Source organism: Roseibium litorale (assembly GCF_014842915.1).
In the GTDB taxonomy this organism is placed as follows: Bacteria; Pseudomonadota; Alphaproteobacteria; order Rhizobiales; family Stappiaceae; genus Roseibium; species Roseibium litorale.
In genome coordinates this window covers 1-448,747 of the sequence record NZ_JACYXI010000001.1, presented here as the reverse complement: position 1 = coordinate 448,747, position 448,747 = coordinate 1, and the positions used below count along the sequence as shown (strand labels likewise).

At 59.3% G+C, this 448,747-nt stretch carries 466 protein-coding genes, 10 tRNA genes, 3 pseudogenes and 1 riboswitch (1 of these 480 cut by a window edge); of the genes and pseudogenes, 298 read left to right on the top strand and 181 right to left on the bottom strand.

All coding sequences use genetic code 11. The features are described 5' to 3' along the window. The 4 genes from IG616_RS02380 to IG616_RS02365 all read right to left on the bottom strand — a co-directional run. Positions 1–373, bottom strand: the beginning of a protein-coding gene (locus tag IG616_RS02380; RefSeq protein WP_192146009.1) for a sulfotransferase domain-containing protein. Its footprint begins 413 nt before the window's first position; only the first 373 of its 786 coding nucleotides appear in the window; its start codon is at positions 371–373; its stop codon lies off the left edge, out of view. A 271-nt stretch (positions 374–644) separates the two neighbouring features. Continuing rightward, positions 645–1,859, bottom strand: coding sequence for an NADP-dependent isocitrate dehydrogenase (locus IG616_RS02375; protein WP_192146007.1), 1,215 nt, complete (start codon positions 1,857–1,859; stop codon positions 645–647). Positions 1,860–2,030: 171 nt separating this feature from the next. Then, entirely contained in the window at positions 2,031–4,388 is a 2,358-nt protein-coding gene (locus tag IG616_RS02370) for a glucose/quinate/shikimate family membrane-bound PQQ-dependent dehydrogenase (protein WP_192146005.1), read from the bottom strand. A gap of 292 nt (positions 4,389–4,680) precedes the next feature. Further along, positions 4,681–4,929, bottom strand: coding sequence for a DUF2798 domain-containing protein (locus tag IG616_RS02365; RefSeq protein WP_192146003.1), 249 nt, complete (start codon positions 4,927–4,929; stop codon positions 4,681–4,683). 276 nt (positions 4,930–5,205) lie between these two features. Between IG616_RS02365 and IG616_RS02360 the strand changes: the two genes are divergently transcribed. After that, positions 5,206–6,078 (top strand): bifunctional helix-turn-helix transcriptional regulator/GNAT family N-acetyltransferase, encoded by an 873-nt coding sequence (locus IG616_RS02360; RefSeq protein ID WP_192146001.1) that lies wholly within the window; start codon positions 5,206–5,208, stop codon positions 6,076–6,078. A gap of 19 nt (positions 6,079–6,097) precedes the next feature. On the opposite strand, the gene IG616_RS02355 is transcribed toward IG616_RS02360, so the two are convergent. Continuing rightward, on the bottom strand, positions 6,098–6,712 hold the full coding sequence (locus tag IG616_RS02355) for a LysE family transporter (protein ID WP_192145999.1): 615 nt from the start codon (positions 6,710–6,712) through the stop codon (positions 6,098–6,100). 78 nt (positions 6,713–6,790) lie between these two features. Here IG616_RS02355 and IG616_RS02350 point away from each other — a divergent pair, with 78 nt between their 5' ends. Together IG616_RS02350 and IG616_RS02345 are read left to right on the top strand one after the other, a co-directional pair. Further along, complete coding sequence (locus IG616_RS02350) at positions 6,791–7,153, top strand: winged helix-turn-helix transcriptional regulator (protein WP_192145997.1); 363 nt, start codon at positions 6,791–6,793, stop codon at positions 7,151–7,153. A 258-nt stretch (positions 7,154–7,411) separates the two neighbouring features. Then, a complete protein-coding gene (locus IG616_RS02345) occupies positions 7,412–8,314 on the top strand; it encodes an aldo/keto reductase (protein ID WP_246476070.1) in 903 nt (300 codons plus the stop codon). Here the strand turns inward: IG616_RS02345 and IG616_RS02340 are convergent. Further along, on the bottom strand, positions 8,298–8,999 hold the full coding sequence (locus tag IG616_RS02340; protein WP_192145995.1) for an HAD family hydrolase: 702 nt from the start codon (positions 8,997–8,999) through the stop codon (positions 8,298–8,300). The two genes, IG616_RS02345 and IG616_RS02340, sit on opposite strands and share 17 nt — an antisense overlap. Positions 9,000–9,291: 292 nt before the next feature. Beyond that, positions 9,292–11,508, bottom strand: a complete 2,217-nt coding sequence (locus IG616_RS02335) for an NADP-dependent isocitrate dehydrogenase (protein ID WP_192145993.1) — start codon at positions 11,506–11,508, stop codon at positions 9,292–9,294. A gap of 333 nt (positions 11,509–11,841) precedes the next feature. Between IG616_RS02335 and IG616_RS02330 the strand changes: the two genes are divergently transcribed. Further along, the gene (locus tag IG616_RS02330) at positions 11,842–13,590 is read left to right on the top strand and encodes a hypothetical protein (protein WP_192145991.1); all 1,749 of its coding nucleotides are present in this window, start codon (positions 11,842–11,844) and stop codon (positions 13,588–13,590) included. A gap of 502 nt (positions 13,591–14,092) precedes the next feature. Here IG616_RS02330 and IG616_RS02325 read toward each other — a convergent pair. Both IG616_RS02325 and IG616_RS02320 read right to left on the bottom strand, forming a co-directional pair. After that, positions 14,093–14,656 (bottom strand): HdeD family acid-resistance protein, encoded by a 564-nt coding sequence (locus tag IG616_RS02325; RefSeq protein WP_192145989.1) that lies wholly within the window; start codon positions 14,654–14,656, stop codon positions 14,093–14,095. A 106-nt stretch (positions 14,657–14,762) separates the two neighbouring features. Beyond that, positions 14,763–15,731, bottom strand: coding sequence for a DUF8189 domain-containing protein (locus IG616_RS02320; RefSeq protein WP_192145987.1), 969 nt, complete (start codon positions 15,729–15,731; stop codon positions 14,763–14,765). A 187-nt stretch (positions 15,732–15,918) separates the two neighbouring features. Here IG616_RS02320 and IG616_RS02315 point away from each other — a divergent pair, with 187 nt between their 5' ends. Together IG616_RS02315 and IG616_RS02310 are read left to right on the top strand one after the other, a co-directional pair. Then, complete coding sequence (locus tag IG616_RS02315; protein WP_246476069.1) at positions 15,919–16,458, top strand: helix-turn-helix domain-containing protein; 540 nt, start codon at positions 15,919–15,921, stop codon at positions 16,456–16,458. Further along, a complete protein-coding gene (locus tag IG616_RS02310) occupies positions 16,455–17,006 on the top strand; it encodes a GNAT family N-acetyltransferase (protein WP_246476068.1) in 552 nt (183 codons plus the stop codon). The genes IG616_RS02315 and IG616_RS02310 overlap by 4 nt, the downstream gene beginning before the upstream one ends. On the opposite strand, the gene IG616_RS02305 is transcribed toward IG616_RS02310, so the two are convergent. After that, positions 17,007–17,558, bottom strand: a complete 552-nt coding sequence (locus IG616_RS02305) for an STM3941 family protein (RefSeq protein ID WP_192145985.1) — start codon at positions 17,556–17,558, stop codon at positions 17,007–17,009. Positions 17,559–17,719: 161 nt separating this feature from the next. Here IG616_RS02305 and IG616_RS02300 point away from each other — a divergent pair, with 161 nt between their 5' ends. Further along, the gene (locus IG616_RS02300; protein ID WP_192145984.1) at positions 17,720–18,526 is read left to right on the top strand and encodes an RNA methyltransferase; all 807 of its coding nucleotides are present in this window, start codon (positions 17,720–17,722) and stop codon (positions 18,524–18,526) included. Next, the gene (gene murI / locus IG616_RS02295) at positions 18,527–19,324 is read left to right on the top strand and encodes a glutamate racemase (protein WP_192145983.1); all 798 of its coding nucleotides are present in this window, start codon (positions 18,527–18,529) and stop codon (positions 19,322–19,324) included. It begins immediately after the preceding gene. A gap of 49 nt (positions 19,325–19,373) precedes the next feature. Here murI and IG616_RS02290 read toward each other — a convergent pair whose 3' ends face one another. Further along, positions 19,374–21,194 carry a GGDEF domain-containing protein gene (locus IG616_RS02290; protein WP_192145981.1) on the bottom strand — a complete coding sequence of 607 codons (1,821 nt, stop codon included), beginning with the start codon at positions 21,192–21,194 and terminating at the stop codon, positions 19,374–19,376. Positions 21,195–21,758: 564 nt separating this feature from the next. On the opposite strand from IG616_RS02290, the gene rpsD reads away from it, so the two are divergent. Both rpsD and ttcA read left to right on the top strand, forming a co-directional pair. Beyond that, positions 21,759–22,376, top strand: a complete 618-nt coding sequence (gene rpsD, locus IG616_RS02285; protein WP_192145979.1) for a 30S ribosomal protein S4 — start codon at positions 21,759–21,761, stop codon at positions 22,374–22,376. A 153-nt stretch (positions 22,377–22,529) separates the two neighbouring features. Next, positions 22,530–23,507 (top strand): tRNA 2-thiocytidine(32) synthetase TtcA, encoded by a 978-nt coding sequence (gene ttcA, locus IG616_RS02280; RefSeq protein ID WP_192145976.1) that lies wholly within the window; start codon positions 22,530–22,532, stop codon positions 23,505–23,507. 3 nt (positions 23,508–23,510) lie between these two features. Here the strand turns inward: ttcA and IG616_RS02275 are convergent, their stop codons facing one another. After that, positions 23,511–23,807, bottom strand: coding sequence for an antitermination protein (locus tag IG616_RS02275; protein WP_192145974.1), 297 nt, complete (start codon positions 23,805–23,807; stop codon positions 23,511–23,513). A 213-nt stretch (positions 23,808–24,020) separates the two neighbouring features. On the opposite strand from IG616_RS02275, the gene IG616_RS02270 reads away from it, so the two are divergent. After that, positions 24,021–24,536 carry a DUF3280 domain-containing protein gene (locus IG616_RS02270; RefSeq protein WP_192145972.1) on the top strand — a complete coding sequence of 172 codons (516 nt, stop codon included), beginning with the start codon at positions 24,021–24,023 and terminating at the stop codon, positions 24,534–24,536. Between the two features lie 87 nt (positions 24,537–24,623). Here the strand turns inward: IG616_RS02270 and grxD are convergent, their stop codons facing one another. The 3 genes from grxD to purL form a co-directional block, all read right to left on the bottom strand. Continuing rightward, positions 24,624–24,956, bottom strand: coding sequence for a Grx4 family monothiol glutaredoxin (gene grxD, locus IG616_RS02265; protein ID WP_192145970.1), 333 nt, complete (start codon positions 24,954–24,956; stop codon positions 24,624–24,626). 126 nt (positions 24,957–25,082) lie between these two features. Then, positions 25,083–25,316: a BolA family protein gene (locus tag IG616_RS02260; protein WP_192145968.1), complete on the bottom strand. Its 234-nt coding sequence runs from the start codon at positions 25,314–25,316 to the stop codon at positions 25,083–25,085. 61 nt (positions 25,317–25,377) lie between these two features. Beyond that, positions 25,378–27,576, bottom strand: coding sequence for a phosphoribosylformylglycinamidine synthase subunit PurL (purL, locus tag IG616_RS02255; protein ID WP_192146671.1), 2,199 nt, complete (start codon positions 27,574–27,576; stop codon positions 25,378–25,380). A gap of 538 nt (positions 27,577–28,114) precedes the next feature. On the opposite strand from purL, the gene IG616_RS02250 reads away from it, so the two are divergent. After that, on the top strand, positions 28,115–29,290 hold the full coding sequence (locus IG616_RS02250) for a hypothetical protein (protein WP_192145966.1): 1,176 nt from the start codon (positions 28,115–28,117) through the stop codon (positions 29,288–29,290). Positions 29,291–29,345: 55 nt separating this feature from the next. Here IG616_RS02250 and IG616_RS02245 read toward each other — a convergent pair whose 3' ends face one another. Next, complete coding sequence (locus IG616_RS02245) at positions 29,346–30,851, bottom strand: aminotransferase-like domain-containing protein (protein ID WP_192145964.1); 1,506 nt, start codon at positions 30,849–30,851, stop codon at positions 29,346–29,348. Between the two features lie 101 nt (positions 30,852–30,952). On the opposite strand from IG616_RS02245, the gene IG616_RS02240 reads away from it, so the two are divergent. After that, positions 30,953–31,186 carry a DUF1127 domain-containing protein gene (locus IG616_RS02240; protein WP_246476067.1) on the top strand — a complete coding sequence of 78 codons (234 nt, stop codon included), beginning with the start codon at positions 30,953–30,955 and terminating at the stop codon, positions 31,184–31,186. 159 nt (positions 31,187–31,345) lie between these two features. Here the strand turns inward: IG616_RS02240 and IG616_RS02235 are convergent, their stop codons facing one another. The 5 genes from IG616_RS02235 to purC all read right to left on the bottom strand — a co-directional run bounded on the left by IG616_RS02235 (position 31,346) and on the right by purC (position 33,720). Beyond that, positions 31,346–31,600, bottom strand: coding sequence for a DUF2164 domain-containing protein (locus IG616_RS02235; protein WP_192145962.1), 255 nt, complete (start codon positions 31,598–31,600; stop codon positions 31,346–31,348). A 25-nt stretch (positions 31,601–31,625) separates the two neighbouring features. Next, positions 31,626–32,294, bottom strand: coding sequence for a phosphoribosylformylglycinamidine synthase subunit PurQ (gene purQ / locus IG616_RS02230; protein ID WP_192145960.1), 669 nt, complete (start codon positions 32,292–32,294; stop codon positions 31,626–31,628). 81 nt (positions 32,295–32,375) lie between these two features. Beyond that, a complete protein-coding gene (locus IG616_RS22905) occupies positions 32,376–32,489 on the bottom strand; it encodes a phosphoribosylformylglycinamidine synthase-associated small membrane protein (protein WP_192145958.1) in 114 nt (37 codons plus the stop codon). A gap of 15 nt (positions 32,490–32,504) precedes the next feature. Beyond that, positions 32,505–32,744, bottom strand: coding sequence for a phosphoribosylformylglycinamidine synthase subunit PurS (purS, locus tag IG616_RS02220; RefSeq protein ID WP_192145956.1), 240 nt, complete (start codon positions 32,742–32,744; stop codon positions 32,505–32,507). Positions 32,745–32,922: 178 nt separating this feature from the next. Then, a complete protein-coding gene (gene purC / locus IG616_RS02215) occupies positions 32,923–33,720 on the bottom strand; it encodes a phosphoribosylaminoimidazolesuccinocarboxamide synthase (RefSeq protein ID WP_073012155.1) in 798 nt (265 codons plus the stop codon). 313 nt (positions 33,721–34,033) lie between these two features. Here purC and IG616_RS02210 point away from each other — a divergent pair, with 313 nt between their 5' ends. The 3 genes from IG616_RS02210 (at position 34,034) to IG616_RS02200 (ending at position 35,653) form a co-directional block, all read left to right on the top strand. Further along, positions 34,034–34,357 (top strand): DUF1476 domain-containing protein, encoded by a 324-nt coding sequence (locus tag IG616_RS02210; RefSeq protein WP_192145954.1) that lies wholly within the window; start codon positions 34,034–34,036, stop codon positions 34,355–34,357. Positions 34,358–34,547: 190 nt separating this feature from the next. Further along, entirely contained in the window at positions 34,548–35,309 is a 762-nt protein-coding gene (locus IG616_RS02205; RefSeq protein WP_192145952.1) for an HpcH/HpaI aldolase family protein, read from the top strand. A 134-nt stretch (positions 35,310–35,443) separates the two neighbouring features. Beyond that, positions 35,444–35,653: a hypothetical protein gene (locus IG616_RS02200; protein WP_192145950.1), complete on the top strand. Its 210-nt coding sequence runs from the start codon at positions 35,444–35,446 to the stop codon at positions 35,651–35,653. Positions 35,654–35,734: 81 nt separating this feature from the next. Here the strand turns inward: IG616_RS02200 and IG616_RS02195 are convergent, their stop codons facing one another. Together IG616_RS02195 and IG616_RS02190 are read right to left on the bottom strand one after the other, a co-directional pair. Continuing rightward, the gene (locus IG616_RS02195) at positions 35,735–36,292 is read right to left on the bottom strand and encodes an alpha/beta fold hydrolase (RefSeq protein WP_192145948.1); all 558 of its coding nucleotides are present in this window, start codon (positions 36,290–36,292) and stop codon (positions 35,735–35,737) included. A 178-nt stretch (positions 36,293–36,470) separates the two neighbouring features. Then, a complete protein-coding gene (locus IG616_RS02190) occupies positions 36,471–36,992 on the bottom strand; it encodes a BA14K family protein (protein ID WP_246476066.1) in 522 nt (173 codons plus the stop codon). A 184-nt stretch (positions 36,993–37,176) separates the two neighbouring features. Between IG616_RS02190 and IG616_RS02185 the strand changes: the two genes are divergently transcribed. Further along, entirely contained in the window at positions 37,177–38,829 is a 1,653-nt protein-coding gene (locus IG616_RS02185; protein WP_192145946.1) for a tannase/feruloyl esterase family alpha/beta hydrolase, read from the top strand. Positions 38,830–39,077: 248 nt separating this feature from the next. On the opposite strand, the gene IG616_RS02180 is transcribed toward IG616_RS02185, so the two are convergent. From IG616_RS02180 to IG616_RS02155, 6 genes are all read right to left on the bottom strand, one after another. Then, a complete protein-coding gene (locus IG616_RS02180) occupies positions 39,078–39,818 on the bottom strand; it encodes a metallophosphoesterase family protein (protein ID WP_192145944.1) in 741 nt (246 codons plus the stop codon). A gap of 5 nt (positions 39,819–39,823) precedes the next feature. Beyond that, positions 39,824–41,131 (bottom strand): adenylosuccinate lyase, encoded by a 1,308-nt coding sequence (gene purB / locus IG616_RS02175; RefSeq protein ID WP_192145942.1) that lies wholly within the window; start codon positions 41,129–41,131, stop codon positions 39,824–39,826. A gap of 138 nt (positions 41,132–41,269) precedes the next feature. Beyond that, positions 41,270–41,788 carry a hypothetical protein gene (locus IG616_RS02170; RefSeq protein ID WP_192145940.1) on the bottom strand — a complete coding sequence of 173 codons (519 nt, stop codon included), beginning with the start codon at positions 41,786–41,788 and terminating at the stop codon, positions 41,270–41,272. A 462-nt stretch (positions 41,789–42,250) separates the two neighbouring features. Beyond that, positions 42,251–42,922, bottom strand: coding sequence for a ribulose-phosphate 3-epimerase (gene rpe, locus IG616_RS02165; RefSeq protein ID WP_192145938.1), 672 nt, complete (start codon positions 42,920–42,922; stop codon positions 42,251–42,253). A gap of 117 nt (positions 42,923–43,039) precedes the next feature. After that, the gene (locus tag IG616_RS02160) at positions 43,040–43,783 is read right to left on the bottom strand and encodes a DUF2259 domain-containing protein (protein ID WP_192145936.1); all 744 of its coding nucleotides are present in this window, start codon (positions 43,781–43,783) and stop codon (positions 43,040–43,042) included. Between the two features lie 52 nt (positions 43,784–43,835). After that, the gene (locus IG616_RS02155; protein WP_209007229.1) at positions 43,836–44,768 is read right to left on the bottom strand and encodes a Na+-dependent transporter; all 933 of its coding nucleotides are present in this window, start codon (positions 44,766–44,768) and stop codon (positions 43,836–43,838) included. A gap of 170 nt (positions 44,769–44,938) precedes the next feature. Here IG616_RS02155 and IG616_RS02150 point away from each other — a divergent pair, with 170 nt between their 5' ends. Then, positions 44,939–46,192, top strand: coding sequence for an NAD(P)/FAD-dependent oxidoreductase (locus tag IG616_RS02150; protein WP_192145932.1), 1,254 nt, complete (start codon positions 44,939–44,941; stop codon positions 46,190–46,192). Between the two features lie 16 nt (positions 46,193–46,208). On the opposite strand, the gene IG616_RS02145 is transcribed toward IG616_RS02150, so the two are convergent. Next, positions 46,209–46,688: an Lrp/AsnC family transcriptional regulator gene (locus tag IG616_RS02145; RefSeq protein ID WP_192146666.1), complete on the bottom strand. Its 480-nt coding sequence runs from the start codon at positions 46,686–46,688 to the stop codon at positions 46,209–46,211. 140 nt (positions 46,689–46,828) lie between these two features. Between IG616_RS02145 and IG616_RS02140 the strand changes: the two genes are divergently transcribed. After that, positions 46,829–50,329, top strand: a complete 3,501-nt coding sequence (locus tag IG616_RS02140) for an indolepyruvate ferredoxin oxidoreductase family protein (protein ID WP_192145930.1) — start codon at positions 46,829–46,831, stop codon at positions 50,327–50,329. 6 nt (positions 50,330–50,335) lie between these two features. Here the strand turns inward: IG616_RS02140 and IG616_RS02135 are convergent, their stop codons facing one another. Next, entirely contained in the window at positions 50,336–51,340 is a 1,005-nt protein-coding gene (locus tag IG616_RS02135) for a P1 family peptidase (RefSeq protein ID WP_192145928.1), read from the bottom strand. Between the two features lie 101 nt (positions 51,341–51,441). Then, on the bottom strand, positions 51,442–51,993 hold the full coding sequence (locus tag IG616_RS02130; RefSeq protein ID WP_246476065.1) for a flavin reductase: 552 nt from the start codon (positions 51,991–51,993) through the stop codon (positions 51,442–51,444). A 342-nt stretch (positions 51,994–52,335) separates the two neighbouring features. On the opposite strand from IG616_RS02130, the gene IG616_RS02125 reads away from it, so the two are divergent. From IG616_RS02125 to IG616_RS02090, 8 genes and pseudogenes are all read left to right on the top strand, one after another. Then, a complete protein-coding gene (locus IG616_RS02125) occupies positions 52,336–53,268 on the top strand; it encodes an ABC transporter permease subunit (RefSeq protein WP_192145926.1) in 933 nt (310 codons plus the stop codon). Position 53,269: 1 nt separating this feature from the next. Continuing rightward, positions 53,270–54,601, top strand: a complete 1,332-nt coding sequence (gene livM, locus IG616_RS02120; protein WP_192145924.1) for a high-affinity branched-chain amino acid ABC transporter permease LivM — start codon at positions 53,270–53,272, stop codon at positions 54,599–54,601. Further along, a pseudogene (locus IG616_RS02115) lies at positions 54,598–55,425 on the top strand (ABC transporter ATP-binding protein); the annotation flags it as partial. The gene livM and the pseudogene IG616_RS02115, both read left to right, overlap by 4 nt. A 14-nt stretch (positions 55,426–55,439) precedes the next feature. Beyond that, entirely contained in the window at positions 55,440–56,171 is a 732-nt protein-coding gene (locus IG616_RS02110; RefSeq protein WP_192145920.1) for an ABC transporter ATP-binding protein, read from the top strand. 108 nt (positions 56,172–56,279) lie between these two features. Further along, positions 56,280–56,648: a DUF6867 family protein gene (locus IG616_RS02105; protein ID WP_192145918.1), complete on the top strand. Its 369-nt coding sequence runs from the start codon at positions 56,280–56,282 to the stop codon at positions 56,646–56,648. 172 nt (positions 56,649–56,820) lie between these two features. After that, on the top strand, positions 56,821–57,921 hold the full coding sequence (locus tag IG616_RS02100; protein WP_192146662.1) for a branched-chain amino acid ABC transporter substrate-binding protein: 1,101 nt from the start codon (positions 56,821–56,823) through the stop codon (positions 57,919–57,921). 228 nt (positions 57,922–58,149) lie between these two features. Further along, complete coding sequence (locus IG616_RS02095; RefSeq protein WP_192146660.1) at positions 58,150–58,623, top strand: VOC family protein; 474 nt, start codon at positions 58,150–58,152, stop codon at positions 58,621–58,623. Positions 58,624–58,835: 212 nt separating this feature from the next. Next, positions 58,836–59,348, top strand: coding sequence for a L,D-transpeptidase (locus IG616_RS02090; protein ID WP_192145916.1), 513 nt, complete (start codon positions 58,836–58,838; stop codon positions 59,346–59,348). Between the two features lie 204 nt (positions 59,349–59,552). On the opposite strand, the gene IG616_RS02085 is transcribed toward IG616_RS02090, so the two are convergent. The 4 genes from IG616_RS02085 to ftrA all read right to left on the bottom strand — a co-directional run bounded on the left by IG616_RS02085 (position 59,553) and on the right by ftrA (position 63,522). Beyond that, positions 59,553–59,921, bottom strand: coding sequence for a nucleoside triphosphate pyrophosphohydrolase family protein (locus IG616_RS02085; RefSeq protein WP_192145914.1), 369 nt, complete (start codon positions 59,919–59,921; stop codon positions 59,553–59,555). 34 nt (positions 59,922–59,955) lie between these two features. Beyond that, entirely contained in the window at positions 59,956–61,179 is a 1,224-nt protein-coding gene (locus IG616_RS02080) for a vWA domain-containing protein (RefSeq protein WP_192145911.1), read from the bottom strand. A gap of 266 nt (positions 61,180–61,445) precedes the next feature. Further along, positions 61,446–62,387 carry an AAA family ATPase gene (locus tag IG616_RS02075; protein WP_192145909.1) on the bottom strand — a complete coding sequence of 314 codons (942 nt, stop codon included), beginning with the start codon at positions 62,385–62,387 and terminating at the stop codon, positions 61,446–61,448. A 118-nt stretch (positions 62,388–62,505) separates the two neighbouring features. After that, positions 62,506–63,522 carry a transcriptional regulator FtrA gene (ftrA, locus tag IG616_RS02070; protein ID WP_192145907.1) on the bottom strand — a complete coding sequence of 339 codons (1,017 nt, stop codon included), beginning with the start codon at positions 63,520–63,522 and terminating at the stop codon, positions 62,506–62,508. 198 nt (positions 63,523–63,720) lie between these two features. Here ftrA and IG616_RS02065 point away from each other — a divergent pair, with 198 nt between their 5' ends. Together IG616_RS02065 and IG616_RS02060 are read left to right on the top strand one after the other, a co-directional pair. Continuing rightward, positions 63,721–64,092 carry a c-type cytochrome gene (locus IG616_RS02065; protein ID WP_192145905.1) on the top strand — a complete coding sequence of 124 codons (372 nt, stop codon included), beginning with the start codon at positions 63,721–63,723 and terminating at the stop codon, positions 64,090–64,092. Positions 64,093–64,230: 138 nt separating this feature from the next. Further along, on the top strand, positions 64,231–64,503 hold the full coding sequence (locus tag IG616_RS02060) for an usg protein (RefSeq protein WP_192145903.1): 273 nt from the start codon (positions 64,231–64,233) through the stop codon (positions 64,501–64,503). A gap of 227 nt (positions 64,504–64,730) precedes the next feature. Here the strand turns inward: IG616_RS02060 and IG616_RS02055 are convergent, their stop codons facing one another. Beyond that, entirely contained in the window at positions 64,731–65,540 is an 810-nt protein-coding gene (locus tag IG616_RS02055) for a tRNA1(Val) (adenine(37)-N6)-methyltransferase (protein WP_192145901.1), read from the bottom strand. A 10-nt stretch (positions 65,541–65,550) separates the two neighbouring features. Continuing rightward, positions 65,551–65,667 (bottom strand): putative signal transducing protein, encoded by a 117-nt coding sequence (locus IG616_RS23410; RefSeq protein WP_425504135.1) that lies wholly within the window; start codon positions 65,665–65,667, stop codon positions 65,551–65,553. 166 nt (positions 65,668–65,833) lie between these two features. Here IG616_RS23410 and IG616_RS02050 point away from each other — a divergent pair, with 166 nt between their 5' ends. Continuing rightward, the gene (locus IG616_RS02050; protein ID WP_343072329.1) at positions 65,834–66,850 is read left to right on the top strand and encodes a polyprenyl synthetase family protein; all 1,017 of its coding nucleotides are present in this window, start codon (positions 65,834–65,836) and stop codon (positions 66,848–66,850) included. 20 nt (positions 66,851–66,870) lie between these two features. Here IG616_RS02050 and IG616_RS02045 read toward each other — a convergent pair whose 3' ends face one another. Together IG616_RS02045 and IG616_RS02040 are read right to left on the bottom strand one after the other, a co-directional pair. Then, complete coding sequence (locus IG616_RS02045; RefSeq protein WP_192145899.1) at positions 66,871–67,755, bottom strand: 4-(cytidine 5'-diphospho)-2-C-methyl-D-erythritol kinase; 885 nt, start codon at positions 67,753–67,755, stop codon at positions 66,871–66,873. 18 nt (positions 67,756–67,773) lie between these two features. After that, positions 67,774–69,576, bottom strand: coding sequence for a tetratricopeptide repeat protein (locus tag IG616_RS02040; protein WP_192145897.1), 1,803 nt, complete (start codon positions 69,574–69,576; stop codon positions 67,774–67,776). A gap of 451 nt (positions 69,577–70,027) precedes the next feature. Between IG616_RS02040 and ppdK the strand changes: the two genes are divergently transcribed. Continuing rightward, positions 70,028–72,694, top strand: a complete 2,667-nt coding sequence (gene ppdK / locus IG616_RS02035) for a pyruvate, phosphate dikinase (RefSeq protein ID WP_192145895.1) — start codon at positions 70,028–70,030, stop codon at positions 72,692–72,694. Positions 72,695–72,747: 53 nt separating this feature from the next. Continuing rightward, positions 72,748–73,698: an ArgK/MeaB family GTPase gene (locus IG616_RS02030; protein ID WP_192145893.1), complete on the top strand. Its 951-nt coding sequence runs from the start codon at positions 72,748–72,750 to the stop codon at positions 73,696–73,698. Positions 73,699–73,708: 10 nt separating this feature from the next. Here IG616_RS02030 and IG616_RS02025 read toward each other — a convergent pair whose 3' ends face one another. From IG616_RS02025 to IG616_RS02005, 5 genes are all read right to left on the bottom strand, one after another. Further along, a complete protein-coding gene (locus IG616_RS02025; RefSeq protein WP_192145890.1) occupies positions 73,709–76,006 on the bottom strand; it encodes a bifunctional diguanylate cyclase/phosphodiesterase in 2,298 nt (765 codons plus the stop codon). A gap of 134 nt (positions 76,007–76,140) precedes the next feature. After that, on the bottom strand, positions 76,141–76,851 hold the full coding sequence (gene radC, locus IG616_RS02020; protein ID WP_192145887.1) for a RadC family protein: 711 nt from the start codon (positions 76,849–76,851) through the stop codon (positions 76,141–76,143). Between the two features lie 100 nt (positions 76,852–76,951). Continuing rightward, complete coding sequence (gene map / locus IG616_RS02015) at positions 76,952–77,782, bottom strand: type I methionyl aminopeptidase (protein ID WP_192145885.1); 831 nt, start codon at positions 77,780–77,782, stop codon at positions 76,952–76,954. A gap of 450 nt (positions 77,783–78,232) precedes the next feature. After that, positions 78,233–79,234, bottom strand: coding sequence for an HNH endonuclease (locus tag IG616_RS02010; RefSeq protein WP_192145883.1), 1,002 nt, complete (start codon positions 79,232–79,234; stop codon positions 78,233–78,235). A 35-nt stretch (positions 79,235–79,269) separates the two neighbouring features. Beyond that, positions 79,270–79,355 (bottom strand) — tRNA-Leu (locus IG616_RS02005). 377 nt (positions 79,356–79,732) lie between these two features. Between IG616_RS02005 and IG616_RS02000 the strand changes: the two genes are divergently transcribed. Both IG616_RS02000 and sfsA read left to right on the top strand, forming a co-directional pair. After that, positions 79,733–81,199 carry a TrkH family potassium uptake protein gene (locus tag IG616_RS02000; protein WP_192145880.1) on the top strand — a complete coding sequence of 489 codons (1,467 nt, stop codon included), beginning with the start codon at positions 79,733–79,735 and terminating at the stop codon, positions 81,197–81,199. 65 nt (positions 81,200–81,264) lie between these two features. Then, positions 81,265–81,969 (top strand): DNA/RNA nuclease SfsA, encoded by a 705-nt coding sequence (gene sfsA, locus IG616_RS01995; protein WP_192145878.1) that lies wholly within the window; start codon positions 81,265–81,267, stop codon positions 81,967–81,969. Positions 81,970–82,059: 90 nt separating this feature from the next. Here the strand turns inward: sfsA and IG616_RS01990 are convergent, their stop codons facing one another. From IG616_RS01990 to IG616_RS01970, 5 genes are all read right to left on the bottom strand, one after another. Continuing rightward, a complete protein-coding gene (locus tag IG616_RS01990; protein ID WP_192145876.1) occupies positions 82,060–82,743 on the bottom strand; it encodes a L,D-transpeptidase in 684 nt (227 codons plus the stop codon). A 251-nt stretch (positions 82,744–82,994) separates the two neighbouring features. Continuing rightward, on the bottom strand, positions 82,995–83,504 hold the full coding sequence (gene gpt / locus IG616_RS01985) for a xanthine phosphoribosyltransferase (RefSeq protein WP_192145874.1): 510 nt from the start codon (positions 83,502–83,504) through the stop codon (positions 82,995–82,997). Positions 83,505–83,550: 46 nt separating this feature from the next. Next, complete coding sequence (locus IG616_RS01980) at positions 83,551–84,294, bottom strand: competence/damage-inducible protein A (RefSeq protein WP_192145872.1); 744 nt, start codon at positions 84,292–84,294, stop codon at positions 83,551–83,553. 93 nt (positions 84,295–84,387) lie between these two features. Further along, positions 84,388–85,608 (bottom strand): FAD-dependent monooxygenase, encoded by a 1,221-nt coding sequence (locus IG616_RS01975; RefSeq protein ID WP_209007226.1) that lies wholly within the window; start codon positions 85,606–85,608, stop codon positions 84,388–84,390. 37 nt (positions 85,609–85,645) lie between these two features. After that, positions 85,646–85,891 (bottom strand): zinc-finger domain-containing protein, encoded by a 246-nt coding sequence (locus IG616_RS01970; protein ID WP_192145870.1) that lies wholly within the window; start codon positions 85,889–85,891, stop codon positions 85,646–85,648. A gap of 202 nt (positions 85,892–86,093) precedes the next feature. Here IG616_RS01970 and IG616_RS01965 point away from each other — a divergent pair, with 202 nt between their 5' ends. After that, complete coding sequence (locus tag IG616_RS01965) at positions 86,094–86,849, top strand: alpha/beta fold hydrolase (RefSeq protein WP_192145868.1); 756 nt, start codon at positions 86,094–86,096, stop codon at positions 86,847–86,849. Then, positions 86,849–87,727: an alpha/beta fold hydrolase gene (locus IG616_RS01960; protein ID WP_192145866.1), complete on the top strand. Its 879-nt coding sequence runs from the start codon at positions 86,849–86,851 to the stop codon at positions 87,725–87,727. The genes IG616_RS01965 and IG616_RS01960 overlap by 1 nt, the downstream gene beginning before the upstream one ends. Before the next feature lie 254 nt (positions 87,728–87,981). Here the strand turns inward: IG616_RS01960 and IG616_RS01955 are convergent, their stop codons facing one another. Beyond that, a complete protein-coding gene (locus IG616_RS01955; RefSeq protein WP_343072328.1) occupies positions 87,982–88,785 on the bottom strand; it encodes an enoyl-CoA hydratase in 804 nt (267 codons plus the stop codon). A gap of 162 nt (positions 88,786–88,947) precedes the next feature. Between IG616_RS01955 and cysE the strand changes: the two genes are divergently transcribed. Together cysE and IG616_RS22960 are read left to right on the top strand one after the other, a co-directional pair. Continuing rightward, positions 88,948–89,799, top strand: a complete 852-nt coding sequence (gene cysE, locus IG616_RS01950) for a serine O-acetyltransferase (protein WP_192145864.1) — start codon at positions 88,948–88,950, stop codon at positions 89,797–89,799. A gap of 75 nt (positions 89,800–89,874) precedes the next feature. Beyond that, positions 89,875–90,090 (top strand): DUF3126 family protein, encoded by a 216-nt coding sequence (locus IG616_RS22960; protein WP_192145862.1) that lies wholly within the window; start codon positions 89,875–89,877, stop codon positions 90,088–90,090. 162 nt (positions 90,091–90,252) lie between these two features. Here IG616_RS22960 and IG616_RS01940 read toward each other — a convergent pair whose 3' ends face one another. Next, positions 90,253–90,975: a hypothetical protein gene (locus IG616_RS01940; RefSeq protein WP_192145860.1), complete on the bottom strand. Its 723-nt coding sequence runs from the start codon at positions 90,973–90,975 to the stop codon at positions 90,253–90,255. Positions 90,976–91,197: 222 nt separating this feature from the next. Between IG616_RS01940 and IG616_RS01935 the strand changes: the two genes are divergently transcribed. Beyond that, entirely contained in the window at positions 91,198–91,521 is a 324-nt protein-coding gene (locus IG616_RS01935) for a DUF6949 family protein (protein WP_192145858.1), read from the top strand. Positions 91,522–91,547: 26 nt separating this feature from the next. Then, complete coding sequence (locus tag IG616_RS01930) at positions 91,548–92,075, top strand: gamma carbonic anhydrase family protein (protein WP_192145856.1); 528 nt, start codon at positions 91,548–91,550, stop codon at positions 92,073–92,075. Positions 92,076–92,262: 187 nt separating this feature from the next. On the opposite strand, the gene IG616_RS01925 is transcribed toward IG616_RS01930, so the two are convergent. The 3 genes from IG616_RS01925 to IG616_RS01915 all read right to left on the bottom strand — a co-directional run bounded on the left by IG616_RS01925 (position 92,263) and on the right by IG616_RS01915 (position 94,715). Then, positions 92,263–92,880, bottom strand: coding sequence for a transglutaminase-like cysteine peptidase (locus tag IG616_RS01925; RefSeq protein WP_209007225.1), 618 nt, complete (start codon positions 92,878–92,880; stop codon positions 92,263–92,265). Between the two features lie 459 nt (positions 92,881–93,339). Then, positions 93,340–93,966: a PilZ domain-containing protein gene (locus tag IG616_RS01920; protein WP_192145854.1), complete on the bottom strand. Its 627-nt coding sequence runs from the start codon at positions 93,964–93,966 to the stop codon at positions 93,340–93,342. Between the two features lie 101 nt (positions 93,967–94,067). Next, on the bottom strand, positions 94,068–94,715 hold the full coding sequence (locus IG616_RS01915) for a PAS domain-containing protein (RefSeq protein WP_192145852.1): 648 nt from the start codon (positions 94,713–94,715) through the stop codon (positions 94,068–94,070). Between the two features lie 488 nt (positions 94,716–95,203). On the opposite strand from IG616_RS01915, the gene IG616_RS01910 reads away from it, so the two are divergent. Together IG616_RS01910 and IG616_RS01905 are read left to right on the top strand one after the other, a co-directional pair. Continuing rightward, positions 95,204–95,968, top strand: coding sequence for a rhomboid family intramembrane serine protease (locus tag IG616_RS01910; protein ID WP_192145850.1), 765 nt, complete (start codon positions 95,204–95,206; stop codon positions 95,966–95,968). A 101-nt stretch (positions 95,969–96,069) separates the two neighbouring features. Next, the gene (locus tag IG616_RS01905; RefSeq protein WP_192145848.1) at positions 96,070–96,501 is read left to right on the top strand and encodes a CBS domain-containing protein; all 432 of its coding nucleotides are present in this window, start codon (positions 96,070–96,072) and stop codon (positions 96,499–96,501) included. A gap of 148 nt (positions 96,502–96,649) precedes the next feature. Here the strand turns inward: IG616_RS01905 and hisI are convergent, their stop codons facing one another. Both hisI and folE read right to left on the bottom strand, forming a co-directional pair. Next, entirely contained in the window at positions 96,650–97,102 is a 453-nt protein-coding gene (gene hisI / locus IG616_RS01900; RefSeq protein ID WP_192145846.1) for a phosphoribosyl-AMP cyclohydrolase, read from the bottom strand. A 31-nt stretch (positions 97,103–97,133) separates the two neighbouring features. Further along, positions 97,134–97,769 (bottom strand): GTP cyclohydrolase I FolE, encoded by a 636-nt coding sequence (gene folE / locus IG616_RS01895; protein ID WP_192146650.1) that lies wholly within the window; start codon positions 97,767–97,769, stop codon positions 97,134–97,136. A gap of 455 nt (positions 97,770–98,224) precedes the next feature. Here folE and IG616_RS01890 point away from each other — a divergent pair, with 455 nt between their 5' ends. From IG616_RS01890 to thrS, 4 genes are all read left to right on the top strand, one after another. Further along, positions 98,225–98,671, top strand: coding sequence for an iron-sulfur cluster assembly scaffold protein (locus tag IG616_RS01890; protein ID WP_192145844.1), 447 nt, complete (start codon positions 98,225–98,227; stop codon positions 98,669–98,671). Between the two features lie 17 nt (positions 98,672–98,688). Then, positions 98,689–99,054: a membrane protein insertion efficiency factor YidD gene (gene yidD, locus IG616_RS01885; RefSeq protein ID WP_192145841.1), complete on the top strand. Its 366-nt coding sequence runs from the start codon at positions 98,689–98,691 to the stop codon at positions 99,052–99,054. Positions 99,055–99,145: 91 nt separating this feature from the next. After that, a complete protein-coding gene (locus tag IG616_RS01880; protein WP_192145839.1) occupies positions 99,146–100,930 on the top strand; it encodes a B12-binding domain-containing radical SAM protein in 1,785 nt (594 codons plus the stop codon). 119 nt (positions 100,931–101,049) lie between these two features. Continuing rightward, positions 101,050–103,026, top strand: a complete 1,977-nt coding sequence (gene thrS / locus IG616_RS01875; protein ID WP_192145837.1) for a threonine--tRNA ligase — start codon at positions 101,050–101,052, stop codon at positions 103,024–103,026. 301 nt (positions 103,027–103,327) lie between these two features. Here the strand turns inward: thrS and IG616_RS01870 are convergent, their stop codons facing one another. Then, positions 103,328–104,422: a hypothetical protein gene (locus IG616_RS01870; protein ID WP_192145835.1), complete on the bottom strand. Its 1,095-nt coding sequence runs from the start codon at positions 104,420–104,422 to the stop codon at positions 103,328–103,330. Between the two features lie 300 nt (positions 104,423–104,722). Between IG616_RS01870 and IG616_RS01865 the strand changes: the two genes are divergently transcribed. The 4 genes from IG616_RS01865 (at position 104,723) to IG616_RS01850 (ending at position 108,427) form a co-directional block, all read left to right on the top strand. After that, the gene (locus IG616_RS01865; RefSeq protein WP_192145833.1) at positions 104,723–105,316 is read left to right on the top strand and encodes a nitroreductase family protein; all 594 of its coding nucleotides are present in this window, start codon (positions 104,723–104,725) and stop codon (positions 105,314–105,316) included. A gap of 3 nt (positions 105,317–105,319) precedes the next feature. After that, complete coding sequence (locus tag IG616_RS01860; RefSeq protein ID WP_192145830.1) at positions 105,320–105,922, top strand: flavin reductase family protein; 603 nt, start codon at positions 105,320–105,322, stop codon at positions 105,920–105,922. A gap of 192 nt (positions 105,923–106,114) precedes the next feature. Next, positions 106,115–107,176, top strand: a complete 1,062-nt coding sequence (locus IG616_RS01855) for a lytic transglycosylase domain-containing protein (protein WP_192145828.1) — start codon at positions 106,115–106,117, stop codon at positions 107,174–107,176. A gap of 147 nt (positions 107,177–107,323) precedes the next feature. Continuing rightward, positions 107,324–108,427, top strand: a complete 1,104-nt coding sequence (locus IG616_RS01850) for a DUF2336 domain-containing protein (protein WP_192145826.1) — start codon at positions 107,324–107,326, stop codon at positions 108,425–108,427. Between the two features lie 57 nt (positions 108,428–108,484). On the opposite strand, the gene IG616_RS01845 is transcribed toward IG616_RS01850, so the two are convergent. From IG616_RS01845 to IG616_RS01835, 3 genes are all read right to left on the bottom strand, one after another. Continuing rightward, a complete protein-coding gene (locus IG616_RS01845; RefSeq protein ID WP_209007224.1) occupies positions 108,485–108,991 on the bottom strand; it encodes an Hpt domain-containing protein in 507 nt (168 codons plus the stop codon). Positions 108,992–109,109: 118 nt separating this feature from the next. Next, positions 109,110–109,910 carry an NAD kinase gene (locus IG616_RS01840; protein ID WP_192145822.1) on the bottom strand — a complete coding sequence of 267 codons (801 nt, stop codon included), beginning with the start codon at positions 109,908–109,910 and terminating at the stop codon, positions 109,110–109,112. A gap of 144 nt (positions 109,911–110,054) precedes the next feature. Then, positions 110,055–110,130, bottom strand: a tRNA-Thr gene (locus IG616_RS01835). A 228-nt stretch (positions 110,131–110,358) separates the two neighbouring features. On the opposite strand from IG616_RS01835, the gene hmuQ reads away from it, so the two are divergent. The 3 genes from hmuQ to IG616_RS01820 all read left to right on the top strand — a co-directional run bounded on the left by hmuQ (position 110,359) and on the right by IG616_RS01820 (position 112,353). After that, positions 110,359–110,667 carry a heme-degrading protein HmuQ gene (gene hmuQ / locus IG616_RS01830; RefSeq protein WP_192145820.1) on the top strand — a complete coding sequence of 103 codons (309 nt, stop codon included), beginning with the start codon at positions 110,359–110,361 and terminating at the stop codon, positions 110,665–110,667. 151 nt (positions 110,668–110,818) lie between these two features. After that, positions 110,819–111,994: an ABC transporter substrate-binding protein gene (locus IG616_RS01825; protein WP_192145818.1), complete on the top strand. Its 1,176-nt coding sequence runs from the start codon at positions 110,819–110,821 to the stop codon at positions 111,992–111,994. Continuing rightward, positions 111,991–112,353 carry a bleomycin resistance protein gene (locus IG616_RS01820; RefSeq protein ID WP_192145816.1) on the top strand — a complete coding sequence of 121 codons (363 nt, stop codon included), beginning with the start codon at positions 111,991–111,993 and terminating at the stop codon, positions 112,351–112,353. Before IG616_RS01825 ends, IG616_RS01820 begins: the two co-directional genes overlap by 4 nt. Before the next feature lie 102 nt (positions 112,354–112,455). Here IG616_RS01820 and IG616_RS01815 read toward each other — a convergent pair whose 3' ends face one another. Further along, positions 112,456–113,247 carry a TrmH family RNA methyltransferase gene (locus IG616_RS01815; protein WP_192145814.1) on the bottom strand — a complete coding sequence of 264 codons (792 nt, stop codon included), beginning with the start codon at positions 113,245–113,247 and terminating at the stop codon, positions 112,456–112,458. A gap of 405 nt (positions 113,248–113,652) precedes the next feature. Between IG616_RS01815 and IG616_RS01810 the strand changes: the two genes are divergently transcribed. The 60 genes from IG616_RS01810 (at position 113,653) to IG616_RS01515 (ending at position 166,004) form a co-directional block, all read left to right on the top strand. Beyond that, a tRNA-Tyr gene (locus IG616_RS01810) sits at positions 113,653–113,737 on the top strand. A 22-nt stretch (positions 113,738–113,759) separates the two neighbouring features. Continuing rightward, positions 113,760–113,833: transfer RNA gene (locus IG616_RS01805), tRNA-Gly, on the top strand. Between the two features lie 170 nt (positions 113,834–114,003). Next, the gene (tuf, locus tag IG616_RS01800; RefSeq protein WP_073011916.1) at positions 114,004–115,194 is read left to right on the top strand and encodes an elongation factor Tu; all 1,191 of its coding nucleotides are present in this window, start codon (positions 114,004–114,006) and stop codon (positions 115,192–115,194) included. Between the two features lie 113 nt (positions 115,195–115,307). Next, positions 115,308–115,383 (top strand) — tRNA-Trp (locus tag IG616_RS01795). A gap of 104 nt (positions 115,384–115,487) precedes the next feature. Continuing rightward, complete coding sequence (gene secE / locus IG616_RS01790; RefSeq protein ID WP_192145812.1) at positions 115,488–115,685, top strand: preprotein translocase subunit SecE; 198 nt, start codon at positions 115,488–115,490, stop codon at positions 115,683–115,685. A gap of 54 nt (positions 115,686–115,739) precedes the next feature. Beyond that, positions 115,740–116,270 (top strand): transcription termination/antitermination protein NusG, encoded by a 531-nt coding sequence (gene nusG / locus IG616_RS01785; RefSeq protein ID WP_192145810.1) that lies wholly within the window; start codon positions 115,740–115,742, stop codon positions 116,268–116,270. Positions 116,271–116,442: 172 nt separating this feature from the next. Next, positions 116,443–116,871 carry a 50S ribosomal protein L11 gene (gene rplK / locus IG616_RS01780; RefSeq protein ID WP_073011943.1) on the top strand — a complete coding sequence of 143 codons (429 nt, stop codon included), beginning with the start codon at positions 116,443–116,445 and terminating at the stop codon, positions 116,869–116,871. A 5-nt stretch (positions 116,872–116,876) separates the two neighbouring features. Then, on the top strand, positions 116,877–117,572 hold the full coding sequence (gene rplA / locus IG616_RS01775) for a 50S ribosomal protein L1 (RefSeq protein WP_192145808.1): 696 nt from the start codon (positions 116,877–116,879) through the stop codon (positions 117,570–117,572). Positions 117,573–117,882: 310 nt separating this feature from the next. After that, positions 117,883–118,401 (top strand): 50S ribosomal protein L10, encoded by a 519-nt coding sequence (rplJ, locus tag IG616_RS01770; RefSeq protein WP_073011937.1) that lies wholly within the window; start codon positions 117,883–117,885, stop codon positions 118,399–118,401. 59 nt (positions 118,402–118,460) lie between these two features. Continuing rightward, on the top strand, positions 118,461–118,832 hold the full coding sequence (gene rplL, locus IG616_RS01765; RefSeq protein ID WP_192145806.1) for a 50S ribosomal protein L7/L12: 372 nt from the start codon (positions 118,461–118,463) through the stop codon (positions 118,830–118,832). A 184-nt stretch (positions 118,833–119,016) separates the two neighbouring features. Beyond that, on the top strand, positions 119,017–123,156 hold the full coding sequence (rpoB, locus tag IG616_RS01760) for a DNA-directed RNA polymerase subunit beta (protein WP_192145804.1): 4,140 nt from the start codon (positions 119,017–119,019) through the stop codon (positions 123,154–123,156). Between the two features lie 102 nt (positions 123,157–123,258). Continuing rightward, positions 123,259–127,458 carry a DNA-directed RNA polymerase subunit beta' gene (rpoC, locus tag IG616_RS01755; RefSeq protein ID WP_192145802.1) on the top strand — a complete coding sequence of 1,400 codons (4,200 nt, stop codon included), beginning with the start codon at positions 123,259–123,261 and terminating at the stop codon, positions 127,456–127,458. A gap of 102 nt (positions 127,459–127,560) precedes the next feature. After that, on the top strand, positions 127,561–127,860 hold the full coding sequence (locus IG616_RS01750; protein ID WP_192145800.1) for a regulator: 300 nt from the start codon (positions 127,561–127,563) through the stop codon (positions 127,858–127,860). 593 nt (positions 127,861–128,453) lie between these two features. After that, positions 128,454–128,825, top strand: a complete 372-nt coding sequence (gene rpsL, locus IG616_RS01745; protein WP_068314108.1) for a 30S ribosomal protein S12 — start codon at positions 128,454–128,456, stop codon at positions 128,823–128,825. Between the two features lie 12 nt (positions 128,826–128,837). After that, entirely contained in the window at positions 128,838–129,308 is a 471-nt protein-coding gene (rpsG, locus tag IG616_RS01740) for a 30S ribosomal protein S7 (protein ID WP_073011923.1), read from the top strand. 24 nt (positions 129,309–129,332) lie between these two features. Further along, complete coding sequence (gene fusA / locus IG616_RS01735; RefSeq protein ID WP_192145798.1) at positions 129,333–131,408, top strand: elongation factor G; 2,076 nt, start codon at positions 129,333–129,335, stop codon at positions 131,406–131,408. 44 nt (positions 131,409–131,452) lie between these two features. Further along, positions 131,453–132,643, top strand: a complete 1,191-nt coding sequence (tuf, locus tag IG616_RS01730; protein ID WP_073011916.1) for an elongation factor Tu — start codon at positions 131,453–131,455, stop codon at positions 132,641–132,643. A gap of 69 nt (positions 132,644–132,712) precedes the next feature. Then, on the top strand, positions 132,713–133,021 hold the full coding sequence (rpsJ, locus tag IG616_RS01725; RefSeq protein ID WP_006936455.1) for a 30S ribosomal protein S10: 309 nt from the start codon (positions 132,713–132,715) through the stop codon (positions 133,019–133,021). Between the two features lie 23 nt (positions 133,022–133,044). After that, entirely contained in the window at positions 133,045–133,755 is a 711-nt protein-coding gene (gene rplC, locus IG616_RS01720; protein WP_192145796.1) for a 50S ribosomal protein L3, read from the top strand. Continuing rightward, a complete protein-coding gene (rplD, locus tag IG616_RS01715) occupies positions 133,755–134,375 on the top strand; it encodes a 50S ribosomal protein L4 (RefSeq protein ID WP_192145794.1) in 621 nt (206 codons plus the stop codon). Before rplC ends, rplD begins: the two co-directional genes overlap by 1 nt. Next, positions 134,372–134,665, top strand: coding sequence for a 50S ribosomal protein L23 (locus tag IG616_RS01710; protein WP_192145792.1), 294 nt, complete (start codon positions 134,372–134,374; stop codon positions 134,663–134,665). The genes rplD and IG616_RS01710 overlap by 4 nt, the downstream gene beginning before the upstream one ends. Positions 134,666–134,680: 15 nt before the next feature. Further along, a complete protein-coding gene (gene rplB, locus IG616_RS01705; RefSeq protein WP_073011904.1) occupies positions 134,681–135,514 on the top strand; it encodes a 50S ribosomal protein L2 in 834 nt (277 codons plus the stop codon). Positions 135,515–135,526: 12 nt separating this feature from the next. Continuing rightward, complete coding sequence (gene rpsS, locus IG616_RS01700; RefSeq protein WP_192145790.1) at positions 135,527–135,805, top strand: 30S ribosomal protein S19; 279 nt, start codon at positions 135,527–135,529, stop codon at positions 135,803–135,805. Positions 135,806–135,807: 2 nt separating this feature from the next. Continuing rightward, complete coding sequence (gene rplV / locus IG616_RS01695) at positions 135,808–136,188, top strand: 50S ribosomal protein L22 (RefSeq protein WP_073011898.1); 381 nt, start codon at positions 135,808–135,810, stop codon at positions 136,186–136,188. Beyond that, a complete protein-coding gene (gene rpsC / locus IG616_RS01690) occupies positions 136,188–136,916 on the top strand; it encodes a 30S ribosomal protein S3 (RefSeq protein ID WP_192145788.1) in 729 nt (242 codons plus the stop codon). Before rplV ends, rpsC begins: the two co-directional genes overlap by 1 nt. 45 nt (positions 136,917–136,961) lie before the next feature. Continuing rightward, complete coding sequence (rplP, locus tag IG616_RS01685; RefSeq protein ID WP_073011892.1) at positions 136,962–137,375, top strand: 50S ribosomal protein L16; 414 nt, start codon at positions 136,962–136,964, stop codon at positions 137,373–137,375. Positions 137,376–137,397: 22 nt separating this feature from the next. Then, a complete protein-coding gene (rpmC, locus tag IG616_RS01680; protein WP_073011889.1) occupies positions 137,398–137,598 on the top strand; it encodes a 50S ribosomal protein L29 in 201 nt (66 codons plus the stop codon). Positions 137,599–137,608: 10 nt separating this feature from the next. Further along, positions 137,609–137,836 (top strand): 30S ribosomal protein S17, encoded by a 228-nt coding sequence (rpsQ, locus tag IG616_RS01675; protein ID WP_073011886.1) that lies wholly within the window; start codon positions 137,609–137,611, stop codon positions 137,834–137,836. 67 nt (positions 137,837–137,903) lie between these two features. Then, complete coding sequence (gene rplN / locus IG616_RS01670; RefSeq protein ID WP_073011883.1) at positions 137,904–138,272, top strand: 50S ribosomal protein L14; 369 nt, start codon at positions 137,904–137,906, stop codon at positions 138,270–138,272. Next, the gene (gene rplX, locus IG616_RS01665) at positions 138,272–138,589 is read left to right on the top strand and encodes a 50S ribosomal protein L24 (protein WP_192145786.1); all 318 of its coding nucleotides are present in this window, start codon (positions 138,272–138,274) and stop codon (positions 138,587–138,589) included. Before rplN ends, rplX begins: the two co-directional genes overlap by 1 nt. Further along, the gene (rplE, locus tag IG616_RS01660; RefSeq protein ID WP_192145784.1) at positions 138,582–139,139 is read left to right on the top strand and encodes a 50S ribosomal protein L5; all 558 of its coding nucleotides are present in this window, start codon (positions 138,582–138,584) and stop codon (positions 139,137–139,139) included. Before rplX ends, rplE begins: the two co-directional genes overlap by 8 nt. Before the next feature lie 30 nt (positions 139,140–139,169). Next, the gene (gene rpsN / locus IG616_RS01655; RefSeq protein ID WP_073011875.1) at positions 139,170–139,475 is read left to right on the top strand and encodes a 30S ribosomal protein S14; all 306 of its coding nucleotides are present in this window, start codon (positions 139,170–139,172) and stop codon (positions 139,473–139,475) included. Between the two features lie 12 nt (positions 139,476–139,487). Further along, positions 139,488–139,886, top strand: coding sequence for a 30S ribosomal protein S8 (rpsH, locus tag IG616_RS01650; RefSeq protein ID WP_192145782.1), 399 nt, complete (start codon positions 139,488–139,490; stop codon positions 139,884–139,886). A gap of 47 nt (positions 139,887–139,933) precedes the next feature. Further along, positions 139,934–140,467 (top strand): 50S ribosomal protein L6, encoded by a 534-nt coding sequence (gene rplF, locus IG616_RS01645; protein ID WP_192145780.1) that lies wholly within the window; start codon positions 139,934–139,936, stop codon positions 140,465–140,467. 12 nt (positions 140,468–140,479) lie between these two features. Beyond that, positions 140,480–140,842 carry a 50S ribosomal protein L18 gene (gene rplR / locus IG616_RS01640; RefSeq protein ID WP_192145778.1) on the top strand — a complete coding sequence of 121 codons (363 nt, stop codon included), beginning with the start codon at positions 140,480–140,482 and terminating at the stop codon, positions 140,840–140,842. Between the two features lie 41 nt (positions 140,843–140,883). Continuing rightward, entirely contained in the window at positions 140,884–141,447 is a 564-nt protein-coding gene (gene rpsE, locus IG616_RS01635) for a 30S ribosomal protein S5 (RefSeq protein WP_073011863.1), read from the top strand. A gap of 41 nt (positions 141,448–141,488) precedes the next feature. Further along, entirely contained in the window at positions 141,489–141,683 is a 195-nt protein-coding gene (rpmD, locus tag IG616_RS01630) for a 50S ribosomal protein L30 (RefSeq protein ID WP_073011860.1), read from the top strand. Between the two features lie 20 nt (positions 141,684–141,703). Further along, positions 141,704–142,174 (top strand): 50S ribosomal protein L15, encoded by a 471-nt coding sequence (rplO, locus tag IG616_RS01625; RefSeq protein ID WP_192145776.1) that lies wholly within the window; start codon positions 141,704–141,706, stop codon positions 142,172–142,174. Positions 142,175–142,221: 47 nt separating this feature from the next. Then, positions 142,222–143,553, top strand: coding sequence for a preprotein translocase subunit SecY (gene secY / locus IG616_RS01620; protein WP_192145774.1), 1,332 nt, complete (start codon positions 142,222–142,224; stop codon positions 143,551–143,553). After that, entirely contained in the window at positions 143,550–144,146 is a 597-nt protein-coding gene (locus IG616_RS01615) for an adenylate kinase (RefSeq protein WP_192145772.1), read from the top strand. Before secY ends, IG616_RS01615 begins: the two co-directional genes overlap by 4 nt. 176 nt (positions 144,147–144,322) lie before the next feature. Continuing rightward, the gene (gene rpsM / locus IG616_RS01610) at positions 144,323–144,691 is read left to right on the top strand and encodes a 30S ribosomal protein S13 (RefSeq protein WP_073013752.1); all 369 of its coding nucleotides are present in this window, start codon (positions 144,323–144,325) and stop codon (positions 144,689–144,691) included. A 67-nt stretch (positions 144,692–144,758) separates the two neighbouring features. Then, the gene (rpsK, locus tag IG616_RS01605; protein WP_073011849.1) at positions 144,759–145,148 is read left to right on the top strand and encodes a 30S ribosomal protein S11; all 390 of its coding nucleotides are present in this window, start codon (positions 144,759–144,761) and stop codon (positions 145,146–145,148) included. A gap of 87 nt (positions 145,149–145,235) precedes the next feature. Beyond that, entirely contained in the window at positions 145,236–146,258 is a 1,023-nt protein-coding gene (locus tag IG616_RS01600; protein WP_192145770.1) for a DNA-directed RNA polymerase subunit alpha, read from the top strand. 76 nt (positions 146,259–146,334) lie between these two features. Next, complete coding sequence (rplQ, locus tag IG616_RS01595) at positions 146,335–146,760, top strand: 50S ribosomal protein L17 (protein ID WP_073011845.1); 426 nt, start codon at positions 146,335–146,337, stop codon at positions 146,758–146,760. Between the two features lie 198 nt (positions 146,761–146,958). Continuing rightward, complete coding sequence (locus tag IG616_RS01590; protein WP_209007222.1) at positions 146,959–149,142, top strand: methyl-accepting chemotaxis protein; 2,184 nt, start codon at positions 146,959–146,961, stop codon at positions 149,140–149,142. Positions 149,143–149,300: 158 nt separating this feature from the next. Continuing rightward, positions 149,301–150,749, top strand: coding sequence for a DegQ family serine endoprotease (locus IG616_RS01585; RefSeq protein WP_192146646.1), 1,449 nt, complete (start codon positions 149,301–149,303; stop codon positions 150,747–150,749). A 112-nt stretch (positions 150,750–150,861) separates the two neighbouring features. Then, complete coding sequence (locus IG616_RS01580) at positions 150,862–152,169, top strand: replication-associated recombination protein A (protein ID WP_192145768.1); 1,308 nt, start codon at positions 150,862–150,864, stop codon at positions 152,167–152,169. Beyond that, positions 152,166–152,465, top strand: coding sequence for a hypothetical protein (locus IG616_RS01575; RefSeq protein WP_209007221.1), 300 nt, complete (start codon positions 152,166–152,168; stop codon positions 152,463–152,465). The genes IG616_RS01580 and IG616_RS01575 overlap by 4 nt, the downstream gene beginning before the upstream one ends. Before the next feature lie 209 nt (positions 152,466–152,674). Beyond that, the gene (locus tag IG616_RS01570; RefSeq protein WP_192145766.1) at positions 152,675–155,053 is read left to right on the top strand and encodes a patatin-like protein; all 2,379 of its coding nucleotides are present in this window, start codon (positions 152,675–152,677) and stop codon (positions 155,051–155,053) included. 102 nt (positions 155,054–155,155) lie between these two features. After that, positions 155,156–155,962 (top strand): sterol desaturase family protein, encoded by an 807-nt coding sequence (locus IG616_RS01565; protein ID WP_192145764.1) that lies wholly within the window; start codon positions 155,156–155,158, stop codon positions 155,960–155,962. 3 nt (positions 155,963–155,965) lie between these two features. Then, the gene (locus tag IG616_RS01560) at positions 155,966–156,754 is read left to right on the top strand and encodes a sterol desaturase family protein (RefSeq protein ID WP_192145762.1); all 789 of its coding nucleotides are present in this window, start codon (positions 155,966–155,968) and stop codon (positions 156,752–156,754) included. Positions 156,755–156,932: 178 nt separating this feature from the next. Then, entirely contained in the window at positions 156,933–157,745 is an 813-nt protein-coding gene (locus IG616_RS01555; protein ID WP_192145760.1) for a sterol desaturase family protein, read from the top strand. A 64-nt stretch (positions 157,746–157,809) separates the two neighbouring features. Further along, positions 157,810–158,193 (top strand): fluoride efflux transporter CrcB, encoded by a 384-nt coding sequence (gene crcB, locus IG616_RS01550; RefSeq protein WP_192145758.1) that lies wholly within the window; start codon positions 157,810–157,812, stop codon positions 158,191–158,193. A gap of 138 nt (positions 158,194–158,331) precedes the next feature. Beyond that, positions 158,332–159,351 (top strand): RluA family pseudouridine synthase, encoded by a 1,020-nt coding sequence (locus IG616_RS01545; RefSeq protein WP_192145756.1) that lies wholly within the window; start codon positions 158,332–158,334, stop codon positions 159,349–159,351. A 458-nt stretch (positions 159,352–159,809) separates the two neighbouring features. Next, positions 159,810–160,808, top strand: a complete 999-nt coding sequence (locus IG616_RS01540) for a helix-turn-helix domain-containing protein (protein ID WP_192145754.1) — start codon at positions 159,810–159,812, stop codon at positions 160,806–160,808. Between the two features lie 217 nt (positions 160,809–161,025). Continuing rightward, complete coding sequence (locus IG616_RS01535; protein ID WP_192145752.1) at positions 161,026–161,373, top strand: DMT family protein; 348 nt, start codon at positions 161,026–161,028, stop codon at positions 161,371–161,373. A gap of 159 nt (positions 161,374–161,532) precedes the next feature. After that, positions 161,533–162,318, top strand: coding sequence for a class I SAM-dependent methyltransferase (locus tag IG616_RS01530; RefSeq protein ID WP_192145750.1), 786 nt, complete (start codon positions 161,533–161,535; stop codon positions 162,316–162,318). Positions 162,319–162,431: 113 nt separating this feature from the next. Next, positions 162,432–163,136, top strand: a complete 705-nt coding sequence (locus IG616_RS01525; RefSeq protein ID WP_192145748.1) for an HAD-IA family hydrolase — start codon at positions 162,432–162,434, stop codon at positions 163,134–163,136. Further along, entirely contained in the window at positions 163,136–163,906 is a 771-nt protein-coding gene (locus IG616_RS01520; RefSeq protein ID WP_192145746.1) for an ATP12 family chaperone protein, read from the top strand. The genes IG616_RS01525 and IG616_RS01520 overlap by 1 nt, the downstream gene beginning before the upstream one ends. Before the next feature lie 163 nt (positions 163,907–164,069). Beyond that, on the top strand, positions 164,070–166,004 hold the full coding sequence (locus IG616_RS01515) for a beta-galactosidase (RefSeq protein WP_192145744.1): 1,935 nt from the start codon (positions 164,070–164,072) through the stop codon (positions 166,002–166,004). Positions 166,005–166,223: 219 nt separating this feature from the next. Here IG616_RS01515 and mgtE (IG616_RS01510) read toward each other — a convergent pair whose 3' ends face one another. The 5 genes from mgtE (IG616_RS01510) to IG616_RS01490 form a co-directional block, all read right to left on the bottom strand. Then, on the bottom strand, positions 166,224–167,666 hold the full coding sequence (gene mgtE, locus IG616_RS01510; protein ID WP_192145742.1) for a magnesium transporter: 1,443 nt from the start codon (positions 167,664–167,666) through the stop codon (positions 166,224–166,226). Positions 167,667–168,516: 850 nt separating this feature from the next. Then, entirely contained in the window at positions 168,517–169,248 is a 732-nt protein-coding gene (locus IG616_RS01505; RefSeq protein WP_192145740.1) for a proteasome-type protease, read from the bottom strand. A 74-nt stretch (positions 169,249–169,322) separates the two neighbouring features. Further along, complete coding sequence (locus IG616_RS01500; protein ID WP_192145738.1) at positions 169,323–170,138, bottom strand: transglutaminase family protein; 816 nt, start codon at positions 170,136–170,138, stop codon at positions 169,323–169,325. 51 nt (positions 170,139–170,189) lie between these two features. Beyond that, positions 170,190–171,137 (bottom strand): alpha-E domain-containing protein, encoded by a 948-nt coding sequence (locus tag IG616_RS01495; RefSeq protein ID WP_192145736.1) that lies wholly within the window; start codon positions 171,135–171,137, stop codon positions 170,190–170,192. A gap of 4 nt (positions 171,138–171,141) precedes the next feature. After that, positions 171,142–172,566, bottom strand: a complete 1,425-nt coding sequence (locus IG616_RS01490; RefSeq protein WP_192146644.1) for a circularly permuted type 2 ATP-grasp protein — start codon at positions 172,564–172,566, stop codon at positions 171,142–171,144. 246 nt (positions 172,567–172,812) lie between these two features. On the opposite strand from IG616_RS01490, the gene IG616_RS01485 reads away from it, so the two are divergent. After that, on the top strand, positions 172,813–174,345 hold the full coding sequence (locus IG616_RS01485; RefSeq protein WP_192145734.1) for an acyl-CoA carboxylase subunit beta: 1,533 nt from the start codon (positions 172,813–172,815) through the stop codon (positions 174,343–174,345). A 54-nt stretch (positions 174,346–174,399) separates the two neighbouring features. Further along, positions 174,400–174,588, top strand: a pseudogene (locus IG616_RS23325) (hypothetical protein). On the opposite strand, the gene IG616_RS01480 reads toward IG616_RS23325, so the two are convergent. The 3 genes from IG616_RS01480 to IG616_RS01470 all read right to left on the bottom strand — a co-directional run bounded on the left by IG616_RS01480 (position 174,574) and on the right by IG616_RS01470 (position 175,980). Beyond that, positions 174,574–174,909 (bottom strand): hypothetical protein, encoded by a 336-nt coding sequence (locus tag IG616_RS01480; RefSeq protein ID WP_192145732.1) that lies wholly within the window; start codon positions 174,907–174,909, stop codon positions 174,574–174,576. The pseudogene IG616_RS23325 and the gene IG616_RS01480 overlap by 15 nt on opposite strands. 112 nt (positions 174,910–175,021) lie before the next feature. Next, entirely contained in the window at positions 175,022–175,393 is a 372-nt protein-coding gene (gene folB, locus IG616_RS01475) for a dihydroneopterin aldolase (protein WP_192145731.1), read from the bottom strand. A 122-nt stretch (positions 175,394–175,515) separates the two neighbouring features. Continuing rightward, positions 175,516–175,980: a hypothetical protein gene (locus IG616_RS01470; RefSeq protein WP_192145730.1), complete on the bottom strand. Its 465-nt coding sequence runs from the start codon at positions 175,978–175,980 to the stop codon at positions 175,516–175,518. Positions 175,981–176,232: 252 nt separating this feature from the next. On the opposite strand from IG616_RS01470, the gene IG616_RS01465 reads away from it, so the two are divergent. From IG616_RS01465 to IG616_RS01445, 5 genes are all read left to right on the top strand, one after another. Then, positions 176,233–178,245 (top strand): acetyl-CoA carboxylase biotin carboxylase subunit, encoded by a 2,013-nt coding sequence (locus IG616_RS01465; RefSeq protein WP_192145729.1) that lies wholly within the window; start codon positions 176,233–176,235, stop codon positions 178,243–178,245. Between the two features lie 18 nt (positions 178,246–178,263). Beyond that, entirely contained in the window at positions 178,264–178,920 is a 657-nt protein-coding gene (locus tag IG616_RS01460; RefSeq protein WP_192145728.1) for an HAD family hydrolase, read from the top strand. Positions 178,921–179,091: 171 nt separating this feature from the next. After that, positions 179,092–180,387, top strand: a complete 1,296-nt coding sequence (locus IG616_RS01455; RefSeq protein ID WP_209007219.1) for a sensor domain-containing diguanylate cyclase — start codon at positions 179,092–179,094, stop codon at positions 180,385–180,387. Positions 180,388–180,448: 61 nt separating this feature from the next. Continuing rightward, a riboswitch (FMN riboswitch) is annotated at positions 180,449–180,596 on the top strand. A 73-nt stretch (positions 180,597–180,669) separates the two neighbouring features. Then, positions 180,670–181,605, top strand: a complete 936-nt coding sequence (locus tag IG616_RS01450) for a DMT family transporter (RefSeq protein WP_192145727.1) — start codon at positions 180,670–180,672, stop codon at positions 181,603–181,605. Between the two features lie 260 nt (positions 181,606–181,865). Continuing rightward, positions 181,866–183,356: a methyl-accepting chemotaxis protein gene (locus IG616_RS01445; RefSeq protein WP_192145726.1), complete on the top strand. Its 1,491-nt coding sequence runs from the start codon at positions 181,866–181,868 to the stop codon at positions 183,354–183,356. 57 nt (positions 183,357–183,413) lie between these two features. Here IG616_RS01445 and lipB read toward each other — a convergent pair whose 3' ends face one another. Continuing rightward, positions 183,414–184,139: a lipoyl(octanoyl) transferase LipB gene (gene lipB / locus IG616_RS01440; protein ID WP_192145724.1), complete on the bottom strand. Its 726-nt coding sequence runs from the start codon at positions 184,137–184,139 to the stop codon at positions 183,414–183,416. Between the two features lie 199 nt (positions 184,140–184,338). On the opposite strand from lipB, the gene IG616_RS01435 reads away from it, so the two are divergent. The 5 genes from IG616_RS01435 to mgtE (IG616_RS01415) all read left to right on the top strand — a co-directional run bounded on the left by IG616_RS01435 (position 184,339) and on the right by mgtE (IG616_RS01415) (position 188,578). Continuing rightward, on the top strand, positions 184,339–184,605 hold the full coding sequence (locus IG616_RS01435) for a FliM/FliN family flagellar motor switch protein (protein ID WP_192145722.1): 267 nt from the start codon (positions 184,339–184,341) through the stop codon (positions 184,603–184,605). Positions 184,606–184,866: 261 nt separating this feature from the next. After that, positions 184,867–184,953: transfer RNA gene (locus IG616_RS01430), tRNA-Leu, on the top strand. A 249-nt stretch (positions 184,954–185,202) separates the two neighbouring features. Beyond that, the gene (locus tag IG616_RS01425) at positions 185,203–186,606 is read left to right on the top strand and encodes a pectinesterase family protein (RefSeq protein ID WP_192145720.1); all 1,404 of its coding nucleotides are present in this window, start codon (positions 185,203–185,205) and stop codon (positions 186,604–186,606) included. Further along, complete coding sequence (locus tag IG616_RS01420; RefSeq protein ID WP_192145718.1) at positions 186,603–186,968, top strand: hypothetical protein; 366 nt, start codon at positions 186,603–186,605, stop codon at positions 186,966–186,968. The genes IG616_RS01425 and IG616_RS01420 overlap by 4 nt, the downstream gene beginning before the upstream one ends. Positions 186,969–187,162: 194 nt before the next feature. Then, the gene (gene mgtE / locus IG616_RS01415) at positions 187,163–188,578 is read left to right on the top strand and encodes a magnesium transporter (protein ID WP_192145716.1); all 1,416 of its coding nucleotides are present in this window, start codon (positions 187,163–187,165) and stop codon (positions 188,576–188,578) included. Between the two features lie 29 nt (positions 188,579–188,607). Here mgtE (IG616_RS01415) and IG616_RS01410 read toward each other — a convergent pair whose 3' ends face one another. Next, positions 188,608–189,156: a MarR family winged helix-turn-helix transcriptional regulator gene (locus IG616_RS01410; protein ID WP_192145714.1), complete on the bottom strand. Its 549-nt coding sequence runs from the start codon at positions 189,154–189,156 to the stop codon at positions 188,608–188,610. A gap of 206 nt (positions 189,157–189,362) precedes the next feature. On the opposite strand from IG616_RS01410, the gene IG616_RS01405 reads away from it, so the two are divergent. The 5 genes from IG616_RS01405 to IG616_RS01385 all read left to right on the top strand — a co-directional run bounded on the left by IG616_RS01405 (position 189,363) and on the right by IG616_RS01385 (position 195,418). Further along, the gene (locus IG616_RS01405; protein ID WP_192145712.1) at positions 189,363–189,788 is read left to right on the top strand and encodes an organic hydroperoxide resistance protein; all 426 of its coding nucleotides are present in this window, start codon (positions 189,363–189,365) and stop codon (positions 189,786–189,788) included. 830 nt (positions 189,789–190,618) lie between these two features. Beyond that, complete coding sequence (locus IG616_RS01400) at positions 190,619–192,082, top strand: hypothetical protein (protein ID WP_192145710.1); 1,464 nt, start codon at positions 190,619–190,621, stop codon at positions 192,080–192,082. Positions 192,083–192,667: 585 nt separating this feature from the next. Then, on the top strand, positions 192,668–193,471 hold the full coding sequence (locus IG616_RS01395; RefSeq protein WP_192145708.1) for an RES family NAD+ phosphorylase: 804 nt from the start codon (positions 192,668–192,670) through the stop codon (positions 193,469–193,471). Positions 193,472–193,857: 386 nt separating this feature from the next. Then, positions 193,858–194,469 carry a PDC sensor domain-containing protein gene (locus IG616_RS01390; RefSeq protein WP_192145706.1) on the top strand — a complete coding sequence of 204 codons (612 nt, stop codon included), beginning with the start codon at positions 193,858–193,860 and terminating at the stop codon, positions 194,467–194,469. A gap of 325 nt (positions 194,470–194,794) precedes the next feature. Then, positions 194,795–195,418, top strand: a complete 624-nt coding sequence (locus tag IG616_RS01385) for a GNAT family N-acetyltransferase (RefSeq protein ID WP_192145704.1) — start codon at positions 194,795–194,797, stop codon at positions 195,416–195,418. Here the strand turns inward: IG616_RS01385 and IG616_RS01380 are convergent. After that, on the bottom strand, positions 195,371–195,853 hold the full coding sequence (locus IG616_RS01380) for a hypothetical protein (RefSeq protein ID WP_192145702.1): 483 nt from the start codon (positions 195,851–195,853) through the stop codon (positions 195,371–195,373). The genes IG616_RS01385 and IG616_RS01380 overlap by 48 nt on opposite strands. Positions 195,854–195,892: 39 nt before the next feature. Next, entirely contained in the window at positions 195,893–196,348 is a 456-nt protein-coding gene (locus tag IG616_RS01375; protein ID WP_246476064.1) for a helix-turn-helix domain-containing protein, read from the bottom strand. A gap of 158 nt (positions 196,349–196,506) precedes the next feature. Here IG616_RS01375 and IG616_RS01370 point away from each other — a divergent pair, with 158 nt between their 5' ends. The 49 genes and pseudogenes from IG616_RS01370 (at position 196,507) to IG616_RS01135 (ending at position 233,375) form a co-directional block, all read left to right on the top strand. Beyond that, entirely contained in the window at positions 196,507–196,821 is a 315-nt protein-coding gene (locus IG616_RS01370; protein ID WP_192145698.1) for a helix-turn-helix domain-containing protein, read from the top strand. Continuing rightward, complete coding sequence (locus IG616_RS01365; RefSeq protein WP_192145696.1) at positions 196,821–197,138, top strand: hypothetical protein; 318 nt, start codon at positions 196,821–196,823, stop codon at positions 197,136–197,138. The genes IG616_RS01370 and IG616_RS01365 overlap by 1 nt, the downstream gene beginning before the upstream one ends. Then, on the top strand, positions 197,135–197,335 hold the full coding sequence (locus tag IG616_RS01360; protein WP_192145694.1) for a hypothetical protein: 201 nt from the start codon (positions 197,135–197,137) through the stop codon (positions 197,333–197,335). The genes IG616_RS01365 and IG616_RS01360 overlap by 4 nt, the downstream gene beginning before the upstream one ends. Continuing rightward, positions 197,335–197,514 carry a hypothetical protein gene (locus IG616_RS01355; protein ID WP_192145692.1) on the top strand — a complete coding sequence of 60 codons (180 nt, stop codon included), beginning with the start codon at positions 197,335–197,337 and terminating at the stop codon, positions 197,512–197,514. The genes IG616_RS01360 and IG616_RS01355 overlap by 1 nt, the downstream gene beginning before the upstream one ends. A gap of 158 nt (positions 197,515–197,672) precedes the next feature. Beyond that, positions 197,673–197,852, top strand: a pseudogene (locus IG616_RS22955) (ParB N-terminal domain-containing protein); the annotation flags it as partial. Positions 197,853–198,284: 432 nt separating this feature from the next. Then, positions 198,285–198,551, top strand: coding sequence for a hypothetical protein (locus IG616_RS22950; protein WP_246476110.1), 267 nt, complete (start codon positions 198,285–198,287; stop codon positions 198,549–198,551). Next, a complete protein-coding gene (locus IG616_RS01345) occupies positions 198,544–198,999 on the top strand; it encodes a hypothetical protein (RefSeq protein ID WP_192145688.1) in 456 nt (151 codons plus the stop codon). The genes IG616_RS22950 and IG616_RS01345 overlap by 8 nt, the downstream gene beginning before the upstream one ends. Beyond that, positions 198,996–199,223 (top strand): hypothetical protein, encoded by a 228-nt coding sequence (locus IG616_RS01340; protein WP_192145686.1) that lies wholly within the window; start codon positions 198,996–198,998, stop codon positions 199,221–199,223. The genes IG616_RS01345 and IG616_RS01340 overlap by 4 nt, the downstream gene beginning before the upstream one ends. A gap of 3 nt (positions 199,224–199,226) precedes the next feature. After that, a complete protein-coding gene (locus IG616_RS01335; protein ID WP_192145685.1) occupies positions 199,227–201,401 on the top strand; it encodes a DDE-type integrase/transposase/recombinase in 2,175 nt (724 codons plus the stop codon). Positions 201,402–201,487: 86 nt separating this feature from the next. Then, positions 201,488–202,249: an AAA family ATPase gene (locus IG616_RS01330; protein ID WP_209007218.1), complete on the top strand. Its 762-nt coding sequence runs from the start codon at positions 201,488–201,490 to the stop codon at positions 202,247–202,249. After that, positions 202,249–202,863: a hypothetical protein gene (locus IG616_RS01325; RefSeq protein ID WP_192145683.1), complete on the top strand. Its 615-nt coding sequence runs from the start codon at positions 202,249–202,251 to the stop codon at positions 202,861–202,863. Before IG616_RS01330 ends, IG616_RS01325 begins: the two co-directional genes overlap by 1 nt. A gap of 41 nt (positions 202,864–202,904) precedes the next feature. Continuing rightward, a complete protein-coding gene (locus IG616_RS01320) occupies positions 202,905–203,261 on the top strand; it encodes a transcriptional regulator (protein WP_192145682.1) in 357 nt (118 codons plus the stop codon). 1 nt (position 203,262) lies between these two features. After that, the gene (locus IG616_RS01315; protein WP_192145680.1) at positions 203,263–203,595 is read left to right on the top strand and encodes a hypothetical protein; all 333 of its coding nucleotides are present in this window, start codon (positions 203,263–203,265) and stop codon (positions 203,593–203,595) included. Then, positions 203,592–203,954, top strand: coding sequence for a hypothetical protein (locus tag IG616_RS01310; protein ID WP_192145678.1), 363 nt, complete (start codon positions 203,592–203,594; stop codon positions 203,952–203,954). Before IG616_RS01315 ends, IG616_RS01310 begins: the two co-directional genes overlap by 4 nt. Next, on the top strand, positions 203,951–204,565 hold the full coding sequence (locus tag IG616_RS01305) for a DUF3164 family protein (protein ID WP_192145676.1): 615 nt from the start codon (positions 203,951–203,953) through the stop codon (positions 204,563–204,565). The genes IG616_RS01310 and IG616_RS01305 overlap by 4 nt, the downstream gene beginning before the upstream one ends. Positions 204,566–204,575: 10 nt before the next feature. Continuing rightward, a complete protein-coding gene (locus IG616_RS01300; RefSeq protein ID WP_192145674.1) occupies positions 204,576–204,812 on the top strand; it encodes a hypothetical protein in 237 nt (78 codons plus the stop codon). 3 nt (positions 204,813–204,815) lie between these two features. Then, positions 204,816–205,445: a regulatory protein GemA gene (locus tag IG616_RS01295; protein ID WP_192145672.1), complete on the top strand. Its 630-nt coding sequence runs from the start codon at positions 204,816–204,818 to the stop codon at positions 205,443–205,445. Beyond that, on the top strand, positions 205,442–205,735 hold the full coding sequence (locus IG616_RS01290) for a hypothetical protein (RefSeq protein WP_192145670.1): 294 nt from the start codon (positions 205,442–205,444) through the stop codon (positions 205,733–205,735). The genes IG616_RS01295 and IG616_RS01290 overlap by 4 nt, the downstream gene beginning before the upstream one ends. Beyond that, the gene (locus tag IG616_RS01285; protein WP_192145668.1) at positions 205,710–206,087 is read left to right on the top strand and encodes a helix-turn-helix domain-containing protein; all 378 of its coding nucleotides are present in this window, start codon (positions 205,710–205,712) and stop codon (positions 206,085–206,087) included. Before IG616_RS01290 ends, IG616_RS01285 begins: the two co-directional genes overlap by 26 nt. A 99-nt stretch (positions 206,088–206,186) precedes the next feature. Then, positions 206,187–207,413: an N-acetylmuramidase domain-containing protein gene (locus IG616_RS01280; protein ID WP_192145666.1), complete on the top strand. Its 1,227-nt coding sequence runs from the start codon at positions 206,187–206,189 to the stop codon at positions 207,411–207,413. Continuing rightward, positions 207,410–207,805 carry a hypothetical protein gene (locus tag IG616_RS01275; protein WP_192145664.1) on the top strand — a complete coding sequence of 132 codons (396 nt, stop codon included), beginning with the start codon at positions 207,410–207,412 and terminating at the stop codon, positions 207,803–207,805. Before IG616_RS01280 ends, IG616_RS01275 begins: the two co-directional genes overlap by 4 nt. Next, on the top strand, positions 207,802–208,131 hold the full coding sequence (locus IG616_RS01270; protein WP_192145662.1) for a DUF2730 family protein: 330 nt from the start codon (positions 207,802–207,804) through the stop codon (positions 208,129–208,131). The genes IG616_RS01275 and IG616_RS01270 overlap by 4 nt, the downstream gene beginning before the upstream one ends. Next, the gene (locus tag IG616_RS01265) at positions 208,131–208,427 is read left to right on the top strand and encodes a VpaChn25_0724 family phage protein (protein WP_192145660.1); all 297 of its coding nucleotides are present in this window, start codon (positions 208,131–208,133) and stop codon (positions 208,425–208,427) included. Before IG616_RS01270 ends, IG616_RS01265 begins: the two co-directional genes overlap by 1 nt. Position 208,428: 1 nt before the next feature. Then, positions 208,429–209,034 carry a DUF3486 family protein gene (locus tag IG616_RS01260; protein WP_192145658.1) on the top strand — a complete coding sequence of 202 codons (606 nt, stop codon included), beginning with the start codon at positions 208,429–208,431 and terminating at the stop codon, positions 209,032–209,034. Beyond that, on the top strand, positions 209,031–210,677 hold the full coding sequence (locus tag IG616_RS01255; RefSeq protein WP_192145657.1) for a terminase large subunit domain-containing protein: 1,647 nt from the start codon (positions 209,031–209,033) through the stop codon (positions 210,675–210,677). The genes IG616_RS01260 and IG616_RS01255 overlap by 4 nt, the downstream gene beginning before the upstream one ends. Continuing rightward, complete coding sequence (locus IG616_RS01250; RefSeq protein ID WP_246476063.1) at positions 210,677–212,263, top strand: DUF935 domain-containing protein; 1,587 nt, start codon at positions 210,677–210,679, stop codon at positions 212,261–212,263. The genes IG616_RS01255 and IG616_RS01250 overlap by 1 nt, the downstream gene beginning before the upstream one ends. Then, positions 212,263–213,057, top strand: coding sequence for a phage head morphogenesis protein (locus IG616_RS01245; RefSeq protein ID WP_192145656.1), 795 nt, complete (start codon positions 212,263–212,265; stop codon positions 213,055–213,057). The genes IG616_RS01250 and IG616_RS01245 overlap by 1 nt, the downstream gene beginning before the upstream one ends. A 119-nt stretch (positions 213,058–213,176) precedes the next feature. Further along, positions 213,177–213,470, top strand: coding sequence for a hypothetical protein (locus tag IG616_RS01240; RefSeq protein WP_192145655.1), 294 nt, complete (start codon positions 213,177–213,179; stop codon positions 213,468–213,470). 207 nt (positions 213,471–213,677) lie between these two features. Further along, a complete protein-coding gene (locus IG616_RS01235; protein WP_192145654.1) occupies positions 213,678–214,823 on the top strand; it encodes a phage protease in 1,146 nt (381 codons plus the stop codon). After that, positions 214,820–215,230, top strand: coding sequence for a hypothetical protein (locus IG616_RS01230; RefSeq protein WP_192145652.1), 411 nt, complete (start codon positions 214,820–214,822; stop codon positions 215,228–215,230). Before IG616_RS01235 ends, IG616_RS01230 begins: the two co-directional genes overlap by 4 nt. Before the next feature lie 14 nt (positions 215,231–215,244). Further along, positions 215,245–216,141, top strand: a complete 897-nt coding sequence (locus IG616_RS01225; protein ID WP_192145650.1) for a Mu-like prophage major head subunit gpT family protein — start codon at positions 215,245–215,247, stop codon at positions 216,139–216,141. A 119-nt stretch (positions 216,142–216,260) separates the two neighbouring features. Then, on the top strand, positions 216,261–216,503 hold the full coding sequence (locus tag IG616_RS01220; protein ID WP_192145648.1) for an HI1506-related protein: 243 nt from the start codon (positions 216,261–216,263) through the stop codon (positions 216,501–216,503). 33 nt (positions 216,504–216,536) lie between these two features. Beyond that, the gene (locus tag IG616_RS01215; RefSeq protein WP_192145646.1) at positions 216,537–216,968 is read left to right on the top strand and encodes a gp436 family protein; all 432 of its coding nucleotides are present in this window, start codon (positions 216,537–216,539) and stop codon (positions 216,966–216,968) included. A gap of 1 nt (position 216,969) precedes the next feature. Beyond that, complete coding sequence (locus tag IG616_RS01210; protein ID WP_192145644.1) at positions 216,970–217,557, top strand: phage virion morphogenesis protein; 588 nt, start codon at positions 216,970–216,972, stop codon at positions 217,555–217,557. Next, positions 217,554–217,976, top strand: a complete 423-nt coding sequence (locus tag IG616_RS01205) for a phage tail terminator protein (protein WP_192145642.1) — start codon at positions 217,554–217,556, stop codon at positions 217,974–217,976. Before IG616_RS01210 ends, IG616_RS01205 begins: the two co-directional genes overlap by 4 nt. Then, positions 217,976–218,182, top strand: coding sequence for a hypothetical protein (locus IG616_RS01200; RefSeq protein WP_192145640.1), 207 nt, complete (start codon positions 217,976–217,978; stop codon positions 218,180–218,182). Before IG616_RS01205 ends, IG616_RS01200 begins: the two co-directional genes overlap by 1 nt. 2 nt (positions 218,183–218,184) lie before the next feature. Further along, positions 218,185–219,105 (top strand): phage tail tube protein, encoded by a 921-nt coding sequence (locus IG616_RS01195; protein ID WP_209007217.1) that lies wholly within the window; start codon positions 218,185–218,187, stop codon positions 219,103–219,105. 26 nt (positions 219,106–219,131) lie between these two features. Further along, the gene (locus IG616_RS01190; RefSeq protein ID WP_192145638.1) at positions 219,132–219,476 is read left to right on the top strand and encodes a hypothetical protein; all 345 of its coding nucleotides are present in this window, start codon (positions 219,132–219,134) and stop codon (positions 219,474–219,476) included. Next, entirely contained in the window at positions 219,476–219,847 is a 372-nt protein-coding gene (locus IG616_RS01185; protein ID WP_192145636.1) for a DUF1799 domain-containing protein, read from the top strand. Before IG616_RS01190 ends, IG616_RS01185 begins: the two co-directional genes overlap by 1 nt. After that, complete coding sequence (locus tag IG616_RS01180; RefSeq protein WP_192145634.1) at positions 219,844–222,096, top strand: phage tail length tape measure family protein; 2,253 nt, start codon at positions 219,844–219,846, stop codon at positions 222,094–222,096. Before IG616_RS01185 ends, IG616_RS01180 begins: the two co-directional genes overlap by 4 nt. 4 nt (positions 222,097–222,100) lie before the next feature. Then, positions 222,101–222,727 carry a DUF2460 domain-containing protein gene (locus tag IG616_RS01175; protein WP_192145632.1) on the top strand — a complete coding sequence of 209 codons (627 nt, stop codon included), beginning with the start codon at positions 222,101–222,103 and terminating at the stop codon, positions 222,725–222,727. After that, a complete protein-coding gene (locus IG616_RS01170) occupies positions 222,724–223,608 on the top strand; it encodes a DUF2163 domain-containing protein (protein WP_192145630.1) in 885 nt (294 codons plus the stop codon). Before IG616_RS01175 ends, IG616_RS01170 begins: the two co-directional genes overlap by 4 nt. Further along, positions 223,605–224,057 carry a C40 family peptidase gene (locus IG616_RS01165; RefSeq protein ID WP_192145629.1) on the top strand — a complete coding sequence of 151 codons (453 nt, stop codon included), beginning with the start codon at positions 223,605–223,607 and terminating at the stop codon, positions 224,055–224,057. The genes IG616_RS01170 and IG616_RS01165 overlap by 4 nt, the downstream gene beginning before the upstream one ends. After that, positions 224,057–228,004, top strand: a complete 3,948-nt coding sequence (locus IG616_RS01160; RefSeq protein ID WP_192145626.1) for a baseplate multidomain protein megatron — start codon at positions 224,057–224,059, stop codon at positions 228,002–228,004. The genes IG616_RS01165 and IG616_RS01160 overlap by 1 nt, the downstream gene beginning before the upstream one ends. Further along, complete coding sequence (locus IG616_RS01155) at positions 228,001–228,732, top strand: DUF2793 domain-containing protein (RefSeq protein WP_192145624.1); 732 nt, start codon at positions 228,001–228,003, stop codon at positions 228,730–228,732. Before IG616_RS01160 ends, IG616_RS01155 begins: the two co-directional genes overlap by 4 nt. A gap of 147 nt (positions 228,733–228,879) precedes the next feature. Next, entirely contained in the window at positions 228,880–229,056 is a 177-nt protein-coding gene (locus tag IG616_RS23405) for a Com family DNA-binding transcriptional regulator (RefSeq protein WP_192146633.1), read from the top strand. A 23-nt stretch (positions 229,057–229,079) separates the two neighbouring features. Then, positions 229,080–229,793: a DNA-methyltransferase gene (locus IG616_RS01145; protein ID WP_192145622.1), complete on the top strand. Its 714-nt coding sequence runs from the start codon at positions 229,080–229,082 to the stop codon at positions 229,791–229,793. A gap of 316 nt (positions 229,794–230,109) precedes the next feature. Then, a complete protein-coding gene (locus IG616_RS01140) occupies positions 230,110–232,434 on the top strand; it encodes a sensor histidine kinase (protein ID WP_192145620.1) in 2,325 nt (774 codons plus the stop codon). Continuing rightward, the gene (locus IG616_RS01135) at positions 232,431–233,375 is read left to right on the top strand and encodes a DNA-binding transcriptional response regulator (RefSeq protein ID WP_192145618.1); all 945 of its coding nucleotides are present in this window, start codon (positions 232,431–232,433) and stop codon (positions 233,373–233,375) included. The genes IG616_RS01140 and IG616_RS01135 overlap by 4 nt, the downstream gene beginning before the upstream one ends. Here the strand turns inward: IG616_RS01135 and IG616_RS01130 are convergent. Further along, a complete protein-coding gene (locus IG616_RS01130) occupies positions 233,256–234,560 on the bottom strand; it encodes a DNA cytosine methyltransferase (protein ID WP_192145616.1) in 1,305 nt (434 codons plus the stop codon). The two genes, IG616_RS01135 and IG616_RS01130, sit on opposite strands and share 120 nt — an antisense overlap. A 545-nt stretch (positions 234,561–235,105) precedes the next feature. On the opposite strand from IG616_RS01130, the gene IG616_RS01125 reads away from it, so the two are divergent. The 11 genes from IG616_RS01125 (at position 235,106) to IG616_RS01075 (ending at position 244,012) form a co-directional block, all read left to right on the top strand. Beyond that, positions 235,106–235,534, top strand: a complete 429-nt coding sequence (locus IG616_RS01125) for a MerR family transcriptional regulator (protein ID WP_192145614.1) — start codon at positions 235,106–235,108, stop codon at positions 235,532–235,534. After that, positions 235,531–235,974: a PaaI family thioesterase gene (locus tag IG616_RS01120; RefSeq protein ID WP_192145612.1), complete on the top strand. Its 444-nt coding sequence runs from the start codon at positions 235,531–235,533 to the stop codon at positions 235,972–235,974. The genes IG616_RS01125 and IG616_RS01120 overlap by 4 nt, the downstream gene beginning before the upstream one ends. A 2-nt stretch (positions 235,975–235,976) precedes the next feature. Further along, a complete protein-coding gene (locus tag IG616_RS01115) occupies positions 235,977–236,435 on the top strand; it encodes a GNAT family N-acetyltransferase (protein WP_192145610.1) in 459 nt (152 codons plus the stop codon). Beyond that, the gene (locus tag IG616_RS01110; protein WP_192145608.1) at positions 236,432–237,604 is read left to right on the top strand and encodes an isovaleryl-CoA dehydrogenase; all 1,173 of its coding nucleotides are present in this window, start codon (positions 236,432–236,434) and stop codon (positions 237,602–237,604) included. The genes IG616_RS01115 and IG616_RS01110 overlap by 4 nt, the downstream gene beginning before the upstream one ends. Positions 237,605–237,660: 56 nt before the next feature. Further along, positions 237,661–238,263, top strand: a complete 603-nt coding sequence (locus IG616_RS01105; RefSeq protein ID WP_209007215.1) for an Lcl C-terminal domain-containing protein — start codon at positions 237,661–237,663, stop codon at positions 238,261–238,263. Positions 238,264–238,628: 365 nt separating this feature from the next. Then, positions 238,629–239,906, top strand: coding sequence for a GGDEF domain-containing protein (locus IG616_RS01100; RefSeq protein ID WP_192145605.1), 1,278 nt, complete (start codon positions 238,629–238,631; stop codon positions 239,904–239,906). A 127-nt stretch (positions 239,907–240,033) separates the two neighbouring features. Beyond that, entirely contained in the window at positions 240,034–240,870 is an 837-nt protein-coding gene (locus IG616_RS01095) for an adenylate/guanylate cyclase domain-containing protein (RefSeq protein ID WP_192145603.1), read from the top strand. 247 nt (positions 240,871–241,117) lie between these two features. After that, entirely contained in the window at positions 241,118–241,510 is a 393-nt protein-coding gene (locus IG616_RS01090; RefSeq protein WP_192145601.1) for an MAPEG family protein, read from the top strand. A gap of 44 nt (positions 241,511–241,554) precedes the next feature. Further along, complete coding sequence (locus IG616_RS01085) at positions 241,555–241,905, top strand: YciI family protein (protein WP_246476062.1); 351 nt, start codon at positions 241,555–241,557, stop codon at positions 241,903–241,905. Positions 241,906–241,927: 22 nt separating this feature from the next. Further along, positions 241,928–243,163: an RNA polymerase sigma factor gene (locus tag IG616_RS01080; RefSeq protein ID WP_192145596.1), complete on the top strand. Its 1,236-nt coding sequence runs from the start codon at positions 241,928–241,930 to the stop codon at positions 243,161–243,163. Positions 243,164–243,397: 234 nt separating this feature from the next. After that, positions 243,398–244,012, top strand: a complete 615-nt coding sequence (locus IG616_RS01075; RefSeq protein ID WP_192145594.1) for an ATP-dependent Clp protease proteolytic subunit — start codon at positions 243,398–243,400, stop codon at positions 244,010–244,012. Positions 244,013–244,105: 93 nt separating this feature from the next. Here the strand turns inward: IG616_RS01075 and IG616_RS01070 are convergent, their stop codons facing one another. Together IG616_RS01070 and IG616_RS01065 are read right to left on the bottom strand one after the other, a co-directional pair. Further along, positions 244,106–244,513, bottom strand: coding sequence for a globin family protein (locus IG616_RS01070; protein WP_192145592.1), 408 nt, complete (start codon positions 244,511–244,513; stop codon positions 244,106–244,108). Between the two features lie 103 nt (positions 244,514–244,616). Beyond that, positions 244,617–245,204, bottom strand: a complete 588-nt coding sequence (locus IG616_RS01065) for a thiamine phosphate synthase (protein WP_192145590.1) — start codon at positions 245,202–245,204, stop codon at positions 244,617–244,619. Between the two features lie 57 nt (positions 245,205–245,261). Between IG616_RS01065 and IG616_RS01060 the strand changes: the two genes are divergently transcribed. Continuing rightward, positions 245,262–246,068 (top strand): YdcF family protein, encoded by an 807-nt coding sequence (locus IG616_RS01060; protein WP_192145588.1) that lies wholly within the window; start codon positions 245,262–245,264, stop codon positions 246,066–246,068. A gap of 115 nt (positions 246,069–246,183) precedes the next feature. After that, positions 246,184–247,428 (top strand): adenylate/guanylate cyclase domain-containing protein, encoded by a 1,245-nt coding sequence (locus tag IG616_RS01055; RefSeq protein WP_192145586.1) that lies wholly within the window; start codon positions 246,184–246,186, stop codon positions 247,426–247,428. Here the strand turns inward: IG616_RS01055 and IG616_RS01050 are convergent. Then, positions 247,314–248,069 carry a DUF599 domain-containing protein gene (locus IG616_RS01050; RefSeq protein WP_192145584.1) on the bottom strand — a complete coding sequence of 252 codons (756 nt, stop codon included), beginning with the start codon at positions 248,067–248,069 and terminating at the stop codon, positions 247,314–247,316. The genes IG616_RS01055 and IG616_RS01050 overlap by 115 nt on opposite strands. 235 nt (positions 248,070–248,304) lie before the next feature. On the opposite strand from IG616_RS01050, the gene IG616_RS01045 reads away from it, so the two are divergent. After that, positions 248,305–248,460, top strand: coding sequence for a hypothetical protein (locus tag IG616_RS01045; protein WP_192146735.1), 156 nt, complete (start codon positions 248,305–248,307; stop codon positions 248,458–248,460). A 125-nt stretch (positions 248,461–248,585) separates the two neighbouring features. Here IG616_RS01045 and IG616_RS01040 read toward each other — a convergent pair whose 3' ends face one another. Together IG616_RS01040 and IG616_RS01035 are read right to left on the bottom strand one after the other, a co-directional pair. Beyond that, a complete protein-coding gene (locus IG616_RS01040; RefSeq protein WP_192145582.1) occupies positions 248,586–249,014 on the bottom strand; it encodes a hypothetical protein in 429 nt (142 codons plus the stop codon). 231 nt (positions 249,015–249,245) lie between these two features. Continuing rightward, positions 249,246–250,178 (bottom strand): SDR family NAD(P)-dependent oxidoreductase, encoded by a 933-nt coding sequence (locus tag IG616_RS01035; protein WP_192145580.1) that lies wholly within the window; start codon positions 250,176–250,178, stop codon positions 249,246–249,248. Between the two features lie 120 nt (positions 250,179–250,298). Between IG616_RS01035 and IG616_RS01030 the strand changes: the two genes are divergently transcribed. After that, the gene (locus IG616_RS01030; protein WP_192145578.1) at positions 250,299–250,733 is read left to right on the top strand and encodes a DUF1489 family protein; all 435 of its coding nucleotides are present in this window, start codon (positions 250,299–250,301) and stop codon (positions 250,731–250,733) included. A gap of 12 nt (positions 250,734–250,745) precedes the next feature. On the opposite strand, the gene IG616_RS01025 is transcribed toward IG616_RS01030, so the two are convergent. After that, positions 250,746–251,345, bottom strand: coding sequence for a TetR/AcrR family transcriptional regulator (locus tag IG616_RS01025; protein ID WP_192145576.1), 600 nt, complete (start codon positions 251,343–251,345; stop codon positions 250,746–250,748). 222 nt (positions 251,346–251,567) lie between these two features. On the opposite strand from IG616_RS01025, the gene IG616_RS01020 reads away from it, so the two are divergent. From IG616_RS01020 to IG616_RS01010, 3 genes are all read left to right on the top strand, one after another. Further along, on the top strand, positions 251,568–252,203 hold the full coding sequence (locus IG616_RS01020; protein WP_209007213.1) for a DUF2306 domain-containing protein: 636 nt from the start codon (positions 251,568–251,570) through the stop codon (positions 252,201–252,203). Between the two features lie 99 nt (positions 252,204–252,302). Beyond that, positions 252,303–253,028 (top strand): vWA domain-containing protein, encoded by a 726-nt coding sequence (locus IG616_RS01015; protein WP_192145574.1) that lies wholly within the window; start codon positions 252,303–252,305, stop codon positions 253,026–253,028. Positions 253,029–253,032: 4 nt separating this feature from the next. Beyond that, on the top strand, positions 253,033–253,746 hold the full coding sequence (locus tag IG616_RS01010; RefSeq protein ID WP_192145572.1) for a DnaJ domain-containing protein: 714 nt from the start codon (positions 253,033–253,035) through the stop codon (positions 253,744–253,746). Between the two features lie 16 nt (positions 253,747–253,762). Here the strand turns inward: IG616_RS01010 and IG616_RS01005 are convergent, their stop codons facing one another. Beyond that, entirely contained in the window at positions 253,763–255,331 is a 1,569-nt protein-coding gene (locus tag IG616_RS01005) for a D-alanyl-D-alanine carboxypeptidase (protein ID WP_192146627.1), read from the bottom strand. A gap of 566 nt (positions 255,332–255,897) precedes the next feature. On the opposite strand from IG616_RS01005, the gene IG616_RS01000 reads away from it, so the two are divergent. The 6 genes from IG616_RS01000 (at position 255,898) to IG616_RS00975 (ending at position 261,714) form a co-directional block, all read left to right on the top strand. Next, entirely contained in the window at positions 255,898–256,230 is a 333-nt protein-coding gene (locus tag IG616_RS01000) for a phasin family protein (protein ID WP_192145570.1), read from the top strand. A gap of 576 nt (positions 256,231–256,806) precedes the next feature. Then, positions 256,807–257,151 carry an ATP-dependent Clp protease adapter ClpS gene (clpS, locus tag IG616_RS00995; protein WP_425504131.1) on the top strand — a complete coding sequence of 115 codons (345 nt, stop codon included), beginning with the start codon at positions 256,807–256,809 and terminating at the stop codon, positions 257,149–257,151. A gap of 12 nt (positions 257,152–257,163) precedes the next feature. Beyond that, positions 257,164–259,611, top strand: a complete 2,448-nt coding sequence (gene clpA / locus IG616_RS00990; RefSeq protein WP_192145568.1) for an ATP-dependent Clp protease ATP-binding subunit ClpA — start codon at positions 257,164–257,166, stop codon at positions 259,609–259,611. 164 nt (positions 259,612–259,775) lie between these two features. After that, the gene (locus IG616_RS00985; protein WP_192145566.1) at positions 259,776–260,480 is read left to right on the top strand and encodes an SDR family oxidoreductase; all 705 of its coding nucleotides are present in this window, start codon (positions 259,776–259,778) and stop codon (positions 260,478–260,480) included. 134 nt (positions 260,481–260,614) lie between these two features. Then, entirely contained in the window at positions 260,615–261,373 is a 759-nt protein-coding gene (locus IG616_RS00980; protein WP_192145564.1) for an AzlC family ABC transporter permease, read from the top strand. Then, the gene (locus IG616_RS00975; protein ID WP_192145562.1) at positions 261,370–261,714 is read left to right on the top strand and encodes an AzlD domain-containing protein; all 345 of its coding nucleotides are present in this window, start codon (positions 261,370–261,372) and stop codon (positions 261,712–261,714) included. Before IG616_RS00980 ends, IG616_RS00975 begins: the two co-directional genes overlap by 4 nt. On the opposite strand, the gene IG616_RS00970 is transcribed toward IG616_RS00975, so the two are convergent. Further along, on the bottom strand, positions 261,619–262,698 hold the full coding sequence (locus IG616_RS00970; protein WP_192145560.1) for a helix-turn-helix transcriptional regulator: 1,080 nt from the start codon (positions 262,696–262,698) through the stop codon (positions 261,619–261,621). The two genes, IG616_RS00975 and IG616_RS00970, sit on opposite strands and share 96 nt — an antisense overlap. A gap of 100 nt (positions 262,699–262,798) precedes the next feature. On the opposite strand from IG616_RS00970, the gene IG616_RS00965 reads away from it, so the two are divergent. Continuing rightward, entirely contained in the window at positions 262,799–263,449 is a 651-nt protein-coding gene (locus tag IG616_RS00965) for a glutathione S-transferase family protein (protein WP_192145558.1), read from the top strand. A 79-nt stretch (positions 263,450–263,528) separates the two neighbouring features. Here IG616_RS00965 and IG616_RS00960 read toward each other — a convergent pair whose 3' ends face one another. The 4 genes from IG616_RS00960 to IG616_RS00945 all read right to left on the bottom strand — a co-directional run bounded on the left by IG616_RS00960 (position 263,529) and on the right by IG616_RS00945 (position 266,912). Next, positions 263,529–263,957: an HIT family protein gene (locus IG616_RS00960; RefSeq protein WP_192145556.1), complete on the bottom strand. Its 429-nt coding sequence runs from the start codon at positions 263,955–263,957 to the stop codon at positions 263,529–263,531. Between the two features lie 284 nt (positions 263,958–264,241). Beyond that, positions 264,242–265,522 (bottom strand): GNAT family N-acetyltransferase, encoded by a 1,281-nt coding sequence (locus IG616_RS00955; protein WP_192145553.1) that lies wholly within the window; start codon positions 265,520–265,522, stop codon positions 264,242–264,244. 111 nt (positions 265,523–265,633) lie between these two features. Continuing rightward, entirely contained in the window at positions 265,634–266,392 is a 759-nt protein-coding gene (locus tag IG616_RS00950; RefSeq protein WP_192145551.1) for a glycerophosphodiester phosphodiesterase family protein, read from the bottom strand. A 55-nt stretch (positions 266,393–266,447) separates the two neighbouring features. Beyond that, the gene (locus IG616_RS00945) at positions 266,448–266,912 is read right to left on the bottom strand and encodes a RidA family protein (RefSeq protein WP_192145549.1); all 465 of its coding nucleotides are present in this window, start codon (positions 266,910–266,912) and stop codon (positions 266,448–266,450) included. A 228-nt stretch (positions 266,913–267,140) separates the two neighbouring features. Between IG616_RS00945 and IG616_RS00940 the strand changes: the two genes are divergently transcribed. Further along, on the top strand, positions 267,141–268,010 hold the full coding sequence (locus IG616_RS00940; RefSeq protein ID WP_192145547.1) for a cell envelope integrity EipB family protein: 870 nt from the start codon (positions 267,141–267,143) through the stop codon (positions 268,008–268,010). Positions 268,011–268,024: 14 nt separating this feature from the next. Further along, positions 268,025–268,546, top strand: coding sequence for a hypothetical protein (locus tag IG616_RS00935; protein WP_192145545.1), 522 nt, complete (start codon positions 268,025–268,027; stop codon positions 268,544–268,546). A 33-nt stretch (positions 268,547–268,579) separates the two neighbouring features. Here IG616_RS00935 and IG616_RS00930 read toward each other — a convergent pair whose 3' ends face one another. The 3 genes from IG616_RS00930 to IG616_RS00920 are packed head-to-tail and all read right to left on the bottom strand — an operon-like array spanning position 268,580 to position 270,944. Continuing rightward, the gene (locus tag IG616_RS00930) at positions 268,580–269,938 is read right to left on the bottom strand and encodes a DNA polymerase IV (RefSeq protein WP_192145543.1); all 1,359 of its coding nucleotides are present in this window, start codon (positions 269,936–269,938) and stop codon (positions 268,580–268,582) included. Positions 269,939–269,974: 36 nt separating this feature from the next. Further along, complete coding sequence (locus IG616_RS00925) at positions 269,975–270,652, bottom strand: hypothetical protein (protein ID WP_192145541.1); 678 nt, start codon at positions 270,650–270,652, stop codon at positions 269,975–269,977. Beyond that, positions 270,645–270,944: a DUF3572 domain-containing protein gene (locus tag IG616_RS00920; protein WP_192145539.1), complete on the bottom strand. Its 300-nt coding sequence runs from the start codon at positions 270,942–270,944 to the stop codon at positions 270,645–270,647. Before IG616_RS00920 ends, IG616_RS00925 begins: the two co-directional genes overlap by 8 nt. Before the next feature lie 138 nt (positions 270,945–271,082). Between IG616_RS00920 and IG616_RS00915 the strand changes: the two genes are divergently transcribed. Then, positions 271,083–271,454, top strand: coding sequence for a response regulator (locus tag IG616_RS00915; protein WP_073011666.1), 372 nt, complete (start codon positions 271,083–271,085; stop codon positions 271,452–271,454). A 650-nt stretch (positions 271,455–272,104) separates the two neighbouring features. Next, the gene (locus IG616_RS00910) at positions 272,105–273,799 is read left to right on the top strand and encodes a methyl-accepting chemotaxis protein (protein WP_209007211.1); all 1,695 of its coding nucleotides are present in this window, start codon (positions 272,105–272,107) and stop codon (positions 273,797–273,799) included. A gap of 252 nt (positions 273,800–274,051) precedes the next feature. Here the strand turns inward: IG616_RS00910 and rpmG are convergent, their stop codons facing one another. The 5 genes from rpmG to topA form a co-directional block, all read right to left on the bottom strand. Beyond that, positions 274,052–274,219, bottom strand: coding sequence for a 50S ribosomal protein L33 (gene rpmG, locus IG616_RS00905; protein ID WP_008192710.1), 168 nt, complete (start codon positions 274,217–274,219; stop codon positions 274,052–274,054). A 197-nt stretch (positions 274,220–274,416) separates the two neighbouring features. Next, positions 274,417–275,166, bottom strand: a complete 750-nt coding sequence (locus IG616_RS00900) for an NUDIX hydrolase (protein ID WP_192145535.1) — start codon at positions 275,164–275,166, stop codon at positions 274,417–274,419. Further along, positions 275,163–275,633: a DUF983 domain-containing protein gene (locus IG616_RS00895; RefSeq protein ID WP_192145533.1), complete on the bottom strand. Its 471-nt coding sequence runs from the start codon at positions 275,631–275,633 to the stop codon at positions 275,163–275,165. Before IG616_RS00895 ends, IG616_RS00900 begins: the two co-directional genes overlap by 4 nt. 16 nt (positions 275,634–275,649) lie before the next feature. Beyond that, complete coding sequence (gene rnr / locus IG616_RS00890) at positions 275,650–277,995, bottom strand: ribonuclease R (RefSeq protein WP_192145531.1); 2,346 nt, start codon at positions 277,993–277,995, stop codon at positions 275,650–275,652. Continuing rightward, positions 277,992–280,694, bottom strand: coding sequence for a type I DNA topoisomerase (gene topA, locus IG616_RS00885; protein WP_192145529.1), 2,703 nt, complete (start codon positions 280,692–280,694; stop codon positions 277,992–277,994). The genes rnr and topA overlap by 4 nt, the downstream gene beginning before the upstream one ends. Before the next feature lie 224 nt (positions 280,695–280,918). Here topA and IG616_RS00880 point away from each other — a divergent pair, with 224 nt between their 5' ends. Continuing rightward, positions 280,919–281,392 (top strand): DUF2267 domain-containing protein, encoded by a 474-nt coding sequence (locus IG616_RS00880; RefSeq protein ID WP_343072327.1) that lies wholly within the window; start codon positions 280,919–280,921, stop codon positions 281,390–281,392. A gap of 17 nt (positions 281,393–281,409) precedes the next feature. Here IG616_RS00880 and dprA read toward each other — a convergent pair whose 3' ends face one another. The 8 genes from dprA to IG616_RS00840 all read right to left on the bottom strand — a co-directional run bounded on the left by dprA (position 281,410) and on the right by IG616_RS00840 (position 289,182). Next, on the bottom strand, positions 281,410–282,549 hold the full coding sequence (gene dprA / locus IG616_RS00875) for a DNA-processing protein DprA (RefSeq protein WP_192145526.1): 1,140 nt from the start codon (positions 282,547–282,549) through the stop codon (positions 281,410–281,412). Next, positions 282,549–283,184, bottom strand: a complete 636-nt coding sequence (plsY, locus tag IG616_RS00870) for a glycerol-3-phosphate 1-O-acyltransferase PlsY (RefSeq protein ID WP_192146623.1) — start codon at positions 283,182–283,184, stop codon at positions 282,549–282,551. Before plsY ends, dprA begins: the two co-directional genes overlap by 1 nt. Positions 283,185–283,324: 140 nt before the next feature. Next, a complete protein-coding gene (locus IG616_RS00865; protein ID WP_192145517.1) occupies positions 283,325–284,116 on the bottom strand; it encodes a hypothetical protein in 792 nt (263 codons plus the stop codon). 39 nt (positions 284,117–284,155) lie between these two features. Beyond that, a complete protein-coding gene (locus tag IG616_RS00860) occupies positions 284,156–285,457 on the bottom strand; it encodes a dihydroorotase (protein WP_192145515.1) in 1,302 nt (433 codons plus the stop codon). A gap of 10 nt (positions 285,458–285,467) precedes the next feature. Continuing rightward, positions 285,468–286,424, bottom strand: a complete 957-nt coding sequence (locus IG616_RS00855; RefSeq protein WP_192145513.1) for an aspartate carbamoyltransferase catalytic subunit — start codon at positions 286,422–286,424, stop codon at positions 285,468–285,470. Positions 286,425–286,529: 105 nt separating this feature from the next. Then, positions 286,530–287,456 (bottom strand): AEC family transporter, encoded by a 927-nt coding sequence (locus IG616_RS00850; protein WP_192145511.1) that lies wholly within the window; start codon positions 287,454–287,456, stop codon positions 286,530–286,532. Positions 287,457–287,465: 9 nt separating this feature from the next. Next, a complete protein-coding gene (gene ruvX, locus IG616_RS00845; RefSeq protein ID WP_192145509.1) occupies positions 287,466–287,987 on the bottom strand; it encodes a Holliday junction resolvase RuvX in 522 nt (173 codons plus the stop codon). A gap of 469 nt (positions 287,988–288,456) precedes the next feature. Next, entirely contained in the window at positions 288,457–289,182 is a 726-nt protein-coding gene (locus IG616_RS00840) for a GntR family transcriptional regulator (RefSeq protein WP_192145507.1), read from the bottom strand. A gap of 178 nt (positions 289,183–289,360) precedes the next feature. Here IG616_RS00840 and IG616_RS00835 point away from each other — a divergent pair, with 178 nt between their 5' ends. Further along, positions 289,361–290,065: a metal-dependent hydrolase gene (locus IG616_RS00835; RefSeq protein ID WP_192145505.1), complete on the top strand. Its 705-nt coding sequence runs from the start codon at positions 289,361–289,363 to the stop codon at positions 290,063–290,065. Between the two features lie 87 nt (positions 290,066–290,152). Here the strand turns inward: IG616_RS00835 and IG616_RS00830 are convergent, their stop codons facing one another. Beyond that, entirely contained in the window at positions 290,153–290,794 is a 642-nt protein-coding gene (locus tag IG616_RS00830; protein WP_192145503.1) for an NAD(P)H-dependent oxidoreductase, read from the bottom strand. Positions 290,795–290,884: 90 nt separating this feature from the next. Here IG616_RS00830 and IG616_RS00825 point away from each other — a divergent pair, with 90 nt between their 5' ends. Both IG616_RS00825 and IG616_RS00820 read left to right on the top strand, forming a co-directional pair. After that, positions 290,885–291,295 (top strand): winged helix-turn-helix transcriptional regulator, encoded by a 411-nt coding sequence (locus IG616_RS00825; protein WP_246476061.1) that lies wholly within the window; start codon positions 290,885–290,887, stop codon positions 291,293–291,295. A 231-nt stretch (positions 291,296–291,526) separates the two neighbouring features. Further along, entirely contained in the window at positions 291,527–293,419 is a 1,893-nt protein-coding gene (locus IG616_RS00820) for a PhoX family protein (RefSeq protein ID WP_192145499.1), read from the top strand. An 84-nt stretch (positions 293,420–293,503) separates the two neighbouring features. Here IG616_RS00820 and IG616_RS00815 read toward each other — a convergent pair whose 3' ends face one another. The 3 genes from IG616_RS00815 to IG616_RS00805 all read right to left on the bottom strand — a co-directional run bounded on the left by IG616_RS00815 (position 293,504) and on the right by IG616_RS00805 (position 295,054). Beyond that, on the bottom strand, positions 293,504–294,013 hold the full coding sequence (locus IG616_RS00815; protein WP_192145497.1) for a YHS domain-containing (seleno)protein: 510 nt from the start codon (positions 294,011–294,013) through the stop codon (positions 293,504–293,506). 98 nt (positions 294,014–294,111) lie between these two features. Beyond that, positions 294,112–294,714, bottom strand: coding sequence for a TetR/AcrR family transcriptional regulator (locus IG616_RS00810; protein WP_192145495.1), 603 nt, complete (start codon positions 294,712–294,714; stop codon positions 294,112–294,114). Then, positions 294,707–295,054, bottom strand: coding sequence for a darcynin family protein (locus tag IG616_RS00805; protein ID WP_192145493.1), 348 nt, complete (start codon positions 295,052–295,054; stop codon positions 294,707–294,709). The genes IG616_RS00810 and IG616_RS00805 overlap by 8 nt, the downstream gene beginning before the upstream one ends. A 159-nt stretch (positions 295,055–295,213) precedes the next feature. On the opposite strand from IG616_RS00805, the gene gatC reads away from it, so the two are divergent. The 7 genes from gatC to mdoH all read left to right on the top strand — a co-directional run bounded on the left by gatC (position 295,214) and on the right by mdoH (position 302,832). Continuing rightward, positions 295,214–295,501, top strand: coding sequence for an Asp-tRNA(Asn)/Glu-tRNA(Gln) amidotransferase subunit GatC (gene gatC / locus IG616_RS00800; RefSeq protein ID WP_192145491.1), 288 nt, complete (start codon positions 295,214–295,216; stop codon positions 295,499–295,501). A gap of 12 nt (positions 295,502–295,513) precedes the next feature. Further along, entirely contained in the window at positions 295,514–295,978 is a 465-nt protein-coding gene (locus tag IG616_RS00795) for a GNAT family N-acetyltransferase (protein WP_192145489.1), read from the top strand. Between the two features lie 13 nt (positions 295,979–295,991). After that, entirely contained in the window at positions 295,992–297,476 is a 1,485-nt protein-coding gene (gene gatA / locus IG616_RS00790; RefSeq protein ID WP_192145487.1) for an Asp-tRNA(Asn)/Glu-tRNA(Gln) amidotransferase subunit GatA, read from the top strand. 22 nt (positions 297,477–297,498) lie between these two features. After that, positions 297,499–298,611 (top strand): FAD-dependent oxidoreductase, encoded by a 1,113-nt coding sequence (locus IG616_RS00785; protein WP_192145485.1) that lies wholly within the window; start codon positions 297,499–297,501, stop codon positions 298,609–298,611. A 487-nt stretch (positions 298,612–299,098) separates the two neighbouring features. Next, positions 299,099–300,658, top strand: coding sequence for an OpgD/OpgG family glucan biosynthesis protein (locus IG616_RS00780; protein WP_192146621.1), 1,560 nt, complete (start codon positions 299,099–299,101; stop codon positions 300,656–300,658). Then, positions 300,640–301,023 (top strand): hypothetical protein, encoded by a 384-nt coding sequence (locus IG616_RS00775; protein ID WP_192145483.1) that lies wholly within the window; start codon positions 300,640–300,642, stop codon positions 301,021–301,023. The genes IG616_RS00780 and IG616_RS00775 overlap by 19 nt, the downstream gene beginning before the upstream one ends. Positions 301,024–301,029: 6 nt before the next feature. Further along, positions 301,030–302,832, top strand: coding sequence for a glucans biosynthesis glucosyltransferase MdoH (mdoH, locus tag IG616_RS00770; protein WP_192145481.1), 1,803 nt, complete (start codon positions 301,030–301,032; stop codon positions 302,830–302,832). Positions 302,833–302,855: 23 nt separating this feature from the next. On the opposite strand, the gene IG616_RS00765 is transcribed toward mdoH, so the two are convergent. Continuing rightward, on the bottom strand, positions 302,856–303,110 hold the full coding sequence (locus IG616_RS00765) for a hypothetical protein (protein ID WP_192145479.1): 255 nt from the start codon (positions 303,108–303,110) through the stop codon (positions 302,856–302,858). A gap of 191 nt (positions 303,111–303,301) precedes the next feature. Here IG616_RS00765 and IG616_RS00760 point away from each other — a divergent pair, with 191 nt between their 5' ends. Then, positions 303,302–303,604: a phosphatidylglycerophosphatase gene (locus IG616_RS00760; protein WP_192145477.1), complete on the top strand. Its 303-nt coding sequence runs from the start codon at positions 303,302–303,304 to the stop codon at positions 303,602–303,604. A gap of 43 nt (positions 303,605–303,647) precedes the next feature. Here the strand turns inward: IG616_RS00760 and IG616_RS00755 are convergent, their stop codons facing one another. Continuing rightward, positions 303,648–303,908 (bottom strand): DUF6455 family protein, encoded by a 261-nt coding sequence (locus tag IG616_RS00755; protein ID WP_209007209.1) that lies wholly within the window; start codon positions 303,906–303,908, stop codon positions 303,648–303,650. Positions 303,909–305,817: 1,909 nt separating this feature from the next. Between IG616_RS00755 and fliK the strand changes: the two genes are divergently transcribed. The 3 genes from fliK to gatB all read left to right on the top strand — a co-directional run bounded on the left by fliK (position 305,818) and on the right by gatB (position 309,054). Further along, a complete protein-coding gene (fliK, locus tag IG616_RS00750; protein ID WP_192145475.1) occupies positions 305,818–306,990 on the top strand; it encodes a flagellar hook-length control protein FliK in 1,173 nt (390 codons plus the stop codon). Continuing rightward, the gene (locus IG616_RS00745; RefSeq protein WP_192145473.1) at positions 306,987–307,274 is read left to right on the top strand and encodes an EscU/YscU/HrcU family type III secretion system export apparatus switch protein; all 288 of its coding nucleotides are present in this window, start codon (positions 306,987–306,989) and stop codon (positions 307,272–307,274) included. The genes fliK and IG616_RS00745 overlap by 4 nt, the downstream gene beginning before the upstream one ends. 298 nt (positions 307,275–307,572) lie before the next feature. Then, positions 307,573–309,054 (top strand): Asp-tRNA(Asn)/Glu-tRNA(Gln) amidotransferase subunit GatB, encoded by a 1,482-nt coding sequence (gene gatB / locus IG616_RS00740; protein ID WP_192145471.1) that lies wholly within the window; start codon positions 307,573–307,575, stop codon positions 309,052–309,054. Between the two features lie 102 nt (positions 309,055–309,156). On the opposite strand, the gene IG616_RS00735 is transcribed toward gatB, so the two are convergent. Both IG616_RS00735 and IG616_RS23400 read right to left on the bottom strand, forming a co-directional pair. Beyond that, complete coding sequence (locus IG616_RS00735; protein ID WP_192145469.1) at positions 309,157–309,819, bottom strand: LysR family transcriptional regulator substrate-binding protein; 663 nt, start codon at positions 309,817–309,819, stop codon at positions 309,157–309,159. Further along, positions 309,798–310,073 (bottom strand): LysR family transcriptional regulator, encoded by a 276-nt coding sequence (locus IG616_RS23400; protein WP_192145467.1) that lies wholly within the window; start codon positions 310,071–310,073, stop codon positions 309,798–309,800. Before IG616_RS23400 ends, IG616_RS00735 begins: the two co-directional genes overlap by 22 nt. 196 nt (positions 310,074–310,269) lie before the next feature. Between IG616_RS23400 and IG616_RS00725 the strand changes: the two genes are divergently transcribed. The 6 genes from IG616_RS00725 to IG616_RS00700 all read left to right on the top strand — a co-directional run bounded on the left by IG616_RS00725 (position 310,270) and on the right by IG616_RS00700 (position 315,545). After that, the gene (locus IG616_RS00725) at positions 310,270–311,127 is read left to right on the top strand and encodes a hypothetical protein (protein ID WP_192145465.1); all 858 of its coding nucleotides are present in this window, start codon (positions 310,270–310,272) and stop codon (positions 311,125–311,127) included. A gap of 786 nt (positions 311,128–311,913) precedes the next feature. After that, positions 311,914–312,591 carry an amino acid ABC transporter permease gene (locus IG616_RS00720; RefSeq protein WP_192145463.1) on the top strand — a complete coding sequence of 226 codons (678 nt, stop codon included), beginning with the start codon at positions 311,914–311,916 and terminating at the stop codon, positions 312,589–312,591. Further along, positions 312,588–313,298 (top strand): amino acid ABC transporter permease, encoded by a 711-nt coding sequence (locus IG616_RS00715; RefSeq protein WP_425504130.1) that lies wholly within the window; start codon positions 312,588–312,590, stop codon positions 313,296–313,298. Before IG616_RS00720 ends, IG616_RS00715 begins: the two co-directional genes overlap by 4 nt. Positions 313,299–313,333: 35 nt before the next feature. Beyond that, on the top strand, positions 313,334–314,125 hold the full coding sequence (locus tag IG616_RS00710) for a transporter substrate-binding domain-containing protein (RefSeq protein ID WP_192145459.1): 792 nt from the start codon (positions 313,334–313,336) through the stop codon (positions 314,123–314,125). A 140-nt stretch (positions 314,126–314,265) separates the two neighbouring features. Further along, positions 314,266–314,715, top strand: coding sequence for a GNAT family N-acetyltransferase (locus IG616_RS00705; protein WP_209007208.1), 450 nt, complete (start codon positions 314,266–314,268; stop codon positions 314,713–314,715). Between the two features lie 116 nt (positions 314,716–314,831). After that, a complete protein-coding gene (locus IG616_RS00700; RefSeq protein WP_192145455.1) occupies positions 314,832–315,545 on the top strand; it encodes a glutathione S-transferase family protein in 714 nt (237 codons plus the stop codon). A 168-nt stretch (positions 315,546–315,713) separates the two neighbouring features. On the opposite strand, the gene IG616_RS00695 is transcribed toward IG616_RS00700, so the two are convergent. Both IG616_RS00695 and IG616_RS00690 read right to left on the bottom strand, forming a co-directional pair. Further along, entirely contained in the window at positions 315,714–316,175 is a 462-nt protein-coding gene (locus IG616_RS00695; RefSeq protein ID WP_192145453.1) for a DUF2147 domain-containing protein, read from the bottom strand. Positions 316,176–316,297: 122 nt separating this feature from the next. Continuing rightward, positions 316,298–316,720, bottom strand: a complete 423-nt coding sequence (locus IG616_RS00690; RefSeq protein ID WP_192145451.1) for a DUF2147 domain-containing protein — start codon at positions 316,718–316,720, stop codon at positions 316,298–316,300. 421 nt (positions 316,721–317,141) lie between these two features. Between IG616_RS00690 and IG616_RS00685 the strand changes: the two genes are divergently transcribed. Further along, positions 317,142–317,411 (top strand): sel1 repeat family protein, encoded by a 270-nt coding sequence (locus IG616_RS00685; RefSeq protein ID WP_209007207.1) that lies wholly within the window; start codon positions 317,142–317,144, stop codon positions 317,409–317,411. Between the two features lie 166 nt (positions 317,412–317,577). Here IG616_RS00685 and IG616_RS00680 read toward each other — a convergent pair whose 3' ends face one another. Then, positions 317,578–318,261 carry a DUF930 domain-containing protein gene (locus IG616_RS00680; protein ID WP_192145449.1) on the bottom strand — a complete coding sequence of 228 codons (684 nt, stop codon included), beginning with the start codon at positions 318,259–318,261 and terminating at the stop codon, positions 317,578–317,580. Positions 318,262–318,765: 504 nt separating this feature from the next. On the opposite strand from IG616_RS00680, the gene IG616_RS00675 reads away from it, so the two are divergent. Further along, positions 318,766–319,389 carry a hypothetical protein gene (locus IG616_RS00675; RefSeq protein WP_192145447.1) on the top strand — a complete coding sequence of 208 codons (624 nt, stop codon included), beginning with the start codon at positions 318,766–318,768 and terminating at the stop codon, positions 319,387–319,389. Here the strand turns inward: IG616_RS00675 and IG616_RS00670 are convergent. Genes IG616_RS00670 through IG616_RS00660 form a run of 3 tightly spaced genes read right to left on the bottom strand, consistent with a single transcriptional unit; the run spans position 319,310 to position 320,276 of the window. Beyond that, complete coding sequence (locus IG616_RS00670) at positions 319,310–319,819, bottom strand: hypothetical protein (protein ID WP_192145445.1); 510 nt, start codon at positions 319,817–319,819, stop codon at positions 319,310–319,312. The two genes, IG616_RS00675 and IG616_RS00670, sit on opposite strands and share 80 nt — an antisense overlap. Continuing rightward, positions 319,819–320,031 carry a hypothetical protein gene (locus IG616_RS00665; protein ID WP_192145443.1) on the bottom strand — a complete coding sequence of 71 codons (213 nt, stop codon included), beginning with the start codon at positions 320,029–320,031 and terminating at the stop codon, positions 319,819–319,821. Before IG616_RS00665 ends, IG616_RS00670 begins: the two co-directional genes overlap by 1 nt. Then, positions 320,028–320,276, bottom strand: a complete 249-nt coding sequence (locus IG616_RS00660; protein ID WP_192145441.1) for a hypothetical protein — start codon at positions 320,274–320,276, stop codon at positions 320,028–320,030. Before IG616_RS00660 ends, IG616_RS00665 begins: the two co-directional genes overlap by 4 nt. Positions 320,277–320,692: 416 nt before the next feature. On the opposite strand from IG616_RS00660, the gene IG616_RS00655 reads away from it, so the two are divergent. The 3 genes from IG616_RS00655 to IG616_RS00645 all read left to right on the top strand — a co-directional run bounded on the left by IG616_RS00655 (position 320,693) and on the right by IG616_RS00645 (position 322,483). Further along, a tRNA-Ser gene (locus IG616_RS00655) sits at positions 320,693–320,782 on the top strand. Between the two features lie 295 nt (positions 320,783–321,077). Continuing rightward, complete coding sequence (catB, locus tag IG616_RS00650; RefSeq protein WP_192145439.1) at positions 321,078–321,716, top strand: type B chloramphenicol O-acetyltransferase; 639 nt, start codon at positions 321,078–321,080, stop codon at positions 321,714–321,716. 272 nt (positions 321,717–321,988) lie between these two features. After that, positions 321,989–322,483, top strand: a complete 495-nt coding sequence (locus IG616_RS00645) for a DUF8051 family protein (protein ID WP_192145437.1) — start codon at positions 321,989–321,991, stop codon at positions 322,481–322,483. A gap of 36 nt (positions 322,484–322,519) precedes the next feature. Here the strand turns inward: IG616_RS00645 and IG616_RS00640 are convergent, their stop codons facing one another. The 5 genes from IG616_RS00640 to IG616_RS00620 form a co-directional block, all read right to left on the bottom strand. Beyond that, positions 322,520–323,782 (bottom strand): glycerate kinase type-2 family protein, encoded by a 1,263-nt coding sequence (locus tag IG616_RS00640; protein ID WP_192145435.1) that lies wholly within the window; start codon positions 323,780–323,782, stop codon positions 322,520–322,522. Positions 323,783–323,912: 130 nt separating this feature from the next. Next, the gene (locus tag IG616_RS00635) at positions 323,913–324,677 is read right to left on the bottom strand and encodes an alpha/beta hydrolase family protein (protein ID WP_192145433.1); all 765 of its coding nucleotides are present in this window, start codon (positions 324,675–324,677) and stop codon (positions 323,913–323,915) included. Between the two features lie 9 nt (positions 324,678–324,686). After that, positions 324,687–325,697, bottom strand: coding sequence for a cytochrome d ubiquinol oxidase subunit II (locus IG616_RS00630; protein WP_192145431.1), 1,011 nt, complete (start codon positions 325,695–325,697; stop codon positions 324,687–324,689). 6 nt (positions 325,698–325,703) lie between these two features. Then, the gene (locus IG616_RS00625; RefSeq protein ID WP_192146615.1) at positions 325,704–327,077 is read right to left on the bottom strand and encodes a cytochrome ubiquinol oxidase subunit I; all 1,374 of its coding nucleotides are present in this window, start codon (positions 327,075–327,077) and stop codon (positions 325,704–325,706) included. Between the two features lie 191 nt (positions 327,078–327,268). Beyond that, on the bottom strand, positions 327,269–328,066 hold the full coding sequence (locus IG616_RS00620) for an IclR family transcriptional regulator (protein ID WP_192145429.1): 798 nt from the start codon (positions 328,064–328,066) through the stop codon (positions 327,269–327,271). 241 nt (positions 328,067–328,307) lie between these two features. Between IG616_RS00620 and IG616_RS00615 the strand changes: the two genes are divergently transcribed. From IG616_RS00615 to IG616_RS00600, 4 genes are read left to right on the top strand one after another with little or no spacing between them, the layout of a single operon-like run. Beyond that, complete coding sequence (locus IG616_RS00615; protein ID WP_192145427.1) at positions 328,308–329,078, top strand: SDR family NAD(P)-dependent oxidoreductase; 771 nt, start codon at positions 328,308–328,310, stop codon at positions 329,076–329,078. After that, positions 329,075–330,007 (top strand): 2-dehydro-3-deoxygalactonokinase, encoded by a 933-nt coding sequence (locus IG616_RS00610; RefSeq protein WP_192145425.1) that lies wholly within the window; start codon positions 329,075–329,077, stop codon positions 330,005–330,007. The genes IG616_RS00615 and IG616_RS00610 overlap by 4 nt, the downstream gene beginning before the upstream one ends. Further along, on the top strand, positions 330,004–330,612 hold the full coding sequence (locus IG616_RS00605) for a 2-dehydro-3-deoxy-6-phosphogalactonate aldolase (RefSeq protein WP_192145423.1): 609 nt from the start codon (positions 330,004–330,006) through the stop codon (positions 330,610–330,612). The genes IG616_RS00610 and IG616_RS00605 overlap by 4 nt, the downstream gene beginning before the upstream one ends. Next, positions 330,609–331,472 (top strand): SMP-30/gluconolactonase/LRE family protein, encoded by an 864-nt coding sequence (locus IG616_RS00600; protein ID WP_192145421.1) that lies wholly within the window; start codon positions 330,609–330,611, stop codon positions 331,470–331,472. The genes IG616_RS00605 and IG616_RS00600 overlap by 4 nt, the downstream gene beginning before the upstream one ends. 265 nt (positions 331,473–331,737) lie before the next feature. Here IG616_RS00600 and IG616_RS00595 read toward each other — a convergent pair whose 3' ends face one another. The 9 genes from IG616_RS00595 to IG616_RS00555 all read right to left on the bottom strand — a co-directional run bounded on the left by IG616_RS00595 (position 331,738) and on the right by IG616_RS00555 (position 339,423). Next, the gene (locus tag IG616_RS00595) at positions 331,738–332,088 is read right to left on the bottom strand and encodes a cupin domain-containing protein (protein WP_192145419.1); all 351 of its coding nucleotides are present in this window, start codon (positions 332,086–332,088) and stop codon (positions 331,738–331,740) included. A gap of 403 nt (positions 332,089–332,491) precedes the next feature. Next, on the bottom strand, positions 332,492–333,181 hold the full coding sequence (locus IG616_RS00590) for a c-type cytochrome (RefSeq protein WP_209007205.1): 690 nt from the start codon (positions 333,179–333,181) through the stop codon (positions 332,492–332,494). Beyond that, positions 333,165–334,466 carry a sulfite dehydrogenase gene (gene soxC / locus IG616_RS00585; protein ID WP_192145415.1) on the bottom strand — a complete coding sequence of 434 codons (1,302 nt, stop codon included), beginning with the start codon at positions 334,464–334,466 and terminating at the stop codon, positions 333,165–333,167. The genes IG616_RS00590 and soxC overlap by 17 nt, the downstream gene beginning before the upstream one ends. A 68-nt stretch (positions 334,467–334,534) precedes the next feature. Next, a complete protein-coding gene (gene soxB / locus IG616_RS00580; protein ID WP_192145412.1) occupies positions 334,535–336,229 on the bottom strand; it encodes a thiosulfohydrolase SoxB in 1,695 nt (564 codons plus the stop codon). Positions 336,230–336,462: 233 nt separating this feature from the next. Further along, the gene (gene soxA / locus IG616_RS00575; protein ID WP_192145410.1) at positions 336,463–337,320 is read right to left on the bottom strand and encodes a sulfur oxidation c-type cytochrome SoxA; all 858 of its coding nucleotides are present in this window, start codon (positions 337,318–337,320) and stop codon (positions 336,463–336,465) included. Between the two features lie 62 nt (positions 337,321–337,382). Further along, the gene (gene soxZ / locus IG616_RS00570; RefSeq protein ID WP_192145408.1) at positions 337,383–337,709 is read right to left on the bottom strand and encodes a thiosulfate oxidation carrier complex protein SoxZ; all 327 of its coding nucleotides are present in this window, start codon (positions 337,707–337,709) and stop codon (positions 337,383–337,385) included. Positions 337,710–337,735: 26 nt separating this feature from the next. Then, positions 337,736–338,185, bottom strand: coding sequence for a thiosulfate oxidation carrier protein SoxY (gene soxY, locus IG616_RS00565; protein WP_192145407.1), 450 nt, complete (start codon positions 338,183–338,185; stop codon positions 337,736–337,738). A 28-nt stretch (positions 338,186–338,213) separates the two neighbouring features. After that, complete coding sequence (gene soxX / locus IG616_RS00560) at positions 338,214–338,675, bottom strand: sulfur oxidation c-type cytochrome SoxX (RefSeq protein ID WP_192145405.1); 462 nt, start codon at positions 338,673–338,675, stop codon at positions 338,214–338,216. Between the two features lie 160 nt (positions 338,676–338,835). Then, positions 338,836–339,423: a thioredoxin family protein gene (locus IG616_RS00555; protein ID WP_192145403.1), complete on the bottom strand. Its 588-nt coding sequence runs from the start codon at positions 339,421–339,423 to the stop codon at positions 338,836–338,838. A gap of 152 nt (positions 339,424–339,575) precedes the next feature. On the opposite strand from IG616_RS00555, the gene IG616_RS00550 reads away from it, so the two are divergent. The 3 genes from IG616_RS00550 to IG616_RS00540 all read left to right on the top strand — a co-directional run bounded on the left by IG616_RS00550 (position 339,576) and on the right by IG616_RS00540 (position 341,664). Beyond that, the gene (locus tag IG616_RS00550) at positions 339,576–339,956 is read left to right on the top strand and encodes a thioredoxin domain-containing protein (protein ID WP_192145401.1); all 381 of its coding nucleotides are present in this window, start codon (positions 339,576–339,578) and stop codon (positions 339,954–339,956) included. Between the two features lie 132 nt (positions 339,957–340,088). Beyond that, positions 340,089–340,430 carry an ArsR/SmtB family transcription factor gene (locus IG616_RS00545; RefSeq protein ID WP_192145399.1) on the top strand — a complete coding sequence of 114 codons (342 nt, stop codon included), beginning with the start codon at positions 340,089–340,091 and terminating at the stop codon, positions 340,428–340,430. 142 nt (positions 340,431–340,572) lie between these two features. After that, positions 340,573–341,664 carry a YeeE/YedE family protein gene (locus tag IG616_RS00540; RefSeq protein WP_192145397.1) on the top strand — a complete coding sequence of 364 codons (1,092 nt, stop codon included), beginning with the start codon at positions 340,573–340,575 and terminating at the stop codon, positions 341,662–341,664. A gap of 4 nt (positions 341,665–341,668) precedes the next feature. Here the strand turns inward: IG616_RS00540 and IG616_RS00535 are convergent, their stop codons facing one another. Next, entirely contained in the window at positions 341,669–342,646 is a 978-nt protein-coding gene (locus IG616_RS00535) for an MBL fold metallo-hydrolase (RefSeq protein WP_246476060.1), read from the bottom strand. 121 nt (positions 342,647–342,767) lie between these two features. On the opposite strand from IG616_RS00535, the gene IG616_RS00530 reads away from it, so the two are divergent. Next, on the top strand, positions 342,768–343,814 hold the full coding sequence (locus IG616_RS00530) for a YeeE/YedE family protein (RefSeq protein ID WP_192145395.1): 1,047 nt from the start codon (positions 342,768–342,770) through the stop codon (positions 343,812–343,814). Between the two features lie 19 nt (positions 343,815–343,833). Here the strand turns inward: IG616_RS00530 and IG616_RS00525 are convergent, their stop codons facing one another. Continuing rightward, positions 343,834–344,295: an Lrp/AsnC family transcriptional regulator gene (locus tag IG616_RS00525; protein ID WP_192145393.1), complete on the bottom strand. Its 462-nt coding sequence runs from the start codon at positions 344,293–344,295 to the stop codon at positions 343,834–343,836. Between the two features lie 107 nt (positions 344,296–344,402). Between IG616_RS00525 and IG616_RS00520 the strand changes: the two genes are divergently transcribed. Together IG616_RS00520 and IG616_RS00515 are read left to right on the top strand one after the other, a co-directional pair. Continuing rightward, positions 344,403–345,887, top strand: coding sequence for an aminotransferase class V-fold PLP-dependent enzyme (locus tag IG616_RS00520; protein WP_192145391.1), 1,485 nt, complete (start codon positions 344,403–344,405; stop codon positions 345,885–345,887). Next, on the top strand, positions 345,887–346,684 hold the full coding sequence (locus IG616_RS00515; protein ID WP_192145389.1) for a class II glutamine amidotransferase: 798 nt from the start codon (positions 345,887–345,889) through the stop codon (positions 346,682–346,684). Before IG616_RS00520 ends, IG616_RS00515 begins: the two co-directional genes overlap by 1 nt. 370 nt (positions 346,685–347,054) lie before the next feature. Here IG616_RS00515 and IG616_RS00510 read toward each other — a convergent pair whose 3' ends face one another. The 3 genes from IG616_RS00510 to IG616_RS00500 all read right to left on the bottom strand — a co-directional run bounded on the left by IG616_RS00510 (position 347,055) and on the right by IG616_RS00500 (position 349,309). Then, entirely contained in the window at positions 347,055–348,338 is a 1,284-nt protein-coding gene (locus IG616_RS00510) for an O-acetylhomoserine aminocarboxypropyltransferase (protein WP_192145387.1), read from the bottom strand. A 197-nt stretch (positions 348,339–348,535) separates the two neighbouring features. Then, entirely contained in the window at positions 348,536–348,760 is a 225-nt protein-coding gene (locus IG616_RS00505) for a hypothetical protein (RefSeq protein ID WP_192145385.1), read from the bottom strand. 18 nt (positions 348,761–348,778) lie between these two features. After that, on the bottom strand, positions 348,779–349,309 hold the full coding sequence (locus tag IG616_RS00500) for a CoA-binding protein (protein WP_192146611.1): 531 nt from the start codon (positions 349,307–349,309) through the stop codon (positions 348,779–348,781). Here IG616_RS00500 and IG616_RS00495 point away from each other — a divergent pair. Next, positions 349,308–350,420 carry a DUF1194 domain-containing protein gene (locus IG616_RS00495; protein WP_343072326.1) on the top strand — a complete coding sequence of 371 codons (1,113 nt, stop codon included), beginning with the start codon at positions 349,308–349,310 and terminating at the stop codon, positions 350,418–350,420. The two genes, IG616_RS00500 and IG616_RS00495, sit on opposite strands and share 2 nt — an antisense overlap. Positions 350,421–350,522: 102 nt before the next feature. On the opposite strand, the gene IG616_RS00490 is transcribed toward IG616_RS00495, so the two are convergent. The 3 genes from IG616_RS00490 to IG616_RS00480 all read right to left on the bottom strand — a co-directional run bounded on the left by IG616_RS00490 (position 350,523) and on the right by IG616_RS00480 (position 352,670). Beyond that, on the bottom strand, positions 350,523–351,344 hold the full coding sequence (locus IG616_RS00490; protein ID WP_192145382.1) for an enoyl-CoA hydratase: 822 nt from the start codon (positions 351,342–351,344) through the stop codon (positions 350,523–350,525). 188 nt (positions 351,345–351,532) lie between these two features. Beyond that, a complete protein-coding gene (locus IG616_RS00485; protein ID WP_192145380.1) occupies positions 351,533–351,874 on the bottom strand; it encodes a 4a-hydroxytetrahydrobiopterin dehydratase in 342 nt (113 codons plus the stop codon). Position 351,875: 1 nt separating this feature from the next. After that, a complete protein-coding gene (locus IG616_RS00480) occupies positions 351,876–352,670 on the bottom strand; it encodes a phenylalanine 4-monooxygenase (protein ID WP_192145378.1) in 795 nt (264 codons plus the stop codon). A 126-nt stretch (positions 352,671–352,796) separates the two neighbouring features. Here IG616_RS00480 and IG616_RS00475 point away from each other — a divergent pair, with 126 nt between their 5' ends. Both IG616_RS00475 and IG616_RS00470 read left to right on the top strand, forming a co-directional pair. Then, positions 352,797–353,258 carry an Lrp/AsnC family transcriptional regulator gene (locus IG616_RS00475; protein WP_073011194.1) on the top strand — a complete coding sequence of 154 codons (462 nt, stop codon included), beginning with the start codon at positions 352,797–352,799 and terminating at the stop codon, positions 353,256–353,258. A 116-nt stretch (positions 353,259–353,374) separates the two neighbouring features. Beyond that, a complete protein-coding gene (locus IG616_RS00470; protein WP_192145376.1) occupies positions 353,375–353,803 on the top strand; it encodes a PaaI family thioesterase in 429 nt (142 codons plus the stop codon). Between the two features lie 370 nt (positions 353,804–354,173). Here IG616_RS00470 and IG616_RS00465 read toward each other — a convergent pair whose 3' ends face one another. Further along, positions 354,174–355,289: a GGDEF domain-containing protein gene (locus IG616_RS00465; RefSeq protein ID WP_192145375.1), complete on the bottom strand. Its 1,116-nt coding sequence runs from the start codon at positions 355,287–355,289 to the stop codon at positions 354,174–354,176. 515 nt (positions 355,290–355,804) lie between these two features. Between IG616_RS00465 and rplM the strand changes: the two genes are divergently transcribed. The 4 genes from rplM to speB all read left to right on the top strand — a co-directional run bounded on the left by rplM (position 355,805) and on the right by speB (position 358,784). Beyond that, positions 355,805–356,272: a 50S ribosomal protein L13 gene (gene rplM / locus IG616_RS00460; RefSeq protein ID WP_073011188.1), complete on the top strand. Its 468-nt coding sequence runs from the start codon at positions 355,805–355,807 to the stop codon at positions 356,270–356,272. Positions 356,273–356,274: 2 nt separating this feature from the next. Further along, a complete protein-coding gene (gene rpsI, locus IG616_RS00455) occupies positions 356,275–356,751 on the top strand; it encodes a 30S ribosomal protein S9 (RefSeq protein WP_192145374.1) in 477 nt (158 codons plus the stop codon). A 216-nt stretch (positions 356,752–356,967) separates the two neighbouring features. Further along, a complete protein-coding gene (locus IG616_RS00450) occupies positions 356,968–357,711 on the top strand; it encodes an FkbM family methyltransferase (protein WP_192145373.1) in 744 nt (247 codons plus the stop codon). Positions 357,712–357,827: 116 nt separating this feature from the next. After that, positions 357,828–358,784 carry an agmatinase gene (gene speB, locus IG616_RS00445; protein ID WP_192145371.1) on the top strand — a complete coding sequence of 319 codons (957 nt, stop codon included), beginning with the start codon at positions 357,828–357,830 and terminating at the stop codon, positions 358,782–358,784. Between the two features lie 33 nt (positions 358,785–358,817). Here the strand turns inward: speB and IG616_RS00440 are convergent, their stop codons facing one another. Then, entirely contained in the window at positions 358,818–359,426 is a 609-nt protein-coding gene (locus tag IG616_RS00440; protein WP_192145369.1) for a DUF6653 family protein, read from the bottom strand. 172 nt (positions 359,427–359,598) lie between these two features. After that, positions 359,599–360,531 (bottom strand): carbohydrate kinase family protein, encoded by a 933-nt coding sequence (locus IG616_RS00435; RefSeq protein ID WP_192145367.1) that lies wholly within the window; start codon positions 360,529–360,531, stop codon positions 359,599–359,601. Positions 360,532–360,948: 417 nt separating this feature from the next. On the opposite strand from IG616_RS00435, the gene IG616_RS00430 reads away from it, so the two are divergent. Continuing rightward, complete coding sequence (locus IG616_RS00430) at positions 360,949–363,165, top strand: EAL domain-containing protein (RefSeq protein WP_192145366.1); 2,217 nt, start codon at positions 360,949–360,951, stop codon at positions 363,163–363,165. A gap of 76 nt (positions 363,166–363,241) precedes the next feature. On the opposite strand, the gene IG616_RS00425 is transcribed toward IG616_RS00430, so the two are convergent. Further along, positions 363,242–365,047, bottom strand: coding sequence for a PHA/PHB synthase family protein (locus IG616_RS00425; RefSeq protein ID WP_192145364.1), 1,806 nt, complete (start codon positions 365,045–365,047; stop codon positions 363,242–363,244). Between the two features lie 334 nt (positions 365,048–365,381). Between IG616_RS00425 and IG616_RS00420 the strand changes: the two genes are divergently transcribed. From IG616_RS00420 to IG616_RS00380, 9 genes are all read left to right on the top strand, one after another. Beyond that, a complete protein-coding gene (locus IG616_RS00420; RefSeq protein WP_192145362.1) occupies positions 365,382–365,717 on the top strand; it encodes a hypothetical protein in 336 nt (111 codons plus the stop codon). Positions 365,718–365,847: 130 nt separating this feature from the next. Continuing rightward, complete coding sequence (locus IG616_RS00415; protein ID WP_192145360.1) at positions 365,848–367,065, top strand: LL-diaminopimelate aminotransferase; 1,218 nt, start codon at positions 365,848–365,850, stop codon at positions 367,063–367,065. A gap of 28 nt (positions 367,066–367,093) precedes the next feature. Beyond that, a complete protein-coding gene (locus tag IG616_RS00410) occupies positions 367,094–368,422 on the top strand; it encodes a homoserine dehydrogenase (RefSeq protein WP_192145358.1) in 1,329 nt (442 codons plus the stop codon). 57 nt (positions 368,423–368,479) lie between these two features. Then, positions 368,480–369,475: a class II fructose-bisphosphatase gene (gene glpX, locus IG616_RS00405; protein ID WP_192145356.1), complete on the top strand. Its 996-nt coding sequence runs from the start codon at positions 368,480–368,482 to the stop codon at positions 369,473–369,475. Positions 369,476–369,598: 123 nt separating this feature from the next. Continuing rightward, a complete protein-coding gene (recJ, locus tag IG616_RS00400) occupies positions 369,599–371,419 on the top strand; it encodes a single-stranded-DNA-specific exonuclease RecJ (RefSeq protein WP_192146607.1) in 1,821 nt (606 codons plus the stop codon). 121 nt (positions 371,420–371,540) lie between these two features. Next, complete coding sequence (locus IG616_RS00395) at positions 371,541–371,744, top strand: hypothetical protein (protein WP_192145354.1); 204 nt, start codon at positions 371,541–371,543, stop codon at positions 371,742–371,744. An 85-nt stretch (positions 371,745–371,829) separates the two neighbouring features. Further along, positions 371,830–372,735 carry a nitrilase-related carbon-nitrogen hydrolase gene (locus IG616_RS00390; RefSeq protein WP_192145352.1) on the top strand — a complete coding sequence of 302 codons (906 nt, stop codon included), beginning with the start codon at positions 371,830–371,832 and terminating at the stop codon, positions 372,733–372,735. Between the two features lie 105 nt (positions 372,736–372,840). Further along, on the top strand, positions 372,841–373,362 hold the full coding sequence (locus IG616_RS00385; protein WP_192145350.1) for an NUDIX domain-containing protein: 522 nt from the start codon (positions 372,841–372,843) through the stop codon (positions 373,360–373,362). Between the two features lie 98 nt (positions 373,363–373,460). After that, on the top strand, positions 373,461–374,957 hold the full coding sequence (locus IG616_RS00380) for an inorganic phosphate transporter (RefSeq protein ID WP_192145348.1): 1,497 nt from the start codon (positions 373,461–373,463) through the stop codon (positions 374,955–374,957). An 11-nt stretch (positions 374,958–374,968) separates the two neighbouring features. Here the strand turns inward: IG616_RS00380 and IG616_RS00375 are convergent, their stop codons facing one another. Both IG616_RS00375 and IG616_RS00370 read right to left on the bottom strand, forming a co-directional pair. Then, the gene (locus tag IG616_RS00375; RefSeq protein WP_192145346.1) at positions 374,969–375,697 is read right to left on the bottom strand and encodes an endonuclease/exonuclease/phosphatase family protein; all 729 of its coding nucleotides are present in this window, start codon (positions 375,695–375,697) and stop codon (positions 374,969–374,971) included. Positions 375,698–375,729: 32 nt separating this feature from the next. Further along, positions 375,730–377,094, bottom strand: a complete 1,365-nt coding sequence (locus IG616_RS00370) for an HD-GYP domain-containing protein (protein ID WP_192145344.1) — start codon at positions 377,092–377,094, stop codon at positions 375,730–375,732. A gap of 228 nt (positions 377,095–377,322) precedes the next feature. On the opposite strand from IG616_RS00370, the gene IG616_RS00365 reads away from it, so the two are divergent. The 3 genes from IG616_RS00365 to fghA are packed head-to-tail and all read left to right on the top strand — an operon-like array spanning position 377,323 to position 379,791. After that, positions 377,323–378,435, top strand: coding sequence for an S-(hydroxymethyl)glutathione dehydrogenase/class III alcohol dehydrogenase (locus IG616_RS00365; protein ID WP_192145342.1), 1,113 nt, complete (start codon positions 377,323–377,325; stop codon positions 378,433–378,435). Between the two features lie 4 nt (positions 378,436–378,439). Continuing rightward, complete coding sequence (locus tag IG616_RS00360) at positions 378,440–378,952, top strand: GNAT family N-acetyltransferase (RefSeq protein WP_192145341.1); 513 nt, start codon at positions 378,440–378,442, stop codon at positions 378,950–378,952. Between the two features lie 11 nt (positions 378,953–378,963). Continuing rightward, entirely contained in the window at positions 378,964–379,791 is an 828-nt protein-coding gene (gene fghA / locus IG616_RS00355) for an S-formylglutathione hydrolase (RefSeq protein WP_192145339.1), read from the top strand. A 364-nt stretch (positions 379,792–380,155) separates the two neighbouring features. On the opposite strand, the gene IG616_RS00350 is transcribed toward fghA, so the two are convergent. The 7 genes from IG616_RS00350 to IG616_RS00320 form a co-directional block, all read right to left on the bottom strand. Next, positions 380,156–381,235 carry an LpxL/LpxP family acyltransferase gene (locus tag IG616_RS00350; protein ID WP_192145337.1) on the bottom strand — a complete coding sequence of 360 codons (1,080 nt, stop codon included), beginning with the start codon at positions 381,233–381,235 and terminating at the stop codon, positions 380,156–380,158. Positions 381,236–381,246: 11 nt separating this feature from the next. Next, the gene (locus IG616_RS00345) at positions 381,247–382,641 is read right to left on the bottom strand and encodes a cytochrome P450 (RefSeq protein ID WP_209007202.1); all 1,395 of its coding nucleotides are present in this window, start codon (positions 382,639–382,641) and stop codon (positions 381,247–381,249) included. A 92-nt stretch (positions 382,642–382,733) separates the two neighbouring features. Next, positions 382,734–383,120, bottom strand: coding sequence for a DUF423 domain-containing protein (locus IG616_RS00340; protein ID WP_192145335.1), 387 nt, complete (start codon positions 383,118–383,120; stop codon positions 382,734–382,736). 279 nt (positions 383,121–383,399) lie between these two features. Further along, complete coding sequence (locus IG616_RS00335; RefSeq protein ID WP_192145333.1) at positions 383,400–385,442, bottom strand: M3 family metallopeptidase; 2,043 nt, start codon at positions 385,440–385,442, stop codon at positions 383,400–383,402. Positions 385,443–385,535: 93 nt separating this feature from the next. Continuing rightward, a complete protein-coding gene (locus IG616_RS00330; protein WP_192145331.1) occupies positions 385,536–386,183 on the bottom strand; it encodes an AAA family ATPase in 648 nt (215 codons plus the stop codon). Positions 386,184–386,198: 15 nt separating this feature from the next. Then, positions 386,199–386,597, bottom strand: coding sequence for a DUF2306 domain-containing protein (locus tag IG616_RS00325; RefSeq protein ID WP_192145329.1), 399 nt, complete (start codon positions 386,595–386,597; stop codon positions 386,199–386,201). 14 nt (positions 386,598–386,611) lie between these two features. Further along, complete coding sequence (locus IG616_RS00320) at positions 386,612–387,238, bottom strand: pyridoxamine 5'-phosphate oxidase family protein (protein ID WP_192145327.1); 627 nt, start codon at positions 387,236–387,238, stop codon at positions 386,612–386,614. 484 nt (positions 387,239–387,722) lie between these two features. On the opposite strand from IG616_RS00320, the gene IG616_RS00315 reads away from it, so the two are divergent. From IG616_RS00315 to IG616_RS00285, 7 genes are all read left to right on the top strand, one after another. Further along, a complete protein-coding gene (locus tag IG616_RS00315; RefSeq protein WP_192145325.1) occupies positions 387,723–389,069 on the top strand; it encodes a substrate-binding protein in 1,347 nt (448 codons plus the stop codon). A gap of 104 nt (positions 389,070–389,173) precedes the next feature. Beyond that, positions 389,174–390,202: a branched-chain amino acid ABC transporter permease gene (locus IG616_RS00310; protein ID WP_192145323.1), complete on the top strand. Its 1,029-nt coding sequence runs from the start codon at positions 389,174–389,176 to the stop codon at positions 390,200–390,202. A gap of 5 nt (positions 390,203–390,207) precedes the next feature. Continuing rightward, a complete protein-coding gene (locus IG616_RS00305; RefSeq protein ID WP_192145321.1) occupies positions 390,208–391,341 on the top strand; it encodes a branched-chain amino acid ABC transporter permease in 1,134 nt (377 codons plus the stop codon). A 20-nt stretch (positions 391,342–391,361) separates the two neighbouring features. Next, positions 391,362–392,117 (top strand): ABC transporter ATP-binding protein, encoded by a 756-nt coding sequence (locus IG616_RS00300; RefSeq protein WP_192145319.1) that lies wholly within the window; start codon positions 391,362–391,364, stop codon positions 392,115–392,117. Beyond that, the gene (locus tag IG616_RS00295) at positions 392,114–392,893 is read left to right on the top strand and encodes an ABC transporter ATP-binding protein (RefSeq protein ID WP_192145317.1); all 780 of its coding nucleotides are present in this window, start codon (positions 392,114–392,116) and stop codon (positions 392,891–392,893) included. The genes IG616_RS00300 and IG616_RS00295 overlap by 4 nt, the downstream gene beginning before the upstream one ends. A 121-nt stretch (positions 392,894–393,014) precedes the next feature. Beyond that, positions 393,015–393,971, top strand: a complete 957-nt coding sequence (gene lhpI, locus IG616_RS00290) for a bifunctional Delta(1)-pyrroline-2-carboxylate/Delta(1)-piperideine-2-carboxylate reductase (protein ID WP_192145315.1) — start codon at positions 393,015–393,017, stop codon at positions 393,969–393,971. Positions 393,972–394,013: 42 nt separating this feature from the next. Further along, on the top strand, positions 394,014–395,114 hold the full coding sequence (locus IG616_RS00285; protein ID WP_192145313.1) for a calcium:cation antiporter: 1,101 nt from the start codon (positions 394,014–394,016) through the stop codon (positions 395,112–395,114). A 9-nt stretch (positions 395,115–395,123) separates the two neighbouring features. Here the strand turns inward: IG616_RS00285 and IG616_RS00280 are convergent, their stop codons facing one another. The 5 genes from IG616_RS00280 to IG616_RS00260 form a co-directional block, all read right to left on the bottom strand. Further along, positions 395,124–395,948, bottom strand: a complete 825-nt coding sequence (locus IG616_RS00280; protein ID WP_192146602.1) for a GNAT family N-acetyltransferase — start codon at positions 395,946–395,948, stop codon at positions 395,124–395,126. Positions 395,949–396,130: 182 nt separating this feature from the next. After that, positions 396,131–396,400 (bottom strand): hypothetical protein, encoded by a 270-nt coding sequence (locus IG616_RS00275; RefSeq protein ID WP_192145311.1) that lies wholly within the window; start codon positions 396,398–396,400, stop codon positions 396,131–396,133. 450 nt (positions 396,401–396,850) lie between these two features. Continuing rightward, positions 396,851–397,756, bottom strand: coding sequence for a lysyl endopeptidase (locus IG616_RS00270; RefSeq protein ID WP_192145309.1), 906 nt, complete (start codon positions 397,754–397,756; stop codon positions 396,851–396,853). 401 nt (positions 397,757–398,157) lie between these two features. Continuing rightward, positions 398,158–398,232 (bottom strand) — tRNA-Glu (locus IG616_RS00265). Positions 398,233–398,353: 121 nt separating this feature from the next. After that, positions 398,354–398,794, bottom strand: coding sequence for a VOC family protein (locus tag IG616_RS00260; protein WP_192145307.1), 441 nt, complete (start codon positions 398,792–398,794; stop codon positions 398,354–398,356). Between the two features lie 114 nt (positions 398,795–398,908). Between IG616_RS00260 and IG616_RS00255 the strand changes: the two genes are divergently transcribed. The 5 genes from IG616_RS00255 to IG616_RS00235 all read left to right on the top strand — a co-directional run bounded on the left by IG616_RS00255 (position 398,909) and on the right by IG616_RS00235 (position 402,894). Beyond that, entirely contained in the window at positions 398,909–399,691 is a 783-nt protein-coding gene (locus IG616_RS00255) for an SIR2 family NAD-dependent protein deacylase (protein ID WP_192145305.1), read from the top strand. A gap of 162 nt (positions 399,692–399,853) precedes the next feature. After that, positions 399,854–400,432, top strand: a complete 579-nt coding sequence (locus IG616_RS00250) for a cold-shock protein (RefSeq protein WP_192145303.1) — start codon at positions 399,854–399,856, stop codon at positions 400,430–400,432. Positions 400,433–400,657: 225 nt separating this feature from the next. Continuing rightward, positions 400,658–401,200, top strand: coding sequence for a DUF192 domain-containing protein (locus tag IG616_RS00245; protein WP_192145301.1), 543 nt, complete (start codon positions 400,658–400,660; stop codon positions 401,198–401,200). A 340-nt stretch (positions 401,201–401,540) separates the two neighbouring features. Then, a tRNA-Pro gene (locus tag IG616_RS00240) sits at positions 401,541–401,617 on the top strand. A gap of 551 nt (positions 401,618–402,168) precedes the next feature. Then, on the top strand, positions 402,169–402,894 hold the full coding sequence (locus tag IG616_RS00235; RefSeq protein ID WP_192145298.1) for a hypothetical protein: 726 nt from the start codon (positions 402,169–402,171) through the stop codon (positions 402,892–402,894). On the opposite strand, the gene IG616_RS00230 is transcribed toward IG616_RS00235, so the two are convergent. Together IG616_RS00230 and IG616_RS00225 are read right to left on the bottom strand one after the other, a co-directional pair. Beyond that, the gene (locus IG616_RS00230) at positions 402,869–403,303 is read right to left on the bottom strand and encodes a hypothetical protein (protein ID WP_209007201.1); all 435 of its coding nucleotides are present in this window, start codon (positions 403,301–403,303) and stop codon (positions 402,869–402,871) included. The two genes, IG616_RS00235 and IG616_RS00230, sit on opposite strands and share 26 nt — an antisense overlap. A 91-nt stretch (positions 403,304–403,394) precedes the next feature. Then, entirely contained in the window at positions 403,395–403,628 is a 234-nt protein-coding gene (locus IG616_RS00225; protein ID WP_192145294.1) for a hypothetical protein, read from the bottom strand. Positions 403,629–403,912: 284 nt separating this feature from the next. Between IG616_RS00225 and IG616_RS00220 the strand changes: the two genes are divergently transcribed. Beyond that, complete coding sequence (locus tag IG616_RS00220) at positions 403,913–404,218, top strand: ETC complex I subunit (protein ID WP_192145292.1); 306 nt, start codon at positions 403,913–403,915, stop codon at positions 404,216–404,218. Positions 404,219–404,268: 50 nt separating this feature from the next. Beyond that, positions 404,269–404,345 (top strand) — tRNA-Arg (locus IG616_RS00215). A gap of 507 nt (positions 404,346–404,852) precedes the next feature. Here IG616_RS00215 and IG616_RS00210 read toward each other — a convergent pair. Both IG616_RS00210 and IG616_RS00205 read right to left on the bottom strand, forming a co-directional pair. Continuing rightward, entirely contained in the window at positions 404,853–405,089 is a 237-nt protein-coding gene (locus IG616_RS00210; protein ID WP_192145290.1) for a hypothetical protein, read from the bottom strand. A gap of 94 nt (positions 405,090–405,183) precedes the next feature. Beyond that, positions 405,184–405,402 carry a hypothetical protein gene (locus tag IG616_RS00205; protein ID WP_192145288.1) on the bottom strand — a complete coding sequence of 73 codons (219 nt, stop codon included), beginning with the start codon at positions 405,400–405,402 and terminating at the stop codon, positions 405,184–405,186. Positions 405,403–405,547: 145 nt separating this feature from the next. Here IG616_RS00205 and IG616_RS00200 point away from each other — a divergent pair, with 145 nt between their 5' ends. Continuing rightward, positions 405,548–407,311 carry a BTAD domain-containing putative transcriptional regulator gene (locus IG616_RS00200; RefSeq protein ID WP_192145286.1) on the top strand — a complete coding sequence of 588 codons (1,764 nt, stop codon included), beginning with the start codon at positions 405,548–405,550 and terminating at the stop codon, positions 407,309–407,311. Here the strand turns inward: IG616_RS00200 and IG616_RS00195 are convergent. Both IG616_RS00195 and IG616_RS00190 read right to left on the bottom strand, forming a co-directional pair. After that, on the bottom strand, positions 407,304–407,672 hold the full coding sequence (locus tag IG616_RS00195) for a hypothetical protein (protein WP_192145284.1): 369 nt from the start codon (positions 407,670–407,672) through the stop codon (positions 407,304–407,306). The genes IG616_RS00200 and IG616_RS00195 overlap by 8 nt on opposite strands. 105 nt (positions 407,673–407,777) lie before the next feature. After that, a complete protein-coding gene (locus tag IG616_RS00190; RefSeq protein WP_192145282.1) occupies positions 407,778–408,047 on the bottom strand; it encodes a hypothetical protein in 270 nt (89 codons plus the stop codon). A 249-nt stretch (positions 408,048–408,296) separates the two neighbouring features. On the opposite strand from IG616_RS00190, the gene IG616_RS00185 reads away from it, so the two are divergent. Beyond that, positions 408,297–409,706, top strand: coding sequence for a YcaO-like family protein (locus IG616_RS00185; protein WP_192145280.1), 1,410 nt, complete (start codon positions 408,297–408,299; stop codon positions 409,704–409,706). Between the two features lie 168 nt (positions 409,707–409,874). Here the strand turns inward: IG616_RS00185 and IG616_RS00180 are convergent, their stop codons facing one another. Continuing rightward, the gene (locus tag IG616_RS00180) at positions 409,875–410,429 is read right to left on the bottom strand and encodes a CAP domain-containing protein (protein WP_192145278.1); all 555 of its coding nucleotides are present in this window, start codon (positions 410,427–410,429) and stop codon (positions 409,875–409,877) included. Continuing rightward, on the bottom strand, positions 410,426–411,265 hold the full coding sequence (locus tag IG616_RS00175) for a phosphodiesterase (RefSeq protein ID WP_192145276.1): 840 nt from the start codon (positions 411,263–411,265) through the stop codon (positions 410,426–410,428). Before IG616_RS00175 ends, IG616_RS00180 begins: the two co-directional genes overlap by 4 nt. A 180-nt stretch (positions 411,266–411,445) precedes the next feature. On the opposite strand from IG616_RS00175, the gene IG616_RS00170 reads away from it, so the two are divergent. From IG616_RS00170 to IG616_RS00155, 4 genes are read left to right on the top strand one after another with little or no spacing between them, the layout of a single operon-like run. Further along, complete coding sequence (locus IG616_RS00170; protein WP_192145274.1) at positions 411,446–413,149, top strand: ArnT family glycosyltransferase; 1,704 nt, start codon at positions 411,446–411,448, stop codon at positions 413,147–413,149. A 47-nt stretch (positions 413,150–413,196) separates the two neighbouring features. Beyond that, positions 413,197–414,120 (top strand): phosphatase PAP2 family protein, encoded by a 924-nt coding sequence (locus tag IG616_RS00165; protein WP_192145272.1) that lies wholly within the window; start codon positions 413,197–413,199, stop codon positions 414,118–414,120. Next, positions 414,101–414,868, top strand: coding sequence for a glycosyltransferase family 2 protein (locus IG616_RS00160; RefSeq protein ID WP_192145270.1), 768 nt, complete (start codon positions 414,101–414,103; stop codon positions 414,866–414,868). Before IG616_RS00165 ends, IG616_RS00160 begins: the two co-directional genes overlap by 20 nt. Positions 414,869–414,903: 35 nt before the next feature. Next, complete coding sequence (locus tag IG616_RS00155) at positions 414,904–415,218, top strand: lipid-A-disaccharide synthase N-terminal domain-containing protein (protein ID WP_192145268.1); 315 nt, start codon at positions 414,904–414,906, stop codon at positions 415,216–415,218. Between the two features lie 22 nt (positions 415,219–415,240). Here IG616_RS00155 and metC read toward each other — a convergent pair whose 3' ends face one another. Next, the gene (gene metC, locus IG616_RS00150) at positions 415,241–416,419 is read right to left on the bottom strand and encodes a cystathionine beta-lyase (RefSeq protein ID WP_192145266.1); all 1,179 of its coding nucleotides are present in this window, start codon (positions 416,417–416,419) and stop codon (positions 415,241–415,243) included. Between the two features lie 267 nt (positions 416,420–416,686). On the opposite strand from metC, the gene IG616_RS00145 reads away from it, so the two are divergent. The 6 genes from IG616_RS00145 (at position 416,687) to IG616_RS00120 (ending at position 424,133) form a co-directional block, all read left to right on the top strand. Beyond that, positions 416,687–417,709 carry an amino acid ABC transporter substrate-binding protein gene (locus IG616_RS00145; protein ID WP_192145264.1) on the top strand — a complete coding sequence of 341 codons (1,023 nt, stop codon included), beginning with the start codon at positions 416,687–416,689 and terminating at the stop codon, positions 417,707–417,709. 219 nt (positions 417,710–417,928) lie between these two features. After that, positions 417,929–419,119: an amino acid ABC transporter permease gene (locus IG616_RS00140; protein WP_192145262.1), complete on the top strand. Its 1,191-nt coding sequence runs from the start codon at positions 417,929–417,931 to the stop codon at positions 419,117–419,119. Between the two features lie 10 nt (positions 419,120–419,129). Then, positions 419,130–420,287: an amino acid ABC transporter permease gene (locus IG616_RS00135; RefSeq protein ID WP_192145260.1), complete on the top strand. Its 1,158-nt coding sequence runs from the start codon at positions 419,130–419,132 to the stop codon at positions 420,285–420,287. A 63-nt stretch (positions 420,288–420,350) separates the two neighbouring features. Next, positions 420,351–421,154, top strand: coding sequence for an amino acid ABC transporter ATP-binding protein (locus IG616_RS00130; RefSeq protein ID WP_281392986.1), 804 nt, complete (start codon positions 420,351–420,353; stop codon positions 421,152–421,154). Positions 421,155–421,405: 251 nt separating this feature from the next. Next, the gene (locus IG616_RS00125) at positions 421,406–423,511 is read left to right on the top strand and encodes an elongation factor G (protein ID WP_192145258.1); all 2,106 of its coding nucleotides are present in this window, start codon (positions 421,406–421,408) and stop codon (positions 423,509–423,511) included. A 172-nt stretch (positions 423,512–423,683) separates the two neighbouring features. Beyond that, positions 423,684–424,133, top strand: coding sequence for an META domain-containing protein (locus IG616_RS00120; RefSeq protein ID WP_192145256.1), 450 nt, complete (start codon positions 423,684–423,686; stop codon positions 424,131–424,133). A 58-nt stretch (positions 424,134–424,191) separates the two neighbouring features. Here the strand turns inward: IG616_RS00120 and sseA are convergent, their stop codons facing one another. The 3 genes from sseA to IG616_RS00105 all read right to left on the bottom strand — a co-directional run bounded on the left by sseA (position 424,192) and on the right by IG616_RS00105 (position 426,586). Then, on the bottom strand, positions 424,192–425,043 hold the full coding sequence (sseA, locus tag IG616_RS00115) for a 3-mercaptopyruvate sulfurtransferase (RefSeq protein ID WP_192145254.1): 852 nt from the start codon (positions 425,041–425,043) through the stop codon (positions 424,192–424,194). 47 nt (positions 425,044–425,090) lie between these two features. Then, complete coding sequence (locus IG616_RS00110) at positions 425,091–425,804, bottom strand: alanyl-tRNA editing protein (RefSeq protein WP_192145252.1); 714 nt, start codon at positions 425,802–425,804, stop codon at positions 425,091–425,093. A gap of 134 nt (positions 425,805–425,938) precedes the next feature. Continuing rightward, the gene (locus tag IG616_RS00105) at positions 425,939–426,586 is read right to left on the bottom strand and encodes a LysE family transporter (RefSeq protein ID WP_192145250.1); all 648 of its coding nucleotides are present in this window, start codon (positions 426,584–426,586) and stop codon (positions 425,939–425,941) included. A gap of 265 nt (positions 426,587–426,851) precedes the next feature. Between IG616_RS00105 and IG616_RS00100 the strand changes: the two genes are divergently transcribed. Then, positions 426,852–428,633, top strand: a complete 1,782-nt coding sequence (locus tag IG616_RS00100; RefSeq protein ID WP_192145248.1) for an SLC13 family permease — start codon at positions 426,852–426,854, stop codon at positions 428,631–428,633. A gap of 15 nt (positions 428,634–428,648) precedes the next feature. Here the strand turns inward: IG616_RS00100 and cls are convergent, their stop codons facing one another. After that, positions 428,649–430,148: a cardiolipin synthase gene (gene cls / locus IG616_RS00095; protein ID WP_192145246.1), complete on the bottom strand. Its 1,500-nt coding sequence runs from the start codon at positions 430,146–430,148 to the stop codon at positions 428,649–428,651. Between the two features lie 24 nt (positions 430,149–430,172). After that, positions 430,173–431,207 carry a cysteine synthase A gene (locus IG616_RS00090; RefSeq protein ID WP_192145244.1) on the bottom strand — a complete coding sequence of 345 codons (1,035 nt, stop codon included), beginning with the start codon at positions 431,205–431,207 and terminating at the stop codon, positions 430,173–430,175. 303 nt (positions 431,208–431,510) lie between these two features. Here IG616_RS00090 and IG616_RS00085 point away from each other — a divergent pair, with 303 nt between their 5' ends. Beyond that, entirely contained in the window at positions 431,511–432,152 is a 642-nt protein-coding gene (locus IG616_RS00085; protein WP_192145243.1) for a ChrR family anti-sigma-E factor, read from the top strand. A gap of 71 nt (positions 432,153–432,223) precedes the next feature. Next, complete coding sequence (locus IG616_RS00080) at positions 432,224–433,036, top strand: SDR family NAD(P)-dependent oxidoreductase (RefSeq protein WP_192145241.1); 813 nt, start codon at positions 432,224–432,226, stop codon at positions 433,034–433,036. Positions 433,037–433,072: 36 nt separating this feature from the next. On the opposite strand, the gene IG616_RS00075 is transcribed toward IG616_RS00080, so the two are convergent. The 10 genes from IG616_RS00075 to IG616_RS00030 form a co-directional block, all read right to left on the bottom strand. Next, entirely contained in the window at positions 433,073–434,302 is a 1,230-nt protein-coding gene (locus IG616_RS00075) for an SAM-dependent methyltransferase (RefSeq protein ID WP_192145239.1), read from the bottom strand. A 64-nt stretch (positions 434,303–434,366) separates the two neighbouring features. Beyond that, positions 434,367–435,155 carry a DUF1365 domain-containing protein gene (locus IG616_RS00070; RefSeq protein WP_246476059.1) on the bottom strand — a complete coding sequence of 263 codons (789 nt, stop codon included), beginning with the start codon at positions 435,153–435,155 and terminating at the stop codon, positions 434,367–434,369. Between the two features lie 56 nt (positions 435,156–435,211). Beyond that, a complete protein-coding gene (locus IG616_RS00065) occupies positions 435,212–436,507 on the bottom strand; it encodes an NAD(P)/FAD-dependent oxidoreductase (protein ID WP_192145237.1) in 1,296 nt (431 codons plus the stop codon). Between the two features lie 182 nt (positions 436,508–436,689). After that, positions 436,690–437,373 (bottom strand): hypothetical protein, encoded by a 684-nt coding sequence (locus IG616_RS00060; RefSeq protein WP_209007199.1) that lies wholly within the window; start codon positions 437,371–437,373, stop codon positions 436,690–436,692. A 751-nt stretch (positions 437,374–438,124) separates the two neighbouring features. Beyond that, positions 438,125–438,888, bottom strand: a protein-coding gene (locus tag IG616_RS00055) for an IS5 family transposase (protein WP_246476077.1) whose coding sequence is annotated in 2 segments (ribosomal slippage) — positions 438,125–438,570 and positions 438,570–438,888 — 765 coding nt in all. Because the reading frame shifts where the segments join, the coding sequence is not laid out codon by codon here. A gap of 64 nt (positions 438,889–438,952) precedes the next feature. Then, positions 438,953–439,939: an energy transducer TonB gene (locus IG616_RS00050; protein ID WP_192145235.1), complete on the bottom strand. Its 987-nt coding sequence runs from the start codon at positions 439,937–439,939 to the stop codon at positions 438,953–438,955. Then, positions 439,936–440,370 (bottom strand): ExbD/TolR family protein, encoded by a 435-nt coding sequence (locus IG616_RS00045; RefSeq protein ID WP_192145233.1) that lies wholly within the window; start codon positions 440,368–440,370, stop codon positions 439,936–439,938. Before IG616_RS00045 ends, IG616_RS00050 begins: the two co-directional genes overlap by 4 nt. A gap of 83 nt (positions 440,371–440,453) precedes the next feature. Next, positions 440,454–440,825, bottom strand: coding sequence for a biopolymer transporter ExbD (locus IG616_RS00040; protein ID WP_216863270.1), 372 nt, complete (start codon positions 440,823–440,825; stop codon positions 440,454–440,456). A 1-nt stretch (position 440,826) separates the two neighbouring features. After that, positions 440,827–441,564 (bottom strand): MotA/TolQ/ExbB proton channel family protein, encoded by a 738-nt coding sequence (locus IG616_RS00035; RefSeq protein ID WP_192145229.1) that lies wholly within the window; start codon positions 441,562–441,564, stop codon positions 440,827–440,829. Positions 441,565–441,633: 69 nt separating this feature from the next. Beyond that, positions 441,634–442,095 carry a hypothetical protein gene (locus tag IG616_RS00030; RefSeq protein ID WP_192145227.1) on the bottom strand — a complete coding sequence of 154 codons (462 nt, stop codon included), beginning with the start codon at positions 442,093–442,095 and terminating at the stop codon, positions 441,634–441,636. Positions 442,096–442,524: 429 nt separating this feature from the next. Here IG616_RS00030 and IG616_RS00025 point away from each other — a divergent pair, with 429 nt between their 5' ends. From IG616_RS00025 to IG616_RS00005, 5 genes are all read left to right on the top strand, one after another. After that, a complete protein-coding gene (locus IG616_RS00025) occupies positions 442,525–443,643 on the top strand; it encodes a hemin-degrading factor (RefSeq protein ID WP_192145225.1) in 1,119 nt (372 codons plus the stop codon). A gap of 1 nt (position 443,644) precedes the next feature. Beyond that, positions 443,645–444,517 (top strand): heme/hemin ABC transporter substrate-binding protein, encoded by an 873-nt coding sequence (locus IG616_RS00020; protein ID WP_192145223.1) that lies wholly within the window; start codon positions 443,645–443,647, stop codon positions 444,515–444,517. Positions 444,518–444,549: 32 nt separating this feature from the next. After that, entirely contained in the window at positions 444,550–445,641 is a 1,092-nt protein-coding gene (locus IG616_RS00015; RefSeq protein ID WP_192146594.1) for a FecCD family ABC transporter permease, read from the top strand. 14 nt (positions 445,642–445,655) lie between these two features. Beyond that, positions 445,656–446,444, top strand: coding sequence for a heme ABC transporter ATP-binding protein (locus IG616_RS00010; protein WP_192145221.1), 789 nt, complete (start codon positions 445,656–445,658; stop codon positions 446,442–446,444). A gap of 375 nt (positions 446,445–446,819) precedes the next feature. Continuing rightward, positions 446,820–447,875: an AraC family transcriptional regulator gene (locus IG616_RS00005; protein WP_192145219.1), complete on the top strand. Its 1,056-nt coding sequence runs from the start codon at positions 446,820–446,822 to the stop codon at positions 447,873–447,875. Positions 447,876–448,747: the final 872 nt, after the last annotated feature.

Genomic DNA, 448,747 nt, shown 5'->3' with positions numbered 1-448,747 from the left:
GATAGTGCTTGCCGGAGACTGCCACATCGCGAGGATCGCGAACGATTGTGAGGATCTTGAGATTGGGGTGGCAGACCAGGTCCAGCATGTCGCGGGTGTGGTGCGACTTCAGAACGTAGGAGCGCGACGTGCGCTCAAGACCTTCCATGGCAATTTCGTCATGCTCTCGCAGGCCTGCAAAGCCCAGCACCGGACAGCCGATCGCTTCTGCCACCACCCTGGCCAGCCACGTGTTGCCCGACTTCGGATATCCGGCAACGATGATGGGGCTGTCATAGCCTTTGTCTTCGAAGGATTTCAGATGTTCGCTGATCTTGCGACCATGGCGCTGGGTACGGCGCTGGTTCCGGAAGTTTGTATAGAGAGAGACCATCGTGACCTTCGACACACAGACTGATTTATCTTTTCATCAGTCTGAAATTTGGTCATTTCTTGGAGAAAATGTTTCGGTCCTTGGAAATGAAATTGCCATATTTTGAGTTTTGTTTTTACGTGGAACTTGTCATTTCTGCTTATTTCTAAGGTTTATATTTCTTTGTTTCTCATTCTTGCTTTCTGGCGATTTCGTCTTTTCAAAAGAGAAAGGCGCGAAAGCTGGATGACTTTCGCGCCTTGATTCATGAAGAAGCTCATGCGGGCCTGTTTCAGGCTGCCATTGCCTTGGCCAGGTTCTGGTCAATCTTGTCGAGGAAGCCAGTGGTGGTGAGCCAGGCCTGATCCGGGCCGACGAGAAGTGCCAGATCCTTGGTCATATGGCCGCTTTCGACGGTGTCGATGCAGACTTTTTCAAGGGTTGCGGCAAAGCGGGCGAGTTCCGCGTTTCCGTCCAGCTTTGCCCGGTGCGCAAGGCCGCGGGTCCAGGCGAAGATGGAGGCAATCGGATTGGTTGAGGTCTGCTCGCCCTTCTGATGCATCCGGTAATGCCGGGTCACGGTGCCATGGGCCGCTTCCGCTTCCACGGTCTGCCCATCCGGTGTCATCAGAACAGAGGTCATGAGGCCAAGGGAGCCGAAGCCCTGGGCCACGATGTCGGACTGGACATCGCCATCGTAGTTCTTGCAGGCCCAGACGTAGCCGCCGGACCACTTGAGGGCGCTTGCCACCATATCGTCGATCAGGCGGTGCTCGTACCAGATCTTGTTTTCATCAAAGGCGGCTTTGAACTCCGCGTCGAAGATCTCCTGGAAGATGTCCTTGAAACGGCCGTCATAGGCCTTGAGGATCGTGTTCTTCGTGGAGAGATAGCAGGGCACGCCGCGCTGGAGCGCATAGTTGAACGAGGCACGGGCGAAGTCGCGGATCGAGTCGTCCAGATTGTACATCGCCATGGCGACACCGGCCGACGGAGCATCAAAAACCTCATGCTCAATGGTCTCACCGTCTTCGCCGGTGAACTTGATCGTCAGCTTGCCCTTGCCGGGGAAGCGGAAATCCGTGGCGCGGTACTGATCGCCAAAGGCGTGGCGACCGACGATGATCGGCTGGGTCCAGCCCGGCACCAGACGCGGGACGTTGCCCATGATGATCGGCTCGCGGAAGATCACGCCGCCGAGGATGTTACGGATCGTGCCGTTGGGCGAACGCCACATCTTCTTCAGGCCGAATTCCTCGACCCGGGCCTCATCAGGCGTGATCGTCGCGCATTTGACACCAACGCCGTGTTTCTTGATCGCGTTTGCTGCGTCGACGGTGATCTGGTCGTTGGTTTCGTCGCGCTTCTGGATCGACAGGTCGTAATATTCGAGGTCAATGTCCAGATAGGGATGGATCAGCTTGTCCTTGATGAACTGCCAAATGATGCGGGTCATCTCGTCGCCATCGAGTTCGACGACCGGGTTCGCTACCTTGATCTTTGCCATGAGAGTGGGCCTCGTTCTGGGTGCGGGAAGTATTGTGTGCGTTTGTATACGATTTTGCATGTGCGAAGGCAAGAGGGCTGTTTATCCAGATCTGCCCTCTAAAAAAATCCGCCGGCGGCTTTCATGCAAAGCCGCCGGCGGGACAGGAAGGTCTGGTTTTTCTGAGCTTGATCAGGGCAGTTTGTAAGCGATCACATAGTCGCCCGGCGTGGTGCCGATGGAGCCATGGCCGCCTGCGACGATCAGCACATACTGGGTGCCGTTCACCTCATAGGTCATGGGCGTTGCCTGTCCGCCTGCGGGCAGACGGCCCTTCCAGAGCTCCTTGCCGCTGGTCAGGTCATAGGCCCGCAGGTAATTGTCGACCGCTGCCCCCATGAAGACGACGCCGCCCTTTGTGATCATCGGACCGCCGATGCCCGGCACACCCATCTTGATGGGAACGGGAACCGGTGCGAGATCCTGCACGGTGCCGTTCTTGTGCTTGTAGGCTACCTTGCCCGTGGTCAGATCCACACCTGCCACATAGCCCCAGGGCGGCTGCTGGCAGGGCAGGGACAACGGGCTGTAGAGCGGGCCCATGTAGACACCATAGTCCGCGCCCTCATTCCGGTTCAGGCCCTGCTCACTTGCCTTCTCATCCGCACCCTTCGGGGGGATTTCGGACTTGGGAACAAGCTGGGAGGTGAAGGCCAGATAGACGGGCATGGCGAACAGAACCTGCCGTTCCGGATCAACCGCGACGGAACCCCAGTTGAAAGTGCCGAAATTGCCCGGATAGATGATGCTGCCCTCAAGGGACGGCGGAGTATAGCGGCCTGCATAGTTCAGAGAGTGGAATTTCAACCGGCAGGCCAGCTGGTCGAACATGGTCACCCCCCACATATCCTTGCCCGTCAGTGCTGGCGGATTGAAGGACAGGGCAGACTGCGGCTGGGTCGGGGAGGCATAGTCGCCTTCGATGGTCTTTATGCTGCCGACTTTAACTTCTTCTACCGGAATGACCGGCTCGCCCGTCGCCCGGTTCAGCACATAGATGTCCCCCTGCTTGGTGGGCTGTACCACAGCGGGAACGGTGGAGCCGTCCTTCTGCTTCAGGTCGATGAGAACTGGTTGAGCCGGAACATCCATGTCCCAAAGGTCGTGATGCACGAACTGCCGCACCCAGCGCACCTGGCCAGTGTTGATGTCGAGAGCGGTGAGCGAAGATGAGTATTTTTCTACCGCTTCGCTGCGGTTCATGCCCAGCTGATCGGGGACCTGGTTGCCCATGGGGATATAGACAAGCCCGAGCTCCGCGTCGGCACTTGCAACGGACCAGCTGTTGGGTGAGTTGGTGGTGTAGGTCTCGTCCCCGGTCAGTGGAGCGGTCCGCTCCGGATTGCCGGAATCCCAGTTCCAGACCAGTGCGCCGGTGCGGGCGTCAAAGGCGCGGATGACACCCGATTGTTCATAGAGCGAGAAATTGTCATTCACGGCGCCGCCCACAATCAGCTTGCCATCGACGGCAAGGGGCGGGGAGGTCGAGTAGTAATAGCCATCTGGATTGTATTTCATGTGCTGGCTGAGATCGAGCGAACCCTTGTCGGCAAAGCTCTCGCAGACGGTTCCGTCTTCCCGGTTCAGGGCGATCAGACGCGCATCGGAGGTGGGCAGATAGATCCGCTCCTTGCAGCGCTCACCGTCAGCCATCTGCGGATCGGACCAATAGGTCACCCCCCGGCAGGTCTGGTGCTGACGGCTAGTGTTGGGACCGATGCCCGGATCGTATTTCCACTTCTGCTCGCCAGAGACTGCATCCACAGCCAGCGCCCAGTTGTGCGGCGTGCACAGATAGAGCGTGTTACCGATCTTAAGCGGGGTGACCTGATAGGTGGTTTCCTTCGTATCCCCTGGCAGCTTCTTGTCGCCGGTCTCATAGGTCCAGGCAACTTCCAGCTTGTCGACATTTTCCGGGGTGATTTGCGCAAGGGGAGAATAGCGCTGGCCATAATTGCTGCGGCCATACTGGTGCCAATCCCCCTCTGGCATCGTGTTTCCCAGTGCTGGGCTGGTTACTGCAGCTTGCTGGGGCAGCTCGCCCTCCAGATCGTGAGCGTCATTCAGGAGAGAGATACCCGCCACGGCGAAGGCTGCAAGGACGACGGCTGATAGACCGATGGCCGGTGCGGCAGGTCGGGTTGGCGGGAGAGCTGTCAAATCGGACGAGGCCGCGTTGTTGAGGCTGTTGCGCACCCAAGGCGTCAGCATCCAGAGGCCGATCAGCATGATGACGCCGCCACGTGGGGCAAGAGCCCACCAGTCGAGGCCGACTTCCCAGATTGCCCAAGCCAATGTCAACGCCACGATGCCAGCATAGAGCCAGAGTGCGGAAGACCGGCGATGATAGACCAGATAGGCCGTGGCCAGGAACGCAAGGCCGCTGAGGACATAATAAAAAGAGCCGCCAAGAAGTGCCAGATAGCCGCCTCCGGCTGTGAGGACAAGTCCTGAGAGAAGGAGAAGTCCGAAGGTAAGAAATCGTGCCATTTTAAAATCCCGGAACAGTCAGGACCGGCGTCTGCCGGTTGTCTCCGTTTGAGCCGGAACACTGCGGGGATTTGGAAAGGAAATGCCTGCAGCAACGAGGAAGATGTCCGGCCCCTGTCTAGGTGAAACGGCTTGGCGCGCCGAAAGTTCCGTCAAATGTGGCGAAATATGGAACCTGCGCGCCTTGGCCCTTTGATGGACGGGCAAAGGCACTTCTTATGGTTCGCAGCAAATACACGGTCCTGCCTCTGAGGCCGTTCCAGTTTCAGGCCAGCTCCTGACCTTTTCCTGGTTAGCTCTCTGGAGTGGCCTGCGGCATGTGCCTCAGGATAAACATTGCGATCCGAAAGCTGAGTGGTCCGACGATCATCGACAGCACGAAGGCGACCGGCCAGGCGGTCAGAAAGCTCATTCCCCATTCAACAAGCCAGTTCTCGCTGAAGGCGGCATGCATAAATCCCATTATGCCGGTCATGAGAATGGCCATGAAGGCGGAGATGAAAATCTGGGCGAGAAAGACGAGTTTTTTGCTGTCCTGCATTGCGCATTCTTTATCTGTAAGGGGAGCTGCGCCTTGAAAAACGACAGCGCCCCGGATTGTTCGGAACGCCGTGGGTTCGAAAAAAATCGACTAAATCCCGCAAGAGCGGTGACCGGGATAACCAACCGGTCTTACATTTTTCGGCACGTCTATATTGCATTGCAGCATGTTTGACGTCAAGAGCTCAGAAGGATTCCAGCTCCTTGCGGACCGGATTTGAGCCAGTTACAGGGTTTGATTGACAAATCATTTTATCTGACTAAAGTCAGGTAAATCATGTTGAACGATATCTCCCGTTTCCGCCGCTTCAGCCGCGCCGTGACCTCAGAGGTCGGGGCTCTGGATACGTCTTTTCTTGGACGCGGACGCCCGCTTGGCGCGGCCCGTGTTCTCAATGCCATTGGTCAGGGCCGCACGGATGTCGCCGCGATCCGCGCCTATCTTGCTCTCGATTCCGGTCTGATGAGCCGGCTCCTGCGCTCGCTGGAGGAGGAGAAACTGATCGAGCTGACCGCTGACCCGGAGGACGCGCGCAAGCGCCGGGCAGTGCTCACCCCGGCCGGAGAGGCCGAGTTCTCGGTCTATGAGCAGCTGTCTAATGAGCGCGCGGAAAAGCTGCTTGGCACCCATGCCCATCCGCAAGCCTTACTCGAGGCGATGGACCTCATTGCCTCTGCCCTTGACCGGAATCGCTGGTCTTTCGAGGAGGTGGATCCGCGCTCGCAGACTGCCCGCTATTGTCTTGAAGAATATTATGCGGAACTCGACCGCCGCTTCGAAGGGGGCTTTCAAGTGTCCTTGTCGGCGGATCCGGATGCTGAAAGCATGATGCGGCCCAAAGGCGTGTTTTTTGTCACCATGTCAGACGGCTTGCCGGTTGGCTGCGTCGGTCTGAAGGGCACGGACAAGGGTTATGCGGAAATCAAGCGCCTGTGGGTGTCTCCGGCTGCCAGAGGGCTGGGTCTCGCCCGCAAGCTGATGGCGAAGACGGAAGAGGCTGCGCGGGAGATTGGCATCAAGGTGCTGCGCCTTGACACCAACAAGGCACTGCCGGAGGCGGTGAACTTCTACCGCAAGGAAGGCTGGACCGAGATCGACCGCTTCAACGACGATCCCTATCCAGACTTCTTTTTCGAGAAGATACTGTAGTTCCTTTGATGGACATTGTTTAGGCGCGGGCAGTCAGAATGCCGGCTCCAATCAAGATCGAGCCGCTGATCCGGTTCAAGAGCGTGCCATGGCTCGGACGGGACAGGAAAATCTTGAGCTGCCCGGCCGCGAGGCTCCAGAGCAGGATATTTATCCCGACCATGGTCAGAAATGTTGCTTCCAATACGACCATTTGGGTTGCCATGGGACGTGACGGGTCAAGAAACTGCGGGAGAAAGGCGACGAAAAAGACAATGTCTTTCGGGTTGAAGGCCGTCACTAGAAAGCAGTTCCAGAAGATTGCACGATTGCTGCGGGCGGGATGGCATGCGTCTGGCGCTATGCTTATCGTCTTCCTTCTAATTAGCCCCAGGCCCAGCCAAACCAGATAGGCCGCGCCTGCCAGTTTGAGAGCTGTGAACAGAGTGGCGGAGGCGGCGAGAACGCTCCCCGCGCCGAGGAGTGAGATCGTCATCGCCGCAAAGTCTCCCAGAACCACACCGGGGACTGTGGCCAACGCGCTGCGCCTGCCGCCGGAAACGGCATGACCAACGACCACGGTGACGGTGGGGCCGGGCAAGGCCAATAGGGCAGCGCTTGCTGCGGCGAAGGCCAACCAAAGATGATAGTTCACTGGCTCTCTCCTGATATCTGCTCTATATTCAATAGCAGAAAGCAGAATGGTTTGCTATTAAAAACGTAGCGTGGCGAGATGGCGAAAATTCCAATTCCTGGAACACCAGTACGCGGTTCGCGCAGCGGCGCGCCGATCATGGCGTTGTTCGATCTGCTTGGTCGCCGTTGGGCGATGGGGGTTTTGTGGACCCTGCACGAGGTCGAACCCGCTACCTTCCGAGAGCTTCAAGAGCGTTGCGAGACGATTTCCCCTGCCGTTCTGAACAAGCGGCTTGCCGAGCTGAGAGAGGCGCAATTGGTCACCAGAACTGGCGAGGGGTATGTGACGACAGACCTCGGGCAGGAGCTTTATGATTTGCTCGTTCCCTTGGGCGCTTGGGCGAAGATATGGGGGCGGAATGTGACAGAAGACACCGTGGCGGAAAACAATGAGCGATAGCCTGGCATTGGACCGTGGCGGTGAATGTCTGCCGTGTGGGACATTGAACCAAGTCAACCGTCTCGTTGACGATCCCTATCCAGACTTCTTTTTCGAGAAGCTGCTATAGTCAGTGCCTCTCCTACTTTTTCTCTCCGGGATTCTGAATTCCATGACATTGCGCAAAATTGGCTCTTCCGACGTTACCGCCGTCGGTCTCGGCTGCATGAATTACGCTCACGGCTACGGAACACGCTGGCGGCAAGAGAGGCCTCAGCCTTGCTGAACGCCGCGCTGGATCTGGGCTACACCCATTTCGATACGGCGACCATTTATGGGGCCGGGGTTAGTGAGACCGTTCTTGGCGACACGCTTGGCGCACGGCGCGACACTATTTTCCTTGCCTCCAAATGCGGTCTTTATCCCGGCACAAATGGGGCGTCCCGCGACATTGACGGGCGTCCGGAGCGGATCAAGGCGGCCTGCGAGGCCAGTCTCAAGCGCCTCAAGACGGATGTGATCGACCTTTATTATCTACACCGGCTGGACAAGAGCGTTCCCATAGAGGAGAGCGCCGGGGCTTTTGCCGAACTGATCCGTGAAGGCAAGATCCGTTCTTATGGCCTGTCGGAGGTCTCGGCTCAGACCCTGCGGCGTGCTCATGCGGTGCATCCGGTGGCGGCGCTTCAGTCGGAATATTCGCTCTGGACCCGCAATCCGGAAATCGCAACGCTGGAAGCCTGCCGGGAGCTGGGGGTGACGTTCGTCGCCTTCTCGCCGCTGGCGAGGGCGTTTCTGACCGGCAAACATGGTATGGACGCCGTTCTACATCCCGATGACAAGGACATGCGCCGGTCCATGCCGCGCTTCGCGCCGGAAACCTATGCCAAGAATCTTGAGCTTCTGCGGGACTACGGCAAGATCGCCGAAGAGGCGGGGTGCTCCATGGCGGAACTCGCGATTGCCTGGGTTCTGGCCCAGGGCGAGCATGTGGTCGCCATTCCCGGCACCACCCGTGTGGATCACCTGAAAGAAAACTTCCGGGCTGGCGAGATCTCTCTGTCTCGCGAGATCTTGGCGAAGCTGAATGCCTTGATCAATCAGAATACTGTCAAGGGCGCCCGCTACAGCGCGGCCCAGCAGGCCGACGTTGAAACGGAAGTCTTCACGTCAGAAGCTTAGGCAAATCGGCAACGCTTTGCAGAAGGTGATCAGAGAGGAGCTCAAGCTCCGCTCTGGTGCCGGTGCCGGAAAGCACTCCCACCGCCAGTCCGGCATCTGCAGCTCTGGCCATCTCCAGATCATGGGTGTTGTCGCCCACCATGGCGATGGCCGATGGCGCGAGATCCAGATGCCTGGCGAAGGCGTGAACCATGCCCGGCTCCGGCTTGGGACCGTGGCCGCTGTCATAGCCGGCGATGAATTCGATCTGGCCGACGAGACCTGACGCCTCCAGAAAGGTCCGGATTGCGCCTTCGCTGTCGCTGCTTGCAACGCCCAAACGGAACCCTGAGGTCCTGAGACTTTCAAGCGCCTCCGGGATGCCGGGCAGAACCGCAGCGGCATCCATGCTACGGGTGAACAGCCGGTCGAGTCCGCGGCGCAGCGCATCCCTTTGAAACTTCGCCCCGGCTGCAACCCAGGCCTCCACGATTTCCTCAGAATTTCCCGCCGCGAAGAGAGAGCCGCCTGCCGTCTTCCGGCTGACCGGATCCATTCCGGCGATCCTGAGCAGGTCTTCCGCAAAGGCTTGGTCACTTTGGGCGGCAAACAGAGCTGCTGCCTCGTTCACGGATGCCCAGGTTGCATCAAAGTCGAGGAGCGTGCCGTCCTTGTCGAAGAGGATTGCTTTCACAGCACTCTGCATGGCAGGCCCTTTCCGGTGGCTCTTTGAAAATGAAAAGGGGCAGCCGTGGCCGCCCCCGAGATTGATGACTAACCTTTAAATTTGTCATCCCGGACGCAGCGAAGCGGAGATCCGGGACCGGTGAGCCAAGGTGTTTCGGTTTTTAACTATTTGAAACCGTTATTCTTTGGCTCACCGGTCCCGGGTCGCGCGATGCTTGCCCGGGATGACGATCGAAGGGTTTGTGTCTGTGTAGGCAACCTGAGGGGCAGCCGTGGCCGCCCCTTGGGTTTGTTCGCGCAGATAAGCCTGATCAGCCGATGATGCCGTTGAGGGTTGCGCTCGGGCGCATCACGGCAGCGACCTTTTCAGCCGGGGCGTGGTAGTAGCCGCCGGTGTCGGCGGGCTTGCCCTGAACGCCGTTGAGCTCAGCGACGATCTTGTCTTCGTTCTCAGAGAGCGCCTTGGCGACCGGAGCGAAATAGGCCTTCAGTTCGGCATCCTTGTCCTGAGCTGCCAGACCCTGCGCCCAGTAAAGAGCGATGTAGAAATGGCTGCCGCGGTTGTCGAGCTGGCCGACCTTGCGCTGCGGGGACTTGTCATTGTCCAGCAGCTTTTCGATGGCCTTGTCCAGGGCATCGGCCAGAATCTGTGCCTTGGCGTTGGACTTGACCTGGGCCAGGTGCTCCAGGGACGCGCCGAGGGCACAGAACTCGCCGAGAGAATCCCAGCGCAGGTAGTTCTGCTCCATCAGCTGCTGAACGTGCTTAGGCGCAGAACCGCCAGCACCGGTTTCAAACAACCCGCCGCCGTTCATCAGCGGAACGATGGAGAGCATCTTGGCCGATGTGCCGACTTCCAGGATCGGATAAAGGTCGGTCAGGTAGTCGCGCAGCACGTTGCCGGTGATGGAGATGGTGTCTTCACCGCGGGCGATCCGTTCGGTGGAAACACGGGCTGCTTCCGCCGGGGCGAGGATCTTCATGTCGAGACCGGAGGTGTCATGCTCCGGCAGGTAGGCTTCCACCTTCTTGATCAGCTCCGCGTCATGGGCGCGGTTCTTGTCCAGCCAGAAGATGCCCGGCATGCCGGACAGGCGCATGCGGTTGACGCCCAGCTTGACCCAGTCGCGGATCGGAGCGTCCTTGGTCAGGCAGGCGCGCCAGATGTCGCCGCCTTCCACTTCATGCTCGATCAAGGTGGTGCCGGCCGCATCGACAATGCGGATCGTGCCGTCAGCAGGCGCCTTGAAGGTCTGCGGATGAGAGCCGTATTCCTCGGCCTTCTGGGCCATCAGGCCGACGTTCGGCACGGTGCCCATCTTGGACGGGTCAAGAGCGCCGTTCTTCTTGCAGAATTCGATCACCGCGTCATAGACGCCCGCATAGGAACTGTCCGGGATCACGCACTTGGCGTCATGTTCCTTGCCATCCGGGCCCCAGCCCTTGCCGCCTGCGCGGATGAGAGCGGGCATGGAGGCGTCGATGATGACGTCGGAAGAGACATGCAGGTTGGTGATGCCCTTGTCGGAGTTCACCATGTACATAGCCGGGCCGTTGTCGAGCGCAGCCTTGATGTCTGCCTGGATTTCGGCGGCCTTGTCAGCCGGCAGGGTCGCGACCTTGGCTTCCAGATCGCCGATGCCCAGATCCGGGTTCACACCCAGTTCTGCGAAGGTGGCGGCGTGCTTTTCGAACACGTCCTTAAGGAAGACGGAGACGAAGTGGCCGAAGATGACCGGGTCGGAGACCTTCATCATCGTTGCCTTGAGGTGAACGGAGAAGAGGACGCCCTGCTTCTTCGCGTCCTCAATCTGTGCTTCGATGAAGGCGCGCAGCGCCTTTGCGGAGAGGAACGTGCCGTCGACCACTTCGCCATCGGTGAGCTTCAGGTTGTCCTTCAGAACCTTGACGGAGCCATCCTTGGCCACGAATTCGATCCGGCCGGTGCCAACGGAAGCAGCCGTGATTGTCACGGACTTTTCATTGGCGGCAAAGTCGTCCTTGCCCATGGTGGCAACGTGGGTCTTTGACGCCGGCAGCCATTCACCCATCGAGTGCGGATGCTTCTTGGCGAATTCCTTGACGGCGTTCGGTGCGCGGCGGTCGGAGTTGCCTTCGCGCAGCACCGGGTTCACGGCAGAGCCCATGATGGCGTCGTAGGTCGCCTTGACCTTCTTGTCTTCGTCCGTTGCCGGTTCTGCCGGATAGTCCGGAAGCTTGTAGCCCTGGGACTGCAGCTCCTTGATCGCGGCGTTCAGCTGCGGGCGGGAGGCGGAAATGTTCGGCAGCTTGATGACGTTCGCGTCCGGCTGGGTAACCAGCTTGCCGAGTTCGGCGAGGTCGTCGGACTGCTTCTGGTCATGGGTCAGATACTGCGGAAAGTTGGCGAGGATGCGGCCCGCCAGGGAAATGTCCTTGGTGCCGATTTCAATGCCGGCCGGCTTTGCAAAGGCTTTGATGATCGGCAGGAACGAGGCGCTCGCCAGTTCCGGAGCTTCGTCGACCTTGGTGTAGATAATGTCGGACATGTCGTGGGTTCCCAGGCGTTGTGACCAATCGCAGGAAGCGCCGGATGCGCCTCCGGATGAATTATCGCGTAAGCGTATACAATTGTGCGCAATCTTTTGCCAGCCCGCGCCAGCAAATTCACAGAGAGGATCTAGCAGGCGCGGAAGGAAAGGAAAACAGGGGAGACACCCAGCAAGGCTAAGGTGTTCCGCTAGGTGAACGGATGCCGACAGGGCTTGCGGCTATCAAGGCTTCATTGACCGTGAAGCTTGTGGGTTCTTCTGCACCGGCTGCCACTTTTCGTTGCAAGTCCGGATCTCTCCGGCCAGTTTGGAGGTGGCGAGGGAGATGGTATGCGGGAACCGGTAATTGACAAGGTGCAAATGGAAGCGTGGCTTAATACTCAACCACGCGAGGTTGCAGCTGTAATAGCCGCGAGAGCTGCGTTGCGAGCTTTGCCTCTTGTTATGCTTGGGCAAGCTGAGCCGGTGGCGTCAGAGGTGGAGCTTTTGGCTTTGCGGTTCTTTCGATCCGCAGCAGCTATTCTAGTAAACTATGATTTTGGGACTTTGGTGAGTCCGAAAGTCACGTTCGAGGTCAAGAATCTTGAATCCACCTGGTGGAGGAGAGGCCCAAGAATAGATGTTATTCAATCATTTCGTTCTCTTTCTGGGATATCGGTTGGCAGGCTCCATAAGATAGCCGCTGAAAGATCATTGGACTTTTCAATTGATGCTTATAGCTGGGTTCAGGATTTAATTAGGTCGATAGACACCGGTGAAGTTGTTGGTGCAGCAAGCGGTGAAACCATAGCTCACATTGCGATGGCGCGGGACCAAGATTTCTTCTCCGTCAACTCCGGACATGTAAATGCATCGCGAAATGTGCACGGGGAACCGCTTTGGCAGATCGGAGAGATGCCCTCAGACGTTCAAAATCTGTGGCTTGGCCTTAGGGACAATCTTCTTGGTTCGAACCACGATTGGGAGGTGTGGACCGACTGGTACGAAGCCCGGCTTGAGGGGCGTCCTGCAAATGAGCCTCTAGAAATCGCGCGGGTTACCTTGCCGGAAGACCTGTGGGAGCAGGGGCCTGCAGCCGTCAATGCCCGGATCAAGGAGCTGATTGCGGAGCATTCGGCCCCCAGGGAACAGCTCGATCTAGATCAGCGGCCTGCACCTTACACTTTTGGCTGGCAGAATGACCGGATTGAGGCCGAGCCAATGCGGGAAGCGCCGGTTGATCCGGAGATCGCTGAAGATATCCTGGATGAGCTGCGTGAAAAAGCATCTGCCGCATTGTCAGGGTTGAAGGGCAATCACGCCGATCCCCGCCTGATCGCTTCGGTGTCGTCTTTCCTGGACTGTATTCAAGGAAGAGCTGCAGAGATACGCGAAGGCCGGTTGCTGATGCGCTTCCGGGCGCTCGAAGCGGATGCCGCTGCCTTTGCCGATCCTGCATCTGATCGGGAGCGCTCCACTCGGGCGCTCGTTGCAGATCTTGCGGCCAGCGCCGAAGATCTGATCAGTCTCTATCCAAAGCTGCGCGCGATGGAGGCCAACAGGTTGGCAATGCGCTTCAAGGTGGATGAGCGCAACTATGAAGCCTTCCGGAAGGCGGTCGACGAGCTAACAGCGATCGCGGAAGCGTCTCCATTTGTTGGGGCATCCGCCGTTGAGGCGTTGAAAGACGGATCCGCCGAGCAGCAGCATCTGACGACGATCATAGAAGGCGCAGGGGGTGAGAGGGCTCAGGCTGAGGCTATCGAGAAACGCTCAATGATCGCAGGACTGCAAGCACTCGACGTGAGAAATTTCGTTTCACCCGTGTGGAAGCGATGTGGTGAAGAGTTGAACGATATTGGTGCCGAAACATGGAAGCGTTTTCGGGCTGACTTACCAAAAACATTATCAGGCCTTTTAAATTCCGGAGTTAAAGTCGCTGTGATTGGTCTTGTCGTCGGGATTGGTCCGAAAGTGGTTGCGCTCGGTCTGTTGATTAAGGGCTTTGACAGGCTTGGCCGCTGGGCGCAAGAAGTCAAAGATGCGCTTGATGACAAGGAGGATACGTCGGCTGACGGTGACGATCTAATCAATACCTAAAGGCTTGTGTGGATCTTCCTCGCATACCGAATTTGTACGTGAGAGGTTCGGCGTACACCCGTCTCCCCCCTTGCGGGGGAGATGCCCCCAAATGGGGGCAGAGGGGGGTAGCAGCCTCTCTTCGCATATCAATTCGGCTGAATATTCTGAAGCGTTACCCCCCTCTGTCAGCTATCGCTGACATCTCCCCCGCAAGGGGGGAGAAGAGCGTCTGCGGCACCGCTTTCATGTCTTGTCACGCTCTGAAGCGGGCAGGTTTGACCGTCATTGATCTTGCCAGGCAATGATCCGGAGGATCAGCGGGATTGATGACAAATCTATCAATTCGTCTTCCCGGACGCAGCGAAGCGAAGATCCAGGACCGGTGAGTCGGGGTAGTTGTGGATTCAACTATTTGAAATCGTTAATCCTTTGGCTCGCCGGTCCCGGCTCGCGCTCCGCTTGGCCGGGATGACGATCGAGAGGTTTATACCTTTGCCAGCAGTTTGAATGATCCGGAGGATCACCCCTTCACCGCCCGTGCGGCCAAAGCAATCGCGATGTAGCTCCAGCCGTTGAACATGACGGAGATACCGGCGACGAGGCCGAGGGCCCAGGCGGCGGAGTCGGGGAGTTCCATCCAGATCATGACGCCTGCGAGCAGCGAGACCGCACCGGCGGTCACCACCCAGAGCCAGCCCTGATGGGGCTTCAGCTGGAAGCCTAGCAGAAGCTGGCTGATGCCTTGGGCAATGAAAACGGCGGCAATGACCAGGGTCAAGGCAAAGGTGCCTGCGAGCGGATTGGTGTAGATGACGATGGCGCCGATGACGGCGATGATGCCGGTAATCAGGCTCCACAAATGGCGGCCACCACTCTTGCTCGTGAGGGCCTGATAGATCTGGACCAGTCCGCCAACCAGAAGAACAGCTGCCATCAGCAGGGTGATCGCGATGGAGGACGCCAGCGGGGCGGCGATCAGGATCATGCCGCCGATCAGAAGGCAGATGCCGAGCGCCAGGAACCAGCCCCAGTTGTCTACGATCCTCTGGCGGATGTCGCGCATGCTGGAAGAAGTGTCTGCCATGATCCATCTCCGATATGACTGTTTTGCCCGTAGGGTTCTGACCGGGTCCAAATTGTACAGTTTTTGATTGTATTGTAAGGTATTTGCAAATCAGGCATGCGGGCGTCTATTTCAGATCAGCCGTGTCAATTCCCAGGGCTGTAACCGCGCCTGTGCTATTGACGATTGCACACCAGATACGGCCGGTCGGGAAGCGGGCGCATCCCGGATCAAAGGCAATCTTGCCTGGCAATGGCTTGAGTTTTGACCATAGGTTTGGTCCGGTGTGCCGCATCGCGGTTATTTCCCCTGCCGGATTTCTGAAAAACACATAAAAGTCGCTGGGCTTCGTGGATGCCGTAAACAGCGCCGGTCTGTCCTGAACGGCGAGGGATACGGCTTCATACTGCGGCGGGTATTTCTCGTTGTCGTGCAATACGGCGCCATCTGGGCTGAGCAGGAGCTCCCAGGCCTTGGTGTCCCGGTTTTTCATCAAGCAGGGGAAGTCCAGAACGTTCAGTCCGCGCAGACATGATGGACCTGACGAGAAATAGCGGTTCTCATCGGTCACCCTCCAGCTCCGGCTTGCCCGCCACTCCCACAACCTGTTGTCCAGTCCCAGGGCGTAGGCAAGCAGAACTGCTCCGCTTTCTGTTTTGGCGTGAATGACTTCCGGATCGGAAATCAGTTTGCCACTGACGTTTGTAAAGCCGGACCATATGCCGGACTTGATGTCGTAGGTGGCATAGGCGAGGGAATCATCGGCCCACCGGACCATACACACCACAGAGCCCAGGCCATTATTTGTACAGGAGGGAGCACCGTTGAGGGCGCCGCCAATCCGCGCCCAGCCATACCATTCGCCTGCGCCATTACCCGCCTGCCACCATAAGGCGTTGTCCTGTCCGCGGACGAAAATTGCGACACGCTGACTGTAGCCATTGCCCCAAACCACCACAGAGGGCCGTGATGTTGAGATGCCCCCCAGCGGTTTGAAGTCCAGAGCAAAAGCTGTGTCTGCCTGCGCCGGAAAGAAGGCCGCAATGAAAAGGACGGCTTTCAAAACAAGCCGTCCGACCAACGAAAACTGCCGCATTTTGGGAAACTCCGAATACCGGAATGATTACGTAGGGTAATTTGGTCTCATTTGGCCGTCAATCCGGCGCGAAAGCGTCTTTCAAGACAGAGGTGGGCAATAATTTTGAGACAGGGGATTGCATCTGATCAAATATGAGATATTTCTCATATTTGAGAAGTTCGAGGTCTAGATGTCAGATGTTGAGATGTTAATCCGCAGTTTGGTGGCATTGCGCGAGGGGCGGGGATGGTCTCTCGATGAGCTGGCTTCCCGGTGCGGCATCAGCCGGGCGACCCTCTCCCGGATCGAGCGGGGGGAGACAAGCCCGACTGCGGCGGTGCTTGGGCAGCTGGCAACGGCCTTTGGGGTGCCGATGGCGGAGCTTTTCGGTGTGGTGCAGGAGATGGCCCCTCCCGTCGTCCGGCATGCGGAGCAGGAGGTCTGGACGGATCAGGAGAGCGGCTTTACCCGCCGCAGTCTGTCGCCGCCATCTCCCGGGTTCCGGGCGACCGTGATCGAAGGGCAGATCGAACCGGGCGGAAGGGTGGCCTATGGGGCCTCGCCCCTGCCGGATCTGGAACATTATCTGGTTCTTCTGGAAGGGGCGCTCAACGTGGATGTCGGGGGCACTTCATATTGCTTGCTGGCCGGGGACTGCCTGCGCTTCAGGCTGCGCTCGGGCAACAGTTATCACGCGCCGGGGCCGGAAAAGGCCCGCTATATTCTGACGGTGGTTGCTCCATGAATGAAATGTCTCCTGTTTCCAGCCCCAATCCGGCGCTTGAGATCGAAATCCTCTCAGCAGAGAACGCGGCCAGACAGCTTGATCTCCTCGCGGATATCTTGCTCGGCTGCGTCGAAGGAGGGGCTGGCGTCGGTTTTGTCCAGCCTTTCAGCCATGCGGAAGCGGTGCGCTTCTGGCAAAGCCGCCTTCCGGGCATAGAGAATGGCGAGCGTTATCTGCTGGCTGCCATGGAGGCGGGCAGTCCCGTCGGCACGGTGATGCTGGATCTGGCGCCGCAGGACAATGGCCGCCACAGGGCGGAAGTTGCCAAGCTTCTGGTGCATCCGGACTTCCGCAGAAGAGGGATTGCCCGGAAGCTTCTGGAGGCGCTGGACCAGCTTGCGGTCAGTCTTGGCCGCACGCTTCTGGTTCTGGACACGGTGACAGGCGATACAGCGGAAGGGCTTTATCCGCAGTGCGGCTATATCCGTGTCGGCGTCATTCCAGACTACGCCCGCCACCCGGTCGAGGGCTATTCCGCCACGACGGTGTTTTACAAGCAGCTTTGATCAGGGATTTTCCTGAGCGGTTTGCCAGGCAGCGAGATACTGCAATGTGGCATCCAGAAGTTGGTCGTAGCTGATTTTGAGGCCGCTAGCGCTGATGCACAGGCCGTCTGCTCCAAGCGAGGTGTTGGCCTTGCGCGACCAGCGGGCGATGCGCGTCAGGTTCAGCGTCTGCTCCACCTCCTGCGGAATGGAGACGACCATGATGGACTGGCGCTGATAGGTCCAGGTGTAGATATCAAGAACGGCGCTCCATGGAATGACTTCCGCCGCAACGCGGATGTCGCGGATGTCGCGGATGCCGTCGGGCCGGATCTCGATCACCGTCCCGGTTTCCTTCAAGGTCCGCCAAAGGATCAGCACGCCACAGGCTGAGAACAGCACGACTCCGATGTAGCAGAAGAACACCACCAGGCTGTTCGCGTCCGGAGTGCCCCAGGTGTAGAGAATGGGAAAGAGTGAAACGGCGGCCATCACGGGGCTGAGCAGAAACAGGCCAATGCGCTTGAGAGGGGAGGCCGCAATCTCCAAGGGGCGGGTCGTGTCGATGTGCATGAAAGGGATCTCGCAGACAGGGCGGTGTTCGGTGAATTAGTAGGATCCCCTGCCGGAAGTTGCAATTCGGTTCGCGCTGCTGTGCAGAGTGTTTTCCCGTAGCGCTGGCGGCGGCACAATGGCCTCTTTCCAAGTGCGGCCCCTTCGGTTAAATCCGCGCCATGACCAGAAACGCAAACATCCGCGACGAAGCGCGGCAGGTGGATGTCCGCCCGCCGGCTGTCATCCTGTGTGAACCGCAGCTCGGTGAGAACATCGGCACGGCTGCCCGCGCCATGGCCAATTTCGGTTTGACCGATCTTCGCATCGTCAATCCGCGGGATGGCTGGCCGAGCGAGAAGGCACGGGCTGCCGCAAGCCGGGCCGATCATGTGATCGACAAGGTTCAGGTGTTTGACAGCGTTGAGGCGGCAATCGCCGATCTGACGTTCGTTTTCGCCACCACCGCCCGCTCGCGCGAAGTGCCCAAGCCCGTGCGCGGACCCGATGAAGCGGCGCAGAAGTGCGTCAGCCTTGGCGTCAATGGCCTTGCGACCGGTTATCTGTTCGGGCGGGAGCGCTGGGGCCTCAACAATGATGAGGTTGCGCTCGCCGACGAGATCGTCACGCTGCCGGTCGATCCGGATTTTGCATCGTTGAACATCGCCCAGGCGGTTCTGGTCTGCGCCTATGAATGGCGCAAGACGGCAACCGGTGGTGCGCTGCCCTTCCGCCTGTCGCCAGAGGAAAATCCGCCCGCGTCGAAGGAGGACGTCGTGCGCTTCTTTGAGCATCTGGAAACAGCTCTGGATGGTGTGACCTTCTTCCGTCCAGTGGAGCGACGCCCTCACATGGTTCGTACGCTGCGCAATATCTTTCAGAAGGCCGAGCTGACCGATCAGGAAGTTCGCGCCTTGCGGGGTGTCGTTGCCGCGCTGGAAAAGCGCCAGACCCGTCCGCGCAAGGATGAGGAAACGGGAGACGTGTGAATGGGCCAGGATGACCGGCCGATCCTCGTTCTGGATTCGGGCGTTGGCGGGCTGACCGTCCTCAGGGAGGTGCGGTTTAAGCTGCCGTTCGAGCGCTTGGTCTATGTGCTTGATGACGCAGGATTCCCCTATGGCGCCTGGGAAGAGGGGCCGCTGACCGATCGCCTGATTGCCCTGGTCGGCAGGCAGATTGACGCGCACGATCCCAAGGCGGTTTTGATTGCCTGCAACACGGCGTTCACGCTTGCGGGGGAGGCTTTGCGCAAGGCCTTTCCCGGCCGGGTGTTCGTCGGCACGGTTCCGGCGATCAAGCCTGCGGCTGAGCGCACCCGCTCCGGTCTCGTCTCTGTTCTGGCAACACCCGGCACTGTGCGCCGGGCCTATACGCGCGACCTTATTGCCAATTTCGCGAAGCACTGCCATGTGCGTCTTGTCGGCTCGGACCGGCTGGCGGAAATGACCGAGGCGCATCTGCGTGGTGAGGCTGTTCCCGACGAGGATCTGCGCGCAGAAACAGAAGCCTGCTTTCTGGAAGAAAAGGATGGGCGGCGGACGGATATCGTTGTGCTCGCCTGCACCCATTATCCGTTCTTGACCAACCGGTTCCGGGAAGTTGCACCCTGGCCGGTGGACTGGCTCGATCCGGCGGAAGCCATCGCACGCCAGCTTTCAAGGGTCGTCACACAGCGGAACCCGGGCCCATCTGCCTATCCGGATATCGCGGTTTTCACCACAGGTCAGGCTGAACCGGCTGCCGTCCGGTTGATGGCGGGCTTTGGGTTGAAAGTTCCAGCCTGAACAGAGGCTTCTCGTGTTCCAGATTGTTTTTTGAGGAGCCGTGCTGCCGTCAGTCTTCCTGATAGGTCTTGACGGCGAGACCATCGTCCGAACGCTTGGCCTGTTTCTTGAGTGCTGCGATCTCCGCATTGACCTGAGCTGGCGTCAGAGACACGCCCGAAGGCAAGGTCAGCATGGAGATGGAGCAGTCCAGCAGCGAGAACATCCGGGTTGCTCCGAAACGGTCGGTCGCCTCGATGTAACCGCGCTCCCGGTGGGCCTGATCGTAGAAACTCTCCACATCCAGCTTGAAAGCGCGCTTCAGGGTCAGCAGGTCGCCTGCGATCTCCGTCTGGTCACCGCTCATATAACCGGCAAAGAAGTCGTCGCCGCCAATGTGCCCGCGGAAAGAGCCGGTGCCTGAAATGTGCCGCTGCATCAGTTCGCTGAAGAGAATGATGGCGCGGTCACCCTGACGATAGCCGTAGGTGTCGTTGAACGGTTTGAAATTGTCGAAGTCGAAGTAAACGAAGTGCCGGTTCGAAGACCGGATCTTGGCCGCTTCCGCAATGAAGCGGTTGATGGCCTCGTTGCCAGGAAGGCGGGTCAGCGGGTTCTGGTCCTGAGCTTCCTCGATTCGCTTTTCATGAATGATCTTAAGGAGTGAGGTTGCCGAGAGGAAGCCGACATAACGGAAGTTCTGGGTGATGATGATGCCGTCCGAATTCAGGGACGAGGCAAAAGTTACCAGCAGCATGTCCGCGTTGGAATCGATATCCGCAATCGGGCAGGAACGGACGAAGTTGCGCAGGGGCATGTCGAGCGCAGCCTTGTAGTCCTCGTCGCCGAAACCACCTGCATAGAGATAGGCCTTCAGATCGCTTTCATGGATCAGGCCGCGGGGTTCCTGGTTGCTGTCGAGCACCGGCACAAGCTGAGCATTCTGGTTGGACACAAACAGATCCATCAGCTGGCTCATGGACGCGCCATCCGAAATGGTCGGCAGCTGCAGCAGCTCAGCCCGGATCCGGCCTTCCTCTTCCTTTCGCTTGTTCCCGAAAACCGGTGCACGGACGTGGTCATAGAAGAGCTTCGGCGCCTTCATGTTCTCAAGTGGAGGCGTGACATAAAAGCCCTGCACCAGATCGCAGCCGGCATCCCGGCACGACTTGAACTCACGCTCGGTTTCCACACCTTCCGCGATGACACGGGCCCCCAGAACGTGGGCCAGATTGGCGACCGTGGTCACAAACAGTTTGCGCCGCGGATCTGTGTCGATTCCAGTCAGGAAAAACCGGTCGATCTTCACATAGTCAGGCCCGAGATCGTGCATCAGTCTGAGTTCAGAGAAACCCTGGCCGAAGTCGTCAAGCGCTAGCAGGAAACCGCTGCGGCGCAGGTCGTTCAGCGCATGATCGGTAATATCGGAATAATCGTTCTGGTGGCGCTCGGAAAGCTCCAGGCAGACCTGGCTCGGGCTGAAGCCTTTCTCCGTCAGAATCGTCGCGAGATGCGCGCGCGGGTCCAGTTCGCTGCCGATGCCACGGCCATCCAGGTTGAAAAACAGCTTGGTTCCACGAGCCGTCAGAACACTGGAAAAGATATCCAGAGCCTTGCGCAGGAGCGCGGGCTCAAGCTCAGGCAACTGTCCGGTTGCCATTGCGTGGTTGAACAAGGCAGTCGGAGACTTGAAGCCGAAGGGCTCGATGTTCCGGATCAGGGCCTCGTAGCCATAGACGACCCCGGTGGAAAAATCGACGATGGGCTGAAACGCGTAGGAGGTCTTCTCGATCAGCTCCGGAATATCCAGATCGAACGCATCCGTCTGGACATGCTGAGCATGCCCAGGAAGAGGCGCGGCAAACAAGGGGCTAATGTGCCCGCTACCCATCTGGTTTACCTCCTGCTCGTTTCCAGCCGCATGGCCACGACACCAGTTTTAGGCTGCTCCGGAAATCTTACAGTGCGAAAGATCAAAGAACTATGTTTGAGCGCGCTTAATTATTCCTAAAAATCGGCCAAGTGCTACTTTGCCATCAAGAGGTTGCGCGTCAGGTGCAGCTCTGCCGTGGGAAGATAATTTGCAGTTTTAAAATATATCTTATCCGGCTCTGCTGCTGGAACCTCCGTCCCGGTCGTCCTTGGTCTCCCATACCTTCGATGTTTGGTATAGGGCAACGGGTCATAAGTCCAATCTTTAAGCTGCAAACAACCAGATCCGGAGGCAAAAAAGACCATCCGGCCCCCAGGAACCCGCTGGTTGCAATTGACAAATTGGCCTCTCTCCTATACCACGCGCCGGTCTGAAGACTTTCCGTCTTTTCAGTCATCACGCACCCGTGGGATTCTGGCCGGCGCAGCCATGCCGGAACCCTGTCGATCCTCAGCCTGTCTGAGGGTAAAGGAGGGCGCGTTTCCTTGAAGAAGAACAACGCGTTATACAAAGGAAACCGCGATGTCGAAGCGCCATAGCGTTAAGTACAAGATTGACCGCCGCCTGGGCGAAAACATCTGGGGCCGTCCGAAGAGCCCGGTCAACAAGCGTGAATACGGCCCGGGCCAGCATGGCCAGCGCCGCAAGGGCAAGCTGTCCGACTTCGGTGTTCAGCTCCGCGCCAAGCAGAAGCTCAAGGGCTACTACGGCGATCTGTCCGAAAAGCAGTTCCGTGCAATCTATGCAGAGGCTTCGCGTCTGCGTGGCGACACCGGTGAAAACCTCGTCGGTCTGCTGGAGCGCCGTCTGGACGCCATCGTCTACCGTTCCAAGTTCGTTCCGACCGTGTTCGCAGCACGTCAGTTCGTGAACCACGGCCACGTCAAGGTCAACGGCAAGCGCGTCAACATTCCGTCTTACCGGGTTCGTCCGGGCGACGTGATTGAAGTCCGCGAAAAGTCCAAGCAGCTGGCAATCGTTCTGGAAGCCGTTCAGTCCGCTGAACGCGACATCCCGGACTATCTCCAGGTTGACACCAACAAGCTGACCGCGACCTTCGCGCGCGTTCCGGCTCTTGCTGACGTGCCGTACCCGGTACAGATGGAACCGAACCTGGTCGTCGAATTCTATTCGCGTTAAGACTGGTCCGTTCGGAACAAGGAAAGGCTGCCCCACCTGGGCAGCCTTTTTTTGTGGCGCGGTTCCCATCACACTTTGCCGGGATGGGAAATGGCAGGTCTTGCCCTATGAGGCAGCCACCAGTATTTTCCGCGCGGACACCTTCAGGAGATTATGAGCTTGTTGAACTCAACAACGGATCAGGCCGCCGTCCAGGACAATTTGCCGGAAGCCGGTGACGCCGATGTGCCGCCGGTGCTGCACAATGCGCCGTCCAGCGTCGAGTTCAAGAAGCTGCGCAAGCGCCTGCTGCGCCAGGCGCGCCAGGCCATGGATGATTTCGCCATGGTTGGCCCGCAACGTGAGGATGGCAAGCTGCCCAAATGGCTTGTCTGCCTGTCGGGCGGTAAGGACAGCTACAGTCTTCTGGCGATTCTGATCGAATTGAAGTGGCGCGGCCTGCTGCCTGTCGACCTTCTCGCCTGCAATCTGGACCAGGCCCAGCCGGGCTTCCCAGCGCATATTCTGCCCGAGTGGTTCGAGACCAACGGCATCGAGCATCTGATCATCCGTGAGGACACCTATTCCATCGTCACGGACAAGATCCCGGCCCACCGGACCTATTGCTCCCTGTGCTCGCGCCTGCGCCGCGGCATTCTCTACCGGGTGGCCCGTGAGCAGGGCTGTGAGGCCATTGTTCTGGGGCACCACCGGGAAGACATTCTCGAAACCTTCTTCATGAACCTCTTCCACGGCGGGCGCCTTGCATCCATGCCACCGAAGCTGGTCAATGATGAAGGGGATCTGCTGGTTCTCCGTCCGCTGGCATATTCAGCCGAGAGCGACATCGCCAAATTTGCGCAGGGCATGCAGTTCCCGATCATTCCCTGCAATCTCTGCGGTTCGCAGGATGGGCTGCAGCGCGAGGAAGTGAAGCGGATGCTCCAGGGCTGGGAAAAGGAAACCCCCGGACGCCTGGGCGTCATGGCGCGGGCACTGGGACACACCCGCCCGTCACACCTGCTTGACCGCTCGCTCTATGATTTCATCAATCTGCGCCCGGGCGATGCGTCAGTCGCCGGCGGGGACGGTGCGGAAGAGCCCTGCGGTGCTGGTCTGGCGATGACACGCAACCTCTTTGCGGCTGAATGAGGCTCAGCGGATTTCTGTATTGGCCCTGAAGCCACCCATAGGCTGATTGCGAACGAGAATAACCAGGCCCTCGTCGCTGGGCGCGGCGTTCTTAAGTGCCAGTCCGCCATAAGGCCGGCAAAGGTCTTCTGCCGTTTTGGGTCCTGAAGGGGCAAAGACCGTGATCCTTGCACAGTCTGTCCGTGTCAGGTCTCCTCCACCGGCGGGCCTATCCAGCAGGCCCGGCACCAGACCTTGTCCGACAAGAGCAATAGCTGCTGCGGCTCCCAGACACATCGATCCAAGCGTAACGAGTTTCATGTCCCCGATCCCCTTGCTGCGGAGCTTTGCTCCGGTTGGCAGGATGGAGAATGGCGGTACGCGACTGTACTGACCCTGAATCCGGCATTCACCTGAGGTTCAGACTAGACGATTCGCAAGCACCGGTCGGCAAATTTTGCCTAATTAACGTTGCGGTTTCCTCAGATCTTACGTTAGCCTAACGGGATGAAGGCCGTTGGGAGGCGGGTTGTCATGCTGTATCGTATGTGTCTGCCGCTGGTTCTGGCGTTGTTGTTCCCTGTGTCCGGACAGGCCAGAGAGGTTGCTGTCTTCGACATGAGCTTCATCAACTTTAGCCAGGAAGTAGAGTTCGGTGCCAAGAACGAAGCCGAACACCGGCGTATCGGAATGCTGAACGGCTATCTCAGGGAGCTTCTGGCGGAGAGCGGTGAGTTCGAGCTGGTTGATACAACTCCGCTCGGAGAGGAAGTTTCCCGCTATGGCGATGTCTTTACTTGCAATCACTGCGAGGAAAAGCTTGCGCGGAAAGTGGGGGCGCCTGCCTCGATCACGGGAGCGGTTCAGAAACTGTCCGTTCTGGTTCAGACCATTATTCTGCGGGAGCGGGATGCGTCGACCGGTGAGATTGTCCGGCTCTATCAGACGGATATCCGCGGCAACACGGATGAGGCGTGGAAACGCGGCCTGAAATGGCTGGTGGACCACCGGCTTCTGGCGGACGCGGCGCAAAAACCGGACGCAAACTAGGCCCAACGCAAACTAGGTTCACAGGGCAAAAGAAAAGGGCGGCCCGTATGAGCCGCCCTTGTTTCAAGGTTTGCAGTGTGCAGCCAATCAGGCGCTCTGCTTGACCTCGATACCCTTCTCGGTCATCAGCGACTGAAGTTCCTGGTTCTGGAACATCTCGCGGATGATGTCGCAACCGCCGACAAACTCGCCCTTGACGTAGAGCTGGGGAATGGTCGGCCAGTTGGTGAATTCCTTGATGCCGTTGCGCAGTTCATCGTCTTCGAGAACGTTGATGCCCTTATAGGGCGCGCCGACGTAGTCGAGGATCTGAACGACCTGCCCGGAGAACCCGCACTGGGGGAAGTTCGGGGTGCCCTTCATGAACAGCACCACGTCGTTGGTTTCGACTTCGTTCTTGATCCAGTCCTGGATGCTCATGATCTTCGCTCCTTTGTCCTGACCCTTGCCGGCACATGCGCTTCAGCCGGTGCCAAGGGGAGAGAGGTTGATGTCAGTCCGATCCGCCGTCAGCTTCAGCCCTTACCGGATCTGAGGCCGTCAAGGTCAATCCGGGGCCTTGGTTTGAAGAGCCAGGGCGTGCAATTCGCCGCCCATGTTGCCCTTCAGGGCCTGATAAACAAGCTGATGCTGTTGCACGCGGCTGATGCCGCGGAAGGATTCGGACACGACATTGGCGGCGTAATGGTCTCCGTCACCGGCCAGATCCCGGATCTCGACCTTCGCATCCGGCAATGCGGCTTTGATGAGGGCCTCGATCTTATTGGCGTCCATTGGCATGTTGGTGCTGTCCTCTTCCTCAGAATTTCGCAGTTTTGCCGGTCTCTCCGGCGGGGCCTGATCAGGCGCCCGCCATATAGGCCGGGAACCAATTCTCGTGCGCTTCCTTCAGCTTTGCAACGGATATGGTGAGTGTGCCCTCCACATTCAATTCCGTTCCGCCTGTGGTGCCGATCTGGCGCGCCTCGACGCCTGCGTCAATGGCATCTTCCAGAAGGGCTTCCAGCTTGTCTTCCGCAACAGCAATGACGTAGCGGCCCTGGTCTTCGCCGAAGAGGGCCGCATGGGCCGGACCTTCCAGCTTCACCGTTGCGCCGATGCCGCCAGCCATGGCCATCTCAGCCAGGGCAACGCCGAGGCCGCCCGAGGAAACGTCATGAACGCTGGTCACGCGGCCTGCGCCGATGAACTGGCGGACCAGAAGACCGCGGCGCTTTTCGGCGTTGAGATCGACAGGGGGCGGGGCGCCTTCCTCGCGGCCGAGGATCTCGGCCATATACTGGGAAGCGCCAAGGTGTGTGCCCAGTCCGCCGATCACAACAATGGCATCGCCAGCCGCCTTGAAGGACGAGGTGGCGCGCACGGAGACATCCGGCAGCAGGCCGACGCCACCAATGGCTGGGGTCGGCAGAATGGCTTCACCATGGGTCTCGTTGTAGAGCGAGACGTTGCCGGAAACGATCGGGAAGTCGAGGGCGCTGCAGGCCTCGCCGATGCCCTTGATGCAACCGACGAGCTGGCCCATGATTTCCGGCTTTTCCGGGTTGCCGAAGTTCAGGTTGTCGGTGGCAGCCAGCGGCTCGGAGCCGACGGCAGTCAGGTTGCGCCAAACTTCCGCAACAGCCTGCTTGCCGCCTTCGAACGGGTCGGCAACGCAGTAACGCGGGTTCACGTCCACTGAGAAGGTCAGGCCCTTGCGGGTGCCATCCACACGGATGACGCCGGCATCACCGCCAGGGGCCGCGGCCGTATTGCCCTGGATGAGCGTGTCATACTGCTCATAGACCCAGCGGCGGGAAGAGCCATTTGCGCCACCCACCAGCTTGAGCAGGGTCTGGGCGTAATCGGCAGGTTCTGCCACATCGGCAGCTGCAATCACCGGACGCTTCGGGCTCTCGATCCAGGGACGGTCATACTCGGGAGCCTCGTCGCCCAGTTCCTTGATCGGCAGATCGGCAACAACGTCGCCATTGTGCTTGACGACGAAGCGCAGGGTGTCCGTGGTGACGCCGACGATCGCGAAGTCCAGGCCCCACTTCTTGAAGATGGCTTCCGCCTCGGCTTCCTTTTCCGGGCTGAGGACCATGAGCATGCGCTCCTGGCTCTCGGAGAGCATCATTTCATAGGCGCTCATGTTTTCTTCGCGCACCGGCACCTTGTTCAGATCCAGCTCGATGCCGAGGTCGCCCTTGGCGCCCATTTCGACGGCAGAGCAGGTGAGGCCGGCGGCGCCCATGTCCTGGATCGCGATGACCGCACCGGTCTTCATCAGCTCCAGGCAGGCTTCCAGCAGGCACTTCTCGGTGAAGGGGTCACCGACCTGAACCGTCGGGCGCTTTTCTTCGATCGTGTCGTCGAATTCGGCGGACGCCATGGTGGCCCCGCCAACACCGTCACGGCCGGTCTTGGCACCAAGATAGACGACCGGCAGGCCAACGCCCTTGGCTTCGGACAGGAAGATCTTGTCCGCATCGGCAAGACCGGCCGCGAACGCGTTCACAAGGCAGTTGCCATTGTAGCTGGAGTGGAACTCGACTTCGCCGCCGACGGTCGGAACGCCGAAGGAGTTGCCATAGCCGCCAACGCCAGAGACGACGCCGGAGACCAGATGGCGGGTGCGCGGATGGTTCGGCTCACCGAAACGCAGGGCGTTCATGGCGGCCACCGGGCGGGCGCCCATGGTGAAGACGTCGCGCAGAATGCCGCCAACGCCAGTGGCCGCGCCCTGGTAGGGCTCGATGTAGGACGGGTGGTTGTGGCTTTCCATCTTGAAGACGACGGTCTGGCCATCCCCGATATCGACAACGCCGGCGTTCTCGCCCGGTCCGACCAGAACCCGCGGCCCCTTGGTCGGCAGGGTCTTCAGCCACTTCTTCGAGGACTTGTAAGAACAATGCTCGTTCCACATGGCCGAGAAGATGCCGAGCTCGGTAAAGGTCGGCTCACGGCCGATGAGCTTTAGGATGCGCTCGTACTCGTCCGGCTTCAGGCCGTGCGATGCGATAAGGTCGGGCGTGATCTTGATGTCGTTGGGGATCATGTCGGTCCGGATCATTGCGGCGCGCGCGCCTTGGGCTATTTGGCGCCGGTTTATCAGATCACCGCAGGAAATGGGAGACCAAGAAACCTCTTTGCTAGCTGATTTTTGGTGGCAAAGTTCGTGGCCTATGCCGTGGGGTAAATTAGATAAATTTCTGGCCCCCTGACCACATCAGGGCATTCCGCCGGAAGTGGGGCCGTGACGAAGTTTCTCCCGCTTGCTGACTGAGCCGGAAAAGACCTTGGGGTAAATCCGTCGATCAGATTGGATGTTTGCATGCCGCGCCGCCCGTCCTCTCCACGCGCACGCGCCATGTGCTCGCCCTCGTTGTTTTCAAATGAAAATGAAGCCTGTTCAAACCGGCTTTGATTATGAAATATTTATGAAATTTCCATTTTCGAGAACCGTGAAGTGCTGCCCGGGCACCTAGCTGCGTGAGGGGCATTTCCTGTCGCTCATGCGGTGAGGCGGGTAAGTCGGGCCCTGATGGACGCTGTCTTCCTCTCTGCCAGATGGACGACAGACCGGGATTAAGACCATGCCGCAGCAGATGACAGCCCAGGATTACCTCTACGCGGAAACCTTCAAGTTCAAGCAGCCGCCCAAATGGGTGGAGATGAAGGCCACCAGGACCGGATTTGAGGTCAAGATCAGCCGCAAGGTGGAAAGGAACAAGCTCACTGAAGAGGCGCTTGAGCTGGCCTTTGTCAGCAAGCACGACCTGGAACTGCTCGAGCAGATGGGCTTGGGGGCTAAGATTGCAGCCTTCGTGCAGGAAAAGACCATGAATGCCTTCGAGGCGCTGGTGAACAAACGGCTGAAAGACGTGGTCACCGAGATCGAGGGCTATATCGAGAAGATCGATGTCAATGTGAAATCCTCGCTCCGGGCGTTGCTGGAGGAAATCGCAGGCGGCTTGGCGCAGGCAGAGGTCGATGAAAAGCTTCGCAAGATCAACTCCTACCGCGAGAACATCTCCCAGCTTATCCATGCACGGTATGTCAATCGCATCGAGAGGGCGCTGAAGGAGGCTGCCTCGGAAAGCTATGAGCTGGCGCTCAAGCTTGCGGCCAAGAAGAAGCTCATCAAGAAAGACCTGATGAAGATGAGCGCGGTTCGAACCAATCTGATCAATGCCGCGATCATCTTTGCCGTTGTCGTCATCGGCGTCATTGCCCTGGCGACCCCGGCAGGGGCTGCAGCTGTCAGCACCGCCGGGCTCATTGCAGCTGGCGCCTATCTTCTGGCGAAATCCTATGATGTCTTCAAGAAGGTGAGGGACGTCTATTTCGGCTACTGGAAGAAATATGACGACAGTGTCGACTATTTCCAGAAGAGGGTTCTGGAGGCGGATCAGGCCTTGAAGAAAGCGTTGAGGGGGCTGGAGGCAATCGATACCCAGCGCGATGCACTTTTCGCTCAAAAACGGACGTTTGAAGCCTCAGTCAAGACATGCCTTAAGGATCTGAAAGAGGCTCCCAAGAGCGCGAAGCGGGATCTGGCCGAGAAGAACCTGGAAGAACTCGGCAAGAAGATCAGTCAGATCGATGAGTTGCTCAAGGATCATGGTGACTATCGCGAGTTGCTGGAGACCATGCGCAATATGTTGCGCAACCAGTGCCTGGTCGAGATGACCAAGAAGAAGAAAAACCTCGATACCCTGATGGAATACGCCAAGAACAGTCTGGACGTGGCAGCAGACGTCATCGGCTAGACGCCAGTCAGGCCTGTCAGAGGATTTGCAGCAGCCCGCTTGGGGCTGCTGCAGGTCATTCGAAGCTGTCGTAGCCTGTCGCCGGATTGTCCAGAAGCTGGCGCAGGACAGTCAGGCCTTGCCGGGTTTCTTCCCGGTTCCTGGGGTTGCTGAAACCGATGCGCACGCGATGATAAACCTTGCCGCTGCGCCCGGTCTTGAACTCGTCTTCATCGTCAATCAGGACACCGGCAGAATTCGCTGCGGCCTTGAACGTGCTTGACATCCAGGGCTCGGGCAGTTTCAGCCAAAGGAAAGGAGTGTCGGGGGCGGAGATGAAATCATGTCCATCAAGGCAGGCACATGCGATGGCGTGGCGGGCGGTGATCTCGTCAAGGATCCGCGCCCGCAAAGTGGCTGCAGCCCCGCTCAGGATCAGCCGCGAAGAGAGTTCCGCCAGCAGATAGGCGATGCCGCCCGACAGCATCTTGTGGGCGGTATAAATCCTCTGCGCATGAGAGGTTGGTGCACTTACCCAGCCACCGCGGACCCCGGCGGTCACCGACTTTGACAGGGAGCCGACGTGAAATGTCCGCTCCGGTGCCAGGGCGGCTACCGGAGTGAGATCCGTATTCCGCAAGGACCCATAGACCTCGTCTTCCACCAGCCACAGATTGTGCTGCCGGGCGATGGTGACAATGTCTTTGCGGCGGGCCTCGCCCATTGTGCTCAAAGTTGGATTGTGAATCGTCGGCATGACGAAGAGCACGCGAGGATGTTTCTGGGAGCAGACCCGTTCCAGATCTTCCGGGACCGGACCTTGTTCGTCGCGGGCAACGGTGACAGGCTGACGGCCGGACAGAGCCGCGCCGCGGGCGATCGAGCTGTAGGTCAGCTCCTCGAAGGCGACCCGGTCGCCCGGTGAGGTGGTTGCTGCCAGGATGGCCATGATGGCGGCCTGGGCACCGTTGGCGGGGACAATGGTGTTTGCATCCGGGGACCAGTTGCTCCGCGACAACCAGCGTCTTCCTGCTTCCCGCCAGTCGTCGGACACGGACCTTGTGTAGCTCGCAATCTCGTGGGGGGACTCGCGGGTAATATCCGACAGGATCAAGCCAATGATTTCCGCTTGGCCAACCTCCGGGGCAGAGGTGCTGTCCAGGCGCATCGCGTCAGCCGGGGGAACTGCGGCCCTTGTGCTGCCGAAGCCGGGATCCGGCGCTGTCATGGCGGCCTCGGTCCAGGCGACTGCGGGGGTGAAGACATTGCGCCGTGGTTGGGAAGCTGTCTCGGAGGCCTGTTCCGGAAACGCGGCTTGGCCGTTCTCCTGGGCAGGGGCGCTTCCCAGAACGAAAGTGCCCCGCCCGACTTCTCCGCTGACCAGCCCGCGCTCACGGACGATGGCATAGGCGCGGCCCACCGTGCCAACCGTTACGCCCAGGTCGTAGGCGAGGTCCCGCTGAGGCGGCAGCTTTGCGCCTGACGGCAATGTGCCGGTCATGATGTCCTCGGCAATCTGGTGGGCCAGACGCGCATACATTGGGCCTTTGCCGGCGGGGAGTTCTGGAAGCCAATTTGTCATGGTCACAATTCTATATATTGCACTCAGAAAAGAGTCAAACGATACATATCATCAAATCAGGGCCGAAATGTTCCTCTTAATGTATCAATAATAGGTGCAATATGCGTTTGTCTGACATGAACATCGTGAGCGTGGAGCCAAGGGATCGTCTGGAGGCTGGCAGATCAATCGTGCGGCTCGTTCTGGAACGCATCCGGATCTGGCGGCTCGTGCATAGAAGCCGCAGGCAGCTGGAAGGGATGCCGGATCATGCTCTCGAAGATCTGGGATTGACCCGCAGTGATGTGCGCAAGGAAGCGGCCAGAGCATTCTGGGACCACAATCACCGTTCCTAATTCGGCCACATCAGGTGGAAAATATAGATTTCGGGAAGAGTTTGTCCTGGTTGCCGGTGCCCCGCCGGGCCCTCAGGGTGAGCCGGGCGGGAAAGCAGCCTTTCCCGCCCGGCTTTTTAAAGGGGAAGGGCTTTAAGCCTGTTTCAAGCCAAAAAGATTTCAGCCGCGCGTGCCGACTGGCTTTTCGAGAGCATAGAGCTCATCGGCAATGTCGTCCGCCCGGCGCGCGAACAGCGCACCGGCGTCCTTCAAGCCTTTGTTGTAGAAAGCGGCGCCAAGCGCCTCGGCAACGGCATCCAGGATGACAGCTGCTTCCATGTTTCCGACGTCCTGATCCAGTTCGTCAGCGAGTATTTTCTGGATCTGACGGGTCAAGGCCTCACGTTCATCCCGGCTGAGCTCAAGATCGGACATGAGGCCTGTCTCCTGATTTCCGCCCTCAGGCAGCCTGTGCGAGCAGGCTTTCGAACAGCAGACGGCCGTCCGTGCCGCCATTCAGTTCCTCGATCAGGTTTTCGGGATGCGGCATCATGCCAAGCACATTGCCCTTGGCGTTGGTCACGCCGGCGATGTCATTGATCGACCCATTCGGATTGGTGCCGTTCGCATAGCGGAATACGACCTGGCCGTTGTCTTCAATCGCCTTCAGGGTGTCCGCATCGGCAAAGTAGTTGCCGTCATGATGCGCGATCGGGCAGCGCCAGACCTGACCCTTCTGGAAGGCGCTCGAGAAGCTGGTGGCGTTGTTGACCGTTTCCATCTGCACTTCGCGGCAGACGAATTTGAGACCGGCGTTGCGCATCAAGGCGCCTGGCAGCAGGCCTGCTTCAGTCAGGATCTGGAAGCCGTTGCAAACGCCAAGAACCTTGACGCCCTCATCAGCCTTCTTGATCAGCTCCTTGAGGATCGGCGAGCGGGCAGCAATGGCACCGGAGCGCAGGTAGTCGCCATAGGAGAAACCTCCCGGAACGACGACGAGATCAACGTCCGGCAGGCTTGTCTCCGTATGCCAGACACTTGCCGGGCGGGTGCCGGTGATCAGCTCCAGCGCGTGGAACATGTCGCGGTCGCGATTCGAACCAGGGAAAACGATGACGGCGGTTTTCATGGGGCTAGTCCCGGCGTTTGGAGCCTGTCCGGACCGGGCTGAAACAGCCTTGGGTTACGGAACATGCAGGAAAACAAAGTGTCAGAGCAGGAAAACGACTGCAAGGGCGGCGCAGGTTGCGGGAAGGAGGATGAACAGCGCGGCCTTGATGGCCATGAAGCGGAGGGCTTTCCTGCTGTCCTCATCCAGCGCCATGCGCGGCAGCTCCGGTCAGCCGATTTCGATGGCGTAGTTTTCGATCACGGTGTTGGCCAGAAGCTTTTCGCACATCTGGGCCAGTTCCGCCTTGGCGGCTTCCTTGTCGGTGCCGGTCAGCTCGACGTCGAAGACCTTGCCCTGACGGACGGAGCCGATATCGCCGAAGCCGAGGCCGCCAAGGGCGCCTTCAATGGCCTTGCCCTGGGGGTCCAGAACGCCGTTCTTCAGGGTGACGATCACACGTGCCTTCATGGTTGCCTTTACTCCGCGGAATGTCCGGTTCGGGAATTGTTGCGCGCTGATTACACCAGCTTGGCTCAATGCGAAAGGGGCCGTGCCAGAAAAGCCAGGGCTGCAAAGGAAAGCCCCAAAGCAAAACCCCGGCCAGAGGATCTGGCCGGGGCTTGTTTCCATTCGCAATTCAAAAGCCTTACTGAACCAGCGTCGGGCCCGTGTTGGCGGGGCGCTCGTTCTCGTTCAGGATGCCAAGGCGCTTGGCGACTTCCTGATAGGCTTCCAGCATTCCGCCCATGTCACGGCGGAAGCGGTCCTTGTCCATCTTCTCGTTGGTGTTGATGTCCCACAGACGGCAGCTGTCCGGGGAAATCTCGTCCGCAACGACGATGCGCATCATATCGCCCTCGAACAGGCGGCCGCATTCGATCTTGAAATCGACGAGGCGGATGCCAACACCCAGGAACAGGCCGGAGAGGAAGTCGTTGACGCGGATGGCAAGCGCCATGACGTCGTCGAGTTCCTGCGGGGTGGCCCAGCCGAAAGCGGTGATATGCTCTTCGGCAACCATCGGGTCGTTCAGCTCGTCGTTCTTGTAATAGAACTCGATGATCGACCGGGGAAGCTGCGTGCCTTCCTCGATGCCGAGACGGGTCGCGATGGAGCCGGCGGCAACATTGCGCACGACGACTTCCAGCGGAATGATCTCGACTTCACGGATCAGCTGTTCGCGCATGTTCATCCGGCGGATGAAATGCGTCGGAATGCCCATCGCGTTCAGATGGTTGAAGATGAACTCCGAGATACGGTTGTTCAGAACACCCTTGCCATCGATGATCGCGTGTTTCTTGGCATTGAAGGCGGTGGCGTCATCCTTGAAATGCTGGATCAGCGTTCCTGGCTCGGGGCCCTCATAGAGGATCTTGGCCTTGCCCTCGTAAATGCGGCGGCGGCGATTCATTGGCACATACCGTGTAGGTTTGAGAAAATCCATTCGTCCGGGGTTCTTCCTTCGGCGTCGTTGGTCCCCCCGGATCGCCGTTTGCCGGGCTGTGTCTTCCGCTTTCCCATGCTTGGGATCAGGAACATCAGCCCCGCGTCAGCGGCGCGGAACTTACCCGAAGCAGCACAAAAGCACAATGATGCGCTGCATCATAATTGCGGCGGGAACAGACTTTGCCTTATGCTTTTCGGGAATACGATGTTTCTCGCGTTGATTTGAGGGACCGCGGGAGATATTGAAAAGCCCGAACACACCCCATATGCAGGGGAGATCAAGGTCTGTCCGCAGTTCAGGAGACACCAGAATGAGCACATTCGACAAGCGCGAAGACAGTTTTGAAGGCAAGTTCGCGCATGACGAGGAGCTGAGGTTCAAGGCAACCGCGCGCCGCAACAAGCTGCTTGGCCTGTGGGCTGCCGAAAAGCTGGGCCTGGAAGGCGAAAAGGCTGAAGAATACGCCAAGGGCGTTGTCCGCGCCGATTTCGAAGAGCCGGGTGAGGAAGATGTCTTCCGCAAGATCCGCGCTGATTTCGATGCCGCCAGCGTGGAACAGTCCGACCATCAGATCCGCCGCACCATGGACGAGCTGATGCATACGGCTGTCGAGCAGATCCAGACCCAGGGCTGATTGCCCTCTGCAAGAGTGCCTTCCGGCTTATCCGGAAGCGGAAGCCCCCGCCATGCTGCGGGGGTTTTTTATTGGGCGGGTTTGTTCGAGCTCATCAGACAACTCACGGGGGAACCGTTCTCCACCTGACCGGCCTTGTTTTCGCGTCTCTCCCCCGCTCTGATGATCATGAAACCGGGAGGAGGTTCTCATGACATCATTGGCGCAAAGGCTTCGCAGTGGAGATAAGATTGTGACGGCGTGGTCCGGACTGGCGGTTCCGATTGTGGCCGAACTCCTGGCCAGGGGCGGCTACGAGGCTGTCACACTCGACATGCAGCATGGCCAGCATGACATGGCGTCGGTCCGGGAAGGGATGGCGTCCCTGACATTGGCTGGAGCCCATCGCATCGTACGCATTCCTGTTGGCGGCAATGCCATGGCAAGCCGGGTTCTGGACGTCGGGGCGGAGGCCGTCATTGCTCCGATGATCAACAACCGGGCCGATGCAGAGGCCTTTGCGGCAGCCATGAAGTTTCCGCCGGTGGGCGCGCGAAGCTGGGGGCCTCACCGGGCCGCCATGCTGGCGGGCAAGACATCATCCGACTATCTGGCGGGCGCCAATGATAGCTTGCTGTCTCTGGCTATGATCGAGACGCCGGAAGCGATTGCGGCTCTTGAGGACATTCTTTCAGTTCCCGGCATCGACGGTGTCTTCGTCGGCCCCAGTGATCTTTCCCTGACCCTCAGCCAGGGGCTGTCGCTGGATCCGGGGGGCGAACGGACACAGAAGGCCGCGACAGATATCGCGCGCCGGACGCTTGCTGCAGGAAAGGTGGCGGGTATCTTCTGCCTTGAGCCTGGCAAGGTGCAGGAGGCGATCGGCATGGGCTACAGCCTGATGGCCTTCGGATCAGATGCCTTCTTGCTGATGGAGGCATCTCAGGCGGCGCTTAAATCCTCCCGGGTTTGATCTGCCGCAAGGGATCAAGCTTTCGTATATGTGAAACTTCCAGCGTCATCAGGTTGACTGATGGTGCTGGAGAGGGGGCATCAGGACGGACATTCAGCCGGAGATCGCATTATGCGGATCAACGGAGCCAGTCCATGTGGAAGCTAGCGGCAATTTTCTTCATCATCATCGGTCCGACCCTGGCCGGGATCGGGGCGCTGATCCCTTTGAGCATTTACGGGTTGAACAGCTTCAATCCGTTGCTTCTGGCCGGATGTGCCATTGCCGGTGCCCTTTTGGCTGTGCCGGCGAGCCTTATGATCGGCAAACGGATCAGCTGTATGGCGCGCTCCCGGCCGGTTTGAAACAGCTGCTGGGAAAACCGAGCGTATGACGCGGAGTTGCAGCTTTGCGGACGATCCGTCAGACCGTCCGCAAGGATCCATTTACCCAAGCCGTTTCATGAAAAGCGCAAAGGACATCATGCCCTCTGGCCAGGGACCGTGGCCGCTTTCTGCATTGATGTGTCCGGCTTCGCCTGCATCCTGAAAGCCCGCGCCCCAAGCCTTTGCGAACCCCTCCGCGACCACATAGTCGCAATAGGGATCGTTTCGGCTCGCAACGAGATGGGCCTTGAACGGGAAAGGTGCACGGGGGATGGGCTTGAATGCGCCACCGTCAAATCCCGGTACGAGATTTTCTCTGTCCCAATCCGACGGGGCGACAAGAAACGCACCGCGCACCTTGTCCTTGGGCAGCTGATGGATGGAGTGCGCGATAAGAATGCAGCCGAGTGAGTGCCCGACCAGAACCACGGGTTTTGTGGAGGCTTCCACCCGGGCAACCAGCGTCTCACGCCAGACCTTCAGCTCGGGATGGAACTTGTTTTTCAGCTCCAGAACCGACGCATTGGCCATTTTCTCCTGCCAGCGGAACATCCAATGGCCCTTGGCGGTGTCGCCATAGCCTGTCAGGAGCACGATTTCAGCTTCGGAAATTTTCACTTGGGTTTGCCTTGCTTGCTTTGGCTGTCCAAGCCTGATCGCAAAGCCTCCTGCGAATGTCAAATGCGGCTCAAATGAAAAAGGAGACCGGGCGGGGTGCCGGTCTCCTTTTTTAGCCGCTGGAAGGTCTTCAGCTCCGTTTCACGTTAGCCGCGCGGACCTTAATGGCAAGTTACGCTCAAAAGTAGGGTGAGCGGCACTGCTGGCGCGGGCCGTGATAGGGCTGGAACGTGTTGCTGCGCGGGTCATAGGACCGGTAGCGGTTAGAACACCAGCGGTAGTGGTCGGGACCAAGGCCGCGTCCCCGCGGGGCCATTTCGCGCTGCATCTCGCGATACTGCTTGGGCGGCAGAGCCTGCTGCGGCGTCACTGCCTGGGAGTCAATCACGGCGCCGAGTGCGAATGCTGCCGACGGGAACCACCAGCCATTATATTCCTGGTATCCGCGGCGGCGTTCACGGTATCCTCGATGGCCATTGTAATAGTGATGGCCGTTCTGACGATAGTAGCCGCGATGACCGTTCGGGCGGTGATGACTCCGGCGATGGTCCACCAGCACCGGCTTGGGACCTGCTGATTCCGCAAGTGTCGGGAGCAAAATCCGCTCAGGTGCGGCACTTGCGGGAATGGCAAAGGAAGCGGTCATGCAAAGAGCGATCAGAGCGCTTCCAATTGCTGTTTTGTTTTTCTGCTTGAACATTGTCGTGTCTCCGTTCTGCACAGAGGAAACGGGCCGGAGGGACATTGGTTCCCTGTTCATTGAGGGGATGGAAACAAAATACTTCACAGTATAACTGTTGCCATGGAAACTAATTTTGTTACTCTCACGCTACGGGCCGGAGAGCAGAGGAGGCTCACGGTTTCCGGGCATGCGGAGGAACATCATGGATCTGAGGAAACTGAGCGGGGCCGCCGTCCTGGCGGTGCTTGCTTCACCGGGCGTTGCCCATGCTGCGGGATGCCAGGACCTTCTGGACAGCGCAGAGCATCCGGCTGCGATGACAGTCACTGAAGCGGAGGTTCTTGCGCCAGACGCGAAAATCCCGGTTGAACACTGCCTTGTCCGCGGCTTCACGGGAGCCCGCAAAGGCGCTGGCGGCAAAGATTATGCGATCCGGTTTGAGTTGCGTCTGCCTTCTCAGTGGAATGGCCGTTTCGTGCATCAGTTCAACGGCGGCAATGATGGCGCCGTGAAACCGGCGGTTGGTCCGCTTCTCTCCGGCAACAAGGCGGACACGGCTCTGTCGCGCGGCTATGCGGTGGTGTCCAGTGATGCAGGGCATGATGGCGAGGCCAATCCGGAGAGGGGACTGGCGGGCGGAGCGGCTTTTGGTTTTGATCCGCAAGCCCGGCAGGCCTACGGCTACCAGACAGTTGCCACATTGAACCCGCTCGCCGTGGAGCTGGTGGAGCGCTATTACGGCAAGCCCATCGCCTTCAGTTACGGCGTTGGCGGCTCCAACGGCGGACGTCATGGCATGGTGGCAGCCAGCCGGATGCCGGAGGCGTTCGACGGGCTTCTGGTCGGTTATCCGGGTTTCAATCTGCCCAAGGCAGCCATTCAGCATGCTCTGGACGTTCAATCCTGGGCGTCTGTCAACGAGGATATTGCCAAGGCCTTTTCTCCTGACGACATGGCGCTTGTGGCACAAGGTATCCTGAAAGCCTGCGACGGGCTGGATGGCCTTGAGGACGGTGTGGTTGCCGATCAGGACAAATGTGAGCAGAGCTTCAAGCTCGAGGAACTGCAATGCAAGGCCGGGCAGGCTGAAGGCTGTCTGAGCGAGGCGCAGCTTGCAGCATTGAAAGCCAGCCACAGCGGACCAAAGAATGCCAAGGGCGAGCAGCTGTACAGCGCCTGGGGCTGGGATCCGGGGATGGGCGGCGGCAACTGGCGTTTCTGGAAACTGGAAAGCACGGTTCCGCCCTGGGGCAAAAAGCCGATCATCGACGTGATGGGCGCCGGTTCCCTGGCGCAGATTTTCACCACACCTCCCACGAAGGTTGGTGGTTCACCAGAAGAACTTGAGGCTTTCCTGCTGGGTTTCGACTTTGACAAGGATGCGCCGAAGATCTTTGCCGCCTCCGGAGAATTTGATCAGTCCGCCATGGAGTTCATGACGCCTCCCGGCTCGGACGACCCGAAGCTGGAGGCTTTCAACAAGGCCGGGCATAAGATGCTGGTCTTCCACGGGAATGCTGATCCGGTGTTTTCCGTGCTCGATACGGTCAACTGGTACAAGAAGCTGGATGCGAACAACGGCGGTAAGGCGTCAGAATTTGTCCGTCTTTACCGCATTCCGGGTATGACCCATGGAGCGGGCGGGCCTTCCTACGATGACTATGATTTCTTTTCGAAGCTGGTCGCCTGGGTTGAAAAAGGCGAGGCGCCGGAGGCCGTCCCTGCTGGCGTGACAGAGGGAAACAAGGAAGGCGAGGCCTTGCGTGGCACCCGGTTTCTCTATTGCCCCTATCCGCAGATCACCACCTACACGGGCGGTGAGGGGACGGGTGAGAACCGGTTCGTCTGCCAGTGATGGTTTGATCCAACCAAGCGGGCGGTGAGCTGCCCGCCAGACTTCTGACAAACCCCACCACCGCGCTTTCCCGGACGTAGCGAAGCGAAGATCCGGGATCTATCGTCTATCTATTCTATTGAAAGAAATACGGTTTTCAGGCGGGTCCCGGCTCAAGGCCGGGACAGCACGGAGAGGAATCCTGGAGACTTGGGTCTGTCATCAACCTCGCGGGCATTAACAAGCCCGCGTTTCTATTCGAGACTTGTCTAGCTGCAAAACCCTGTCGCCAGAGGTTTTGCCCAGTCGGGGCGGCCATTCTTCAAAGCCTCCGCCGCAGCTCTGTCCCAGTCATAGGTGACCGCGCGAAGATCGAAGCGCCAGCCTTCAGCCAGCCTTTCAGCGATCGCATAGCGGGCGTGCGGCGTTCCTGCCTCGGAGACATGAGGCACAGGCGTGTCGTCATGATAGCCCGGAAGCCCGGCGCTGCCCGGATTGAGGACGGTCTGGCGCTTTCCCGCAAGAGTGACGAGCCGCGGAATATGCGTGTGCCCGGCACAAACCAATGGCGCGGAGACACCCTTCAGCCGGTCTGCGATAACATCTTCCCGGGCCAGGGTCAGCCGTCCACCGGAAATGGTTTCGGTCAGATGGGCCAGATCGCTGTCCGGCGTTCCATGGCAAAGCAGGATCTCGTCAGTGAGCTGAATGACAGGCTCGAGCGCCGATATCCAGGAGAGGCTCTCAGGTGATAGCCTTTCGCAGGTGAAGCTGTCGGTGCGGTTTGTGGCGGGAACATTTCCACTTGCGACCACCCGGTCGTGATTGCCGCGGACGGTGGGCCAGCCAAGATCCCTGAGGAGGCTTGCCGTTTCCTCCGGCCAGAGCGGACCGGAGACGCAATCGCCAAGGTTCACCACAGCATCAGGCGCCTCGCGCTCAAGATCCGCCAGAACCGCCTCCAGCGCCAGAACGTTGCCATGGATATCCGCGACGATTGCGAGTTTCATGCGCGTCAGCTTTCCCCAAAAACCCGCTTGAAGATCGTGTCGACATGCTTGGTGTGATAGCCCATGTCGAATTTTTCCTTGATGGCGGCTTCGCCCAGGGCTGCGACCACGTCCTTGTCGGCAAGCAGCAGTTCCTGGAAGTCGAGTCGCTCTTCCCAGACCTTCAGGGCATTGCGCTGGACCATGGCGTAGGCATCTTCACGCGACACGCCAGCCTGGGTCAGGGCCAGGAGCACCCGCTGGGACATGACCAGACCGGGGAACTTGTTCATGTTCTCCAGCATGTTTTCCGGGAAAATCAGCATCTTGTCGATGACGCCGGTCAGGCGGTTCAGGGCAAAGTCCAGCGTTACGGTGGCGTCGGGGCCGATGCCGCGCTCAACGGACGAGTGGGAAATGTCACGTTCGTGCCAGAGCGCCACGTTTTCCATAGCCGGGATCACGGTCATGCGCACCAGACGGGCAAGGCCGGTCAGGTTTTCGGTCAGAACCGGGTTCTTCTTGTGGGGCATGGCTGAAGAGCCCTTCTGGCCCATGGAGAAGAACTCGGCACCTTCCAGCACTTCCGTGCGCTGCATGTGGCGGATTTCGATCGCGACATTCTCGATCGAGGAGGCAATGACGCCGAGAACGGCGAAGAACATGGCGTGGCGGTCGCGGGGGATCACCTGGGTCGAGATCGGCTCAGGACGCAGGCCGAGCTGCTTGCAGACATGCTCTTCCACGCGCGGGTCGATGTTGGCGAAGGTGCCGACCGCGCCGGAGATAGCGCCAGTGGCGATTTCTTCGCGGGCCTGGATGAGGCGGGCCTTGTTGCGGTCCATCTCGGCGTAGAAGCGCGCGAAGGTCAGGCCCATGGTGGTCGGTTCGGCATGGATGCCGTGGCTGCGGCCAACACGAACCGTGTCCTTGTGCTCCATGGCGCGCTTCTTCAGCGCCGCGAGAAGGTTGTCCATGTCCTTGAGCAGGATGTCCGCGGCGCGCACCAGCTGCACGTTCAGGCAGGTGTCGAGCACATCCGAAGAGGTCATGCCCTGATGGACGAAGCGGGCTTCGTCGCTGCCTACATGCTCGGCAAGGTGGGTCAGGAAGGCAATGACGTCGTGCTTGGTGACGGCTTCGATCTCGTCGATGCGGGCGACATCGAATTCCACGTCCTTGGCCTTCCAGACCGCCTGTGCATTCTCACGCGGGATCACGCCGAGATCGGCCATGGCGTCGCAGGCGTGCGCCTCAATCTCGAACCAGATACGGAACTTGGTTTCCGGCGACCAGATATCGACCATCTCTTTGCGGGAATAGCGCGGGATCATCGCGTGTCCTTTTCATCAGGGAATGTTGCGCGCGGTCTAGCAGGAACCGGGCCAAGGCTCAATGCAAAGCCCGGTCATTTCGCTGCTTTGAGGCGTCAAAACGTGATCTGAAGGAGCTGGCCGGTTTCGGAAAAGCGCTTACCGGGTGGAAACCGCGTAGTCCCAGGCAGCGCCGAGAAGCAGGATCAGCCCCCAAGGGAGGAGAAGAGGGGTGGCTTCCACCAGGAAAATATATCCCGAACTCGCCCCAGTCATGATGATCTCACTCAGGCCGTCCCGGCTGAAGGGAGACGAATGCCACTGGGAATAGTAGCTCTGGTACTGCAGGTAATGCAGAAGGGCACTCAGGCCTACGGTTCCTGTGGACAGGCCGATGAGCATGGCGGCAAAGCGGGCGCTGGGCTGCGTCCGGAACAGGCCGCACAGAGCGCAAAAGGCCCGGGCGAAGAGCGCTCCCGCAAAGCTTCCGGCGGCAAAGATCAGGATAACCGCCAGGCTGCGCTCGCTGAGGGCATCACCGGAGCGCCAGAGCTGAAAGCCGGCAAGCCCGGTGATCAGAATGCACCAGAGAACCGCAAAGAGGAGCGGAGACATGGGGTGTACCGGGCGCGCCTTGCGGGCAGGTGGTCTGTGGCGGGTGCGGGCAGCATCAGTCATGGCGCAGCCCTAGCATGAAAAGATTGAAAAAGCTTCGCCCAGCCTGCTGACAAAGGTATAAACCTCTCGATTGTCATCCCGGCCAAGCGCAGCGCGAGCCGGGACCGGAGAGCCAAAAGACTTTTGACGTCAAACGGTTGAGTTCCGAGAGACCTCGGCTCACCGGTCCCGCATCTTCGCTGCGTGCGGGATGACGAATTGATGGGTTTGTCATCAATCTCAGCCTCGCCGCTGTTTTGGGGCACAAGGCTTCAAGGGAACTGGACGTTCTTCAGACTGCTGACGAACCCGGCCTCCGCGCTTTCCCGGACGCAGCGAAGCGGAGATCCGGGATCTCTCGTCCATTTATTCTATCGAAAGAAATGGTTTTCTTTCACAGGTCCCGGCTCAAGGCCGGGACGGCGCTGCGAGAAAAACCTGAAGATTTAGGTTTGTCATCACGCCCGGGAACTGGATGTTCCTTCACGCCATTTCCGCTGCTTCTCTGATCGCGGTGATGTTGGCCGCGTAGCTTTCCACCGAGCCGCCCTTGAAGACCGCAGAACCTGCCACCAGCACATTGGCGCCTGCGGCTGCGACCAGCGGAGCCGTTTCCGGTGTCACGCCGCCGTCGATCTCCAGATCGATGGGACGATCGCCGATCATCTTGCGAATACGCTTAGTCTTTTCGACCATGGCTTCGATGAACTTCTGGCCACCGAAACCCGGGTTCACTGTCATCACCAGAATGAGGTCCAGCCGGTCGAGCACATATTCAAGGACGCTTTCCGGCGTGGACGGGTTCAAGGAGACGCCAGCCTTCTTGCCAAGGTTCCGGATGGCCTGAAGCGAGCGGTCCAGATGAGGCCCGGCTTCCGCGTGGACGGTGATGATGTCCGACCCGGCCTTGGCGAAGGCTTCCAGATAGGGATCGCAAGGGGCGATCATCAGATGGGTGTCGAAGACCTTGTCCGTATGAGGGCGCAGCTTGGCGATGACGTCCGGACCGAAGGTGATGTTCGGCACGAAATGCCCGTCCATCACGTCCAGATGGATCCAGTCGGCCCCGGCGCTCACCACGTCGCGCACTTCCTGGCCAAGCTTGGAGAAGTCGGAGGCGAGGATAGAAGGGGCAATCAGTATGTCACGGCTCATGGCTGGCTCCCAAGGCATCGGGGGGCTGCCGGACGCGCAGGGTGTCCGGCATGTTTCCAAGGGGCGCTATCATGCGCTGCTCCTTGCGGCAAGATGGAGCGCTGCGTCTAAATTGGTTTAATTATTGAGAGTGCCGGTTATCGCCAGATAGCGGCCGTTCGGCCCCTCAAAGCCGAGGGTTTGCATCTGCACGAGAACGGCAAAAACGGGTGCGCCGCTCCCCTCCGGATAATGCGTGTAGACGCGGTCGATCCGGTAGGTCAGCGGGCAGCCACGGCTTGAGGGCAGGCTCTTGTCGTCATTCAGGATACGGGTATTCCCGCCGGAGCTGATCGTCAGGCGGAAGCCCTTCGTGTCCGCGCCATAGCTGGCGCATTGACCCGAAGGGAGAGGAAATTCCTCAAGGGAAATGGCCACCGGTTGATCGATGGGCGGGACCACCAGGCGCGGATTGACGGTCATCTGGTGCGGATCGGCATCCAGCTCCGTCACCGGATTGCTGCCTGCCATTATCCCGCGTCCTGCGATGGCGCTTGAAGAGAGCGTTGCAGCGGCCTCAGCGCGCAGCTCTTCGCGGACGGCAGACAGGCTTGCTTCCATATCCGGCCTGTCGCCATCCGTATCGTCGCGCTTGCGGAAGGGTGAGGGTTTAACCCAGCTGTCGTTTGGCACATCGAAAACGAAGATTTCCGAATAGGGGAAGCCGGAGCCATCCTCGATGCCATATTGCTCGAAGGCAAAGCGGCTGCCGTCAGCGGAAAAGCCGAGAACATCCAGTCTGGCGAAGTCTCCCGCGGCTGCGGGCAAAGCACTGCCGAGGCCGGTCAAAAGGGCGAGGGCTGCAAGGGGCATACGGGGCATGGCATCACTCCCAATCCATGATTGTGCCGCCACTATGCCTCAGCCTGAGGCGCTAATGTGTGATGCGGCTGACAGGATGGGGGGAAAGGTGCCGGGCAAAGGGCTTTAGCAGAACCGGCATCATGTAAATGGGTAACTGGCCAAGGGCGAACCAGAGCCAGACAAGCTCCGGCAGGGTTCCACCGAGAGCCGCGACCATCAGGCCCATGTTCCGGTTCCCCGTCGCATGGGCAATTGCAAAGGCATCGGCGGTCCCGGCGGGCGCGAAGAGCAGCATTGTGACGAGGATCTGCAGAAAGGCGGCGGCGAAGGTGAGCAGCGTGAGGCCGGTGGTAAAAAGAGGCCGGTCAGCGAAGCTTGCGGCAACACCGTCCATGGCGGCGATCGCGAAGAACAGCAGGATCAGAACATTCAGCCCGTCTATCGAGGACTTGGCTTCGGCAATGGCCGCCTTTCCTGCAAATTTGCGGATGGCCGCTGCTGCCAGCAGAGAGCCGCCGAGAAGCACCGCAAGCCGCAGGGCAAGTGCCGGCCCGTCAAGGTGAAGGCCGGTTCCGGCCGGCAGGACAGAAGCCTGAACCTCTGCCATCAGCGGAGCGGTCAGGGGCACCAGGGCTGTCGCGGTCATCAGAACGGTCAGACTGAGCGCCCCGTCCAGTCCCATCAGATAGATGAAGGCCGGGGCGGACATCACGCAGGGCGCTGCGGTCACGATGAAGAGGATCATCGCGAGGTCGCCCGTCATCCACTCCGGCTGGCATAGCGCGATGACGCCGGTGCACAGAAGAGGCACGCCCAAAGCCATCCACAGACTGGCAAGAAGGGTCAGCTTGGGCCGCGACAGGCGCAGGCGCACGGCATCCGGGTCGACCCGCAGAAAGGCCAGCACCAGCAGCAGAAACACGCTTTCCGTGAGATAGGGGCGGGCATAGGCGGACAGGAACGGCAGCCCGATCCCGGCCAGGACGCTGATGGGCAGGGCCATGGTTCCACGCCTGCCAAGCCAGGCAAGGGCTGATAGTCCATAAAGGTGCATGAAAAGGCCGTTGGAGCTGCGAAACGAAAGATCCTCAATCTTAATAATGTGTTTCGCGTCTTGGAGTCTAATCCGTATGTGCGCTAAGAGCAGAAACGGAATTTTCGCAAGGGGCAGATTTGCAGCAGGTCGATGTCATTGTCCTGGGCGCCGGTATCATCGGCGTTTCGACGGCTGTGCACCTTCGCCTGCGCGGGTTGGAGGTGGCGCTGATCGACCGGCGCCAGCCTGGCGAAGAGACCTCCATGGGGCCTGCCGGCATCATTGCGCGCAATGGTTTCTGCCCGGACCCTGTTCCATCCGATCCGGCTATTCTTCTGGACATTGCCCTGAAGCAGTCCACGGCACTGACTTACGACCTCAGAACCCTGATCAAGCTGCTGCCCTGGTTGCGGTCCTATGTGAGACACAGCGGACCACAAGGTGCGCTTGCCTATGCGCGGGCGATCTCACCCTTGCGGGCCGCAGCGATCGCCGAGCACCATGCGCTTGCCCCGAAGGCGAATGCCGACCGGTTCTACCGCAAGAACGGCTGGCTGCAGATCTACCGCTCCCGGCAAAGCTTTTCGACAGGAGAGCGCGAGCGGCATTTCGCACGGATCTATGGCATCGACTATCAGGAGTGTGACGCGTCAGAACTTGCGGCTGTCGAGCCGGGGCTGCGGCCCGAGGGGTTGACCGGGGTCTATTGGCCGGAGAGCGAGAGCGTTTCCAATCCCGCGGCAGTGACGGATGCCCTGTGGCGCTATTTCATCCAGCAGGGCGGGCTGTTTCTGAATGGCGACGCAATGCGGCTGACACGCAGGCGCAATGCCTGGTGGATGCCTGCGATGCGGAAGGATGTCAGCGCTCCGGCGGTCGTCGTGGCGCTGGGCCCATGGTCCGGGGACTTTGCGGCAAGGCTCGGCGAGAAGTTTCCTCTGGCCGTCAGCCGTGGCTACCATCTTCAGTTCCGGCCAAGTTCCGGAGCGTCCCTGTCCCGGCCGGTCATGGACATGGATCATGGCTATGTGCTGAGCCCGGTTGAGCGCGGCATCCGGCTGACCACCGGAACCGAGATCGCCTGGCGTGATGCGCCGCCCAATCCCGTGCAGCTCGCCAGCGCTTCGCGCAGGGCGGCGGATATTTTTGCGCTGGGCCAGCCTGTGCCCGCTGAGCCGTGGATGGGCAGCAGGCCTTATCTGCCGGATTCACTCCCGGTTCTGGGAGCTTCAGCCGGATTCCCCGGCATCTGGTACAATTTCGGGCACGGTAACTCGGGCTTCACCTTCGGTCCGGTTTGCGGACGTGTCATGGCGGACCTGATCACCACCGGACAGACCTTTATCGACACGCTGCCCTTTTCTCCTCTCCGGTTCGTGAACTGGAAGTAAGCAGGAGAGGACTGTCTCAGTTTTCCCGGAGCGGCAGGGCAACCGTGTCCTTGACCGTGTTCACGACAATGCGCGACTGCACGTCAGAGACAAGAGTGTTGTCGAGCAGCTTCAACCGCAGGAAGTTGTCGTAGGTCTTGATGTCATCCGTGACGACCTTAATTAGATAGTCAACAGCGCCCGTTATCCGTTCGCAGGTGACAACCTCTGGCCAGGAATGGATCAGCCGGTCGAAGATCTCCATGTTCTCCCGGCTCGGCAGCGTAAGCTTGACGAAGGAATAGGCGACGAAGCCCAGGCCAACGGATTCGCGGTCGATTATCGCCGTGATCTGACGAATAATGCCTTGCTCCTTGAGCTTCTTGATTCGCCTCCAGCACGGGGTTTGGCTCATCCCTGCCTCTTTGGCGATCTCCGCGATGGACAGGGATGCATCCTTTTGCAGGACGCGCAGGACGCGAATGTCTGATGGGTCGAGGAGATATTTTTCGTTCATGGCGATATTGGGGAAAAACTCTGCGCAAATCGATTGGATGGCGGTCACGATAGCACAGAAATTGCTGCCGAAAAGGATGATATTGACGTTGTAGCTCCACCGCTGAGTCAGCGGTCCGGCGCGTTGAGGAGGAGAGTTGAATGAACGTCGCAGTGCCCAGGGTCACATTGGATGACAAATATACCGCAACGCGGGGGCAGGTCTATCTGACTGGCATTCAGGCTCTGGTCCGCCTTCCGCTGGATCAGGCGCGGCGCGACCGGCTTGCCGGATTGAAGACGGGAGGCTTCATTTCCGGTTACCGTGGATCTCCGCTCGGCGGCTATGACACCGAGCTTCAGCGTGCCAAGCGGCACCTTTCCCCTTTTGATGTTCACTTTCAGCCGGGCGTCAACGAAGAACTGGGCGCAACCGCCGTTTGGGGTAGCCAGAAGCTCAGAGGCCACGGCAAAGGCTCCGATTTCGATGGGGTTTTCGGCATCTGGTACGGCAAGGCACCAGGTGTCGACCGTGCAGGGGACGCGCTGAAACAGGCCAATGCCTCCGGTACGGACCGCAATGGTGGAGTGCTTGCTCTCGCCGGAGATGACCATCTGGCAAAATCTTCCGTTTTGCCGGGGCAGAGCGAATTTTTCTTCCAGCACGCGGAAATGCCCGTCCTCAATCCGTCGGATATTCAGGATGTACTGGATTTCGGCCTGCATGGCCTCGAAATGTCGCGCTTTGCCGGGCTCTGGAGCGCGCTGATTTGTATCGCCGATACCATGGATGCCTCCGCCACCATCAATGTGGATGACCGGCGGCTGGCGATGATCCGCCCGCCGATTGGGGACCCGCGCAAGGACCATTCCATCAACCGGGACCTTCTTCTTGGCAACCGGCTGGAGACGGAGCGGCTGCTCAGAGACTTGCGGCTTCCGGCTGCCCGGACCTATGTGCGGGCCAACGGGCTGGACCGGGTCGGTTTCGGGTCGGGCCGCCGGGTGCGGCTGGGCATCGTCGCCACCGGCAAGGCCTACCGGGATCTGCGTCAGGCGCTCGAACTGCTCGGGATTACAGAAACCCGTGCGGCGGAACTCGGGCTTGCGGTCTATAAGGTGGCCATGACCTGGCCGATGGAACCGGAAGGGCTGATCGACTTTGCCCGAGGGGCTGACCGTCTTCTGGTTGTCGAGCACAAGCGGGCCTTCATGGAACCGCAGATCAAGGAAATCTTCTACCATCTGCCGCCGGAGGCCCGGCCCGAGATCTGGGGCAAGCGCCGCCCCAACGGCGCGCCGTTCCTGTCCGACGTTCTGGAAATGTCGATTGCGGAAATCCTGCAGGGCCTTCTTGGCTGGCTGCCGGAAGAAGCTGTTACCGCAGAGATGCGGGAAGTTGCCGAGCGCATGAACCGTCAGGTCATGTGGGCTCAGGGCCATGCCGAGCGTGCTGCGCGCATTCCGTATTTCTGTTCCGGTTGCCCGCATTCCACCTCCACCGTCATCCCTGAAGGCGGACGCGCGATGCCGGGGATCGGCTGCCACGCCATGGTGGAATTGGCCGGGCGCAACACGGACGGCCAGATCCAGATGGGGGGCGAAGGTGTTCTGTGGATCGGTCAGGAGCCCTTTGCCAGGGACAAGCATGTTTTCGCCAATCTTGGCGATGGCACCTACTATCACTCCGGCATTCTGGCGATCCGCCAGGCCGTCGCCGCCAAGGCATCGATTACCTACAAGGTCCTGTTCAATGATGCGGTGGCAATGACAGGTGGGCAGCCCGTTGATGGTCCCATGAGCGTTGCCCAGATGACCCGGGAGCTGGAAGCCGAAGGGGTGAGCAGGATCGAGGTTCTGAGCGAGACACCGGAACTCTACGGCGGCTGGAGCGATCTGGCCTCCGGAACGAAGGTGCGCCACCGCGATGAGCTGATGGGGATACAGACTGAGCTGATGGAGCACCGGGGCGTATCGGTCATCATTTACGATCAGACCTGCGCCACCGAGAAGCGCCGCCGCCGCAAGCGGGGCCTGATGCAGGATCCGGACAAGAGGCTCTTCATCAACGACCGGGTTTGCGAAGGCTGCGGGGATTGCTCCGTCCAGTCGAACTGCCTGTCGGTTGAACCTCTGCAAACCCCGTTCGGGGAAAAGCGGCAGATCAATCAGTCGAGCTGTAACAAGGATTTTTCGTGTGTGAAGGGCTTCTGTCCCTCCTTCGTGGAGATTGAGGGCGCGGCCCTGCGTAAGGCGGACAAGGCCGAGATTGATGTGGATGCGCTGGTGGCGCAGCTCTCCGAACCGAAGCTGCCGAGCCTGGCGCAGACCCGCAATATGCTGATCGCCGGTATCGGCGGTATGGGGGTTACCACTGTCAGCGCAGTGCTTGCCATGGCCGCGCATATTGATGGCAATCACGCCTCGACCCTGGACATGACCGGATTGGCGCAAAAGGGCGGTCCTGTGACCTCCCACGTGCGCTTTGCGGGTGGCACACGCCCGATTGAGGGGCCAAGGGTTCCGACCGCCAGCCTCGACATTCTGATCGCCAGCGACATGGTTGTGGCGACCAACGCGGAGCAGCTGAGCCTGATCAACAAGGAAACGACGGCTGCTTTTGCCAATACCCGTGTCGCGCCGACGGCCGAGTTCGTGCTGAAGCAGACCCTGTCCTTCGATGAAAAGAAGATGGGCCGGGCGCTGTCCGAGGGCTGCCATCTGTATTTGGCACAAGATGCCGCCGGGATTGCGGAAAAGCTTCTGGGGGATGCCATCTATGCCAACATGATCCTGATCGGTATGGCCTATCAGGCTGGCAGCCTGCCGGTTTCCGCGATCGGTGTCGAAGCGGCTCTGACCCTCAACGGCACGTCTGTTGCCTCCAACATTCAGGCGTTCCGGGCTGGCCGTGTTCTGGCTGCCGATCCAGAGGCGATCCTTTCGCATCTGCCGAAGGACGCAGCGCCTGAACTTTCGCTGGAGGACGAAATCGAAACCTTCACCCGTGAGCTGGAAGCTTGGGGGAATGCGTCCTACGCCCGGTCCTACAAGGATCTGATCAGCCGGATCCGGGCTGCGGATGAGACCCATGGCCCGGGGACGCTGCGCCTGACCGATACGGCTGCCCGCATGCTCTACAAGGTGATGGCTTATAAGGACGAGTACGAGGTGGCCCGGCTCTATTCATCGCCGGAGTTCAAGGCCAAGATCAGAGCGCGCTTTGCCGACCCCAAGAAAATCAAGGTGCACCTGGCGCCGCCGTTGATTGCCCATCACAAGGACGCCAAGACGGGCCGTCCGGAGAAGATCGCTTTCGGTCCCTGGGTCTTCAGCGCCTTCAAGCTGCTGAACCGGATGAAGGGTCTGCGCGGCACTTGGGCCGATCCGTTTGGCCGGACGGCCGAGCGGAAGGCTGAGCGCGACCTGGTGCGGAGCTACCGGGCCGATCTTGAAATGGTCCTTTCAAAGATGAAGGCCAGCAATTACGGCCTGATGGTCGAGATCGCGCGTGTTCCTGACCAGATCCGCGGTTTCGGCCCGGTGAAAGAGGCCAATCTTGCCAAGGCTGCAGAAAAGCGCGCTCAGCTCATCAGCCAACTCGAGGGCAAGCCTGCTGGCAATGATGGTCAAGTACCGGAGCACCTTCAGGCTGCGGAATAACCGCGGTCATCTGCCAAACTTCTGCTGCCAGGTCGGCACCGGGTCATCCGGAGCCGGGCTGGCGTGATAGATGCCCCGGGCGATGGCCCGGGCAAGGCAGGAGGCGGCGGCAGCCCCGATCTGCACCATGTCTTCCAGCTGGCGGTCCAGAGGCTTGCGGCCGGTGGACAGGGCAAAGACCAGGTCTCCATCCAGAGGTGTGTGCGCAGGCCAGAGGGCCCGGGCCAGGCCGTCGTGGGCCATCACCGCCAGGCGCTTTGCTTCCGACTTGGTGAGGGCCGCGTCGGTCGCAACCGCTGCGATTGTCGTGTTGGCGCCGGCCTTCAGCGCATCCAGTTTGGTCCGGACGTTTACGGCGTCTGCCGGCAGGGGATGGGGGAAGCCGAGAGCCCCGAACTCGTCCCCCAGCTCAAAGGGTGATGCCCAGAAGTGTCCGCTTTCACCGATGGTTGCGCGGCCCAGTGCATTGACGGCGACGATGGCGCCCACCGTGACGCCGTTCGCCAGAACCATGGACGCGGAGCCGAGGCCTCCCTTGAGGTTGGCTGTGGTGGCACCCGTGCCAGCCCCGGCGGTTCCCAGCTCAAAATCATGCCCCACCGCATCGAGCGCCGCGCGTCCAAGATCCCGGTAAGGCGCGGACTGGCCCCAGCTTTTGTCGCCGCCGTTCAGCAAGTCGAAGAGGATTGCGGTCGGAACGATGGGGACACGGACCGGGCCGACCTGATATCCACGCCCAAGTTCTGCAAGACGCCCTTGAACACCTGCACCTGCATCAAGACCAAAGGCGGAACCGCCTGCCAGCACGATGGCATCCACAGCGGAAACGGTCTGCTCGGGCTCAAGAAGGGCAATCTCGCGCGTACCGGGAGCACCGCCATGAATGGCAACGGAAGCAACCGCTGGCTCTTCTGGAAGCAGGACTGTTGCGCCGGACTTCAGTACGGGATCGCAGGCGTTGCCAACGAGGAGCCCCGGAACGTCCGTGATCAGATTGCGTGGTCCTTGCATGAAGACTCCAGGCGGATCGGCAGGTGGTTTCAACGAGCCTAAGCTTATTTGCAGCCGAAGCCAACGTGCCGGTTCCGAAGAGCCGTCTTAAAGGCGGGAGCTTAGCCCGGCAGCCCGTGGTAGCCCCGGCGGACATAAACCAGCGAGCCTTCCTCGCCGGCAAATCGGACATCGTTGACCTGTCCGATGATGATGGAGTGGGTTCCAACGTCAGATATGGAGTCTACTTGGCAATCCACGGATACCCGTGCCGTGTTCAAGGCAGGGCTGCCGGAGAGCATTGGTATCCAGGAATCGAGTTCAAACCGCGCGTCCATCTCCAGGTTCCCGCGCCCTGCAAAGGCGTTGGAAAGAGCTTCTTGCCCGGATGCCAACGTGTTCACGCAGAACACGCCATTTTCCCGAATCGCGCCATGTATTCTGCTGGAGCGGTTGACGCAGACCAGGACCGTCGGCGGGGTGTCGGTTACAGAACAGACTGCCGAAACGGTCGCTCCGGCCCGCCCGCCCGCGCCATCAGTCGTCAGAATGTGCACCGCCGTTGCAATCCGGCTCATGGCTTCGCGGAAGGCAACTTGATTGAGCGGAACCTGAACCGCGTCTCCGGCCGTTTGATCCGGAGGGCGGGATTCTGAGGTTTTATAGGTGCTCAAACGCGTCTCCATCGTCTAAGGGCATTCAGGATACCGGACCTGCTCCAGTCGGGCATTGAGAGTGTTATACTCCAGCCGGGGCATTTATCGTCAGGTTCCGGCTATCACGGTGTGGCTTAAGGAACCGTTCGAGCGGAAGTCGAAACGTGGCAGACGCGTAATTACCGGTACGGAAAAAAAATCCGATAAATGGCTGCTGGGGAAAATTCTTGTTTTTATTGGTGGCATTTCGCTGAGGGAATTGTCTCAAAAGCGCGGTCTTGCTACCACTTTTTTCAATGTGCAAAAATGCACTAAACAACGAAGAGATGGCTTTAGCCTTCCGGGGGTCTGAACAAAGACATGGAATACTTCTTACAACAGCTCATCAACGGGGTGACGCTAGGGTCGATCTATGGCCTTATCGCCATCGGTTATACGATGGTGTACGGCATCATCGGCATGATCAACTTCGCTCATGGTGACATTTTCATGGTCGGCGCATTCATCTCGCTGATCCTGATTGTCACGCTCGGCGTCACGGCCTCCATGCCGTTGGCTCTTCTGATCCTGGCACTCATCGCAATCCTGATCGTCTCGATGGCTCTGACATCGGTCTGGGGGTGGACGGTTGAGCGGATTGCCTACCGGCCCTTGCGCGGATCGTTCCGTCTTGCGCCGTTGATCACGGCGATTGGCGCGTCGATCGTTCTGCAGAACTTCGTGCAGATCTCGCAGGGCGCCCGCAACAAGCCTTTGCAGCCGCTCATTCCGGGTGGCTTCACATTGAGCGAAGGGGCAGGAGAGAGCGGGTTCATTGTCCAGCTGTCCTATTCGCAGATCCTCATCATCGTGGTGACGACGGTCTTGATGATCGGCTTTACCACCCTGATCAACAAGACTTCGCTTGGCCGTGCACAGCGCTCCTGCGAGCAGGACCGCAAGATGGCCTCGCTGCTGGGCATCAACGTGGACCGGACGATTTCGCTCACCTTCGTCATGGGAGCGTCGCTTGCCTCCGTCGCAGGTCTGATGTTCCTGATTTATTACGGCGTGATCGACTTTTACATCGGCTTTCTTGCCGGGGTTAAGGCATTCACGGCTGCCGTTCTCGGCGGCATCGGCTCGCTGCCGGGCGCCATGCTGGGCGGCTTGCTCATCGGGCTCATCGAGACCTTCTGGTCCGGTTATTTCTCGGTTGAATACAAGGACGTTGCAGCGTTCTCCATCCTTGCCATCGTTCTGATCTTCATGCCCGAAGGTCTGCTCGGCAAGCCGGAAGTGGAGAAGGTCTGATATGAGCGCGCAAAGCGAAAGCCGGTTCGTGTCCGCCGTCAAGGACTCGGCCGCCGGGGGACTGATCGCATTGGCGTTATTCTCCCTCATGCTCGGGATGAAGGCTGAAGTCGCCAGCGGCATGGGCGGGCAGCTCGGCATTGAATACCGCTGGGGTGCCGTGGCCATTGCTGTCGGTGTCGTCTTCTTCGGCCGCCTGATCTTGAACCTGTTCGTATGGAAGGCGGAAACGCCGGTCACCGGCATTGCCGCCGGCCTGATGCCGAAGGCAAGCAGCTTTTCCGGCCTCGGCAAGTTCGCCATGCCGGTCTTTCTGGTTCTGGCCGTTGTTCTGCCATTCCTGCTAATGAGCTACTATGGAGCTTCCGGCTCACGCCGGTATCTCGACCTGGCCATCCTGGTCACGACCTACGTCATGCTGGGCTGGGGACTGAACATCGTGGTGGGGCTGGCAGGTCTTCTGGACCTTGGCTACGTGGCCTTCTATGCGGTCGGTGCTTACTCCTACGCCCTGCTGGCCCATTACTTCGGTCTGTCGTTCTGGATCTGCTTGCCGCTGGCCGGTATTCTGGCGGCGCTCTGGGGTATCATGCTGGGCTTCCCGGTGCTGCGCCTGCGCGGTGACTATCTGGCCATCGTGACACTGGCCTTCGGGGAAATCATCCGCGTTGTCCTCTTGAACTGGTATGACTTTACCGGTGGTCCGGACGGCATTTCCGGTATTCCCCGGCCGAGCTTCTTCGGGCTGGAATTCGAGCGTGGCGAAGACGGTTTTGCCGCCTTCTTCGGGCTGGACTACAGCTCCGTCCACCGCATCATCTTCCTGTACTACCTCATCCTTGCATTGGCTCTCGTAACGAACTTCGTGACCATGCGGCTTCGCAAGCTGCCGGTTGGCCGTGCCTGGGAAGCGCTGCGTGAAGACGAGATCGCCTGCCGCTCGCTCGGCATTAACACCACCAACACCAAGCTGACCGCTTTTGCGCTCGGTGCGATGTTCGGCGGGTTCGCCGGGTCCTTCTTCGCCACTCGTCAGGGTTTCATTTCTCCGGAAAGCTTCACCTTCATGGAATCCGCGGTCATTCTGGCCATCGTGGTTCTGGGTGGTCTGGGCAGCCAGATCGGCGTGGTGATCGCAGCTGTCGTGATGATCGGTGGCTTCGAGCTGATCCGTGAGTTTGCCGAGTACCGAATGCTGGTCTTCGGTCTGCTGATGGTCGGGATCATGGTGTGGAAGCCGCGTGGTCTGATTTCCACACGTACACCGTCGATTTCACTGTCTGGCAAGGCCAAGGGCATCAGTGCCGATCTCGTGCAGGAGGGCCATGGATGAGCTCCTGGACCAATAATCCAATCCTTACGATCGAACATCTGACCATGCGCTTTGGCGGTCTGGTCGCGATCGGAGACTTGTCGTTCAACGTCGGGCGCGGAGACATCACCGCCCTGATCGGTCCGAACGGGGCCGGCAAGACGACCGTGTTCAACTGCGTCACCGGTTTCTATAAGCCGACCGAGGGGCGGATCGTCATGCACCGCTCCAACAAGGAGAAATTTCTCCTTGAGCGGATGCCGGACTTCAAGATCTCGGCCAAGGCCAAGGTTGCCCGGACATTCCAGAACATCCGGCTGTTCGGCGGGATGACGCTTTTGGAAAACCTGATGGTTGCCCAGCACAATCCCCTGATGCTGGCCTCGGGCTTCACCATTGGCGGCATTTTCGGCGTGGCCTCCTTCCACAAGGCGGAAAAGGAAGCCGTGGACCGCGCCCGTTTCTGGCTGGACCGGATCGGTCTTCTGGAGCGTGCCGATGCGCCGGCTGCGGATCTGCCCTATGGCGATCAGCGCCGTCTGGAGATCGCCCGGGCCATGTGTTCCGGTCCCGAGCTTCTGTGTCTCGACGAGCCTGCCGCAGGTCTGAACCCCAAGGAAAGCGGCGAACTGAATTCGCTGCTGCAATATATCCGTGCGGAGCAGGGGACATCGATCCTCCTGATCGAGCATGACATGAGCGTTGTGATGGAAATTTCCGACCACGTTGTGGTGCTCGACTACGGCGAGAAGATCTCCGATGGCACTCCGGAAGAAGTGAAGAACGATCCCAAGGTCATCGCCGCCTATCTCGGCGTTCCGGACGAGGAAGTTGATCTGGTGGAACAGGAGGTGGGTCTATGAGCGCCTCCCAGCCGCTGCTCGACGTGCGCAACGTCGAGACTCATTACGGCAAGATCATCGCCCTGCGCGGCGTGGACATGACTGTGAATGAGGGAGAGATCGTCACCCTGATTGGTGCCAATGGTGCCGGCAAGTCGACGCTGATGATGACCATCTGCGGGTCGCCCCAGGCAAGCTCTGGCTCCATCTTCTATGATGGCGAGGACATTACCCGCCTGCCAACCCACTTGATCATGCGCAAGTCGATTGCGCAGTCCCCGGAAGGGCGGCGCATTTTCCCGCGCATGAGCGTTCTGGAAAACCTGATCATGGGTGCCGAGACCGCAGGGAACAAGGATGTCGAAGGCAGCCTGAAGCGAGCCTATGACCTCTTTCCTCGCCTGAAGGAACGCCGCAATCAGCGCGGCGGAACTCTCTCGGGCGGTGAACAGCAGATGCTGGCCATCGCGCGCGCGCTGATGTCCAAACCGCGGCTCCTCCTTCTGGATGAGCCGTCCCTCGGCCTTGCGCCATTGATCGTGAAACAGATCTTCGACGCGATCCGTGACTTGAACCGTCAGGATGGCCTCACGGTCTTCCTCGTTGAACAGAATGCCTATCATGCCTTGAAACTTGCCCATCGCGGCTACGTGATGGTCAATGGCAAGATCACCATGTCCGGCACGGGCAAGGAGCTGCTTGCGAGAGAAGATGTGAAGGCGGCCTATCTTGAAGGCGGCGGGCACTAGATCAATGGAACAGGCATCCGGTTGCGGCCGGATGCCGGAATGCTGACCGGTTTTTAAGTGTTGGAGCATTTGCGTCCTTTTGGATGCAAGCTGCTCCCGGAGGGTCAAATGGGAATTCTGTACGCATCGAACCTGCTGGTGTTCATCATCCTGGTTTGCATTCTTGGGGGCGGTGCCGCCTGGATGACGGGCCGGGCGGTGGCAAGCACCTGGCGTCCGCTTCTGACGCTGTTCTGGTTTGTCTTCATCCTGTCGATCGGGGTGCGCTTCCTGTGCTTCGCGCTTTTTGAGGAACCGCTCCTGTCCTTGCAGTTCCTGATCGTCGATTACGCGGTGCTGCTGATGATCGGATATGCCGGATGGCGCTTCACGAGGGCTGGTCAGATGACCACCCAATACGTGTGGCTTTACGAAAAAACACATCCTTTCGGATGGCGCTTGCGGGAAGGGCGGGAAGACAGCTACCCTGCAGGCTAAAGCATTACCAGCGGGGCGGTTTTCGCCTCGATGGGGAACCGGCTGGAAGGCGCGCGACAATAAAACAAGAGGCGTGCTTGAAGGTCACCGGGAGGCATGTTGCCTCCAGGCGGGGTCACCTCCGTCAAATCAAGTGGTCCAGTGTCATTTCTGGAACCAGGGGAGTTAGATGATGAAGAAGTATCTTTTGGCAGGCGTTGCAGCTGTTGCGGGCATGGCAATGTCCGGTGCTGCTTTTGCTGATATCGTGATCGCAACCGCAGGTCCGATGACTGGCCAGTATGCGTCCTTCGGCGCGCAGATGAAGGCTGGTGCCGAACAGGCCGTGGCCGACATCAACGCCGCTGGTGGCGTGAACGGCGAAAAGCTCGTGCTTGAAGTGGGCGACGACGCCTGCGACCCGAAGCAGGCCGTTGCTGTTGCGAACCAGATGGTTGGCAAGGGCGTGGTCTTCATGGCTGGCCACTTCTGCTCGGGTTCCTCGATCCCGGCCAGCGCGGTCTATGCGGAAGAAGGCATTATTCAGATTTCTCCGGCGTCCACCAACCCGAAGTTTACGGATGAGCGTCCTGGTCCGGGCGTGTTCCGCGTCTGCGGCCGTGATGACCAGCAGGGCCAGGTAGCGGGCACTTTCCTCGCCACCGAGTTCAAGGACAAGAACATCGCCATCATCCAGGACAAGACCGCTTACGGTAAGGGTCTGGCTGACGCAACCAAGGAAGTCATGAACGGCCTTGGCAAGAAAGAAGCCCTGTACGAAGCCTACACCGCCGGTGAAAAGGACTACACGGCTCTGGTTTCCAAGCTGAAGTCTGAAAACATCGACGTTGTCTATGTTGGCGGCTATCACACGGAAGCTGGCCTGATCAAGCGTCAGATGGTTGACCAGGGCATGGACACCATCCTCGTCTCCGGTGATGCTCTCGTGACCGACGAATACTGGTCCATCACTGGTCCGGCTGGTGAAGGCACCCTGATGACCTTCTCTCCGGATCCGCGGAAGAACGCAGAAGCAAAGCCGGTCGTGGAAGCCCTCGAAAAGGCTGGCAAGACCGCTGAGGGCTATGCGCTCTATACCTATGCTGCGATCCAGGCTTGGGCCGACGCCGTCAAGGCAGCCGGTTCCACCGACTATGAAGCTGTGACGAAGGCTCTGGACGCCGGTGATTTTGACACGGTTCTCGGCAAGCTGTCCTTTGACGACAAGGGTGACGTCACCCTGCCGGGCTACGTCTGGTACGTTTGGAAAGACGGCAAGTACGACTACAAATAAGCCATACACCTTTTAAGACTGGCTGCACGTCAGCTATCAGAACCCGCCCGGAGTGATCCAGGCGGGTTTTTCTTTGGGGAAACGGGCGCGTACCGGAAAGCGGAATTTTTCACTTGACCTCAACTTAACTTGAGGTTTTAGGGTCCGCCTGTCCGGGTATAACTCAAACGAGACTGAGAGCTTCAAATGACAGGTTCAAAATCCATACCGCAGTCTGGCAGCAAGGATATGCTGGCGTCTTCCAACGGCATCCAGGGGGTCTATGAAACCCATCTGCCTGTACGCGACCTGCAGGCCTCGATTGCGTTCTACCGGGACGTTCTGGGACTCGAGCTTGCCGGGGAGTTTCCCGCGCGCAAGATCGCGTTCTTCTGGGTCGGTGACAAACGGACGGGAATGCTCGGGCTGTGGGAATATGGATCTGCGCCACTGTTCATGACCCTGCATTTTGCCTTCAGGACCGAACGCGAAGCGGTCTTGAGCGCTTGCGAAAAGCTGCAGGCCGCGGGCATTCAACCTCTCGGCATCACCAACCAGCCAATTTCCGAGCCGGAGGTGATCGGGTGGATGCCCGCTGCCGTGGTTTATTTCAAGGATCCTGATGGACACACCATCGAGTTTTTGAACGTGCTTGATGGCGAGCCGGACAAGGCATTTGGTATCCAGCCTTATTCTGCCTGGGCAAGCCGGACGGCGTCCTGATCGGGTTGCCCGCCTGTCCGCAGCAGGTCTGACAAGATCGGGAAGGCTTTTCGTGCCGGAGCGCCTGTGTCTACTGACGTCCAGCCCGGAAAGGATGGCTGGTGCCAGCTCCCCGGTTCTGAAGTTAACCAACCCTTAAGAAACCGGAGCTGCGGGTCTTTTGGCAGCTCCCGCATGGCAGTAGATTTCTCCGGTGCCGGAAGAGGTTGGTCATGCGTTTTAGTTCCTTGTTTTTCTTTGCGTTTGCCTGGCTTGGAGCCAGTCTGTTCAGCCCGGGTCTTTCCGCTGCCGAACTGGTTGGCTTTCAGGCGCGTGATCTCCGGCCCGGCACCATCGTGATCAAGAACTCCGAGCGCAGGCTCTATCTGGTTCTGGGGCAGGGGCAGGCGATCCGTTACAAGATCGCGGTCGGCAAGAACGGCAAGTCCTGGACGGGGCCAGCCTTCATCACCGGAAAATACATCCGCCCGGACTGGTCCCCCTCCGCGGAGGTTGAGCGTGATCATCCCAATCTGCCAACCCTGATCAAGGGTGGTGCGCCGAACAATCCGATGGGCGTTGCCGCGATGACGCTGTCGAATGGCAACTACGCCATCCACGGTACCAACAGGCCAAATTCGATCGGGCGGGCGGCGTCCTATGGCTGCATCCGGATGGCGAACAGCGACATCAGCGATCTGTTCCAGCGGGTAACGGTGCGCACACCGGTTGTCGCGCTTCCCTAATTTTGCCCTGGGACCAGGTGACGCATTCTAATTTCGGAATACTGAAACTATCTTTGGCTGTGACCGGGGCCCCGTCGTTGAACAGGCGCGCCGGAGGTCCCCGCCAGCTCTCTGTGCCCCAACAGGAAACTGGCGGGGATATTTTTATCGTGCGCGAGTCAATCGTTCTAGATTGAGTTGCGAAAGAGTCTCTTGAGGCCGACTCTATCGCTGCCGTGACTGGCTTTCCGTTTCTGTTCCGGGAATCCTTTCCGTATCTTGGCCAAGATACTTGAACCACTTTCGGGCCAGTGCCGTTTCAAGATCAATGCCGCGATCCCTGCAAAACAGCAGGAGATGGGCAAAGAGATCCGCGGCTTCCTCTGCACGGGAATTGACAAGACCTTCCGCACTTTGCTCCGCGGTCCGGCCATTGCCTTCGCATTTCAAGTCGGCAGCCACCAGCTCTCCAAGCTCTTCTGTCAGTTTCGCCAGAAACCAGGATGGGGAGCGGCTGATGCCGAAACGGTCCGCATAAATGTCGGAGACCTCGCAGATTTGACGGGATAGATCAGAGAGGTTGTCTGAGGTCATCGGCGGGTCCGTTAAAAGGAGAGACGCCGGCCGGTCAGGCCAGCCAGGTTCTAGGATCCGTGGAAAGGGAGGAACTGCTTTGCGCGCCTGACAAAGCGGCAACGAGATCCGCCACCGCGTTCAGCGAATGGGCGGAGCGGAACTCGTCGACATGGGGCAGCATGGCGCGGATGCCCTTGGCCTTGGCTTGAAAGCCGTCATACCGCAGGAGCGGGTTCAGCCAGATCAGCCGGCGGCAGGACCGGTGCAGCCGGTCCATCTCCCGCTCCAGGTCCTCATCCGTATCCCGCTCCAGTCCATCCGTTATCAACAGCACGGTTGGGTTGCCGGACATAACCCGGCGGGACCAGACCCGGTTGAACTCCCGGAGAGCCGTGGCAATCCGGGTACCCCCGGACCAATCCTCAACGCCCGCGCTGCAAGCCTCCAGCGCTTCATCCGGATCTTTCATCCTCAGCTGGCGGGTGACATTGGTCAGCCGTGTGCCAAATAGGAAGGTATGAACGTCGCGCCGTTCCGCCGTTGCCGCATGGAGAAAATGCAGGAGCAGGCGGGTGTACTGGCTCATGGAGCCTGAGATATCGCATAGGGCAACGAGAGGTGGGCGCTTCTCGACAGGCTTTCTGAACTTGAGATCGATCATCGACCCACCAGTGCGCAGAGAGGCCCGAAGGGTCCGGCGCGGGTCCATCCGTCCCTTGTGGGCGGGGGCAAGACGCCGCTGGCGCACGAGATCCATGGTGAGGTGCATGGACTTCAAAGCCCGCTTTGCCTCATCCACTTCCAGCGCCGACATCTGGGCAAAGTCCTTTGCCTGCAGCAATTCCTTGCCCGAGACGGTGAAGGTCGCATCGACCTCGATTTGTGGCTTGGTTTCGTTGCCCATCCGCTCCTTGGCGGCCTGAAAGGCGTCGGAAACGCGTGTCTGACCGGCCTTGGGCTTCTCTGGCGCACCGCGGGGCGGGGCGACCGGAGACAGGATCGCCAGCATCTTTTCGATCAGGCCGCGGCTCTGCCAATAGATCCGGAACGCCTCGTCAAACAGAACCCGGTGCTCCCGCTTGTGGACGAAGACGGCGTGCAGGGTCCAGTAGAGATCTTCCCGGTTGCTGATCCCGGCAACTTCGACCGCGCGCACGGCATCGACCACGGAAGCGGGACCTGCCGGAACCCCGGCCTTGCGCAGGGTGCGGGCAAAATGGACGATGTTGTCGACGATCTTTCCGCTCGCGGGGAGTGCAGGCTCTGAAACACTCATGCAGCGCCTCCAACCGTTCCGCGCGGCGGTAGCAAGCGAGCCATCCTTCGAGACGGGGCTGCGCCCCTCCTCAGGATGAGGTTCTCGCGTTGAGAGCCTGGGGTGGCCCAAGCTTCTCTCCTTATCCTGAGGAGCTTGGCCTTTGCCAAACGTCTCGAAGAATGGGCTGCTTGCGCTGACATTTCCCATTCCGGAAGCGCGGCAAAAGCCAGCCGAGACGAAGAGAAAGCCGGAAGACAGGAGCTGCTGAAAGCCGTTGCCATGTTTCAGACCGCTGGCATCGAAGTCTTTGGGGTAGGATCGGACTTGCGGATTTCGTCGACCATCTGCCGCACCTTGGAGCCGCGGACCCGTTCGATGTCGTCCTGATACTTCAGAAGCACGCCGAGTGTGTCCGAGGCCATGTCCGGATCAAGGGCGATCTCATTGAGTTCGCTCAGCGCCGTTGCCCAGTCCAGGGTTTCGGCAACGCCGGGCTGCTTGAAGAGGTCTTCCTCAGCGCGCAGTTTCTGGACGAAAGCGACGATTTCTTCGCTTAGCCGTTCCGTTGCGCCTGGAACCTTGCGCCGGACAATTTCCAGCTCCCGGGCAGCGTCCGGATAGTCGACCCAATGATAAAGGCAGCGGCGCTTCAGGGCGTCGTGGATCTCGCGGGTGCGGTTGGTGGTGATGATGACGATCGGCGGCTCGGCTGCCTTGATGGTGCCAAGTTCGGGAATGGTCACCTGATTGTCCGACAGAACCTCCAGGAGGAAGGCTTCAAAGGCTTCGTCCGCCCGGTCCAGCTCGTCGATCAGCAGCACAGGCGCACCACCCGCATGCGGTTGAAGGGCCTGCAGCACAGGGCGCTTGATCAGGAAACGGTCGTCGAAGATCGAGCGGGACAGTTCCTCGTGGCCGGTGTCTCCGGCCACTTCCGCCACACGGATCTCGACCATCTGAGCCGGATAGTTCCATTCATATACGGCAGAAGCGATGTCTAGGCCTTCGTAGCACTGCAGGCGGATCAAATCACGGCCCAGGGTTTGAGAAAGGACCTTGGCGATCTCCGTTTTGCCGACCCCAGCTTCCCCTTCGAGAAACAGGGGGCGTTTCATCCGCAGGGCCAGATGCAGCACAGTCGCCAGCGACCGGTCTGCGACATAGCCGGCGCTTTCCAGCAAGGCCAATGTTTCGTCGATGGAAGCGGGGAGAAGCGTCTCTGTCATGGGGCTGAGCTCTTTCGGCGGGGCTGCATGTGGCTGTCTTTGGCAAACAATATAGGCAGCAAGCGGAAGATGACACAGGGACGGAAGGCGGATGTCCGGCTCGTGCCGGAATTTTGTCTCAAGACTGCTCCAGAATGGCGAAGCTTGAGCGATAGGCGGTTGGGGTGATGCCGACCATCTTGCGGAAATGATGCCGCAGGTTGGTTGCCGAACCGAAGCCGCACAGGCTTGCAATCTCGCCGATGCCTGTATGGGTGGATTCCAGAAGATCCTTGGCCCGGTGCAGACGCTCGCTCAGGAGCCAGCGGGCGGGCGTTGTGCCTGTTGCCGCCTCGAAGCGGCGGAGAAAGGTTCGCGTGCTCATGCCTGAAGCCAGCGCAAGATCGCGGATGCGATGCGCACCGCTCAAATCCTTGCGCATAAGGTCCAGGACGGGTCCCAGCCTTGCGCCCTCGTCGTATCTGGGAACGGGAGCATCGATGAACTGGGCCTGTCCTCCCTCTCTGTGCGCGGGCATCACCAGCCGCCGGGCAACAGAGTTGGCGGCATCGGGGCCACGGTCCTGCCGGATCAGGTGAAGGCAAAGGTCAATTCCTGCTGCGCTGCCTGCGGAGGTCAGGATCTGCCCCTCGTCCACATAGAGCACATCCGGAATGACTGTCAGCTGCGGATAGCGCTCCTGAAGACCATCCGTGTAGCGCCAGTGTGTGGTGACCCTCAATCCTTCCAGAAGACCGGTTGCTGCCAGAACGAAGACGCCGGAGCAGATGGTCAACAGCCGCGCGCCGCGCTTGTGGGCTTCCCGGAGCGCTGCGCACAGTCCTTCCGGAACGGGGGCATCGGCCCCGCGCCAGCCTGGAATGATGATGATATCTGCCTGCTCAAGCAGCTCCAGCCCGCCGTCAACCGCAAGCCGCAGGCCGGCGGTCGAGCGGATCTCCCCGGCATCCGCCGGGGCGATGGCAAAGCGGTACCAGTCCGCGCCCATTTCCGGGCGGGGCAGGCCAAACACTTCAACGGCAATGCCGAATTCGAACATGCAGAGGCCGTCATAGGCGAGCGCGACCACAAGCGGCCCGGAACTGCTTTGGGGGGCACTTGGAGAAGCGGGCGTGGTACGGGTGGCAGTTGGCATGATTTTTATGAGTAAGGGCTATGATGCCAGGCGTCAAACTTTTGGACGAACGTCCTCCTGGCGCCGATGAAGCTATTGGTCGATGATCGCGTGGCGAGGAGACCGGGGCTTTTTCGCGGATCAGGAGGAACACGTAGAGCCACGTATGGCTCCCGCCTGCCGGTTCCTGTATGACGGAGACCGGATAGGGAGAGGTTGATGACTAGACTTGGCAGCTACTGGGCGGTTTCCGGGGTGTTTCTTGCGAGTCTGGTTCTCCAGACGGGCGCTCAGGCTCAAGAGAGCAACTATCCGGATGATCCAGAAAGCCTCGCGATCGGCCGCAAGATTGCCGAAGACAACTGTTCGCCCTGCCACGCCGTTGGTGCGGAAGGTGAAAGCCCCGATCCGCAAGCTCCGGCCTTCCGCGACCTGTCTCAGCGCTATCCGGTTTCCAGTCTGGAGGAAAGCCTGGCTGAGGGCATCGTCACAGGGCACAACGATATGCCGGAGTTTGTTCTTCAGCCCGATGATATCGAGCGCTTCCTGGGATATCTGTCGTCAATTCAGGTCCAGAAAGACAAGAACTGAGGCGGGGACTTCTGTTTAGCAGCACTCACATTGATATGCTGCTAAGTATCTGATATAAATACTTAAATTGAAATAACTCTGTAGTTTGCTAAGCTTTGATTCGTGATGGTTCTTCCCATTGGCGAAAGCGAGGCAGATATGAAAGCTGGTTCGGACTTTGAAAAACGCTTCCTTGGGTACGGTCTGCTGACTGCAGAGATTTTCTACCGGCTCCCCGATCATCCAGCCCTCTTGCAGACATTTCTCTGGCAAACCGAAGACAAGGCACCGGGCTTTCCGGAGCTGAAGCGGTTTCTCGGGTTCTGGGAACGTGAAATCGAAGGCCCGATCCACAGGGTCCGTATTGCCCACCAGGCCCTTATCACCCCGGTCGACTACCGTTTTGCCAATGGCGAGATCGTGATGCACTGAAGGGGAAGGGACGAAAAAGGGCCTGAGGGGGCTGACAAACCTCTCAATTCGTCTTCCCGGACGCAGCGAAGCGGAGATCCGGGACCGGTGAGCCGGGGTGCTTTGGTATTCAACGCTCTGAAACCCATAGTCTTTTGGCTCACCGGTCCCGGGTCGCGCTGCGCTTGCCCGGGATGACTATCGAAGGGTTTTACCTTTGTCATCGATCTCAGGGACTAAAACGTCCCTTATCTGCGTGCCCTCAGGCCGAGGCCTGCTCCGTCCCGCATGACGGCACGGGCTTCCGGGGTGAAGTCCGATCCGGTGCTTTCGTGCAGGACAAAGCCAGGCATCAGCTGTAAGGGCGCATTGCTGGCACGTATGGCCCTGAGCACAACACGCGTTGCGGGCGCATCGGGACGCGGCCGCAGGGGAATGATGTCGATTGCCCCGAACCGCCCCTGCAAGACATCGAGAACTTCTCTCAATCCATCCGCACGGAAGATGACCGTTAGGCTGCCGCCCTCCCGCACAAGATCGGTTGCCGTCTTTGCCCAGGGATCGAGGCCGCGTTCGTCCAGCATGTGAGCGCCCGCACGGGCTTCCGCCGGCGAGGCCCGGAACCGGGAGGCGTCGTAATAGGGCGGGTTCATGATCACATGGTCGGCCATGCCGGGGATCAGGCCAGCCTCCCGGCGGAGGGTTCCTTTGGCGGTGACATCCGCTTCCAGGACGGTGACCCGGTCCGCGAAGGCACTGTTTGCTGGGTCGGTCAGTGCGGTGCGGGCAAGATCCAGCACCAGCGGGTCCACGTCGACCAGCGTCACGGTGACATGGGCAAGGCGGGCCGCCGCGCAAAGGCCAGCCGTGCCAACGCCTGATCCGAGATCCACCACATGGCCACGGGTGTCTTCGGGAAGCGCCGCGGCGAGATAGACTGCATCCATGCCGGCTCTGTGACGACCCTTTGCAGGTTGATGGACATAGACCTTCCCACCAAGAAAGGCATCATGAGTCGTTTCAGGTCCGTAAGGGTCCCGCCCGGTTGCGCTGGTCATGCCTGGGGTCTCAGAAAGCCGGCTGCGGGCGAGGGGGACGCAGCTCATGAGCAAGGCCAGCTTCTTCCAGAAGAGATTCCAGGAAGGAAATCAGGACGGGGTCGTTAGTTCTGACCAGTTCTTCCATCAGCCCTCTCGCCGAACTTGCATCTGTCAGACCCGTTTTCGGGGTCAACACTGTGTCAAATTGGCTTGTTAGTGCCCATTCAACGGTTTGTCCACGGATTGCGGCCTTGCCCAAGCTTAGCTTGCGCCATATTGTCCGCTCAACAAAAAATGCAGGAGTCTCCTTGGTGGCCTTGGTCGCATCCGTTTCGGACAACAAGCAAATTCAGCCATCCATCCAGTCACTGGTCGAACTGGTGACCGGGGGCATGGAAGAGGTCAATCAGATCATTCTCTCCAAGGCCGGGTCGAATGTGGAGCTGATCCCCGAGATCGCGAAGCATCTGATCTCCTCAGGCGGCAAGCGGCTGCGGCCGATGCTGACGCTCGCCTGTGCGGAAATGTTCGGCTATCAGGGAACGGGACACGTGGTTCTGGCCGCCAGCGTCGAGTTCATGCATACGGCAACGCTGCTGCATGACGATGTGGTCGATGAAAGCGACATGCGCCGCGGCAAGCTGGCCGCCCGCAAGCTCTGGGGCAACCAGGCCAGCGTTCTGGTCGGTGACTATCTTCTTGGTCAGGCCTTCAAGATGATGGTCGATGTCGGCTCCCTTGAAGCCCTTCGCATCCTGTCGGAAGCCTCTGCGATCATCGCCGAAGGTGAGGTTCTGCAGCTGGGCGCTGCCAAGAACATCCTGACCTCGGAAGAGGATTATCTGCGCGTTATCGATGCCAAGACCGCTGCGCTCTTTGCGTCTGCGGCCGAAGTCGGTCCGGTGATCGCGGATCAGGGCGCGGAGGTGAAGGCTGCGGCCCGCGCCTATGGCCGCGAGTTGGGGCTAGCTTTCCAGCTGGTGGACGATGCGCTCGACTACGGCGGGTCCAGCGCTGACCTTGGCAAACAGATCGGTGACGACTTCCGCGAAGGCAAGATCACCTTGCCGATCGTCCTTGCCGTGGCGCGCGGTTCGGACGCAGACCGCGTCTTCTGGAAGCGCTGCCTGGAAGAAGGCGCTATCGAGGACGGCGATCTGGACGCAGCCATCGAGCGGCTGCGCAAGGTGGACGCCATTGCCGACACCGTGCAGCGCGCCCGAGATTATGGCGCGAATGCCCTGAAGGCTCTGGAGAAGCTTCCCTCCGGTCCGCACAATGACGCGCTTGCAGAAGCAGTTGCCTTCTGTATTTCCCGCGTCAGCTGATCAGAGCCCCGTTTCAGGGCCTAACGAATCTTACCGGAAGAAGCCACCCACCACTCAGGGTGGCTTTTCTCTATTCCGGCGGCGATAGAGGCCGCGTCCTGAGGAGCGCAGAGCGCAAAACAGGTCGCCCCAGAGCCGGACATACGGGCGAGAAGACTGCCCTTTGCCTCACCGAGTGCAGCAAGTACTTCAGTAATCTCCGGGCAGAGTGCTTCAGCTGCCTCCTGCATGTCATTGCGGCAGGATTTCAGCCATTCGGCAAGCTCTCCGCAGCTGCCGAAGCTGGAAGGCAGTGCTGGCAGGGGAGGATTGTCGCGCTGGGTCAGAGCCCGGAAGATGGCCGGTGTTGAGACTTCCTTGAGGGGATTGACGAGAACAATGCCGGCCGGGGGCAGCGGAGGAGCCGGATGCAGCTTCTCCCCGATGCCCGACATGCGGACCGCCTTCTGTTCAAGACAAACCGGGACGTCTGCACCCAGCGAAAGCGCCAGCGCCAACCACTCAGCTTGCGGAAGGTCTACCCCGGTCATCCTTGCAGCGAGACGCAGCGCGGCGGCGGCGTCAGCTGATCCTCCCCCAATGCCGGAGGCTACAGGCAGGTTCTTTTCGAGAAGAAGTCCTGCCCGCAAGGGTGGCTGACAGCATGCGCCTGCCAGAGCTTCAATGGCGCGGAGCACCAGGTTGTCTGGTCTTGCCTGGGAAAGCTGAGGACCGAAAAATCCGCCAAGGGTCAGAGAAAGAGGCGGGGCCCCCGGAAGGAGGCGCAGACGGTCACCAATCTCTGGAAACACCACGAGCGAGTCCAGAAGGTGGTAGCCATCCTCGCGGCGGCCGGTGATGTGAAGGGCAAGGTTGACTTTGGCGCGGGCAAACTCGCTCGCATCCCCGTCTGTGTCCTGCTGCATTGCCATGCGTGTCCGCAGTTAACCGCCGTTTTTATTCGGCTCTGCCTTGGCTTCGCCGGTCGCCGGGGTTTCCGGCATGCCGTTCTGGATCTTGTCGAGGATCTTCGGCAGCTCTTCCGGCTCAGGCCCCAGGTCGCGGGCATGGTTCCATTGGAACCGCGCTTCAAGGCGGCGCCCGACCTTCCAGTAGGCATCGCCAAGATGGTCGTTGATCACCGGATCCGCCGGGCGAAGCTCGATCGCCCTTTCCAGTTCGGTCACGGCTTCATCGAAGCGGTCAAGCCGGTAATAAACCCAGCCAAGGCTGTCGACGATATAGCCATCGGTGGGGCGCAGATCGACGGCCTTCTTGATCATGCCGAGGGCTTCGTCCAGCTTCAGGCCGCGGTCGACGAGAGAATAGCCGAGATAATTCAGCACCAGAGGCTGATCAGGATAGAGTTCCAGAGCGCGGCGCAGATCTGCTTCAGCCCCGTCCCATTCCTTCAGCCGTTCCCGGCAGATGCCCCGGAAATAGAACAGCAGCCATTGGTCCTGGGTGAAGTCGGTTACGCGGTTGATGCCTTCGGAATAGATCTTCTCGGCTTCCTCAAACCGCTTGTGCGTGCGCAGGACGTTGCCGAGCGAAATGACGGCTTCCTGCTCGTTCGGGTCCGCGTCGATCAGCTTTTGCAGATGCTTCTGAGCTTCGTCCACCATTTCCATGGTGTTGTAGTTCAGACCGATCTGAATTTCCGCTTCCCGCTTCAGGGGAGAGTCGTCAGGCACCTTCTTGAGCGCCTCGATTGCCCGGTCAGGCTGCTTCATGCGTTCGAACATGCTGCCGAGAGCGACTGCAGCAAACTCTGCCTTTGGATCGAGATGAAGCGAGAGCTGCAGCATGGCGGTGGAAAGCTCTTCCGCGCCGTCCCGGCCAATAGCGGACCCCAGGCCATAGAGGATTTCGGCGAACCCTGCCGCTGGGCTGGTTACCAGAGGCGGCAGTTTTTCGCCTTTCTCGATCTTCTCGCGGGTCGCCGTCAGAAATGGGTGACCATTGAGCAGCTTGTCATATTCATCGATGACCTTCAGAGCTTCGGCCTTCTTGCCAGACTGCATCAGAAGGCGGGCATAGGCATCGACCACACGGACCGCGCCACGGTCTTCCTCATAGGCTTTTTCGATTTCCGCAAGCGCGCCCGGGATGTCACCCGAAGCGTAGAGAATGAGGCTGGCATGGGTCGACTTGAACACCTTGAACCAATCGGGGCCCTGGAGATCATTCAGGGTCTTCAGGGCTTCGTCTGTTCGTCCTGCCCCCTGCAAGGCCCAGGCGCGGGCAATGCCGGTGAGAATTTCCGCAACTGGGCCCGCCTGAGACCGCGGCATGATCGTCAGTGCACGCTCATATTTGCCGGCGCGGATGTCGTCACCGCCGCGGGTGAGTTTTGAAAGGAAGTTTCCTGCACCGGCCCGGTCCATCTCCTCGGCGAGGGAAACGGCTTCGCTTACATCACCATTTGCAAGGCGCAGCACGAAGGCGCGCTCAAGCAGCTGGTTGTTATCGGGATCGACCGAGAGGGTCTCCTGGAAGAAGGCTGCCGCTGAGGCGAAATCGAGTTCTCCGCCCGCGAGAAGCCCGGCCAGATAGCTGCCGGAAAGGGTGATGGGCAGATCATCCGGGGTGCCATGGGTTACCTTGTCGTCTGCCTTGGTCTCGGCTAAGGCCGGTTGCAGCAGCGAAAGGGCTGTCACCGCGCTCAGTGCGGCCCGGCGCAAAGTTCTGCCCGTAAGGGCGCTGCCGGATACGGACTTCAGGAAAGCGCTGGTTAACTCGTTCATGTCACCTCACATGCGTCGGTCGTCATTATTCGACCTTATCCTTTTTCTGCGCCGACAATGGCCTCTTTAAGGCTTAGCGGCAAGGAATTCGGGGGAAACATCTCAAGTTCGGACCGGTCGATCCGGCCTGGCAACGGGAATGGCTTGGCCTCAGGGACAAGAGACAGCCGGGCCGAAGGAAAAAAGGAGGCGGAAAGCCGCGGCGCGGCAAAGGCTGCTTCGTTTTCAGTCAGTTGAAAGCTGCCCTGATTCTCCAAGGCTCTGGTGCTGCGGGCCAAATTCATGGTCTGGCGAACGGGCGGTTCTTCCGGATGCGGAAGATCATCTCCGCGTTTGAACCGGTTTAGACCAAAAAACTACTTGTATCGGTGTGGGCCGCATAGCAGGAATGTGCGGTGCAATAATGCCGAGGGAGACGGCAGGTAGTGAACATGCCGGGATGGAGATGACCATGACCAAATGGGTTTACACGTTCGGGAATGGGAGCGCGGATGGTGCTGCTAACCTGAAGAACCTGTTGGGAGGTAAGGGTGCGAATCTGGCCGAGATGAGCAATCTTGGACTTCCCGTGCCGCCAGGCTTCACGATCACCACCGAAGTTTGCACCTGGTATTATGAGCATGGCCAGTCTTATCCGGAGGACCTGGCGGCCCAGGTGAAGGCTGCGCTTGCTGATATCGGCAGTGCCACAGGCCGGATTTTCGGAGATGAGACTCATCCTCTCCTGCTTTCAGTCCGCTCCGGAGCCAGGGTGTCCATGCCCGGGATGATGGATACGGTGCTGAACCTCGGGCTGAACGACAAAACGGTGAGGGCGATCGGTGAAAGCGCTGGCGACATGCGTTTTGCCTATGACAGCTACCGCCGGTTCATTCAGATGTACTCGGATGTGGTGCTTGGTGTTGACCACAGCGAGTTCGAGGAACTGATTGAGGATCACAAGGACCAGAACGAGCTGGCTCTCGACACGGAAATTACGGCTGAGAGCTGGGTTGGTTTGATCGAGAAGTTCAAGGAACTGGTCGAGCGGGAGCTGGGCAAACCCTTTCCGCAGGATCCTCAAGAACAGCTCTGGGGCGCCATCGGGGCCGTGTTTGGCTCCTGGATGACCGCCCGGGCTCAGACCTACCGCCGTCTTCACGACATTCCCGCCACCTGGGGCACTGCCGTCAACGTGCAGTCCATGGTGTTCGGCAATATGGGTGAGACCTCGGCCACCGGCGTTGCCTTCACCCGCAATCCCTCGACCGGCGAGAAGACGCTTTACGGCGAGTTCCTGGTGAACGCGCAAGGCGAAGACGTGGTGGCTGGTATCCGCACCCCGCAGGACATTACCGAGAAGGCCCGGCTGGAAGCCGGTTCCACCCGTCCGTCGCTGGAAAACCTGATGCCCGAGTGCTTTGCGGAATTCCAGACCATCTGCGACAAGCTTGAATCCCATTACCGGGATATGCAGGATCTTGAGTTCACCATCGAGCAGGGCAAGCTCTGGATGCTGCAGACCCGCGCCGGCAAGCGGACGGCCAAGGCTGCGCTCAAGATCGCCGTGGACATGGCGGCAGAAGGCCTGCTCACGCAAGAAGAAGCGGTTATGCGGGTTGAGCCCGCGGCCCTTGACCAGCTTCTGCACCCGACCATCGATCCGAAGGCCCAAAGGGATGTGATCGCGAGCGGTCTGCCGGCTTCTCCGGGAGCTGCCTGCGGCGCCATTGTCTTCAACTCGGACGATGCTGAAGAAGCGAAGGCTGCCGGACGGAAGGTCATTCTGGTCCGTATCGAGACCAGCCCCGAGGACATTCACGGCATGCACGCTGCCGAGGGGATCCTGACAAGCCGGGGAGGGATGACCTCCCATGCTGCTGTCGTGGCCCGCGGCATGGGCAAGCCCTGTGTCTCCGGTGCGGGCATGGTCCGGATCGACTATCGCAACGCGACGCTGACGGCAGGTGGCAGAACATTCCAGAAAGGTGACATCATCACCATTGACGGGGCCAGCGGCCAGGTTCTCGCTGGTGAGGTGGCCATGCTTCAGCCAGCGCTGTCCGGCGATTTCGGAACCTTAATGGGGTGGGCCGACAAGGTCCGCCGCATGAAGGTCCGCACCAACGCCGAGACACCGGCGGACGCAAAGGCTGCCCGTGACTTTGGCGCAGAAGGTATTGGCCTTTGCCGGACGGAGCATATGTTCTTCGACGGTGAGCGTATTGTGTCCGTGCGGGAAATGATCCTGGCCGACACGGAGGCAGGCCGCCGCGCAGCTCTGGCGAAGCTTCTGCCCATGCAGAGACAGGACTTCACGGATCTTTTCGAGATCATGAGGGGCCTTCCCGTGACGATCCGTCTGCTGGATCCGCCCCTGCATGAGTTCCTGCCGCATTCCGATGAGGAAGTCGCAGAAGTTGCTGCTGCGATGGGCGTATCAGCGGAGAAGCTTCGCGAACGGTCCATGACGCTCAGCGAGTTCAACCCGATGCTCGGCCACCGCGGCTGCCGTTTGCTGGTCTCTTACCCGGAGATTGCGGAAATGCAGGCACGGGCGATCTTCGAGGCTGCTGTTGAAGCAGGCAAGCGGACTGGTGCACCTGTGGTTCCGGAAATCATGGTGCCGCTGGTTGGCCTGAAGGGCGAGCTGGATCTGGTCCGCGAGGTGATTGAGCGCACCGCCCAAGCCGTCAAGGCGGAAAGGGGGGCGGATCTGACCTATCAGATCGGCACCATGGTGGAATTGCCGCGGGCAGCGCTCCAGGCAGCCGAAATTGCAAAGTCTGCGGAGTTCTTTTCCTTCGGCACGAATGACCTGACACAGACGACCTTTGGCATCTCCCGCGATGACGCTTCCTCCTTCCTCGGCACCTATCAGGCCAAGGGACTGATCGAGCAGGACCCGTTCGTTTCGCTTGATCAGGATGGTGTCGGTGAACTGGTCAAGATCGGTGCGGAGCGGGGCCGGTCGACACGCCCTGATATCAAGCTCGGCATTTGCGGGGAACATGGCGGGGATCCTGCTTCGATCCACTTCTGCGAGACAGTGGGGCTCGACTACGTGTCCTGCTCGCCCTTCCGTGTGCCGATCGCCCGTCTCGCGGCAGCTCAGGCCGCCTTAAAGGCACGGGCCTGAGCTATGAATGGCGCTGAGGAGACAGGCGCCGGATACCCGTCGGGAACGGAGCTATGGTAGGCCCCGCTCCTGACCTTGAAGCGATCCGGCGGGGCGGTAAACTCGTCCTGTCGCGCATGCTTACCCGTCTTGAGGTTGCGGCTGCAGATCCGGAGATTGCCGCTTTCCTGGACAAGGCCTGTGCGGAAGACAAGGGACACGTGCTCGGTCTCACAGGCCCTCCGGGGGTCGGCAAGTCCACCCTGACGGATGCCCTGATCAGGCAGGCACGATCATCCGGAAAGACCGTTTCTGTTCTGGCCATTGATCCGTCCTCCAGGCTGACCCATGGGGCGCTTCTGGGGGACCGCACAAGGCTGACAACCGACCCGGACGACCAGGGCATTTTTGTTCGGTCCATGGCGGCCCGCGACCGGCTCGGCGGTTTGTCGGACCAGGCGATTGCTGCAATCGCTCTGCTCAGAGCCGTTACCGATCTGGTGATTGTGGAATCCGTGGGGATCGGCCAGTCAGAGGGAGATCTGGTACAGGCCTGTGACACGCTGGTTCTGTGTATTCAGCCGGGGTCAGGGGACAGTCTTCAGTTCATGAAGGCAGGCATCATGGAGCTGCCCGATATTGCCGCTGTAACCAAGGCGGACACCGGGGCGATGGCCCGCCGGGCGGCTTCCGATGCAGCCGGCGCCCTGTCGCTCGGGCAAGGTAACACCAGCGGATGGAAGGTTCCGGTCTGCGAGATCTCGGCCAGAACCGGCCAGGGAATTGAAGCGCTCATGACCGAGGTTGCCCGGCATCAGGCCTATTTGAGGCACTCCGGTAAACTGGCCGCAAAGCGTGCGGCTCAACAGGCCGGGTGGCTTGATGACATGATCCGTATCCGCTTCGGGACGGCTGGCCTGGCCTTGGTCCGTAGCGGAGCCGCAGGCTTGTTAGCTGCTCAGGCTCCGTTTTCCAGCTATCTTTCGCTGGCCCGCCGGCTTGACGTGGCCCTCCAGCGCTTCTGATCCGGCAACCTCAAGCCTTGGCGACTTTCAGCACCGGGCGAGAGGAGCGTTGACTGGTGGCGGGATCAGGCATGCCTGCCGAGTAGCTCACATCCGCGAGGAATTCCTCCAGCTTGCAGGCATCAAGCGGACGGGCGATGTAGAAGCCTTGCATGCGGTGACAGCCCAGGCTTGTCAGGAAGGCAATCTGTTCGGCCGTTTCGACACCTTCTGCCACCACGGTCATGCCCAAAGCCTGGCCAAGATTGATGATGGTGGCAAGAATCGCCTTGGCGCCTTCGTCGTCATCCATTGCAGAGAGGAAGTTGCGGTCGACCTTTAGTGTGTCGAACGGGAACTTGCGCAGGAAGGAGAGGCTGGAATAACCCGAGCCGAAATCGTCGAGCGCGACCTTTACGCCCAGATCCTTCAACCGTTTCAAAGCGTTCAGGATCGGCTTGTCCTGCCCTGCAAAGACCGATTCTGTCACCTCGATCTCAAGGCGGCTCGGCGGCAGTTTGTGATGATCGAGCGTTTCCAGAATCGTTTCGACGAAGCGGGGGTGCTTGAACTGGGTTGGAGACACATTGACGGACACGACAAGGTCCGGCCAGCGATAAGCATTGTAGCAGGCCTGATTGAGCACCCACAGACCCAGATCGTTGATCAGGCCGGTCTCTTCTGCCAGCGGGATAAACGTGACCGGAGAGATTGGGCCAAGTTCCGGATGGTTCCAGCGGGCAAGGGCTTCCACCGCGACAATCGTTTTACCGCTTGAGTCCGTTTGCGGCTGATAGGCAAGGCTCAGTTCATCCCTGTCAATTGCCTTTCGCAGTTCGCGGGACAGTTTGTCCTTTGCCAGGACCTGTTCCTGCATGGAACTGTCGAAGAAGGACCACCGGCCCCGTCCATTTGCCTTTGCATCATAAAGGGCGATATCCGCCTTGCGCAGAAGCTCTCCTGGATCGACTCCATCGCGGGGAGCAATCGATGCGCCCATAGACAGGCTGACAAAGTGTTCGGTTGATTCAAGACGGACCGGGCGGACGAGCTGGTCCTGAATACGCGTCAGGATATGCTCAATCCATTCCTGGTTCGGGCAGTCCTGCAGAAGCATTGCGAACTCATCGCCACTGATGCGGGCTATGGCTCCGCTTGACGGCACAACGGATTGCAGGCGTCTTGCAACAGACCGGATTGCTTCATCGCCTGCCGCGTGACCGAGGGTATCGTTGATGTCCTTGAAGCGGTCCATGTCGATATAGACTACGGCGAGATTGCTGCTCTCTGTTGGACTGGACTTCAGCGCGTTGCTGAGAAGCTGGCTGAATTGCTCCCGGTTCGGCAGGCCTGAAAGCGCATCATGCCTTGAACTGTAGACGGCTTGCGAGCGGCTCTCCGCAAGTTTGCGCGTTGACTGGCGGGTGAAGTCGATGACGCCGACAGTGAGCGCGAGAATGGCGAGGGCTAGCAGCAGAAGGACTGGAGTTACACGGCCCAGCATTTCTGTGCCCGGGCGGTTCGCCTCCCATTTGAGATAGCTGAGGAACTCACTGTTGGGCGCCTTCAGCGCAATGGTTGCCATTGCCAGAGTGTTGTCATCGGTTTGGCTCAGCTGCAGTCCAGAAAGGTCTGACATCGCGGCAAGATGGGACAGTTCCTTCGGGTCCAGCCGGTCAAAAGAGATCAGAACTGCCGGAGGGGTCCGCACGGCTGTTATGCTGTGCAGTTCCTGGGTGATGGCTGAGGCAGTGAAAAAGTAGACCCCGTTACCGATCCGCAAAAGGCCCGTTTCTGCAGGAGTCTCCCCTTGCTCGCGGCCGGTTTTACTGGGAGCGTATTGATAGAGGCCAGAAGGGGTTCTCACGAAAGAGGAAATATACCGGGCACGGGTCTTGGAAATTGCAGACCGAAGCTGGCTCAAAACGCTTGGCGTGACCCAGTTACTGCTCAATTCGGCGGAATAGGCGAGGCTCTGCTCTCTATCCCGATTGAGAATAAGAGACCGCTCAAAGCCATAGCTCTTGTTGAGCCACTCGCCGATATTCTGCCGCAGCCACTCCGTGTCCACCACAGATGATGCCGTCTTGAAGAACGCAAGATCCCAGACCGCTGAACTTGCTTGCTGACGGGCCATTTGGTCGAGCTTTAATTGAATGGCTCCGGTCAACAGTTTGCGCTGGCTGTTGGCGGCACTTTCATCGGATACCCGGGAGGACCAGATCATGAGGGCGAAGACGCAGGCAACGGCAAACACAACGACACCGATCATAGGAACGATGATGACGTTTGCGATCTTACCGCCAGAGTTTTCGGCGTTGAATTTCATCAAGATGACCCCGCTCTTTGAACGGAGTATTCTCGAAAGCCGTTAATGAATGCCGGATTTTCAAGGTTAATTGGCTGTAATGATATAAGTTTCCGCTGTTTTGGCGATACGGTATTCAGACAGTTCCGCCTGTGTCACAGAAGCTGAAGACCCCGGAAACTCGTTTGACCCTGTTTTCCGACTATAATGTGATCGTGGATCTCGACACCAAGTGGTTTTGCAATTTCAACTATTTGCCGGGTCATCTGGATATCCGCCCGCGACGGGGTGGGGTCTCCGCTCGGATGATTATGAACCAGGATCAAGGCTGTTGCGGACAATTCGAGCGCCCGGCGGATGACTTCTCTCGGGTAGACAGGCGTGTGATCGACTGTGCCGGTCTGCTGAACCTCGTCGGCGATGAGACCGTTCTGTTTGTCCAGAAAGAGGATGCGGAACTGTTCGACCTCGGAAAAGGCCATGGCCGTGTGGACGTAGTCGATGACCTTGGACCAGGAGGACAGGGTTTCCCGGTCCGGCACCTCTGTGCGGGTGAAGCGCACAGCGCTTGCGTGCGTGACTTTCAGAAGCTCAACCACTCTCGGGCCAACACCGTCGATTTCTTTTAAGCGGGCAGGGGGCGCGGCCAGGACGCCCGCAAATGTCCCGAAGCGCTTTATCAGCGCTTTGGCGATCGGCTTTGTATCCCGGCGGTTCAGGGCATTAAACAGCAAAAGTTCCAGGAGTTCATAATCGGCGAAACCGCCGGGGCCATGCTTGGAAAAGCGGTCCCGCAGCCTTTCCCGGTGCCCCTTGGTGTCCGGATCTGCGGGTTTCTCGCTGAAACCGCCCCGCGTGTCTTCCATAGGCTTTCAGCCTCCCGGCGCTGCACGTCAAAACCTACATGCAGGGCATTCTATCCGCTTTGGTTGAATTTTCCAGAGCCTCAACCATAGCGGAAGAGGGTCAGCCGATGGTCAGTCCAGGCGTGTGCAGTCCGGCAGGGGAAAGCGTGAAGATTTCGCACCCGTCTTCGGTAATGCCAATCGAATGCTCGTACTGGGCAGACAGCGAGCGGTCACGGGTGACCGCGGTCCAGCCGTCCGAGAGCACCTTCACATGCGGACGGCCGGTGTTCACCATCGGCTCGATGGTGAAGATCATGCCCGGGCGCAGTTCGATGCCTTCGCCAGGACGGCCATAGTGCAGAATGTTCGGTGTGTCGTGGAACAGCTTGCCGACGCCGTGGCCGCAAAAATCGCGCACGACTGAAAACCGGTTGCCTTCGACAAAGGTCTGGATCGCGGCGCCGATGTCACCCGTTGTGTTGCCGGGTTTGGCCGCTTCGATGCCGATCATCAGGGATTCGTAGGTTACTTCCATCAGACGTTCCGCTTTCCGCGGAATCTCTCCGACCGGGTACATGCGGCTTGAGTCACCGTGCCAGCCATCGAGAATATAGGTGACGTCGATGTTGACGATGTCGCCTTCGCGCAGGGGCTTGTCGTTGGGAATGCCATGGCAGACGACATGATTGATCGAGGTGCAGCAGGACTTGGTGTAGCCACGGTAGTTCAGGGTCGCCGGGATGCCGCCCCGCTCAAGGCCGTACGCATAGACAAAGTCATCGATTTCCTGGGTCGTGACGCCGGGTTTGACGATGGCGGCGAGCTCGTCCAGGCAGCCGGCGGTCAGCTGGCAAGCCTTGTGCATGCCGGCAAAATCCTCCTTGGAATACAGGCGGATCTGACCGGTGTTCTTCAGCGGTGCGTCTGCGGCGTCAATGTAAGTGACCATGGGCTGCTTCGATGCTCTTTGTCTGTGTGTCCTGGCCAGACCTGGCAAATTGCCGGGAAATAGCAGCTGGCACCCGCTCGTGTCTGCAGTGGTCTGCGACTGCGTGCTGCCAGCGCCTGAAGGGGCCAAGCGTTCCTAATAGGGGTTTCAAATATCCTCTTGAGGCCGCGATTGCTAGGCCTTGGATAAAAGCCGTGCGCAATCGCATGCAAAGCGCTTGCAGAACCGCAATCCAGAGGCTACCCAAAAGCGCAAGCGGGCGTGGCGAAATTGGTAGACGCGCCCGAGTAGCATTTGCGCTGCAGGAAGAATTTTTATTCCCATTTAAATCAGCTACTTAAGCAAAACAATGCAGAAATCGCTTTGCGAAGATGTGCACCGAAGAAACGCGCACATGCTCAACTTTCATGCTAAGCTATTGAAAAGACAATGGGCGATTAAAGATCCTTTTTAAGTCCCTTGCGTCAGTTGCACAACATAGTTCGGTTTGTGACAAACAGCTTCTTTCGCACGACCTGTGAGGTACGGCAGAGGCCATATCTGCGGCTGCCAATGTGCTTGGCTCGTCGGCGTGGGTTGGGTTGGAACTGCTTTTGGTAGGAGAGAGCCGTCAGGCGCTCTTGCAAAGGTCGCCAAGCTTTCCGAGCCCCATTTGTTGCGAATGTTTTGTACCGCATCCACCCCATGAACATAGCCAACTACGACATGATAAGTCGGCGTGTGTTCATTCGCTAATAGACGAACCTCGGCGACTAACAACAATTGGTCTCGGGTGCCAAAGGCCATATGACTAAGCCGATAGCCATTGTCTTTTTCCGGAGGATGTATTTCTGGATCACCGCCAACGATAAATGACGGATTCTCTTTTTGGCCTAGAATGTAGGGGAGGCAAATAGGCTCGAACTCACTGGGTGCGAGGCTTGTCAGCACCTGACCATACCCAATTTTTGCAATCATTTTCAGAAAACTATCGGGCGTTGATATGAAGCGGGCTGGGGCATCATATCCGTACTTCTCTTTAAATTTCGAGGAGCGCGTATTATCGCTGATCGCAATAAGTTTCCATTGGTTCATGATGTTAAAAGTCTCTGGAAGACCTGATAGCAAACCAGATGGCGTTGGCTTGTAAAAAACGAATATAGCAGGAAGCTCTTCGTATGGGATTTTTTTGCTTGGGGCGTTGGGGTAGAATGTTCTGAGATCTAAATTTTTTTTATGCCTATAGCTTTTCTTTTTGCTTGGGGCTCTATAGGCAGTTCGAGCGTCGCCCCACATTTTTCTTGCGACGTCTGTTTCAAATTTATTTGTAACTTCATTGCACTTTAGGCAGCTTGCATCGTCCAAAATTGTTTGGCCACCAATAAATTCGGGCACAATATGCTCTTTGGTGAGGGTAACCCCGGACGTGCCGCAGTAGATGCAGGTCCCATGTCCTGGAAAATGCTTAGTCATCAACCTCTCCTTGTGAATAGGATAGAAGATGAATTTGGTGCGGGCGGCGGGAATCGAACCCGCACGGCCTAGGGCCTCCGGATTTTAAGTCCGGTATGTCTACCAGTTTCATCACGCCCGCATAATTATGATATCTGCATAATTCGCTATGTTGGGATTGCAAGTCCCTTTGCCTGATTACCCAACGTTTTAGCGCAAATGCAGTGACAAGGCCGGTTTAATGAGCCGGTGATCAAATCGCAGTCGGGTCGTTTGTGTTTAAGATGCCGCTTTACGTGTGGGCTTGAAACTCCTTCGATTGCGGTTCCAGAGAACCTGTGCTGTGGACTGCACCAGATTTGTTTCACTCACCACGTAACGGCATTTCTCTGGTATTTCTTGAGATGCCTGTCCAATAGGGCCCCATTGGCAAAGACGGCCAAACCGGGTAGGACGTTCGGGAGTGGCCCGGGGACGGTGCGGGAGAAAACCGCCTAGCCTTGGGACCTGATACCCATCATGGTGCGGGAACCCAACAGTTTGCTGTCATTGCGCCCTGTCCTCAACGTCCTGGGTTTCCTTTATGTCGGTCTGGCCACGGCCATGCTGATTCCCGCTATTGTCGATGTCGCAGCCAAGAATGCCGACTGGCAGGCTTTCGTCTTTTCAGCTCTGCTCACAGGGCTTGTCGGGATGCTTCTGTCGACGGCGGTCGGTGGATCGTTGAACATAGGCCTCGATACCCGGCAGACCTTCGTGCTGACGACGCTGGCTTGGGCGACACTGCCGGCCTTTGGTGCATTGCCCTTCCTGTGGCTTGGTATCGGTTATGCGGACGCGGTGTTCGAGGCCGTGTCCGGCTTCACCACCACCGGATCAACTGTGCTGTCCGGGCTCGACGGCCTGCCGCCCGGTTTGCTGGTCTGGCGCTCCATCATGCAGTGGATGGGCGGTGTCGGCATCATCGTCATGGCGATCGTTCTGCTGCCCTTCCTGCGCATCGGCGGCATGCAGCTGTTCCAGGCTGAAAACTCTGACCGGTCGGAGAAGATTGTCAGCAGATCGGTCGAGCTGATCCGCCTGCTCGGCTTGACCTATGTCCTTCTCACGGTGACCTGTATCGTTGCCTATCTGGCCACCGGCCTCAACATGTTCGACGCCTTCAATCATGGGTTGACCACCATTTCGACCGGTGGCTTTTCCACGCATGATCAGTCATTCGGATATTTCACCAGCGCGGCTTCCGGATGGGTTGCCGTCCTGTTCATGATCATTGGGGCGCTGCCGTTCGTGCTGATCGTTCAGGCTCTGCGCGGGCAGCCCCTCGTCCTCTGGCGCGATCCGCAGGTGAGGGCGCTTCTCGGGTTTCTCGGTGTCGTATCGCTTGTGCTCACGGTCTATCTCGGGGTCGAGATGGACATGCCGTTCCACGTTGCGCTGTTGAATGCGACCTTCAACGTCGTGTCCATCGTCACGGGCACCGGCTATGCGCTGGGCGACTACACCCAGTGGGGCGCGCCGGTGATTGGCATTGCGCTGCTTTTGAAGTTCGTCGGGGGCTGTACCGGGTCGACCACCGGGGGCATCAAGATGTTCCGGTTTCTGGTCTTCTTCGGCACCGTGCGGGCGCATCTGCGCCGGATGGTGCGGCCGAACCGGGTGATGTCCGAGCAATATGGCGGGACACGCCTGACAACCGAGCTTTCCTTCTCCGTTCTGGCCTTTCTGGTGGTCTATCTCGGCTCCGTAGGGGTAGTGACGCTTGCGCTTTCCTTCTTCGGTCTTGATCTGATCACGGCCATGTCCGCGGCAGCGACCTCCATCGGCAACGTCGGTCCGGGGCTCGGGACCATGATCGGGCCGGCCGGTAATTTTTCCGGCCTGCCGGACGGTGCGAAATGGCTGTTGTCCTTCGCCATGCTGATCGGGCGTCTTGAATTGTTCACCGTGCTTGTGCTGCTGGACCCGGATTTCTGGTCACGGTAAGCACCTCAAAGCGGAGGGAGCAAAAAGGCCTTGTTTCCTTTTTGTTCTCGCGCTAATCACAGCCTATGAAGTTCTCAGCTCCCCTCGTCAGCGGCCGCCTCGTCAAGCGGTACAAGCGCTTTCTCGCAGATGTGATCCTCGATGAGGATGGCAGCGAAGTCACGGCTCATTGCGCCAACCCAGGCTCGATGCTCGGTCTAAAGCAGCCGGGCTCGCGGGTCTGGTTGTCCCAGTCAGATAATCCGGCCCGGAAGCTCAAATACTCCTGGGAAGTCATGGAGGCGGACGGCGCGCTGGTCGGCATCAACACGGCTCATCCGAACAAGCTGGTGGAAGAGGCGCTGGAGGCGGGCCGCATTGCCGGACTCAGCGGCTATGCGAAGCTCAGGCGGGAAGTGAAATACGGCAAGAACTCACGGATCGACATTCTTCTCGAGGCGTCAGATGGCGGACTGACCTATGTTGAGGTCAAGAATGTCCATCTGATGCGTGAGCCGGGTCTTGCCGAGTTTCCAGACTCTGTGACGGCGCGCGGTGCCAAGCACCTGGCCGAGATGGCTGATATGGTGGCCGAGGGGCACCGGGCAGCAATGGTCTTCCTTGTGCAGCGTCCGGATTGTGCCCGCCTGTCGCTCGCTGGCGATATTGATCCTGCCTATGCCAAGGCCTATGCAGCCGCCCGGGAAGCGGGTGTCGAGGCTTACGCCATCGGCTGCAGCGTCACGCTGGAAGGCATTGAGGCGGTTCTGCCTGTCCGCCTGGAGGTCTGAGAAAGACTGCCATGGGCAAGTGCTTGAAAAACAAAGAAGGCGGCGTGGATGGCACGCCGCCTTCTTTGTTTGCAGAAATGGGAACCCGGCTCAGGCCTGACGAACGACCACACGCGTTCCATTGGGGACGCGGTTGTAAAGGTCGATCACATCCTGATTGAGCAGGCGGACGCAGCCGGACGAAACGGCCTTGCCGATGGACCAGAATTCATTCGTGCCGTGCAGGCGGTATAGCGTGTCGCGGTTACCTTCAAAGATGTAGAGCGCGCGCGCGCCAAGCGGGTTTTCAAGGCTCGGGCCCATGCCCTTGTTGCGGTAAGGCTCAAGTTCCGGCTGACGGTCAATCATTTCGGACGGCGGGGTCCAGACCGGCCATTCCTTCTTGTAGGCGATACGGGCCGTGCCGCCCCAAGTGAAGCCGTCACGGCCGATGCCGACGCCATAGCGCATGGCCTTGCCGCCTTCCATCGTCAGGTAAAGAAAGCGGTTGGGCGTGTCGACGATGATCGTGCCGGTCGGCTCGTCAGAAATATAATCGACGACTTGCCTGTAATAGACCGGGTTGATCTTGCTCAGGTCGACGGCCGGCAGAGGGAACTGCTCTTCCGGCATGGCGCGGTACATGTAGAGATACTCCGGATCGATGCGCCGCCCGACCGAAGCCGGAGCCTCCACAGGAAGTGGCCGGCCGGTGCCCATGCAGCCGGCAAGCAGGGAAGCAGACGCCGAGACAAGGAAAGCGCGGCGGGTGACGGGCGGAACGGATACGGACATCAATGGGGCCTTGGTGCTTTTTGCTGGGTCGGATCGGGAGGAAAGATCCAGGTCTTTAACGTAACAGGGAGAAAGAAGTTCCTTCGTGTTTCTCTGCGTATCATTCAAAATGAGCCCAGATCGTGGCAGAGGCTGCGCCACCGTGTCTTCTCACACCCATGTGATGCCGAAAAGCAACAAGCCCGCCAGGGAGCTGGCGGGCTTGAATGAAGCCAGAAGGCGATTTGCCTTTGCTCGCCGTGCTTTGAGCCTCAGCCGCGGCTATCCTTTGCCAGCGGCGGCTGGAACTGCAGGCCCATATCCCAAGGGAAATAGATCCAGGTGTCCTGGGACACTTCGGTGATGAAGGTGTCGACCAGCGGGCAGCCCATCGGCTTGGCGTAGACCGTAGCGAAATGAGCCTTCGGCAGCATTTCCCGGACAACACGGGCGGTCTTGCCGGTGTCGACCAGATCGTCGATCACGAGCACGCCGCTGCCCTGGCCTTCTTCCAGATCAACCACCTTCGGGTCCACCGGCTTGATGACCTGAAGCTCACCCTGGTTTTCATAGTCGTGATACGAGGCGATGCAAACCGTCTCAATGGTTCGGATGCCAAGTTCACGGGCAATAATGGCCGCCGGAACCAGCCCGCCACGGGTGATGGCGACGATGGCCTTCCATTCTCCCTGTCCGGACAGGCGCCATGCAAGGGCGCGGGCGTCGCGGTGCAGCATGTCCCAGGAGACTGGGAAGGCTTTGTCTTGTGCTGGATTTTCCATTGTTTCAATCCTGTATCAAAGTCGCCAAACGGCGGAAATGGGAAGGTCAGGCCAGCGCTTGGCGCACGGCCTCTTCTACTTTCTTGGTGGCCCGTTCCAGGCTGTCTTCATTCCGGCAGCGGATCACCACCTGCGTGGTGAAACGTCCGTCCGTGGTGCGCGGATAGGATCCGATCAGGGTTTCGGGAAATTCTTGCTGAATTTCGGCCAGGCGTTCTGCCAGCCGGCTTTCCGGTAAGGCCGCATCCACCGTGTTCGACAGCATTTTTGCGCCGGTTTTCAGGGTTGGCGCGATGGAGTCCATCATGGCCTGCATGATGGAAGGGACACCTGCCATCACATGCACATTGCCGATCCGGAAGCCGGGGGCCTTGGATACGGGGTTTTCAATCAGATCCGCGCCCTCGGGAATACGGGCCATCCGCAGCCGGGCAGCGGTGAGCTGTCCGGGAGGGTAGTGGGCTTCCAGAATAGCGCGGGCACGGGGATCCACGTCGATGGACACACCAAAGGCCGCCGCCATGCTGTCTGCGGTGATGTCGTCATGGGTAGGGCCAATGCCCCCGGAGGTGAAGACATAGGTATAGCGGGCGCGCAGCTCGTTCACTGCCTCCACGATCTTCTCGCGGATGTCCGGCACGATGCGGACTTCGCAAAGGTCGATACCAATGGCGGTCAGATAATCGGCCAGAAAGCCGATGTTCTTGTCTTTGGTGCGTCCGGACAGGATCTCGTCGCCGATGACCAGGAAACCTGCGGTAACCTCGTTTTGTGCGTTGTCTTCCGCCATGCCTGATCTCCCGGGAGCTGATTGGAGGATGGCTTTAGCGTAAGCTGCGTCCGCACTCAAGAATTGCAGCGCTTTTTTGCAAAAGACAGAGGCCTAAGCTGGTGCTTTCCAGCCGTAGATCCAGTCCATACGCGCACTAAGCCGGGCGGGCGGGGCAAGCCGCATGACGGTGTCGCGGGCAAAGGCCATCGGCCCGGAGAGATGATAGATCTTGCCGTTGCTGACGGCCGTCTTCTGGACCTTGACGACCCGTTCCTTGCGTCTGGCCTCATAGGTCTTGAGGGCTGCAACGGGGCTGTCTGTGTCGGGCTTCAGGCAATCGGCAAGCACGGCCGCATCCTCAATCGCCATGCCCGCGCCTTGAGCTGCAAAGGGCAGCATGCCATGGGCAGCATCCCCGAGGAGGGCAAGGCGGCCATGGGTCCAGGGTCTGGAACCGTCCACACCGCACAGGGCCCATTTCAGCCAGGTGTCGGGCACGGACAGGAGGGCCTTGACCTCCGGAGCCCAGTGGCTGAAGTGCTGGAGAAAGCTTGCCCGGTCCACGGTTCCCGACCAGGTTTTCTCCGTCCAGCTCTCCTCGATCAGAGCAACGATGTTGAAGTTCCGGCTGCCATGGACCGGATAATGGACCAGATGGGCATCATGCCCCAGCCAAAGGCCGGTGTCGGTCATGAGATCGTCTGGAACTCTTGAGGAGGACACGGTTGCCCGGTAGGCGGTGCGTCCGGTGAACTTGGCTTCACTGTGTCCGGGGATCATGCCGCGGAGTGCAGACCAGACACCATCTGCGCCGATCACTGCAAAGGCATCGATGCTGGTGCTGCCGGAGGCCGTTTCAAACCGGACACGGACGGGAGCATCCGGCTCATCTTCGAGACCGGCAACCTTGTGGCCGAACCGGAACTCGATTTCCGGATTCTTGCTGGCCGTGTCGAACAGAGCTTTTTGCAGATCCGCCCGGTGGACAACCAGATAGGGGGCACCGAAGCGTTTGCGCAGGCTGTTGCCGAGCGGCAGGCGGGTGATGTCCTCGCCGGAGCGGGCAGAGCGGATGCGGACAGTCTCCGGCTCGAAGCCTGCGCCGTGAATGGCATCCAGCGCGCCGATCTGTTCCAGAACATGGCAGGCATTGGGAGAAAGCTGCAACCCGGCGCCAACTTCGGCAAGTTCAGGGCTGCGCTCTGCAACGATTACCTTGTGGCCAGCTCTTGCTAATGCCAGAGCTGCCGTCAGCCCGCCGATACCGGCGCCGGCAACCAGAACCGGCCCGGTAATCCGGGCAGGATCTTTCGACATCTCGGACGGACCCATGGGTCAGTCATCCACTTCTGTAATGAATTAGGAAGGATCAGGCGGCTTCCGGCGCCCAGGCGCAATCAGCCGGAGAGGCTTCTTCTGCCTTCAGAGTTGCATCGAACTTGTAGAGCGTCGAGCAATAGGGGCAGACGATCTCATGTTCGTTGCCCATGTCCAGGAAGATATGCGGATGATCGAAGGGGGGCTTTGCGCCGATGCACATGAATTCATGCGCACCGATTGCGATCGAGTCATGGCCGCTGGTGTTTTGGAAGTGCGGGATGAAGTGATCCGCCATCGGTTCAATCCAATACGTCAAAGGGTTTCGTTGGCCGGAACATACTCATTTGAATTCGGCTTGGGTAGAGGGAAGGATGTTTCCTTCCCCATCCCTGTCCCGTTTAGGAGACGAATGAGGCCTCAGAAGGGCTTTTCCCTTGCCGGTATTCGCCATAAGCTGGGAGGAGTATATTTACCGTTTACGTCAAAGTAAGGTCAAAATGCCGAAGTTTCAAAAGGATGGAATCGAGATCTCCTATCTGGATGAGGGAGAAGGCGATCCGATCCTCCTCATTCACGGATTTGCGTCAAATAGCTCAATCAACTGGGTCTATCCAGGCTGGGTCGACCTGCTGGTGAAAGATGGCCGCCGGGTGATTGCACTCGACAACCGCGGCCACGGCGAGAGCACGAAGTTCTATGATCCCGAATCCTATGGCGCGCCCGTGATGGCGGAAGACGCGCGCCGGCTGCTCGATCATCTGGGTATCGGGACGGCAGACGTCATGGGCTATTCCATGGGCGCGCGTATTTCTGCGTTTCTGACACTCAACCACCCCGACCGGGTGAAGCGGGTGATCTTTGGTGGTCTCGGCATCGGCATGATCACTGGCGTTGGCGATCCTGAGCCGATTGCCCTGGGGCTGGAAGCGGACAAGATCCAGGATGTCACCGACCGGACCGGCCGGGCCTTCCGCGCCTTTGCCGAGCAGACCAAGTCGGACCGCAGGGCGCTGGCTGCCTGTATCCGCTCGTCCCGCCAGAAAATCTCGGAAGCAGATGTGGGCCGGATCAGCCGCCCGGCCCTGATTGCCGTCGGAACCAAGGACGACATTGCCGGCTCCGCGCAAAAGCTCGCTGACCTGATGCAGAACGCTCATGTGCTGGACATTCCGAACCGTGACCACATGGTGGCCGTCGGGGACAAGGTCTACAAACAGGGCGTTCTTGCCTTCCTCAATGGGGAGATGGACTGATGGCTATGCCTGTCATCTTTGAGGGAAGGGAAGGGAACCGTCTGGTTGCCGACCGGTATGGCGGCAGCGGGCAGCCGGTCCTTCTGCTTCACGGTGGCGGGCAGACACGCCATTCCTGGGCGGGAGCTGCCGAGCGTATCGCCGCGCTTGGACATGTTGTCTATTGCCTCGATCAGCGTGGTCACGGGGAAAGCGACTGGGTTGCCTCCGGCCATTATGGTTTTGAGGATTTCGCCAGTGATCTGATTGCTGTGAGTGGACAGATCCTGGCTGAGACCGGTGCCCGGCCTGTGGTGGTTGGGGCGTCTCTTGGGGGGCTTGCCTCCATGCTGGCGGAAGGCGAACTGGAGAGTGGTTGTCTCGCCGCCCTTGTACTGGTTGATGTGACTCCCCGGATGGATCACGGTGGAGTCGGCAAGGTGATCGGCTTCATGAGTGACCGGATTGAAGCGGGCTTTGCTACTGTTGAAGAGGCCGCGGAAGCGATTGCGGCCTATCTGCCCAACCGCAAGCGCCCTTCCGATCTGTCGGGTCTGTCGAAGAACCTTCGCCTCGGAGATGATGGCCGCTACCGCTGGCACTGGGATCCGAAGTTCATCCTGGCAGAGCGCTCGCCAGGTGGTGCCAAGGCCGCAATGGTGGAAGAGCGGATGGTGGCTGCCGCATCCCATCTGAAGGTGCCCGTGCTTTTGGTCCGGGGCCGGAATTCGGAGCTGGTCTCGGAAAGCCATGCGCGCGAATTTCAGGAGCTCGTTCCACACGCCTTGTTTACGGATATTCAAGGAGCTGGACATATGGTTGCAGGTGACCGCAATGATGTCTTTGCCGGTGCGGTGGAAGGCTTCCTTCTGGGCCTGAAGACATCGGAGCAAGCTTGAAGTTCTAAAAGCTGGAGTCATTCCAGTGGCTTGAATCCGTTTGTTCAGGTTCTGAATCTGATTCAGGTTTTTCACGTTCCGATTCAGCTTCAAGTAGCCTGATTGGCTGATTTTTCCGGAAGCTGAATAACGGAAACGATCTCTTCTCATGTGATGATTCAAGTTTGGCTCAGGTGTGAAACCTGAGTCTTCGCAGTGGTTTCGTGCTGTTCTTGAAGAGATTGAATCGGGAAGTTGAAGCGGTATCTCCCGTTTCATTGCCCCGTGAAGCTTGGCTGACGCTTTTCCAGGAAGGCCGAGCGCCCCTCCGCAAAGTCGGAACTAGTGAAACAGGCCTCCGCCGCGGCAATCGCTTTTGCCATGTCTTCAGGCGCACCACTGGAAAGGGCATTGATCGTCAGCTTGGCCGCTTTCAATGTCATCGGCGCGTTGGCGCTGATCGTGTCTGCCAGAACCCGGCAGCGGTCTTCCAGAGCGTCTTCGGGCACCAGTTCGTCGATCACCTTGGCGGTCAATGCTTCTCCGGCGGTGAGCCGGCTGGCGGTGAAGAGCAGGCGCTTGGCGGTCGCCGGACCCACAGCCTCGACAATGTCGGCCATGGCTTCGACAGGATAGGCAAGGCCCAGCCGGGCAGCGGGAATGGCAAAGACGCTTCCCTCTGCCGCGATGCGCATGTCGCAGGCAAAAGCGAGGCCGAGGCCTCCGCCGAGACAGTGGCCACGGATCATGGCGAGGGTCGGCTTAGCTGCTGTCTTCAGCGCCTTGAAGGCCGCGACATTGATCGCGTCATAGGAGCGGGCGGCATCCGCGGTTGCGCGGGTCGCCTCGAACTCCGAAATGTCCGCGCCGGAGACAAAGGAGCTGCCGCCAGCGCCCCGCAGGATGATGAGGCGCACGTCCGGATTGTCGCAAAGTGTTTCGACGTGTTCTGGAAGCTGTGTCCACATGGTAAGGCTCAGGGCATTGCGTTTGGCCTCATTGTCGACTACCAGCCAGCCAACAGGTCCCTCGACCATGGTCCGGATTGTTCCGGTCGTGCGTTGCGGGGAAGGTTTCACGCTTGCGGCTCCTTGTCTCTCTCGCGAACCGTCCTGCAGGCGGGGCGAATTCGGGTCAGGTAATCAGTCCGGCAGCACGGGTGCAAGATTGTCTTTGGAATTACCCGGAACGACCCTATCTTAGTTGTCCGTAAGAAGGACGGCTTGAAAAGGAGACAAGCCATGTCAAATCCAAGTCCACGCCAGAATGCAGCTACGCTCGCGCTGCATGATCCGGTCTGGCGCCAGCTTCGCGACGAAGCCAAGGCCATGGTTGCCGCTGAGCCGGCATTGTCGTCCTTCGTCTATGAGACTGTTCTCAACCACGAGAAGCTTGAAGAAGCCGTTGTCCACCGGCTCGGTGACCGGCTTGGCCGGGACATCGTATCTGCCTCGCTGATCCGCCAGACCTATCTTGAGGCTCTTGCCTCGGAGCCCGTGCTGGCCGAAATCTTCCGGGTGGACATGGTGGCTGTCTTTGACCGTGACCCGGCCTGCAACCGGTTTCTGGAGCCAGTACTCTATTTCAAGGGCTTCCACGCGCTTCAGACCCATCGTCTCGCCAACTGGCTCTGGCGTCAGGGGCGGCATGACTTCGCGCTCTATCTGCAAAGCCGTTCCTCAGAGGTCTTCCAGGTTGATATCCATCCGGCGGTTCCTGTTGGCCGCGGTATCTTCATCGACCATGGTACCGGCCTGGTCGTCGGTGGAACCGCTCAGATCGGCGATGATGTCTCCATCCTTCAGGGCGTTACCCTTGGCGGGACCGGCAAGGAGAGCGGCGACCGGCATCCGAAGATCCGTCATGGCGTTTTGATCGGCGCAGGCGCGAAGGTTCTCGGCAATCTGGAAATCGGCAACTGCTCGCGCATTGCCGCAGGATCGGTGGTCCTCAAGGACGTGCCGCCGAACACCACGGTCGCTGGCGTTCCGGCGAAGGTTGTCGGGAAGGCCGGTTGCTCCGAACCATCGCGCAGCATGAACCAGCTCCTGGCCGCCGATGCAGCTGCGGAACAGGAACACGGGGAAAGCTGATACCTGGCGGTTGGCAAGCTTGCTGATTGCTGTAGGGTCCGCGCAAACCGAACACGAAAAATCTGGAGAAGCCACGTGAAGGCTGAAGAAATCAAGAAGCTCGAAGCTTACCTGCAGAAGAAATTCTCCCTGACCACGCTGAAGCTCAAGGCGCGCCCGCGCAAGGATGATTCCGCCGAGGTCTACATCGGCGACGAGTTCATCGGTGTGATCTTCCGCGATGACGAGGACGAGGATCTGAGCTGGAACTTCCAGATGGCCATCCTTGAGATGGATCTTGAAGAGGCTTGATGGTCTTCCTGATCCGGTCACCGGATCTTGAACATCAAAAACCCGGCACGCCCGTCAGCGTGCCGGGTTTTTCTTTGCCCGTTGATACGCAACTGGATTTGCAAGGGGGAGTGGGAAGAGGGGGGATTGGGAAAAGGAGCGTGAGGTGTCTGGCCAGAGCCCTCAGACGGTCAGGCCCTTGATCAGGCCGAGGACCTTGCGGTCAAGCCGTCCCCAATTCGCCAGCAGGCCTTTTTCAAAGCGGTAGCGGACAATCAGTCCATCCGACCGCAGCTCCCGTTCACAGACAGCCGTCTTGTCCTTGTGTGTACGGCAGCGGGCGATGAAGTCCGATTGTGTGCCAGGCTCGAACACGATCTGATCCAGCATCAGAGACACGGGTGATGACAGCGTCAGAACCTCCAGCCCGGCCGGTCCGGAGACCTCAGGACCGCGTGCCAGGCGCCTGTAGACGGGTTCCAGCTGGTCGCGCATCGTTTCCTGCCCAGTGTCCGCCAGAACATCGACTTCGATTAGATTGGATCCTTTGCGGAAGGCGCCGGAAGACCGCCGGTCGTTTGCGGCAAAACCGGTCATGGCGGGCCAAAGGGCGCTCAGTTCCAGCCGGTCGAGGCTGCGGCCTCCGGTCGCCTGGGTAAGAGTTTGGGTCAGGCGCTGCGATGGCGTGCGCATCAGGCCGCCATCAACAACCATCTCGACACCGCCAACCCGCATGTGCAGTCCGTTCGGGTCGGGTGTCCAATACATCTCTCCGCGCCAGGCGCCGGTCCATCTTGCCGCCAGAACACAGATGTAGAGCACTGTAAGCACAGCGATGCCGCCGGTCAGAATCGTGAAGTGAACCGGCTTCATGCCGCTGGATTTGGGTAATTCCAGCGGGATCATCTCGCAGCCCCGCAAGATCCACCTGACCTAAAACGGCGCACCTTTACCCGAAGCCAGGACAAGCCTGTGCCAGTTCGGGACCAGAGGTGTTTCACCGTGTTGCGCATTGGTCAGGGTTTCTGCCAGGTTAATGCCGTTGGTCAGAACGGCACAGCTATTGCTATTGACCCTATTAATGGGCCAGATTCAGGCTCAAATGGTTAACAAGAGGTTAATTGTTCTATGTCTGATCTCTTTCTGGCGTTGTATATCTGCTGTGCAGGCTCCGTGGCTGCGGGAGTGATTGGCAGTGCTTACCAGTTTTTGACCAATCAACCGCCCCGATTCAATCTCGCAGTGGAAGGCGTTGCAGGAATCGTTGGATATGCCGGACTTTGCTTCTTTGCGGGCCCTTTTATCATCATGCGCAACGCCATCCGGGGGCGCCGGATAGAGAATCGCCCGCTCGGCTGGTTCGTCGCGTCCTCCACCATTGCAGGCATGTGGAGCCTTGGAACGGGCTTGCTGCTGATTCAGCTCATTCTTATTGTCATGGGCCGTTACTGATCACAGCCAAGCGAAAAGGATATCCCATGACACTCTACCAGCTCGATGGTGTGGAGCCTGACCTGCCGGACGGTGGCCATTACTGGATTGCGCCGGATGCCAGTGTCATTGGAAAGGTGAAGTTGGAAGAGGATGCCAGTGTCTGGTTTGGAGCGGTCCTGCGGGGGGATAACGAGCTGATCCATGTGGGTGAGCGCTCGAATGTGCAGGATGGCTGCGTGCTGCATACGGACATGGGCTTTCCACTTACCATCGGTGCGGATTGCACGATCGGTCACAAGGCGATCCTGCATGGCTGCACGATTGGTGAGAATTCGCTGATCGGAATGGGGGCAACCGTGCTCAATGGGGCGGTGATCGGCCGCAATTGCATCGTGGGCGCCAACGCGCTGATCGGCGAAGGCAAGGTCATTCCCGACAATTCGCTTGTCGTTGGCATGCCCGGCAAGGTGATCCGGCAGCTTGACGAGGCGGCGGAGAACCGGCTTCGCGACTCTGCCGCGAACTATGTGCGCAACTGGAAGCGCTTCAAGGCAGGCCTGAAACCGGTCTGAATGATCCCTGACGCGACGGTTTCACCCCACAAAGGGGAGGGTGAAAAGGACGGGAGCCGGCCTGCGGGGGCGGGCCGGCTCCCTGGACCCGGTCGTGGTAGGGATGGGGAGGGTGGGGACGCGACCGGATCTTTCTCTGGCGCCTGCCCGGAGTTTCCTGCGGACTGGCGGATGCACATAACTGGTGTCAGTTTCCGACGCTGCCGACTGCGGTAACGCGGGTGTCCGAAATGCCGGTCCACTTGGCCGGTTCGCGGGTCGACTGCCGCTTGATGTAACGGTAGGGCGTCGCGTACCAGGGCAGGACGGCTTCAATCTGGTTGTCGAGGATCATGTCCCCCTGGTCGGTACGAACGGTCAGGACGGCGTGCCCGGCGTTCTTCATATCCTTCGCAACCGTGATCAGCAGGGCGCTGCGCGGCCATCCGGCGTTGAGCAGCTCCCGCTGCTTCTCCAGGACGTATTCCTCACAGTCGCCTTTGCCATTTGACGGATAGGCCCAGTACTCGAGCTTTCCGAACTGTTCTTCGTCGGTGACAGGACGGATCTTCTTGTTCACGCGCTTGTTCAGGTCGATCAGTTCCTGCCAGCGGCTTTCCGAAAGCTTGACGACAACAGGCTGCTCCGGTTTGCCAACGCAGGCTGCGCTGTTTTCTTTACAGAACTGAACATGGCCCAGTGGTGCCGATACACTCTTGCCCATCTCCATGAAACGGGCTGGCGATGCTTGAGCCAAAGTGCTCATTGCTGCCACCGCAATCCCGAAACAGGCAATCTTCAGTTTTGAATTCGATCTAATCATCATGAGCCCTCCCCAAGGCTGGCATCACGATGACATTTCGATTTTTATTACTTCATAATCCGCTAGATAAGAACAGAATAGAACTTAAATGTAATCTGATTTTATTTTGAAATGACTTTAATTTTATTTTGAATCAAACTTAAGGTACATTTGAGTAAAATTGTATCTATTTCAATCTAACTATCTGGAATCGCAATAAAATCAGATCAGGTAAGGTGCTCAGAAAACGTCTTGCGGTCAGCGCTTTGCGAGCTGAAACCTTGAGACATGAGGTGCTGGAGCCGCTAAACCCCGCCTGAAAATAGCTTTCCAAATCGCGGGGCATGGCAAACGAAAGGTTTCCGCCGCCGCCGTCGAGCAAAGCGGCTGGTGTTTATGGGGCGAAGCCTTGGGCAAAGAAAAACCGGCGTGCAGAGACTGCGCGCCGGTCATGACCTGTATTCTTCGGATAGGGCGGGAGGATCAGTTGCCCGTAATGTGGTGCTCCAGAAGCTCCCGGTTCTGAATGGCGGCGAACTCGACGGCGATACCGCCTTCGATCTGGCGCACCACGCGGGCGCGCATCTTGCCGAGAGCGATGCTCTCGCCGATCGCCGGATTCGCATCCGTCGCGATGGCCGCGCCGGAAAGAGATACGTCGATCAGGCGGCAGACGTGTTCGCTGCCATCTTCCAGCACAATCTTGGTGATCGGGTTCTTCGGAACGAAACGGTCGTGGCGCCGGTCTTCCGGCAGGTTGAGCTCGTCGCGGTTGGCAAGCCAGGTCAGGATATTGGCCAGCTTGTCCCGCTTGCGCGGCGTGTTGCGGAGTTCGACAGCAAATCCGCCGTCGATGATCCGGGAAATCCGGCCTTCCACGCGGCTGATATGGTCGAGATAGGCGACGACCCTTTCGCCGACCTTGCCGGTGACCGGGGTGATCATGGCCATTCCACCTGGGGACATGTCGATGACCTGGCACGGATATTCGCGCCGGTCTTCCAGCATGAAACGGCCGAGAATATTTACATGGACGCGCTGGTGCCGCCGTCTGTCGACGGCCTGCAATGGCCTGCTGCCTTCGGTCTGTGCTGCCAGTCCGGCTATCATGCGCAAGCCGCCTCGTTATCCCGCAAAAATTGCGTAATCCTACCTTTCGCTAGTTTAGGAATGTGGGGTTAATGATCCGTAAGGGCTGCCGATAGAATCTGTCAGGCCTTGCCGCCTTCATAGACCACCAGATGCCCGACGCGGCGTTCCGCGCCTGCGGGGATCATTGCGGGGCCTGGAACAGGCATGGATTCCACTTTGAAGCTGGGCATCAGCGGGTTCGCGGACCGGGTCCGGTTCATGAACATCGGACGCTCGTCCGGCCAGACTAGACGGAGACTGGAGATCGACTGGCGCAGGATCGGGTGCAGGCCCATCCAATAGGGGCGTTCCATGGGCGTACAACATCCAAGGACGCGGGTGCGCCCCTCGCCAGGGACGTTCAACGGCAGAAGCAGCATCTCCATCGGCAGGACATGGTCCCGTTCCGTATGACCGCTGACGCCAACGACGGCTGCCGCGGCATCTTCCGTAATTGCTGCAATCAGGCTGGCCAGAGCTTCCTTGTCCTTGGCATCCCAGCCGCGCAGAAAATCCCGTCCCTTTAGTTCCCGGCAATGAGCCGAGCAAAGCCGGGTGCCGGCAAGACGGTAGCGGACCGTCTCATCGTCGCAGACTTCCAGGATGAACGTGTCTCCCAGAAGGCCCCGGATCTGACCCGGGTCAATCTCACTGCGGTTTGGCGCTGGACGGTTGCCACGCAGATCGTCCCAATAGCTGTATAGGGTCTGTGTAACACCGTTTTTCATCTGGTTTTGCCTTTTGTTTTTTAGGGCCGGTGTTCGGAAAAGTCTGCTGTGTGCAGAAATGGGACACCTTCCCGTATTCGCTCCTGTTTGCGCTTTACTAAGCAGCTGGCATGCCAATCCGGCAGAGTTGCTCCGATTGTCGTGGAAAGGGTTGGGTAAGGTTAACAAAACCCTACCTGGTTTGAAGGGTTCTCTCGGGGGTAAATTAAGGATTTGTTTACAATCTGGCACGAATTGGCGCTTTGGCTTCCGTGAAAGTACCAGTGTCTGGGTTGTTCCTATTGGCCGAGGCTGGGCGGCGGGGAAAAGAAGGCAGAGCTGCGCGGCGGAGTGCGTGTCCTTTGATGGCATGGATGGTCTGTGCCGATGTGTGCCGGAGTGACCCGCTCCGGGACACATATGTCCCGTGATGGCCGGATCCGAAACTTCGGCACTTGCACATCCGTGTCTTCCGCGTACATCTGCAGGATGATCGTTGTGAGGCCCAGATGAACCAGCATGTCTTTCCCCCAAATCGACCTCAGGAGCAGGAGGGCCCTCCGCCGGCAATCAACCTGCCTGGTGTCATCGTCATCCTTGCTGCGGTCATGACGGGGATTCATGTCTTGCAGGAGTATGTGTTTTCAGGAGAGACCAACCTGGAAATCATGGAGCTTTTTGCCTTCTGGCCCGTCCGGTATCTGCCGGATGTCTTCGCGAGCGGCCGTGTGGCAGGGGGCATCTACGCAGACATCTGGACCTTCGTGACCTACGGCTTTCTTCATGGAGGCTGGGCCCATCTCTTTCTGAATCTCATGTGGATGGCAGCCTTCGGATCTGCTGTTGTCTGGAGGTTCGGAACCTCCCGCTTTCTGATCTTGTCTGGCCTTTGCACGGTGGCTGGCGCAGCCCTTCATCTTCTCACCCACTATGGTGAGCCGGTTCCGATCATTGGGGCATCCGCAGCAGTGTCCGGTCAGATGGCGGCGGCAACCCGCTTTGTCTTTGAACTTGGCGCCCCCCTTGGGGCCGTGCGGTTGCAGGATCGCTCCGCGTTCTTCATTCCCGCTCCGCCGCTTCTCCAGTCCCTGCGCAATTCCAGGGTTCTCGGCATGGTTCTGGCCTGGTTCGGGATCAATTTCCTCTTTGCGTTCATACCGGGTCTGATCGGTGGACAGGAGGGTGTGTCGATCGCCTGGGAAGCGCATGTCGGCGGCTTTCTGGCTGGTTTGCTCCTGTTTCCGCTGCTTGATCCGGTTCCGGTCCGGAGATAACGCACCGGCAAGTAGCAGTTTGCGTCCCGGCGAATCTTTGTCATGATGACTGTCCGGGTATGGGGGAGGCCCTGCCGGGCACATTCTTGGAGGATTTGCAGATGACGGTAGCCGCGATTTTGAATGAAAAAGGGCGGGAAGTGATCACCGAGCGCGGTGGCGCATTGCTTCTGCAGATATGCCAGACACTGGGCACCAACAAGATCGGTGCCATGGTGATTGTCGATGCCAAGGGGCATATCGAGGGCATCATTTCCGAGCGTGACATCGTGAAGGCCATCGGCCGGGATGGGCCAGATGCGCTGAACCAGCCGGTTTCCCAGATCATGACCAAGGCAGTCGTCACCTGCACCGAGGAGGAAACGGTGAACCAGGTGATGCAGAAGATGAGCTCCGGCCGCTTCCGTCACGTGCCTGTGGTCAAGGACAAGAAGCTGAACGGGCTCATTTCCATTGGTGACGTTGTCAAACACCGGATTGCCCAGGTGGAAATGGAAGCCGAGCACATGCGCACCTACATCGCCATGACCTGAGTGTTCCGCCTGCAGCCGGCGCCCTGACGTTTCCGTCCCTGGATATTCGGCTTGCGATCTGGAGCTTCAAACATGGAAAAATCCGCTCCGGTACATGCCAGGGCGGGTTTTTCTGTATTTGCCCGGCAGAATTTACCCGTTCCCGGTATTATTTGCCGTAGACGTCCTTGGGGTCGTAAACGCGTTCGCCGCCGGAGTGTTCGAGCACCGGCTTGCCGGTCTCGTCGAGAACGATCCTGCGGAAGAAGCAGGAATTGTAGCCCACGTGGCAGGTCGCGCCATTGCCTTCGACGGTAACCTTGAGCCAGATGGCATCCTGATCACAGTCGGTCAGAATTTCCTGTACCTTCTGGACCTGACCTGATGTGCCGCCCTTCTTCCAGTACTCCTGCCGCGAGCGGCTCCAATACCAGGCCTCTCCGGTCTCGATTGTCCGGCGCAGCGCTTCGTCGTTCATGTAGCCGACCATCAGCAGCTCGCCGGTCGCATGATCGGTCACAACGGCACAAATCAGCCCGTTTTCATCAAATTTAGGCTGAAGTCCGGATCCTGTCTCGATCTCGGACTTGCTGCCCCGTTCCGGAAAAATGCTGCTGGTCACAATGACCCCCTTGCCAGATGTGGCGGGGAGGTCAGAGGCCTCCGCCGCGCACCAGGGACATGAACTTGGCCTGTTCAGCCGGTTCGTCCTGGAAAATACCCGTGAATTGCGTGGTGATGGTCGAAACACCAGGCTTTTGAACGCCGCGCATGGTCATGCACTGATGTTCTGCTTCGAGCAGGACGGCGAGACCGCGCGGGGCGAGCTGGTCGTCAATGGCTGATGCGATCTGGGCCGTCAAGTTCTCCTGGGTCTGAAGGCGCTTTGCGAAGATGTCGACCACCCGCGCCAGCTTCGACAGGCCGACAACCCCTTCAGCAGGGTAATAGGCAATATGTGCCTGACCGATGAAGGGCAGCATATGGTGTTCGCAATGGGAGTGGAACGGGATGCCGCGGACCATGACGATGTCCTTGTAGCCGCCCACGTCCTCGAAGGTGCGCTCCAGATGCTCGTTGGGGTCTTTGAAATAACCGCCGAAGAGCTCTGTATAGGCTTTGACGACCCGCTTCGGGGTATCGAGCAGACCTTCGCGGTCCGGATCATCTCCGGCCCATGCCAGAAGCGTGCGCACGGCGGCTTCCGCTTCCTCGCGGCTGGGCCGGCGGATTTCGTTCGGGGACTTGCGCTGGTGGCTGGCACTACCGCTTTTCAGAACAGCGTCCATTTCGCTTCTCGCACTCTCTGTCATTCTGCCTGCCGTCAGGCTGTCCGTCGTCAAGCTATCTGTCACCTAGCCGGTCTTTCAGATGGCCGCGTCTTCTACGGGCCAGCTTTGGGGGCAGATCACTGATCCAGATGATCTCGAGCTGCCGTCATCTCACATCGACACTTCACGCTGGCACATGAGGCCAGCGCATTTGCGTTCCCATCCTGTGTTCCCTCGTCCGGAGCTTTGGTTCAGTCCCCAAAGTCACAAATGTCGAAGGGTCAGTGTCTCACACAGGAAACATATGGCAACCGGACAGGAAGACGAGGGCTATAGTCTGAACAAAGGGTTCTGTAAACTTGAACGAATGAACGCAGCCGTGATAGGGGCCTTGTTCAATTCGCTCCTTGCCTGACCTATATAGGCACGGAAAGCGGTGCTGCAATGCTCTGAAGCCCGCGACGAGGTTGGCCATGCTTGACGATATCTACAACGCTAAGATCCTGGATTTTGCGGGAAACATCCCCCGGCTTGGTCGGCTGGAACACCCCCAAGCCAGTGCGACAGCCCATTCCCGCCTCTGCGGTTCCACCGTGACGGTCGATCTGGTTGTCGAGGACGGCAAGGTCAAAGACTTCGCTCACGATGTGAAAGCCTGCGCCCTCGGTCAGGCGTCCTCTTCCATCATGGCCCGGCACGTGATCGGCGCCAGCGTGGAAGAGTTGCGTGATGTGCAGAAGGCCATGCGGGCCATGCTCAAGGAAAACGGCCCAGCGCCGGAAGGCCGGTTCGAGGAGCTGAAGTTCCTGGAGCCCGTTCGGGAATACAAGGCCAGGCATGCTTCCACCTTGCTGACCTTCGATGCGGTGGTCGACGCGTTGGATCAGATTGAAGCGCAGCAGAAAGAGGCCGTCGCCTGAGGGCGGTGGCTGCCCTCATGTGTTCCGGCCATCCCTCCGAGGAACGTTCAGCGCCCCCTCTAACGCGAGGGGTCTCCAGCCTTCCTGCCCGCTTCGGTCTGGGTCTGATCTGGATCTACCGTCACTCTCTTTCGCTGATCCTGGGGCGTGCGTGCCGTTATGCGCCGACCTGCTCGGATTATACCGGCGAAGCCATCCGGCGTTATGGTCTGTGGCGGGGCGGCTGGATCGGCCTTGCCCGTATCCTGCGCTGCAACCCCTTTGGTCCTTCCGGCTATGATCCGGTGCCGCAAGTGCTGCCCGCAGCTGCCCGCTGGTATCTGCCCTGGCGCTATGGCCAATGGACGGGCGCGCATATGGATGAAGAGTCCCGACTTGATTGATTGCACTTCTAGGCCCGGGCAATCGAGAATTTTATTGACCGAAGGGTAACCTGCTGCTTCGCTGTTCCCGTCCCAAAGGGAGGGAAGAGGAATGACTGTGCAGGACTTCCACTTCGTAATGATCAAGCCGACCCATTACGACGACGACGGCTATCCGATCCAATGGCTGCGCTCTGCAATCCCTTCCAACACGCTGGCCTGTCTGAACGGTCTTGCCGAGGCGGCTCGATCCCGGAGCGCGCTCGGCGAGGATGTGCGGATCCATCTTCATACCTATGACGAAACCAACACACGCGTCCGGCCCGAGGCCATTGCGCGGATGATCTCCCGTTCGGGCGGCAAGGCGCTCATCGCTCTTGTCGGAGTGCAGTCCAATCAATTTCCGCGTGCCATGGATATCGCGCGAAAATTTATCGCGCACGACTTGATCGTCGCAATTGGCGGCTTTCATGTCTCCGGCTGCATGTCGATGCTCAGCGAAATGCCTGAGGATTTGAGGCAAGCCCTTGATCTTGGGATCTCGCTTTTTGCTGGCGAGGCAGAGCAGCTTCGGCTGGACGATCTGCTCCGGGATGCTTTCAATGGCACCTTGCAACCCGTCTATAATTTCATGAACGATCTGCCGTCTCTGGAGGGCGAGCCGACACCCATCCTGCCTTCCAAGCACATTCAGTTCACCGCCGGATCGCATTCCAGCTTCGATCTGGGCCGGGGCTGCCCGTTCCAATGCTCTTTCTGCACCATCATCAACGTGCAGGGCCGCAAGAGCCGGTTCCGCTCGGCGGATGATCTGGAGCGGATCATCCGGGACAACTACTCGCAGAAGATCAACCGCTTCTTCATCACAGACGACAATTTTGCCCGCAACCGCCACTGGGAAGAACTGTTCGACCGGCTGATCAAACTGCGCGAGGAGGACGGCTTCGACATCAAGTTCATCATTCAGGTGGACACTCTGTGCCACCGGATCGAGAATTTTATCGGAAAAGCCACACGGGCAGGGGTGAACCGGGTCTTCATCGGGCTGGAGAACATCAATCCGGACAATCTTCTGGCCGCCAAGAAGCGGCAGAACAAGATCACCGAATACCGCGACATGCTCCAGGCCTGGCGCGATCATGGAGCGACCACTTACGCGGGCTATATCATCGGCTTTCCGGGCGACACAAAGGATTCCGTGCTGCGCGATGTGGAGATCATCAAGAAGGAACTGCCGCTCGATCTCCTGGAGTTCTTCTACCTGACGCCGCTTCCCGGTTCAGAGGACCACAAGGTGCTTCTGGAAAAGGGCATTTGGATGGATCCGGATCTCAACAAATATGATCTCAATCACCGGGTCACCCATCATCCCCGAATGTCCGATGAGGAGTGGGAAGACACCTACCGGGCGGCTTGGGACAGCTATTACGGCGAGGAGCATGTCACCACTGTTCTGCGCCGGGCGGCTGCCCATCCAAGGGGGCGGCCGGGAAACAAGCTGTTCCTGATGATGTGGTTCTATCTGATGGTCCGCTTCGAAGGGGTGCACCCGCTGGAGGGGGGCTATTTCCGCATCAAGGTGCGCAAGGACCGGCGATCCGGTCTTCCGGTTGAACCCACCTTGCGGTTCTATCCGCGCTATATCGCCGAGAGCGCGGGCAAGCACTGGCATTACCTCATGACCGTCTGGCGCTTCTACCGCCGCTACCGGGCGATCAAGAAAGATCCGAACCGCAAGGTCTACACGGATCTGGCGCTTCAGCGGGACGGCGCGGAAGGCGTTGCCAACCTGTCGATGGTTACGGAGACACGCGGCGGGGTGGAGGCGGTGGCCAAAGCCAATCGCGATGCGGCGCTGAGCCAGAGGGTCAAGGACCGGGCGAAAACGGCTATCTGACCGGGGCGCGAGGCGGCAATGTTGCGGTTGCCCCTGTCTGCCAAATCCCGTATGTAAGGCGCCTTCAAAACACCGACAGCTTACCTGCCTTGTTCGCAGGAGTGAGCAGGAGAAGACGCATGATTCAACTGACTTTCCCCGACAATTCCATTCGTGAAATCGCTCCCGGCACCACCGGTGCAGCGGTCGCCGAAGGCATTTCCAAGTCGCTGGCCAAGAAGGCCGTGGCGATGGCCCTGGATGGGGAACTCAAGGACCTTTCCGACCCGATCACAGCCAATGCCCGGATCGAGATCGTCACCCGCGACGATCCCCGCGCACTTGAGCTGATCCGGCACGATGCCGCCCACGTGATGGCGGAAGCCGTGCAGGAACTGTGGCCGGGCACCCAGGTGACCATTGGGCCGGTGATCGAGAACGGTTTTTATTACGACTTCAAGCGCGTCCACCCGGATACGCGTGAAGACTGGCCGTTCACGCCGGAAGATCTGCCGGTCATCGAAAAGAAGATGCGCGAGATCATCGCCCGTGGCGCCGCCTTCACCAAGGAGATCTGGAGCCGGGACGAGGCGAAGCAGTTCTTCAAGGCCAAGGGCGAGGACTACAAGGTCGAGCTGGTCGATGCCATCCCGGAAGGCCAGGATCTCAAGATCTACCGCCAGGGCCAGTGGCTGGACCTGTGCCGTGGCCCGCATATGGCCAACACCCGTCAGATCGGCGACAGCTTCAAGCTGATGAAGGTGGCCGGTGCCTACTGGCGCGGGGACAGCAACAACGAGATGCTGACCCGTATCTATGCCACCGCCTGGGCGAATGACGCGGATCTCAAGGGCTATCTCCACATGCTGGAAGAAGCCGAGAAGCGCGATCACCGAAAGCTTGGCCGCGAGATGGATCTGTTCCATTTCCAGGAAGAAGGTCCGGGCGTTGTCTTCTGGCATGCCAAGGGCTGGAGCCTGTTCCAGAAGCTGACCGCTTACATGCGCCGCCGTCTGGAAGCCGACTATGACGAGGTGAATGCACCGCAGGTACTCGACACCTCGCTGTGGGAGACCTCCGGTCACTGGGGCTGGTACAAGGAGAATATGTTCTCCGTTCAGTGTGCAGATACGGAAGCTGAAGACACCCGTGTCTTCGCCCTGAAGCCGATGAACTGCCCCGGCCACGTTCAGATTTTCAAGCACGGGCTGAAGTCCTATCGCGACCTGCCGCTGCGCCTTGCCGAGTTCGGCGCGGTGCACCGTTACGAGCCCTCGGGTGCGATGCACGGGCTGATGCGCGTGCGCGGCTTCACCCAGGACGACGCGCATATCTTCTGCACGGAAGAGCAGATGGCGGCCGAGTGCCTGAAGATCAACGACCTGATCCTGTCGGTCTATGAGGACTTCGGCTTCAACGAGATCGTGGTGAAACTCTCGACCCGTCCGGAAAAGCGCGTTGGGTCCGATGAACTGTGGGATCATGCCGAAGAGGTCATGTCCCGTGTTCTGAAGCAGATCGCCGATCAGTCCGGCGGCCGCATCAAGACCGATATTCTGCCGGGCGAGGGCGCGTTCTACGGTCCGAAGTTCGAATATACCCTGCGCGATGCCATCGGCCGTGAATGGCAGTGCGGCACGACCCAGGTCGACTTCAACCTGCCGGAACGCTTTGGTGCCTTCTTCGTCGACAGCGATGGCGAGAAGAAGACCCCGGTGATGATCCACCGCGCGATCTGCGGGTCCATGGAACGCTTCCTCGGCATTTTGATCGAGAACTTCGCCGGTCACTTCCCGCTCTGGCTGTCGCCGGTGCAGGCCGTGGTGGCGACGATCACGTCGGAAGCCGATGACTATGGCCGGGAAGTGGCTGAGCTTCTGCGCAAGGCTGGTCTCAAGGTCGAGACCGACTTCCGCAACGAGAAGATCAACTACAAGGTCCGTGAGCACTCGCTGGCCAAGGTGCCGGTCATGGTGGTCTGCGGCAAGCGCGAGGCCGAAGAGCGGACGGTCAACATCCGCCGCCTGGGCTCTCAGAACCAGACGGCCATGAGCCTGGATGATGCGATCGCAGCCTTCAAGGACGAGGCTATCGCGCCGGATCTGAAGCGCGGCTGATATGCCGTTCATGTGAAACGAGAAAAGCCGCTGGTTTTTCAGCGCTTCAGTCTGCTGACAAACCCCACCACCGCGCTTTTCCGGACGTAGCGAAGCGAAGATCCGGGATCTATCGTCTATCTATTTTATTGAAAGAAATAGGGTATTTAGACAGGTCCCGGCTCAAGGCCGGGACGGCGCGGAGAGAAAATCCTGAACCCTTAGGTTTGTCATCAATCTCAAGCCGCTGGTTTTTCAGCGGCTTTTTTCATGCCCTCTGGCCGGATGGCCTTGAAAGATGATTGCAAGAGCCGGCTGTGCTCTAGTTTGAAACCGCCTCGTTTTCCGCAGAGGCCATGACCTCGACTTCCCGGTCGTTGCCGGTCTGGACCTCAAAGTCCGAGCGGTAGTTCACGCCGTTGTTGCGGGCAATCACTTCATATTCGCCGGAGGCCAGGACGAAGCGCGGGAAGGCGCCGTTGGCTTCGACCACAACATCGCCGCCGGGGCTGAGAACGGCCCATGACGTGTTGGCGATGGCTTCCCCGCCCGGAGCATTGACGAGTTTTAGGGTGATGCCGGCGGCCTTGTGATGCATGGTGGCTTCGGTCAGCTTGCCGGCAATGACCTGAATATCGGCCCGTACCACCGCATTCGCATCGCCGTAGCGGCTGACCACATGGTAGGTATCTGCTGCCAGGCGGATGATTTTGCCCGGCTGAACGTTGCGGGCGACGAGTTTGCGTTCGCCGCGCTCATCGAACTCCGTGCCATAGATGTCGAAGAGAACCGGCCCCTTCTTGATCGTGTTGTCATCGCTCAGAGCGGCCTCAAGCTTCAGCCCGCCGGCATTAAGCGTCACCATTTTAGACTTCACATCGCGGCCCATCACGATGCGGTTCACCGCGCTGGCATAACCATAGGACGTGTGGATCAGGTAGACGCCAGGATCCAGCCGGAATTCCGCATCGCCGCCTTCCGAGGTGGCGACCAGCTCCAGGCGGCCTTCCTCATTTGTCGTCTCGCTGTAAATCCGCCAGATCAGGCCTTTTTCGATCGGCTGGCTGTCCCGGTTCAGGCGGGCGATCAGATAAAGCGCGCCTTGATTTTCCGCAGGCGTTCCGGCGGCATTCAGATGAACGGACGGGGCGTAGGGAACGAGCGTGTCTGAGAAAAGCGGCTCGGGAGCCCGGTCGAGAAGGTTCTCGATTGGCGTTTCCGCCGCCTCTACCGGCGCATCGGGGTGGGGCTTGGGAGCCGGGGGCATTGGGGCTTTGTCGGAGGAAAGAGCTGCGGAAAAAGGGGTGGCGAGGTCACTCGTCAAGGGAGCGGCCAGCTCCTGTGCAAGCGCTGCAGATACGCTTGCGGACAAAATCCACGTCACTACACCAAGCCAAAGGGCGAAACGCTGTCTCACTTCCTGCACTTTTCCTGTTCGGCTCCGCCGTTGTGGAGCTGTTGCCGCGGACTTTTGTCCGCCTGTTTCCCGTATCCGGCATCTGCAGGTGTCCCGGCCCGGATCAGCCCGTTCCACCATTTACCCGATTGCACGAGTCATCCCAGCCTCGATGACTGTAGACCCTGCTTTCAAATGATCTGTCTTGTTCGTCCGAAATTGGGACGAATTCAAGACATTTCTCATCTGGTTGACATCGGCTGTGAATGGATTACGTCAAGGGGCCTCCACTCTTCAAACCCAAGCAGCCAGGGTTTCATCATGTCTGAATTTGCCCCCCGCCGTCCGGAAGTTCTCGACTTTCTGCTGACCCGCCGCTCGCACCCTTCTGTCACGCTGTCCGCGCCCGGGCCAAATGAGGCCGAACTGACGGCCATCCTGACGGCAGGCGCGCGTGTTCCCGATCATGGCAAACTGGCGCCCTGGCGTTTCGTGATCTACCGGGACGGGCAGGGCAAGGCGATCGGAGAGCGGCTGGCGCAGATGGCTGAGGAGCGTAATGGCCCGCTGGATGATGCCCGCCGGGAGCAAGAGCTGACCCGTTTCACGCGCGGAGCCGTGGTTATCGGTGTTATCAGCACGGCTGCGGTCCATCCCAAGATCCCCGTCTGGGAGCAGGAGCTTTCGGCTGGGGCGGTTTGCCTGTCTCTCGTCAATGCAGCCAGTGCTTCCGGCTATGCGGCCCAGTGGCTGTCCGAGTGGTATTGTTTCGACGAGGAAGCCTCCCTCTATCTCGGACGCCGCGAAGGCGAGCGTTTTGCAGGGTTCATCCATATCGGCACCCCGACCCAGCCGCCATTCGAACGGCCGCGTCCGGAGCTCGCCGGCATTGTTACCAACTGGCAGGAGAGCTGATCCATGTTCTACGAGACCGCCACCAATGATCACGGGCTGAAGTTCAACCCGTTCAAGGCGATTGTCGCGCCGCGGCCCATAGGCTGGATCTCGACACTGGACGCGGAGGGGAAGCCAAATCTTGCGCCTTACAGCTTCTTCAATGCTGTGGGGGATGCCCCGCCGATGGTGATGTTCTCCTCTTCCGGCTACAAGGACACCGTGGCAAATGTGGAGGCCACCGGTGAGTTTGTCTGCAATCTGGTGAGCTTTGCCCTGCGCGATGCGATGAATGCCTCATCCGCGCCACTTCCCCACGGGGAGTCCGAGTTCGAGCGGGCGGGTCTGGAAATGGCCCCGTGCCAGCTGGTCAAGGCTCCGCGCGTGGCTGCGGCTCCCGCGGCTCTGGAATGCAAGGTTCTGCAGGTTATCCGTCCGTCCGATCTGGATGGAACGCCGACCAATTCCTGGATCGTGCTTGGTCAGGTGGTCGCGGTCCATATCGACGATGCCTGCCTGAAAGACGGACGGCTGGACATGACCGGCGTGCAGCATCTGTCCCGACTCGGCTACATGGATTATGCCGCTGTGACCGAGGTGTTTGAGCTGGAACGGCCCAAATCCTGACAGATCCTCGTCAAAAGTGACGTCGCGGATTTGAGCCGGAGACCGGGTGTTTCCGGCTCTTTGCATTTGAATGCACAGGAAAACGCGGTTTCAACGGATGTGCCGGAGCGGGAAGGTTGCTTGTTAAGGTTTTGTTAACCAATTGGGTGCGAAATTAACCAACCAGTAACCATTCAATCGAGGAGAAGGGAAATGCGCGTCGCTGACTCTGCCTCGATCGCGTCCCGGATCGAGCAAGCATTCCAAACAGCAAGCACATCGACAGGTACTTCCTTCGATTACCTTGTGAAGACCGCTGCCCGTGAATCGTCCTTCAACACGGACGCCAAGGCCAAGACCTCCAGTGCGACCGGACTGTTCCAGTTCATTGAATCCACTTGGCTGGAAACGATGAAGGAATCCGGCGCTGAACTGGGGCTTGGCAAATACGCCGATCAAATCCAGCAGACCAAAAGCGGCAAGTATGTGGTGTCCGATCCCCAGGCGCGGCAGGAAATCCTGAATCTGCGTAAGGATCCCGAAATCGCCTCGCTGATGGCTGGTGCCTTCACTCAGAAAAACGCGGACTATCTGACCCGCAAGCTTGGCCGCGATCCGAGCGAGGGCGAGCTCTATATGGCGCATTTCCTCGGCGCCAATGGAGCCAAGCGGCTGATCGAGTCCACGCAGAGCAATGCGGAGGCACGGGCGGACAAGCTGTTCCCGGCGCAGGCCAAGGCCAATAAATCGATCTTCTATAATTCTGACGGCACGGCCCGCAGCAACGCAGAAGTCTATTCGGCAATCACCTCCAAGCATGATGCCGTGACGATGATTGCCAGTGTTTCTCCAGAGCGCACGAAGGGCATCTCGTCTGTCGGTCTCGTGCCAGGTCACAAGCCTGTTTCGTCTGGCAGCGAGGTTCTGGCCTTTGCCGACGAGAGCCAGAGCCTGGGTGAAAACCTGGAGACAGCAACCAATGAGGCTGTGTCTGCCTTCAAGGCGCATGATGCGGAAGGTCCGTTCCAGGCGTTGTTCCGGAACGATCCCTCTTCCGAACGTCAGACCCTGCGCTCGCGCTTCGATTCCGCCTTCTCGGCTGCTGAGAGATCGGCAATCTTCACGAGCGCCGACACAGCCGCTTCTGGTCCATCGACAACGCTTGCGCTGCAGGAGCAAAGCAATGGCCTGCTGGGCGAAGGGCCCTTGGACCTGACGAAGTTTCTGACCTACGAAGTGGCGCAGAAGAAGAAAGACCTGCTTCCACCGGTGTGACGCGGCAGAATCCTCCTCCGCATTTTTATGGTGAACCGAACGTTAAGCCTTTGAAGCGATGATGCTTCAATAACGGTTTGTGTTAGCGGTGCCATGACTCTTCAAGACTTGCTCAACAGGTTGGACAATACGCAGGAGGACCTGCGTGTGACAGCGGCTGCCGATCTGGTCTGCGCTTGGAAAAACGACACATTCGGCGCTGGCGCGCGGAAGGCGCTCACTTCCGCGATGACCCTTCTTCTGGACGATCCTTGCGTGACGGTCCGCACCGTTCTTGCGGCGGGAATCGCAGACCGGTCTGACGTTCCGTTCAGTGTCGTTCTGGCTCTTGCGGGGGATGAGGAAGAGGCCGCCGTGCCGGTTGTGTCCCGTTCACAGCTTTTGAGCGATGCGGATCTGATCGACTGCCTTGCTCATCCTTCCGGCAAGGTCGGGGAGGCGGTGGCAGGCCGCAAGAAGGTCTCGCCCGCACTTTGCGCCGCAATTGCCGAGGTGGCTCCAGCGGGAACCGTTCTGGCCTTGCTGACCAATCCGGGCGCCGCCCTTTTGGCCGGAACCCTTGCCCGCCTGACCGAGAGGTTCGGACGGGATGCAGACATCCGCAACGCGCTTCTCCATCTGACAGAGCTGCCGGTCGCGCTTCGCCACAGGCTTTTGCACTGCCACGCGGAAACGCTGGTAACCCACCCTCTGGTTCTGCCGCATGTGCAAGATGAGGAGGACGAGCGGGAGTTCCTGGCGGAGGCCTCGGACAAGATCGCCCTGAAGCTTGCGGAGGCTTCGGATGAAGACGGGCTGGCCGAACTTGTTGAACATTTGAGGGCCACCGGCGGATTGACCACACGGCTGCTGCTCAGATCGCTCTGCTGTGGCCAGAACCGCTTTTTCGTTTGTGCGATGTCGGCTCTGACGGGTGTGCCGTCTGCCCGGTTTGCCCAGACGCTGGTCTCGGGCCGCCCGGCCGCACTCAGGGCCCTTCTGCGCAAGGCGGGTCTGCCGGTGCGCTCATATCAAGTGTTTGTCTTGGCCATTGAAATTGCCCGCAGGCGGGCTGGAAGCTTCACGAGCGACCTCAGCCTCGAGCTGACAAAGCAACTGACAGAGCAGGTTTTGAGCGAACTGCAGGATGACGGATTGTCCGCGCAGACAGACATCGTCACATTCCTGAGGCGGTTTGCCGCTGACATCGCACGTCAGGAAGCCCGTCTTGTGCTGGACCAGCTCAGAAAGCCCGCGCTGCACGCGGCATGATGGCTGTAGAGCCTCGCCGGGAAAACCTGTTCAGCGCGTGCCAGGACCGGGTTGCCGTCAGCCGATCTGGCGGACCCGGCTCAGGTAGTCATTCGTGACTTCGTTCAGCTTTGTCAGAAGCGCTGTTCCAACCGCATTGTCCTGGTCCCGGGCATTTTCACTGACCATCGCCCGGATCGCGTCCACATATTGCGCCAAGAGTGCCTTGGGAAGGTCCGAAGGAGAGGGGACTTCCTCGATCAGATAACACAGGCTGCCTGCGACTTCGCCGACAAGCGGATAGCCAAGCGTGGCCGCCTGGCCCTTCAAGTTATGGGCTGCCTGATAGAGACCATCGACCGTTCCGGCGTTGATGCCTTGTGCTTCAAGAAGCCCGTAGGCGTCGTGAAGGTCTTTCGCGCTGCTGGTCATCCAGCCGTCAAAGTTCTGCGCGAGACGGGCCAATGCGGTTTCCGCTGCCTTCACTGGATCGAATTTCTTGGCTTCCCGCGGGCTCAAGATGCGCACCTTCTTGCGCAGGTCCGTCGGAGGCTTGACGACTTCATAGTTCTCATCGTCGGTCAAGTCGGCACACATCCTGCTGTCTTTCCGGCTATTGGTCAGCACCCGGAGCCGTCTCCTGATGCCGCTGACCATTATGGGCTGTTGATTTTAACAGTTAATGAAACGGAAATGTACCGGTTCAATACCGGAACATCTCTGTCAGAATACGCTCGTCCCATCCATGGTCGGAATCAAACATGATCAAACCGTCCATATCAGCGTCCTCATGAACGGTCACCTGGATTACGTCCCGGAACTCCTTGTGGTCCGCTGATGCGCTGACCGGACGCTTTCCTGGATCCAGAACCTCGATGTCGACCCTGGCCCTGTTGGGCAGCAGCCCGCCTCGCCACCGGCGGGGCCTGAAGGCGCTGATTGGGGTGAGTGCCAGAAGCGGCGCGTAGATCGGCAGGATCGGCCCATGAGCCGAAAGATTGTAGGCGGTGCTGCCAGCCGGGGTTGCAACGAGGCAGCCGTCGCAGATCAGCTCTTCGAGGCGGACGCGCCCATCAACAGAAATGCGAAGTCTTGCCGCTTGTGACGTTTGCCGGAGAAGCGAGACCTCGTTGATTGCCCGGGCCGTATACTGCAGTCCGTCCTTGTCGGTGACCGTCATGCTCAACGGGTGGATTGCGGTGATATCCGCATTTGAGATGCGTTCGAGCAAACCCTCTTCTCGGTATTCATTCATGAGAAAGCCGACCGAACCGCGGTTCATACCGTAAATCGGTATCCTGGTGCCCAGAAACGCATGCAGGGTTTGCAGCATCAACCCGTCGCCGCCGAGGGCGACGATCGCATCGGAATCTTCTGGCGCGGTGCCGCCATAAATGGCGGACAGGCGCTCTTTTGCCTCCTGCGCCTCTGCCGTGTCGCTGGCCACGAAGGCAAGGTGGCGGAAACTGTTTCCGCTTCGCGTGGCCTGAGCGATCTGATTCATGCAACGTTCCCGGTCGGCTGCGGAGGCTCTTTACCTCCGGTGTTTCTGCGCGCCAATAAACAGCAGAAAGACCTTGTTCGCCAAGAGCCTATTTCAGACCGGCGTGACACGTAAGCCTCGACAGGAATGTCAGGAAGGGAAAAGTGGTGCCGGCAGCAGGATTCGAACCCGCGACCCCCTGATTACAAATCAGATGCTCTACCAGCTGAGCTATACCGGCACATGAGGGGGTCTTTAGCAGAAAGTTTTTTCCTGTGCATCCCCCTTTGGCAGTTTTCCACTCCGGCGGAGAAGGGGCAGGAGAATTTCCGGAACCAGCCGCTCCCCGGGGAGCGGCTGCGGTGGGCAAAAGGGAAGCTTGCAAGACAGGGTGGGTATAAATATGAATATATAAATCATGTTTTGATCCGGGCGTTTTGCCCAGGTTTGTATTTGCTGGAGTATGACGATGTTTATCGCGATGAACCGGTTCCAGGTGAAGGCGGGGCAAGAGGCGGATTTTGAAGCGGTCTGGCGCGGGCGCGACAGCCGCCTGTCCGAGCTGAAGGGCTTTCAAAGTTTCCATCTTCTGAAAGGCCCGGCTGATGAAGAGGCCGGCGTTGTGCTCTATGCGTCGCATACGGTCTGGGCCAGCCGGGAGGATTTCATAGCCTGGACCAAGTCGGAGCAGTTCCGCGATGCCCACAAGAATGCTGGCGGCACGCGCGGCTATTATGCCGGTCCTCCGAAGTTTGAAGGCTTCGAGGCTGTTCTGTAACACGGCGCGCGAGTCGGCGACCCGCCGTTGCCCAAAGTGGCCAGGCGGGCTTTCGTCCCCGGTATATTTCTCATCCTGCCAGCCATCGTTCCATCAGCCACGCAGGGAAGCGGGCCCCCTTAAAAAGGGGCTGTTGCAACGGAGGCTGATAATGTTCTTTGCCAGATTTTCTCCTGCCGGGCTGGCGCTTGTTGTTACACTTGTTTTGTTTGGCGGCACCGCCTGCGCTGACGAGAAAAAGATGGTCTCTGTCGTCGATGTCGCGGGCCGGGAGGTCGAGGTGCAGGTTCCCGTAGAGCGGATGCTGCTTGGAGAAGGGCGGCAGCTCTATCTGGTTGCCTCGCTCGCTCCGGAGGATCCGCTCGGACATATGACTGCCTGGCGGGACGATCTGAAACAGGCGGATCCTGCGACCTACCGGCAGTATCTGAAAGCCTTTCCCGCTCTTGAGGATCTTCCGTCCTTCAAGGGGCAGGAAAACAGCCTGATCGATATTGAAGGCGCGGTTATCCAGAAGCCGGATGTGGTTCTTCTCAATCTGGAGGCCATGCGGGCGAATGAGGATGCGGATTATATCGCCAAACTGTCTGCCCTCGGTATCCCGGTGCTCTACATCGACTTCCGTCATGAGCCTTTGAAAAACACCGAGCCCTCGATCCGTCTGCTGGGCAAGGTCATGGGCCGGGAACAGCGGGCGGAGGAGATCATCTCCTTCCGGCAAAAGGCGATGGCCCGCGTGACGGACGTGCTGGAGCGGGAAAAACCAAAGCGGCCAAAGGTCTTTATCGAGCGGATCGGTGGCTATACCGAAGATTGCTGCCTGACTTTCGGCAACGGGAATTTCGGCAAGTATGTGGATCTGGCTGGTGGCGATAACATTGGCACGGAGTTTCTGCCCGGCACCTTTGGCCAGATCAACCCGGAGCAGGTGATCGTCTCAAACCCGGAGCATGTGGTTGTCACCAGCGCGGACTGGGAGGCCTATGTGCCGGGCGGGCACTGGATCCCGCTGGGGCCCGGCGCGGATATGGCGAAAGCGGAAAAGAAGCTGGAATGGTTCACCGGCCGTCCGGCCTATGCGGGGATTGCGGCCCAGAAGACCCGCGCCTTTCACGGCATCTGGCACCAGTTCTACAACAGCCCTTATGAGTTCATCGCGGTTCAGCAACTTGCCAAGTGGCTCCATCCCAATTTGTTTCCGGAACTGGACCCGGACGCGACCTTTGCAGAGTATCACCGCCGCTTCCTGCCTATTGCCTATCAGTCCGGATATAGTGTGAGCCTGCCGAACCCTGCGGATCGGGCCCCTGAGGGAGATGCGCAATGAGTGATGAGGTTCTTTGTATCCCGGTTCTGCCGTCTCTGGATCTCGATGAAACGCTGTCCTTCTATCGGGACGTCTTGCGTTTCGGCTTGATCTACAAGGACGAGACCCGGCTGATTGTCCGGCGCGGTTCCATGGAGCTGCATTTCTGGCCTGTGGACGACCGGCGGCTTTGCGAGAATGCGAGCTGCTACATCCGCGGCGGCGGCATTGATGGGCTTTATGAGGAATTCCGGACTGCGGAGGTGCCGGGATTGAGCGGCTTTGAAGTCCGGCCCTGGGACATGAAGGAATTTTACATCCACGACCCGCATGGCAACCTCCTGACTTTCGGAAGGATCCCGCAGGAGGAAGCGATCTAGGAGCGGAGTTGCCAATCAATTGAGGCCCCGGCGCAAGGCCGGGACGGCACGGAGTTTAAGCGGATAGCGTTCTGGTTTTGAACCGGCCGGTGACAGGGTGGTTCAAAGCCCCATCTTCATCCGTGCAACATAAAGAGACAGCACAGCGGCGTTGGAGACATTGAGGGAGCGGATCTCGCCGGGCATATCGAGGCGGGCGAGGGTGCCGCAGGCTTCGCGTACGCCCTGGCGCACGCCCTTGCCTTCGCTGCCCAGAACCAGCACGGTCTTGTCGCCGAATTCCGTCTCTTCAAGAGAGGCCGGGCCATCGCTGTCGAGGGCGATGCAGCCGAAGCCTTCTTCCTTCATCTCGGTGATGAAACGGGCCATGTTCTTCACGCGCACATGTTTAATCATGTCGAGGGCGCCGGAGGCGGATTTTGCCAGCACCGGACCTTCTTCCGGTGCGTGCCGTTCAGTGGTCACCACGGCGTCAGCCGCAAGAGCAACGGCGGAGCGCAGAATGGCGCCGACGTTATGCGGATCTGTGACCTGATCGAGAGCCAGCACAAGCCGGGCCCCTTTAAGCTCGCGCGGGCCATAGGCGGGCAGGGGATCTGCTTCCAGAATCAGGCCCTGATGAACAGCGTCCTTGGTGACCATCCGGTCGAGCGCGCGCGGCATCATCGTTTCAACGGGCACATCTATGCGCACGCCGCGCTCAGAAAGCCGGTTCTGCGCATTTTCGGTCGCATAGAGCTTGTTGCGCTTGCGGGCCTTGTTGGCAAAGGCGGCTTCCACAGTGTGAAGACCATATAGAAGCACGGGGCCTTCTGGCGGCAGGCCAGGGCGGCGTGGTGCGGGCTTGTGGCGCGGCTTGGCCGGGCGCCTGAAGGACGAAGAATTGTCTGTCATGGGCCTCTTTTGCGCCAAAGCCCGGTTTCCGGCAAGTGCCGGGTGGAGGAAGGGACAGCGGAAACTGGAAAAAGCAGGTGCCTTTGCCGCACCGATTCACTTGCGGCCGGTATTCTTCTTAAGAAAATCAACAGGGGTGATTTCATCCACAGGCCGGAAAACACTTGAGCCCTGAACCTTCCATGTCATGGAAATCCCTAGAGTTCTGCGGTTTCCCGGCGGCTTTTTCACAGGTGGTGCCGGACCCCGCGGAGCGAAGATGAAGAATTTCCTTTTTCATCAGAAAATGGGCGTTGACACCAAAGGCCCCCATCTGCATAACACGCGCCACGGGATTGCTCGTCCGGTTCGGACGGGCTCTTCGGTAAGCCATCCTGACCGCTTCGGCGCGAAGCAGGACTTGATGGAGGAGTGCCCGAGTGGCTAAAGGGGACGGACTGTAAATCCGTTGGCTAAGCCTACGTTGGTTCGAATCCAACCTCCTCCACCATAGTCCCGGCTTATGTCGGTGCGCGGGTGTAGCTCAATGGTAGAGCAACAGCCTTCCAAGCTGATGACGAGGGTTCGATTCCCTTCACCCGCTCCATCATGGGTGCTGATCGGAGTGTCCGGCGCGGAAGGCGACTTCAGCAACGGCAAATCTCGAATGTATTTACGGGAAGCAATTCGTCGACTTGCGGTCAGACCGTAGCGCCGGAAAGCGTCCCGCCTCGAGCCTTTATCGGTTGAAACGCGTATTGGACAGAGAGCGACGCGATGGCGAAGGAAAAATTTGAGCGTAATAAGCCGCACGTCAACATCGGCACGATTGGCCACGTTGACCATGGCAAGACGACTCTGACGGCTGCAATCACGATGACGCTGGCTGAAGCTGGTGGCGCGGTTGCCAAGGCTTATGACCAGATCGACGCGGCGCCGGAAGAAAAGGCACGCGGCATCACCATCTCCACGGCGCACGTTGAGTATGAGACGGCTAACCGTCACTACGCACACGTTGACTGCCCGGGTCACGCCGACTACGTCAAGAACATGATCACCGGTGCTGCCCAGATGGACGGCGCGATCCTGGTTTGCTCGGCAGCTGACGGCCCGATGCCGCAGACCCGCGAGCACATCCTGCTCGCCCGTCAGGTTGGCGTTCCGGCCCTCGTCGTGTTCCTGAACAAGGTCGACCAGGTCGATGACGAAGAGCTCCTCGAGCTCGTCGAAATGGAACTGCGCGAGCTGCTGTCCTCCTACGACTTCCCGGGCGACGACATTCCGATCGTCAAGGGTTCTGCTCTGGCAGCTGTCGAAAACCGCGACCCGGCTATCGGCCGTGACGCGATCCGCGCCCTGATGGACGCTGTCGACGCCTACATCCCGACCCCGGAACGTCCGAAGGACCAGCCGTTCCTGATGCCGATCGAAGACGTGTTCTCGATCTCCGGCCGCGGCACGGTTGTGACCGGCCGCGTCGAGCGCGGTATCGTCAAGGTTGGTGAAGAAGTCGAGATCGTCGGCATCAAGGATACCCGCAAGACGACGGTTACCGGCGTTGAAATGTTCCGCAAGCTGCTGGATAGCGGTGAAGCAGGCGACAACATCGGTGCCCTGATCCGCGGCGTTGGCCGTGAAGATGTTGAGCGTGGCCAGGTTCTTTGCAAGCCGGGTTCTGTAACCCCGCACACGAAGTTCAAGGCAGAAGCCTACATCCTGACCAAGGAAGAAGGCGGCCGTCACACTCCGTTCTTCACGAACTACCGTCCGCAGTTCTACTTCCGCACGACCGACGTGACGGGCATCGTTGAACTGCCGGAAGGCACAGAAATGGTGATGCCGGGCGACAACGTGTCGGTCGTGGTCACGCTGATCGTGCCGATCGCCATGGAAGACGGCCTGCGCTTCGCTATCCGCGAAGGTGGCCGTACCGTCGGCGCCGGCGTGGTTGCATCCATCATCGCCTGATCATATAAGGTGACGGGAATCGGGTCCTTGTGATCCGGTTCCCTCCGATCCCAGGGTTTCGGTTCGGGGATCACAAGAGCAAGCCGGGTCAAGATCTGGATCCGGCACTCTGAAGGGGTATAGCTCAGTTGGTAGAGCGGCGGTCTCCAAAACCGCAGGTCGCGGGTTCGAGCCCTGCTGCCCCTGCCATTTTTGCTCTTGATCATTGGCTCCCGAGAGCTTAAAGAGACTTCTCGGGTGAGGCGCGCGGAAATTTCTGCGCGCCCACTCGTGTTTAACAGACCGGAATCGGAATGGCCAAGTCCAACCCTTTTACATTTGTCCAGCAGGTGCGCTCCGAAACCCGGAAGGTGACCTGGCCTACGCGCCGCGAGACCGCAATCACCACCTTGATGGTGTTCGTGATGGTTCTCATTGCGTCGATTTTCTTCCTGGCTGCCGATGAGCTGATGGCTTTGGGTGTTGGTTATCTTCTCGGTGTGGGTGGCTGATTTTCGCCGCCCGGCGCAGGAACTCTAGAAGAATAAGAAGCGGATAAGACTGTTATGGCCAAGCGCTGGTACATCGTACACGCCTATTCCAATTTCGAGAGGAAGGTCGCCGAGGCCATTCGCGAGAAGGTCGAACAGCAGGGGCTTGAGGATCTCTTTGATGAGATTCTCGTTCCGACTGAAAAGGTTGTTGAAGTGCGCCGCGGCCGCAAGGTTGACGCCGAGCGCAAGTTCTTCCCGGGTTATGTTCTCGTCAAGATGGACATGACCAATGAGGCTTTCCACCTGGTCAAGGACACGCCGAAGGTGAGCGGGTTTCTTGGCGGCAAGGGTAAGCCTCTGCCGATTTCCGAAGCTGAAGCCATGCGCATCCTGAATCAGGTTCAGGAAGGTGTTGAGCGTCCGAAGCCGTCTGTCAGCTTCGAGGTCGGTGAAAACGTCCGGGTGTCGGACGGTCCGTTTGCCTCCTTCTCCGGCATTGTCGAGGAAGTGGATGATGAGCGCGCCCGTCTGAAGGTTGCTGTGTCCATCTTCGGTCGCGCAACTCCGGTCGAGCTCGAGTTTGGTCAGGTCGATAAGGTCTGACCCTTTTGTGCCGCCTCAGGGCGGCGCAGTCGTTGATCTGCGCGCTTTGTGTGCCGGATCGGAAGTGGGTGGCAGGTTCTGATGCTCATCGCCGGGCATCGCTCAAGGGCCCTACCACCAACTCCTGAAGAAGCTGGACGGCCATGTCCGGCATTCGCATTTGGAGAGAATAATGGCGAAGAAAATTGATGGTTACATTAAGTTGCAGGTGCCTGCCGGTTCCGCAACTCCGTCGCCCCCGATCGGTCCTGCGCTGGGTCAGCGCGGCCTGAACATCATGGAGTTCTGCAAGGCGTTCAACGCGCAGACCCAGGATATCGAAAAGGGTGCGCCTTGCCCGGTCGTGATCACGTACTTCTCTGACAAGTCGTTCACGTTCGCGATCAAGACCGCTCCGGTCTCCTTCTTCCTGAAGAAGGCTGCTGGCCTCAAGTCCGGTTCCAAGACTCCGGGCCGTGGCACCGTTGGTTCTGTCACGAAGGCTCAGGTGAAGGAAATCGCCGAAGCCAAGATGAAAGATCTGAACGCCAACGACATCGAAGCAGCAATGCTGATGGTTGAAGGTTCCGCCCGTTCCATGGGCCTCGAGGTCACGGAGTAAGGTTCATGGCTAAGGTAGGAAAGCGCATCAGCGCAGCTCGCGAAGGCATCGACCGCAACAAGACCTATTCCCTGGGTGAGGCTCTCGGCCTGATCAAGGAACGCGGCACGGCCAAGTTTGACGAAACCGTCGAAATCGCAATTAACCTCGGTGTTGACCCGCGTCACGCCGACCAGATGGTCCGCGGTGTCTGCGTTCTGCCGAACGGTACTGGCAAGAGCGTTCGCGTTGCCGTGTTCGCACGTGGTGACAAGGCCGACCAGGCTCGTGCAGCCGGTGCAGACGTTGTTGGTGCTGAAGAGCTGGTGGAAGAAGTCCAGGGCGGCAAGATCGATTTCGATCGCTGCATTGCAACCCCGGACATGATGCCGCTCGTTGGCCGTCTCGGTAAGGTTCTCGGCCCGCGCGGCCTGATGCCAAACCCGAAGGTTGGCACCGTGACCCCGGACGTCGCGTCTGCAGTTCGCGATGCAAAGGGCGGCGCTGTGCAGTTCCGCGTCGAAAAGGCCGGTATCGTTCACGCCGGTGTTGGCAAGCTGTCGTTCTCCCAGGATGCCCTGGTTGAGAACATCAAGGCTCTCGTCGACGCCATCCAGAAGGCAAAGCCGACTGGCGCAAAGGGTTCTTACCTGAAGCGCATCGCTCTGTCCTCCACGATGGGTCCGGGCGTGAAGGTCGATCTGGCAACGATCGCCGAATAATCCGTTCGCGGATTGACAAGTTTCCGGCTGGGCAACCATCCGGATCGATCCGGCGGTTCGCTGCCGGGTCATCCCTGTCCGAGACTGCAGGTGCCGGGAAACCGGTTTAAGCCGAATGGGCCTGCATAGATAGGTGAGAACCAGTTTTCCCCGATGGGGCAGAGGTTCGAACCAGACCTTGCCATGCGTTCTCAGACGCGGGCGAGGGGACAGGACCCCTGAGCGTCGCATGTGGCGTTCCCGGGTTCGGGAACCGCGCATGTGGCAAAGGTAAACCGGTGGCGGTAACGCCACCAACTGGAGAAGGCAAGTGGAAAGAGCGGAAAAGCACGAGTTCGTGACGGCTCTCAACGGCGAACTGGGTAACACCAGCGTTGTCGTCGTCGCGCACTATGCAGGTCTTTCGGTTGCGCAGATGACGGCACTTCGTTCGTCCGTGCGCGCTGCCGGCGGCACTGTCAAAGTCGCAAAGAACCGCCTTGTGAAACTTGCCCTTCAAGGCACGGAACTGGAACACATCTCCGATCTGTTCACGGGTCCGACCATCATCGCTTATTCCGATGATCCGGTCGCAGCCCCGAAGGCAGTCGTGGATTTCGCCAAGACCAACGACAAGCTCGTTGTCATCGGCGGTGCTCTGGGCTCCACCAACCTGAACCCGGAAGGGGTCAAGTCTCTGGCTTCCATGCCGTCGCTCGACGAGCTGCGTGCAAAGCTGGTTGGCATGATCCAGACCCCGGCGACCCGTATCGCCCAGGTTGTCAACGCTCCGGCCGGGCAGCTCGCCCGCGTCTTCGGCGCGTATGCCAAGAAGGACGAGGCCGCATAAGGCGTCCCAATACACTGTCTGTAACCAAAGATTTGGTTCGAACTTTAAGGTACTGAAAAATGGCTGATCTGAACAAGCTCGTTGATGAACTGTCCGCGCTGACCGTCATGGAAGCTGCTGAACTGTCCAAGCTTCTCGAAGAGAAGTGGGGCGTTTCCGCTGCTGCTCCGGTCGCAGTTGCTGCTGCTGCTGGCCCGGCTGCTGCCGCTGAAGAAGAAAAGACCGAATTCGACGTCGTTCTGGCTGACGCTGGCGACAAGAAGATCAACGTCATCAAGGAAGTCCGTGCAATCACGGGCCTGGGCCTGAAGGAAGCTAAGGAGCTCGTCGAAGGCGCTCCGAAGACCGTCAAGGAACAGGTTTCCAAGGCTGAAGCAGAAGACCTGAAGAAGAAGCTTGAAGAAGCTGGCGCTAAGGTTGAGCTGAAGTAATAGGGCTTTAAGCCCATCGCGGTCCCGGGATCATCCCGGGACCGTTTTCTTGCCCCGGCGGGTTTTCCCGGTTCCGGGGTAAACGTCCCACTAGGGGGACGGTTTTCCGAAGCGCCTGGGCCTTGGCCCGATTGAAAAAGGGGCGTTTCGGCCAGCCGTTACCCGGCCGATACGAGGAGCGACAATGACCCAAACGTTCAACGGTCGCAAAAAAGTCCGGAAATACTACGGATCCATCCGCGATGTCGCGGCCATGCCAAACCTCATCGAGGTTCAGAAGGCTTCTTATGACCAGTTCCTTCAGGTCGATGAGATGCCAGGTGGCGGCCGTCATGTCGATGGTCTGGAAGCTGTCTTCCAGTCCGTTTTCCCGATTTCTGATTTTGCGGGCACCTCCCTGCTTGAGTTCGTGTCCTACGAATTCGAAGCGCCTAAATATGACATCGACGAGTGCCGCCAGCGCGGTATCACGTTCGCAGCACCGCTGAAGGTGACCCTGCGCCTGATCGTGTTCGACGTCGATGAAGATACCGGCGCCAAGTCCGTCAAGGACATAAAGGAGCAGGATGTCTACATGGGCGACATGCCGTTCATGACAGACAACGGCACGTTCATTGTCAACGGCACGGAACGCGTGATCGTCTCCCAGATGCACCGTTCCCCGGGCGTCTTCTTCGATCATGACAAGGGCAAGACCCATTCTTCCGGCAAGCTGCTGTTTGCTGCCCGCGTCATTCCGTACCGCGGTTCCTGGCTCGATATCGAATTCGACGCCAAGGACATCGTCTATGCGCGTATCGACCGCCGCCGCAAGATCCCGGTCACCTCGCTGCTGATGGCTCTTGGCCTTGATGGCGAAGAGATCCTGAACACCTTCTACAACCGCATCGAATACAAGCGTCAGGCCGATGGCTCCTGGCGCATGCCGTTCGATGGCAACCGTCTGAAGGGCAACAAGGCCTCCTACGACCTGGTTGACGCCGACAGCGGTGAAGTTGTCGTCGAAGCCGGCCGCAAGATCACTGCGCGCACGATCAAGCAGCTGACCGAAAAGGGCGTTACCGGCCTGAAGGTCATGGACGAAGATCTGCATGGCCAGTATCTGGCCGAAGATATCGTCGACATGAAGTCGGGCGAGATCTACGCGGAAGCTGGTGAAGAGCTGAACGGCAAATCCCTTGAAGAGCTGATCGATCGTGGCTATCACGAGCTGACGATCCTCGACATCGACCATGTCAACACCGGCGCTTACATCCGGAACACGCTGGCCGTCGACAAGAACGAATCCCGTGAGGATGCGCTCTTCGACATCTACCGCGTCATGCGCCCGGGCGAGCCGCCCACGGTCGACACCGCGGAAGCCATGTTCCAGTCGCTGTTCTTCGACGCTGAGCGCTACGACCTTTCCGCCGTTGGCCGCGTGAAGATGAACATGCGCCTCGATCTGGAGTGTGAAGACACCGTGCGCGTTCTGCGCAAGGATGACATCCTCTCCGTGATCAAGGTTCTGCTGGAACTGCGCGACGGCAAGGGTGAGATCGACGACATCGACAACCTCGGCAACCGCCGTGTGCGTTCGGTCGGCGAACTCATGGAAAACCAGTACCGCGTCGGTCTGCTGCGCATGGAACGTGCGATCAAGGAGCGTATGAGCTCCGTTGAGATCGACACGGTCATGCCGCAGGATCTGATCAACGCGAAGCCGGCTGCTGCTGCCGTGCGCGAGTTCTTCGGTTCCTCGCAGCTGTCGCAGTTCATGGACCAGACCAACCCGCTTTCGGAAGTCACCCACAAGCGCCGTCTGTCGGCTCTTGGGCCGGGTGGTCTGACCCGCGAGCGCGCTGGCTTCGAAGTCCGCGACGTGCATCCGACGCACTATGGCCGTATCTGCCCGATTGAAACGCCGGAAGGCCCGAACATCGGTCTGATCAACTCGCTGGCAACCTTCGCCCGCGTCAACAAGTACGGCTTCATCGAAAGCCCGTACCGCAAGGTCAAGGACGGTGTTGTTACCAACGATGTGGTTTATCTCTCCGCCATGGAAGAGGCGAAGCACTACGTTGCACAGTCCAACGCCGAGTATGACGCAGACGGCCGGTTCACCACTGAACTGATCACCTGCCGTCACGCCGGTGAAAACATGATGGTCCCGTCGGACCGCGTGGACCTTATGGACGTGTCGCCGAAGCAGCTCGTGTCGGTCGCGGCCGCGCTCATTCCGTTCCTTGAGAACGATGACGCCAACCGCGCACTGATGGGCTCGAACATGCAGCGTCAGGCCGTGCCGCTGGTACGCGCTGAAGCTCCGTTCGTCGGCACCGGCATGGAGCCCATCGTGGCCCGTGACTCCGGCGCTGCGATCGGTGCCCGCCGTGGCGGTGTTGTCGACCAGGTCGATGCGACCCGTATCGTTATCCGCGCAACGGAAGATCTCGATCCGTCCAAGTCGGGCGTCGACATCTACCGTCTGATGAAGTTCCAGCGTTCCAACCAGAACACCTGTATCAACCAGCGTCCGCTGGTCCGGGTGGGTGACGTGATCTCCAAGGGCGATATCATCGCCGATGGTCCGTCCACCGATCTGGGCGATCTGGCTCTTGGCCGGAACGTGCTCGTCGCATTCATGCCATGGAACGGCTATAACTTCGAAGATTCCATCCTGCTCTCCGAGCGGATCGTGTCCGACGACGTGTTCACCTCCATCCACCTCGAGGAATTCGAAGTGATGGCACGTGACACGAAACTTGGGCCGGAAGAAATCACGCGTGATATCCCGAACGTCTCCGAAGAGGCTCTGAAGAACCTCGACGAAGCCGGTATCGTGTACATCGGCGCTGAAGTTCATCCGGGCGACATTCTGGTCGGCAAGATCACGCCGAAGGGCGAAAGCCCGATGACGCCGGAAGAAAAGCTTCTGCGCGCCATCTTCGGTGAAAAGGCTTCCGACGTTCGCGACACCTCCCTGCGCTTGCCGCCGGGGGTTGCCGGTACCATCGTGGAAGTGCGCGTCTTCAACCGCCACGGCGTTGAAAAAGACGAGCGCGCGATGGCCATCGAGCGTGAGGAAATCGAACGCCTCGCCAAGGACCGGGACGACGAACAGGCGATCCTTGACCGTAACGTCTACGGCCGTCTGGCCGAGATGCTGCTGGGCAAGACCGCTGTCAGCGGACCGAAGGGTTCCAAGAAGGACACGGTTCTGACCGGTGATGTCCTGAATGAGTTCCCGCGCTCGCAGTGGTGGCAGTTTGCCACCGATGACGAGAAGTTCATGTCCGAGATCGAGGCTCTGCGCGGTCAGTATGACGACAGCCGCAAGCGTCTCGAGCAGCGTTTCATCGACAAGGTCGAGAAGCTGCAGCGCGGTGACGAACTGCCGCCGGGCGTCATGAAGATGGTCAAGGTCTTCGTTGCCGTTAAGCGCAAGATCCAGCCGGGCGACAAGATGGCCGGCCGTCACGGGAACAAGGGTGTGGTCTCCAAGATCAACCCGTGCGAAGACATGCCGTTCCTGGAAGACGGTACGCATGTCGATATCGTGCTGAACCCGCTGGGCGTGCCGTCGCGCATGAACGTCGGTCAGATTCTCGAAACGCACCTGGGCTGGGCTTGTTCCGGCATGGGCAAGCGGATCGGCGAACTGTACGATCAGTACCGCAAGTCCGGTGAAGTCGAGCAGCTTCGTGGCAAGATCGTCGAGATCTACGGCGACAACCTGAAGGGCGACAGCGTCAAGGACTACGACGACGAAGGCATCGTCCGTCTGGCCGAGCAACTGAAGAAGGGCGTGTCCATCGCGACCCCGGTCTTCGACGGTGCGCGTGAGCCGGATGTCGTCGAAGCTCTGAAGATCGCTGGTCTGAAGCCGTCCGGTCAATCGACGCTGTACGACGGACGTACGGGTGAGGAATTCGACCGCCAGGTCACCGTGGGCTACATCTATATGTTGAAGCTCCACCACCTGGTCGACGACAAGATCCACGCCCGTTCGATCGGTCCGTACTCGCTCGTCACACAGCAGCCGCTGGGTGGTAAGGCGCAGTTTGGTGGCCAGCGCTTCGGTGAAATGGAGGTCTGGGCGCTTGAAGCTTACGGTGCAGCCTACACGCTGCAGGAAATGCTCACGGTCAAGTCGGATGACGTTGCCGGCCGTACGAAGGTCTATGAGGCCATCGTGCGCGGGGACGACACCTTCGAAGCCGGCATTCCGGAAAGCTTCAACGTGCTTGTAAAGGAAATGCGGTCTCTCGGCCTGAACGTAGAACTTCAGCGTACCGATGTGCCCCAGATCGAGGATGGCGAAGTCGCTGATGCGGCCGAGTAATCCCGAGGGCATCAAAAAGACCGAATTTGGACTTGGAATGCCGGAGACAGGGGAGTTGGCCAAATGGCCAGCTCCCTCTCCGCGCATCGAAGGAGATAGACCATGAATCATGAGGTCATGAACCTGTTCAATCAACAGGCTCCCGCTCAGACCTTTGACAACATCCGGATCTCGCTGGCGAGCCCGGAAAAGATCATGTCCTGGTCTTTCGGCGAAATCAAAAAGCCGGAAACGATCAACTACCGTACGTTCAAGCCGGAACGTGACGGCCTCTTCTGCGCCCGTATCTTTGGCCCGATCAAGGATTACGAATGCCTTTGCGGCAAGTACAAGCGCATGAAGTACAAGGGCGTCATTTGTGAAAAGTGCGGCGTGGAAGTCACGCTGAGCCGCGTGCGCCGCGAGCGCATGGGCCACATTGAGCTGGCCGCTCCTGTCGCGCACATCTGGTTCCTGAAGTCCCTGCCGTCCCGTATCGGCCTTCTGCTCGACATGACGCTGAAGGATCTGGAGCGGGTGCTCTATTTCGAGAACTACGTCGTTCTCGAGCCGGGCCTGACGCCGCTCAAGCAGCATCAGCTTCTGTCTGAAGAAGACTTCATCGCGGCTCAGGACGAATACGGCGAAGACGCTTTCACCGCTATGATCGGCGCTGAAGCGATCCGTGAAATCCTGATGAGCCTCGACCTGGAGCGCATCAGCGAGCAGCTGCGCGTCGAGATCGCGGAAGCCACCACCGAGCTGAAGCCGAAGAAGCTGGCCAAGCGCCTGAAGGTCATCGAAGCCTTCATGGAATCGGGCAACAAGCCCGAGTGGATGATCATGACCGTCGTTCCGGTGATCCCGCCGGATCTGCGTCCGCTGGTTCCGCTGGATGGTGGCCGCTTCGCGACTTCGGATCTGAACGATCTGTACCGCCGCGTGATCAACCGTAACAACCGCCTGAAGCGCCTGATCGAGCTGCGCGCTCCGGATATCATCATCCGGAACGAAAAGCGCATGCTGCAGGAGTCTGTTGACGCCCTGTTCGACAACGGCCGCCGTGGCCGCGTCATCACCGGCGCCAACAAGCGTCCGCTGAAGTCGCTGTCCGACATGCTCAAGGGCAAGCAGGGCCGCTTCCGTCAGAACCTGCTCGGCAAGCGCGTCGACTATTCCGGCCGTTCGGTTATCACCGTGGGTCCGGAACTGAAGCTGCACCAGTGCGGCCTGCCGAAGAAGATGGCGCTTGAGCTGTTCAAGCCCTTCATCTATTCGCGCCTCGACGCCAAGGGTTTCTCCTCCACGGTGAAGCAGGCCAAGAAGCTGGTTGAAAAGGAACGTCCGGAAGTCTGGGATATCCTTGACGAGGTTATCCGTGAGCACCCGGTTCTCCTGAACCGCGCACCCACGCTGCACCGTCTTGGCATCCAGGCCTTCGAACCGACCCTGATCGAAGGCAAGGCGATCCAGCTGCACCCGCTCGTCTGCTCGGCCTTCAACGCCGACTTCGACGGTGACCAGATGGCTGTTCACGTGCCGCTCTCGCTGGAAGCCCAGCTTGAAGCCCGCACGCTGATGATGTCGACCAACAACATTCTGCATCCGGCAAACGGTGGCCCGATCATCGTTCCGTCGCAGGATATCGTTCTGGGCCTCTATTATCTGTCGATCATGGCAGAGAAGGAGCCGGGCGAAGGCATGGCCTTCTCGGATATTGGCGAGATCCATCACGCCATTGCCAACAAGGTCATCACGCTGCACACGAAGATCCGCGGTCGTTACCGGAACATCGACGCCGATGGCAATCCGACGTCCGAGATCTTCGAGACAACTCCGGGCCGTATGCTCATTGCCGAGCTGCTGCCGAAGCACCACGAAGTTCCCTTCGACATCTGCAACAAGCTGATGACGAAGAAGGACATCTCCAAGATGATCGACGCGGTGTACCGTGCGTGTGGTCAGAAGGAGACCGTGATCTTCTGTGACCGGATCATGCAGCTGGGCTTCAAGAACGCCTGCGCCGCCGGCATCTCCTTCGGCATGGACGACATGGTGATTCCGGACACCAAGCAGAAGCTTGTTGCCGAAACCGCCGCCCTCGTCACCGAATACGAGCAGCAGTACAACGACGGTCTGATCACCCAGGGTGAGAAGTACAACAAGGTCGTTGATGCCTGGGCAAAGTGCACCGACAAGGTCGCCGACGAGATGATGGGCCGCATTAAGGCGGTTCAGATCGACGAGGAGACCGGACGTCAGAAGCCGATGAACTCGGTTTACATGATGTCGCACTCCGGTGCCCGTGGTTCGCCCCAGCAGATGAAGCAGCTGGCCGGTATGCGTGGTCTGATGGCCAAGCCGTCGGGCGAGATCATCGAAAACCCGATTATCTCGAACTTCAAGGAAGGCCTCTCGGTTCTCGAGTACTTCAACTCGACCCACGGTGCCCGTAAGGGTCTGGCCGATACGGCTCTGAAGACGGCTAACTCCGGTTACCTGACCCGCCGTCTCGTCGACGTGGCACAGGACTCAATCATTCTCGAGCCGGATTGTGGTTCCGAGCGTGGGATCACCGTGTCCCCGATCGTCGATGCCGGTAACGTCATCGCGACCCTGGGCATGCGTGTTCTGGGCCGTACGACCGCTGAAGACGTCTACAACCATCAGACCGGTGAGATCATCGTGCCGAAGGGCCGCCTCATCGACGAGAAGGACGTGGACCTCATCGAAGCTGCCAAGGTTCAGCAGATCAAGATCCGTTCGGTTCTGACCTGTGAAACCGAAACGGGCGTCTGTGCAACCTGCTATGGCCGTGACCTTGCGCGCGGGACGCCGGTGAACATGGGCGAAGCTGTCGGCGTTATCGCTGCTCAGTCGATCGGTGAGCCGGGCACCCAGCTGACCATGCGTACGTTCCACATCGGTGGTACGGCGCAGGTGGTGGACTCTTCGTTCATCGAATCCAACGTCGACGGTACGGTTTCCATGCGTAATCGCAGCGTGGCTCGGGATTCCGATGGCAATCTGATCGCCATGGTCCGCAACATGTCCATCGTTGTCACCGACAGCGACGGCAATGAGCGCGCCGTGCACCGGATTGCCTACGGCTCCAAGCTGCACGTGGACGATGGCGACGCCGTCAAGCGCGGCCAGCGGATCGCCGAGTGGGATCCTTACACCCGTCCGATGCTCTCGGAAGTCGATGGTATCGTGGACTTCGAGGATCTGGTCGATGGCGCGTCCGTTCAGGAGACGGCCGACGAGGCGACCGGTATCACGAAGCGTGTCGTTATCGACTGGCGTTCGAACCAGCGCAGCCAGGACCTGAAGCCGGCAATCGTGGTCAAGAACGACAAGGGGGAAATCTCCAAGGTCGCTCGCGGCGGCGATGCACGTCTGCTCCTGTCCGTGGACGCCATTCTCTCGGTTCAGCCGGGAGCGCGCGTCAAGGCTGGTGACGTTCTGGCCCGTATCCCGCTGGAAAGCGCCAAGACCAAGGACATCACCGGTGGTCTGCCGCGCGTTGCGGAACTGTTCGAAGCCCGCCGTCCGAAGGACCATGCGATCATCGCGGAAATCTCCGGGACGATCCGCTTCGGCCGCGACTACAAGAACAAGCGCCGCATCATCATCGAGCCGAATGACGAGGCTCTGGAACCCGTCGAATACCTCATCCCGAAGGGCAAGCACTTCCACCTGCAGGAAGGCGATGCCATTGAAAAGGGTGAGTACGTGCTCGACGGCAACCCGGCACCGCATGACATTCTGGCGGTCAAGGGCGTGGAGGCACTGGCTGCCTACCTCGTCAATGAAATCCAGGAAGTCTACCGGCTCCAGGGCGTGACGATCAACGACAAGCATATTGAAGTGATCGTCCGTCAGATGCTGCAGAAGATCGAAATCACCGAGTCCGGTGACACCGAGTTCTTCCCGGGCGAACAGGTCGACAAGCTCGACTTCGACGCTGCCAACGAGAAGGCGATCAACGAGGCCCGCGACCCTGCAAAGGGCAATCCGGTTCTGCTCGGCATCACCAAGGCGTCCCTGCAGACCCGGTCGTTCTTCTCGGCTGCGTCTTTCCAGGAAACGACCCGCGTGCTTACCGATGCTGCCGTCAACGGCAAGATCGATCCGCTGGTCGGCCTGAAGGAAAACGTGATTGTGGGCCGTCTGATCCCGGCTGGTACCGGCGGAGTGATGAAGCGCATCCGCAAGATCGCAAGCCATCGCGACGACCTGATCCAGGACGCGCGCCGGCAGGCGTCTTCCGACAGCGCGGCAGAGGGTCTGCTCGAAGACCTCAGCGGTGCTGCCGAGTAAGGCACGTCCATAGCAAGATTGGAAAGGCCGCCTCCGGGCGGCCTTTTTTCTGACCGGCATCGGGTGTTCACTGGTGTCCGAAGGCCAAATGGAGACAAGAATATGAATGACAACGAAGATGCCATCGAGCCGACCGTGTTCATCGTGATCGGACGGGTGTGGACGGAAGAGCAGGCAGGCGAGGGGGAGCCCATGGAGATCCACGCCATGCTGACCGCTCCTGACGACGACAGCGCCGTCCGCAAGACGCTGGAGGCCCTCGCGGCCCAAGGCTATGCGGAAGCGGAGCTGGACCAGATTGGCGTCATGGATGGCGAGCCGGATGATGCGATCTACGAAGGCGCCTATCAGGATGCGCTCTCGGGCAATGTGGCCATCATCACCTTCAATGAGGACGACTGAGAGGCGTGCGGAGGGAAGAGGAGAGGGGACTGCTTTCCGAACCGAATCCTTCCGGATGCATTTTGATGCGGGGCTGCATGGCAGCCACGCGAATCCTGCAGAACGATTCACGTCGTTGTTGTTCGGAATTGACTCATCCTGTTAACGCTCTGTTTAGCTCTGAATGCGTGTGCGGACAGAGGTGGCGCAATAACATGACCCGAATTGGCATTTTTTGTGCCATATATTGCTTGTTGAGGTGTCTAAAAACCGCAGGATTCCGCAGATCCGTATGGATGGCGGGAATCTCGCATTTTTCAGACAAACCACTTGACGTAGAGGGGAGTGATGAGTAGGTTCCGCGCATCCCGATGGCAGGCGGTAGGTCCCCTGATTGTCCGAGCGCGACTCGCGCCGGACCAAGAAGACTTAAACGCTGCCGGGTTCATATAGGCGAATAAGCGTCGATTGCATGACCTCAGGGCAACCTGCGGTCCTCTGGTTCGCAAGCGCCTGCCATCCTTGATTGGATGGGCGGGCGCGATTCTGCATGTCGGAATCGGTGAACTTGAGATGCATACGAGTTTTTGGATGGACGAGGTAAAGGGCACAGAATGCCGACCATCAACCAGCTGATCCGCAATCCGCGGAAAGATCCGCCCAAGCGGAACAAGGTGCCGGCCATGGAGGCCTGCCCGCAGAAGCGTGGTGTTTGCACCCGCGTCTACACAACGACGCCGAAGAAGCCGAACTCGGCTCTGCGTAAGGTGGCTAAGATCCGCCTGACCAACGGCTTCGAAGTGATCGGTTACATTCCTGGTGAAGGCCACAACCTTCAGGAACACTCCGTGGTCATGATCCGCGGCGGCCGCGTCAAGGATTTGCCGGGCGTTCGTTATCACATCATCCGTGGTGTGCTCGATACGCAGGGCGTCAAGGATCGTAAGCAGCGCCGGTCCAAGTACGGCGCGAAGCGGCCGAAGTAAGGAGCACATTAGATGTCCCGTCGTCACCGCGCAGAAAAACGCGAAATCAACCCGGATCCGAAGTTCGGGGATATGGTCGTCACCAAGTTCATGAATTCCATCATGTACGACGGCAAGAAGTCGACCGCAGAACGCATCGTTTACGGTGCATTCGATGTCATCGCAAACAAGACCCGCGAGAACCCGATCGAAGTGTTCCACGCAGCTCTTGAAAACGTCATGCCGCAGGTGGAAGTCCGCTCCCGCCGCGTCGGTGGCGCAACCTACCAGGTTCCGGTCGAAGTTCGCTCTGACCGCCGTCAGGCTCTTGCGATCCGCTGGCTGATTACTGCAGCCCGCAACCGCAACGAAACCACCATGGTTGACCGCCTGTCCGGTGAAATGCTGGACGCTGCCAACAACCGTGGCACTGCAGTGAAGAAGCGCGAAGACACGCACCGTATGGCTGATGCCAACCGCGCGTTCTCGCACTACCGCTGGTAATCTGGACTCGGAAAGGCTGACGCTATGTCGCGCACGCATAAAATCGAGGACTACCGCAACTTCGGCATCATGGCTCACATCGATGCTGGCAAGACGACCACGACCGAGCGGATCCTGTTCTATACTGGCAAGAGCCACAAGATCGGTGAAGTTCATGACGGTGCTGCCACCATGGACTGGATGGAGCAGGAGCAGGAGCGTGGCATCACGATTACCTCCGCTGCTACCACCGCGTTCTGGAAAGAGAAGCGCCTGAACATCATCGACACCCCGGGCCACGTTGACTTCACCATTGAAGTTGAACGCTCCCTGCGCGTGCTCGACGGTGCCGTGGCCCTGCTCGACGCCAACGCTGGTGTTGAGCCGCAGACCGAAACGGTCTGGCGTCAGGCTGACAAGTACCACGTTCCGCGGATGATCTTCGTCAACAAGATGGACAAGCTCGGCGCCGATTTCTATCGCTGCGTTGAGATGATCAAGACCCGTCTTGGTGCCACTCCGCTGGTTCTTCAGATCCCGGTTGGGGCTGAAAACGAATTCGCTGGCCTGGTCGACCTGATCAAGATGAAGGCGCTGATTTGGCGCGATGAATCTCTCGGCGCCCAGTGGGACGAAGTCGAGATCCCGGCTGACCTGGCTGACAAGGCTCAGGAATTCCGCGATCTGATGATCGAAACCGCGGTCGAAGCTGATGAAGCTGCCATGGAAGCTTATCTGGAAGGCGAAGAGCCGACCAACGAGAAGCTGATGGAAATCATCCGCAAGGGCACCATCAACAGCGATTTCGTTCCGGTTCTGTGTGGCTCTGCCTTCAAGAACAAGGGCGTTCAGCCGCTGCTCGACGCTGTTGTCGACTATCTGCCGAGCCCGGTTGAAGTTCCGGCCATCAAGGGCATCGATCCGAAGACTGAGGGCGAAGTCGTCCGTAAGTCCGGTGATGAAGAGCCGCTCTCGATGCTGGCCTTCAAGATCATGAACGACCCGTTCGTCGGTTCGCTCACGTTCTGCCGCATCTACTCCGGTGTTCTGTCCAAGGGTGTGTCCCTCCAGAACACTGTTAAGGAGAAGAAAGAGCGCGTCGGCCGCATGATGCAGATGCACTCTAACAGCCGTGAAGACCTCGATATTGCCTATGCAGGCGACATCGTTGCTATCGCTGGCCTGAAGGACACCACCACTGGCGACACCCTGTGTGATCCGCTGAAGCCGGTGATCCTGGAGCGTATGGAATTCCCCGAGCCGGTGATCGAGATCGCCGTCGAGCCGAAGACCAAGGCTGACCAGGAAAAGATGGGCCTTGCCCTGAACCGCCTGGCTGCTGAAGATCCGTCCTTCCGCGTGAAGACGGACGAAGAGTCCGGTCAGACGATCATCGCAGGCATGGGCGAACTTCACCTGGACATCATCGTCGACCGTATGCGTCGCGAGTTCAAGGTGGAAGCGAACATCGGTGCGCCGCAGGTGGCATACCGCGAAACCATCACCAAGCAGGCCGAAGTGGATTACACCCACAAGAAGCAGTCTGGTGGTTCGGGTCAGTTCGCTCGTATCAAGCTCGTTATCGAGCCGGCAGAGCCGAATGCAGGCTACGTCTTCGAATCGAAGATCGTCGGTGGTTCGGTTCCGAAGGAATACATCCCGGGTGTTACCAAGGGTGTTGAAAGCGTCATGTCGTCCGGCCCGATCGCCGGCTTCCCGATGCTAGACATCAAGGTGACCCTGACCGACGGTGCTTACCACGACGTTGACTCCTCGGTTCTGGCCTTCGAAATCGCTGGCCGAGCTGGTTTCCGTGAAGGGATCCAGAAGGCTGGTCCGAAGCTCCTCGAGCCGATCATGAAGGTCGAAGTCGTTACCCCTGAAGACTACATGGGCGACGTCATCGGTGACCTGAACTCCCGCCGCGGCCAGATTGCTGGCACCGAAAACCGCGGGATCGTAACGGTCATCACCGCAATGGTTCCGCTGGCCAACATGTTTGGCTACGTGAACAACCTGCGGTCCATGTCCCAGGGCCGGGCGCAGTACTCGATGGTGTTCGACCACTACGAGCAGGTGCCGCAGGCTGTCGCTGAGCAGGTTCAGGCGAAGTACGCCTAACCTGAACTTGTGAACGATTAGAATTAAGAGAGCGGAGTAATCCGATGGCTAAAGAAAAATTTGAGCGTAATAAGCCGCACGTCAACATCGGCACGATTGGCCACGTTGACCATGGCAAGACGACTCTGACGGCTGCAATCACGATGACGCTGGCTGAAGCTGGTGGCGCGGTTGCCAAGGCTTATGACCAGATCGACGCGGCGCCGGAAGAAAAGGCACGCGGCATCACCATCTCCACGGCGCACGTTGAGTATGAGACGGCTAACCGTCACTACGCACACGTTGACTGCCCGGGTCACGCCGACTACGTCAAGAACATGATCACCGGTGCTGCCCAGATGGACGGCGCGATCCTGGTTTGCTCGGCAGCTGACGGCCCGATGCCGCAGACCCGCGAGCACATCCTGCTCGCCCGTCAGGTTGGCGTTCCGGCCCTCGTCGTGTTCCTGAACAAGGTCGACCAGGTCGATGACGAAGAGCTCCTCGAGCTCGTCGAAATGGAACTGCGCGAGCTGCTGTCCTCCTACGACTTCCCGGGCGACGACATTCCGATCGTCAAGGGTTCTGCTCTGGCAGCTGTCGAAAACCGCGACCCGGCTATCGGCCGTGACGCGATCCGCGCCCTGATGGACGCTGTCGACGCCTACATCCCGACCCCGGAACGTCCGAAGGACCAGCCGTTCCTGATGCCGATCGAAGACGTGTTCTCGATCTCCGGCCGCGGCACGGTTGTGACCGGCCGCGTCGAGCGCGGTATCGTCAAGGTTGGTGAAGAAGTCGAGATCGTCGGCATCAAGGATACCCGCAAGACGACGGTTACCGGCGTTGAAATGTTCCGCAAGCTGCTGGATAGCGGTGAAGCAGGCGACAACATCGGTGCCCTGATCCGCGGCGTTGGCCGTGAAGATGTTGAGCGTGGCCAGGTTCTTTGCAAGCCGGGTTCTGTAACCCCGCACACGAAGTTCAAGGCAGAAGCCTACATCCTGACCAAGGAAGAAGGCGGCCGTCACACTCCGTTCTTCACGAACTACCGTCCGCAGTTCTACTTCCGCACGACCGACGTGACGGGCATCGTTGAACTGCCGGAAGGCACAGAAATGGTGATGCCGGGCGACAACGTGTCGGTCGTGGTCACGCTGATCGTGCCGATCGCCATGGAAGACGGCCTGCGCTTCGCTATCCGCGAAGGTGGCCGTACCGTCGGCGCCGGCGTGGTTGCATCCATCATCGCATAAATGACGGCAGGGCCTGCCGTTTCCTACTGAAACAATCGCAGGCCCGCCTGTCTTATCGGGAACTCTGAAATGAACGGTCAGAATATCCGGATCCGCCTCAAGGCATTTGATCACCGTATTCTCGATGCTTCCACCAAGGAAATCGTGAACACGGCGAAGCGGACCGGTGCGCAGGTGCGGGGACCCGTGCCGCTGCCGACGCGGATTGAGAAGTACACAGTGCTTCGCGGTCCGCACATCGACAAGAAAAGCCGCGATCAGTTCGAGATGCGCACGCATAAGCGTCTTCTCGATATCGTGGATCCGACGCCCCAGACGGTCGACGCTCTTATGAAGCTCGATTTGGCCGCTGGTGTTGACGTCGAGATCAAGCTCTGAGGCGGATCGAAGGGGACACGTCTATGCGTTCTGGAGTGATCGCTCAGAAAGTGGGCATGACTCGTATCTATAACGATGCGGGCGAACATGTTCCGGTCACTGTCCTGCGACTGGAAAATTGCCAGGTGGTTGCCCACCGGACTGACGAAAAGAATGGCTACACTGCACTGCAGCTCGGTGCAGGTCTGGCCAAAGTCAAGAACACGCCGAAGGCAATGCGCGGACATTTCGCCGTTGCCAAGGTCGAACCGAAGCGGACTCTCGTTGAGTTCCGGGTTTCGTCCGACAACCTGATCGACGTTGGCGCGGAACTTACCGCTGACCACTATGTCGAAGGTCAGTTCGTCGACGTCACCGGCACTTCCATCGGTAAGGGTTTTGCCGGCGTCATGAAGCGCCACAACTTCGGTGGTGGCCGCGCCTCCCACGGTAACTCCGTCTCGCACCGTTCTCACGGTTCGACCGGTCAGTGCCAGGATCCGGGCAAGGTGTTCAAGGGCAAGAAGATGGCCGGTCACATGGGCGATGTCCGCGTGACCACGCAGAACCTCAAGGTTGTGCGTACCGATGTTGAACGCGGCCTGATCATGGTCGAAGGGTCTGTTCCGGGCGCCAAGGGCGGCTGGATCCTGGTCCGCGACGCGATCAAGAAGGCGCTGCCGGAAGGTGTTCCGGTCCCGGGTGCGTACCGCGCTCCGGAAGCTGCCATCGCCGCCGGGAAGGAGAGTGAGTGATGGAACTCCAGGTCAAGACCCTCGAAGGCGGGGCGGCCGGTTCGATCACGGTGTCTGACGAGATCTTCGGTCTCGATCCGCGCACCGATCTGATCCATCGCGTGGTGCGTTGGCAGCTTGCCAAGCGCCAGGCTGGCACCCACAAGGCCCTCGGGCGTTCGGAAGTTTCTGGTACGACGAAGAAGTTCGTCCGCCAGAAAGGCTCCGGCGGCGCCCGTCACGGCAACAAGAAGGCCCCGCAGTTCCGCGGTGGTGGTAAGGCATTCGGTCCGGTCGTCCGCGATCATTCCCATGACCTGCCCAAGAAGGTTCGCGCCCTCGGCCTGAAGCACGTCCTGTCTGCAAAGGCAAAGTCTGACAGCATCATCGTCGTTGAAGATGCCAAGGCAGCCGAAGCCAAGACCAAGGCGCTCAAGGATCAGTTCGCAAAGCTGGGTCTCACCAGCGCGCTGATCATCGACGGCTCGGAACTGGACCGGAACTTTGCACTGGCTGCACGCAACATCCCGATGGTGGATGTGCTGCCGGTCCAGGGCATCAACGTCTACGACATCATGCGGGCTCACACCCTGGTTCTGACCAAGGCTGCTGTGACTGCACTTGAGGAGCGCTTCAAATGAGCAATCTTCCTCACTATGACAAGATCGTCGGCCCGGTGATCACCGAGAAGGCGACCATGGCTTCTGAAGAGAACAAGGTTGTCTTCAAGGTGGCGAACTCCGCCACCAAGCCGGAAATCAAGGCTGCTGTCGAGGCGCTGTTCGGTGTAAAGGTCACGGCCGTCAACACCCTGGTCCGCAAGGGCAAGGTGAAGCGGTTCAAGGGCCGGATCGGCCGCCAGTCCGACTACAAGAAGGCCGTCATCACGCTCGCGGAAGGTCACGCAATCGACGTGGCGACCGGGCTCTAAGACGGGGACAGGTAAATGGCACTCAAGACTTTCAACCCGACGTCTCCTGGCCAGCGCCAGCTCGTCCAGGTCGATCGTTCCGATCTCTGGAAGGGCAAGCCGGTCAAGACCCTGACCGAAGGCCTGTCCAAGAGCGGTGGTCGTAACAACCACGGCCGCCTGACGGCTCCGAACCGCGGTGGCGGTCACAAGCGGTCTTACCGTCTTGTTGACTTCAAGCGCCGCAAGTTCGACATCCCGGCGACCGTCGAGCGTCTTGAATACGATCCGAACCGGACCGCATTCATTGCTCTGATCCGCTACGAAGATGGTGAACTGAGCTACATTCTGGCGCCGCAGCGTCTGGCCGTCGGCGACAAGGTCGTTGCAGGTCAGGCCGTCGACGTGAAGCCGGGCAACGCCATGCCGCTCGCATCCATTCCGGTGGGTACGATCGTTCACAACATTGAACTGAAGCCGGGCAAGGGTGCGCAGGTCGCACGTTCCGCCGGTGCTTTCGTTCAGGTTGTCGGCCGCGACCAGGGCTACACGATCCTGCGTCTCATGTCCGGTGAACAGCGCCGCGTTCTGGGGACCTGCATGGCCTCCATCGGCGCAGTGTCCAACCCGGACCACGGCAACGTAAACCTCGGTAAGGCTGGCCGTTCCCGCTGGCTGGGCCGCACCCCGCATGTTCGCGGTGTTGCCATGAACCCGGTCGACCACCCGCACGGTGGTGGTGAAGGCCGGACCTCCGGTGGACGTCATCCGGTTACCCCTTGGGGTAAGCCGACCAAGGGTAAGCGCACGCGGCGGAACAAGCAGACGGACAAGTTCATTGTTCGTAGCCGTCACGCACGCAAGAAATAAGGGACAAGGATCGTGACACGTTCGATCTGGAAAGGTCCGTTTGTTGACGGGTATCTGCTGAAGAAGGCGGACAAGGTTCGTGAATCCGGCCGCAACGAGGTCGTCAAGACCTGGAGCCGCCGCTCGACGATCCTGCCGCAGTTCGTCGGGATTACCTTCGGCGTCTACAACGGTCAGAAGCACGTTCCGGTGCTGGTGTCTGAAGAAATGATCGGTCACAAGTTGGGTGAGTTTTCCCCGACCCGGACCTATTACGGACATGGCGCCGACAAGAAGGCGAAGAGGAAGTAACGATGGGCAAGCCGAAGCGTGAGCGGACGCTCGCTGACAACGAGGCCCGGGCAATGACCCGCATGCTGCGCGTATCGCCGCGCAAGCTGAATCTCGTTGCGGCTGCTATCCGCGGCAAGAAGGTTGGCACCGCATTGGCGGATCTGACTTTCTCCCGCAAGCGTATCGCCGGGGACGTCAAGAAGACCTTGATGTCCGCGATCGCCAACGCGGAAAACAACCACGACCTGGATATCGACAACCTGGTGGTTGCCGAGGCGCATGTTGGCAAGGCTTTTGTCATCAAGCGGTTCCATGCCCGTGCACGTGGCCGTGTGGGCCGGATCGAGAAGCCGTTCTCGAACCTGACCATCGTCGTGCGTGAAGTCGAGGAGAGTGCCTGATGGGACACAAAGTCAACCCGATCGGCATGCGCCTCGGGATCAACCGCACCTGGGATTCGCGTTGGTACGCCAACAAGGGTGAATACGGCACTCTTCTTCATGAAGACTTCCGCATCCGCGAATACCTGCTTGAAGAACTGAAGCAGGCAGCCGTTTCCAAGGTTGTCATCGAGCGTCCGCACAAGAAGTGCCGCGTCACCATTCACTCCGGCCGTCCGGGTGTGGTGATCGGTAAGAAGGGTGCCGACATCGAAAAGCTTCGCAAGAAGATTGGTGAGATCACCAATTCGGACGTGCACATCAACATCGTTGAAGTGCGCAAGCCGGAAATCGACGCGACTCTCGTTGCCGCCTCGATTGCACAGCAGCTGGAACGCCGTGTTGCCTTCCGCCGCGCCATGAAGCGGGCCGTTCAGTCGGCCATGCGTCTGGGCGCACAGGGCATCCGGATCAACTGCGGTGGCCGTCTCGGTGGTGCGGAAATCGCCCGCGTCGAGTGGTACCGTGAAGGCCGCGTGCCGCTGCACACCCTGCGTGCCGATATCGATTACGGTATCGCATCCGCTCACACCGCTTACGGTGTCTGTGGCGTGAAGGTCTGGATCTTCAAGGGTGAAATCCTCGAGCACGACCCGATGGCGTCTGAACGCCGTGCGACGTCTGGCTCGGACAGCAACCAGGGTGATCGCGGCGGACGCCGGGATCGGGGCCGTGAGCGCGCAGCCTGATCAGGCTGCCTGCTGCTCGCGTAAAACGAAGGACGAAAGAAGACGATGCTGCAACCGAAGCGAACGAAGTTCCGCAAGCAGCACAAGGGCCGCATTCACGGTCTGTCGAAGGGAGGCACTGACCTCAACTTCGGCGCCTACGGTCTGAAGGCTGTTGAGCCGGAGCGTATCACCGCTCGTCAGATCGAAGCTGCCCGTCGTGCCATGACCCGCCACATGAAGCGTGCTGGTCGTGTCTGGATCCGTATCTTCCCGGACCTCCCGGTTTCCTCGAAGCCGGCCGAAGTTCGAATGGGTAAAGGTAAGGGTGCTCCTGATTACTGGGCCTGCCGCGTAGCGCCGGGCCGGATCATGTTTGAAATCGACGGCGTGCCGGAAGATATTGCCCGCGAGGCAATGCGTCTTGCAGCTGCCAAGCTGCCGATCAAGTGCCGGTTCGTCCAGCGGATCGCCGAATAAGGCAGTCGAGGAGAGATAAGCCATGAAGGCTACCGACGTACGGGCAAAGACCCTCGACGAGCTCCGCACGGAGCTCGAAGGCCTCAAGAAGGAGCAGTTCAACCTGCGCTTTCAGAAGGCAACGAGCCAGCTCGAAAACACTGGGCGCGTCCGGCAGATCCGCCGCGACATCGCCCGTATCCAGACGATCATGCGCGAAAAGCGCGTGGCGACCAGCGCATAAGGAGGCATGAATGCCTAAACGCGTGCTTCAGGGCGTCGTCGTCAGCAACGCTAACGACAAGACGGTCACGGTGAAGGTGGAACGTCGTTTCACCCATCCGCTGCTCAAGAAGACGGTGCGCCGGTCGAAAAAGTACCGCGCGCATGACGAAGCTAACAAGTATCAGGTTGGCGACACTGTTCAGATCGAAGAGTGCGCGCCGATTTCGAAGAATAAACGCTGGACCGTGGTCGCCTGACCACGTTCCTTGTTGAGCATCAGGCGCCCGTGGCAGGTGCGCCAGAAATAGAATAAGGCAGCCAGTCATGATTCAGATGCAAACAAACCTCGATGTGGCGGACAATTCCGGCGCCCGTCGTGTCATGTGCATCAAAGTGCTCGGCGGCTCCAAGCGCAAGTACGCTTCCGTTGGCGACATCATCGTCGTCAGCATCAAGGAAGCTATCCCGCGGGGCCGTGTTAAAAAGGGCGACGTGATGAAGGCTGTCGTCGTGCGCACGGCGAAGGATATCCGCCGTCCCGATGGCAGCGTGATCCGGTTCGACCGCAATGCGGCCGTTCTGATCAACAACAACAAGGAGCCGATCGGCACCCGTATCTTCGGGCCAGTGCCGCGCGAACTCCGTGCAAAGAACCACATGAAGATCATTTCGCTCGCGCCGGAGGTGCTCTGATGGCTGCGAAAATTAAAAAGGGCGACACGGTTGTCGTTCTCACCGGCCGTGACAAGGGCAAGACCGGTGAAGTGCTTCAGGTTCTGCCGGCCGAAAACAAGGCCCTGGTCCGCGGTGTGAACGTTGTTCGCCGCCACCAGAAGCAGACCCAGACCCAGGAAGCTGGTATTGTTGCCAAGGAAGCTGCGATCCACCTCTCCAACATTGCGATCGCCGATCCGAAGGACGGCAAGGCTTCGCGCGTTGGCTTCCAGGTTAAGGAAGACGGTACGAAGGTCCGTGTGGCCAAGCGTTCGGGAGACCTGATCGATGGCTGACACCAACTATGTGCCGCGTCTGAAGACGCATTACGATGAAGTTGTGCGCAAGCAGCTTCAGGAAAAGTTCGGATACGCGAATCCCATGCAGATTCCGTCTCTCGACAAGATTGTCCTGAACATCGGCGCCGGCGAAGCCGTCGCCGACTCCAAGAAGGCCCGCATTGCGGCTGAAGACCTTGCCCTGATCGCCGGCCAGAAGCCGGTCATCACCAAGGCCAAGAAGTCCATCGCGACCTTCAAGGTACGTGAAGGCATGCCGCTGGGTGCGAAGGTTACCCTGCGCCGCCAGCAGATGTTTGAATTCCTGGATCGCCTGATCACCATCGCGCTGCCGCGTGTCCGTGACTTCCGCGGTCTGAACCCGAAGAGCTTCGACGGCCGTGGCAACTACGCCATGGGCATCAAGGAGCATATCGTGTTCCCGGAAATCGAATACGACAAGGTCGACCAGATCTGGGGTATGGACGTTATTGTCTGCACCACGGCCAAGACCGATGATGAGGCGCGCGAACTGCTCCGCGCGTTCAACTTCCCGTTCACCAAGTAACTGGTAGCGGGAAAGGAACGAGGAACGACGATGGCGAAGAAGAGCGCGATCGAGAAGAACAAGCGTCGCGAGAAGCTTGTTAAGAAGTACGCAGAGAAGCGCGCTGCCCTCAAGGCGATGGCCAAGGATGAAAGCCTGAGCCTTGAAGAGCGGTTCAATGCACGTCTGAAGCTGGCCGAACTGCCGCGGAACTCCGCGCCGAACCGGATCCGGAACCGCTGTGAAGTGACCGGCCGTCCGCGCGCTTATTACCGCAAGCTGAAGATGTCGCGTATTGCGCTTCGCGAGCTGGGCTCCCTGGGTAAGATCCCGGGCCTGGTCAAGTCGAGCTGGTAAGGAGAAACTCCCATGGCAATTTCCGATCCGTTGGGGGATCTGCTGACCCGTATCCGCAACGCTCAGATGCGGCGCAAGGGCAAGGTCAGTTCACCACATTCCAAATTGCGTGCACATGTACTTGATGTGCTCGCCAAGGAAGGGTACATCCGTGGCTACACCACGGTTGAATACGAGGGCGGTAAGTCCGAGTTGGAAATCGAACTGAAGTATTTCGACGGTGAGCCGGTTATCCGCACGATTGAACGTGTGTCCAAGCCGGGCCGCCGCGTGTACTCGTCGGTGAAAAATATCCCGCATGTCTCTAATGGCCTGGGCGTGGCGATTCTTTCGACCCCGCGCGGCGTCATGAGCGACCATCAGGCGCGGGATGAGAACGTTGGCGGTGAGGTTCTGTGCCGCGTCTTCTGACGCGGCCTTTTCCACACTTTTTTTAATGAACGACTAAGGTTGGTCAGATGTCTCGTATTGGCAAAAAGCCAGTCCCCGTGCCTAGCGGGGTAACGGCAACGATCAACGGTCAGAACGTATCTGTTAAGGGTCCGAAGGGTGAACTTTCCCTCGTGCTCAACGACAATGTTCTGGCCGAAATGACGGATAGCGGAATTAAGATCGATCCGCGCAGCAACAGCAAGACGGCCCGCTCCATGTGGGGCATGAGCCGTACCATGGTGCAGAACCTCATCACTGGCGTGAGCGCTGGCTTCGAACGGAAGCTGGAAATCACCGGTGTGGGTTACCGCGCCCAGGTCCAGGGTAGCAATCTTCAGCTTGCACTCGGCTTCTCGCACGACGTGGTGTACCCGATCCCGACTGGGATCGACATCAAGTGCCCGAAGCCCACGGAGATCCTGATCTCCGGTATCGATAAGCAAGTTATCGGTCAGATCGCGGCTGAAATCCGCGAATTCCGCTCACCTGAGCCTTACAAGGGCAAGGGTGTACGTTATGCGGGCGAATATATCGTCCGTAAGGAAGGCAAGAAGAAGTAACGGACCTGGATCATGGCGAATAGCACTACTGCTTTCGAACGCCGCCGCGATCGCGTGCGCCGTTCGATCAAGAAGGCCGCGAACGGACGTCCGCGCCTTTCCATCTTCCGCTCATCGAAGCAGATCTATGCTCAGATCATCGATGACGGCAAGGGACACACCATTGTGTCCGCCTCGACGATCGAGTCGGATCTGAAGGGCTCCCTGAAGACGGGCGCCGACACCGCAGCCGCTGCTGCTGTCGGCAAACTTGTCGCCGAGCGTGCGATTGCCGCTGGCGTCAAGGAGGTCGTGTTCGACCGTGGCGGGTACCAGTATCATGGGCGCATCAAGGCGCTTGCTGATGCAGCCCGCGAAGGTGGACTTGAATTCTGACCAGCGCCCGTTGGCGCTCTTAAGAACGGAAGACGTATAAAATGGCGAGACAGGATAATCGCGAACGCGAAGAGCGTGACAGCGAATTCGTCGACAAGCTCGTGCACATCAACCGCGTCGCAAAGGTGGTCAAGGGTGGCCGCCGTTTCGGCTTCGCCGCGCTCGTCGTGGTTGGTGATCAGAAGGGCCGCGTTGGCTTCGGCCACGGCAAGGCACGTGAAGTTCCGGAAGCAATCCGCAAGGCAACGGAAGCCGCAAAGCGCACCATGGTACGTGTGCCGCTGCGCGAAGGCCGGACCCTGCATCACGATGTTGAAGGCCGTCACGGCGCTGGCAAAGTGATCCTGCGTGCAGCTCCGGCTGGTACTGGTATCATCGCCGGTGGCCCGATGCGCGCTGTGTTCGAAACCCTTGGGGTCCAGGACGTTGTGGCTAAGTCTCTCGGGTCTTCGAACCCGTACAACATGGTCCGTGCAACGTTTGATGCACTGATCAAGGAAGACAGCCCGCGCTCGGTCGCAGCACGCCGTGGCCTGAAGGTTTCGGTCCTGCAGTCGCGCCGTCGTGATAACGAAGATGCGGTTCCCGCCGCTGCCGAGGCTTGATCTCGGCAGCTCCGGCTACCAGTTGAACGAGGGTTAGTTCCATGGCGAACACTGAAAAGACCGTAACGGTCGAACAGATCGGTAGCCCGTCGCGCCGTCCGCAGGACCAGCGCGCTACGCTGATCGGTCTGGGTCTGAACAAGATGCACCGCCGCTCCACGCTGAAGGATACTCCTGAAGTGCGCGGCATGATCAATAAGGTCCAGCATCTCGTCCGCGTCGTTGAAGGCGCATAAGCGGGATCGGGAGAAACAAGATGAAGCTCAACGAACTTCGTGACAACGAAGGTGCCGTAAAGAGCCGCACCCGCGTTGCTCGCGGTATCGGTTCCGGCAAGGGCAAGACCGGTGGTCGCGGCGTGAAGGGTCAGAAGTCCCGTTCCGGCGTTGCCATCAAGGGCTTTGAAGGCGGTCAGATGCCGCTTCACCGCCGTCTGCCGAAGCGTGGTTTCACGAACATCTTCGCCAAGGATTACAACATTGTATCCCTGGCTCGTGTTCAGGAAGCCATCGAAGCTGGCAAGCTCGATGCGTCCGCACCGGTCACTGTCGAAGCCCTCAAGGCTGCCGGCATTGTCAAGCGGATCCGTGATGGTGTCCGTCTCCTCGCCGATGGTGCCCTGAAGGGCGCAGTCTCCTTCGAAGTCGCTGGCGCCTCCAAGGCTGCCGTTGAAGCGGTGGAAAAGGCTGGCGGCAAGGTTGTCGTTCTGGGAGCTCAGGCCGAATAGGCCTGGGCTTTTCCCATTTGTCGGTAAAGAAACGACCGGAGTAGGGCATGGCATCCGCCGCCGAACAATTGGCGTCAAATCTCAATTTCTCGGCTTTCGCCAAAGCTGAAGAACTCAAGAAGCGCATCTGGTTCACACTGGGGGCGCTTTTGGTTTATCGTCTTGGGACTTACATTCCCCTGCCGGGTATCAACCCGCAGGCGTTTGCCCAGGCCTTCAACAGTGCCCAGTCCGGCATTCTCGGCATGTTCAACATGTTTGCCGGCGGCGCCGTCCAGCGCATGGCGATCTTCGCCCTCGGCATCATGCCGTATATTTCGGCGTCCATCATCATGCAGCTCATGACGACGGTTGTCCCGTCGCTTGAGGCCCTGAAGAAGGATGGCGAGCGCGGCCGCAAGGTCATTAATCAGTACACCCGCTACGCGACAGTGATTCTGGCCACATTCCAGGCTTACGGTATTGCCGTCGGTCTCGAAGGTGCGACCAATGTCGTGACCGATCCGGGCTGGTTCTTCCGGATTTCCACGGTCATCACGCTGCTCGGCGGCACGATGTTCATGATGTGGCTGGGTGAGCAGATCACGTCCCGCGGTATCGGGAATGGCATTTCGCTGATCATTTTCGCGGGTATCGTTGCCGGTCTTCCGCGCGCGGTCGCTTCGACCTTGACCTTGAGCGCACAGGGCAACCTGTCCGGCTGGATTCTGCTGGCCATCGTGGTTCTGGCCGTTGTCGTCATCGGCGTCATCGTTTTTATGGAACGCGCTCAGCGGCGGCTTCTGATTCAGTATCCGAAGCGTCAGATGGGCAACCGGATGTTCGAGGGCAATTCCTCGTTCCTGCCGCTGAAGCTCAACACCGCTGGTGTGATTCCGCCGATCTTCGCATCTTCACTGCTGCTCGTGCCTGCGACCATTTCCGGTTTCGCCGGAACCTCGGGCAATGAGTGGGTGACCACCATCACAGCACTGCTTGGCCACGGCCAGCCGCTCTATATGGTCGCCTATGCTGCGATGATCGTCTTCTTCTGTTTCTTCTACACAGCCATTGTCTTCAATCCGACGGAGACGGCTGACAATCTGAAGAAGCATGGCGGCTTCATTCCGGGCATCCGTCCTGGCGAACGCACGGCGCAGTACATCGACTATGTGCTGACCCGTATCACCGTTGTCGGCGCCATCTACATCACCCTTGTTTGCCTATTACCCGAATTCCTTATTTCCGCGACCGGCGTTCCGTTCTATTTCGGAGGGACGTCTCTGCTGATCGTTGTCAGTGTCACCATGGATACGGTTTCCCAGATCCAGGGACATCTGCTGGCGCATCAGTACGAAGGTCTGGTTAAGAAGGCAAAGTTGAGGGGGAAGCGTAAATGAGACTGATTCTGGTCGGACCGCCGGGGGCGGGGAAGGGCACTCAGGCTGCCCGGCTGGTTGAAAAGTTCGGTATCCCTCAGCTTTCCACCGGCGACATGCTGCGCGCAGCCGTCGCCGCGGAAACGCCGGTCGGCCTACAGGCCAAGGCCGTGATGGATGCGGGCGGCTTGGTCTCCGATGAAATCGTTGTTGGCATCATCAGCGACCGGATCGCTGAAGCTGACGCCCAGAAAGGTTTCATTCTCGACGGGTTCCCACGCACTCTCGCCCAGGCTGATGCTCTGGCGCAGATGCTGGCCGATAGCGGAATCAAGCTGGATGCCGTCATCGAGCTGCGTGTGGACCATTCCAAGCTTGTGAACCGCATCATCAACCGCGCCGAAGAGGCAAAGGCCGCAGGCCAGCCCGTTCGCAAGGATGATGATCCGGAAGTCTTCAAGCAGCGTCTCGAAGCCTATAACCGCGATACCGCGGTGGTCATTCCTTACTATGAGAAGAATGGTCTTCTTACCGTAATTGATGGCATGCAGGCGATCGATGAAGTGACCGCGGATATCAACGCTGTCCTTTCTAAGCTTGACGAAAAGGTTTAGAGCCGTTAAAGGACGCGCTCTAATCCAAAGGATTATGTGCCGGTCCCATAATTCATGGGTCCGGCACATTCTGTGCTGGGCATAGCCCGCACCTTAACTCCCGCAGGGGCCGGGCTCCACCGGACGCGGGGAATTTAAACCGTGCGGCCTGATGGCCGCTTACAATGGAGACCAACGTGGCACGTATTGCTGGCGTTAACATCCCGACCGCAAAGCGCGTTGTCATCGCGCTTCAGTACATTCACGGCATTGGCCCGAAGTTCGCGCAGGAAATCATCGAAAAGGTGAACATCGCGCCGGAACGCCGCGTCAACGAACTTTCGGACGCTGAAGTCCTTTCGATTCGTGAAACCATCGACCGCGACTATCTCGTGGAAGGTGACCTGCGCCGTGAAACCGCAATGAACATCAAGCGTCTGATGGACCTGGGCTGCTACCGCGGTCTGCGTCATCGCCGCGGCCTGCCGGTCCGCGGTCAGCGCACGCACACGAATGCTCGCACCCGTAAGGGTCCGGCAAAGCCGATCGCTGGCAAGAAGAAGTAAGACCTCCGCGATTGGTGGTGGAGCTGCCGGTGTTACGGCAGTGCAGAGATCAAGTTAAGGATTTAAAATGGCAAAAGACACGACGCGCGTGCGTCGCCGCGAGCGCAAGAACATTTCTTCCGGCGTGGCACATGTGAACTCCACGTTCAACAACACCATGATCACCATCACGGACGCTCAGGGCAACACGATCTCCTGGTCTTCCGCTGGTGCACTTGGCTTCAAGGGCTCCCGTAAGTCCACTCCGTATGCTGCTCAGGTTGCTGCTGAAGACGCGGGCAAGAAGGCTGCTGAACACGGCATGCGCACCCTGGAAGTGGAAGTCCGTGGTCCGGGTTCGGGCCGTGAATCTGCTCTGCGCGCTCTGCAGGCAGCCGGCTTCCTGATCACGTCCATCCGCGACGTGACGCCGATCCCGCACAACGGGTGCCGTCCGCGCAAGCGCCGCCGCGTCTAAGACTTCTGCGTCTTAGATATCTGTTTCTCCAATGGCAAAGAATAGTCTGGCGGAAAAGCCAGGCGGGATAGCCGAAGGGGCGTAAACGTGACCATTCAAAAGAACTGGCAAGAACTCATCAAGCCGACCAAGCTGGAAGTGAAGCAGGGCGAAGATCCCCGCTTCATGGCAACGGTGATCGCCGAGCCTCTGGAACGGGGCTACGGTCTGACGCTCGGCAACGCCCTGCGCCGCATCCTGCTGTCGTCCCTCCAGGGCGCAGCTGTGACCGCGGTTCAGATCGATGGTGTCCTGCACGAGTTCTCGTCCATTCCGGGTGTCCGGGAAGATGTCACCGACATCATCCTCAACATCAAGGAAATCGCCATCCGTATGGAAGGTGAAGGCCCGAAGCGCATGGTAGTGCGCAAGCAGGGGCCGGGCGTAGTGACTGCAGGCGACATTCAGACGGTCGGCGACGTGGAAGTGCTCAATCCGGAACTGGTGCTCTGCACGCTGGATGAAGGCGCGGAAATCCGCATGGAGTTCACTGTCAACACGGGCAAGGGTTATCACGCATCCGACCGGAACCGTCCGGAAGATGCACCGATTGGCCTTATTCCGGTCGACAGCCTCTACTCACCGGTCAAGAAGGTGTCCTACAAGGTGGAAAACACCCGTGAAGGACAGGTTCTCGACTACGACAAGCTTACGCTGACCGTTGAAACCGACGGTTCGGTGAAGCCGGATGACGCTGTTGCCTATGCTGCGCGCATCCTCCAGGACCAGCTGTCCATCTTCGTCAACTTCGAAGAGCCGCAGCGGGAAGTCGCCGAAGATTCCGTACCGGAACTGGCGTTCAACCCGGCGCTGCTCAAGAAGGTCGACGAGCTGGAGCTGTCCGTCCGTTCGGCCAACTGCCTGAAGAACGACAATATCGTGTATATTGGTGATCTCATTCAGAAGACCGAAGCGGAAATGCTGCGCACGCCGAATTTCGGCCGCAAGTCGCTCAACGAGATCAAGGAAGTTCTCGCACAGATGGGTCTGCATCTGGGTATGGAAGTGGCCAACTGGCCGCCGGAGAACATCGAAGATCTCGCCAAGCGCTACGAAGACCATCAGTATTAAGGGACGTCCGCGTCCCTTCAGGATCCAACCGGACGGAGGCTGAAGCCTTACCGGCCGATATACAAAGGAGAGGGCCATGCGCCACGGAACTTCCGGCCGCAAGCTCAACCGGACCTCTAGCCACCGCAAGGCTATGTTCGCAAACATGGCAGCGTCGCTGATCAAGCACGAGCAGATCGTCACGACCCTGCCTAAGGCAAAAGAAATGAAGCCGATCATTGACAAGCTCATCACGCTTGGCAAGCGCGGCGACCTCCATGCACGCCGTCAGGCGATCGCTCAGATCCGTGACGTCGCCATGGTCAAGAAGCTGTTCGACACCCTCGGTGAGCGTTACAAGGACCGTCAGGGTGGCTATAGCCGCGTCCTGAAGGCTGGCTTCCGTTATGGCGACAGCGCGCCGATGGCTGTGATCGAACTGGTCGACCGCGACCCGTCCGCTCGCGGCGCTGAAGACCGCGCACGCTTTGAAGCTGAGCAGGCGGCCGAAGCTGCAGCGTAACTCGCGCTAAAGCCGAACGATTGGAAGAAGGCGGGCCATTGTGCCCGCCTTCTTTGCGTTACGGAGAGGATATGACGAGCCATGTTCACCATGAAGCAATTGACAGACCAAATTTTGATTGTATCCGGACAATTATCGATATTTTAAGGTCCACGACTCATTCTCCCCTCAATGATTTTCAATTCCGGGGGAGTTCCGATGTCGGTTGGGGTGGACACCGTTTCGCGCAAGCGGAACCGGTTTTTGAAGTTGTCGGTGGTTGTGCCCGCACTCATGGTCGGTGTGACCTTAGCTTCGTGCCTTGCGGTGGGGGTAGGCGGTTATATGGCTGCCCGCGACGGGATGACTGACGCGGCTTCCAATGAACTCGCGATGCTTGGGAATTCCCGCAAGGGGCTGTTGAAAAGCGAGCTGAACAGTCTTTCCGGCGACTTATCCTCTATCGCCTCTGGTGCGGCCGCCGCGCTGGCATTCAACGAGATGAACTCAGCTCTCGTAAATCTGGATGCAGACCGGGCCCAGCTCTCCGCCTACTTTCAGCCTGATGGATCTGATGCGAAGTCGCGTGCCGAGCTGACTGGCAAGGACAGCAAGACCATGTATGCCTGGCGGCATACGGATGTTCACGGCAGTTTTCATTCGTCCTGGGCCAACCACGGCTATGCTGACATCTACGCGATCAACAAGGAAGGCCGGGTCATCTACAGCGTGACGAAGGCTGGCGATTTTCTTGAGGTGGTCACAGAGGGGCCATTGAAGGACCTGGGCATCGGCAAGGCGTTCGCGGAAGCCATTGGGGCTCCCAAGGGCCAGCAGATTCACACGAGTTTCGAGCCCTATGATGTGGTGGGCGGCAATCCCGCGATGTTCATCGCTCAGCCATCCTTCATCACCACCTTCTCGGGTGAAGAGCTGGCCGGTGTCATCATGGTGCGGATCGAGCCGCGCTATCTGGAAACAATCACCAATGATCGCGAGGGCCTCGGGGAAACCGGTCAGGTCTATATTGTCGATTCCTCAGGGACGCTGATCACCAACCAGCCGCTTGCTGAAGCGCCGACAGCCCTGACTGCCAAGGTCAGCAATGCAGTGGTGGATGACGCGATCGCTGGCAAGGAAGCGGCGGGCATTGTCACCGGCACCGACGGCGTCGACCGCATGATTGTCGCAACGCCGGTCAGCTTTCAGGGCAGCAACTGGGCCATTGTCGCGGAGCGTTCAGCCGAGGAAACTCTGGCCAGCGTGACGTCCATGCGGAATTCGATGGCCTTGCTTACGCTCATTACGGTTTTGATTGCCGCTGTGATCGCTCTTCTGTTCTCCCGGTCCATAACCCGCCCGCTGGGGACGCTGGTCCGAGCGCTGGAAGCAATTGCTTCCGGTAACACGACCGCTGAGATTACCGCTGCAAAGCGCGGAGACGAAATCGGCGACATTGGCCATGCGGTGCTCAAGATACGCCAGAATGCGGTGGAGGAGCAGGAGCGGCGCGCTGAGGAAGACGCCCGGAATGCCCGCAGCGCTGCCGAACAGCGTCAGGAAATGCTGGGTCATCTCGCGGCCGAGTTTGAAGACTCTGTTGGCCGGGTGGTCGACAGCGTTGCTAAGTCCGTCTCAAGCCTGCGCGGATCTGCCGAAGAAATGCGCCAGATGATGACCGTTTCGGGCGAATCCTCTTCACGGGCCGCTCAGGTTTCTGCTGATGCCATGAACGAAGTGCAGTCGATTGCGACCGCTTCCGATCAGCTGTCCAGCTCGATCCAGGAAATTTCCTCCTTGATTGAACGGTCCGCAAGTGTTGCCCAGACGGCGACGGCCCGGGCTCAGTCGACCAACGATACTGTGCGCTCGCTGGCTGAGGCTGCAAACCGGATTGGTGAGGTTGTCACCCTGATCAGCGACATTGCTGACCAGACCAACCTTCTGGCTCTGAACGCCACAATCGAGGCTGCCCGTGCCGGGGAAGCTGGACGCGGATTTGCCGTGGTTGCTTCCGAGGTTAAGGAACTTGCTTCCCAGACCGGCAAGGCGACAGGCGAAATCCAGCAGCAGATCGATGCCATCCGGCAGGCGACAGAAGAAGCTGTGTCCGCGATCGGCGATATTCAGGAAACGATCAATGAGATCAGCCACTCGGTGACGGAAGTGTCTGCGGCAGTGACCGAGCAGAGCTTCGCGACCCGCGGCATAGCGGAAAACACCCAGCGTGCTGCTGTGGGCACCTCCAAGGTCTCCGAGGACATTTCAAATGTTCTGGAGATTTCGGGCAGGACCAGCGAAGCGGCCGTCATGTTCGTAGGCTCCGTCGAAGATCTCTCCGACCAGGCTACGCATCTTGATGCGGAAGTGAAGAACTTCCTCGGTCAGGTCCGTTCCGCCTGACGGATCTGAATGTCAAATGATCAACGGCCGCCGGTTCCCCCAGCGGCCGTTTTTCTTTGTGCTGGCATTGCCATTTTTCGTCCCAATCTGCCATGTAACTGCGATTCCGGTTTCCTGAAGGGAATCGTATCGGCGAGGGAGTAGCAGGTATGCAACGAATGAACGCCGTCCGGACCGGGCGGAAGTTTTTAGGAGCCCTTCTGGCCGCGATGATGCTGCCGGCCGTTCTGGGGGCACCAGTGCAGGCAGAAGGCACTGATGGCCGTCAGGTTCCGCAAAGCGCTACGGAAATGAAACTGTCTTTCGCACCTATCGTGAAGCGCGTGGCCCCTGCGGTTGTCAACGTTTACGCAAGCCGCAAAGTAATCCAGCAGCAGCGGCGCATGTCTCCCTTGTTCGACGATCCGTTCTTCCGCCGGTTCTTCGGGGATCCTGGGCAGCCGTTAGGCCGGCCGCAGGAACGGGTGCAATCGTCTCTCGGATCCGGGGTGATCATCTCAGCCGATGGGATCGTCATCACCAACCATCACGTCATCAAGGATGCGGATGAGGTCCGTGTCGCCCTTGCCGACAAACGTGAGTATGATGCGGACGTGGTGCTGATGGATGAGCGCACCGATCTGGCCGTGCTCAAGATCAAGGGCGATGGCCCCTTCGACTTCGTGCAGTTTGCCGACTCCGACAGTCTTCAGGTTGGCGATATCGTTCTGGCCATCGGCAATCCCTTCGGTGTCGGGCAGACCGTGACGCAGGGCATTGTCTCCGCATTGGCCCGGACCCAGGTCGGCGTCAGCGACTATCAGTTCTTCATTCAGACCGATGCGGCGATCAACCCGGGCAACTCCGGTGGCGCGCTGGTCGACATGAACGGCAATCTGGTTGGCGTGAACACCGCGATCTTCAGCCGCTCGGGCGGCTCCAATGGCATCGGTTTTGCCATTCCTGCCCATATGGTCCAGTTCATTGCGTCGGCTGCGGAAAATGGCGGCAAGGTTCAGCGACCCTGGCTTGGCGCGACCATGCAGCTGGTCAATTCGGAAATTGCGGAAGCGCTCAATCTCGACCGGCCTAGGGGCGTGATCGTTACAAAGATCTATCCAGACTCTCCCGCAGAGGCCGCAGGTCTTGAGATCAGCGATCTGGTGATCGCTGTCGATGGCAAGGAAGTGCTGGACCCCAATTCCTTTGGCTACCGGTTTGTAACCAAGAAACTGGGAGAGACGGCAACCTTCACCGTGCTGCGCGATGGCAAGGAAAAGACGCTCAAGGTGAAACTTGAGGCTGCTCCCGAAACCACTCCGCGTGACACGCGTGAGCTGAAGGAATATTCGCCCTTTGAAGGGGCGACGGTGATGAACCTGTCCCCGGCTGTGGCAGATGAGCTGCGCCTTGACGACAAGTTTGAAGGCGTCGTGATTTCTGCCATTCAGCCGGGCAGCACCGCCGAGCGGGTTGGCCTGCGTCCGGGCGACATCATCCGGGCGATCAACGAGGACAAGGTGGAAAGTACCCGGGCGCTTGACGCCATGACCCGTCTGCATCCGCGGCTCTGGCAGCTGGATATCGAGCGCGGCGGGGAAGTCTCGCGCATGGTCCTGCGTGGCTGAACGGTTCTTCGTGCCGGCGGGCAGAGGCCCCGCCGGCACGGTCGGTTGAATTTCTAAGCTGGAAGCCGATTTCCTGATTTGGGCCAGGCTGGAAATATTCTAAAAGAGCGGTATGAGTGATTTGTTTCAGGCTTCAGGGCTGGCCGTTTCCGGCCCGCGCCCTCTGGCAGACAGGATGCGGCCGCAGCGGCTGCAGGACGTGGTGGGACAGGAACATCTCCTTGGCCCTCAAGGAACGCTTGCCCGCATGCTCAAGACCCGGACACTCGGGTCGCTGATCTTCTGGGGCCCTCCTGGAACCGGCAAGACGACCATCGCCCGTCTGCTCGCCCACGAGACCGATCTGGAATTCGAGCAGATCTCGGCGATCTTTTCCGGTGTCGCGGATCTCAAGAAAGTGTTTGAGACAGCGCGAGCACGGCGTTTGTCCGGGCGTTCCACGCTCCTGTTCGTGGACGAGATCCATCGTTTCAACAAGGCCCAGCAGGACAGCTTCCTGCCGGTCATGGAAGATGGCACGATCACACTTGTCGGGGCGACCACGGAGAACCCGTCCTTTGAGCTGAACGCCGCTCTCCTGTCCCGCTCCCATGTGATGACCTTCCACTCGCTTCACAACGAAGCGCTTCATCTTCTGCTGACGCGGGCAGAGGAAATGGAAGACCGTCCGCTGCCGCTGGATGGGGATGCCCGGCAGGTTCTTGTGCGCATGGCAGACGGCGACGGCCGCTCTGCCTTGACCCTGGCCGAGGATGTCTGGCGTGCGGCAGGCGAGGGGGAAGTGTTCGATGCCGAGCGGCTGCAGGAGATAGTTCAGCGCCGGGCCCCGATCTATGACAAAAGCGCCGACGGGCATTACAATCTGATTTCCGCCTTGCACAAGTCCGTGCGCGGCTCCGATCCCGACGCGGCGCTCTACTGGTTCTGCCGGATGCTGGATGGGGGAGAGGATCCGCTTTATCTTGCCCGCCGTCTTATCCGCATGGCGGTGGAAGATATAGGGCTGGCCGATCCCAATGCATTGGTTCAGGCAAATGCCTCGCGTGATGCCTATCAGATGCTTGGCTCTCCGGAGGGAGAACTGGCCCTGGCGCAGACCGTGGTCTATCTAGCGACCGCGCCGAAATCCAACGGCGTTTATGTGGCCTACAAGGCCGCCAAGCGCGACGCCAAGAGCAAGGGGTCCTTGCTGCCGCCCAAGCATATCTTGAATGCGCCGACCAAGCTGATGAAGTCAGAAGGCTATGGTGACGGCTACCGGTATGACCATGATGAGCCGGACGGATTTTCGGGGCAGGACTACTTTCCTGAGGCCATGGGCCGCCAGACCTATTACGATCCGCCTGAGCGCGGCTTTGAGCGCGAATTGCGCAAGCGGCTCGATTATTGGTCAAGGCTGAGGAAGGAACGGAACTCATGAAGATCATGCTTCTGGCGGGTGTTGTCTTGTGCGGACTCACCAGCTTTGCTCTGGCGGACAGGGATCCGAACCGTCCGACAGACAAGATTGCCGCGGACCTGGGCATCGAAGAACAGGTCTTTCTCACCTGTTTCGATCCAGTCCGGCCGGAGCCCGGCAAATATCCGAGCCGCGCCCAGCAGCAGGCCAACAAGGCCTTGTTGCTGCCCTGCTTGCAAAAGGCCAATCCCCGGATCACCAATGAACTGCTGGACCAGACGATGGACCGTTACCGTCCTGAAGGCGCATTCCGCTGACCGGAGCAGGCTGGCTGGGTGCCGGTACCGGGCGAATTTGCCCGCCCTCGTTTGATCTGCTTCAAGACTTATAGTTCCGCTTTCACCAGAGACAGTCCGTAGCTGGGCATGCCTTTGGCTGCAGGGCTCCGTTAAGGGATTGGGTCTAAGCTTTCAGACGGGAAGCAGCTTGTGGGGGAGAAACCGGGCTGCTCTTGGGAACTTCGTCCATGAAGGAAATCGAACTCAGACTGGCGCTCGTCTTTTATGGCGGCGTGTCGCTTGCCATCTACATGCATGGCGTGAGCCGCGAGGTGCTCAATCTTGTCAGGGCGTCGGCCTGCAGGAGCGAGCGGATAGGGCGCAACGGTGTTGCGCCTGTCATGGAGCGCGCTCCATCCCCCACTCAGCTTGCCTATGAAACTCTGCTTGACCGGATCGGCCAGACCCTGGACATGAGGGTCGTCGTTGACGCCATTGCCGGGGCCTCTGCAGGCGGCGTCAACGGTATCATGCTGGCCCGGGCCATCGCTCATGATCTGCCGCTTGATGCGCATACCTCCCTCTGGCTGAAGAACGCGGACGTGACCGAACTTGCCCGTCCGCAGAATGGCTTGAAAGGCTATTTGAAGTCAGGGATCAGCCCGGTTCTCGACCGGATGATCTCCACGCAGCTGAAAACTGATATCGAGGATGCGGAAACCCGGGAAAAGCTGCGCACCTTGATGCAATCGCGCTGGTTCACACCGCCGTTTTCAGGCGAGCGCTACAGCGGCTGGATGCTTGACGCCTGCCGCGAGATGGACCGCCACCACAAGCCTGGCGCCACCCTTATTCCGCGCAGCCAGGCGCTTGATCTCTTCGTTACGTTGACGGACTACCGGGGGCAGGTCAGGCGCATTCACATTGACGATCCGGCATATGTGGAGGAGTGGGATCACCGGCGGCTTTTGAACTTCCGGGCTGTCCATAGGGTGCCGTTCTTCCTGCAAAGCGATTTGGGCCCAGACAGTGTTCCGGAGCTCGTGTTTGCGGCACGGGCAACCTCTTCATTTCCCGGTGCCTTTCCGCCTGCGACGGTTCTGGAAATGGATCATGTGCTGGCTGGGCGAAGAGAAGATTGGCCGCACCGGCAGGACTTTCTGTCCCGTGGCCTGGAATTGAAAGAGGACGATCTTTCACACCGCTGTTTCGTGGATGGCAGCGTCGTTATGAACAAGCCTTTCAGCCCGGTCATTGAAGCGATCCGCAACCGTCCAGCTGCGCGGGAAGTTGCGCGCCGGCTTATCTATGTCGACCCTGTGCCGGCTGCCGTAAGAGATCCGGAAGCCGTTCAGCCGCCACTGCCTGGCTTCTTCCGCACAATCCTGGCTTCTCTGGCTCACATTCCCCGGAACGAGCCAGTGGGCGACGATCTCCGTGATATTGAAGAGCGAAACCGCAGGGGGCGCTGGCTTGCCCAGACCATCTCGGCAGCAGCTCCCGTCGTTGACAAGGCCGTCCGCAAAATCGTGCCGAACCGGGGACGGATCAAGCCGGAGGCGCTGACCAGATACAGGGCTGAGGCCAATAAGACAGCGCACCGGCAGGCGGGTTACGCCTTTTTGAATTATGAGGCCTTGAAACTTCAGGCCGTCTCTCTCCGGTTGTCCAACCTTATGGTCTCGCTGGCACGGTCTCAGGGGCAAAATCTGAGACAGGATGAGCTGCTTTCCTGCCTTGCAGTCTATATGGAGCGTTTGACCAGAAGCCTGGAGGACGGGCCGCCAGAAGCCGGGGATGACGTGGTGCTGTTTCTTCGTGGTCTGGATGTGGACTTCCGTGTCCGCCGTCTCCGCTTCGCCATCCGCAAACTCAACAGCTACTATCAGTCGCGACTGCGTGATGAGGCATCCAGCGCGGACCCTGGAAAGGTCGATCATTTCAAGAGCCTGCTTTATGAGCAGATTGATCATCTGGCTCACCGTTGGGACGCTGGCTTTTACGGTAAGTCTACGGTTGAACTGGCTTCTCAGCTGGCCGAAGTGGAGCGTGATGGCCCCAGCCCGGAAAGCTCAGCCAAATTGCAAGCCACGCTGGACCGGCTGAAATCCCTCATGGGGCTGCCGGATCTGGACAGGCTTCAGGATGAGCTTTTTGCGGTAAAGGGGGCGGAGCTTCTGCCCAATGACCTTTGGCGGGATCTTCTTCGCAGCTATGTCGGGTTCGCCTTTTACGATCTGGTGACCTTGCCGCTTCTGCAAAGCAACGACTTTTCGGAGGTCAGTGAAGTTCTGGTCGACCGGATCAGTCCGAAAGATGCCTGCCGGCTGAGTGGGGAAGGGTTCCGCTTGAAAGGGGCAGCGCTCAACTCTTTCGGCGCCTTTTTCAACCGGAGCTGGCGTGAGCACGACTACTTGTGGGGCCGCCTCAATGCGGCAGACCGTCTCATCAGTGTGGTCTTGTCCGCCGCAGGGCCTGGCAAGCCGGATGCGGAGGAGGAAGAAGAACTCCGCCACCAGATCTTCAGGGCGATCCTCGAAGAGGAGGAGCCGAAGCTGAAAGCGGATCCCGACCTGATCAGGGGGGTGAAGGCCAAACTTGAGACGCTTTTTGCCGTTTCTGCCTGAACCGTTGTCCCAACACGGCTTGGCATTGCACTGCACCTGTGTTTAGTTCCGGACTGGTTTTGCGCATTCTGCATTCCGCTCCTAGCGACTGGCCGGTATTTCATGCACCCATTTGATCCTGACTTTTTGGATGGTTTCCTGACATTCGCGGGCCTGGCCGCAGTGATCTATGTTGCAAGCCTTGTGGTTCTTTTTTCCGTAGGCTTGGGTGTAACCTGGTTGAACCAGCGTCATCCGGAACGCCGCATCCAATCCAGACACTCCAGCCGGCAAGCGAAAGAGGACATCAAGTCTTCGCTTGTTCAGCTGCTGGTGACGAGCCTTTGCCTGAGTGCGGGACTTTTTGCTCAGCACCAGGGCTGGACGATTGCGCCCTTTGAACTGTCGTGGTGGTCGGCCCCGGTGTTTTTTGCGGTCTCGGTTCTCCTGCACGATACCTGGTTCTATTGGGGGCACAGGATCCTGCACACGAAGACGTTTTACCGTTTTCACAAGCCACATCACCTAAACATCACGCCGACTGTTTGGTCGAACGACTCAGGCTCGACGGTTGATACCCTCTTTGCCCACACCTACTACGCTTTGGTGTTATTCGTTGTTCCCATTCCACCCGTGGTTCTGCTTGCGCATCGGCTGTTCGATCAGGTTTCGGCTCTGGTTGGCCATTGCGGATTTGAGCATTTCGCAGGCCGGATGGCACGGGCTCCCTGGCTGATGCTCTGCACGCTCTTTCATGACCAGCACCACCAGTATTTCGTCTACAATTACGCCAATTACTTCTCTTTCTGGGACCGGCTGTGCGGCACCGTCCACCCGGATTATGACAAAAGGGTCAAGTGGTTTGAGGCGCTGTATTCCCGAGGCACTTCCCAGGAAGCGGCTTCGAGCCCTGCTCAGGCGAAGGATTGAGCTGTGCAGCTGTTTTTTGATTATCTCCTGATCGTCTGCGTTATCTATGCCGCAATGCTCAGCGTCTATTTTGCGACAGGGCTAGGGATGACATGGGTCATCAACCGGCATCCGGAGCGCAGAATTCAGAAGACGCGGGACGGGTCCAGCCGTATCAGGCTGGAAATCCGGGCGTCGCTCAAGGCTCTGGCAACGTCCTCGCTGTTACTGTCCTCCGGCTATTTTGCTCAGACACAGGGCTGGACGCTGGTTTCCCCGCTGGCCTTGAGCTGGTGGTCTTTCCCGCTGATGTTTGCGGTGTGTTTCGTGCTCTTCGATGCCTGGTTTTATTGGGGGCACCGGATCCTGCATTGGGGCCCGCTCTACAAGTGGCACCTGCCGCATCACAAGTCCGTTGCCCCCACAGCATGGAGCAATGACAGTTCGACCACCGTCGACACTGTTATTGAACACGGGTTTTATCTTTTGGTCTGGTTCGTGCTGCCGGTTCCTGCGCTCAGCGTTTTTGCTCTGCGCCTGTTCGATCAAATCTCAGGTATGATCGGCCATTCCGGATTTGAGTTCTTTGCCTCAAAGAGCTCGCGCTGGCCGTTCCCGCTGATCTGCACCACGTTCCACGATCTGCACCACTCCCAGTTCCACTATAATTTCGGCAACTTCCTGTCGGTCTGGGACCGGCTTTGCGGAACGGTGCATCCGGGCTATGACGACTTCGTCCGTCAGATGGAGGAGACCGGTGACGTGCCGGACAGTGCCATCACGAAGGTGGCACGGACGGCGCCGGAAGCCTGAACGGGCGGGCCTGCAAGCGTCTGGATTGCAGGAAATCACGAATAAGCCTTGATGCAGTGCAATGCAGTGCGGCACTATTTGTGAAAAATCAGCCCTTCGCGATTTCAGCGGGGCGCGGCCGCTGGAGTGTTTCAGGCGGTTTTGCGCGATCGGCGCAAGTTACGGTGACCGGAAAGCTATGTTGACCCAAGTTCTTGATACCCTGCTGGAGTTCCTGCCGTTTTACGTGGCGGTCTACGGAATCAATGTCTTTCTGTATTTCGCCACGGGCTGGGTTCTGGTCCAGATCCAGAACCGGCATCCGGAGCACCGGATCCAGAAAAACCGCCGCGGCGAAAAGCGCATGTGGAAGGAAATCCGCCAGAGCGTCTGGTCGCTGACCGTGACTGCGGGGTGCATGGCGGGCGGTATTTTCCTTTCCTACAAGGGCTGGACCCTGGTGGATCCGCTGCCGCTGACCTGGTGGTCCGCGATCCTGATGTTCGCCGTGTCCGTCGTGGCCTTCGACACCTGGTTCTATTGGGGCCACCGCTTGATGCACACCAAGCTGATGTACCGCTTTCATGCGGAGCATCACCGCTCGGTCGCCCCGACCGTTTGGAGCACCTATTCGGACGATCTGGTCGATGCCTTCGTCATGCAGTGCTACTATCTGTGGGCGGTCGTCCTCCTGCCGATCCCGATCGAGGTGCTGATCGTCCACCGGCTATGGGACCACTTCAACGGCACCATCGGCCATTCCGGCTTCGAGTTCTATGCCTCGCCCCTGTCGCGGCTGCCATCCCCCATGGTCTGCGTGACATTCCACGATCAGCATCACTCCAAGTTCCGCTACAACTTCGCCAATTTCTTCTCGTTCTGGGACCGGGTCTGCGGCACCATCGCTCCGGATTACGACGAGCAGGTCAAGGTCTTCGAGACTATTGGTGAGACTGTTGCGGAGACTCCGGCAATCAGAGCGGCAGATAAAACGCGGGTACCCGGTGAGTGAAACCGGGTGCCGGTGATGAGAAAATAGGCTGGAAGCGCGGTCTGGGGATGGGTAAGTTGCCCGCATGAAACATCTTCTTCTCGTCATGCTGGGGGGCGGTCTCGGGGCTGGAGGGCGCCATCTGGTCGGCCTTTTGGCTCTGCGGCATCTCGGCTCCGGCTTTCCCTATGGCACATTGACCGTGAATGTCGTTGGCTCACTGATCATGGGCCTGTTCATCGGTTTTCTCGCCCGCCACGATGTGCCTTACTCCCAGGATATCCGGCTGCTGGCCGCGACCGGGTTTCTTGGCGGATTCACGACTTTCTCGTCCTTTTCGCTCGATACGGCTTTCCTTTGGGAGCGGGGGCAGTGGGAACTGGCGCTGGGATATGTCGCTCTGTCGGTGATTGTCTCCCTGGCAGCGGTGTTCGCCGGACTGCAGATCATGCGCCATATGGCCGCCTGACGGGCGTTGTCTGACCTTCCGGTCAAGGGAAGGGCTTCCAAATTGGCGCATTTGCGCCTATACGCGGGAACAAATTGCGCAGGGGCACTGTGCCACACACTGCGAGACGCGCCTTTTGAGGCGCCCGAGAGAAATCTGATGTCCGGTATTGAACAGAAACAAGTGACCGCCGATGAAGCGGGCATGCGCCTCGACCGTTGGTTCAAGGTCCATTTTCCGGGGCTTGGCTTCGGCCATCTGCAGAAACTGGTGCGGACCGGACAGGTGCGTGTCGATGGCAAGCGGGCGGAAACCAACACTCGTCTCGCCAATGGCCAGACCGTGCGTATTCCGCCGCTGGGCATCGAGCTGCCTGCGGATGACAAGAAGAATGCCAAGCCGAAGTCGACCAAGCTGGTGGAAAGCGACCGGGCTGCCATCGAGGGCATGATGCTTTACGAGGACAGCCAGGTCATGGTGCTGAACAAGCCCGCCGGCCTTGCCGTGCAGGGCGGCTCGGGGCTCAAGCGCCATCTGGATGGCATGCTGGACGCGTTCACAGACAAGAAGGGGAACAAGCCCCGCTTGGTTCACCGCCTCGACCGGGAAACCTCGGGTATCATTCTGGTCGCCAAGACCCGTCTGGCCGCTCAGGAGCTGACCAAGTCGTTCCGTCACCGCAATACGCGCAAGATCTATTGGGCAATGCTGGCAGGTGTTCCCAAGCCGAAGCAGGGGCGTATCTCCACTTATCTTGCCCGCGATGAGGGCGAGGAGCGGATGAAGGTAGCCCGTCACGGCGACGACAGTGCCCAGCATGCGGTCTCGATCTATTCCGTCTTTGAACAGTCGGCTCAGAAGCTGTCCTGGGTGACCTTGAAGCCGGTGACCGGGCGTACGCACCAGCTGCGTGCCCATGCGGCCCATATCGGCCATCCGATCATTGGCGACGACAAGTATTTCAACATCGAGAACTGGGAGCTGCCCGGCGGCATCCAGAACCGCCTGCACCTGCTGGCCCGCCGGATCGTCATTCCACATCCGTCCGGACACGGCATGATCGATGTCTCCGCTCCTCTGCCGCCTCACATGCAGCAGACCTGGAACCTGCTTGGCTTCGATACCACCGACTATGATCCGGAGACGGACGAGCCGGATGAGGAACTCGCCAAGCGCTGAAACCCGGCTGGGAGACATCGGCTCTGCTGCTTTTGCAGGGTTGCGAACTTGTTGTCTTGAGTCCGGTTCCAGGGTCAACGCCTTGTTTGCAAGCAGTTTTTTGACTTTGTTCAGAAGCTGATTCAATTGGCCAGCGCCTGACCTCAAACCATCGGCGCGGTTTGCGATGCTGTTTATCGTCTGCTTCGGCGTGCGCGAGACACTGTAGCGCAATCGCAGTCGTCACGGCGAAAACCGGCTCTGCTTCGTATTCGCGCAATGCAGAGGTTGTCTTTCTCCTGATGTTTCTGGCATCTTCTAACCTTCGAGCACTTTCCGGGCTCCGCGTTGGAGCGGACGGGACATGACCTTCAGGGGCAGTGAAACTGGGTCAGAAGGGGGATGCTCTGTGGGCAGGTTTACTAGGGTAGAACTCGGTTATGGAAGAGAGTGGCTCGATCGCACCGGCAGTTCCTGGCATGAAGTTTTCGACCAGGAACTTCAGTCAGCATGAGCAATTCGACGCCTGGTGCGGCTTCAATCTGGGGATGGCAGACCTTGAGACTGTCGGCCCCCGGAGCGAAGGCTTTGATGCCAGCGCCGAATTGTTTCAGCTGGGCCGGGTTGTCATGTGCAACTACGACTTTCCGCCGCTTGTGATCAATTACAATGACGAGGCGATCCGACGGTCACGGCTCGATCACTGGTGCTTGGGTGTGGTGACTGATGGCCGTATTGCCGTCAACAGCGATCAGCGGGGCTTCCAGGTAGGAGCAGGTGATCTTGCCATGTATTCCTACGCGATGCCTTTTGCCGGAAAGCTGGAGGCTGCGAGCTATTCCAGTCTGTTCTTCAGCCGGGATGATTATTGGGATATCGCGGATGAGCTTGACCGGGCTTCGCAGCTCAGTGTGAGAGGGCCCATGGCCCAGATCATCGCCGATTTCGTCCTGACGGTGAAAAAACGCGCCGACACGTTGACGGTGATAGATGGGGCTGCGGTCAACGAGGCGCTCGGCTCGCTGGTCCGGGCAATGGTGCGGCAGACCCCGGATACTCTGGCGGCAGCGCAAGCGCCTATCACGGCTGTGAATTTCGACAGGGCCCGCCGCTTCATCGCTCAGAACCTGAAGTCTCCCGATCTTTCTCCCGATATGATCTGTGCCCGGCTTGGCCTGTCCCGGCGTAACCTCTACTATCTCTTCGAAGCGCATGGCGGTGTCGCGACCTACATCAAGAACCGCCGTCTGGCCGCGTGCTGGAATGTGCTGATCAAGCCGGGGGAGCGCAAGCTGATCAGCTCGGTTGCCTATGAGTATGGTTACACCAATATGTCCGCCTTCAGCCGTCAGTTCCGTGACCGTTATGGCTGCAATCCGAGCGAAGCCAGATCGGCGCATATCTTCAATCAAGGTGCAGCGTCCACCAGAACGGGTGGCACGTTTGTCGATTGGCTCTCCCGGGTTGAGGCTGCATGAGCCGGCTACTACCACAGCTTTAGAAAGCGGCTTGCCTTGACGCCGCGCGGATCAAGGTCCTTGCCCTGTCTAGCCTGTGCCTGGACTGCGCGGGTTGCCTGTCAGTTTCCGGGCAGGTCATAAAAAACTCTTCTTTTGAGGGTGTAGCTTCCCGCGTTCTGTTTCACTGCTGCTCCCAGGCTTGAGACCGCGCCCTCCCTTCCCGAACGAGACCGCAATGCCACAATCCATGGCTTTCTTTCTGCCGCCGCTTCTGCTGGTGGGCTCCAATGTGTTCATGACCTTCGCGTGGTACGGGCATCTGAAACACAAGGGGGCGTCGCTTGTCCTGGTGATTGTGATCAGCTGGGGCATTGCCTTCTTTGAGTATTGCCTGGCGGTTCCCGCCAACCGGATCGGCAGCAGTGTCTATTCCGCGGCGCAGCTCAAAACCATGCAGGAGGTCATTACGCTTCTGGTGTTCTCCGGTTTCTCGGTTTTCTGGCTGAAGGAAAGCCTGACATTCAATCATGTCATCGGCTTTGTCCTGATCGCGGCTGGTGCGGCCTTCGTTTTCAAGGGCTGACCAAACACTCGAGACGCTTGTTTATTCCTGGTCTGTCTCTGCCGGAGATGGGTGAGGAGGCCTTTGCACTTTTGAGGGGCGGAATTTTGTCTTCCGGGGGTTTTGCTTTGCCGATTGAAATTGTATACGGTTGAATACAATTTCAACGGAGAGATCGTCATGGCCATTGATTTTCATGCAGAGAGCAACGCAGACACCTATGCAAAGCGCAGTGCGGCGGCGGAATGGCACAGTGCGATGGTAGGGCTGTTGAACCCTAAAGGCGCACAGGTTGCGGATATCGGCTGTGGCGGCGGGGTCTATACACGGGCATGGAGAGAGCTCGGCGCCGGTCATGTAGAAGGCGTTGATTTTTCCGAGGTAATGGTTGCGACCGCGGGGAAGAAGGCTGCGGATCTCACTGGCGTTCATTTCCGAAAGGGCAGTGCGGAGGAAACGGGGCTGGAAGCCGCACATTTCGACGTCGTCTTCGAGCGGGCGCTGATCCATCACCTTGCCGCTCTTGTGCCTGCCTTCCGCGAGGCTTTTCGCATCTTGCGTCCGGGCGGGCTGCTGATCGTGCAGCACCGGACGATGGACGATGTGCTTCAGCCTGCCACCACCGAGCATCTCAGGGGCTACTTCTTCAAGGCGCTGCCGCGCTTGCTCGACAAGGAAATGTCCCGCCGTCCGGATGGGGCTACAGTTCAAGCCGCTCTGGCAGCGGCGGGGTTTGAGGAGACGGCCAGCCAGACGCTCTGGGAGACCCGCAAGATCTATCCAGACCGCCAGGCGCTTGCGGACGATCTCCGGAACCGGACGGGACGCTCGATCTTGCATGAGCTGGACGATGCCGAGCTTGAACAGCTGATTTCCGAAGTGATGCTCCATGCGCCCGGGAGCGGAGAGATCCGGGAGCGGGACCGCTGGACGGTTTTCACCGCGAGGAAGCCGGTCGAGGCTTGAGCCCCCGGGCAGGTGAGGAGAGGCTGGGGCCTCCAGCCTCTTGACCTTGCCGTCAAAACCGGCCACATGCGGCGCTTAACGCGCCTTGAAACGGCGCTGGTTGCGGAGTTTCCATGTATCTCGTCATCTTCGACTGCGACGGCACGCTGGTGGACAGTCAGGAGACCATCCTGCACGGTCTGGAAGTGGGCTTTGCCGCGGTCAATCTGCCGATGCCGGACCGGCGCACGGCGCTGTCCATTGTTGGCTTGTCGCTGGAGCAAGCCTTTGCCCGGCTGGCTGGGCCGGACAATGCGCATCTGGCAGGAGCCATGTCCGATGCCTACCGCGCCTGCAAGATCTCCCGCAGGGCTGCGGGACTGGACCACGATCCGTTGTATCCGGGCACGCGCGAGGCACTGGACCGTCTGGCGGCAAAGGACGACGTTCTTGTCGGTGTCGCAACGGGCAAGGCGCGGCGCGGCGTGGATCACATGGTCGAGGTGCATGGACTGCATGGGCGGTTCGTGACTGTTCAGACGGCGGACACGTCTCCCTCCAAGCCACATCCTGACATGATCTTCAGGGCCTTGTCCGAGACGGGGGCTGAGAAGACCCGAACCGTGATGATCGGCGACACCTCCTATGACATGGAGATGGCACGGGCCGCCGGGGTCTATGCTATTGGTGTCACCTGGGGTTATCACGATGCCGCGCAGCTGGCGGCGGCCGGGGCTCATGCGGTGATCGGCCATTTCGACGAGCTGGATGGCGCCCTGTCGCGTCTGCCAGGCTTTGACAGCCTCTTTGAAACCAACCTTTTCGGGGAAACAGTCTGATGCGCGACTATCTGGAAAGCCTGGAACAGGATGCTGCCCGGGACCCGGAACAGCGGGCGCGGGAATTGTCCAGGCGGGAACTGCCCAAGCGCTTCTACAAGGAAGCTGCCGCCGTTGCAGTCGATGGCGGGTTTGCCATTCATCTGGACGGGCGGGCGGTCAAAACACCATCGCGGGCGACGCTCTTGATCGGACCGGAGGCTGTTGCCCATGGGGTGGCGGCAGAATGGAACGCGCAGGAGAAGGTCATCAATCCGGCGTCCATGCCCCTGACACGCATTGCCAACTCAGCCCAGGATGCGGTGTCGGCCCGTTTTGCGGAAGTGGCGGATGACATCACGAAATTCTGTGGCACCGACGCCCTGTGCTACCGGGCGGATGATCCGGAGAGCCTCGCAGACCGGCAGACCGAGCTGTGGGATCCGGTTCTCGCCTGGGCGGAAGAGCTGCTCGGCGGCCGCTTCGTTCTGATCGCAGGCCTGATGCATCAGGAGCAGCCTGAAGCGCTGCTTGCCGCCTATCGCGTCCGGATCGGCGGTCTGACACCTTTGCGTTTGGCAGCCCTTCACACGGCAACCTCTCTGACCGGTTCCGCGGTTCTGGCTTTGGCTCTTGCGGAAGGGCGGCTCAGCCCGGACGACGTCTGGCTGGCGGCCCATGTTGAAGAAGACTTCAACATCGAGCGCTGGGGACAGGATGCGGAAGCAGCCCAGGTGCGCCGGTACAAGCGTTCCGAGTTTGATGCGGCGGCGCTTATTCTGGCGGCCTGATCTCTTTGAAGAGAACACGGCTGACAGAGAGCAGCCTTAAAGAATTCGGGCTCCGGTTGCCTTGACGGCTGCCGGAGCCCTCTTCATATTCGTCCAGCATCCGAACTAAATGCGGCTGACCGGCTCTGGGTCCTGGCTGCCTTGCGACGAACTGGATTCCCCAATGCTTGGTGCTTGTTACTACCCGGAACACTGGCCGGAAGAGATCTGGGCCACCGATGCCCGCCGCATGCGCGAGGCCGGATTGAAGGTGATCAGGATCGCGGAATTCGGCTGGGCACGGATGGAATCGGCACCGGGCGTCTTTCATTGGGACTGGCTGGACAAGGCCATCGAAACGCTCACCGCGGAAGGGCTGCAAATCGTTCTGGGCACGCCGACCGCAGCGCCTCCGCGCTGGCTGATTGACCTTCATCCGGAGATCCTGCCCACCGACCGCAATGGCAACCCGCGCAAGTTCGGCTCCCGCCGCCACTACACGGTCGTTAGTCCGGCGCTTCATGAGGCCACCCGCCGGATCGTGGCGGCGATGGCGGAGCGCTATGGTAACCACCCCGCCGTGACCGGATGGCAGGTCGACAACGAGTTCGGCTGTGATGACACGATTTTTGCCTGGGGAGACGTGGACCGCAGGCACTTTCAGGACTGGCTCAAGGCCCGCTACGGGACTGTCGACGCCTTGAATGCGGCCTGGGGCAATGAGTTCTGGTCCATGCAGGTGACGCGCTTCGATGAGGTTGAGCTGCCCTGCGGACAAGTCTGCGCTATCAATCCAGCGGCCCAGATCGACTACATGCGCTGCCGTTCCGATGCGTTCAACGCTTATTTCAAGCTCCAGGCGGACATCATCCGGGCGCATTCACCGGGGCGGTTCCTCACGCATAATGCCATGGGCTATTCCCACACCTTCGACCATTTCGAGATGGGCCGGATGATGGATGTGGCCAGCTGGGATTCTTATCCGCTGGGCCGGATGGAAGGCTTGATGGTCAGCGAGGAAGAGCGCACGCGCTGGGCGCGCACCGGGCATCCCGATATCTCCGGCCTGCAGCACGATCATTACCGGGCCGTGGGGCAGGGGCGCTTCTGGATCATGGAGCAGCAGCCGGGCCCTGTGAACTGGGCGCAGTGGAACGCCATTCCCGAGCCTGGGATGGTGCGGCTTTGGACCTGGGAGGCGCTGGCGCATGGAGCGGAGGCTGTTGTCTATTTCCGCTGGCGCCAGTGCCCCTTTGCACAGGAGCAGATGCATTCCGGTTTGCTGCGGCCGGACAGCGAAATGTCCCCCGGTGGGCAGGAGGCCGTGAGGGTTGCTCAGGAGCTTGAGGCGCTGGGCACCCTGCCGGAGACCACACAGGCGCTGGTGGCTCTTGTCTTCGACTACTCTGCAGCCTGGGTTCTGCAGTTCGAGCCGCAAGGGCAGGATTACGACATCCGCATGCTGCTGATCCGCTGGTATGAGGCCTTCCGCAAGCTGGGTGTTGACGTGGACGTGGTGCCCGCTGGTGCGAGCCTTGAAGGCTATAAGGCGGTCATCGTCCCTATTCTGCCAATCATCACTGGCGCGGCACATGGCGCCTTTGAAGCAACGCAAGCACCCGTCCTTTTCGGCCCGAGGGCAGGAGCCAAGACAGAGAATTTTGCCATTCCGGACACCTTGCCGCCTGGACCGCGCCTGCAAGAACTGCTGCCGCTGAAGGTTGGCGAAGTGGAATCCATGCGCCCCGGTCTCGAGGAAAAGGTCTCCGGCAGAGTTCATGGCACCGTGCGGCGCTGGCGGGAGAATATCGAGACAGATCTCGAGGTTCTTAGCCGGTTCCAGACAGGCGCTCCGGCCCTGGTGGCCAATGGCAACTATCACTATCTGGCCGGCTGGCCGGAACCAGATCTTCTGGAAGAGCTGGCCCGGATGATGCTCGCCAAGACCGGGGTGAAGCCCGTGGACCTGCCGGAACAGGTTCGCCTCCGCCGCCGGGGCGACCTCGTCTTTGCCTTCAACTATGGTCCGGAAAGCTGGACGGTTCCGGTGGCCGGGGAAGACCTGCTTCTGGGAACCAAGGATCTCGCCGCCTATGACGTTGCCTGCTGGCGGGAGTAGGGGGCGGAGAGGCAATTTGGTCTGAGCATGCCCTATGCGCGCGTTTAGGGGCCAGGTCCTCGATAGTCTTCCCGGCCAAGCGCAGCGCGAGCCGGGACCGGAGAGCCAAAGGATTACCGGTTTCAAATAGTTGACTACCGAAGCGCCTCGGCTCACCGGTCCCGGATCTCTGGCTTTGCCGTCGTTCGGGAAGTCGAGGGACACGTTTATTGTGCTTCCTCAGCTCAGATAGAACGTCGTCGCCATCAGGAAGAACACCAGAACGCCCAGAATGTCGTTGGACGAGGTGATGAAGACGCCGGTCGCCATGGCTGGGTCAATGCCCAGCTTGTTAAGCGCAAGGGGCACCGTCGCGCCCACCATGGCGGCGAGGGTGGTGACACTCAGAAGAGACAGGGACGTCGCCAGGGCCAGATGCAGCGGTGCTTCGATGGTGACGACGGTCGAAGCGATCAGCATCAGGATTGCGAGGATGCAGCCCGCAACGGCTCCATTCATGAGCGCGGCCAGAAACTCCTTCAGGAGCCGGTGCTTGATCTCGCCGGACCATATGTTGCCAGTGGCAATGCCCTGAACCGCGACAGTTGAGGCTTGCAGACCGGCATTGCCGGCCATGGACATGGTGACAGGAATAAAAGCTGCCAGGATCGCCGCGGTGGCGAGCTGATCCTCGAAGGACCCGACCACAGTCGCAGCGATGCTGGAGCCAATAAGGCCGGTGAGCAGCCAGGGAAGACGGCCGCGGACAATACGCAAAATGGCATCGTTCGCCTTGGCTTCCGGGGAAACACCGCTCATCAGCAGCATGTCCTCCTCGGCTTCCTCGGAAGCGATGCGGTTGAGTTGCTTCGGCGTCACGCGCCCGATCAGGCGGCCATTGCCGTCAATCACGGGAACCGCCCGGATATCGCGCTTGCGGGCCAGCCGCAGGACTTCTTCCTGATCGGTGTCGGAAGAAACGGCCAGAAAATCCCGGTTCATGATCGCTGCCAGCGTTGCCGAACCAGGCGCAAGCAGAAGCTTGCCGAGTTCGACCGTTCCGGTCAGGCGCCCGTCCTCGTCCAGAACATAGAGCGTATAGACCTTGCGGATGCGGCTGGCGTCCGCCCGGATCTGGGCCACGGCCTCATCCACGCTGCAGGTCTTGGGCAAGGCGACGAACTTTCGCGCCATGATCCGCCCGGCGCTGTCATCGGCATAGCTCTGGCGTGAGGTCACTTCCTCGACATCGGGCAGCCGGTGCGCGAGCGCTTCTGCAATATCCTCGGGAAAGCCGTTGAGAATATCGGCGGCATCTTCCGGGTCGAGGCCGGCCAGAATGTCCTTGAACTGCTCCTGGGTGGCTTCTTCCATCAGAAGAGAGCGGTATTCCGGCCGCAGCTCCGCAATGACCTTGATGGACGGATTTGCGGGCAGCCAGGTAAAGAGTTTGCGGGCCTGTTTCAGCCGCAGCCGCACCAGCAGCTGCATCACGTCGATGGGATCCCACCGCTTCAGCATTTCCACCAGCTCGGTGCGCGAGCCCGCCTTAATCATCGTGCGGATGGCGGCAAGAGTCTCCTCATTAGCCTCCAGCGCTTCGCTGGCCGGTTCCCGGTGCCAGCAGATATGATGGTTGGGCGCAGAAATGCTGGGGGAGTTGAAAGTGGGCGGTATCGACATGGCGAGAACTTTGATTTGCTTGAACCGAAGCGGTAGCGAGCCAGTGTGACAGATTTTTAAAGCAGTTCACTCGCGAAGGCGCATAACACTGCGCTGACGCACGCCACAATGTATGCCGCAAAAGCAGAACAAGAAGTCGTTGCTAATATGTTATGAAATTCAGGAAAGATTTTTTCCGTCTTCAAGTGGAAAAAAGCACTGGCAGAAGCTTAATTAGAAGCTCACGCCAGCGCTTCAATCATTTGAATGTCCCGAGTTTTTGATCCTGGATCAAATTTTATTCCGTCACATCGTGGTCTGAGGCGCTGTTAGCGCGAAATAGGCATAGATCAACAGTACCAAGACGGCGAAACCTCCAACGGAAAAGAGCAGAACCCGGAGGTTCATTTTCCGCTGGTTGCCCTGTCTTGCTTCCGTTGCTGTTTTTTCCGGTGCTTGGGTTTCCACGTAAACTCTCCCTGTCTGTCTCAAGTTAGAGGCACTAGCCTCTGTGTCTAAAGCACTGTGGCCCTTCGTCCTCCTGGACGCCGGCTGGACCGGGAGGCTCCTGACTAGAGAGCCAGGCTTCAAAAATGTGCCTGACCGCAAATCTGCCGCAGCAGATTTGAAACTATCCGCTCTCGTGCGGTTGCCAGACAATTTAACAGTGCTCGTGAAAATTTAACGCAGCAGGGCGGAAAAGGTTCCTTTCACATTACGTAGCGCGAAAAAATGGCTTTTATTTTGAATGTGATGTGTTCAACTTTTTCTATTTATGGATCTTTTGGGAAGGCGGATTTAGACCTTTGATAAAGCTATTGGACAGCTGACAACGGACTTCTGGATAGCGCTGTGAACGGAGCCGCCTGTTCTAGACTTCCAGCTCGTCCATATTGGCGAACGCATCGCGCAGGCTGCGGGACCAGCCGGCTGAGAGTTTCTGGAAATAGGGGTCATCCTGCCCGATGCGCAGCTGGCGTTCGGCGGAAAAACTGTCCGTATTGTAGAGCAGAAGATCGATCGGCATGCCGACGGACAGATTCGATCTCAGGGTGCTGTCGAAGGACAGAAGGATCATCTTGGCGCCTTCCCCCAGGCGCATGTCCCGGCGGGTGACCCGGTCGAGAATCGGCTTGCCGTATTTGTGCTCGCCGATCTGCAGGAAGCGGGTGTCGTCAGAGGCCTCAATGAAGTTGCCTGCGGAATAGACCTGGAAGAGACGCGGTTCCTCGCCCTTGATCTGACCGCCGAGGATCAGTGTGACATAGAAATTGTCCGCGTTGGCCTGGAGTGCCTCGCCATCGATTGCCCTGACTTCCCGCACGGCGCTGCCGACAAGGCGGGCGGCCTGGAACATGGTGTCCACGTTCATCAGGGTGGGGCGGTCAGCCGAGGCAGAGTTGATGTGCTCGCTGAGGATCGAGACCACCGCCTGGGTGATGGCAAGATTGCCCGAGGACAGGAGCGTGATCACCCGCTCGCCCGGCTTTTCCCAGACATGCAGCTTCTTGAAAGTGGCAATGTTGTCCACCCCGGCATTGGTCCGGGTGTCAGCCGCAAACACCAGTCCGCGGTCCAGTTTCAGCCCCACGCAATAAGTCATTCACGCGTCCCGCTTCAAGCGCCCTTCCAGACTGAAGGCAGAGCGGAAAAGTCCTCGGGGCTTTCCCCGTTGGATCATTGCTGCTGCTGGCTGGCTGCCTGGTTTACCTCAACCTCGACATTCATGTTCTCGTCCTTGCCGCCGAACCGAATGCCCCGGATGGGAGCAGCGGAACGCGAATCAAGGCCGGTGGTCAAGCGGATATAGCGGTCGGTCGGGCAGATACCGTTGGATATGTCGAAAGCCAGCCAGCCGATGCCCTCAACATAGACTTCCGCCCAGGCGTGATGCGCCTCGGAGGCCTGCTCCTCATCGAGCAGAAGGTAGCCCGAGACGTAGCGGGCAGGGATCCCAATGGAGCGGGCAGCGGAGATGAAGATATGCGCATGATCCTGGCAGACGCCTTCTCCGGCCGCGAGGGCCGAGGCTGCGGTCGCATGGGTCTCGGTGACACCGGTCCGGTAGTCGACCTTGTCGCGGATGGCATGCATCAGCTCGTGAAACCCGGCGATCTTGTCATTCTGATCCGCAATCGCGCCCAGACGCCGGATGGCCTGATTGGGCTGGGTCACCTGGGTCATGCGGGTGAAGACCCGCACCGGTGTTTCGGAACGCTCCTCACCGATCACACCGGCCCGGTCCTCGGTTTCCACGATCCCGGTTGCGGTGATCTCGACGCTTTCGGTGGTCTTCTGCTCCGAGATCATGTGGACGATGTTGTCGAAGGCATCCGTATAGGACGTCGCCCGGTCAATGCATGGGGCATCGATGGACCATTCAATCACCTTTTGTCCCGCGCAGTCCCGCGGTGTCAGCCGCAGCTGCTGCATCGCGTTGGCGAGAGGCGTCTCGTATCGGTAGCGGGTCTTGTGCCGGACGGTCAGGCGCATCGTTCACACCATTGTCTGTTGTCAGGAGCGGGCAGCGTTCGTTCGGCCTTATCAGGCGAAATTATAGTCTTTTGACAGTTGCTGAGCGAAAGCATTGTTCCTGGAGATGAAGTCATTCAGGAAGTCATGCAAACCGCGGTCGTAGATCTCCTGCATGCGTAAAGATCTCAGATCCTGTTCCAGTTCCCGGGCCATCTGAATGCTCGGGTCCTCGCAGCCATAGAACTGTGCCAGATCATCGGCGCTGTCCAGAATCCAGTCATAGCAATGGGCGAGCGAGCGGGGCATTTCCTTCCTGAGGATCAGGAATTCCGAGATGTTGAACGCCTTCAGCTTTGCATCCGGATAGGCGAAGCGGTAGCTGCGCAGACCTGAGAGTGCCCTAAGAATGCCGCTCCATTGGGTCCGCTCATAACCGTCACCGATCACGTCATTGTCGGGCAACAGAACCCAGTATTGGGTGTTCAGAATGCGGGCCGTGTTGTCCGCCCGCTCGATGAAGTTGCCCATCTGGCTGAAGAAATAGCCATCGTCGCGCAGGATCGTATTGAGCAGCGCGCCCCGGAACAGGTGAGAGCGCTGGCTGATCCAGGCAAGGAAATCCGGCAGCTTGTCCTGGGTGATCGACTGCGGATTGACATCCGAGAACTCGATATAGGTCGTGTTGAGCGCTTCCCAAAGTTCGGCGGTAATCCCCGTGCGCACGGATCTGCCGTTGTTGCGGGCATTTTCCAGGCACATGCGGACACTGGACGGATTGTCCTTGTCGAAGATCATGTAGTTGATCACGGCCTTTGGCGTGATCTCTTCATTCTTCTGGCCAAAGTCATAAGCGCAGCCGGAACTGGCGAGGGCGAAGTTCCAGTGGCCCGTTTCTCCATTGCCATTATGCGAGACCATGGAGTTGCGATAGGCGACTTCGAGCAGCTTTGTGTTGTTCAGGGCGCGCTCTTGATAGCGGGACATCCAGAACAGGGAGGAGGCGGTACGTCCGAGCATGATATCAGTCCTCCAGCACCCAGGTGTCTTTTGTTCCGCCGCCCTGGCTGGAGTTGACCACCAGGGAGCCCTTCTTCAGGGCAACCCGGGTCAGACCGCCTGGGGTAATGCGGACCTGATCGCCGATGAGCACATAGGGGCGGAGATCCACATGCCGGGGAGCCACGCCGGAGGCAACATGTGTCGGGCAGGCAGACAGCGCGAGGGTGGGCTGGGCAATGTAGTTGGATGGGTTGGCCGTCAGGATCTTGCGGAAATCAGAGATCTGGCGCTTGGAGGCCGTCGGGCCGATCAGCATGCCGTAGCCGCCCGATCCGTGCACTTCCTTGACGACGATGTCTTCCAGATTGTCCAGCACATAGGCCAGATCGTCCGGGCGCGAGCAGTTCCAGGTCGGCACGTTGTTCAGGATCGGCTTCTGGCCGGTGTAGAACTCGATGATGTCCGGAACATAGGCGTAAATGGCCTTGTCGTCGGCAATGCCGGTTCCTGGCGCGTTGCAGATCGTGACATTGCCGGCCCGGTAGGCATCGAACAGGCCGGGCACACCCAGCATGCTGTCCGGATTGAAGGTGAGCGGATCCAGGAATGCATCGTCGATCCGGCGGTAAATGACATCGACCTGCTTGGGTTCGCGGGTCGTGCGCATGAACACCTTGCCCTGATCCACGAACAAGTCGCGGCCTTCCACAAGTTCCACGCCCATAGAATCAGCAAGGAAGGCATGCTCGAAATAGGCGGAGTTGTAGATGCCTGGTGTCAGAACGCAGACGGTCTGGTCGGACTTGGACTGATCCGGGCCGACGCTTTCCAGTGTTTGGCGCAACAGGTCCGGATACTGCTCGACCGGCGCAACCCGGTGCATCTGGAACAGGTCCGGGAAGATCCGCATCATGGTTTCGCGGTTTTCCAGCATGTAGGAAACGCCGGACGGTGTGCGGGTATTGTCCTCCAGCACGTAGAATTCGTTTTCCGAGACGCGGACCAGGTCAGTGCCGATGATGTGGGCATAGACCTTGCGGGCCGGGGTGAAGCCAACCATTTCCGGCAGGAAGGCTTCATTCTGCAGAATCAGATCCGCGGGAATGCGTCCGGCCCGGATGATTTCCTGACGGTGGTAGATGTCATGGAGAAAGGCGTTGAGCGCTCTGACACGCTGTTCGATCCCGGCCGACAGGCGCCGCCACTCGGCAGCGGAAATGATCCGGGGGATCGGGTCGAAGGGGATCAGTCTTTCCGTCGCCTCATGGGCTCCGTAGACGGCAAACGTGATGCCCAGCCTTCGGAAGATCGTTTCAGCTTCCCGGCTTTTCCGGTTGAGAAAGTTGGACGGCTTGTTCTCCAGCCAGGAAACAAGCTGCTCGTAGGCTGCGCGCGGAATGCCCGCCTCATCCTGCATTTCGTTGAAAAACGACCGCTCTTCGCCCATTGCCTCCCCGTTCATTTCTGCCGCGTTGTTGTGCAAGCATTACAAATAGTGCGATTGTCTCCAAGAACAATCTAGTGGCGTTGGTGCCTAGTTTTTGTGCAAATTCCCTTGAGGGAGGGTGGTTTTTGCTGAGTTCTTCTCTTGGTGCGGGTTCGGCGGCGTTGGTCCTTCTGATGACTTTGCCGCGGTGAAGCCGCATGCTAGGACCAATGAAGAATAGGCAAAACAGCTGTTGCGGAGCGACTGATGAAGGAAATCCTTGCTGAACTGGAAAGCCGCCGGGAAACGGCCCGTCTTGGAGGAGGGCAGCGCCGCATCGATGCCCAGCATGCCAAGGGCAAGCTGACGGCGCGCGAGCGGATCGAGCTTCTGCTTGACGAAGGTTCCTTCGAGGAATTCGACATGTTCAAGGTGCATCGCTGCACCGATTTCGGCATGGACGAACAGCATATCCCCGGTGACGGAGTTGTGACGGGCTGGGGAACGGTCAATGGCCGCACGGTCTATGTCTTCTCGAAGGACTTTACGGTTTTTGGCGGCTCGCTGTCTGAAACCCACGCCCAAAAGATCATCAAGCTTCAGGATATGGCCCTGCAGAACCGGGCGCCCATCATCGGCCTCTTCGACGCGGGCGGTGCGCGCATTCAGGAAGGCGTTGCGGCGCTGGGCGGTTATGGCGAGGTGTTCCAGCGCAATGTGCTGGCGTCGGGTGTGATTCCGCAGATCTCGCTGATCATGGGTCCCTGCGCTGGCGGCGACGTGTATTCGCCTGCCATGACCGACTTCATCTTCATGGTGCGCGACACATCCTATATGTTCGTGACCGGCCCGGACGTGGTAAAAACGGTGACAAACGAGACCGTGACCGCCGAGGAACTGGGCGGTGCCTCGGTTCACACCACCAAGTCTTCCATTGCCGATGGCGCTTTCGACAATGACGTTGAAGCGCTTCTGGAAATGCGCCGGCTGATCGACTTCTTGCCGATGAACAACACGGCGGAAATACCGGAACTGGCCTGCCACGATGATCCGGACAGGATCGACATGAGCCTCGATACGCTCATTCCGGACAATCCGAACAAGCCTTATGACATCAAGGAACTGATCCTGAAGATGGTCGATGAGGCCGATTTCTTCGAGATTCAGGCTTCCTTCGCCAAGAATATCGTCACTGGCCTAGGCCGGATCGAGGGCCGGACCGTCGGCATTGTGGCCAACCAGCCGATGGTTCTGGCCGGCGTTCTGGACAGCGATGCCAGCCGCAAGGCGGCCCGTTTTGTCCGCTTCTGCGACTGCTTCAACATTCCGCTGGTCACCTTGGTCGATGTTCCGGGCTTCCTGCCGGGCACCTCGCAGGAATATGGCGGGCTGATCAAGCACGGTGCGAAGCTGCTGTTTGCCTATGCCGAAGCCACCGTTCCGAAAATCACGGTCATCACCCGCAAGGCCTATGGCGGGGCCTATGACGTGATGAGTTCAAAGCACATCCGGGGTGACATCAATTACGCCTGGCCATCAGCCGAGATCGCCGTGATGGGGGCCAAGGGCGCGGTCGAGATCCTCTATCGCTCGGAACTGGGCGACAAGGACAAGATCGCCAAGCGGACGAAGGACTACGAGGACCGCTTCGCCAATCCGTTTGTTGCTGCCGAGCGTGGCTATATCGATGAGGTGATCCGTCCTCATTCCACCCGGCGCCGGGTTAGCCGTGCCTTGGCTCTCTTGCGGACCAAGTCCCAGCAGAACCCGTGGAAAAAGCACGACAATATCCCGCTTTGAGCGGAAGAGTTTTGTTTCAAGCAGAAAGGGCAGCCACCGGCTGCCCTCAGATTGATTACAAACCCCTCGGTTTTTGGCGGCAGCCAGAATCGAGGGGTTTTGATTCCGATATGTTCACGATTTGAATCTGTGACGTTCCGTGAATCTGAACCTCTTCGATAGGCTTCAGAGGTTTGTCAGCAGTCTGAGGGCAGCCACCGGCTGCCCTTTTTGTGTGAAGGACATCCCCTATCGGTCCCATAGATTTCGCCGGAACAACGGCTCCTGGCATTTATAGGCGACAGGGCAATTCGCGTTGTCTTTAGTACGGGCATATTGCGGATAGATGTCTTCCCAGCGGTCGCAGTAACTGCGGTTGGAGACAAACAGCGCATAGGTGGTCGGGCTGGTGGTGAAGACGACCTTGCCGTAGCGCTGAACCATCTGCTGGGCAGCCGCACAGGTGATCTTGCTGAGGTCTGGCCGGGCCAGGGCCGGGCTGGCGAAGCTCGCAAGAAGCAGCAGCGCTGCTGTGCCCTGCTTCAGGTGACGGGCCGGCCAGCGTCTTTTGGGTATGGAAGTCATGATGATGCTCCGCAATCCAGACAAATCCCCCATGCCTCAAGATAGGTGCTCGTGCCCTGTTTGGCCAGATGAGGGGGCCGGCTCAAATACCGTGCCGGCCAAGCTGGTGCGGTCAGGTGATCCCCGGCCGGTTGCGCATGATCTCGACGCTTGCGGTGCCTGAGGGAACGGGCAGGGGCGCGCCTGGCTTTTCAACCTTCACCCTAACCTTCTGGATACGCTCATCGGTCTTGAAGACCGCTTCCACGATCGCGGCGGCCAACCGTTCGATCAGGTTGAAGCGGGTGCCGGTTACAGCCTGTTCGACGGATTTTACCAGTCCCGCATAACAGACGGTCTGCTCGTACTCGTCGCTTTCGCAAGCCGCCGACAGATCCAGCCAGCAGGTCAGGTCCACGAGGAAGCGCTGTCCCAGCCGGGCTTCTTCCTCGTAGAGGCCGTGATAGGCGAAGAACGCCAGGTCCTTCAGGTGTATTGCGTCCATGTTTATCCCCGGATCCTTCGCGCAGGCATGCAGAGGTATGCCGCCGTGGAAACCAAGCTGCAGGGTTTAGTGCCTGCACCGCGGAAAATCCAGCGTCCGCAACGGGTGATGTGAATGGGCGCTTACTTGTAGAAATCCGCGGGGCAGGCGCTTTCGGCCAGAACGTCCCTTGCTCCGGTCAGAGAAAATTTTGCCATGCTTTCATCTTCGAACATGACGCTGAGATGGTGCCCGGTGCGCAGCCGCTGCCACAAAACCGTATAACCATCCGCGCAGGCTGCACAGTCTGTCTGCACATAGCCGGCCGTGTCTGCTGTGACCTTTTGCATGTGCCGGTCGATGATGACACGCATGGTCTTGCGGGCGGGAGCAGCCTTGCCGCGGATATCCACGTCAATGACTGTGCCAGAGAGCTTGCGTGTTCTGTGGCACCAGATCGTGAACAGAGATCCGTCGTCGGCCTTGGTCCAGTATTTCTCAAATCCCTTGACCGTATCTACGTGCCAGTCACCCGACTGAGCGGCAAGAACAGTTGACGGAAATAAAGCCAGGGACAGAAGCCCTGAGATTAAAAATTTTTTTACCATGTAAATCCCCCGATTTCGGGAAAATAAAGACATGGAACTGTTAAAAATCCCTATCCCTTTTTGCCGGATAGTCCGCAAAGCCTCACGGTTTCGGCGTGCCGCGCTCTACTCGGTGTTGCTGCCGGTGGGGAGCGCATCTGGTCCTGCCATGCAGCTGGAAGGCGGTTGGGTCATCCTTTCGACATATTGCGCCGCGTCAGGCAGCGTCCTACAACTCTTCCCCGAAGATAAAGAAATCGGGGCGGATGCTGCATGTTCTCGAAAATTCTCATTGCCAACCGTGGTGAAATCGCCTGCCGTGTGATCAAGACGGCACGCCGCATGGGCATCAAGACCGTTGCGGTCTATTCCGATGCGGACCGGGACGCGGTTCACGTGGAGATGGCGGATGAAGCCGTCCACATCGGCCCTGCCGCAGCATCGGAATCCTATCTGATCGCCGACAAGATCATTGCTGCCTGCAAGGCAACCGGCGCGGAAGCTGTTCATCCTGGATATGGCTTTCTGTCCGAGCGGGCGAGCTTCCCGAAGGCTCTTGCAGCAGAAGGCATCGTGTTCATTGGCCCGAATCCCCACGCCATCGAGGCCATGGGCGACAAGATCGAATCGAAGAAATTCGCCAATGAAGCCAAGGTCAGCACGGTTCCCGGCTATCTCGGCGTGATCGAGAGTGCGGATCAGGCGGTCGAAATTGCCGGAGAGATCGGCTACCCGGTCATGATCAAGGCGTCTGCCGGCGGCGGCGGCAAGGGCATGCGCATCGCGTGGAACGCGGAAGAGGCGCGGGACGGTTATGTCCGCTCCAAGTCCGAAGCGGCGTCTTCCTTCGGCGATGACCGGGTCTTCATTGAGAAATTCATCCAGAATCCGCGCCATATCGAAATTCAGGTGCTTGGCGACAAGCACGGCAATGTCATCTATCTGGGCGAGCGCGAGTGCTCCATTCAGCGCCGGAACCAGAAGGTGATCGAGGAAGCCCCGTCGCCGCTGCTGGACGAGGAAACCCGCCGCAAGATGGGCGAGCAGGCCGTCGCCTTGGCCAAGGCCGTGAACTATGACAGTGCGGGAACGGTGGAGTTCGTCGCTGGTCAGGACAAGAGCTTCTTCTTCCTGGAAATGAACACCCGTCTTCAGGTGGAGCACCCGGTGACCGAGCTGATCACTGGAGTGGATCTGGTCGAGCAGATGATCCGCGTTGCCTATGGCGAGAAGCTTGCGCTTACCCAAAGCGATGTGAAGCTGAATGGCTGGGCGGTGGAAAGCCGTATTTATGCGGAAGATCCCTACCGCAACTTCCTGCCGTCGATCGGCCGTCTGGTGCGCTATGAGCCGCCCGCGGAAGAATCGAAGAACGGGATCACTATCCGGAATGACACCGGTGTCGTCGAGGGCTCCGAGATCTCGATGTTCTACGATCCGATGATCGCCAAGCTGATCACCCATGCGCCGACCCGTGCCGAGGCGATCACGGCCATGAGTGAGGCCCTGGATGCTTTCTATGTGGATGGGATCCAGCACAACGTGCCGTTCCTGACGTCGCTGATGAACCATCCGCGCTGGAAGTCTGGAGAACTGGCGACGAGTTTCATCGCGGATGAATATCCGGACGGTTTTGTGCCTGCCGAGCCGGACGCGGAAGCGCTGGGGCTTCTGAGCGCCGTCGCCCTGTCCATGGGCGCGATGCAGCGCGAGCGGCTGGATCATCTTCCCGGCCGTCTGAGGCCTCATTCCGGCGCGGTGCGCGAGGATTGGGTGGTCAAGCTGGACAAGACCTATCAGCCTGTCCGGCTGGTGGCGGGCTATCCCGGAACTCCGGTCGAGATCGACGTGAAGGTCGGTGAGGGGCCGGTTCAGACTGTGACCTCCAGTTGGGCGCCGGGAGAGAGGATCTGGCGCGGTGCGGTTGGAGACCGGGCGATGACGGTTCAGGTCCGTCCGGTTGCCGGTGGCTACCGGCTTGACTGGCAGGGCTATTCGGTCGCCGCAAAGGTGATGCTGCCTCGCACTGCCGAACTTGATGCTCTTATGCCTGAAAAGCTGCCGCCGGATACGTCAAAACTGCTGCTTTGCCCGATGCCAGGCCTGGTGGTGTCCATCGCTGTGGAAGAGGGGCAAGAGGTCAAGGCGGGCGAACAGCTTGCTGTCGTCGAGGCGATGAAGATGGAGAACGTTTTGCGGGCGGAGCGGGATTGCACCGTTACCGCAATCAAGGCTAAGGCAGGGGACAGTCTGGCGGTGGATGCCGTCATCATGGAGTTCTCCTGACAACGGCGGCCGCAGCCCATGCCTTTCAGCACTGTTCTTTTTGATCTGGACGGAACCCTCACCGATCCATTTACCGGAATCACGCGCTCCATCCAGTATGCACTGGAGAAGATGGGGGCGCCGGTGCCGGAGGCGGCGGAGCTGAAATGGTGCATCGGTCCGCCGCTCTGGGAGAGTTTCGCCATTCTCCTGAATACCGGGGACCGGACCTTGCAGGATCAGGCCGTTGCCTTTTACCGCGAGCGCTACACAAGCGAGGGCCTGTTCGAGAACACCCTGATCGATGGCATCGGGGAGCTGGTCCGTGGCTTGTCCGCAAACGGCTGCAAGCTTTTCGTGGCAACCTCGAAGCCCCATGCGTATGCCGGAAAGATCGTCGAGCATTTCAGCCTAATGCCCTATTTCAGCAAGGTTTACGGCTCTGAGCTGGACGGGACGCGCTCTGCCAAGGCGGAGCTGATTGCCTATCTGTTGTCCGAGGAAGGCCTTTCCCACGAGATGTGCGTCATGATTGGTGACCGGAAGCATGACCTGATTGGTGCGCGCGCCAACCAGATGGCTTCCGTTGGAGTGACTTGGGGCTATGGAAGCCGGAGTGAGCTGCTGGGCGAAGCGCCTGACGCTGTGATCGACAGCCCTGCGGATCTCGGGGAATGGCTCACCTCGCAACATTGATAGCGGGATCGGGAAATGGAGTTCATGCAAGGGTTTGCGTTGCAGATTTTTTGTTCAGTCTTCAAACAATTTCGCCCCGGATGCCCCGGATATTCGTCTCTTCCGTAAAGTGATTTTTAGGCCCTCGTGTATATCTGTCAGCGAGCGTGTTTGTTCGAGGACCAAGGTCGCATGGCAGAAGACGGAAAGGATCTGGGGGGGGAGGCTGGCCGGGGATTTCGTTGCGGGCTTCTAACGCCGCTTCCGCTAGCTGCATTTGCCGATACGTCAGAAGTGATGCTGGAAACCGTGTCCAGTCTTGATGATCCTGTTCTGCCGTTACTGAATGCGCTTTTCGCGCGGATCTCCGGCGTAACAGCCCAGGAAGAAACCGTTGCGCTTCGGGCTGCCGTGGGGGATGAGCTGTACCTGTGTGTCCAGGTGGAGGGAAGTCCTTCCGAGGAACTTCTTGCCGCGCTTATTGCCTGCGGAGCAGATGACGTTTGTAATGCCGGTCTTGCGGGCAGTGCAGGCCTCTCCCTTGCCAGAGCCTGCCGGGCAGTGAAGGCTCGGCAATTGCTCCGGGATCAGATCGAGGAGTTCAAGGTCCGCTACCGTGAAACCCAGGCAGCCATGGACAATCTTCCCTCACCGATATTCTTCAAGGACCGGGCAGGGATCTACCGCGGCTGCAACAAGGCTTTTGAAGAGTTTCTTGGCAAACCGGCTTCCCGGATCATCGGCGCAAGTGTCTTCGAGGTATCCAACCCCGCCTATGCGCAGGTCTATTTTGATGCTGATGAGGCGTTGATGCGGGCGGGCGGTGTGCAGATCTACGAAGCAAAAGTCTGCTATGCCGACGGAAGCCCGCGTGAAGTGTCATTCCACAAGGCCGTGACCAGGGATCCCGAGACCGGCGAGGTCAATGGGCTTGCAGGTGCGATGCTGGATATCACCGTGCGCCGGGAGCTTGAGAACAAGCTCAAAATCGCCGCCGAACGTGATCCTTTGACAGGAGCCTACAACCGCCGGAAGTTCTTTGAGGCCGCCGGCGTTGAGGAAGCTGCGGCGCATGAGAGCGGAGCACCATTTTCGATTCTCGCCATCGACGTTGATGAGTTCAAACTCATTAACGACCGGTTCGGCCATGCCTGTGGGGATGCAGCTCTCTGCCATATGGTTGGCGTCTGCCAGGCTGTTCTTGGTGAGGAGCACATTTTTGCGCGTTCAGGCGGCGAAGAGTTTTTCGTCTTTCTCAAGAATTGCGGTTTGCAAGAAGCCAGTGAAATCGCAAATATGCTCCGGCAGACGCTTGCCGCCAGCCGGTTTTGCTTTGACGGCGAGAGCCTTGGCGTGGAGGTCAGTGTAGGGGTTGCCGAGTTCCTGTCCGGAGAAACCTTGAGCCAGACCATCCTGCGGGCTGATCACGCCTTGTATGATGCCAAGGCCCGGGGCAGAAACCGGGTTGTCTCGGCCCGTGTTGCTTGACCGGTCAAAACCTCATTGCATCGGTAAAGCTTCGCCGGTAAAGATCTTTTCAGCATTACTGAAATGTTCTCGGGGCGGGGTGCAACTCCCCACCGGCGGTATCGGGGAAACCCGGAGCCCGCGAGCGCCTTGTCTGACAAAGACAAGGGTCAGCAGATCTGGTGAGAGGCCGGAGCCGACGGTAATAGTCCGGATAGGAGAGAACAGCCTGCCACCCGCCTCCGGTCAGGGAGCTTGCGGGTGCGGAGGCAATTGTCCCGGGACAGGTTGGAGAACGGGACGATGACCCAGAAGCCGCAAAAGCCGGCCTATCCCTTTGTTGCGGCTGCTTTGATGGTTGCCGCCGGTGCGTGTTTCGCGCTGGTCAATGCGGCCCTTCAGACCGCAACCATGAAACTCGGCATGCCGTCTGCTTCGGCCGTCTTCTGGCAATATGGGGCGGCGCTGTGTTGTGCTTTGCCCTGGTTACTGCGTCATGGCCGCACAGCTCTCGTTACCCGGCGCCCGTTTCTTCACGGTTTGCGGATCCTGTTTGCTGTCGCCGGAGTGCAGCTTTGGGGGGCGGGCCTTGCGTCGGTACCGATCTGGCAGGCCATTGCGCTGGTGATGACCTCGCCGTTCTTTGTCATAATCGGTGCGAAGCTGCTTCTTGGCGAGAAGGTTGGTCTTGCGCGATGGGGTGCGACCCTTGCGGGCTTTTCCGGCGCGATGATCATTCTGGAGCCTTGGGCGGACGGGTTCCGGCCGGAAATCCTCCTGCCGGTGGCGGCTGCCGCTTTCTGGGGCGGGGCCTCCCTGATCACCAAGATCCTGACCCGGACGGAGCCTGCCGATACGGTTACCGTCTATCTGCTGCTGCTGCTCACGCCCGTCAATTTCCTGCTGGCATCTGCTGAAGGGTTTGTGGTGCCGTCCGGCTGGACGCTCGCGGCCATCGGAGCCGCGGGGATCTTCACAATCGCCGCCAACTACGCGCTGACACTGGCCTATTCCAAAGCAGATGCGGCGTTCATTCAGCCCTTTGATCATCTCAAGCTGCCTCTCAATATCTTTGCGGGCTGGCTTGCCTTCGGCTTTGCTCCTGATGGCTACTTCTGGCCGGGCGCCTTGTTGATCGTCGGCGCATCGCTTTACGTCATGCGGGACGAGCAATACCGCTCACGCGCCGGGCGGCTTGATAAGCTGCAACCGGATGGGGAAGCTGCCTCCGTGAGTTAGCCGCGGCAAGGCGCTTGGAGCCGCAGCGCCTTGGTCCGATTCCGCCTGTAAAGCATCGGGCCCGTAAAGCATTGGGCCCGTAAAGCATTGGGAAAGTCCGAGAGGCTATTCTTCTCAGTGGATCTTTCCGGATGCGTTGAGCATTCGGAGTTATGTGCTGCTGATGGTCAGCCTTTCCGCACTGCGCTGCAGCCACCTCCTTCCAGGGCAGGCCGGAGCGCAGCCGGGCACGAACGCTGGAAATAAGCCGGGGGGAAGCAATGAGTGAGCGGGTGGAAGCTGGCACAGACCTTGACGGGATGCGCGGGACCTTCGCGCAGCGCCTTGTCTTCTTCGTTTGGTTCAATGTGCTGCTTGTCATTGGCGCTGCCTGGTGGGCTGGAACTCTCTCTGTCACTGCGGTCTCCGGCTCGGCCTTGCTGTTGGGGTCGGCGGCGACAGCAATCTGGATAAGGGCTGGTGTCCGCATCGAAAGCCGGATTGCAACGGCCATTTCCCTTGCCTTTCTTGCTGCTCTCTTTGTTGCCGTTATGGCCAGCACCGGCTCTGCGGCTGCCCTCCCGCTGGATGCTCAGGTCTATTTCTTCGTTGTTCTGGCCGTCCTGGCTGGCTGGCTCGACTGGCGGTCATTGGCCGCCTATGCGGGCGTGGTGGCGGCGCTTTCCATTATGTCGAGTGTTGCGCTGCCATGGGCGGCGCTTCCGGGCGGACCAAATCTGCCAAGTGCTGTGTTCCTCGCTGGTGCCTTGGCCTTGGAGGCGGTGGCCCTGTGGTGGATAGTCGCCCAGCTGGTGCTAATGGCCGCTGGTGCAGCCGCCGGCCGGGAGCAGGCGGTCCGTTCCCAGATCCAGCATGCAGAGGTGCCGCAGGAAAGCAGGCCGGAGCGGCTGGAAAGTAAGGGCGTCAACGACCCGCACGCCGTAAAGCGTATTGCAGAGTTCCGGCAGGAGATTTTGGCCAAACTGGAAGCCGTTACCGGACAGGCCCAATCCATGAGAGCCGCGTCGGCTGAACTCGCTGCTACAGTGGAAGGCACTTCGGAGAAAGCTGGCAGCGCGGTGAACAGCGCAGGCGCGGCATCCTCCAACATCCAGACCGTTGCATCTGCCGCAGAGGAGCTTGCATCCTCGATTGGCGAGATCTCGCGGCAGGTCGACCAGACGTCAAGCATCGTCGCGAAAGCAGCGCTGGGCGCGCAGGCCAGCAATCAGAAGGTGGCGGGGCTGGAGGAAGCGGCAAACCGCATCGGTGAGGTTGTGTCCATGATCCAGGCCATTGCCGGTCAAACCAACCTGCTGGCTCTCAACGCGACCATCGAAGCCGCGCGCGCAGGCGAGGCGGGCAAGGGCTTTGCGGTGGTCGCATCCGAAGTGAAGGCTCTTGCAACCCAGACTTCAAAAGCGACGGAAGAAATCGCAGCCCAGGTGGCGGCTATTCAAAGTGAAACAAAGGAAGCGGTGGACGCGATCGGTGCGATCGCTGCGACGATGGACGAGATAAACACATACACCTCGACCATCGCAGCGGCTGTCGAGCAGCAGGGCTCTGCGACGGACGAGATCTCCCGGAACGTGACCGAGGCTGCGGAAGGCTCCGGGCTGGTCGCCGCGACGATCGGCGGACTGACCGAGGCCTCTGCGAAGGCGGCCGTCTCTGCCAATGCTGTCTCACAGGGGGCCGAAGCGCTTGAGCATCATGCAAGAGATGTGCGGGCCGTGGTGGACGGCTTCCTGCTCGACGTGGCGGTCTGACGGGCGTCCTTTGCCCTTATCAGGCGGGACGGTGCTGGCCGCTGTGTCTTCTCGAAATCACCCGAGTTCTGGAGCCTCTGCGCGCCGCGCCGGGCCGAAGATCTTCTCAAACTCTGCAAGCAAAACACTGTCATTTTCTTCCAGGGTCACCGGGATGCCCAGATCAACCAAGCTGGTGACACCATGTTCCCGGATGCCGCAGGGGACGATGCCTGAGAAATGGTCCAGATCCGGATCGACGTTGAAGCTGATGCCGTGGAAAGTGACCCATTTGCGCAGGCGGATGCCGATAGCGGCGACCTTGTCTTCCACCGCCGCGCCTTTTTCCGGGCGGCGTACCCACACGCCCACCCGGTCTTCGCGCCGTTCGCCGCGGATATGATAGCTCCAAAGGCTATTGATCACCCAGGCCTCAAGGGCTGCGACAAAGGCGCGGACATCCTGCCGCCGCCGCCGCAGGTCCAGCATCACATAGGCGACCCGCTGGCCGGGGCCATGATATGTGTGCTGCCCTCCGCGCCCAGTGCGGTAGACCGGAAACCGGTCCGGAGCGATCAGGTCACTGTCGTCGGCGCTGGTGCCGGCCGTGTAGAGCGGCGGGTGCTCCAGCAGCCAGACGCATTCCGGTGCCGTGCCCTCGGCAATGGCCGCCACGCGGGCATCCATGAAGGCGACAGCACTTTCATAGTCCACGAGCATGTCGCTGATGATCCAGTCCACCGGGCCGGTGGCTATCTGGGGGCGGAAATCCGGGCTGAGATCGTCTCTGGCTGGGGCGGACATGATGGCTTGGGTGTGCTATTCTTTTGGTTGACGAGGGCTGGCTTGATCCTGTTTCCGCGGTTTAGGAAACACCGGAAAGCCGGTCTAGCGGGTTGTGAACCAGGCAGGCAAGGGCCTATGGAAGCCATCAGTGATATGGCATGCTGTCACGGGCGGATGCGCTTGCGGGCAGCAACACTCTTACAGGCGGAAACGGGTCATGGCCACCTTTGATGACATCAAGATCGATATCTCGGTCGTGCTTGGAGCAGCAGAGATGCCGGTGCATCAGTTGCTGCGCATGGGCCGCGGCGCGGTGATCGACCTGGATGTGGCTGAAGACGCTGACGTGATGATCTATGCGAACAACACGCTGGTGGCCAAGGGGCAGGTGGTGCTTCTGGGCGAGAAGATTGGCGTGTCCATTACAGAAGTCCTGATGCGCCGTCCGGACGCCCGTCCGATGCGCACAGATGGCCCGCTCTGATTTGGAAAGCCGGCAGGGCAGGTTTGTGCCTGTGGAGTGATGGTTCTCCCCACTCTCCCGGGCTGGTTTCAGGCTAAGCTTTGCATCTGTGCGGCCTGCGGAAATGGCGGAGTTCAAAGCTTCCATTCGATCGCGCAAATGCCTTTGCGCAAAATAATTTATGAGCCTGTGAATTATTCCTCACGGCGCTCTTGCACAGCAGAATCCGTTTTGCTACATGGGGCTCCTCAGCGCTGACAAGGCGCTGGGGACTACCAGAATGCGGTCGTGGCGGAATTGGTAGACGCGCAGCGTTGAGGTCGCTGTGGGGTAAAACCCGTGGAAGTTCGAGTCTTCTCGACCGCACCATTTGCTCTCAGGAGCAAACGAAAGAAACCGGCTCCGAGCCGGTTTTTTTGTATCTGTTTTCCAAGAAATTCGCCGGGTACCAGGAGCTTGAACCTACGCTCATCGGCGTGTGCTGATGAGGACTGCGGGCAAGGCAGGGGGCGGAGCCGCTGTTTCTTTACAGCTGAATAATGATGGCCAGCCTCTTTTCCCGTTGCTCTGGTCCCTTATCTATCCCCTTAATGTGACTGGATTTTCTGGGAGGATTTGATGAAACACCCGGCGCCCGTGCGTCCGCTCCTTTCGCCGGAGCAGGCCGGCTTTTTTCAGCGGTCCAAGGTCCTGAGCCTAACCGGAACGGCGGGGGCGGAGGAGTTCGATCCCTGGGATCCGGATCTGGATAGCTTCATGACCGGCCGGGAAGACCGCCCCTCTGCCCATGTGGCAGAACCGGGCCAGGACACTCTGATCAAGGTTATCGACAAGGCTGTCCGGCAGGCCCGGCAGACCGGCTCTCGCGAGCGGATCTATATCGAGCTGTTGCCTGGCACCTATTCGGGGCTGGTCTATGTGCCTGGCTTCCTGGTGGATGAGTCTTCTGTACCAATCACGCTTTTTTCCCGGGCGGAGGACCCATCTCAAACCGTGATCGAAGCTGACATCGATGCGGAAATGCCAGGCAGCGAATACGCTCAACGGTTTGCGGCAGGTTTTGACGGCCTGGATGCCAGCATTGCCGAAATCTACCGGAGAATTGCGGCGGAAAAGAAGATCAATACGCTGAATGCCTCGGTTTTGCGGGTCGAAAACGATGGCTTCCAGCTCAGGAATGTCACAGTCCGCAACCTTTATAATTGTGACCGGGAGGACCTGTCCCTGCCGCAGGAGAAGCGCAGGAAGAACGCAAACGGCCAATATCCCGAGGGCCAGCATCAGGCGGTGGCCCTGCTGATCGCTGGTGCAGACCGGGTCCATCTGGAGAATGTGCATCTCTCCAGCTTTCAAGACACGCTTTATTTCAGGTCGCCGCGCAAGAGGGCAACCGTGCGCTCCTTTTACCGGCACTGCGATATTGAAGGTGATGTGGACTTTATCTTCGGCCAGGCGACCGCCTATTTCGACAAGTGTGTCATCCGGAGCCGGGGCAGCCGGGCAGGGCATTCCTATGTGGCGGCGCCTTCAACGGACATACGGACCACTTACGGCATCGTCTTTCATGACTGTGACTTCAGCCATGATGGCGATCCGTCTGCCCTGAAGGGTACATTTAATCTGGGGCGGCAATGGTTCGAAGCGGTTCGGGCAACGCCCTATGGTACTCCCTCCGTGAAGGGCTATTCCTGCCGCCTTGGCGAGGTGTCGTTCTATGATGGTGCGGAGGGAACGGTCAGCCGGGAGACGCTGTTTTCGGTCGGAAAATGTGTGCTGATCAAGTGCCGCATCGGTCCCCACATCAACAAGGCGGCGCCTTGGGCGGAATGGATGGGCGGCACGTTCCGGCCTGATGGCGGATACGATCCGGCAGATTGGTCGCTGCGCTTCCGGCCGGTGCAGGCAAATGCGCGGGACTTTGTGGACAATCTCAAGGACTGGCCGGATTTTGGCCTGCTTGATGTGAGCGGTATCGATCCTGATATGGTGTTTCTCGGCGAGATCCACACGGAGGAAACGTGAAAGCTCTGTCCCGGAAGATGGCCAGGACCGTTCGCCTGCCGGTTCTTCTGCTGTGCTGTCTGGCTGGCACAGCAGACGGTGTCTTTGCTTTTACGAACGGGGGTATGACGCCAGAGCTTGCGCAGGCCATGTCCCGGTCTCCCGAACGGTTCTCGTCCCTGCTGTGCCAGCAGCTGCGCTATCTGGAAGCCAAAGTTCTGGCAGCGGGGCGCATTTGCCAGCGCAGTGACCGGGCGAGACGCAGCTTCCCGGATGCGCGCTCTTGTCTTTCCCCGGATGAGGATATTCTCCCCGGTCCCGCAAAAGATTATCTGGTGCTGTTGCGGCAGACGATTGATGCCAAGGGGTGCAAGCCCTGGTGAGGCGGCGGTGCCTCCATGGTGCTGCGTTGCAACAATCTCCAGCAACCCGGTCAAGCTTGTGGACTTTTTGTCCTGAAGCGGTGGCAAATCCGCGGGCCGGACGTTACTGCTGAAAGGGCTCGCAAGGCGTGGTGCGGGTCATGGTCTAGTCTTGGGTCCGGCGTGTCCCGGCCCGCCCGGTGAAGGAGGGGTGCATGGCGAATCTCGATCAGATCGACGATCAGCCGATGGAACAGACCCCGATTCCGATCCGGGATGAGGAAGGCCATCTGCATCCGGATTTCATCGCGGCGGTCGAGGCTGCCATCGAGGCGGAAGACCCGTCCGCCCTGCGCCAGCTTGCAGGCGACCTGCATGAGGCCGACACCGGTGACCTGATCGAAACGCTGACGGCGGATGAGCGGCCGAAGTTCGTCCGTCTGCTTGGCGATCTCTTCGACTACACCGCCTTGACCGAAACGGACGAGGCCGTCCGTGTCCAGCTCCTGGAAGATCTGCCGAACGAAGTCATCGCCGAAGGCCTCGGCGATCTCGACTCGGATGATGCGGTCTACATTCTTGAGGATCTGGACGAAGAGGATCAGGCCGAGATCCTTGGCGGTCTGCCTTATGCGGACCGTGCCCAGCTGCAAAAGGCCCTGGACTATCCAGAGGAAAGCGCCGGCCGGCGCATGCAGACGGAGTTCATTGCCGTTGCGCCGTTCTGGACCGTGGGACAGACCATCGACTACATGCGCGAAGCGCAGGATCTTCCCGACAGTTTCTATGAAATCTACGTGGTGGATTCGTCCTTCCGTCTGCTCGGCGCCGTCGCTCTCGACAAGATTCTGAGAACACGCCGGGACGAGAAGATGACCTCGGTCATGACCGAGACCCGGCAAGCGGTTCTGGCGACCGAGGACCAGGAAGAGGTTGCCCGCCGGTTTGAGCGCTACAACCTCGTTTCCTCGGCCGTGGTCGATGAGAATGACCGGCTGGTCGGGATCCTCACCGTCGACGACATCGTCGATGTGATCCAGGAAGAGGCCGAAGAGGATCTGCGCGCCCTGGCCGGGGTCGGTGACGAAGAGATCTCGGACAACGTGCTGACCATTGCCAAGTCCCGTCTGCTCTGGCTCGTCGTCAATCTCGGCACTGCCGTTCTGGCGTCCTCGGTCATCTCGCTGTTCGAAGGAACGATTTCTGCCATGGTCGCGCTGGCCGTGCTTATGCCGATCGTGGCCTCCATGGGCGGCAATGCTGGCACGCAGACCATGACGGTGGCGGTGCGCGGTATCGCGACCCAGGAACTGAGTGCCCGCAACATGCTGAGGGTTCTCCGCCGCGAGGTGCTTGTGAGCTTTTTCAACGGTGCTGCGCTGGCCGTGCTGATCGGCCTGACCGCCTGGGGCTGGTTCCAGAATCCGGGGCTCGGGGTCGTGATTGCCGTGGCCATCATCGTCAACATGCTGTTCGCCGGTCTGTCCGGGCTCCTGATCCCGATTGTCCTCGACCGGATGAAGGTGGATCCGGCGATTGCCTCCAGCGTCTTCGTGACCACGGTCACCGACGTGGTCGGCTTCTTCGCCTTCCTCGGCATTGCCGCGCTCTGGTTCAATCTGCCGTTCTGATGGCTATCAAGGCTGATTTGCCTTGATCTTCAAGACGCCTTCAGCAGGGCGTCGCGCAGTTTCATGATGCTGGTCTGAAGGACCATAGCCTCTTTGGCTGAAAGACCGCTTGCCGCCAGAACACATTCGGCAATAGCGCCGGTTTTCGCCTTCAGGGCCTTGCCTTTCCGCGTCAGCGTGACGCGGACTTGGCGCTCGTCCTTGGTGTCGCGCTGCCGGGACAAAAGCTCCATCGCTTCCAGCCGCTTCAACAGCGGCGTGACCGTGCTCGATTCCAGATGCAGCCGGTCGCACAAGTCGCCCACCAGCAGCTTGTCCTTTTCCCACAGCACCGACATGGCGAGATACTGCGGATAGGTCAGACCGAGTTCCGTCAGTATGGGCTTATAGACCCGGTTCATCGCGTGGTTGGCGGAATAGAGCGAGAAGCAGAGGAACTGCTCCAGCTTCAAGCCGCCGTCAACGATGGGTCCAGGGGGTGCCGCCTGTTTTGAGCCTTTGGGCAGCTTTTCCGCAGGTTTCCCGGGGAGGGCGGCCTCCGCTTCTTCAAGCTCGGAGAAAAGACTTTTCTGGTTCATGGCGCAGGTTCCGCGGAAATGCCGTGAGCAACCTGAGCATGATAAATCGTACACGACTCTCTTGCAAGATCTTGCGATTATATCGTGCACGATATAAATAGACTCGTGCGATAGGGTCGAAATCGATTTGATCGCGCCTAATTGAAACATGTGTATCTGGCCAGAGCGCGAAACGGCCCTGCTGGCTGGCAAAACTGGAGGCGAGAATGTCTGTGAACGTTGCATATTCGACCAAGGCCAAGGCAACCGGCGGCCGTGATGGCTCCGCTGAAACCCTCGACGGCAGCTTTTCCGTCAAACTGGCAACCCCTAAGGAACTCGGCGGTGCTGGCGGTGAGGGCAATAATCCGGAACAGCTCTTTGCGGCCGGCTATTCCGCTTGCTTCATTGGGGCGATGAAGGCTGTTGGTCAGCAGGAAAAGATCAAGGTTCCTGCTGATGCGTCTGTCACCGCTGAAGTCGGTATCGGCCCGCGCTCGGAAGGTGGCTTTGGTCTGACTGTTGCGCTTGAAGTGTCTCTGCCGGGTCTGGAAAAGGATGTTGCAGAAGATTTGGTCGCCAAGGCTCATCAGGTCTGCCCCTATTCCAACGCCACCCGGAACAACATCGACGTCAAGCTCACTGTCGTCTAATTTCTTCTGCCCGGGAAACTGTAACGCGCAAGAACGGGTGGCACTAAGGGGTTATCCGGGAATAAGCGGGAAAAGCCGGTAATTGGCGGGAATGAGCCATTTTGAGCGAGGCGGTCGGAAATAGGCCGCGCAACTTCATTTGGCACTAATGGGCTGGAAGCACTGGAAGCGCTGAAGTGCCATTTGAAAAAGCCAATTGAAATCAGCGACAGCGCAAGTTCGAAGCGGAAACTGAGTGCGCCCTCGACCGACTGAGTTCCCACCTTGGATTTCTGGCGGAAGTGTGCGGTTTCCGGACGCGCGCCGCGATACCTGGTGCCGCCAAGGTGGGAACTTAAGACCTACGTGCTTTCCAACCCGCAAGCTCGCCCGGAACTGCATGATGTCGCCCGTTGCCTTTGAGACCAGGCACTTAGAAACCCTGAATTGCAAGTTTAACGGCGATGGGTTTGCTTTTGTAGAGTTCCATATCGTCCGTTATGCGAATTTGGCTTCGTCAACGTGTCCGCGAGCTGAGAAACGGTATCCACTTTGTGAAGCTCGAATTCAATCAGTAGTTGTCCCCTCTCAAACGCCGGGTCGGTTCAGCACGTATAGGAAACTCCCTTGCTAAGCCAGAACCGGTGCCCGAACTTAAGAGATTTTTATCAACAGAGACGCCCGCAATTTACCCTTGGCGGCAAAACGCCTGCTGTGGTCTATTGGTAGACAAGCGACCAAATCAAACTCGTTCAGCAGGTGCGGAGAGCAGCTTAGTTTTTGCCGAAACTTCTCGAACGAATGCGGATAGCTCACAGTTGATCGGACTGGTTTAAATTGCGGAGCGAACGATGACGTCAGGGTTGTACCATGATGGTTTAGACGCGGTTCATGCATTTGATGAGCAGGTTGCTAATATGACGGCTTCTGATATTTTTCTTTCGTTCATATTTGGTTGCTCTGTTAACTTGCCTGCACCATCTCTATTGGATGCAACTGTATTTCACAAAATTATGCCTCCAATTTTGAGAGCATACGAAAAGAATAGGCATCATTTATCAGGTAGGCATGGTTTTAGACCATTCCGTTTTGCAATTGATCCTATGCGTCACGGAGCAAACTCAACGGCCTCGCCGGTAAACCGAGTTGCGCTGTCTTTTCTGTCCGGTCGTGCACATATGGGTACGGAAATTGAGGGGCATAAGAGATACTTGCAGAAAATTTCTCCTAACTATAAATTTATATCTAGGGAATATTTGGAAAATGAAAATGAATGGAGATCGCTACAAGAAAAACTAAAAAAAGAGCAATATAATTTTGATGATTGGCCTAACGAAGAATTTGCCTACTCGGCACAGCTACTTAATTCCTATCTTAAATTGAACCATCCGGCATGTTATTCTTCCGAACTCGTAGTTACTGAATTTCCTAATTTTGCCATTCAATACGGCAAAGAATTGGCCGTAACTATGTTCAGAAACGGCGATAAGAATTATCGCGAGTTGGTAGATTTTGTCGAGTGGGTGGAAATCGAGGAGCCTAAATCACGCAATCAAATACTTAATGGTTTCAAGTCAATTAATCAACATAGCGCTGTTTTTGATCAATTAATTACGCCATTTATCAATTACATCTATAGTATATGGATTAATCAGTATATCAATACACATGATCTTGTGTTTCGGCGTACCAATTTTGACAAATCAGATATGGAGCTCTTGCAGAATGTGTCTTTGTCTACGAAGGCGCGTATTGTGGGTAGTAGTGTTTCGGTGTCCACAGAGAAAAACAAACGATTGTTGAGCGATGCATTGCCGTGGGACGATTTATTTGCCCTGATTGCAAATGATAAGGAATGGTGCGCAAATATGAAAAGAATTAATACTTGTGTTTCTAATAGATATGGTGACAGTCAGTTAATGGATGTTCTTAATAGACATGCGGAATACGTAGTTTCGATTATTGGTGCGAATGTTAAAATTGATGAAAACCAGCAAACGGAACCGACTGCGAGCTTTATTTTTTCACGTGACATGTTCGGCGAATTCTTCGCGGGAGCGAGTGAACTCGGTATTTCATTTCTTGGTACTGCGCTCCGTGCAGGTATTTCGGCAGTTGGTCAGGTTGCCGGTGCGCAGGGATCAGTTTCACCTATTGTGATAACGTCTTTCGCAAATGACGCTGTATCAGCTCTGGAGAAAAAGACAAAAAAAAGGAAAAAACAGCATAGTGAGCGAGCAGAAGAAATAAAAAAAGCAAGAATGATTGCTAGATACGGTCTTCAACTAAGAAGTCAATTCTCCCTTGGTTCGTAAAATATGAATTTTCCTCAGATTATTTACATTTATAGCATAGTCTCAGTTGTTTTTGAGTCCGATAAGCCAATTTGGATATTGTGCGAATTCGGAGCTCAAATCTAATTGCGCTAGGCCGACTTAAGCCCATATTTAGGGACGAAAGCGTCTGTAAATGTAAGGGTCTTGTACGAGTGTCTCGCGCTTTCTCTCAAATCAACATTGATGTTTGAATAGCACCTAGATTTGTGGATGACTTCTTCCCTAAATTCGAGGCAAGAAGGCTATGATTGTACGAGTAACTTCAGTGAGGAATAAACGGGACATGGTCGCGTAATCACCAAGTCATGTATTTACTCGCGCTATTTAAAACGGGGCGTGGATCTACAACGACTGCGACCGGAAATATGTCATATTGCACATTATCCGAATCCAGCCCACCGCCGAATTTTTCGCAGATCGAATGTAGGCATTCGTTGCGCTCCGCATTTATGTCAGCAACGCGGACTTTCCAGACATAGAAAAGGCTAGCAAAATCGCACCTTCATCTGCTTTGTACGCAGAGCACTTTTCGATCCATGAAACGCGAAACACGATTGCTACGAGATGATTCCGGACGAATATGATATCGACAAGCTGAAGTTAGCCTTGGGGAGAGGCGGACGCAGCGATTTGAAGTTCGCCTATGAATTCGCTGATCGCATTGTTGCCTCGGTTGAGCAGGTCGAAGATAAGGAACAGCTTGCTGTGGATTTCCCAGCATATCGCGCACGAAACGACTATGTCGAAGACTACGATCCCGAGAATGGACAAATCCATTTCCATCCGCTTACCGGATCGGAATTAGGCGCCCCACCGCCCGAAAAAACGCTACTTGGAAGATTCAACGCTCCGAACCATCCAGTGTTGTACCTCTCAACGACACCAGAGGTTGCCCTCGCAGAAACACGCGCACTCCCATCAGACACGTGTACAATTGCGAATTTTCGGATAGTTCGCCCAGTAAAAATCGCCACGCTGCTTCGGCACAACAAAGAACCATTCGGAGTCCTCTTGGACGACGATCCGGGCGAAGAGATTTTTCTGCGATGGTTGCTGGCAAGAACTGCCGAGTTCATTTCGCGGCGTGTTCCTGATCACGATAGAGATTTACATTACCGTACCTGTAATCTCATAGCGTCGGCTTTTAGTGATAGTGGTTATGATGGTTTGGCGTACCGCACCTCATTCTGGTCACCAGGTTGGCGTGATGAAAATGGAACCCCTGAAGAAGATCACGTGCGCGCAGCCAATATTGTTCTTTTTGATCCGGGAATAGCGATTCCAAAGTGGTCAGCGTTGTATCGAATAAACTGGAAACGTCCAATTGCTGAGAAGGATGGGAATAGCGTCTGGAGGTCGAAAACATAGCTGTTTGCGGATACCGAACGTCAAATTTGGGCTCAAAGCAGCCGTCCGCTGCGGTTGGCCCAAAGGACAGCTTTGGGGTGCCAGCCATCACCCAACTTCCATAAACGGCCCTTATGCGAATTGGCCATTCAATGCAGCCATGCCCCTAAACTGAATGCATAAATGCAACTCAGTCGCACGTGGTAATTGCTACAACCCGTGATTTCTGCCGGTTAGGTTCAATCGGGAGAAATTTCACGGGTGATTTCATGGGCTTACTTAGAGTTTTGGGGGGAGTGGCGCTCTCGTTCTTGAGCGCTGCTGCATATGCTGACGAGGCGTCCGATCGTGCGCTTCAAGATGCATTCAGAGGGGCGAGAATATCCAATCTGACAGCTGAGCGGGTGTTGTATGCTGCGGACCAGGCGCTTGATGCGTCTGCAGTCGTCGTTTCGGCTTTGCATAATGGCCGGCTGATCCATGAGGAGTTGAAGCGAATAGCTTCCGGCGTGCCTGGTGTGCGGGCAATCATCGTGATTGGCTCGGATGGCATGCTCCGTCATGACAGCTACCGATATCCGCCGGACAGGATTGATCTCTCTGACCGGGAGTACATCCAAAAGGCTTCACAGGCTGCAGGAATGGTGGTGGGCGAGGCGGTCACAGGACGCAGCTCAGGAGTCGGTTTCGTGCCTCTGACCAAGAAGATTGGCGGGCTGACATTTGTTGCCGTTGCCTCGCCATATGCGCTTGTCGATATGCAGCCAGAGTGTGCCGATTGCTGGTCCCTGACGCTGACCATGAATGGACAGGAAGTGGCCGTCTTTCCGCCTGAGAGGAGAGTGGAGCCCCAACTCCGCAGCCTGATTGCGTCAGCCACAAACAACGGCAGTCGGATTGTCCGCTACCATCAGTCTATCGTGGCGGTCAGTTGGATCCGCAATGAGCGCTTTGGCCTGATCTCGGCTTCAGTTCGCGGCGTGACGGACAGCGCAGCGGCTGACGTCGATCTCAACTAGCAGCTGGCTGGCCAATTGATCTCTCTGCCAAGGCCAAGGGTTTCCGGCGGAGAGGTCTAGCCATAGAGAGGCTGCGGGTTGACCGGTAGAACAGGATGCTATGGCTGCCAGCTTCGCAAGGTCATCGTCCCCAAGCGCAGGATGGGCGAGCCAAACAAGGCCTGCGGTTGCAATTCCACCGAGATAAGCGAAACATGCCGTTGATATCAGACGTATTTTTTTGTCCCGCTCACTCATTCGTTTTGTGATCGCCGCTAGGATCCTGTCATCCAGCATTCGAATTCCCCCCAACGCATAAATACAACTTTAAGGGGAACTAATTTGAATGTCTATTATAACTGGAATTCGCAAAGCTCTGGAAACGGATGTTGTTGCCATTGCAAGTATTCATGCTTGCAGCTGGCGCGAGGTTTATCATTTTCTTCCAGATCGGGTGCAGGCCAGCCGCGATGAGGCCTATCGGATTGGGCAATGGCAGCGCTGGTTTGCCGAGCAGCCTGATGGCGAGGCGCTTTTCGCGCTTGTCGATGGTGATGCCGTTGTCGGCTTCGCGATGGCGAAGCCAAATCGGGACCTTGCAATTGCCGTGCCCGGCGAGTTTCACGCCTGTTACATCCTGCCGGAATACCGGGGCGGGGCATCTGGGCCAATGGCCATGTCCGCCCTGGCAGAACACCTTTGGACCGCGGGCTTATGGCCAGCCTGTGTGTGGGCTTTCCGGAATAATCCCTATCGGCGGATTTATCCGGCGCTTGGGTGTGTCGCAGAGGTCTTTCGGGATAGAGATATTGCTGGGTTACAAATCCCTGAGATTGGATACAGGGTAGCTGACTTTGCCACACTACTTGGCAGGCTTTCTAAAATGCGCCAGCGTGCGCAACAGAAGGGAAGGCAGTATCGCTCAAGAGCCAAGGAACCCGGTAGCTGCTCCAACATAAAACCCGAGTAACATCCTAATACTATCCTGTGCAAATGTAACGGTTCTACTATTTTTGGAAGTGAAAACAGCGAACCAGCAGAATAGGCCATATATTGCGGTAATTAAAAAAACGAATGATAACATTAAAAGCTTTAAAAGCTCTTTTGGTGTTTGGATTTGATCAATTATCTCGCTAATTGGCGCTGCATATGCTGCTGTAATGAAAAAATCTATGCTAGCTTTATTATAAATGCTGATTAAATTTTTAATTAACTCAATTGCTTTCTCTTGATGAGAGATATGAATTATGCTTGTTATAGAAATAAAGAAAGATAATATTGTAAAAATCAGAGATAATAACTCTAAGAATCGAGGAATTGAAAATTTCTTCACATATATTTTAATTCGAGCAAATGGCCGAAGAGAGATAAAAAAATTAATATTGAATCCTTCTTTTTTATTCATAGTATTTTCCTCACGAGATCTGCAAGATATGTGCAATATTTACTTTTTAATACTTCTTCTCAGCTGCTCAGCGCCAAATTCGATGACTTTGGCCGCGGCTTCCTCCCCGATATCCTTCTGAGCCAGATAGTCGAACATTTCGACGAACTGGTCGGCGACTTCCTCTGGTTTCGATCTCCGCGGCAGATTGGACCAGAAGGCATGGGCAATGTTCCAAATCAGCTTGCGCGTCCCAGCCTTGTCTGAGGGAAGAGCGGGAGTTTCGTTCCTGCGCATAGGGCCTTCGCCCAGCAAGAGCCAGTCCAGGCTGATGCCTTCCGATAAGGACACCTTTGTTATTAAATTGACGTCGGGAATGCGGTCTCCACGCTCATAGTTTGCGTAGGTGCCTTCGGAGATGCCCAGCCTAGCGCAAAAATCCTCACGGTTTTCCACACCTCGCAACTCAACAAGCCTTTGAGCTAGTTCTGTTTTCGGCTTTGCGGGTCTCGCCATACAAAAAAATAAGCTAACGAACGTATCTATATTGTTTTATTTAGATACGTATATAGCTATACTCCAAACATCGGCGCTAACTTGAGGGCCGAAAAGTTACACCAGACTTCAAGAAAACGGCCTGTTGCAGCAGACCGTTTGCATTCCCGAGGATCACCATGACCAAGAAGACATGGGACCAGCATTCCATCAAAGGAGAGTTGCATCGGCGCGGCATGACGCTGACGGCTTTGGCCGAGTTGCATGACATGACGCCGGGACATTTCTCTCACGTCTGGAAACGGCCGGTCCGTAAGGCAGAGCAAGCGATTGCCGATTTCCTTGGCGTTGCCGTGGAGGAGCTCTTTCCCGCCCGCTACCCGATCCGCCGTTCCCGCATTCTTTCTAGCAGCAACGAAGCTTTGCTGAAAAGCCAGAAAGCAGGGAGCCAGGCTGACAAGGCCGGTGCTTCGACTGACCGGAGGGCGGCGTGATGGTTGCCCTTCAACTGAATAATGCAGATCGGAAGGCAAGCGCACCGGTCGCGGTTGGCCAATACGTTCTGACGAAGGTCAGCAAGGGTGGTGTCCGCTACTTCTTCCGGGGGGAAACCGACCCGGTGGAACTGGCTGACCGCGGCACTGTCCAGGTGGCCCAGACCAGTCTTTTTTTCGGTGATGCCCGTGTCTATGAGGACATCGGTCTTGCCGAAGCGGATGCGGCCTATCTGAACCTTTTTCTGGTCAGTGAGGCTAAATGGCAGGTGAAACCCGCCAATCGCCTCAAAATGCAGTGGGGGCTCGCAGGATGAGCGCAAACATTGCGTTGTTTGCCCTTTGCTCAGCCTTTGCTGCCGCAGGCATCGGTCTCGCATTGGCGATCGCCGCCCTTGGTGATGCCAAGCGAAAGGCCGACCGTGAATTCGGAGATTGGCCGGATCAGGTTGACGGTCGCGTCCGCGAGATGCGGCAGCCAGATGACCCTGGCGTGGTTCGGGAAACCATCTGATGACAGGCGCAAAGGAACCACTTTTCCCGCGCCTGCCTCATGTGCCCAGTCCTGCAACTCTGACTTTTTTAGAGCTGGACCGCCTGATCGAGGCGGCAAGCCGGTGGGGATTGACGATCTCCGGCGCGTCTCTTTGCGCCTTTGGGCTGGCGGCTGGGATCCTGGTCTTCCTGCGCTGAAGCAATCCCGGCACCTGGGCGAGTGGTGCGGTTGAGGCGCTGCCTTACGTCCCGAGCCTTGTGTGGCTCCGGGCGTCTCCTCCCAAGGAAACTTGCCGGGCGGCCGAGGGCCGCAAGCTCTCGCCGTCCGGTCTTTTCAAGTGGTGTTGAGGTGTAAAATGGTCGAGTTCTTACCTGTCAACAAAGTCCACATTCCAGATGGCCGCTTGCGCCAGGTGGACGATGAATGGGCCGCCTTTCTCGGCGCTGCCATGCTCGAAGTCGGCCAGAAAACGCCGATTGACGTGATTGCAGAAGGTGAAGGTTTCCGGCTTGTCGCTGGCGGACATCGCTTGCGCGGCGCACAGATTGTCAAAATGAAGCAGATCGAAGCCCGTATTCTCACCCCGCAAGAGGGTGAGAGTGCAGATGATCTGCGCCTTCATGAAATCATGGAAAACCTTGCCCGCAAGGACTTCAACGCCCTTGAACGCTGTGAGGCTCTTTATGAGCTGAAGCGGATCTATGAGGCGAAACATCCGATAGCCAAACATGGAGGTGACCGGAAAAGCCAAGTCGCTAAAAACAAAGCAGAAAATCAAGTCGCAATTTTTGCGTTTTGTTCTTCGGCGGCTGAAAGCACAGGGCTTTCCCGCCGCTCTGTCGAGCTGGCGGTGCAGATCTTCGAAGGCTTGAGCCCCGCCACACGAGAGCGGCTGCGCGGCAGCGCTCTGGCTCTGAAACAATCCGAGCTAAAGGCTCTGTCAGCAAAGACGCAGCAAGAGCAATCCATGCTTCTGGATCTGCTTCTGGGGCCGGTCAAGGCCGGTGACAGCGAGGACGGAGAAGGTGAGGGAGAAGATACACGGCCTAACAATGTGGCGGAGGCCGAGCGCCTGGTAAATGGCCTCCCGGTGCTGTCAGACAACGACAAGATCCTCCGCGCCACCCAGGGCGGGCTGGTGAAGCTGACCAAGACCACCCGCCAGATCCTGTTTGAAACCTACAAGGATGAAATCCTTGAGCTGGTTCGCGCAAAGGGGTGGCTCCATGGTTAAGCGTCAGGACACATCCACCCTCGACTTGTTCCGGGACTTCGTGCCGCCCGAAGTAGTGCTTGGTTTCCAGGATGCGCCTGCTGGAGGCGAGTTGGCCTCGCGGATCAGCCGGGCGATTGCCCGCGCTCTCAAGGATTGCGGCCAGAGCCGGGAAGAAATCGCAACCCTCATGAGCGAACGGCTGGGAGCGCCGGTCACTGTGACCATGCTGGATGCCTATGCCAGCGAGGCAAAGGTTGGTCACCAGATCACGGTGGAACGGTTTGTGGCCCTGGTCCATGCCACCGGGCAGAAGCAGCTTATGGGCTTTCTGGGATCTGAGTTCGACCTTTCGGTGGTGCCGAGCAAGTTCGAGCCAGTGATCCAGCTCGCTCTTCTCAATCATCATGAGGAACAGGTCAGCAGCTACAAGAGGCTGCTTCAGGCCAAGATCCGGGGGGCTAAGTGATGGAGACCCCTGTCAGCCCAGAGTTCAAGGAACGGGACATTCACCCTTGTTTCTCCTGCCGTTTGCCGGACTGCAACGAAGAGAGCCGTCACTGTAATCTGAAGCTGGCCGAGCAAGTATACCGGAACGAACTGCGGAAAAACCGGCAGCCGAGCGAGCTGATGAAGCGGCGCTATGCCATCGCCTACAGAGAGCGGCATGCTCCAAACCGGCGGGAGGCCTGAACCATGCGTCTCTGGCTGACTGTCCAAGAAATCTCCGAATTAATGCTGCCGGGGTTTCCGGCCTCCAAGCGTGGCGTTCAGAAACTAGCCGACCGGGAGGGATGGATATCATCCGGGCTTTCCCGTCCGCGCCAGGGCAGGGAAGGCGGAGGTGGTCTGGAGTATCACATTGATCTCCTGCCGATGGCCCAGAAGCTCGCCTATGCCCGTGGCTTTGTCCGGTTCGACAAGGACGATGTGCGCACCGAAACCGATCTGACCTTGTCGCCTGTCGAGCGGCGGGCGCGTGACGCCCGGTTGATCCTGGTGAAGGTGGCCGACCGGTTCCGTGTCTCAACGGGTATGCAGGCCGGGGCCGCGGATGACCTATTCTCCCGTCTTTATCAGGATGGAGGTGTGGCCGTTCCCGACTGGGTCAAGACGGCTTGTGGCACTGTCTCCCGGCGCTCGCTTGCCCGTTGGCGGCAGCTTTCTCGAACCGCACGGAACAGGCTCGCCCATGATCCGAGCAAGGCAAGGAAAGGCACTGGAGTGCTGGACCGGGCCGAGGATGGGGAGCTGCGCAGCTATTGTCTTGCTGCCTATGCGGCAAACCAGTTCTTGAGCGCAAAACACATTCGGAATGTTGCCCTCGCAAAGTTCGGCCCAACCGTTCTGGTGGAGACCTCCAAGGGGCAAAAGCGCATGCCATTGCCGCCTTTAAGGACGTTTCAAAACGCCCTTAAAACCTGGAAGCAGGAGCTGGGACCTGCGCTTTTGAAGATCACCGATCCGGATGCTTACAAGTCCAAAGCCCAGTTCGTGGCGACCGGCGCAAACAAGGTGGACCGGCTGAACCAGCGCTGGGAAATCGATGCCTCGCCCTCTGACGTGATGACCCGGGATGGGCGGCGGAACATTTATGCGGCAATCGATCTTTACTCCCGCCGGGTGGTTCTGCTGGTCACCGATACGGCAAGGGCTGCAGCGGTTGGGCTGTTGATCCGCAAGTGCCTGCTTGAATGGGGCGTTCCAGAAGTCATCAAAACCGACAACGGTTCGGACTTCACCGCAAAATCGACTGTCTGCCTGCTGGAAGGGCTGGGCATCGAACAGGAGCTTTCAACCCCCTACAGCCCGGAACAGAAGGGCACCGTGGAGCGGGTGATCGGGACTTTCCAGCGGGACTGCGCGGCGACCCTGCCGGGGTTCATTGGTCACTCGGTTGCTGATCGAAAGGTGATTGAGAACCGGAAGGCTTTCTCGGCCCGGCTTGGCACTGACGACGCGAAGCTTTTTCAGGTGGAGCTCTCTGCCAAGGAGCTGCAGGCGGAAGCCGATCGATGGGCCAAGGAGCAATATGCTCATACGCCCCATGCTGGCCTGAAGCGGAAGACACCGTTTCAGGTTGCCAATGCGTGGCGGGGAGATGTCCGCTGGATCGAGGATACCCACGCCCTCGACGTTCTGCTTGCACCGGTAGCGGGAGGCGAGGGGCTGCGCCGGGTCACCAAGCAAGGCATTCGAGTTGAACACAGCTTCTATCTGCCTTTGGGCTGTGCGCTGCCTGGGCAGGATGTTTTCTGCCGCCATGACCCTTCAGACCTCGGGCGGCTCTGGGTCTTTGGCGCAGATGGAGAGACCTATCTAGGCGAGGCGGTCTGTCCGGAACTGGCAGGTCTCGACCCGGCCGAGGTGATTGCCAAGGTTCGCGCCGGTCAGAAGGCGGTAGAGGAGAGTTTCCGGAACGATATCGCCAAGGCCAAGCGCCAGATCAATCCGCGCACCATCGCAGAGGCTCAGCGGGAAGCCTTCAAGCACAATGCAGATGTGTTGGCCTTCCCGGTGAACGGCGCGGCACATAACAGCGTTGCGTTGCAAGCGGCGAAAGACGTTGGGAAGCGCCGGACTGCAACCCCGCTGAGCGCGCAAGAACAAACGCTTATGGCTGAGTTGGAAGGTAGAAAAACACCGTCAACTAGCCGGAAGCCCGCCGCACTCAATACGGCGCCGCAGTCCCCGGAACAGAGGTTTGCGTGGGCGATGCGGATGGAGGCGCGGCTGGCCGACGGGCAACAGCTGACCGATGCGGATGCGCTGCGGCTGCATCGCTACCAGGCATCATCAGAATACAGGGGATACCGGTTGCTGGAAGGCACGGATCCTCAAAAAGAGATCTCATCGCCGACTGTCCGGTGAGGAGAAAAGGCGCCCCGTGCGGGGGCACGGATCGCCTTAATCAACAGCCTAAAGAGGCCAAAGTTGTAATGATGAAAATGGATATCTTGGATACAAAAGTCAATCAGACTGTGCACCAGCAGTCAAATTACGCGGCACTTGAAAACGTGGCCCGGCTTTTCGGGCTGGTTTCCAAACTCCAGAGCCGGTCAGGAGGGCTGCCAGGGATCGGGGTGTTTCATGGACCATCTGGCTATGGCAAGACAATCTCGACAATTTTCGCGCAGAACCGGACACGGGCACTCCTGCTTCAGATCGGGGACTCCTGGACCCGCAAGAAGCTGCTTGAAAAGCTGCTGGAAGAGCTTGGCGAGACGGGCCGCAAGGGCTCGATCGCAAACATGGCCGAGTGGGCAATTGAATGCTTGGCAGAGGATCCGGACCGGCCTCTGATTATCGATGAGGCCGACAAGCTTGTCGATAAAGGCATGATCGAGCTGCTTCGCGAACTTTACGAGCATGCTCAGGTCCCAGTGCTGCTGATCGGTGAGGAGTTACTGCCGGAAAAGCTGATGAAGCACGAGCGGGTGCACAATCGTGTCCTCAGCTGGGTTGCAGCCCAGCCGTGCAACGCCAGTGACGCACGCAAACTTGCGGATATCTATTGCCGGGGGATCCGCCTGTCAGACGATTTGATTGATCTCATCGTGGAAAAGTCTGGCGGTGTCGCACGGCGGATCTGCGTCAATCTAGATCAGATCCGTGAAGAGGCACTCCTGAGCTCGCAAGAGGTATATGACACGCAATACTTCGCTCCGGGCTTTTTTTACACCGGTGAACCGCGCAGCCGTGGCCGGAGGGCAGCCTGATGCCTGTCCAGCTTGAACTTAATGTCACTGCCGGTACACCGATCCTGCGCGGGCCGGACCATTTCTGGAGCGTGATCAAGGATTTGGGAAAATCCGGTGCTGATTTTACCTCAGCCGAAATTAGAACGCGCTGCTCCGACACGGAAACCCAAGCCCTGGGCGACTATATTCGGGGGCTGGTTAGTGCCGGTTTTCTCACCGTCCGCAAGAAGGCCGCGGGCAAATACAATGTCTATCGACTGGTGCGCAAACCCCTGGCAGCTCCAGCCATCAAACGCAGCGGTGCACTCGACGAGCCAGTTGAGCGCCAGTTGAACCTCTGGAATGCGATGCGCGCGCTGGACCAATTTAACCTGCGTGAGCTTTCTGTCGCAGCCTCGACGGATCAGGTCGCGGTCCGGGGGCATATGGCGCTGGACTATTGCCGCCGTCTGGAACGTGCAGGATATCTTCAAGTCAGGATGCCCGGACCAGAGACGTGTCGTGTCTGGCGCCTTAAGCCCGCGCTCAACACTGGGCCGCTCCCTCCCAAGATCCTGAAAACCCATGTTGTCTACGACCAGAACAGGGGGCAGGTGATTGGCAAGGTACTGGCACTGGAGGTGCCAGTATGAGCGCGCTCCTGAAACAAAAAGCTGGCCGGGATCAAAGATCGATGGCCGCAAAAGCTGAAGACGCCTGGACGATTGTTCCGGACTGGGTGAGCGAACTTGCGCTTATGGCTGATGCCAAAGGGCTGGCTAGTGCTGCTGGCCGGATTGGCTACTCCACGGCGGTTGTGAGCCAGGTGATCGGGGCCAAGTATCCCGGCGATCTCACGAAGGTTGAGGACAAGGTGCGCGGAGCCCTCATGGGGCTGACTGTTATCTGTCCGGTGCTCGGCGAGATCGGCCGGGATTACTGCCTGTCGCAACAGGCCAAGCCCTTCGCAGCGACCAATTCCACCCGCACTCGTGTTTACCGGGCCTGCCGCTCCGGATGCCTGCATTCGGGCCTGAAGGGGAGGGCGTGACATGCTTTTAAGCCACGACCTCAACAATCTGGCGGCTTTTGTATCCCTTGAAGCGCTGTCAGGTAACGAAAAGACACCGGAAATCCGGGAGCTGCTGACCCTGCTGGCCGACCGGATCGAGATCTGCGCGTGCAGGGCGGTGCGCCTGGAGGGAGAGCTGGCAGCCGGTCATTTCAAGACGCCAGTCATGATCGATCTGAGCGACAGCAAGGTCACCCTGTTTCCGCGTGCCAAACGGCCCGTTCCCGCCTCAAGTTCAGACCCCGTGATCTTCACCGGGCTGGACCGGGGAGTGGAATGGCCCGGCCCCGGAAACGGAGGAGACGCGGCATGAGCAAGCTCGTCTTTGGCATGCGGGACTGGACCTATGCCCGGGTGCTGGGCATGGCCGCGCTTGGCTATGACCCGGAGGATATTGCCTTCGAATGCGGACAACCCAGGCCGAAGGTGCTGCTGGCCTTGAGGGAGGCGGGCAAACTGCCCGCCAGCCACTACGCCCGCAACATAGCGGCGCTGGCCGACGCCGCCCGGCAGGAGCTGAACCGGCCCCGGCAAGTACGCCTGCCGCCCGTCCGGCTAGAGCTGCAAGACCCAGTCAGCATTACCGCCGCCCTGTTCGGCGACCCGCCTAAAGGCCGGAGCGCCCTGGACATGAAGAGAGCGGCAGAGGCCGCGAAAGGGGAAAGACCATGATTGAGAATGTGCCGGAAGGCTATTGGAAGGACGGCAAGGGAGCCCTGATCCCTGTCGCCAATGTGAAACCTGAGCATCAGGAAGAGGATGCGCTGGTCAAGTCTTTGGTGGCAGAAGCCAAGGACCTCAGCCGGAGACTTGCCGCTTTCAAGATCCGTGCGCTTGGTGATGTTCAGGCCTATCGCGAGCTGGTCCTGGAGAAGTACGGGGTCACTCGGGGCGGACGGAAAGGCAACGTTACCCTGACCAGTTACGATGGTACTCAGCAAGTTGTCGTTGCTGTTGCCGAACACATCTCCTTTGGAGCAGAACTGGAGGCCGCGAAGGTCCTCATCGACCGGTGCATTACGCGCTGGTCTGAAGGCGCAAATGACAACCTCCGCGCGTTGGTTGATCAGGCGTTTCAGGTGGACCAGCAAGGCAAGATTTCGACCGGGAAGGTGCTCGGCCTCCGCCGTCTTTCGATTGATGACCAAGACTGGCTCCGGGCCATGGATGCAATTTCAGACGCAATCCGGATAACCGGCACGAAGACCTATGTCCGCGTCTACGACCGCGATCCTGTCACCGAGGACCGCGAACCGGTTTCACTTGATCTTGCGAATGCATGAGACCTGACCCATGAGCCGCGCCGGAACCTCTCTCGACGATTTGAAACGGGAACGGGCGCGGCTTCTGGCCGAGGCCGAGAGGCACAGGTTCCGGCTGCTCCGATTGCCGGGACTGATCAAGCGGATCAACGCGGTCACCACCGAGATCCTCAAGCGGGAGGCGGAAGCGCCCCGCGACACTCAACCCGAAATTCAACCCCTCGGCGATGTGCGGCCCTGCCAGCACCGCCTGCCTTATGCGGAGTAGACGATGAGCGATCTTGCCGCCATTCACGTATTGAAGAAAAAGGCCAGGCTGGATGATGACAGCTACCGGGATCTCATGGCCCGGGAGACGGGCAAGCGGTCTGCAAAGGACCTAACACCTGCAGAGCGGCGGACCTTCATTACGGTTTTAAACGGCCTTTCAGGTGGCGCTCAAACAACCTCCAGAACCAGCGGGAAATACGAGGCTAAACTGCAGGCGCTCTGGATCGCGGGGTATAACCTGTGTGTCGTGCACCAGCGGTCCAATGCCGCCATGCGGTCTTTCCTGAAGCGGCAAACCGGGCTGGATCACAGCCGGTTCTTGCACAACGAGGCTGACGCACTCAAGGCGATTGAGGGCTTGAAGGTCTGGATCCGCCGGGCAACCGGCAATGACGGACTGTTCAAGACCGAGCAGGGATTGCCGCGTCTCTACAACGATCCTCGCTTTCAGGTGGTGACCCATATCTGGTCGGAGCTGGTCAAGCTGGATCGGCTGCCCGCGGCGAACCTGACGGTCTTTTTGCAGGCGGAGACAGGGCAGGAGTGGCCGGAGCATATCGAGCAAGGTCAATGGATCGACCTGCAAAACAAGCTTGGCCAGTTGCTGCGGGAAAAGGGAAAGAAGGCATGACCAGGATCAAGCCTGTTCCCCGCAAGGATGCTTCCATCGATGTTACAGACCATGCGGTTCTGCGATGGTTGGAGCGGGCACATGATCTGCCTGTTGCTGCCATTCGTGCCCATCTTGCCGGCGAGGCGCTTACCGCTGCCGAACTGGGCGCCGTTGCGCGGACACTTGGCGGGGTGCGCCTCTGCCTTCGCCATAACAGCGCGAGCGATGAGGGCAGCCCGATCGTCACCCTGGCCACGGTGACCCTTTCGGGATCGCCCCGGCATGTCTACCGTCGGCGGAAAGGGTAGATCCATGCAGGTGCCCGCTCACGTCCAGACTTATGTGCAGATCCTCGGTGAAGACCTCGCCGTGGACTTCCTGTTGAAGTTTGGCGGGGCGCCGCTCTATCTCGCAAAGAACCCCAAAAGGGCGGAATATGTCGAGATGGTCGGGACGGAGCGGGCAACCTTGCTGGCCGAGGTTCTGGGGGCAGGCACTTATGTCAAACCGCCGCTTGCCAAGCCCTGGATTATTCATAAACTTGCCGAACGTGGATTGGCCCGCAAACAGATCGCCCGGCTGGTTCACATGGACGAAAGCTCGGTGCGGCGTATCTTTGCCACTGAGCGCGAGCGCCAGGCGCAGCTTGATCTGTTCTGATCTTTCGAAGTCTTCACGCACTCCCGCTTATCCCCGCGTCTGAAATTCCCTTTGGGGAGAGGACAGACTGCCAGCAACATTTCCGACGCTGGCGGCCCCATGAGCGACTTCATCTCACACATCCGCGCCACCCACGGCGAGCGGCTTGCCCGCCCGGATACTCTCCTCGACGAACTCGCCGCAAAGATCGGCTGCGAAGCTGCTGTGCTTGCCGCCATTCTGGACGTGGAGAGCAAGGGCGTGCCCTTTGATCAGGAAGGCCGCCTGATCATCCTGACCGAAAAGCACGTCTTCTGGCGTGAGCTGCCGAAGGCGCTCCGGACCAAGGCGGTTGCCCTTGGTCTTGCCGCCAAAAGCTGGGCAAAGTCCAATTACAAGGGGCTCGGCAAAGCCGGTTCAGACGCCAGGTGGGACCGGCTTGAGGCGATGGGGCGGCTGGATGAGACGGCGGCCCTCCGGTCCTCCTCTTACGGTGGTCCCCAGATCATGGGGTTCAATCACAAGATCTGCGGCTTCTCTTCCGTGTATGACATGGTGCAGGCCTTTGCCTGCCGGGAAAGCGCGCAGATCGAAGGCTTCTTTGCCTTCCTGGAGCGCTCAGGCCTGGCGGAGGCGCTGCGGCAAAAGGATTTCCGGGCGATTGCCCGCCGCTACAATGGATCCGGACAGGTCGAGACTTACGCGCGCCTGATGATCCAGGCCTATGAGGCGAATACTGCCAAGCCGTTTGAAGGTGATAGCGCTCTGCCGGGATCGCTTCGGATCGGCTCAAGTGGCTATCGGGTCAAGGCGCTGCAGGAGCGGCTTGTGGCGCTCGGCTATCATGTGCGGCCGGATGGGGACTTCGGGCCTGCCACCCGGCGCCAGGTGGTTGCCTTCCAGGCAGACCACGGGATTGCCATCGACGGTGTGGTCGGCCCAGAAACGGAACAGGCCCTTGAAGTGGCCGTACCGGTCCCGGATCAGCCGGGCGGAACCCGTGAAAATATGACGGTCAAGGATCTGAGAGAAACCGGCAGCCGGACGGTCAAGACCACGGATACAATCGAGAAAGTCGTCGTCACCACCGGCGCGGGCGGGATCGTTGCCGAAACCCTGGACAGCCTGAAAGAGGGCGGCGGGGCGCTCTCTGAAACGCTCGACCATCTTGGCCTGCTGCCGGATCTGATTGCCCGTATCTCTGCTGTGACCGAGCCAGTCCTCCGCTTTGCCGGGAACAACAAGTGGCTGCTGCTCATCTGCCTGTGCGCCGGTGTCTGGTATCTCAGCCGGAAGATCAAGGCGGCACGGCTGGACGATGCCAAGAGCTGGAGGCACGTCGGATGAGCTTTCTCCTGTCTCTCCTCGTCAAGATGCTGACCGGCGGCACCGTCGACAAGGTGCTCGACTACATGCAGCGCAAGGCGCTGGTCGCCAGTGGTGATGCTCGCGCCCGTTTTGAGGTTCAGCGGGAGCTCGTAAAAGCTGCCGTGGACGAAACCCGCATCATGGCGGATCTCAATAAGGCCAAGCTTGGCAATGCCTTTTTCTGGTTCCTGATTTCGCTCTTTGTCGTACCGCTTGCCATCTGGTGGACGGCGGTGATCGCCGACAGTCTCTTTCTGTTTTCCTGGAATGTCGCAGCACTGCCCGAACCGCTCAATGAGTGGGCGGGAGATATGGTGCGCTGGCTTTTCTACACCGGCACGGCAGCGGCCATGTTCAAGGCGGTGAAATGATGATCGACGGGCTGAAGGACTGGGCAACCCTGGCCAATACGGCCCTTGCCATCGGGGCGATCATTTACAGCTGGCTCACGGGCAAGGCCAAGGTCAACGAAGAGCGGTTGAAAACCGTGGACGCAAAGCTTACCGATCACGACCGGCGCATCCAGGCCGCTGAGAGCGAACTTCAGCACCTGCCTGCGAAAGAAGACGTCATGGAACTCAAGTTGGCTTTGGCGGAACTGCGTGGCACGGTTGGGCGCCTGGACGAAAGCCTCAACGGGATTTCGCGCACCGTGCGCCGTGTGGAAGATCATCTCATGAAGGACGGGGGGCGCTGATGAGCTACCGTGAGCGGGTGAACGAAGATCAGCGCCTGATCATCCTACGGGAACTGTCCAGGGAGCTGGACTACCGGCTGAACGAGACCATCCTCACCGCCGTTCTGGAGAGTTTCGGCCATCGGGTCAGCCGGGACATGTGCCGGACCCAGCTGCGAAAGCTTGAAGAACTGGGCGCAGTGCAATTGGCTCAGGCGGGATCCGTGTTCGTCGCCACCTTGACCCGGGCCGGGCTGGATCATGTGGAAAGCCGGTCCGTCATCGAGGGCGTGTTGCGTCCGTCGCCGGAGGTCTGACATGAGCAGGCGCAAGGGGCGGGGGCGGCTAAGCGCCATTGAGCAGCTGCCAGAAGAATGCGACGGCATTATCGCCTGGGCGGCAAACGAGCTACGCGACCGGGACAAGACCCAGACCGAGATCTACCGGGAGTTCACCGGGAAACTGGAAGCGCTTCAGAAGGAGCATCGCGGCGAACTGGAGTTCGCCATTCCGTCCTTCTCCGCTTTCAACCGCTACAGTTTAAAGCTTGCCCATCTGACCCGCCGCCTGGAGGACACAAGGGCAATTGCAGGCACCATCGCAGAGAAGTTCGATGCGGAAGCCTCCGACGATCTGACCCTGATCGCGGCCGAGGCGATCAAGACACTGTGTTTCGAACTGCTAACCGATGCGGGGGAAAGCGGCATGGCACCGAAGGAGGCCATGAGCCTTGCCAATGCACTGCGCGCTGCAGCGCAAGCGCAAGGGGTCTCGACCCAGCGGCGCCAGAAGGTGGAACAGCAAGCCGCAGAACAGGCCGCCAAGGTCATCGACAGGGTGACGAAGGTCAAAGGCTTCACTGCGGAAACGGTTGAGGAAATCAAATCCCGTATTCTTGGGGTTCAGCGTCCGGAGGCCAAATGAGCGCGCCTCTGACAAAAGAGCAATGGGCAGAGATCCGCCGCGCCAGCGTCGCCTCAATCGAGAACATTGCTGGTCTGGATCTCCCGGAGGTGCTTCTCGGCTACCAGGCCCAGGCAGTGGGGTTGCTGGACAGCGTCTCGACGCGGGCTCTCTTTATCGAGAAGTCCCGCCGGATCGGGATGACCTGGGGGCTTGCGGCAGCCGCCGTGCTGAAGGCCGGGCGGGAGCGCAAGGCAGGTGGCATGGATGCCATGTATATCTCCTACAGCCAGGAGATGACCCGGGAGTTTATTGACGCCTGCGCCATGTGGGCGCGGGCCTTCGCCATGGTTGCGCTCGACCTGGACGAATTCCTGTTCGAGGACACTGACCCGAACCAGCCCGATGAAACCCGCCAGATCGCCGCGTTCCGCATTCGCTTTGCTTCCGGCTTTGAGATCCTGGCGCTTTCCTCAGCCCCTCGCTCGCTGCGTGGTAAGCAGGGCATGGTCATCATCGATGAAGCCGCATTCGTCGACAATCTGAAGGAGCTGCTCAAGGCCGCCATGGCCTTCCTGATGTGGGGCGGGCAGGTGGTTGTCTGCTCCACCCATGACGGAGCCGAGAACGAATTCAACGTTCAGATCCAGGACATTTTGGCCGGCCGGCTGCCTTACGCTCATATGCATGTCGATCTGGACGAGGCCCTGAAGGATGGGCTCTATCAGCGCATATGCCTTGTGCAAGGCCGGGATTGGTCTCCTGAAGACGAGGCAGAATTCCGCCAGGACATTATCGACTTCTATGCCGATGGCGCAGACGAGGAACTGTTCTGCATTCCATCCATGGGATCAGGTGCCTGGTTGGCAGCGCCCTTGATCGAGGCCCGCATGAAGGCGCAGGCGCCGGTGTTGCGCCTGGAGCTGCCCGTGGACTACCTGCACAAGACCCGGCTGGAACAGGCGGTCCTGATGGCGCCGTTCTACGAGGAGCTGGAGGAGGTTCTGAAGGCTCTGCCTTTGGATGTGCTTTATGCCTTCGGCTTCGACTTTGCCCGGGTTGCTGATCTGACGGTGGGCACGCTGCTTTCCATCGAGAAGGATTTGAAGCGGCTGGAGCGGCTGAGTTTCGAGCTGCGCAATGTGCCTGGTGAAGAGCAGAAGGAAATCACGCGCAGGGTTTTAAAGCATGTTCAAAGCCGCTTGGTAGGGGCGGCCTTTGATGCCACCGGTATGGGGTGGACGGTGGCCGAGGACATGGGCCGGCTGTTCGGCCTCAGGGAGGATCCGCAAGGCGCAGGGATCGTCATGCCGATCCACTTTTCCGAAACCTGGTACCGGCTTGAAATGCCGCCCCTCAAAGCCGCCTTCGAAGATGACACCCTGCTGATCGCCGCAGATGCGGAACATCTGAGTGACCTGCGGGCGGTCAAGGAAGTTCGGGGCGTGCCCCGGGTTCCGGCCTTGCGGGAGGGCACCAAAGGCAAGAAGCGCCATGGCGACTATGCCATCTCGCTTGCCCTGGCTCACTTTGCCAGCCGCATGCAGTGGCGCGAATTCGGGTACACCCCGGTTCCCCCGGCCAGGAGCCGGGCGGAAGAGGGACCGGATCAGGACAGCGCCCGGTTTCGGCTGGGCTCACTCAGAAGCAGAGGGCCTTACTGATGGCATTGCTTGATCAATACGGCCGCCCGGTGAGCGTTCCTGCCTTGAAAGCCGAGCAGGGTGGGGCACGTGTGTTTGAAACGCGCGGGCGCAACACCATGCACCCGGCCGCCGGCCTGACGCCTCCGGGACTGGCAGCCATTTTGCGCGAAAGCGTGGACGGGGATCCGGAGCGTTATCTGGCCCTGGCTGAAGACATGGAAGAGCGGAATGAGCACTACGCGTCAGTGCTGAGCACACGCAAGCGTCAGGTGTCCAATCTTCAGATCACAGTAGAGGCGGTCTCGGAAAAGGCCGAGGATGTCGGCGATGCGGATCTAGTCCGCGAAGTCATTGAGCGTGATGCCTTCCAGGATGAACTGTTTGATGTTCTTGATGCCGTAGGAAAAGGGTTTTCGGCAACCGAGATCCTTTGGGACACGTCCGAAGGCCAATGGCGGCCGCAGCGGTTCAAGTGGCAGGATCCGCGCTGGTTCCGGTTTGATGACAAGGACGGGGAAACCCTGCTCTTGCGCGGCCCGGACGGGGACGAACCGCTGAAGCCCTATGGTTGGATTACCCACTTCCCCAAGATCAAGAGCGGGCTTCCAATCCGGGGCGGTCTGGCGCGGGCAGCTGCCTGGAGCTTCTGCTTCAAGGCCTTCACCATTCAGGATTGGGCCATCTTTGCGGAAGCTTATGGCCAGCCTGTGCGTGTTGGCAAATATGGGCAGGGGGCCAGCGAAGACGACAAGGCGACCTTGATGCGGGCGGTGAGGTCCATCGGCACCGACTTTGCCGCGGTCATGCCGGACAGCATGGTCGTGGAGCTGATCCAGGCACAGCTCAGTGGCAGCCATGATCTTTATGAGCGCCGTGCTGATTGGCTCGACCGGCAAGTCTCCAAGCTTGTCCTTGGACAGACGGAGACCACGGACGCCACCAAAGGCGGCTATGCAACGGCCTCCGTGCACAATGAAGTGCGCGGCGACATTGAGGATGCAGATGCCCGGCAGCTTGCGGCGACCCTCAATCGGGATCTGACCCGTCCCCTGATCGAACTCAACAGGGGCAAGAGAAGCAAGTTCCCCCGCATAAAGATTGGACGGGTTGAAGAGGAAGACACGGACAAGCTGGTCGACAATGTGGTCAAGCTGGTGCCTCTGGGTCTCAAGGTCGGCATGGCAACCATGAGAGACAAGCTTGGCCTGCCAGATCCGGATGAAGGGGAAGAGGTGTTGGCCGCCCAAAAGCCGGAGGCTGCTCCCCAAGCGGATCCGGAACCGACTGCTACTGGGAAGGAACAGCACAGGGAGCCGGTTCCCCCGGCGAAGGCACAGGCCTTCCGATCCAGTCCTTCTGCAGCTGAACCCGATGGTATCGACCGGGCAATTGACACTCTTCTGGATGACGGCTGGCGGCCTCTGGTGGAACCGGTGATCGACGGGCTGGAAGACGAGCTGGCTGGTGCTGCCAACCTGGACGAAGCCCGCGCCATCATGGAACGGCGGCTGGATAGTCTAGGCGTGACCAAGTTGGCTGACATGCTGGCCCGGGCAAGTTTTGCGGCCAGGATTTCCGGTGAGGCGGATGAGGGCCTTCACTGATGGCCCCGCCATATGCGTTCACGCCGCTTGCGCCGAAGGACGCAATAGCTGCCCTTGAGACCCGCGGCCAGCGGCTTGACCCGTCGTTCTCCTGGCTGGATGTTTATGCAGAAGATCACGCGGCCATGTTCACAGTCGCGAAGTCCACCGGCCATGACATTCTGACCGATATCTGGTCAGCGCTGCTGCAGGCCTTGAGCAAGGGCGAAACCTTCGAGAGCTTTTCCCGGCAGCTTCGTCCCATGCTCGTCCGCAAGGGCTGGTGGGGTGAAGCTATCCAGGAGGATCCGCTGACCGGTGACCCGGTGAAAGTCAGGCTTGGGTCGATGCGCCGGCTGCGGACGATCTTCGACGCCAATATGCGGGTCTCTTATGCGGCAGGCCATTGGACGCGGTTTGAGCGGGGCAAGGCAGCGCGGCCCTTCCTGCGTTATGTGGCCATTCAGGACGGTCTGACCCGGCCAGAGCATCAGAAGCTGCACAATCTGGTTCTGCCGGTCGATCATCCCTTCTGGGCCACCTGGGCGCCGCCCAACGGCTGGAACTGCCGCTGCACCCTGCAGCAGCTCAGCCAGAGCGAAGTGGACGAACTGCTTGCAGCGGGGGAGGCGCTGGTCTTCGAGCCGCCGGCAATCGCCAGCCGCACATGGGAAAACCAGCGCACCGGGGAGATCCGCCAGGTGCCGGTCGGGATCGATCCGGGCTGGGATTACAATCCCGGGCAAGCGGGACACCGGGCGACAGTGGCCAGGTTGTCAGCGAGGCCACAGACGCAGTTCCCGGTTCCGGCTTAGTCGCCGGATCGAGACCCATCCGCAGTTTTTCGGAGACGTGGTTTGGGTTTCAATATTATGGTCAAGCCAGCGTTCTGGGCGTTTCCTTTCAGATCTCTCTGTGACCATTGAGGGCTCACATGACGCATCAAGCAGCACGGCGGCTTTTCAAGGCTGCACTCTTCACTCATGCGCTGGGCAATGGTGTCGGGGTCATCTTCCTGATCGCCTGCGTTTTTGCCTTCTTCAAATTGTCATGGGGTATCGGAGGAGGATTGCTCTTCGCTGCCGTGGCAACTTTCTATTTCGTGCCAGTGCTGGTCCGGTGGTTGGCCATGAAAGCAGAGATGAAGATGAGAGCGCTTTTCGATGCTACCGAGAAGCAAAGATCCAAAGCCCCTGGGACGCGTCAGGACACCTCCGGCGCATCATGAGCCGCGAAAATCGTTCGCAGCGCTTCTGCCCCCTTTAAACCCCCTTTAACGGCGAAGTCATTTGCCTTTGATCGAGTGCTGTTGCAGGATCGGGTGAGTTTCCCCCAGTCATGTTGACCTGACAGCGGTGGACGGCCTCAGAAAAAGAGCCGCCCCCGCTTACCCCCGCGTCTGAAACGGTCGTTTGCGCTTTGGCATTCTGGCCGCATGACACATCGCACCTCACCCTTCTCCGGTTCCCTTGCCGCCACCACCTGCGCAGTGGACATCGGCGGTTTGAAGCCTCACGCTTTCGATGCTGCCCCGGTGGTTGCAATTGAGAGCGCCGGCGAGGACATGGGTAGCTGGAACAAGTTGCTGCCGGCCGGCACCTTTACTGCCCGGGACGGGCGCGGTCCGTTTCATGCTGGCGGCACAGGCGACATGCAGATCATTGTCGACCGTGCCAAGGCCTATCTCGGCGGCACGGAAATGATGATCGACTATGATCATCAGATCCTTTCAGCGGCTCCCGCCGGCGGAACCGCCCGAGCTGCCGGGTGGGTGAAGGCCTTTGAGGTTCGGGAAGACGGTATCTGGGGCAAGGTCGAATGGACCGCAGCCGCCCGGCAGGCCATCAAGGCCGGTGAATACCGATATCTCTCTCCGCTGTTCTATCCGGAAAAAGACACTGGCCGGGTCGTGCTCCTGCGCAATGCGGCCCTTGTCAATGCCCCTGCGTTGGACCTGGACGCCATCGCGGCGTCTGCCGGGCAAGGCATTCTCACTCTCAACAATCATGAAGGCAAAGCCATGGACAAGATCCTGGAAGCTCTGGGCCTCAAGCCCGGGGACGGGGAAGCGGCTGCCCTTGCCGCTATCGCCCAGCTCAAGACCAGCGTTTCGGCAGTTGCCGCGGCTGCCGGTGTTGACGGAGTGGTGCTGAGCGACCTGACCGCGCTCACCGCTGGTGTTGCGGCCCTGAAGTCCGCATCCCAGGACCGCCCGGACTTTCCGGATCCGGCCAAGTATGTGCCGATTGAAGCCGTTGCCGCCATGCAGGCGGATCTCAAGGCGCTCAAGGAAGGCATTGGCAAGGATAGAGCCGAAGCTGCGGTCGATACCGCGATCAAGGAAGGCCGTTTGTCTCCCGCAATGCGCGACTGGGGATTGGCACTGGCAGCAAAGGATTTTGCGTCCTTTGAAGCCTTCGCCACCGGCGCACCATCGCTGACCAAGGCGCAGCTCGGCACGGATGCGGGCAAGCCTGGCACCGACGCTGCTGCTCTCAGTGCCGGCGAAGCACTGATCTGCAAGCAGATGGGCCTTACCACGGAGGCTTTTCTTGCCTCCAAGAAGGAGCTTGAGGCATGAGCGCGCTCACAACAGACCGGCGCACGCCGGAACGGTCCGGCGACCGCCGGGACTTGCCCGTGAAGGGCGCCACCAAGATCTACGCCGGGTCTTTGGTCGCCGTGAATGCCAGTGATCTGCTGGTGCCCATGGCAACGGCCACAGGTCTTCGCGGCATCGGCCGGGCTGAGGAACGGGTGGACAATTCCACCGGCGCGGACGGCGACCAGACCTGCAAGACAGGAGCGGGGATCTACCGCTTCAACAACTCGCCAGCCGCCGATCTCATCACACTCGCCGACATCGGCAAGCCTTGCTACGGCGTAGATGACCAGACGGTCGCCCTGACCGATGGCACCGGCACCCGGTCCGTTGCGGGCAACATCTTTGACGTGGACGCCCAGGGCGTCTGGGTCGACTTCCGCTAACCGGGGGCACCTCCATGGACATCAACAGCGCTAATCTGCAAACCGCCTATGTCGGTTTCAATGCCGCCTTCCAAAGCGGTCTGCTTGAGGCCACCAGCATGGCAAGCCGGGTGGCGACCACGGTCCCTTCGAGCACCAAGGAGAACGAATACGGCTGGCTCGGCAAGTTCCCACGCTTCCGGGAATGGATCGGCGACCGTGTCATCAACTCTCTGGCCAAGCACGGCTACTCGATCAAGAACAAGCCGTTCGAGTTGACGGTCGAAGTCGACCGCGACGACTTCGAGGACGACAACCTTGGCATCTATACGCCCATGTTCCGCGATCTCGGCATGTCGTCCACGACCTTCCCGGATGACCTGATCTGGCCTCTCCTGATGGCTGGGTTCACCACCAAGTGCTACGACGGCCAGAATTTCTTCGACACCGATCACCCTGTTCTGGACAAGGACGGCAACGAGACTTCCGTCGCCAATACGGATGGCGGGAGCGGGACGGCCTGGTTCCTTATGGATGTCTCCCGGCCGCTGAAGCCGCTGATCTTCCAGGACCGCAAGACGCCGAACAAGCTGATCCGGATGGACAAGGAAGACGACACCAACGTCTTCATGAAGAAGCAGTTCATCTATGGCCTGGATGGGCGTGCAGAAGCAGGCTTCGGCTTTTGGCAAATGGCCTGGGGATCCAAGCAGACGCTGAATGCGGCCAATTATGAAGTGGCCCGTGTCGGCCTTGGCAGCCTCAAGGCTGACTTCGGCAAGCCCCTGGCGATCAATCCCCGCCTGCTCGTCGTGCCGCCTTCCCTGGAAAAGGCCGCAAACCAGATCGTTCGCAGCGTTCTGATCAACGGCGGCGAGACGAACCCCTGGGCCGGTACCGCCGAAGTGCTTGTCGTTCCCTGGCTGGCATAAGGCCGCCAGCCGAGCGGCCCTTCAATTCTACCCCTGCCGCGCAGCTGTCGCGGCGGGTGTTTCAAGCGGTTCTGACCGACCGTTTCAAACACCTTTTAAAGATCAAGTGGAGACCCAAGATGACCACTCCCAAGATCCCGGAAACGGGCAAGGACGATGCGAAAGAAAAGGCCGGTGCTTCCAAGGCCAAGGCGGGCGAGCGTGCTGGTGGTCTGCGGATCTCGGCCAAGCGGGAGGGCGGTATCCGCCGCGCCGGCGTGCGCCATTCGTTTGAGGCGACCGATCATCCCGAGGGAACCTTCACGGCCAAGGAGATCGAGCAGCTGAAGGCCGATCCCGATCTGGTGGTCGTCGAGATCTGAGCGGCCACCCGTAACGCATCGAGGCACTGACCCATGCCATACGCGACGCAACAGGACATGACGGACCGGTATGGTGCGGACGAGCTTGTTCAGCTGACCGATCGCGCCAATGTGCCAGCCAGCACGGTGGATACCGCTGTCGTTGCTTCGGTCCTGGGCGATGCCTCGGCCACCATCGACAGCTATCTCGGCGGACGTTACGCCCTGCCGCTGTCCGTTGTGCCGCAAGCTCTGACCCGGATCTGTTGCGAACTTGCCCGCTATCATCTTTGGGGCAATCAGGCCGAAAAGGACAGTGCCGTTACACGCAACCATGAGGAGGCTCTTGCCTGGCTGGTCAGCGTTGCCAAGGGCACCGTCAAGCTGGATGCGGCGGGGCTTGCGCCGGCGCAGTCCGGATCCGGTGTTGTGCTGGCGGAGGGGCCGGACCGGCAGTTCACCCGCAGCAGTATGAAGGGGTGGTGAGATGAATGTCACCGGCCTTTCCATTGCCGACGAGGCTATCCAGGCTGCTTTGGACAAGGTGGCTGCCAAGGGCGGAGATACGGCTCCGATGATGGCAGACATCGAGGGCGCGATGCTTTTCGACGTTCAGCGCCGGTTTGAAACCGAAACAGATCCGGCTGGGCAGTCCTGGCAGCGGATGAGCAAGCGGACAGCTGCGTCTCGCGCCAGGCGCAAGCGGCGGAAAGCCGACGATGAAACGCCTGTGACACCGAAGCTGCTGCGCGACACAAACCGGCTCTACAGCTCCATTCAAGGCCATAGTGGAGAAGGCTTTGCCGAAGTGGGTACAAATCTGGCCTATGCCCGCATTCATCAGGAAGGCGGTGTGATCGAGCAATATCCGCATAGCCGGAAGGTCAGGTTCCGCAAGGTCGAAGGCCGCATCCTGTTCGCCAGAAAAGCGCACAAGCGGGCCTTCGAAAAGCCGGTCACCTACGGGGCTCGAACCATCACCATTCCGGCCCGGCCCTATCTCGGCTTTTCCGATGCGGTTCGGGCCAAGATCCTCGGGATCATTGAAGAGCATTTCGGGGAGGGTCTGCAATGAGCCTGGTCGCAAGCTTTCAGGCACGGCTATCTGCGGCCGGAAGCCTGTTCCGGCAAGTGGCGGGCTCCTATGAGTTTGCCAACCTGGACAAGAAGGCCAAAGCCAGCCCAGCCGCCTTCGTGATGGTCCGGGAAGATGCCTCCGGGGACAATGAGCGACTGAATGGGCCAGTGTTCCAGAGGGTGGAAACGGATGTCGCCGTTCTGATCAGGGTGACCAGTCTGGCGGGCAATGCTGGGGCCGTGACCGATATCGAGACCCTGAAGGCCCATGCGAGGGGACGGCTGCTCGGGTTTGTTCCGGATGGGTGTGACGAGCCGGTTACCCACATCAGCGGCGCGCTGGTCAAGGCCTCCGGCGGAGAGGTCTGGTGGGAGGATGTCTTTTCCGCTCCCCAGTACATCGAGGAGCAGGCGTGATGAACCCAAAGGATGAGACCTATCAAGCCCGCCTGGGCGGCCGCTACATCCGCGACCCGGAAACGGGTGAGCGTGTTCTGGATGCGGCAGAGGCTGGTCTGAATTCGCGAGATCCCGGCAACGGCGGGCAGAGCCAGTCAGATGAAGCCCCGCAAGCGCAACCCCGCAAACAGGCAAGCAATCACGCCGCAAGAAAGGGCAAATAGCCATGCGCAAGTTCAAGAAACTCGCCTGCCTTGCGAAGATCGAAACGGTCTATGGCACGGACAGCGTGCCAGTCGCTGCCAATGCGATCCAGCTGACGGATGTCACCCTGACGCCTATGGCAGGTGAAGACGTGTCCCGGGATCTGCTTCTGCCTTACCTGGGACACCAGGGCATTGAGCTGACCGGCAATTACCTGCAACTGGAGTTCGCTGTCGAATGCGCCGGCGCAGGGGCTGCGGGAACGGTTCCGGGCTATGGCGCATTGCTGCGTGCTTGCGGTCTTTCGGAGACGATCACGGCAGGCGTTTCGGTGGTCTATGAACCTGTGTCTGCCGGTGAGGAAGCCGTCTCGATCTATTTCAACCAGGATGGTGTGCGCCATGTGGCTCTTGGCTGCCGGGGCACGTTCCAGCTGGAGTTTGCTCCCCGTCAGATCCCCCGGTTCCGCTTCCGGATCATGGGCCTTCTTGGCTCGATTTCCGACCAGGCGTTGCCAGCGGCAACATTCACGGCCTTCCAGAAACCTGAGCCTGTGTCCAAGGCCAAGACAAGCCTGTCCTTGCATGGAGCACCGCGGATAGCAGAGAGCGTTTCCATCGACCTTGGTGTCCAGATCGAGCCGCGGTTTCTGATCGGTGATGAGCGCATGCAGCTGACCGACCGGCAGAGCACTGGCGCTGCCGTTGTCGAAGCCAAGTCCATGGCAACGATCAATTGGTTCGAGGTGGCGCAGGCAAAGACCTTCGGTGCGCTGCAGGTGGTTCACGGGACGGCAGCAGGTCATATCGTCCAGCTGGACGCTCCCAAGGTACAGATCGGCCGGCCAAGCCAGGGGCAGAGCCAGAATATCCTCAATTACTCGCTGCCCCTGATGTTCGTGCCAGACAGCGGTGACGACGAGCTGGCCATCACCATCAAGTAGCTCTGTTTTGGGAACAGGAGACAGCTATGCAGTTCCGACTGTCAGACACCTATGCATTCTGGTGGCCCGTAACGGTGAGGCTGCCCGATCCGGAGAAATCCGGCCAGATCATGGATCAGTCCTTTGAGGCCCGGTTCCTGATGATCGGCGGCGACCGGCTCGCTGCGCTGGATGGTGAAGGCGCGAAAGGCCATGCGGTTCTCAAGGAGGTCTGGATCGGCTGGCGCGGGGTTGAAGATGAGGAGGGCGGGGAAGCCAGCTTTACCCCGGAAGCCCGTGACCGGTGTCTCGACTATGCCCATGTGCGCCTGGCGCTTTACACCGCCTATCTTGAAGCCAGCAGCGGACAGGCGGCACGGGTAAAAAACTGATGTCGGCTGCCCGGGCCTGGGCGTTCGCCCGGCGCGGCCTTTCCGATCCGCAATGCGCTTTGTCACTTGATGATGGAACGGCCAGAGACTTTGCGGCCCTGGGCGTTGCCGTCCCTGAAGCTGAAATCAGCCATGCAGACTGTTTTGAAGTTTGGCGCTGCAACTGGCGGGCGGTTTCGATTTTCCTGCTGCTGGAAACCCAGTGGCGGGTGGTCAGTGGCCCGGGAGGTCTGGCGTTTCTCGGGCTGGATTACTCCGCCGCCAAAGCCGTTGTGCAAGGCCGCAGCCGGCGGGCCTGGGCAAGACTGCTTTCAGATCTGCGCATCCTGGAGGCAGAGGCACTGCCTATCCTGAATGGGGAGCCTTCATGACCTTGCAGTTGAAGATGCTGGCGAGCCTGGATGCAAGCGGCGTGGAACGGGGCGCACGGGCAGCCCAGAGCCATTTGCGGCTCGTGAGCAATGAAGCTGAGAAAACCGGAGCCAGGCTCTCGCAGGCGCTCGATGCGCAATTAGGGATCGGTTCCGGCTCGTCGGCATCCGATCGTGCCAGGGACATCGAGGCCTATGGAACCCAGCTGGATGATCTGCGGGCGAAGTTTAATCCGCTCTATGCCTTGCAAAGGCGCTACGAGGCCAGCGTCAAGGAAATCGCCGAGGCTCATAAAGTTGGAGCCATCAGCGCCCAAGAGGCGGCGAGCGCGACGGCGCAGGCAACAGGTGTCTATCGCGTACAACAGGCTGCCCTTGCCGGGTCGGCGCAGGTGCTGGGGCAACTGGGGTCTTCCAGCAAGCTTGCCGCCAGTGAGGTCAACATTCTGGGCCAGCAGTTTGCGGATGCGGGCATCCAGATTGCATCGGGACAATCGATCTTCACCGCCATCCTGCAGCAAGGCAGCCAGGTTCAGTTCATGCTTGGATCCAAGGGCGTCAACACAATCGGCGGTGCCATTGGAATTCTGAAACAGGGATTGATTGGCTTCCTGAACCCGATCAACCTTGCTCTGGTTGGGCTTGCTGGAACGGCGGCAGCAGCTTCGGCGTTGTATCGGGCTGTCGCCAATGACGAGACGGCCGAGGATGCGCTGGAGAACCAGAATGAGCTGATCCAGCAAATGGCGGATCGCTACAAGGACGTGAAGCTGGCCCTTGATCTTCTGGACCGCTCGCCAACCCGGACAACGATCACACTGGATACCGACCAGCTGGAACAGCGCCGGGAAACCTTGCTCAAGCTGATTTCCGAGATCGAGACCAGTGTTCAGCGCAGCCTGAACCTTGAAGCTAATGCATTGACGGCTTTGGCCGAACCTCTGACGGCAGATGCGGCACTCTTTCGGGAGTTTCAGGGAGAGCTGAGAGCCGCATCAAATGAGTTCGTGAATGCTGAGACCGGAGCGGATCAGCTGATTGCCCGGCTGGTTGAGTTGGCCAGGACCGCGCCCGATACGGAAAGCGAAGCTGCAATCCGAACGATCATCGCCGAGGCTCGAACCGCAGACACCGGTCTTTTTGATCTCGTCAAGCGCTTGAACGAGGTCGAGGCTGCATTGCGCGGGGTGGATGCGGCCGCCAGTGCAATCGGTTCTGTTTCCACGGCTGCCAATGGGCGTGTTGGAGCTGCCTTTTCGATCTTTGAAGAACAGGCCGCAAAGGAGCGGCTGGCGGCAGAACTTGGCCGCGGGCAGAAAAAGTCCGCGGGAAAGACGGACCGCACTGAGGAGCGGACACGGGATTTCATTGAAGGCCAGGATGAGGAACTTGCCCGGCTGAAGCTTGAAACCCAGCTGATCGGGGCAGGGGACGCAGCGAGAGCCCGGGCGCTTGCGACCCTTGAGGCTGAGATCCGGATCCGGAACCTGGGGATTGATGCGCTTGGTGCGGAGGCGCAGACCATCCGCGACAATGCGCAGGCGATCACTGAAAGCAGTCTGACCCTCGATCAGAACCGGCAGGCCTGGGAGACCGTGCAATCGGCGGGAGAAAGCGCGATCGATGCGCTGGTCGACAAGCTTTCAAACGGTGATCTTGCCGGGGCCATTCAATCGATAATTTCGAACCTATCCCAGCTTGTCCTGATGCTGGGAGCAGTCAATCCGCTGAAGAATGCGCTCCTAGGCACCAGCCTTCCGACCCTGTCTTCCTCCGGTGGGTTGGTGTCCGGCCTCCTTGGAGGCACGAGCATTGGGCTGTCCTCGGCGCTCAATGCCGCAACCTTCGGGCTTTACAATACCGGCGGTGCAACAGCTACAGGCAACGACAATGACATTGCCGGGTTCGTGCATCGCAATGAATATGTCTTCGATGCCCGTTCGGTGCGCGCCATTGGCGTTCCCGTTCTGGAAGCCATCCGCAAGGGTGCGCTCCAGGGCTATCGAACAGGAGGGTTGGTGTCCGGCGGTGTTGCGACAACCAGCGCCATGAGCCTGCCCGGATCCGGTGGCGGCCGTGTTGCAGGAGGTTCGGCCGGCAGCTGGCCCACAAGGGAAGAGACGCAGAACGGATCAGGCGGCGTCATCATCAACATCACCACACAGGATGCACAGAGCTTCAGAGCATCCCGAACCCAGATCGCAAGCGAATTTGCGCGGCTGACGGCCCGCGGTCAGCGCGGGGTCTAGGGACATGGCAGACTTCGATGAGGTCCAGTTTCCGGTGATCGTTGCCCAAGGGGCAAGCGGTGGCCCTGAGCGGCGCACGGAAATTGTTGAGCTGACATCGGGCTTTGAAGAACGCAACACGCCCTGGTCAGATAGCCGCCGCAGCTACGATGTCGGGTCCGGTATCCGAAGCGCCGATGATCTTGCGGATGTGGTCGCGTTCTTTGAGGCCCGGTCAGGCCGATTGCGCGGGTTCCGCTTCAAGGACTGGTCCGACTTCAAGTCTTGCAGGCCCTCCGGCACGGTCTCTGCGACCGATCAGTTTCTGGGGGCTGCTGATGGCGTGAAGACGGGCTTTCAGCTGGTCAAGGCTTACAGTTCCGGAGCGCGAACCTGGACCCGTGTGATCTCCAAACCTGTCGCCGGAACCGTGCAGGTGGCTGTGGGGGGCGTGGTTCAGGCAGGCGGCTGGTCGGTTGATACCTCAAGCGGCCTCATCACCTTCAGCGCAGCGCCGGCGGCGGGCAACGTCACAGCCGGGTTCCAGTTCGACGTTCCCTGCCGCTTCGATACGGATCTCCTCCAGACCACTTTGCGCATTCAGCGCCTGGGAGAAATCCGCTCCATTCCGATTGTGGAGGTCCGCGTATGAAACCCATTCCCACTGCCATGCAAGCAGCCCTTGATGGCCGCGCCACGACCCACGCCCGATGCTGGAAGGTTCAGCGGCGGGATGGCCAGCAGTTCGGCTTTACCGATCACGACCGGGCGCTCACTTTTGCCGGGGTGACCTTTGAGGCTGCGACCGGTTTTACCGCAACTTCCATCGAGTCCAGCCTGGGCCTTGCCGTCGATAACCTCGATGTGGAAGGGGCTCTGTCCTCAACCTCTATCCAGGAAGACGATATTGCCCGCGGGCTTTGGGACGATGCCTCCGTTGAAGTCTGGCTGGTGGATTGGACAGCTCCGGAGAACCGTTTGCTGCTGCGCAAAGGCAATATCGGAGAGATCTCCAGAGGCCCGTCGTCCTTCCTTGCGGAGTTGAGAGGGCTTTCTCATCGTCTTGGCCAGACCTACGGCCGCCAGTTCGACCGGACCTGTGGCTGGGAGCTGGGAGACGGAAAATGCCAGGTGGCGCTGGCCGGGTGGACCTTTTCCGGTGTGGTCGCCATGGCCTTTGACTTCCGCAGCTTCACGGTCACCGGCCTTGACGGGAACGGGGCCGGTTTGTTCCGGCGTGGTTTGCTGACCTGGACTGGCGGAGCCAATGCGGGTCTTCAAATGGAAGTTAAACGCCATTTGAATGAGGCTGGAGCTATCACGCTGGAGCTGGCTCTGCCGATGGCTGATGTGATTGAGGCCGGGGACGCCTTCACCGTGCAGGCGGGCTGCGACAAGACCTGGACCACCTGCCGGGAACGCTTTGCCAATGGCGACAACTTCGGCGGCTTTCCTCATATGCCGGGCAACGAGATTGTCATCGGCTATGCGGACAAGGACGATCTGAACGATGGCGGGAGCTTGTTCCAATGACCGCCAGCCTCCGCAGCCGGATTGTTCTGGAAGCCCGCAGCTGGATCGGGACACCCTATGTGCATCAGGCGGCCTGCAAGGGGGCTGGATGTGATTGCCTTGGCCTGGTGCGCGGCGTCTGGCGCGAGATCATGGGCGATGAGCCAGAAGTGCCGCCGCCCTACACGCGGGACTGGGCAGAGCGCAAGCGCGAGGAGACCCTACGCGATGCGGCCAGCCGTCATATGGAGCCGGTTGCCGTTGATCAGGCGGACGCGGGCGACGTTCTGCTCTTTTCTTTCCAGCCGGGGCTTCCTGCCAAGCATTGCGCGATCCTGACCACTGCGATCACTGACAGCGCTCCACGGTTCATCCACGCCCACGAGCATCTGGCTGTCGCTGAAGTTGCACTGGTACCAGGCTGGCGGCGCAAGATCCGCTTTGCCTTCCGATTTCCGGGAGCGGAGTGATGGCGACCCTTGTGCTTGGGGCTGCTGCGACGGCGTTCTCCGGTGCCATTGGCGCCGGGACCTTTACCTCGGCCTTGATCTCTGGTGCTGCGACTATTGCCGGAGCTTATGCGGACAGCTTTCTCGTTTCGGCCTTGTCACCAAGCCAGCGCACATCTGTTGAGGGAGCACGGATCTCGGATCTGCGCTTGCAGACCTCCACTGAGGGCGCGGCTGTGCCGGAAGTTTTCGGCAGGGTGCGTATTGCCGGGCAGGTGATCTGGGCAACGCGGCTCAGAATGGAGGTGTCCACCACCACTCAGACCGTGGGGGGGAAGGGGGGCGGCAAGCAGAAAGTCTCGACCACGACCTACCAGTATTTTGCGAACTTCGCGGTCGGCCTGTGCGAGGGGGCAATTACCGGGATTGGCAGGGTCTGGGCCGATGGCAAGCTGCTGGATCTGAGCGGGATCACTTACCGGCTACATCCAGGCACTCAGGATCAGCAGCCTGATCCATTGATCGAGACGAAGGAAGGGGCAGCGCCCGCCTATCGCGGCACCGCCTATGTGGTGTTTGAAGGCCTCGCCCTTGAAGGATTTGGCAACCGCATTCCCCAGCTCGAATTTGAAGTCTTCCGGCGGGTCGGGCAGAGTGTGGAGGATCAGGTCCAGGGAATGGTGGTCATGCCCGGGGCCGGGGAATGGATTTATGCGACTGAGGCCGTGCGCAGGATCTCCAGCGAAGCCGAGGGGGTGACGGTCAGCGAGAACGTCAACAATCAGGTTGGCGGCACGGATTGGTCGGTTGCCCTCAATGATCTTGAACGGACCTGTCCGAATGCAAAATCGGTTCTGCTCGTGGTCGCCTGGTTCGGGTCTGATCTGCGCTGCGGGATTTGCCAGATCCGGCCAGGTGCGGAGTTCGGCCCGGAGAAGATCAATGAGCCCTTGATCTGGTCCGTGCATGGCCAGACCCGGGACATGGCCTATCTGGTCTCGCGGGAGGCTGGTGATCCGGACCGGCCCGCCTATGGTGGGACGCCGCCTGATCAGACGGTTGTCCAGGCCATTCTTGATCTGAAGGCCCGTGGCCTGGATGTGGTGCTCTATCCTTTTCTTCTGATGGATATTCCCTCCGGCAATGGGCTGGCAGATCCCTATGGGGGAAGCGAGCAGCCCGCCCATCCCTGGCGGGGACGGATCACCTGCCACCCGGCTCCTGGCCAGGCAGGCAGCGTGGACAAGACTGCCACCGCAAAGGCCCAGGTGGATGCCCTGTTCGGAACGGTTGCGGCAAGCCAGATCAGTGTCTCGATCAACCCGGCGACCCATGCGGTGTCGACCCTTTATGGCGGCCCCACTGAGTGGTCCTTGCGGCGGATGGTGCTGCACTATGCGAAGCTTTGCGCCGCCCTCAACTCGCTTCAGGCAGGCTCGGTGTCCGGCTTTGTGATTGCATCGGAACTGAAAGGCCTGACGTCAGTTCGAGGAGAAGCCAATTCCTTCCCGGCGGTGGAACAACTTGTGACCCTGGCTGCCGATTGCCGGTCGGTTCTGGGCGGCAGTGTTGCCATGACCTATGCGGCCGACTGGTCCGAGTACCGCGGCTATTCCGCGCCTGATGGTTCGGGCGACTTCTTCTTCCATCTGGATCCGCTTTGGGCGAGCCCAAGCATCACCGCCATTGGCATCGACAACTACATGAAGCTCTCCGATTGGCGCGATGGCTCTGCGCACCTGGATGCACAGGCCGGATGGTCCTCGATTGAGGATCTGGCCTATCTTCAAAGCAACATCGAGGGCGGCGAGGACTTTGACTGGTACTATGCCAGCGACGGGAACAGGGCAGGCCAGATCCGGTCCCCGATCACAGATGGCAATGGCAAGCCATGGGTCTACCGGGCAAAGGACTTCCGGAACTGGTGGCTGAATGCCCATTTTGACCGCCCGGGCGGGGTGGAGAATGCGACGGCCACCGCGTGGGTGCCGCAGTCCAAGCCGGTCTGGTTCACAGAGTATGGCTTTCCGTCCGTTGACAAGGCCACCAATCAGCCGAATGTCTTTGTCGATCCAAAGTCGGCGGAAAGCGCCTGGCCCTACTTCTCCAGCCGTCAGCGCTCGGATGGGATCCAGCGCCGCGGGATCGAAGCGCTTCTGAGCTATTGGGATCCGGCAAACGGCAACAACCCGGTCTCAAGTGTTTATGGCGGCCGGATGCTGGATCTCTCCCGGTCCTATCTCTGGTGCTGGGATGCCAGACCTTATCCGGCCTGGCCCTATCAGACTGACGTCTGGGGGGACGGGGAGAACTGGGCCTTTGGTCATTGGGTGCAGGGCAAGTTCGGTGCGCCGGATCTGGCGGAGCTCGTGGCCCATATCTGTGCAAGCGTCGGCTTTACCGCGATCGATGTCTCCGAGCTTCAGGGGGTGGTCACCGGCTGGCACCGGTCCTCGATCACAACGCCCCGTGCCCAGCTGGAGACCTTGTCCCAGCTGTTCCGCTTTGATGCGGTGGAAAGCGCCGGATTGATCCGCTTTGTGCCAAGGGGAGGGCCTGCAAAGGGGCTGGTCCTGGAGAAGGATCTGGCTGTGATCGACCGCAGCCGGGCAGACTGGTCGATGACAAGGGCGCAGGAGACGGATCTGCCGGTGCGGGCTTCACTTGCCTATTATGACGCGGAGAGCGACTACCGGCAGACAACCTCCAGCGCCGGTCGGCTGACTGGCTCGTCTGAGCGGATCGAGAGCCTGTCCGCTCCAGCGGTGATCGAAACGGCTGAGGCCGAAGGCATGGTAGAAGCCTGGCTGCTGGAGCGCTGGGTGGGGCGTGAGCAGGCGAGCTTTGCCCTGCCACCCTCGCAGATCCGGTTTGATCCTTGTGATGTGCTGACGCTGTCAGCTGGTGGCCGGGAACGGGATCTGCGCCTCAGCCGGATCGTGGATGGCGGCGCCCGGCAATGCGAGGCGGTGGCCGTCGAGCGATCCGTCTATTCGATCCAGCGGGGAACCTCGCGTCCGGTCGCGCCTACGCCCGTGCCGAGCTATGGCGCTGCCATACTGGAGGTTCTGGATCTGCCGGTGATTGCCGAGAGCCAGGTTGAGCACCGGCCCTGGCTGGCGGCGGCGGCCAGCCCCTGGGCGGGTGTCCGGGTGGTTGAGGGCAGCCGGGATGTGGGCAGCGTGATCGCACCGGCAACCCTGGGCCTGACGACAACGGATCTTCATGCCGGGACGCCGTTCCGCTTTGACAGGGCCAACCCGTTCACCGTCAAGCTGGCCTATGGGACGTTGTCCTCGGTGAGCGAAGAGGATCTGCTGGAGGGCGGCCAGAATGCCCTTGCCATCCGCAATGGAGACGGCGGCTGGGAGATCCTGCAATTTGCCCGGGCCGAGCTTGTGGGTGTGCGGACATGGCAGCTCTCCAACCTTTTGCGCGGGCGGCGGGGTACTGAACATGCCATGCGCAATCCGGTTGCCGCCGGCAGCCGGGTGGTGCTGCTGGACGGTGCCCTGATCCAGGCGGATGTGCCGCTTTCCGACCGGGGCGTGATGCGCACCTGGCGCTATGGACCGGTTCCGGCCTTATCGACTGACAGCAGCTTTAAAGACCTCTCAAACACGTTTTCTGCGGTGGCCTTGAAACCCTTCGCGCCGGCGCATCTGCGGGGCAACCGGAATGCTGCCGGGGATCTCTCGATCACCTGGATCCGGCGGGCACGGCGCACCGGCAGCTGGCAGGACGGCTCAGATGTGCCGCTCGTGGAAGCGGCGGAGGTCTATGACCTTGAAATCCTCAACGGTGGGTCCGTGGTCCGGACGGTGAGGGGACTGACCTCAGCCTCCTGGAGCTACTCCGCCGCCAATCAATCCGCTGACTTCGGGTCGGCGCAATCTTCGATCAACGTCCGCGTCTACCAAGTCTCCGACACGATCGGGCGCGGCATTCCTGCGGAGGCATCTCTATGACCAGTACGGCACGGCTGGGGCTTCCCTTCCTGGCGGCAAGCCAGGCGCAGAAGGAAGTCACCCACAACGAGGCTTTGGCCCGTCTTGATGCGCTGGCCCATCTGGTGCTCCTGGACCGCAATGTCACGGCTGCACCGGGCAGCCCGACTGAGGGAGACTGCTATCTGGTCGGAGCGGGCGGCACCGGAACCTTCGTGGGGCAGGGCGGCAAGATTGCCTCCTATGCTGACGGGGCCTGGGCCTTTTATCCGCCAGTGCTGGGCATGCTCGCCTATGTGGCCGACGAAGGCACCCTGGCGGTCTACACAGCCGCGGGCTGGAAGGATTATGGCGCTCTGCTGTCCGAAGTCGCGGTTCTATCCCGAACGGCCTCAGGTGCTCAAAGCCGGATCTGTACGGTGGAGGAAGAGCTGACCCTGGCCGGGGCCTTTGTTGAAAGCTCGATCGTCATCCCGGATCGGTCTGTTCTCTTCGGGGTGAGTTCCCGCACGACAGCCGCGGTCACCGGTGTCTGGCAATATCACGTCGGGATCTCCGGAGAGCTGGAGAAGTTCGGCGGCTATCTCGGCATCACGGTTGGTGCCTCGAACGCCGGTGTCATTGGCCCCCAGGCCTTCTATGCGGATACGCCCGTCCGGATCACGGCCCATGGAGACACTGAGGCATTCACCGGCGGCAAGGTCAGGATTGCCCTGCATTACTTTTTGCCGGTGGTGCCGGGGGCGTAAGCGAAACGGGCGGTCCGGACCCGAAAATCCGGACGGCGGGCCGAAGTCGCCAAACCAAGAACCCGCCCGGCAGTCGCACGAAGATAACCGCCGCACCCGCTGCTCGCGCGAGCCAGCCGAGTGTCTGCGATTCTCTTCAAGGTTGATATGTTCGAAATCAGATGTGCAAGTTGCCGCAGGCTCTTGCTGAAGGCCGCCGACCGAGCGATAGTTGGGCCGGTAGACATCAAGTGCCCCCGTTGCGGCACCATGAATTCCCTGAGGCCATTGGTCATAGAACCGAAAGAGCCCTTCTCCGATCGCCCCGACCCGTCCGGTCAATGAGCGAATTAAATCTGGAGAAGACCATGTCCTGGCAACTGTTCCAGCAAGACGCGCTTATCTGGCTGCGTGATCAATCCGCCGAGCAATTCGATGCCCTGGTGACCGACCCGCCCTACAGCTCAGGCGGTTTGCACGTTGGCACTCGAACAGCCGATAGCGCGAATGCCAAATACCTCAGCAACCCAACGAAATACCCCGAGTTCTCAGGCGAGAACCGGGATCAATATTCCTACCTGCTGTGGTCCACTCTTTGGCTTACCGAAGCCCATCGGGTTCTGAAGCCTGGATCCCCGTTTCTTGTCTTCATCGACTGGCGGCAATTGTCCGTGATGATAAACGCTGTCCAGGCGGCTGGCTTCACCTATCGCGGTTGCGTGCCGTGGGACAAGACGGAAGCCTGCCGCCCGTCAAAGGGGCGGTTCCGTCAGCAAGCAGAGTTCATTTTGTGGGGATCAAAAGGCGCTTGGCACGACAAGGAAGGGCCGACTTATCCAGGCGTGATCCGGTGCGGCGTCATGGCAGGCGGGCCAAAGCTCCACACCACGGGAAAGCCGATGCCGCTCATGGACGCGCTGGTTCAGGTCTGTCCGAAAGGGACGATCCTGGATCCTTTTGCAGGATCTGGAACGACCGGAGTTGCCGCCCTTCGTTCCGGCCGGCGCTTTGTCGGCTGCGAACGGGAAGAAGCCTATTATGAGATCGCGAGCGAACGGCTCTCAAGGACGGGGTCGGGGTGAAAAAAGTTTAGGACAGCTAAACTTGATCGATTGAGGTGGTCAGTAGCAGTTTTGCGTTTCTGGCAAGGGCATCGGACTGGCAAGCTCTCAAGTCAGGGAATGTTGGACACTAGGGCAGCATAGGTGAGGTATGCGCGGTATCAAAAGCCGACTGGATTGTGCTGATATTGTGCGGTTGCTACTGACACACCACAGAAGTGTCGTTGGCCGCGTCTAGAGCCTTTGCCGGAATAGATCACAGGTCACACGCCAAAATTTTGTTTCCCAATGGTTCAACACCACTCACATATCAACTACTTTCGCGTATAAGGGGCATATGTCGACCAAAGAAACCTTCAGAATCAGCTCCCACCTCAAGGACATCATTGGGCGTGACCTCGTTACAAATGAGTTCATTGCGATCTTTGAGCTCGTGAAGAACTCCTTCGATGCTGGGGCCTCACGTGTCGATATCGAATTCGACCCCTCAGAGCGCACTATCGCGATCGTCGACGACGGCGCTGGGATGACACAAGACGACATAAAGAAGAAGTGGTTGTTCGTCGCGTATTCTGAAAAAGCGCAGGCTGAGACGGAGACATACCGCGATAAGATTAGGCCGGCAGGCCAGTTTGCTGGTAGCAAAGGGATAGGTCGGTTCGCCTGCGACACACTTGGAGAGAAGCTGTCTCTCTACTCCCGAGTACGTGGCGAAAATAAGGTCGAGATGCTTTCGATCGACTGGACGCGGTTTGAGCAGAGCAGCCAGAAAGAGTTCAAGGACGTCACCGTGGAAATCGACCACGTTGCGGACTTTCCGGAAATCGCGAATGCGGAGACGCCGGACGAGCATGGAACTGTTTTGCTGATAAGGGACACGAGACATGAGTGGGGTGCTGACCGTATCAAGAGGCTCAGGAAAGATCTCGCCAAGCTTATCGACCCGTTCGGGACTACAACCAGCGTCACGGTCTCGACGTGGTTACTGGACGGAACCGACGTCCGGATCAAGGACGTAGATGGGCCGGTCGGAAACCAAATCGCCGATCTCCTCCGGGATAAAACAAGTAGGATTGAGGTCACGATCGACGGTGCACAGATACATTCGAGCCTCTTCGACCGAGGGCGGAAAATCTACGAGATCAAGGAACGGTCACCTTACGAAGATTTAGTAGACTGCAAAATCGAAGGACAGATATTCTTCCTCAACAGGTCGGCTAAGAAGACCTTCACGGGCCGTATGGGAGTTCGCCCAGTGGAGTTCGGCAGTGTCTTCTTATTCCTGAATCGTTTCAGGATCTCCCCTATTGGCGATGAGTTAGACGATACACTCGGATTGAACCGGCGAAAACAACAAGGCACATCCCGCTATCTGGGAACCCGCGACATCATCGGTCGCGTAGACGTTACAGCCAAGCCGAAAATGTTTCGTGAAGTGTCGAGCCGCGACGCCGGCCTAGTTGAGGACGCTCGTAGCAGAGCTCTCTATGACGCAATCTTGAAGCACATGATTTTCCGCTTGGAACGCTATGTCGTTGGTGTGAACTGGCAGGATACCTTTGATCAAGATCGCGATACGCCTGAAGGTCTGGAGACCGATCAAGCCCGCGATCGAATTCTTTCGATCATCGGGGCACTAGCTCGCTCCAGAGAAGTGGAAGTCGTTTACTACGACAAAGAGATCGTCCGGATAACGGACGACCCCGACCAGATTACTGACAGCGCCCTGAAGTCGATGTCCGACTTGGCGGAACGCCGAGGCGACACTTCGCTCTTGAACCAGATCGAAAGTGCACGGCGCCGTATCGAAGAATTGAAAGCTTCTCGCCAAGAGGCGCGCCAGCAAGCCGAACGGGCCATCGAGGAGCGTGTCCGCGCCGATGCGATGATCGCGCGACTAGAACAACAGGCTCGGTTTCTTGGAAGCAGTCGAGACATGGATGTAGAACGGGTGCAACTGTTGATGCACCAAGCCATCATCCACCTTGGCCATATCCGGTCGGCGATTACAAACGCCGCCCATGAAGTCCGAAACGTTCTTTCCCTGGCGTCGGCCACAGACGAAATTGGCAGCGAAGATGTAGCCGACTTGCTTGCCACCGTCCGGCAGTCGGCCCGAAGAGCGTCGGCATCTATTGCGGGAGCCAATCTGTCGAGCGATAGACTCGGCGCGGTCCTTTCGTTCGCTCCCAACATCCGTATCGACCTTCAGACCGACAAAATGAGCGGCGATCTTCTTCGATTCTTAGATGAGTACTTAAATGTGCGGGTGGCCGGCATACCTGGAATGCCGAAAGCCGTCTTCGACGACGCGGGCCTGAAACTCCAGCGAGAGTTCTCTCCCGTGGACATTGCCGTGCTAATCGACAACCTAATGGACAACGCGCGTAAGGCGAAGGCTACTGAGGTCAAATTCAAAGCGTCGTCGAAAGGGGCGAAAGCTATTGCGATAAATGTCAGTGATGACGGACTCGGGATCGATCCCCAGCGGGTGGATGTCTCTAAGCTATTCGAGCGAGGCTATTCGGGCTCAGCAACAGGCACCGGACTAGGCCTCTACAGCGTTCGCCAGATCCTCGCGGAGATGAAAGGAAGTATCGCACTCGTGGGGGACGGCACCCGAGCGGAATTTGAGATTATTGTCCCGATGGAGGAAGCATGAACCTCGATCTCGGTATCCTCTGGATCGAGGATTCGTTTAGTGAAGAGGAAGAGGCCAGTCTCAGACGTCGTGTGCGCGATGCAGGTTTCGTGGCGCGAATCCAGGTTACTCCGAACGGCGACGATATTGACGAACTGGCCCGACTTCACCGCCTTTACCATCGCTTTGACTTAATCCTACTGGACTATCGTCTTAAAAACGAGAACGGCGATGAACTCGCACCTACTATCAGAACGCTTTTCCCATCCGTGACCATCCTTTTCTACTCTGGCAGCGTGGATGAGGGGGAGCTACGGCGAATGATTGCCGCGAAAGAGGTGGAAGGTGTTTATTGCAGCCACCGCAATCGTTTCATCGAACGGACCGGGATGTTGATCGATCAGACAGCGCGCTCCCTTGACCGGCTGTCAGGAATGCGCGGGTTAGCGATGAAGGTTGTCGCAGAATGTGACGAGCTGATGAGGAGCGCAGTCCTGAGTATGGTGCGCCGCGAGCAGAAATGCGCCGAGAAGGTTGCCGATATGGATCGTGACGTATTCGATTTTCTGAACGATATGAAAGGAAAATACGAAGCCGCGGTACCTGCTGGAATGCAGGAGCGCTTTGATACTCGCGCCGTCGATAGCACGAAGCTCTTCAAACACTTCCGACGACTGATTCAGATAGTCACGGCAAACCCAGCGTCTTTCGGACTAGATGATGAACAGGTGGACCGTCTTCGCGAGCTCAGGAACATGAACGCGCAATACGACAAGATAGTCTTGAAGAAGCGCAACGTACTTGGGCACGTGACTGAAGTCGAAAGCACCGATGGATGGGTTTTACAAGGTAGCGACGAGATCAGCGTTGCCGATTTCCCGGAAATCCGACGAGGATTTGCGACGCATATCGACGCCATTCGCGAAATGAGCGATCTGGTTCTGTTGCTGGACCGCGAGTAATCCGATCAGCGTCTCCCCAAGCGCCTCAGCCAGTAGCGGCGGCACGGCGTTCCCCACCTGAGTGTAGCGTGGGCATGCGTCCTTCCGGCGGGCTCCACCCGATGTATATGGCCCCTGAAAAGAGAACCAATCTGGAAAAGACTGCAGCCGTGCATGTTCACGAACAGTCATAGAGCGAGGCTCCGAGTAATGTATCAGATCGTCGGGCAAGGTACTGATCGTCGGAGCGATATCGTTAGGATCTAACGCGGTCGTACTCCGCTTTTTGATACCGAGTCGCGCTCTGTCCTGTGGTCGCAAGCATACGCCACGTTCGCAGTTGTCGAGGATGTCCTGCATACGCCGAACAGAAGCCTCTCCATGGCGCGGCAATCTCAGATCGTCCGGCTGGCCGCGGCTTCCTAACCGCATGAGCGTCTGGTAAGGCGTCTTAGCCTTTGGCCCTCGGCAAAGAGCAAGAAAGCCCTTGTGTCCCCATTCTTTGTCCGCCCGCAGATTCGTAAGCCCCTCAAGGTCCGACAAAGCCGCTTTGCTGGCGGTTGGTTCCGGCCCGAGTCCACGTTCAAGGAGGAACGCCCTTCGCGCCACCTTCAACCTTTGGATTGGGTCAATACCAGAAAGCGTGCCCTTCATGGCGGCTATAAGAACAAACCGAGGCCGACGCTGCGGGACCCCCCATTCAGCGGACCTGACCACGTCAGCCCAGCAGTCGTAGCCTAGACGGCCCAATTCACGGATAGCGAAGTCGCGGTAGGTCCCGCCAGCGCGGTGCTTCATCGACTGAAAGCCGACAACATTCTCTAGCAAGACCAAACGCGGCCGCAGGACGTCTACGTACTCCAGATAAACATCTACCATCCGACTCCGTGGATCGTCAGGACGCCGGAGCCCGTTCATGCTGAAACCCTGGCACGGAGGACCTCCTGCAACAAGATCGACAGATCCTCTGAGCTCTAGGAGTCTCTCACGATGAAACTCTAGGAGCTCTTCGGCTTTCCAAGGCTTCTTCTCAAGCCATGACGGCCACTTGTGTCGATCGGGCTTACGATCAAGAAGATTAAGCTTATACGTCGAGAAGGGATCCGCATGCGCCTCCACACCGAACAGCGTAGAGAACCCCGCTGCTCCGAGACCAAGCGACAAGCCACCGCATCCAGCGAAAAGATCAACGCAAGTGGGGAACATTCGTCAAGGATCTCTTATTAGCACCAGATTGTCCAGACAAAGCTTGCTTGAGCGATGTGAAGTCAATGACTTAGGTAGCAGATCATGGTTTCTCATTGGTTAAGATGCAATCAGGAGGCCGGAAGCGTTTTCCAGCTGCGTCTTGTTGCTGGCTACCATGGATTGGATATGTCAACGAGATAGATGGCCGTTTCTGGCAAGCAGGAATAGTGAGATCTAAGGCGATAGTTCATCCGCCTTTGACTGCGCATGATGATGGCTGCAACAACTGAAATGCGGCGCGCAAAGTTGTCTGACGCTAGGAAGGTTGAGGAGGATATTTAGGATGGATAGCGCAATGATCACTTGTGAGATCGGATGCCAAGTGAACTTGCGTGAAATGCCAAGCAAACTTGCGCGCTACAGAAACCTCGGTCTCCCGGGCATGGGTTTCCGGACGAAGAAAGGGATATTGGTTTCGCCCAATACCATGATTATAAAACAATAAATTCTCTCTGTTGACTTTAACGTAAAAAGACGTGAGGCTGTGCTTCCATGGAGGAAGCATGCAGCAGCGGTTCTACACGATCACGCAATTGACCCAGGAATTCGCGATCACCACGCGAACCCTGAGGTTCTATGAAGCGCAGGGGCTTTTGGCCCCGCAGCGCCGCGGGCGGCAAAGGCTTTACAGCCCGGCAGACAGGACGCGCCTCAAGCTGATCCTGCGCGGCAAGCGCCTTGGATTCTCCCTCTCCGAAATAAGCGAAATGATCGGCATGTATGGCAAGGCCCCGGGGGAGGCCGGACAGCTGCGCCTGCTCATGGAAAAGATCACGGCCCGCCGTGCCGAGCTTCTGGAAAAGCGCCGCGATATCGGGCTGACCTTGAAGGAGCTGGATGAAGTGGAAGCCGGTGCCCGCGCGCGTATGGCAGAGATCGGCGGCGTGTTCGAGGACGGTGCCGCCTCCATCGTGAGGGAGGAGGAGGCATGAATCTAACTCTGCGTGATCCGCAGTGGGAGAGCCGCGTGCGGACAAGTTTCGCCGCGCAGAACTTCATGACCCATCTTGGCGCTGTCATGACACATCTGGCGCCGGGAGAAGTTGATCTCGAGCTGTCCCTGCGCCCGGAACTCACCCAGCAGCATGGCTTCTTTCACGCTGGGGCCACCTCTTCGATTGCCGATTCTGCTGCGGGCTATGCTGCCCTCAGCCTCTATCCGGCAGGTTTTGGCGTGCTGACAAGCGAGTTCAAGATCAACCTTTTGAACCCCGCCCGCCAGCCGCGTTTGGTGGCCAAAGGCAGGGTGATCAAACCCGGGCGGATGCTGACCATCTGCCAGTCGGACGTCTATGGCATTGACGGGACGGACCAGGTGCATGTGGCGGCAGGCCTTTTTACCCTCGTCGCATTGGAAGGCATGAAGGATTGAAGATGGAAGAGGTTGTTATCCGCCCGCTTACCCGCGAGGACCGGCCGCAGTGGGATGTGCTCTGGCAGGCATATCTGACCTTTTACGAGCAGACCCTGCCGCAAGAGGTGACGGACGGCCTGTTCGAGCGGTTGCTGGGAGAGGGCGGCCATTTCGCGCTTGTGGCCGAGCGTGCAGGCAAGCTGACCGGTCTGGTGCATTCACTGCCTCACGCCAGCACCTGGTCTCTGGCCCCAACCTGCTATCTTGAAGACCTGTTTGTTGCACCTGATCAGAGGGGGGCCGGAACGGGCCGCAAGCTGATCGAGGGCGTCTATGAAGAGGCCACCAAGCGCGGCTGTACCAACGTCTATTGGCACACACATGACGACAACAGCACTGCCCGGCGTCTTTATGACCGGATCGGCGTGCTGAGCAAATTCGTGCGCTATGACAAGCGCCGCTGGGAGGAACCAAGATGATCCGCAACGACTTTCCATCCTTCAACTTCAATCTCGGCGAAACCGCTGAAATGCTGCGCGACAGCGTGCGCTCCTATTCGCAGGACCGCATTGCCCCGCTGGCCGCCAAGATTGACAAGGACGACTGGTTCCCCCGCGAGCTGTGGCCTGAAATGGGCGATCTGGGCCTGCACGGCATCACGGTCGAGGAAGAGTGGGGCGGCGCAGGTCTCGGATACCTGGAACATTGCATTGCCATGGAAGAGGTGAGCCGGGCCTCTGCCTCCATCGGCCTTAGCTATGGCGCGCACTCAAATCTTTGCGTCAACCAGCTGCGCCGCTGGGGCAATCAGGATCAGAAGACCCGCTATCTCACCAAGCTGGTGAGCGGCGAGCATCTGGGAGCTCTGGCCATGTCCGAGCCGGGGGCCGGGTCAGACGTGGTGTCCATGAAGCTCAAGGCCGAGAAGAAGGGAGACCGCTATATTCTCAACGGCTCCAAGATGTGGATCACCAACGGTCCTTCCGCCGACACGCTGATCATCTATGCCAAGACCGATCCGGACGCCGGCCCCAAGGGCATTACAGCCTTCCTGGTCGAGAAAGGGTTCAAGGGCTTCTCCGTGGCGCAGAAGCTGGACAAGCTCGGCATGCGCGGCTCTGAAACCGGCGAGCTTGTCTTCCAGGACTGCGAAGTGCCGGAAGAAAACGTGCTCGGCGAGGTGGGCAAGGGCGTCAATGTGCTCATGTCCGGGCTGGACTATGAGCGGGCGGTTCTGGCGGCAGGCGCTGTCGGCATCATGCAGGCGGCGATGGATGTGGTCATTCCCTATATCCACGAGCGTGAGCAGTTCGGTCAGCCGATCGGCACTTTCCAGCTGGTTCAGGGCAAGGTCGCGGATATGTATGTTACCATGAACGCCACCAAGGCCTATGTCTACGCCGTGGCCCAGGCCTGTGACCGGGGAGAGACCACCCGTGAGGACGCGGCTGGTGCGATCCTCTACGCAGCCGAAAACGCCACCAAGCTGGCACTGGATGCGATCCAGCTTCTCGGCGGCAACGGCTATATCAACGAATATCCCACGGGCCGTCTGTTGCGCGACGCCAAGCTCTATGAGATCGGCGCAGGCACCAGCGAGATCCGCCGCATGCTGATTGGCCGCGAGCTGTTCAACAAGACGAAGTAAGCCGGTCAATCAAGCGGGCAGCGCCATCTGCTCCCGTCAGTCAGGGAGCAGATGGCATGGGGTTGAGCAGCGGAGAGGCCACCTGGAAAGCCGCGTGGCTGCGTCATGAAATGAACAACATCGGCTTTCAGATGCAAGGCTTTGAGTTTGTTGAAGGTTCTTTCATGTCCCGGTTCTTGTCCGCCCTTGCCCCCGTTCTGGCTGCCTGTGCCACGCCTGCCTCTGCTTCCTGCGTCAGCGGTCCAAGTGGGCAATTTATCCTGAAAGGAGAGGTGGCTGAGGACAGCCAGTCGGGCCTCATCTGGAAGAGATGCGCGGTTGGAATGTCCTGGAGCGCCGACAAGCAGGATTGTGCGGGCGAACCGGCTTGGCTCGATCAGGAGGCTGCACACAAAGCCGCAAGCGAGGCGGGCGCAGGCTGGCGGGTTCCCACCGGCGCGGAGCTGGACACCTTGCTTCTTGATACCTGCGATGGACCCAAAATAGACACCGCTGCCTTTCCGGCCATAAGCCGCTCCGATTTTGGGGAGGGGGCAAAGTTCTGGACATCGTCAGAGGCGCTGCCGGGGATGTTCTATTTCTTCGAATTCATGAATGGCTACGCTGATATGCATTCAGCTGGATACGGCCTGCAAGTGCTTCTGGTCCGCAGCAACTAGGCAATCGTGTGTTTGCCCCGCATTGAAGGCAAAAGCTTGTTTCAAAGTGTATTTTTGACGATTAACCCCTATAGGGTCCGGAACTTCCCAGCATTCCAATCGGGGCGTGCCGCAGAGGTTTGCCGGATTGAGGGAGGGAATAACGGCGGCACCGCTCCCTGTGCTCTCGTCCAGCTGCCGCAAAGGGGAAGCCGGCCTTACAACTACCGGTCTTCCCTTGATGCCCAAGGAACGAGCACTGGGTGAAACTGCGGCGTTAAGGGAGAAACTACTACGTTATTGGCCACTTTTTTAACGTCTCCTTTGTAAATTATACCGTGTATGCAAGGCGTCTGTCCCGGCGGTCATCCGCATGTGGAGTGTCCATGAAGCTCGATGTATTCACCGTATTTGTTTTCCTTTGCGGCATGTGTTTCCTTGCCGGCTGCGTCATTTTCATGGCGTGGTGGATTTCGAAGTCGTCCCGCGGTCTTCTGCTCTGGTCCATCAGCTTCTTCCTGCGGGGAAGCGCGCTTCCCCTGTTGATGCTGCGCAACAAGATCCCGGACTTTCTCTCCATCGACGTTGCCAACGCGGTCCTGATGCTCGGGTTAGGTATCAGCTGGTATGGCACGCGTGAACTGGCCGGGCAAAAGGGGCGCGTTATCGTCGCCATTGCGCCGGCCGTCTTGTGGCTGCTTGCCTGCCAGGTGCCGGAGTTTTACGGGAACACCACCTGGCGTGTCCTGTTTTTCGCCGCCTTGTCCGGCGTCTATTCCGCGTTCATCGGCTTGGAGTTCCTGCGGTCGGGAACAAGAAGCAAGACGCATGGAGCCCGCCTGCGCAAGTCGCTGGGCATCGTCTTTCTCATGATCAGCGTGATGTATCTCCTCAGATGCGTTGCGGCGCTGTATTCAGGCGTGCCGGACAATCCGATGAATGGCGGAAACCTGGTCGGTATCACGCTTTTCATCACGCTGTTCTGGGTTGTCGGCGGTACGGTTGTCTGGCTTGCGATCTACTTTGAGGAGTATGTCCTGTCGCTCAAGCATGAGGCGGAACACGACGTGCTCACCAATTGCCCCAACCGCCGCGCCTTGATGGTGAGGGGCGATATGCTGCTGGCCAAGAGCTCTGGCGAAGCTGCAGGCATCCTGGTTTTCGATCTGGATTACTTCAAACTGGTGAACGACACCCACGGCCACCATGCAGGCGACTGCATCTTGCGGGAATTTGCCCTCTTGATGCGGAAGAGCATGCGCAGCGTCGATGTCTTCGGCAGGTTGGGTGGTGAAGAGTTTGCCGCGGTTCTGCCGGGTGTCTCTCCTGCGCGGATGGAGCAGATTGCCGACCGCTTGCGTCAGACGGTTGAAGAGCACAAGTTCATCGTTGACGGTCAAGCGGTTAAAATCACGACCAGTATCGGAATGGTTCACACCTCCTTGGCCGGGCACGATCTGGAGGCCCTTCTCATGAAGGCTGACGATGCGCTCTATCAAGCCAAGGACAAGGGGCGGAACAGGATCGTCCATTGGCGGAGCATGGGCGGGCAGGGCATGCTGGAGCGCAGGGCAGGCCCGACGGGAAACGATCCTGCTCCGGGGGCTGACGAGCAGGAAAGCGCGTCTTTTTCCTCTCTTGGCCGGTCTGCTCTGGCAACTTGATCTGCATATTGGTTTCAGTCTTCCCGGATAGCCGGCCTGGAAGCGGGGAATCCGGTTTGTGACCTTTGATCGCGGGTTGTATTCCTGATCAGCAATCCCCATTCCTAGGGAAACAGGGAACATCTTCATGGAACGGACTAGGCGCCGGCTTGCTGCGGTCATGTGTGCGGATGCCGTGCACTACTCTCGGCTTATGGAAGCGGACGAGGATGGCACCCTTGACCGCCTCAAGGACTATCGCGACGTGATGAGCGGGCTGACCAGCCGGTACAACGGCCGCATAGTCAACACCTGGGGCGATGCGGTCATCATCGAGTTCTCCAGCGTGATTGAAGCCGTTCAGTGCGCCGTCGACATTCAGACAGATCTTGCATCCAGAAATGCCGATCTGCCGCAGGCCACCAGGATGGAGTTCCGGATTGGTATCAACCTCGGTGATATCATGGTTGAGGGGGACGATATCTATGGAGACGGGGTCAATGTTGCTGCCCGTCTCCAGGAACTTGCTCCGGCCGGTGGCATCACGCTCAGCCAGTCCGTGTTCGATCAGGTCCGGAACAAACTTGCGCTCGGGTTCGAAAGCCTTGGTGCGCAGACTGTCCGTAATGTCAGCGAGCCGGTCGAAGCTTATGTAATACGGCTGGGGGGAAAGAATGAACCCTGTGGGGCCCGCACGGCAGACGCCTCTGAGACAGGAGCGGCCGCGGATGCAGGCCAATCCCATGTGGACGAGGTTCTTGTCAGCGGGATCAATCAGGCCCGGGCCTGGCTCCGGCGTCAGTCCAAGCGGGTGCGCGGCTGCGTGTTCATGATAGGATTTTTCTTTCTTCTCAACCTGGTTACCAGCGGACTTGGAACCTTGTGGTTCATCTGGCCATCTCTGCCCTTTGCCATGATGCTGGCCTGGCGCCTTGTCTTCCGCCAGGACCAGACAGCCGAGAAGGCCGTTCACGGCAACGACTGACTTGAAGCTTTGCAAGGGCAAAGGTCTCAGGGGTTAAAGAGGCCATAGAGGTGATGGGGCTTCCGCCTGCGCTCAATTGCACAGACCAGTTGCGGTAGCGAGAACGAGCCTTCTTGACCGTTTCCCTGTCGCAAACGCGCGGCTTTTTAAAAAAAATCATTGAGTCCGTGCTTTTTTGAAGGGGGATGTCGAAAAGCTGAAAGTCCAAACGTTCCTTGGGTGTCACATCCAATAGAAGGACATGGACATGGCTTTTCACATCACTTCACTCTACGCCCTGCCTCTTGTGGCTATCTGGCTTGTACTCTGGATCAGGGTATCTGCCAGCCGGGCGAAATATGGCGTGTCAATTGGGGATGGCGGCAGTCAGCAGTTGTTGCTGAATATTCGCCGCCACGGCAACTTTATCGAATGGGTACCCTTCGTGCTGTTGTTGATGATGCTGGCCGAAGCAGGAGGGGCGTCTGAGCTCTGGCTTCATGGGGCCGGCATCTTGTTGCTCGCAGGCCGCCTGGCTCATCCCTTCGGCCTATCGGCAACGTTTCCCGCTCACTGGTTGCGCTATGCGGGCAATGGCCCCAATCTGCTAGCAACGGGTGTCTTATTCATCGCTCTCCTTCGACTTTCTGTCGGTCTCTGAAAGCGAAATTTCTGTTTGGAAGAGGACAATCTGAGATGAAATACATGCTGCTTATTTACAGTGATCCGGCCAACGAGCCTGTTTATGGAACCCCCGAATTCGGCAAGATGATGGAGGGGTATTTTAAGCTCAACGAAAAAATGCAGGCGGAAGGCGCCATGTTGTCAGGTGAAGGGCTAAAGGAGGCTGAAACCTCGACCACACTGCGCGTGCGCGGCGGCAAGGTGGAGACGATGGACGGTCCCTTCGCAGAGACGAAAGAGCATCTTGGCGGGTACTATCTCATTGATGTTCCTGACCTTGATGCGGCACTTGCCTACGCGGTTCAGATCCCGAGTGCGGAATACGGGACTGTCGAGATCCGCCCGGTGATGGATTATAATCCGGCACCTTGATCATCATTACGGCAGGTCAGTCATGACTATATCCGCCTCCAGCGCCGTTGCGGCAAGCCGGGCATTGACCCGGCTGGTGCGCGACGACCGGGGGCGGCTGTTGTCTGCGCTTGTGGCGCGCCTCAAGGATTTCCAGCTCGCCGAGGACGCACTGCAAGATGCCATGGTGTCTGCCGTCGTCCATTGGGGGCGGAACGGCTTGCCGTCGTCTCCGTCCGGCTGGTTGCTGCAGGTGGCGTTCCGCAAAGCCATCGACCGGATCCGCCGGCAGGCAACCGCAGGCCGGTCTGGTCAGGATCTGGAGCTTTTTGCAAGCCTTGCCGGCGAGGAAGCCTTGGATATTCCGGATGAGCGGCTGAGGCTGATTTTCACCTGTTGTCATCCAGCCATCGAGCCGAAATCGCAGGTTGCGCTGACTTTGCGAACCCTTGGAGGCTTGTCGACGCAGCAGATCGCCGCGGCATTTCTCGACAAGGACGCGGCGATGGGACAGCGCCTGTCCAGGGCCAAGGCAAAGATTGCGGCAGCTGGAATCCCGTTCTCGGTGCCGGATCAGGACCAGTGGGCAGAGCGGCTCGAGGCCGTGCTCACGGTCATCTATCTCATTTTCAACGCCGGGTACTCGGCAGGTCCCCAGAGCGGCGTTGACCTTGCCGAGGAGGCGCTGTTTCTTTGCCGTCTGCTGAACTCCTTGACGCCCGAAGATGCTGAAGTCGAAGGTTGTCTTGCGCTGCTGATGCTGTCCCATGCGCGAAGGCATGCACGCAAGGGACCGTCTGGGGCCGCCGTTCCGCTTGCGCTCCAGGACAGGACCCTCTGGGTCAGGGCCGAGATTGCAGAAGGCGTCTTGCTTCTGGAACGCGCCTTGCGCCGAAGGCAAATCGGGCCATTTCAGATAAAGGCCGCCATTGCAGCTTGCCACAGCGACGGAGAGACGTCGGACTGGCCGCAGATCGCACGGCTCTACGACGAGCTTCTTGCGTTTGAGCCGACGGCAGTCGTGCGGCTCAACCGGGGCGTGGCGGTTGCTGAAGCCGGTGACCTTGCCGGGGGGCTTGCAGCTGTTCTTGCTCTGGAAACAGAACTCTCGGCCTATCAGCCCTTTCATGCCGCCTGCGCTGAACTGCTGAAGCGCGCGGGCCGTCATCATGATGCCGTCCGGAGTTATGAACGGGCCATTGCGATGGCTGCCAGCGAGGAAGACCGCCTGTTTTTGTCATCCAGCCTGGAATTGCTTTTGCAACAGCAGGCGGTCTGATTGGAAAGAGAATCCTGCATCCAAAGGCGGGGAGGCTGGCGGCAGGATTTCCCAGGCAAACGTCTGGACCCGATTGAAACCCCGCAAAAACGGCTTATGTTGCGGTTCTGATAACTCTTTCAGGATATGACCTGCTTGAGGATTTGCGGGCAAGGATTTGTTCGCATACACAAGGAATATCGATCTCGTCGGTGCTCTGCGCCGGCAGGAATGTCAATGGAGCCTATCCTGCGCATGAAAAATTATTCGACAACGGTGCCAGCCCGCCTCGATGACGAGGAAGAGGAAAAAGCAAAGAGCCAGCCGTCGATTCAGGTCGACAAGCATCTGTTCGATGCCCGCACCGTGCTGATCACCGGCCCGGTGAACCAGGAGATGGCCCGCGACGTGTGCGCCCGCCTTCTCGCCCTGGCTCAGGTCTCCAATGATCCGATCACCGTCATCGTGTCCTCTCCGGGTGGTCACGTTGAGTCCGGTGACATGATCCACGACACCATCAAGTTCATTTCGCCGGAAGTGCGCATCCTGGGCATGGGCTGGGTCGCAAGTGCCGGTGCACTGATCTATGTGTCCGTGCCGAAGGAAATGCGCTTCTGCACCCCGAACACCCGCTTCCTGCTGCACCAGCCGTCCGGTGGCGCTGGCGGCATGGCGACCGATATCGAGATCCAGGCCCGCGAAATCATCAAGATGCGCGACCGTCTCAATAAAATCTTCGCTGATGCCACTGGCCAGCCGCTGTCCCGGATCGAGAAGGACACGGACCGTGACTACTGGATGAGCCCCGAAGAAGGCATCGAGTACGGTCTGGTCGGCAAGGTCGTGACCAACGTTAGCGAACTGGGCTGACAGCGGTTTCGAAAAGTCAAAATCAAAACGCCGGTGGGTTTTCCGCCGGCGTTTTTGTTTGTGCATTTGGAAAGCTGTTGAGTGGCCTATGGATCAGGCGACAACGGTCAAGCGCTGAAACGGCTGCCCGGCGTGTGCCGGTGTTTCCTCGCGTGCCGAAAGAACCAGGGGGCGGACATGTTCAAGAAGCACGCGGAGTTGCGCTTCTTCTGTAGGCCGTCTCTCCCGTCCGATCAGGACGGTGACGACATGATCGACGAGGACCTCGAACGCTTCCTGTGAAGGGCAAAGCGGACGCAGCAGCTTGCTGACCGGGCGGCCTTCATAGACTGGGGCTCCTCCAGTTACGAATACGAGGAACTCGGTGAGATCCTCCAGGTAAGGGGCAGGCAGGGCACGGCTGCTCCCGCCAAATCCACTGTCCAGACGAAGCCTTTTGTTGAGCCTTTCGGCTGCTGCTGCGATGGCGGGGCGGCCGCCGAGTGTCAGATAGAGTTCCATGTTCTTGCTCCACCTCTTCGAAACCTGTGAAGCTATTCATGGTCGGTTTTGACGAGGGGAACTGTGACGGGGATCACGAACTGGAGTTTCCCGGGAGCACCGGTTAGCGGGTCGCTGCAATCCAGGCCCGGCAGCGTGCTTCGGGATCGGGATCGGCAAGCACGTCGGTGATAACGCAGATACTGTCTGCCCCGGCCTCAAGCAAACTCTCCGCATGCTCGAGCCGGATCCCGCCAATGACGACCAGAGGCACGTTGATCCGCGCTTTCCAATCGGAAACACGTGAGATGCCCTGGGGCGCGTAATCCACGATCTTGCCGCGTGGGGGAAAGATCGGCCCGAGCGCAATATAGTCCGGTTCGAAGCCGAGGGCCCGGTCCAGTTCTTCCGGTGTGTGTGTGGAGATGCCCAGCTTCAGCCCGGATTTGCGGATGGCCTTGATGTCCGCCGTGTCCAGATCCTCCTGGCCCAGATGCAGCCAGTCGGCGCCAGAATCAATGGCTGCCTGCCAATGATCGTTGATGACGAGCGTGCAGTTATACGCCCGCGCCTTTTCCAGCGTGCGTGCCACGGCTTGGGGGAGGGTGCCGTCCGGCTCCTTGATCCTCAGTTGCGCAAAGCGTAGACCCTCCGGGCAGAGGCGGTCCAGCCACTCAGGGCTGTCGATGATGAGATAAAAGCGGTCAAGCACGGCAGTCTCCCTTTGTTCAGACTGTGTCACCGCTTTGCAAACGATTGGCAAGGCACGATGTTTTATCTTTTGTCCAAAATCGGTTTCTTTCTGATCCAGCCGTCCAACGCGCTTGTGGCCCTTGGGATTATTGGTGTGGCGCTGACCTGGACCCGCTGGATCCGGTTCGGCCGCTGGCTCGGGTTTCTGGCGGTGCTGTTTCTAGGCATTGCCGGATTGTCACCCGCCGCCAACATCCTGATCCTGCCGCTGGAAGAGCGTTTCCCGCGGCCGCAGACGCTTGGCAAAATCGATGGCATCATTGTTCTGGGCGGAGCGTTTGACACGACGGTGATGGCAGGACGGGGAGAGCCGGCCCTGACCTCTGCCGCAGAACGGCTGACATCCATTGCCGCGCTTGCCCGCCAGATACCGGATGTCCCCGTCATTCACACGGGCGGTGCCGGCGGCATCCTGTTCAAGGGCGTGAGCGAGGCCGAGGGAGCGAAAGTGTTGCTCGAGGACTTCGGCGTTTCCAGCGACAGGATTATTCTGGAAGACAAGTCGCGCTCGACCTTTGAAAATGCGCGTTTCACACGCAATTTGATCAGGCCTGAGCCGGAGCAGCGCTGGCTGTTTGTTACCTCTGCCTATCACATGCCGCGTGCCGTTGGCGTTTTCCGTGCCGAAGGCTGGACGGGTCTTGTGCCCTATCCGGTCGATTACCGGACACGGGGATGGGCGGATGCCGGGCTGGTTTTCTCCGGCGTTTCGATCGGTCTCCGCAGGTTTGATATCGCTTTCAAGGAATGGGTAGGCCTTGCGGGTTACTGGATCTTCGGCCGCACAGGCACGTTGTTTCCTGCTCCGGAACCGGGGCAGTGAACATTCCGTTTTCATTTTTGGGCGGGAAGTTAGAATAGCCTGCCCTTTGCAGAGAGTGTTATGATCCCCACATAAAGGGCGATTTTGAAAATGACCTGCGTGAAGGATTGGCCCGATGGTCCTTGAAGCTCCCCTTATTGCAGCCGATCTCGTGCAATGGCTCTATGGCGATGCCGCGGGGCGGGCTGACAGCCTTGAACTGATTGAGGAACTGGGCCAGCGCCTGCGTGAAGCCGGGGTGCCGGTGGACCGGATCACGACTGCGATTCCGCTGCTCCATCCCAATGTGCGCGCCGAGGCCGCAGTCTGGACCAGTGACGGTACCCGTGAAATCCGGCGCTATCTGACCAGCGATGATCGGGACGAGGCCTATGACAGGAGCCCGTTGAAGGTCGTCTACACGGAAAACCGGCCGGTGCGCATCGCGATCAGCGCCAAGGCAGCGGAGACGGAGTACGGGATTACGGAGGACCTCCGTCAGGAGGGCTACACCGACTATGTGGCCATGCCCTTGCCCTTTTCAGACGGGACCATCAAGGCGATTACCTTTGCAACCCGCGTTCCGGGCGGCTTTCTGCAAAGCCATATCGGCGTCTTTGAATCCATCCTGAAGCCGCTAAGCCTTGTGTGTGAACTCAGCACCCTGCGCCGTACGGCCGAGACTCTGCTTGATACCTATGTGGGCCGCCGCGCAGGTGGACGGGTGCTGCGTGGCACGATCAAGCGTGGGGAGGGGGAGTGGATCTCCGCTGTCGTGAGCTTCGCGGATCTGCGCGGCTTCACCAAGCTGTCCAATGAGCTGCCCGCAGCCAAGCTGGTGGTGTTCCTGAACAAATATTTCGGTGCCATGACCGAGGCTGTCGAAGCCCATGGCGGCGAGGTTCTGAAGTTCATTGGTGATGAAGTGATGGCCATCTTTCCCTATGAGACGGAAGAGCAGGCGGCTGATGCGGCCAAGCGCGCGCTAAAGGCCGCCAGGGCCACCACCGAGAAGATCAATCAGATCAATCTGGCGAATGAGTGCTTGGAAACACCCGACATGAAAGTCGGGATCGCGCTGCATGCCGGGAATGTTTTCTTTGGCAACGTCGGCAGCGAGACGCGCCTGGATTTTACCGTTATCGGTCCAACGGTGAACCTTGCCGCGCGGATTGCAGAACTGGCCAAGAACCTGAATCTGGAGGTTCTCGTGTCGGATGCCATTGCAGACATTATGGGCTGCCGCGGCGGCCTGTATGGCCGCTATCATGTGAAGGGATTCGACGAGCCGGTGTCGGTATATTCGCCCTCCTTCTCCGATTCCGGTAAAGCCAAATGGTGCCCGGAGAGCACGGCGTCCCTCGAGCGGGAAGCGAACTGACGCCGGAGCAGGACCAGCAGGACCGCAAGCGTCATAACCGCGAAGACTGCCGGTCCGGCAAACCAGCCGAGAAAACCGATGGCGAAAAAGAAGGCGCGCTGACCGCGGTTGAAGTGACGTCCGGCGAGGACATTCAACTCGCCAGCCTGCGCTGCCATCTTCATCACCCGGTCGCGGTTCTTCGCGGTCGGTTCGGGAACCGATCCCATGACGATGCTGGCATAATTGAAAAGCCTGTAGGCCCAGCCGAATTTGAAAAACGCGTAGGCAAGGATCAGCATCAGGCCGAGGACCTTGATTTCCCAAAGCGCTCTGCTTTGCTCGACCGGAATGTCCAGATCTCCCGCAATACGAAGGATCGTATCGGTGCTGTCCAGAAGCGCGAAGCTGCCGCCTATGGCCAGAAGCGCGGTCGAGGCGAAAAAAGCCGTGCCCTGCTGCAAGCCGGAAATGATCGCCGTGTCCATGATGCGCACCTGACGGCCCGCCATGACGACCATCCACTGGCGCCGGTAGTCTTCCATGGCCCGCGAAAGCGATTTCTGGCGCCATGGGCTGTGATCGATCATAAAGTTGAAACCCAGCCAGGCGAAAAGAAACCAAATGGCGGCTGCTTGGTCATAAAGGGTAAGGGCGCTCATCAAGGCTCCTTGGGCGGATAACAAATAAGGCAAGCCTTTAGGGCTTTCCCCCTTTTACATCAGCTGTGAAAATCCGGCTAGCGGCGCACAACTCCTTGGCAAATATGGATAGTTTCACGGGATGCAGGAAATGCAGATCTGATCCCGGCATTTTGCACTTGCGAAATCCTTAGCAACCCATTAACCCGGTGTCTCATTCGAGCCACATTTCCTAACCCGAGACGGGAATGCGGCCGTGAACGAACAAAGGGTTTTCATGGACGAAAACGTGCAGAAGTCCTGCTGGGGTGTGACCGTCTGGACGGTCCTCGCTCTGGGAGGCGCGCTTGCGCTGCTGGTACTGTTTAATGATGTTGAAAGCGCCCAACAGGCTGTCGCTGTCGCAGGTTAAGACCAGTTGCTAAGTTGAGAAAAGGGCGTGGATCTCCGCGCCCTTTTCTTTTGCCCTGTCGTCTGAACCGCCGGAAGCTTTGCCGTCAGGGCTTCACCATCGCTCATTTTGGGCGGCTGGAAAATTTACTGGAAAGACCGGCGGCGGGGCCCGGAGAGAAGATGGAACTCCATCTGCCTGACCAGAGTTGATGCTCCGGGAGTGCTGATCAGAAATCCAGTGAAGGAACTGTCGCTCAGCCGGAACATGACCATCTTCGCATGACCTGCACCGGGCCAGTCGATCGCAGCCCCCCAAGTTTCCACATCCGACAAGCTCGTTTTTTGGGAGAGAGACAGGATATCCTCCCGGTGAAGCAGAGTTGTGCCGGTAGCATTCCACTCCAGCCCCTCCAGCCCGGATGTGATGCGGTAGAGGGTCAGACGGGTTTCCCCGGTCGAGAGTGTCAGCTTCCCGCCATCGGAGGAGAGGGTCATAACAGAAACCCCAATGGCAGAGTCCTTGCTCAGAGGGGTCTTCGTACCATCGATTTCCCGGAAGCCGGCAGAGTTCACGACTTCAAAGCTGCCAAAAGAAACTTCTTGCGCGAGACCGTCTAGGGGTAGAAAAACCAGGCTGGAGAGAAGCAAAAGGCTTCTCAACAGAGATCGCAGGGCTGATCTTGTTCGCATCCGGTCACCGCAATAGCCTCGAAAGTCGAGAGGAAACGTTACGGAACAAAGCTTGCGAAAGCCTTTCGCGTCATGGATGGGATGGCGGTGTGTGGTTAAGGGAAAGGCAACTCGTCAGGCAGACTTGATGCTGGCGCTTTGAGACGGATGATCGAGGCCTGTCTCAATGACTTCGTCAATCAGGTCATCGACCGCCCGGGCGGACGGGTTCCAGCTTGCCAGAGAGGTCGCCCTTCGGGAACTCACCACCTGGGACAGTGCATAGCCGGACTCAAAATCGGTTTTGGGGTCTGTTCCCGGCTTGGGACGGATGGTTTCGAGCTCGAAGGTGCCGCCCAGCCGTGTCGCGATCCGGTGCCCCAGATCCTTGACCCGGACGCCGGGAATGGCTGCAGCGAGAAGTGCAAGACGGAAACTGCGGGCTTCCAGAACGGTTCCGTAGAGCTTTGCAAGGTCCTGAGCGCTCACCAGAGGCCAGATCGTTTCCGCATCCGCCCGGGTCCGGAACGGCTGACCACGCTGGACGGCCTTCACGATCTCCGCAACGGGGCCTTTATGCGGCGTGCAGACCAGGGCCGGATGAATGATCGCAACGCTCAGGTTGGGGCTGGTTTGCAGGGACCGGATCTGCTCCTTCATCCAGATAAACGCCGGCTGCGGCTCGAAGGAAACCGTTTCCGTCAACGGCCTCTTGTCCGTTGGCGGGTAGAGCCAGATGCCCCCGGTATAGATGACCCGCAGCGGGTGCTTGCGTGTCCGGGCTGCCATTTTCACCGCTTGCATCGCACGCCGGTCTATGACGGACATGTCCGGAGTGAAGGTCGCCGCAGTATGAATCACAGCATCACAAGCGATGGCCCGCTCGGTCCATCCCTTTGGCTCCGCCAAATCTCCCGGAAATGCGCTGAAACCTGGCCCGAGACGCCGCAGTTCGGACGCCGATTCTGGCGACCGCGTCAGGCCAATAACGTGGTGTCCGCGCTCCAGCAGATGCTGGACGAGCGCTCGTCCGATAGTGCCTGTCCCGCCTGTCACGAACACGTTCATGTTGAAAGTGAACCTGCTTCGCAGATTCCTTGCAAGCGGGCAGCTGTGCAAACTGTGTATAAAGGTCCTCTTGACCCGCGATTTGGTTGACCCGCCGGGGCAGATGACTAGGCAAAGACCATGACCTTGCATCTCGTGAAGCTTTGTGTCGGCGCTGACAGCGTCGAGAGCCTTCAGGCCTGGACCGATTTCCGGACCGAGCAACTGCGTCTGGCTGGTGAGCCGGTCGAGCTTACCCATACGACCCGCATGGTTCCGACCCGCAACGAAGAGCTGCTGGATGGCGGTTCGCTCTATTGGGTGATCAAGGGCCGGATTCAGGCGCGGCAGCGGCTGATCGATATCCGCCCCTTCACCGATGATGCCGGTGTGAAGCGCTGTGATCTGGTGCTTGAGCCACGGATCATCCTGACCCAGCATCAGCCGAAGCGGCCTTTTCAGGGCTGGCGCTATCTGAAGGCAAATGAAGCGCCGAAGGACATCCGTACCGGTACCGGCGGCGCTTCTTTGCCTGAGGAAATGCGGCGCGAACTGGCAGAGCTTGGCCTGATCTGATCGGGCCAGGCGCTAGCCGCGGGGGCAGAGGTCCAGGTGATCCAGCAGAAATTTATAGGCCGGCACTTTTCCGCCGGGCGAGGCTTTGCTGATCTTTCCCGTAATCATCAGCTGTGCGTAGCCGTGGACCAATGACCAGACCAGAATTTCAACGGTCTCAGGATCGCTGTCCGGCTTTACGAAGGGCGCGCAGGTGTCCCTGAGGATCTGATAGGCGCGTTCGGACATGGCTGACAGGTCCGGATCGGTCTGATCGAGCTCCTGACCCGAGAACATGAAGAGAAACAATTCTTTATGGGATTCGGCGAAGGCCAGATACCCTTCGCTGATTGCCAGGATCTGAGACTTTGGCGCGCTATCCGCCTTGGCCAGGAACTCCAGCATGAAGTCGCCGAACAGACGGAATGCGCGGGCTGCAATCGCCGTCTTCAGGCCTTTCAGATTACCGAAATGATAGCCGGGGGAGGCGTGAGAGACGCCCGCTATGGCTGCGCATTCCCTGAGGCTCATCCCGTCCGCGCCCCGGTCCCGAAGCAGAGCGACACCGGCATCAATGAGATCTTCGCGCAGGCGTCCGTCGCGCTTGCGGGTGGGTTTTGCTGAGTCCGTCATGGCGGCAGAAGGACATGAACCTGCAGGGCGGTCAAGCGAACCTGTCAGGTGAATCTGTCTGGCGAAGCGGCGGACTTTGCGAAAGGGCGGAATGTTTGAGAAGCCCGGCGGACAGGGGGGGGCTCTCTACTGCTCTCCTCATTGTGATCGGCCGGTCCCTCAGAAAACTTGACACTGTAAAGTTATTTCGTATCTTGACGGTGTCAAGTTATGGAGACTGCGATGACAACCGGAATTCGGATTTCCCCCTGGCTGGCCTGGACCGCAGGGATCTTTTGCGCCCTGGTTGCTGTGGCATCCTTCCGCTTCCTGCCTTTAGGCGTCGAGAAATCGATGCCGGTGATGGCACATCATCTGCCCGGAAATGCTTGGCTTCTCTACAGTCATATCGCTGTCGCCCCCATTGTTCTGGGCTTGTTGCCGTTTCATCTGAGCACAGGTCTGCGAAAGAGCCGGCCCGGTCTTCACAAGTGGCTGGGCCGGTTCTATGGCGCGGGCATTCTCGTGTCTGGCATTGCCTCGATTGACCTGGCGCTGACGACGACGGCAGGGCCGATCGCGCTTTCCGGCTTCCTGCTGCTTGCCCTTCTGTGGCTTTTGGCGACTTGTCTCGGCATCGCTGCGGGCATCCGCCGGGACATTGCAACCCACCGGCGCTGGATGCTGCGGTCGGCGGCGATGACCTTTGCTGCCGTAACCCTGCGGGTCTATCTGCCCCTGTCTCTCGCGGCAGGACTGCCGTTCGAGCTCGCCTATCCAGCCATTGCCTGGCTTTGCTGGGTTCCGAATCTTCTTGTGAACGAGTGGTATTTGCGGCGCGGCCATGCCCGCCCGAGGGCGCAGGTTCTTGCTGCCTGAGTGCCATGTCCGGTGTCTGCAGGCGCATGGGTGCTTGCCAAGCCCTTGCCGAAAGCCCAAGTCTTTCTGACGTATCGGTTGACCGTCAGGGAGATTCTCATGGGCACGCGTCCGCCTCTGGACGAACGAAAGCATCAGAACGTGGAGGTTAGCACATCCTCCGCGCCGGAAATTGATGCGTTTCTGAAGAAGGCCGCGGTCTTGTCCCCCGTAAGCGGGACGCAGGGACGTCTCGTTTTTGCTCTGGACGCCACCATGAGCCGCCAGCCCACCTGGGATGCCGCCTGCCATATCCAGAGTGAGATGTTTCAGGCTGTGGAAGGCGCTGGCGGACTGTCGATCAAGCTGGTCTATTTCCGCGGTTTCGATGAATGCCGCGCCTCCCGCTGGTTTTCAAATCCTGGTGATCTGGCCGGCGTGATGAGCCGCATCCGCTGTCAGGGAGGCCGGACCCAGATCCGCAAGGTGCTGTCGGCTGCGTTGAGCGCAAATGACGAAAGCCGGATCGCGGCGCTGGTCTATGTGGGCGACAGCATGGAAGAGGATGTCGACCTTCTGTGCCAGAGAGCCGGAGAACTGGGCCTGAAGGGTGTCCCCGTGTTTCTGTTCCAGGAGGGGAGGGATCCGGTAGCGGCTGAAGCATTCCGGGAAATCGCCCGCATCTCAGGCGGGGCCTATTGCGCCTTCACCTCTGGCTCTGCCGCGGACCTTGCCAGCCTGTTGAAGGCCATTGCGGTTTATGCCTCGGGTGGCAAATCCGCGCTGGCCCAACTGGAAGCTCAAGGCGATGGCGGTGCCCGTCTGCTGCTGCAACAAATGAAATAGGCTGATGGTGTATCTGATTATTGGTGCGCTGGTTCTGGCGCTCTTGCTTTATGGCGGGCAGCTTTTTGCCAACGCGAACCCTGCGGATCTTGCCCGGAGGATCAAGAAGAGCGGTGGTCTGCTGCTGCTCGGGCTGGCTGTGGTTCTGGCGGTCACGGGCCGGGTTGCCCTTGCCTTGCCAGCGGCGGCCTTTGGCTTGTCGCTGCTGGGTCTTGGGGGCATGGGAAGGCTTACCGGGAAGAGGGGGAGCCGGGCCAAGCCCTCGGCTGGCCAATCGTCACGGGCGCGCTCTGCCCTGGTCGAGATGGAGCTGGACCATGCCAGCGGAGCCATGAGGGGCAGGGTGCTTGCCGGAACCCTTTCGGGCAGGGCACTCGAGGGCCTGACGGTCCCCGAGCTTCAGCGCTTGTGGCAGGAAACGGCTGCCGATGGCCAGAGCCGCCAGTTAGTCGAAGCTTACCTCGACCGCCGGCTTTCCAGCTGGCGTGAAGACTTCCAGGCGGATCGAGCAGATCGGCATGGAGGCACGGCGGGCTCTGGCGCCATGACAGATGAGGAGGCCTACCAGATCCTGGGGCTTCCGCCCGACGCCGGGGACGCGGAAATTCGAGCGGCGCACCGCCGCCTCATGAAGCGCCTCCACCCGGATCAGGGTGGAACCGCTTTCCTGGCTGCTCAGATCAACGAGGCTAAGGACAGGCTTCTCGGAAGACATTGATGACACCCGTTACACGTTACTGGTAGATGGCATAGCAAGAGAACTTCGCACGCTTCAGGCTCTTGCAGGCCTGAAGAGCGGCAGTCTTTGTTTCGAAGCCGACAAAGCGGGCCCGGTAAAGGGTCTGGCCGTTGGCATTCACCGGCTCCGTATAGGGAGCCTTGCGGTGCAGATCCTTGCCGACTTTGGAGCGGGCCTTTTCAAGCATTTCCAGCGCGCCGCTTTCGCTTTCCGCAGCTGCAATCTGAACCTGCCAGCCCGGCTCCTGGTCCGGCGTGTCGTTGGTCGCAACCGTGTCCGTGGTGCTGTCCTCTGTCAGATCATGCTTGGACTGCGGAGCCGAGGGAACAACCGGTGCCAGCGAGGCGACCTGCATGGCTGCGGGAGCGGCTGCCGGCGTCGGGACAATGCCCTTCTTCAGAGGCTGGCCGTCGATGGAAACCACGTTGGCGTCGGCATATTGCTTCGGCACAGGCTGGACTTCCGTGGTCTGGCGTACTTCCTCGAAGACTGCAGACATGCGCGATTGAACCAGTTTCGGCGGAACCGGAATGCTGCCTGTCACAAGGGCAGCCGGATCCTCGTTCTGGCCGGGGAGGTCCGGCTTAGCGAGGGCCAGCACCATCGGAGCGCCATCGGCTTCAGCCACTTCCGGCTCATCCACCGGCTTGAGCGTGGGAACCGGAGCATTGGCAAGGGCCAGTGAAGGCGCTGAGCGGACCGGTGCGGAAGCCACAACAGAGGCTCTCATTGGACCGGTGGACGCCTTCGGAAGATATTCGTTGATCAGCTTGACCATCTGGGCATCACGGGCACGGCCTGTTGTTCCGCCAAGAACCACGGCGACAATGTAGCGGCCGTCGCGGTGAACGGAAGTCACCAGGTTGAAGCCTGACGCATTGGTGTAGCCGGTCTTGATCCCGTCAACGCCCTTCACGCGGCCCAGCAGCTTGTTGTGGTTGCCGTGCTTGCGTCCCTTGTAGGTGAAGGACCGGGTCTGGAAGAACGAGTAATATTTCGGGAACCGCTCCTGAATGGCGCGGCCGAGCGTTGCCATGTCCCGTGCCGTGGTCCGCTGGCGGCTGTCCGGCAGGCCATGCGGGTTGCGGAAAGTCGTCTTGGACATTCCGAGCTGATGGGCGGTCCGGGTCATGCGTTCCGCGAAGCGGGCTTCGGATCCGCCAATGTTCTCGGCGATCACGGCAGCAGCATCATTCGCGGATTTGGTGACCAGACCGAGAATCGCGTCCTTCACCTTCAAGGTGGAGCCAGGCTTGAGACCAAGCTTCGTGGGCGGACGTGCGGATGCGTAGGCGGAGACCTTGAGGTCGGAGTTCAACGACAGACGGCCGGCTTCCAGCTCCTCGAACACGATATAGAGCGTCATGATCTTTGTCAGAGACGCAGGATACCGCAATTCATCGGCGGAGCTGGAATACAGCGTCTTGCCGGTCTTGGCATCAACGACGATGCCGGCATATTTGCTGTTTGCGGCGGCAGGAGCCACCGAGCCTACGATCAGACCTGCGACGGCGGCGGCCTTTGCCACCTGGCCGAAGATTCTGAATGTGCGAACCAGACGCATACGAAACACAGTTGCCAATCCCATTCTGGGGCATCAAAGGACAGTTTGGCGGGCCGGGCTTAATTGATCGTGTCAGTCACAAATCGACCGGTTGCCGCGCTTTGGTGATTACCAATCTGATAGAAACGCGGTTACGAATGTGTAAAGGGCGGTGGTTGTTTTCGTCAAAAAAATTAGCTGTGGATTAGTATTAATGGATCGTTAACAAGTAAAAATTCTATTAATCTATGTAATTATCAAATTTATTAAAATTTTATACGTATTGTATGGTTTACATGTGATTAATCTGTGCTGCCAATTAAAGCCAATTTCAGGTAAAAATTAAATTTTTAATCAAATCAATCTAGCTGAGGTCTGGCGTGCCCTATCGGCGGGAAACGCGAAGGGGTTTGCTAGGGGAGGGCTGGCATGTCTTATATTGCACTGCAAAAATTCATTGACAGAAATTGTGCAGCGCATAAGATACGTCCCGTAAGGTTAGGCAACGGTGTGACCTGGGACGTGCAGGCTCTTCTGATTAGGGCGCAGCAGAGCACAGGCGCTTGGTTTGATGAAAGGGCTAGGAAATGCTGAACAATTTCGAAGATCTGCAGAAGCTGAGCAAAGAAAACATGGATGTCGCCATGGAGTCTTTCGGGACCATGTCCAAGGGCTTCCAGGCGATCGCTGCTGAAGTCGCGGACTTCCAGAAGAAGTCCTTCGAGGGCGGCTCCGCTGCCATTGAAAAGGTTGTGTCCTCCAAGTCGATCGACAAGGCTTTTGAAGCGCAGGCCGACTATTTCAAGTCTGCCTACGAAGGTCTGGTCGGTGAAATGACCAAGCTTGGCGAAATGTACACCGAGCTGTCCAAAGACGCTTACAAGCCTTACGAAGGCATCATGTCCAAGATGGGCAAGTAAGATCTGGCTGCGCTCCGGCGCGCTGATCGAGACATTTCAAAAGACCCGGCTCTGTCCGGGTCTCAGACTGCTGACAAACCTCTGAAGCCTATCGAAGAGGTTCAGATTCACGGAACGTCACAGATTCAAATCGTGAACATATCGGAATCAAAACCCCTCGATTCTGGCTGCCGCCAAAAACCGAGGGGTTTGTAATCAATCTGAAGACCCGGCTCTGTCCGGGTCTTTTCTTTTATGCGGACCAAAGGTCCTGCAAACCGCCTATCGTCCTTGAATTTCGCCCGGAATACTTTGCGCCACCCGTGCGCCACTCTGCCCCGCTGGCAAAGAATGAGTAGCGAGGGGGGCTTTTATCCGGGCAAACGGCACCTACATTCCTCAATGTTACAAGGGCAAAGCCTTCCGCTCACGGTAAGGTTCTGTTCTGTTTCGGCCGGTCGCAGCGCGCAGTGGCGTCTTTGCTCCCTTGAAGATTCATGTCTGGCAGGCGTTCATTTCCGGGTGAAGCCCGGCCTGGGGTCTTTACTCGTTACGTTGCATTGATAGACTGACCTTGGTTGGTAATTTCGAGGATTCATGGGCAGAGAGATGGCAGGCGGGGCAGATTTTGAGGATGGCGGCGGTGACACCGGAACGGTTGTCGTCACCAGAACCAGAACTGTGGCCAAGCGTCCGAGCATGTACCGGGTGCTGCTCCTGAACGACGATTATACTCCGATGGAGTTCGTGATTCATGTCGTGGAAAGTTTCTTCCAGAAGAATAGGGAAGAGGCGACACGGATCATGCTTCATGTGCACCACCACGGTGTCGGCGAATGCGGGGTTTATTCCTACGAAGTCGCCGAAACGAAAGTGACGCAGGTCATGGATTTCGCCCGTAAGCACCAACATCCGTTGCAGTGCGTTATGGAGAAAAAGTGAGGGATAGCTAAAGTGCCGTCATTTTCCCGTAGCCTTGAAAAAGCCCTGCACCAGGCTCTGGCCTATGCCAACGAGCGGCAGCAGGAATACGCCACCCTCGAACACCTCCTGCTCGCTCTGCTGGACGATCAGGATGCCGCTGCAGTCATGCGGGCCTGTAACGTTGATATGGATGCCATCCGGCGCAGCCTTGTCGACTATATAGAGACCGAACTTGAAAACCTGGTGACGGACGGCGACGAGGATTCCAAGCCGACCGCAGGGTTCCAGCGTGTCATCCAGCGTGCCGTGATTCATGTCCAGTCCTCGGGCCGGGAAGAAGTGACGGGTGCCAACGTGCTCGTTGCCATCTTTGCCGAGCGGGAAAGCCATGCGGCTTACTTCCTGCAGGATCAGGACATGACCCGTTATGACGCGGTCAACTACATCTCCCATGGCATCGCGAAGCGGCCCGGCATGTCCGAGGGCCGCCCGGTCGAAGGCGCTGAGGAAGAAGAGCAGGTCGAAACGGCCGCCAAGGAACCCAAGCCCAAGACCAAGACTGATGCTCTGGAAGCTTATTGCGTCAACCTCAACGAGAAGGCTGCCAAGGGCAAGATCGATCCGCTGATCGGCCGCGGCGGTGAAATTTCGCGCACCATCCAGATCCTCTGCCGCCGGTCCAAGAACAACCCGCTATTCGTGGGGGATCCGGGGGTCGGCAAGACGGCGATTGCCGAAGGGCTTGCCCACCGCATCGTTTCCGGCGATGTGCCTGAAGTCCTGCGCGACGCAACCATCTTCTCCCTCGACATGGGGGCGCTGCTCGCCGGGACCCGCTACCGCGGCGACTTCGAAGAGCGCCTGAAACAGGTCATGAAGGAGATCGAGGACTATCCCGGCGCGGTGATGTTTATCGACGAGATCCATACGGTGATCGGTGCAGGGGCAACCTCGGGCGGCGCCATGGATGCGTCTAACCTTCTGAAGCCGGCGCTGGCATCAGGTGCGATCCGCTGCATTGGCTCGACGACCTATAAGGAATACCGCCAGTTCTTCGAGAAGGACCGGGCGCTGGTGCGCCGCTTCCAGAAGATCGACGTGAACGAGCCGTCCGTTGAGGATGCCATCGCGATCCTGACCGGTTTGAAGCCTTACTTCGAGGACTTCCACAAGGTCCGCTATACCAACGACGCGATCAAGACCGCAGTCGAGCTGTCCGCCAAGTACATCGGCGACCGCAAGTTGCCGGACAAGGCGATTGACGTGCTGGATGAAACCGGCGCGAGCCAGATGCTGCTGCCCGAATCCCGCCGCCGCAAGACCATCGGCGTCAAGGAGATCGAGGCCACCATCGCGACCATGGCCCGCATTCCGCCCAAGAGCGTGTCGAAGGACGATGCGGAGGTTCTCTCCGGCCTTTCCGTCGATCTGAAGCGGGTGGTCTATGGTCAGGATCACGCCATCGAGACCCTGTCCTCGGCCATCAAGCTGGCCCGTGCGGGTCTGCGTGAACCGGACAAGCCGATCGGCAGCTACCTGTTCTCCGGCCCGACCGGCGTCGGCAAGACCGAGGTTGCCCGTCAGCTCGCTTCGTCACTCGGCGTGGAACTGATCCGCTTCGACATGTCCGAATATATGGAGCGGCACACGGTGTCCCGCCTGATCGGCGCGCCTCCGGGCTATGTCGGGTTCGACCAGGGCGGCCTTCTGACCGATGGCGTCGACCAGCATCCGCATTGCGTGCTGCTGCTCGACGAAATCGAGAAGGCGCATCCGGACCTGTTCAACATCCTGTTGCAGGTGATGGACCACGGCAAGCTGACCGATCACAACGGCAAGCAGGTCGATTTCCGCAATGTCATCCTGATCATGACCACCAACGCGGGTGCTGCCGACATGGCCAAGGCTCCGGTGGGCTTCAACCGCGCGCAGCGGGAAGGGGATGATGCGGAGGCGATCAACAAGCTGTTCACGCCGGAATTCCGCAACCGTCTCGATGCGGTCATTCCCTTCGGCAATCTGCCCAAGGAAGTCGTCTACAAGGTGGTGCAGAAGTTCGTCATGCAGCTTGAAGCTCAACTGGCAGACCGCGGCGTGACCTTCGAACTCACCGACGAGGCCACGGAATGGCTGGCCGATAAAGGCTATGACAGCCAGATGGGTGCCCGTCCTCTTGGCCGGGTCATTCAGGAGCATATCAAGCGGCCCCTGGCCGACGAGGTGCTCTTCGGCAAGTTGCAAAAGGGCGGCACGGTCAAGGTGTCCGTCTCCGAAGACCACGCAGGACTGCTTCTGGAAACGGTCGAGGAGCGCAAGCCCTCCGCACCGCCGAAGGCTGCTGCCTCCAAGGCCAAGCCGAAGCGAAAGCGTAAGCCCGCTTCTGCGAAGCCCGCGGAAACCAAGGCTGAACCAAAGTCCGAAGGCAAAAGCAGCGGGCCGAAGAAAAGCCTCGTCCCCAAGGTTCCTCTGACGAGCTGAGTTTTCAGCCGGCCGGAAATTATGCGGGCGCCCATCGGGCGCCCGTTTTTGTTTCTGCCGGTCTTCTTTTCCCAAAGCCACTATGAACGGCTTGCCAGTCCATGTTTGCGCCCTGCTGCCGGAGCGGCTAGGCATGAGTTTCCTGAAAATTCGAGGACTTGAATATGGCTGAGACACGGGTTGCCCTGATTACCGCGGGCGGCAGTGGTATGGGTGCGGATGCGGCGCGGCAGCTTGCCAAGGACGGATTCACCGTCGGCATCCTGTCTTCATCCGGCAAAGGCGAGGCGCTCGCGAATGAGCTGGGCGGATATGGCTTTACCGGCTCCAACCTGGATCCGGCCGCCTTGGAGGCCTTTGTGCAAGGGTCGATGGAACGGTTCGGCCGGATTGATGTTCTGGTGAATTCCGCAGGCCATGGTCCCAAGGGGGATCTGCTGGAAATCCCTGATGAGGATTGGCACAAGGGTATGGAATATTACCTGATGAACGTCATCAGACCTGTCCGGCTTGTTGCCCCCATCATGGTGAAGCAGGGCGGCGGAACGATCCTCAACATCTCCACCTTCGCGGCTTTCGAGCCGGATCCTCTGTTTCCGACCTCCGGTGTGTTCCGTGCGGGGCTGGCCAGCTTTACAAAGCTGTTTGCAGACCGGTATGCCGCTGACAATGTGCGGATGAACAACATACTGCCCGGCTTTATCGACAGCTTGCCGGAAAAGGAAGACCGCCGGAGCCGCATCCCGATGGGGCGCTATGGCCATGCGGAAGAAGTGTCTGGATTGATTTCCTATCTGGCATCCACGAAGGCGGCCTATGTGACCGGACAGAACATCCGTATCGATGGCGGGTTGACCCGGTCGGTCTGAACAAGTCATTCCGGCGCAGTTGGCCGTCCCGTTTGACAAATCTCCCGGACAGGCAAATATAAGGGGCCCTTCCTAATTTGCCTGTCCGGGAGCTGCCTGGCCAGGCGCAGAAAAGCCGAGCTGAAGCCTGCCGGATGTCCCAGCCGCAAACTCCTGCCGTTTCCAGTCCAGAAGATCCGGACCTGCCTGGGCGTGTCTGGTTCTTCCGGGGTGCCAGAGCTGCCATTTCCATTCCCGCGCTGATCCTGACCGCCGCTTTTGTCGGCTATGCCGGGCTGGCACGGGAGAGCGGGTTGAGCCTGACGGAAACGCTGCTTCTGACCGGTCTGGTCTGGGCGCTTCCCTCGATCGTTGTTCTAACCGGGGCCATCTCCAGCGGTATGGGCATTGTTCCCGCAGCGATTGCCGTGGCACTGGCCTCTGTCCGTCTGATGCCCATGACCATGGCGCTCATTCCTCTGGTGAAGGTCGAGGGCAAGACACGGCGCTGGCAGCTGCTTTATATCTCGCATTTCATTGCGGTGACCGCCTGGGTTCATGCCATGCGCAACCTGCCCGATCTGCCAAGGGAAGGGCGCTTGCCTTTCTTCGCCGGGTTTGGAACCGCCCTGACCAGCTTCGTCTTCTGCATGACCGGCGTGGCCTATCTTGTGGTCGAGCGCATGCCGCCCATGGTGGCCGGCGCGCTGGTGCTGCTGACCCCGGTTTATTTTATCTGTTCGCTGTGGAGCGCAGCACGGCTGGCCGCGGACAAGGCAGCGCTGCTGATCGGTCTGGTTCTCGGGCCGTTTTTCTATCTTCTGACGCCCGGACTTGACCTTCTTTGGACCGGGCTGGTGGGCGGAACCCTTGCCTATCTGATCACCCGTTACATGCGCAGGGGGCTGCTATGACCGACGCCTGGTGGTGGCCCTATGTCATGATCATCGTTGCGGGATGGATCGCGACGGATATGTGGCGCTGGCTCGGCGTTCTGGCCGGAGGCGGCCTGCGCGAAGACAGCGAGCTCTTGATCTGGGTGCGCTCCGTCGCCACTGCGCTGGTCGCAGGAGTGATTGCCAAGCTGATCCTGTTTCCGAGCGGTGTTTTGGCCGAGACGCCTATGTGGCTGCGGATTTTCGCGGCGGCCTGCGGGTTCTCAGCCTTTCTTGCCGCACGCCAGAAAGTGATCATCGGGGTTTTGACCGGTGAGGCGGTTCTGATCGTGGGATGGCTTCTGCTCGGTGGCGTCTGAGACGGTAAAGCCTTCCGGATCTCCAAGGTAGCGTGCGGCAAGAGAGCGGGCCGTGTCTGCCATCGCTGCGCGCAGGTCCGGCGGATCCAGAACCTCCACCTCAGCCCCAAACCTGAGCAGATCGACGCAAGCCTGGCGCACCGAGCCGGTGGGGATCTCTACCCTGATCCAGCCGTCTGAGTCCACGTCTTCAGAGAATTTGGCCTTTGCGCAAATATAGGGTGAAAGCAGGGCTTCAAACATCTTCCGGCCCCAGGGAGACAGGCGAAGTGTGGCTTTGTAGGGATGGAGTTCTTCGTCGAGCCGGCGTGTCGTTTCCTGCCAGTAAGCAGCGAGGTCAAATGCTTCTGGCCGCTCGAAAGTATGGTCACTGGCCTTGAAGTCGAGAATCCTGGAGATGCGGTAGGTTCGCGGGTCACCGCCTGCGCTGCCCACCAGATACCAGGCGCCGCTTTTCAGCACGATGCCGAGGGGAGACAGGCGGCGCTGTTTTTCAGCGGTCCAGCTGCGGTAGAGGATGTCTATCTGGCGCTGGTTCCAGACCGCGTCCGCGATCTCGGGCAGAAAATCGGGCTGTTCGGATTCTGCAAACCAGGCGGGTATGTCGAGATGAAACCGGTTCTGCATCTGAGCCGCGCCGTCGCGAAGACCTGCGGGCAAGGCGGTCAGCAGCTTGGCCTTGGCGCCATTCATCACGGCTCCGAGGCCAAGGTCGGCGGCAGGGCCGGGCAGGGCCGCCAGAAACAGAGCATCGGCTTCGCGGGCGGACAAGCCGTTCAGGCGTGTCTTGTAGCCATCCAGCAGTCTGTAGCCGCCGTCCGAGCCTCTTTCGCTGTAGACGGGTATGCCTGCGCTGCTCAGCGCATCAATGTCGCGGTAGATGGTGCGAAGGGAAACCTCGCACTCATCCGCCAGTTCCTGGGCGGTGACGTGCCCCCGTGCCTGCAGGGTCAATAGGATGGATAAAAGACGGCTTGCTCGCATGAAAAAAGTCTAACCCAACCTGACAGAAGTTGGCAGGTAGGGGGCGTTATTCAGGTCCCCGTGCCTGCCGCCGGCAGGGCCGCATTGGAGACTTTTCGTCATGCAAGACAAAATCACGTTCTACTATTCACCTCAGACCCGGGCCCGCAGCGTTGCGAGCCTGCTGGACGAGCTGAATGCACCCCATGATCTGCACGTGTTGAACATGAAGGCAGGGGAGAACCGGCAACCCGCGTTCATGGCAATCAATCCGCTTGGCAAGGTCCCGGCGATCCGCCATGGCGATGCTGTCGTGACAGAGCAGGTGGCAATCCACATCTACCTGGGAGACCTTTTTTCAGAGGCTGGGCTGACCCCGGCACTCACGGATCCGCTGCGTGGGCCTTATCTGCGCTGGATGGCTTATTATGCGGCCTGTTTCGAGCCTGCGCTCGTCGATGCCTATATGAAGCGGGAGCCGGCGCCAGAGGTGACGTCCCCTTATGGCACCTATGATCAGGTGATGGAGATCATCCGGCAGCAGCTTTCCAAGGGAGACTATCTCCTGGGTGATCAGTTCACCGTGGCGGATGTTCTGTGGGGCACCGGGATCTGGTGGACCCTGCAGTTTGGCCTCATTCCCAAGTTTCCCGAATTTGAAGCTTATGCGGCGCGTGTGAGAAAGCGGCCGAGTTTCACGCGGGCAGCTGCAATGGATGCCGCTCTAGGCGCTGAACATGAGGTGGCTGCCGCCTCGGCCCCAAAAGGCTGAATGCGAAGACGCCCCGGAAGCTTCTGTCCGGGGCGGCCTGAACTTTCTCTTACAAAAGCGCGTTTTGTTCGACGGGCAATCAGGCGAGCGCGGCGCGAATCTTGCCGGCGTTTTCGGCCAGCACTTCATTTGGCGCCATTTCGCCGGTGTGCGGGCGCAGCGGCACGCCCTCGAAGCGCGGGATCACGTGGACATGGGTGTGGAACACAACCTGTCCGCCAGCCGGTTCGGAGAACTGCTGGATGGTCGTTCCGTCCGCGCCGAAGGCCTTGATAACCGTTCGGGCTATTTTCTGAACAACGGTCATGACAGCTGTCAGATCCTCCGGCGCAATGTCGAGGATGTTGCGCGACGGAGCCTTCGGGATGACCAGCACATGGCCGTCGCCCCGAGGCATGATGTCCATGATCACGACGGTCTTCTCATCTTCGTAGACCTTGTGGCTCGGGATTTCACCGCGCAGAATTTTGGCAAAGATGTTTTGGTCGTCGTAGTCATTCGCAGGCATTTATGTACCTCTTTCGGGCTGAGCTTCCAGGCTGGACGGCTTGGCGAAGAGTTTTGCTGCCAAGATCAGTTTCCGTCAAGAAAGCAATGGCTTGTAAGGGCTTGAGAAGGGGAATCAACGTCTTCAAGTCCTGGATCAAGCGGCTCTCCGAATGATTCAGGTGACGATTTTTCTCGGTCAAACCGCAGACTTGAGATGGACTGGGATGAGAGCGTTCTGCTTAAATAATAAGGCGAAACAATGGCTTGGGTGTCTGGCCTGAGAAATTGATTCTGCCCGTCGAGTTAGTTTTGCCGGAAGGGGGCGTGCTCCGTCAGGATTTCCGCCTCCTGCGCAATGGCGGCACGCTCACGTTCAAGATAGTCCGCGACGGCGTCCCTCAGCCCCTCGTGGGCGATCCAATGCGCTGAACGGGTGAGGGAGGGCAGGTAGCCGCGGGCGAGTTTATGTTCGCCCTGCGCTCCGGCTTCGACCCGCTTCAGCTTGTGCGCAATGGCAAACTCGATGGCCTGATAGTAGCAGACCTCGAAATGCAGAAAGGGGTGGTGCTCCGTGCAGCCCCAGTTGCGGCCGAACAGGGTATCTGAGCCGATCAGGTTGAGGGCGCCGGCAATATAGTGGCCATTCCGCTTGGCCATGATGAGCAGGATCCGGTCTGCCAGTCTCTCGCCGATCAGGGAGAAGAATTTGCGGTTCAGGTAGGGCCGGCCCCATTTGCGTGAACCTGTGTCCATATAGAAGGTATGAAAGGCGTCCCAATGGGCTTCGGTCAGATCACTTCCCGTCACCCATTCGATCTCGATGCCCGCCGACAGGGCTTCACGGCGCTCCTTCTTCACGGACTTGCGCTTGCGGGAATTCAGCTCGCTAAGGAAATGATCGAAGTTTTCGTAGCTGCGGTTCTCGAAATGAAACTGCTGATCCGTGCGCTGCAGGTAGCCGAGTTCGCCAAGTGTGACCCATTCCGGCTCTGTCATGAAGGTGGCATGCACGGAAGACGCGCCACTGCGCCTTGCGACCTCGACCAGGCCGGAGGCGAGGGCGGTCATGCCTGACGTCTGGTCGATGCTCGGCGCGAGCAGAAAGCGCCTGCCAGTTGCCGGGGTGAATGGGACGCTGACCTGAAGCTTGGGGTAATAGTCGCCGCCCGCCCGCTCGAAGGCGTCCGCCCAGCCGTGGTCAAAGACATATTCACCCTGGCTGTGGGTCTTCAGATAGGCGGGAACCGCGCCAAGAACCGCGCCGCTGCCATCTTCCAGAACCAGGTGCCGTGGCAGCCAGCCTGTGCGCGCAGCAGCGCAGCCTGCCTCTTCCAGGGAAGACAAAAAGGCGTGTGAAAGAAATGGGTTATAGCCTGGAACCTGATAAGGCGATTCATCTGCTTGCGAGATTGATTCAACAAGGCTCAACTGGTCCAGAAGGTCCCGGTCCGGCGCAAGGCGCCCGTTTCCGTCCATCAGCCAGCCCGGATTGGCCACGCTGTCCCAGACCCTGGCGGATATATCCGTCATGGAGGACAGGACGCGCAAAGTGGCAGGAGCATCCTGAGCGGTGTGATCGGTCATTGGGCTAACGGTCGAGGTGTGCGGCAGACATGTGTAAAGTGTAGTGCGGCATTGCAGCATCGCAAGGGGGCTTGCTGCAATGGCTCTTCACTTCTGATGTCTTTTCCCGGGTCAGGCGTCCGGGTCGAAGCCTTCGAACACCATCTGGTCGGCATAGCGGCTTGCCCGTTCCCGCTGTTCCGGTGTGCGTACGGTCCAGGTCATCATCGGCAGACCGAGGGTCTTGCGCCAGAAACTGGGGCCAGGAGCGGGAAGATCGTTGACGCAGTAGGAGATGAAGTGCGGACGGGTGCGCGGCACATGCAGGAGGTGGCGCAGAATGAAACGGTCCATGCGGCTGTGACGGGCGTAATCCTGCTTGTTGCGGGCGGCATCGGCGACGATGCCCCGCAACACGTTCGGATTATGCGCCCTTGCGACGGAGAGCATGTCCGGATCGAAGGACTTGATGCAGGCCGGGCCGGAGTAGCGGGCGACGTGATCCACCACGTTGCGGACAAAATCCGCCTGAGCCCCCGGCACGATCCGGGACTTGATCTCAATGACAAGCGGAATGCGGCCCTGAACCAGATCCAGAAGGTCCTGCAGCAGCCAAAGCTTGTCGGTCCCGGTTTTCATGTGCAGTTTCACCAGATCGGCGGACTGCTGGCTGATGACTGAACCCGTTCCCTCCACCAGACGTTCCAGCGTGTAGTCGTGATGGACGAGCGCCTGCCCGTCGGCTGTTTCCTGAACATCGACTTCTACGCCAAAGCCGCGCTCCATGGCGGCAGAGACGGCGGAAGGGGTGTTCTCGATCCGGCCTTCCGAGGCTTTGTGATAGCCGCGGTGCGCGACGGGGCGGGCAAGAATGGAAGACATTTCAGACATGTCGGAACCCTGGTGGGACAGCCGGTTGAGCCTGGCCTGTGGAGAGAGCAGTGCGTTAAGCGATTTCGAATATGGCTTCGATCTCGACACCAGCGCCAAACGGCAGGGACGCCGCGCTGACGGCGGAGCGGGCATGGCGGCCCTTGTCGCCAAGCGCTTCAACCATGAAATCCGAGGCGCCGTTGATCACCTGGGCCTGATCCGTGAAGTCTGGGGTGGAGTTGACGAAGCCGACAATCTTGACGAGGCGGACGATCTTTTCCAGATCCCCGGTTGCGGCCTTGGCCTGCGCCAGAAGATTGATCGCGCAAAGCCGGGCGGCGGAGCGACCTTGCGCAAGGGAGAGGCTTTCTCCCAGCTTGCCGGCATATTGCAGCCCGTCGGGGCTCATGGGCAGTTGACCGGAAATGAAGAGCTGCTGGCCCGTGCGCACGAAGGGCACATAATTGGCGACAGGCGTTGCTGGTGTGGGCAGGATCACGCCCAGGGAGGCAAGGCGGCTTTCAACGGTCTCGGTCATATCGTGCTCCGGATTCGGGAAACAGGCCAAAGTCTTGGCTGAATTCGGCAGGAGCCGCAAGGCCTCAACCCGGTCCGCTTCCTGTTGCTGTCATTTTTCGGCGGATGGGCGGAGAGGCAAAGCGCTTTAAGGCGGAGCCGTCATGGTTTAGAAGCGTTAGATCAAGGTGCTGCCATGGTTTGCGTTTGGGTGGCAGCCGCATAAATCCTTTGGGAACTGGAGACGCTCATGACCCTTCGCTTCTGCCTGCAGCCCCGCTTCCGCCAATCTCTTGCTTGTGCGGTTGTCTTCGGAGCAGCGGCATTTGCTTCTTCCGGGTCTTTTGCCGCAACCGTTGAGCTGGTGCCTCATCGCGCGATCTATGATCTTGAGCTGGGAGAGGCTTCGGACACGCTGTCGATCTCGGCTCTTTCGGGGCGTATGGCCTATGAGGTCTCGGGAAGCGTTTGCGAGGGCTATGCGGTCAATTTCCGCTTCATGACAGACATGCGGGACGAGGACGGCGGATCCCAGGTGACGGATCTGCGCAGTTCGTCCCATGAAACAGGCTCCGCCGACGCCTTTCAGTTCCTGAGCGAAACCTTCGTCGACCGTAAGCTGATTGAGGAGACCCGCGGATCTGCCAAGCGGATGGATGATGGCGGTAAATCCGTCGAGCTGAAGGTGCCTGCGGCCCGCACCTTCCTGATTTCAAACAAGGCCCTGTTCCCGGCAGAGCATATCAAGGCCTTGATCGAGGCCGCAAAAGCCGGAGAGCATTTCTTCACCGCCGGTATTTTCGATGGCTCCGAAACGGGCGACAAGGTGTTCTCCACCACGGCGGTGATCGGAGCGGCCGGGACGGAAACCGCAACAGATGCGGGTCCGGAAAAGGCGGCGAGGGAGGCTCTTGCCGGCAAGACCTACTGGCCGGTGACTGTTGCCTATTTTGAGCCCGGCATTGGCGCCACGGGCGAACAGGAACCCTCCTATCAGCTGTCGTTCCTGCTTTATGAAAACGGTATCAGCCGCAAGATGACGCTGGACTACGGCGACTTCACCATCAAGGCCCAGCTCAACAACCTGGAAGTCCGCACCGCCGAGCCCTGCACGAATTGAAGGGGAGGGAAAATATGGATCATAACTTCCAAATCCATCCACTTGACCGCATTATTTTCGACAAGACTAAAGGTTATGTGGTCGATAACTCTGCATTCTTAATGGCGGCAAATGGCGCTGGAATTACTGTGGTAGCCAGCTATGTGTCTTCTCTTTCTGTTTCAGCGAGTTACCCGGCGTACTCTTGGTCAATAATATTGTTTTTAGCAGGGTTGGTTCTTGCTTTCCTGACCCATTTGACAATTTGGATGCAAAATTGGAATATAAAGAACTCTGAAAAGAGAGACAGTACAACACGATTTTATTATGACCTTTGCGATGCTGTTGTGAAAAATAATCTTGAAGGGGAACTGACGGAAAAGCAGGTTCGCATTTTTGAGTTGCTTCCTAAAACTATTATTAAGTTTCAGGAGAAGTCCCTCTCTAATGGATTTGTTGAGAGATTGGACAAATTTGGATCTTATTGCTATATCCTGTCTGGTCTTCTGTTTCTTACGGCTTCAATAGTCGCTTCTTCGAAGTTCTGTTCTTTTTAGACTGTTCGTAGGTTGAGCTACGCATCAGGCCGCCTATCCCTTGTCCTTCCTGTCCCGGGCTTCCTTCCCGGCTTCGCGCTCCTGTCTGGCCTCATGCAGAAGGCCGCGCTCGAGTGCTGTTTTCCCGAATTTCGCGCGTACGGCGTCCATGGCGAGTTCCGCCTTCTTGCGCCGGTCCGCGTCCTGGTCGAGCAGGTCCTGCGGGTCGGCCTGAGCCGGATCGCTGAGATCGCTGAGGCCGATGCCGATGAGGCGGAAGCGGCGCCCGTCGGTCTCCGGCTTCAACAGGTCGGCGCCGGCACGGAAGATCCGGTCGGCCAGCTGGGTGGGGTCGGCCAATTGCCGCGAGCGGGTGATGCCCTTGAAATCGGCAGTCTTCAGCTTCAGCGTGACTGTCCGGCCTGCAAAACCTTCCTCCTTCGCGCGCCTTGAGACCTTTTCCGAAAGGCCGAGCAGAATCGGCCGGAGCTTTTCAAAGGAAGTGATGTCGAAGTTGAAGGTGGTTTCGTTGCTGATGCTTTTGGTGGGCCGGGAAGGAGAGACTGTCCGGTCGTCATCGCCCTTTGACAGTTTGGCAAGCCGCAGGCCCATCGCGCCATAACGGCGCGCGAGATCCGTCTGATCCATGGTCTGCAACTGGCCGATGGTGCGGATGCCGTCGGAGGCCAGCGTCTTCTGGAACACCTTGCCGACGCCCCAGATCATGCTGACCGGCTGCTCCGCGAGAAAGCTGCGGGCTTCCGCAGCCCCAATCACGGAAAAGCCGCGGGGTTTTTCAAGATCCGAGGCGATTTTTGCAAGGAATTTGTTTGGCGCGAGTCCCACGGACGCAGTGATGCCGATCTCTTCTTCGAGTTCGCGAATGAACCGGGCGAGGGTTTCGGCGGGACTGGCATGGTGCAGGCGCTCCGTGCCGGTCAGGTCCAGAAAGGCCTCGTCGATCGACAGGGGCTCGACCAGCGGTGTCAGATTGCGCATCTTTTCCCGGACCTGCCGCCCGACCCGGCCGTATTTCTCCATGTCCGGTTTGATCACCACAGCATCCGGGCAGGCTTCCAGAGCCTTGAACATGGGCATGGCCGAGCGCACGCCGCTGATGCGGGCAATGTAGCAGCAGGTGGAGACGACGCCGCGCTGGCCGCCACCGACAATCACGGGAAGATCGCGAAGCTCCGGGTTGTCGCGTTTTTCGACCGAGGCATAAAAGGCGTCGCAATCGATATGGGCGATGGACAAGGCGTCCAGCTCCGGATGGCGCAAAAGGCGTGGGCTGCCGCAGGATGGGCAACGGCTCCGCTCCGGTGCCGGACGGGCGCCGCAATCCCGGCACAGGGCCCTTACGGGCTGTGCGTCTTTTGCCTCTTTGCTGGCGTTGGGGGAGTGGTCGGTCATCGCTGCGTTCCGGGCGGGTATTTCCGTGCAGATCTACTATCTGCCGCCAGCGCCCAGAATATCCTCGATGAAGGCCGCTGTCTGGTTCCAATCGCCGGTCAACAGCGAGATATGGGGTTCGATGGCCAGCGAGTTGCGGAACCGGCTGTCGGCGACAAACTGGATCAGCCGCGCAGAAGGAAGGCTGGCGTGGACCGAGCTGTGGTTGGTCGGGCTGTCGTCGATAAAGACCACGGGGTCCGGACGCCCGGCGGCGAGCGAGGCAACGGCGCCGCCCTTGGGGCCGGAGTTGACCAGAAGCGGATAGGGAATGCCGTGACGGTTGAGCAGCTGCTGGCGCACAGGCTTGTTGTGGCTGCCGGGCAGATTGGTCAGGAGCACCACATCGGCCAGAGACGATACTCTGCGCAGGGCAGTGTCTGCCCCTTCGACCAGTTCCTGATTATGGCATTCCGCGTCAAAGAAGGTTTCGATCACCCGCTTCGCATCGGCTGCACTCAGAGGCGTCCGCGTGTCCTGACGCGCGATGTTGCCCGTCAGTCTGTAGTTCGACGACAGAAAGCACAGTCCGATGGACATCATGTAGCTTTCCAGGGGCCGGATCAGATGGAGGATCACCTCATCCACGTCGCAAATGACAACCGGCTTGCCGGAGCGGGGCAGGGTGGCAATCTGGTCGAGGATTGCCCGGCTTGGCGGCGTCGGCTCAGACATAGTCCGCCGGGTCCCCTGCGAGAGCGAAGCGGGCGGCGGCAATCATTGTGGGGCGCAGGCCGGCATTCTCACAGTAGCTAAGCAGCAAGGCTTCGTCGGCCATGAAGAATTCCAGAACACCTGCCAGAAAACCCGGCTCCTGAGCGGCGAGGCGAATCGATTCTGGCCCGATACCGGAGATAGCGAGAAACCTTCCAACCAATTCAGGCTCTCTGGTGAGATGTATCAAGGCGTCCGTCGCAATTTCCTGTGCTTTGTCAAAGGTTATCGCAGCGCGGGAGTAAGCTTCCATCGCGAATTTTTGCCTTTCCGAAACGATTCCACGTTAAAAGGGACACTAATGGGAAGTGGGGTCGTGTGCCACAGGCTTGGAGTTTGGGGCCGCTGCCATTGATACGATACCCGGATAACCGGATCAAAGGGCCAAGCAATGGCGAAAACCGTGCTGATCGTGGAAGACAACGAGCTGAACATGAAGCTGTTTCATGACCTGCTTGAAGCGCACGGCTACAACACTCTTCAAACGCGGACCGGCATTGAGGCCCTTGCTCTGGCCCGGACGCATCGTCCCGATCTGATCCTGATGGATATCCAGCTGCCGGAAGTCTCCGGGCTGGAAGTGACCAAGTGGATCAAGGAAGACGATGACCTGAGCACGATTCCGGTGATTGCGGTAACCGCCTTCGCCATGAAGGGGGATGAGGAGCGAATCCGGCAGGGAGGCTGCGAGGCTTATATCTCCAAGCCGATTTCCGTCGCGAAATTCCTGGAAACAGTGCGCTCCTATCTTGGCGAGGCCTGATTTTCTGCGCCTTCCGGCCCTTGTGTCCCCAATGGGATGATGGGCTGAGCAGATTAAGGTTACGAATTTACTAAGATTTGCGTTTGATTGTGCAAAATCGGCTGATTGTGTTGATTTTCGGGCACGCTGGAGTAGTGTGCCTTTGCGCTTTCAAGTTCATCGGTTGATTTGACGACGGTAATTCTACGTCCTCGATGACCTTCCCTGCGGGGCGCTCAGGTCCGCCGCATCTCCTGGGTCCGTGGGGCCGGCCAGAGCGGAAGCAAGCCGAAGAGTGGCCTCCTCGTATGCTTGCTTCCGCCGGCCACCTTTATCCTTACACAAATGCCGTAAATGTCAGCGGAGTGCTGTTTGCCCGTCCGTAAAGGTATGGCGGTTTTTACTCCCCTTTATGTTTGGCCTGACGTGGTGAACTGTGCGATTTTTATTGCATTTGCCAAATCGTATTGAAACGTTGCGGTTAGTGTCACTGGCTGATTGTACAGACCTTAGTATTATTCTTCCTGCAGCTGCGGGAAGCAGTTTTACACCTAATGAATCTTCTTTAAAATCAATCTGTTAATGTATTCATTAAGATTTAAGGAGAGATACTTAGGATTGGGAAATCTACCTGCCGGGGACTGTCCTTAATGTTCAACCGATTCCGAAATATGAAAATCACGACCGCCATGGCGCTCGCCAGCGGTGGTTTTCTTGCCGCTGCGATGTTTGCCCTTGGGATAATTGTCTATACTGGAGCAAGCGGACAGGCGAGAGATGACGCGCTTGTCAAGCAGGATGCGAATCTTCGGATCGCTGCCACCATGCTCAGCAAGGACGTTGAGGGCGTAAAGGTGACCTGGGCGGCAAATGGCAATGTCAGCCGTATTCAGATGGACGTCCTGCCCGAGTTTACAAGCCACGATCTGATCGACACGATCGGCCGGATGACCGGTGAAACGGCAACGATTTTTGCGTGGGATCCGGAGACCAAGGATTTCTGGCGCAAGACGACCAATATCGTCAAGCCGGATGGAAGCCGCGCGGTTGGCACGCCGCTCGGTCAGAAGGGCGCTGTCTATCCGGTTGTGACAGCAGGCAAGACCTTTCAGGGCGAGGCGACGATTCTCGGCAACGACTATTACACGATCTACCAGCCGGTCTTTTCACCCTCGAACGATATTATCGGTATCCTCTATGCTGGTGTTGAAAAGAGCCGTATCGCTGCAAATCTCTCCAACATCATCTTCAGCTTCTCAATGATGGCGGTGCCGGTGGTTCTGATTGCCACCGCACTCTCCATGCTTGTCATGAGCCGGCTTCTGCGCCCCTTGAATACGCTTGCTCATGTGACCGAGCGGATCGCGCATGATGATCTTGGCACGGAAGTCCCTTATGGCGACCGCGAGGATCAGATCGGCATTATGTCAAAGGCCGTGAGAAGCTTGCAGCAGAAAGCCCGTGAGCGTATGGAGCTTGCCGGCCGGCAGGACCAGAGCGAGCAGGAAGCCCGCGAGCGGCAGATGCGCATGGAGAAAATGATTGCCTCCTTCCGCAGCACGGTTGCGGGCCTGCTCAGTTCCTTGGGCGAGACGGCAGACGGTCTGGAGAACACCTCCAGGTCTCTGACGGAAGTGGCCCGTGAGAGCGCAGGCTACGCCAGCAGCACACAAGGGTCCTCTGATGAAGCCACCCATAACGTGCAGACGGTTGCGAGCGCGGCGGAAGAACTGGCTGCCTCGATTGGCGAGATCTCGCGCCAGGTCGCCCAGACGTCTGAGGTTGTCGGTCGCGCCACGAAGGGCACACGCGTTACCAATGAAAAGGTCGAGGGTCTTGCGGTCTCCGCGACCAAGATTGGTGAGGTTGTGACCCTTATTCAGGCGATTGCCGAACAGACCAACCTTCTGGCCCTGAATGCCACCATTGAAGCGGCGCGCGCCGGTGAAGCGGGCAGGGGGTTTGCGGTAGTTGCCGCCGAAGTGAAGGAGCTGGCAACCCAGACCTCCAAGGCGACCGAGGAAATCGGTGCGCAGATTTCGGCGATCCAGGCGGCGACGAAAGAATCCGTCGACGCGATTGGAGAGATCACGGAGATCATGGAAGAGGTCAACCGCTACACATCCGCGATTTCTGCGGCTGTTGAGCAGCAGGGGGCTGCGACCTCGGAAATCTCCCACAATGTTCAGCGGGCAGCGGAAGGCACCACGGCTGTGTCCTCCAGCATGACCCAGCTCTCCCGGGCGGTCGATCAGACGTCGTCCTCAGCGGAGCTGGTGCTGTCAGCTTCCGGAGAGCTTTCGGACAAGACGGACGTTCTGAAAAACGAGGTGGAGACCTTCTTGAGCGAGGTCGCGGCTGCCTGATGGCACAGTTTATGGACGCGAATGCTGAAGGGGCCTGCGGGCCCCTTTTTGCTGTCTATAGCCAGTCTCGCGCCTTCCCGGACGACGCGCAACGGAGAGCCGGGAACACGGTCGAGCCGAAAAGCAATGGAGGGGCCTGGCGCAAGGCTGGGACGGCATACACTACCCTGAAACCTGGGTAGCGTCTTTCCGGGCACAAAAAAACCCGCTGCGTTGGCAGCGGGTTTTTTGAAACTGTCCGAAAACCAGATCTTACTTGATCTTGGCTTCCTTGAATTCCACGTGCTTCTTTGCAACCGGATCGTACTTCCGCTTGACCATCTTCTCGGTCATCGTGCGGGAGTTCTTCTTGGTCACGTAGAAAAAGCCGGTGTCGGCCGTGGAGAGGAGCTTGATCTTGATTGTTGTCGCCTTGGCCATGGCCTTGGATCCTGTTTTGTTTGGCGGGGCAAACAGTTCTTGTGGCCAGGGTCCCTGGCGATCAATCTGCCCTGTGTTCCGAAATCAGCGCGCAAAGTACTCAGGATCCGGATAAAGTCAAGCTTTGCCGTAAAAGCTGCCGATAAATCCCCGGTTCCCGTGCTCCGCGCACCGGCGAGAAGGACGTGATGCTCTTGTCAGAGCAGCACTTTTTGAAAATCTCCCGCTTTGTAGAAGTAAAACGGCAGAGATGATTCCGGCTTCAGGTCCGGGTCAGGGCCCAGGCGTTCCTGCAAGTCGTGCAGCACCTGGCGGGTGATCATGGGCAGCTCGTCCATGGCTTTTGCCTCGTCCAGCGTCAGCCAGGCGATGTCTTCCAGCTCCCCGGACGGGCCAAGCCCACCTTCCAGCCGGTCCGCTATGGAATCCGCGAAGACGGCCAGAAACCGTGTGTCGAAGCGGCGCGAGCGGTTGGGAGGGGTGATGGCCCGCGCGATGAAGCGGATCGGCTGCAGGTCCGGCAGGATGCCGCGTTCGGCGAAGGCCTCGAAACCCTTTCCAAGCCGGAGCGCTTTCTGCGCTTCCTGCTTTTTCCCGACAAAGAGACCGGCTTCCTCATAGGTTTCCCGGATGGCCGCTAGCGCTAGCGCCCTCACACGGGCTGCGGTTTTGGGGCCTTTCAGATCCCGGGACAGCTTTTCCCCGACGACAGGGTGATAGTCGCCTGCTGCCGTGATCCGGCTGTCGGCCGGGTCGACACGCCCGCCGGGGAAGACGAACTTGCCCGGCATGAAGGTGTGCCCCATATGCCTGCGGCCCATGAGGACACGGGTTGAGCGGCCGTCCCGGTCCAGAATCAGCAATGTGGCCGCGTCTTTCGGGCGCATATAGGGAAACTTGCCCTTCTGCTCGTCCTTGCCGAGCTTGGCCGCCAGTCCGGTCTTCATTCGGTTCTCAGCCTCCCAGCAGGATCGGGCTCCGGAAGATCTTCCCCGGCCTCGGGATCGAAGCCGTGCATGTAGAGCGCCCACTGGAGGCCAATCAGCGCGCCTTTGACCGGCCGGAGCAGGCCAAGGGACAGCAAGATTGTCAGAGGCACCCACAGCACCATGTGAACCCACAGTTCCGGATGGTACAGCAGTTCCACGGTCAGCATTCCCGGCACGATGATGTGACCGACAATGGTGATGGTGAAGTAGGGCGGCGCATCATCGGCGCGGTGATGGTGGATCGCCTGGCCGCAAGCCTCACACGCATGAACGGTTGTCAGATATCCCTTGAACAGCTTGCCCTTGCCGCAGGCCGGGCAACGGCACAGGCAGCCGCGCAGCAGGGCCGGCATCACGGCGCGGCGCGGCTTCTTCGGAACATCTTCTGCTTCAATGCCTGAGGCAGTTGAGTAATGCACGCTCATAGGCGGTATCCTGGCCTTACTTCTTCCTGGATTTCGACGGTGCCGAAGACCCACCCCGGCGGGAGGTGATCCGCTTGCGGCTGGTTGAGGCCTTGCTGCCCCCTTTGGCCTTCGCCCTGGAGGCACGCACCTGCTTGCCGCCCATACGGCCCCGGCTCAGCATTTCAAACCGCAACGCCCCGGCAAAGGGGGCTGCTTCCACAAGCCGGACTTCGACGTTGTCGCCAAGTTGATAGGTTTCGCCGGTTTTGTCACCAATGAGGGAATGCGACCCTTCGTCATACCGGTAATAATCGATGCCGATGGTGGAGGCGGGAATGAACCCGTCCGCACCGGTATCGTCCAGGCGGATGAACAGGCCCGACTTCACGACGCCGCCAATGCGGCCCTGGAAGGTGGCGCCCACCCGGTCCGTCATCCAAAGCGCAATCAGCCGGTCGATGGTGTCGCGCTCCGCCAGCATGGCCCGCCGCTCTGCGCCGGAGATTTCCGCGCCGATGGCCTCCAGCTTGTCCTCGATACCTTCTGGCAGTCCATCATTGCCAAGCCCCAGTGCCCGGATCAGGCCCCGGTGCACGATCAGATCCGCATAGCGCCGGATCGGCGAGGTAAAATGGGCATAACGGCGCAGGTTCAGGCCGAAGTGTCCGATGTTCTGCGGCGTATATTCCGCCTGGGCCTGACTGCGCAGAACCACCTCATTGACGAGCTGCGCCTGGGGCGTGTCCTTCACCTTGGCCAGAATGCCGTTGAAGACCGAGGGCCTGAGGCCGCCCGCTGACGGCAGCTTCATGTTGAGCGTCGACAGGAAGTCCTTGAGGTTCTGCAGCTTCTCCGGTGTCGAGGCATCATGGACACGGTAGAGCAGTGGCGTTTTTTTCCGCTCCAGCGTTTCGGCAGCCGAAACGTTGGCCTGGATCATGAACTCCTCGATCAGCTTGTGGGCGTCCAGACGCTCGGGCACATAGACGTGATCGACCGTTCCATCCGGCTTCAGCTTGATCTTGCGTTCCGGCAGGTCCAGTTCCAGAGGCTCACGGGCATCCCGCGCCTTCTTCAGGCAGGCATAGGCCGCCCAGAGCGGCTTCAGCACGCCTTCGACAAGCGTCTCCGTCTTTTCGTCGGTGACGCCTTCAATGGCCTTTTGAGCCTGCAGATAGGACAGCTTTGCCGCCGAGCGCATCAGCACCCGGTGGAACGTGTGGCCCCGGCGGGCGCCGTGCTTGTCGAACACCATGCGCACGGCAAGGGCAGGGCGGTCCTCCTTCTCGCGCAGGGAGCACAGATCGTTGGAGATCCGCTCCGGCAGCATCGGGATCACCCGGTCCGGGAAATAGACCGAGTTGCCGCGCAAATGCGCTTCCCGGTCCAGCGCCGATCCAGGACGGACATAATAAGCGACGTCGGCGATGGCGACATAGACGACATGGCCGCCTTCATTGTCCGGATCTTCATCCGGTTCCGCAAAGACCGCGTCGTCATGGTCCTTGGCATCTGGCGGGTCGATGGTGAGCAGCGGGATCTGGCGCCAGTCCTCGCGCTGGCCGAGCGTGACCGGCTGCGCCTTCTCCGCCTCAACCTCGACGGCAGAGGGGAAGACATGGGGAATGCCATGGGAGTGGAGGGCGATCTCGGAGACCGCCTTTTCCGATTTCATGGAGCCAAAGCGCTGGACGATGGCAGCGCGCGGCGTGCCATAGCTGCCGCTGCGGTTGACCTGCACGCTGACGAGATCGCCGTCTTCGGCCTCGTTCAGCTCGCGCGGGTCCACGTCCAGTTCGCGCTGCTTGATGTCGATGGGTTCCAGATAGGGTGGCTTGCCCGGCCCGCGCATGCGCAGGATGCCCAGAATGGCCCCCTGAGCCTTTTCCAGAACCTTGATGACACGGGCTGTGTGCTGGGCTTCGCCGTGTTCCTCGGCCTCTGTCAGGCGCACCAGGGCACGGTCACCGATGCCGGGCTGGGGCATCTTGTTCGAGCGGCCGGTCAGAACCAGCACCTTGGGCGGGCTGCCCGCCTCGTCGTCCCACTCCACCGGTTCGCCCAGAAGTTCGCCGTCCGGATCACGGGCGACCAGGCTGACAACAAAGACCGGCGGCAGGTCGCCCGGGCGGATCAGGCGCTTCTGGCGCCGTTCCACCAGGCCCTCTTCGCCGAGGTCCTTCAGCATTTTCTTGAGCTGGATGCGCGCGGCGCCGACAATGCCGAAATGGCGCGCGATCTCGCGCTTGCCGGCCTTGCCGGGGTTGTCGGCGATGAAGGTCAGAAGATCTTCGCGCGAGGGGAATTCACCGGGAGTTTTGGCTCCCGGCTTGGGCTTGCGGTTTGCCCCTTTGGGCGGGGCGATGCGTCTTGCGTTCAAGATCCGTCTTCCGGACCGGCATCATCAGCAGGCGCTTTCGCCTTGGATGCGGTCTTTTTGGCCGCAGGTTTTTTCGCGGCGGTTTTCTTGGCAGCCGGTTTCTTCCCGGCTGTGGTTTTGCTTGCGGCCTTCTTGGCGGCTGGTTTCTTGGCCGGAGCCTTCTTCTTGGCTGCGCCCTTGGGGGCCTTGGCTGCGATCAGTTCGACGGCCTGTTCCAGGGTCACGGCCTGCGGGTCCGTGTCCTTCGGAAGCGTGGCGTTGACCTTGCCGAATTTCACATAGGGACCGTAGCGCCCATCATAGACATTGACCGGACCGCCTTCGGTGGGATGTTCCCCCAGTTCTTTCAGCGGGGTTGCCGCTGCGCGTCCGCGTCCGCCCTTGGCCCGCTTTTCCGCCAGAACATCGACGGCGCGGTTGAGGCCGACCGAGAACACTTCATCCGGCGAGGACAGGTTCGCATAGGTGCCCTCGTGATGCACGTAGGGCCCGAAGCGGCCAAGGTTCGACGTGATCATCTTGCCATCTTCCGGATGCAGTCCCACCTCGCGTGGCAGGGACAGCACCTGAAGGGCCTTCTCCAGATCCAGATCGGCCGCGGACCATCCCTTCGGCAGGGATGAGCGCTTGGGCTTGGCTTCCTCGCCGAGCTGCACGTAAGGCCCGAAGCGTCCAACACGCAAGGAGACGTCGAGACCGGTTTCGGGATCCTGTCCGAGCAGCTTCGGGCCATCCGGCGTCGCGCCGTCCTCGCCATCACCGGACGACTTGGCCAGCTGGCGGGTGTAGTTGCACTCAGGATAGTTGTTGCAGCCGATAAAGGCACCGAAGCGGGAGACCTTCAGCGACAGCTGGCCATTTGAACAGGACGGGCAGGCGCGTGGATCCGAGCCATCTTCCTTGGCCGGGAAGATATGCGGGGCCAGAAGCTCATTCAGAGCGTCCAGAACCTCGGAAACGCGCAGGTCCTTGATCTCGTCGACAGCGCCGTGAAAGTCGCGCCAGAAGTCACGCAGAACTTCCTGCCAGGACAGTTCGCCTGCGGAAATCTTGTCGAGCTGCTCTTCAAGGCTCGCGGTGAAGTCGAACTCCACATAGCGGTTGAAGAAGCTTTCCAGGAAGGCGATCACGATCCGGCCCTTGTCCTGAGGGACAAGCTGCTTCTTCTCCAGCTCGACATAGTCGCGGTCGCGAAGAGTTTGCAGGGTCGATGCATAGGTGGACGGGCGGCCGATGCCCAGCTCTTCCATCTTCTTGACGAGGCTGGCTTCGGTGTAGCGTGGCGGCGGCGTGGTGAAATGCTGACCGGCTTCGATGGCTTCTGCAGCCGTACCTGCCAGGGCAAGGCTTGCGCCTTCATCCACGGCCGGCAGGCGGCGGGAACCTTCGTCCTCGTCGTCGTCGCGGCCTTCCTGATAGAGCGCCAGGAAGCCATCGAAACGGACGACGGAGCCGGAGGCGCGCAGCGCTGCGGTCTTGCCGGAACCCTTGGCCGTGATGTCGATGGTGGTGCGCTCCAGAACGGCGCTTTCCATCTGGCTGGCCATGGTCCGCTTCCAGATCAGCTCGTAGAGACGGGCCTGATCCGGGTCGAGGAACCGGGCTACATCCTTCGGGCGGCGGGAAAGATCCGTCGGGCGGATCGCTTCGTGCGCTTCCTGGGCGTTCTTGGCCTTGGTGGAGTAGAAACGCGGCTTTTCCGGAACGTAATTGGCGCCGAAATCCTGGCCGATCACCTGCCGGGCAGCGGTGATGGCTTCCTGGGCGATCTGCACACCGTCGGTACGCATATAGGTGATGAGACCGGAGGTCTCGCCGCCGATCGAGATGCCTTCATAAAGCTTCTGGGCGACCTGCATGGTCCGCGATGCGGAAAAGCCGAGCTTGCGCGAGGCTTCCTGCTGCAGGGTGGACGTGGTGAAGGGAGGAGCCGGGTTACGCTTGGCGGGCTTGGAGACGACGCTGTCGACGGCGAAGGCCGCGCTTTCCAGCATCCGCTTGATCGTGGTGGCTTCCGCCTCGGAGGTGATGTCCAGGCGGCCCAGCTTCTTGCCGTCAAAACCGGTGATACCCGCAGACAGGGCGTCGCCGGAAGGCGTCTTCAGATTGGCAAGGATCGACCAGTATTCCTGGGCCTTGAAGACCTCGATCTCCATTTCCCGGTCGCAGATGAGACGCAGCGCGACGGACTGGACACGGCCAGCGGAGCGCGCGCCCGGCAGCTTGCGCCACAGGACAGGAGAGAGGGTAAAGCCGACAAGATAGTCGAGGGCGCGGCGGGCGAGATAAGCATCCACCAGCGGCGTGTCCAGCGGACGCGGGTTCTTCATCGCCTCCAGGATCGCCGTCTTGGTGATGGCGTTGAAGACGACGCGCTCGACCGGCTTGTCCTTCAGCACCTTCTTTTTCTGGAGCACTTCCAGAACGTGCCACGAAATGGCTTCCCCTTCGCGATCCGGGTCAGTCGCGAGAATGAGGCGGTCGGCATCCTTGACCGCATTGGCGATCTCAGAGAGGCGCTTGCTCGACTTGCCGTCGACCTCCCAGCTCATGGCAAAATCTTCGTCCGGGCGGACGGAACCGTCTTTGGCCGGAAGGTCACGCACATGGCCGTAGGAAGCCAGGACGTGATAATCCTTCCCGAGATATTTGTTGATCGTCTTGGCTTTCGCCGGCGATTCCACAATGACGATGTTCATCAGTACCCAGATGCTGGTGAGAGCAGGCCGGTGTCCCCAGCGGACCGGCTTGTGCCGCACATTACGTGTCTTTTTGTCATGGCGACGATCAGGGATCGAAAGCCGCCTGTCAAATGTACGTTTGTGGCCTCAAGGTCAAGTCATAGCCGAAAATGCTGCTTTTCCACCGTCTGCGGTCCGCATGCACTGGTTGACGTCTGGCGGGCACGCACGGCAAAAGGGCCTTGCCAGCAACCAAAGACAGCGCGGAAGGCCGGAACGCAATGCCCATGCCGAACGAGTACCAGACAGCAAGCCAGCAGTTTGACCGGTTTTTGGAGGATGCGCGGGAGGCTCTGGACCTGACCACTCGGAACCAGACCTACACCTGCGTTCAGGGTGTTTTCCTGGTTTTCAGGGCCCGGCTGACGGCCGCCGAGGGCCTGCGTTTCGCCAATGAATTGCCCGCGGTCCTGCGCGCGATTTTTGTGAAGGACTGGGATATTGGACGGGAACCTAGGCCGTTTTTGTCGAGGCAGGAAATGGCTGAAGAGGTCGCGCATCTCCGCCAGCACCACAATTTTTCTCCGGTGACCGTGATCGAGGACGTTGCGAGGGCCTTGCGCAAGCATGTGGAGACAAAGACATTTGACGCCATGCTTGAAACCTTGCCGCAGCAGGCAAAGGCCTATTGGTCCGTGGAAGGGCACGAGATCTGAGCGCTCTTCAGACGGTTTTAGTAGACAAGCGAAACCCGCTGTCCGCGATGCCGTTCGAGACGCCCGGCAAGCTCCAGTTCCAGAAGCAGGATCTGGATCATTCTGGCGCTCTCACCGGTATGCCGGACCAGCTCGTCGATCCCGACCGGCGTTGGTCCGAGGGCCATGATGAGGCGCTCTCTGAGACTCTCGCTCGGCTCGGGCGGTGAGCCGCTGCTGAGACCTTCCGGCTCTTCCGCTTGAAGATCGAAAGGAAGATCCGGTTCGATCCGTCCTGCTAGAGCTTCTTCCACGTCATCTGCGCAAGTGATGAGTGTTGCACCCTGGCGAATCAGGTTGTTTGCGCCTTCCGAACGGGGATCAAGCGGCGAGCCTGGAACCGCGAAGATGTCCCGGTTCTGTTCCAGGGCAAAACGGGCGGTGTGCAGCGAACCGGATCCCTTGGCAGCTTCAATCACGATGACACCAAGGGAGATGCCGCTGATCAAGCGGTTCCTGCGCGGAAAATCCCGCCCGCGCGGTTTCCAGCCAAAGGGCATCTCGGTGACCGCATTACCGCCGTTCGACAGAATATCCGCAAGCAGTACGCCGTGCTCGGGCGGATAAAGAATGTCGATGCCGCCAGCCAGAACGGCGACCGTGCCACCGCGCAGCGATGCGCCGTGGGCTGCCGCATCAATGCCCCGGGCAAGGCCGGAGACGATGACATGGCCGCGCCGCGACAGCTCCTCCGCCATGAGATGCGCCATTTTGCGCCCGGCAAGAGAAGCATTCCGGGCGCCGACAACCGCTATGGCCTTGGGCTGGGTGAGGGCGTTGCCGCATGTAACAGAAAGAAGCGGTGGAGGTCCGTCGATATGGCGCAGATGCGGCGGATAACCCGGCTCGCCAAGCGCCACCAGCCGGGCGCCCATGCGTTGAAGCGCCTCATATTCCTCCATCGCATCATGCACAGGGCAGACGCGGATGGCAGCCTTGCCGCCACGGCGGGAGAGGGCTGGAAGCTGGGAAAGGGCCGCTTCCGCCGAGCCGAAATGATTGATCAGTTCGCGGAACGTGGCGGGCCCGACATTTTCAGACCGGATAAGCCGGAGCCAGGCGAGGCGCTGGGCCTCGCTTAATAGGAGGGAGCCTTTATGGTCAGGCTCCCTGTCCATCAGGCTGTTCCGCCGCCGCTGTCAGCCGCCGGAGCAGGAGACGATTTCGCGCCAATCTTGGATTCCTTGCCGCTGAGCAGCCGTCCGATGTTCTCGTGGTGTTTGAGCCAGAGGATCAGGGACATGGCACCGAAGACCAGTGCCGTGCGGTTGTCTCCCATGGCCAGCAGCACGAAGGGCGAAATCAGGCTGGCGGTCAGAGCCGAAAGAGACGAGTAGCGCAGGGTGAAGGCCATGGCGAGCCAGATCAGCGCGAAGGCGATGCCGACCGGCCAGGCAAGCGCAAGCAGAATGCCGAGATAGGTGGCAACGCCCTTGCCGCCCTTGAACCCAAGCCAGACCGGAAACAGATGCCCGATAAAGGCTGCAAACCCGGCAACCAGCGCAGCATCCGGGCCAACGAAAGACTTGGCGAGAAGGGCTGCAACAGTGCCCTTCAACGCGTCACACAGAAGGGTCGCCGCAGCCAGAGACTTCTTGCCCGTGCGCAGAACATTGGTCGTGCCGATGTTGCCAGAGCCGATCTTGCGGATGTCCCCCAGCCCGGCCATGCGGGTGATGATCAGGCCGAAGGGAATGGACCCGAGAAGGTAGCCAAGGATCAGAACTGCAAAGCCTTGCCAGACGGACATCATTGCAAAGGCGCCATGAATGACATCAGCATTGGTGGTTTCGTTCACTTGAAGCGTTCCTCACTGTCGATCTTCCGCAGTTTTCAGAGTCGTTACCCGGTGAACTGGCAGGGTGCAAGCGGGGCGGTCTGGAAAACCAGGAATTATCCTTCCTGACCTACGGCCCGATGGCTAAAAGACAAACGTTTTACAAGTTTCCTCACCATGAGTGCCAGCGCCAGACCAAGAGCACAAGACGTTGCGGCGAACAGTGGCGACGTTGGAAAAAACAGCCACGCGTAAATGGTAAATGTCAAAATCCCTGTCATTGCCAGGATACTCGCGAGAGTGCCCGCAATTCCCCGGAAACTGACCGGCGAAAAACGCCATTGGCTCCGGCGCGCTCTCGTAAACAACCTGGTTGCCAATAGCCAGATGACGGTCCAGCTAGAGACCAGAACCGCAGCTGTTTTTGGCATTTGGGCAGCCAGGAAACCCTCGAAATACAGCAGCTCTGATAGGGAGGGGTACCTGGAGACAAACCCTGAGGCCGGGGGCAACAGTTCGGGATAGACGAGCGGTTTGCCGTCTTCCTCTATCTCTGGGCCAAGCAGCCAACGCCCCTCATCAGGTTCGAAAACCTGACCGGACAGAGCGTCATAGCCAGCACAGGAGCGTGGCGGTTCTGTCGTGCAGTGAAGCAGCAAGAGAGAAGAAAGAGGTGAGGCCGCGAGGAGGTTTCCACCTTCAGTGACAGCTACAAGGCGTTTCGGGTCGGCAAAGAGAACGCCGTCGCCGTTCAGGACCTTGTAGCTGACCGGTCCGAACTCCTGACTGATTGCTTGGACCGTCTCGGTGAAATACGGGCTATGCGCCAACGTGGGTTTGAGTGAGTTCGCACCATACACCACGAGGCAAAACGCGAGCCTTAGAAAGTACGTTCCAATGGAGCTCATACCGCCTCGACTCGCGCTTGGGATTTAATAATGTTTCACTCAATCATAAGTGTAGACAGTCCGCCCCGCAACGATTGTCCGCAGCACCCGGCCGGAAAAACGGGCATCCTCGAAGGGCGAGTTTTTCGACCTTGAGCGGATGGCGCTTTTTTCCAGGACCCAGGGGCGGTCTGGGTCGAAGACGTTGACGTCTGCCGGAGCTCCTGCGCTGAGGCGTCCGGCGTCGAGGCCGAGGCGCTTGGCCGGGTTGATGGTCATGGCCGCAAGCAGGGGCACGAGACCGATATCGCCCGCGTGGTAGAGCCGCAGGGCTGCTGCCAGCAGGGTTTCCAGGCCAATGGCGCCGTCCTCTGCTTCCGCCCAGGGATGCCGCTTGGTTTCCACGTCCTGCGGATCATGGTTGGAGCAGATGATATCAACTGTGCCATCCGCTACCGCCTTGATCATGGCGTTGCGGTCGTCCTCGTTGCGGAGCGGCGGCGACATCTTGAAGAAGGTCCGGTAGGGGCCGATGTCGTTTTCGTTCTGGGTCAGATGGTTGATCGAGACCCCTGCGGTCACGTTCAGCCCCCGGTCCTTGCCCGCGCGGATCACATCGGCGGAGTCCGATGTGGAGAGGAGGCTGGCGTGATAGCGGCCCCTGGACATGGCAACCAGACGCAGGTCGCGCTCCAGCATGATGATTTCCGCTTCGCGCGGCACGCCGGACAGGCCCTTCCAGGAGGCGCTGAGGCCTTCATTCATGGTGCCGCCGGCCAGATCCGGGTCTTCCGGATGATGAACGACAAGCGCGTCGAAATCCCGGGCATAGGTCAGGAGGCGGCGCATGATCTGCGCATTGCGCACCGACTTGTGGCCATTGGTGAAGGCCACGGCGCCGGCTTCCTGCAACAGGCCGATCTCGGTCATGTCCGCGCCATTGAGGCCCTTGGTCAGGGCGGCCATGGGCTTGACGTTGACGATGGCGGTGTCACGGGCGCGGCGCAGGATGAAGTCCACCAGGGCCGGATCGTCGATGATCGGATCGGTCTCGGGCATGGTGACGATGGTTGTGATGCCGCCTGCCGCTGCCGCTTCACTGGCACTGGCGAAGGTTTCCCGGTGCTCATGGCCGGGTTCCCCGACGGAGACGCCCATGTCGATCAGGCCGGGAGCAACGATTGCGCCGCTGCAATCGATGATATCCGCTCCGTCCGGAGTGCCCTGGTTGAGCGCTTCGGGTCCTGCCGCCAAGATGAGCCCGTCTTGAAGAATGACGCTGCCTGCAGCGTCCAGTCCGCGTGCCGGGTCGATGACCCGCGCATTCGTCAGAACCAGGGGTGTTGCTGTGTCTTTGGCCACGGGTCGGATCCTACTGGTTCGGCAGATGGGCAGAGAGAGCTTCAAGGACCGCCATGCGAACGGCGACGCCCATTTCCACCTGTTCGCGGATCAGGCTCTGCGGCCCGTCGGCAACAGCGGGGTCGATCTCGACGCCCCGGTTCATCGGGCCGGGGTGCATGACGAGCGCGCCTTCATTGGCGAAGGCCAGCTTTTCCGCATCCAGGCCGTAGTAGCGGTAATATTCGCGCACGGAGGGAATGAAGGCACCGTTCATGCGCTCGCGCTGAAGGCGCAGCATCATGACGATATCGACGCCCTTCAGGCCTTCCTTCATATCGCGGAAGACTTCAACGCCCATGCGCTCGATGCCGCTGGGCAGAAGCGTGGAGGGGGCAATGACCCGGACGCGGGCGCCAAGGGCATTGAGCAGGATGATGTTCGACCTGGCCACGCGGGAATGCAGGATGTCGCCGCAAATCGCGATGGTGAGGCGCGAGACCGTTCCCCTGTGGCGGCGGATGGTCAGGGCATCCAGCAGGGCCTGGGTCGGGTGCTCATGGGAGCCGTCGCCCGCATTCACCACCGAGCAGCCGACCTTGCGCGCCAGAAGATGCACAGCACCCGCTGCATGGTGGCGCACCACCAGAAGATCCGGATGCATCGCATTCAGCGTGGCGGCCGTGTCGATCAGGGTCTCACCCTTCTTCACCGAGGAAGAGGAGACGGACATGTTCATCACGTCGGCGCCGAGCCGTTTGCCCGCCAGCTCGAAGGAGCTTTGCGTCCGGGTCGATGCCTCGAAGAAGAGGTTGATCTGGGTGCGTCCACGAAGAACGGACTTCTTCTTTTCCACCTGGCGGCTCACCTCAATGGCATCTTCCGCCCGGTCCAGAAGGCCCAGGATTTCGTGGGGTTGAAGACCTTCTATGCCCAGCAAATGACGATGGGGGAAAAGGTCGTGTCGACGGGGTTCGTTTGCGCTCATCGAAGCCTAGGCTATAGGCCTGAGCGGGCGAGTCCACAAGGGTTGAGTTTCACAGCAGATGCCTGTCCACACACGGGGCGGATAAAGCGCTCGGTATTTGTCCAGTTAGCCAAAAATCAGCAGGGCGATGGGGATGGTTGCCGAGGCGGTCAGGGTCTGCAGTGTGATGATTTCCGCCATCAGCTTGGCATCGCCTCCCATTTGCCGCGCAAGAATGTAGGAGTTGCTGGCGGCGGGAACCGAACAGGCAATGATGACAATCATTTGTGCCGGTCCCGACACGCCGAATGCAAGCGTGTAGAGGAAGGCGGTCAGGGGCAGAAAGAGCGGGCGCAGGAAAGTTCCAAGGGTCAGGGCAACGCCCGGGCGCCGCAGGGAGCTGAGGTCCAGACTGGCTCCCACACAGATGATGCCGATGGGAAGTGAGGCTCTGCCGAAAATTTCCAGCGTCGAATCGAGCGCGCCAGGCAGGGCGATCCCGGAAAGGTTCACGAGAATCCCTGCACCGATCGACAGGATGAACGGGTTTGTAAACAGGTCCCGCAGGATCTTGAGGGCGCTGGGGGCTGTTCCACTGGCGTAGTGGGACAGAACGAGGATCGACATGATGTTCAAAAGGGGGATCATGAACACCATGGCGATGGCGAGGATACCGAGCCCCTCCTTGCCCACCACATTGTCGGCAATGGCCAGGGCAATCATGGCATTCCAGCGCAAGGTGCCTTGAAAAATCGAGGTGAAGCGCGGCCCGTTGATCTTCCACACGGCTTCCAGCGGCTTGCGGGCCAAAAGGAGAAGCCCTGCCGCGGTCAGCAGGGTGGCGACCAGCGAGGCTCCCATGCCCAGGGCCGGCAGTTTCGAAAAATCCACCGTCGAGATGGTGCGGAACAGGACCGCGGGAAACAGCACGTAATAGGCCAGACGCTCGATCCCGCACCACTGCTCGCCGGTGATCAGTCCGGTTCGGGCCACGGCATAGCCGGACGCGATCACCAGGATGATCGGCAGCAGGGCATTGAGCGTCATCAGCATGGGAAAGGATCAGTCTTCGTAGATGGTGAAGCTGCGGCGGGCGGCTGGCTGGTCCTGCTGCAGATGGCCCAGCCGGTCGAGGAAGCCTTGCAAAATGAAGGCGGCAGCCATCTTGTCAACGACCTCGCCGCGCCGGGCCCGGCTGGCATCGGCCTCAAGCAGCGTGCGGGTGACGGCGGCCGTCGACAGGCGTTCATCCCACAGGGTTATCGGCAGATCGGTCATGGGGGCGAGGTTGCGGGCAAAGGCGCGGGTCGCCTGAACACGGGGGCCTTCGCTGCCATCCATGTTGAGCGGCAGGCCGAGAACCAGACCGCCGACTTCCTGTTTCGCGCAGATTTTCAGGAGTTCCTGCGCGTCCAGGGTGAATTTCTTGCGCCGGATCGTCTCCATGGGCGAAGCAATGCCCCGGCCAAGGTCGGAGAGGGCAAGACCAATGGTCTTGGTGCCGAGATCCAGTCCGATCAAGCGGCTGTTCGGGCGCAGGACTTCGAGAAACGCGTCCAGCGTCAATGTGGGGTCAGATGCCATGATCCGGCTTTACCAGCAACTCTGGTCAAGCGCCAGTGATCAGCAGGATTTGTGGGAGAAGGTGCAATTTGCCCCTCCTTCGAGACACCGCTCCGCGGTCAGACTGCTGACAAACTCCACCACTGCGCCTTCCCGGACGTAGCGAAGCGAAGATCCGGGATCTATTGCCTATTTATTCTATTGAAAGAAATAGGTTTTTTAGACAGGTCCCGGCTCAAGGCCGGGACGGCGCGGAGAAAAATCCTTGAAACCTGAGTTTGTCGTCAACCTCACCGCTTCGCGGTTCCTCAGGATGAGGTGATCGGGTTGAAAGCGTAGAAGAAACTGTCCGCGCCAAACCACTCCCTCATCCTGAGGAGCCTGGCGGATGCCAGGCGTCTCGAAGGATGAGCGGACGACAACATCGTCCAAAACTTAGGTACCCCGCCTTCAGACGCTTTAAACCCACGAGGTCGAAAGCGGCAGAGGATCACGCCATCTTGGCAAGCACCGCCTTGGCTGCGCTCATGAGATGGCGGCGGAGAGCTTTTTCGGCCTGCTTGCCATCGCGCTCGATAACCGCGGCAACAATGGCCGCGTGTTCCTCGTTGGAGCGTTGCATGCGGACGACCGCCCTCAGCTGTGACTTGCGGAAAGGGGCGAGTTTCAGCCGGAGGGCGTTGGCAACGTCGATCAGCTCGGGATTATGCGTTCCCTTGAAAATCGCCGTATGGAACGCGGTATTGGCCTCTTCATACTCCCGGTCCCGACCGGCTGCTGCGAGGCTGGACATGGTCTGGTGAAGATCTTCCAGAGCCGCCCGCTCGCTCACAGTCATGCGCTCCGCGGCAAGGCGCCCGCAAGTGGCCTCGATCTCCCCCATCGTCTCGAACAGGGCGTCGATCCGCTCGCGGGTGATCTCCGCAACAATGACCCCGCGATAGGGAACGCGCTCGGCCAGGGCACGGGAGGCCAGTTCGTGAAGGGCTTCGCGCACGGGTGTGCGGGAGACGCCGAACCGTTCCGTCAGCGCATGCTCGTCCAGCCGGGTTCCGGGAGCCAGACGGCCATCTATGATTTCCGCCTCAAGCTCATCAGCGATGACGGCGCTCGTCAGGCGTTTTGCCTGATCACCGGCTGGGCCGGTTCCGGGCAATGGCTTCCGGGAGGCAGATGCCTCCGCTCCGGTTTCAAGGGGCGCATACGGTTTTGTCATGAGCACTTTATGCGCGGTCAGGGCTTTGTTGCGCAATAGCCTGGCGGAGGCTTGTCATAGGCGCCGGAGTATCTAACTTTCAGGGTAACGGTTCGGCCAGCGGCCCGAACCTTTGCCAGATTGCAGAAGCGCGATGCCGTGAGGCAGCTGGACCATTGAAACAAGGAAGACCTCAGCCATGAAAATCACCTGGTATGGACACGCTGCCTTCAAGATCGAGATCAAGGACGCGACGATCCTTATCGATCCGTTCTTCACCGGAAACCCTTCGTTTCCGAAAGGTTTGACCGTCTCCAAGGCAAGTGAAGGCGTAACTCATGTGCTCTTGACCCATGGTCACGACGATCACATTGGCGACAGCATCCACATCTTAAAGGAGACGGGGGCGCAGCTGACCGGCAATGCGGAAATCTGCGGCTGGGCCTCTTCCAAAGGGATCTCGAACGTCAATCCGATGAACTCCGGCGGCATGGTGGATGTCGGCCCCTTCAAGGTCGGCCTGACTGTGGCGCATCACTCCTCATCCACCAGTTCGGATGGTGGAATCACCTATCTGGGCAATCCGCACGGGCTGATCATTGCAGCGCCGGGCGAACCGGTGCTCTACCATATGGGGGATACGGATATTTTCGGCGACATGGCCCTGATCAACGAGCTGCACGCGCCCAAGATCGGCCTCGTGCCGATCGGGGACCGCTTCACCATGGGCGGCAGGTCAGCAGCGCTTGCCTGTAACCGGTTCTTCAATTTCGACAGGATCGTTCCTTGCCACTATGCGTCCTTCGGTCTGCTCGACCAGAGCGCGGATAGGTTTCTTGAGGGGCTTGGAGAGGCTGCTGGCAAGGTGCATGTCGCCGTGCCGGGTGAGGCCTTCGACGCATAAAGCGGCAAGGCGGACCAGTTGCATAGAAAGCCCGGCGGAAGGAAATTCCGCCGGGCCTTCTGTTTTCGACGTCCTGAACCCGAGTGATCAGGCGATTTCCGTGACCATGGCAGCCTTGGACTTGCGGACCTTCTTCATCGGCAGCAGCCAGTCGGCGTCAGCTTGACGGTAGCCGAGCGGAAGCAGGAGGACGGATCGCAGGCCGCGTTCCTTCAGGCCGAGAATTTCGTCGACCTTGGCCGGGTCGAAGCCTTCCATCGGCGTGCAGTCGACTTCAAGTTCAGCGGCGGCAGCCAGGGCAAAGCCGAGAGCGATATAGGCCTGGCGCGCGGCATGGTGATAGTTCACCTCGGCATCGCGCGGCAGATAGTTTGCCTTCAGCTTCTCATAATAGTCATTCAGAAGCGGGATTTCGCCGCGTTCGTCGGTCATCTGCCGGGTGACGGCGTCGATGCGCTCGGCGGTGTAATTGTCCCAGGCAGCAAAGACGATGAGGTGGGAGCCGTCGGTGATCTGAGCCTGATCCCATGCGACCGGGCGGATCTTGGCGCGGATGTCCGGATTGGTGATCACGAACACTTCGAACGGCTGCACGCCGCTTGAGGTCGGGGCCATGCGGATCGCTTCAACGATCTGGTCGACCTTTTCCTGCGGAACCGGCTTGGACGGATCCATCTTCTTGGTGGCATAACGCCAGTTCAGCTTCTCGATCAGGGAGCTCTGCGTCATTCCGACTTCCTTCCGTCAATGCAAAGAGTGGTATAGATTTGTAATCGAAGACATATGAGGAACCGGAAATGGCTGCAAGAAGGCACATTTTTGAGCCCCGGTTACACGGAGGGAACCGTCTTGAAGGCTGAAGGCAAGTGCAAGGATTGCAGCCGGATCAATGAAGTCCTGTCTCGCGTTGGCGACCGCTGGAGTGTTTTGATCGTCATTTCACTGGCGAATTATGGAATACTGCGGTTCAACGAGCTGAAGCGGAACCTGGGCATTTCCCAGCGCATGCTGAGCCTCACCCTGCGCGAACTGGAGCGGGATGGCATGGTCAACCGCACCTATCATCCAACGATCCCGCCCAAGGTGGAATATTCGCTGACACCGCTCGGGAAATCGTTCAGGGAACCTTTGAAAGGCTTAGGGCAGTGGGCACTCAACAACCTGCCGGCTATCGACCAGGCCCGGCAGCGCTATGATGAGCAAGAGGCGTCCGAACGGCAAAGCGCCTGAAAAGGAGCTTGCAAGGACGCTGATGGGCCTGTCTTGAGATCTCCAAACCGGAGTGCGTCAACTTGCCGCGGTTAGGGGGAAATCCTAGCGTTCGCATGGTGTTGTTTCGTTATAAAATTACATACGGAACACATCCGTCTCGTGCCCTGGTCCGCATGTCGCTGAACTGTCACGCAAGCCTCCTATCCGGTTCTGGTCATTTTCAATAGCCAGCCATCTGGAGAGCAAGCTATGACCGACCGTAACACCGATGACATGTCTTTCGACGAGTGGGACGAACTGCAGCGCCCGGCCCCTGAGACGACCGGCTTTGATGCTGTTGTCGAAACCGCTCTGTCCCGCCGTGGTTTCCTGGGCGTGCTGGCGTTTGGGTCTGGCGCCGCAGCTATGGGCCTTGGTTCCGCAGCCAGCCTTCTGTCCTCGACCTCTGCTGAAGCGATGACCGCCAGTCGTTTTGCTTTCAAGCCGGTGGACATTGCGACCGACAGCATTGTCCATGTCCCGGAAGGTTATACTTGGGATATCGTCGCCAGCTGGGGCGACAAGCTCTTCTCCAACGCAGCCGACTTCGATCACGCAACGGGCGGTGATGCAGCTTCTGCCGACCGTATCTTTGGCGAGAACACGGATGGCATGGAGTTCTTCACCGTGGGCGAGCGCCAAGTGATCACGGTGAACCATGAATATGTGAATCCCAAGATCAACCTGCCGAAGAACGACGGCGGGATGCCTGCGTCGCTTGAAGACGTGCGCAAGCTGCAGAACCTGCAGGGCGTGACCGTGATGGAAGTTGCTGAGGGAGATGACGGCTGGAAGATCGTGGTCGACAGCCCGCTGAACCGCCGCATCACCCACCTGACGCCAATGACTTTCTCGGGTCCGGCAGCCGGTCATGATCTGCTCAAGACCGACGCTGATCCGGAGGGCACTCAGTCTCTCGGCACCTTTAACAACTGCGGCGCAGGCAAGACCCCCTGGGGCACCTATCTGACCTGTGAAGAGAACTTCAACAGCTACTTCGGCTCCACCGATGCAGGCTTCGAACTGCCGGAAGACTTCAAGCGCTACGGCATCTCTGTCGAGACCCGCTACGCCTATGAGAAGTTTGACGAGCGGTTCGACATCTCCAAGAACGTCAACGAGCCGAGGCGTGCGGGTTACGTGGTTGAAATCAACCCGGCTGATCCGGAGTCCACTCCTGTCAAGCGTACCGCTCTCGGCCGTATCAAGCATGAGAATGCCGAGTGCGCCCTGGCACGTGACGGCCGGGTCATTGTCTACATGGGCGATGATGAGCGCGGCGAGTTTCTCTACAAGTTCGTCTCCAACGGCACCTATCAGGCAGGTGGCAGCACCGATGGTCTTCTGGACGATGGCATTCTCTATGTTGCCAAGTTCCACGATGATGGCACCGGTGAGTGGCTCGCGCTGACTGAAGGGACAACCGGCATGAGCCTGCCGGAAATCTGCATCTTCACCCGCATGGCAGCTTCCAGGGTCGGCGCGACGACCATGGACCGTCCGGAATGGATTGCGGTGAACCCGGTGGCTGTCGAGGCCTATTGCGCGCTGACCAACAACAAGAACCGTGGAGTGAAACCCAACGCAGGTGGCGACGAAACCCCGGTGGGTGGTCCGAACCCGCGCGAAAAGAATGAATACGGCCAGATCGTTCGCTGGTATCCGGAGAATGACGATCACGCGGATACGAAGTTCAAGTGGGATCTGTTCGTCATGGCCGGCAACCCGGCGGTCCACAAGGATGCCTATGCAGGCTCGCCGAACGTGAACGCCGGGAACATGTTTAATTCTCCGGACGGTATGGCTTTCGACACCCGCGGGCTGCTGTGGATCCAGACGGATGGGGAAGACAGCAACGAAGGGGATTTCGCAGGTCAGGGCAACAACCAGATGCTGATCGGTGATCCGGTCACAGGCGAGATTGCCCGCTTCCTGACGGCTCCCATCGGTTCGGAAGTGACGGGCCTGTGCTGGTCCGCAGACCTGCGCACGGCATTCGTCGGTATCCAGCACCCGAGCGCGCCGTTCCCGGATGGCGAAGGCAAGCTGCCGCGCTCGTCCATCATCGCCGTCCGCCGTGACGACAAGGCGCTGATTGGCTGAGTTTCAGAGACAATAAGGAGGGCGCAGCGGGAACCGCTGCGCCTGCCATTCAGAGCAAATGGATGGGTGTGCCATCAGATCAGCCTACCGGATAATCGGTTCCTTCAGGTCTTCGGCCTTCTTGTCCTTGATGATCTGCCAGTTCAGGTCTGCATCATGGATGATGCCTGAGGTGTCGGCGAGAAAGCGTTCCTGAACGGCGGGGCTGTTGTTCAGGTAGAGTTTGCCGTCCACGATTTTCCAGGCATTTGGCACCACTGGCACTTTGAAGCCTTTGCTTGCGCCGAAGGCGCAAAAACCGCCGTATTGCGGGGCATATTTCGCCGGGTTGGCCTGGAAGAGGTCGCGGTTTGCGGCGGAGGCGAATTTCCAGGTCACACCCTGATAGTCCGCGGTGAACTGGCCGCTGCCCTGAACCGGCTTGTGCTCGGTGAAATAGGCGACGGGATCCGTACCGCCGATGGCCGCGCCATCCTTTACGTAGTTGGTGATCTCGTCCGCGAAGGCAGATTCCTGAACAAGGGAAAGCGGGGCGGTGGTCAGTATGGCAGCACCGAGCAGAAGGCTGGCGAGGGCGGGTCGGATACGGGTCATGATGGCAGATCTCCCTGACTTGCGGCGAGTGCGGAAACGCACCCGCCCTTGGCCTCAAGGATTGCCTCAGGCGCTGAAAAACCGCCAATCAAGCCTGATCACGGGCGCGCCACAGCTGCGCGAGGCGCCGGTGCTTTGGGGGCGGTCAGGCCGAGCACCAGATGAATGGCGCTGCCGATCATCTCGGGCGTGACCTGACGGGCCCGGATGTGATGGTTGAAGTAGATCAACCCCAGCAGCAGATCGATCCGTGTTTCCATCTCGGCCTCAAAGGGGGTGGCGATGAAGATCTGCCGCAACAGCAGCCGTCTTGCATCTTCCGCCTCGCTCAGAACGTCTCTGAGGTCTGGATGATCGCGCAAGGGGATCAGAGCGCGGATGGCGCTGCCAAGCGGTGTATCCTGAAGGGCGGTGACCGTGTTGGTGAGGGCCGTCTCCAGGTCCCGCGCGACACTGCCTCGCTGGGGCGGGGCAGGGTTGGCCTGCGCCAGGGCATGGCGGATTGCCGCCGCAGCAAGGGCGGCCTTGTCATTCCAGCGCCGGTAGACGGCCTGTTTGCTGGTGTGAACGCGGGCGGCAAGGCTCCCGATCGTCATCGCCTCATAGCCTTTTTCAGCAAGCTCTTCGAGTGCGGTTTCCAGAAGGGCGTCTGTGATCCGGTTCTCCTTCGGGCGCCCGGCCGGGCGCTCCTGATCAGGCATTTCCGGGGCTCTTTTCGTAGTCGCCATAGCCGTTCTCGATGCCCATGGTCACATTGGTGATCCGTGCATAGGGGCGGGTGAAGATCTCTGTGTCGCGCAGCTCCTCCCAGAGGTGGTGATAGGCGCGGATGTCTGTGAAGCTGCAGATGGCAAAGTCGGTGAAACTGCCGGACAGCGCATCTGCATCATACCAGGTGAACGATACCCCGGGATGCCTGGCCAGAATGCCGCCTGCATGTTCCGCCCATTTGCCCCGCTCAGCCCTGCTGAGGGCAAGCCAGGTGGGTTCGAAGGCCAGGTAGACGATAGCGGTCATGGGCAGCGGGCGAATATCCGGCATTTGATTTTCCTAATTCGGTTACCATTGGTACCGATATAAGCTTCTTTTTTGCCGTGAGGCAAGAGAGAGCTCTTGCTCAGGGAGGCGGATTGAGAAAAACAGGGGCTCATGCCCGGCTTCGTGCCGGGGCAGACAAATCAGATCAAAGGAAGGGTGTTCATGTCCGTCGACATTGAAACCGTCAAACGCGTGGCGCGTCTTGCCCGTATCAAGGTGAGCGATGAGGGCGCAGAGCTCATGACCGGTCAGCTCAACGGTATCCTCGGTTTTGTTGAACAGCTTGATGAAGTCGATGTCACTGGCGTCGAGCCGCTGACCTCTGTTGTCGAGCAGACCATGAAGAAGCGTCAGGATGGCGTGACCGACGGCAACTATCCGGACGACATCACCCGCAACGCGCCCATGAGCGAAGACAACTTCTTCATGGTGCCGAAGGTGGTCGAGTAAGCCGCTACCCGCATGACCGCCACGATCGCCACCGAAAGCCCGCTTAGCGACGGGATGAGACAGATGATCCGCGAATTGAACGCGGTTCTTCTGGAACTGTCGCCGCCCGAGGCTTGCTATCACATGACGCCGGAAGAAATGGCCGGGCCGGAGACGACTGTCTTTGTGGCCCGCGTGGAAGGCGCAATGGCAGCCTGCGGGGCTTTGCTCCGGCACGGCGATGGCATCGGCGAGGTGAAACGCATGTACACCCGTCCCGCCTTTCAGGGGCAGGGGCTGGGCAGCGCGATCCTGGACCGGATCGTGTCGCTGGCCAAGGAGGAGGGGTTGACCCGCCTCGTGCTGGAGACCGGCGACAAACATCCGGCTGCGTGGCGCATCTATGAGAACGCGGGCTTCGCCCGCTGCGGTCCTGTCCTGGATTATCCGGACAGCCCCTATTCGATATTCTATCAGCGGCCAGTCAACGCCGCCTAATGAGGTCCCGACAATGACCGACTTGACCAAACTGACCATCGCCGAAGCGCGCGAAGCGCTGAAACGCAAGGATTTCACCGCGACAGACCTGACCTCGGCGTTCCTGAAGAACATCGAGGCGGGCAATGGCGCGCTGAACGCCTATGTGGCTGTGACCGCCGATAAGGCGCTGGACATGGCAAAGGCGTCCGATGAGCGTCTCGCCAAGGGTGAAGGTGGTGCGCTGGAAGGCATTCCGCTTGGCGTGAAGGACCTGTTTGCCACCAAGGGCATCCATACCCAGGCCTGCAGCCATGTTCTCGACGGTTTCAAGCCCACCTACGAATCCACAGTGACCTCCAATCTGTGGGCCGACGGGGCGGTGCTGCTCGGCAAGCTCAACATGGATGAGTTCGCCATGGGCTCCTCCAATGAAAGCTCCTACTACGGTCCGGTGGTCAATCCGTGGAAGGCCAAGGGCTCGGACGACAAGCTGGTTCCGGGCGGTTCCTCCGGCGGGTCCGCCGCTGCCGTTGCTGCCCGTCTGTGCATGGGCGCCACCGCGACCGATACGGGCGGATCCATCCGCCAGCCGGCCGCCTTCACCGGCACCGTCGGCATCAAACCGACCTATGGCCGCTGTTCGCGCTGGGGCATTGTTGCCTATGCCTCTTCCCTCGATCAGGCGGGGCCGATTGCCCATGACGTGCGCGATGCCGCGATCCTGCTGAAGTCCATGGCCAGCGTCGATGCGAAGGATACGACGTCGGTCGATATCGAAGTGCCGGACTATGAAGCTGCCATCGGCCAGTCCGTGAAGGGTCTCAAGATCGGCATCCCGGCGGAATACCGCATCGAAGGCATGCCCGAAGAGATCGATGCACTGTGGAAGCAGGGCATCCAGATGCTCAAGGATGCAGGCGCGGAGATCGTCGACATTTCCCTGCCACACACGAAATATGCCCTCCCGGCCTATTACATCGTGGCCCCGGCGGAAGCCTCCTCGAACCTCGCCCGCTATGATGGCGTGCGCTACGGCCTGCGCGTTCCGGGCAAGGACATCGTCGAGATGTACGAGAACAGCCGCGCGGCAGGCTTCGGCCTGGAAGTGCAGCGCCGTATCATGGTTGGCACCTATGTGCTCTCCGCCGGTTATTACGATGCCTATTACCTGAAGGCGCAGAAGGTCCGCACCCTGATCAAGCGGGATTTCGAGCAGGCCTTCCATGCCGGTGTCGATGCCATCCTGACCCCGATCACCCCGTCTTCCGCTTTCGCCATCGGCGACAAGGAACTGGCGGCCGATCCGGTCAAGATGTACCTGCAGGACGTCTTCTCCGTGACGCTCAACATGGCCGGTCTTCCGGGGATATCGGTTCCCGCAGGTCTCGACTCCAAGGGTCTTCCGCTTGGGCTGCAACTGATCGGACGCCCCTTCGGCGAAAGCACCCTGTTCCAGACCGCTTCCGTCATCGAACAGGCCGCTGGCCGGTTCACGCCGGAAACCTGGTGGGCTTAAGCCTCCGAGCGGGGATTTGGACGTGTTTGACGTCGAAACCCTTGTGATTGGTGCCGGGGCGGTGGGGCTTGCCACCGCCCGGGCGCTTTGCCTGTCCGGCCGGGAGGTCATGGTGCTGGAGCGTCATGGCCTGATCGGTTCCGAGACGAGTGCCCGTAACAGTGAAGTCATTCACGCAGGCATCTATTATCCCAAGGACAGCCTCAAGGCCCGGTCCTGTGTGGAGGGCAAGGAGCTGTTGTACCGCTTCTGCGCCGAGCACGGTGTCGCCCATGAGCGGATCGGCAAGCTGATCGTCGCTTCGGACAAGGAACAGGTGGCGGAGCTGGAAGGCATCCGGGCCAAGGCTGCCGCCAACGGCGTGCATGACCTCAAGGCTCTTACCAAGGCGGATGTGACGGCTCTTGAGCCGGAGCTTCACTCGGAAGGGGCGCTGCTTTCCCCCTCGACCGGCATCATCGACAGCCATTGCTATATGCTGGCGCTTCAGGGGGAACTCGAAGCCCATGGCGGGCAGGTTGTTCTCAACACCGGGGTTTTGTCGCTCTCGAAGCTGCCGCGTGACGGTTTCTCCGTCACTGTAGCGGCAGAAGGCGAGGGGGGAGAGCCCTACACGATCACCTGCCGTGAGCTGATCCTGTGCGCCGGGCACGATGCTCCAGGGCTGGCGGCTGGAATTCCGGGTGCCAATCCGCCGGGGGCCTATCTGGCCAAGGGCAGTTATTTCAAGCTGGCGGGCAGGGCACCCTTTTCCCAGCTAGTCTATCCTGTTCCAGAACCGGGCGGACTTGGTGTCCACCTGACCTTTGATCTCCAGCATCAGGCGCGGTTCGGTCCGGATGTGGAATGGGTTGACCGCATCGATTACCGGGTGGATCCGGTCCGCAGCCAGAAGTTCTACGCGGCCATCCACCGCTATTGGCCTGGCTTGCCGGACAATTCCCTCGTGCCGGATTACTCCGGTATCCGGCCGAAGATTTCCGGTCCGGGAGAAGCGGCAGCAGATTTTCGTGTTGATAATTTTTCCAATCACGGAATCGCCGGATTCATTGCTCTTTACGGTATCGAGTCACCCGGACTGACTGCTTCTCTGTCACTCGCGCAAACTGTTCTCGCAAGTCTTTCGCGGGCCTAAGGTCGAGGGTTTCCGGTGTTTCCGGAGGCCGCTTCATGCTTTCGTGAGAAATCGTGTTTGACATACGTCTGACAAAAATCACGGAACTGCCATAGTTATTTTCTTAAGTCTCCGGGAACATTGCGTGATGTCCGGTCTTTACGGGCCGGGCGGGAGCAATAATTGTCCGGAATTTCAGAGCTTCTGGAGGTGTTCTGGACGTTGGATCCGAAGTGCTCTCAAGCGGTTCGGAAAGCAAAATGAAACCATTATCGTTGCATGGCAGCATTCTTGAACGGAACCAATTGCAGATTTCTGTATTTAGGTTCATATGCTCATTTGTTGGAGGCCTTGTCAGAAATGCGCGGAGCGCTTCCAACAAACCCTGAAAATCGGAAGTGGTTGAAATTTACCATAAAAAACAGCATCTTATTGATGCTAAACGGTAGAGTTGCGTGTGCGGGGCTGGGTTGACGTGACGTCGGAAATTGATCGTAGACGTGTTTTGATGGGGGCGGCGCTGACCTTCTGTGCAGCGACTGCCGCAGGAACTATTGGGAGTCCTGCGGCGTTTGCGCAGACTGCTGAGCCTGCTTCTGCTGCACCGCCGCAATTTTCGTTTGATGATCTCGTCAACAATGCCCGGGAGCGGGCCCAGGGGTCTTATTCTGAACCGGCCTCAAAGCTTCCGGATGCGATGAATGCGCTGGACTACGATCAGTTGCGTGCCATCCGCTTCCGTCCGGACCGCTCGCTCTGGAAGGGCACGGACAGTTCCTACGAGCTGCAGGCCTTTCATCCCGGCGGGCTGTTCAAGCAGCCTGTGGAAATTTTCGAGGTGGTTGATGGCGCGGTGGCCCCGCTGCATTTCAAGTCCTCTGACTTTGAATATCGCGCGCCGCTCGATCCGGCTCAGTTCGACGATGTAGAATTGCCCGGTATTGCCGGTTTCCGGCTTCACTATCCGTTGAACCGGCCTGACTACAAAGACGAGCTGATCGCTTTTCAGGGGGCCAGCTACTTTCGGGCGCTGGGCAAGGGCAACATCTACGGCCTGTCCGCACGCGGACTGTCGGTGAACACAGCTGTGAGCGGTCCGGAAGAGTTTCCGCGCTTCTCCCGCTTTTTCATCGAGCGTCCGGCGGCAGGTCAGCAGGAAATCCGCCTGTGGGCGGATCTGGACAGTCCGAGTGTGACCGGGGCCTATGCCTTTGTGATTACACCTGGAATCAATACTCAGATCCAGGTCACCGCACGGCTTTTTGTCAGAGATGCGATTGAGCGCCTTGGCATCGCACCGCTGACTTCTATGTATCTCTTCGGTGAGAATGACCATTTCGGGTTCGATGATTACCGGCCGGAAGTGCACGACAGCGATGGGCTGATGATCCTGGAGAAATCCGGTGACAGGCTTTGGCGTCCGATGCGCAATCCCGGCAAGCTCGGACTGTCATTCTTCTACGAGGAAGGGGTCAAGGGGTTCGGTCTGGTCCAGCGGGACAGGGACTTCTCGCACTACCTCGACACCGAGGCCCAGTATCAGCGCCGCCCGTCTCTCTGGATCGAGACGATCGATGACTGGGGGGCCGGGCAGGTGATGCTTGCAGAGATCCCTTCGGCGAAGGAGATCCACGATAACGTTGCCGCCTTCTGGATCCCGAACCGCAAGGCGGAGGCGGGCGCTGAATTCAATTTCCGCTACCGGATGATCTGGGGGCGGGAACCTGAGCCGGGCACGGACCTTGCACTGGTGACTTCGACCCGGACCGGCCATGCGGGCTCTGCTGCATCCGATCCGGAAAAGGGCAAGCGCAAGTTCGTCGTGGTCTTTGCCGGTGGCGGGCTTGAAACACTGGGCGGCGATGATCCAGTTGAAGCGGATCTGGCCGTCTTTAACGGCAAGCCGGAGAACCAGCTTCTTCAGAAGGTGGAAAACGGCGCCTGGCGACTGATTTTTGACGTGGACCGGGAAGATGGTTCCCGCCCCGTCGAAATGAGCCTTCGGCTCAAGATTAATGGTAAGTACTTGACAGAAAAGTGGATCTATCAATGGAACTCCGAAGCCTGACCTCCCAGGACGGACATTCGCAGACCGGGGCCGCCGCCCTTTCCGGCGAAACAGCCTTTGATCTGCTGCGTGCATCGATCGGCCGTCCCGATCTCGACGATGCAAGCTTGCTTGCGTGCCTGACCGAAACTCTCGGCGTTCTCGGCCTGGAGCTGAGCGCGGAAGATCTGGTTCTGTCGGAAGACAATGCACAGCTCTTGAGCACGGTGCTGCGTTGCACGGCATTTCCGCAGCCACGGTTCCCCATGGCCATGCCGGATCATTCGTTGAATGTGTCCCTGGCGCTACCCTTTGCTGCCAAGCGCACCAGTGCGCTGGGCCGCATAGCAGGCGTTCCTGTCCGGGCTTTCCGGCGCAAGGGATAAGAGACCATGTCTGGCGGGTCTGGCAGTGCCTTCAGGGCCGGTATCGGTGTGCAGTCCAGGCGCCTTGGCGCCCTGGTTCTGACTCTCATTCTGACGATTGGCGCCGTCAGTATGTTCGGCACCATAGCCCAGTCGGATGGTTATGACTGGCTTGACGTGGTCCGGGTCAGCCTGATTGCCATCTCCGCCTTCTGGCTTGCCTGGGGCACCTGTACCGCGCTTCTCGGCGTGCTGTTCACTCCGGACACGCCTGCTTCGATTTCCGGCCTGCCGCAAGGCCGGACCGCGATCCTCGTTCCCGTCTACAATGAATCCTGCGGTCCGGTCTTTGCCCGGATCGAGGCCATGTACCGTTCGCTTCAGGCGGAACCGGGCGGGCATGCCATCGATTTTCATGTTCTGTCGGATTCCACCCGCGCCGATGCGGTTGAAGCTGAGAAGGCTGCCTATCGCGCGGCGCTTCTGAAGCTGGAAGCTGGCGGATGTCTCTACTACCGGCACCGGTCTCCGAATGTCGGCCGCAAGGCAGGCAACATTGCCGATTTCGTCCGCACCTCCGGCGGGGCCTATGCCTATATGCTGGTGCTAGATGCGGACAGCCTGATGCGCGGCAAGACGATCATGGAAATGGTCCGGCGGATGGAGGCGGAGCCCCGCCTCGGTCTCTTGCAGAGCCTGCCGCAGACCATTGGTCTGAAGACGCTGTTCGGGCGCATGCTGCAATATTCCTCCGGGATCTATGCTCCGACCTTCACACGTGGGGTTGCGGCCCTTCAGGGTGATGCCGGTCCGTTCTGGGGCCATAACGCCCTGATTCGGGTTGCCGCCTTTGCAGGGTCTTGCGGCATGGCGCCCCTGACCGGCAAGCCGCCCTTTGGCGGGCATATCCTGAGTCATGATACTGTCGAGGCTGCCCTGCTTGCCCGCGACGGCTGGATCGTGCGTCTCGACCCGGGTCTCGAAGGCTCCTACGAGGAAGCCCCGCCCAACATGATCGAATTCGCCAAGCGCGACCGGCGCTGGTGTCAGGGCAACCTGCAGCACGCAAAGATCCTGCTGGCGCCGCGTTTCAGCTTGTGGAACCGGACCAATATCATTCAGGGGATCTTCTCCTACCTGTCTTCTCCGGTCTGGCTGTTCTTCCTGGTCTCCAGTCTGGCCGCGCCCCTCGTTGCGCCGCCGCCGGTCTATTTCGATGGCCATTCCCCGTTCCCGGTGTTCCCGCATCCGGAAACCACCACGGCTCTCGCACTGCTCTTTGGCGTTGGCGCACTGCTGATCCTGCCGAAGCTGACACTGCTGGTCCGCGCCATTCTGCGCCGGGAGGCCTGGCGTTACGGCGGAACGGTGCGGGCCTCTATCAGCTCCTTCCTGGAACTGCTGGTCACGTCGATGCTGGCGCCGATCCATATGATGTTCCAGACCCGCTCTGTCATGCAGATCGTCTTCGGGGCCGATTCAGGCTGGCCTGCGGCGTCCCGCGATGATGGAACGATCAGCTTCTGGGAAAGCCTGTCCGCCTCCTGGTGGATGAGCGTGACAGGTGTTTCGGGGCTGTTCTTCGCCCATCTTTTCGCGCCGGAACTCTGGTACTGGCTGCTGCCAGTTGCGCTGCCGCTGGTGATCGCCCCGGTGATGATCTATGTCACGGCTTCCGTTTGGGTCGGAAATCTCTGCCACCGGCTGGGGCTGTTTCTCATCCCCAGTGATGTGGAGGGCGATCCCGTGATCGAGATGATGGAAGCGGCCGAAGAGGGCAGGGAAATCGGGACCGCAGCAGCGCCCTTCACGGCACGCGGCGTTGCCTGATCTTCCTATCGGTTTTTAGGGTGTCAGCTTCTCTCGGCCGGCCAATAGCCGTGCTTTTCGGTACGGGCGACGGCAAATGTCTCCACGTCATCGGATCCGCAGCGGGCGCAAGTCAGGTTTCCCGCAATCCCGGCAACCACTGTGGAGGCCCGGAACTGATTGTCAGCCATGTAGCGGAAACGGCCGCAGTAATTGCAGTTGATCCCCAGGCGCTGGTCCCGGGACTTGAGCTCGCCGATGGTTACATCGGCGTCTTTTGGTTGTGGGGCAAAACTCATAGACAAGAATAACTCCAATATACCTAGAATTGTATGTTTTTTGAAAAGCAGCTCAAGCAGGAATTCCTGCCGGGCGGTAATTCAGCAAAAAATCGTTGAAAAGATTTGTTTCAGATATTTGAAGAGATTGATAGAGGGATGTGCCAAAACGCCGCTCGCCTTTTTTCCCTCAAAAGGATAGACAGACGGTCATGATTTCTTCGACTTGGCTCTCTTTGTTCGGTCTTGCCGGGCTCTTCAACCCCCTCTCGCTTGTCATTGGCGCATGGATGGGGTGGCGTGCGGACCAGCGCAACAAGATCCTGATCGCCGGTTTTGCTGCGGCAACGCTCTCTCTTTTCGTTGAGACAGGGCTAGGCCTGACCGGGCTGCCCCAGATAATATCTCATGATGCCGGGGCTTTGGCCATGTTCCCGTTCCGCTTTGCCGGTGGTGCACTGGCAGCCCTGATTGCCTTCGGCATCGCTTCACGCCGGAACCGGAACGCCGGCTAGGCGTCTTGCTTGCGGACCCATGTTTGTCCGCAAGCCGTGTGGTTCACAGGACCGGATCGAGCCAGCGGCGGAACAGTTCCGAATTCGGGCATTCCGGCATGGGGGCGGAGGCACCCGTCTTGTGTTCATCAAGCCAAGCCTTGCAGGACTCGGTTGACAGGCATTTGCTGCAGCGGCTCGCGGCTGCACGCAAGTCTTGACCAAGGCATTGGCCCATCGGCATGCGATCCATCGCGCCTATGGTTTCCAGCATGCGTCCCATAAGGTTCGCCCGCTCATTCAATTTGTCTACCCAGTGCATCATGGCCTCTCCCGGCTCTCTCTCAGTCGAAGCAGAATGCCATCTTGCGAAAAAAGATCATTGATCCGCGTCAATCGGACGCGTTTGCGAGGGCCGTAGGTGACGGGCGCAATCCCTGCTAAACTGACGTCCTGGTTCAGGAGATGTTTTTTGACCGGCCCGGGAGTTCGGCAAGATGGTTGGTGAAATAACCGCGTCACAACCTTCAAACCCGCAGAATTCTGCGGGGCCGCAGTTGCGGCTTGAGCCCGGAGTAGAGGTTGCGGTCAAGGTCAGTGCGGTCCTTCCTGACAATGTGGTGCGGCTGAGTTCGGGGACTGCCAGTGTCGAGGTGCGTGTCAGCACACCCTTGCCGAAGGGCGCAGAGGTCACACTCAAGGTCAGCGGAGAACCTGGAAGGCCGCAGATCCAGCTGCTTGTGCCTTCTGTTCAGCAAGGGGGGGCGGTCACTGGGCAGGCGGCAGGTTCAGCGAATGGCTCGGCTGGAGGCCAGGCGGCCGTTCCCCCCTCCGGTCAGGTCAGCACTTCTGCTGCCAGTACATCTTCACTGCCCTCTGCAGCCGCTCAACCCGGAACAGCGGCAGCGCCTTCGGCAGCAGCTCAACAGGCGGCCGCGATCAGCGCATCCACTTCCGGGACACTTCTTCAGGCCCTGACCGGGATCCAGGTTGCGCAGCAAGTTTCTCCGGTACTGCCATCCGCCAGTCAGCCCGAGGCCGCACAAGTGTCTGCCTCCCGGCCCGCTGGCCCACAAGCTCCCGCTACAGGGGCTTCACCGGCTCTCTCAACACCTTCTCCGCTCTCTGCACCGCCCTTGCCGGGGGTTGGAGCCTCGCCCGCAGCAGGGGGCATTCCCGGCACAATTCCTGAAACCGGCTCTGTGTCTCCGGTTCCTTCAGCCCCGGCAGCGGCAACACCACCACTCTCCGCTCAGGGGCTGGGAACTGCCGCGCCTGGTACAGCTCCACCGGCTCAGACGCCTGGTTCTCCGGTTCTGACCGCGGCAGGCGGGGGGGCAATATCCGTGACCCCGGCAGGACTGGCTGATGCACCTCCACCCGCTGCAGGACAGGTCGCCGTTTCCCAGACGCCAGTGGTTAGCGGGTCCGCGCCGCCATCTGTTTCAGGTGCTCCAGCCGGAACCATCATGCAGACACCGCCGCAAGGCGCGGCTTTTGCGGGCGCACAGGCTCCAGGTTCTCAAGCTGTGGGCTCCGCTGCGCCGCCATTTGAGGGCAGCAGCTCACCGGCTCCCTATGCTGCGGGTAACCCGCTGCCCGCGGGCGGGTCTGCAACAGGTACCCCGGCTGCTGCCGTGCGTCAGAGCGCAGGGGCTGAGACTTTGCTTCCTGCTGGGAATACTGCGTCGGCCCAGGCTGCTGCTCCGGCTCTTGCGACTTCACAGGCAACGGGAGGCAGTTTGCCGGGGGCGGGGGCACAGGCCGCAAGCACGGTGCCGATGTCACAAGCAGGTGCTACGCCTTCAGGGCAGCCTGCAAATGTGCTGCCTGCGTCAAGCGGGCAATCCGGTGCCGCAAGTCCGGCGCAATCAGGGAATGCCGGTCCGGCCCAGGTTGCCATCAGCTCCGCGGCTCTTGCTCCTCCGGTCTCAGTGCCGGGAAATACAGGCACTGCAGGTGGTCTCAATGCTCCACAAGGCGCCGTCCAGGCAGGGCCTGCTTCAGGAACGCCAATGGTTCCTTCATCCTCGCCAGCTCAGCCTGTCCTTGCGGGGACACTGCCACAAACACGAGCGGTCCCGTCCTTGGCGGGGGCAGTCGCTGCTTCCGCTCAAGGTGCCTTTCAGGGGCAAGGGCAGGTTCAGGGGCTGTCTCAGGCAACCGTCGCGCAGCCTGCCACTGGCCCCGTGCCTCAAGTCAGCGCTTTCCCTCTTCCGCAAGGGAGAGACCCCTTGCCCTCTCTACCTTCAGGAAGTGCGGCCTCTCAATTCCAGATGCCTGCTGCTTCGGGTTTGAAGGGCACGCAGACCTATCCCGTGGACGTGGATCGTGCCATGCCGGAGACCGTCAGCGGCAGGCCGGTTCCCGAACCGGTACGGCAGGTGGTGGACAAGCTGCTTCCGGCGCTTGAAAAGCAGCAAGCTTCTCTTGCGGATCTCTTCGCCAACCTTCAGGCCGTCAGCGCACAAGTGTCCAGCGGACAAATGGATGTGCCCAAACCGGTGCAGACCGCCATTGAGCAGATTCTCGGGCTGCGGCTCGGAGGTCAGGCTGCCGGAACAGGCCAAGGCAACGCTGCGGATGACGTTGTTCTGAGTGCGGAGGATGTGCAGCGGGCGCTGGAGCTGTCCGGCCTTTTCCGGGAAATGGTCATGCGGCCCTCGACGGGCAAGGCGGCGGGGGGCGATGATCTGAAATCCCTGCTGATGAACCTGCGCAAGCTGCTTCAGGCGATGGGGGGAGAGGAATTGCCCGCGCGTCCCTTGACCCAGCCCCGCGTTCCCTCGCTGCGCGGCTCTCCTCAAGGGCAGCCACCAGCGCAGGCAAATCTTCCCGCCCAGGAGGATGGCCCCGAGGCACTGGCCTCCCGGCTTCTCAAGGACACGGACGGCGCCTTGTCCCGCATTCGTCTGGAGCAGCTTGCAAGCCGTGGCATCACCCGGGAGGCTGCGGGGCAACAGCAAGGCGCGTCAGCATCTCAGTCTGGCGGCGGGTCGTCTCCGGCTCATGCGTCTCATTCCGGCGGGGGCAGGGCGATGGATCTGGTGGTCGATCTGCCGCTCGCGGTTGGCGGTCAGACGGCGGTCGTCCAGATGCAGATTGGACGCGATCCAGACCATAATGGCGATGCGGACAGCGGGGAGCGGGCCTGGCGTCTGCGCTTTGCTTTGGATCTTACCGCGACAGGTCCTATGGAGGCTGCCGTCAGCCTGCGTGGTGGCAGCACTTATGTCAGCCTGTGGGCGGACCGGGAAGAGATGCACAGGGCATTGAACGAGAACAGGGAGAGCCTGGAGGCGGCCTTTGCCCATGCGGGGCTGGATCTTCAGGAGCTCCGGTTCATCCGCGGGCTGCCCGCCCGGCGCAGGTTTGCGGCTGGGGCATCGGTGGATAGGCAGTCATGAACAAGACGACCGGGAAGCCCGAGAAAAAGATCGCGGTCGCGCTGACCTATGATGGTGCGCATACGCCGGTCGTTTCCGCCAAGGGCACGGGAAATGTCGCCGAGCGAATCGAGGAGATCGCGCGTGAAAGCGGTGTTCCCATCGAGAACAATCCGATGATGGCAGAAGCCTTGTCCCAGATCGAGCTGGACGAGGCCATTCCAACGGAACTCTATCAGGCCGTTGCTGTTCTGATCGGCTTCATCATGCGCACGGGCAAGGCGAAGAACCCGCCGGTGGAATGAGCCGTGGTTCCGGCATGCCGGGACTGTTTGAACAGGGCACAAATCGCCTGCTGCCGCCGTTTGTCCGCACGAAAGCCTTGCAGGACAGCCGTTTCCACATTAGGCATCAGGACCAAGATTTCAGGTGACCGGTGTGCTTCGCTGTGAAGGCGGATGCGGTCCGGCCCCACGCCGCCAAAGCGATCCCCGCAAACGCGAATACCGGCTTTGCTTGGGCATTGCATTGAATTGACAGCTTAGAGCGCTGAAGGATCTGCATGAGAGCCTCAAGCGCGCTGCAGAACAGGAAATTGAGCGAATGACGATTGTCGACGCACGCACCCCCGATCCGAAGAAGTTTCTGAAAGGGGCGACCGGCGACTGGGAAATCGTGATCGGCATGGAAGTCCATGCCCAGGTGACGTCCGAGGCGAAGCTCTTCTCCGGCGCCTCGACCGAGTTCGGCAAGGCCCCCAATTCCAACGTCAGCCTTGTGGACGCGGCCATGCCCGGCATGCTGCCGGTGATCAACGAGGAATGTGTCCGCCAGGCGATCCGCACGGGTCTGGGCCTGAAGGCCGAGATCAATCTCAAGTCCGTCTTCGACCGGAAGAACTATTTCTATCCGGATCTGCCGCAGGGCTACCAGATTTCCCAGTTCAAGCAGCCGATCGTGGGCGAGGGCAAGATCATCCTCGACATGCCGGACGAGCGGGTCGAGATCGGCGTCGAGCGTCTGCACCTGGAGCAGGACGCGGGCAAGTCCCTGCATGACCAGCACCCGTCCATGTCCTTTGTCGACCTGAACCGTTCCGGCGTGGCGCTGATGGAAATCGTGTCCAAGCCGGATCTGCGCTCGGCGGATGAGGCCAAGGCCTATCTGACCAAGCTGCGGACCATCCTGCGCTATCTCGGCACTTGCGACGGCAACATGGATCAGGGCTCCATGCGCGCCGACGTGAACGTCTCCGTCCGCCGTCCGGGCGGAGCATTCGGCACCCGCTGCGAGATCAAGAACGTCAACTCCATCCGCTTTGTCGGTCAGGCGATCGAGTATGAGGCCCGCCGCCAGATGGCGATCCTGGAAGACGGTGGTTCCATCGACCAGGAAACCCGCCTGTTCGACGCGGTGAAGGGCGAAACCCGCTCCATGCGCTCCAAGGAAGAAGCGCATGACTACCGCTATTTCCCGGATCCGGATCTGCTGCCGCTGGAATTCACGCAGGCCTATGTGGACGATCTGGCCAAGGATCTGCCGGAGCTGCCGGACGAGAAGAAGGCCCGTTTCGTCAAGGACTGGGGCCTGACGCCTTATGATGCCGACATTCTGGTTGCCGAGAAGATCTCCGCCGACTTCTTCGAGCTGGTGGCCAAGGGCCGCGATGCCAAGCTGTCCGCCAACTGGGTGATCAACGAGCTGTTCGGCCGCCTGAACAAGGAAGGCCTTGATGTCACCACCAGCCCGGTCTCCGCGGACCAGCTCGGCGCCATCGTGGATCTGATAAAGAACGGCACCATCTCCGGCAAGATCGCCAAGGACCTGTTCGAGATCGTCTGGATTGAAGGCGGCGACCCGGCTAGAATCGTGGAAGAGCGCGGCATGGTTCAGGTGACCGATCTGGGCGCCATTGAAGCCATCGTCGACGGCATCATTGCCGCCAACCCGGAAAAGGCCGAGCAGGCCAAGGAAAAGCCGGGTCTGCTTGGCTGGTTCGTCGGTCAGGTGATGAAGGAGTCCAAAGGCAAGGCCAACCCGCAGGCCGTGAACGATCTTCTGAAGCAGAAGATCGGCCTGGAATAAGCCTGACTTTCAGGCTTGTTTCACCCACGGGAGGGCTGCGCGGATCCTTTTTTGAACTTGTCCTAAACAAGCTGGGGCATCTCAGAAAAAGGGCGTGGCTCTTCAAGCCATAAACGTCGGGCAACTGAAAGTGCCGGACGCTGGAATTTGTTCCCAGTTCAGCCCCTTGGCTGTTTCCAGCGCTCTCATAACCGGGATGGAGTGACGGCGGCCTGCTCTTGTCACGATGCTAACAGTGCGCATGACGCGGGGTTCTATCAATGTGCGGGTCTCCAGGCCGTTGAGAACTGGAAGATATTTGGGAATTAAGGTGACGCCTAGACCCGCGGCCACCATGGTTTGAACCCAGTCCTCCCGCTCAGTTGCGTAACGTGTTTTGACTGCATGATATGGCTTGGCGACCTTTAGTCTGACAAAGTTGGAGGGAAACTCGCAATGCAGACGTTTCACATAGTCTTCTCCCTCTAATTCGCAGAGCGGGACCTCGCTCATATTGCTGAAGCGATGGCCGGGGGGGAAAGCGACATGATAAGGTTCCCGATAGAGTTCGATGATCCGGAAGCCATCCGGGTATTCCGGCAGTGTCATGATCGCAAGGTCTATATCTCCCCGCTCAAGCGCTAACGCGATGTCCTCGCAATTGCTTTCCCAGATCTCCAGTTCAAGACCGGGCGCGTTTTGTCTGAGTGCCTGCAGGAAGGCCACAAGGTGGGAGCTGGACATAGTGGAAACAACGCCTAACTTCAGCAGTGTATCGGCGGCCATATAGCGGGACGCTTCCTGTTGCGCCTCTGTGGCAGCTTTTGCATGATTTCGAAATGGCGCTGCATCAAGCGTCCAAGGTCCGTGAGATGCGTCAGACGACGTTCGCGCCTGAACAATTGCCCACCCAGTTCCTCCTCGAGCTTTTTGATTGCCCGGGTCAATGTCGGGACGGCGACACCGCAGTTGGCTGCTGCACGAGTGAAGTTCAATGTCTCGCAGGACGCCAGAAAATACCTGATTTCTTGAAGCTCCATCTTTCGCTTCCTGGGACCTTTAAAAGGAATGTGATTGGTGCAATTGCAACCTAAAATTACATCTTTTGCAACGACTCGTTAGAAAATCACTAGCTTATGGGACAATCGGGTCCGGTCTATTTTTCGTCAGGATCACCGGCCTAATCCGCTCAATGAAGCGCGGTGTTCTCGCCTAACGAACAGATGGAGACCTAAAATGAATGAGTTTGAGAACGTTCCCCTTCCCCCCGCGCCGAGAAGCCTCAATGACATCATTCCTCCGGTGAACCCTTTTTCGGATCTGTTTCCGAAGGCACATTTGAAAGACGTCATCGCTGATCCGCTGCACGCCTATATTAAACAGACTGACAAGCTTTGGGAGAACTACGACCGGCGCAATCTGGTTTTGGAAGCCCGTGGCCGGTACGTGAACCGTCTGGCTGCGCGAGTTACACCGCAAACACCGGTCGAGACGACTGTCACCATTACAGAGGGGATATCAACCTCTCGTGAGGAAACAGAGAGCTTTGCCATCAGCATCGGTGTCATGGGAGGTGTTATGACGCCTGGCTTCAATTTGGGGGCCAGCATTTCCACCATGTTGACTTCAACGATTGGACGATCGATCACGATCTCCAACTCACGGCAGACTGCAACCAAGATTATTGCCGCTAGCGGTGCTCCTGAGGCAGTTGTTTGGGTTTGGCAGCTGGACGCATCCTATACTTTGTTCGGGGATTTAGTGACCTGGGATGTTACCAGTAGCAAAGGTATCGGGCAACTTACCGGGAAGAACAGCCGCCCGGTCATGACCCGTGACGGGGAAGGCCGGGAACGAGACAGTGGCGAGCAGGTCCGCGGCGCTCGGAGGCGCAGAAGCGAAGCTTTCTCCATGCCGCTACAGGTGAATGAAGCGGTCTATGTCTACAGTGCGTTTCCCAACGACAATTCAGTTTCTGTGTCGATGGAAACGGCCGGAGGCGAAAAAATCGCGATTAAGTCGTTTACCGAGATGGAGAAACAGTTGACCCGTCTGCGGGCTGAGCAAGGAGAGCAAGAGGACGAAGCGGCCTAGCCTGTTCTCAATCTGGCAGACGAAAGTAGCCATTTTTCAGGGCGCCCGCTGCCGACAGCGGGCGCCCTTGGGTATGCCAAGGTGCTGCGCTTGAACGTTCGCCCACCGTTTTTTCCTGCTATAGCGATTTTGCCGGGCGTTTTCCCGGAACTCCCTAAGTTTGAAACACTTTAATCTCTCCCGCCCACATCGAATCCGCCCAGACCCATCACTTTGCCGGTATTTGGATTGTTGCTCTGCCGGGGCCACTGCTGGCTGGGCTGGCGATGAGAGCACGGTCCCGCAGTTTGCCGGAAGACGCTTGTGAAGATCCAGGGCTGTCCCGGCATTGATATCCTGGACATTGATATCTATGTGCGCTGGATGAGACAGGGGGGGGGGCGGCACCCATACCTATCTGCACATCCTGGACACGCACCTCTCGGTCGGCAGCATTGGCAAATTGGCGGTCAATCGGGCCCTGGCAGAGACACGCATGATCGAAAAAATCGGCAAGAGACGTTTTGAAGGAGCCGAGAGCTGGAGCTTTCTCGACTGATCGCCGGTGCTTTTGCGTAAGTCCTATTTTTGCTTAAAAATTCATCTTTAGCTCAGTTGAAGTCTGAACATTAATTAGGCATTTCCTGTCGGCGGATGGCCGTTGCCATAGTGGACCACCAAGCAGGTGAGAGGGAATCGCGCATACTACGAAGGTGGCATGGCCTGTGCATTCCTCAAGGGAAAACTGTCTAGGGATGATCTTCTGCCTATGTTCGTGTTGCTTTCCTGTATCGGGTCCGCCCTTTGATGGACCTGCGCTTCTTCGAAATTTACCGTAATCCTGAATATCTGATGCTTCTTGTTCAGGGCGCCGCGCTGAGCGCCGCGCTTACCCTGGCTGGGGGCATTGCCGGATTTCTGCTGGCAGCCGTTCTCGCCGCCGTCCGGCATTACAGGATCCGCTTTCTCGCGCCTGCCGCCGCAGCCTATGTGGAGTTCATCCGCAATACGCCGCTGATCGTGCAGATGTTTTTCGTCGCTTTCGGACTGCCGCTCCTGCTTGGCTATCAGTGGCCGTTCTGGGCTCATGCGCTCCTCGCCCTGTCGTTGAACTTCTCCGCCTATTTTGCCGAGATCCTGCGGTCTGGTCTTGCCGCGTTGCACAGCGGGCAAGCGGAAGCTGCCTCGGCGCTCGGGCTGTCCAAACGGCTCAGCTTCTTCAAAGTGCTGTTTCCGCAGGCGGTGGCGTCCATGTTCCCCTCGCTCAACAGCCAGTTCATTTTCCTGTTCCTGACCACTGGAATTATCTCCGAGATCGGCGTGACGGATCTGACCTGGGCCGGTGTCTACATCGATAGCCGCAGTTTCCGGTCTTTCGAGGTGTTCTTCACCCTGACCGTGATCTACGTGCTGATGTCCTTCGGCTTTAAAGGTCTCTTGAATCTGCTTCACAATCGTCTGTTCAAATGGAAGGTGGTCCGGTGAAAGAACTCTTCATCAGCGTTCTGGGCAAACCCGCCGGCATCGTTCTGTTCCAGCTTCTTGATGCGACCCAGTTCACGATCTACCTGTCGCTGATCGCCTTTGGCGGCGGCGGGCTCATCGGGCTTCTGATCACGGCCTTGCGGGTGACACCGCTCAAGCCGTTGCAAAGGATTGGAACGGCATATGTGTGGCTGTTCCAGTCGGTGCCTTTGCTCATGCTGCTGTTTCTTCTCGGGCTCGGCATTCCGAGACTTTCCGGCGTGAGTGTCGATCCCTGGACGGCAGCAGCTTTGGCCTTGACACTCTACACCAGCGCTTATCTGGTTGAGGTTTGGTATGGGGCGATCAAGGCCATCCCCGCCGGGCAGATGGAGGGTGGCAAGGCGCTTGGAATGACATTGCCGCAGATCCTGCTGCTCATCATTCTGCCCCAGGCGGCCCGCCTCGCCATCGCGCCCACAATCGGGTTTCTGGTCCAGATCATCAAGGGAACGTCTCTTGCCTATATCATCGGGTTCCAGGACCTGATGACCACCGGCAAGCGCTGGGCAAACGCGCCGGTTCCTGGCACCCAGCCCTTCATCATCTATCCGCTCATGGCGATGATCTATTTCGCCCTTTGCTTTCCACTTTCGATCCTTTCACGCCGCTTGGAAAAGCGGCTGGGTTCCCCGGGCGCAAAAGCCCGGGTGACTGCATCCGCGTGACCGCACAAGGGGCGCGTAAACCTGAGGAGTTACTAATGTTCTGGAAGAAACTGACGACCTTTGCAGCTGGTGCAGTTGCTATTTCGATGGCTTTGTCCGCACCGGCTTTTGCAGACCTCAAGGACATTCTTTCTGCTGGCAAGGTGCGCATTGCCGTACCGGAAAACTTCCCGCCTTTCGGCTCCCTTGGCGCGGAGGGCGAATATGTCGGCTACGACGTGGACGTGGCAAAGATGGTGGCAGAGGATCTCGGGGTCGAGCTGGAACTGGTGCCGGTCACATCCAAGCAGCGCATTCCGTTCCTTGAAACCAGCAAGGTTGATCTGGTGATCTCGACGCTGGGTGCAAATCCGGAACGCGCCAAGTCGATCTGGTTCTCCAGCGCCTATGCGCCGTTCTTCTCAGGCGCTTTTGCCAAGGCAGATGTGACGGTTTCCTCCGTCAAGGATTTCGCTGGCAAGACCATTGCTGTGACCGGTGGGTCTCTGGAAGACCTTGCCATCACCGCAGACGCGCCGGCTGACGCGAATATTGTCCGTTTCGGCGACAACGCGGCGACCATCGCCGCCTATGTGTCCGGCCAGGCCGACGTCATCGTCACCGGGAACATTGTCGCCCTGGGCATCATCAACGATCATCCGGACTTCAATCTTGAAAAGAAGTTCATCATCGCGAACTCTCCTTGCTTTGTCGGGGTGAAGACCGGCGAGCTCGACCTGCTGCAGTGGGTGAATGTGTTCGTGCTGAACAAGAAGCTGAACGGAAAGCTTAATGGCCTCTCCGAAAAGTGGCTGAAAATGCCTCTGGCCGACCTGCCGACCCTGTAAGGCTCTGACCTGGGCCAACTTTTTTGAACAAGCCGGTGCCAACGCGTCGGCTTGTTTTTTACGCCGGCTCTGTTGCTGTGCTATCTCCGGAGGTGAAAAAACAGATCTTCGCTTGGAGGCGTATTGGAATGGCTGGCATCGTGATTGAGAAAGCTCGGGCGGAGGATCTTGCCGCCATCCTGGCGATTTCCATCGCGGGAGCCGTCGGGGGGCGGGCCGCGGAGGAAAGCACGGATCCGGAGGTCTATCGAAAGGCCTTTGAAGAGATCCGGGCCTGCCCGGACATCGATATCTACGTGGCGCTGGACGAGGCGGGGGAAGTGATCGGCACCTATACCTATCTGCACATCCGGGGGCTCGCGTTTCGGGGCCGTCCACGGGTAGAGCTAGAGAGCGTGCACGTGCGGGCTGATCAGCGCAGCAAGGGGATCGGGGCGAAGATGATGGCCCATGCGGAGGCGCGTGCGAGAGAGTCCGGCGCCGCACTGATCCAGCTGACCTCCAACAAGGTCCGTGTAGACGCGCATCGTTTCTACGAGCGGCTGGGTTATGTGCAGAGCCATTTCGGCTTCAAGAAAAAGCTCATCTGATGGTCCGGTGGACCTCACGAGGACGTGTTCTTGAAATCCGGACTGAGCAGTCCTAAATCCACATGCATTGCCGGTTCTCATCCGGCGCCCCTGCCAAATTCCCGGGAGACCTTCCGATGTCCGTGACCCAGACCAAACCGATTGAGCTTTACTACTGGCCGACCCCCAATGGCTGGAAGATTTCCATCATGCTCGAAGAGCTTGGCGTGCCTTACGAGGTGAAGCTGATCAATATCGGCAAGGGCGACCAGTTTGCGCCCGAGTTTCTTGCCTTCTCGCCGAACAACCGCATGCCGGCGATCATCGATCCCGAAGGTCCGGATGGCAATCCGATTACCGTGTTCGAATCCGGTGCCATCCTACAGTATCTCGGCCGCAAGTTTGGCAAGTTCTATCCCTCAGATGAGCGCAAACGGGTGGAGACGGAAGAGTGGCTGATGTGGCAGATGGGCGGCTTCGGCCCGATGCTTGGCCAGAACCACCATTTCCGTATCTACGCGCCGGAAAAGATCCCATATGCCATGGACCGGTACCTGAACGAGACCCATCGTCTCTATGGCGTTTTGAACAAGCGTCTGGAAGGCCGGGACTATGTGGCTGCCGGTGAATACACCATTGCAGATATGGCCATCATCGGCTGGGCGCAAGGCTGGGAGCGACAGGGCATGGACCTTGAGGAATTCCCGAATGTGAAGGCCTGGAAGGCCCGCATCGAAGCGCGTCCCGCCTTTGAGCGTGGCATGGCTGTCGGCCAGGAAGAGCGTGCAAAGAGTGCTCTTCAGGACGACAAGGACGCCCAGAAGGTCCTATTCGGCCAGCGCGCCCGGTAAGGAGCTTTGCGCTTTCCATTGGATCAGGCGGCTGAATGCCTCTGATCCAATGGAAAGGCATGACAACGAAGGTCAGCCCGCCGCCCTGCATAAGCGGGAATGGCAGGCTGGCCTTTCTGTTTTTCATCTCCCGCAGCTCATAGAGGGAAGGGCAAAACCTTTTACGCGTCAGCGCAGGCGCTGCCAGTTTTCGTCTTCGCAGATGTTAAAGACCATCCGCACACAGCCCTTTACATTCATGCTGTTCTGGCCCGTCAGTTTGAGCGTTGCCGGAGCGCTGAACCCGCGGCGCGGATCATAAACCTTGCCAGTCCAGTTCGATCCGTTCCGGGTGACGCCCCAGACGACCTCAAGGCCGAGAAGCTTCCTGTTCCGCTTGGACGCATCCCTGTGGTTCACGTCTGTTGCCGTTTCCTTCGTGTAGCCTGGGAGCGGCGCGAAATCGGTCAGCTTGCCGCACAGCGTTTTGCCGCAGGAGGTGATGTGAATGACCGCGCCTGCCGGGGTTTTCCAATGGCCGAGAATATCGGCGGCGCTGGCGGGATTTAGCCCGCCCAGCGTCAGCAAGGTCATCAGGGAGAGGGCGGCAAAGCGGGAGTGTATAAGGACTGAAAAATATCTTTTGAACATGCCTGCATTCCATATGGGACGGATGCAGGTATCTAATGCAGCGTTCAAGGCGAAGTCATGACCTTAGCCGTGAGGATCCTCTCCCAGCGCATCTTAAACAGGAGCCGGGAGAGGTCTTGCTCTTACTTCACCCGTGTCCAGGTCTCGCCCTTGCAGATGAGCCCGCCCAGGACGCAGCCTTCCAGCTTGAGCTTGTCACCGGAGGGCATGGAGATGAAGCCGGTGTAGGTCTTGCCGTCTTCCGCGTTATAGACCTTGCCCTTCCACTGGGCGTCCTTGCCGGTCGGCACCATGGACTGGATGATCTGGGTGCCGAGCAGGGGCCTCGTGCGTTTTGCCGGATCCGGGTTTTCCGTGTCGTTGCGTGGTTCACGCAACCAGCTCAGGCTGCCGCACAGAGCCTTGCCGCAGGGAACAATCTTGATCTTTGACGCTCCGGAGGGGCGGATCCATTCCCCTGCGGCGTCCGCGGCTTTGGCAGTCTGAAGGCCCGCTGACGCGAGAAAGGCAGCCAGGGCAAGGAAAGGCAGTCGTGTTCTTGTCATTTTAAGCGACCTCTGAAAGGCGTTTCCGTTTACGGAAACGTAATCTATCCGGAAAGCGGGCCGCTTGGAAGCCTCTGTGCCGCCGTTTCAACGAACGGCAAGGGGGCAAGGGGAGCGCGCCGGTGGGGGCGAAAAAAGGGTGCGCAGTGGAAGGAATGAAAATCAGGGTAAGCAAATCCTTTCACTTACTTCCGAGAATTGACTCAGAGTTTCTTGAATAAATTGAGATTTCTTCCGACCCATGCTTACCGGGGAATGAATTTAAGACCCTGTTATGGCTTTGTTTGCTTACCGTTCATTTTAATTTTTAACGGCACTTTTAACCGCTGATCCCAAGATCACTCTCAAGAAACGCAGCGTCATCCAGGGCAAACCGCGTTTCGGGATGCAGTTCGCATCAGCGATAAAAAGGGAGAGCAAGATGGCTCGTTTAGATATTCAGCAGGCCGACATGGCCATTTTGGGCGGCCAGGCCGCGACCGCCGATATCCTGTTTCAGATGGGGCTCGATTCAGCGTCCGGCCGGTATGGCGCAACGGATCTCGTCAGTGCGCACAAGTGGTTCAACATTGCAGCGCTGAAGGGAAACCGGGAAGCTGTTTTGCACCGCAAGGAAATTTCCGGCGAGATGAGCCGGGAGGACATTGCCGAAGCACAGCGTTGCGCCCGTGAATGGTTGTCGGCGCACTGATGGCCCCGGCCATGCAAACGGTCTATGCGCCGGTCCGTTCCGGAAACTCTTCCGGCAGCCTTACCTGAGCCTGCAGGCCTTCAGCCTGCAGCTCCCGTTTTCAATCCGTTTCTCTTTATTTTCAATCAATATAGCCGCCGCGTGGACTGCTGGCTGACTGCAAGTTTCAAAAAGTGGGAGGCAGATTGAGGTCTTCCCAGCGCTCTCGTGGAATGGGAGCACCGGCCTTGAACGCAAAGGCAATGATGCTGCCACCGCTGGGCGACATCTCGCATCTGAAGATCACTTGATACCATTGCGACCGGCTCCGGAACGCCGCGCCCTTCGCAGTCATGACTTGTCCGGTCCAGACGGGCTCCTCCAGCGCATAGGCGACAAGCCTTTCCGGGAGAAAATGATCCGGGGAAGACCGCAGTTGTTCCATAGCCTCAAGCCCGCAAAGCTGCTCCTGCCTGTCTATGCTTGACAGGGTTGCCAGGCTCTCGAGTGCCTGCCGTGACTGGGGATTGTCGAGAATGCTCTGGGCGAGAAGGCTTTGCGCTTTGGTCAGTTGGGGGCTTCCGGCGATTGCAGCAGAGGAGGGGGCTTCGGATGGCTTCAGCTCGCGGGAGCTGGGCTCCCGGGAGCGGAGGCCGGGCAAACTGCCGCTGGAATGTGTGCGGGATCTGAGTTCTGCCGGGGCGACGAGTTCTACCTGGAGCGGTTTCTGGAGAGGTGGCTTTGCCGGTTTGGTCCGCTGGGACGGAAGCAGCAGGATGGCGGCAAGCAGAAGCAGATGACCCGCTCCAGACACGATCCACGGATGTCTGGTGCCGTACCGGCTGGCTTGGACGTCAAAGAACTTGGTCATCCAGCCTCGTTCTTTTCGCAAGTGGAAGGTGCCCAGTTCTGCAATTCGACAAGATATTGACGGCAGAACTGTGATTTTACGGGTGAAAAATGAACCCGGCATGCGAAAGCAAGGCCAATTGGCATTGTACTTGAAGGCCTGCTCTTGCACGTGATCGGGATGGTCTCTGGCTGCTGATTTGGATCCTGCATGGCCCCACTCGGGGCATCTTTCCATTTCGGTAGGGGCCTCCCTGTTAAAAACAACAGGGTGGATTGGTGGGCGTTGAACCGGCTTTGGTGGAATGCCCAAAAGCCGGTTGATTTAACGAACTGGAGCTGCTTTGCGCGTTCTCATGAGCGCATAAGGATGTTCTGGCTCTAAGGACGGCGAGAATGCGGCATCGGGACGAGCTTGAGGAAGGTAGGGGGCACCGTGAACTTAGGGCCTAAGGAAATCGCAGATCTGTCAATTGCCTACTCTCGCTGTATGGCGCAATTGGAAGCGCAAGGATGCCGCGTTGGCGTGATCCACGATTTTTCAAGGGTGGCGGAGATCCTGACGGAGCGCGGGAAAGAGGTAACCCCGTTCTTTCAAGCCAAGTTCTTCGACTTCACCGGCCACAACGGCTTTTGTCATATCGCGGAAATCGATGGGGATCCCGCCACCTTCTGCTGCAGCCAGGTATTCGACACCGGGAACCTGTCCTACCTGGAGTTTCATCGTGCCCAGCTTCGCCGGGTTTACGGGGAGGAGTTCCCGATCGACACGGCCTGGACCTGTCCGCCCATGTCCACGATCAAGGGGCGGGTGATCTATAACGGGGATGCCTTCAATTCGCTGACCTACAGGGGCCGCAACTCGCTGCGCCGGATGACACTTCTGGCCCGGATGAACCTCTATTTATCGCTGCTGTCCTGGCCGGACCTGCAAGCGTCCGTCGCTCTGGCGAAGGCGGATCACGTGTCCAAGGGGCTTGGCTGGTGCTATTCGATGGCACACATCTACCCGTTTGCGACCAAGTGGATCAACATTCCACCCGGCCGGCGTCAGGACGACGTGTTCCTGTTCAATTCAGCGCAAGATATACTGTATCACGCTCAAGTTGACGTGATATCTGGCAATACGGTGTCGGAAGAGACAGATTAATCAGCAGCTGTTTGCCGCCAAAGTTCAGCGGGCAGATCAGCCGGTAATAGCTGATCTCAATCCTGTTCCGGAAACCCGGCAGGGAAACCTCTGTTTCCACAAGCTCACATATGGACTTGCCTTCTGCGGCCTTGGCGAAACCTGCTGCAGCTGCGCGGTCAAACTCGCTGTCCTGTGCCCGGACCTTGCTGGCAAAGTCGACGCCGCTGCTGCCTTCAAGCAGTTTCTTCACATAGCTCTGGGCCCCGACATAGCCAATATCCGGGATTCTGTCGCCGCAGGCCCTGGAAGATAGAAGCACCGCCGAGGCAAAGTCAGGTATATCGGTCCGGAAAAGACCGTTGCTCTGCTCCAGAAACCTGGACATTTCCTCTATGCGCCGTCCAGCAGAACCTTTCATGTTCGCCGGATCGATTGGGCGGATCAACATTAAACGGCCATATCCATCATTTGCATCATTCGCAGAGCATTAAGCAGGATTTCGTCCCGTTCGTCTTCCGTAAAATCACTGCAGTGGATCTTGTCGTCATAGCCGGACAGGACCGCGTCAAGAAAAGACGAGAAAACCAGCGATCCGCCTTCGGAGAAATAATCCGCGTAAAACTCGGTTTCCCGGCTGATGAATGCCTGTAGGTCGCTCATGCTGCCTTGCCCCGCAAGATCCAGAAGGCACGCAGGGCAATTGCTGTGTAGGCCTTGATGTGAAAACTCTGGGCCTGCTCGCGCACGATCGTGTCGAGTTCCCTGCGCAAGTCGCTTATCAAACCGTCATCGCTGCCGAAATCGGCAGCCGCCTTCCCGCCCGGCTGACCATAGCGCCCAACCAGTTTCGAAACCAAATTGTCCATCGTGCCCGCTTCCGTAAATGGGGTCTGAAGTGCAACCATCTTACGATTCCCGCAGGGATTGTGAAACCTGATTTTTATCCGGATGCCGATTTCCCGGCTCTGGCCCGGCCGGAGCCCCAATCACAGCAATCAGCAGGCTGTTCCCGGTTCTGCTGGCTTTGACTGCGCAGAAGTCACAAGTCCATTGCGGAACGTTTTATACCAAATCCATGGACCCAAAGTTAAACTCTTTTCATAAACCGGCTCTTTCCGCTGATTTTCGCAGTCTTGCCGGTCCGCTGGGCGCCGAACTTGGAGACGCGGGCAGGGGGCGGGCGTCCGCCAGTATCCGCGAAGGGGGCACTGCTGTCTTTGCTTGGCTTAGGGGGCTTGCAGTGCATAGTTCCTTTGGAAAACATCCACAGGCCCAAAAACGTCTTGATCTGCGGGCCTTTGCCGCGTAAACGAAAGCCACCGGAGAGGTGGCCGAGTGGTCGAAGGCGCTCCCCTGCTAAGGGAGTAGACGGGGAACCGTCTCGAGGGTTCGAATCCCTTCCTCTCCGCCACTTACCCATTGAATCTCTGATCTATGCTGCCCCAAGGGCGCGTGAGCGCGGCTGGGTTTTGCGGGGGCGGTTGAATTTTGAGGCATTCAATCCGGCAAATATTGTGATTGATTGTGTAACCGCGTGTGATGACACCATGAAGTCCGCAGACTGTACCACCTGCATAGCGCTGACGCGTCTTTGACGTGAGGAGCGCCCGGCAAGCAATTGCGGAAATTGCCTGCCAGTGACCGTCCGCCAATAGGCGGGTGGAGCGTTGCCGCATGCGCGGCTTTGCAAATGTATGGTACCTGCTATGGACAATGTTTTTGAAAGCCCCTTCCGGGGCATCACCCTTGATCGTCTCGTCACCAATCCGAACATTCAAGTTGGGCGTTACAGCTATTATTCCGGCTATTATCACGGGCATGGGTTCGACGACTGCGCCCGCTTTCTCCTGCCCGACAAAGGGGTGGACAGGCTGATTATCGGATCGTTCTGCTCAATTGGCTCGGGAGCCGCCTTCATCATGGCTGGTAATCAGGGACATCGAAGCGACTGGATCAGCACGTTTCCGTTCTATTGGATGTCCGAAGTTCCCTTTTTCTCCGGGGCTGAAAACGGCTACCGGCCAGCTGGTGACACGGTGATTGGCAATGACGTCTGGATCGGTTCCGAGGCGATCTTCATGCCGGGCGTTACCATCGGGGATGGTGCGGTAATTGGCACCCGGGCGCTGGTGACGAAGGATGTGGAGCCTTACGCCATCGTCGGCGGTAATCCCGCCAAGATCATCAGAAAGCGTTTTGACGATGCCGATATCGCCAAGCTGCTGGACATGTGCTGGTGGGACTGGAGCGATGACCAGTTGAAGCAGGCGATGCCTCTCCTGACCAGCGGCGATATTGCTGCTCTTCATCGCCACTGGCAGACAGCCGTCAAGACAGCGCTGTAACCTGCGCATGAATGCCAGCCTCTGTCCGTCCGCCGTCGCAAGCTGGACGGGCAGGGGGAGCAGACTGGGGAACGCCTGAACGCTTTGCACGGCTGGCCCGCTCCGGTCCGCCGCTTTTACTGGTTGAAGCCCTGTTTTATCGGGAACGGTTGTGCAGCCGGTATTGCTGTGCTCTTTTGCCCTGCCATCCACCTTTGCTCCTTTGCCATCATGTTGATTGAGTCTTCGCTGGCCGGGAGCTGTTTCTGCTTTCTGATCAAACCGGAGATCCCATGTCTGGCTCCCGCTCCTGCACGCTCGTGCTTCTGCTGGCTTCTGCCCTCAACCTTGCCCTGATGATACCAGGCGGCTTCGTTGAAACCCGGGACTTCAGCGCCTATACGGCACTGATTCTGGGGGCTTTCAATCTGTTCCTGACCGTGCTCGGGCTCGGCAGCTTCGTGCTGGCCTATATGGTCTGGCGGCAGGGCCGGGGCTTCTGGCTGAGCGCGCTGGCAGGTCTTGGCTATGTGGCTGTCTATCAGGCGGATTTGCAGGGCCTCTTTCCGGTCACACCCGTACCGATGCCGGCCCTGCTTTATCTTCTGGAATGGCTCGGAACGGCTCTGGGGGCGTTGCTGTTCTTGGCTGGGCTCGCTGGAATAAGAACAGCGCAAACCACGTCCGGTGCGGGTGAAAAACTGCCAAGACCTGTCCTGTTTGGACTGGTGTTCGCCGGCGGCAGCATCATCCTGTTTGCGACCCTGGCCGCCATGGGCGCGATCTGACGCGGAGGGGTTTCTGCCAGCCGGCCGGATCTGAGGTCAGCGGATCAGGATTGCCCGGAAGTCGTTGACATTGGTGTTGGTCGGGCCGGTGATGATCTGGTCGCCGAGCTTTTCAAAAAAGCCGTGGCCATCATAGGCCGCCATGGCTTCGTCCAGATTGTATCCGGCTGCCCGGGCCCGGTCCGCCGTGGTGCTGTCCGCATAGGCCCCGGCCACTTCAGCAGCGCCATCCACGCCGTCCGTGTCGCCTGCGACAGCGGAAATGCCCCCAATCCCGGCAATGCCTTCGGCAAAGCCCATCAGCCACTCCACGTTGCGGCCGCCGCGGCCACTGGCGCCCCTTGGCAGGGTCACGGTCGTCTCTCCGCCGGAAAGCAGCAGGCAGGGTGCTGTGAAGGCGGATTTTCCTTCTTTCACGGCACGTGCAAGGCCCGCAAAGGCGCGGCCGACCTCCCGGGCTTCCCCTTCGATCGCATCGCCGAGGAGGTGGCAGGGCAAGGGCGCAGCGGCCTTGGCCGCCTCCAGCGCCATTTGCGGCGTGGCGATCATGTGAAATCCGGTGCGTGACAGGCTCTCGTCGCCAGGCTTCGGGCTTTCGAAGGCCGGATCTTCCAGGACGGACTGAATGCTGGCTGGAACGCCGATGCGGTATTTGGCGAGAATCGCTTTGGCCTGGGCCTGGGTGGTCGGATCGGCAACCGTTGGGCCGGAACCGATGATTTCCGGCTGGTCGCCAGGCACATCGGAGATGGCAAAGGTCAGGCAGCGGGCAGGGTAGGCCGCAGCTGCCAGCCGTCCGCCCTTAATCGCGGAAATGTGCCTGCGGACGGTGTTCATCTCGCCGATGCCGGCACCGGAGGCGAGCAAGGCACGGGTCAGCTCTGCCTTCTCCTCAAGGCTGATTACGCCCGCTCCCCTGGACAGCAGCGCTGACGCGCCGCCAGAGATGAGGGTGACCAGCGTGTCGCCTTCGGTCAGGCTGCTGGCGAGATCGAGAATCCGGCCTGCTGCAATCCGTCCGGCCTCATCCGGCACCGGGTGCGCTGCCTCGATCACTTCTATGCTTTTGGTCGGCACCGCATGGCCATAGCGGGTGAGGGCGAGACCTTCGCAAGCTCCCCAGACCTCTTCCAGCGCTGCCGCCATCGCTGCAGCGGCCTTGCCTGCGGCAACGACGGCCACGCGGCCTGTGGCAGGCTTTTCCGGCAGAAAGTTTGCCAGAACAGCATCTGGCTTGGCGGAGGTCACGGCAACGTCGAAGAGGTTGCAAAGCAAGGACTTGCCGGTGTCGTGCGCCATGAATTCATCCGCGTTGGGTGGTGAGGAGATCGAGCAGCCTCCAGCCGCAAGCCGTTCTAGCACGGGTCTCGATTGATCTGCCAGAGCCTGGAGAATCGTCACGCGGAATGACGGGCGCGTCTATGCCTTCTCAAGGCAATGGCAGATGTCTTTCGAGGAAGCCGAGGAGACGGCGATGGTGCTCGTTTTCCCCTTTGCTTCCCGGAACGTGGTGCTCATTCTCATAATAATGAGCCTCGACCGGCCGGTTATGCTTCAGACGGCGTTGTTCCAGGCGGCGGGACATGTCCGGAGACCAGACGGTGTCCTTCATGCCTGCGGCAAGGAACAAGGGGCCAGGGTAGGTTTCCACGCCGATCTCTTGCGTTGGCAGGAGGTCATCGTATTTGCCCTCCCAGTTCCAGGCTCTTTTGGCCGGGTCCCATGCTTGCCAGCCGGGATCGCCCGGGTCCCGGTAGGACCGGGCATCGAAAGCACCGCAGACAACATCCGGAGGCGCCAGGCAGGCGACCGCATCGGGAAGCGGACCAAGCCCGCGTTTGGCCATGCCGGTGGCAACAAGCAATGCATGCTCGGCGCCACGGGAAATTCCATAAAGCGCCACACGGCCGTTGCAGTACGGAAAGGCCCGGAGCGCCTCCAGCGCCTTGACGGTCCGGCTGAGGTCGATGTCCTTGATGGACCCCGCGTTCCAGGCATTGCCTCCGGCCGAATAGCTGTGCGGATAGACGAGATAACCGGAGGCACCGAGGATTGCCGAGTAGCAGTTGCTCCAGCCGGACAGCCCGCCTTCAGATCCATGCAGCAGGAGGACAGCCGGCCGGGGCGTGTCATCCGGAGGGCCGTAGGTCGTCCCCCAGTCTGGCAGAAGGCGGCGGATAACGGCCAAAGGCATGGAACCTCCTCAGTCGTAGGTCAGATCTGTCGCCTTGCCTCGGAACACCACATAGGCAAGCACGGTGTATGCCAGGATGGTTGGCAGAACGATGACGGCGCCAATCAGCATGATGAACAGGCTCTCGGGCGCACTGGCCGCATCATAGATGGTCAACTGGTCCGGAACCACATAGGGATAGAAGGAATAGGCCAATCCGATGAAGGCCAGCAGGAACAGAGCCGCGGTTCCGACAAATGGTACCCAGGACCAGCGGTCGTTCCGGGTTGGCAGGTGCTGCAGGGCTGTCCAGACAATGAAGATGAGCAGGGCAGACATCAGGGGCAACGGCGCGAGCAGGATGATCTCCGGAAACGAGAACCACTTGTCGAAGAGCCGGGGACTGACGAAGGGGGTTGCGAGCGAGATTGCGGCAAACCCGACAACAAGGCCCCAGAGCCGGGTTCTTGCCCATCGGATCGCCTTGAGCTGAAGCGTGTCCTCGGTCTTGATGATCAGCCAGTTGGCGCCAATGAAGCCGTAGGCGGCAACAAGGCATACAGCGGTCAGGAGCCCGAAGGCGATGTCGATCGGCTGCTGTTTGAGCCCCATAATATAGACCCCCAGCATGTAGCCCTGCGCCAGCGTCGCGGCGAGGGATCCGCCAAAGAACGCCTGGTTCCAGCGTTGCTTCATCTTGCCCTCGGTCTTGGCGCGGAACTCGAAGGCAACTCCGCGCAGGATCAGGCCGATCAGCATAAGGGCGGCGGGCAGGTAAAGAGCGGTCAGAATGACGCCATGCGCCATGGGAAAGGCAACAAGCAGAAGACCGACAGCCAGAACAAGCCAGGTTTCATTCGCGTCCCAGAAGGGGCCGACGGCGGAAATCATCCGGTCTTTCTCCTCGTCTGCCGCCAAGGGAAGGAGCAGGCCGACACCCAGATCAAATCCGTCCAGGACAACATAGATGAGGATCGACAGGCCCATCAGGCCTGCAAAGGCGAGGGGCAGCCAGACGGCGGGATCACCAAACAAATGCATGTGTCTTTACTCCGCCGGAATGACTTCGATTTGGGCAGCGCCTGAATGGACGCGCTCTTCGGTTTGGGATGACTTGCGCGCGAGCCGGAAGATAACCGTTATGTAGGCAGTCAGCAGGACTGCGTAGACAGCGAGATATGCCAGGAGCGTGCTGAGCACCATGCCTGATGGCACATCGGATACAGCATCGCGCGTTGCCAGTACGCCTGTAACCAGCCATGGCTGGCGGCCGATTTCGGTGGTGTACCAGCCCGCCAGCGTTGCAATCCAGCCAGAGAAGGTCATTGCGACCAGACCGCGCAGCAGCCATGGGTTCAGGCCGTCGACACCGCGCTTGCGGCGGATTGCATAGGCCGCTCCCCAGCTGACCAGCAGCATCAGGACGCCGACGCCGACCATGATGCGGAAGGAGAAGAACAGCGGGGCGACAGGCGGATGCTCCACTGTGCCGTCTGGAGCGATGAAGTCCTTCAGACCGGGAACCACACCGTTTGGATCGTGGCGCAAGATAAGCGAGGCGCCATCAGGAATGCCGATCTCGAAGTGGTTTTCCTGAGCCTTCTCATCGGGGATCGCGAACAGGATCAGTGGTGTGTTCGGTCCTGTGTTCCAGTTGGCCTCCATCGCAGCGATCTTTTGCGGTTGGTGCTCAAGAGTGTTCAGGCCGTGGGCATCGCCGACGAAAATCTGCACGGGGATCAGAACGGCGGCCATGTAAACGCCGGTTTGCAGGGTCAGGCGGACGCCCTTGGACCGGTCTCCGATGAGACGGCGGTAGGCCGAAATGCCTGCAATCAGGAAGGAGACCGTCAGCCCGCTGGCCAGCAGCATGTGCATCACGCGGTAAGGCATGGAGGGATTGAAGAGGATTTCCAGCCAGTCAGTCGCATGCACCACACCATCGCGTATTTCGTAGCCCGCCGGGGTTTGCATCCAGGAATTGAGAACCAGGATCCAGAAGGCGCTGAGCGCGGTGCCGAATGCAACCAGGAAGGTTGCCAGTGTGTGCAGCCAGCCGGGAACGCGCTTGGCACCGAAGAGCATAATGCCGAGAAACGCCGCTTCCAGGAAGAAGGCGGTCAGCACTTCATAGGCAAGCAAGGGGCCTGCGACATTGCCGACCTTTTCCATGAAACCTGGCCAGTTCGTACCGAACTGAAAGCTCATGGTGATGCCGCTGACAACACCGAGACCGAATGACAGAGCGAAGATCTTCACCCAGAAATGATAGGCCGCCATCCAGCGGTCGTCTCCGGTTGCGTTGAACCGCAGGCGGAAGAACAGCAGCACCCAGCCAAGGGCGATGGTGATGGTGGGAAAGAGAATGTGAAAGGATATGTTTGCGCCGAATTGAATCCGGCTCAGAAGCAGTCCGTCCATGCTGAGGACCTCGTCCATGTCTTTGATCTAGATCATAACATGGACCAGAGAGTTGCCTTGAGCAATGTACCGGATTGCCGCGCGGCAGGTTGTCCTGCGGCGGCGCGTCACAGATCAGGCGCCTTCTCCTGAAGGGATAGGACCTCTCTCTCCCCTTCAATGCGAGTGCTGAAACAGTGTCTGTTTCATTGCTATCTATTTGCTGTCTGCTGACCCGGAAAGCGCCAGCTTTCCGCGTCTTCAGCGATTTTTTGTGCGGTCTGCAGAAGGAGGGGAGCGAAGCTTTCCAGTTCGGCGAGCGTGGTCTTGAGCAGCGTGCCGGTTATGGAGAGACCGCCAATGACCCTGCCGCCATTCGACAGGATCGGGGCGGCGATGCAGATGATTCCTGCTTCGTGCTCTTCCCGGTCGAAGGCATAGCCACTGGCACGGATTTCTTCGAATTCCGTCCAGAGCGCATCTTTGGTCGTCAGGGTTGAAGGTGTGAAGCGGTGAAAGCTCTGGCGGGCAAGGACGGCCTCCAGCTCGGTCTCCGTCAGGAAGGCAAGCATGGCCTTGCCGACGCCGGTGCAATAGCCAGGTCCCACTTTTCCGGCCTGAGAAAACATGTCCACCGGCTCCCGGGCATTGCGCTTGTCCACGTAAAGCACCTGACCGCCGTCGAGCTGGGCGAGGTGAATCGTTTGGCCGGCTTGCCGGGACAGGTCATCGATATGAGGCCGCGCAATCGGAGCAAGGGAGCTTTGCTGCCAGGCCGCGTGGGCAAGGCGGACCAAGCGGATGCCAGGCGAATAGGCACCTGTGTCCGGATCCTGCGCCAGCATGTTCTGATGCGTCAGGGTCTGGATCAAGCGGTAGAGCGTTGCCTTGGGAAAGGGGCTTTTCCCCTGAAGTTCTGCAAAGCGCACAGGGCGGTTGAAGGAGGCTATGAGATCCAGAACGTCAAGGGCCTTGCCAACGGTGCCATCTCCCCCCTTGCTCTCGGTCATCCGCGCGTCTCCCTGCTTGCGGTGTTTGTCCTCCGGGAACGGATTGACAAATTTACCGTGTATGGCCTTAGATACCATTATTCGAGATTAAGTTTCAAATAGTGAAACAACAAAAACACCTTAACGGTCGCGATAGGATCCGGTTGGGTGACAATGGCTGGTTCCGGTCTGCTTATCTGGTTGACTGGATACTATGAGCGGCACCCCGAGAGGTGCGGCCGCCGGTTTGTGGAGGAATGACATGGCCTTGGATGCGACTTTTCATGATTTGAAGGGCAAGAGCGTCTTCATCACCGGGGGCGGCTCCGGCATCGGCGCCAGCATCACCGAAGGATTTCTGGAGCAGGGGGCGAAGGTTGCTTTTGTCGGCCGCTCGGACGCGACCGCTTTCTGCGATCAGATGGAAGCAAGGCACGGAAGCCGCCCTCTGTTTATCCAGTGCGACATTACGGACACCGACGCCCTGACGGCATCGATCGAGCAGGCGTCCCGTGCGCATGGTGCCCCGTCAGTGCTGGTCAATAACGCTGCCAACGACGAGCGCCACAAGACGCTGGACGTCACTTCCGACTATTGGGACTGGGCGATGGCCATCAATCTGAAGGCCTATTTCTTTGCCGCTCAGGCGGTGATTCCGGGCATGAAGGCGGCCGGTGGCGGATCGATCATCAACTTCAGTTCCATTTCCTACATGATGGGCCTTGCCGACTATCCGGCCTATGTCACCGCAAACTCGGGCATCAACGGCCTGACACGCGGTCTTGCCCGGGAATTCGGCACAGACAAGATCCGCGTCAATGCGCTCGCGCCCGGATGGGTGCTGACGGAAAAGCAGAAGAAGCTTTGGGTCACGCCGGAGGGTTTGGAAGCTCATGTGGCGCGTCAATGCCTGAAGGACACGTTGGAACCGGAAGATATTGTCGGTGGTGTCCTGTTCCTGGCCTCAAATGTCAGCAAGATGATGACCGGCCAGGCTCTGGTGATCGATGGCGGCGTGGTGGTGACAGGATGAGCGGCGGCGGGAAAATTCCTAATGGCCCCGCAGCCTGGTTTGCTGTCGATTGGGGCACGTCCCATCTGCGGGTCTGGGCCATGGATGGAGAGGATCAGGTGCTGACCCGGATCCATTCCGGCAAGGGCATGGCAGGCATGGCACCGGAAGCTTATGCCCCCGAGCTGCTTGCGCTGGCCGGACCATGGCTCCCGGCATCCGGCAGCGTTTATGCCGTTATCTGCGGCATGGCCGGGTCGCGGCAGGGCTGGATCGAAGCGCCTTATCTCGAAGTGCCCGTTGCTCCGTCGTCCAGCGGAATGGTCCGGGCCGCAACCGGCGACCACCGGCTGAACGCCTATATCGTTCCCGGCCTTTGCCAGACGGCTCCCGCTGACGTAATGCGCGGCGAAGAGACCCAGATTGCGGGCTATCTGCGCAAGAACCCGGAGTTCGACGGCTATCTCTGCCTGCCGGGCACTCATTCCAAATGGGTGAGCGTTTCCGGCGGCAAGGTCCAGTCCTTCGTAACCGTCATGACCGGCGAAATGTTTGCGCTTCTCGGTAAGACCAGCGTGCTGCGCCATTCGGTGGCGGAAAGCGGCTGGAGTGAAGCTGAGTTTGAAAAGGGCGTCCGCCAGAGTCTTGACCATCCCGAACGGTTCATTGCGTCCCTCTTTGCCATTCGCGCCGAAGGGTTACTCGCCAACCTGGGCGGCGAAGCAGCCCGTGCCCTTCTGTCCGGCATGATCATTGGTGCGGAGCTTGCCGCCTCCCGTTCTGCCTGGATGGATCGTCCTGTGGTGGTGATCGGCGAGGGAGCGTTGATCTCCATCTATCAGGCGGCCCTGAAAGCTGCGGGGGCTTCCGCCGAAGTCTTTAGTGGCGACGAAGCCACCTTGTCCGGCCTTTGCGCCGCCTATCATTTCATGAAAGGGACGCCGTCGTGAGCAGACCTCTGATTGCCATCTTACGCGGGATCACTCCGGACGAGGCCTTGCCTGTTGGCGAGGCGCTGATCCGGGCCGGGATCACCCGCATTGAAGTGCCGCTGAATTCGCCCGAACCGCTCGAAAGCATCCGCCGCATGGCTGAAGCTTTTTCGGATAAGGCTTTGATCGGGGCGGGCACCGTTTTGACGCCAGAGGATGTTGAGGCGGTTGCTGCGGTTGGCGGCAAGCTGATTGTATCGCCGAACATGGATCCGGATGTCATCAAGGCGGCCAAGGCACGGGGCTTGCAGAGCTTCCCCGGAGTTCTGACGCCGAGCGAGTGTTTTGGTGCCCTTAAGGCAGGCGCGGACGGCATCAAGGTCTTTCCGGCGTTTCAGATGGGCATTGAAGGCCTCAAGGCGATCCGGGCCGTGCTGCCCAAGACGACGGAAGTCTACATGGTCGGCGGCGTGGACGCCGGCAATTTTGCCGAGTGGCTGCAGGCGGGCGCAAATGGCTTTGGGATCGGATCCGCTCTCTACAAGCCCGGCAGATCAGCCGAGGATGTTGAAAAGATCGCTGCAGCAATGGTGGCGGCTTACGAAGAAGGAAAGACCGAATGACCAGCCAGATTTTTGACGGCCGGCGCTGCGAGCTGGGCGAAGGCCCGCTCTGGCATCCGCTGCGCAAGGAACTCTTCTGGTTCGACATTCTGGGCAAGCGCCTGTTGTGGCGCGGGGAAAAGGGCGCGGGGGAGCGCTCCTTCGATGCCTATGTCTCAGCCGCAGGCTGGGTGGATGAAAACCGTCTGCTGATCGCGTCTGCGCGCGCACTCTTCGTGCATGACCTTCGCGACGGGTCTAGCGAGACGCTTTGCCTTCTGGAAGCCGATAATGAGATCACCCGGTCCAACGATGGCCGGGCCGACCCCTGGGGCGGGTTCTGGATCGGCACCATGGGCGTGAAGTCCGAGGACAAGGCTGGCGCGATCTATCGCTGGTACCGTGGTGAACTGCGCAAGATTGTGGCCGATGTCACCATCTCCAATTCCATCTGCTTCTCGCCGGACCGTCAGTTCGCTTATTACACCGACACACGCGATGCCCGTTTGTTGAAGGTGCGTCTGGACGCGGAAACGGGCTGGTTTGCCGGTGAGCCGGAGGTGTTCCTGGATGCGCGCGGTGAAAGCTGGGGCATCGACGGGTCTGTGGTGGATGCCAAGGGCAATCTCTGGAATGCCCAGTGGGGCGCCTCACGCGTCTCGTGCTATGCGCCCGATGGCAAGCTGCTGGCCTCTCATCCCGTCGCGGGTCTTCAGGCAAGCTGCCCCGCCTTTGGTGGGCCGGATTTCTCCCGCCTGTTCGTAACCACTGCTGCCACCGGCCTGTCTGCCGATGCGCTGTCGGAAGAGCCGGGCAACGGTCTCACCCATGTGATCGAAGGCGCAGGCCAGGGGCTTGCCGAATATCAGGTCATTCTTTGATGATGCAGAAGCTTGGGGTTTGCGACTACCCGGAGCACTGGCCAGAAGCACAATAGGCGCCGTGCGGGCACCCCGGCCGCAAGCCGCCGCCGAAGCGGTTGACCATAATGGCGTTTCCATTCCAGGCGCCGGTGTCCACACCGCTGGTCCGGTGTCGTGACCTTTGCTGAAAAACCTGAAAGGGCTCCGGTGTCTCACTCCCGGGGCCCCTTCTCAGGTTCGGAGGGACGACGCCGAGGGCACAGAAGGCACGGGCTCTGCGTCCTTACAGGCGGATGACGAAGATCTTCCGTGTCGTCTCCACCACTTCCCACGTGCCCTTGAAGCCCGGATGGATGATGAAGCTGTCATTGGCGCGCAAGGTGCGCTCTGCACCGGTTTCATCCGTCAGGATCGAGACACCGGAGAGGATCGTGCAGAACTCCCATTCGTCATAGGAGACAGCCCACTTGCCGGGTGTGGACTGCCAGATGCCGGTGAACTGCCGCTCATCGTCCCGGGTCTCGCACAGCCAGGTGGTGAACTGCGGATCACCCGCGAGCACCTTTTCGGGTGCCGGTGTTTCATGCTCCGGCTCGATGCCTTCGATGTCGACGGGCTGAAAGAAAGACAGCATTTGAAACTCCATTCCCGGTGATTGGCAGGGAGCTTAGACCAGCTTTCCCTGTTCAGGGAAACGGGTTTTCGATGGGCAAAGGGGGCGGTGCTGAAAGCCATCGCATCGAATATGGCAACAAGCCGTCGATGTGGGATAGCCGAACAGCGCTGAGGCATGGAGCCCATCCTGAGACGCAGCCTTGCTGCGCCTCAGGATGAGGGCTCGTGTTGTGAACCTGTAAAAACCGGGGGCTTTCAAAAGCTTCCCTCATCCTGAGGAGCCTGACGAATGTCAGGCGTCTCGAAGGATGGGCCACTTGCTGAAACGTCGTTTTCTTCAACTGAGATAGGCTTCCGCCGTTCCGTTGCTCATATGTGTCATTCTGAGCAACTTGGGTAGAAACCGGAAGAGGGGCGCTTTCTCAGTCGACGCTGCCGCCGCTGTTTTCGTCATCGCCCGCGCCAGGGGTGACGTCCAGGATCCGGGCATGCATGGTGATCTTGGCAGGTTCTGTCATGCAGTCCGTCATGCAAGGGTTGCCCTTGTTGGCGTTATGGGCCTCTTCCATCCGGTCGTCGGCGATGAAATTCGCCTCGTTCGGCAGGTGGATGTCCGTGAAATTCTCTTTCGAGAGGCGGAAATCCTCATCCGTCACCACGTCGTTCAGATAGAGCAGATAGGCCGTGAGGGCATAGACCTCGTCATCGCTCAAGGACCGGGCATTGCCGAAGGGCATGGCGCGGCGCACATAGTCGTAGACGGTCGAAAGATATGGCCAGTAGGAGCCGATGGTCTTTTCCGGCCGGTCTTCCTTCAGCGATCCCTGACCTCCGGCCAGAACCGGCCAGCGTCCAGCGCCTTCACCGAAGTCGCCATGACATGTGGCGCAATTGTCCGTGAAGAGGACTTCGCCTTCCGAGACAGTGCCTGAGCCTTCCGGCAGGCCGGTGCCATCCGGGCGCACATCAATGTCCCAGGCAGCAATTTCATCGGCTTCTGCCGGGCGGCCAAGACCGAAATGCTTTGCGGTTTCCTCCGCACTTGCTGCAGCAAAGGGAAGGGCGAGGGAAAACCCGAGGGAAAGTGCAAGGAGCTTAGGCGACTTCGACATTTTCAACCGTCCCGTCCGCTTTGACATGCCAGGTCTGGATGCCGTTGTTGTGATAGATGGAGTTGTCCCCGCGGGCGAGGCGGAGTTCATTCTTGGTCGGCTGGACGAAGCCGTGCTCGTCCATGGCGCGGGACTGCAGGAGAAGCGGAGAGCCATCCCAGTCGATGTCCAGATAGAAGCGGTGCATGGCTTTGGAGAGGCTCGGACCATCGATCCGCGCAGTTGTCCAGTTGCGTCCGCCGTCGATGGACACATCCACCCGCTTGATCGTGCCACCTCCGGACCAGGCGACGCCGGAAATGACCAGCGGACCCTTGCCATGGGGAATGGGTGCCTGAGGGCTGGGGCTGGTGATGACCGATTTGACGTCCATGACCCAGGTGAAGCGGCGGGCTTTGCCGTTGGCCAGGAGATCCGTGTATTTGGAGGTCTCCTCGCGCTGCTCCCAGGGCTGATCGCCCACTTCCAGACGGCGCAACCACTTGACCCACATATTGCCTTCCCAGCCGGGAACCACCAGGCGCACCGGATAACCCTGTTCGGGGCGCAGCGCTTCGCCGTTCATCTTGAAGGCGACGAGGCAGTCGTCGAGCGCCTTCTCCATCGGGATCGAGCGGGTCATGGCGGCAGCGTCCGCGCCTTCAGCCAGCAGCCATTTGCCGCTGGTCTTCACGCCCGCCTCTTTCAGGAGGTACTTGAGCGGCACGCCGGTATAGACGACGCAGTGGATCATGCCGTGGGTGTACTGGCAGCCGTTGAGCTGGGCGCCGCGCCACTCCATTCCGGAGTTGGCTGCGCATTCCAGGAAATAGACCCGGTTCTCGCGCGGAAAGCGCTTCAGGTCTTCCATGGTGAACACCAGCTGCTTGTCGACCAGGCCATTGACCATCAGCCGATGCTCGGCCGGATTGATCTGGGCGACGCCGCCGTGATGGCGCTCGAAGCACAGGCCATTGGGAGTGATGATCCCGTCCAGTTCGTGGAGGGGCGTGAAATTGACGGAGCTTTCGGGTGAAGCTGTCAGCCATTCCACGTCCCGGCGCACCACATGGGCCTCGAACTCGGACGGCTTGCCATAGGGGGCGGCCTGAACGCTGTCGCCGAGATAGCGGTTCCAGTCCTGAACCTCGGTGATGAGCGGATCGCCTGCAAGGGCCGTGCTGGAAACCAGACCGGCACTAGCCGCGGCTCCCCCTGTCAGCAGTCCCGCCCTGAGCAGGGATCTGCGGCTGAGACCGATGGTATCACCGGTCTTTGGCTGTGCCGGAACCTGTCTGTCAGTCATGTCTCGTCCTCAAGGTTTTGGCATTCAGTCAGGCGGTTCCCGCCGCCTGGTTCACATCAAGTTCTGCTTCAGAGCTTCACGGTGACGCTCTGGTTCTCTGGCAGGGTAATTGTGGGTGTCTTGGTGATGTGGTTTTCGACCACGTCCCAGATGGCGGGGCCTTCCGTGCCTTCGTTGACCGAAGCCCAGCCGGCGACCACGTAGTCTTTTGCCGGATCGATGGCTTCGCCGGTGGCCAGCAAGGTCATGCCGGAGATGCGCTCACCAATGTCCTTGTTCGGCTCGATCACGTAGCCCATGCCGCCGACACGCACCATGTCGCCGCCCTGCTGGTAGTACGGGTCCTTGTTGAAGAGGTTGTCCGCCACATCCTCCAGAATGTCCTTCAGCATCTGGCCGCTCATGGAGTTGCGGTAGACGGCCGGATAGGTCATGGCGCAGGCGTTGTGGACGTCCTCGACGGTGATGTCCTGACCCGGCAAAAGGCTTGTCCCCCAGCGGAAACCTGGCGACAGGGCGATCTGCGCATCCCGTTCTTCCAGAAGCGCCCGGCAGATCAGGTCGTCGAAGGTGCCGTTGAAGTTGCCACGGCGGTAAAGCAGGCTTTCCGTGCTGCCGAGCTTGCGGGCGAGCTCGTCGGAATAGGGAGCGCGCACTTCATCGATGAGGGCTGCCATATCTGCGTCCGGCGTGATCACGTCGGAAAAGACCGGGATCAGGCGGTAGGCGTAGCCTGCGACCTGGCCGTCCTTCACATCCAGATCCACCCGGGAGACGAACTTACCGTTGGAGCCGGAGGCAATCACCAGCGTGCCGCCCACGATCACCGGTTCCGGCAAGGCATCGTGGGTGTGACCGGTCAGGATCACGTCGATGCCTTCGACGCGGGTGGCCAGTTTGCGGTCAACGTCAAAGCCGTTGTGGGACAGAAGCACCACAACATCCGCGCCTTCCGCCCGCGCTTCCTCCACATGCTTTGCAATGTCCTCTTCGCGGATGCCGAAGGACCAGCCGGGCATCATCCAGCGCGGATTTGCGATCGGCGTATAGGGGAAGGCCTGTCCGATGACCGCCACCTTTGATCCGCCGCGCTCGAACATCTTCCAGGGCTCAAACGCCGGTTCGTCCCATTCGTTGTCATAGATGTTGGAGCCGAGGAAGGCGAAGGGCAGGGCGTCGATCGCTTCCTTCACCCGGTCAGTGCCATAGGTGAATTCCCAATGCCCGGTCATGGCGTCGGGTTCGAGCGCGTTCATGACCGTGATCATGTCCTGGCCGAGGGTCTTGTTGGCGGTGTAGCTGCCCTGCCAGGTGTCGCCGCCATCCAGAAGCAGCACGTTGTCTGCACCGCGTTCGGCCCGGATGCGCTTGATGATGGTCGCAACCCGGTCCATGCCGCCCATGCGGCCGTAGGTGCGGGCAAGGGCCGTGAAGTCTTCAGAGGTCAGCGCATAAGCGTCCGGCGAACCGGGGGCGATGTTATAGAGCTTGAGGAAATCCGCTCCGGTGACATGGGGCGGCAAACCCGCTACCTCGCCAAGGCCCAGATTGATGGAGGGCTCGCGGAAATAAAGAGGCTTCAGCTGGGCGTGGATGTCGGTGATGTGGATCAGGGTCAGATTGCCCTTCGCCTCCATCGACAGCAGACCGTCTTCCGTCAGGCCCTGCTGCGCCATCAGGCGGGACCAGCTTCCTGCCATGCCGGAGCCGAGGAGGGCGCTCGTGGCGGTGGCTGCCATCAGGAATTCACGTCGAGAAAACATATAAGCCTCCAGATCATCGGTAGACGGCGGATGCCGTTCGGGTGCCTTGGTCAAGTCAGGCGTCAGGCAAACCTCTCCCGTTGGCGCAGGCAAGCCCTGCACCGGGGGGATCCACCGATGGAGTTGAATTCAGTCCGGAACGGCGATCCGTTCCCTTTGTTCAAGGTGCGGCAGCTTGCCGCCGCACCTTAGTCTTCAAGCTCTGCAACCCTGTTGACCAAGGCTGTCCAGAATTACTGGCGGACGGACGGCGTCTCGATTCCGAGGCCCGTACCACGCCAGGTGACATAGACCTCCAGAGCCATCAGCTCATCGGAGAAGGCGGCCGGGAAGGAGGCGCGGGTGTCCCGGATACAGCCGCGGAAGCGGTTGTGCAGGGAAACCATGTCGGCCTGCTTCAGACGGTAGGTCGGGAAACCGTTCACATTGCCCTGGCTGAGATGGTCGGCACGGATGTAGTTGCCGTTGTTCTCTTCATGGCAGTTCGAACAGGACAGATTGAGCTGCCCCATGCGGGTGTAATAGGTTTCCTTGCCCCTGTCCCACCAGGACTTCATGTCGCCCTGGTCGAGATCCACATGCATCGGCATCCCCAGAGACTGGTTCTTGATGTAGGTGGTCAGAGCCTTCTGATCCGCGCTGTCGAACTTGTAGGGCTTGGCCTGCATGTTGTCTTCGCGGCACTGGTTGATCTGCAGCTCGATGTTGAACGGCTTGCCAGCCTTGGCATTCCACTTCGGATAGGCTGCACCCACGCCTTTCAGGAACTCCTGGCCATCACCGTGACAGGACGCGCAGGACTTGCCGGCCTCGCCATCAACGGTGTTCCAGATTTCCTCACCCCGTTCCACATAGAGCATGCCCGGGTTCTGGAAGCTGTCGGCTTCAAGCGCACGGGTTTCCTCGGTGCGGTAGAGCCAGCCGGACGTGACTTCATCGAAGGGAACGCCGTCTGCTGCCTCGGTTCTCGTCGTGATTTCGGTCTCGCCGTCGATGATCAGCTTGTCATCGACGGGGCCGCCCGCGGCCGCCCAGGTGCTCAATCCGGAAAGGATCACACCTGCAAGCGCTGCGCCCTTGAGTGAAAGCATTGTCAAATCGTCTCCTCCCGATTTGCATTGCGGCACATGCCGCAGAAATGCTGCGACATCCGTTATCCGACTTTCAGCTCGTTCTCTGCCGAGTAGACGCTGCCATCATCGTCCACCCAGGTAAACTTGAACGTGCCGCTTTCCTCAACCTTGGCGGTGAATTCCAGGTAGGGATTGGCGGAAACAGCCGGATCCAGATCACAGGAGAACACGGACTGGCCGTTGTACTCGCAGGTGAACTTGTTGATGATCTTGCGCGGGATCAGGTTGCCTTCCTTATCCTTGCGCTGGCCGGATTCCATCGGGTGGCTGATCAGCGTCTTCAGCGTAATCACCTCGCCCTTGGCGGCGGTTTTCGGGACTTTAACGCGCGGTTTGGCGTCTGCCATTTTGGTGTTCCTTCCTAAGCCTGTCCTCAGCCGCCACAGCCACCGATGGTGACCTTGACTTCCTTCTTGTCGATGTAGGTGCTGCCGTCGCTCATCTTGGCAATGGCAACAACGTTCTGGGTCTTGGCCAGCCGGATACGCGTCTTGGCTTCGGCTGCACCGCTCATCAGCGTGAAGTGGAACGTGGCCACCTGCGGGTTCGGGTTGCCTTCCGCCAGGATCATCACCGATTCCACATAGTTATCGGCGGTCATCGGGCTTTCGACGCTCACGCCGACCGGAACGGTGTTGCCGTTCTCAGCAATTTCCGGTGCATCCAGCGTGATCTTGCCGGTGGCCGGCTCCTTGCCGCCGGTGAAGGCGGAGATGGCAGCTGCGGTTTCTTCCGCAGCGGCGAAAGCCAGATGGCTTCCGAAGGTCAGGAAAGCGGCAGCGCCGGCAGTCAGGCCGAGGGCTTCGCGTCGTGTCAGGGTCATCCCTTGCTCCTTGGATCTCATATCTTGCTCAATCGGTGAGGGTGGTCAGATAGGCGACCACGTCCTCGACCTCCTGGGCGGAGAGAATGGTTTTTCCCGCAAACTCTTCGGCGACGTCCTTGCCAACTTCCAGGCTGTAAAACCCGGGCATGACTGTCTGCTCTCCGAAGACCTGCTTTGAGTTGGCGACGATGGCGCGCAGCTGCTCAGGCGACCAGCGGCTGCCCGCACCGTCGAGCGACGGGCCGACATCGCCATGAAACAGCTCGTTCTTGAGATCGCTGTTTACATGGCAGGCGAGGCAATTGCCTTTCTTGCGGTCAGCGAAGACCTTGCGTCCGTTCGCCGGATCACCGGCCTGGCCGGTCAGCGAACTGGCAACGGCCATGTCGGTAAAGACCACGTCGCCCGGAGCCACCGTTCCGGCCATTGCCGGTGCGGTCAGCATCAGGGTTGCCGCGGCAATGGAATAGATGAAGCCTCTGGTCATTGGCTTGGCTTTCCTCCTCTCCTCGGGGCTCTGGGGCCCCGTAAACCGGTTTGCACGAGACGCGCCGGTTTCCTCCTCGGAATGAAACATATGATTATTTGAATGTGTTGCCAAGAGGATTTTGGACATTTGATGCGGGAAGGGGCGTTACACCCGTTCCTCACTCTTCTGTCAACTTGCCCGCGGCGCGAAGTTCGTCGATTTTCCGGGCGTGATATTTCTGGAAGTGCTCGCCGCTTTCATAGCCCTTTTCCTCGACCCATTTGAACATGTTGAGGAAGGTCCACTTGCCGAAGGCGCCGGGCATCACGGCGACAGCCGCATCGGCCACGCTTTTGCCTTCGGGAATCTCGTCGGGCAGGAACACGATGGTGGGCGTGAAGAGGTAACCCCATTTGCGTGCTGCTGATTTCTCGGTCAGGGTTTCCCCGTCCAGATCGGTCACTTCCTCATCGCCGAACATGTTGTACTGGACCACCATGAAGTGCTCCCTGATGTAACCGGCGACCTCCGGGTCGGTCAGCAGCTTTTCATGCATGGCGCGGCAATAGATGCAGCCGCGCTGTTCATAGATCATCACCAGACGCTTGCCGTCGGCCTTGGCTGTGCGGATATCCTCGGCCACGTCCCGGAAGGTGATGGTGAACCAGTCTTCCTTGTGCAAACCGTCGTCACCCACCGTGGCGGCGTGCGAAGCGGAGCAAAAAAAGACCGCGGAAAGAATCAGGGCAGCGAAAGAACGGAACATTTTGGACCTCCCGGATCCTGGCCATTTTTGTTTGCATGACCCGCAAGGGTTTCACGCAGGCTTCTTAACCGCATGGGTCGATCACTGCCAGGTGACTTTAAAATATTCAAATCTGTCTATATATTGCAATCAAACATTTCGAGAGGTGTGACGTGCGCGCGGTCTTTCTACGGCTTGCCCTCGCGGCGGCTCTGCTTGTTCCTGCAGGACTTGCGCAGGCTGCGGAGCTTTTGATGCTGGAGCAGCCTGGTTGCGTCTGGTGCAAGCGCTGGAACGAGGAAATCGGTGTTGCCTACCCCAAGACGGAGGAGGGGCAGCGGGCGCCTTTGCGCCGTGTCGACATTTCGGAGCATTGGCCGGACGATCTTGCCGTCATCCGCATGGAACGGCTGACACCGACCTTCATTCTGGTGGAAAACGGTGCCGAGGTGGCCCGCCTCCGGGGCTATCCCGGCGCGGATTTCTTCTGGCCGATGCTTGACGAGATGCTGGCGAAGCTGCCTCAAGACACCAGCCAGACCGGAGCCATGTGAAAGCATGCAAGCGCTTCCGGCCTCTGTGGCGAACCGGCTCATGGTGTGGCCGGAACATTTGGTATACTGGGGAGGCTCGCTTGATCTTTTCGTTTTCCGTCCGATGACGTGCGCAACTGGTATGATGTGACGATGACCCTTCCAATCCTCAAGGCAGGCGCTGCTCCAGCTGATCTGGACGCGTTGATGGAGCAGGCCCGGAAAGCCAGCGATCTGTTGAAGGCCCTGTCTCACGAAGTGCGGCTGCTGATCCTTTGTCTGCTGGCCGAGGGGGAGAAATCCGTCTCGGAGCTGGAAGAAATCCTGACCATGCCTCAGGCCGCAGTGTCCCAGCAGCTGGCGCGGCTGCGGTCCGACGGGCTGGTTGCAACCCGCCGGGAAGGGCGGATGATCTATTATTCGATGGTGGATGGTGAGGTCTCGAACATCGTTTCCTCGCTCTACGAACTGTTTTGCAAAGGCGTCCGGCCCTGAGCCGGGGAAGGCTTTGAGACTGCCCGGCCTGCCTCGTAAGGTCTGCCGGGAAGTCTTGAATGGCCCTGGATGAGGGCTACAGGTCTGCTGCCGGGGAGGGTGGCGACCGCACAGCATGGTGATGAACCATGGGGAGGAGACCATGGGAGAAATCGACCCACATTGGGCTTTGCCGCTACTTGGGGGCATTGCGGGCATCGTGCTGGGGTTTACCGCAAGGGTGAACCGCTTCTGCACCCTGTCGTCACTTGAGCGCTACTGGTATATGGGCGATGCGACGGGCCTGCGCACCTGGGTGCTTGCGGCAGCAACGGCCATCGCAGCGACCCAGATCCTCGCCGCCCTCGGGCTGGCGGATATCGGCAGCAGCTTTTATCTCTCTCCCAATCTGCCCTGGACCGGTGCCATTCTTGGCGGTCTTATGTTCGGCATCGGCATGGCCCTGGTGGGCACATGCGGTTTTGGGGCCGTCGTCCGGTTGGGAGGTGGCAGTCTCAGGGCATTGATCGTTCTGATCGTGCTGGGTCTTTCCGCGTTGGCTGCGCAGCGCGGATTGATCGCTCAGCTCCGGGTCCTGATCGTGGATGACCTGGCTCTCAACCTCAGCGCCTTTGGCAACCAGTCGCTGGGCAGTCTTCTGTCTGTAGCAACCGGGTTCGACCTGACCCGCATTGTACCCCTCATTGTTGTTACGGCTTTGCTCATCTGGATTTTCCGGTCAGCGGCCTATCGCGCGAACGGATTGCAGATCCTCACAGGCGTGATCATCGGTCTAGTGGTTTCCTTTGGCTGGTGGGCGACAACCTTCATGGCGCGGGAAGCCTTCTTCCCGGTGCAGATCGAGGCTGGCTCTTTCGTGGTCCCCGTTGCCGACAGCCTTCTGCAGCTTGTGACCTATACGGGGAAGGTGCCCGATTACGGCGTCGGTCTCGTTGCCGGGACCTTGATCGGGGCCTTTCTGGGCGCGCGCTGGAAGAAGGACATGCGTTGGGAGGCCTGCGACGACGCGCGGGAGCTGTCCCGTCACCTGCTGGGTGCTGTGCTGATGGGCGTCGGCGGTGTCTTCGCCATGGGTTGTACCATCGGGCAAGGGGTCAGCGGGGCGTCCACTCTTGCTGTCTCCGTCCCGCTCGTCATGGGCTCCATGGCATTTGGTGCGCGGATCGGTCTTGCCTGGCTTCTCGAAGGTTCGCCGCTTTCCGCCTTCCGCCGGAACGCGGCTGAGGTGTCCTGAGCTCTCAGGCCGGAACGAACCGGTAAGCGGTTCCCTTGCGCTCTGCCATGCCGAGGCCTGGATGGGGAAGGTGGTAGCCCAGAATGCGGGTACGCTCCGAGGCGATCCGGTCCAGCAATGCCATGCGGGTTTTCGCGCCCAGAACCGGGTCCTGATCCGTGCCCGAATGCCAGTCCGGACGCTCGAAGGAAATCACGGAGTTTGAGATCGCATCGCCGGTCACCAGCAGGCTCTCGCTGCCGGCATGAAGCATGTAGGACATATGCCCCGGCGTATGACCCAGGGTTGAGACGGCCTCGACGCCCGGCAGAACCTCCATCCCAGCGGTGACCATTTCCACCTGATCCGCGATCGCGTCGAGACGGGTCTGCGCCCCTGCGACAAAACTTTTGCGCTCTTCCGGGGTGTTCGCCAGCGTGTCTTCCGCGCGCCAATAGTCCCATTCGCCCTGCGGAACCCAGTGACGGGCAGACGTGAAGAGCGGATCGCCAAAATCATCCAGCACGCCCCACAGATGGTCCGGATGGCCATGGGTGAAGACCACGTCCGTGATGTCTGCCGGCGTCAGACCGGCCGCTTCCAGACCTTCCAAGAGTTTCCCCGCGGTCGGCTGGAAGTTCGCGCCGGAGCCCGCATCGAACAGCACGGTCCGGTCGGGCAGACGCAGCAGCGTGACATTGCAGTCCGGCCTCAGGGCATCCGTTGCAAGTCCATGGGGCTGGAAAAGATCCGAAATTTCCTCTGGAGACTGACCCGGCAAGACAAAACCGATTGGCAGAGTGAGGGTGCCATCGGAGATCGATTCTATGCTGCCGGATCCGAAGGTCAGAGGCGCAGCGCGTGCAGCGCGCATGGCCCAGAGCGTGGAGGCCATGGCAGCGCTGCCTGCCAGGAAGCTGCGGCGGTCCATGCGGGCCCACGCCTGCGTTGGGGCTGCAGAGCAGAACGGTCTGCCCGGATTGTATCGCTGGTATTTGGACATGGTTTCCTCCACATATGCAATTTTTTGAATTTATCTACGGTTCCTTGAGAAACGTCAATGCGGCTGCCGCTGCGTGAGCGGCTTGATGGCAGTTGAAAGACGGTCTGGAGGCGCTGGGCACATGGATCTCACATTTTTACTTGAGCGGTTTCCAGAGGCGGCGATCCTGGCGGGTGGTGGGCTTTGCGTCGGCATGATCTTTGGCGCCTTTGCCCAGCAGAGCCGCTTCTGCCTGCGCGCAGCCGCGCTGGATTTCGCTCACGGTGTCTTCGGGGCACGGTTGGCGGTTTGGCTCCTTGCCTTTTCGGCGGCTGTTCTTACAACCCAGATCCTTGTGGCGCTGGGCGAAATTCAGGCCAGCGAGGCCCGGCTGCTGGCCTCTCCGCAGAGCCTGTCCGGAGCGCTGACCGGCGGCTTGATGTTCGGAACGGGGATGGTGATGGCGCGGGGCTGCGCCTCGCGGCTGCTGGTGCTGTCGGCAACGGGGAACCTCCGCGCCTTGCTGTCAGGTCTGGTCTTCGCAGTCATGGCACAAGCGAGCCTTCGCGGCATCTTGATGCCGGTGCGTAGCTGGATTGCGGGCTGGTGGACCACCGCCGATACAGGCGGCAATGACCTGATCGCGCTCTTTGCCATTCCTTCCTGGCTGTCCTTCGGTTTTCTGACGGCCTGGCTTGCCGCAGGGCTGGTCATTGCAGTCCGCAGCCGGGCGGAACCCTGGCGCATGATCTCCGCCGCCATTGCCGGGCTTGCCGTGCCGCTTGCCTGGTGGTTCACAAGTTCCATGGCGTCTCAGGCTTTTGATCCGGTTCAGGTGGAGGCGGTCACCTTCACCGGGCCTTCCGCCGATGCCTTGATGCTCTTCCTGTCGCCTCCGGGCTCTCAGGTGGACTTTGCCATCGGTCTGGTGCCCGGCGTGTTTCTCGGGTCGTTTCTGGCAGCACTCGTCAGCCGGGAGCTGGTCCTGCAAGGCTTTGAAAGCGGGCGGTCCATGGCGCGCTATCTGTCCGGCGCAGCGTTGATGGGGTTCGGCGGCATGCTCGCGGGCGGCTGCGCGGTCGGGGCGGGGGTCTCCGGCGCGTCGATCTTCGCGCTCACCGCCTGGATCACCCTCTGCGGTATCTGGTTCTCGGCGGTGGTGATGGACAGGCTGATCGGGGATCAGTGAGGGTCCGGGGGAGGAGGATTTACAGCGGCAGGTCCCGGCTGTCGGCGATGGCTTCCATGGTCATGTAGGAGGTCACGGTCTCCAGATCGACCTTGTCGATCATCTTCTGGTAGATCCGGTCGAAGGCATTCATGTCCTCGGCAATCACCTTCAGCATGTAATCGTAGTCGCCGGCGATCCGGTAGAAGTCGATCACATTGGGAATGCCGGAGACCTCCTTGCGGAACTGCTCCAGCCACTCGCGCGAATGATGCCGGGTGCGGATCATCACGAAAACGGTGAGGTTGAGCCCCAGATCGGAGGGATCGAGCCGGATCGTGTGGCCCTTGATCAGGCCGCTCTCGCTCAAGGCCTTCATCCGTCGCCAGCAGGCGTTTTGCGACAGTCCGACCTCTTCTGCGATGTCGCGCTGGGAGAGGCGGGAATCACGTTGAAGCGCGCGCAGGATCTTTCGATCAATCTTGTCGATTTTCTCGTTCATGACGGGTCATATGACACAAAATTAACGCAATGGCGATCAAATCAGGTGAGGAAATCACCCAGCAGCCTATCATAGGCTCTGCCCCGGGTTATTCGACGGGGAATTCCATGGCACTCCAGAGCGGTACGACACTTCTTTCTGACTTTCGCGCGGCACTCAACACGCCAGATCTCTTGCGCCGCCTGCAGGACGGTTTGATTGGCGACAGCCTGCCCGTGGAGGGGCCGTTTGGCGCAAAGCCCTTGATCTATGCCGACTATGTCGCCTCCGGCCGGGCCTTGCGCCAGATCGAGGAGTTCATGCTCACCGGGGTACTGCCATACTATTCCAACAGCCACACGGAAGCCTCCTTCTGCGGCGGCTACATGACCCGTCTGCGCGAGGCTGCGCGTGCTGAAATCGCCCGGCTCTGCGGCGCAGATGAGCGCTATGCCACCATCTTCTGCGGCTCCGGCGCGACAGCAGGCCTGAACCGGCTTGTGCATCTCCTGGGTGTTTCCTCTGCAGTGAAAGCCGCTGAAAAGCCGCTGGTCGTCATCGGCCCCTATGAGCATCACTCCAACATCCTGCCCTGGCGTGAAAGCGGAGCCGAGGTCATCGAGATTTCGGAGGCTCTGGATGGCGGCCCGGATCTCGCGGAGCTTGAGACCGTTCTGACCGCAGCCCGTGACGGCGAAGGCGGACAAGACCGGCTTGTGGTCGGTGCGTTTTCGATGATGTCCAACGTCACGGGGATTGTCACGGATGCTGACGAGGTGACCCGCGTCCTGAAGCGCCATGGCGCGCTTGCCGTCTGGGATTGCGCGGGCAGCGGTCCTTATCTCCCCATCGATATGAAGGCCGGAACGGATGCTGAAAAGGACGCTGTAGCAGTGTCTCCGCACAAGTTCATCGGCGGGCCGGGAGCCTCTGGCGTGCTGATTGTCAGGAAGGACGCCGTGCGCCGCCAACTGCCGGTGCAGCCCGGCGGCGGCACGGTCCGTTTCGTGTCGCCCTGGGGGCACGACTATTCAGCAAAGCTTGAAGCGCGTGAGGAAGCGGGCACACCCAATGTCATTGGCGATATCCGCGCCGCCCTGTGCTTTCTGGTGAAGGATGCCCTTGGGTCTGCGTTTCTGGACCGCCGTCATGAGGAGCTGCGCCAGAAGGCTCTGGCCGCCTGGCGGGGCAATCCGCTGATCGAGATCCTGGGCAATCCGGCTGCCTGCCACCGGCTGCCGGTTTTCTCCTTCCGGCTGCGCAATGCGGAAACCGGCGGATATCTGCATCAGCAGCTTGTCACCCGCATGCTTTCCGATCTCTATGGCATCCAGGCGCGGGGCGGATGTGCCTGCGCCGGTCCTTATGCGCACCGGCTGCTCGGCTACGATCAGGCCCGCTCCGAAGAGATGCGCCAGGCCATCTTGTCCGGTCAGGAGCTTGAGAAGCCCGGCTGGACCCGTCTCAATTTCTCGGTTCTTATGAGTGAGGACAAGGTGAAGACCATCCTTGATGCAGTCGACGAACTCTCCCGGCGCGCGCCGGAATTTGCGGGTGCCTATGCCTGTGACAGCAGCACGGCACGGTTCCGCTACCGGGGGGAGGCTGCCTGATGTGCCGCTGGACAGCCTGGAGCGGGGCTCCGAAATATCTGGAAGAGCTGGTCTGTGATCCCGAGCATTCGCTTATCCATCAAAGCCGAAACGCCTTTTCCTGCAAGACACAGGTCAATGCGGATGGTTTCGGCATGGCCTGGTACGACAACCGCAAGGAGCCTTGCATCTATAAGGATGTGCGCCCTGCCTGGGCCGATGCCAATTTGCTGCAGCTTGCCCATCATGTGCGGTCACCGCTGTTTCTTGCCCATATCCGCGCCTCGACGGGCACGGCGACCAATCACGACAACTGCCACCCCTTCACCCATGGCCGCTGGTGCTTCATGCACAATGGCCAGGTCGGCGGTTACGAGCATATCCGCAAGAAGCTGGACGGGATGATCCCGGATCATCTCTACCGTTACCGCACCGGTGCGACGGACAGCGAGGCGCTGTTCCTGATCGCGGTTGGCTATGGTCTCGATCATGACCCGGTCGGGGCGATGGTGCGCGCTGTAGAGGACGTGGAGCAAATGGCGCGGGAGCAGGGCGGCTTGCCCTATATGCGCTTTGCGGCAGCCTGGTCGGACGGGAAGCATCTTTTCGCAGCCCGTTATGCCTCGGACAATCTCGCCCCAAGCCTGTTCTTCCGCAGCTTCCAGGATGGCACGACCGTCGTGTCGGAACCTTTCGATACGGCCCGGGATGCCTGGATGGAAGTGCCGACCTCAAGCATTCTCATGGTTGCCGACGGTTTCGTCCAGCAGCAGCCCTTCCGTCTATCCATGGCCCGGCCGCTTGAAATCCCGTCCTGAAGCGGCAAAAGACCCGCCGGAGCGGGGCTGAGATTGGTGACACACTTCCCAATTCGTCATCACTTCGTTCTCAAGAGCGTTGGATGGGGACCTCGGCTTTTCGTCAGGTCGTCATCCTCGGGCTTGACCCGAGGACCCATGCCGTTCCGCCTCCTGAAAGCACGGAATTTGTATGAGGCGAGGTCATGGCATCGATGCCATGGTCAAGCCATGGCAGGACGGAGAAGGGAGGGGGCTTCGCAGGTGGAAGGGCTGATTTGGCCAGTTTTCCCGCCCAGAACGTCGCTCCGTCCTGGAGGGGGGAGTGGGGCTTGTCATCACTTTCAGGCCCGCCGGAGCGGGCCTCTGATATTATTTGTGTCAGTCCTAATCAGACCTGAGCGAGGGCCTGATCCAGATCGGCGATGATGTCTTCCGCATCCTCGATGCCGATGGAGAGCCGCACCACGTCCGGGCCAGCACCTGCTGCAGTCTTCTGTGCGTCGGAGAGCTGGCGGTGGGTGGTGGAGGCCGGATGGATGATCAGGCTGCGGGTGTCGCCGATATTGGCCAGATGCGAGAACAGCTGGACATTGGAGACGAGACCGACGCCCGCGTCATAGCCGCCCTTCAGGCCGAAGGTGAACACGGCGCCGCCGCCCTTCGGGCAGTATTTCTGCTGCATGGCGTGATGCTTGTCGTCCGGGAGCGCCGCATAGGAAACCCAGGACACCTTGGGATGGCTGCTGAGATGCTGGGCGACCTTCAGGGCGTTGTCGCAATGCTTTTGCATGCGCAGCGGCAGGGTTTCGATGCCGTTGAGGATCATGAAGGCGTTGAACGGTGAAATGGCCGGGCCAAGATCGCGCAGGCCCAGAACCCGGCAGGCAATGGCGAAGGCGAAATTGCCGAAGGTCTCGTGCAGCACCATGCCCTGATATTCCGGGCGCGGCTGGCTGAGTAGCGGATAGCGGTCATCGGCTGACCAGTCGAAGCTGCCGCCGTCGACGATGATGCCGCCCATGGAGTTGCCGTGGCCGCCCATGAACTTGGTCAGCGAGTGCAGGACGATGTCCGCGCCATGCTCGATTGGCCGGCACAGATAGGGCGAAGCCATGGTGTTGTCGACGATCAGCGGAATGCGCTTGGCCTTGGCGATGGCCGAAATGCCGGCAATGTCCATCACCACGCCGCCCGGATTTGCCACGCTCTCGATGAAGATCGCCTTTGTGCTCTCGTCGATGGCTGATTCAAAAGCCGAAAGATCGTCTGCTTCGGCCCATTTCACATCCCAGCCAAAGCTCTTGAACGAATGGTTCAACTGGTTGATGGAACCGCCATAGAGCTTCTTGGCGGCGACGATGTTGTCGCCGGGCTGCATCAGCGCATGGAACGCCAGCAGCTGTGCCGAGTGGCCGGAAGCTGTCGCAAGGGCTGCCGTGCCGCCTTCCAGCGCCGCAACACGCTCTTCCAGAACGGCGGTCGTCGGGTTGGTAATACGGGTGTAGATGTTGCCGAACGCCTGCAAGCCGAACAGTGAAGCAGCATGATCTACATCATCAAAGACAAAGGACGTCGTCTGATAGATCGGCGTGGCACGCGCGCCGGTTGCCGGGTCCGGCTGGGCTCCTGCGTGGATTGCCAGTGTAGAAAAGCCAGGGGCGCCTTCACTCATCGTCATTTCCTCCAAACTGAACTGGCGGCATACTGTCTGAAGCGGATGCATGCGTAAAGGGGGATGCAAGCGCCTATACGCGTATAAATTGCCACAGCTATTCTACCGGTCTGGCATGTTGTGGAATTTAATTTCTGCAGAGCAGCCCAGGCTTTGCCGGTTTTTAAGAACCGGCTCCGGAAACGGCCCCTCTTTAGCTAAAGCCCCGTCCGGTCTTTCGTCTTGTGGACGTCCTTCAGGTCTTCGGGATGATCAATCGCCTCCCGGCGTTCCCAGCCGCCATAGCCCATCCGGTCATTCCTGGACACGGGCGGGTCATCCTTGACATAGCCGGTGGGATGTCTCCGGCCAGGTTTCATGCGCACAAGCGCAAGCAGAAAGAGGCAGAAGAGGAAAAGGGCCACAGCCCATCCGATAGACATAAGATGCTTCCTTTGATCTCAGCCCTTCAGCCCGCGGTGCTGGAAGCCGCTCTTGAGCACCGGGCGTTTTGAGGAAAGCGTGCGGGAGTTGACCCCGGCCCAGCCGATTTCGCCGGAAAGGCGCCCGTATTCGATCTTCGGGCAACGGTCCATCACCACCTTGATGCCAGCGGCTTCCGCCCGCTTGGCGGCATCGTCATGGCGCACGGTTAGCTGCATCCAGATCACCTTGGGCAATCCGCCGCGCTGGTCCTTCGAGGCGATGATGTCGTCGACGATTTGTGCGGCAGCGTCCGAGTTGCGGAAGATATCGACCATGTCCGGAACACCCGGCAGCTCGTCCAGGGACGCATAGACCGTCTGGCCCAGGATCTCCTTGCCGGCCTGACCCGGATTGACCGGCCAGACGTCATATCCCTTTGACAGCATATACTTCAGCACGAAATAGGAGGGACGGACCGTATTGGCGCTGGCGCCCACCATGGCAACGGTCATCACCTCGTCCAGAATGGACTTGATGTAGGTGTCGGAATAGCTGTCGTGGTTCATGATGTCTTTCGTCGTGCTCAAGATGGGCCTTCAGGTGGGGCCGTGCGGCGAGGGGCAAAGAAAACCCCATGCTGCCAGCCTCGGCAAGCTGTTCTTTCGTCCGTCCGCAGGGATTGTGGTCTTCGTTCACGCAGGCGTGAGCGGCCCGGCAAAGAAGCCTCTGGAGCCTTGGCGCCATTGCGTTACTCTGAAGCGCATGTGGAACACCGGATGTCTTCAGCGGGTCGCTGGCGCTCTGGCTGTCACGGTGGCTGTTACCGTTGCCCTCGCGCTGACCCTTGGTCTTCTTCCAGCTGCCCCTGCCCGGGCGCAGCAGGCTGATGGTCTGCGTGTGGATGTGGCCCTTGCTCTGGCCGTGGATGTGTCCAGGTCCATGTCGCCTGAGGAGCTGGAGATCCAGCGGCAAGGCTATGCGGCAGCCATTGCTAGCCCCCAGGTGATCCAGGCCATTCAATATGGTGCCTATGGGCGTATTGCCATTACGTTTTTTGAATGGGCAGGCACGGCTCATATCCGTGAGATCGTCGGCTGGACGGTGATCGGCAGCGCTGCGGATGCGGAGGCCGTTGCCGCGAAGCTTCTGGAGAACCGGGGCGCCAGCGCCAGCCGGACCTCCATTTCCGGCGCGATTTTGCACGGAACGGAGCTGCTGAAATCGGCACCTTACGCTGCGGACCGTCTGGTGATCGACATTTCCGGCGATGGCCCCAACAATGAGGGGATCATGGTGACGCTGGCGCGGGACGCGGCGGTGGAAAGCGGTGTCGCGATCAACGGTCTGCCCCTGATGACCACCGGAGGCTTCTACTCCGGCTTCAGCATTGACGATCTGGACGCCTATTACCGCAACTGCGTCATCGGCGGTCCCGCCAGTTTCGTCATTCCGGTCAATGACTGGAAGCAATTTCCGGAAGCTGTCCGGCGCAAACTGGTGCTGGAGATCGGCGGGCTGACGCCTGATCAGCAACCGTCAGCGCCGCTGAATGCGCCCCTGACGGCTCCGGTGATCAAAGCCCAGTTCTCCCCACGCGCCAACAGCGCCGCCTATGATTGCCTGATTGGCGAAAAAATCTGGGAACAGCGGCGGCAGAGATTCTATCTGGATCCGTAGCCCGTTGGCCTTCACCAGAACCATGTGCACCGGTCAACAGGTGGCGGATTTATGTGTGCTGCGGTTGCCGCGAGGGGAAAGGGATTCTGAGGGCATGCGCCCTCAACTGTCCGTCCACTCGGGCTTGCGCTTCTGAAGGAAGGCGTTGATGCCTTCTTCGGCGTCTCTTGCCATCATGTTGTCGACCATGGTCTGGGCCGCGAAATCATAGGCTTCCGACAGCGGCATTTCGAGCTGGCGGTAGAAGGCTTCCTTGCCGATCTTGACCGTGTGCGCCGACTTGGAGGCGATGACCTCGGCATATTTCTGCACCACCTGGTCGAGGTAGTCACGAGGCACGATGCGGTTGATCAAGCCGAAATCCTTGGCCGTCGAGGCATCGATGCTTTCACCGGTCAAAAGCATTTCCATGGCCTGCTTGGGGGAGGCATTGCGCGTCAGGGCGACCATGGGGGTGGAGCAGAAGAGGCCAATATTGACGCCCGGCGTGCAGAAGGTCGCTGTGTCGACCGCCATGGCCAGGTCGCAGGAGGCGACAAGCTGGCAGCCGGCTGCGGTCGCAACACCGGTGACGACGGCAATCACCGGCTTGGGCAGACGCACGATCTGCTGCATCAGGCCGGAGCACTGGCGCATGATCGCCTCATAGGTCGCCCGTCCGCCATCAGCCTCGGCCCGGGCCGCGGTCAGTTCCTTAAGGTCATGACCGGCGCAGAACACCTTGCCCTCTGCTCCCAGAAGGACAACGCGGATCTCCGGATCGTTGGCTGCCTTGGTGAGTTCTGCGGAGAGTGCGCTCATCATCTCGCGGGACAGGGCGTTCATACGCTCCGGGCGCTGCATGACAATTCGGTAGACGCCATTGTGCAGCAGGGTTCCCAGCATCGGCTTTTCACCCGTTTCAACAGCGGCGGCATCGGACATGGCTGAAGTTCCTCTTGTCGGTTTTGGGGCCGGTCTTTGCCGGCACTTTACCCAAGAGGGCAGGGCGTGGCGACTGGGACGATAGGAGAAAGCCGGGGAGAAGGCTGTGGGCGTGTAACCGGTCTGGATCGGAGCGTGCCGAGCCGTCCCGGCACGAGGCCGGGACGGCGTGAAGCAAAGCCCTCGTTTCAGGCAACCAGCTTGTCGAGCTTGGCTGCGCAGATGAAGTCGTTCTTCGTCAGCCCGTCCAGCTCGTGAGACGTGAAGGTGATACGGCAATAGCCCCAGCCGAAAGCGACATCCGGATGATGGCCATCCCGGTCGGCATTGTAAGCGGCCAGGTTGGCCAGATAGACCGCCTTGGCAAAGCCCTTCACCTTGAAGGTACGCTGGATGGATTTGGCTTCGTCATCCATGGTCCAGTCCGGATGCAGCCCAGCCATCAGGGCGCGGGCCTCGTCCGCGGGCAAGGTGCCTCCGATGCCCTGGCAGGGTTCACAGGCGGCTTGGGCGAGATCTGTTGCGCTCATGTCAGGCACTCTTCTCAACAGGGTAAAGCGGAGCGAACAGTCCGAGAGACTGGGCCTTGCGGATGTCGGCGGCCAGATCCCGTTCAGCGGCCTTGAACAGGTCGTCGACATTCTCCAGCACGTAGTAAAGCGGCTGATGGATATCGATCCGGTAGGGCGTCCGCAGGATGTCGATCACATCGAACGGGCGGCGGATGACGTTAGGGCCGCTGACGCTGTGGGGAAGCTCTGTTGGCGAGGAAGCCAGGCCCGAGCCGAGAGACTTGTAGACACCGTCCACTTTTGTCAGGCCGAACTCGATGGTGAACCAGTAGAGACGGATCAGCCAGGAATAGTCCTTGGGCTCCAGCTTCTGCCCAGCCTTGCCGATCGCCTCGGAAAAGGCGGCAAAGCGCGGGTCGGTCAGCATCGGTGTGTGGCCGAAGATCTCGTGAAAGATGTCCGGCTCCTTGATGTAGTCAAAGTCCTCGCGGCTGCGGATAAAAGACGCCGCCGGAAAGGTGCGGCTTGCCAGCATGGAATAGAAGCGGCCAAAGCCGATCAGGGCAGGAACCGGCTCCACCTTCCAGCCTGTATGCCGGCCGAGAACTTCGGACACCTCGGCGCATTGGGGCACACGGTCGGCGGGCAGGGCCAGCTTGTCGAAACCTGCCAGATAATCCGGCGCGGCCATCTTGCGGACATTCGGCTCCTGGCGGGCATAGAGGTCCCGCCACACACCGTTCTCCTCGTCGGTATAGGCGATCCGTCCGTCCGGGCCGGGAATCTTTGCGGTATATGCGCTTGTTTTTGCCATGGTGAGCTCCTCCTCACTGGCAAGGATAGGCCTGATCCTGCGGTTTTATCGTTCTCATTTTGCTTGTTTTGCGTCAATCTGGAAAAGAAAATACGATGCAGGCTGTAATCTGGGAGGATTTTGCTGATGGATCTGGACAGTCAGGACAAGAAACTGCTCGCGCTCCTGCAAAAGGATGGCCGGGCCAGCGCGAAGGATCTCGCCGAGCAGGCGGGCATGTCCGTCTCGCCGTGCTGGCGCAGGATCAAGCGGCTGGAGGAAGCCGGGGTGATCGAGAAATACGCCGCGATCCTCAATCCGCGCGAGCTGGGCTTTCACGCCATGGCCTATGTGCATGTGTCGCTGATGAACCATGGTCCGGAGACGATCGCGGCTTTCGACCATATGGTGCAGACCGAGGACAGGGTGATCGAGTGCTCCTCGATTACCGGAGATGCGGATTATGTGATGAAGGTCGTGGTCCGCGATCCGGAGGACCTGGAGGCCTTCATGATGAAAAAGCTGCTGGGCCCGGGACTGGTGAGGGCTTCCAGAACCAATTTTGTACTCCGGACCGCGAAGTCAGGCCCGTCAATGCCACTGGGGTGATCCCTGTTTCACAGAGCTTTACCGCCTTGCGTTCCGGATGCGTTGACGTTTAGGTGAGTTGAAGAGGTAAAGGCCCAGGCATATCGGAGGCTTGAGCCGGATGGGGAGGGGAATGCATGCTGACGCCGGTGATGACCACGCAGGATCTGTCGCAGTTTCTGGACGAGGTCTTTCCTCAAATCCATACGGGCGGCAGGGCCTATTTCGTGGAAAGTGTCGCTCCGGGGGAGGTGGTTGTCCGCCTGAAGGCGACGGATATGCATCTGCGGCCCGGTGGAACTGTGTCCGGCCCCTCCATGATGGCCTTGGCGGACTTGGCTGCCTATGTGGTGATCCTCGCCCATATCGGACCGGTCGCTCTGGCGGTGACCACAAGTCTCAATATCAATTTCTTGCGCAAGCCGGAGCCGGGAGACCTTCTGTGCACCTGCCGTCTTCTAAAACTCGGCAAGCGCCTCGCCGTCGTGGAATGCGGCATCGCTGGCGAGGGGGAAGAAGACTATGTGGCCCACGCAACGGCCACCTATTCCGTGCCGCCGCGGTGAGGTTAACGGCGGGAGCATGCCGGTGGGCTGTCTCGTGTCCGCCTTCCAAAAGGAGCCACCTTATCCGCCTGAAGCTAACGGACCCGCTTATGAGCGCCGTTTAGCTAGGGTGTGGACCCATAAATTTGCAGGTAATGGCGCGTCAACTGGCACCGAAAGGCAAGGCGAGTGGCGAAAAGCGGGCTTTATGCCCGGTTGAGACGCTCAACGCTGCCTTTCACAGCCAGTTGCGCGTCCTGTAAGGATTTGGCGAATTCGTCCGGCTACAGCGTTGCAAGACTTTGAAAGCCATATGGCTTCCTGCAGTCTTGCGCCTTGTATCCAAACAAATTCGCTCAAACCATTGCCTCCAAATTTATGAGTCCACACCCTAGGCAGAGCGCGGGCTTGTGGCCGCGGGTGTGTGAGCGTCTTGAGTGCGCGGCACGTCTTTCATGTGGTTTGAGTATTCAACGGTGCGTCCCCGCCCTGCATGTTTGGCAGCGTAAACGGCAAGGTCGGCCTTGTGCAGGGCGCTTTTCTGGCTGTCGGCGTCTGTTGAAACATAGGCGCCGATACTGAGCCCGACGCTATAGGGGTGTCCCGCAATCTCGATCGGGGTTTTGATCGCCCGTTCGATCCTCTGGTAGATCTCCCGCAGGCCTGCCATGCTGATGCGTGGGCAGACGATCAGGAATTCATCGCCGCCATAGCGTGCGACCTTGTCGTGGTCTTTCCGGACGCAGTCCTTGAGGACCGAGGCAATGTGCCTGAGCACCTGATCGCCGTTATGGTGCCCGAAGGTGTCGTTGACGCTTTTGAAATAGTCAACATCCACAAACAGCAAGCCGTAGTTCGCGCGGGAAGGGGTAGGCGGGAAGGCCTGGGACAGGATTTCGACGATTGTCCCGCGGTTGTAAACGCCGGTTGTCTGGTCATATTTCGCCAGTTCCAGCAGTTTGCGGTCTGTGCGCATCATCTGCCATGTGCGCAGGGCCAGGGCGACCGCTGGAATAAGCACCAGCAGAATGGTCCCGAGGTGAACCAGTTCAGACACATTGTAAAAGGCCAGTTCCATCAGTTCTTGAACGTGGCTGACGTTCATGGTCGCATGCATGACGCCGATTGTCTGGCCAGTTTCCGATGTGATTGGCACAAAAGCTGTGGCGGCGGCATGGGGTGCTGCCACTCCTCCTGCGGTTGCGGAATCTGGCTGCTGCTGAGCTGCAAGCGAATGATCGGCATGGTGATGCGCGATGTGAATCACGGGTACCCCTGACTTCAGGACCTCCGCCACCGTCTGTTTCTCCGCGTCCTGAGTGTTCTGTCCGGCAAGGCCAGTCATTGAGCGGTAGCTGACGCCGCCCGCAGCATTGAAAATCTGAAACCCCAGAAGAGCGGTCTGTACCGGAACTTTGAGCGTTCCGCTGGAGGCAATCGGCTGGCTGTCTCCAGCCGCGATCATTTCTGCAGCGTCCGGAACGTTGTTCAGAAACTCGCGGATCAAGATGCCAATTTGATCCGAAACATAAAATTTAACCCCGTATTCAACTTCGGATTGAATCTTTTTTTCTATCGTATTGATGTATATTGCAATGGAAATTATGATCAGAAAAATGAATCCGATCGCTGATGCCGCGTTCCTTTTTACAATATTCATCCGGACAGTCTCAATTCTATTATCAGTTGCGAGAATCATGGCTTTATTTTTGTTCAGATTTTATGAACGTCTTGAACTTGCTTTTATATGGAATAAAGGTTTCTGCGGCGTCTTGTGGTGTTCAAAAAGTGAGTCCGGGAGCCGCAAGCGGCCGTCAGCAAGTGCAGAGTATACGGTATTATGATACCGTTTTTTTAAGTTATTGTTTTTTATGACATATTTTTTGCAATTGTGAGAATTGTGTTCTTGACCCGTCTTTTATGCTGGCTTATAAGCTGCCTCGACGAATTAAAGTCCGTCTCTGGAGCCCTTGGGGTTTTGCGGCGGGCTTTTTGTTTAAAACCAACTCATGGATCAAACTCATGAAGACCTTCTCTGCCAAGCCGGCTGAGGTCGAGAAAAAGTGGATCTTGATCGACGCTGAAGGCATGGTCGTGGGCCGTCTGGCTGCCTACATCGCCAACCATCTGCGCGGCAAGCATCTGCCGACCTACACCCCCCACGTTGACTGCGGCGACAACATCATCGTTGTGAACGCCGACAAGGTGGTACTGACCGGCCGCAAGTACGAAAACAAGAAGTACTACTGGCACACCGGCCATCCGGGCGGGATCAAGGAACGCACCGCACGTGCGATCCTCGAAGGCCGTTTCCCGGAGCGCGTGCTCCAGAAGGCCGTGCAGCGCATGATGCCGGGCGGTCCGCTGTCCAACGCACAGCTCAAGAACCTGCGTGTCTACGCCGGTGCCGAGCATCCGCATGAAGCTCAGTCGCCGGTTCTGGTTGACGTCAAGAGCCTCAACGACAAGAACGACGGCAAGAGGGCATAACGATGGCTGAGCTGCAATCCCTGGAAGAGCTGGGCGGCGCTATCGAATCCGCTGCTCCGGAAGCTCCGGTTCATGTCCAGAAGCTGGACGCTCATGGCCGCGCATACGCAACCGGCAAGCGTAAGGACGCTGTTGCCCGCGTGTGGATCAAGCCGGGCACCGGCAAGATCACGATCAACAAGAAGGACTTCACTGCGTATTTCGCACGTCCGGTTCTTCAGATGATCCTGCGTCAGCCGATCGTCCTGACCGACCGCGATGGCCAGTATGACATTGTCGCTACCGTTGCTGGTGGTGGCCTGTCCGGTCAGGCCGGTGCTGTTCGTCACGGCATCTCAAAGGCTCTGACCTACTTCGAGCCGGAACTGCGTGGCCTGCTCAAGAAGGAAGGCTTCATCACCCGCGACAGCCGTGTGGTTGAGCGTAAGAAGTTCGGCCGTGCAAAGGCACGCCGGTCCTTCCAGTTCTCCAAGCGCTGATTTCTCAGCCGCTTGCGGACTTCAAGAAACCCGCTGGAGCAATCCAGCGGGTTTTTTTGTCAGCCTGTCACGGAAATGAGCCTTTCAGTGCCTAGTTAAGGCTATCTGAAAGTATTTGGTGCTTAACAGCGACATACTATGGCAGTAGCCCCAAACAGCTTCGGGGCCGCTTCATCAGTTTCTGGGCCTGCCATTCCCGTCTTGAGGATAATATTTGTGCTTCTGGTCTTTCTGAAAAATTGGCTCCTCCCTCCTTCCGTCTACCTCCTCGTGCGCCGTGTCCTGAACAAGAGATCCGTTGCGGCTGGCGGCATGGATGGACTGCTGGCGAAATGGCTGGACAAGGACAATGGCTTCTTTGTCGAGCTTGGAGCCAATGACGGATATTTCCAGTCGAATACCTGGACATTGGAACGCAAGCGGAACTGGCGGGGCGTTCTGATCGAGCCGAGCTTGAACAATTTCCTGACCTGCATCGACAACCGCAGTGCTCGAAACCATTTCGAGTGCTGCGCCTGTGTGCCTTTCGGGTTCGAAAAGCCCATGCTCGAACTGACCTATTCGAACCTGATGACGGTCGCCGAGACAAGTGTGCTGGATCAGGATGAGCATGCGAAGGCTGGACTGCAGAACAAGCTTTCGATTGGCTATGCCGCGGAAAAGAACGCGGAGCTGATCCGCTTTGGAGCGGTCGCCCGGACCTTGACGGATGTGCTGGAGAGAGCGTCTGCCCCGCAGGAAATCGACTTCTTAAGCCTCGATGTCGAAGGCGGTGAACTGAGCGTTCTCAAGGGGCTGGATTTCGAGAAGTACCGCTTCAACTTTATGCTGATCGAGTGCTGGAAGCTGGCTGAAATCCAGTCCTATCTCGCGGGCTTCGGCTATAAGGTGGTCGATAAGCTTTCCAAACACGACTACCTGTTTGCGCCAGCCGGGAGACATCCCGCAATGTCCGTCTGATCGCCAGTCAGTGCCAGTGCCAGCTTGAGTGGTAACGCTTGTCTTTCCCGGCAGCTTGGCTAGGGTCGTGCGGCTTCGAGGAAGTGTCGAAGCGGTTTTTCTCTGAGGAGTTCCAAATGTCCCCCATCCGTCCGCGCCCGACCGACAATGCGGTGTTCGGCAAGAGCCTGACCGGCGGTTCTCACGAGCCGACTTATGGTGGTGTGCTGTCCTTCATGCGCCGGCGCTACACCCGCGATCTGACCGGCGCCGATGCGGCTGTCTGGGGCATTCCCTTTGATGCGTCCGTCTCCAACCGTCCGGGCGCCCGGTTTGGTCCGCAAGGTGTGCGCCGGGCCTCGGCCATTTTCGACGGCGATCCGCAGTATCCCTTCGAGGCCGATCCTTTCGAAGGGCTGGCCGTGGTGGATTATGGCGATTGCTCTTTCGACTATGGCCGCAATGCCGATATCCCTGGCTGCATCGAGGCACAGGCGCGGGAGATCCTGGATCAGGATGTTCATCTCTTTTCCATCGGGGGCGATCATTTCGTCACCTATCCGCTTCTGAAAGCGCATGTGGCCAAGCATGGTCCGCTGGCGCTGGTCCAGTTTGACGCCCATCAGGATACCTGGCCCGACATGGGCGACCGGATCGACCACGGCACTTTCACCGGACGCGCCGTGCGGGAAGGGCTGATTGATCCGGAAAAGTCGATCCAGATCGGTATCCGCACCCATGCACCGGAGACCTGTGGCCTGGAGATTCTCTACGGTGAGGAAGTCGAACTGCTGGGTGTCAATGGTGTGGTCGAGATGATCAAGGACCGGGTGGGGTCGTCCAAGGCCTACATGACGTTCGATATCGACTGCCTGGATCCGGCTTATGCTCCGGGAACGGGCACACCTGTCGCTGGCGGTCTTTCCAGCCGGGAAGCTTTGATGATCCTGCGCCGGCTCGGCAGCCTGGACTTCGTTGGCGGGGATGTGGTGGAAGTGTCTCCGGCCTATGATCACGCGGACATCACGTCCATCGCTGGTGCCACCATAGCCCAGTACTATCTGGGTCTCCTGGCCGAAAAAAAGCGCGGTTAAGCAGGCTGAGCGGTTTTGTCCGGGGTCTGCCGTTCAGGCGGACTCCGGAACCTTCCGGTTCGCCTTCCTGGCTGGATTGTCGTTGTCCGGTGCGGTCGACCAGAAACGGTAAAGTGGGTGGGCGTCGCGCATCCGGTCATAGAGAAGAGCCATCCGGTTTAGAAACACGAGCTTGCCTGCGTAGGTCACGATCATACCGGTGACTGCAAGGAGCGGGTTGATCGTGATGGCGCCATAAACGGCTGTGGCAAAGCCAAGGCCTGTGACCAGGGACAGGCGCATGGCGGCACGGGCTTCGTCCTGCGGGATAGGAACTGCCATCCTGTTGATCCAGATCCGTTCTCCGAATGCCGAACGTGCAATCCAGGTGTCAAAGCGGGTTGGGGCCGGAAACAGCCGCGGACTGACCAAGAGCCAGGTGAAGACAATCAGTGTCAGGCCTGCTGCTGCCGGTGTTCCGATCCAGGCGTGACTGGCCAGAGAGGCGAGCAGGAAGGGCAGGGTTGCCATTCTCGTATGAACGCTCCAGGGCGAAACATGCCGCCGCCAGACCTTGGCGGTCATGCCAAGGGCCCTGATTTGACCTGCTTGCGCAGGTGCTCGCGCCGGATCGGGCCGGAAGCGCCTTTGCAGCTGCTGCATTGTTGTTGCCCCTGGCGGTTTTACTTCCGTTCGCGTTCAGATATGTTCCGCTCCCTGCGTGACGTCTGGCGGTCCAGGCGGTCCGTCGTACCGGAAATGGAAACAAGTCTTCACTTATACAGCGAAAACGCCTCCAGGGCCAGTAAGTAGAGACAAGCAGGCGGCTTGGGCTTCATGCCGCAGTCAGCTCAGACCGCCACGGCGGGTTGGCGCCTGCACGGGAGACGGTTACCGCGGCAACCTTGGCGCCGAATGCCAGGGCCTGTGAAATGTCCTCCGCACCGGCCTTTGCCAGCGCCTCACGGCTCAGGAGCTTGCGGTCTTGCAGGCTGGCCAGCACGCCGGCGTTGAATGTGTCCCCGGCTCCAACCGTGTCGACAACGGTGACGCTCTGCCCGTGAACGGAGACCTGCTGCCCATTCTGCAGAAAGCCGAGCGCGCCGTCCTTGCCCTTGGTGACAAGCACGATACCCGCGCCCTTGGCCTGAAGACGGGCGGCCTTGTCTGCAAGTGTCGCGTCTCCCGGTTCAAGCCAATGGAGATCTTCATCGGAAACCTTGAGGATGTCGGCGCGCGCAGTCATCCGGTCGAGCCTGTCCCTGTAGCGGTTTTCATCCTTGATGAACCCGGGACGGATGTTCGGATCGATCATAACCACCCGGTCCCCGGCGTCCGCTGCAAGAGCGGCATAGGCCTCGGCGCAGGGCTCGACAGCCAGACTGATGCCGCCCAGGTAAAGTGCCGTGACAGAGGTGGGCAGAGGTGGGAGCTCCTCCGGGCTCAGAAGCCGTCCGGCGGAGTTCTCATCATAGAATGTATAGCTGGCATGACCGCCGGTGAGTTCGACAAATGCAAGCGTGGTAGGGCGGCTTGAGGTAATGCAGAGGGAGGTGTCGACATTGCTCGCGGTGAGTCCCGTTGCCAGCTGCTGGCCGAAAAGATCGGTCGAAAGGCCTGTCAGCATTCCTGCCGGGCATTCCAGCCGGCCCAGAGCGATGGCGGTATTATAGACAGCGCCTCCTGCCAGCGGCAGATAGGCTTTCTCCCCGCTGCCCGTTTGTGCCGGGATCATGTCAATCAAAGCTTCGCCACAGCACAAGATCATTCCATTCCTCTCCTAAACGCAATTTGGGCGGCTGCAATCGCCAATGGGGCAGACGCATCAGGCTGCCTGCTTTGTGCACCGCCTCGAAACGGCGGCAAGCGCTGGCATGATCATCTGATGACAGACAGCAATTTATCCTTGTAGTGAATTTGCCCGGCGGTGTGATGTTAATTTCTTCAGTTGCAGAACTGTGCACTCAATTTTCAACTTTAATTAAAACTGTTCAAAGGTTCCTTTAGGGAATTTTCAGCAATTCAGACATACTTTGTACCCGGGTGATGGTTCCGGAGGTCCTTTGGTTCCGGTCTGCGGACGGTTTCCTCGATTTTGGGTGCTGCTTCCCCTGGTTGTCCACGTTTCGAAGGGAGTGGGGAAATCACGAAGAAAGAGACCAGGCTTTCTCCAGAAGATCCGCAGGTGCAATCCCTTGCTGGACATACGGAATGGTTGCGCCTGGTTGTCGATCAGGTGAGTGACTACCTGTTCATCAAGGATCGTGACTGCCGCTTTGTCTTTGCCAACCGCTCGGTGGCAGAAGATCTCGGCATAAAAAATGCCGTTGACCTTCTGGGCCGGTCCGACGCGGACATTCATTCTCCACAGCTGGCGCGGAAGTATGAAGCGGACGAACGCGAAGTCATGCGCAGCGGCGAGCCGAAGATCGATTTCGAAGAATTCATTATACGTCCGGATGGCACCAGAAAGTGGGTTTCCTCTTCCAAGTTCCCACTCCGTGGTGAAAACGGTGTAGTCTACGGCATATTCGGTATTTCCCGCGATATTACTGCCAGAAAACGCACAGAACTGCTGATGACAGGTCAGGCGCGTATTCTGGAAATGATCGCTACCGGGCGGCCGCTTCCAGAGGTTCTGGAAGCGCTTTTGTGCATGATCGAAGAGCAGCTTGACGGTGTCTTGGGGTCAATTTTGCTGCTGGATGAATCCGGAAAGCGTCTTTTGCACGGCGCGGCCCCCAGTTTGCCGAAAGCTTATTGCGATCACATTCACGGTGTTGAGATCGGCCAGGCGGTCGGATCATGCGGAACCGCAGCCTTTACAGGGCAGCCGGTTATTGTTGATGATATCATGACAAACCCGCTCTGGGCGCCATACACGGCTCTTGCTGAGCCGTTTGGGTTGACCTCCTGCTGGTCGACACCGATCATTTCTCATGACAAGAAAGTGCTGGGCACCTTCGCGATGTACCGCCAGGGCGGCCCGATCGCTGATGTGGCCGAGAGCAAGCTGATCGCTGATACCGTGCGTCTGGCAGCCATTGCGATCGAGCGGACCCGGGCTGAGGAACGTATCCGTTTTCTCGCCGAAAATGACACGCTGACCGGCCTTCCAAACCGGCGCGAACTGGAGCATCAGCTCGAACAGTTGCTTGTGGATGCGGAGAAAAACAAGACCGGCGTTGCGGTCGTGTTCTGCGACATTGACCGGTTCAAGTCGGTGAACGACAGCTTTGGCCATGCAATCGGGGATCTGGTTTTGCAGATCGTCTCCGAGCGGATCCGTGAAGTTCTTCCCGACGACCATATTCTGATCCGGTTTGGCGGAGATGAATTTGTTCTGGTCATCAGTGGAGGTCTAGCGGAAAAAACAAATCTGCAGGAGTTGCTTGGCAGAGTCCGGGCTGCCGTGGCCGCGCCGATGCATCTCGCTGGCCAAACCTTCCGCATCACCTGCAGCATGGGGACGTCAGTCTACCCGGAAGATGGCGCGACCGCAGAGGTGCTTTTGCAGCACGCGGACACCGCCATGTATCAGTCCAAGAAGTCCGGGCGGGATACCTTCCAGTTCTATGACCGGATGATGAGCGAAGGCAGCCTGATGGACCTGACTTTGCTTGAGGACATGCGTGTCGGTCTGGAGAGCAACCAGTTTTTCCTCGAATATCAGCCGCAGTTCGATCTTCAGAGCGGTCAATTGATCGGTCTGGAGGCTCTAGCGCGCTGGAATCATCCCAAAAAGGGCAGGGTGCCGCCAAGCCGGTTCATTCCTCTTGCGGAAGAGAGTGGCCTGATTGGGGCGCTCGGCGACTGGGTTCTTGAGGAAGCATGCCGTCAGGTGCAGCGGTGGAACGAAAAAGGCTACGATCCGATCCTGATGGCGGTGAATGTCTCGCAGCGCCAGTTCAGTGATGTCAACCTGGTGAAGAAGGTAAAAGAAACGCTTCAGGTTCATGGCGTTAAACCCAGCGCCTTCGAGTTTGAGATCACCGAAAGCCTTCTTGCAGAAAGCCCGCAAATGGCTGTGGCCAAGCTGTCGGAGCTGAGGGCGATGGGTATGAAGCTGGCAATTGATGACTTCGGAACCGGCTATTCGAGCCTGAGTGCTCTTCGCAGCTTCCCGCTGACCCGGCTGAAGATCGACCGGACCTTTATCGAAAATGCGGCCTCAGATCCTGGAAGTCAGGGAATCGTCCGCTCGATTATTCTGCTTGGGCGGGAGCTTGGATTGAACGTGATCGCAGAAGGCGTCGAGACCAACGCTCAGAAAGAGTTTCTGTTGCGGAGTGGTTGCGTATGCGGTCAGGGCTATCTTTTCGGTGCTCCCATGGGGGCAGATGAGATTGTGAAGCTTCTGGCCCGCAGCCCGCCTGCACAGCTGCGCGGGATTGCATCCTGACGCGGATCTGCCGGGGCAAAGCAGCCTCCTTCCGGCTAAGGCCGCCATCTCAGCCGGAAGGACGCACGGTACTGATTCAGACGCGGGTTTTCACATAGCTTCCCGGGGCGTCTTCCAGGATCTTGACCCGGTTGGCGCCAGGCTTTCTTGCCTTGACCAGATCGCCATTCTGTTCACGGATCCAAGCATCCCAATGCGGCCACCAGGAGCCAGGGTTTTCTTTGGCCTTGTCCAGCCAGTCCTCAAGCTTGCCCTTGGGCCGATCGCCGGTCCAATACTGGTACTTGTTCTTGGCCGGAGGGTTGACCACACCTGCGATGTGCCCTGACCCGGATAGCACATAATCGACTGGGCCTCCAAAACAGGTGCTGCCGAGGAAGACCGACTGCGGCGGGGCGATGTGATCCTCGCGGGTTGCAAGGTTGTAGATCGGGATCTTGACCTTGGAGAGATCCAGTTTCTTGCCGCCAATTTCCATTTTCCCCTTGGCCAGATTGTTCTCCAGGTAGCAGTTCCGCAGGTAGAACGAGTGGTTGGCAGCAGGCATGCGGGTAGAGTCGGAGTTCCAGTAGAGAAGGTCGAAGGGGAAGGGGTCCTTGCCCTTCAGATAGTTGTTCACGACGTAGGACCAGATCAGGTCGTTTGAGCGCAGCATGTTGAAGGCAGAGGCCATTTTGGACCCGTCAAGATAGCCTTGCTCGGCCATCTTCCTCTCCAGCAGCGAGATCTGTTCCTCGTCGACAAAGACCTTCAGGTCTCCCGCGAAAGTGAAATCGACCTGTGTGGTGAAGAAGGTTGCACTGGCGATGCGCTTGTCGCCGGTCGCAGCCATATAGGCGAGGGTGACTGCAAGCAGTGTGCCGCCGACGCAATAGCCGATGGCATTGACCTCTTCCTGCTTCGTCGCGCGCTTGATGACGTCAAGGGTATGAAGGATCCCCTCCTTCATATAGTGCTCGAAGCTCTTTTCCGCCTGGCGGGCATCCGGGTTCACCCAGGAAATGACAAAGACCGTATGACCCTGGTCCACACACCACTTGATGAAGGATTTTTCAGGCGTCAGGTCGAGAATATAGAACTTGTTGATCCAGGGCGGGACGATCATCAGAGGCCGCTTGAGCACCTCGGGCGTCGCCGGGTCGTACTGGATGACCTGGCAGACATCGTTCTGGGCAATCACCTTGCCGGGTGTGAGACCAAGGTTTTCTCCCAGGGCAAACTTGCTCATGTCCGTCTGGCGGATTTTGAGGTCGCCGCGGCCGGCCCTGATATCTTCCACCAGGTGCTGCATCCCCTTGACCAGGTTCTCGCCATTGCTTTCCACGGTCAGCCGCAAAAGCTCCGGATTGGTCATCAGGAAGTTGGATGGCGACAGGGCGTTGGAGATCTGATTGACGTAGAATTCGGCCTTGTGGCGCGTGTGCTCGTCCAGATCCTTGGCATCGAGCACCAGATCCTCAGCCCATTTGCTGGTGATCAGGTAGAGCTGCTTGATGAAGTCGAAATACTGGTTGTTGTTCCAGTCCGGATCGGCAAAGCGCTTATCGCGGGAGGGAGGGCTGGCAGCCGGTTCGGCAGTCTCGCCCATCATGCGCTTGAGCGACGAATTCCAGAGAGTGATGTAGCCGTTGATGAGGCGGGACTGTGCCGCAACGGCACGCTCTGGATCAGAGATCCAGTATTCCCCCACCTGGGCAAGGGTCTTGATGATGCCTGTCAGCTCATCTGCGCCCTCTTGCTTGACTTCGCCTTTTTCACGCGGCTCCAGATAGGCTGCGAGTGCCTTGCCGGCATTCTCAAGGGTTTTGGCCAGGTTCTGGGCGAAGGCTTCCGGATTGTTGATAATATATTGCAGCACAGGATGCTGCCGGTCTTCAGCCATAAATTAGGATCCCCTCCGGCTATTTCCGGCTGGCGCACTGAAAATAAGGTGTGCCTGCCTTCTCCCATAAAAACTTCACCTGGATACTCAGAAACCTTGCCCTGAGGACGCTTGCGCGCAGCTGCCGGTGCAGCTCACCGTTTTGTGTGACCGTACAAGGTATTTATGACATGATTTCCCTTGCGGCGTCGAATGGGAAAATGAGGACCCGGCCATGCAGTAAATGACGATCTGCCGTCATGATGGATTCTGCATCTTCCCACCTGCCTCAATCGATCCTACATAGGTCGCGGCTGTTCTGCCGGTATTCTTTCTGAAACGTTCTGGACCTCCCGTGACGCGCCTTCCGATCCATGCCCTTCTGGTCACACTTGCACTGCTGCCTGCGGGCTGTGCTCTTGGCCCCGAATCCTCGCTGTTTGATGCCATGCAGGCAGCCCAAACCGGAGGGGCCCAACCCCCAAAAGTGACGGCTTCCACAACGCCCGCGCCGCCAGGTGAGAGTGAGGTGAATGCCACCATTTCCCGTCTCAAGAGTTTGAGTGAAAGCAGGCAGCACAAACAGGAAGGTCAAATGCTGTCTTCGGTCGAGGAACTGCTGATTTTGCGCCAGAAACAGCAGGGGGACCTTGTGGAAGTGCCTGCCAGTGGCAGCATCTCTCAAAATTAGCTGTCTATTGCCTTAAAGACGGGTGCGCATTTTTCAAGGTGCTGATAAAAGGGCGCTGCCGCGGCTGGAGCAAAACGGGCTCAGCTTGCGGAAAGTAGCATTTTGCCGAGCCAATTTGAGGACCCGCGCCATGGAGGAATTCCACAAGACGAAACGGCTTCCGCCGTATGTCTTTGAACAGGTCAACCGTTTGAAGGCAAAGGCGCGAGCGGCGGGCGCGGATATCATCGATCTCGGCATGGGCAATCCGGATCTGCCGACCCCTAAGCATATCGTCGATAAACTGACCGAAGTGGTGCAGGACCCGCGGTCCCACCGCTATTCCGCTTCCAAAGGCATTCAGGGGCTCCGCAAGGCTCAGGCTGGCTATTATGCCCGCCGTTTCGGTGTGAAGCTCAATCCTGACACTCAGGTCGTTGCGACGCTGGGGTCCAAGGAAGGGTTCGCCAACATGGCGCAGGCGATCACCGCGCCTGGCGACGTTGTGCTGAGTCCCAACCCGAGCTACCCGATCCACACCTTCGGGTTCCTGATGGCGGGTGCAGCGATCCGTTCCATTCCGGCTGAGCCGGGGCCGGAGTTCTTCCATGCTCTTGAGCGCGCGGTGATCCATTCGGTGCCCAAGCCGCTGGCAGTCATTCTCTGCTATCCGGCGAACCCGACCGCCTATTGCGCGGATCTGGAGTTCTACAAGGATGTTGTGGCCTTTGCCCGCAAGCACGAGATCTTCATCCTGTCGGATCTTGCCTATTCAGAAATCTACTTCGGCGATACGCCGCCGCCGTCTGTCCTTCAGGTGCCGGGTGCGATCGAGGTGACTGCCGAGTTCACCTCCTTGTCCAAGACCTTCTCCATGCCGGGCTGGCGCATGGGCTTTGCCGTCGGCAATGAGCGCCTCATCGCCGCCTTGACCCGCGTTAAGTCCTACCTGGACTACGGCGCGTTCACCCCCATTCAGGTAGCCGCCACGGCAGCGCTGAACGGGTCGGATGAGTGCGTTGCCGAAACCCGTGCGATCTACAAGAAGCGCCGGGATGTGGTGATCGAATCCTTTGGCCGCGCTGGCTGGGATATGCCCGCTCCAGACGCCAGCATGTTCATCTGGGCGCCGATCCCGGAGAAGTTCAAAGCGCTCGGCAGTCTTGAATTTTCCAAGCTCTTGCTTGAAAAGGCCGAGGTAGCTGTTGCGCCGGGCATCGGTTTCGGCGAATACGGCGATGACTTTGTCCGGATCGGGCTGGTGGAAAACGAACAGCGTTTGCGCCAGGCCGCCCGGAATGTGCGCCGTTTCCTGGAGACAGCGGAAACAACGCTGCATAATCAGGTCCCGCTCGGGGCCTCCCGCTGACATTAAACAGATCTGGATTGCGTGACTTATGGCTAAGGCGTTGAGACTGGGGATTGCGGGGCTCGGAACTGTTGGAGCGTCCGTTGTCCGTCTTCTGGCCAAGCAGGGTAACCGGATTGCGGTAAAGACCGGCGGGGCCATTACGGTCTCTGCCGTGAGTGCGCGTGATCCGGGCCGTGACAGGGGAGTAGACCTCACCGGAGCCACATGGTTCACCGACCCGGTCGAGTTGGCCAAGTCGGATGCAATTGATGTCTTCGTCGAGTTGATCGGCGGAGACAACGGTCCGGCTGAAGCCAGCGTCCGTGCGGCGCTGGAAACCGGCAAGCATGTGGTCACGGCCAACAAGGCGCTTCTTGCCAAGCATGGCGTCGAGCTGGCGGCACTTGCCGAGAAAAACGGTGTTTGCCTGAACTATGAAGCCGCAGTCGCCGGTGGAATCCCCATCGTCAAGACGCTGCGCGAGAGCATGGCTGGCAACGATATCTCCCGCGTCTATGGCATTCTCAACGGCACCTGCAACTACATCCTGACCCGGATGGAGGCAGAAGGCCTGTCTTTCGGCGAGTGCCTGGCGGATGCGCAGCGTCTTGGATATGCGGAAGCGGACCCGACCTTTGACATCGAAGGATTTGATACGGCGCATAAGCTGGCCATCCTGACCAGTCTGTCTTTCGGCACCAGGATCGCTTCCGACGACATCTATGTCGAAGGGATCACCTCGATCACGACCGCGGATATTCAGGCGGCGGATGAACTTGGCTACCGGATCAAGCTGCTGGGCGTTGCCCAGCGGACGGAGACCGGTATCGAGCAACGCGTTCACCCCACCATGGTTCCGAAGTCTTCCGCGATTGCCCGGATCGACGGCGTTCTGAACGCTGTTGCCGTGGATGGCGACTTTGTCGGGGAGATCGTTCTCGCAGGGCCAGGGGCCGGGGGAAATGCCACGGCGTCTTCCGTGGTTGCCGATATCGCGGATATTGCCCGCGGCGACCGGTCGCCTGTCCTTGGCGTGCCTACGGCAGAGCTTGAAGATTATGTGCGGGCGCGGATGCGCCTGCATGAAGGCGGCTATTACATCCGCCTGTCCGTTCCGGATCGCCCGGGTGCGTTTGCAGAAATTGCGCGCAGCATGGCCGATGCGGGTATTTCGCTTGAGTCCATCGTTCAGCGGCGGCGCGAGCATATTGCTGGTGATGAAGGCGAAGGGTCACCGGAAGTTCGTCAGACCGTGATCCTTATCACGCATGAAACAACCGAAGTGGCTGTAAGGGAAGCTCTGGAAGCCATTTGCGCCAAGGGGGTGGTCGCTGGATCGCCTCAAATGATCCGTATCGAAAAACTATCCTCGTGAGAGGGGGCATCCCCGGCTCACGGGCCGCTGGGGTGGCCGGGAGAATTGGAGAACCTGATGTCGAATGCTGAAGCCACCGCTGCAAGCGGACTGGACCGAATCCTGACACTGGAGCTGGCACGTGTTGCCGAGCGTGCAGCCGTTTCTGCCGCCCGTCTGCGTGGCCATGGCGACGAAATGGCCGCCGACCAGGCAGCTGTCGACGCCATGCGGCGCGAACTGAACCGCCTGCCGATTGATGGGACCGTCGTGATCGGGGAAGGCGAGCGCGACGAGGCTCCGATGCTCTATATCGGCGAGAACGTTGGCACCAAGCAGGGCCCGAAGGTCGATATTGCCCTGGACCCGCTGGAAGGCACCACCATCTGTGCCAAGAACCTGCCAAACTCGCTTGCCGTGATCGCGCTGGCTCCGGAGGGCGGTCTTCTGAACGCCCCCGACAGCTATATGGACAAGATCGCCATCGGCCCAGGCTATCCGGCTGGCCTGATCGACCTGGATGCGCCGATTGCCGAGAATCTGGCAGCCGTTGCCCGTGAGAAGGGCGTGAAGATCAACGAGATCACCGCCTGCGTTCTTGACCGCCCGCGTCACGCCCGTCTGATCGAGGACATCCGGGCCACCGGCGCTGCAATCCGTCTGATTGGCGATGGCGACGTTGCCGGTGTGATCCACACCACGGACACGGAAGAAACCGGTATCGACCTTTACGCCGGTATCGGTGGCGCTCCGGAAGGCGTTCTTGCGGCTGCGGCCCTGCGCTGCATCGGCGGCCAGATGCAGTCCCGTCTCGTCATCACCCGCGACGAGCAGGTGGAGCGTGCGCACCGCATGGGCATCGACGACATCAAGAAGAAGTACACCCTTGAGGAAATGGCCGGTCCGGACGTTCTCTTCGCCGCAACCGGCGTGACCGACGGCAACCTGCTGCAGGGTGTGCGTTTCGGCCGGAACCACATCACCACCCACACGGTCGTGATGCGCTCGTCCACCGGTACCGTGCGTTACATCAAGGCGCAGCATCACCAGCTGGAAAAGTTCCACCTGGATTGAGAATACGTGGCACCGGAGGCCTGAAAGCAGGCCTCCGGTGATCCCTTTCAGCCCTCCGGGCCAAGCCTTACCGGATAAAGCAATGAGATGGACCGGTCTGTACGGACAGGCAAGGACAGCAAGATGAACGGCCCGGCAGCGGAAAGCGGTCCGGGCCGTGCCGTTTTGGGCGTTACCCGGTCCGCCAATGACAACACCTGGCGCGAGCGGCTGAGCCAGGCTGAGGTCCTTGCGGCGATGACCATCTCCCAGCGCTCCGGCCTGCCGGATGTTCTGGCGCGGGTCATGGCGGCCCGTGGCGTGTTGCCGGATCATGCGGAAGAGTTTCTGTCTCCGTCCCTGAAGACGCTCATGCCGGATCCATCTTCTCTGGTTTCCATGGACCTGGCTGTAACCCGCGTTGCGGACGCGGTGCAGGCGGGCAAGCGCATCGCGATTTTCGGCGACTATGACGTCGATGGTGCGACGTCTTCGTCGATTCTCGCCCGGTATTTGAGATGGATGGGGCTGGATCCCGTCATTCATATCCCCGACCGCATCATTGAAGGCTATGGTCCCAATGGCCCGGCCATCGAGGCACTGCGGGCTGGTGGCGCCGAGCTTCTGGTGACGGTCGATTGCGGCAGCACCTCCTTTGAGGCCTTTGAGGTTGCCGCCGGTCTTGGCCTGGATGTGGTTGTGCTCGACCACCACCAGGTGGGCGAGGAACTGCCTGCCGTCGCAGCGCTGGTCAACCCCAACCGGCAGGACGACCTTTCGGGGCAGGGGCATCTGGCCGCCGTTGGTGTCACCTTTCTGTTTCTTGTCGGTTTGAACCGCGAATTGCGCGCCCGCGGGGCGTTCAATGGCCGGACCCCGCCGGATCTGATGTCGCTTCTGGATCTCGTGGCCCTTGGAACCGTCTGCGACGTCGTGCCCCTGCAGGGGCTCAATCGCGCCTATGTGACCCGGGGCCTGGAGGTGATGCACCGACGTGGCAACTCCGGTCTCTCAAATCTGTGCGATGTGGCTCGGGTGGGCGGCAAGCCGGCGGCCTATCACCTCGGTTTCCTGCTTGGCCCCCGCATCAATGCGGGCGGACGCATCGGGGATGCAGCGCTCGGGGCACGGCTCTTGACCTGTGAGGACGAGAGCGAAGCCCGTGCCATTGCCGAGCGTCTCGATCAGCTCAACGCCGAACGTCAGGCCATGGAAGCGGTCATGCTGGAACAGGCAGGGGCGCAGGCCGCTATTGCCATTGATCAGCAGGACCCAGCCGTATTGCTGACGGGCTCTGAGGAGTGGCATCCGGGTATCGTTGGTCTGATTGCCTCCCGGCTGAAGGATGCGCACCGCCGTCCGGCCTTTGCAATCGCCTATGACGATAGCGGCAAGGGAACGGGGTCTGGCCGCTCTATCCAGGGGGTGGATCTCGGCAAGGCTGTCCGTAAGGCGGTTGACCTCAAGCTTCTGGAAAAGGGCGGCGGCCATGCCATGGCGGCTGGCCTGACCGTGCGCAAGGAACGGGAAGGGGATCTGATGGCCTTCTTCAACGAAACCCTGCGCGCGGATGTCGAAGTTGCGGCGTCTCACCGCGACCTGAAGATTGACGCCGCCCTGACGGTGACAGGGGCAAGCCTGGAACTGATGGAGCAGCTGGAGCGGGCCGGTCCTTATGGCGCAGGCCATCCCGAGCCGGTCTTTGCCTTTCCCGCGCATCGTGTGTCCTTTGCCGATGTGGTTGGCAACGGCCATGTGCGTGCAACCATTGCCGCGCCGGATGGCACCGCGCTCAAGGCCATTGCCTTCAAGGCGGCTGACAAGCCTCATGGCAAGATGATGCTGGATGAGCGGGGCCGGAATCTGCATTTCGCCGGCACGCTGTCGATAGACACCTGGCAGGGAGCCCCGAAGGTGCAGCTCCGAATTCTGGATACGGCCGACCCTCAAAAAGTGCGGGTCTGACCGGTTCCGGGGGCGGGGAGATAAACATTTCTCTCGTGATTTATGCTTAACGGTCTTTAACGGTTTCGCAAGAACCGGCAGGTTAGAGTTGCTCCAGGTGAAGAAAACGCCAGGGACAGCAATGACCGCTCAGGATGAGTTGAAACAGATTCTTGCCGAACTGGACCGGTCTGCGGATCGTGTTCTGGACGGGTTGGCCCAGGTGCGCAGCGGTTCAAAATTGACGCGGCTTCGTCCGTCTCCTCTGTTGCTCGGCTGTGAAATTGGCTCGCTGGTCGCGCTTGCAACCTTGATCCGGGTCTGGATTGAACGGGGCCTGCACTAAGCAAGGTTTACCTTCCCCTGGAAATGCGGCAACACTCCAGCAGGCTTCAAGGCCTGCTTTTTCATTTCAGCAGACGGATTTCTTCATGCAGGACTATACGATCGCCCTCTGGTCTTTGAATGCTGGCGTTGCACCCGCCTCCCTGGAAGCGTTCATCGGGCGTATTGAGGAGAAGATGCTGGCGGCCAAGGCGGAAGGCTCCAAACTCCTGATGATGCCGGAATATGCGATTGAAGCCTGTCTGGCGTTCAAGCCGGAAGGTCTTGAGCCGACGAAGGAAATGGCTTTCCTGGCGTCTGTCGCGAAAGGTCTGATCCAAGGCTTGAAGCCTTTGGTCAAGCGTCACGGTATTTCCGTTCTTGCCGGATCCCTGCCCGTCGCGCTCGGGGAGGGGCATACAAATACCGCCGTGCTGCTGACAGCGGATGGGCGTGAAATCAGACAGGACAAGCTGTCCCTGACGCCGGGAGAGAAAGACCCGGATAGCTGGATGCTGACGGGCGGGACCCGGCTTGGTACATTTGAGCTGGATGGCTTGAAGATGGCGATCCTGATCTGCCTGGATGTCGAGATGCCAGCCCATTCCAGTCTTCTTGCCCTGGAAAATATCGACCTGCTGCTCGTGCCGTCCATGACCAGCTACCTCTCCGGCTATCACCGGGTGTTCGACTGTGCCAAAGCCCGGGCCGTGGAGCTGATGACATCTGTCGCGGTGTGCGGCGTCGTCGGTGCTTCGCCTGCGTCCACGCAGAACGATACGAATGTGTCGGGCGCGGCGCTTTATGTGCCCTGCGAGGAGGAACTGGGCTTTACCGGTGTTGCGGCCAGCATCGCGCCGACGGGCGGGGAATCAGGTGAAGAGCCTTTCCTGATCGCAAACGTTCCGGTTGATTCGGTCCGGAAATTACGCGGAGGGGCTGCTGAAGTGTGGCCCGGAGCCTGGTCTGCTGCACATGTGTGCATTGGAGAGGCTGCTATCGAGCGATTTTGAGGGATTCGCGGTTGAATCCTGTGTTTAGCCGACCATATTGAGTGGCCAGTACAGGCAAAGCCTGACTACTCTTTTCCATTGTCCACTTGTAACCGGGTGCCGGCTATGACTTTGACGCTCTCCTCCAGGAGGGCTGCGCGGCCATTTTTCCGTGCAGTGACTTCTCTTTTTCAAAGGCCGCCCCGCCTTCAGATCGCTGCTCTGTGTTACCGCGTGATGGCTGACCCGGGGCCAGACGGTAAACGGTGCGAAGTTCTGATGGTCACTTCGCGCGGAACCGGGCGCTGGATTCTGCCGAAGGGCTGGCCGATCATGACCCGCAAAGGCCACAAGACCGCCGAGATCGAAGCCTTTGAAGAAGCCGGTGTGAACGGCAAGGCCGGCAAGAAGCCTTTTGCCTCGTTTCAGTCCCACAAAGGGTTCAGAGGCGGGTTTGCCGTGCCGACGGATGTGCTGGTTTACCTGGTCGAGGTGACAGGGGAGACGCAGGACTATCCGGAACTCGGCCAGCGCGAGCGCAAGTGGATGCCGATCGAGGATGCTGTGAAGATCGCATCCGAACCGGGTATCGCGCGGGTTCTCTCACGTTTTAATAGTGAGATGGCTAATATTCTGGCCTCACGGTAATCTTGGCAATTGACCTTTTGCGGGTTTCGTCTATCGCCTCTGGCTGAAACGGGCCATCCAGGCCGCAACTGAAAACGGAACCAGGATCAATTCCAGGGATGACCAATTACAAGAAACCGACCCTCGACAAGGATCTGGACAAGCTTGGTTACATGGAGGAAGCCGCCGGCAGCATCGGCCGCAGGCTTGTTGCTCCTGGAATTGCGCTTCTTTTCATCACCCTCTCTGCCGTGATCGCTGGGGCGACGGGTTCCGGTCACCCGGGATTGTTTGTCGTCATCGCAGCCGCAGCCATCGGTGCCTATATGGCTCTGAACATTGGCGCGAACGATGTCGCCAACAATGTCGGCCCTGCGGTCGGCTCCCGCGCCATGACCATGACGACCGCGCTGATTATTGCTGCTGTCTTTGAAAGCGCCGGCGCGCTTGTCGCAGGCGGAGATGTGGTTGGCACGATCTCCAAGGGCATCGTTGATCCGGCAAGTGTTGCCAGCCCAGGCATCTTTACAGCTGCCATGATGGCGGCGCTCATGTCGTCCGCACTCTGGATCAACCTTGCTACCTGGATTGGCGCGCCGGTTTCCACCACCCACTCGATTGTTGGCGGCGTGATGGGCGCCGGTATCGCAGCGGCCGGTTTCGCTGCGGTTCAGTGGGGAACGGTCGGCAGCATTGCTGCCAGCTGGGTGATCTCGCCGCTGTTTGGGGGCGTGATCGCCGCAGCATTCCTGGCCTTCATCAAGAATTTCATCGTTTATCAGGACGACAAGCTTGCGGCGGCCCGCCGCTGGGTGCCTGTTCTCATCGCGGTGATGGCAGGTGCCTTCACTGCCTATCTCGCCATGAAGGGGCTGAGCAAGGTCATCAAGATTGGCCTTGGAGAAGCGTGCGGAGCCGGTCTGGCCGTTGGTCTGCTCTCCTGGATCATCTGCCGCCCTCTTGTGGCCCGTCAGTCCCGTGGACTTGAAAACCGCAACCAGTCACTCCGCAAGTTGTTCGCCTTGCCCTTGATCTGTTCCGCAGCGCTCTTGTCTTTTGCCCATGGCGCAAATGATGTGGCGAACGCCGTGGGGCCGCTTGCTGCGATCGTTCACACGGCAGAGCTTGGTGACGTTGCGGAGAAGGTCACCATTCCGCTTTGGGTGATGGCTGTCGGAGCCCTTGGCATTTCCTTCGGGCTTGTGTTGTTCGGGCCGCGCCTGATCGACATGGTGGGGGCGCAGATCACCAAGCTGAACCCGATGCGGGCCTTCTGCGTGGCTTTGTCCGCAGCCATCACAGTGATTATCGCGTCCGCTCTGGGGCTGCCGGTGAGTTCGACACATATCGCGGTCGGCGCGGTCTTTGGCGTTGGTTTCTACCGCGAATGGTACACGGAGAACTCCGCCCGGCGCATGGCTTACATGGAACGCAAGCACGACGACAAGATCAAGAAGGTGCGCCCGCTCAAGAACCGGGAAGAGCAGACCCGGCGCAAGCTGGTCCGCCGCGCGCATTTCATGACGATTGTGGCCGCCTGGGTCGTCACCGTTCCTGTTGCGGCCATTCTGTCTGGCGTGCTCTATTTCCTGCTGGTGCCGTTCCTCGCAGGCTGAGGGCCAGCCTGTCAGATCAAACTGGCCCTGGCAAAGCGTTCGGATTGCTCGACCGCCAGCTCTGCCCAGACGGGCAGGTGATCTGAAGCGATTTTGGCGGTCGCCGAGCTATGCACTCCCGCTGTCATCACGCGCACGTTGTGGCTCGTGATGATCCGGTCCAGGCTTGCGACAGGCATGGGCGAGGGAAAGCTGCGGCCTGGTGTCGTTACCTCGAAATGCGGTGAGAACAGCTTCAGGCTGGAGGCCCGGTCCCGCCACTCGTTCAGGTCGCCGACCAGGACAGTTGGAACACCGTGGGCGCTTGAATGAATCTGATCCATGATCGACAGGATCTGGCGCTTGCGGAAGGTTCCCACAAGGCTCAGATGCATGGCCGCGATCCGGATGCGGATTCCTCTGATCTCGACATCTGCTGTCACCGCTCCGCGCGGTTCCAGCTGGGGTAGATCGAGCCGACTGCAGGAGAGGATACTGGCAGACTTCCGCACCAGCAGAGCATTCCCGTGCCAGCCAAGGCTTTTGCTGCGCACCGCCAGCGGTACGATCTGAAAATCTGTCTTTTCGGCGATCTCTTCCGGGCAGAGGGTGCTTTCGCGCGGGCCGAAGCGCCTGTCCGCCTCCTGCAGGGCCAGGATATCGCAATCCATCTCGCGGATCACCTGCAACGTCCGCTCCGGACGCCGGCGCGCGTCAACACCGATGCTTTTTTGAATGTTGTACGAGCCGATCTTGAGCATGGGGCCTGTTTGTTCGGTCTGATTGCAAGGTTTCAAGCAGCTTTATCCAAATTGAGGCGTTCCATGACGCTTTCAAGGGCCATGAGGCACTGAGGGTCAATTCCCGTGCCCGCATCCTCGCGCAGGATACCGAGAGCCTTGGCCACGGGCATGGCCGCCCGATAGGGCCGGTCCGCCGTCAGTGCGTCAAATATATCGGCCAGGGTGACGATCCGTGTTTCCATGGAAATCTGCTTGCCGGAAAGTCCGTCCGGATAGCCCCTGCCATCGAGCCGTTCATGATGGCCGCGGGCAATCTGGGTCAGCCCATTGAAGGCCGCACTGCGCGACAGGATCTGGTCCGAATAGACCGGATGATTGCGCATGGCGAGCCATTCTGTGTCGGAAAGCTTACCCGGCTTGTCGAGAATGGCGTTGCTCACACCCAGCTTGCCGATGTCATGGAGAAGGGCAACCCGCTTCAGCGCCTGTCGGTCGTTGCCGCTGTAGCCCATCGCCTCGGCAATCATATCCGTATAGATCGTCACCCGCTCGCTATGGCCTGCCGTGTAGGGGCTCTTGCTGTCGATCACCTCGGCAAAGCCTTCGGCGATATGGTCCAGCATTCCGGCAGACACGGTGCGGGTCGAATGCCCGGGGGCCAGTTCATAGACCTTGCGTTCCAGGTCCGGGCTGGCGAGATCTTCCCAGAATTGCGTGTCCGCCGTAGCGCTGAGGAAAGCTGCCACAAGGGCTGGATCGAACCAGCCTCCGGCACGGGTGCCGATCTCGCGGCGGGCGGCCTCCGGCGTCGTGCTGGTCTGGAAGACGTCAGCCACTTGCGCCATGAGGGCAATCTGGGAGCTGACGGGAATGGCTTTTCCCGAGATGCCCTGCGGCTTGCCCGAGCCGTCCCAATGTTCGTCCAGCGAGCGGATACCGGCGCAGACAGTTTCTGAAAACCCCATCTTTGCAGCGATATCCGAGCCCTTATGGCAACGGGTTTCGATCAGCTCAGAAGTGATTTCGCCGCCGTTCTGCAGGATGTGCACGATGGCGCGGACCCGTTCAGCAAGGCTATGGCTGAGACCTGTGTGGGAGAGAACAAACCGCAGCGCCTGGGACATGCTGCCATTGACGAACTTGTAATCCCGTTTGAGGGCCAGATCATCGGCGAGATAAAGCTCGCAGATCCGCGCCGCATTGCTGGAGCAGCCAAGATCCTTCAGCAGGATCGCATAGTAGATATCCTCATGCAGATGCTCGGGCAGGCCTGCTGCCTTCGCGACTGCCATGCCGATCCAGCAGCAACGCAGGCTATGGCCGCGCGGCTGGCCTTCCGTCATGTCCAAGGCATGGGTCAGGGCTCCGATCAGACCGGTCAGTGGCAGGTCAAGCGAAAGTGTTTGTGGAAGCATTCTCTGCGGCCCCGCATGATCAACCGGGCCACGACACCAGAAAGCTCTTAAATAAGTCCTGTTTCAATTCCGGAATTTGGGCTCAAATTCAACTTTTCGCAGGCTTTACGCTTATCGGATATCTCTATGGCACACATGGCTGCCTTGGGTTTTCATGTGCGGCAAGGTCCGCTATCAGGGTACTGGAAACGACACGGCTGCTTCGCGGCAGCACAGGGAGATGATGAGATGCAGACGAGAGCGGCTTTGGCGGTTGGGGCGGGCAAGCCCCTTGAGGTAACGACGGTCAATCTTGAAGGTCCGAAGGCCTTTGAGGTTCTGGTCGAGATCAAGGCGACGGGCGTTTGCCACACGGACGAGTTCACGCTGTCTGGAGCGGATCCGGAAGGCCTGTTCCCGGCGATTCTGGGCCATGAAGGCGCGGGCGTTGTGGTCGAGGTTGGCCCGGGCGTGACCAGTCTGAAGCCGGGCGACCACGTGATCCCGCTTTATACGCCCGAGTGCCGCCAGTGCGAATACTGCCTCAACCCGAAGACCAACCTGTGCCAGTCGATCCGCTCGACGCAAGGGCAGGGCCTGATGCCGGACGGTACGCCGCGGTTCTCGACGCTGGATGGGGATCCGATCCTGCATTACATGGGCACCTCGACCTTCTCCAACTTCACGGTTGTGCCCGAGATTGCACTGGCGAAGATCCGCGAAGATGCGCCGTTCGACAAGGTCTGCTACATCGGCTGCGGCGTGACGACGGGCATTGGCGCGGTGATCAACACGGCCAAGGTGGAGATCGGCTCCAAGGCGATCGTCTTTGGTCTGGGCGGCATTGGCCTGAATGTTCTCCAGGGCCTGCGGCTTGCAGGCGCGGATATGATCGTCGGTGTGGATCTCAACCCGTCGAAGGTTCCGATGGCGGAGCGCTTCGGCATGACCCATTTCGTCAATCCTGCCGCAGTGGAGGGGGATCTGGTTGCCTATCTGGTCAATCTGACCAAGGGCGGCGCGGATTACACCTTTGATGCCACGGGCAATGTGAAGGTGATGCGCACGGCGCTTGAATGCGCGCACAAGGGCTGGGGCGAATCGATCATCATCGGGGTTGCGCCTGCCGGAGCGGAGATCTCGACCCGTCCGTTCCAGCTGGTGACGGGCCGGTCCTGGCGCGGCACGGCCTTTGGCGGCGCGCGCGGGCGCACGGATGTGCCGAAGATCGTCGACTGGTACATGGACGGCAAGATCGAGATCGATCCGATGATCACCCACACCATGCCGCTCGACGACATCAACAAGGCCTTCGACCTCATGCATGCCGGCGAATCCATCCGCTCCGTCGTCATTTACTGAGGTCATGGCTGACCTTCTGATCCGTCCCTTCTCCCCATCCGATTCGGATGGGGTTTGGGGCATGTTGCAGCCGGTGTTTTCAGCCGGGGAGACCTATGCGGTTGACCCGGCGATCTCCCGCGACGATGCGCTTGCCTACTGGCTGAACGGCCATGAGGTCTTCGTGGTTGAGGAAGAAGGTGTCCTGTTGGGCACCTATTTCCTGTGCCCGAACCAGAAGGGTGGCGGAGCCCACGTATGCAATTGCGGTTTTGTCACGGCGCTGGCCGCGACAGGCAAGGGCGTTGCTAGGCGGATGCTGGCACACTCTCTGGAGGCCGCGCCGCAACGCGGCTTCCGGGCCATGCAGTTCAATTTCGTCGTCTCCACGAACACGCGCGCCGTTGCTATCTGGCAAAGCCATGGCTTTGATATCGTGGGCCGTTTGCCTGGGGCGTTCAACCATCCGGTCCAGGGTTATGTGGACGCATTTGTGATGTACCGGGATCTGACCGGTCCCGCGGCTCAAGAAAAATAATGGAGGTTTTGATGCAAACCATTTCCGAAAACCGCTGCTACGGCGGGGTTCAGGGCGTTTATTCCCACGCCTCCAAGACCTGCGGCGTCGACATGACCTTCGCCGTCTACATGCCCCCGCAGGCCAAGGATGGTCCGGTGCCGGTGCTCTGGTACCTGTCGGGCCTGACCTGCACCCATGAGAACGCCATGACCAAGGCGGGGCTTCAGGAGCACGCAGCCGAGTTCGGCATTGCCGTCGTCTTCCCGGACACCAGCCCGCGCGGCGAAGGCGTTGCCAATGACGAGGCTTATGATCTGGGGCAGGGCGCAGGCTTCTACGTCAATGCCACGGAAAGCCCCTGGGCGCCGCATTTCCGCATGTATGACTATGTGACACAGGAACTGCGCGATCTTGTGCAGAAGACCTTCGCCGTCAACAGCCGTCATGGCATCACCGGCCATTCCATGGGTGGTCATGGCGCTCTGACGCTGGCGATGAACGAGCCGGATCTCTATCAGTCCCTGTCCGCTTTCGCTCCGATTGCCCATCCGAGCCAGTCCGACTGGGGCCGCAAGCAGCTTGCCGCCTATCTCGGCGAGGATGAGAGCCTTTGGGCCGCTCACGATGCGACCTTGCTGGTCAAGTCCAAGGGCTGGAAGGGGGACATCCTGATCGATCAGGGAGCGAGTGACCAGTTCCTCGATCTCCTGAAGCCGGAGGCGCTGGCTGGCGCTCTGGCCGAGGCCCGCATCCCGTCGACCTTCCGGATGCAGGAAGGCTATGACCACTCCTATTACTTCGTCTCCACCTTCGGCTGGGATCACATGGCCTGGCACGCGGAACGTCTTCTGGGATGATCCTTTCTCAATGCAAGTCCCGGCTCATGTGCCGGTGCTTGCTCTTCAAGGCCAGTCTCTCAATTCAGCATCTTTTCCGCAGTGGGATCTCGCGGTTGTCTTGATCAGGTCACAGTTGAGCCCGTTCGCCTTACTCTGCAAATGAGTAGGCCCCGGATCTCCGCTGCTCTGCGTCCGGGGGGGGGGGGGGGCATCCGGACTCAGCTCACCGGTCACCCCGGGCGAGCTCTGCGAGACCCGGGGCCCACTCATTTGCAGAGTCTTGCAGAGTCTGGCAGCACCTGCTGTTCCCCTGCAGCGTCCCGCGCACGTTTGATCTGTTTCCGCTGAGTTTTGGCAGGGCATCTAGACGATGGGGCAGGCCCTATCTGTCATCCGCTCTTGCCCGCTGCCGGGCGATGTGGTCCTGCCGGGCCTGATCGTCTTCAAAGCCTTCGGGCAGGCGCAGTTCGGAAAGCATGTACCAGTGCTCGATGTCCCGTAGCACCACGGGCTCAAAGACATCGTTCAGGCGCTGAAGCGTCTCTTCGACCGGATACCGCTCCTTGCCATCGCCTGATGGCTCAAGCGGTGGCTCGATGATCAGGTCGAAGCGGGAGCCCTTGCGGCGCAGGTAGACCGGAAGGATTGTCCCGCCGGACGCATTGGCAAGCTTGATTGCCACGACGCCGTTTCCCGCCTCTGGAACCGGGCGGCCGAAGAGCGGCAGATGGACCTGATTGATCCGCATCTCGTCGATGAAGATCATCAGGTTGGAGGCGCCGCCCGTCAGCAGCCGGTGCAGCCGGTAGGCGCTCCTCTGGCCTGGTGGAAACAGATACTGGTTCCGTTTCCGGCGCAGGTTATAGACGATGCGGTTGCTGAAGCGGCAAGGCTCCGGCTGGAACGGGCCTGTACAGGGCGCCGCCAGGTCCAGGTGGAAGGCCGTGAAAGCCGCTTCCCAGGTTCCCAGATGCATGGAGACAATGACGAGCGGTCCGCCAAGGGTCTTGGCGGCCTCGAGATGCTCCCGCCCATGAACGGTGATCCTGCCACGGGTCCAGATCGTGTTGGCCTTTGCGAACTCGGCCATGGTGCTGCTGATGTTTTGCCACCAGCGGATCAGGGACCTGCGCTGCTCACCCGGATTGTTCTTCAGTTCCGGCTGCAGCGCGAAGAGATTGCGGGCGATCCGTTTTGCGAAAATCCGGTTTTGAAACCGGATTCTGGCAAGATGAGAAAGATGCCGGCCGAAGGCCGTCACAAATCCGGATGGGGATGCTGCCAGCAGATGATGGGTGCCGGTGTTGACCAAACCCTGCAGGCCGGAGGTCCCCCAGTAGTTCCAGGCGCTCTTTCGCGCGGACGGGTCTTTGCCTAAGAGGTCCGCAAGCGCAGGGGCAGGCGGTTCCTCCGGCAAGGTTTCTTCAAAGGGAATGTCCTGGAACTGAAGAGGCTTTTTCACGTCAAGCCAGCTCAAGCCCGTTCGCGCAGGATCATGGGCAGATCGTTGCCGGGCCGCAAGGTAAGACGGCAAACCGGCTGGATGTCTTCGCCCGGCTTGAGCTCCAGCGAGAACTTCGAGGCAAGGGTCGCCAGCGACAGGATCGACTCTGTCATGCCGAACTGCAGGCCAGCACAGATGCGCGGACCGATGGAGAAGGGCACATAGCCATATTTGTTCGGCCGTTTGCTGTCTTCCAGGAACCGCTCCGGCCAGAAGGCGTCCGGTTTGTCCCAAAGGTTCGGGTTGCGGTGCATGAGCCACGGCACGACCATCACAATCGAGCCCTTGGGCACACGGGTTCCGGACAGGGTTGCATCTTCCATGGCCTGGCGCGCGAGGATCGGCACCGGCGGATAGAGCCGCAGGGTCTCTTCGATGATTGCCTTGGTGTAGGGCAGATTTGCGACGTCCTGGAAGGTCGGGGTCCGTCCGTCCAGAACCCGGTCCAGCTCCTCATGGAGCTTTGCGGCAACGCGGGGGGACTTGGACAGAAGGAACCAGGTCCAGGCCAGCGTGTTCGCTGTGGTCTCGTGGCCGGCCATGAAGATCACGGCGGCTTCGCTGCGGATCGCTTCGCGTGACAGCGGACGGCCATCCTCGTCGCGGGCTTCCAGAAGACCGCCGATGACCGAGGCTTCACCGCTTTCCTTCTGGGCGTGGTAGCTGTCGATGATCTCGTCCAGAACGGAGAGGATCCGGTTGACGGATTGCTTGATGGCGCTGCCCCTGAAACGCGGCATCCAGTCCGGCAGTCCCAGCATGGACTGAATGTCGATCTGGTCGATATGGCGCTGATAATCCGAAAAGCCCTGAACCACTTCAGAGGCGTAGTTACCACCGAGGTTCCGGCCAAAAATCGTCCGGCAGATGATTTCCGCCGTCAGATGCGCCATTTCCTCCAGCGCGTCGATCTCCGTGCCTTCTCCCTTTTGCGCCCAGGCGTCGCGGGTTTCGGTTATCGTGTCGACCATGATCGGGGCAAAGCCCGGCACGCGCGAGCCGTGGATGATTGGGGCGACCACCTTGCGGCGCTTGCGCCAGGTCTCCGTGTCGCTGATGAACAAGCCATCGCCCAGCAGGGGCTCCAGCGCATGGCGCATTTGCGGGCTCTTGCGCTGGAAAGCCTGATGGTTCGACTGGAAGGCCTCGTGCACCACATCCGGCTGATTGCAGACGAATAGATGGGTGCGCAGAACGCGCTGGCTCATGAACCGGCGGGCAAAGTCCCGCTGCGACCAGATGGAGAGGAAGTTCTTCCGCGCCAGGCCGATCAGCTTGATGACCGATGGCTGGGTTTCATGCCGGAACGGGTAGGGCGGGATGAAATCGTCTTCGTCCGTGGGAATGGTCGCGTGGGCGGTCAAGGCTTGCCTCGTCAATCAGTATTCAAAAACACCCTGTCATAGCGCTTCCCGGGTGTCTTTGCATCCTCTCAAATCATCGCAGACCTGTGAGGTCAGCGGGGACGGATCCAGAGGGCGCTCGAAAGGGTTGCGAGCCAGGACAGGATCATCAGACTGCCGCCTGTGGGGGCCGCCATGGGAAAAAGCCTGTCACCGAGCATGGCGCGGGAGACGAGATCGCCGCAAAAGAGAACGAGGCCGCAGGTCATCAAGATGGCCGCAACCGGCAGGAACGGAACCCTCCGCACCTGGGACAGGGCTGCGATCGCCAGGAGGGCTGGCGCATGGAAGAGCAGCATTTCAGCGGCAAGGCGCATCAGACCGGTGTCGTCGAGATGGGCGGAGGCGGCCATCAGGGCAACGCCTGCAGCGCCAGCCAGACCGCCGAGGATCAGGCCGGCCCGGAAGAGTGGCGCTGTGGGGGATGTGTCTTGGGTCATGGAACGAGAACCTTGAGAGAGAAGGACCCATCCCGTTAGATCGGGACGGGCGAGGGTGCTGGCAAACCTCTCAACTCGTCATCCCGGACGCAGCGAAGCGGAGATCCGGGACCGGTGAGTCGAGGTATTTCGGTATGCAACTCTCTTAAACTGATAGTCTTTTGGCTCACCGGTCCCGGCTCGCGCTCCGCTTGGCCGGGATGACTATCTCAGCTTTTGTACCTTTGTCAGCAGTCTGACCCGTCCCGTTAGATCGGGACGGGCCTTGGCGAGTGTGTCTCAGGCGGCGAGACCCCGGCCCTTCAGAAGCGCGTCGATCTTGGGCGCCCGTCCGCGGAAGGCCTCATAGGCTTCTGCCGGATCCGGCTTGCCGCCTGCGGAATAGATGTTGGTGTAGAGCCGTTCTGCTGCTGCCCGATCGAAGACGTTGCCGGCTTCCTCGAAGGCCCCGAAGGCATCCGCATCCATCACTTCCGACCACATGTAGCTGTAGTAGCCGGCCGAGTAGCCTTCACCTGCAAAAGCATGGGCAAAATGCGGGATCCGGTGGCGCATGGTGATGGAGGAGGGCATGTCCAGCTCCTCCAGGGATTCGCGCTCATACTCAGTGACATCAAGGCCTTCCGGCTTTTCGATGAGATGGAGATTCAGGTCGATCAGGGCGCAGGACGTGTATTCGACCGTCGCAAAACCCTGATTGAAATTCTCCGCCGCCTTCAATTTGTCGAGCAGCGCCTTGGGCATCGGCTCGCCGGTCTTGTAGTGGGTGGCGAAGCGCGACAGCACTTCCGGTTGGCCCAGCCAGTGCTCATAGAGCTGGGAGGGCAGTTCGACGAAATCGCGGGCGACGGAAGTGCCGGAAATCATCGGATAGGTCACATTTGACAGGAGCCCGTGCAGGCCATGGCCGAACTCATGGAAGAGGGTGCGGGCATCGTCGAAGGTCAGAAGGGTCGCCTCGCCGGGAGCGCCCTTTGAGAAGTTCATCACATTGACGATGATCGGGGTGACCTCGCCCTTCAGCTTGTGCTGGGAGCGGAAGGCACTCATCCAGGCGCCGGAGCGCTTGGAGGGACGAGCAAAATAGTCGCCAAGGAAAAGCCCGGCGTGATTGCCGTCCCGGTCCTTCATTTCAAAGACGCGCACATCCGGGTGATAGACCGTAATATCCTTGCGCTCTTCAAAGGTGACACCGAATAGCTGCGTCGCCGTGTCGAAGGCGGCGTCGATGATCCGGTCGAGCTGCAGATAGGGCTTCAGTTCGGCTTCATCGAGGTCGAATTCCGCCTTGCGGACCTTTTCCGCATAGTGGCGCCAGTCCCAAGGCGCGATCTGGAAGTTGCCGCCTTCGGCGCGCGCCGCTTCCGTCAGCTTGGCTTCTTCTTCCTTGGCGCGGGCAAGGGCTGGCGTCCAGACCTTGGTCAGAAGCTCGCGGACGGCTTCCGGCGTCTTGGCCATGGTGTCGTCGAGCTTGTAGTGGGCATAGCTCTCGAAACCGAGCAGCCGGGCCTTCTCGTTGCGCAAGGAAAGAGTCCTTTCGACGATTTCCCGGTTGTCCGTCTCTCCGCCACCTTCTCCGCGCGCGCTCCAGGCCCGGAAGGCGGTCTCGCGCAAGGGGCGGTTGGTGGAGAATTGCAGGAACGGTTCGATCAGGGAGCGGGACAGCGTGATGACATACTTGCCTTCCAGACCGCGCTCGCGGGCAGCCTCAGCGGCGGCTGCAATCAGAAAGTCCGGGAGACCTGCGAGATCGGCTTCGCCTTCCAGCACCAGCTTGTAGTCCGCTTCGTCCTTCAGGACGTTCTGGGCGAAGCTGGTTCCAAGGCTTGCCAGTTCCTGCGAGATTTCGGCAATCCGGGTCTTGCCGTCTGCATCAAGCCCGGCGCCGGCGCGCTGGAACATCTTGTGATAGCGCTCAAGCACCTTCAGGGCTTCTGCGTCGAGGCCAAGGGTCTCGCGAGCCTCCCAAAGCGCGTCGATGCGTTTGAACAGGGCCTCGTTCAGGACGGTTTCCGATCCATGCTTGGCGAATTTCGGAGCCATCTCCCGCTCCAGAGCCTGAAGTTCCGGATTGGTGTGCGCACCGGTCAGATTGTAGAAGGTCCGTGCTGCGCGGGACAGACGCTCGCCAGCGGTCTCCAGGGCCACGATCGTGTTCTGGAAGGTCGGTGCTTCAAGGCTGTCCGCGATTGCATCGATCTCTGCCCGGGCTTCGGTCATGCCGGTGTCGAAGGCTTCCTTGAAATGGGCTGGAGCGATTTCGGCGAAGGGCGGAACTTCAAAGGGCGTGGACCAGTCGGCGAGAAGCGGATTGTGAGACATGTGGTGTCTTTAGCCTTGTTCGTTCGGGCCGATGGGAAGGGCCGCGAGGGTTTGATGGTGTCCTGTGTCCGGCCGGGGAACCGGTATTGCCCATCAAGATAGAGGCTCGGGCCGGGCTCTCCAACTGCCTGTTTCGGTTTGCCGCAGTCTTTCAAGGGTTTCCATCACGAAGGCCGCCCGTTCCGGCACCGTTGCTTTCGGAATGAGGAGAGGCTGGTATCCAAGCCCCCGGTAGGCCTCCATCAGTGCCTCGTATTCCCGGAGAGCTTCTGACAAGTCCTTCTGCCTCTCGCCGTCATCCTCGTAGATCTCCGGCCAGGGCGGGGTCATCAGAACCACCGGGCAATATCTGTAAATCTCCAGCATCCTGCCGAGATGGGCCGGTGTCTCCAGGCCCCGATAGGCAAGGTAGGACACAACATCGACAAGGGAGCGGTCAAAGATCACGGGTTGACCGTTTGCGGGCAGGGTGTCCGGGGAAAGGCTGTTGAAGTGATAGGCGTAGCGGGAGGCCGCGAGTTCGACGAAACGCAAGGGATCAACCCAGGGAAGTCCGGTTCCGCCGATGGCTTCCTCCTCCCGCACGATCTGACGCCCAGCCTCGGGGACGACCTTGCAGCCCGCCTCAGACAGAGCCGCCAGGAGCGTCGATTTTCCCGAGCCGGAACATCCGGACAGAACGATCAGGCGGTTGCTGCCGCAAAGAGCCGGATTGCCTGCGGTGTAAGTGTCTTCGAGCATGGGGTTTCCGGTGTTTCAGGAACCGAACACGACGTGATGCATGATCCGGCCAGGAAGCAGCGTGAAGAGCCCGGCAACGATCAGAGCCCAGAAATAGAGTGATCTCATGATCGCCCTGTGCGTCGTGATTTTGCCGGATCTGGCTGCCGCGATGGCCCGCGGCACGGCGATCAGCGTTGCGATCGAGAGAATATGAATCGGGCTGAAGGGGCCGAGCAGGCGGATCTCGTGAATGAACAGGCTGGAGGCTGCCGTCCAGAGCATCAGGGCAATCCAAAGATAGCCGGTGATCTTGTGCAGGAAGGTCCCCTTCGGCAGGGCCAGCTGCAAAGCGCCGGAGAGCAGGGCCGCCAAGGCGGCAAACGCATGGGTGGCGATAACGGGGCCAGCTTGGAGCAGTGGCGTCAATGTCATCGCCGGGTCCTCACTCACCACATGGACTTCGCCGCGCGGCCCGGCCACTCGTCATCATAGACCTTGCCATCCACTTCGCCTGAGGACATGTCCTCGAGAATCTGGCCCGGGGTGGGGAGTGATGCCGGATCGATATGTTTCGATGGGTCCCAAAGGCCAGCCCGCAGCACCGCACGGCCGCATTGGAAGTAGATCTCGTCCACGGTGATGACGATAACGCTGCGTGGCGCCTTGCCATCCATGCTGAGGCTATCCAGAAGGGCGGGGCCGGCGGACAGTTTGGCCGTGCCGTTGACGCGCAGGGTCGAAAGGGATCCAGGGATCAGCATCATCAGCGCGACCCTCGGGTCCCGCACGATGTTTCTCAAGGAGTCGATCCTGTTGTTGCCGCGCCGGTCGGGCATCAGCAGTGTCTTGTCATCCTGGATGATCACACAGGTGCCCGCATCCCCGCGGGGAGAGCAATCGAGCCCTTCCGGTCCGCTGGTGGCAAGGGCGCAAAAGGATGAGGCCTCGATCATCTGCCGATAGGCAGGAGTGACCCGGTCGGCCACTTTGGCTGTGGATGTCACCGCGGGGCGGCCATAGAGAGCTTCAAGCTGGTCAAGGGTTTCGATCAGAGCGGGAGAACTCAATGTCATCTCCGGGAATCGGGAGGATTCAGTTGGGGACGGAACACTAACGCGCCCATCACTTGATGCAAAGAACCGAGAGCAGGTTGTGAAAAATTCCCGGACCAACGCGTAGAAGATTAGTCTAATAGACTTTCGAATAATGCGGGTTTATTGCGTTGCGGAATATGGCGTAAAATTATGCTTAAGTGAGATGGAATAGCATTTATGTCTCAGCGTTTTGGTTGAAGTGGCGAATGTTGCAATGCGGAATAAAGGCTATTTATTTTATTTTCTGGTGTATTCCTGAAGAAAATATGACGAGAATCCGAATGTATCACGCCGATAGTCGTATTGCAGGATTGAAGAGCTCCTTTCTACAGTAATGGCAGCTTGCATTCCTTGTGGCTGAGGGGCCGGACATCCGGCTGGGAAGTTGCCATGGGGTGCGCTGGCGGCCTGCGGAGGTGCCGCAGGTATCCATGTAGGCAACGGGCCTTTCTGGGAGGAAAGCATGACCCTTACTCGTAAACCGCTTAGCCGCCGTTCTATTCTGCGTTCCGGCGCAGCTGGCGGTCTTGTTCTTGCGACCCCGACGATCTTTACCAGCCGTGCCTGGTCGGCCGGTTATCTGAACGAGCCGATGGGCGACACCGTGACGCTCGGCTTCAATGTGCCACAGACCGGCGCCTATGCCGATGAAGGTGCCGACGAGCTGCGCGCCTATCAGCTGGCCGTCAAGCACCTAAATGGTGAGGGTGACGGCGGCATGCTCAACACCTTCTCGTCCAAGGCTCTGGGCGGCAACGGTGTGAATGGCAAGAAAGTCGCCTTCGTCACCGGTGATACGCAGACTAAGTCTGATGCGGCCCGCGCGTCTGCCAAGCGTATGATCGAGAAGGATGGCGCTGTCATGATTACCGGCGGCTCGTCCTCCGGTGTGGCAATCGCCGTGCAGTCGCTCTGCCAGGAAGCCGGCGTCATCTTCATGGCTGGCCTGACCCACTCCAATGACACGACCGGCAAGGACCGCCGCGCCAACGGCTTCCGTCACTTCTTCAACACGGAAATGTCCGGCGCAGCACTGGCTCCGGTGCTGAAGAATGCCTATGGCGAAGGCCGCAAGGTCTATCACCTGACGGCGGACTACACCTGGGGATGGTCTCAGGAAGGCTCGATCCAGAAGTACACCGAACCCTTCGGCTGGGAAACGGTTGCCGCTGTCCGTACACCGGTGGGAGCCGGTGACTACTCGCAGTACATCACGCCCATCCTGAATTCGGGCGCTGACACGCTTGTCCTCAACCACTATGGCAAGGACATGGTGAACTCCCTGTCTCAGGCCGTTCAGTTTGGTCTGCGCGATAAGGAAGTGAACGGCAAGCCGTTCGTGATCGTCGTGCCGCTGTTCTCGCGCCTGATGGCTCAGGGGGCGGGCGACGCCATCAAGGGCATTTTCGGCTCCACCAACTGGCACTGGTCCCTGCAGGACGCTGGCTCCCAGGCCTTCGTGAAGTCCTTCGGACAGGAATACGGCTTCCCGCCGAGCCAGGCAGCCCATACCTGCTATGTGCAGGCTCTGCTCTATGCAGATGCAGCGCAGCGCGCCGGCACCTTCATGCCGAGCGCTGTCGGTGCCGCGCTGGAAGGCTTTGAGTTTGACGGTCTGGGCAATGGCCCAACCCTTTACCGCGCTGCCGACCACCAGTGCTTCAAGGATGTTCTGGTCGTGAAGGGTAAAGAAAACCCGTCCTCGCAGTTCGACCTTCTCGAAGTGGTGGAAATCACCCCGCGTGCTCAGGTCGAATATCCCGCCGACATGCTCGGTGGTGAGCTGGGCTCCTACAACAACGGAGTCTAAGCGCGTTTTAATCCTGACGGCCGCCCGGATCGGGCGGCCGTTCCTTATTCCCGGGAGTTTCAGCTGCCGGGATGGTTTCTGGTCAGCAAATGGCGGCAGATCCGATGGATGTTCTTCTTCTTCAATTGCTTAACGGACTGGACAAGGGCGGCGCCTACGCGCTGATCGCTCTTGGCCTGACCCTCATCTTCGGCACGCTCGGCGTCGTGAACTTTGCCCATGGCGCATTGTTCATGCTTGGCGCGTTCTGCGCGGTCTCCTTCAACAAGCTGATTACGCTGCAGAAAATCACGATCGACCCGACAAAGACCACGGCTTGGGGCTCGCCGCTTGAAGTGCGGACTCCCTATGCGGAAGCCATGTTCGGCGACTTCGGCATTTGGATCGTGAACTACTCGGTTCCTGTCTCAATCCTGCTCGCCATACCGGTCATGCTGCTGGTCGGCTTTGTCATGGAACGCGGCCTGATCAAGCACTTCTATAACCGGCCCCATGCAGACCAGATCCTTGTCACTTTTGGCCTTGCGATTGTGCTGCAGGAAATCATCAAGGCTATCTTCGGTGCCAACCCGCTGCCGCAAACTGCCCCGGACGCCGTGCGCGGCGCCGCCGATATAGGGGCAATGCTCGGCCTCCAGGCCGGTGCCATTGTCTATCCCTGGTGGCGCATGGTCTATCTGCTGTTTGCCGCGGGCATCATCGCTGGTGTGTTTGCGTTCCTGCAGTTCACGACCTTCGGCATGGTGGTGCGCGCAGGTATGGCCGACCGTGAAACCGTGGGGCTTCTCGGCATCAACATCGAACGGCGTTTTACCATCGTCTTTGCGATTGCCGCAGTCGTTGCCGGTCTGGCCGGTGTGATGTACACGCCGATCCTGCCGCCGGACTATCACATTGGCATGGACTTTCTCGTGCTGTCGTTCGTCGTGGTTGTCGTGGGGGGCATGGGGTCTCTCCCGGGCGCTGTTGCCGCCGGGTTCCTCCTGGGTATTCTCCAATCTTTTGCCTCCATGAATGAGGTGAAGGAGATCCTGCCGGGTATCGACCAGATCATTATCTATCTTGTTGCTGTGGTCATCCTCCTCGTGCGTCCGCGCGGGTTGATGGGCCGCAGAGGTGTCATGGAGAACTAAGAACAATGAGCACGACACCAACTTCCTCCCGCGACTTGCTGATGTTCGCCGTCTTTGCCGTTGCCGTGCTGACCATGCCATTCTGGCTGGCGCCGATCGGGGCAGGGTATCCGGATCTCCTGCAGAAATTCGCGATCTACGGTCTCTTTGCTACCGGCTTCAACCTGTTGTTTGGTCTGACCGGATATCTCTCCTTCGGCCATGCGGCTTTTCTCGGGGTCGGATCCTACACTGCGGTCTGGTCATTTAAGCTGCTCGGCATGAATCCGGTGCCTGCCGTCATCCTGGCGGTTGTGACCTCGGGCGTCTTTGCGATGGCCATCGGCTTCGTCAGTCTGCGGCGTTCGGGGATCTACTTTTCCATCCTGACGCTCGCATTCGCCCAGATGTCCTACAATCTGGCCTACTCGGTGCTGACCCCAATCACCAACGGCGAAACAGGATTGCGGGTTCTGCGCACCGATCCGCGTCTGTTCGATGCTGCAAGCCAGGGCGATGCTCCGCTGGTCTCGACCCTGTTCGGGGTGGAAATGAACGGCTATCCCGGCTTCTATTTCTGCGCGGTGCTGCTGATCATCGGGTTCTTCATCGCCCAGCGGATTTTCCGCTCACCTTTCGGCACCATGCTCAGGGCGGTGAAGTCCAACCAGAACCGGATGAACTACACGGGCCTCAATCCGCGCCCCTACACGCTGGCTGCCTTCGTTATTTCCGGCATGTACGCCGGTCTTGCGGGCGCACTGCTTTGCATCACCGATCCGCTGGCCGGCGCCGAGCGCATGCAGTGGACGGCCTCCGGTGAGGTGGTCCTAATGACTATCCTCGGCGGCATGGGCACATTGCTTGGGCCGATCCTTGGGGCAGGGCTTATCAAGTATTTCGAGAATATCTTCTCGGCCTTCAATGATCAGACCCTGCACAGCATCTTCGGCTTCCTGCCGGACTTTCTGGAGACGCCTGTTGTCGCAATCACGGGACTTTTCGTGGGTGAAGGCTGGCATCTGACGCTTGGCGTGCTCTTCATGCTGATCGTCATTTTCCTGCCGGGCGGCATCATGGAAGGCTTCAGCCGGATCGGGCGGGTGTTCCGCCGGTCCTCCGGCGCGAAGGGCTCTCATCAGACTGCACCTGCCGAATAACGCCGGAAAAGGGAACGACAATGGAAATTCTCAAGGTTCAGGGCGTCAACAAGGCCTTTGGCGGTCTAAGAGCTCTCAATGATGTGAATCTCTCCGTGGAGGAGGGAACCGTTCACGCCATCATCGGCCCGAATGGGGCAGGCAAATCCACCTTGCTCAACTGCTTCGTCGGCCGCCTGATCCCGGACACCGGATCGGTCATGTTCGGAAACACCTCGCTCATCGGCCTGAAAGCCCATGAGATCAACCAGGCAGGTGTGTCGCGGGTGTTCCAGACGCCTGAGATCTTCGGGGATCTGACGCTTCTGGAAAACATCATGATCCCGACCATGGCCCGGCGGGATGGTGAGTTCGCGCTGAAAGCCTGGGGGCGGGTCGATCAGGACTCGGAAGTCCGCGACCGCTCCATGCATATGCTGGAGGATGTCGGTCTTGCTTCGAAGAAGGACATGATCGCCGGCAGCCTCTCGCGCGGCGACAAGCGGCGCCTGGAGCTCGCCATGTGCCTGGTTCAGGATCCCAAGCTTCTGCTTCTGGATGAACCGACCGCCGGCATGTCCCGGGCGGACACCAACAATACAATCGACCTTTTGAAGCGGATCGGCGAACGGGGCATCACCAAGATCGTTATCGAGCACGACATGCATGTGGTGTTCTCCCTGGCAAACAAGATCAGCGTTCTGGCCCAGGGCACGGTTATCGCCGAAGGATCGCCTCAGGACATCAAGGGCGACCCGCGCGTTCAGGAAGCCTATCTCGGAGGAGCGCATCTATGACCCTTTTGGACGAAAAGCTCGCTGGCCGCACCGCGCCGGGCGTGGCGCCGGTCAGGCCGCAGGGCGGTGCGCCGGCTTTCTTCTCCGCCTGGGACCTTCACGCCTATTATGGCGAGAGCTATATCGTTCAGGGTGTGCGGTTTGACGTCAGGGAGGGCGAAATCCTTGCTCTTCTGGGCCGGAACGGGGCGGGCAAGACTTCGACCCTGCGCACCATTGCCCGGATGGACAATCCGCGCCTGACCCATGGCGAGATCTGGCTGGATCACCAGCCGCTGCATGAGATGAAAAGCTATCAGGCGTCCCGCTGCGGCGTCGGCCTGGTGCCGGAGGACCGGCGGATCATTCCAGGTCTGACCGTTCAGGAAAATCTCGAGCTTGCCCAGATCGCCGAGCCCAAGGGCTGGTCGATCGAGCGGATCTATGATCACTTCCCGCGCCTTGCCGAACGGCGCAACCAGGAGGGGATCACCATGTCCGGCGGTGAGCAGCAGATGCTGGCCATTGCCCGGGTGCTGGCCCGGGACATCAAGCTGCTGCTTCTGGACGAGCCCTATGAGGGCCTGGCGCCGGTGATCGTGCATGAGATCGAGCGCATCCTGGAAGGGGTGAAGGAGCTCGGCATCACGACGATCATCGTGGAGCAGAACGCGATTGCCGCCCTGCATCTGGCGGACCGTGCGGTGATCCTGGACATGGGCGAAGTCGTTTTCGACGGAGCCGCTCAGGAGGTGCTCGATAATGCCGAGTTGCGGCAGGAATATCTGGCGATCTGATCCGGACCGGGCCAGGAGGTGCCGGAACCAGGCGCGACTCAGCGTCAAGACGTGATAAGGAAAACCGGTGCCATTTGGCGCCGGTTTTCTTGTTTCTGCGTTGCAATTGGAGTCTTGACGCATGCTGACCCTTTCCGCGGAAGAGACCCGTAATGTCCTGCCGTTCGACAGGTTGATCGAGGCTTTGCGGTCCATGTTCAAGGCAGGATGCGTCATGCCCTTGCGCCACCATCACCAGATGGAAGTGCCGGGCGAGGAGACGGCAACACTGCTGCTCATGCCCGCCTGGCTGCCCGGCGCCTATTCCGGCGTGAAGATTGTCAATGTCGTGCCGGGCAATTCCGCCAGAGGGCTGCCCGCAGTCGCGGCTCAGTATCTCCTGTCTGATGGCCGGACGGGTGAAATGCTGGCACTCGTGGACGGTGGTGAGCTCACTGCCCGTAGAACCGCGGCGGCTTCAGCACTTGCAGCCGGATATCTTGCCCGCAAAGATGCGTCTCACCTGGTCGTCGCCGGAACCGGCCGTGTGGCGGTCAACCTGGCGGCCGCCCACAAGGCGGTGCGGCCAATTGAGAAAGTAACGGTCTGGGGCAGGTCGCTTGTCAAGGCGGAAGCCGCCGCTGCCGAGATTGCCTCTGCATGCGGGGTCGAAACAATGGTTTCCGCCGATCTGGAAAGCGCCGTGAAAACGGCGGATATCGTCAGCGCCGCGACCTTGTCGCAAAAGCCTCTGATCCTGGGAGCCTGGCTGCAGCCAGGAACCCATGTCGACCTCATCGGTGCCTTCCGCCCGGATATGCGTGAGAGTGATGACGAGGCCGTGCGCCGCAGTTCTGTTTTTGCCGATACGAGGGAAGGGGCGGGAACCGAGGGCGGAGATCTGGCGCAACCGCTCGCGTCCGGTGTGCTGAAACCGCAGGATGTTTTGGCAGATCTTTACGACTTGTGCCGCAATGATCATCCGGGGCGCCGTTTTGACGGCGAGATCACGCTGTTCAAATCGGTTGGCGCGGCTCTTGAAGATCTTGCGGGAGCCGTTCTTGCCTATGAAACGGCGGTAGCTGAACGCAGGCGGTAGCGCAGCGCATAGGCGCGGGGGCGTGGCGCGTAAGGGGGAATAATGAGCACCATCCGGTATGAGCTGCCTTCCATTGTGGGGTTTCTGCTTTTCGGTATCTTCCACATCTTTGCAGACCATCTCCATCCGGATGCCATAGGCCTGACGGCTTCCCTTCTGGTGCTTGCCTTTCTGTTCGCCGTGATGGTGTGGTGCTCTTTCTCCGTGGTGCGACATGCAGGAGGGCTTGCAACGCTTCTCGGCGAGCCCTACGGCACTCTAATTCTGACCCTTGCGGTTACCGGAATCGAGGTTGCACTGATCTCGGCGGTGATGCTGTCCGGCGATGCAAAGCCGACCCTGGCGAGGGAGACGATGTTCTCCGTCGTCATGATCGTTCTGACCGGGCTGGTCGGGCTTTGCCTTCTGCTCGGCGGATTGCGGCAGAAAGCTCAGGAATACAATCTGCAGGGCGCAAACGCATTCCTGTCAGTCCTGATACCGCTCGCCGTCCTCGCACTGGTTCTGCCGCGCGTGACGCCATCGGCCCCCGGCGGGGAACTGTCCACCTTGCAGACGATTTTTGATATCGTAATGTCCGTGGTGCTTTACGGTGTGTTTCTGATCATCCTCACCAAGACCCACAGTGATCTTTTCCGGCAACCGGGCGCAGCACCTGGAGAGGAAGAGCATCACGGTGGAGCGGTCCGCTCGGTCGGATTTCATGTGGCTGGCCTTTTCGGCGCCTTGCTGCCGATCATCCTCCTCGCCGAAACGCTGGCCGAGTATGCCGATCATGGCATTCACGAGATCGGCGCGCCGGTTGCACTCGGCGGTTTCCTGGTCGCAGTGCTCATCCTGATGCCGGAGGGCGTCAGTGCCATCAAGGCAGCCAGGGAAAACAAGCTGCAGCGTTCGATCAACATCTGCCTTGGCGCGGCTCTTGCCACCATCGGCCTGACTGTGCCTGCGGTTCTGGCCATTGGCTGGCTGACAAACAAAACCGTCGAACTGGGCCTCGACGTCGAGGATATCGTCCTGCTGATCCTGACGCTGTTCCTGAGTTCGGTGACCTTCGGCAGCCGCCAGACCAACTATCTTCAGGGGGCCGTGCATCTGGCCCTGTTCGGCGCCTATGTGATGATGATCTTTGATCTGGCGTGAAGCCTGTGCCTATCCCAGTTCGAAAGTCGTGATGCCGTAGGTTCTGTCCAGCGGCAGGCTGGGGGCGGGGCCCTTGTACATCCGGGCGGTTTCGAATTCTGCCGACAGGTCATACCGCTGTGCGAGGTCCTGGGCGTGCTGGTTTGGCTCCGGTATGTCCAGGTAGACCGTCTGGCCCTTGACCTGTCCGGCGAGCGCCCGGAACAGGCTGTCGGCAACTTCCGGAGTGTCGGCAAAGAGCGGGCCGATCTTAAAGCCCTCCTGGCATTGGCGGATTACCCCGTATCCCATCAATTTGCCATCTTCCATGAAGACGAAACCGCGGCGTGTTGCGGCATTCGGCGCGCACCAGACCTTCAAGAACTCTGTGCGGTCATCGGGAAAGAAGCTCCGGTCATAGTCGCGCACTGAGGCAAAGATGCCCAGTCCGAGCGGGGAAAGGCGCGGGTCCATCGGCGTGTCAGCCGTAGCAAGCCCGCCCATGCGGATGTTGCGGTGGGCCAGCTGAAAGCCGGATTTGCGGTAGTTGTCCTGCTGGTCAATGACCCCATCCAGACCGATCGTGCGGCCTTCCAGGTGCTGGATCGCGCGGGTCCAGGTTGCAAGCCCATAGCCCTTTCCACGCAGACTTTTGCGGCAGATGTAGAAGCCGATGAAACCGTAGCTTTCGCCATAGCGTACTGCAGAGATAGACGTGACCGGTTCTCCGTTCAGAACGCCGGCTAAGAAGCCTTCGGGATCAGCGGCCAGAAAGGCATTCAAGTCACCCAGTCCGGGATTCCAGCCTTCGCTGGCGGCCCAGTCTATGGCCAATTCGAGATCCGGGGCTCCCATGGTCCGGATTTCAAAAACATCTGCCAAGGAAGCCTCCCGTTTTTGCTAAAAAGCACCGCATGTTCGGGTGAACGCACGGTGCTCTAGTACTTTATAACGGGCTTTCTACCAAGCAAAAGCGTTTTGGTAGCCTCCCAACATGCTTGAGACGCTACCGTCAATTGATTAAGGCCTCACTTAAGTCAACTTCCGCAGCTGATAAATAGACCAGCAGCTGGACCATTTTGTGGAATTAATACGCTTATCTGATAGTTTTTGGGGTCAGAGCAGGCTGTGAACGCTAGAGACTGCATCGTATCACTGCTTGGATTGTAATAATAGGCGCTCCCCCCGGCCACATTCAGCCATATCCCTGGCTGTCCGTCGACTTTTGAGCAGCCCAATACTTTATCCCAAGTTCCTTCTGCTGTGGCTGAGCTTTTTACATCGATACTATTTTTAATGAGATCCATGATTCTATCCTTAGACTATGCTGGTTTTGAATGCACTTAGGCGCATGAAAACTAGCATGTGAGGGGTGCTTCATGAAACTTAAAGTTGCATATTCGGTTAATTATATCTTTACGTGTATTTTGATATAGTTAGATCAAAGCTTGGGATCGAGCATCCTTCGCTCTCTTTCTGCTATGCGAATGAGCGCAATGATTTTCCTTCGGCCGCAATGAGGGAGAATGAACCAACAAGTCGGCTTTTAAAGGTTCAGAAGTCGTTTCATCTCATGTGCTCTCAGGATTGAGATATCTCGAAACGGCTGGCTTGGGGGCCTTTATCGGAAATCGACTGAAAGCCCGCCGCAATAGCCGGTAAGGTGCTCTAAGTAAGTCAAGTGAATGACTTACAGCTATTACTGTCTTTGGCCTGCAGGCACTCCCGGTGCTGTGAGCGGAGGAATGCCTGCAATATCAGCTTAAGCCATTGATGATGGCGTCGGCGTAGGCCTGGCTGCCCATGGCAACACCGCCTCCGCAAGCGCCTGAACCTTCGCATTTTTGAATGTCGTCATAGAGCCAGATGAAGCCGCCGCCGATGCCGGTCGATTTCCAGCCCGCGAAGGTGGATTGGATGGAGGAGGGGCACTGGCCTTGTGAACAACCATTGCCGTTGATGCACCACAGGCCAGGAAAAACGAAACCGGCGGCGTCGAAGCCGGATCCCATCGCGGTCTGTATGGCGCTGATCCAGCTGCTGGGATCGTTTCCCGCACCGCCTGCATAGCATTGCAGATTGAAGCCAGTCACAAGGCCGGGAGTGGCAGTGTTCAGCGCCTTCAGGCAATTGGTCCAAAAGCTCGTGTTGGTATAGGGGCAGAAGGTGACGTTGAAGCCGATGGCGTAAAGCATATTGGCGAAGGCGATTGTCGTCGGCTCGTCGTAAAGCGTTTCGTCATCGAAATCGATGGCATCAATGGTCGGGATGGCTGCCTTCAGGGCGGCGAAGTTCTGGTAGAGAACGGTGCCTGTTCCCGTTTGCGGGTTGTTGGGATAATCGGACGGCGACGGGAAAATCAGTTGCTTGAGATTTGGAAAATCCTGAACGCCCCATCCGCCGACTGAGAAAATCAGGCGGTTGACCGAGGTCTGCCCCTGCTTGAGGTCGGCAAGCAAACCCGGCCAGGCTGGATCTCCGGCATAGGCGCCGTTTTGCACCAGCACGTTGGTCGGATCGTTGAACACCAGATCGGCATTTGCCTGGATATGCATGGCCCAGGCAACGACTGTGGTGAATTGCGATGCTTTCAAGTCATCGATGACGGCTTGGCCTCCCGTATAGAAAGGCCCTCCGCCATAAATTGCGGACATAACGCTCATGAACTCCTCCCTTGATCAAGACCGGTCTAAGGCAACGAGTGAGCAGACGCGCGAGGCAGTCATCATTCGATATGGTGTTCAAAATTCGGTTCAATTCGGCGCCGGTCAAAAAATATTGCTGGTGGCCGCCGGCAGATAAGCGCGAATGCAAGATTAAACTTTAGATTGTTCTGATCGCCAGTCAAACTTTAAAGTGTTCAGTTCGCGATTGATCACGGCACAGCGTGAGCGCCACGGAAGGACGGGGCGCGCATCGGTGCAAGGGGAAGGCGGAAACTGTGGAGGCATAAAGCCAGAGGAGCCGGAACTTGTCAGCATCCTATCCGCCGGCAGAAGCCGCCAGCAGAGGCAACAGGCCGCTTGACACTTAAAACTATGTTTTTTTGGGGGGGGAGAATGAGTGGTACGCCCAAGGGGAATCGAACCCCTGTTTTCGCCGTGAAAGGGCGACGTCCTGACCGCTAGACGATGGGCGCACGGTCGACGCGGCTGCGTCGTGGGGAGGCTTATAGGCATAAATTTCGGAGCCTGCAAGCCTGTTTTGTCACAAAAAGAAAAGGGCCGGAAGAACCGGCCCTTCCTGTGGATGAATGGGGTTTACCATTCGCCCGTGTTGGGCATGGAAACCCAGGGTTCTGCGGGTTCGAGAGCGCTGCCCTTCTGCAGGATCTCAAAGGAGATGTTGTCCGGCGAGCGGACGAATGCCATGCGGCCATCGCGCGGCGGGCGGTTGATGACGATGCCCTTCTCCTGCAGTGACGCGCAGTATTCGTAGACGTTGTCCACCTCATACGCCAAATGGCCGAAGTTGCGGCCGCCGGTGTAGGTTTCCGGATCCCAATTATAAGTCAGTTCCAGCAAGGGAGCTGCATTGGCCTTGCCCGATTCAATGTCTTCGGAGGCTGCCAGGAAGACAAGTGTGAAGCGGCCGCCTTCGTTTTCAATCCGGCGGACTTCGGTCATGCCCATCTTGTTGCAGTAGAAGTCGAGCGACTCGTCCAGATTGGTGACGCGGACCATGGTGTGCAGATATCGCATATTGTGCCCCTCAAGAGGTTTGCGTGAAATGAGGTCCGGGGAGCTGAACGCACCCGGATGGTCTGATATCGGACCCGGGAAAACCGGCTCCGTAAAACTGGCAGGGACCGCACTATGACAGAAATCACAGAGGTTCTCACCGCAAGGGCGGAACTCCAGGCGATCCTTAGCGCGAAAGATAGGGCGGGAGATCCCTTGCGGCTAGTGGTCATGACAGGAGCCGGAATTTCGACGGAATCCGGCATCCCGGATTTCCGCTCTCCGGGCGGGCTATGGTCGAAGATAGAGCCTGTGACCTATCAGGATTTCGTTCGCGATGAGCGCGCGCGCCTGGAAGACTGGCGCCGCCGGTTCGAGATGAAACGGATTTTCGACGCCGCAGAGCCCAATGCTGCCCACCGCGTTCTGGCCGGGCTTGCCCGCTCCGGCCGGCTGGACCTCCTGATCACCCAGAATGTCGACGGCCTTCATCAGCGCAGCGGTGTGCCGGAGGACAGGCTGGTGGAGATTCACGGCAACAGCACCTATGCCACTTGCCTGGACTGCGGTGCCAAGGCGGAACTGGCTGAGGCTGAGGCGGCCTGGAAGTCGGGACACACCCCGAACTGCTCTGCCTGTGGTGGGTTGCTCAAGGCTGCGGTCATCAGTTTCGGTCAGGCCATGCCGGAGGACAAGCAGAGCCGGGCTGCGGAGGCCGCTGCCAATGCGGATGTCTTTCTGGCGGTCGGCTCTTCTCTGGTGGTTCAGCCAGCCGCGCAATTGCCGGTGATCGCAGCGCGTCATGGCGCTGAGCTCATCATCATCAACCGGGAGAAGACACCTCTGGATGATCTTGCAAGCACCCTCATTCGTCCCGGAATTGCAGAGGTTTTCTGCGGTTTGGATCAATCCTGCTAGACGATTTCCCCAATTGGTTTGGGATTACTGCGACAAACACCCTTCTCGGTATGGGGCAGGGTGTTATCCTTTCGTTAGGAATCAATCCGTGCGTGAGTCGCAATTGTGTCTCTTTCGCGCTCTGGATTGTATGTATGCGGACCAGAAGCGAGGCAATTGGCTATGGGGGGAAAGACGTTCACGGATCCCCGTGCGATCGAGGCGGTCGAGGATCTCTCGCTTGACGTGATCGAAGTTGCCGGATCGATCAAGTGGTTCGATGTCGCCAAGGGATACGGCTTCATTGTGCCTGATAGCGGGGAAGGCGATATTCTTCTTCACGTGACCTGCCTCCGGCGCGATGGTTTCCAGACAGCCTATGAAGGCGCTCGGGTTGTTTGCGAAGTGCTGGACCGGCCGCGTGGCCTTCAGGCATTCCGCATCCTGTCCATGGACGAATCCACCGCACTGCATCCGTCCCAGCTTCCGCCTTCTCGCACCCATGTTCAGGTCGTGGCCGAAAGCGGCTTCGAGAAAGCGACCGTGAAGTGGTTCAACCGGGTCAAGGGATTTGGTTTCCTGACCCAGGGCGAGGGCACCGAGGACATTTTCATTCACATGGAAACCCTGCGCCGCTTCGGTATTGCCGAGCTGCGCCCCGGTCAGGACGTGATGGTCCGGTTCGGTGCTGGCCCCAAGGGCAGCATGGCGGCGGAAATCCGTCCGCTGGGCCAGGGAACGCACATCCCCTCATCTCATTGACCCTTGCGATGGCATAAGGCCATTGCAGATTTGTCTTTGGAAGGGACTGGCCCGATGGCTGGTCCTTTTTTCACATCCGCGCCTGCCATTTCATGGCCACAAGCAGCACCGATGCTGCTGGTCTTGAACAGGGCTGGCGGCTATAGAAAGGCTGAAATGGAACGGTCCTGTTTCGCGGGATCTGGAGCTGGAGGTGTCTGTCTCTGGCGGCAAGGAGAAATCAGCATGGCAGTTGTGTTTCAGGCGCCCGGCCGGAAAGAGGTCCGGTCTTTCTCCCGCCGCGTCTTGCCAGTTCTAAGCCTGTGTCTTGCCTTGAGCCTCGGTGTGATCTGCGGACTTGCCGGTCCCGCCAGCCGGTCTGCTGCCCATGCGCAAGACCTGAAGCTGCCGGTTGAAACGCTCACCGTTACGGCATCCGGCAAGGACCACGTCTTTGAGGTGGAAGTGGCAGACACGGATGAGGAGCGGGCGCTGGGGCTGATGTACCGGGAAGAGATGCCGGAAGATCACGGCATGCTGTTCGTCTTTCCGGAAGCGGGAGACCGCTATTTCTGGATGAAGAACACGCCGCTGCCGCTTGATATCATTTTTGCATCGGAAACCGGTAAGGTAGTGCATGTCGCCGCCAACACCACGCCTTTTTCAGAGCGGATCATCCCGTCCAACGGCAACGCAAAATATGTTCTGGAGCTGAATGCCGGCATGGCCAAGCGTCTCGGCATCGGTCCGGGCAGCAAACTGGCCTCTTCCTCGATCACAGCACCCTGACTGCTTTTCAGGACGGCCTATCCGGCGCCGGGGATGCTTGATCGCTCTTCTCTTTTGCTGCGTTTTCGCACGGTTTGATCTGAACGCAAAAAATGCGCGGCCTATGGGAGAGAGCTGCGGAAAAAAGTTTGGTGCGGCTGCGAAGGGGCAGGCCAACGGTTTGGAAACCCCGGAATGGTTGGGCCAACCAGCTCCGGCGAAGTGAGTGAGCGAGCAAAGCGGTCTGTCCGGGACCGATCCGGGACACTTTCGCAGCAAAGTTCGTGGATGGTCTGATTTTCCGGTTTTGTTCGGCCTTGACGAAGGCCTGCCGGGTGGATACACCCAAGCGCATCAACGTCGGGGCATAGCGCAGCCTGGTAGCGCATCTGGTTTGGGACCAGAGGGTCGCAAGTTCGAATCTTGCTGCCCCGACCAACTCTTCTCCCGAAGACATTTCCGTTGTTTCTGCAGGGTGGTCCAATAGACCGGTCACGGACTTGCCGTGAGCGTTGAATTTGTTGGCGCCGTTTTCAAGAATTTCAGAAGTGCCGCCAGCGCTTCCAGAGCCATACGAATCTGCAAGCGGTATATATTCCATTGGTTGTGGCGCTTCGTGCCTAAAGACGGGCGTTTGTCAGCCGTTCCTCTGAAATTTCAGTGAATTCCGGTTCTTTGAACAGAAGGCCTGTTGATGAGCCTGTCTGAGCTGAAAAACTCAGATCAGCGCATGCCTGATTGGGAGGCTTCTGTCTCAATCGTTCTCAGAATGACTTAGGAATCAAACTGATAGGGCCAGGATCTCATGTCTTGAGGTGCTTGGCGCCTGCCGCCTCAGTGCCGGTTCGAGGAGATGTGGTCCGGGTAACTGCCGCCTCGGCGTGATCAGAGTACTCGCCAATATTTTCATTGGAGAAAATGACGATATCCGTTTCCGGACTTTTCATAGGACCAGAAGTTGAGCACGATGCCCGCAACGAATTGAAACCATGAAAGAAAGCTGGCTGGGGATCGTGCAGGTGGAGCAGATCGGTGATGAAACACTGGATGTGACTAGGGCTGCCGGGCTCCTGCAGCAGCAGATCCGTGCGGCTGGGCTGAAGCTGCGCGAAAGCACGGACTTCACCTTGTTCGAGGACACAATCCGGGCAACGGAAGACAAGTATCTGATGGAGGACTTCTCCACGCGGTTCTTCGATCTTCACGGCACCTCAGCCTTCTGGATCGGGGCCTGGGACAGCGCGGGGGAGCCTGTTTCGGTGCAGGCGGCCAAGCTGGAGGATCTGCGGGACCGGAGCCTTGGCCAGTACTGGCAGCAGCAGCAGCGGCGCATCTTCGTCGACCCGGGTGCACAGGCGGAGCTGGGCGAGGATCATGCTCATGATGCCTTCTTCATGCGGGGCAAGATCGTCTATCATGGGAACCTGTGGCTGCGCCGCGATTCCCGGGGCAAGGGCCTCGCGGAGGCACTAACGCAGCTCGGTTTTCTGATTTCGCTGCTGAAGTGGTCTCCGGACTACTTGTATGGGCTCATGGCTGCGCAGAGCGCGAAAAAGGGCTTCGGTATAAGGGTTGGCTACCGCAGGTTTGTGCCACGCGGAACGCACTGGATCACCGCCCCAGGTCATATCCGTCCTGATGACTGGCTGGTTTACTCAAACCGGAATGATCTGGTGACCTTGGCCCGGACTATAATTGCTGAAGATCTTGAATGACGCCGAAATAGGCGCAGAAGCGGCGGTCTGAATTTGGCGTTGGCCGGAGCGCGACGATCAGACGTTCAAACGCGATGTCGAGAATCTTTCCGCCCACATTCAGCCTTGTGCGCGCGTAGCCGTAATAAGGCTGCTCTTCAAGCGCGTAACGGTAGGCCTCAGCCGAGGCATGTTCCAGCTCCGGATCGGGGGTGCGTAACTCTTCATCGTGCTGCATGGCCCATTCTTCGCCAAAGAGGATCCGCTGGCTCGACCGGCGGCCCACATAGAAGATCGGGGGAGGGGTGAGATTATCTATCTTGTCGGAGCACAAGCTGAGGTAAGGCATATGTTCACGCAACTTCTCGGACACAAGCCCGGAAGACGACATCATGCTCTCGTAAAAGGCCGAAAGCTGCGGGTCAGCCAAGCCTTTCTCTATCGCATCTGTGCCCAGCTGTGTGAACACTGTCCGGTTGCGTGTCAGCAAATCACCTGCGGTCCTTACGCATGCGGCTTGTCTATTTCGAAAAAGCCTTTAACAGCAAGGAAACAATACCGCAGAATTCTTCTCTTGTCTCCCGGCTTAACTCGCGAACGTTATTAACTTCATAATCCAGGGTGAGGATCATGTCCCACATCTCGGTTAGATTGTGCTTGTCCACCTCGCTTTTGAGGGTGGCGAGTTCCCGGTCCTCAGGCTGGACATGTTCGTGGACGTATTCCGCACTTTTGAAATAAGGCGACATCTGCATAGGAATCGTTCTTCTTCCGGGCTTCTCAGGATCCTTGTTCTTCTAATCCTAGAAGCAACCTCCATCTTAGAAAACAAATCGCATATTACACCCTGAGTTGCAATTTTTTTGATGGGTCCATCGTTTCCGCTGGTTAACTTCGGGTAATTGGCGCATGAGATAGTGGGCATATGCGGCTGCGGTGTTGACTTCGCGGTCAAAGGCGGGAAAAACCAAGCCATGGAAAATGCCGGGCCCCTGATCCGACCATAGGTCCCGTGCTGATTGAAGAGGAACGAGCAGCTATGGTTGCGCGCATCTATCGTCCGGCCAAGACGGCCATGCAGTCCGGCAAGGGCAAGACCCAGCGCTGGATTCTTGATTATGAGCCTGAAACTGCACGGTCGGTTGAACCTCTGATGGGCTATACATCTTCCTCGGACATGAAGCAGCAGATCCGCCTGTTCTTTGAGGATCGGGAAGAGGCTGTTGCCTACGCCAAACGCAACGGTATTCCGTTCCGCGTGGAAGAGCCGCGCGAACGCACGGTCCGCGGTGCGTCCTATTCCGATAATTTCAAATTCAGCCGGATTGCTCCCTGGACTCACTGAGGTCGTCAATCCGCGCTTTGGCCGGGGCTGCTCCTGCATCCCGTGCCCACGGCCCCGTAGCTCAGCTGGATAGAGCACTCGCCTTCTAAGCGAATGGTCGCAGGTTCGAATCCTGCCGGGGTCGCCACCTCCCTTTGAATTGTTATCAAGTCCAATGACTTAACCGCAGGTGCGGCGAAATATTTCGCCAAGATGCGGCGGGGCTCGTTGTGCTTCTGATCCAGCATGTGACACACGCGCTCCGCCAAGCGGAGCCTTTCTTCGCGCGCTTCATTGGATAGCCAGCGCCGCCGGAGATCGGAAATTACAGCCCCAGCCTGGCACAGCTCAGTGTTTTTTCCAGCCGGAGCGGACTGACTGGAGGGGATACGCCGTCAGGCGATTGTAGTGATGGGAATGGGGCGGCAGAGGCGGGGCGCTTGCTTGGAGATGAGTTTGGCGCGAGGGGCATTCTTCGCGACAGACGCCGGAGATTGACCGCAGAGGGGTTTCCTAACGCAAAGGGCCAGCCAACAATGCTGGCCAGCCCTCCTGTGCTGTCTGGTCTCAAATACCTAAAACACGGCTAAAATTTGAGATTGTCCGGCAGGTCTGCGCGGGGAAGCAGTCTGACGGTTGCTCAAATGCCGGGAAGTCAGTCCCGCGCCGGCGATCCGACGGTCAGCGGAGTGATCTTGGCCTTGAGCGCCATGTTCATCTCCTGAGAATCTTCGTCCAGCGCGTTCAGAGCCAGGTCGAGCAGATAGGCGCAGAACACCCGTCCGTCTTTTTCGGCTTCGCGCTTGGTGAAGAAAATCATGCGCTTCAGCGTCTCATCCGCAGATTCGATTTCGCCGGCTTTGATCGTATCGCTAGCAGGTGAGTTGGACATGAAGGACACCCATTGTTTCAAGTTCTTTGAAAGGGACCTGGAAAGGCCGGTTGTATCAATTCTGCCGGAAGGGTGGACGCAGCCTCGTTCGTTATCACCCATCAAGCAGCATTCGTGAAAGATCGGTTCTTTGCGTGAAATTAGCGTGATAAATAGAGTTTGAAATCAAACCGTTTTCGGTATCTTTGGTTAACAGATGGCGATGGATGTGTCCCTGTCTTTCTGGAGGCGATATGGCCCGGGCCTTCAAAATCAAAACCTTTGGTGTGCCGGAGCTGAAAACCGCTTCCGGCGGCACGCTTCTGCTGGCCACGCGAAAAGCCCTGGCAATTCTCGCTTTTCTCTCAAGAAGTCAAGGGTATACGGCCACTCGTGAAGGTTTGGCTGACCTCTTCTGGAGCAATGCGAGCCGGGAAAAAGCAGCTCAATCCCTTCGCCAGGCACTGCGGCAGATTAGGGTGGCTTTGCCCGGGGAGGGGCTGCCAGTTGTTTCTGCCGACAAGAATTACGTTGCCATGAACCCTCAGGTGATCTTCACCGATCTCATGGAGGTCGAGGGATTACTGAAGTCTGGCCTTGCCGCAGATTTTGCCTCTGCCGCCGCGATCATGACCGGCCCCTTCCTTGGCGGGTTTGAGTCCATCGATCCGCATTTCGCCGAATGGTTGCAAGTCGAGAGGCGGAGGGTTGAGGACGATCTGATCTCGAAGGCTCTCAAGGCCGTAGGGGATCTCCGTCCGGCGGAACATGCCGTTCGGATCGAGGCTGGCGCGCGTTTTATTCTGCAGATCGATGCGAGTCATGAGCGAGCCCACCAGATCCTGATCAGTGCCTTGCTGGCGGCAGGGAGGCGGGCGGAAGCAGAGCAGCAACTGGAAATCTGCAAGACGGAGCTGAAGGCGGCTTTGGATGTGCAGCCGGAGCAGTCGACCCTTGCGTTGCTGGCCGCCTCTCCAGACCGCTCTGCGGCGATCCAGACTTCTGAAGTTCCCTATGCAACTCCCGGAGCCCTGGTCGGTGAGAGCGCGGATCTTGTCGAACTTCCGGAACTGACCATTGTCCGGCTGGGGGCGGGGACGGAACAGTCACCTTTCGCGCTTTCGGCGCTGGATGAGATCCGCACATCCCTGGCCGCTTACCGGAACCTGGACCTCTATGACCATTCCCTGACATTGGATGGCGGTTCCAACTGGGAGCTGACGCGGGTGGAGGCCGGAGAGCTCGGCAGTTTTCTGCTCCGGTTCCGGCACGATCCCATAACGGCGTGCTTGTATCTGCAGCTGGAGCGCCGGGACTCGGGCAGGGTCCAGTTCAACGAGGTGATCGACCTCGGCCGGATCCGCGACATTGAAGACTTGAAGGCTTCCTGCTTCCAGGCTGTCGACCGGATTCAGGGCCATATCATCGGCAGGCTCCGCTCGCGACCTGGTACGGCACCTTTCAGCCGGTGGTGCCAGGCGGAGGCGCTGCTGTGGGAGTTCAGCCTCAGTTCGGATCAAAGCGCTCTGAAAATCCTGGATGAATTGACGTCAACTCATCCCTCCTTTTCGTTGCCTCACGCAGGCAAGACCTCGGTGATCCTCAAAAGGCTTATGTATTATCCGCTCCATACGGGAGTGCGCGCGACTCCGGATGATGCCGTGGCCTGTGGTGAGCGCGCTGTGCTTTTGGATCCCTGGCAGGTTTTCGCCCAAAGGATCAACGGTTGGGCTCTGACCGTTGCAGGCCAGGCCTCCGAAGCGCGGAAGTCATTTGCCGAGGCTGAGAGGCTGAACCCGCGCGATCCCTTCAATCTGATGTCTGTGGCCGAAGGCTATGGGTTCGTTGGAGATGTTGAGCGCGCCAAGCGGCTTGCGGACAGCGCCCTGGCCAAAGTTTCGGCGACACCCAGGGTCTTTTATGAATATCTGGGTAACATTCACTTTTCAGTCGGCGAATATGCCCAGGCCGCCGATATGTTGAGCCGGGCTCCCAATGACAGCATCGTTGCGCTCGTAACGCGCATTTCTGCGCTGCTTAAGCAAGGTGATACGGTTCAGGCGCACCGGGTGCTGGATCTTTTGCGGACCAGGGCGCTGGCGCGCCCGCCGTCGCATGACGTGAGCGGCAACGATGTCATCAAGACATGGCTGCAGCACACGAACATGTATCAAAACCCGGACGCCAGAAGCGCATATGCCGATGGCGGGCGTTTCGTTCTCTCAAGCCTGAATATCAATTGAGCTGTCTTGCGTTGAGGCTGTCCGCATCCTCCGGTGTCGTTTCCGGTCCGGTCCTCCCAAGCATGCTGCCGCAGGCACTCATGAGGCTGTCTGCAAGGCTCGTTAGATATTCCGGGTCGCGCTTGGCAAGCTTCTCCTGATTGAGCCGCCAGGGGATGACGACAGGCTCCTCCTTGCCGGTCTGTGTGACGGACACTTTGAAATTGAACAGGCTGACTGTTGTTTCAGGCAGACCCGCGCGCCGCAGTTCCCCGGCAGGGTCTGATTTCAATCGCCGTTCAGCGTCCGGATCCGTTGCAGCGTTTGCGAGCAACCTGCCGAGCGCAAGAATATTCTTCTGATAAACTGGGAACCGGGCCATGTTTGCTCTCCTTATGGAGTGCCGCAGGCGCCGCCTGGCGAAGCCTGCTTTTTTGAAACGAGGGTGGCTACGCGGGTGAGCTCCCGCGTAGCCATCGCGCTCTTCTCATTCCGGCAGGATGTCGTACATGCAGTTTCCAAGAGCGCGGCGGCCGATTTCCATCAGATAGGCTTCGTCGCCCTGTGCGATGCGCTCCGCATCGAGATCGGCCGGCACCACCAGGTGGACTGTATCTGCAGTGTCTGCGAGAACGGAGAGGCCGCTGTCTGCTGACAGGCGGTCCGTAAGAGCTTCACGCCCGGTGGTGCTCTGGATCATCGCGCCCATCTTAGCTGCAAATTCAAGCTTTTCCGTGTTAGAATAAGCGGTAGACATGATGATACCTCATATTTTGAAGGATAAAATGGCATTGTTCGATTTTAGTGGTCGTGCATTTTGATTTTTGCATCATATGCATTTCCACTTTCTTCGATTTGACTTTAATTCTTCTATTTAATCAGAATTTTTAGTCGCTTCGATTTAAAAATACTTCGACTTGTTGTAATGAAAATCAACAAGTTAATGATGCTTAACACGCTGTACAATCCTGGATTGTTGCGGGGTGTGGACAAGGGAGAATGCATTTTGGGGGCATATGGGCAGCTGGTTCAGTCCTTGAGGAAACAGGGCAGTCCTGAAGACGGAATAGAGGCCAGTGCGGGTCTTCTGCGTGCTGTCAAACAGCTTCTGGAGTGGGGCTGCGCGCGGCAGGGTGATGCGGGATTTGAGCTGGTGCCGCCTTTCGATCTGCAGGCTCTGCAACTTTTTGCGCCGCTGCTGGATGCTCTGCGACCGGAGCTGTTCGATATCTCCCGCGAGGCTGGGCCGTTCGTGCTGATGGCAGCCTTTCCGGGAGCCGGAGCACAGCTGACGGGGGTGCCGGACGCGGCCATGAGGTCGGTGGTCAGTGGCGGGCAGGGGCGTGATCGTGCGGGAGCCGTGCTTTCCTGCCTCGGGGAACTCGCGGAAAGAGCTACGCTTTTGCGGAGGCATCCTGAAGACTTCCGGGTTATGGCGCGATCCGGTCGTGACAATGAGCCGGCCCTCGGCGAGGTGCTGGGCTTCAGCGCACAGCAGGAGGCCGCGCTCGCAGCCGCGCGCCCCTTCTTCGCCGCGGCGGGTGGCGCAGACGGCCGGATCAACTGGAATGGCTTGTCGGATGACCGCTTGCCGGGCCGGGATCTGGCGACCGGCCAGCCGGTCAGCGTGCCTGCCTGCGGTGTCTTTGTCGAAACGGATCGAAGCTCGCCTTTCGCCGGTCTGGGTCTTGGCTCGACGGTTGGAGCTGCTGTCTGGAGGGATCTGGACGGGGCGCGGCAGCGGGCGCTCCTGGAGCTTGTGGAACGTGATGCCGTTGCCCGTGCCTGGTACAACCGCCTGGGGATAACCCGGCTTCCTGACCGGATTTGGTCACAGGTTTTAGGAGGAGAGGCTGCTGAATTTCTGCAGGCACGTGCCCGCACCACCTGGGTCCTGACCCTGGATTGCGACTTTGACGCCCATGTTGTTGTGGCGCTTTCTCATGGGGAAGGGGGCCTGGAGGCTGCCTTCGGCTCTGCCGCCCGCCTGGACTACGCTTCAGCAGCCGAGGGGGCTGTCCGGGAAATGATCCAGGCCGAACGGTCTCACGAGTTTGCGCGCAAGGCCTGGGAGGCTGATAGCCGGAAAAAGCCGGATGGCACCTCCAGGCCCTTGCCGCCGTCTCTTGCCTATGGAGCCAAGACCGACATCAGACAGGATCTGAGACTGGAGGGCACAGAGGTCATGCAGCAGGTGCCTGAGCAGGTTTTCCGCCCGGGAACCCTGTTGGAGAGCTGCCTGTCGGCGCGGATTCGTCTTTATGAAATTGATGTGACTGAACCCGCCGTTGGGATCCCGTGTGTCAAACTCCTGTCGCCGGATCTGGCAAGCTGGCAGCCCCGTTTCGGCAAGTACAGGCTGTTTTCAGGTGGCGGGAGCGAGACCGATTTTGCTGCCCGGCCTTTCCCGTTCTAGAGCTGTTGACAGGGGCAAAATGAGCAGCTAGAAAAAACTTGAGAATAATACTCCACTTTGGAGCGGCATTCTCACTGGCGATTGCCGGTGCCCCTTTCGGGGTCTCTGGAAACTCACTTCAGGCGGGTCTTTTGGACCCGCCTTTTTTCTGTGCGAAGCCATATCCGTCTAGCGGACAACCGGTCTGCCATCCTCTTCAGGGCGCGACAGGGTCATGACCCAGAAATTGCGCCATTTGCCATTGTTGCGGGACATGCGGGCAATGCCGACGCGTGTGACATAGATATTGAGCAGATTCTTGTTGTGGTCCGGCGATTTCTGCCAGCCGGCGAAGGCGGCCTGCAGGCTGGCATATCCAGCCCCCAGGTTTTCCGCGCCCGCGTAATTGGCATATCCTGCCTTGTCGAGCCGCTGGGACAGACCGAACGGGCTGTGGGCCCAGGTGTCCATACTGTCCTTCTCCGCGATATGACGGGCCATATCGGCGGAGACGAGATCGAGCCTGCGGTCATGAAGCAGAGGCGCCTTGCCCTTTTGCGCCCGGTAGGTGTTGAGCATGGCCAGCATGGCGTCCTGGTCAACGGGAACCGGTGTGATCACCGTTTCCTCTTCCAGCTCCTTGCTGAAGTTCAGCATGCCGCAACCCGACAGGCTGGTTGCCAGCAGGCCTGAAGCGGTCAGTCCGGCCAGAAAGCGGCGGCGGTCCGTGGCGTAACCGCTCATGCCTTTTCGTCTCCCGGCCAGGTCACGCCTTCATCTGCCCAGAACGGGAAGGGGCCGGGGTGCTGTTCCACATAGGCAAGATGGCTGACAAGGCCGGTTGCCGGAGTGTAGCGGTGAATGAAATAGGCGGCCGGCTCGAAATTGAACTGGCCCGGCGCATCTTCGGAAAACTCCAGAACGAGCTGGTGGGCCGTCGAGGGGGCAAGCGTCATGATCTTGCCGGCGAAGGACGTCACCAGCGGCCGGTGCACGTGACCGCAGATGATCCGCTCCACATGAGCATGCGGGCGGACAACCTCTGCCAGCGCCTCGCCATCGGCCAGGCCAATGCCATCCATGTGCGGAATGCCGGTCAGACAGGGCGGATGGTGGATCGCGAGGATCGTCGGCTTGTCGCTTTCGCTCAGGGTCTTGGCCAGCCAGTCCAGCTGTTCCTGGCCGAGATGGCCATGGGGCAGACGGGGGACGTTGGAATCAAGGGCAATCAGCCGCAGGCTGCCGATGTCGGCGGCGTAGTAGATCTTGCCACTGGCAGTATCACGGATGCCCGGATAATCGGAAAAGGCGGCCTTCATGCCGTCCGACTGGTCGTGGTTGCCGGGCAGGAGATAGACCGGCATGGGCAGCTTCGACAGCATGCGGCGGGCCTGGGCATATTCGCGCGGATCGTTGTTGTCTGTCAGGTCACCGGTTACCACGACCGCATCCGGACGCGGCTCCAGCGCCAGCAGCGCCTTGACGGCGCGCTCGGCACGCATGTTGGTATCGCTGACCCGGTAGCAGTTCAGACCGCTCGGCCGGAGATGCAGGTCGGTAATCTGGGCAATCAGTGTCATGATGGGTCCAAGAAATGGATAGGCTTGCGTCGTTGAGACGATACCTAAGGCTGGCTCTCAGGCAAGCACCTGTTTCCCTTTTCCTCCGGCTCATGTAGGAGAAAGCGGAATGCGGCCAAAGGCCGTCAGGATGAAAAAGCCGGACCGGCAAGGCCGGCAAAGAGCAGGAACCTGATCGACATGAGCGAAGGCATGGACGCTGTGCGCCGCCCCCTCTGGATGCGTCTCTTTGCCCATGATGTCAGTGCGCCCTTGCTGCTTTTGCTGCTGGCGCTGGCGGTCTTCATTCCGGGCCAGTGGACCATTCCGCCGCTGGACCGGGACGAGCCGCGCTTCACCCAGGCAACCAAGCAGATGCTTGAGACCGGGAACTATGTCGATATCCGTTTTCAGGAAGAAGCCCGCCACAAGAAACCTGTGGGCATCTACTGGATCCAGGCCGCTGCCGTTAAGATGACCGGCTTTGGCGCGGACGCGCCGCTGTGGGTCTATCGTCTTCCATCGCTGATTGCCGCCTGTCTCACGGTTCTCTTTGTCTATTGGACGGCGCGGGCCTTTGCCGGCCCGCCTGCCGCCTTGATTGCCGGGCTGTTCTGCCTTGCGGCCATCATTCTGGGCGTCGAGGCGCGTCTTGCCAAAACCGATGCGGTGCTTTTTGCCAGCATCACGCTCGCCCAGGGGGCGCTTGCGCGCATCTGGCTGAATGGCGGCGGCGAGCGCCGCTGGGGTCTGGCTTTCCTGTTCTGGACGGGACTTGCTGTTGGCGTTCTGGTCAAGGGCCCCGTGGCGCTGATGGTGCTGGGCTTCACCGTGGCCGGGATTATGGTGCTGACGCGCAAGGTTGCCTGGTTCAAGTCGGCAGCGCCGCTTGCCGGTCTGCTCTGGTTCGTTGCGCTTGTTTTGCCCTGGTTCGTCGCGATCTACATCGCCACGGACGGCGCCTTCTTCCAGGAGGCGGTCGGCAAGGATCTTCTGGGCAAGGTCGGACAGGGGCAGGAGGGCCATGGTGCACCGCCGCTGACCCATCTGGCCGTGATGTTCGGGGTGTTCTGGCCGCTGCCTGCCTTTTTTCTTCTGTCTCTGGGCGCTATCTGGCGAGGCAAGGCGAGCCCTCTGGTGGTCTTCTGTGCTGCCTGGTTCCTGCCGTCCTGGGTTGTTTTCGAGCTCGTTGCGACGAAGCTGCCTCATTACACAATGCCGCTGATGCCAGCTCTGGCTCTGCCTCTTGGTGCCGCATTGATGGAAGGGGCGGGACGTCAGGCCAATGGCGTTCTGCGCTGGGTCGCGGCCATTCTTCTGGCTATTCCAGCGGTGGCTCTGGCCGCCGCGAGTTTCGCCGGTCCGCTCTATCTCGGAGACTGGCCGTCGCCTCCCGGTGCGGTGCTGGCGGTCTTCGGGGCACTTCTGGCGCTTGGCAGCGCTTCCCGGCTGGTGCAGGGGCGTCCGCTTGACGGCGTGCCTCTGGCCATTGCGGCCTCTGTTGTCCTGACCATTGGTGTCTGGGGCTTCACCGGACCAGCCTTGAAGACCATCTGGATCAGCCCGCGCCTGACGGCTGCCATTTCGGAAAGTGCCACTTGCCCGGATCCTGCTGTCGCCTCTGCCGGGTTCAATGAGCCAAGCTTCATTTTTCTTCAGGGAACCCAGACGGCTCTTGTCAGCCCAGAGGAGGCGGCAAGCTTCCTTGCAGGCAAGTCAAATGCGGGGATAACTCCTGAGAAAGCCAGCGCTTGCCGCATTGCTGTCGTCGAAAGCCGTCAGGAACAGGCGTTTCTTGAAGCCGCAAATGCGAACGGGGTTGTGCCTGAGCTGCGAAAGAGAGTAGACGGCCTCAATATCAATGGCGGAAAACGGATGGATATCGGACTTTATGTCCGCCCGTGAAGCCGTCTGAAGTCCTGAACGCAAGACCTGAGATTTGGCTGGAATTTATGAGCGAAACCGGATTGCAAGCGAAGCTGAAGCGCATAGCCGGCCGGATGGACGGGAATTTCCGCCAGGTGCGGCAGCTCATCGCCGGACGGGCAGAGCGTGCCCAGCGGTTCCGGGATCCCTTGCGTCCGGGACAAAGGCCTCAAGACATCCTGGCGGTTCTTCTGTTCACGGTCGGCGTTGCTGTCGTGGTTCTCGATATCCCGACCTATCCTTGGATCCGCTCGCTGCCAGCCGCCTATCTCAACACGTTCGCGACCTTCACGGACGTGGGCAAGGCGCATTGGATCTTGTGGTCCACGGGCATCGTCTGTCTGGCGCTGCTTGCCCAGGAAACGGCTAGGTGGCGCTTCCGGTTGCGCATGGCGGCTGGCGCGGCCTTTACCTACTGCGGCTTCATCTTCTTCACCGTTGCGGCCAGCGGCATCCTGTCGGTGATCCTGAAGTGGACGCTCGGGCGCGCGCGCCCGAAGCTCTATGAGCAGGTTGGGCCTGTTGAATTCGACTTCTTCGCCTTCCACGGCAGCTACACCAGTTTCCCGTCGGGGCACTCGACCACTGTCGGGGCTCTTGCCGCGGCGCTCGCGCTTATCTTCCCGTCCTGGCGCTGGCTGATCCTGGTCGCTGCTTTCTGGGTGGCTTTCAGCCGCTGCTTTGTAGGGGCCCACTATCCGTCCGACGTGATTGCAGGAACGCTTCTTGGCGTCACCTTCACCTTCTTCACGGCGCGGGCACTTGCCCGCCGCAGGCTCGGATTCCACATCACGCCGGAAGGCCGGATCGAACCGGTCATGAGCGCCCGGTCCGCCAGGGCGTGTGTCCGGGAAATCTGGCGCACCTGGCTTGGCCGCCAGACGGCCCGCCGCGCTGAACCCGATCAAGACCATTCCATACGAGAGACCCATGACCAGCAGCCACAATGAAGCGATGAGTGCCGCCAAGGGGCATCTAGCGGTGACCGTGGTTGTTCCGGCCAAGGATGAAGCAGAGAACCTGCCGATCCTGCTGGACGAGATCCGCGAAGCCCTGACGGGACGGAGCTTTGAAGTGATCGTTGTCGATGATGGGTCGGGTGACAACACCGGCGAGGTGCTGGTTGCCTATCAGGCGGCCAATCCATGGCTGCGGGTGTTCCGGCACGAGACGGCCTGCGGTCAGAGTTGTGCTGTGCGTACGGGTGTGCTCAATGCGCGCGGGGACATTGTCGCGACCATTGATGGCGACGGGGAGAACAACCCTGCCTATATTCCGGAGCTGCTAGATGCACTGGCTGCCGGTGGTCCGGATGTGGCACTTGCTGCCGGTCAGCGTCTTGGCCGCAAGGCAAGCCTTGCCAAGCGCTATGCCTCCAAGTTTGCCAACAAGCTGCGCGGAGCGATTCTGAAGGACAAGACACGCGACAGCGGCTGCGGTCTGAAGGCCCTGCGGCGTGAGGTGTTCCTGCAGCTTCCCTATTTCGACAGCTGGCACCGCTTCCTGCCAGCGCTCGTCATCCGCGAAGGCTATGACGTGGTGCATGTGGACGTCCTGGACCGTCAGCGCCGCCACGGCACGTCCAAATACGGCATCTTCGACCGGGCCCTTGTGGGCGTTCTGGACCTCTTCGGGGTCTGGTGGCTCCTGCGCCGCCGCAAGCGGATTGCCCGTGTCCGCCAGACCGCCGGCTCCTAATCTGACTACGCAACGTTCAAGGAACGGATCAAATCATGTCCGCGCTTCTCGACTGGCTTCACAGCGTATTTGTGGTGCAGTTTGATTTCTGGATCATCCTGGGCTTCTTCGCCCAGGCCATGTTCATGATGCGCTTTGTCATCCAGTGGATTGCTTCCGAGCGGGTCGGCCGGTCGATCGTGCCGGTCGCCTTCTGGTTCTTCTCCATCGGCGGCGGCGTGCTGCTGCTGATCTACGCGATCCAGCGCAAGGATCCGGTCTTCATTGCCGGGCAGGGGCTCGGCCTGATCATCTACTTCCGGAACCTCTGGCTGATCTTCAAGGAGAAGCGGCGCGATCCGGCGATCTGACCGCGCCACTCCACGTTCCGTTTCAGCCGAAAGCTGCCTTGAAGCCAGCTTCCAGATCCGCCTTCAGATCACGCGGGTCTTCCAGGCCAATGTGAAGGCGTCCGGAGACGACGGAGCTGTCGGGTGCCGTGGCCGTACGCGCGCCTTTGAGGTGCACCGGAATGGCCAGGCTTTCAAAGCCGCCCCATGAATAGCCAAGACCGAACAGTTTCAGCGCGTTGAAGAAGGCCGACGACTGCTCCTGCGTCGTGCCTGGCTTGAAGTCGAAGGCGAAGAGGCCGCAGGCGCCTGTAAAGTCACGCTTCCATAATGCGTGGCCCGGATCGCTTTCCAGCGCCGGATAATGCACGCGGCTGACCTCATCCCGTGTTTCCAGCCAGCCCGCGATGTCCAGAGCGCTGCGCATGTGGCGTTCCAGACGCACGGACAGGGTCCTGAGGCCGCGCAGCGCCAGATAGATGTCATCCGGGGCCACATGCACGCCCATCGCGCCATGAAGCGCGTCCAGAGCTGGCCAGGCCTTTTCTGAAGCCGCGATTGTTCCCAGCATCGTATCGGAATGGCCGACGATGTATTTGGTGCCAGCCTGGATGGAGAGGTCCACACCGAGCTCCAGCGGCTTGCAGAAGAGCGGGCTGGCCCAGGTGTTGTCCATCAGAACGGTTGCGCCAATGGTTTTGGCCGCGTCCGCGATGGCCCGGATATCCTGCATCTCGAAGGTGAGCGAGCCGGGGGCTTCCGTGAAGACAGCTTTCGTATTCGTCTTGAAGAGGCTGCGAATACCTGCACCCAGTGCCGGATCGTAGTACTCGACCTCTATGCCGTATTTCGGCAGCACGGTGTCCGCGAAATGCCGGGTCGGGCCATAGGCCGTGTCGGCAATAAGGATGTGGTCCCCCTGGCCAAGGCAGGACAGGCAGGCGAGAGCGATAGCATTCAGACCCGAATTGGCGAGCTTGACGCCCTTGGCCCCCTCCATTTGTCGCAGCGCATCTTCCAGTGCGTCCGACGTGGGGGTCCCCCTGCGGCCATAGGTGTAGCGCTGCCCGCCCCCAGTCATGGTTTCCACATCCGGAAATAGAACTGTCGAGGCATGCACGACCGGAGGATTCACGAATCCATGGAAATTTTTCGGATCGCTGCCAGCGTGCGCCAGCACGGTGTCCAAATAATAGGCGGCAGTTGGCTTGTTCGTAGTCATGTTCACCTTCTGTGCATTCATCCGTTAAGCAATCCCCGGGCGGCTAGGGAAAAAGTCGTAATTGTGAGACTGCAACCCCTTGACCCTTTGCGTCAAATGCCATCGAATGTGCGCATTGGGATGGCCAAAAAGGGGCTTGGAGGGAAATCCGGCTGTGCCGGGACACCATTTGAGGCGAGAACGCGGAAAATCAGTGTCATTCATGGGTCCATTGCGTCATCCCGATAAAACAAAAAAATGTATGGGTAACATAAAGGCTGCATTCTTATGTCCAAGAATATCCTTCCGCTGGCCCTTGGGGCCGCAATGGGAATCGTTGCGTCCGCCGCTGCCGCGCAGGCCGGCACGCTTGACGATGTAAAAGCCAAGGGGTTCATTCAGTGCGGTGTGAGCCAGGGTCTGCCAGGCTTCTCCAATCCGGATGCACAGGGGAACTGGACTGGTCTCGATGTTGATCTCTGCCGTGCGGTTTCCGCAGCAGTGTTCGGCACACCTGACAATGTCAAGTACTCGCCGCTGAGCGCGAAGGAGCGCTTTACCGCCCTTCAGTCCGGTGAAGTCGACGTTCTTTCGCGTAACACCACCTGGACCCTGTCGCGCGATACGTCGCTCGGCCTGAATTTCGCTGGCGTCAACTATTATGACGGCCAGGGCTTCATGGTCCGCAAGGACCTGGGTGTCAGCTCCGCTCTCGAACTGTCCGGTGCTTCCGTCTGTACCCAGACCGGCACCACGACCGAGCTGAACATCGCCGACTACTTCCGTTCCAACAACATGCCATACGAAGTCGTTGCCTTCGAAAAGCTGGAAGAAGTGGTCAAGGCCTATGATGCCGGCCGTTGCGACGTGTTCTCGAACGATGCTTCGGGCCTCTACGCAACCCGTCTGACGCTGACCAACCCGGGCGATCATATCGTTCTGCCGGAAATCATCTCCAAGGAGCCGCTCGGCCCGGTTGTCCGCCATGGCGACGATCAGTGGTTCGACGTGGTCAAGTGGACCCACAACGCCATGCTCAATGCTGAAGAGCTGGGTGTGAACTCCTCCAACGTTGAAGAGATGAAGTCTTCCGAAAACCCGGAAATCAAGCGTCTGCTCGGCGTTGAAGGCACCTTCGGCGAAATGCTCGGCCTGTCCAACGACTGGGTCGTGAACATCGTCAAGACCGTTGGCAACTATGGTGAGTCCTTCGACCGCAACGTTGGTCCGAACACCCCGCTGGCAATTTCCCGTGGCCTGAATGCCCTGTGGAAAGACGGTGGCATCCAGTACGCTCCGCCGATCCGCTAAGCGTCTGACTAAGTTGAATCCGGACTAACCGGATCATCTTTCGGCGTCCCGATCGGTGACCACCGGTCGGGACGCTTGCTTAAGGCCAGCCGGCATATACATGCGACACGCTGTGCCGGCTCCAGGGGACAATCAAGCCGTTTTCCCGCGTCGACAGGGAAGGGGAAGCGGTGCGCAAACAGGCGAAAATGCCGTTGCGCTTATGGTTGGCGAGGACAAATGACAACGCGTGACACAGAGGTGGCGCAGCCAGAGGCTCGCACGTCACTTATCAATGATCCGCAAGCAAGAGCGATCTTCTTCCAGGTGCTTCTGGTCGCTGTGCTGGTTTTTGCAGGCTACGTGATCGTGACGAACACGGTCGCGAACCTGCAGCGCCAGAACATCGCATCCGGCTACGGCTTCCTGGAAAATATCGCCGGTTTCGGCATCTCTCTTACTCTTATCGATTATTCGGAAACCTCGTCCTACGGCCGCGCGATTCTCGTGGGGCTGCTCAATACGGTGCTGGTCGCCGTGGTCGGGGTGGTGCTGGCTTCAACGCTCGGGTTCATCATTGGTGTGGCCCGTCTGTCGAAGAACTGGGTTATTTCCAAGCTCGCTTACTGTTACGTCGAAGCGATCCGGAACGTGCCGCTGCTGCTGCAGATCGTGTTCTGGTATTTCCTGCTGTTGAACGCTGTTCCGAGCGCCCGCAACAGCATGGAGGCCTTCGGCTCGGTATTCTTGAACAACCGCGGTCTCTTCATGCCAAAGCCTGTTTTCGGCCCGGAGGCTGTCCTGGCGCTGGGCGCACTGATCGTTGCGGTTGTGGCAAGCATTGTCATCAAAATCTGGGCCTCGCGCCGTCAGATGGCAACGGGGCAGCAGTTTCCGTCCGGTCTCACCGCGCTCGGGCTGATCGTCCTGCTGCCGCTGGCTGGTTTGGTTGTTACCGGTTTTCCGGTCACCTTCGACTATCCGGTGCTGAAGGGTTTCAATTTCGTGGGCGGGCAGAGACTCATCCCGGAAATGATCGCTCTGATCACCGCGCTGTCGATCTACACGTCGTCCTTCATCGCTGAAATCGTCCGGGCCGGCATTCAGGCTGTCAGCCATGGCCAGACCGAGGCAGCTCATGCGCTTGGACTGCGTCACGGGCCAACCTTGCGGCTGGTCATCATTCCGCAGGCCATGCGGGTAATCATTCCGCCGCTGACAAGCCAGTATCTGAACCTGACGAAGAACTCCTCGCTCGCGGTCGCCATCGCCTTTCCTGACCTCGTGTCCCTGGGCGGTACGGTGCTGAACCAGACCGGTCAAGCCATCGAGGTCATTTCGATCTGGATGCTGGTCTACCTGTCTCTCAGCCTGATCACGTCGGCCTTCATGAACTGGTACAACCAGAAAATGGCCCTGGTGGAGCGGTAAGGTGAACACGATGTCGCAAACAAGCACTTTCCAGATCCGGACCGAGGAGGCGCCGCGCCTTCCGGCTCCGGTCTCCACCACCGGGCTCATCGGCTGGATGAGGCAGAACCTCTTCTCGTCCGCCGGCAACACGATCCTCACGATCTTCGGGATCCTCCTGGCCTATTCCATCTTTGCACCGCTGATACAGTTCGCGCTGATTGATGCCGTGTGGAGCGGCGATAACCGGGATGCCTGCGTGGTGCCTGATGGCAGCACAGAGACGGTAGGTGCCTGCTGGGCCTTTGTGAAGGCCTATTTCCCGCAGTTTATCTACGGGCGCTACCCGACGGAAGAAATCTACCGGGTCAACATCGTCTACGCGATGTTCGCGGGCCTTCTCATTCCGATGGCGATCCCGAGCGTGCCGTTCAAGAAGCTGAACGCCGTGCTTCTGCTGATCGTCTTCCCGATCATTGCCTATTACCTGCTGACGGGCCTCGTCATCGGCAGCGACGTTATCCTGCCCATCGTCGAAACCCCGTTCTGGGGCGGCCTTCTGGTCACGCTGGTGATCGCGGTCACGGGGATCACGGCGTCACTGCCACTCGGGATCCTGTTCGCTCTCGGGCGCCGGTCTGACATGCCAATCGTCAAGCTGGTTTCGGTGATCTTCATCGAATTCTGGCGCGGGGTGCCGCTGATCACGGTTCTGTTCATGTCGTCGGTCATGCTGCCGCTCTTCCTGCCGGAAGGGGTGACATTTGACCGGCTGCTGCGCGTTCTGATCGGGGTAACGCTGTTCTCTGCCGCCTATATGGCCGAAGTGGTCCGAGGTGGTCTGCAGGCAATCCCAAAAGGTCAGTATGAGGGGGCTATGGCCCTTGGCTTGAGGTTCTGGCCCATGATGGGGTTGATCATCCTGCCGCAGGCGCTGAAGCTGGTTATCCCGGGCATCGTCAACACCTTCATCGGGCTGTTCAAGGACACGACCCTGGTGATGATCGTGGGCATGTTCGACCTTCTCGGCCAGATCCAGACATCGACGTCAGACCCGAACTGGGCCAGCCCGACCACGGGTGTGACAGGCTACCTGTTCGCGGCCATGATCTTCTTCTGCTTCTGCTTCGGCATGTCGCGCTACTCGATCTTCATCGAGAAGAAGCTGCATACCGGACACAAACGCTAAACGGCCCCAGCGCCAGAGGAGCGGCCGCGGCCGCTTCCGAGATAAGATTTTGGAGATAAAACCATGACAGACATCGCTGCGTCAGCCGAAGAACTGGCGGTTAACCGCACCAAGATGCAGATTTCCGAGACTGAAGTTGCCGTTGAGCTCAAGGGCATGAACAAGTGGTATGGCGACTTCCATGTGCTGCGGGACATTAATCTCAAGGTGATGAAGGGCGAGCGGATCGTGATCTGCGGCCCGTCCGGCTCGGGCAAGTCCACCATGATCCGCTGCATCAACCGCCTGGAAGAACACCAGAGCGGCCAGATCATCGTGGATGGCATTGAACTGACGGACGATCTGAAGAAGATCGACGAGATCCGCCGCGAGGTCGGCATGTGCTTCCAGCACTTCAACCTCTTCCCGCATCTGACCATTCTGGAAAACTGCACCCTGGCTCCGATCTGGGTCCGCAAGATGCCGAAGAAGCAGGCGGAAGAGGTCGCCATGCACTATCTGGAGCGCGTCAAGATCCCGGATCAGGCCAACAAGTACCCGGGCCAGCTGTCCGGCGGCCAGCAGCAGCGTGTGGCGATCGCCCGTTCGCTCTGCATGAGCCCGAAGATCATGCTGTTCGATGAGCCGACCTCGGCGCTCGATCCGGAAATGATCAAGGAAGTTCTGGACGTGATGGTCGGTCTTGCTGAAGAAGGCATGACCATGCTGTGCGTGACCCACGAAATGGGCTTTGCCCGCAAGGTGGCCAACCGGGTGATCTTCATGGACGCTGGCCAGATCGTCGAGCAGAACGAGCCGGAGCCGTTCTTCACCAACCCGCAGCATGAGCGGACCAAGCTGTTCCTCAGCCAGATCCTGCACCACTGATCGGGCCTGACCAGCCAAGAGGACTTTGAAGGGGCGGAGCAATCCGCCCCTTTTTGCATTTCAGGACGTTTCTGGCGTGCCTCGGTGTGCTGCGGTGCCGCACAAGAAGTCCTTGCGTCCGGGCGAGGTCAGGCAGAGCATGGAGGTCCGCCCGCTGGGAATGAACCGCGGCGGGCAAGGCGCGCAAGTCTGGCCGCGCCTATAGGGTCTGGCCGGGTATCGCGCTGGTGATAACCAACGGGAGGCTCAGCATGCCCGGAAAGACTTTTCAGGAGACAATTCCCTCAGGCAGAGAGACCGGCGAAGGCGCCGGGAACCAGGACATTGCGGGCCGGCATGGCCCCAGATGCATTGCCCTGACCGGCCCCTTCGGCAGCGGCAAGACAACGCTTCTCGAAGCGATCCTCGCCCGGACGGGCGCCATCCCCCGCCAGGGAACGGTTGCGGCGGGAAACATGACCGGCGATGCCTCCGCTGAAGCCCGTGCCCACGGCATGAGCGTGGAGGCCAATTTCGCCGAAACCACCTATCTGGGCGACCGGTTTTCCTTCATCGACTGCCCTGGCTCCATCGAGTTCCTTGCGGAAATGGAAGGCGTTCTGCCCGGTGTGGACATGGCTATCGTGGTTGCAGAAGATGATGAGCGGAAACTTCCCGCCCTGCAGCTGATCCTCAAGGCGCTGGAGGCTCAGAACATCCCGCGCATGCTGTTTCTGAACAAGATCGACCGGGAGGCGCGGGGTGTGCGTGCCGTGCTGGACACCTTGCAGCCCGCGTCCGCGGTTCCCCTGGTGCTGCGTCAGCTGCCGATCTGGGAAGATGGCCGGGCGGTCGGCTTTATCGATCTGGCGCTTGAAAGGGCGCATGTCTACCACGAGAAGGAGGAAAGCACGCGCATCGACATGAGCGATCACGACCGGGTGCGCGAATTGGAAGCGCGCTACACCATGCTGGAAACCCTGGCTGATCACGACGACGATCTGATGGAGGCGTTGCTGGAGGACATCGCGCCGGACCCCGGGCAGGTCTTTGGCGATCTGGTCCGCGAGATGCAGGACGGGCTGATCTGTCCCGTGTTTTTCGGCTCGGCGGAACACGGCAATGGGGTTGGACGCTTGCTGAAGGCTCTGCGCCATGAGGCGCCCAGTGTGGCCCACACCCGCAAACGGGCCGGTCTTGGCGATGAACCGCGTGTGCAGGAGGTACTGAAGACCCTCCATACGCCGCATGGGGGCAAGCTTTCCATCACGCGGGTGCTTAGCGGAACGGTTGCCGACGGGGACGTCCTAACGGATCCGCGCGGGGCAGAGAACAGGGTCTCCGGTGTCTTTTCCCTGCTCGGACAGCAGGTGTCAAAACGCGGGCCTGCGCAAGAGGGCGAGCTTGTTGGCCTCGGCCGTCTTGACAACTTGATGACCGGAGACTGTCTCTCCGGCAAAGCTCAGCCGTCTTCCGGTGCGCGCAGCTACCCCTATCCGGTGCTGGCGCTGAGCGTCAGGGCAGGGCGGCGCCAGGATGACGTGCGTCTGTCGGCAGCTCTTGCCAAACTGACCGAAGAAGACCCATCGCTCATCGTGCGCCAGTCTCAGGACAGCGGAGAGATGATCCTTGAGGGGCAGGGGGAAATGCACCTGCGGGTGGCGCAGGAAAAACTGACCGGAAAGTTCGGGCTGGTCATCGAGACCGGGTCGCCAGCAATTCCTTATGCCGAAACCATCCGTGGAAGCACCCAGGTCAGGGCCCGGCACAAGAAACAATCTGGCGGCCATGGCCAGTTCGGTGATGTGGCTCTGGAAATCAGCTCTCAGGACAGAGGCGAAGGGGTTGCCTTCTCCGACCGGATCACGGGCGGGGTGGTGCCGAAGCAATATATCGCTTCCGTCCGAGAAGGGGTGCTGGAGGCCTTGCAGAAGGGGCCGCTCGGTTTTCAGGTGGTGGATGTGGCCGTCTGCCTGACGGACGGGTCCTATCACTCGGTCGACAGCTCCGATCAGGCCTTCCGTATGGCGGCCATCCAGGCCATGCGCGAGGGGCTGGAAGCCTGCAAGCCCGTTCTTCTAGAACCGGTCTTGAAGGTGACGATCCAGTGCCCAACTGACGTGACAGCGCGTGTGAATGCCATCGTCTCGGCCCGCCGGGGGCAGTTGCTTGGTTTTGACGCCCGGCAAGGCTGGGAAGGCTGGGACGAGGTTCAGGCGCTTATTCCTCAGGCCGAAACCTTCGATCTCATCATCGAGCTTCGCTCGGCAAGTGCCGGTGTCGCAAGCTATTCCGCAAGCTTCGATCACATGGCGGAAGTCAACGGCAAGGCCGCCGATCAGGTGTTGAGCCGGACAGGTGGCCAGGCAGCAGCCTGAAAAACGAGTGCTTGCCTTGATCTTTAAAATGAGCCCGGAGGGACTTCCCTCCGGGCTCATTTGCTGAATTTTCAGCCCGGATTTACGTTGCGTTATGGCGTGGCGGGCAGACTGGCCCTGTTGAGCAGGCCCAGACCAGCGGGCATTGAACCGTAAATCCCGGAGATTGAAGATGCCCCTTTTCCACCATCCCGCGCGTTTCACAGCGAAGGCGGCGGCGCTGGCCGCACTGATCATGGGGGCTTCGACATCTTGCGTTTCCGCTCAAGACGCAGATGTGCCGCCCGATCTGCTGGGGAAATGGCAGGCCGAAATCATCGATGGAAATCCCGTTTCCGGGGACGCTGCCAGCATTATCGAATTCGAGGAAGCGGGGGCCGTCGATGGAAATGGCGGCTGCAACACGCTGTTCGGCCCCATTTCGCGCAGTGGCGCCTTCGTCAAGATCGGGCCGCTTGCCATGACGCGGAAGGCTTGTGCCCCGGATGTCTTGAAACAGGAAGCAGCCTTTGTGAAGGCGCTTGAGGCCACCCGCGACTTCCGCCGGGATCAGGGCGCGACGGCTCTGCTTCTGCTGAATGCCCAGGGAAAGGAACTCATGCGCCTTTCGCTGCTTGACTGACGTACCGTCTGAGGACGCGCCGGCACAGCCTTTTGAGCTGTGCCGGACAGATTTGTCCTCAACCGGTCACGACATCCGTATCGTCGCGCGCGCCCCATTCGCTCCATGAGCCGTCATAGACACTGACGTCGCGTGCGCCGATGATGCTCAGGCCCATGGCGAGAATGGAGGCGGTGACGCCCGAACCGCAGGTCGTTGTCACCGGCTTTTCCGGATCGATTCCTGCATTCCGGAATGCGGCTTCCAATTCGGGTTTCTTGTGGAAGGTACCATCTTCCGCGATCAGAAGATTGAAGGGCAGGTTCAGGGCACCTGGCATATGGCCGGAGCGCAGGCCTGGCCGCGGTTCTGGAGCGGTTCCGGCAAAACGCGCGGCAGACCGGGCATCAAGCAGCTGCCGGGAACCGGTGGAGATGACCTTGCGGACTTCGGCAAGGTCGGCCACGGCGGAATGGTCGAGCCGGGCGCTGAAATGGCTTTCACGCATCATTGGGGGTGTCTGTTCGAGCGGGCGGCCCTCAGCCCGCCATTTCGGCATGCCGCCGTCCAGAACATAGACGCTTCTTGCGCCCATCGTGCGCAGGGTCCACCAGACCCGGGGGGCGGAGTAGAAGCCGAAGTCGTCATAAACAACGAGTGTCTGACCATCGCCAACACCCATCTTGCGCATGGCGGAGGCGAACTGATGCGCAGGCGGCAGCATGTGGGGCAGGCTTGTAGTCTTGTCGCAAACCTCGTTCACATCGAAGAACACCGCGCCAGGGATATGCTCTTTTGGGTAGAATGGCTCAGCTGACGGGTCGGTGACCGGAGGCATCCACGCATTGATCACGCGGACATCAGGTGCGCTCAGGTGGTCTGCAAGCCACTCAGTGCTGACCAAGGGGCTGACAAGGCTGCTTTCGCTCATGTTGAGGCGTTCTCCCGGGGACACATTATCTGGTTAGGGTGGGCGGTTCAGCTGGCAAAACGGATGCGGATCCGCCGGTTCAGCTTGCCCTTGTTTTCAATCTTGGTGACGTCGATCGCGCCGATTTCGGAGGTGCTCGCCACGTGGGTGCCACCACAAGGCTGCAGGTCGAAATCGTCTCCGATACGGACCAGCCGCACCCTTCCTGATCCGCGCGGCGGACTGACGCTCATGGACTTGATGAGATCCGGATTGGCATCCAGCTCCGCGTCTGTGATCCACTCGGTCGAGGTTGGCATATCCCGGCCGATGGCTTGCTGGATCAGTTCCTGAACGGCCTCCCGTTCCGGTGGCTCTGGAATGTTCAGATCGATCCGGCTTTCCTCTTCACCGATCTGGCAGCCGGTGATCTTGGTCTTCAAAACTGCGCAGATGATATGGAGGGCCGTGTGCATGCGCATCAGCTTGTGACGCCGCTCCCAGTCCAGCTCGGGAGCAAGCGCAGAGCCGACGGGGGGCAGGGTCTGACCGGCATCGGGCACGTGAATGATCGTGGTCCGGTCATCATCGAACACAGTGTCAGCAATGGTTATGGCAGAACCGTCCGCCATCACCAGCCGTCCCGTGTCGCCCGGCTGGCCGCCGCTGGCCGCATAGAAAACGGTGCGGTCGAGCACGATGCCACCTTGCTCCGTGATCTCCAGAACGCGGGCGTCGCACGTGGTCACGTAGGCGTTCTCGCGAAACAGGGGATCTGTCATGTCTTGCTCCGTCTGGCTCTTTTTGCGAGTGGCAAGTTGATCAATGATCACCGCAAGATGCAAGACCGTTTAAGGCCGCAGGCCAAGGTTTTGGCCGCTCTTTCGCCGGTGGTCCCGCTTCTGCCGGGAAGGGCCTAGTTGCTGCTGGCCTGGGCGGTGAGAAGTCTCAGGGCAAAGCCGCCCATGATGGACGCGAAAAGCCAGTCGAAGGCGCGCATGGCTTTCGGAGAGGACTTGATCATCCGTTGAAAGGCGCTTGCGCTCATCACCAGGGCGATGCCTGCCGGAATGCTCAGGACGACGAAATAAAGGCCCAGGAACAGCAGTTTGCCGGCGGCATGCGGGTCGGTGACAGTGATGAACTGGGGCAGGAAGGTCACGAAAAACAGCACGACCTTGGGATTCAGCAGATTGGTGGCGATGGCCTGGGTGAAGGTGCCGAAAAGAGAGCTCCGGCGTCCTGTGCTTGCCTCCAGATTGAGGGCCGATCCATGCCGGATTGCCTGGATGCCGAGCCAGATCAGATAGGCAGCGCCGCAGATCTTCAGAACCAGAAAGCCTGTCTGGGATGCAGCCAGAAGCGCGGAAATGCCCACGGCAGCCAGAATGGAATGCACCACGCACCCGGTCAGCGCACCTGCAACGGCAGCAAAACCGGCCGAACGGCCCTGGGACAGGGTCTTGGACAGGAACAGCGTCATGTCCGGCCCGGGCGTGATGATGAGCACGAACGCCGCAGCGGTGAAGGCGAGGATCACGGACACATCGGGCAGGAAAGTCACGGCTTAGACTCCAGGGCTTTAAAGCGGGACCCTAGGCTTTTTTGCGGTGGCTTTGAAGCCTGTTTCTGTTTGTCTGCTTCTTTCGTATGCCTTTGCCGGGTAACTGGAACCAAACACGTTATCGCGCATTTGTATCCTGCTGCTCTAGGGCAGTCGCCAGCCTTTCGCTTTCAGGCTTCAGGTTGCTATCCTTTGAGCGTGCGGCGGGGAAGTTGCTCCCGGCTTGAGATGAAATGCCCGCTTCCGGGCCAACGTCAGGTGATGAATGTCCGCAGCGTTTCTAGACACCCATCAGGCACTGATTGCGTTGCTGATCCTCGCCGTTATGTTCGCCGCGTTCCTGAGCGAACGGGTTGCGCCTGAGGTGGTTGCTGCGGCAGCGGCTGGGGCCTGTCTGGTGCTCGGCTTCATCTCTCAAGAGGAAGCCTTTACGGCTTTCTCCAATCCTGCGCCGATTACGATTGCGGCGATGTTCATTCTATCCGGCGCACTCGTGCGCACGGGCGTGCTGGATGCCTTGGCGGATCTCGTGGTCGCACGCGCCAAAGAGCGCCCCATCCTGTCCATCAGTGCCTTCGTGCTCATCTCGATGTTTGCCTCCGCGGTGGTAAACAACACGCCAGTGGTCCTGGTTCTGATTCCTGTGGTGATCAAGCTGGCGAAGGCGATCGGAGTGGCGCCGACACGGCTGCTGATACCGCTTTCCTACACCGCGATCCTTGGGGGGACGCTGAGCCTGCTCGGTACCTCGACAAACCTTCTGGTGGATGGTGTCGCCCGTCAGCAGGGCATGGAGCCCTTTGGGATCTTCGAGATTACCCCTTATGGCATCATCGCAGCTGTGAGCGGTCTTGCGACCATGCTGCTGCTGGGCCGGTTTCTGCTGCCGCACCGGGAAGACGCGGCCCAGGATCTTCTTCTGGGTGAGACAGAATTTTTGACAGAGGTGGCGGTGATCAGCGGGGATCTGGATGGCAAGCCGCTTGGCGAGGTGGCCGAGCTCAACCGTCCGGGGATCACAGTGACCGGCGTGCGCCGGGGGCAGGAGATGACCCGGTCCGAGCTTGAAGGCTTTGAGCTGAAGAAGGGCGACATTCTGATTGTGCGGGCACCAACCTCGGAAGTGCTTACGCTCAACACCCTCAAGGACTTCCGGGTTGGCCTGCGCTCTGCCCAGAAGAAAGCCGAAGACCATATCGTCGTGGAAGCCGTGGTTTCTCCGCGCCGCACCACGCAGGGCATTCCCATCTCGTCCCTGTCATTGGGCAGAAGGTTCGGTATCCGCATTCTGGGCGCACACCGCCATAATCACATACCTGGACCGGAACTGGGAGCGGTGCGTCTGAAGGCGGCGGACAAGCTATTGATCGAAGGCCCGGCGGCAGGTTTCGAAGAGCTGTCGGCGGAAACCGAGCTGGTCTCTGTGTCCCACCCGAGCGGCCGGGCCTACCGCCGCAGCAAGGCTCCGGTCGCGCTTCTCGCTTTGGCTGGTGTGGTCGCTCTGTCGGCCATGGGCGTCATGTCCATCGGCAGCCTTGCGCTGATTGCGGTTGCCTTGCTGCTGCTGGTGCGCTGTATCGATCCGGATGAAGCCTGGGATTCCCTGAACGGTTCCGTCCTGGTTCTGATCTTTTCCATGCTCATGGTCGGCAAGGCGCTGGAAAACACAGGTGCGGTTGAGCTGATCGTCACCGCGCTGACGCCCTTGCTGACATCGGTGCCGGGCTTTGCAGCCTTGCTGCTGATCTATCTGGCCGCCTCGGTGATGACCGAAATGGTGACCAACAACGCGGTCGCCGTGGTTCTGACGCCTGTGGTAATCGGTCTGGCAGAACCCCTCGGCATCGACGCGCGCGCCATTGTCATGACGGTGATGTTCGGTGCCAGCGCCAGCTTTGCCACCCCCATCGGCTATCAGACCAATACGCTGGTCTACGGGGCAGCGAACTATCAGTTCTCGGACTTCCTGAAGATCGGCGTGCCGATGAACCTGATCGTCGGCGTGGTCACCACCACCGCCATCTGGTTTGGTTTTCAAGGGATGTGAGGAAAAACCAGTCCGTCAGAGGATTGGCGACAATAACCTTGCGCCTTGGGCGGCGACGCGGAAGGCGTAGCTGCGGCGGTCCAGGTCGTCCGGTCCTGTCTGCCGGGCATCGGCAAAGTCGCGCTCCAGCATGTCCGATACCTTGGCGATCATCCGCTCATGGGTGAACCAGAGGGTGACTTCGAAGTTGATCCGGAAGGAGCGGTTGTCGAAGTTGACGGTCCCGATGGAGGTCAACTGATTGTCGACCAGGACCACCTTCTGGTGCAGGAAGCCCTTTTGATAGCGGTAGACCTTGATCCCGCGGGACATCATTTCATCCGCGTGGGAGTGGCTGGCAAGCCAGACGAGCGTATGATCGGCTTTTTCCGGCAGCAGAACGCGCACATCCACGCCGCGCATGGCTGCGGCGTAAAGTGCAGTCTGTATGTCGGAACCTGGCACGAAATACGGGGTGACGATCCAGAGCCGCTCCTTGGCGCGGGAGGCGGCTTCCGCGAAGGCTATGGCGCAGTTTTCCAGATCATCGGCGGGACCGGTTGGCATGACCAGAACGGATTCATCGCCCGGCTGGGGAATGGTCTCAATCGCGTCGAGCGGGATTTCCGTCCCATTGGCCCATTTCCAGTCTTCACTGAAGCAGATGGCCGAGGCGACGGCGGCCGGTCCCGAGACCTTCACATGGGTGTCGCGCCAATGGCCGAAGCGCTTGGACCGTCCAAGATATTCATCTGCCAGATTGTGCCCGCCGATCCACGTGTGCTGGAAGTCCGTTACCACGACCTTGCGGTGATTGCGGTAATTGAGCCGCATTGGGCCGAGCATGCGCAGATATTTGTGCCGCTCATTGAACCCGCTGACCTTGATCCCTGCGCTGGTCAAGCGTGACAGATAGCTCCAGGGCAGGGATTTGCTGCCGATGTCGTCATAGAGGAAATAGACGGACACCCCGGCCTTGGCACGCTCGATTAGGGCATCGGCAACCTGATTGCCGATCTCATCATCGCGCACGATGAAGAACTGGATCAGGATGCTGTGTTCGGCCTTTGCAATGCCGTCCAGTATGGAGTCGAAAGTGGCGGTGCCGTCAATCAGCAGTTCCGTGGCATTGCCAGCCAGAAACGGGGTGCCGGCAATTTTGGTCAGAACCGGCCAATTGGCGGAGCCTTTCACGTCTGAAAGCCTGAGCTCTTCGGCCCTGCGTGCGCGTCCGCGCCGCCCCAGCCGCCTTTGCACCTTGGAATAGTCTGCAAAGGAGCGCCAGGCGAAGATCAGATAGAGCGGGACCGTGAAGAGCGGAAGATAGAACAGGGACAGTAGCCAGGCGATGGAGCCCTGGGCTGTCCGGCTGCTCATGATCTCCCGGACAGCGCAGACGATAGCCGCCGCATAGAGGACCGTTGCGGCAGCGGCCAGGATGCCGAGATTGTTGAGGACCGTGTCGACCAGGAAAAATCCGGTCTTAACGTCCGTGGCGGCGTCAACGATGAGAGCAGCGTCGCCAGGTGCAGCCATTGCGGTTCCTCAGATTTCCCTTGTTCAGACGAAAGGCGCTTCCAGCGTTCCTTTGCGCTCCAGCCAGCCTGGGACCGGCAGGTTCTTGGAATGCAGGAACTGCGGATTATAGAGCTTGGACTGGCTGCGGGTGCCATGGTCGCACAGGATCGTCACGATGGTGTGGCCGGGTCCCATGTCCTTGGCCATGCGCCGGGCACCTGCAAGGTTGATCGCTGAAGAACCGCCAAGCAGCAGGCCTTCATGCTCCGCAAGGTCAAAGACCAGCGGCAGGGCTTCCTCGTCCGCAATCGCATAGGGGAAATCAACGGTAATGTCGCCGACGATCGGTGTGGACCGTCCGAGGCCGATGCCTTCGGCGATGGAGCTGCCATCGGTCGCCTTGGCTTCACCATCCTTGAAGAGGTGGTACATGCCGGCGCCAAGCGGATCGGCACAGCCGATTTTGATGCCCGGCTTGTTGTCCCGCAAGAATGTGGAAACCCCTGCCAGCGTGCCGCCGGAGCCGACCGCGCAGATAAAGCCGTCGATCTTGCCGCCGGTCTGCTCCAGGATTTCCGGACCAGTGGTCACATAATGGGCCTTGCGGTTGTCCAGATTGTTCCACTGATCAGCGAACAGAACGCCGTTGGGCTCGGTCTTGGCGAGCTCTTCTGCCAGACGCCGGGCGACGTGCTGATAGTTGTTCGGATCGGAGAAGGGCTTGGCCGGAACTTCCAGAAGCTCCGCGCCGCACATACGCAGCATGTCTTTCTTTTCCTGGGTCTGGGTTTCCGGTATCACGATCACGGTGCGGTAACCGCGGGCGCTGGCGACCAGAGCCAGGCCGATCCCGGTGTTCCCAGCAGTCCCTTCCACGATCAGGCCGCCGGGTCTCAGGTCGCCGCGGGCTTCCGCTTCGAGAACCATCTGGCGGGCAGGGCGGTCTTTGACCGACTGGCCCGGGTTCATGAACTCGGCTTTGCCGAAGATTTCGCAGCCGGTTTCCTCGGAAAGGGCGTTGAGGCGGATCAGGGGCGTGTTGCCAATGGCATCGACAACGGAAGAGACGGCAGTCATGTCAAAATGCTTTCCAGGTCAGGTCCGGTCCCTGCAATCGGCTGCGGTCCGGTTCCGGGCATAGAGATCTTGTTTCGGATTAGGTGGGGACGCTACTGGTCCTTGCAAGCAGGATCAAGCTTCTGACGCGGCACATGTGGCTGAATTGGTTGAAAATCGGGGCTTGCCTGTTCTACATTGCGCCCTACCGGCAGGTGGCCAGACCCGTAAAAAACGGGAATGGTGTGATCTAAATCCCGCGCCGCTCCGTAAGGTGGAACAGGTTTGCTATTTCCGCTTTCCGGGAGCGCTATGAGCAATTGCATGGAAAAGAACGTTACGGGCCTTGATGAATTGCTGGCCGGCTTCGCTGCCGGAACTCTGGCAGCCCCGGCCCGTGCCCTCGTCGGGGCTCATCTGGAGCTGTCAGGGCGCAACCGGTCCTATGTTGCCGGGCTCGAAGAGATGGCTGGGGCCGCGCTGGAAGCGGTGGCTCCTGTGGCCGTGACCGACCGGGATCATATGCTGGCCGGGATTTTCGCGATGGAGCCCGCGCAGACCTCTCGCGGCACTGGGACTTCCACGGACCCGAGACTGCCTGGGAGCCTGAGGGAAATCGTGGACAAGCCACTCGATGCCCTGCCGTGGAAGACACTGCTTCCGGGTGTCAAGGAGTGCAAGTTCGGCGAAATCGACGGCTGCTCCGCCTCTCTTCTCTGGGTCCGTGCGGGACGGGCGATGCCTGCGCACACGCATGAGGGCACAGAGCTGACGCTCGTGCTGCAGGGCGGGTTCAAGGACGTGGAAGGGCACTTCGTCCGCGGTGACATTGCCTTTGCCAATGACGACATTGATCACAAGCCCATCGCCGATGAGGACGAGGACTGTATCTGCTTCGCGGTGACCGAGGGCAGCCTGAGGCTGACGGGTCCGATCGGGCGGTTCTTCGCGCCTTTCATGCGCTGATCTACAAAGTTTCCCTGATCCGGCAACAGCTTGAGCGCGTAGATTGATCTATTGCTGCGAAAGGAGTTGTCATGGCCGGGTCTCAAGTGTCCCTCAAAGCTGCCAAGCCGGAAGACGGTTGTGTCTGGATAACAGGGGCAAGTTCCGGCATTGGCCGGGCATTGGCCCTGATGCTTGCCGGTGAGGGATGGCGGGTGGCCGTCACGGCGCGCTCGGAGGGAAAGCTTTCGGCCCTTGTGGCCGAGGCCGCGGCTCTTCCCGGGCGCATCGTCAGCTTTCCCGGGGATGTGACTGATGCTGACGCCATGAGCGCCATTCTCCAGCAGATCGAAACAGAGGTTGCGCCGCTTGCGGTATTGGTGGCCAACGCCGGGGTTTATCGGCCCCAGGACGGGCTTGCGGGAAATCCTGAAGAGTGGCGCAAAACGATCGACGTCAATCTGATGGGAACCGTGAATGTGCTGCTGCCCGCCATTGAGACAATGAAGACCAGAGGCAAGGGGCAAATCGCGATTGTCTCGTCCAGCGCCGGTTATGCCGGTCTGCCGACCTCTGCGGCCTATGGGGCAACCAAGGCCGGTTTGATCAACATGGCCGAGGCGCTGAAGTTCGATCTCGACAAGGCAGGCATCGCCATTCAGGTCATCTGTCCGGGGTTCGTCGACACGCCCGCCACAGCTCAGAACCCATTTCCGATGCCGGACATCATCACGGTGGACCGGGCGGCGGAGGAGATTGCGGCGGGCCTGCAACGGCCCGCTCAGTTCGAGATCTATTTTCCCAGAGGCTTTGTCACCCAGCTCAAGCTGCTCCGCCTCTTGCCTTACAGCCTCTACTTCCGGCTCGTGGCAAAGGCGACCGGCTGGTCGAAGAAGAGCTTGTAATCAGCTCTTCTTCCATTGCTTCTCAGGTATGAGAACTCAGCCTTGCTTGACGTAAACCATCTGGCGCACGTCGATGTTCCCTGACCGGAAGCCTGCCTCGCAATAGTGGAGATAGAACTCCCACAGCCGCTTGAAGCGCTCGTCGAAGCCAAGGGGGCTGATGCGTGGCCAGGCTTCGCGGAAGCGGGAGCGCCATTCTGCCAAGGTGCGCGCATAGTCCTGACCGAAGATCTTCTGATTGGCGAGATCCAGACCAAGGCGCTTGCCGATTTCCTCCAGCTTGCCGGGGGGCGGAAGCATGCCGCCCGGAAAGATGTGCCGCTGGATGAAGTCCGGTGTCCGCCGGTAGTCGTCGAACATGCGGTCCTGAATGGTGATGATCTGCAGGCCTGCCTTGCCGCCGGGCCTCAGGCAAGCGGACAGCTGCTGGAAATAGGTCGGCCAGTAGCGTTCCCCCACAGCCTCGAACATCTCGATCGAGGCGATGCGGTCGAAGGTGCCCCGTTCGTCCCGGTAATCCTGGAATACCACTTTGACCCGCTCGTTCAGCCCCGCCTTGAAGATGCGCTCACTGGCGAAGTCGAACTGCTCCTTCGAGATCGTCAGCGCGCGTACACTGGCGCCGATTTCCTTTCCGGCGAATTCGGCAAAACCGCCCCAGCCGCAGCCGATTTCCAGAACCTCATGGCCCGGACGGATGTCGGCCTCGCGGGCCAGTGAAGCGTATTTCAGGCGCTGGGCGGTCTCGAGGTCCTGTGTGCTCTCGTCAAAGATCGCCGAGGAATAGGTCATCGTCGGGTCGAGCCATTCCCGGTAGAAGGCATTCCCCAGATCATAGTGGGCGGAGATGTTGCGCCGGGATCCCTTGCGGGTGTTGGCATTGAGCCAGTGACGCAGGGACAGAAGCAGCCGGACGACAGGTCGGCCGTTCAAAGCGTCAACCGTCGCATCCCGGTTGATGCAGAAGAGCTCCAGAAAGGTCGTAATGTCGGGAGAAGACCAGTAGCCGGCCATGAAGGCTTCGCCGACACCAACGTCGCCGCCCTGGATGACCATTTTCGGAAAACGCCAGTCATGGACATTGAGCTCAGCCGAAGGTCCTGCTTCCTGCCCTTCAAACAGGAAGGCCCTTCCATCCGGGGTCGTCACCTTCAACCTGCCGTAGCGCAGGGACAGCAGGATCTTGAATCCCAGTTTTGTGAGCCGGGGAAGCCCGGCCATGGCAGTGCGTGCATTCTGGCGGGTAATGACAAGAGCGTCAGTCATGGGTCGCGTCAGCCTCCATATCGGTCATTCAGCCCGTTTTGCGAGTGGCAGCATGTGAATGACTTCAACCAGCTTTCAGCGATCCGCCGGTCCGGTCCGGAGTAATCTTTCCGGACGGCTCTCCTGCGGGTCGTGGATGAAATCGTACACCTTTGCGCCAAATTTTAAAGGCCTCCCAATGGATGCCGAAGATCACCTTGAGAGGCAGCAACGGGATCTTTGTGCAGAGCTTCAAAAGTGCAGTTGAGGTGAAAGGTTGCATCTTGGCGTTGAAGGTGGCCGAAAGAAGAGGGCCCTCTCCGTCGCTCTCCAGAATGCGGATCCGCACGGTCTCTCCGGGGGGAAGCAGCCGGAAGCGGTAGGTCTGTTCCATGCTGACAAAGGGCGAAACATAGAAAAGCTTCTCTTGCTGCTGGCGCAGGCCTGCCTCACTGAGCTCTCCGTCATGCACCGGGATCACATAGTGATGCATTCCACCAAAGGTGTTGCGCACTTCATAGATCACACCCGTCAGATTGCCTGCCGGATCATAGGCGTAATAGACGGCCAGAGGGTTGAAGACATGGCCCAGGATACGCGGGTAGCAGAGCAGCAGCACCCGGTCTGGCCGGGGAACACCTTCACCGGCCAGCAGCCGGTCCGCATGCTGGCGCAGGTCAGATCCGTCTCTGGGGCCATGATCACCCGGGTGGAAGCTGGCAAGGTTGAAGCGGCCTATCGAGAAGAGCGGAGCCAACTTGTCCGCTTCTTCCAATCTGTCGAGATCAATCAGGATGCTGAAGACCTCGTAGCTGAAGCGGTGCTCCTTTGGCTTCATCCGCGCATGCATGACCGGCCCGGTATAAAGCGTCATCGCCGCCTCCGGTGGCGGTCCGTTTTCGCTCATGCTGGTGGGCCGTGCGGAGCAGATCATTCGGCAGCTTCCAGTACAGGGTTGGTGAGGCGGGTTTCCCAAGGCAGTGTAGCCCCGAGTTGCCGGGCAACGCTCAAGCCGGACTTCAAACCGTCCTCGTGAAAGCCATAGCCTGCCCATGCACCGCAGAACCAGGTATTGTTGACGCCTTGAATGCTGCTGAGCTGGCGCTGGGCTGCAAGAGCCGCTGCATCGAACTGCGGATGATCATAGACGAAATGGGCGAAGGTCAAATCCTCGCGCGGTGGAACGGGCGGGTTCAGGGTGACCACAAGCGGACGGCTGTGATCCAGGTTCTGCAGCCGGTTCATCCAGTAGCTGACCGTCACGTCCCTTGTCTCTTCGCCGTCGGACCAGGCCATGTAATTCCAGGATGCCCAGGCTCTGCGGCGCTTTGGCATCAGGGACAGGTCCCGGTGGAGATAGACGTTGTTGGGCCGGTAGCGGATGGCACTCAAAATCGCGCGCTCATCAGGTGACGCATCATCCAGCATGGCGAGGTTCTGGTCGGTGTGACCGGCAAGGATCACCTGGTCGAACGTATCCTGACCTCCAAGGCTGTCCGTCACGTGCACCTTGCCCCCCTCGCGGCGGATGCCCGTGACCATGGCGCCATAGCGGATATGCCCTTCGAGCGGGGCGAGCAGCTTGCGCACGTAGTTGCGGCTGCCGCCGGACACCGTGCGCCAGACGGGACGGTCGAAGTTGATCAGCCGGTGGTTCTCGAAAAAGGAGACGAAGCTCTCTGCCGGATAGGCCCGCATTTCCTCGACAGGCGTCGACCAGATGGCGGCCCCCATGGGCAGAAGATAGTTTTGCAGGAAGAAGTCCGAGTAGCCATTGCGGGACAGATAGTCTCCAAGGCTCAGACCGGTCAGACGTCCTGCGGCAAGATCCTGGGCGCAGGCCTTGTTGAAGCGGAAAATCTCCCGGAGCATGCGCAGAAAGCGCGGGGACAGGAGGTTGGCCCGCCGGGCAAACACCGTGTTGAGATTTTGCCCGGACCATTCGAGGCTGCCTTCGTCCCGTGAAAGGGCGAAGCTCATGTCGCTGGCTTCGGTCTTGACGCAGAGATGGTCGAGAAGGGCGGTGAAATTGGGATAGTTCAACTCGTTGTAAACGATGAAACCCGTGTCGACGGAAAGAGGGACGCCGTCATAGTCGATGTCGACAGTGGCACTATGGCCACCCGGTCGCAGCCGCTTTTCGTAAAGGACGACCTGATGACCGGCGCTCAAAGCCCAGGCTGCGCTGTTTCCCGCTATCCCTGAACCGATCACGGCAATCCGCATAAGCAGCTTCCTTCTGCTGGAGGCCAGACCAATACGGCCCGCTCGTCTGTCTTACTGGGCAGCTTACGGAGGCGAAAAGGAGCTGGATCATCGGTCGGCACAAATAAGTTGCGGAAACCATTAAAAAATTGACCGGATGCAGGATCCGGCCAATTTGGGTCTTTGGAGGTTGTAAGGCCCGCTCAGGCTGGCAGGGTGTCCTTGATCCAATTCCATGCAACCTGAATTCTGGTGGCTGCCGCGTCGAAGAAGGCGACGATATTGGCCCAGATCACCTGTCCGACAGATGCGATGTTCAGCATGGGGGAGTGCTTATCCTGTTTGGGGGCAGGGGCAGCTTCCACGAATTCGACCGATGCCGAGGTTTCAGGAGACTCTACCACCCGGCGTGTCACCAGCATGGGCGTGTCCGAGATCACCCGGGAAGTGTCCAGCTTGGCCACATTGGTGTCGGAATGCAGGTCACGGACGACGACAGCGCGGCCGTCGGGCAGAAGATGGGTTTCATTTGTTCCCACTTCGCTTTCGTAGACCACCTCGCCATAACTGTCGATCAGCTCGACCCACACCGTGTTTCGGCCCTGGATCTGCACTTCGCCGACCCATATGGTCATTTCACTGTCGAGCGGGTCTGTCTGGCTTTCGGATGCAGCAGAGACCGTGACGGCCAGTTTGTCTTCGTCAAGCACAACCGTTTTTTGGGGCGCGTGGTCCAGAGTGGTTTTGCTAAAGGCCATCGCGGGAGACGTTCCCAAGCAGGTGGCGGCGATCAGCACACCTGCGACGCCAGCGCGAAACGCTGCTGGCAGGGCCTTGCTGCGGGTTCCGGAGTTAGTGCACGTGTTTTCTGTCCAAAGCTGTTCCATGACGACCTCCCGTTTGGGATTTTCATGAACATTAACGCGATGGTGCCGGTCTGGTTCCCGATTTTCTGGATCGCCGCATCCAACCGCTCAAGTCATGTTCTTGCCATTTTTGCACCACAATTCTCTCAAATGGTCAAAAAAACCGCAAGAAAGCAAAGTTATAAATTAACTATTTGTTAACAAATTGGGTGCTGAGGGCCGATTTTTCCAGTGACTTCACGAGTCTGTGATTTAAATGCCTGACCGTATGCCGCAAACCTTCCGCCCTAAACGTTAACGTTTTTTCAGGCGACGGATTTGTTTTGGAAGGACAATTTCCGGTTTCTGATGCGGAAAAATAAATTTCTTCCGGTGACTTTTCTTACTCAGGGGAAGTTTTGTGAAGGTGGATCGTGAAGAGCTAGGCAACGCTCACATCTTCGCGAGCGGCGGAAAAATCCGCAGCAAATGGCCTGATGGAACCTTCGTTCGCCTTGGGTGTGGACCCATAAATTTGAAGGCAATGGTTTGAGCGAATTTGTTTGGATACAAGGCGCAAGGCTGCAGGAAGCCTTATGGCTTTCAAAGTCTTGCAACTCTGTAGCCGGACGAATTCGCCAAATCCTTACATGACGCGCAACTGGCTGTGAAAGGCGGCGTTGAGCGTCTCAACCGGGCATAAAGCCCGCTTTTCGCCTCTCGCCTTGCCTTTCGGTGCCAGTTGACGCGCCATTACCTTCAAATTTATGGGGCCACACCCTAGGCTCAGGACTCATTGAATCCACCATATGATGATTGTTGCGATGGTGATTGCGGCCATGAAGACATCGGCTCTTCGGTCATATCGGGTGGCGATACGTCGCCAGTCTTTCAGCCGCCCGAACATGTTCTCGATCTTATGGCGTTGTTTATATTTGGTTTTGCAAAATTCAGCCGGTGCCTTCCGGCCTTTGTGCGGTGGAATGCAGGATTTTATCCCTTTGGCTTCAAGCGCAGCGCGGTATTCATCTGAATCGTATCCCTTGTCCGCGATCATGGTCGCATTGCCGCCATCAGGCAGCGCCGGGTACAGGATTTTGGCTCCCACATGATCGGAAACCTGTCCGGCCGTCAGACACATTGCGATGGGCCGGCCTTCGCCATCGCACACGGCATGCAGCTTGGTGTTCAATCCACCCTTCGTCCGGCCAATGTGACGGGAAAGAAGCCCCCTTTTACCAGGCTCGACGCGGTGCGATGGGCCTTGAGGTGTGTCGCATCGATCATCATCGTGTCCGGCGCCCCATCATTGGCTGCCAAGCTGCTGAAAATCCTGTCAAACACACCAAGTTCCGCCCACCGCCGGAAGCGGTTGTAGAGCGTCTTGTAAGGCCCATAGCCTCTCGGTGCATCCTTCCACTGAAGGCCATGCTTGAGCACATAAATGATACCTGAAATCACCCGCCGGTCATCGACACGCGGAACACCATGAGAAAGCGGAAAGAACGGTTCCATCCTGGACATCTGGGCGGGCGACAGCAGAAACAAATCAGACATGGCAAACTCCTTTGCCACCCTGAATCACATCGCCCGTCTTAATGCAAATTAATAGGTCCTGAGCCTAGTTGAACGAGATGGGCAGCCGGAATGGCCAGGAACTGCGTCCCGCCTCTGGCGGAATGGGTGGGAAGGGCGACGCGCGGCGGACCGTTTCCAAAGCCGCCTTGTCCAGTATGTCCGATCCCGAGCTGCGGATGACGGAGACGTTGGACAACTGTCCGGACTGTTTGACCGTGAAACTGACGTAGACCTCTCCGGTGATCCGCTTGCGCTTGGCGGCTGACGGATAGCGCAGCGCCCGGCGCAGCGCGCGTGCGACCTTGCCCGGATAGTTGGAAACGGCGGCATTGCCTTCTGCGCCGGAGCCTGTTGTCCTGGCCCCGCCTTTTTGTGCGTTTGCATTGCTCTGGCCACCAGCACCTGCTTCCGGGCCGGACTTGACGGCGGGCTTCGTGGTTTCCTTCTTTTGAACCTTCGCGGTTTCGGTCCGCTTCACTGGCTTGTGGACTTCCGGCGGCGTTTCAGGCCTGGCAACCGGCAGAGGAACTGGTTCCACCGGTTGCTCCGTTGCTGTTTCCAGGGGCTTTTCAGGCTCCGGCTGAACCGTTTCCTTTGGCGCTTGTTCGACAGGCTGAATTTCCTGGGGCTGAACGGCGGCCAAGGGCTCAAGCGGCAGCTCCCGCGGCTCTTCGGATTCCACAAAGCTGCCTTCGATGGTGCTGTCGACGGCCCTTGCCGTCAGCTGGGCCGTTTGGGATTGCTGGATGACATCCTCGATTGGCTTCTGTTGAAGCGGCTTCACCGGCTCGGCTTCTTCTTCCGTCACTGCTTCCGGCTGAAGCTCCGCGATTTCCGTGCCTTCCACGAGCATGTCGTCAAAGGCGTCCCCCAGGGTCAATGCCTGGTTTGCGCCGCCGCCAGCAATGAGCACCTCATCAGGCGCCTTGGCAAAATACCACATGGCAAGGCCACCATGGGCCGCGAGCGACAGGGCAAGCGCCAGCGCAAGGCCGGAGAGGCGCGGCGGGTCCAGAACGTCGGTGGTCATTTTGACCTCGCCGTCACGATGGTCATACGTCCGGCGCCTGCCTTCTGAAGGTCCGAGACTACATCCAGGAGCGTGACAGCTTGCGTGTCCTTGTCGGCAATGATCCTCAGAGCTTCGTCCGGTGCGCCGGTCCCGTCTGCCGCTGAGGCGCTAGCGGCAGCTGCCGTGGTTTCGGGGCGGCGGATCAGGAACTCTTCTACGGTGATTGGCTCCCCCATGTAATGGAGACTGCCGTCAGCGTGCACGACCAGCGCATGGGGCGGGGGAACCGGAGGCGCATCCTCGCTGTCGATCATGGTGACTGATTTGTCCAGCGGGGGCGCGAGCTGCCCGGCCACAAGGAAGAAGATCAGCATCAGGAAGACGATGTTGATCAGGGAGAGCGTGTTCTCGCTCTGGCGCTGGATCGGGGCAAGCGGAAGCTTTTTCATAAGCTGGAACGCAAACTCGTGTTTATATCGTGACGGCTTCAAGTCTCCGGACCTGTCTGGCAGTCCGGGAGAATAGGGCCACGTTAGCGGGCGACCGTCACCGTAAGGCCTTCGATCCGCCGGACCTGCTCGAGAGCCGTAACCAGATCCTGTGCTGTCGAGGTGCCGCGCGGGATCAGGAGAATCGACTTGGCACCCTTTTCCTGAAGGTCGGCCAGAGCTCCGGTGAGTCCGTCCGCCTGGATAGGGAGGCCATTCAGGAGCAGGCCGTTGTCATCCAGGGCCAGAATGGCATCGGGCCCCTTGCCGCCGCCGGAGGACTGACCGCCCGGAGCGGCAATGTCAATTTCCCCGAAACGGGTGAACGTCGACGTCAGCATGAAGAACAGAAGCAGCAGAAAGATCACGTCTATCAGGGACGTGAGTGACAGTTTCCGCGCCCGGGCGCGTGGCATGTTAATGTGCATGGGCTGCGGCCCCGTTCAGGGGAATGGCATGCGGGCGAACGTCTGCCTGAGCGTTTTCGGCTGCTGCGCGGCCTGCGCCGGATTTCCGTCCCGTGTCCATATGCGAGAGCAGAATGCCTGCGGTCAGGGTCTCGATGGCAACACGCTCGTGATCGATACGGCTTTCCAGGAAAGTCAGGATCAGCGACACGGGCATTGCGACAGCAAGGCCGGCGGCGGTGGTCAGAAGCGCAACCCAGATACCGCCTGCGAGCATAGACGGATCGACCGAATTTCCGGCAGCTTGCAGAGCCTGGAAGGCTTCGATCATGCCAAGGACCGTACCGAAGAGACCCAGAAGCGGTGCAATTTGTGCAATGGCATCGAGAGCCTTCAAGCCCCACTGCTGTTGATGCAGGCGGGCCATGGCCTTGCGGGTCACCTCCTGTTCGATCTCAGTGCGGTCATGCCCCTGAACGGTCAGCTGCATGGCCGTGAGAACGGCTTCTGAGGTTGCTGAGCGGGAGGAGGAAAGGTGCTCGAGTGCCTCACGCTGCGCGCCGGAGCGCCAGAGCGCCACTGCCGAGCGGGCCTTGCCGGACCGGCCTACACCTTCACGGCTGAACTGGAGGAGTTTGACCAGCACCAGGGCAAGGGCAATGACCGACAATCCGCCAATCAGCATGACCACCGGGCCACCGGTTTCCAGAATGCCAAGGAGGGGCTGAAGCAGGCTGGACACGTCCATGATGTCTGATCTTTCGTTTGGTGTCTGGTGAGCGGGCTATCTGGGACAGCCCGCGGAAAAGGCGGCGTGTTATTTGATAAAGGCGATGTCTGTGCGGCTGGCCGGGCTCAGTGCGCTGATACAGGTGTTTTCAGCTCCCTTCACCGGATCGGCTTGCTCACAACGGGCTGCGCCATTGACCAGGATCTGGCTGAGCCCAGGGCACTTCGATCCCTTCAGCTCGAACTGGCGGACGAAGGTCTTGCCAGCCGGCATGGCGCCAAAGTCGAACGCGGACATCCGGTCGACCAGGCCATCCTTGTCAAAAAGCACCAGCTCGTAGGCGACAGATGACAGAGCCAGGCCTGTCTTGTTGGTCCCGACGAAGGTCAGCAGGCAGCCGGCCTGCGTATCGGTGGCCTTGTTCAGCTCAAGGGAAAGAGGCTTGGCGGTATCGCCATCGGCCATCGCAGCGCTGATCGACAGGTTCAGCACAAGGCCTGCGGCTGCAAAACCGGGAAGGGCGCTGGAGCGCAGAAAGGCTGCGGGCATGCTTACGTCCTTAACAATGTCACGCCTTGACCGGACTTGTGGGATTTGATCCGGAAAAGGTGAAAATGAAAGTCATGTATTGCAGTGGCTACAAAACATGACTTATAGAGTCAAGTAAATGATGGATTGCACGATCCCCGGTTGAAGCAGGCCAGTGCCCTGCCAAAGGTGGATCATAGCGAGCTTGCCTGCCCTCTCTCCGGAAGGCCGCTTCCCCGCGGGTGTTCTGGACGGGAGGTGAAAGCCCCGCCGTATCGGGGCCTGACAGGTGCCAGCCATGCAGTTTTGGTGCCGGAGAGACATTAAGTCCCTTCGGCCCGAAGCGCGGCAGAACAGTGATACCCGCGCCCTTTTGTTCAGACGATGCCGCCACCTCTGCCTGATTCCGGTCAGCTGGGTGCAAGGCTCTTTCAAAGAAGCGGAAATGACATGAACATCAGATCTCAGACCGGTCAGTTGCAGGCAGAGAATGGCGGACTAGCTTCCTTCGAGGCAGATCAGCCTGTGGATGCGGATCGGGTGCGGCTGGCCCGTGCGGAGAACCCGAAACTGCGCGAGCGGGACCTTGCCCAGCGTCTCGGTATTTCCGAAGCGGAGTTTTTGGCTGCCGGCGGTTCCGGCCCGGTGATCCGTCTCGATATCCATTTCGAGGATATCTTCAACGGCCTGAAAAAGGTTGGAGAGGTTATGTCCCTTGTGCGCAACGATAGCGCTGTGCACGAGAAAATCGGGCCATTCGAGAAGTTCGTGCCAGGCCGCCAGGCCGCCATGATGCTTGGAGAGCAAATCGACCAGCGGATCTTTCCAGCTCATTTTGTCCATGGCTATGCGGTTGAGAAGACCGACGGCACCGCCGTCCGGCACTCGCTCCAGTTCTTTGATGCGCACGGCGACGCAGTGATGAAAATCCACGCCCGCGCCGCAACGGATATGGATGCATGGTCTGCTTTGGTCAGCAGCCTTGCTGCGGAAGACCAGAGCGAAGGATTGTCCGAGCGCCTTTCCCCGGCGCCGCTTCAGGTGCGTCCCGATGCCGATCCCTCCAAGGAACAGGCGTTGCGTCAGCGCTGGAAGGCCATCAATGATCCGCATCAGTTTTTCGGAATGCTGCGGGATCTGGAAATGGACCGCCTCAATGCGCTGCATATGGCGGGCGAGGACCTGGCGTGGGAGCTGGAAGGGGGAACCGTTGCCGCGATGCTGAAGCTGGCGGCTCAGGAACAGATCCCGGTCATGTGTTTCATCGGAAGCCGGGGTTGTATCCAGATCCACCAGGGCGTCGTTCATGACATCAAGGAAATGGGGCCTTGGATCAACATCATGGATCCGACGTTCCATATGCATCTGCGTCAGGATCACATCGCTGAGGTCTGGGCTGTCCGCAAGGGCGCAGATCATGGTCATGTGACATCAATCGAGGCCTATGACGCTGCCGGGCGGCTGATCGTGCAGTTCTTCGGTGTCCGGGGGGAAGGAAATGCCGAACGAGGCGACTGGCGCGGCCTGGTTGAAAATCTGCCGCGTGTCCGTTCGATGGAGGTTGCGTGACATGCGCCGCGGTTTTCTGACTGCCTTTGGTCTTCCTGTTCTGGCTCTGCTCGCGATGGGAGCGGCCTCTGCGAAGGCAGAGAGCTTGACCGGGTCCCGCAAGATCGTCTCGATCGGCGGCTCCATCACCGAGATTGTCTATGCGCTTGGCGGTCAGGACCGTCTGGCCGCACGGGACAGTACCAGCCTTTACCCGCCGGAGGCGCTCAGCCTGCCGGATGCGGGATATATGCGGGCGCTTTCGCCCGAAGGCGTGCTGTCTGTGGATCCGGACGGCATTCTGCTGCTCGAAGGCAGCGGCCCGCCGGAGACGCTGTCGGTGCTGAAATCCTCTGGTCTTCCCATCGTTGAGGTGCCTGAGGACTTCAGTGCCGAGGGGATCCTGAAGAAGGTGGAAACCGTCGGCGCAGCTCTCGGGCTTGAGGAGAAGGCAGCCGCATTGAAGGCAAAGCTCGCCGCCGATCTGGCAGAAGCTCAAGAGGAAGGCCGGACCAAGGGGCACGGCGTGCGGGTCATGTTCATCCTGTCCGCTCAGGGCGGGCGGATCATGGCCAGCGGCAGCGGCACGGCTGCCGCCGGCATTCTCAAGCTGGCGGGCGCTGTCAATGCGGTGGAAGGTTATTCGGGATACAAGCAGCTGACGGACGAAGCAGTGATTTCGGCAGCTCCGGACGTGATCTTGATGATGGACCGGGCTGGCAATCATGCTTCCAGCGCGGAGGAGGTTCTGGCTTCGCCGGCCTTGCAGCAAACGCCAGCTGGCCAGAACAAGCACTTGATCCGCATGGAGGGCCTCTATCTGCTGGGGTTCGGTCCCCGCACGGCGGACGCTGTGCGCGAGCTTGTCCGCGAACTTGCAAAGTCCGGTTCCTGATAGGACGTGAGATGACACAAGCTCTGGAGTCCATGACCCCCATAGGAAAGTCCGGCTGCCTGTTTTCCTGCAGGCAGTCCCTGGACGACGGCGACCGGAGCAGCCTTGCCCGCCTCGTCATCTGTCTTCTCGCCGTTCTTCTTGCCGCCGTCATGGTCTTCAGCTTGACGGCAGGGGCAAGTGATGTGGGGCCGGGAACGCTCGTCTCTGCCTGGTTTGGCTCAGGCGGTATTTCCGTGCGCGATGACATCATCCTCCATTCCATCCGGCTTCCCCGGGTGGTGCTCGGGGCTTTGGTCGGGGCGGGTCTGGCAGTGTCCGGCGCTGTCATGCAGGGCCTGTTCCGCAATCCTCTGGCAGACCCTGGGATCATTGGTGTGTCTTCCGGGGCGGGGCTTGGCGCGGCGGGTGTCATTGTACTCGGCGGGGCTTTGCCTGCCTCTTTCGCCGCCGTTGCCGGGATCTATCTGCTGCCGCTTGCCGCCTTTGGCGGGGCGCTGGCGGTGACCTGGCTTTTGTACCGGATCGGAACCCGGTCGGGACAGACGTCGATCGCGACCATGCTTCTGGCCGGGATCGCCATTGCCGCCCTGTCCGGAGCCTGTATCGGTCTTCTGGTGTTCGTCGCCGATGATCAGCAGCTCAGGGACTTGAATTTCTGGGGTCTTGGGTCTCTGGCGGGTGCCAACTGGGACAAGGTGCTGTCGGCGGGGCCGGTGATTGCCACAGTGCTCGTTGCGATGCCTTTGCTGGGCAAGGGGCTCAACGGGCTCTTCATGGGCGAGGCGGTCGCAGGGCACATGGGCATCAATGTTCAGCGCCTGAAACGGATTGCTGTTGTTTCCGTTTCCGCGGCCACCGGCGCCTCGGTTGCCGTCAGCGGCGGCATCGGCTTCGTCGGCATTGTCGTGCCCCATCTTCTGCGGCTCGTGATTGGGCCGGATAACAGATACCTGCTTCCCGCCTCGGCGCTGCTGGGCGGATCGATGCTGGTTCTGGCGGACACGGTCAGCCGTATCATCGTTGCGCCGGCCGAGCTGCCGATTGGCATTCTGACGGCATTGGCAGGGGCGCCCTTCTTCCTCTGGGTGCTTCTGGGACGCAAGGGGCTGAACGCGCAATGATGGGAGAACAAGGCATGCTGACCGCGAAGGGGCTCCAGGTCAGTCTGGGCAAACGTGTCATTCTTTCCGGTCTGTCTCTTGAGGCGCGGGCCGGCGAAATCACGGCCATCATCGGGCCGAATGGCTCGGGCAAGAGCACGCTCTTGCGCAGCTTGACCGGAGATTTGCCGTACCAGGGCGAAGCGCGTCTGAACGGGCAGGAGATCCGCACGATGCCTGAGCATGTGCTTGCCCGGCACCGGGGCGTCCTGCCTCAAAACAGCACCTGCAGTTTTCCGCTGACCGTGCGCGAAGTGGTGCGTCTTGGCGCAACCCAGCGCAGCGTTGCCGGGGTCTTGAGCGAAAGAGAGCTGGTCGGCCGGGCCTTGGACGCCGTCGATCTAAAAGGCTTCGAAGGGCGCCGCTATCATGATCTATCCGGAGGCGAGCAGCAGCGGGTTCAGCTTGCGCGGGTTCTTTGCCAGATCTTTGAGCCTGTGGTGGCAGGATGTCCGCGCTGGCTGTTTCTCGATGAGCCGGTTTCGAGCCTGGACATCCGGCATCAGCTGCAGGTGATGGACGTCGCCAGAAGCTATGCGCAAGCGGGGGGAGGTGTGGTGGCCGTGCTCCATGACCTCAATCTGACGGCCATGTATGCGGATCAGATCATCGCTCTGAAACGGGGCAGGCTGGCTGCTGCTGGAACTCCGCATGGAACGCTGACCAGCCCGGTGATCCGGGATCTTTATGAGTGTGACCTGTCTGTGGGCACAGTGCCTGCCGGGCACCGGCCCTTTGTTCTGCCTCATGGTGCAAGGGTTTAGGCGGGACCTTCAGAACCTGGTCTGGTTTCTGTCTTGCTGCCCTTTGGAATTTGCGTGGGTCTCTCAGTCATAGGTATTTTTGACAGGTGTTCTGACCTTCGATAGGCTTGCTGAAAATCTTGTCGCGATGACCGTAGGTGCCCATGTGATTGATGCCTCAGGATGGTCTCAATCGGGATCAAGCATGTAGCGGAAGTAATACATGTGACGTAGAGTATTCAATCGGATGGGGCGTTCGAGGGCCGTGTAACAGCGATTATCTGAAAATCAGGCAAGTCGGATCCGCCAGACGGGTGAGATGTATTGGTGCAGGTCCGGGCGGGATCAGGAACAGCGCGGCCGGAAGGTCTTACTGGCAGGTAGCGGCAGACGGGAATGTCTGTTTTGTTTGCTTGCGTGACGGGGCGGGTGAGGGACCGTTTCACGATGCTGAAGGGAACTATTGCTGCACGTACATTCCGGACAGCTCAGTTTGTCTGTGAAAATTGCGGGCTGGATTGGCAGGAGTTGACCAGGCGGACCGGCGTCCGTGCCGACCTGCCCTTGATGCCGTCCGACACGATGGTGCCGTTAAGCCAGCTCCTGTCCATCTATGAGCGGATCGCAGAGGAAACCGGAGACGACGGTGTTGGTGCGCGGTTTGGGACCAAACTGGCCATCGGATCGGCTGAAATCTATGACTATGTTGCCCTGACCGCGCCGAGCCTTGAGAAGGCGCTGGCAAACTGGGCCCGGTTCCAGCGCATGGCATCCAGCCATATTCAGATGGACTTCGAGGTCACCAAAGACTGGGCTGCGATGTCGTGGGCGTTTCCTGATCCGGACAGATGCCAGAGGCAATATTTGAGTCTCTGCATGGCGGCTATGAGCCACCGGGTGCATTATATGCTTGGTGACCATGCAGAGGGCCTGTCTGCCGATTTCGCATTCGAGGAACCCCAAAACCGGGCTGCCTATGAAGAGGCATTCGGTCCGAACGTCCGCTTCGGGCAGGAGAAAAGCAGGCTGCTGATTCCCGCAAGTCTTCTCCCTCTGAAACCGATTCCAAGTGATCCGCATCTCAACGCGCTGATGGAAAGGTTCGCTGTCAGCCAGATGACGTCGCTACAGACCCCTGACACTCTGTCCGACCGGGTGAGCCAGGCGATCGCGGGATCCCTGCGGGACGGGGAAGCCTCTCTGGACAAGGTGGCGGCCAAGCTTGGCATGTCCCGGCGGTCCTTGCAGCGCCAGTTCGAGCAGGATGGCACGACATTCCGCAAGGTTCTGGACGGTGTCCGCCGGTCTCTTGCCAAGCAATACCTGACCGAACATGACATGCAGGTGGGAGAGGTGGCCTATCTTCTGGGCTACTCGGATATGAGCAGCTTTTCCCGGGCGGCCAAAGGCTGGTTCGGAACCTCGCCAAAGGCGGTCAAGCGGTCCCGATAACGCACTATTTTTACAACGGCCTTCCGGATGCTTTCGTTGTTGCATATAAGAAACGATGACGCAACTTAGCGGTCTGCGGCAGTCGCGTTGAAATGTCATTTGAAAATCTTCTAAAGCTAATTGCTGTGCGACTGAGTAGTTGAGAGGTTGAGGAGCTGAAATATCCAACTCCGAGTTGGCCATTTCCTTGGTTTCCTGACGGTAAATCTATTCAACGGCCGACCATCCGACTGATACATGGACCATGTCCATCGTTAGTTTTTAAACAATATAGTTCTCGTTGATGGGTCCATTCTAAAAGAGTGAGGCTCTTCAACGATTTTTTCGAGGGTGCCCTCAGTCGCTGGCCTACCATTTATCATGATCGTCCAAAAAAAGGGGTCGAACCATTTCAAGTGAACTCCTTGAAGCTCAGATTCTGAGTGCTCAAGGACTAGGTCGCCAGTCGGTTTATAGTGTAGAGCTACATCAAAAGTTTCGCTTGCAGTTCTTGTGAATGTAATCGTTATGTCATTGTGAGTGTCATGTGAGATTCTTTGTCCAATTGGCAAGTCCTCCCACGATTTAGCTTCCGATGTGTCGCTAGTTTCTTCTTCTTGAGGCTGGTTTTCAGCAATCTCGCCGAAAAGGCAACGATACTCGTCGCGAGTGCACGTGAGCAAGGTTGCAACGAGACTAAGGCAAAGTGTCGAGTATGATTCTTCAACAGGACTTGGTAGGCCTCGCCCCCGCTCAGGATTATCGCTGTTGATTTCCATTGAGAAGTAACCCGGCATTTCCACCGAGAATTGACCCTCCTTTTAGGTATGTTACGGGTCTGTGGGTTCGGTCAAGTTCTTGGCTTTCTCCTTCTTCGTTTTGGGCTCATGTGC

Coding starts and splice junctions, on each gene's coding strand:
- IG616_RS02375 (WP_192146007.1), bottom strand. CDS start 1,859: ATGGCAAAGATCAAGGTAGCGAACCCGGTCGTCGAACTCGATGGCGAC.
- IG616_RS02370 (WP_192146005.1), bottom strand. CDS start 4,388: ATGGCACGATTTCTTACCTTCGGACTTCTCCTTCTCTCAGGACTTGTC.
- IG616_RS02365 (WP_192146003.1), bottom strand. CDS start 4,929: ATGCAGGACAGCAAAAAACTCGTCTTTCTCGCCCAGATTTTCATCTCC.
- IG616_RS02360 (WP_192146001.1), top strand. CDS start 5,206: ATGTTGAACGATATCTCCCGTTTCCGCCGCTTCAGCCGCGCCGTGACC.
- IG616_RS02350 (WP_192145997.1), top strand. CDS start 6,791: ATGGCGAAAATTCCAATTCCTGGAACACCAGTACGCGGTTCGCGCAGC.
- IG616_RS02340 (WP_192145995.1), bottom strand. CDS start 8,999: ATGCAGAGTGCTGTGAAAGCAATCCTCTTCGACAAGGACGGCACGCTC.
- IG616_RS02335 (WP_192145993.1), bottom strand. CDS start 11,508: ATGTCCGACATTATCTACACCAAGGTCGACGAAGCTCCGGAACTGGCG.
- IG616_RS02330 (WP_192145991.1), top strand. CDS start 11,842: ATGCGGGAACCGGTAATTGACAAGGTGCAAATGGAAGCGTGGCTTAAT.
- IG616_RS02325 (WP_192145989.1), bottom strand. CDS start 14,656: ATGGCAGACACTTCTTCCAGCATGCGCGACATCCGCCAGAGGATCGTA.
- IG616_RS02320 (WP_192145987.1), bottom strand. CDS start 15,731: ATGCGGCAGTTTTCGTTGGTCGGACGGCTTGTTTTGAAAGCCGTCCTT.
- IG616_RS02315 (WP_246476069.1), top strand. CDS start 15,919: ATGTTAATCCGCAGTTTGGTGGCATTGCGCGAGGGGCGGGGATGGTCT.
- IG616_RS02310 (WP_246476068.1), top strand. CDS start 16,455: ATGAATGAAATGTCTCCTGTTTCCAGCCCCAATCCGGCGCTTGAGATC.
- IG616_RS02305 (WP_192145985.1), bottom strand. CDS start 17,558: ATGCACATCGACACGACCCGCCCCTTGGAGATTGCGGCCTCCCCTCTC.
- IG616_RS02300 (WP_192145984.1), top strand. CDS start 17,720: ATGACCAGAAACGCAAACATCCGCGACGAAGCGCGGCAGGTGGATGTC.
- murI (WP_192145983.1), top strand. CDS start 18,527: ATGGGCCAGGATGACCGGCCGATCCTCGTTCTGGATTCGGGCGTTGGC.
- IG616_RS02290 (WP_192145981.1), bottom strand. CDS start 21,194: ATGGGTAGCGGGCACATTAGCCCCTTGTTTGCCGCGCCTCTTCCTGGG.
- rpsD (WP_192145979.1), top strand. CDS start 21,759: ATGTCGAAGCGCCATAGCGTTAAGTACAAGATTGACCGCCGCCTGGGC.
- ttcA (WP_192145976.1), top strand. CDS start 22,530: ATGAGCTTGTTGAACTCAACAACGGATCAGGCCGCCGTCCAGGACAAT.
- IG616_RS02275 (WP_192145974.1), bottom strand. CDS start 23,807: ATGAAACTCGTTACGCTTGGATCGATGTGTCTGGGAGCCGCAGCAGCT.
- IG616_RS02270 (WP_192145972.1), top strand. CDS start 24,021: ATGCTGTATCGTATGTGTCTGCCGCTGGTTCTGGCGTTGTTGTTCCCT.
- grxD (WP_192145970.1), bottom strand. CDS start 24,956: ATGAGCATCCAGGACTGGATCAAGAACGAAGTCGAAACCAACGACGTG.
- IG616_RS02260 (WP_192145968.1), bottom strand. CDS start 25,316: ATGCCAATGGACGCCAATAAGATCGAGGCCCTCATCAAAGCCGCATTG.
- purL (WP_192146671.1), bottom strand. CDS start 27,576: ATGATCCCCAACGACATCAAGATCACGCCCGACCTTATCGCATCGCAC.
- IG616_RS02250 (WP_192145966.1), top strand. CDS start 28,115: ATGCCGCAGCAGATGACAGCCCAGGATTACCTCTACGCGGAAACCTTC.
- IG616_RS02245 (WP_192145964.1), bottom strand. CDS start 30,851: ATGACAAATTGGCTTCCAGAACTCCCCGCCGGCAAAGGCCCAATGTAT.
- IG616_RS02240 (WP_246476067.1), top strand. CDS start 30,953: ATGCGTTTGTCTGACATGAACATCGTGAGCGTGGAGCCAAGGGATCGT.
- IG616_RS02235 (WP_192145962.1), bottom strand. CDS start 31,600: ATGTCCGATCTTGAGCTCAGCCGGGATGAACGTGAGGCCTTGACCCGT.
- purQ (WP_192145960.1), bottom strand. CDS start 32,294: ATGAAAACCGCCGTCATCGTTTTCCCTGGTTCGAATCGCGACCGCGAC.
- IG616_RS22905 (WP_192145958.1), bottom strand. CDS start 32,489: ATGGCGCTGGATGAGGACAGCAGGAAAGCCCTCCGCTTCATGGCCATC.
- purS (WP_192145956.1), bottom strand. CDS start 32,744: ATGAAGGCACGTGTGATCGTCACCCTGAAGAACGGCGTTCTGGACCCC.
- purC (WP_073012155.1), bottom strand. CDS start 33,720: ATGGATTTTCTCAAACCTACACGGTATGTGCCAATGAATCGCCGCCGC.
- IG616_RS02210 (WP_192145954.1), top strand. CDS start 34,034: ATGAGCACATTCGACAAGCGCGAAGACAGTTTTGAAGGCAAGTTCGCG.
- IG616_RS02205 (WP_192145952.1), top strand. CDS start 34,548: ATGACATCATTGGCGCAAAGGCTTCGCAGTGGAGATAAGATTGTGACG.
- IG616_RS02200 (WP_192145950.1), top strand. CDS start 35,444: ATGTGGAAGCTAGCGGCAATTTTCTTCATCATCATCGGTCCGACCCTG.
- IG616_RS02190 (WP_246476066.1), bottom strand. CDS start 36,992: ATGTTCAAGCAGAAAAACAAAACAGCAATTGGAAGCGCTCTGATCGCT.
- IG616_RS02185 (WP_192145946.1), top strand. CDS start 37,177: ATGGATCTGAGGAAACTGAGCGGGGCCGCCGTCCTGGCGGTGCTTGCT.
- IG616_RS02180 (WP_192145944.1), bottom strand. CDS start 39,818: ATGAAACTCGCAATCGTCGCGGATATCCATGGCAACGTTCTGGCGCTG.
- purB (WP_192145942.1), bottom strand. CDS start 41,131: ATGATCCCGCGCTATTCCCGCAAAGAGATGGTCGATATCTGGTCGCCG.
- IG616_RS02170 (WP_192145940.1), bottom strand. CDS start 41,788: ATGACTGATGCTGCCCGCACCCGCCACAGACCACCTGCCCGCAAGGCG.
- rpe (WP_192145938.1), bottom strand. CDS start 42,922: ATGAGCCGTGACATACTGATTGCCCCTTCTATCCTCGCCTCCGACTTC.
- IG616_RS02160 (WP_192145936.1), bottom strand. CDS start 43,783: ATGCCCCGTATGCCCCTTGCAGCCCTCGCCCTTTTGACCGGCCTCGGC.
- IG616_RS02155 (WP_209007229.1), bottom strand. CDS start 44,768: ATGGCCCTGCCCATCAGCGTCCTGGCCGGGATCGGGCTGCCGTTCCTG.
- IG616_RS02145 (WP_192146666.1), bottom strand. CDS start 46,688: ATGAACGAAAAATATCTCCTCGACCCATCAGACATTCGCGTCCTGCGC.
- IG616_RS02140 (WP_192145930.1), top strand. CDS start 46,829: ATGAACGTCGCAGTGCCCAGGGTCACATTGGATGACAAATATACCGCA.
- IG616_RS02135 (WP_192145928.1), bottom strand. CDS start 51,340: ATGCAAGGACCACGCAATCTGATCACGGACGTTCCGGGGCTCCTCGTT.
- IG616_RS02125 (WP_192145926.1), top strand. CDS start 52,336: ATGGAATACTTCTTACAACAGCTCATCAACGGGGTGACGCTAGGGTCG.
- livM (WP_192145924.1), top strand. CDS start 53,270: ATGAGCGCGCAAAGCGAAAGCCGGTTCGTGTCCGCCGTCAAGGACTCG.
- IG616_RS02110 (WP_192145920.1), top strand. CDS start 55,440: ATGAGCGCCTCCCAGCCGCTGCTCGACGTGCGCAACGTCGAGACTCAT.
- IG616_RS02105 (WP_192145918.1), top strand. CDS start 56,280: ATGGGAATTCTGTACGCATCGAACCTGCTGGTGTTCATCATCCTGGTT.
- IG616_RS02100 (WP_192146662.1), top strand. CDS start 56,821: ATGAAGAAGTATCTTTTGGCAGGCGTTGCAGCTGTTGCGGGCATGGCA.
- IG616_RS02095 (WP_192146660.1), top strand. CDS start 58,150: ATGCTGGCGTCTTCCAACGGCATCCAGGGGGTCTATGAAACCCATCTG.
- IG616_RS02090 (WP_192145916.1), top strand. CDS start 58,836: ATGCGTTTTAGTTCCTTGTTTTTCTTTGCGTTTGCCTGGCTTGGAGCC.
- IG616_RS02085 (WP_192145914.1), bottom strand. CDS start 59,921: ATGACCTCAGACAACCTCTCTGATCTATCCCGTCAAATCTGCGAGGTC.
- IG616_RS02080 (WP_192145911.1), bottom strand. CDS start 61,179: ATGAGTGTTTCAGAGCCTGCACTCCCCGCGAGCGGAAAGATCGTCGAC.
- IG616_RS02075 (WP_192145909.1), bottom strand. CDS start 62,387: ATGACAGAGACGCTTCTCCCCGCTTCCATCGACGAAACATTGGCCTTG.
- ftrA (WP_192145907.1), bottom strand. CDS start 63,522: ATGCCAACTGCCACCCGTACCACGCCCGCTTCTCCAAGTGCCCCCCAA.
- IG616_RS02065 (WP_192145905.1), top strand. CDS start 63,721: ATGACTAGACTTGGCAGCTACTGGGCGGTTTCCGGGGTGTTTCTTGCG.
- IG616_RS02060 (WP_192145903.1), top strand. CDS start 64,231: ATGAAAGCTGGTTCGGACTTTGAAAAACGCTTCCTTGGGTACGGTCTG.
- IG616_RS02055 (WP_192145901.1), bottom strand. CDS start 65,540: ATGACCAGCGCAACCGGGCGGGACCCTTACGGACCTGAAACGACTCAT.
- IG616_RS23410 (WP_425504135.1), bottom strand. CDS start 65,667: ATGGAAGAACTGGTCAGAACTAACGACCCCGTCCTGATTTCCTTCCTG.
- IG616_RS02045 (WP_192145899.1), bottom strand. CDS start 67,755: ATGCAGCAGGACACAGACGGGGATGCGAGCGAGTTTGCCCGCGCCAAA.
- IG616_RS02040 (WP_192145897.1), bottom strand. CDS start 69,576: ATGAACGAGTTAACCAGCGCTTTCCTGAAGTCCGTATCCGGCAGCGCC.
- ppdK (WP_192145895.1), top strand. CDS start 70,028: ATGACCAAATGGGTTTACACGTTCGGGAATGGGAGCGCGGATGGTGCT.
- IG616_RS02030 (WP_192145893.1), top strand. CDS start 72,748: ATGGTAGGCCCCGCTCCTGACCTTGAAGCGATCCGGCGGGGCGGTAAA.
- IG616_RS02025 (WP_192145890.1), bottom strand. CDS start 76,006: ATGAAATTCAACGCCGAAAACTCTGGCGGTAAGATCGCAAACGTCATC.
- radC (WP_192145887.1), bottom strand. CDS start 76,851: ATGGAAGACACGCGGGGCGGTTTCAGCGAGAAACCCGCAGATCCGGAC.
- map (WP_192145885.1), bottom strand. CDS start 77,782: ATGGTCACTTACATTGACGCCGCAGACGCACCGCTGAAGAACACCGGT.
- IG616_RS02010 (WP_192145883.1), bottom strand. CDS start 79,234: ATGACTAAGCATTTTCCAGGACATGGGACCTGCATCTACTGCGGCACG.
- IG616_RS02000 (WP_192145880.1), top strand. CDS start 79,733: ATGGTGCGGGAACCCAACAGTTTGCTGTCATTGCGCCCTGTCCTCAAC.
- sfsA (WP_192145878.1), top strand. CDS start 81,265: ATGAAGTTCTCAGCTCCCCTCGTCAGCGGCCGCCTCGTCAAGCGGTAC.
- IG616_RS01990 (WP_192145876.1), bottom strand. CDS start 82,743: ATGTCCGTATCCGTTCCGCCCGTCACCCGCCGCGCTTTCCTTGTCTCG.
- gpt (WP_192145874.1), bottom strand. CDS start 83,504: ATGGAAAATCCAGCACAAGACAAAGCCTTCCCAGTCTCCTGGGACATG.
- IG616_RS01980 (WP_192145872.1), bottom strand. CDS start 84,294: ATGGCGGAAGACAACGCACAAAACGAGGTTACCGCAGGTTTCCTGGTC.
- IG616_RS01975 (WP_209007226.1), bottom strand. CDS start 85,608: ATGGGTCCGTCCGAGATGTCGAAAGATCCTGCCCGGATTACCGGGCCG.
- IG616_RS01970 (WP_192145870.1), bottom strand. CDS start 85,891: ATGGCGGATCACTTCATCCCGCACTTCCAAAACACCAGCGGCCATGAC.
- IG616_RS01965 (WP_192145868.1), top strand. CDS start 86,094: ATGCCGAAGTTTCAAAAGGATGGAATCGAGATCTCCTATCTGGATGAG.
- IG616_RS01960 (WP_192145866.1), top strand. CDS start 86,849: ATGGCTATGCCTGTCATCTTTGAGGGAAGGGAAGGGAACCGTCTGGTT.
- cysE (WP_192145864.1), top strand. CDS start 88,948: ATGTCAAATCCAAGTCCACGCCAGAATGCAGCTACGCTCGCGCTGCAT.
- IG616_RS01940 (WP_192145860.1), bottom strand. CDS start 90,975: ATGATCCCGCTGGAATTACCCAAATCCAGCGGCATGAAGCCGGTTCAC.
- IG616_RS01935 (WP_192145858.1), top strand. CDS start 91,198: ATGTCTGATCTCTTTCTGGCGTTGTATATCTGCTGTGCAGGCTCCGTG.
- IG616_RS01930 (WP_192145856.1), top strand. CDS start 91,548: ATGACACTCTACCAGCTCGATGGTGTGGAGCCTGACCTGCCGGACGGT.
- IG616_RS01925 (WP_209007225.1), bottom strand. CDS start 92,880: ATGATGATTAGATCGAATTCAAAACTGAAGATTGCCTGTTTCGGGATT.
- IG616_RS01920 (WP_192145854.1), bottom strand. CDS start 93,966: ATGATAGCCGGACTGGCAGCACAGACCGAAGGCAGCAGGCCATTGCAG.
- IG616_RS01915 (WP_192145852.1), bottom strand. CDS start 94,715: ATGAAAAACGGTGTTACACAGACCCTATACAGCTATTGGGACGATCTG.
- IG616_RS01910 (WP_192145850.1), top strand. CDS start 95,204: ATGAACCAGCATGTCTTTCCCCCAAATCGACCTCAGGAGCAGGAGGGC.
- IG616_RS01905 (WP_192145848.1), top strand. CDS start 96,070: ATGACGGTAGCCGCGATTTTGAATGAAAAAGGGCGGGAAGTGATCACC.
- folE (WP_192146650.1), bottom strand. CDS start 97,769: ATGGACGCTGTTCTGAAAAGCGGTAGTGCCAGCCACCAGCGCAAGTCC.
- IG616_RS01890 (WP_192145844.1), top strand. CDS start 98,225: ATGCTTGACGATATCTACAACGCTAAGATCCTGGATTTTGCGGGAAAC.
- yidD (WP_192145841.1), top strand. CDS start 98,689: ATGTGTTCCGGCCATCCCTCCGAGGAACGTTCAGCGCCCCCTCTAACG.
- IG616_RS01880 (WP_192145839.1), top strand. CDS start 99,146: ATGACTGTGCAGGACTTCCACTTCGTAATGATCAAGCCGACCCATTAC.
- thrS (WP_192145837.1), top strand. CDS start 101,050: ATGATTCAACTGACTTTCCCCGACAATTCCATTCGTGAAATCGCTCCC.
- IG616_RS01865 (WP_192145833.1), top strand. CDS start 104,723: ATGTCTGAATTTGCCCCCCGCCGTCCGGAAGTTCTCGACTTTCTGCTG.
- IG616_RS01860 (WP_192145830.1), top strand. CDS start 105,320: ATGTTCTACGAGACCGCCACCAATGATCACGGGCTGAAGTTCAACCCG.
- IG616_RS01855 (WP_192145828.1), top strand. CDS start 106,115: ATGCGCGTCGCTGACTCTGCCTCGATCGCGTCCCGGATCGAGCAAGCA.
- IG616_RS01840 (WP_192145822.1), bottom strand. CDS start 109,910: ATGAATCAGATCGCTCAGGCCACGCGAAGCGGAAACAGTTTCCGCCAC.
- hmuQ (WP_192145820.1), top strand. CDS start 110,359: ATGTTTATCGCGATGAACCGGTTCCAGGTGAAGGCGGGGCAAGAGGCG.
- IG616_RS01825 (WP_192145818.1), top strand. CDS start 110,819: ATGTTCTTTGCCAGATTTTCTCCTGCCGGGCTGGCGCTTGTTGTTACA.
- IG616_RS01820 (WP_192145816.1), top strand. CDS start 111,991: ATGAGTGATGAGGTTCTTTGTATCCCGGTTCTGCCGTCTCTGGATCTC.
- IG616_RS01815 (WP_192145814.1), bottom strand. CDS start 113,247: ATGACAGACAATTCTTCGTCCTTCAGGCGCCCGGCCAAGCCGCGCCAC.
- tuf (WP_073011916.1), top strand. CDS start 114,004: ATGGCGAAGGAAAAATTTGAGCGTAATAAGCCGCACGTCAACATCGGC.
- secE (WP_192145812.1), top strand. CDS start 115,488: ATGGCCAAGTCCAACCCTTTTACATTTGTCCAGCAGGTGCGCTCCGAA.
- nusG (WP_192145810.1), top strand. CDS start 115,740: ATGGCCAAGCGCTGGTACATCGTACACGCCTATTCCAATTTCGAGAGG.
- rplK (WP_073011943.1), top strand. CDS start 116,443: ATGGCGAAGAAAATTGATGGTTACATTAAGTTGCAGGTGCCTGCCGGT.
- rplA (WP_192145808.1), top strand. CDS start 116,877: ATGGCTAAGGTAGGAAAGCGCATCAGCGCAGCTCGCGAAGGCATCGAC.
- rplL (WP_192145806.1), top strand. CDS start 118,461: ATGGCTGATCTGAACAAGCTCGTTGATGAACTGTCCGCGCTGACCGTC.
- rpoB (WP_192145804.1), top strand. CDS start 119,017: ATGACCCAAACGTTCAACGGTCGCAAAAAAGTCCGGAAATACTACGGA.
- rpoC (WP_192145802.1), top strand. CDS start 123,259: ATGAATCATGAGGTCATGAACCTGTTCAATCAACAGGCTCCCGCTCAG.
- IG616_RS01750 (WP_192145800.1), top strand. CDS start 127,561: ATGAATGACAACGAAGATGCCATCGAGCCGACCGTGTTCATCGTGATC.
- rpsL (WP_068314108.1), top strand. CDS start 128,454: ATGCCGACCATCAACCAGCTGATCCGCAATCCGCGGAAAGATCCGCCC.
- rpsG (WP_073011923.1), top strand. CDS start 128,838: ATGTCCCGTCGTCACCGCGCAGAAAAACGCGAAATCAACCCGGATCCG.
- fusA (WP_192145798.1), top strand. CDS start 129,333: ATGTCGCGCACGCATAAAATCGAGGACTACCGCAACTTCGGCATCATG.
- tuf (WP_073011916.1), top strand. CDS start 131,453: ATGGCTAAAGAAAAATTTGAGCGTAATAAGCCGCACGTCAACATCGGC.
- rpsJ (WP_006936455.1), top strand. CDS start 132,713: ATGAACGGTCAGAATATCCGGATCCGCCTCAAGGCATTTGATCACCGT.
- rplC (WP_192145796.1), top strand. CDS start 133,045: ATGCGTTCTGGAGTGATCGCTCAGAAAGTGGGCATGACTCGTATCTAT.
- rplD (WP_192145794.1), top strand. CDS start 133,755: ATGGAACTCCAGGTCAAGACCCTCGAAGGCGGGGCGGCCGGTTCGATC.
- IG616_RS01710 (WP_192145792.1), top strand. CDS start 134,372: ATGAGCAATCTTCCTCACTATGACAAGATCGTCGGCCCGGTGATCACC.
- rplB (WP_073011904.1), top strand. CDS start 134,681: ATGGCACTCAAGACTTTCAACCCGACGTCTCCTGGCCAGCGCCAGCTC.
- rplV (WP_073011898.1), top strand. CDS start 135,808: ATGGGCAAGCCGAAGCGTGAGCGGACGCTCGCTGACAACGAGGCCCGG.
- rpsC (WP_192145788.1), top strand. CDS start 136,188: ATGGGACACAAAGTCAACCCGATCGGCATGCGCCTCGGGATCAACCGC.
- rplP (WP_073011892.1), top strand. CDS start 136,962: ATGCTGCAACCGAAGCGAACGAAGTTCCGCAAGCAGCACAAGGGCCGC.
- rpmC (WP_073011889.1), top strand. CDS start 137,398: ATGAAGGCTACCGACGTACGGGCAAAGACCCTCGACGAGCTCCGCACG.
- rpsQ (WP_073011886.1), top strand. CDS start 137,609: ATGCCTAAACGCGTGCTTCAGGGCGTCGTCGTCAGCAACGCTAACGAC.
- rplN (WP_073011883.1), top strand. CDS start 137,904: ATGATTCAGATGCAAACAAACCTCGATGTGGCGGACAATTCCGGCGCC.
- rplX (WP_192145786.1), top strand. CDS start 138,272: ATGGCTGCGAAAATTAAAAAGGGCGACACGGTTGTCGTTCTCACCGGC.
- rplE (WP_192145784.1), top strand. CDS start 138,582: ATGGCTGACACCAACTATGTGCCGCGTCTGAAGACGCATTACGATGAA.
- rpsN (WP_073011875.1), top strand. CDS start 139,170: ATGGCGAAGAAGAGCGCGATCGAGAAGAACAAGCGTCGCGAGAAGCTT.
- rpsH (WP_192145782.1), top strand. CDS start 139,488: ATGGCAATTTCCGATCCGTTGGGGGATCTGCTGACCCGTATCCGCAAC.
- rplF (WP_192145780.1), top strand. CDS start 139,934: ATGTCTCGTATTGGCAAAAAGCCAGTCCCCGTGCCTAGCGGGGTAACG.
- rplR (WP_192145778.1), top strand. CDS start 140,480: ATGGCGAATAGCACTACTGCTTTCGAACGCCGCCGCGATCGCGTGCGC.
- rpsE (WP_073011863.1), top strand. CDS start 140,884: ATGGCGAGACAGGATAATCGCGAACGCGAAGAGCGTGACAGCGAATTC.
- rpmD (WP_073011860.1), top strand. CDS start 141,489: ATGGCGAACACTGAAAAGACCGTAACGGTCGAACAGATCGGTAGCCCG.
- rplO (WP_192145776.1), top strand. CDS start 141,704: ATGAAGCTCAACGAACTTCGTGACAACGAAGGTGCCGTAAAGAGCCGC.
- secY (WP_192145774.1), top strand. CDS start 142,222: ATGGCATCCGCCGCCGAACAATTGGCGTCAAATCTCAATTTCTCGGCT.
- IG616_RS01615 (WP_192145772.1), top strand. CDS start 143,550: ATGAGACTGATTCTGGTCGGACCGCCGGGGGCGGGGAAGGGCACTCAG.
- rpsK (WP_073011849.1), top strand. CDS start 144,759: ATGGCAAAAGACACGACGCGCGTGCGTCGCCGCGAGCGCAAGAACATT.
- rplQ (WP_073011845.1), top strand. CDS start 146,335: ATGCGCCACGGAACTTCCGGCCGCAAGCTCAACCGGACCTCTAGCCAC.
- IG616_RS01590 (WP_209007222.1), top strand. CDS start 146,959: ATGTCGGTTGGGGTGGACACCGTTTCGCGCAAGCGGAACCGGTTTTTG.
- IG616_RS01585 (WP_192146646.1), top strand. CDS start 149,301: ATGAACGCCGTCCGGACCGGGCGGAAGTTTTTAGGAGCCCTTCTGGCC.
- IG616_RS01580 (WP_192145768.1), top strand. CDS start 150,862: ATGAGTGATTTGTTTCAGGCTTCAGGGCTGGCCGTTTCCGGCCCGCGC.
- IG616_RS01575 (WP_209007221.1), top strand. CDS start 152,166: ATGAAGATCATGCTTCTGGCGGGTGTTGTCTTGTGCGGACTCACCAGC.
- IG616_RS01570 (WP_192145766.1), top strand. CDS start 152,675: ATGAAGGAAATCGAACTCAGACTGGCGCTCGTCTTTTATGGCGGCGTG.
- IG616_RS01565 (WP_192145764.1), top strand. CDS start 155,156: ATGCACCCATTTGATCCTGACTTTTTGGATGGTTTCCTGACATTCGCG.
- IG616_RS01555 (WP_192145760.1), top strand. CDS start 156,933: ATGTTGACCCAAGTTCTTGATACCCTGCTGGAGTTCCTGCCGTTTTAC.
- crcB (WP_192145758.1), top strand. CDS start 157,810: ATGAAACATCTTCTTCTCGTCATGCTGGGGGGCGGTCTCGGGGCTGGA.
- IG616_RS01545 (WP_192145756.1), top strand. CDS start 158,332: ATGTCCGGTATTGAACAGAAACAAGTGACCGCCGATGAAGCGGGCATG.
- IG616_RS01540 (WP_192145754.1), top strand. CDS start 159,810: ATGAAGTTTTCGACCAGGAACTTCAGTCAGCATGAGCAATTCGACGCC.
- IG616_RS01535 (WP_192145752.1), top strand. CDS start 161,026: ATGCCACAATCCATGGCTTTCTTTCTGCCGCCGCTTCTGCTGGTGGGC.
- IG616_RS01530 (WP_192145750.1), top strand. CDS start 161,533: ATGGCCATTGATTTTCATGCAGAGAGCAACGCAGACACCTATGCAAAG.
- IG616_RS01525 (WP_192145748.1), top strand. CDS start 162,432: ATGTATCTCGTCATCTTCGACTGCGACGGCACGCTGGTGGACAGTCAG.
- IG616_RS01520 (WP_192145746.1), top strand. CDS start 163,136: ATGCGCGACTATCTGGAAAGCCTGGAACAGGATGCTGCCCGGGACCCG.
- IG616_RS01515 (WP_192145744.1), top strand. CDS start 164,070: ATGCTTGGTGCTTGTTACTACCCGGAACACTGGCCGGAAGAGATCTGG.
- mgtE (WP_192145742.1), bottom strand. CDS start 167,666: ATGTCGATACCGCCCACTTTCAACTCCCCCAGCATTTCTGCGCCCAAC.
- IG616_RS01505 (WP_192145740.1), bottom strand. CDS start 169,248: ATGACTTATTGCGTGGGGCTGAAACTGGACCGCGGACTGGTGTTTGCG.
- IG616_RS01500 (WP_192145738.1), bottom strand. CDS start 170,138: ATGCGCCTGACCGTCCGGCACAAGACCCGCTACCGATACGAGACGCCT.
- IG616_RS01495 (WP_192145736.1), bottom strand. CDS start 171,137: ATGCTCGGACGTACCGCCTCCTCCCTGTTCTGGATGTCCCGCTATCAA.
- IG616_RS01490 (WP_192146644.1), bottom strand. CDS start 172,566: ATGGGCGAAGAGCGGTCGTTTTTCAACGAAATGCAGGATGAGGCGGGC.
- IG616_RS01485 (WP_192145734.1), top strand. CDS start 172,813: ATGAAGGAAATCCTTGCTGAACTGGAAAGCCGCCGGGAAACGGCCCGT.
- IG616_RS01480 (WP_192145732.1), bottom strand. CDS start 174,909: ATGACTTCCATACCCAAAAGACGCTGGCCGGCCCGTCACCTGAAGCAG.
- folB (WP_192145731.1), bottom strand. CDS start 175,393: ATGGACGCAATACACCTGAAGGACCTGGCGTTCTTCGCCTATCACGGC.
- IG616_RS01470 (WP_192145730.1), bottom strand. CDS start 175,980: ATGGTAAAAAAATTTTTAATCTCAGGGCTTCTGTCCCTGGCTTTATTT.
- IG616_RS01465 (WP_192145729.1), top strand. CDS start 176,233: ATGTTCTCGAAAATTCTCATTGCCAACCGTGGTGAAATCGCCTGCCGT.
- IG616_RS01460 (WP_192145728.1), top strand. CDS start 178,264: ATGCCTTTCAGCACTGTTCTTTTTGATCTGGACGGAACCCTCACCGAT.
- IG616_RS01455 (WP_209007219.1), top strand. CDS start 179,092: ATGGCAGAAGACGGAAAGGATCTGGGGGGGGAGGCTGGCCGGGGATTT.
- IG616_RS01450 (WP_192145727.1), top strand. CDS start 180,670: ATGACCCAGAAGCCGCAAAAGCCGGCCTATCCCTTTGTTGCGGCTGCT.
- IG616_RS01445 (WP_192145726.1), top strand. CDS start 181,866: ATGAGTGAGCGGGTGGAAGCTGGCACAGACCTTGACGGGATGCGCGGG.
- lipB (WP_192145724.1), bottom strand. CDS start 184,139: ATGTCCGCCCCAGCCAGAGACGATCTCAGCCCGGATTTCCGCCCCCAG.
- IG616_RS01435 (WP_192145722.1), top strand. CDS start 184,339: ATGGCCACCTTTGATGACATCAAGATCGATATCTCGGTCGTGCTTGGA.
- IG616_RS01425 (WP_192145720.1), top strand. CDS start 185,203: ATGAAACACCCGGCGCCCGTGCGTCCGCTCCTTTCGCCGGAGCAGGCC.
- mgtE (WP_192145716.1), top strand. CDS start 187,163: ATGGCGAATCTCGATCAGATCGACGATCAGCCGATGGAACAGACCCCG.
- IG616_RS01410 (WP_192145714.1), bottom strand. CDS start 189,156: ATGAACCAGAAAAGTCTTTTCTCCGAGCTTGAAGAAGCGGAGGCCGCC.
- IG616_RS01405 (WP_192145712.1), top strand. CDS start 189,363: ATGTCTGTGAACGTTGCATATTCGACCAAGGCCAAGGCAACCGGCGGC.
- IG616_RS01400 (WP_192145710.1), top strand. CDS start 190,619: ATGACGTCAGGGTTGTACCATGATGGTTTAGACGCGGTTCATGCATTT.
- IG616_RS01395 (WP_192145708.1), top strand. CDS start 192,668: ATGATTCCGGACGAATATGATATCGACAAGCTGAAGTTAGCCTTGGGG.
- IG616_RS01385 (WP_192145704.1), top strand. CDS start 194,795: ATGTCTATTATAACTGGAATTCGCAAAGCTCTGGAAACGGATGTTGTT.
- IG616_RS01380 (WP_192145702.1), bottom strand. CDS start 195,853: ATGAATAAAAAAGAAGGATTCAATATTAATTTTTTTATCTCTCTTCGG.
- IG616_RS01375 (WP_246476064.1), bottom strand. CDS start 196,348: ATGGCGAGACCCGCAAAGCCGAAAACAGAACTAGCTCAAAGGCTTGTT.
- IG616_RS01370 (WP_192145698.1), top strand. CDS start 196,507: ATGACCAAGAAGACATGGGACCAGCATTCCATCAAAGGAGAGTTGCAT.
- IG616_RS01365 (WP_192145696.1), top strand. CDS start 196,821: ATGGTTGCCCTTCAACTGAATAATGCAGATCGGAAGGCAAGCGCACCG.
- IG616_RS01360 (WP_192145694.1), top strand. CDS start 197,135: ATGAGCGCAAACATTGCGTTGTTTGCCCTTTGCTCAGCCTTTGCTGCC.
- IG616_RS01355 (WP_192145692.1), top strand. CDS start 197,335: ATGACAGGCGCAAAGGAACCACTTTTCCCGCGCCTGCCTCATGTGCCC.
- IG616_RS22950 (WP_246476110.1), top strand. CDS start 198,285: ATGCTTCTGGATCTGCTTCTGGGGCCGGTCAAGGCCGGTGACAGCGAG.
- IG616_RS01345 (WP_192145688.1), top strand. CDS start 198,544: ATGGTTAAGCGTCAGGACACATCCACCCTCGACTTGTTCCGGGACTTC.
- IG616_RS01335 (WP_192145685.1), top strand. CDS start 199,227: ATGCGTCTCTGGCTGACTGTCCAAGAAATCTCCGAATTAATGCTGCCG.
- IG616_RS01325 (WP_192145683.1), top strand. CDS start 202,249: ATGCCTGTCCAGCTTGAACTTAATGTCACTGCCGGTACACCGATCCTG.
- IG616_RS01320 (WP_192145682.1), top strand. CDS start 202,905: ATGGCCGCAAAAGCTGAAGACGCCTGGACGATTGTTCCGGACTGGGTG.
- IG616_RS01315 (WP_192145680.1), top strand. CDS start 203,263: ATGCTTTTAAGCCACGACCTCAACAATCTGGCGGCTTTTGTATCCCTT.
- IG616_RS01310 (WP_192145678.1), top strand. CDS start 203,592: ATGAGCAAGCTCGTCTTTGGCATGCGGGACTGGACCTATGCCCGGGTG.
- IG616_RS01305 (WP_192145676.1), top strand. CDS start 203,951: ATGATTGAGAATGTGCCGGAAGGCTATTGGAAGGACGGCAAGGGAGCC.
- IG616_RS01300 (WP_192145674.1), top strand. CDS start 204,576: ATGAGCCGCGCCGGAACCTCTCTCGACGATTTGAAACGGGAACGGGCG.
- IG616_RS01295 (WP_192145672.1), top strand. CDS start 204,816: ATGAGCGATCTTGCCGCCATTCACGTATTGAAGAAAAAGGCCAGGCTG.
- IG616_RS01290 (WP_192145670.1), top strand. CDS start 205,442: ATGACCAGGATCAAGCCTGTTCCCCGCAAGGATGCTTCCATCGATGTT.
- IG616_RS01285 (WP_192145668.1), top strand. CDS start 205,710: ATGTCTACCGTCGGCGGAAAGGGTAGATCCATGCAGGTGCCCGCTCAC.
- IG616_RS01280 (WP_192145666.1), top strand. CDS start 206,187: ATGAGCGACTTCATCTCACACATCCGCGCCACCCACGGCGAGCGGCTT.
- IG616_RS01275 (WP_192145664.1), top strand. CDS start 207,410: ATGAGCTTTCTCCTGTCTCTCCTCGTCAAGATGCTGACCGGCGGCACC.
- IG616_RS01270 (WP_192145662.1), top strand. CDS start 207,802: ATGATGATCGACGGGCTGAAGGACTGGGCAACCCTGGCCAATACGGCC.
- IG616_RS01265 (WP_192145660.1), top strand. CDS start 208,131: ATGAGCTACCGTGAGCGGGTGAACGAAGATCAGCGCCTGATCATCCTA.
- IG616_RS01260 (WP_192145658.1), top strand. CDS start 208,429: ATGAGCAGGCGCAAGGGGCGGGGGCGGCTAAGCGCCATTGAGCAGCTG.
- IG616_RS01255 (WP_192145657.1), top strand. CDS start 209,031: ATGAGCGCGCCTCTGACAAAAGAGCAATGGGCAGAGATCCGCCGCGCC.
- IG616_RS01250 (WP_246476063.1), top strand. CDS start 210,677: ATGGCATTGCTTGATCAATACGGCCGCCCGGTGAGCGTTCCTGCCTTG.
- IG616_RS01245 (WP_192145656.1), top strand. CDS start 212,263: ATGGCCCCGCCATATGCGTTCACGCCGCTTGCGCCGAAGGACGCAATA.
- IG616_RS01240 (WP_192145655.1), top strand. CDS start 213,177: ATGACGCATCAAGCAGCACGGCGGCTTTTCAAGGCTGCACTCTTCACT.
- IG616_RS01235 (WP_192145654.1), top strand. CDS start 213,678: ATGACACATCGCACCTCACCCTTCTCCGGTTCCCTTGCCGCCACCACC.
- IG616_RS01230 (WP_192145652.1), top strand. CDS start 214,820: ATGAGCGCGCTCACAACAGACCGGCGCACGCCGGAACGGTCCGGCGAC.
- IG616_RS01225 (WP_192145650.1), top strand. CDS start 215,245: ATGGACATCAACAGCGCTAATCTGCAAACCGCCTATGTCGGTTTCAAT.
- IG616_RS01220 (WP_192145648.1), top strand. CDS start 216,261: ATGACCACTCCCAAGATCCCGGAAACGGGCAAGGACGATGCGAAAGAA.
- IG616_RS01215 (WP_192145646.1), top strand. CDS start 216,537: ATGCCATACGCGACGCAACAGGACATGACGGACCGGTATGGTGCGGAC.
- IG616_RS01210 (WP_192145644.1), top strand. CDS start 216,970: ATGAATGTCACCGGCCTTTCCATTGCCGACGAGGCTATCCAGGCTGCT.
- IG616_RS01205 (WP_192145642.1), top strand. CDS start 217,554: ATGAGCCTGGTCGCAAGCTTTCAGGCACGGCTATCTGCGGCCGGAAGC.
- IG616_RS01200 (WP_192145640.1), top strand. CDS start 217,976: ATGAACCCAAAGGATGAGACCTATCAAGCCCGCCTGGGCGGCCGCTAC.
- IG616_RS01195 (WP_209007217.1), top strand. CDS start 218,185: ATGCGCAAGTTCAAGAAACTCGCCTGCCTTGCGAAGATCGAAACGGTC.
- IG616_RS01190 (WP_192145638.1), top strand. CDS start 219,132: ATGCAGTTCCGACTGTCAGACACCTATGCATTCTGGTGGCCCGTAACG.
- IG616_RS01185 (WP_192145636.1), top strand. CDS start 219,476: ATGTCGGCTGCCCGGGCCTGGGCGTTCGCCCGGCGCGGCCTTTCCGAT.
- IG616_RS01180 (WP_192145634.1), top strand. CDS start 219,844: ATGACCTTGCAGTTGAAGATGCTGGCGAGCCTGGATGCAAGCGGCGTG.
- IG616_RS01175 (WP_192145632.1), top strand. CDS start 222,101: ATGGCAGACTTCGATGAGGTCCAGTTTCCGGTGATCGTTGCCCAAGGG.
- IG616_RS01170 (WP_192145630.1), top strand. CDS start 222,724: ATGAAACCCATTCCCACTGCCATGCAAGCAGCCCTTGATGGCCGCGCC.
- IG616_RS01165 (WP_192145629.1), top strand. CDS start 223,605: ATGACCGCCAGCCTCCGCAGCCGGATTGTTCTGGAAGCCCGCAGCTGG.
- IG616_RS01160 (WP_192145626.1), top strand. CDS start 224,057: ATGGCGACCCTTGTGCTTGGGGCTGCTGCGACGGCGTTCTCCGGTGCC.
- IG616_RS01155 (WP_192145624.1), top strand. CDS start 228,001: ATGACCAGTACGGCACGGCTGGGGCTTCCCTTCCTGGCGGCAAGCCAG.
- IG616_RS23405 (WP_192146633.1), top strand. CDS start 228,880: ATGTTCGAAATCAGATGTGCAAGTTGCCGCAGGCTCTTGCTGAAGGCC.
- IG616_RS01145 (WP_192145622.1), top strand. CDS start 229,080: ATGTCCTGGCAACTGTTCCAGCAAGACGCGCTTATCTGGCTGCGTGAT.
- IG616_RS01140 (WP_192145620.1), top strand. CDS start 230,110: ATGTCGACCAAAGAAACCTTCAGAATCAGCTCCCACCTCAAGGACATC.
- IG616_RS01135 (WP_192145618.1), top strand. CDS start 232,431: ATGAACCTCGATCTCGGTATCCTCTGGATCGAGGATTCGTTTAGTGAA.
- IG616_RS01130 (WP_192145616.1), bottom strand. CDS start 234,560: ATGTTCCCCACTTGCGTTGATCTTTTCGCTGGATGCGGTGGCTTGTCG.
- IG616_RS01125 (WP_192145614.1), top strand. CDS start 235,106: ATGCAGCAGCGGTTCTACACGATCACGCAATTGACCCAGGAATTCGCG.
- IG616_RS01120 (WP_192145612.1), top strand. CDS start 235,531: ATGAATCTAACTCTGCGTGATCCGCAGTGGGAGAGCCGCGTGCGGACA.
- IG616_RS01115 (WP_192145610.1), top strand. CDS start 235,977: ATGGAAGAGGTTGTTATCCGCCCGCTTACCCGCGAGGACCGGCCGCAG.
- IG616_RS01110 (WP_192145608.1), top strand. CDS start 236,432: ATGATCCGCAACGACTTTCCATCCTTCAACTTCAATCTCGGCGAAACC.
- IG616_RS01105 (WP_209007215.1), top strand. CDS start 237,661: ATGGGGTTGAGCAGCGGAGAGGCCACCTGGAAAGCCGCGTGGCTGCGT.
- IG616_RS01100 (WP_192145605.1), top strand. CDS start 238,629: ATGAAGCTCGATGTATTCACCGTATTTGTTTTCCTTTGCGGCATGTGT.
- IG616_RS01095 (WP_192145603.1), top strand. CDS start 240,034: ATGGAACGGACTAGGCGCCGGCTTGCTGCGGTCATGTGTGCGGATGCC.
- IG616_RS01090 (WP_192145601.1), top strand. CDS start 241,118: ATGGCTTTTCACATCACTTCACTCTACGCCCTGCCTCTTGTGGCTATC.
- IG616_RS01085 (WP_246476062.1), top strand. CDS start 241,555: ATGCTGCTTATTTACAGTGATCCGGCCAACGAGCCTGTTTATGGAACC.
- IG616_RS01080 (WP_192145596.1), top strand. CDS start 241,928: ATGACTATATCCGCCTCCAGCGCCGTTGCGGCAAGCCGGGCATTGACC.
- IG616_RS01075 (WP_192145594.1), top strand. CDS start 243,398: ATGAAAAATTATTCGACAACGGTGCCAGCCCGCCTCGATGACGAGGAA.
- IG616_RS01070 (WP_192145592.1), bottom strand. CDS start 244,513: ATGGAACTCTATCTGACACTCGGCGGCCGCCCCGCCATCGCAGCAGCA.
- IG616_RS01060 (WP_192145588.1), top strand. CDS start 245,262: ATGTTTTATCTTTTGTCCAAAATCGGTTTCTTTCTGATCCAGCCGTCC.
- IG616_RS01055 (WP_192145586.1), top strand. CDS start 246,184: ATGGTCCTTGAAGCTCCCCTTATTGCAGCCGATCTCGTGCAATGGCTC.
- IG616_RS01050 (WP_192145584.1), bottom strand. CDS start 248,069: ATGAGCGCCCTTACCCTTTATGACCAAGCAGCCGCCATTTGGTTTCTT.
- IG616_RS01035 (WP_192145580.1), bottom strand. CDS start 250,178: ATGAACGTGTTCGTGACAGGCGGGACAGGCACTATCGGACGAGCGCTC.
- IG616_RS01030 (WP_192145578.1), top strand. CDS start 250,299: ATGACCTTGCATCTCGTGAAGCTTTGTGTCGGCGCTGACAGCGTCGAG.
- IG616_RS01025 (WP_192145576.1), bottom strand. CDS start 251,345: ATGACGGACTCAGCAAAACCCACCCGCAAGCGCGACGGACGCCTGCGC.
- IG616_RS01020 (WP_209007213.1), top strand. CDS start 251,568: ATGACAACCGGAATTCGGATTTCCCCCTGGCTGGCCTGGACCGCAGGG.
- IG616_RS01015 (WP_192145574.1), top strand. CDS start 252,303: ATGGGCACGCGTCCGCCTCTGGACGAACGAAAGCATCAGAACGTGGAG.
- IG616_RS01010 (WP_192145572.1), top strand. CDS start 253,033: ATGGTGTATCTGATTATTGGTGCGCTGGTTCTGGCGCTCTTGCTTTAT.
- IG616_RS01005 (WP_192146627.1), bottom strand. CDS start 255,331: ATGCGTCTGGTTCGCACATTCAGAATCTTCGGCCAGGTGGCAAAGGCC.
- IG616_RS01000 (WP_192145570.1), top strand. CDS start 255,898: ATGCTGAACAATTTCGAAGATCTGCAGAAGCTGAGCAAAGAAAACATG.
- clpS (WP_425504131.1), top strand. CDS start 256,807: ATGGGCAGAGAGATGGCAGGCGGGGCAGATTTTGAGGATGGCGGCGGT.
- IG616_RS00985 (WP_192145566.1), top strand. CDS start 259,776: ATGGCTGAGACACGGGTTGCCCTGATTACCGCGGGCGGCAGTGGTATG.
- IG616_RS00980 (WP_192145564.1), top strand. CDS start 260,615: ATGTCCCAGCCGCAAACTCCTGCCGTTTCCAGTCCAGAAGATCCGGAC.
- IG616_RS00975 (WP_192145562.1), top strand. CDS start 261,370: ATGACCGACGCCTGGTGGTGGCCCTATGTCATGATCATCGTTGCGGGA.
- IG616_RS00970 (WP_192145560.1), bottom strand. CDS start 262,698: ATGCGAGCAAGCCGTCTTTTATCCATCCTATTGACCCTGCAGGCACGG.
- IG616_RS00965 (WP_192145558.1), top strand. CDS start 262,799: ATGCAAGACAAAATCACGTTCTACTATTCACCTCAGACCCGGGCCCGC.
- IG616_RS00960 (WP_192145556.1), bottom strand. CDS start 263,957: ATGCCTGCGAATGACTACGACGACCAAAACATCTTTGCCAAAATTCTG.
- IG616_RS00955 (WP_192145553.1), bottom strand. CDS start 265,522: ATGACCGATCACACCGCTCAGGATGCTCCTGCCACTTTGCGCGTCCTG.
- IG616_RS00950 (WP_192145551.1), bottom strand. CDS start 266,392: ATGTCTGAAATGTCTTCCATTCTTGCCCGCCCCGTCGCGCACCGCGGC.
- IG616_RS00945 (WP_192145549.1), bottom strand. CDS start 266,912: ATGACCGAGACCGTTGAAAGCCGCCTTGCCTCCCTGGGCGTGATCCTG.
- IG616_RS00940 (WP_192145547.1), top strand. CDS start 267,141: ATGACCCTTCGCTTCTGCCTGCAGCCCCGCTTCCGCCAATCTCTTGCT.
- IG616_RS00935 (WP_192145545.1), top strand. CDS start 268,025: ATGGATCATAACTTCCAAATCCATCCACTTGACCGCATTATTTTCGAC.
- IG616_RS00930 (WP_192145543.1), bottom strand. CDS start 269,938: ATGACCGACCACTCCCCCAACGCCAGCAAAGAGGCAAAAGACGCACAG.
- IG616_RS00925 (WP_192145541.1), bottom strand. CDS start 270,652: ATGTCTGAGCCGACGCCGCCAAGCCGGGCAATCCTCGACCAGATTGCC.
- IG616_RS00920 (WP_192145539.1), bottom strand. CDS start 270,944: ATGGAAGCTTACTCCCGCGCTGCGATAACCTTTGACAAAGCACAGGAA.
- IG616_RS00915 (WP_073011666.1), top strand. CDS start 271,083: ATGGCGAAAACCGTGCTGATCGTGGAAGACAACGAGCTGAACATGAAG.
- IG616_RS00910 (WP_209007211.1), top strand. CDS start 272,105: ATGAAAATCACGACCGCCATGGCGCTCGCCAGCGGTGGTTTTCTTGCC.
- rpmG (WP_008192710.1), bottom strand. CDS start 274,219: ATGGCCAAGGCGACAACAATCAAGATCAAGCTCCTCTCCACGGCCGAC.
- IG616_RS00900 (WP_192145535.1), bottom strand. CDS start 275,166: ATGAAGACCGGACTGGCGGCCAAGCTCGGCAAGGACGAGCAGAAGGGC.
- IG616_RS00895 (WP_192145533.1), bottom strand. CDS start 275,633: ATGAGCGTGCATTACTCAACTGCCTCAGGCATTGAAGCAGAAGATGTT.
- topA (WP_192145529.1), bottom strand. CDS start 280,694: ATGAACATCGTCATTGTGGAATCGCCGGCGAAAGCCAAGACGATCAAC.
- dprA (WP_192145526.1), bottom strand. CDS start 282,549: ATGGACAGGGAGCCTGACCATAAAGGCTCCCTCCTATTAAGCGAGGCC.
- plsY (WP_192146623.1), bottom strand. CDS start 283,184: ATGATGTCCGTCTGGCAAGGCTTTGCAGTTCTGATCCTTGGCTACCTT.
- IG616_RS00865 (WP_192145517.1), bottom strand. CDS start 284,116: ATGAGCTCCATTGGAACGTACTTTCTAAGGCTCGCGTTTTGCCTCGTG.
- IG616_RS00855 (WP_192145513.1), bottom strand. CDS start 286,424: ATGAGCGCAAACGAACCCCGTCGACACGACCTTTTCCCCCATCGTCAT.
- IG616_RS00850 (WP_192145511.1), bottom strand. CDS start 287,456: ATGCTGATGACGCTCAATGCCCTGCTGCCGATCATCCTGGTGATCGCG.
- ruvX (WP_192145509.1), bottom strand. CDS start 287,987: ATGGCATCTGACCCCACATTGACGCTGGACGCGTTTCTCGAAGTCCTG.
- IG616_RS00840 (WP_192145507.1), bottom strand. CDS start 289,182: ATGACAAAACCGTATGCGCCCCTTGAAACCGGAGCGGAGGCATCTGCC.
- IG616_RS00835 (WP_192145505.1), top strand. CDS start 289,361: ATGAAAATCACCTGGTATGGACACGCTGCCTTCAAGATCGAGATCAAG.
- IG616_RS00830 (WP_192145503.1), bottom strand. CDS start 290,794: ATGACGCAGAGCTCCCTGATCGAGAAGCTGAACTGGCGTTATGCCACC.
- IG616_RS00820 (WP_192145499.1), top strand. CDS start 291,527: ATGACCGACCGTAACACCGATGACATGTCTTTCGACGAGTGGGACGAA.
- IG616_RS00815 (WP_192145497.1), bottom strand. CDS start 294,013: ATGACCCGTATCCGACCCGCCCTCGCCAGCCTTCTGCTCGGTGCTGCC.
- IG616_RS00810 (WP_192145495.1), bottom strand. CDS start 294,714: ATGCCTGATCAGGAGCGCCCGGCCGGGCGCCCGAAGGAGAACCGGATC.
- IG616_RS00805 (WP_192145493.1), bottom strand. CDS start 295,054: ATGCCGGATATTCGCCCGCTGCCCATGACCGCTATCGTCTACCTGGCC.
- gatC (WP_192145491.1), top strand. CDS start 295,214: ATGTCCGTCGACATTGAAACCGTCAAACGCGTGGCGCGTCTTGCCCGT.
- IG616_RS00795 (WP_192145489.1), top strand. CDS start 295,514: ATGACCGCCACGATCGCCACCGAAAGCCCGCTTAGCGACGGGATGAGA.
- gatA (WP_192145487.1), top strand. CDS start 295,992: ATGACCGACTTGACCAAACTGACCATCGCCGAAGCGCGCGAAGCGCTG.
- IG616_RS00780 (WP_192146621.1), top strand. CDS start 299,099: ATGGGGGCGGCGCTGACCTTCTGTGCAGCGACTGCCGCAGGAACTATT.
- IG616_RS00775 (WP_192145483.1), top strand. CDS start 300,640: ATGGAACTCCGAAGCCTGACCTCCCAGGACGGACATTCGCAGACCGGG.
- mdoH (WP_192145481.1), top strand. CDS start 301,030: ATGTCTGGCGGGTCTGGCAGTGCCTTCAGGGCCGGTATCGGTGTGCAG.
- IG616_RS00765 (WP_192145479.1), bottom strand. CDS start 303,110: ATGAGTTTTGCCCCACAACCAAAAGACGCCGATGTAACCATCGGCGAG.
- IG616_RS00760 (WP_192145477.1), top strand. CDS start 303,302: ATGATTTCTTCGACTTGGCTCTCTTTGTTCGGTCTTGCCGGGCTCTTC.
- IG616_RS00755 (WP_209007209.1), bottom strand. CDS start 303,908: ATGATGCACTGGGTAGACAAATTGAATGAGCGGGCGAACCTTATGGGA.
- IG616_RS00745 (WP_192145473.1), top strand. CDS start 306,987: ATGAACAAGACGACCGGGAAGCCCGAGAAAAAGATCGCGGTCGCGCTG.
- gatB (WP_192145471.1), top strand. CDS start 307,573: ATGACGATTGTCGACGCACGCACCCCCGATCCGAAGAAGTTTCTGAAA.
- IG616_RS00735 (WP_192145469.1), bottom strand. CDS start 309,819: ATGGCCGCCGATACACTGCTGAAGTTAGGCGTTGTTTCCACTATGTCC.
- IG616_RS23400 (WP_192145467.1), bottom strand. CDS start 310,073: ATGGAGCTTCAAGAAATCAGGTATTTTCTGGCGTCCTGCGAGACATTG.
- IG616_RS00725 (WP_192145465.1), top strand. CDS start 310,270: ATGAATGAGTTTGAGAACGTTCCCCTTCCCCCCGCGCCGAGAAGCCTC.
- IG616_RS00720 (WP_192145463.1), top strand. CDS start 311,914: ATGGACCTGCGCTTCTTCGAAATTTACCGTAATCCTGAATATCTGATG.
- IG616_RS00710 (WP_192145459.1), top strand. CDS start 313,334: ATGTTCTGGAAGAAACTGACGACCTTTGCAGCTGGTGCAGTTGCTATT.
- IG616_RS00700 (WP_192145455.1), top strand. CDS start 314,832: ATGTCCGTGACCCAGACCAAACCGATTGAGCTTTACTACTGGCCGACC.
- IG616_RS00695 (WP_192145453.1), bottom strand. CDS start 316,175: ATGTTCAAAAGATATTTTTCAGTCCTTATACACTCCCGCTTTGCCGCC.
- IG616_RS00690 (WP_192145451.1), bottom strand. CDS start 316,720: ATGACAAGAACACGACTGCCTTTCCTTGCCCTGGCTGCCTTTCTCGCG.
- IG616_RS00685 (WP_209007207.1), top strand. CDS start 317,142: ATGGCTCGTTTAGATATTCAGCAGGCCGACATGGCCATTTTGGGCGGC.
- IG616_RS00680 (WP_192145449.1), bottom strand. CDS start 318,261: ATGACCAAGTTCTTTGACGTCCAAGCCAGCCGGTACGGCACCAGACAT.
- IG616_RS00670 (WP_192145445.1), bottom strand. CDS start 319,819: ATGTTGATCCGCCCAATCGATCCGGCGAACATGAAAGGTTCTGCTGGA.
- IG616_RS00665 (WP_192145443.1), bottom strand. CDS start 320,031: ATGAGCGACCTACAGGCATTCATCAGCCGGGAAACCGAGTTTTACGCG.
- IG616_RS00660 (WP_192145441.1), bottom strand. CDS start 320,276: ATGGTTGCACTTCAGACCCCATTTACGGAAGCGGGCACGATGGACAAT.
- catB (WP_192145439.1), top strand. CDS start 321,078: ATGGACAATGTTTTTGAAAGCCCCTTCCGGGGCATCACCCTTGATCGT.
- IG616_RS00645 (WP_192145437.1), top strand. CDS start 321,989: ATGTCTGGCTCCCGCTCCTGCACGCTCGTGCTTCTGCTGGCTTCTGCC.
- IG616_RS00640 (WP_192145435.1), bottom strand. CDS start 323,782: ATGGCGCACGACACCGGCAAGTCCTTGCTTTGCAACCTCTTCGACGTT.
- IG616_RS00635 (WP_192145433.1), bottom strand. CDS start 324,677: ATGCCTTTGGCCGTTATCCGCCGCCTTCTGCCAGACTGGGGGACGACC.
- IG616_RS00630 (WP_192145431.1), bottom strand. CDS start 325,697: ATGCATTTGTTTGGTGATCCCGCCGTCTGGCTGCCCCTCGCCTTTGCA.
- IG616_RS00625 (WP_192146615.1), bottom strand. CDS start 327,077: ATGGACGGACTGCTTCTGAGCCGGATTCAATTCGGCGCAAACATATCC.
- IG616_RS00620 (WP_192145429.1), bottom strand. CDS start 328,066: ATGACCGAGAGCAAGGGGGGAGATGGCACCGTTGGCAAGGCCCTTGAC.
- IG616_RS00615 (WP_192145427.1), top strand. CDS start 328,308: ATGGCCTTGGATGCGACTTTTCATGATTTGAAGGGCAAGAGCGTCTTC.
- IG616_RS00610 (WP_192145425.1), top strand. CDS start 329,075: ATGAGCGGCGGCGGGAAAATTCCTAATGGCCCCGCAGCCTGGTTTGCT.
- IG616_RS00600 (WP_192145421.1), top strand. CDS start 330,609: ATGACCAGCCAGATTTTTGACGGCCGGCGCTGCGAGCTGGGCGAAGGC.
- IG616_RS00595 (WP_192145419.1), bottom strand. CDS start 332,088: ATGCTGTCTTTCTTTCAGCCCGTCGACATCGAAGGCATCGAGCCGGAG.
- IG616_RS00590 (WP_209007205.1), bottom strand. CDS start 333,181: ATGTCGAAGTCGCCTAAGCTCCTTGCACTTTCCCTCGGGTTTTCCCTC.
- soxC (WP_192145415.1), bottom strand. CDS start 334,466: ATGACTGACAGACAGGTTCCGGCACAGCCAAAGACCGGTGATACCATC.
- soxB (WP_192145412.1), bottom strand. CDS start 336,229: ATGTTTTCTCGACGTGAATTCCTGATGGCAGCCACCGCCACGAGCGCC.
- soxA (WP_192145410.1), bottom strand. CDS start 337,320: ATGCTTTCACTCAAGGGCGCAGCGCTTGCAGGTGTGATCCTTTCCGGA.
- soxZ (WP_192145408.1), bottom strand. CDS start 337,709: ATGGCAGACGCCAAACCGCGCGTTAAAGTCCCGAAAACCGCCGCCAAG.
- soxY (WP_192145407.1), bottom strand. CDS start 338,185: ATGACCCTGACACGACGCGAAGCCCTCGGCCTGACTGCCGGCGCTGCC.
- soxX (WP_192145405.1), bottom strand. CDS start 338,675: ATGACCAGAGGCTTCATCTATTCCATTGCCGCGGCAACCCTGATGCTG.
- IG616_RS00555 (WP_192145403.1), bottom strand. CDS start 339,423: ATGTTCCGTTCTTTCGCTGCCCTGATTCTTTCCGCGGTCTTTTTTTGC.
- IG616_RS00545 (WP_192145399.1), top strand. CDS start 340,089: ATGACCCTTCCAATCCTCAAGGCAGGCGCTGCTCCAGCTGATCTGGAC.
- IG616_RS00540 (WP_192145397.1), top strand. CDS start 340,573: ATGGGAGAAATCGACCCACATTGGGCTTTGCCGCTACTTGGGGGCATT.
- IG616_RS00535 (WP_246476060.1), bottom strand. CDS start 342,646: ATGTCCAAATACCAGCGATACAATCCGGGCAGACCGTTCTGCTCTGCA.
- IG616_RS00530 (WP_192145395.1), top strand. CDS start 342,768: ATGGATCTCACATTTTTACTTGAGCGGTTTCCAGAGGCGGCGATCCTG.
- IG616_RS00525 (WP_192145393.1), bottom strand. CDS start 344,295: ATGAACGAGAAAATCGACAAGATTGATCGAAAGATCCTGCGCGCGCTT.
- IG616_RS00520 (WP_192145391.1), top strand. CDS start 344,403: ATGGCACTCCAGAGCGGTACGACACTTCTTTCTGACTTTCGCGCGGCA.
- IG616_RS00515 (WP_192145389.1), top strand. CDS start 345,887: ATGTGCCGCTGGACAGCCTGGAGCGGGGCTCCGAAATATCTGGAAGAG.
- IG616_RS00510 (WP_192145387.1), bottom strand. CDS start 348,338: ATGAGTGAAGGCGCCCCTGGCTTTTCTACACTGGCAATCCACGCAGGA.
- IG616_RS00505 (WP_192145385.1), bottom strand. CDS start 348,760: ATGTCTATCGGATGGGCTGTGGCCCTTTTCCTCTTCTGCCTCTTTCTG.
- IG616_RS00495 (WP_343072326.1), top strand. CDS start 349,308: ATGATGTCTTTCGTCGTGCTCAAGATGGGCCTTCAGGTGGGGCCGTGC.
- IG616_RS00500 (WP_192146611.1), bottom strand. CDS start 349,309: ATGAACCACGACAGCTATTCCGACACCTACATCAAGTCCATTCTGGAC.
- IG616_RS00490 (WP_192145382.1), bottom strand. CDS start 351,344: ATGTCCGATGCCGCCGCTGTTGAAACGGGTGAAAAGCCGATGCTGGGA.
- IG616_RS00485 (WP_192145380.1), bottom strand. CDS start 351,874: ATGAGCGCAACAGATCTCGCCCAAGCCGCCTGTGAACCCTGCCAGGGC.
- IG616_RS00480 (WP_192145378.1), bottom strand. CDS start 352,670: ATGGCAAAAACAAGCGCATATACCGCAAAGATTCCCGGCCCGGACGGA.
- IG616_RS00475 (WP_073011194.1), top strand. CDS start 352,797: ATGGATCTGGACAGTCAGGACAAGAAACTGCTCGCGCTCCTGCAAAAG.
- IG616_RS00470 (WP_192145376.1), top strand. CDS start 353,375: ATGCTGACGCCGGTGATGACCACGCAGGATCTGTCGCAGTTTCTGGAC.
- rplM (WP_073011188.1), top strand. CDS start 355,805: ATGAAGACCTTCTCTGCCAAGCCGGCTGAGGTCGAGAAAAAGTGGATC.
- rpsI (WP_192145374.1), top strand. CDS start 356,275: ATGGCTGAGCTGCAATCCCTGGAAGAGCTGGGCGGCGCTATCGAATCC.
- speB (WP_192145371.1), top strand. CDS start 357,828: ATGTCCCCCATCCGTCCGCGCCCGACCGACAATGCGGTGTTCGGCAAG.
- IG616_RS00440 (WP_192145369.1), bottom strand. CDS start 359,426: ATGCAGCAGCTGCAAAGGCGCTTCCGGCCCGATCCGGCGCGAGCACCT.
- IG616_RS00435 (WP_192145367.1), bottom strand. CDS start 360,531: ATGATCTTGTGCTGTGGCGAAGCTTTGATTGACATGATCCCGGCACAA.
- IG616_RS00425 (WP_192145364.1), bottom strand. CDS start 365,047: ATGGCTGAAGACCGGCAGCATCCTGTGCTGCAATATATTATCAACAAT.
- IG616_RS00415 (WP_192145360.1), top strand. CDS start 365,848: ATGGAGGAATTCCACAAGACGAAACGGCTTCCGCCGTATGTCTTTGAA.
- IG616_RS00410 (WP_192145358.1), top strand. CDS start 367,094: ATGGCTAAGGCGTTGAGACTGGGGATTGCGGGGCTCGGAACTGTTGGA.
- glpX (WP_192145356.1), top strand. CDS start 368,480: ATGTCGAATGCTGAAGCCACCGCTGCAAGCGGACTGGACCGAATCCTG.
- recJ (WP_192146607.1), top strand. CDS start 369,599: ATGAACGGCCCGGCAGCGGAAAGCGGTCCGGGCCGTGCCGTTTTGGGC.
- IG616_RS00395 (WP_192145354.1), top strand. CDS start 371,541: ATGACCGCTCAGGATGAGTTGAAACAGATTCTTGCCGAACTGGACCGG.
- IG616_RS00390 (WP_192145352.1), top strand. CDS start 371,830: ATGCAGGACTATACGATCGCCCTCTGGTCTTTGAATGCTGGCGTTGCA.
- IG616_RS00385 (WP_192145350.1), top strand. CDS start 372,841: ATGACTTTGACGCTCTCCTCCAGGAGGGCTGCGCGGCCATTTTTCCGT.
- IG616_RS00380 (WP_192145348.1), top strand. CDS start 373,461: ATGACCAATTACAAGAAACCGACCCTCGACAAGGATCTGGACAAGCTT.
- IG616_RS00375 (WP_192145346.1), bottom strand. CDS start 375,697: ATGCTCAAGATCGGCTCGTACAACATTCAAAAAAGCATCGGTGTTGAC.
- IG616_RS00370 (WP_192145344.1), bottom strand. CDS start 377,094: ATGCTTCCACAAACACTTTCGCTTGACCTGCCACTGACCGGTCTGATC.
- IG616_RS00365 (WP_192145342.1), top strand. CDS start 377,323: ATGCAGACGAGAGCGGCTTTGGCGGTTGGGGCGGGCAAGCCCCTTGAG.
- IG616_RS00360 (WP_192145341.1), top strand. CDS start 378,440: ATGGCTGACCTTCTGATCCGTCCCTTCTCCCCATCCGATTCGGATGGG.
- fghA (WP_192145339.1), top strand. CDS start 378,964: ATGCAAACCATTTCCGAAAACCGCTGCTACGGCGGGGTTCAGGGCGTT.
- IG616_RS00340 (WP_192145335.1), bottom strand. CDS start 383,120: ATGACCCAAGACACATCCCCCACAGCGCCACTCTTCCGGGCCGGCCTG.
- IG616_RS00335 (WP_192145333.1), bottom strand. CDS start 385,442: ATGTCTCACAATCCGCTTCTCGCCGACTGGTCCACGCCCTTTGAAGTT.
- IG616_RS00330 (WP_192145331.1), bottom strand. CDS start 386,183: ATGCTCGAAGACACTTACACCGCAGGCAATCCGGCTCTTTGCGGCAGC.
- IG616_RS00325 (WP_192145329.1), bottom strand. CDS start 386,597: ATGACATTGACGCCACTGCTCCAAGCTGGCCCCGTTATCGCCACCCAT.
- IG616_RS00320 (WP_192145327.1), bottom strand. CDS start 387,238: ATGACATTGAGTTCTCCCGCTCTGATCGAAACCCTTGACCAGCTTGAA.
- IG616_RS00315 (WP_192145325.1), top strand. CDS start 387,723: ATGACCCTTACTCGTAAACCGCTTAGCCGCCGTTCTATTCTGCGTTCC.
- IG616_RS00310 (WP_192145323.1), top strand. CDS start 389,174: ATGGATGTTCTTCTTCTTCAATTGCTTAACGGACTGGACAAGGGCGGC.
- IG616_RS00305 (WP_192145321.1), top strand. CDS start 390,208: ATGAGCACGACACCAACTTCCTCCCGCGACTTGCTGATGTTCGCCGTC.
- IG616_RS00300 (WP_192145319.1), top strand. CDS start 391,362: ATGGAAATTCTCAAGGTTCAGGGCGTCAACAAGGCCTTTGGCGGTCTA.
- IG616_RS00295 (WP_192145317.1), top strand. CDS start 392,114: ATGACCCTTTTGGACGAAAAGCTCGCTGGCCGCACCGCGCCGGGCGTG.
- lhpI (WP_192145315.1), top strand. CDS start 393,015: ATGCTGACCCTTTCCGCGGAAGAGACCCGTAATGTCCTGCCGTTCGAC.
- IG616_RS00285 (WP_192145313.1), top strand. CDS start 394,014: ATGAGCACCATCCGGTATGAGCTGCCTTCCATTGTGGGGTTTCTGCTT.
- IG616_RS00280 (WP_192146602.1), bottom strand. CDS start 395,948: ATGGGAGCCCCGGATCTCGAATTGGCCATAGACTGGGCCGCCAGCGAA.
- IG616_RS00275 (WP_192145311.1), bottom strand. CDS start 396,400: ATGGATCTCATTAAAAATAGTATCGATGTAAAAAGCTCAGCCACAGCA.
- IG616_RS00270 (WP_192145309.1), bottom strand. CDS start 397,756: ATGAGCGTTATGTCCGCAATTTATGGCGGAGGGCCTTTCTATACGGGA.
- IG616_RS00260 (WP_192145307.1), bottom strand. CDS start 398,794: ATGCGATATCTGCACACCATGGTCCGCGTCACCAATCTGGACGAGTCG.
- IG616_RS00255 (WP_192145305.1), top strand. CDS start 398,909: ATGACAGAAATCACAGAGGTTCTCACCGCAAGGGCGGAACTCCAGGCG.
- IG616_RS00250 (WP_192145303.1), top strand. CDS start 399,854: ATGGGGGGAAAGACGTTCACGGATCCCCGTGCGATCGAGGCGGTCGAG.
- IG616_RS00245 (WP_192145301.1), top strand. CDS start 400,658: ATGGCAGTTGTGTTTCAGGCGCCCGGCCGGAAAGAGGTCCGGTCTTTC.
- IG616_RS00235 (WP_192145298.1), top strand. CDS start 402,169: ATGAAAGAAAGCTGGCTGGGGATCGTGCAGGTGGAGCAGATCGGTGAT.
- IG616_RS00225 (WP_192145294.1), bottom strand. CDS start 403,628: ATGCAGATGTCGCCTTATTTCAAAAGTGCGGAATACGTCCACGAACAT.
- IG616_RS00220 (WP_192145292.1), top strand. CDS start 403,913: ATGGTTGCGCGCATCTATCGTCCGGCCAAGACGGCCATGCAGTCCGGC.
- IG616_RS00210 (WP_192145290.1), bottom strand. CDS start 405,089: ATGTCCAACTCACCTGCTAGCGATACGATCAAAGCCGGCGAAATCGAA.
- IG616_RS00195 (WP_192145284.1), bottom strand. CDS start 407,672: ATGGCCCGGTTCCCAGTTTATCAGAAGAATATTCTTGCGCTCGGCAGG.
- IG616_RS00190 (WP_192145282.1), bottom strand. CDS start 408,047: ATGTCTACCGCTTATTCTAACACGGAAAAGCTTGAATTTGCAGCTAAG.
- IG616_RS00180 (WP_192145278.1), bottom strand. CDS start 410,429: ATGAGCGGTTACGCCACGGACCGCCGCCGCTTTCTGGCCGGACTGACC.
- IG616_RS00175 (WP_192145276.1), bottom strand. CDS start 411,265: ATGACACTGATTGCCCAGATTACCGACCTGCATCTCCGGCCGAGCGGT.
- IG616_RS00170 (WP_192145274.1), top strand. CDS start 411,446: ATGAGCGAAGGCATGGACGCTGTGCGCCGCCCCCTCTGGATGCGTCTC.
- IG616_RS00165 (WP_192145272.1), top strand. CDS start 413,197: ATGAGCGAAACCGGATTGCAAGCGAAGCTGAAGCGCATAGCCGGCCGG.
- IG616_RS00160 (WP_192145270.1), top strand. CDS start 414,101: ATGACCAGCAGCCACAATGAAGCGATGAGTGCCGCCAAGGGGCATCTA.
- IG616_RS00155 (WP_192145268.1), top strand. CDS start 414,904: ATGTCCGCGCTTCTCGACTGGCTTCACAGCGTATTTGTGGTGCAGTTT.
- metC (WP_192145266.1), bottom strand. CDS start 416,419: ATGACTACGAACAAGCCAACTGCCGCCTATTATTTGGACACCGTGCTG.
- IG616_RS00145 (WP_192145264.1), top strand. CDS start 416,687: ATGTCCAAGAATATCCTTCCGCTGGCCCTTGGGGCCGCAATGGGAATC.
- IG616_RS00140 (WP_192145262.1), top strand. CDS start 417,929: ATGACAACGCGTGACACAGAGGTGGCGCAGCCAGAGGCTCGCACGTCA.
- IG616_RS00135 (WP_192145260.1), top strand. CDS start 419,130: ATGTCGCAAACAAGCACTTTCCAGATCCGGACCGAGGAGGCGCCGCGC.
- IG616_RS00130 (WP_281392986.1), top strand. CDS start 420,351: ATGACAGACATCGCTGCGTCAGCCGAAGAACTGGCGGTTAACCGCACC.
- IG616_RS00125 (WP_192145258.1), top strand. CDS start 421,406: ATGCCCGGAAAGACTTTTCAGGAGACAATTCCCTCAGGCAGAGAGACC.
- IG616_RS00120 (WP_192145256.1), top strand. CDS start 423,684: ATGCCCCTTTTCCACCATCCCGCGCGTTTCACAGCGAAGGCGGCGGCG.
- sseA (WP_192145254.1), bottom strand. CDS start 425,043: ATGAGCGAAAGCAGCCTTGTCAGCCCCTTGGTCAGCACTGAGTGGCTT.
- IG616_RS00110 (WP_192145252.1), bottom strand. CDS start 425,804: ATGACAGATCCCCTGTTTCGCGAGAACGCCTACGTGACCACGTGCGAC.
- IG616_RS00100 (WP_192145248.1), top strand. CDS start 426,852: ATGTCCGCAGCGTTTCTAGACACCCATCAGGCACTGATTGCGTTGCTG.
- cls (WP_192145246.1), bottom strand. CDS start 430,148: ATGGCTGCACCTGGCGACGCTGCTCTCATCGTTGACGCCGCCACGGAC.
- IG616_RS00090 (WP_192145244.1), bottom strand. CDS start 431,207: ATGACTGCCGTCTCTTCCGTTGTCGATGCCATTGGCAACACGCCCCTG.
- IG616_RS00085 (WP_192145243.1), top strand. CDS start 431,511: ATGGAAAAGAACGTTACGGGCCTTGATGAATTGCTGGCCGGCTTCGCT.
- IG616_RS00080 (WP_192145241.1), top strand. CDS start 432,224: ATGGCCGGGTCTCAAGTGTCCCTCAAAGCTGCCAAGCCGGAAGACGGT.
- IG616_RS00075 (WP_192145239.1), bottom strand. CDS start 434,302: ATGACTGACGCTCTTGTCATTACCCGCCAGAATGCACGCACTGCCATG.
- IG616_RS00070 (WP_246476059.1), bottom strand. CDS start 435,155: ATGACGCTTTATACCGGGCCGGTCATGCATGCGCGGATGAAGCCAAAG.
- IG616_RS00065 (WP_192145237.1), bottom strand. CDS start 436,507: ATGCGGATTGCCGTGATCGGTTCAGGGATAGCGGGAAACAGCGCAGCC.
- IG616_RS00060 (WP_209007199.1), bottom strand. CDS start 437,373: ATGGAACAGCTTTGGACAGAAAACACGTGCACTAACTCCGGAACCCGC.
- IG616_RS00050 (WP_192145235.1), bottom strand. CDS start 439,939: ATGACCACCGACGTTCTGGACCCGCCGCGCCTCTCCGGCCTTGCGCTG.
- IG616_RS00045 (WP_192145233.1), bottom strand. CDS start 440,370: ATGAAAAAGCTTCCGCTTGCCCCGATCCAGCGCCAGAGCGAGAACACG.
- IG616_RS00040 (WP_216863270.1), bottom strand. CDS start 440,825: ATGCCACGCGCCCGGGCGCGGAAACTGTCACTCACGTCCCTGATAGAC.
- IG616_RS00035 (WP_192145229.1), bottom strand. CDS start 441,564: ATGGACGTGTCCAGCCTGCTTCAGCCCCTCCTTGGCATTCTGGAAACC.
- IG616_RS00030 (WP_192145227.1), bottom strand. CDS start 442,095: ATGCCCGCAGCCTTTCTGCGCTCCAGCGCCCTTCCCGGTTTTGCAGCC.
- IG616_RS00025 (WP_192145225.1), top strand. CDS start 442,525: ATGAACATCAGATCTCAGACCGGTCAGTTGCAGGCAGAGAATGGCGGA.
- IG616_RS00020 (WP_192145223.1), top strand. CDS start 443,645: ATGCGCCGCGGTTTTCTGACTGCCTTTGGTCTTCCTGTTCTGGCTCTG.
- IG616_RS00015 (WP_192146594.1), top strand. CDS start 444,550: ATGACCCCCATAGGAAAGTCCGGCTGCCTGTTTTCCTGCAGGCAGTCC.
- IG616_RS00010 (WP_192145221.1), top strand. CDS start 445,656: ATGCTGACCGCGAAGGGGCTCCAGGTCAGTCTGGGCAAACGTGTCATT.
- IG616_RS00005 (WP_192145219.1), top strand. CDS start 446,820: ATGTCTGTTTTGTTTGCTTGCGTGACGGGGCGGGTGAGGGACCGTTTC.